General features: G+C 52.0%; 393 protein-coding genes, 5 tRNA genes, 4 pseudogenes, 3 riboswitches and 1 other annotated feature (1 of these 406 running past the window's edge). Of the genes and pseudogenes, 285 read left to right on the top strand and 117 right to left on the bottom strand.

Annotated elements, in window-relative coordinates:
- The 14 genes and pseudogenes from MKZ24_RS32915 to MKZ24_RS32850 form a co-directional block, all read left to right on the top strand.
- A pseudogene (locus MKZ24_RS32915) lies at window positions 1-268 on the top strand (VWA domain-containing protein); the annotation flags it as partial.
- Between the two features lie 89 nt (window positions 269-357).
- Window positions 358-3,747 carry a tubulin-like doman-containing protein gene (locus tag MKZ24_RS32910; protein ID WP_340790014.1) on the top strand — a complete coding sequence of 1,130 codons (3,390 nt, stop codon included), beginning with the start codon at window positions 358-360 and terminating at the stop codon, window positions 3,745-3,747.
- 4 nt (window positions 3,748-3,751) lie between these two features.
- Window positions 3,752-6,175 carry a transcription initiation factor TFIID gene (locus MKZ24_RS32905; RefSeq protein WP_052415984.1) on the top strand — a complete coding sequence of 808 codons (2,424 nt, stop codon included), beginning with the start codon at window positions 3,752-3,754 and terminating at the stop codon, window positions 6,173-6,175.
- Between the two features lie 343 nt (window positions 6,176-6,518).
- Complete coding sequence (locus MKZ24_RS32900) at window positions 6,519-7,790, top strand: vWA domain-containing protein (protein ID WP_340790012.1); 1,272 nt, start codon at window positions 6,519-6,521, stop codon at window positions 7,788-7,790.
- Window positions 7,791-7,824: 34 nt separating this feature from the next.
- Entirely contained in the window at window positions 7,825-8,460 is a 636-nt protein-coding gene (locus MKZ24_RS32895; RefSeq protein ID WP_340790010.1) for a beta-mannanase, read from the top strand.
- 565 nt (window positions 8,461-9,025) lie between these two features.
- Entirely contained in the window at window positions 9,026-10,288 is a 1,263-nt protein-coding gene (locus MKZ24_RS32890) for a hypothetical protein (protein ID WP_042232790.1), read from the top strand.
- The gene (locus MKZ24_RS32885) at window positions 10,285-13,515 is read left to right on the top strand and encodes a GAP1-N2 domain-containing protein (protein ID WP_340790008.1); all 3,231 of its coding nucleotides are present in this window, start codon (window positions 10,285-10,287) and stop codon (window positions 13,513-13,515) included. The genes MKZ24_RS32890 and MKZ24_RS32885 overlap by 4 nt, the downstream gene beginning before the upstream one ends.
- A 517-nt stretch (window positions 13,516-14,032) precedes the next feature.
- Window positions 14,033-14,221: riboswitch (cobalamin riboswitch) on the top strand.
- A 193-nt stretch (window positions 14,222-14,414) separates the two neighbouring features.
- On the top strand, window positions 14,415-16,595 hold the full coding sequence (locus MKZ24_RS32880; RefSeq protein WP_340790007.1) for an S-layer homology domain-containing protein: 2,181 nt from the start codon (window positions 14,415-14,417) through the stop codon (window positions 16,593-16,595).
- A 966-nt stretch (window positions 16,596-17,561) separates the two neighbouring features.
- Complete coding sequence (locus MKZ24_RS32875; protein WP_340790005.1) at window positions 17,562-18,425, top strand: DUF4430 domain-containing protein; 864 nt, start codon at window positions 17,562-17,564, stop codon at window positions 18,423-18,425.
- Complete coding sequence (locus MKZ24_RS32870; RefSeq protein ID WP_052415988.1) at window positions 18,422-19,366, top strand: energy-coupling factor transporter transmembrane component T; 945 nt, start codon at window positions 18,422-18,424, stop codon at window positions 19,364-19,366. The genes MKZ24_RS32875 and MKZ24_RS32870 overlap by 4 nt, the downstream gene beginning before the upstream one ends.
- The gene (locus tag MKZ24_RS32865) at window positions 19,282-21,174 is read left to right on the top strand and encodes an ABC transporter ATP-binding protein (RefSeq protein WP_340790003.1); all 1,893 of its coding nucleotides are present in this window, start codon (window positions 19,282-19,284) and stop codon (window positions 21,172-21,174) included. Before MKZ24_RS32870 ends, MKZ24_RS32865 begins: the two co-directional genes overlap by 85 nt.
- Window positions 21,147-21,833 carry an ECF transporter S component gene (locus tag MKZ24_RS32860; RefSeq protein WP_042232800.1) on the top strand — a complete coding sequence of 229 codons (687 nt, stop codon included), beginning with the start codon at window positions 21,147-21,149 and terminating at the stop codon, window positions 21,831-21,833. Before MKZ24_RS32865 ends, MKZ24_RS32860 begins: the two co-directional genes overlap by 28 nt.
- A gap of 143 nt (window positions 21,834-21,976) precedes the next feature.
- On the top strand, window positions 21,977-23,686 hold the full coding sequence (locus MKZ24_RS32855) for a methyl-accepting chemotaxis protein (RefSeq protein WP_042232804.1): 1,710 nt from the start codon (window positions 21,977-21,979) through the stop codon (window positions 23,684-23,686).
- Between the two features lie 270 nt (window positions 23,687-23,956).
- Window positions 23,957-25,102, top strand: a complete 1,146-nt coding sequence (locus tag MKZ24_RS32850) for a hypothetical protein (protein ID WP_340789999.1) — start codon at window positions 23,957-23,959, stop codon at window positions 25,100-25,102.
- Between the two features lie 197 nt (window positions 25,103-25,299).
- Here MKZ24_RS32850 and qoxD read toward each other — a convergent pair whose 3' ends face one another.
- Genes qoxD through qoxA form a run of 4 tightly spaced genes read right to left on the bottom strand, consistent with a single transcriptional unit; the run spans window position 25,300 to window position 29,197 of the window.
- On the bottom strand, window positions 25,300-25,593 hold the full coding sequence (gene qoxD, locus MKZ24_RS32845) for a cytochrome aa3 quinol oxidase subunit IV (protein ID WP_039302907.1): 294 nt from the start codon (window positions 25,591-25,593) through the stop codon (window positions 25,300-25,302).
- A 1-nt stretch (window position 25,594) separates the two neighbouring features.
- Window positions 25,595-26,191 carry a cytochrome aa3 quinol oxidase subunit III gene (gene qoxC, locus MKZ24_RS32840; protein WP_340789995.1) on the bottom strand — a complete coding sequence of 199 codons (597 nt, stop codon included), beginning with the start codon at window positions 26,189-26,191 and terminating at the stop codon, window positions 25,595-25,597.
- A complete protein-coding gene (qoxB, locus tag MKZ24_RS32835; protein WP_042232811.1) occupies window positions 26,188-28,137 on the bottom strand; it encodes a cytochrome aa3 quinol oxidase subunit I in 1,950 nt (649 codons plus the stop codon). The genes qoxC and qoxB overlap by 4 nt, the downstream gene beginning before the upstream one ends.
- Window positions 28,138-28,180: 43 nt before the next feature.
- Entirely contained in the window at window positions 28,181-29,197 is a 1,017-nt protein-coding gene (gene qoxA / locus MKZ24_RS32830; protein ID WP_042232813.1) for a cytochrome aa3 quinol oxidase subunit II, read from the bottom strand.
- 504 nt (window positions 29,198-29,701) lie between these two features.
- On the opposite strand from qoxA, the gene MKZ24_RS32825 reads away from it, so the two are divergent.
- Window positions 29,702-30,841, top strand: a complete 1,140-nt coding sequence (locus MKZ24_RS32825; RefSeq protein ID WP_156122947.1) for a polysaccharide deacetylase — start codon at window positions 29,702-29,704, stop codon at window positions 30,839-30,841.
- A 177-nt stretch (window positions 30,842-31,018) separates the two neighbouring features.
- Here MKZ24_RS32825 and MKZ24_RS32820 read toward each other — a convergent pair whose 3' ends face one another.
- Entirely contained in the window at window positions 31,019-31,636 is a 618-nt protein-coding gene (locus MKZ24_RS32820) for a TetR/AcrR family transcriptional regulator (RefSeq protein ID WP_042232815.1), read from the bottom strand.
- A gap of 157 nt (window positions 31,637-31,793) precedes the next feature.
- On the opposite strand from MKZ24_RS32820, the gene MKZ24_RS32815 reads away from it, so the two are divergent.
- The 5 genes from MKZ24_RS32815 (at window position 31,794) to MKZ24_RS32795 (ending at window position 37,308) form a co-directional block, all read left to right on the top strand.
- A complete protein-coding gene (locus tag MKZ24_RS32815; protein ID WP_340789994.1) occupies window positions 31,794-33,230 on the top strand; it encodes an MFS transporter in 1,437 nt (478 codons plus the stop codon).
- A 237-nt stretch (window positions 33,231-33,467) separates the two neighbouring features.
- Entirely contained in the window at window positions 33,468-34,568 is a 1,101-nt protein-coding gene (gene aguA / locus MKZ24_RS32810; protein ID WP_340789993.1) for an agmatine deiminase, read from the top strand.
- 444 nt (window positions 34,569-35,012) lie between these two features.
- On the top strand, window positions 35,013-35,657 hold the full coding sequence (locus tag MKZ24_RS32805; protein WP_340789992.1) for an ABC-2 transporter permease: 645 nt from the start codon (window positions 35,013-35,015) through the stop codon (window positions 35,655-35,657).
- 28 nt (window positions 35,658-35,685) lie between these two features.
- The gene (locus MKZ24_RS32800; RefSeq protein WP_042232823.1) at window positions 35,686-35,928 is read left to right on the top strand and encodes a YgiT-type zinc finger protein; all 243 of its coding nucleotides are present in this window, start codon (window positions 35,686-35,688) and stop codon (window positions 35,926-35,928) included.
- Between the two features lie 858 nt (window positions 35,929-36,786).
- Window positions 36,787-37,308, top strand: a complete 522-nt coding sequence (locus tag MKZ24_RS32795; protein WP_042232825.1) for a mismatch-specific DNA-glycosylase — start codon at window positions 36,787-36,789, stop codon at window positions 37,306-37,308.
- Window positions 37,309-37,534: 226 nt separating this feature from the next.
- Here the strand turns inward: MKZ24_RS32795 and MKZ24_RS32790 are convergent, their stop codons facing one another.
- Complete coding sequence (locus MKZ24_RS32790; protein WP_197073104.1) at window positions 37,535-38,494, bottom strand: MraY family glycosyltransferase; 960 nt, start codon at window positions 38,492-38,494, stop codon at window positions 37,535-37,537.
- Window positions 38,495-38,632: 138 nt separating this feature from the next.
- Between MKZ24_RS32790 and MKZ24_RS32785 the strand changes: the two genes are divergently transcribed.
- Together MKZ24_RS32785 and MKZ24_RS32780 are read left to right on the top strand one after the other, a co-directional pair.
- Window positions 38,633-39,316 (top strand): YjjG family noncanonical pyrimidine nucleotidase, encoded by a 684-nt coding sequence (locus MKZ24_RS32785; RefSeq protein WP_340789990.1) that lies wholly within the window; start codon window positions 38,633-38,635, stop codon window positions 39,314-39,316.
- Between the two features lie 152 nt (window positions 39,317-39,468).
- A complete protein-coding gene (locus MKZ24_RS32780; RefSeq protein ID WP_052415994.1) occupies window positions 39,469-40,152 on the top strand; it encodes a stalk domain-containing protein in 684 nt (227 codons plus the stop codon).
- Window positions 40,153-40,349: 197 nt separating this feature from the next.
- Here MKZ24_RS32780 and MKZ24_RS32775 read toward each other — a convergent pair whose 3' ends face one another.
- Window positions 40,350-41,333, bottom strand: coding sequence for a ring-cleaving dioxygenase (locus MKZ24_RS32775; protein ID WP_042232835.1), 984 nt, complete (start codon window positions 41,331-41,333; stop codon window positions 40,350-40,352).
- A 193-nt stretch (window positions 41,334-41,526) separates the two neighbouring features.
- On the opposite strand from MKZ24_RS32775, the gene MKZ24_RS32770 reads away from it, so the two are divergent.
- From MKZ24_RS32770 to MKZ24_RS32730, 9 genes are all read left to right on the top strand, one after another.
- Window positions 41,527-42,366 carry an AAC(3) family N-acetyltransferase gene (locus tag MKZ24_RS32770; protein ID WP_042232838.1) on the top strand — a complete coding sequence of 280 codons (840 nt, stop codon included), beginning with the start codon at window positions 41,527-41,529 and terminating at the stop codon, window positions 42,364-42,366.
- Window positions 42,367-42,454: 88 nt separating this feature from the next.
- Window positions 42,455-43,387, top strand: coding sequence for a manganese-dependent inorganic pyrophosphatase (locus MKZ24_RS32765; protein ID WP_340789988.1), 933 nt, complete (start codon window positions 42,455-42,457; stop codon window positions 43,385-43,387).
- 168 nt (window positions 43,388-43,555) lie between these two features.
- Window positions 43,556-44,131 carry a hypothetical protein gene (locus tag MKZ24_RS32760; protein ID WP_156122949.1) on the top strand — a complete coding sequence of 192 codons (576 nt, stop codon included), beginning with the start codon at window positions 43,556-43,558 and terminating at the stop codon, window positions 44,129-44,131.
- 30 nt (window positions 44,132-44,161) lie between these two features.
- Window positions 44,162-44,386, top strand: coding sequence for a hypothetical protein (locus MKZ24_RS32755; protein ID WP_340789986.1), 225 nt, complete (start codon window positions 44,162-44,164; stop codon window positions 44,384-44,386).
- Entirely contained in the window at window positions 44,368-44,631 is a 264-nt protein-coding gene (locus MKZ24_RS32750) for a nitroreductase family protein (protein ID WP_042232846.1), read from the top strand. The genes MKZ24_RS32755 and MKZ24_RS32750 overlap by 19 nt, the downstream gene beginning before the upstream one ends.
- Window positions 44,632-44,811: 180 nt before the next feature.
- Window positions 44,812-45,513, top strand: coding sequence for a pirin family protein (locus MKZ24_RS32745; RefSeq protein ID WP_340789983.1), 702 nt, complete (start codon window positions 44,812-44,814; stop codon window positions 45,511-45,513).
- 37 nt (window positions 45,514-45,550) lie between these two features.
- On the top strand, window positions 45,551-45,880 hold the full coding sequence (locus tag MKZ24_RS32740; RefSeq protein ID WP_042232848.1) for a hypothetical protein: 330 nt from the start codon (window positions 45,551-45,553) through the stop codon (window positions 45,878-45,880).
- Window positions 45,881-46,062: 182 nt separating this feature from the next.
- Complete coding sequence (locus tag MKZ24_RS32735; RefSeq protein WP_340790265.1) at window positions 46,063-47,157, top strand: Leu/Phe/Val dehydrogenase; 1,095 nt, start codon at window positions 46,063-46,065, stop codon at window positions 47,155-47,157.
- A gap of 248 nt (window positions 47,158-47,405) precedes the next feature.
- Window positions 47,406-47,747: a DUF898 family protein gene (locus MKZ24_RS32730; protein WP_340789982.1), complete on the top strand. Its 342-nt coding sequence runs from the start codon at window positions 47,406-47,408 to the stop codon at window positions 47,745-47,747.
- Window positions 47,748-47,864: 117 nt separating this feature from the next.
- Here MKZ24_RS32730 and MKZ24_RS32725 read toward each other — a convergent pair whose 3' ends face one another.
- Window positions 47,865-48,518, bottom strand: coding sequence for a peptidylprolyl isomerase (locus MKZ24_RS32725; RefSeq protein WP_340789981.1), 654 nt, complete (start codon window positions 48,516-48,518; stop codon window positions 47,865-47,867).
- A gap of 175 nt (window positions 48,519-48,693) precedes the next feature.
- Between MKZ24_RS32725 and MKZ24_RS32720 the strand changes: the two genes are divergently transcribed.
- Complete coding sequence (locus MKZ24_RS32720) at window positions 48,694-49,911, top strand: MFS transporter (RefSeq protein ID WP_042232852.1); 1,218 nt, start codon at window positions 48,694-48,696, stop codon at window positions 49,909-49,911.
- Window positions 49,912-49,914: 3 nt separating this feature from the next.
- On the opposite strand, the gene MKZ24_RS32715 is transcribed toward MKZ24_RS32720, so the two are convergent.
- The 3 genes from MKZ24_RS32715 to MKZ24_RS32705 all read right to left on the bottom strand — a co-directional run bounded on the left by MKZ24_RS32715 (window position 49,915) and on the right by MKZ24_RS32705 (window position 52,222).
- Window positions 49,915-51,240: a voltage-gated chloride channel family protein gene (locus tag MKZ24_RS32715; RefSeq protein ID WP_340789980.1), complete on the bottom strand. Its 1,326-nt coding sequence runs from the start codon at window positions 51,238-51,240 to the stop codon at window positions 49,915-49,917.
- Between the two features lie 64 nt (window positions 51,241-51,304).
- A riboswitch (Fluoride riboswitch) is annotated at window positions 51,305-51,366 on the bottom strand.
- Window positions 51,367-51,415: 49 nt separating this feature from the next.
- Window positions 51,416-52,021 (bottom strand): hypothetical protein, encoded by a 606-nt coding sequence (locus MKZ24_RS32710; protein WP_052415996.1) that lies wholly within the window; start codon window positions 52,019-52,021, stop codon window positions 51,416-51,418.
- 21 nt (window positions 52,022-52,042) lie between these two features.
- Window positions 52,043-52,222 carry a hypothetical protein gene (locus MKZ24_RS32705; protein ID WP_042232854.1) on the bottom strand — a complete coding sequence of 60 codons (180 nt, stop codon included), beginning with the start codon at window positions 52,220-52,222 and terminating at the stop codon, window positions 52,043-52,045.
- A gap of 284 nt (window positions 52,223-52,506) precedes the next feature.
- On the opposite strand from MKZ24_RS32705, the gene MKZ24_RS32700 reads away from it, so the two are divergent.
- On the top strand, window positions 52,507-54,405 hold the full coding sequence (locus MKZ24_RS32700; protein WP_340789978.1) for an ATP-binding protein: 1,899 nt from the start codon (window positions 52,507-52,509) through the stop codon (window positions 54,403-54,405).
- Between the two features lie 116 nt (window positions 54,406-54,521).
- The gene (locus MKZ24_RS32695; RefSeq protein WP_340789977.1) at window positions 54,522-56,438 is read left to right on the top strand and encodes a HAMP domain-containing sensor histidine kinase; all 1,917 of its coding nucleotides are present in this window, start codon (window positions 54,522-54,524) and stop codon (window positions 56,436-56,438) included.
- 15 nt (window positions 56,439-56,453) lie between these two features.
- Here MKZ24_RS32695 and MKZ24_RS32690 read toward each other — a convergent pair whose 3' ends face one another.
- The gene (locus MKZ24_RS32690; RefSeq protein ID WP_039302970.1) at window positions 56,454-56,693 is read right to left on the bottom strand and encodes an NHLP leader peptide family RiPP precursor; all 240 of its coding nucleotides are present in this window, start codon (window positions 56,691-56,693) and stop codon (window positions 56,454-56,456) included.
- 83 nt (window positions 56,694-56,776) lie between these two features.
- The gene (locus MKZ24_RS32685; protein WP_340789975.1) at window positions 56,777-57,715 is read right to left on the bottom strand and encodes a hypothetical protein; all 939 of its coding nucleotides are present in this window, start codon (window positions 57,713-57,715) and stop codon (window positions 56,777-56,779) included.
- Between the two features lie 221 nt (window positions 57,716-57,936).
- On the opposite strand from MKZ24_RS32685, the gene MKZ24_RS32680 reads away from it, so the two are divergent.
- Window positions 57,937-59,013: a Gfo/Idh/MocA family protein gene (locus MKZ24_RS32680; protein ID WP_340789974.1), complete on the top strand. Its 1,077-nt coding sequence runs from the start codon at window positions 57,937-57,939 to the stop codon at window positions 59,011-59,013.
- A gap of 306 nt (window positions 59,014-59,319) precedes the next feature.
- On the opposite strand, the gene MKZ24_RS32675 is transcribed toward MKZ24_RS32680, so the two are convergent.
- A complete protein-coding gene (locus MKZ24_RS32675) occupies window positions 59,320-61,251 on the bottom strand; it encodes a beta-N-acetylhexosaminidase (RefSeq protein WP_340789972.1) in 1,932 nt (643 codons plus the stop codon).
- Window positions 61,252-61,335: 84 nt separating this feature from the next.
- On the opposite strand from MKZ24_RS32675, the gene MKZ24_RS32670 reads away from it, so the two are divergent.
- The 23 genes from MKZ24_RS32670 (at window position 61,336) to MKZ24_RS32560 (ending at window position 91,881) form a co-directional block, all read left to right on the top strand.
- Window positions 61,336-62,190 (top strand): helix-turn-helix domain-containing protein, encoded by an 855-nt coding sequence (locus MKZ24_RS32670; protein WP_340789970.1) that lies wholly within the window; start codon window positions 61,336-61,338, stop codon window positions 62,188-62,190.
- Between the two features lie 625 nt (window positions 62,191-62,815).
- Window positions 62,816-64,462 carry a sensor histidine kinase gene (locus MKZ24_RS32665; RefSeq protein ID WP_042232860.1) on the top strand — a complete coding sequence of 549 codons (1,647 nt, stop codon included), beginning with the start codon at window positions 62,816-62,818 and terminating at the stop codon, window positions 64,460-64,462.
- A gap of 23 nt (window positions 64,463-64,485) precedes the next feature.
- Window positions 64,486-65,121, top strand: a complete 636-nt coding sequence (locus tag MKZ24_RS32660; RefSeq protein WP_042210777.1) for a response regulator — start codon at window positions 64,486-64,488, stop codon at window positions 65,119-65,121.
- A gap of 362 nt (window positions 65,122-65,483) precedes the next feature.
- Window positions 65,484-66,224: a YveK family protein gene (locus MKZ24_RS32655; RefSeq protein WP_039302983.1), complete on the top strand. Its 741-nt coding sequence runs from the start codon at window positions 65,484-65,486 to the stop codon at window positions 66,222-66,224.
- Window positions 66,208-66,849: a CpsD/CapB family tyrosine-protein kinase gene (locus MKZ24_RS32650; protein ID WP_042232862.1), complete on the top strand. Its 642-nt coding sequence runs from the start codon at window positions 66,208-66,210 to the stop codon at window positions 66,847-66,849. Before MKZ24_RS32655 ends, MKZ24_RS32650 begins: the two co-directional genes overlap by 17 nt.
- A gap of 46 nt (window positions 66,850-66,895) precedes the next feature.
- Window positions 66,896-67,786, top strand: a complete 891-nt coding sequence (gene galU / locus MKZ24_RS32645; protein WP_042232864.1) for a UTP--glucose-1-phosphate uridylyltransferase GalU — start codon at window positions 66,896-66,898, stop codon at window positions 67,784-67,786.
- A gap of 30 nt (window positions 67,787-67,816) precedes the next feature.
- Window positions 67,817-68,509 (top strand): sugar transferase, encoded by a 693-nt coding sequence (locus MKZ24_RS32640; RefSeq protein ID WP_039302991.1) that lies wholly within the window; start codon window positions 67,817-67,819, stop codon window positions 68,507-68,509.
- A 19-nt stretch (window positions 68,510-68,528) separates the two neighbouring features.
- On the top strand, window positions 68,529-69,470 hold the full coding sequence (locus MKZ24_RS32635) for a glycosyltransferase (RefSeq protein ID WP_231637773.1): 942 nt from the start codon (window positions 68,529-68,531) through the stop codon (window positions 69,468-69,470).
- 14 nt (window positions 69,471-69,484) lie between these two features.
- On the top strand, window positions 69,485-70,831 hold the full coding sequence (locus MKZ24_RS32630) for an O-antigen ligase family protein (RefSeq protein ID WP_042232866.1): 1,347 nt from the start codon (window positions 69,485-69,487) through the stop codon (window positions 70,829-70,831).
- A complete protein-coding gene (locus tag MKZ24_RS32625) occupies window positions 70,828-71,601 on the top strand; it encodes a WecB/TagA/CpsF family glycosyltransferase (protein WP_042232868.1) in 774 nt (257 codons plus the stop codon). Before MKZ24_RS32630 ends, MKZ24_RS32625 begins: the two co-directional genes overlap by 4 nt.
- Before the next feature lie 31 nt (window positions 71,602-71,632).
- Window positions 71,633-73,132 (top strand): O-antigen ligase family protein, encoded by a 1,500-nt coding sequence (locus tag MKZ24_RS32620; protein ID WP_042232869.1) that lies wholly within the window; start codon window positions 71,633-71,635, stop codon window positions 73,130-73,132.
- Entirely contained in the window at window positions 73,098-74,477 is a 1,380-nt protein-coding gene (locus MKZ24_RS32615) for an oligosaccharide flippase family protein (protein WP_042232871.1), read from the top strand. Before MKZ24_RS32620 ends, MKZ24_RS32615 begins: the two co-directional genes overlap by 35 nt.
- A gap of 236 nt (window positions 74,478-74,713) precedes the next feature.
- Window positions 74,714-75,568, top strand: a complete 855-nt coding sequence (locus MKZ24_RS32610) for a glycosyltransferase family 2 protein (protein WP_042232872.1) — start codon at window positions 74,714-74,716, stop codon at window positions 75,566-75,568.
- Window positions 75,555-76,745, top strand: coding sequence for a glycosyltransferase family 4 protein (locus MKZ24_RS32605; protein WP_042232874.1), 1,191 nt, complete (start codon window positions 75,555-75,557; stop codon window positions 76,743-76,745). Before MKZ24_RS32610 ends, MKZ24_RS32605 begins: the two co-directional genes overlap by 14 nt.
- Window positions 76,742-77,881, top strand: coding sequence for a glycosyltransferase family 4 protein (locus MKZ24_RS32600; protein WP_042232878.1), 1,140 nt, complete (start codon window positions 76,742-76,744; stop codon window positions 77,879-77,881). The genes MKZ24_RS32605 and MKZ24_RS32600 overlap by 4 nt, the downstream gene beginning before the upstream one ends.
- Window positions 77,882-77,982: 101 nt before the next feature.
- On the top strand, window positions 77,983-79,083 hold the full coding sequence (locus MKZ24_RS32595) for a glycosyltransferase (RefSeq protein WP_042232879.1): 1,101 nt from the start codon (window positions 77,983-77,985) through the stop codon (window positions 79,081-79,083).
- A gap of 4 nt (window positions 79,084-79,087) precedes the next feature.
- On the top strand, window positions 79,088-80,428 hold the full coding sequence (locus tag MKZ24_RS32590) for a UDP-glucose dehydrogenase family protein (protein WP_042232881.1): 1,341 nt from the start codon (window positions 79,088-79,090) through the stop codon (window positions 80,426-80,428).
- Between the two features lie 690 nt (window positions 80,429-81,118).
- Window positions 81,119-82,492 carry a sugar phosphate nucleotidyltransferase gene (locus MKZ24_RS32585; protein WP_039302273.1) on the top strand — a complete coding sequence of 458 codons (1,374 nt, stop codon included), beginning with the start codon at window positions 81,119-81,121 and terminating at the stop codon, window positions 82,490-82,492.
- A gap of 137 nt (window positions 82,493-82,629) precedes the next feature.
- A riboswitch (cyclic di-GMP riboswitch) is annotated at window positions 82,630-82,710 on the top strand.
- Between the two features lie 13 nt (window positions 82,711-82,723).
- Window positions 82,724-85,135, top strand: a complete 2,412-nt coding sequence (locus tag MKZ24_RS32580) for a PA14 domain-containing protein (RefSeq protein ID WP_340789962.1) — start codon at window positions 82,724-82,726, stop codon at window positions 85,133-85,135.
- A 211-nt stretch (window positions 85,136-85,346) separates the two neighbouring features.
- The gene (locus tag MKZ24_RS32575) at window positions 85,347-86,861 is read left to right on the top strand and encodes a glycosyl hydrolase (RefSeq protein ID WP_042232883.1); all 1,515 of its coding nucleotides are present in this window, start codon (window positions 85,347-85,349) and stop codon (window positions 86,859-86,861) included.
- Window positions 86,862-87,081: 220 nt separating this feature from the next.
- Complete coding sequence (locus MKZ24_RS32570) at window positions 87,082-89,628, top strand: discoidin domain-containing protein (protein ID WP_042232885.1); 2,547 nt, start codon at window positions 87,082-87,084, stop codon at window positions 89,626-89,628.
- An 87-nt stretch (window positions 89,629-89,715) separates the two neighbouring features.
- Window positions 89,716-91,194, top strand: a complete 1,479-nt coding sequence (locus MKZ24_RS32565; RefSeq protein WP_042232886.1) for a potassium/proton antiporter — start codon at window positions 89,716-89,718, stop codon at window positions 91,192-91,194.
- Window positions 91,195-91,425: 231 nt separating this feature from the next.
- Complete coding sequence (locus tag MKZ24_RS32560; protein WP_042232888.1) at window positions 91,426-91,881, top strand: Dps family protein; 456 nt, start codon at window positions 91,426-91,428, stop codon at window positions 91,879-91,881.
- 86 nt (window positions 91,882-91,967) lie between these two features.
- Here the strand turns inward: MKZ24_RS32560 and MKZ24_RS32555 are convergent, their stop codons facing one another.
- Together MKZ24_RS32555 and MKZ24_RS32550 are read right to left on the bottom strand one after the other, a co-directional pair.
- Window positions 91,968-92,672 (bottom strand): AIM24 family protein, encoded by a 705-nt coding sequence (locus MKZ24_RS32555; protein WP_042232890.1) that lies wholly within the window; start codon window positions 92,670-92,672, stop codon window positions 91,968-91,970.
- Window positions 92,673-92,724: 52 nt separating this feature from the next.
- Window positions 92,725-93,234, bottom strand: a complete 510-nt coding sequence (locus tag MKZ24_RS32550) for a hypothetical protein (protein ID WP_042232892.1) — start codon at window positions 93,232-93,234, stop codon at window positions 92,725-92,727.
- A 212-nt stretch (window positions 93,235-93,446) separates the two neighbouring features.
- Here MKZ24_RS32550 and MKZ24_RS32545 point away from each other — a divergent pair, with 212 nt between their 5' ends.
- The 10 genes from MKZ24_RS32545 to modB all read left to right on the top strand — a co-directional run bounded on the left by MKZ24_RS32545 (window position 93,447) and on the right by modB (window position 103,909).
- Window positions 93,447-94,133, top strand: coding sequence for a M50 family metallopeptidase (locus tag MKZ24_RS32545; RefSeq protein ID WP_042232894.1), 687 nt, complete (start codon window positions 93,447-93,449; stop codon window positions 94,131-94,133).
- 187 nt (window positions 94,134-94,320) lie between these two features.
- A complete protein-coding gene (locus tag MKZ24_RS32540; protein ID WP_042232896.1) occupies window positions 94,321-95,004 on the top strand; it encodes a hypothetical protein in 684 nt (227 codons plus the stop codon).
- 233 nt (window positions 95,005-95,237) lie between these two features.
- On the top strand, window positions 95,238-96,203 hold the full coding sequence (locus MKZ24_RS32535; protein ID WP_042232898.1) for a helix-turn-helix transcriptional regulator: 966 nt from the start codon (window positions 95,238-95,240) through the stop codon (window positions 96,201-96,203).
- Between the two features lie 270 nt (window positions 96,204-96,473).
- Window positions 96,474-97,463, top strand: coding sequence for an ABC transporter ATP-binding protein (locus MKZ24_RS32530; RefSeq protein WP_042232900.1), 990 nt, complete (start codon window positions 96,474-96,476; stop codon window positions 97,461-97,463).
- Window positions 97,460-98,452: an ABC transporter ATP-binding protein gene (locus MKZ24_RS32525; protein WP_042232902.1), complete on the top strand. Its 993-nt coding sequence runs from the start codon at window positions 97,460-97,462 to the stop codon at window positions 98,450-98,452. The genes MKZ24_RS32530 and MKZ24_RS32525 overlap by 4 nt, the downstream gene beginning before the upstream one ends.
- Window positions 98,453-98,572: 120 nt before the next feature.
- Window positions 98,573-100,243 carry an ABC transporter substrate-binding protein gene (locus MKZ24_RS32520; RefSeq protein ID WP_340789956.1) on the top strand — a complete coding sequence of 557 codons (1,671 nt, stop codon included), beginning with the start codon at window positions 98,573-98,575 and terminating at the stop codon, window positions 100,241-100,243.
- Between the two features lie 80 nt (window positions 100,244-100,323).
- Window positions 100,324-101,328, top strand: a complete 1,005-nt coding sequence (locus MKZ24_RS32515; RefSeq protein ID WP_042133990.1) for an ABC transporter permease — start codon at window positions 100,324-100,326, stop codon at window positions 101,326-101,328.
- An 11-nt stretch (window positions 101,329-101,339) separates the two neighbouring features.
- A complete protein-coding gene (gene nikC, locus MKZ24_RS32510) occupies window positions 101,340-102,233 on the top strand; it encodes a nickel transporter permease (RefSeq protein ID WP_042232904.1) in 894 nt (297 codons plus the stop codon).
- A 204-nt stretch (window positions 102,234-102,437) separates the two neighbouring features.
- Window positions 102,438-103,217, top strand: a complete 780-nt coding sequence (gene modA, locus MKZ24_RS32505; protein ID WP_442950501.1) for a molybdate ABC transporter substrate-binding protein — start codon at window positions 102,438-102,440, stop codon at window positions 103,215-103,217.
- 29 nt (window positions 103,218-103,246) lie between these two features.
- On the top strand, window positions 103,247-103,909 hold the full coding sequence (gene modB, locus MKZ24_RS32500) for a molybdate ABC transporter permease subunit (RefSeq protein ID WP_042133997.1): 663 nt from the start codon (window positions 103,247-103,249) through the stop codon (window positions 103,907-103,909).
- A gap of 59 nt (window positions 103,910-103,968) precedes the next feature.
- Here the strand turns inward: modB and MKZ24_RS32495 are convergent, their stop codons facing one another.
- The gene (locus MKZ24_RS32495; protein WP_042232908.1) at window positions 103,969-105,588 is read right to left on the bottom strand and encodes a helix-turn-helix domain-containing protein; all 1,620 of its coding nucleotides are present in this window, start codon (window positions 105,586-105,588) and stop codon (window positions 103,969-103,971) included.
- Window positions 105,575-107,380 carry a sensor histidine kinase gene (locus MKZ24_RS32490; protein WP_042232910.1) on the bottom strand — a complete coding sequence of 602 codons (1,806 nt, stop codon included), beginning with the start codon at window positions 107,378-107,380 and terminating at the stop codon, window positions 105,575-105,577. Before MKZ24_RS32490 ends, MKZ24_RS32495 begins: the two co-directional genes overlap by 14 nt.
- 224 nt (window positions 107,381-107,604) lie before the next feature.
- On the opposite strand from MKZ24_RS32490, the gene MKZ24_RS32485 reads away from it, so the two are divergent.
- The 7 genes and pseudogenes from MKZ24_RS32485 to dhaK all read left to right on the top strand — a co-directional run bounded on the left by MKZ24_RS32485 (window position 107,605) and on the right by dhaK (window position 117,584).
- On the top strand, window positions 107,605-109,170 hold the full coding sequence (locus MKZ24_RS32485; RefSeq protein WP_042232911.1) for an extracellular solute-binding protein: 1,566 nt from the start codon (window positions 107,605-107,607) through the stop codon (window positions 109,168-109,170).
- A 77-nt stretch (window positions 109,171-109,247) separates the two neighbouring features.
- Window positions 109,248-110,156, top strand: coding sequence for an ABC transporter permease (locus MKZ24_RS32480; RefSeq protein ID WP_042232913.1), 909 nt, complete (start codon window positions 109,248-109,250; stop codon window positions 110,154-110,156).
- Window positions 110,157-110,180: 24 nt separating this feature from the next.
- Window positions 110,181-111,050: a carbohydrate ABC transporter permease gene (locus tag MKZ24_RS32475; RefSeq protein WP_039302214.1), complete on the top strand. Its 870-nt coding sequence runs from the start codon at window positions 110,181-110,183 to the stop codon at window positions 111,048-111,050.
- Between the two features lie 42 nt (window positions 111,051-111,092).
- Entirely contained in the window at window positions 111,093-113,303 is a 2,211-nt protein-coding gene (locus MKZ24_RS32470) for an alginate lyase family protein (protein ID WP_340789950.1), read from the top strand.
- Between the two features lie 398 nt (window positions 113,304-113,701).
- A complete protein-coding gene (locus MKZ24_RS32465; RefSeq protein WP_042232917.1) occupies window positions 113,702-114,709 on the top strand; it encodes a PocR ligand-binding domain-containing protein in 1,008 nt (335 codons plus the stop codon).
- Between the two features lie 134 nt (window positions 114,710-114,843).
- Window positions 114,844-115,944: a glycerol dehydrogenase gene (locus tag MKZ24_RS32460; protein ID WP_042232919.1), complete on the top strand. Its 1,101-nt coding sequence runs from the start codon at window positions 114,844-114,846 to the stop codon at window positions 115,942-115,944.
- Window positions 115,941-117,584: pseudogene (gene dhaK / locus MKZ24_RS32455) on the top strand (dihydroxyacetone kinase subunit DhaK). Before MKZ24_RS32460 ends, dhaK begins: the two are co-directional and overlap by 4 nt.
- Window positions 117,585-117,674: 90 nt before the next feature.
- Here the strand turns inward: dhaK and MKZ24_RS32450 are convergent.
- Together MKZ24_RS32450 and MKZ24_RS32445 are read right to left on the bottom strand one after the other, a co-directional pair.
- A complete protein-coding gene (locus tag MKZ24_RS32450; protein ID WP_042232926.1) occupies window positions 117,675-118,685 on the bottom strand; it encodes a substrate-binding domain-containing protein in 1,011 nt (336 codons plus the stop codon).
- Window positions 118,686-118,830: 145 nt separating this feature from the next.
- The gene (locus MKZ24_RS32445; RefSeq protein WP_042232928.1) at window positions 118,831-119,607 is read right to left on the bottom strand and encodes a polysaccharide deacetylase family protein; all 777 of its coding nucleotides are present in this window, start codon (window positions 119,605-119,607) and stop codon (window positions 118,831-118,833) included.
- Window positions 119,608-119,854: 247 nt separating this feature from the next.
- Between MKZ24_RS32445 and MKZ24_RS32440 the strand changes: the two genes are divergently transcribed.
- Complete coding sequence (locus MKZ24_RS32440; RefSeq protein WP_042232929.1) at window positions 119,855-121,264, top strand: deoxyguanosinetriphosphate triphosphohydrolase family protein; 1,410 nt, start codon at window positions 119,855-119,857, stop codon at window positions 121,262-121,264.
- A 210-nt stretch (window positions 121,265-121,474) separates the two neighbouring features.
- Window positions 121,475-123,259, top strand: a complete 1,785-nt coding sequence (locus MKZ24_RS32435) for a methyl-accepting chemotaxis protein (RefSeq protein ID WP_340789946.1) — start codon at window positions 121,475-121,477, stop codon at window positions 123,257-123,259.
- 715 nt (window positions 123,260-123,974) lie between these two features.
- On the opposite strand, the gene MKZ24_RS32430 is transcribed toward MKZ24_RS32435, so the two are convergent.
- A complete protein-coding gene (locus MKZ24_RS32430) occupies window positions 123,975-124,931 on the bottom strand; it encodes a D-2-hydroxyacid dehydrogenase (RefSeq protein WP_042232934.1) in 957 nt (318 codons plus the stop codon).
- A 91-nt stretch (window positions 124,932-125,022) separates the two neighbouring features.
- On the opposite strand from MKZ24_RS32430, the gene thpR reads away from it, so the two are divergent.
- Window positions 125,023-125,634 (top strand): RNA 2',3'-cyclic phosphodiesterase, encoded by a 612-nt coding sequence (gene thpR, locus MKZ24_RS32425; RefSeq protein WP_340789944.1) that lies wholly within the window; start codon window positions 125,023-125,025, stop codon window positions 125,632-125,634.
- A gap of 76 nt (window positions 125,635-125,710) precedes the next feature.
- Window positions 125,711-126,619 (top strand): cell wall hydrolase, encoded by a 909-nt coding sequence (locus MKZ24_RS32420; protein WP_042232939.1) that lies wholly within the window; start codon window positions 125,711-125,713, stop codon window positions 126,617-126,619.
- Window positions 126,620-126,772: 153 nt separating this feature from the next.
- Here MKZ24_RS32420 and MKZ24_RS32415 read toward each other — a convergent pair whose 3' ends face one another.
- Window positions 126,773-127,969, bottom strand: a complete 1,197-nt coding sequence (locus MKZ24_RS32415) for an MGDG synthase family glycosyltransferase (protein ID WP_171720504.1) — start codon at window positions 127,967-127,969, stop codon at window positions 126,773-126,775.
- 296 nt (window positions 127,970-128,265) lie between these two features.
- Between MKZ24_RS32415 and MKZ24_RS32410 the strand changes: the two genes are divergently transcribed.
- The 5 genes from MKZ24_RS32410 (at window position 128,266) to MKZ24_RS32390 (ending at window position 138,539) form a co-directional block, all read left to right on the top strand.
- Window positions 128,266-128,841, top strand: a complete 576-nt coding sequence (locus tag MKZ24_RS32410; protein ID WP_039302173.1) for a TetR/AcrR family transcriptional regulator — start codon at window positions 128,266-128,268, stop codon at window positions 128,839-128,841.
- A gap of 195 nt (window positions 128,842-129,036) precedes the next feature.
- Window positions 129,037-131,391 (top strand): YhgE/Pip domain-containing protein, encoded by a 2,355-nt coding sequence (locus MKZ24_RS32405; protein ID WP_042232943.1) that lies wholly within the window; start codon window positions 129,037-129,039, stop codon window positions 131,389-131,391.
- A gap of 374 nt (window positions 131,392-131,765) precedes the next feature.
- Window positions 131,766-136,361: a glutamate synthase large subunit gene (gene gltB, locus MKZ24_RS32400; RefSeq protein WP_340790264.1), complete on the top strand. Its 4,596-nt coding sequence runs from the start codon at window positions 131,766-131,768 to the stop codon at window positions 136,359-136,361.
- 467 nt (window positions 136,362-136,828) lie between these two features.
- The gene (locus MKZ24_RS32395; RefSeq protein ID WP_042232945.1) at window positions 136,829-137,755 is read left to right on the top strand and encodes an ABC transporter ATP-binding protein; all 927 of its coding nucleotides are present in this window, start codon (window positions 136,829-136,831) and stop codon (window positions 137,753-137,755) included.
- Window positions 137,748-138,539, top strand: a complete 792-nt coding sequence (locus MKZ24_RS32390) for an ABC transporter permease (RefSeq protein WP_042232947.1) — start codon at window positions 137,748-137,750, stop codon at window positions 138,537-138,539. The genes MKZ24_RS32395 and MKZ24_RS32390 overlap by 8 nt, the downstream gene beginning before the upstream one ends.
- A gap of 55 nt (window positions 138,540-138,594) precedes the next feature.
- Here the strand turns inward: MKZ24_RS32390 and MKZ24_RS32385 are convergent, their stop codons facing one another.
- A complete protein-coding gene (locus MKZ24_RS32385; protein WP_042232949.1) occupies window positions 138,595-139,044 on the bottom strand; it encodes a bactofilin family protein in 450 nt (149 codons plus the stop codon).
- A 22-nt stretch (window positions 139,045-139,066) separates the two neighbouring features.
- A complete protein-coding gene (locus tag MKZ24_RS32380; RefSeq protein WP_052416005.1) occupies window positions 139,067-140,293 on the bottom strand; it encodes a M23 family metallopeptidase in 1,227 nt (408 codons plus the stop codon).
- Between the two features lie 213 nt (window positions 140,294-140,506).
- On the opposite strand from MKZ24_RS32380, the gene cls reads away from it, so the two are divergent.
- Window positions 140,507-141,937 carry a cardiolipin synthase gene (gene cls, locus MKZ24_RS32375; protein WP_042232951.1) on the top strand — a complete coding sequence of 477 codons (1,431 nt, stop codon included), beginning with the start codon at window positions 140,507-140,509 and terminating at the stop codon, window positions 141,935-141,937.
- Between the two features lie 168 nt (window positions 141,938-142,105).
- The gene (locus tag MKZ24_RS32370) at window positions 142,106-143,014 is read left to right on the top strand and encodes a YitT family protein (RefSeq protein ID WP_042232953.1); all 909 of its coding nucleotides are present in this window, start codon (window positions 142,106-142,108) and stop codon (window positions 143,012-143,014) included.
- A 192-nt stretch (window positions 143,015-143,206) separates the two neighbouring features.
- On the opposite strand, the gene ligD is transcribed toward MKZ24_RS32370, so the two are convergent.
- The 3 genes from ligD to ku form a co-directional block, all read right to left on the bottom strand.
- Window positions 143,207-144,091 (bottom strand): non-homologous end-joining DNA ligase, encoded by an 885-nt coding sequence (gene ligD, locus MKZ24_RS32365; protein WP_042232955.1) that lies wholly within the window; start codon window positions 144,089-144,091, stop codon window positions 143,207-143,209.
- 83 nt (window positions 144,092-144,174) lie between these two features.
- Window positions 144,175-145,173 carry an ATP-dependent DNA ligase gene (locus MKZ24_RS32360; protein ID WP_340789931.1) on the bottom strand — a complete coding sequence of 333 codons (999 nt, stop codon included), beginning with the start codon at window positions 145,171-145,173 and terminating at the stop codon, window positions 144,175-144,177.
- Window positions 145,166-146,146, bottom strand: a complete 981-nt coding sequence (gene ku, locus MKZ24_RS32355) for a non-homologous end joining protein Ku (protein WP_042232957.1) — start codon at window positions 146,144-146,146, stop codon at window positions 145,166-145,168. The genes MKZ24_RS32360 and ku overlap by 8 nt, the downstream gene beginning before the upstream one ends.
- A 214-nt stretch (window positions 146,147-146,360) precedes the next feature.
- Here ku and MKZ24_RS32350 point away from each other — a divergent pair, with 214 nt between their 5' ends.
- From MKZ24_RS32350 to MKZ24_RS32305, 10 genes are all read left to right on the top strand, one after another.
- The gene (locus MKZ24_RS32350) at window positions 146,361-146,540 is read left to right on the top strand and encodes a hypothetical protein (protein ID WP_340789928.1); all 180 of its coding nucleotides are present in this window, start codon (window positions 146,361-146,363) and stop codon (window positions 146,538-146,540) included.
- A 12-nt stretch (window positions 146,541-146,552) separates the two neighbouring features.
- The gene (locus MKZ24_RS32345) at window positions 146,553-146,738 is read left to right on the top strand and encodes an H-type small acid-soluble spore protein (RefSeq protein ID WP_039302140.1); all 186 of its coding nucleotides are present in this window, start codon (window positions 146,553-146,555) and stop codon (window positions 146,736-146,738) included.
- A gap of 440 nt (window positions 146,739-147,178) precedes the next feature.
- Window positions 147,179-148,189, top strand: coding sequence for a DMT family transporter (locus tag MKZ24_RS32340; protein ID WP_340789927.1), 1,011 nt, complete (start codon window positions 147,179-147,181; stop codon window positions 148,187-148,189).
- A gap of 236 nt (window positions 148,190-148,425) precedes the next feature.
- Entirely contained in the window at window positions 148,426-148,917 is a 492-nt protein-coding gene (gene tsaE / locus MKZ24_RS32335) for a tRNA (adenosine(37)-N6)-threonylcarbamoyltransferase complex ATPase subunit type 1 TsaE (protein ID WP_081956381.1), read from the top strand.
- Window positions 148,914-149,747, top strand: coding sequence for a tRNA (adenosine(37)-N6)-threonylcarbamoyltransferase complex dimerization subunit type 1 TsaB (tsaB, locus tag MKZ24_RS32330; protein ID WP_340789925.1), 834 nt, complete (start codon window positions 148,914-148,916; stop codon window positions 149,745-149,747). Before tsaE ends, tsaB begins: the two co-directional genes overlap by 4 nt.
- On the top strand, window positions 149,744-150,268 hold the full coding sequence (gene rimI / locus MKZ24_RS32325; RefSeq protein ID WP_042232968.1) for a ribosomal protein S18-alanine N-acetyltransferase: 525 nt from the start codon (window positions 149,744-149,746) through the stop codon (window positions 150,266-150,268). The genes tsaB and rimI overlap by 4 nt, the downstream gene beginning before the upstream one ends.
- Window positions 150,265-151,314, top strand: a complete 1,050-nt coding sequence (gene tsaD / locus MKZ24_RS32320) for a tRNA (adenosine(37)-N6)-threonylcarbamoyltransferase complex transferase subunit TsaD (RefSeq protein WP_042232970.1) — start codon at window positions 150,265-150,267, stop codon at window positions 151,312-151,314. The genes rimI and tsaD overlap by 4 nt, the downstream gene beginning before the upstream one ends.
- A 393-nt stretch (window positions 151,315-151,707) precedes the next feature.
- Window positions 151,708-152,009: a binding site (T-box leader), on the top strand.
- Between the two features lie 81 nt (window positions 152,010-152,090).
- The gene (locus MKZ24_RS32315) at window positions 152,091-153,659 is read left to right on the top strand and encodes a 2-isopropylmalate synthase (RefSeq protein WP_042232975.1); all 1,569 of its coding nucleotides are present in this window, start codon (window positions 152,091-152,093) and stop codon (window positions 153,657-153,659) included.
- 265 nt (window positions 153,660-153,924) lie between these two features.
- Window positions 153,925-154,248 carry a transposase gene (locus tag MKZ24_RS32310; protein WP_042236251.1) on the top strand — a complete coding sequence of 108 codons (324 nt, stop codon included), beginning with the start codon at window positions 153,925-153,927 and terminating at the stop codon, window positions 154,246-154,248.
- Between the two features lie 35 nt (window positions 154,249-154,283).
- Window positions 154,284-155,183, top strand: coding sequence for an IS3 family transposase (locus tag MKZ24_RS32305; RefSeq protein ID WP_052416376.1), 900 nt, complete (start codon window positions 154,284-154,286; stop codon window positions 155,181-155,183).
- Window positions 155,184-156,685: 1,502 nt separating this feature from the next.
- Here the strand turns inward: MKZ24_RS32305 and MKZ24_RS32300 are convergent.
- Entirely contained in the window at window positions 156,686-158,641 is a 1,956-nt protein-coding gene (locus tag MKZ24_RS32300; RefSeq protein WP_340789920.1) for an ABC-F family ATP-binding cassette domain-containing protein, read from the bottom strand.
- A gap of 309 nt (window positions 158,642-158,950) precedes the next feature.
- Between MKZ24_RS32300 and MKZ24_RS32295 the strand changes: the two genes are divergently transcribed.
- The 7 genes from MKZ24_RS32295 to groL all read left to right on the top strand — a co-directional run bounded on the left by MKZ24_RS32295 (window position 158,951) and on the right by groL (window position 164,342).
- A complete protein-coding gene (locus MKZ24_RS32295; RefSeq protein ID WP_042232980.1) occupies window positions 158,951-159,610 on the top strand; it encodes a 5-formyltetrahydrofolate cyclo-ligase in 660 nt (219 codons plus the stop codon).
- Window positions 159,601-160,077 (top strand): cyclic pyranopterin monophosphate synthase MoaC, encoded by a 477-nt coding sequence (gene moaC / locus MKZ24_RS32290; RefSeq protein ID WP_039302115.1) that lies wholly within the window; start codon window positions 159,601-159,603, stop codon window positions 160,075-160,077. Before MKZ24_RS32295 ends, moaC begins: the two co-directional genes overlap by 10 nt.
- 90 nt (window positions 160,078-160,167) lie before the next feature.
- Window positions 160,168-160,653 carry a MogA/MoaB family molybdenum cofactor biosynthesis protein gene (locus tag MKZ24_RS32285; protein WP_039302112.1) on the top strand — a complete coding sequence of 162 codons (486 nt, stop codon included), beginning with the start codon at window positions 160,168-160,170 and terminating at the stop codon, window positions 160,651-160,653.
- A gap of 128 nt (window positions 160,654-160,781) precedes the next feature.
- Window positions 160,782-161,024 (top strand): twin-arginine translocase TatA/TatE family subunit, encoded by a 243-nt coding sequence (gene tatA, locus MKZ24_RS32280; protein ID WP_042232982.1) that lies wholly within the window; start codon window positions 160,782-160,784, stop codon window positions 161,022-161,024.
- A gap of 115 nt (window positions 161,025-161,139) precedes the next feature.
- On the top strand, window positions 161,140-161,904 hold the full coding sequence (gene tatC / locus MKZ24_RS32275; protein WP_039302107.1) for a twin-arginine translocase subunit TatC: 765 nt from the start codon (window positions 161,140-161,142) through the stop codon (window positions 161,902-161,904).
- Between the two features lie 323 nt (window positions 161,905-162,227).
- A complete protein-coding gene (groES, locus tag MKZ24_RS32270) occupies window positions 162,228-162,509 on the top strand; it encodes a co-chaperone GroES (protein WP_039302104.1) in 282 nt (93 codons plus the stop codon).
- A gap of 204 nt (window positions 162,510-162,713) precedes the next feature.
- Complete coding sequence (groL, locus tag MKZ24_RS32265) at window positions 162,714-164,342, top strand: chaperonin GroEL (protein ID WP_039302101.1); 1,629 nt, start codon at window positions 162,714-162,716, stop codon at window positions 164,340-164,342.
- A gap of 185 nt (window positions 164,343-164,527) precedes the next feature.
- Here the strand turns inward: groL and MKZ24_RS32260 are convergent, their stop codons facing one another.
- From MKZ24_RS32260 to MKZ24_RS32250, 3 genes are all read right to left on the bottom strand, one after another.
- On the bottom strand, window positions 164,528-165,505 hold the full coding sequence (locus tag MKZ24_RS32260; protein ID WP_042232984.1) for a tRNA dihydrouridine synthase: 978 nt from the start codon (window positions 165,503-165,505) through the stop codon (window positions 164,528-164,530).
- A gap of 192 nt (window positions 165,506-165,697) precedes the next feature.
- Window positions 165,698-166,999: an ammonium transporter gene (locus MKZ24_RS32255; RefSeq protein ID WP_340789910.1), complete on the bottom strand. Its 1,302-nt coding sequence runs from the start codon at window positions 166,997-166,999 to the stop codon at window positions 165,698-165,700.
- 2 nt (window positions 167,000-167,001) lie between these two features.
- Window positions 167,002-167,541, bottom strand: coding sequence for a hypothetical protein (locus MKZ24_RS32250; RefSeq protein ID WP_340789907.1), 540 nt, complete (start codon window positions 167,539-167,541; stop codon window positions 167,002-167,004).
- 302 nt (window positions 167,542-167,843) lie between these two features.
- On the opposite strand from MKZ24_RS32250, the gene MKZ24_RS32245 reads away from it, so the two are divergent.
- From MKZ24_RS32245 to MKZ24_RS32170, 16 genes are all read left to right on the top strand, one after another.
- The gene (locus MKZ24_RS32245) at window positions 167,844-169,475 is read left to right on the top strand and encodes an ABC transporter substrate-binding protein (protein ID WP_340789905.1); all 1,632 of its coding nucleotides are present in this window, start codon (window positions 167,844-167,846) and stop codon (window positions 169,473-169,475) included.
- Between the two features lie 26 nt (window positions 169,476-169,501).
- The gene (locus tag MKZ24_RS32240; protein WP_340789904.1) at window positions 169,502-170,455 is read left to right on the top strand and encodes an ABC transporter permease; all 954 of its coding nucleotides are present in this window, start codon (window positions 169,502-169,504) and stop codon (window positions 170,453-170,455) included.
- A gap of 63 nt (window positions 170,456-170,518) precedes the next feature.
- Window positions 170,519-171,397 (top strand): carbohydrate ABC transporter permease, encoded by an 879-nt coding sequence (locus MKZ24_RS32235; RefSeq protein WP_042241626.1) that lies wholly within the window; start codon window positions 170,519-170,521, stop codon window positions 171,395-171,397.
- Between the two features lie 48 nt (window positions 171,398-171,445).
- Complete coding sequence (locus MKZ24_RS32230; protein WP_340789902.1) at window positions 171,446-172,375, top strand: AraC family transcriptional regulator; 930 nt, start codon at window positions 171,446-171,448, stop codon at window positions 172,373-172,375.
- A 36-nt stretch (window positions 172,376-172,411) separates the two neighbouring features.
- Window positions 172,412-174,409, top strand: coding sequence for a glycoside hydrolase family 31 protein (locus tag MKZ24_RS32225; protein ID WP_042232988.1), 1,998 nt, complete (start codon window positions 172,412-172,414; stop codon window positions 174,407-174,409).
- A 318-nt stretch (window positions 174,410-174,727) separates the two neighbouring features.
- Complete coding sequence (locus MKZ24_RS32220) at window positions 174,728-174,982, top strand: hypothetical protein (protein ID WP_042232989.1); 255 nt, start codon at window positions 174,728-174,730, stop codon at window positions 174,980-174,982.
- Entirely contained in the window at window positions 174,979-175,155 is a 177-nt protein-coding gene (locus tag MKZ24_RS32215) for a hypothetical protein (protein ID WP_340789897.1), read from the top strand. Before MKZ24_RS32220 ends, MKZ24_RS32215 begins: the two co-directional genes overlap by 4 nt.
- The gene (locus MKZ24_RS32210; protein WP_340789895.1) at window positions 175,142-175,516 is read left to right on the top strand and encodes a hypothetical protein; all 375 of its coding nucleotides are present in this window, start codon (window positions 175,142-175,144) and stop codon (window positions 175,514-175,516) included. The genes MKZ24_RS32215 and MKZ24_RS32210 overlap by 14 nt, the downstream gene beginning before the upstream one ends.
- A 174-nt stretch (window positions 175,517-175,690) precedes the next feature.
- Complete coding sequence (gene msrA / locus MKZ24_RS32205) at window positions 175,691-176,668, top strand: peptide-methionine (S)-S-oxide reductase MsrA (protein ID WP_042232993.1); 978 nt, start codon at window positions 175,691-175,693, stop codon at window positions 176,666-176,668.
- 310 nt (window positions 176,669-176,978) lie between these two features.
- Complete coding sequence (gene hutH, locus MKZ24_RS32200) at window positions 176,979-178,523, top strand: histidine ammonia-lyase (RefSeq protein WP_042232995.1); 1,545 nt, start codon at window positions 176,979-176,981, stop codon at window positions 178,521-178,523.
- 176 nt (window positions 178,524-178,699) lie between these two features.
- Window positions 178,700-180,379 (top strand): urocanate hydratase, encoded by a 1,680-nt coding sequence (gene hutU, locus MKZ24_RS32195; protein ID WP_340789893.1) that lies wholly within the window; start codon window positions 178,700-178,702, stop codon window positions 180,377-180,379.
- Window positions 180,379-181,653 (top strand): imidazolonepropionase, encoded by a 1,275-nt coding sequence (hutI, locus tag MKZ24_RS32190; protein WP_042232997.1) that lies wholly within the window; start codon window positions 180,379-180,381, stop codon window positions 181,651-181,653. The genes hutU and hutI overlap by 1 nt, the downstream gene beginning before the upstream one ends.
- Window positions 181,653-183,065, top strand: coding sequence for a Zn-dependent hydrolase (locus MKZ24_RS32185; protein WP_042232999.1), 1,413 nt, complete (start codon window positions 181,653-181,655; stop codon window positions 183,063-183,065). The genes hutI and MKZ24_RS32185 overlap by 1 nt, the downstream gene beginning before the upstream one ends.
- Before the next feature lie 12 nt (window positions 183,066-183,077).
- A complete protein-coding gene (locus MKZ24_RS32180) occupies window positions 183,078-184,400 on the top strand; it encodes an amidohydrolase family protein (protein ID WP_340789892.1) in 1,323 nt (440 codons plus the stop codon).
- Between the two features lie 390 nt (window positions 184,401-184,790).
- Window positions 184,791-185,525: a ZIP family metal transporter gene (locus MKZ24_RS32175; RefSeq protein WP_081956385.1), complete on the top strand. Its 735-nt coding sequence runs from the start codon at window positions 184,791-184,793 to the stop codon at window positions 185,523-185,525.
- A gap of 170 nt (window positions 185,526-185,695) precedes the next feature.
- A complete protein-coding gene (locus MKZ24_RS32170) occupies window positions 185,696-185,989 on the top strand; it encodes a hypothetical protein (protein WP_340789891.1) in 294 nt (97 codons plus the stop codon).
- 120 nt (window positions 185,990-186,109) lie between these two features.
- Here MKZ24_RS32170 and MKZ24_RS32165 read toward each other — a convergent pair whose 3' ends face one another.
- From MKZ24_RS32165 to MKZ24_RS32150, 4 genes are all read right to left on the bottom strand, one after another.
- Window positions 186,110-187,018 (bottom strand): aldo/keto reductase, encoded by a 909-nt coding sequence (locus MKZ24_RS32165; protein ID WP_340789890.1) that lies wholly within the window; start codon window positions 187,016-187,018, stop codon window positions 186,110-186,112.
- A 255-nt stretch (window positions 187,019-187,273) separates the two neighbouring features.
- A complete protein-coding gene (locus MKZ24_RS32160) occupies window positions 187,274-188,263 on the bottom strand; it encodes an aldo/keto reductase (RefSeq protein ID WP_042233006.1) in 990 nt (329 codons plus the stop codon).
- Between the two features lie 159 nt (window positions 188,264-188,422).
- Entirely contained in the window at window positions 188,423-189,268 is an 846-nt protein-coding gene (locus MKZ24_RS32155) for an AraC family transcriptional regulator (protein WP_340789887.1), read from the bottom strand.
- A 251-nt stretch (window positions 189,269-189,519) separates the two neighbouring features.
- Complete coding sequence (locus MKZ24_RS32150; protein WP_042134087.1) at window positions 189,520-189,831, bottom strand: (2Fe-2S) ferredoxin domain-containing protein; 312 nt, start codon at window positions 189,829-189,831, stop codon at window positions 189,520-189,522.
- A 373-nt stretch (window positions 189,832-190,204) separates the two neighbouring features.
- On the opposite strand from MKZ24_RS32150, the gene MKZ24_RS33205 reads away from it, so the two are divergent.
- Window positions 190,205-191,269 (top strand): YsnF/AvaK domain-containing protein, encoded by a 1,065-nt coding sequence (locus MKZ24_RS33205; RefSeq protein ID WP_445324183.1) that lies wholly within the window; start codon window positions 190,205-190,207, stop codon window positions 191,267-191,269.
- A 177-nt stretch (window positions 191,270-191,446) separates the two neighbouring features.
- Here the strand turns inward: MKZ24_RS33205 and glpX are convergent, their stop codons facing one another.
- From glpX to MKZ24_RS32125, 3 genes are read right to left on the bottom strand one after another with little or no spacing between them, the layout of a single operon-like run.
- On the bottom strand, window positions 191,447-192,442 hold the full coding sequence (gene glpX, locus MKZ24_RS32135) for a class II fructose-bisphosphatase (protein WP_042233012.1): 996 nt from the start codon (window positions 192,440-192,442) through the stop codon (window positions 191,447-191,449).
- A gap of 34 nt (window positions 192,443-192,476) precedes the next feature.
- Window positions 192,477-193,277: a pyruvate, water dikinase regulatory protein gene (locus MKZ24_RS32130; protein ID WP_039302045.1), complete on the bottom strand. Its 801-nt coding sequence runs from the start codon at window positions 193,275-193,277 to the stop codon at window positions 192,477-192,479.
- An 18-nt stretch (window positions 193,278-193,295) separates the two neighbouring features.
- Entirely contained in the window at window positions 193,296-193,940 is a 645-nt protein-coding gene (locus MKZ24_RS32125) for a helix-turn-helix transcriptional regulator (protein WP_340789882.1), read from the bottom strand.
- Window positions 193,941-194,255: 315 nt separating this feature from the next.
- Here MKZ24_RS32125 and MKZ24_RS32120 point away from each other — a divergent pair, with 315 nt between their 5' ends.
- Window positions 194,256-194,855, top strand: coding sequence for a hypothetical protein (locus MKZ24_RS32120; RefSeq protein WP_340789881.1), 600 nt, complete (start codon window positions 194,256-194,258; stop codon window positions 194,853-194,855).
- Between the two features lie 104 nt (window positions 194,856-194,959).
- Here MKZ24_RS32120 and MKZ24_RS32115 read toward each other — a convergent pair whose 3' ends face one another.
- Complete coding sequence (locus tag MKZ24_RS32115; protein WP_340789879.1) at window positions 194,960-195,910, bottom strand: DMT family transporter; 951 nt, start codon at window positions 195,908-195,910, stop codon at window positions 194,960-194,962.
- A 227-nt stretch (window positions 195,911-196,137) separates the two neighbouring features.
- On the opposite strand from MKZ24_RS32115, the gene MKZ24_RS32110 reads away from it, so the two are divergent.
- Window positions 196,138-197,574: an aminotransferase-like domain-containing protein gene (locus MKZ24_RS32110; RefSeq protein WP_042233019.1), complete on the top strand. Its 1,437-nt coding sequence runs from the start codon at window positions 196,138-196,140 to the stop codon at window positions 197,572-197,574.
- A gap of 321 nt (window positions 197,575-197,895) precedes the next feature.
- Window positions 197,896-198,567: a hypothetical protein gene (locus MKZ24_RS32105; protein ID WP_052416006.1), complete on the top strand. Its 672-nt coding sequence runs from the start codon at window positions 197,896-197,898 to the stop codon at window positions 198,565-198,567.
- A gap of 225 nt (window positions 198,568-198,792) precedes the next feature.
- Here the strand turns inward: MKZ24_RS32105 and cysC are convergent, their stop codons facing one another.
- The 17 genes from cysC to MKZ24_RS32020 all read right to left on the bottom strand — a co-directional run bounded on the left by cysC (window position 198,793) and on the right by MKZ24_RS32020 (window position 217,153).
- Entirely contained in the window at window positions 198,793-199,353 is a 561-nt protein-coding gene (gene cysC, locus MKZ24_RS32100; protein WP_042233021.1) for an adenylyl-sulfate kinase, read from the bottom strand.
- Between the two features lie 445 nt (window positions 199,354-199,798).
- Complete coding sequence (locus MKZ24_RS32095; RefSeq protein WP_042233022.1) at window positions 199,799-200,701, bottom strand: STM4011 family radical SAM protein; 903 nt, start codon at window positions 200,699-200,701, stop codon at window positions 199,799-199,801.
- Window positions 200,698-202,086, bottom strand: coding sequence for an STM4012 family radical SAM protein (locus MKZ24_RS32090; RefSeq protein WP_340789875.1), 1,389 nt, complete (start codon window positions 202,084-202,086; stop codon window positions 200,698-200,700). The genes MKZ24_RS32095 and MKZ24_RS32090 overlap by 4 nt, the downstream gene beginning before the upstream one ends.
- Window positions 202,087-202,117: 31 nt before the next feature.
- Window positions 202,118-202,903, bottom strand: a complete 786-nt coding sequence (locus tag MKZ24_RS32085; RefSeq protein ID WP_340789873.1) for an STM4013/SEN3800 family hydrolase — start codon at window positions 202,901-202,903, stop codon at window positions 202,118-202,120.
- The gene (locus MKZ24_RS32080; RefSeq protein ID WP_042233028.1) at window positions 202,900-204,348 is read right to left on the bottom strand and encodes an STM4014 family protein; all 1,449 of its coding nucleotides are present in this window, start codon (window positions 204,346-204,348) and stop codon (window positions 202,900-202,902) included. Before MKZ24_RS32080 ends, MKZ24_RS32085 begins: the two co-directional genes overlap by 4 nt.
- Window positions 204,348-205,193, bottom strand: coding sequence for an STM4015 family protein (locus MKZ24_RS32075; protein WP_042233030.1), 846 nt, complete (start codon window positions 205,191-205,193; stop codon window positions 204,348-204,350). Before MKZ24_RS32075 ends, MKZ24_RS32080 begins: the two co-directional genes overlap by 1 nt.
- A 1,035-nt stretch (window positions 205,194-206,228) precedes the next feature.
- Window positions 206,229-207,638 carry a nucleoside recognition domain-containing protein gene (locus MKZ24_RS32070; protein ID WP_042233031.1) on the bottom strand — a complete coding sequence of 470 codons (1,410 nt, stop codon included), beginning with the start codon at window positions 207,636-207,638 and terminating at the stop codon, window positions 206,229-206,231.
- Entirely contained in the window at window positions 207,616-208,347 is a 732-nt protein-coding gene (locus MKZ24_RS32065) for a FeoB small GTPase domain-containing protein (RefSeq protein ID WP_042233034.1), read from the bottom strand. Before MKZ24_RS32065 ends, MKZ24_RS32070 begins: the two co-directional genes overlap by 23 nt.
- Window positions 208,344-208,598: a FeoA family protein gene (locus MKZ24_RS32060; RefSeq protein ID WP_042233036.1), complete on the bottom strand. Its 255-nt coding sequence runs from the start codon at window positions 208,596-208,598 to the stop codon at window positions 208,344-208,346. The genes MKZ24_RS32065 and MKZ24_RS32060 overlap by 4 nt, the downstream gene beginning before the upstream one ends.
- A gap of 295 nt (window positions 208,599-208,893) precedes the next feature.
- Entirely contained in the window at window positions 208,894-209,352 is a 459-nt protein-coding gene (locus MKZ24_RS32055; RefSeq protein WP_042233038.1) for an SRPBCC domain-containing protein, read from the bottom strand.
- 84 nt (window positions 209,353-209,436) lie between these two features.
- The gene (locus tag MKZ24_RS32050) at window positions 209,437-210,396 is read right to left on the bottom strand and encodes a helix-turn-helix transcriptional regulator (protein ID WP_042233040.1); all 960 of its coding nucleotides are present in this window, start codon (window positions 210,394-210,396) and stop codon (window positions 209,437-209,439) included.
- A 113-nt stretch (window positions 210,397-210,509) separates the two neighbouring features.
- On the bottom strand, window positions 210,510-211,607 hold the full coding sequence (locus tag MKZ24_RS32045) for a GerAB/ArcD/ProY family transporter (protein WP_042233042.1): 1,098 nt from the start codon (window positions 211,605-211,607) through the stop codon (window positions 210,510-210,512).
- 9 nt (window positions 211,608-211,616) lie between these two features.
- Window positions 211,617-211,850, bottom strand: coding sequence for a hypothetical protein (locus MKZ24_RS32040; RefSeq protein ID WP_042233044.1), 234 nt, complete (start codon window positions 211,848-211,850; stop codon window positions 211,617-211,619).
- A 12-nt stretch (window positions 211,851-211,862) separates the two neighbouring features.
- Window positions 211,863-213,095, bottom strand: coding sequence for a Ger(x)C family spore germination protein (locus tag MKZ24_RS32035; RefSeq protein WP_340789866.1), 1,233 nt, complete (start codon window positions 213,093-213,095; stop codon window positions 211,863-211,865).
- Complete coding sequence (locus MKZ24_RS32030; RefSeq protein WP_340789864.1) at window positions 213,092-214,195, bottom strand: GerAB/ArcD/ProY family transporter; 1,104 nt, start codon at window positions 214,193-214,195, stop codon at window positions 213,092-213,094. Before MKZ24_RS32030 ends, MKZ24_RS32035 begins: the two co-directional genes overlap by 4 nt.
- On the bottom strand, window positions 214,192-215,814 hold the full coding sequence (locus MKZ24_RS32025) for a spore germination protein (RefSeq protein WP_081956386.1): 1,623 nt from the start codon (window positions 215,812-215,814) through the stop codon (window positions 214,192-214,194). Before MKZ24_RS32025 ends, MKZ24_RS32030 begins: the two co-directional genes overlap by 4 nt.
- A 187-nt stretch (window positions 215,815-216,001) precedes the next feature.
- Complete coding sequence (locus tag MKZ24_RS32020; protein ID WP_042233049.1) at window positions 216,002-217,153, bottom strand: phosphodiester glycosidase family protein; 1,152 nt, start codon at window positions 217,151-217,153, stop codon at window positions 216,002-216,004.
- A gap of 193 nt (window positions 217,154-217,346) precedes the next feature.
- Between MKZ24_RS32020 and MKZ24_RS32015 the strand changes: the two genes are divergently transcribed.
- Window positions 217,347-217,928 (top strand): histidine phosphatase family protein, encoded by a 582-nt coding sequence (locus MKZ24_RS32015; protein WP_331281899.1) that lies wholly within the window; start codon window positions 217,347-217,349, stop codon window positions 217,926-217,928.
- A 236-nt stretch (window positions 217,929-218,164) separates the two neighbouring features.
- Window positions 218,165-219,016 (top strand): GGDEF domain-containing protein, encoded by an 852-nt coding sequence (locus tag MKZ24_RS32010; RefSeq protein WP_052416008.1) that lies wholly within the window; start codon window positions 218,165-218,167, stop codon window positions 219,014-219,016.
- 237 nt (window positions 219,017-219,253) lie between these two features.
- On the opposite strand, the gene MKZ24_RS32005 is transcribed toward MKZ24_RS32010, so the two are convergent.
- The gene (locus MKZ24_RS32005; protein WP_042233051.1) at window positions 219,254-219,988 is read right to left on the bottom strand and encodes a glycerophosphodiester phosphodiesterase; all 735 of its coding nucleotides are present in this window, start codon (window positions 219,986-219,988) and stop codon (window positions 219,254-219,256) included.
- A gap of 386 nt (window positions 219,989-220,374) precedes the next feature.
- On the opposite strand from MKZ24_RS32005, the gene MKZ24_RS32000 reads away from it, so the two are divergent.
- On the top strand, window positions 220,375-220,839 hold the full coding sequence (locus MKZ24_RS32000; protein ID WP_340789859.1) for an NAD(+) diphosphatase: 465 nt from the start codon (window positions 220,375-220,377) through the stop codon (window positions 220,837-220,839).
- 8 nt (window positions 220,840-220,847) lie between these two features.
- On the opposite strand, the gene MKZ24_RS31995 is transcribed toward MKZ24_RS32000, so the two are convergent.
- Window positions 220,848-221,450: a hypothetical protein gene (locus tag MKZ24_RS31995; protein WP_042233056.1), complete on the bottom strand. Its 603-nt coding sequence runs from the start codon at window positions 221,448-221,450 to the stop codon at window positions 220,848-220,850.
- A 145-nt stretch (window positions 221,451-221,595) separates the two neighbouring features.
- Between MKZ24_RS31995 and MKZ24_RS31990 the strand changes: the two genes are divergently transcribed.
- From MKZ24_RS31990 to MKZ24_RS31970, 5 genes are all read left to right on the top strand, one after another.
- Window positions 221,596-222,048 (top strand): YhcH/YjgK/YiaL family protein, encoded by a 453-nt coding sequence (locus MKZ24_RS31990; protein WP_042233057.1) that lies wholly within the window; start codon window positions 221,596-221,598, stop codon window positions 222,046-222,048.
- Between the two features lie 321 nt (window positions 222,049-222,369).
- Window positions 222,370-222,771: a hypothetical protein gene (locus MKZ24_RS31985; protein ID WP_340789857.1), complete on the top strand. Its 402-nt coding sequence runs from the start codon at window positions 222,370-222,372 to the stop codon at window positions 222,769-222,771.
- Window positions 222,772-222,988: 217 nt separating this feature from the next.
- On the top strand, window positions 222,989-223,243 hold the full coding sequence (locus MKZ24_RS31980; protein ID WP_340789856.1) for a cold-shock protein: 255 nt from the start codon (window positions 222,989-222,991) through the stop codon (window positions 223,241-223,243).
- A 416-nt stretch (window positions 223,244-223,659) separates the two neighbouring features.
- On the top strand, window positions 223,660-223,824 hold the full coding sequence (locus MKZ24_RS31975) for a hypothetical protein (protein ID WP_179086387.1): 165 nt from the start codon (window positions 223,660-223,662) through the stop codon (window positions 223,822-223,824).
- A gap of 84 nt (window positions 223,825-223,908) precedes the next feature.
- On the top strand, window positions 223,909-224,463 hold the full coding sequence (locus MKZ24_RS31970) for an alpha/beta hydrolase (protein WP_340789854.1): 555 nt from the start codon (window positions 223,909-223,911) through the stop codon (window positions 224,461-224,463).
- Window positions 224,464-224,844: 381 nt separating this feature from the next.
- Here the strand turns inward: MKZ24_RS31970 and MKZ24_RS31965 are convergent, their stop codons facing one another.
- Window positions 224,845-225,837, bottom strand: a complete 993-nt coding sequence (locus tag MKZ24_RS31965) for a serine hydrolase domain-containing protein (protein WP_340789852.1) — start codon at window positions 225,835-225,837, stop codon at window positions 224,845-224,847.
- Window positions 225,838-226,318: 481 nt separating this feature from the next.
- On the opposite strand from MKZ24_RS31965, the gene MKZ24_RS31960 reads away from it, so the two are divergent.
- The gene (locus MKZ24_RS31960; RefSeq protein ID WP_042233060.1) at window positions 226,319-226,717 is read left to right on the top strand and encodes a DUF1835 domain-containing protein; all 399 of its coding nucleotides are present in this window, start codon (window positions 226,319-226,321) and stop codon (window positions 226,715-226,717) included.
- 19 nt (window positions 226,718-226,736) lie between these two features.
- Here MKZ24_RS31960 and MKZ24_RS31955 read toward each other — a convergent pair whose 3' ends face one another.
- Window positions 226,737-226,976 carry a hypothetical protein gene (locus MKZ24_RS31955; protein ID WP_156122961.1) on the bottom strand — a complete coding sequence of 80 codons (240 nt, stop codon included), beginning with the start codon at window positions 226,974-226,976 and terminating at the stop codon, window positions 226,737-226,739.
- A gap of 11 nt (window positions 226,977-226,987) precedes the next feature.
- Between MKZ24_RS31955 and MKZ24_RS31950 the strand changes: the two genes are divergently transcribed.
- Window positions 226,988-227,737: a DUF1835 domain-containing protein gene (locus MKZ24_RS31950; protein WP_340790262.1), complete on the top strand. Its 750-nt coding sequence runs from the start codon at window positions 226,988-226,990 to the stop codon at window positions 227,735-227,737.
- 353 nt (window positions 227,738-228,090) lie between these two features.
- Here the strand turns inward: MKZ24_RS31950 and MKZ24_RS31945 are convergent, their stop codons facing one another.
- Complete coding sequence (locus MKZ24_RS31945) at window positions 228,091-228,750, bottom strand: sensor domain-containing protein (protein WP_081956389.1); 660 nt, start codon at window positions 228,748-228,750, stop codon at window positions 228,091-228,093.
- 200 nt (window positions 228,751-228,950) lie between these two features.
- Here MKZ24_RS31945 and MKZ24_RS31940 point away from each other — a divergent pair, with 200 nt between their 5' ends.
- The 3 genes from MKZ24_RS31940 to MKZ24_RS31930 all read left to right on the top strand — a co-directional run bounded on the left by MKZ24_RS31940 (window position 228,951) and on the right by MKZ24_RS31930 (window position 231,730).
- On the top strand, window positions 228,951-229,829 hold the full coding sequence (locus tag MKZ24_RS31940; RefSeq protein ID WP_042233066.1) for an AraC family transcriptional regulator: 879 nt from the start codon (window positions 228,951-228,953) through the stop codon (window positions 229,827-229,829).
- Between the two features lie 113 nt (window positions 229,830-229,942).
- Window positions 229,943-230,674: a ThuA domain-containing protein gene (locus tag MKZ24_RS31935; RefSeq protein WP_039309665.1), complete on the top strand. Its 732-nt coding sequence runs from the start codon at window positions 229,943-229,945 to the stop codon at window positions 230,672-230,674.
- A 363-nt stretch (window positions 230,675-231,037) separates the two neighbouring features.
- Window positions 231,038-231,730 carry a copper homeostasis protein CutC gene (locus MKZ24_RS31930; RefSeq protein WP_340789847.1) on the top strand — a complete coding sequence of 231 codons (693 nt, stop codon included), beginning with the start codon at window positions 231,038-231,040 and terminating at the stop codon, window positions 231,728-231,730.
- Window positions 231,731-231,962: 232 nt separating this feature from the next.
- Here MKZ24_RS31930 and MKZ24_RS31925 read toward each other — a convergent pair whose 3' ends face one another.
- Window positions 231,963-233,675 (bottom strand): helix-turn-helix domain-containing protein, encoded by a 1,713-nt coding sequence (locus MKZ24_RS31925; protein WP_340789845.1) that lies wholly within the window; start codon window positions 233,673-233,675, stop codon window positions 231,963-231,965.
- A 146-nt stretch (window positions 233,676-233,821) separates the two neighbouring features.
- On the bottom strand, window positions 233,822-234,826 hold the full coding sequence (locus MKZ24_RS31920; protein WP_340789843.1) for an ABC transporter substrate-binding protein: 1,005 nt from the start codon (window positions 234,824-234,826) through the stop codon (window positions 233,822-233,824).
- A 349-nt stretch (window positions 234,827-235,175) separates the two neighbouring features.
- Between MKZ24_RS31920 and MKZ24_RS31915 the strand changes: the two genes are divergently transcribed.
- Together MKZ24_RS31915 and MKZ24_RS31910 are read left to right on the top strand one after the other, a co-directional pair.
- Window positions 235,176-236,231, top strand: a complete 1,056-nt coding sequence (locus MKZ24_RS31915) for an SPFH domain-containing protein (RefSeq protein ID WP_340789842.1) — start codon at window positions 235,176-235,178, stop codon at window positions 236,229-236,231.
- Window positions 236,228-237,235 carry a sugar kinase gene (locus tag MKZ24_RS31910; protein ID WP_340789840.1) on the top strand — a complete coding sequence of 336 codons (1,008 nt, stop codon included), beginning with the start codon at window positions 236,228-236,230 and terminating at the stop codon, window positions 237,233-237,235. Before MKZ24_RS31915 ends, MKZ24_RS31910 begins: the two co-directional genes overlap by 4 nt.
- Window positions 237,236-237,352: 117 nt before the next feature.
- Here MKZ24_RS31910 and MKZ24_RS31905 read toward each other — a convergent pair whose 3' ends face one another.
- Window positions 237,353-237,916 carry a hypothetical protein gene (locus MKZ24_RS31905; protein WP_340789837.1) on the bottom strand — a complete coding sequence of 188 codons (564 nt, stop codon included), beginning with the start codon at window positions 237,914-237,916 and terminating at the stop codon, window positions 237,353-237,355.
- Between the two features lie 256 nt (window positions 237,917-238,172).
- Between MKZ24_RS31905 and MKZ24_RS31900 the strand changes: the two genes are divergently transcribed.
- Window positions 238,173-239,081: a L,D-transpeptidase family protein gene (locus MKZ24_RS31900; RefSeq protein WP_340789835.1), complete on the top strand. Its 909-nt coding sequence runs from the start codon at window positions 238,173-238,175 to the stop codon at window positions 239,079-239,081.
- A 64-nt stretch (window positions 239,082-239,145) separates the two neighbouring features.
- Here MKZ24_RS31900 and MKZ24_RS31895 read toward each other — a convergent pair whose 3' ends face one another.
- Complete coding sequence (locus MKZ24_RS31895; protein ID WP_340789831.1) at window positions 239,146-240,126, bottom strand: N-acetylglucosamine kinase; 981 nt, start codon at window positions 240,124-240,126, stop codon at window positions 239,146-239,148.
- A 446-nt stretch (window positions 240,127-240,572) separates the two neighbouring features.
- On the opposite strand from MKZ24_RS31895, the gene MKZ24_RS31890 reads away from it, so the two are divergent.
- Complete coding sequence (locus MKZ24_RS31890; protein ID WP_197073037.1) at window positions 240,573-240,935, top strand: hypothetical protein; 363 nt, start codon at window positions 240,573-240,575, stop codon at window positions 240,933-240,935.
- Window positions 240,928-241,236 carry a hypothetical protein gene (locus MKZ24_RS31885; RefSeq protein WP_042233079.1) on the top strand — a complete coding sequence of 103 codons (309 nt, stop codon included), beginning with the start codon at window positions 240,928-240,930 and terminating at the stop codon, window positions 241,234-241,236. The genes MKZ24_RS31890 and MKZ24_RS31885 overlap by 8 nt, the downstream gene beginning before the upstream one ends.
- On the opposite strand, the gene MKZ24_RS31880 is transcribed toward MKZ24_RS31885, so the two are convergent.
- Window positions 241,237-242,148, bottom strand: coding sequence for a copper amine oxidase N-terminal domain-containing protein (locus tag MKZ24_RS31880; RefSeq protein ID WP_340789828.1), 912 nt, complete (start codon window positions 242,146-242,148; stop codon window positions 241,237-241,239).
- A 159-nt stretch (window positions 242,149-242,307) separates the two neighbouring features.
- Between MKZ24_RS31880 and MKZ24_RS31875 the strand changes: the two genes are divergently transcribed.
- Genes MKZ24_RS31875 through MKZ24_RS31865 form a run of 3 tightly spaced genes read left to right on the top strand, consistent with a single transcriptional unit; the run spans window position 242,308 to window position 243,344 of the window.
- A complete protein-coding gene (locus MKZ24_RS31875; protein WP_340789826.1) occupies window positions 242,308-242,772 on the top strand; it encodes a hypothetical protein in 465 nt (154 codons plus the stop codon).
- 19 nt (window positions 242,773-242,791) lie between these two features.
- A complete protein-coding gene (locus tag MKZ24_RS31870) occupies window positions 242,792-243,055 on the top strand; it encodes an RDD family protein (protein WP_340789824.1) in 264 nt (87 codons plus the stop codon).
- A complete protein-coding gene (locus MKZ24_RS31865) occupies window positions 243,036-243,344 on the top strand; it encodes an RDD family protein (protein WP_340790261.1) in 309 nt (102 codons plus the stop codon). The genes MKZ24_RS31870 and MKZ24_RS31865 overlap by 20 nt, the downstream gene beginning before the upstream one ends.
- Window positions 243,345-243,437: 93 nt before the next feature.
- Here the strand turns inward: MKZ24_RS31865 and MKZ24_RS31860 are convergent, their stop codons facing one another.
- From MKZ24_RS31860 to MKZ24_RS31850, 3 genes are read right to left on the bottom strand one after another with little or no spacing between them, the layout of a single operon-like run.
- On the bottom strand, window positions 243,438-245,783 hold the full coding sequence (locus MKZ24_RS31860) for a carboxypeptidase-like regulatory domain-containing protein (RefSeq protein ID WP_340789822.1): 2,346 nt from the start codon (window positions 245,781-245,783) through the stop codon (window positions 243,438-243,440).
- A complete protein-coding gene (locus MKZ24_RS31855) occupies window positions 245,773-246,117 on the bottom strand; it encodes a hypothetical protein (RefSeq protein ID WP_042233091.1) in 345 nt (114 codons plus the stop codon). The genes MKZ24_RS31860 and MKZ24_RS31855 overlap by 11 nt, the downstream gene beginning before the upstream one ends.
- On the bottom strand, window positions 246,114-246,773 hold the full coding sequence (locus tag MKZ24_RS31850) for an RNA polymerase sigma factor (protein WP_340789819.1): 660 nt from the start codon (window positions 246,771-246,773) through the stop codon (window positions 246,114-246,116). The genes MKZ24_RS31855 and MKZ24_RS31850 overlap by 4 nt, the downstream gene beginning before the upstream one ends.
- A gap of 388 nt (window positions 246,774-247,161) precedes the next feature.
- Between MKZ24_RS31850 and MKZ24_RS31845 the strand changes: the two genes are divergently transcribed.
- The 4 genes from MKZ24_RS31845 to MKZ24_RS31830 all read left to right on the top strand — a co-directional run bounded on the left by MKZ24_RS31845 (window position 247,162) and on the right by MKZ24_RS31830 (window position 251,423).
- Window positions 247,162-247,917, top strand: coding sequence for a YjgB family protein (locus MKZ24_RS31845; RefSeq protein WP_340789817.1), 756 nt, complete (start codon window positions 247,162-247,164; stop codon window positions 247,915-247,917).
- Between the two features lie 314 nt (window positions 247,918-248,231).
- Window positions 248,232-249,386 carry a winged helix-turn-helix domain-containing protein gene (locus tag MKZ24_RS31840; protein WP_340789815.1) on the top strand — a complete coding sequence of 385 codons (1,155 nt, stop codon included), beginning with the start codon at window positions 248,232-248,234 and terminating at the stop codon, window positions 249,384-249,386.
- Between the two features lie 86 nt (window positions 249,387-249,472).
- Window positions 249,473-250,762, top strand: coding sequence for an MFS transporter (locus MKZ24_RS31835; RefSeq protein ID WP_340789812.1), 1,290 nt, complete (start codon window positions 249,473-249,475; stop codon window positions 250,760-250,762).
- Between the two features lie 85 nt (window positions 250,763-250,847).
- A complete protein-coding gene (locus MKZ24_RS31830) occupies window positions 250,848-251,423 on the top strand; it encodes a histidine phosphatase family protein (protein WP_042233100.1) in 576 nt (191 codons plus the stop codon).
- A 208-nt stretch (window positions 251,424-251,631) separates the two neighbouring features.
- Here MKZ24_RS31830 and MKZ24_RS31825 read toward each other — a convergent pair whose 3' ends face one another.
- Window positions 251,632-252,411, bottom strand: a complete 780-nt coding sequence (locus tag MKZ24_RS31825; protein ID WP_042233102.1) for a TatD family hydrolase — start codon at window positions 252,409-252,411, stop codon at window positions 251,632-251,634.
- Between the two features lie 25 nt (window positions 252,412-252,436).
- Window positions 252,437-253,561 (bottom strand): stalk domain-containing protein, encoded by a 1,125-nt coding sequence (locus MKZ24_RS31820; RefSeq protein ID WP_340789807.1) that lies wholly within the window; start codon window positions 253,559-253,561, stop codon window positions 252,437-252,439.
- A 193-nt stretch (window positions 253,562-253,754) separates the two neighbouring features.
- On the opposite strand from MKZ24_RS31820, the gene MKZ24_RS31815 reads away from it, so the two are divergent.
- A complete protein-coding gene (locus MKZ24_RS31815) occupies window positions 253,755-254,669 on the top strand; it encodes a DMT family transporter (RefSeq protein WP_340789805.1) in 915 nt (304 codons plus the stop codon).
- A gap of 104 nt (window positions 254,670-254,773) precedes the next feature.
- Window positions 254,774-255,100 (top strand): aspartyl-phosphate phosphatase Spo0E family protein, encoded by a 327-nt coding sequence (locus tag MKZ24_RS31810; RefSeq protein ID WP_340789802.1) that lies wholly within the window; start codon window positions 254,774-254,776, stop codon window positions 255,098-255,100.
- Here the strand turns inward: MKZ24_RS31810 and MKZ24_RS31805 are convergent.
- Entirely contained in the window at window positions 255,071-255,646 is a 576-nt protein-coding gene (locus tag MKZ24_RS31805) for a TetR/AcrR family transcriptional regulator (RefSeq protein WP_042233109.1), read from the bottom strand. The two genes, MKZ24_RS31810 and MKZ24_RS31805, sit on opposite strands and share 30 nt — an antisense overlap.
- A gap of 182 nt (window positions 255,647-255,828) precedes the next feature.
- On the opposite strand from MKZ24_RS31805, the gene MKZ24_RS31800 reads away from it, so the two are divergent.
- From MKZ24_RS31800 to MKZ24_RS31780, 5 genes are all read left to right on the top strand, one after another.
- Entirely contained in the window at window positions 255,829-257,031 is a 1,203-nt protein-coding gene (locus MKZ24_RS31800) for an MFS transporter (RefSeq protein WP_340789801.1), read from the top strand.
- A 309-nt stretch (window positions 257,032-257,340) separates the two neighbouring features.
- Window positions 257,341-258,633, top strand: a complete 1,293-nt coding sequence (locus MKZ24_RS31795) for an ABC transporter substrate-binding protein (protein WP_340789799.1) — start codon at window positions 257,341-257,343, stop codon at window positions 258,631-258,633.
- Entirely contained in the window at window positions 258,630-260,333 is a 1,704-nt protein-coding gene (locus tag MKZ24_RS31790) for a methyl-accepting chemotaxis protein (RefSeq protein WP_340789798.1), read from the top strand. Before MKZ24_RS31795 ends, MKZ24_RS31790 begins: the two co-directional genes overlap by 4 nt.
- Before the next feature lie 216 nt (window positions 260,334-260,549).
- Window positions 260,550-261,113, top strand: a complete 564-nt coding sequence (locus MKZ24_RS31785; protein WP_042233115.1) for a sigma-70 family RNA polymerase sigma factor — start codon at window positions 260,550-260,552, stop codon at window positions 261,111-261,113.
- Window positions 261,110-262,075: a DUF4367 domain-containing protein gene (locus MKZ24_RS31780; RefSeq protein ID WP_042233117.1), complete on the top strand. Its 966-nt coding sequence runs from the start codon at window positions 261,110-261,112 to the stop codon at window positions 262,073-262,075. The genes MKZ24_RS31785 and MKZ24_RS31780 overlap by 4 nt, the downstream gene beginning before the upstream one ends.
- A gap of 104 nt (window positions 262,076-262,179) precedes the next feature.
- Here the strand turns inward: MKZ24_RS31780 and MKZ24_RS31775 are convergent, their stop codons facing one another.
- Window positions 262,180-264,243 (bottom strand): methyl-accepting chemotaxis protein, encoded by a 2,064-nt coding sequence (locus tag MKZ24_RS31775; RefSeq protein WP_340789794.1) that lies wholly within the window; start codon window positions 264,241-264,243, stop codon window positions 262,180-262,182.
- 275 nt (window positions 264,244-264,518) lie between these two features.
- Here MKZ24_RS31775 and MKZ24_RS31770 point away from each other — a divergent pair, with 275 nt between their 5' ends.
- The 6 genes from MKZ24_RS31770 (at window position 264,519) to MKZ24_RS31745 (ending at window position 270,178) form a co-directional block, all read left to right on the top strand.
- Window positions 264,519-265,601 (top strand): LolA family protein, encoded by a 1,083-nt coding sequence (locus MKZ24_RS31770; RefSeq protein ID WP_042233121.1) that lies wholly within the window; start codon window positions 264,519-264,521, stop codon window positions 265,599-265,601.
- A 180-nt stretch (window positions 265,602-265,781) separates the two neighbouring features.
- Complete coding sequence (gene alr / locus MKZ24_RS31765; protein WP_042233123.1) at window positions 265,782-266,963, top strand: alanine racemase; 1,182 nt, start codon at window positions 265,782-265,784, stop codon at window positions 266,961-266,963.
- Between the two features lie 210 nt (window positions 266,964-267,173).
- Complete coding sequence (locus MKZ24_RS31760) at window positions 267,174-267,455, top strand: CopG family ribbon-helix-helix protein (RefSeq protein WP_039307597.1); 282 nt, start codon at window positions 267,174-267,176, stop codon at window positions 267,453-267,455.
- A 3-nt stretch (window positions 267,456-267,458) separates the two neighbouring features.
- Window positions 267,459-267,809: a type II toxin-antitoxin system PemK/MazF family toxin gene (locus MKZ24_RS31755; RefSeq protein WP_019913013.1), complete on the top strand. Its 351-nt coding sequence runs from the start codon at window positions 267,459-267,461 to the stop codon at window positions 267,807-267,809.
- 192 nt (window positions 267,810-268,001) lie between these two features.
- The gene (locus tag MKZ24_RS31750) at window positions 268,002-268,646 is read left to right on the top strand and encodes a TetR/AcrR family transcriptional regulator (RefSeq protein WP_339842955.1); all 645 of its coding nucleotides are present in this window, start codon (window positions 268,002-268,004) and stop codon (window positions 268,644-268,646) included.
- Window positions 268,647-268,966: 320 nt separating this feature from the next.
- Entirely contained in the window at window positions 268,967-270,178 is a 1,212-nt protein-coding gene (locus MKZ24_RS31745) for an MFS transporter (protein WP_042233126.1), read from the top strand.
- Window positions 270,179-270,661: 483 nt separating this feature from the next.
- Here the strand turns inward: MKZ24_RS31745 and MKZ24_RS31740 are convergent, their stop codons facing one another.
- Window positions 270,662-271,777: an IS110 family transposase gene (locus MKZ24_RS31740; RefSeq protein ID WP_340781212.1), complete on the bottom strand. Its 1,116-nt coding sequence runs from the start codon at window positions 271,775-271,777 to the stop codon at window positions 270,662-270,664.
- Window positions 271,778-272,207: 430 nt separating this feature from the next.
- Between MKZ24_RS31740 and MKZ24_RS31735 the strand changes: the two genes are divergently transcribed.
- The 4 genes from MKZ24_RS31735 to MKZ24_RS31720 all read left to right on the top strand — a co-directional run bounded on the left by MKZ24_RS31735 (window position 272,208) and on the right by MKZ24_RS31720 (window position 277,171).
- Complete coding sequence (locus MKZ24_RS31735; RefSeq protein WP_340790260.1) at window positions 272,208-274,418, top strand: Tex family protein; 2,211 nt, start codon at window positions 272,208-272,210, stop codon at window positions 274,416-274,418.
- Window positions 274,419-274,933: 515 nt separating this feature from the next.
- Window positions 274,934-275,848 (top strand): GNAT family N-acetyltransferase, encoded by a 915-nt coding sequence (locus MKZ24_RS31730; RefSeq protein ID WP_340789783.1) that lies wholly within the window; start codon window positions 274,934-274,936, stop codon window positions 275,846-275,848.
- 6 nt (window positions 275,849-275,854) lie between these two features.
- Window positions 275,855-276,304, top strand: a complete 450-nt coding sequence (locus MKZ24_RS31725; RefSeq protein WP_340789782.1) for a GNAT family N-acetyltransferase — start codon at window positions 275,855-275,857, stop codon at window positions 276,302-276,304.
- Between the two features lie 102 nt (window positions 276,305-276,406).
- Window positions 276,407-277,171 (top strand): hypothetical protein, encoded by a 765-nt coding sequence (locus tag MKZ24_RS31720; protein WP_340789780.1) that lies wholly within the window; start codon window positions 276,407-276,409, stop codon window positions 277,169-277,171.
- Window positions 277,172-277,287: 116 nt separating this feature from the next.
- On the opposite strand, the gene MKZ24_RS31715 is transcribed toward MKZ24_RS31720, so the two are convergent.
- Window positions 277,288-278,256: an S-layer homology domain-containing protein gene (locus MKZ24_RS31715; RefSeq protein ID WP_042233130.1), complete on the bottom strand. Its 969-nt coding sequence runs from the start codon at window positions 278,254-278,256 to the stop codon at window positions 277,288-277,290.
- A gap of 288 nt (window positions 278,257-278,544) precedes the next feature.
- On the opposite strand from MKZ24_RS31715, the gene MKZ24_RS31710 reads away from it, so the two are divergent.
- From MKZ24_RS31710 to MKZ24_RS31690, 5 genes and pseudogenes are all read left to right on the top strand, one after another.
- Window positions 278,545-280,524: a GTP-binding protein gene (locus MKZ24_RS31710; protein WP_042233132.1), complete on the top strand. Its 1,980-nt coding sequence runs from the start codon at window positions 278,545-278,547 to the stop codon at window positions 280,522-280,524.
- 81 nt (window positions 280,525-280,605) lie between these two features.
- Window positions 280,606-281,019: a hypothetical protein gene (locus MKZ24_RS31705; protein WP_042233134.1), complete on the top strand. Its 414-nt coding sequence runs from the start codon at window positions 280,606-280,608 to the stop codon at window positions 281,017-281,019.
- Window positions 281,020-281,492: 473 nt separating this feature from the next.
- A complete protein-coding gene (locus tag MKZ24_RS31700; protein WP_156122965.1) occupies window positions 281,493-282,086 on the top strand; it encodes a hypothetical protein in 594 nt (197 codons plus the stop codon).
- Window positions 282,087-282,197: 111 nt separating this feature from the next.
- A complete protein-coding gene (locus tag MKZ24_RS31695) occupies window positions 282,198-282,596 on the top strand; it encodes a hypothetical protein (protein WP_156122967.1) in 399 nt (132 codons plus the stop codon).
- A 291-nt stretch (window positions 282,597-282,887) separates the two neighbouring features.
- Window positions 282,888-283,545 (top strand): annotated as a pseudogene (locus MKZ24_RS31690) (Type 1 glutamine amidotransferase-like domain-containing protein).
- Between the two features lie 141 nt (window positions 283,546-283,686).
- Here MKZ24_RS31690 and MKZ24_RS31685 read toward each other — a convergent pair.
- Window positions 283,687-284,685 carry an S-layer homology domain-containing protein gene (locus MKZ24_RS31685; protein WP_340789776.1) on the bottom strand — a complete coding sequence of 333 codons (999 nt, stop codon included), beginning with the start codon at window positions 284,683-284,685 and terminating at the stop codon, window positions 283,687-283,689.
- Between the two features lie 103 nt (window positions 284,686-284,788).
- Window positions 284,789-285,628 carry an aldo/keto reductase gene (locus MKZ24_RS31680; protein ID WP_042233143.1) on the bottom strand — a complete coding sequence of 280 codons (840 nt, stop codon included), beginning with the start codon at window positions 285,626-285,628 and terminating at the stop codon, window positions 284,789-284,791.
- Between the two features lie 625 nt (window positions 285,629-286,253).
- On the opposite strand from MKZ24_RS31680, the gene MKZ24_RS31675 reads away from it, so the two are divergent.
- From MKZ24_RS31675 to MKZ24_RS31665, 3 genes are all read left to right on the top strand, one after another.
- The gene (locus MKZ24_RS31675) at window positions 286,254-286,490 is read left to right on the top strand and encodes a hypothetical protein (RefSeq protein ID WP_042233144.1); all 237 of its coding nucleotides are present in this window, start codon (window positions 286,254-286,256) and stop codon (window positions 286,488-286,490) included.
- Window positions 286,491-286,752: 262 nt separating this feature from the next.
- The gene (locus MKZ24_RS31670; protein WP_340789773.1) at window positions 286,753-287,706 is read left to right on the top strand and encodes a phosphotransferase; all 954 of its coding nucleotides are present in this window, start codon (window positions 286,753-286,755) and stop codon (window positions 287,704-287,706) included.
- A 267-nt stretch (window positions 287,707-287,973) separates the two neighbouring features.
- Window positions 287,974-289,098 carry a GGDEF domain-containing protein gene (locus MKZ24_RS31665; protein WP_331281902.1) on the top strand — a complete coding sequence of 375 codons (1,125 nt, stop codon included), beginning with the start codon at window positions 287,974-287,976 and terminating at the stop codon, window positions 289,096-289,098.
- 30 nt (window positions 289,099-289,128) lie between these two features.
- On the opposite strand, the gene MKZ24_RS31660 is transcribed toward MKZ24_RS31665, so the two are convergent.
- Window positions 289,129-289,701: a CGNR zinc finger domain-containing protein gene (locus MKZ24_RS31660; protein ID WP_042233150.1), complete on the bottom strand. Its 573-nt coding sequence runs from the start codon at window positions 289,699-289,701 to the stop codon at window positions 289,129-289,131.
- A gap of 269 nt (window positions 289,702-289,970) precedes the next feature.
- Between MKZ24_RS31660 and MKZ24_RS31655 the strand changes: the two genes are divergently transcribed.
- Together MKZ24_RS31655 and MKZ24_RS31650 are read left to right on the top strand one after the other, a co-directional pair.
- On the top strand, window positions 289,971-290,465 hold the full coding sequence (locus tag MKZ24_RS31655; RefSeq protein WP_042233153.1) for a DinB family protein: 495 nt from the start codon (window positions 289,971-289,973) through the stop codon (window positions 290,463-290,465).
- 123 nt (window positions 290,466-290,588) lie between these two features.
- Window positions 290,589-290,756, top strand: a complete 168-nt coding sequence (locus tag MKZ24_RS31650) for a hypothetical protein (protein WP_167549522.1) — start codon at window positions 290,589-290,591, stop codon at window positions 290,754-290,756.
- 113 nt (window positions 290,757-290,869) lie between these two features.
- On the opposite strand, the gene cmpA is transcribed toward MKZ24_RS31650, so the two are convergent.
- Both cmpA and MKZ24_RS31640 read right to left on the bottom strand, forming a co-directional pair.
- Window positions 290,870-291,007: a cortex morphogenetic protein CmpA gene (gene cmpA / locus MKZ24_RS31645; RefSeq protein WP_099052445.1), complete on the bottom strand. Its 138-nt coding sequence runs from the start codon at window positions 291,005-291,007 to the stop codon at window positions 290,870-290,872.
- A 127-nt stretch (window positions 291,008-291,134) separates the two neighbouring features.
- On the bottom strand, window positions 291,135-291,494 hold the full coding sequence (locus MKZ24_RS31640) for a hypothetical protein (protein ID WP_042233154.1): 360 nt from the start codon (window positions 291,492-291,494) through the stop codon (window positions 291,135-291,137).
- A gap of 121 nt (window positions 291,495-291,615) precedes the next feature.
- On the opposite strand from MKZ24_RS31640, the gene MKZ24_RS31635 reads away from it, so the two are divergent.
- Window positions 291,616-292,101: a SprT family protein gene (locus tag MKZ24_RS31635; protein WP_042233156.1), complete on the top strand. Its 486-nt coding sequence runs from the start codon at window positions 291,616-291,618 to the stop codon at window positions 292,099-292,101.
- Here MKZ24_RS31635 and MKZ24_RS31630 read toward each other — a convergent pair.
- The gene (locus MKZ24_RS31630; protein ID WP_042233158.1) at window positions 292,098-292,739 is read right to left on the bottom strand and encodes a pentapeptide repeat-containing protein; all 642 of its coding nucleotides are present in this window, start codon (window positions 292,737-292,739) and stop codon (window positions 292,098-292,100) included. The genes MKZ24_RS31635 and MKZ24_RS31630 overlap by 4 nt on opposite strands.
- Window positions 292,740-292,966: 227 nt before the next feature.
- On the opposite strand from MKZ24_RS31630, the gene MKZ24_RS31625 reads away from it, so the two are divergent.
- Window positions 292,967-299,872 (top strand): S-layer homology domain-containing protein, encoded by a 6,906-nt coding sequence (locus tag MKZ24_RS31625; RefSeq protein WP_340789767.1) that lies wholly within the window; start codon window positions 292,967-292,969, stop codon window positions 299,870-299,872.
- Window positions 299,873-300,645: 773 nt separating this feature from the next.
- On the opposite strand, the gene MKZ24_RS31620 is transcribed toward MKZ24_RS31625, so the two are convergent.
- A complete protein-coding gene (locus tag MKZ24_RS31620) occupies window positions 300,646-301,074 on the bottom strand; it encodes an Lrp/AsnC family transcriptional regulator (protein WP_340789765.1) in 429 nt (142 codons plus the stop codon).
- 133 nt (window positions 301,075-301,207) lie between these two features.
- On the opposite strand from MKZ24_RS31620, the gene MKZ24_RS31615 reads away from it, so the two are divergent.
- From MKZ24_RS31615 to MKZ24_RS31500, 24 genes are all read left to right on the top strand, one after another.
- Window positions 301,208-301,960, top strand: coding sequence for an MBL fold metallo-hydrolase (locus MKZ24_RS31615; protein WP_340789763.1), 753 nt, complete (start codon window positions 301,208-301,210; stop codon window positions 301,958-301,960).
- A 104-nt stretch (window positions 301,961-302,064) separates the two neighbouring features.
- Window positions 302,065-302,140, top strand: a tRNA-Asn gene (locus MKZ24_RS31610).
- Window positions 302,141-302,146: 6 nt separating this feature from the next.
- Window positions 302,147-302,235, top strand: a tRNA-Ser gene (locus tag MKZ24_RS31605).
- Window positions 302,236-302,438: 203 nt separating this feature from the next.
- A complete protein-coding gene (locus tag MKZ24_RS31600; protein WP_042233162.1) occupies window positions 302,439-303,443 on the top strand; it encodes a Gfo/Idh/MocA family protein in 1,005 nt (334 codons plus the stop codon).
- A 42-nt stretch (window positions 303,444-303,485) separates the two neighbouring features.
- Window positions 303,486-304,403 (top strand): helix-turn-helix domain-containing protein, encoded by a 918-nt coding sequence (locus MKZ24_RS31595; protein ID WP_042233164.1) that lies wholly within the window; start codon window positions 303,486-303,488, stop codon window positions 304,401-304,403.
- A 17-nt stretch (window positions 304,404-304,420) separates the two neighbouring features.
- Window positions 304,421-305,503, top strand: a complete 1,083-nt coding sequence (locus MKZ24_RS31590) for a Gfo/Idh/MocA family protein (RefSeq protein WP_340789761.1) — start codon at window positions 304,421-304,423, stop codon at window positions 305,501-305,503.
- A gap of 473 nt (window positions 305,504-305,976) precedes the next feature.
- Entirely contained in the window at window positions 305,977-306,882 is a 906-nt protein-coding gene (locus MKZ24_RS31585; RefSeq protein ID WP_039296535.1) for a branched-chain amino acid ABC transporter permease, read from the top strand.
- A 12-nt stretch (window positions 306,883-306,894) separates the two neighbouring features.
- Complete coding sequence (locus MKZ24_RS31580; RefSeq protein WP_197073040.1) at window positions 306,895-307,863, top strand: branched-chain amino acid ABC transporter permease; 969 nt, start codon at window positions 306,895-306,897, stop codon at window positions 307,861-307,863.
- Window positions 307,832-308,614, top strand: coding sequence for an ABC transporter ATP-binding protein (locus tag MKZ24_RS31575; RefSeq protein ID WP_042233168.1), 783 nt, complete (start codon window positions 307,832-307,834; stop codon window positions 308,612-308,614). The genes MKZ24_RS31580 and MKZ24_RS31575 overlap by 32 nt, the downstream gene beginning before the upstream one ends.
- 4 nt (window positions 308,615-308,618) lie before the next feature.
- On the top strand, window positions 308,619-309,320 hold the full coding sequence (locus MKZ24_RS31570) for an ABC transporter ATP-binding protein (protein ID WP_039296330.1): 702 nt from the start codon (window positions 308,619-308,621) through the stop codon (window positions 309,318-309,320).
- A gap of 75 nt (window positions 309,321-309,395) precedes the next feature.
- The gene (locus MKZ24_RS31565) at window positions 309,396-310,592 is read left to right on the top strand and encodes an ABC transporter substrate-binding protein (protein ID WP_340789756.1); all 1,197 of its coding nucleotides are present in this window, start codon (window positions 309,396-309,398) and stop codon (window positions 310,590-310,592) included.
- A gap of 163 nt (window positions 310,593-310,755) precedes the next feature.
- Complete coding sequence (ald, locus tag MKZ24_RS31560; RefSeq protein WP_340789754.1) at window positions 310,756-311,892, top strand: alanine dehydrogenase; 1,137 nt, start codon at window positions 310,756-310,758, stop codon at window positions 311,890-311,892.
- Between the two features lie 171 nt (window positions 311,893-312,063).
- Window positions 312,064-312,138 (top strand) — tRNA-Glu (locus tag MKZ24_RS31555).
- A 117-nt stretch (window positions 312,139-312,255) separates the two neighbouring features.
- Window positions 312,256-312,338, top strand: a tRNA-Leu gene (locus MKZ24_RS31550).
- Window positions 312,339-312,560: 222 nt separating this feature from the next.
- Entirely contained in the window at window positions 312,561-312,776 is a 216-nt protein-coding gene (locus MKZ24_RS31545; RefSeq protein WP_340789752.1) for a hypothetical protein, read from the top strand.
- A gap of 369 nt (window positions 312,777-313,145) precedes the next feature.
- A complete protein-coding gene (locus MKZ24_RS31540; protein ID WP_340789750.1) occupies window positions 313,146-313,283 on the top strand; it encodes a hypothetical protein in 138 nt (45 codons plus the stop codon).
- Complete coding sequence (locus MKZ24_RS31535) at window positions 313,280-314,092, top strand: carbohydrate ABC transporter permease (RefSeq protein ID WP_340789748.1); 813 nt, start codon at window positions 313,280-313,282, stop codon at window positions 314,090-314,092. The genes MKZ24_RS31540 and MKZ24_RS31535 overlap by 4 nt, the downstream gene beginning before the upstream one ends.
- Window positions 314,093-314,786: 694 nt before the next feature.
- Window positions 314,787-315,524, top strand: a complete 738-nt coding sequence (locus MKZ24_RS31530) for a hypothetical protein (protein WP_042233180.1) — start codon at window positions 314,787-314,789, stop codon at window positions 315,522-315,524.
- 40 nt (window positions 315,525-315,564) lie between these two features.
- Window positions 315,565-316,800: an S-layer homology domain-containing protein gene (locus MKZ24_RS31525; protein WP_052416026.1), complete on the top strand. Its 1,236-nt coding sequence runs from the start codon at window positions 315,565-315,567 to the stop codon at window positions 316,798-316,800.
- Between the two features lie 10 nt (window positions 316,801-316,810).
- The gene (locus MKZ24_RS31520) at window positions 316,811-317,443 is read left to right on the top strand and encodes a hypothetical protein (RefSeq protein WP_042233182.1); all 633 of its coding nucleotides are present in this window, start codon (window positions 316,811-316,813) and stop codon (window positions 317,441-317,443) included.
- A 79-nt stretch (window positions 317,444-317,522) separates the two neighbouring features.
- Window positions 317,523-318,284, top strand: a complete 762-nt coding sequence (locus MKZ24_RS31515) for a DUF5704 domain-containing protein (RefSeq protein ID WP_340789744.1) — start codon at window positions 317,523-317,525, stop codon at window positions 318,282-318,284.
- A 194-nt stretch (window positions 318,285-318,478) separates the two neighbouring features.
- Window positions 318,479-318,673, top strand: a complete 195-nt coding sequence (locus tag MKZ24_RS31510) for a hypothetical protein (RefSeq protein ID WP_340789742.1) — start codon at window positions 318,479-318,481, stop codon at window positions 318,671-318,673.
- 644 nt (window positions 318,674-319,317) lie between these two features.
- A complete protein-coding gene (locus MKZ24_RS31505) occupies window positions 319,318-319,755 on the top strand; it encodes a DUF3788 domain-containing protein (RefSeq protein ID WP_042233193.1) in 438 nt (145 codons plus the stop codon).
- A complete protein-coding gene (locus tag MKZ24_RS31500) occupies window positions 319,752-320,744 on the top strand; it encodes a hypothetical protein (protein ID WP_340789740.1) in 993 nt (330 codons plus the stop codon). Before MKZ24_RS31505 ends, MKZ24_RS31500 begins: the two co-directional genes overlap by 4 nt.
- 19 nt (window positions 320,745-320,763) lie before the next feature.
- On the opposite strand, the gene MKZ24_RS31495 is transcribed toward MKZ24_RS31500, so the two are convergent.
- Entirely contained in the window at window positions 320,764-321,408 is a 645-nt protein-coding gene (locus MKZ24_RS31495) for a hypothetical protein (RefSeq protein WP_052416036.1), read from the bottom strand.
- A gap of 36 nt (window positions 321,409-321,444) precedes the next feature.
- The gene (locus MKZ24_RS31490; protein WP_076242814.1) at window positions 321,445-321,642 is read right to left on the bottom strand and encodes a Rha family transcriptional regulator; all 198 of its coding nucleotides are present in this window, start codon (window positions 321,640-321,642) and stop codon (window positions 321,445-321,447) included.
- A 146-nt stretch (window positions 321,643-321,788) separates the two neighbouring features.
- Here MKZ24_RS31490 and MKZ24_RS31485 point away from each other — a divergent pair, with 146 nt between their 5' ends.
- The 3 genes from MKZ24_RS31485 (at window position 321,789) to tnpB (ending at window position 323,827) form a co-directional block, all read left to right on the top strand.
- Window positions 321,789-322,157: a helix-turn-helix domain-containing protein gene (locus tag MKZ24_RS31485; protein WP_042233195.1), complete on the top strand. Its 369-nt coding sequence runs from the start codon at window positions 321,789-321,791 to the stop codon at window positions 322,155-322,157.
- 119 nt (window positions 322,158-322,276) lie between these two features.
- Window positions 322,277-322,359: transfer RNA gene (locus tag MKZ24_RS31480), tRNA-Leu, on the top strand.
- Between the two features lie 346 nt (window positions 322,360-322,705).
- Complete coding sequence (gene tnpB / locus MKZ24_RS31475) at window positions 322,706-323,827, top strand: IS200/IS605 family element RNA-guided endonuclease TnpB (protein ID WP_340784307.1); 1,122 nt, start codon at window positions 322,706-322,708, stop codon at window positions 323,825-323,827.
- Between the two features lie 293 nt (window positions 323,828-324,120).
- Here tnpB and MKZ24_RS31470 read toward each other — a convergent pair whose 3' ends face one another.
- A complete protein-coding gene (locus tag MKZ24_RS31470; protein WP_042233201.1) occupies window positions 324,121-324,600 on the bottom strand; it encodes a glutathione peroxidase in 480 nt (159 codons plus the stop codon).
- Between the two features lie 172 nt (window positions 324,601-324,772).
- Here MKZ24_RS31470 and MKZ24_RS31465 point away from each other — a divergent pair, with 172 nt between their 5' ends.
- From MKZ24_RS31465 to MKZ24_RS31455, 3 genes are all read left to right on the top strand, one after another.
- Window positions 324,773-325,207, top strand: coding sequence for an organic hydroperoxide resistance protein (locus MKZ24_RS31465; RefSeq protein WP_042233204.1), 435 nt, complete (start codon window positions 324,773-324,775; stop codon window positions 325,205-325,207).
- A 283-nt stretch (window positions 325,208-325,490) separates the two neighbouring features.
- Entirely contained in the window at window positions 325,491-325,769 is a 279-nt protein-coding gene (locus MKZ24_RS31460; RefSeq protein ID WP_039296361.1) for a hypothetical protein, read from the top strand.
- Window positions 325,770-325,896: 127 nt separating this feature from the next.
- Window positions 325,897-326,295, top strand: coding sequence for a thiol-disulfide oxidoreductase DCC family protein (locus MKZ24_RS31455; RefSeq protein ID WP_042241697.1), 399 nt, complete (start codon window positions 325,897-325,899; stop codon window positions 326,293-326,295).
- A gap of 109 nt (window positions 326,296-326,404) precedes the next feature.
- Here MKZ24_RS31455 and MKZ24_RS31450 read toward each other — a convergent pair whose 3' ends face one another.
- Complete coding sequence (locus MKZ24_RS31450) at window positions 326,405-327,595, bottom strand: copper amine oxidase N-terminal domain-containing protein (RefSeq protein ID WP_042233206.1); 1,191 nt, start codon at window positions 327,593-327,595, stop codon at window positions 326,405-326,407.
- Between the two features lie 293 nt (window positions 327,596-327,888).
- Between MKZ24_RS31450 and MKZ24_RS31445 the strand changes: the two genes are divergently transcribed.
- From MKZ24_RS31445 to MKZ24_RS31400, 10 genes are all read left to right on the top strand, one after another.
- Window positions 327,889-329,046: a hypothetical protein gene (locus tag MKZ24_RS31445; protein WP_042233208.1), complete on the top strand. Its 1,158-nt coding sequence runs from the start codon at window positions 327,889-327,891 to the stop codon at window positions 329,044-329,046.
- On the top strand, window positions 329,043-330,314 hold the full coding sequence (locus MKZ24_RS31440; protein ID WP_042233209.1) for a CpaF family protein: 1,272 nt from the start codon (window positions 329,043-329,045) through the stop codon (window positions 330,312-330,314). The genes MKZ24_RS31445 and MKZ24_RS31440 overlap by 4 nt, the downstream gene beginning before the upstream one ends.
- 62 nt (window positions 330,315-330,376) lie before the next feature.
- The gene (locus MKZ24_RS31435; RefSeq protein ID WP_042241704.1) at window positions 330,377-331,168 is read left to right on the top strand and encodes a type II secretion system F family protein; all 792 of its coding nucleotides are present in this window, start codon (window positions 330,377-330,379) and stop codon (window positions 331,166-331,168) included.
- Window positions 331,169-331,177: 9 nt separating this feature from the next.
- Window positions 331,178-332,059, top strand: coding sequence for a type II secretion system F family protein (locus MKZ24_RS31430; protein ID WP_445324182.1), 882 nt, complete (start codon window positions 331,178-331,180; stop codon window positions 332,057-332,059).
- A 13-nt stretch (window positions 332,060-332,072) separates the two neighbouring features.
- Window positions 332,073-332,261 carry a Flp1 family type IVb pilin gene (locus MKZ24_RS31425; protein ID WP_042233214.1) on the top strand — a complete coding sequence of 63 codons (189 nt, stop codon included), beginning with the start codon at window positions 332,073-332,075 and terminating at the stop codon, window positions 332,259-332,261.
- Window positions 332,258-332,923: a TadE family protein gene (locus tag MKZ24_RS31420; protein ID WP_340789730.1), complete on the top strand. Its 666-nt coding sequence runs from the start codon at window positions 332,258-332,260 to the stop codon at window positions 332,921-332,923. Before MKZ24_RS31425 ends, MKZ24_RS31420 begins: the two co-directional genes overlap by 4 nt.
- 362 nt (window positions 332,924-333,285) lie before the next feature.
- Complete coding sequence (locus MKZ24_RS31415; RefSeq protein WP_340789729.1) at window positions 333,286-335,361, top strand: hypothetical protein; 2,076 nt, start codon at window positions 333,286-333,288, stop codon at window positions 335,359-335,361.
- Window positions 335,362-335,376: 15 nt separating this feature from the next.
- Window positions 335,377-336,351 carry a TadE/TadG family type IV pilus assembly protein gene (locus tag MKZ24_RS31410; RefSeq protein WP_042233217.1) on the top strand — a complete coding sequence of 325 codons (975 nt, stop codon included), beginning with the start codon at window positions 335,377-335,379 and terminating at the stop codon, window positions 336,349-336,351.
- 27 nt (window positions 336,352-336,378) lie between these two features.
- On the top strand, window positions 336,379-336,891 hold the full coding sequence (locus tag MKZ24_RS31405; RefSeq protein WP_042233219.1) for an A24 family peptidase: 513 nt from the start codon (window positions 336,379-336,381) through the stop codon (window positions 336,889-336,891).
- Between the two features lie 41 nt (window positions 336,892-336,932).
- A complete protein-coding gene (locus tag MKZ24_RS31400; protein WP_042233221.1) occupies window positions 336,933-338,639 on the top strand; it encodes a DUF6382 domain-containing protein in 1,707 nt (568 codons plus the stop codon).
- On the opposite strand, the gene MKZ24_RS31395 is transcribed toward MKZ24_RS31400, so the two are convergent.
- On the bottom strand, window positions 338,630-339,535 hold the full coding sequence (locus MKZ24_RS31395) for a TIGR01777 family oxidoreductase (protein WP_340789726.1): 906 nt from the start codon (window positions 339,533-339,535) through the stop codon (window positions 338,630-338,632). The genes MKZ24_RS31400 and MKZ24_RS31395 overlap by 10 nt on opposite strands.
- 52 nt (window positions 339,536-339,587) lie before the next feature.
- A complete protein-coding gene (locus MKZ24_RS31390) occupies window positions 339,588-340,052 on the bottom strand; it encodes a DUF2621 domain-containing protein (protein ID WP_042241709.1) in 465 nt (154 codons plus the stop codon).
- A 171-nt stretch (window positions 340,053-340,223) separates the two neighbouring features.
- On the opposite strand from MKZ24_RS31390, the gene MKZ24_RS31385 reads away from it, so the two are divergent.
- The 14 genes from MKZ24_RS31385 (at window position 340,224) to MKZ24_RS31320 (ending at window position 356,001) form a co-directional block, all read left to right on the top strand.
- Window positions 340,224-341,351: a deoxyribonuclease IV gene (locus MKZ24_RS31385; protein WP_340789725.1), complete on the top strand. Its 1,128-nt coding sequence runs from the start codon at window positions 340,224-340,226 to the stop codon at window positions 341,349-341,351.
- A gap of 46 nt (window positions 341,352-341,397) precedes the next feature.
- A complete protein-coding gene (gene purU, locus MKZ24_RS31380; protein WP_340789723.1) occupies window positions 341,398-342,294 on the top strand; it encodes a formyltetrahydrofolate deformylase in 897 nt (298 codons plus the stop codon).
- A 273-nt stretch (window positions 342,295-342,567) separates the two neighbouring features.
- Window positions 342,568-343,347: a hypothetical protein gene (locus MKZ24_RS31375; protein WP_340789722.1), complete on the top strand. Its 780-nt coding sequence runs from the start codon at window positions 342,568-342,570 to the stop codon at window positions 343,345-343,347.
- Window positions 343,348-343,378: 31 nt separating this feature from the next.
- Complete coding sequence (locus tag MKZ24_RS31370) at window positions 343,379-344,443, top strand: hypothetical protein (protein WP_340789720.1); 1,065 nt, start codon at window positions 343,379-343,381, stop codon at window positions 344,441-344,443.
- Window positions 344,440-346,008: an ATPase, T2SS/T4P/T4SS family gene (locus MKZ24_RS31365; protein WP_042233233.1), complete on the top strand. Its 1,569-nt coding sequence runs from the start codon at window positions 344,440-344,442 to the stop codon at window positions 346,006-346,008. Before MKZ24_RS31370 ends, MKZ24_RS31365 begins: the two co-directional genes overlap by 4 nt.
- 11 nt (window positions 346,009-346,019) lie before the next feature.
- Window positions 346,020-347,069: a hypothetical protein gene (locus tag MKZ24_RS31360; protein WP_340789717.1), complete on the top strand. Its 1,050-nt coding sequence runs from the start codon at window positions 346,020-346,022 to the stop codon at window positions 347,067-347,069.
- Window positions 347,070-347,080: 11 nt separating this feature from the next.
- A complete protein-coding gene (locus MKZ24_RS31355) occupies window positions 347,081-347,950 on the top strand; it encodes a hypothetical protein (protein WP_042233237.1) in 870 nt (289 codons plus the stop codon).
- A 61-nt stretch (window positions 347,951-348,011) separates the two neighbouring features.
- Window positions 348,012-348,221, top strand: coding sequence for a hypothetical protein (locus tag MKZ24_RS31350; RefSeq protein WP_042233239.1), 210 nt, complete (start codon window positions 348,012-348,014; stop codon window positions 348,219-348,221).
- Between the two features lie 5 nt (window positions 348,222-348,226).
- Entirely contained in the window at window positions 348,227-348,370 is a 144-nt protein-coding gene (locus MKZ24_RS31345) for a hypothetical protein (RefSeq protein WP_156118554.1), read from the top strand.
- A gap of 15 nt (window positions 348,371-348,385) precedes the next feature.
- Window positions 348,386-348,766: a hypothetical protein gene (locus MKZ24_RS31340; protein ID WP_039296416.1), complete on the top strand. Its 381-nt coding sequence runs from the start codon at window positions 348,386-348,388 to the stop codon at window positions 348,764-348,766.
- Window positions 348,767-348,786: 20 nt separating this feature from the next.
- Window positions 348,787-349,284, top strand: a complete 498-nt coding sequence (locus MKZ24_RS31335; RefSeq protein ID WP_042233240.1) for a hypothetical protein — start codon at window positions 348,787-348,789, stop codon at window positions 349,282-349,284.
- A gap of 57 nt (window positions 349,285-349,341) precedes the next feature.
- Window positions 349,342-349,971, top strand: a complete 630-nt coding sequence (locus MKZ24_RS31330; protein WP_340789709.1) for a hypothetical protein — start codon at window positions 349,342-349,344, stop codon at window positions 349,969-349,971.
- A gap of 9 nt (window positions 349,972-349,980) precedes the next feature.
- Window positions 349,981-352,242, top strand: a complete 2,262-nt coding sequence (locus MKZ24_RS31325; RefSeq protein ID WP_340789708.1) for a hypothetical protein — start codon at window positions 349,981-349,983, stop codon at window positions 352,240-352,242.
- 489 nt (window positions 352,243-352,731) lie between these two features.
- Entirely contained in the window at window positions 352,732-356,001 is a 3,270-nt protein-coding gene (locus tag MKZ24_RS31320; RefSeq protein WP_340789706.1) for a hypothetical protein, read from the top strand.
- Window positions 356,002-356,082: 81 nt separating this feature from the next.
- Here the strand turns inward: MKZ24_RS31320 and MKZ24_RS31315 are convergent, their stop codons facing one another.
- Complete coding sequence (locus MKZ24_RS31315) at window positions 356,083-356,727, bottom strand: hypothetical protein (RefSeq protein ID WP_340789704.1); 645 nt, start codon at window positions 356,725-356,727, stop codon at window positions 356,083-356,085.
- Window positions 356,728-357,045: 318 nt separating this feature from the next.
- Between MKZ24_RS31315 and tkt the strand changes: the two genes are divergently transcribed.
- Together tkt and ppnP are read left to right on the top strand one after the other, a co-directional pair.
- Window positions 357,046-359,097 (top strand): transketolase, encoded by a 2,052-nt coding sequence (tkt, locus tag MKZ24_RS31310; RefSeq protein ID WP_340789703.1) that lies wholly within the window; start codon window positions 357,046-357,048, stop codon window positions 359,095-359,097.
- A gap of 35 nt (window positions 359,098-359,132) precedes the next feature.
- The gene (ppnP, locus tag MKZ24_RS31305; protein WP_340789701.1) at window positions 359,133-359,450 is read left to right on the top strand and encodes a pyrimidine/purine nucleoside phosphorylase; all 318 of its coding nucleotides are present in this window, start codon (window positions 359,133-359,135) and stop codon (window positions 359,448-359,450) included.
- Between the two features lie 91 nt (window positions 359,451-359,541).
- On the opposite strand, the gene MKZ24_RS31300 is transcribed toward ppnP, so the two are convergent.
- The 5 genes from MKZ24_RS31300 to MKZ24_RS31280 form a co-directional block, all read right to left on the bottom strand.
- The gene (locus tag MKZ24_RS31300) at window positions 359,542-360,333 is read right to left on the bottom strand and encodes an ABC transporter permease (RefSeq protein WP_042233251.1); all 792 of its coding nucleotides are present in this window, start codon (window positions 360,331-360,333) and stop codon (window positions 359,542-359,544) included.
- 9 nt (window positions 360,334-360,342) lie between these two features.
- The gene (locus MKZ24_RS31295; protein ID WP_340789699.1) at window positions 360,343-361,173 is read right to left on the bottom strand and encodes an ABC transporter permease; all 831 of its coding nucleotides are present in this window, start codon (window positions 361,171-361,173) and stop codon (window positions 360,343-360,345) included.
- 53 nt (window positions 361,174-361,226) lie between these two features.
- The gene (locus tag MKZ24_RS31290) at window positions 361,227-362,042 is read right to left on the bottom strand and encodes an ABC transporter ATP-binding protein (protein ID WP_231637790.1); all 816 of its coding nucleotides are present in this window, start codon (window positions 362,040-362,042) and stop codon (window positions 361,227-361,229) included.
- 534 nt (window positions 362,043-362,576) lie between these two features.
- Complete coding sequence (locus tag MKZ24_RS31285) at window positions 362,577-363,050, bottom strand: GNAT family N-acetyltransferase (RefSeq protein ID WP_340789696.1); 474 nt, start codon at window positions 363,048-363,050, stop codon at window positions 362,577-362,579.
- 171 nt (window positions 363,051-363,221) lie between these two features.
- Window positions 363,222-364,124: an NAD(P)-dependent oxidoreductase gene (locus tag MKZ24_RS31280; protein ID WP_340789695.1), complete on the bottom strand. Its 903-nt coding sequence runs from the start codon at window positions 364,122-364,124 to the stop codon at window positions 363,222-363,224.
- Window positions 364,125-364,386: 262 nt separating this feature from the next.
- On the opposite strand from MKZ24_RS31280, the gene MKZ24_RS31275 reads away from it, so the two are divergent.
- The 3 genes from MKZ24_RS31275 (at window position 364,387) to MKZ24_RS31265 (ending at window position 367,089) form a co-directional block, all read left to right on the top strand.
- A complete protein-coding gene (locus tag MKZ24_RS31275; protein WP_340789693.1) occupies window positions 364,387-365,742 on the top strand; it encodes a glucose-6-phosphate isomerase in 1,356 nt (451 codons plus the stop codon).
- A gap of 128 nt (window positions 365,743-365,870) precedes the next feature.
- Entirely contained in the window at window positions 365,871-366,503 is a 633-nt protein-coding gene (locus tag MKZ24_RS31270) for a YigZ family protein (protein WP_340789691.1), read from the top strand.
- A gap of 4 nt (window positions 366,504-366,507) precedes the next feature.
- Window positions 366,508-367,089, top strand: coding sequence for a TetR/AcrR family transcriptional regulator (locus MKZ24_RS31265; protein WP_039296452.1), 582 nt, complete (start codon window positions 366,508-366,510; stop codon window positions 367,087-367,089).
- 148 nt (window positions 367,090-367,237) lie between these two features.
- Here the strand turns inward: MKZ24_RS31265 and MKZ24_RS31260 are convergent, their stop codons facing one another.
- A complete protein-coding gene (locus tag MKZ24_RS31260) occupies window positions 367,238-367,639 on the bottom strand; it encodes a secondary thiamine-phosphate synthase enzyme YjbQ (protein WP_042233266.1) in 402 nt (133 codons plus the stop codon).
- A 195-nt stretch (window positions 367,640-367,834) separates the two neighbouring features.
- Between MKZ24_RS31260 and cysT the strand changes: the two genes are divergently transcribed.
- From cysT to MKZ24_RS31235, 5 genes are all read left to right on the top strand, one after another.
- On the top strand, window positions 367,835-368,650 hold the full coding sequence (gene cysT, locus MKZ24_RS31255) for a sulfate ABC transporter permease subunit CysT (RefSeq protein WP_340789688.1): 816 nt from the start codon (window positions 367,835-367,837) through the stop codon (window positions 368,648-368,650).
- Entirely contained in the window at window positions 368,647-369,444 is a 798-nt protein-coding gene (locus MKZ24_RS31250; RefSeq protein WP_340789686.1) for a sulfate ABC transporter permease subunit, read from the top strand. The genes cysT and MKZ24_RS31250 overlap by 4 nt, the downstream gene beginning before the upstream one ends.
- Window positions 369,445-369,446: 2 nt before the next feature.
- Window positions 369,447-370,511, top strand: coding sequence for a sulfate/molybdate ABC transporter ATP-binding protein (locus tag MKZ24_RS31245; protein WP_042233272.1), 1,065 nt, complete (start codon window positions 369,447-369,449; stop codon window positions 370,509-370,511).
- A 53-nt stretch (window positions 370,512-370,564) separates the two neighbouring features.
- Window positions 370,565-371,629 carry a sulfate ABC transporter substrate-binding protein gene (locus MKZ24_RS31240; RefSeq protein ID WP_340789684.1) on the top strand — a complete coding sequence of 355 codons (1,065 nt, stop codon included), beginning with the start codon at window positions 370,565-370,567 and terminating at the stop codon, window positions 371,627-371,629.
- A gap of 272 nt (window positions 371,630-371,901) precedes the next feature.
- On the top strand, window positions 371,902-372,684 hold the full coding sequence (locus MKZ24_RS31235; RefSeq protein WP_340789682.1) for an MBL fold metallo-hydrolase: 783 nt from the start codon (window positions 371,902-371,904) through the stop codon (window positions 372,682-372,684).
- 92 nt (window positions 372,685-372,776) lie between these two features.
- On the opposite strand, the gene MKZ24_RS31230 is transcribed toward MKZ24_RS31235, so the two are convergent.
- Together MKZ24_RS31230 and MKZ24_RS31225 are read right to left on the bottom strand one after the other, a co-directional pair.
- A complete protein-coding gene (locus tag MKZ24_RS31230) occupies window positions 372,777-373,097 on the bottom strand; it encodes a MazG-like protein (protein ID WP_340789680.1) in 321 nt (106 codons plus the stop codon).
- Window positions 373,098-373,596: 499 nt separating this feature from the next.
- Window positions 373,597-374,052: an S-ribosylhomocysteine lyase gene (locus tag MKZ24_RS31225; protein ID WP_042233279.1), complete on the bottom strand. Its 456-nt coding sequence runs from the start codon at window positions 374,050-374,052 to the stop codon at window positions 373,597-373,599.
- 450 nt (window positions 374,053-374,502) lie between these two features.
- Between MKZ24_RS31225 and MKZ24_RS31220 the strand changes: the two genes are divergently transcribed.
- The 12 genes from MKZ24_RS31220 (at window position 374,503) to hydF (MKZ24_RS31165) (ending at window position 391,524) form a co-directional block, all read left to right on the top strand.
- Entirely contained in the window at window positions 374,503-375,084 is a 582-nt protein-coding gene (locus MKZ24_RS31220) for a GNAT family N-acetyltransferase (protein ID WP_042233281.1), read from the top strand.
- Between the two features lie 14 nt (window positions 375,085-375,098).
- Complete coding sequence (locus MKZ24_RS31215) at window positions 375,099-376,931, top strand: ABC transporter ATP-binding protein (protein ID WP_052416042.1); 1,833 nt, start codon at window positions 375,099-375,101, stop codon at window positions 376,929-376,931.
- A 421-nt stretch (window positions 376,932-377,352) separates the two neighbouring features.
- Window positions 377,353-378,411, top strand: a complete 1,059-nt coding sequence (gene hydE / locus MKZ24_RS31210; protein ID WP_042233283.1) for a [FeFe] hydrogenase H-cluster radical SAM maturase HydE — start codon at window positions 377,353-377,355, stop codon at window positions 378,409-378,411.
- 62 nt (window positions 378,412-378,473) lie between these two features.
- Entirely contained in the window at window positions 378,474-379,463 is a 990-nt protein-coding gene (locus MKZ24_RS31205) for a 2-oxoacid:acceptor oxidoreductase family protein (RefSeq protein ID WP_042233285.1), read from the top strand.
- 26 nt (window positions 379,464-379,489) lie between these two features.
- Complete coding sequence (locus MKZ24_RS31200; RefSeq protein ID WP_042233287.1) at window positions 379,490-381,781, top strand: thiamine pyrophosphate-dependent enzyme; 2,292 nt, start codon at window positions 379,490-379,492, stop codon at window positions 381,779-381,781.
- Window positions 381,782-381,935: 154 nt separating this feature from the next.
- Window positions 381,936-382,433 carry an NADH-quinone oxidoreductase subunit NuoE family protein gene (locus MKZ24_RS31195; protein WP_042233288.1) on the top strand — a complete coding sequence of 166 codons (498 nt, stop codon included), beginning with the start codon at window positions 381,936-381,938 and terminating at the stop codon, window positions 382,431-382,433.
- Between the two features lie 42 nt (window positions 382,434-382,475).
- Window positions 382,476-384,353, top strand: a complete 1,878-nt coding sequence (gene nuoF / locus MKZ24_RS31190; RefSeq protein ID WP_340789677.1) for an NADH-quinone oxidoreductase subunit NuoF — start codon at window positions 382,476-382,478, stop codon at window positions 384,351-384,353.
- A 17-nt stretch (window positions 384,354-384,370) separates the two neighbouring features.
- Complete coding sequence (locus MKZ24_RS31185) at window positions 384,371-386,107, top strand: NADH-dependent [FeFe] hydrogenase, group A6 (RefSeq protein ID WP_340789675.1); 1,737 nt, start codon at window positions 384,371-384,373, stop codon at window positions 386,105-386,107.
- Window positions 386,108-386,143: 36 nt separating this feature from the next.
- Window positions 386,144-387,568: a [FeFe] hydrogenase H-cluster radical SAM maturase HydG gene (gene hydG / locus MKZ24_RS31180; RefSeq protein ID WP_445324181.1), complete on the top strand. Its 1,425-nt coding sequence runs from the start codon at window positions 386,144-386,146 to the stop codon at window positions 387,566-387,568.
- A gap of 27 nt (window positions 387,569-387,595) precedes the next feature.
- Window positions 387,596-388,786: a [FeFe] hydrogenase H-cluster maturation GTPase HydF gene (gene hydF, locus MKZ24_RS31175; protein ID WP_042233293.1), complete on the top strand. Its 1,191-nt coding sequence runs from the start codon at window positions 387,596-387,598 to the stop codon at window positions 388,784-388,786.
- A gap of 13 nt (window positions 388,787-388,799) precedes the next feature.
- A complete protein-coding gene (locus MKZ24_RS31170; protein WP_042233295.1) occupies window positions 388,800-390,212 on the top strand; it encodes an aspartate ammonia-lyase in 1,413 nt (470 codons plus the stop codon).
- A 43-nt stretch (window positions 390,213-390,255) separates the two neighbouring features.
- Window positions 390,256-391,524, top strand: a complete 1,269-nt coding sequence (gene hydF, locus MKZ24_RS31165; protein WP_042233298.1) for a [FeFe] hydrogenase H-cluster maturation GTPase HydF — start codon at window positions 390,256-390,258, stop codon at window positions 391,522-391,524.
- A gap of 116 nt (window positions 391,525-391,640) precedes the next feature.
- On the opposite strand, the gene MKZ24_RS31160 is transcribed toward hydF (MKZ24_RS31165), so the two are convergent.
- Both MKZ24_RS31160 and MKZ24_RS31155 read right to left on the bottom strand, forming a co-directional pair.
- Window positions 391,641-392,447, bottom strand: coding sequence for a Cof-type HAD-IIB family hydrolase (locus MKZ24_RS31160; RefSeq protein ID WP_042233300.1), 807 nt, complete (start codon window positions 392,445-392,447; stop codon window positions 391,641-391,643).
- Between the two features lie 111 nt (window positions 392,448-392,558).
- Window positions 392,559-393,470: a DMT family transporter gene (locus tag MKZ24_RS31155; protein ID WP_042233301.1), complete on the bottom strand. Its 912-nt coding sequence runs from the start codon at window positions 393,468-393,470 to the stop codon at window positions 392,559-392,561.
- Window positions 393,471-393,701: 231 nt separating this feature from the next.
- On the opposite strand from MKZ24_RS31155, the gene MKZ24_RS31150 reads away from it, so the two are divergent.
- Window positions 393,702-394,424 (top strand): metal-dependent hydrolase, encoded by a 723-nt coding sequence (locus tag MKZ24_RS31150; protein WP_042233302.1) that lies wholly within the window; start codon window positions 393,702-393,704, stop codon window positions 394,422-394,424.
- 359 nt (window positions 394,425-394,783) lie between these two features.
- Here MKZ24_RS31150 and MKZ24_RS31145 read toward each other — a convergent pair whose 3' ends face one another.
- Both MKZ24_RS31145 and MKZ24_RS31140 read right to left on the bottom strand, forming a co-directional pair.
- The gene (locus tag MKZ24_RS31145) at window positions 394,784-395,788 is read right to left on the bottom strand and encodes a lipoate--protein ligase (protein ID WP_042233303.1); all 1,005 of its coding nucleotides are present in this window, start codon (window positions 395,786-395,788) and stop codon (window positions 394,784-394,786) included.
- A gap of 96 nt (window positions 395,789-395,884) precedes the next feature.
- Window positions 395,885-396,028, bottom strand: a complete 144-nt coding sequence (locus MKZ24_RS31140) for a hypothetical protein (protein ID WP_156122982.1) — start codon at window positions 396,026-396,028, stop codon at window positions 395,885-395,887.
- Window positions 396,029-396,331: 303 nt separating this feature from the next.
- Between MKZ24_RS31140 and cobD the strand changes: the two genes are divergently transcribed.
- From cobD to MKZ24_RS31075, 13 genes are all read left to right on the top strand, one after another.
- Window positions 396,332-397,450, top strand: a complete 1,119-nt coding sequence (gene cobD / locus MKZ24_RS31135) for a threonine-phosphate decarboxylase CobD (RefSeq protein WP_340789669.1) — start codon at window positions 396,332-396,334, stop codon at window positions 397,448-397,450.
- A 680-nt stretch (window positions 397,451-398,130) separates the two neighbouring features.
- Window positions 398,131-403,104 carry an S-layer homology domain-containing protein gene (locus MKZ24_RS31130; protein WP_340789668.1) on the top strand — a complete coding sequence of 1,658 codons (4,974 nt, stop codon included), beginning with the start codon at window positions 398,131-398,133 and terminating at the stop codon, window positions 403,102-403,104.
- Window positions 403,105-403,357: 253 nt separating this feature from the next.
- Window positions 403,358-404,272, top strand: a complete 915-nt coding sequence (locus tag MKZ24_RS31125) for an adenosylcobinamide amidohydrolase (RefSeq protein WP_340790258.1) — start codon at window positions 403,358-403,360, stop codon at window positions 404,270-404,272.
- Window positions 404,273-404,324: 52 nt separating this feature from the next.
- On the top strand, window positions 404,325-405,290 hold the full coding sequence (gene cbiB, locus MKZ24_RS31120) for an adenosylcobinamide-phosphate synthase CbiB (RefSeq protein ID WP_340789667.1): 966 nt from the start codon (window positions 404,325-404,327) through the stop codon (window positions 405,288-405,290).
- 11 nt (window positions 405,291-405,301) lie between these two features.
- Window positions 405,302-406,330 carry a histidine phosphatase family protein gene (locus MKZ24_RS31115; RefSeq protein WP_340790257.1) on the top strand — a complete coding sequence of 343 codons (1,029 nt, stop codon included), beginning with the start codon at window positions 405,302-405,304 and terminating at the stop codon, window positions 406,328-406,330.
- Window positions 406,331-406,638: 308 nt separating this feature from the next.
- Window positions 406,639-408,099: an aminotransferase-like domain-containing protein gene (locus MKZ24_RS31110; RefSeq protein WP_340789666.1), complete on the top strand. Its 1,461-nt coding sequence runs from the start codon at window positions 406,639-406,641 to the stop codon at window positions 408,097-408,099.
- A 14-nt stretch (window positions 408,100-408,113) separates the two neighbouring features.
- A complete protein-coding gene (locus tag MKZ24_RS31105) occupies window positions 408,114-409,085 on the top strand; it encodes a D-alanine--D-alanine ligase (protein WP_340789665.1) in 972 nt (323 codons plus the stop codon).
- A gap of 65 nt (window positions 409,086-409,150) precedes the next feature.
- Entirely contained in the window at window positions 409,151-410,314 is a 1,164-nt protein-coding gene (locus MKZ24_RS31100) for an aminotransferase class I/II-fold pyridoxal phosphate-dependent enzyme (RefSeq protein ID WP_340790256.1), read from the top strand.
- Between the two features lie 202 nt (window positions 410,315-410,516).
- Window positions 410,517-411,578, top strand: coding sequence for a nicotinate-nucleotide--dimethylbenzimidazole phosphoribosyltransferase (gene cobT / locus MKZ24_RS31095; protein ID WP_340789664.1), 1,062 nt, complete (start codon window positions 410,517-410,519; stop codon window positions 411,576-411,578).
- Window positions 411,575-412,138 (top strand): bifunctional adenosylcobinamide kinase/adenosylcobinamide-phosphate guanylyltransferase, encoded by a 564-nt coding sequence (cobU, locus tag MKZ24_RS31090; RefSeq protein ID WP_042233308.1) that lies wholly within the window; start codon window positions 411,575-411,577, stop codon window positions 412,136-412,138. Before cobT ends, cobU begins: the two co-directional genes overlap by 4 nt.
- The gene (cobS, locus tag MKZ24_RS31085; protein ID WP_340789663.1) at window positions 412,135-412,944 is read left to right on the top strand and encodes an adenosylcobinamide-GDP ribazoletransferase; all 810 of its coding nucleotides are present in this window, start codon (window positions 412,135-412,137) and stop codon (window positions 412,942-412,944) included. The genes cobU and cobS overlap by 4 nt, the downstream gene beginning before the upstream one ends.
- Window positions 412,945-413,205: 261 nt before the next feature.
- The gene (locus tag MKZ24_RS31080) at window positions 413,206-414,759 is read left to right on the top strand and encodes a cobyric acid synthase (RefSeq protein WP_340790255.1); all 1,554 of its coding nucleotides are present in this window, start codon (window positions 413,206-413,208) and stop codon (window positions 414,757-414,759) included.
- Between the two features lie 2 nt (window positions 414,760-414,761).
- Window positions 414,762-415,088, top strand: a complete 327-nt coding sequence (locus MKZ24_RS31075; protein ID WP_042233310.1) for a YnfA family protein — start codon at window positions 414,762-414,764, stop codon at window positions 415,086-415,088.
- A gap of 259 nt (window positions 415,089-415,347) precedes the next feature.
- On the opposite strand, the gene MKZ24_RS31070 is transcribed toward MKZ24_RS31075, so the two are convergent.
- Window positions 415,348-416,681, bottom strand: a protein-coding gene (locus MKZ24_RS31070; protein ID WP_156123488.1) for an IS3 family transposase whose coding sequence is annotated in 2 segments (ribosomal slippage) — window positions 415,348-416,300 and window positions 416,300-416,681 — 1,335 coding nt in all. Because the reading frame shifts where the segments join, the coding sequence is not laid out codon by codon here.
- Window positions 416,682-416,853: 172 nt separating this feature from the next.
- Window positions 416,854-418,542 (bottom strand): methyl-accepting chemotaxis protein, encoded by a 1,689-nt coding sequence (locus MKZ24_RS31065; protein ID WP_042233313.1) that lies wholly within the window; start codon window positions 418,540-418,542, stop codon window positions 416,854-416,856.
- 394 nt (window positions 418,543-418,936) lie between these two features.
- On the opposite strand from MKZ24_RS31065, the gene MKZ24_RS31060 reads away from it, so the two are divergent.
- Window positions 418,937-419,662 carry a queuosine precursor transporter gene (locus tag MKZ24_RS31060; RefSeq protein WP_042233315.1) on the top strand — a complete coding sequence of 242 codons (726 nt, stop codon included), beginning with the start codon at window positions 418,937-418,939 and terminating at the stop codon, window positions 419,660-419,662.
- A 71-nt stretch (window positions 419,663-419,733) separates the two neighbouring features.
- On the opposite strand, the gene MKZ24_RS31055 is transcribed toward MKZ24_RS31060, so the two are convergent.
- On the bottom strand, window positions 419,734-420,828 hold the full coding sequence (locus MKZ24_RS31055; protein ID WP_042233318.1) for a M24 family metallopeptidase: 1,095 nt from the start codon (window positions 420,826-420,828) through the stop codon (window positions 419,734-419,736).
- Between the two features lie 186 nt (window positions 420,829-421,014).
- Between MKZ24_RS31055 and MKZ24_RS31050 the strand changes: the two genes are divergently transcribed.
- The gene (locus tag MKZ24_RS31050; RefSeq protein ID WP_340789658.1) at window positions 421,015-422,364 is read left to right on the top strand and encodes a PQQ-dependent sugar dehydrogenase; all 1,350 of its coding nucleotides are present in this window, start codon (window positions 421,015-421,017) and stop codon (window positions 422,362-422,364) included.
- 560 nt (window positions 422,365-422,924) lie between these two features.
- On the opposite strand, the gene csaA is transcribed toward MKZ24_RS31050, so the two are convergent.
- Window positions 422,925-423,254 (bottom strand): chaperone CsaA, encoded by a 330-nt coding sequence (gene csaA, locus MKZ24_RS31045; RefSeq protein WP_039299841.1) that lies wholly within the window; start codon window positions 423,252-423,254, stop codon window positions 422,925-422,927.
- A 182-nt stretch (window positions 423,255-423,436) separates the two neighbouring features.
- Between csaA and MKZ24_RS31040 the strand changes: the two genes are divergently transcribed.
- Complete coding sequence (locus MKZ24_RS31040; RefSeq protein ID WP_340789654.1) at window positions 423,437-424,279, top strand: SDR family oxidoreductase; 843 nt, start codon at window positions 423,437-423,439, stop codon at window positions 424,277-424,279.
- A 156-nt stretch (window positions 424,280-424,435) separates the two neighbouring features.
- Window positions 424,436-424,939, top strand: a complete 504-nt coding sequence (locus MKZ24_RS31035; protein WP_042233322.1) for a GNAT family N-acetyltransferase — start codon at window positions 424,436-424,438, stop codon at window positions 424,937-424,939.
- Between the two features lie 37 nt (window positions 424,940-424,976).
- On the opposite strand, the gene MKZ24_RS31030 is transcribed toward MKZ24_RS31035, so the two are convergent.
- Window positions 424,977-425,324 carry a winged helix-turn-helix transcriptional regulator gene (locus MKZ24_RS31030; protein ID WP_039299846.1) on the bottom strand — a complete coding sequence of 116 codons (348 nt, stop codon included), beginning with the start codon at window positions 425,322-425,324 and terminating at the stop codon, window positions 424,977-424,979.
- A 90-nt stretch (window positions 425,325-425,414) separates the two neighbouring features.
- Between MKZ24_RS31030 and MKZ24_RS31025 the strand changes: the two genes are divergently transcribed.
- From MKZ24_RS31025 to MKZ24_RS30985, 9 genes are all read left to right on the top strand, one after another.
- A complete protein-coding gene (locus tag MKZ24_RS31025; protein ID WP_042233324.1) occupies window positions 425,415-425,675 on the top strand; it encodes a YqkE family protein in 261 nt (86 codons plus the stop codon).
- 349 nt (window positions 425,676-426,024) lie between these two features.
- Window positions 426,025-427,473, top strand: coding sequence for an RtcB family protein (locus MKZ24_RS31020; protein ID WP_340789650.1), 1,449 nt, complete (start codon window positions 426,025-426,027; stop codon window positions 427,471-427,473).
- Window position 427,474: 1 nt separating this feature from the next.
- A complete protein-coding gene (locus MKZ24_RS31015; protein WP_340789649.1) occupies window positions 427,475-428,761 on the top strand; it encodes an ATP-binding protein in 1,287 nt (428 codons plus the stop codon).
- 954 nt (window positions 428,762-429,715) lie between these two features.
- Complete coding sequence (gene ltrA / locus MKZ24_RS31010; RefSeq protein WP_340782110.1) at window positions 429,716-430,882, top strand: group II intron reverse transcriptase/maturase; 1,167 nt, start codon at window positions 429,716-429,718, stop codon at window positions 430,880-430,882.
- 255 nt (window positions 430,883-431,137) lie between these two features.
- Window positions 431,138-431,641: a sigma-70 family RNA polymerase sigma factor gene (locus MKZ24_RS31005; RefSeq protein WP_042233330.1), complete on the top strand. Its 504-nt coding sequence runs from the start codon at window positions 431,138-431,140 to the stop codon at window positions 431,639-431,641.
- Complete coding sequence (locus MKZ24_RS31000; RefSeq protein WP_042233332.1) at window positions 431,634-432,839, top strand: anti-sigma factor; 1,206 nt, start codon at window positions 431,634-431,636, stop codon at window positions 432,837-432,839. Before MKZ24_RS31005 ends, MKZ24_RS31000 begins: the two co-directional genes overlap by 8 nt.
- A gap of 221 nt (window positions 432,840-433,060) precedes the next feature.
- Window positions 433,061-433,567, top strand: a complete 507-nt coding sequence (locus tag MKZ24_RS30995; protein ID WP_340789647.1) for a metallophosphoesterase family protein — start codon at window positions 433,061-433,063, stop codon at window positions 433,565-433,567.
- 29 nt (window positions 433,568-433,596) lie between these two features.
- Window positions 433,597-434,058, top strand: a complete 462-nt coding sequence (locus MKZ24_RS30990; protein WP_340789645.1) for a GNAT family N-acetyltransferase — start codon at window positions 433,597-433,599, stop codon at window positions 434,056-434,058.
- A 22-nt stretch (window positions 434,059-434,080) separates the two neighbouring features.
- Window positions 434,081-434,791 carry an HAD family hydrolase gene (locus tag MKZ24_RS30985; RefSeq protein ID WP_340789643.1) on the top strand — a complete coding sequence of 237 codons (711 nt, stop codon included), beginning with the start codon at window positions 434,081-434,083 and terminating at the stop codon, window positions 434,789-434,791.
- A 76-nt stretch (window positions 434,792-434,867) separates the two neighbouring features.
- Here MKZ24_RS30985 and MKZ24_RS30980 read toward each other — a convergent pair whose 3' ends face one another.
- Window positions 434,868-435,983 carry an FAD:protein FMN transferase gene (locus MKZ24_RS30980; RefSeq protein ID WP_340789641.1) on the bottom strand — a complete coding sequence of 372 codons (1,116 nt, stop codon included), beginning with the start codon at window positions 435,981-435,983 and terminating at the stop codon, window positions 434,868-434,870.
- 244 nt (window positions 435,984-436,227) lie between these two features.
- Between MKZ24_RS30980 and MKZ24_RS30975 the strand changes: the two genes are divergently transcribed.
- On the top strand, window positions 436,228-436,800 hold the full coding sequence (locus MKZ24_RS30975) for a TetR/AcrR family transcriptional regulator (RefSeq protein WP_042233340.1): 573 nt from the start codon (window positions 436,228-436,230) through the stop codon (window positions 436,798-436,800).
- A gap of 126 nt (window positions 436,801-436,926) precedes the next feature.
- Window positions 436,927-438,642: an SGNH/GDSL hydrolase family protein gene (locus MKZ24_RS30970; RefSeq protein WP_340790254.1), complete on the top strand. Its 1,716-nt coding sequence runs from the start codon at window positions 436,927-436,929 to the stop codon at window positions 438,640-438,642.
- Window positions 438,643-439,113: 471 nt separating this feature from the next.
- Here MKZ24_RS30970 and MKZ24_RS30965 read toward each other — a convergent pair whose 3' ends face one another.
- The gene (locus MKZ24_RS30965) at window positions 439,114-440,046 is read right to left on the bottom strand and encodes a glycosyltransferase family 2 protein (RefSeq protein ID WP_042134449.1); all 933 of its coding nucleotides are present in this window, start codon (window positions 440,044-440,046) and stop codon (window positions 439,114-439,116) included.
- 259 nt (window positions 440,047-440,305) lie between these two features.
- Here MKZ24_RS30965 and MKZ24_RS30960 point away from each other — a divergent pair, with 259 nt between their 5' ends.
- Window positions 440,306-441,589 carry a glycosyltransferase family 4 protein gene (locus MKZ24_RS30960; protein ID WP_340789638.1) on the top strand — a complete coding sequence of 428 codons (1,284 nt, stop codon included), beginning with the start codon at window positions 440,306-440,308 and terminating at the stop codon, window positions 441,587-441,589.
- A 372-nt stretch (window positions 441,590-441,961) separates the two neighbouring features.
- Complete coding sequence (locus tag MKZ24_RS30955) at window positions 441,962-442,684, top strand: DsbA family oxidoreductase (protein ID WP_340789637.1); 723 nt, start codon at window positions 441,962-441,964, stop codon at window positions 442,682-442,684.
- 96 nt (window positions 442,685-442,780) lie between these two features.
- On the opposite strand, the pseudogene MKZ24_RS30950 reads toward MKZ24_RS30955, so the two are convergent.
- The 9 genes and pseudogenes from MKZ24_RS30950 to MKZ24_RS30915 all read right to left on the bottom strand — a co-directional run.
- A pseudogene (locus tag MKZ24_RS30950) lies at window positions 442,781-444,370 on the bottom strand (oleate hydratase); the annotation flags it as partial.
- 192 nt (window positions 444,371-444,562) lie between these two features.
- Window positions 444,563-445,132 carry a TetR-like C-terminal domain-containing protein gene (locus tag MKZ24_RS30945; protein ID WP_042241755.1) on the bottom strand — a complete coding sequence of 190 codons (570 nt, stop codon included), beginning with the start codon at window positions 445,130-445,132 and terminating at the stop codon, window positions 444,563-444,565.
- Between the two features lie 60 nt (window positions 445,133-445,192).
- Complete coding sequence (locus tag MKZ24_RS30940; RefSeq protein ID WP_042233348.1) at window positions 445,193-445,588, bottom strand: hypothetical protein; 396 nt, start codon at window positions 445,586-445,588, stop codon at window positions 445,193-445,195.
- A gap of 23 nt (window positions 445,589-445,611) precedes the next feature.
- Complete coding sequence (locus tag MKZ24_RS30935) at window positions 445,612-446,136, bottom strand: hypothetical protein (RefSeq protein ID WP_340790253.1); 525 nt, start codon at window positions 446,134-446,136, stop codon at window positions 445,612-445,614.
- 138 nt (window positions 446,137-446,274) lie between these two features.
- On the bottom strand, window positions 446,275-447,327 hold the full coding sequence (locus MKZ24_RS30930; protein WP_081956398.1) for an RluA family pseudouridine synthase: 1,053 nt from the start codon (window positions 447,325-447,327) through the stop codon (window positions 446,275-446,277).
- An 82-nt stretch (window positions 447,328-447,409) separates the two neighbouring features.
- Window positions 447,410-447,604, bottom strand: a complete 195-nt coding sequence (locus tag MKZ24_RS33200; RefSeq protein WP_042233353.1) for a CLC_0170 family protein — start codon at window positions 447,602-447,604, stop codon at window positions 447,410-447,412.
- A gap of 37 nt (window positions 447,605-447,641) precedes the next feature.
- Window positions 447,642-448,865, bottom strand: coding sequence for a Ger(x)C family spore germination protein (locus tag MKZ24_RS30925; RefSeq protein ID WP_340789631.1), 1,224 nt, complete (start codon window positions 448,863-448,865; stop codon window positions 447,642-447,644).
- Entirely contained in the window at window positions 448,862-449,959 is a 1,098-nt protein-coding gene (locus tag MKZ24_RS30920) for a GerAB/ArcD/ProY family transporter (RefSeq protein WP_042233357.1), read from the bottom strand. The genes MKZ24_RS30925 and MKZ24_RS30920 overlap by 4 nt, the downstream gene beginning before the upstream one ends.
- Window positions 449,952-451,556, bottom strand: a complete 1,605-nt coding sequence (locus tag MKZ24_RS30915; RefSeq protein WP_231637793.1) for a spore germination protein — start codon at window positions 451,554-451,556, stop codon at window positions 449,952-449,954. The genes MKZ24_RS30920 and MKZ24_RS30915 overlap by 8 nt, the downstream gene beginning before the upstream one ends.
- A 187-nt stretch (window positions 451,557-451,743) precedes the next feature.
- Here MKZ24_RS30915 and recQ point away from each other — a divergent pair, with 187 nt between their 5' ends.
- Window positions 451,744-452,698, top strand: partial view of a DNA helicase RecQ gene (gene recQ / locus MKZ24_RS30910; protein ID WP_042233360.1) — the 5' portion only. The gene runs 872 nt beyond the window's last position; only the first 955 of its 1,827 coding nucleotides appear in the window; the start codon lies at window positions 451,744-451,746; its stop codon lies beyond the right edge, outside the window.

Below are 452,698 nucleotides of genomic sequence, written 5' to 3'. Positions count from 1 at the left end.
GCAGTATAAGAAGCTTGCAGGCTTCCGGGGTAAATTCACATTACATCAGCTGCTGCAGCTGGCTCCTGAACTGAAGGAGAGCGAGAAGCTGGTCTTCACTCCGGGGAACAATGACCGGCTGATGCTGCGCGGGGGCGAAGGCATCTCCGTGGAACGGTCAGGGCGTGCCGCTGATACCTCGCGGGGCCTGGAAATGAAGAGCGGTGACCGCGTATCGGTCTCTCTGCAGACAGTAGACAAGACGATATTACTCGAATATTTGATATAACAGCTGACTAAGCGTAAGCTTCCGGAGTGAATTTCGAACGAAGCATGTTCAGGAAGAAGCGCTACGCATAACTTTTAGGAGGATAACCTATGAAACCGGTAGTAAGAGAACATATTCAGCAGCTCGATGTATCGCTTGGCGGAGGAATCGTCAGCGACAAAATAAGAGTGGACACCATAGACAACCCGATTCTGATTATCGGACTTGGCGGCACGGGCATCGATGCCCTGCTGCGCTTGAAATACCAGATTAACCGCCGCTTCAAGCTGCCTGAAGATCCATTGTCCAAGAAGAAACGGGATAAGCCCGACAATGTGGAATTCCTGGCGTTCGAGACCAATGAACAGGACCGCGGCAAAAAATACAAAGGCATCGGCCTCGACCCGCAGAATGAATTCGTGCTGCTGGCCAATGCCGAGATCGGCGGACTGCTGCAGAACCGCAGCATTCTTGATTCGTACATTACAGACTGGCTGTCGCCGGAGCTGAGCATCACGGACGGGATGAACGGAGCCGCCGGGGTGCGTCAGGCCGGACGTCTGCTGCTGTTCACCAAGATCAATCAGGTTGTGGCTGCGATTGATAAGAAGATCAAGACGCTGTCGGTCGGCACCAGCAAGAAGCTGATGGTTTTCCTGCTTACCGGCTTGTCCGGCGGAACAGGCAGCGGAGCTTTTCTGGATATTGCCTACATTGTCCGGGGGATTATTGAACGTGACTATGGCGCTGCCGGAATCGACCGCGTGAATACGCTGGGTTACCTGTTCACCCCGGATGTGAATCTGGCGAACAAGAGCCTTAGCGAGCATACCCGCGAGTATATCCGCAAGAACGGTTATGCTGCGCTCAAAGAGCTGGATTACTGGATGAATGTGGACAGCCGGGGCGAACGGTTCCGCCAGCAGTACGGCAATATCCTGAGCGTCAATTCGCCGCTGCCGCCGTTCAATCTGTGTCATCTGATCTCGGCGACAAATACGGAAGGCAAGCTTCTGGAGAATGCCTATGATTACTGCATGAATGTAACGGCTGAGAATATTACCAACTTCATGGCCAGCGAGGAAAAAGCCTCCGGCGAGGAATTCGCCATCCATGACTATATCAGCAACATCCGCACCAACATTGCGCAGATGAATAAGACGTATCCTGCGAATTATGAATACAACATCATCGGCGCTTCCTCGGCGGTGCTGCCGATTGAGGAAATGACCACATATCTGGCCTTCCGCCTCTTCGACAAGATGGACAAGATGTTCCATCACGCCCCGGGGCAGGAGGATGTGGAGAAGATGGCACGCAAGCTCGGCATTGATCTCGATACGATGATCAAGACCTTCGAGTCCCGCGTGCCGGAGCCGCTGCCCGGCTATCAGAACAGCGAGCGCCTCAGCCATGCCAATGTAGTGAAGAACCAGGTGGTCAGCATGGATACGGAGCTGGAGCAGAACTTCCTCGCCCGTGCGCGGGAAGAATACATCAAAGCGAAGAATCAGCTGCCGGGCGAAATTACCGGACGTTTCGGCGAGGAGCTGGAGCGGATCTTCCTGCATCCGGAGCAGGGGCCGTTCTATGTATCCCGGCTGCTCTACACGGAGAAGGGCTTCTGTATCCTGAAGCTGATTCAGTCGTATATTGAAGCGCTGCGGGAGAGCCTCTTGCGTCTGCCGCGTGATATCGAGACGGCGCAGGACAGTGCAGAGGAGAAGCTGGGCGATGCGCGCAGTGCTTTTGTCTCCAAGGAGAAGAAGAAGAACGCCTATATCGAAGCCAAGATCAATGAATACTGGCTGCATGCCGATGTGGAGCGCACCGAGCAGATGATCCAGTTCTACGAGGATCTGTACGAGCTTCTGAATGAAGAGAACAGCCGGATCTATGGCGTATTCACGGAAATTCTGACAGCGCTCAGCTCAATCTTCGAGAAGAATGGCGACATTCTCATCAATGGCGAAGAGCAGGCTGATCATAAGGGTAACAAAACCTACTATTGGAATATCGTCAACGTGCCGGATATTTCGGCAACGATCTCTAAGGTGATGGACCAGAAGGACGGCGACGATCTGATCCGTGATTTCACGCGCGAAATGCTGAAGCATTCCGGACGCTGGGTCAAAGAGCAGGAGATTGATATCGTCCGTTCGATCTCTGAATTCCTCAGCGACAAGTTCGGTGATCTCATTACCCGTTCAATGGAAGATTTCCTGGTGATGAAGTACGGGCGCGAGGAGCCGCTGGATAAGTTCGTGGAGCGGATTATCGCCGGACGTCTGGATGAGGATGCGGTGCCGATTTTCCACCTCAGCAACAGCTCCGGCAGTCTGCACTTCCCGTCTTGGGGCTTCGTATCCGTGCCGGTGAAGGCGCCGGGTATTCTGAAGGGAATCCGCAATTATCAGAACAATGCGCTCGGCAAATCGCAGTTCACGATCAAGGAAAGCCAGGTTAAGAACCGGATTTTCTGGCTCAATACACGTAACGGGGTGCCGCTGTTTGTATATACGCCGCTGCGGGTGTTCGAGGAGAACTATGAACGGACCATCCTGGACAAGGAAGGCATCGGCCGCCATCTGGTGATGACTGACAAGGATAACTGGACCTACCTGCCTTCCCCGATTCCGGAGAAGTCATGGGGCGATACCTACGTAAATGCGCGGGTCCGTGATTATAATGCCAGAGTGCGTGCTGACTTCTTACGTGCCCTGGAGGCGGGTGTAATTATCGAGAAAGGCATCGACGAGAATACGAGCAGCCGCTTCTCGGTCAACTTCACGAAGCCGTTTGATCTGGATAAAATGCTAAGCGGTTATGATCTGCAGCTTGGCTCGTCGCGTCCGAATCTGGGCGAAGTGAGAAAAGCCGCTGAAGAGCTCAAAGCGCTGTGTGCGGGCGGCCTGGAACGTGAAGGAATTAAGGACATCTTCGGCAGCATCAACCGTGAGCTGGCCCAGGAGAACCTGATCCGCTCACCGCAGCTGATTGCCCGTGTCCGCGAAGAGCTGGCGAAATACGACGCATTGTCGGCCAAGGCAGCGGAACTCGAAGTGCTGGTCCATCAGCATCTGGATGAAGACAAGTGGATCGACCAGTTCATCGAGGCACTGTACACCGATACCATCACCAAAAAAGGTGCGCTCTATGTCTATGACCGTGACGAGGACGAAGATGCCTGGGAGCCGTTCGCGAACCTGATGAAGGAGCGCAGCTATGTGGAGTATGCCGTCTACCGCCATTTCCGTGCACTCGATGAGAAAAGCCGCAGTCTCCTGCTGCGCAAGGCGGCACGCCGGGCGGGAGAGATGACGGCGGCGGAAGATGTGACTCCGCTGCTGTATAAGCTGGAAGGGATGTATGTATCCTTCCTGGAGGCGCGCGACAGCCTGGAATATGAGCGGGTAGAGCATGCAAATGGCGATGAAATGTACGGCTTCTATAAGAGCCTGACCGGCAAGCTCGGCAGCATCCGCAGAAAGCTGAAGTAGGCCTATGATCAGAGATCAGGCCTTACAATATGCAGAGCAGTACGCTGCGCAGGAGGAAGCGCAGCATAACAAGGGGGATGGGCGCAGCAGCATCCATTACCCTGCTCTCTTTCTGTTCCTCGGCGACAAGGTGACCCCGGCCATCGGTCCGGTGCTGGAGCGCTGCGAGCGTAAATGGGACAATGCAGGCGGTGTCATGGCGCTGCACGCGGGTTCTCCCAGCGGCAGCGGCAGTACGCAGGAGAAGGATGGAATCAAGGGATGGATCGGCAGCGGTAACAGCAGCGTTCATGAACGCGTGTTGCACATGGCCCTGCCGAACATGGCGGGCCGTGATCCCCGGACGGTCCGGCGAGAGCTGTACCGTGAATTTCATGAGGACAGCCAGTACCTGGCCGGGATGAACCGGACGCTGCGCCAGTTAAGCAACAGCATAGCGGACTATGGACGACTGTATTCTTCGTTCGATGTCATCCATCTGTCGGTCGTTACGCGTGTTGATGACCCGCTGAATGTGCTGCTGCCTGAGGTTGCCCTGCTGGCCCGCGCCATCCTCAGCCAGTCGTTCAAGTCGGTGCAGACCGATCTGTATGCGCTGATCAACGAGCGGGAGCAAGGGGATAACTTTGGCTATTCCAGCTCGGTAGGGCTGGCTTTTCTGCGTGAGCTGGACGGGATGCAGGCGGCGGATTATGCCTTAAGCGCTCCGCTTCTGGTTACGGAGGAAGGGCTGTCGATCCCCGTGAACCATGGCCCTTCCGCATTGTTCGATCTGGTCTATCTGCTCTCCGACAAGAACGAGCGCGGACTGATGTCCGTCCACGGGATGGACGACAATTATGAGATTATTGCCCATATCAGCCTGCTGAAGAACCGTGTCCGGCCTGCGGCTGATCATGCTTCCGGGCACGGCGGCTACAATAATATGACCTTCAAAAGCGGCATCCGGGGCAGCACGGGCAGACAAGGCTATGCTTCGGCCGGTTTCTCGGCGGTACGCAGGCCGAACCGGCAGATTGCGCTGGCGGTGCTCTACCATGCCCTGCATTACCTGGCTGAGAAGCTGCGTGCCGGCAACAGCCGGAGCCTTAAGGAACGGCAGGCGCTGCTGGGACTCGGAGCGGATTCCCTGCGTTCCCGCGCGGCGGAGCTGCTGCCGGATGAGTCCGGTCTCTCGGAGATGACCGGGCTGATGAGCCATGGACGCCCGTCCTACTCGGAGCTCAGAGCGCTGTCGCTGCGCGAAGCTGAGGAGCTGCTCTTCGGCGAAGGCGGGCAGGCTTATTTCCGCAGCAACTTTGCGGAAGTGTCCGCAAGAAGGACTGCGGCCATCGATCCTCCCCGGGAGTGGGCCGGCGTTCTGGCCGCCGAGGAGCAGGCAACTCCGCCGGTGACTTTCTACCAGCTCGCAGAATGGACAGCTGAGCTGGCAGAGGGCGGAGGGAGTGTGCTCCATGCCCTGCGCCAGCATATGGGCGGACTGCGTTCGGCACTGCTCTCTGCGCAGGAGGAGCTGGAACGGCTCTATGCGGAGAGTGTAGAACGCCAGCCGTTCCAGCGGGTGCCGCTGCTGGATAAACGGACTGTGCGTAATTTCATTCATTATTTATTCGATACCGTATATGGTAAGAAATACGAGATTCTCCGGCTCGAAAGCGAGCTTGCCCTTTGCCTCCGCTATGATGCGGCGCTTGAACAGCTTCATTCGGACAGCAGAGCCAAGGTCCTGGCGATGAAAGCGTTGGAGGAGGAGCTGCAGAGCCTGGCCCTCACCAGTATCGGCCGCAGCAAGGATACCGTGGATCAGAACATCATGGAGTATTACCGCAGCGTGACAGAAGAGGTCATGAAGGATATCGAGACGCGGCGGGGCGGGAATATCTTCTTCAGTGAACGGTTTATGGGCAGCCTCTCGGAGCTGCTGCGGCGCGGCGGCGATGCTGTAGCTGAGCGGCTAATTGAGATCTGCCGCCGGGAGCTGCTGACGGCGGGGCTGTTCACGCTTCCGTTCGAGGAGGAGCTGCTGCGGCGTGCCAATGTCGCGGCAGCCTATGAGAACCGGGACATTGTCTCCAAGGAGGAGCTGTTCAAGCAGCTCTACCGGGGTCTTGAGGAGGAGGCGGCAATGAATGTCCGCCTGTTTGAATATACACAGGAGCACCGGCATGAGGAGAAATACTTTTTCGGCGACAGTGCTTCCGAATTCCTGCGCTATGCCTTCGGTGCGGACGAGACGACCCGCATCTACCGGCTGGGCTTCGTGCATGAGCAGCGCAGGAGCGGGGTGGAGAAGCTGAATCTGATGGGCGGCTTCCACCTGGAGGATCTGCTCTATTACCGAAACGGCAAGGTATATTATGAGACCTATGCGGGCAGCGGCTATGCGCTGCATGGTCTTGCTGAGGAGCAATTGCCGGAAATGAGATGAGGTTCGTACATTGGAAATGCGGCGGAACAGGGCGGCAGCAGCTTCGCTGCAGCTAATCTGCTGCAAAAGTACAATAGATTGGTCCTGATTTGTCCTGAAAAAAGGTTCTATTGTATTTTGTGCAACAGAGTTGGGCCAACTTAGTGAATTAGGATAATCCTCATACATTCTGCTGCATGAAGTGCAATAGAATGAAATTTCAGCCCCTTTTTACGGCAATCTGTTGTACAGAATGCATCAGAATAGAATTTACAGCTTATTCACCCTGCAGTTGAAACTCCAGCACCAAAGCCCGGCTTCAAGCGCATTATTATTAAGTTTTTTCCGGAAAGGATGAATATTAATGCAGCGTAAAATCAATCTCCTCCTGCTGCTCTTCAGTCTGCTGGGCGGCGGTGTGGCTTTTGTACTTGGCGAGCTGCTCCTGGACCGCAGGCCGTATGACCTGCCGCCGATTGTACTGGTTGGGATCTATTTTGCCCTTGCCGCGCTCTGTGTCTCGATAGGCAGCGTGGTTGCCGAGACGATCTCGCCCAAGCTGAATGGCCAGTCCTGGAAGCTCCGTTATCTCGGTACGTCATGGAAAATGCTTCCGCTGGCAGTGGTGCTGCTGTTTGGCATAGGTACGCTGACCGAGTTCGTGTATGAACTGAACTTTGGCGGCATCAAGCCAGTCAAGAATGTCGTCATGGTCATCGATGATTCCGGCAGCATGCTGGAGAGTGATCCTAACAACAGCCGTTACGAAGCAGCCAGAGCACTGGTGCAGCAGTTGGATGAAGATAACAAGGTGGCTGTGGTTACCTTCAGCCATGAGGCTTCCGTAGTCCAGCCGCTGATCTCGCTCTCCAAAGCGGAGAACCGGGAGAAGGTGTCGGAAGTTATCAGCAGCCTGCAGACTACCGAAGGCGGAACGAATATCAGCGGTGCCCTTACAGAAGCGATGAATGTGATTAATGAAGACGGGGCGGACCGCGGAGCGATGGTCATTCTGTTATCCGACGGCTTCAGCCAGTTTGATACGTCAACGGAGCTGAATGCATTTGTGGATCGCGGCATTGCGGTCAATACCATCGGGCTTGCCCTGGAGGATCCGTCCGGCTCCAATCTGCTGCAGGATATCGCCAGTGTGACTGGCGGCCAGTATTATGATGTTACAGATGCGAACCGGCTTGGCGAGGTATTCCAGCAGATCTATGACCGTCTGGGCGACCGGACCCTGCTCACCGAGCGTAGCGATAGGGCAGCAGATAGTCCTTATTATGCTGTAGTGAGGATTCTTGCGTTGATCCTGATTGGTACCGCACTGGGCCTCGGTCTTGGCATTATATTCGATAACCGCCATCTGGCCCGCAGCTTCAGCTTCGGAGGCGCATTATCCGGGCTCGCTGCCGGACTGATTCTCGAATTCGGTCTTAACGGGGATACGGTTACAGACCCGATGATCCGCCTGCTGGCACTGCTGGTGCTCGTTGCTATTCTTACATTGTTTACTTATGTAGTACCTGTAGGGGAAGGACGCCTGTCCCGCAAAGGGAGAGCCGCCGGAGCTGCGGTCACACCTGCGGACGGCTTCCCTCCGCCGCGCCGGAACCGCGGCAGTAAGGGGTTCTGAGTTTGATTTTCACCTAATGAAAGGAGCATGTTGCATGAGGTACGCCGAGGTTCATTCTGCAGCACCGGCTATTACAGAAGTCGTATCCAGAGTGGAAGACCGCTTCTGCACGCTGCGGTGGCGCTGGCCGGATGGCGTGCAGGCAGTATGTATTCATAAAGCCTCTGCGGAGGCGCCGGAGGATGAGGAACATCCGCCTTCCGGCATGAAGCTCTACACACGTGAAGAGTACAAAGCGAATAACGGCTACCGTGACCGGCTGGATGAGATCGGGCTGGTGGCGTATACCATCTATGCCCGGCTGGCCGGGAACGGGGAGACGCTGCTGGTGCGTCAGCGGGATGGTGCCAACAAGACACTGGTCAGCGCAGGCAAAGCGAGAATCTATTATTCCGTCCAGCACAAAAAAGGCCTGTTCAGCAAGCTGAAAACCGTGCAAATGACGATCACCGCTGAAGTGCCTGTACCAAAGGAAGTACTCTGCTACGTGAAGAAGCGGGACGGCCATCCGGCCTCCAGGGAGGACGGGGCGCTTTTCCCGTTCGTGCAGGATTTCGCCCCCGGACGAAATCAGCTTCCCCCGATTGAGGTCAGCAAAGACGACTTCATCCGTATCTTTTTCACGGACGGGCGCAAGTACGGTTTATATTACGAGCTGGTGCCGGAGTAACCGGGCCGGCAAGGTGTAAGAAATAACAGTTGGAGCACGGAGCTCAGCCTGATACGTCCAGATATGGAATAACTGTATTTCATACAATTAAAGTGGATGATTTCTGCCGCATCGGCTGTTTAATTGTATTTTGTACATCTATATCGCGGGGAATCCCTCTAATCATGCTCTCTGCTCCGGTATAGTTGCACGAACTGCAGCTATTCGGACGCAAGCGGGCGGAAACGGTAATATAGCTGTACAAAGTGCAGTTATATGCGCTCCAAGAACTGCGTACAGGCGGAATGCCGGGGAAGTGTAGTGTGTAGGCCGGAGAAATTAAGCGAGCGGACCATCTGAGCTCAGATATAGTAGCGAATTTGTGCGATACCCGTTTTGCGAGCAGCTCGTTCGCCTGAGCAGCTGTTGCGGCAAAACTTTAGGCTTAAACTTTCGAAGCCAGTTTTGTCAGCTGCTCATTCGCCTGAGCTCCTGCATCCAAACTTGGAGATTATGCTTTCGTAGCCAGTTTTGTCAGCCGCTCATTTACCTGAGCTGCCGGCCAAAACGTTGAGGAGGAAGAGAAATGTCTTTTTTTAGCCGCTTCATGAAGAAGAATCAGCCCCCGGCAAGGCCGCTGTATTATGATATCGTCTGCCCTTACTGCTTCTCGAGGTTCGAGCCGGAGGAAGTGGTATTCCGGGCCATGCACAGCCGTGAGGATGACGAGAATTATGCGCTGGGCGAAGATGATCTGCTGAATAAGTACCGTGAGCGCTTCGGCCTGGATACGGTAGACGATATGGAAGCGATTCTGAATCCGGCGGATATTCCGGAGGAGTATCATCATTATACGGACCATGTGCTGACCGGCATCACCGACCGCTATGGCGTGCTGACCCGCAGACGGCTATGTCCGTCCTGCCATAATGAGCTGCCTGTAACTGCCGGCAAGGTGCCGAGCAATATTATCTCGATTATCGGCGCTTCCCAGGTCGGGAAGTCGGTGTATATGACCTCGCTGATTCACACGCTGCAGCATACGACTGCGGGGCATTTTGACGCCGCCTGTATGCCGCTGAATGCCGAGATCAGCCGCAAATTCCGCACACTATACGAAGAGCCGCTGTTCGAGCGGGGAGATCTGCTCGCTTCTACCCAGAAGGAGAAGATGCAGGAGCCGTTCATTTTCCAGTTCGTATTCAAGGATGAATCCAAGCCTCCACTGACGCTGGTGTTCTTCGATGTTGCCGGTGAAGGGATGGTCGATCAGGACTATCTGGGCTTGCACGGCCAGCATATCAAGAACTCCGCAGGCATTCTGTTCATGGTCGATCCGCTGCAGATCCGCTCCATCCGCGAGAAAATCCGCATCAACTTCGGTGACCGTCCGGGCGAGTGGGTGTCGCAGTACGATGAGCCGCGCGATGTGGTGCTGACCATGTTCGGCGACTTCATCGCTTATCAGGAGAAGAGCAAGACCAATATTCCAACGGCCATTGTACTGGCCAAAAGCGACATGCTGCACTCACTCAAGGATGAAGACGGCGATTACATCAAGTCCAACAGCAACGTGTTCAATAACTATGTGCACCGCAACACGCTGAATCTGGACGAGTTCCACAACATTGACGGTGAAATCCGCCGCTTTATCGAGAAGGTCGACCGACCGTTCAAGGACACGATGGATGTGTACTTTGCCAACACCGGTTACTTCGCGGTATCTGCGCTGGGCAGCAATCCGGTCAATCAAAGGATAGAGGGTGTGGTCAGCCCGATCCGTGTGGACGAGCCGTTTATCTGGCTGCTGCACAAGCTGAATTATATTGAGGGGAGCGACGGGCCGTGAACAGATTTTCAGGGTCCATGATCACCCAGCAGATGTATACCCGCGAGCGCCGCGGCGTTTACCGGGCGACAGAGGGATTCGATACGGTAGCGAAATCGGAGAGTCTCGACAATAATTTTGTCAAAAAAATCCTTCACCCCTTCTGCCTCTACGATGCTCCGGCTGAGCTCGCGGCACGCGGTGAGAAGGAGGAGGAGCTGTATCCTGACGCGCTGCATCTGTTCCATACGGAGAGCAATGAGACAGTGATTGGCCTCAGCCGCTATCTGGCGGCGGATTTCACGGGGCAGCGGAGCGCTTTTTTTGCCCATAATTTCGTGGTGCCACCTATCCGCTCGGAGGAGATTGTGGAGGGGTACGGGGAATGGCTGCATGCCGGCTTTGCGCGGAGTTATGAAGGGGAGCCGGGCGGAACACTGCCTGAACTGGAGTCCATTCCAGCGGGGGGCCGTGAAGAGTCTGCAGACCCGCTGACCGTGCTTCGCAGCCTCGGGTTCACCGAAGAGCTGTTCAAAGCCCTACTGCAGGCGGTTATGCTGTCTGTAGCCGGCAAGAAGAAGATTTATGTGGCGCTGGATGTACCGATCAGTGAGTTGTCGCAGCGTGCGGTGGAGCTGACGGAGGTTCTCTATGCTGCATTGCCGCATGACTTCCGCCGCAGGCTGGGAGTGATCACTTATGCCAAAGAGCCGCAGAGCCGCAAATATATTCACCTGACCTTCGTAGAGAAGGGCTCGCTGCGCCCGGGGGACCGGAGTATTGAGAAGGATTATATTTTTGATCTGGCAGGCGCGCGGATTCTGAATGCCGATTTCGGGGAGTCCCGGCAGACGTATGCAGACCTGGCCTGGAAGACGCTGGGGCAAAAGGGCGGGAGTCTCAGAGACTTCGCCAGATTCGCCGACTCCCTGCTGCTTGGGGAGAGTGTGGACCGCAAGCTGTCGCTGGCACTCTACAATGAGCTGGCTGTCTTTTATGAGATTGAGCAAGGCGATGAAGATTTATATACAGGGAACAAGAATGCTGTGCTCGGCGGCCTGCTGTCCTATCTGAAGCCGGAGGGGGCGCTGGAATCCCGGGTGCGTCTGAATGATATGTTCCTGGAGCGGTTCGACCGGGAGTATGATCTGATCCGCAAAAAAGGGGTACCGGCGCCGGAGATTCTGGAGTGGTTCAAGGAGTATTATGCACTGCCTGGCCATAATTACCGGGTCAAAATTGTGGATTACTTCATCAACGGGATGCTGAACTGCCAGTCGGCGGGACGTGAGGATGCGCTTGCTGCCGCTTACGGTATTATTGAGGGCAACGATGAGCTTAGTGCGGCCTTCTTCAAAAGAGTGCTGGCCCAGCCTATATTCCGCAAAGCGCTGCTGGAGCCTTATATGGAATCCCGGCTGGCTGACGCGCCGAAATCGGCGGATATCCTGCGGTTCGTGGCGCATTGGGGCCGTTTCCTTCCGGAGGCGCTTCAGCAGGCTTTCGTGCGCGATACCGTCAAGGAGTATCTGCTGGAGAAGCTGCAGCGGGACAATGATCCGGTGGCGGCGGTGGCATCGGTTCATGAGTCGGTGCAGAAGGCGGAGAAAGAACGCCGCAGAGGCGGCGGTGTGCATCCTGAAGCGCTGTCACTGCTGCAGGAGCTGGGAACCGTTGCCGACCGCTTCCTGCTGAACCGGATTTCGCTGGACGAGCTGACGATTGAGCAGCTGCTGGAGATTTCCTTCCTGCGCTACCGGGATACGGCGGACTGGCAGCCGCCGCTGGATGCAATCGCTAAGCGTAAAGCGAATGCGCTGCGCGCTGCCTACCGCTGGTTCGGGGAGGAGAAGCCGGACGAGGAGATCTTTGCCGGGCTGTCTCCCCGGGAGCTGGATGATGTACAGCTGCTCGGAGGACGCTGGCTGAAGGAGCCGCGGAGCATCGAGCCGTTCGAACGGCTGCCGCTGGCCTTCTACCACAGCAGTGAACGTGAGGGCGGTCCGCTTGATTACGATGCGCTGCTGGAGCTGGTGGCGCGCAAAGCGGGCAATGATAAGGAAACGGTCTACCGTTTCCTGGCCTGGTCGCAGCATAACCGGCTGTTCACCATCTCGAGCAAGAAGCTGTGGCCGAATTACCGACGGGCGGTGCTGAAGTATTTCCTGAAGAACGACCGCGAGGCGTTCAAGAACCGCGATTTCCGCAAAAGCTATAGCTCGGCCGCAACGCCCGCCATGCAGAATGTCTACAATGAAGCCCGCTCCCAGCTGGCTTCGCCGCTGGCGCGGTGGGTCAGCCGCAGCCGATTTCAGATCCTGATCTCCGGCAGCGTGCTTGGGATCGTACTGATCATCGCCATCATCGCCATCAGTTGGCTGCGGCCGGATGCGGATACCGCTGCACCGCAGCCGACGGTGAGCCCGGTTCGGGGCGATATCAAGAATTCGGATGGGCAAGTTCAAGCCCCTGTCTCTGTACGGCTGGTTGGCAGCGGAGTGGCAGGTGCCGGGACGGGCACTGGGGCCGAAAACGGTGGAACAGAAGGTACCGGGAACGCTGGCGGGGGTGAAGGCGGCGGAACGGAAGGCGCCGGGAACGCAGGCGGGGGTGAAAGCGGCGGAACGGAAGGCACTGGGAATGCTGGCGGGGATGCAAGCAGCAGCGAGGAAGCAGGCGTCAAGCTGGTGTTCAGCTTTGCCGCTGTGGCGGACTGCTCCGCCTTCAACCCGGCGGAGATCATTGTGATGTCCGGTAATAACGTTGCGGACACTTACAAGGTTGTAGCAACTGAGAGCAGTTGCCTGGCCGCCGGAGTTGACGGCGGCACTGATGAGGGAACTGTGGGGACTGACGGCGGCGGGGATGCGGCCGCGGGAAATAGCGGCGGTACTGGTGGAGCGGGCGCCGGAGTTGACGGCGGTTCTGATGAGGGAGCCGTGGGGACTGACGGCGGGGGGGATGCGGCCGCGGGAAATAGCGGCGGCTCTGATGAAGCCGAGGCCTCCCCGGCAGCGGGTGCATCGGGCGCAGGAATCCCTGCGCGCGTATATGAAGTGACGGTGGAGCTGGAGCCTGGCGCGAAGCTGGCCGCGGATGATATGATCACCGCCGGAATCTATACGCTGAAGCTACAGGCACAGGCTAGTCCGGGGAGCATTCCGGGAAGTACCCCGAGCACTACTCCGGAGACTACACCCGGCACCGACCCCACTCCTTCCGCCAGCCCGGATACGGATGAGGAATGATTGAGTGAGAGCCTGAATTGGGCCAAGCCGGATGTAAGAGAAGTCCGGCATTTCATCAACGGTGCTGCCGCCAAAGTTGGCAGAGGGGTCATTGTATTTTATACACTCAAATCCGGAATAATCAGCCCTATTATGCGTTCTATTGTATTTGATGCATTAGATTCCGGATTTCTGAGCCTATAAGGGGTATATTCCACAATCAATTGTATGAAATACAGCAGAATGCCTTATCGCCGTCTTTTATTCCCATTCTGTTGTACATAATACAATCAACAAGCTTCTGGCTCTTGCCGGAAGCGGAAGAATCACTATTTAAGTCCTGAACAGCACGATATGCCGGGAGAATGCGGCAAGTGTTGTTCAGGCTTTTTTGTGCGGAAGGGGCAGGGTCTGCCTATAATTGAAGCAGCTTGTCTATAGACATACAGGGGAATAGTAGATATGATTGTTTGAGAATATTAAAATTTAATAAGCTTTGGAAAAAGGTGCGGATTTCCGTAGAAACAGGCGCTGTCATGCAACAGATAGCCATGCTGGTTCTACGAGAGTAATCTGCTTAAAAGGGAAGGCCGGTGTAAGTCCGGTGCGGTCCCGCCACTGTAAATGCGGAGCGACTCCTGAGAAGCCACTGTCTGATGATCGGATGGGAAGGCGGGGGAAGCAATGATGCGTAAGCCAGGAGACCTGCCTTTTTCGTTGTTGTTTCTATTCTTCGGGGGTAAGAATGCGGAACAGGTGCAAATATAAGCAGGGGCTGTGTGTAGGGAATCCTCATTTCAGCCGCATGTATTGTATCCTTCCCCGGCCGCCCTGTACAGGGCGGTCTTTATGTTGCACCCGCATCAGCGGAGGACGCAGGATTCATCTATACCATTCTATTCACAGAAAGAGGTCAAGCAATGAAGAACAATCTATCATCTAAGTTTATCCGGCTGGGTCTGATCGTTGTCATGATGTTCGCGGTTCTGGGGGCATCCGTGGCTCCGGCAGGACAGGCTTTTGCCCAGAGTGATACCGCATCAGCCCAGTTAAGCTTGAATGCCGCGAATACAGCCTCAGCTCAACCGGCAGGCACAGCAGTTAATGTAGCTGAGGCAGTCTATGCCACTTCGGAGTTTGTGCTGAAGGCCGGAGTCCAGTCCGACTGGCAGGCCATCGGCCTTGCGCAGGCGGGCTACAAGGTTCCGGATAGTTATTTAAAGGCGCTTGAGAGTAAAGTAGCCGCAGCCAAGGGTGTTTACGCCAGAGCTACGGAATATGCGCGGATTACGCTTGCGGTAAGGGCGCTTGGCGGGAATCCGGCAGATGTCGCCGGCTACAACCTGATTGAGAAGCTCTACAATAACGATAAAATTACCGGCCAGACGCTGAACAACGCAGCCTACGTACTGCTGGCGCTTGATTCCGGAACTTATACTATGCCTGACAATGCCAAATGGACGCCGGCGAAACTGCTGGCTGAGATCCTGTCCAAACAGAATACTGACGGAGGCTTCACCCTGACTACGGGGGCTAGTGATCCGGACATGACAGCGATGGTGCTTACGGTGCTGGCAGGACATAAGGATGATCCGGCAGCCAATACCGCGGGTCAGCGGGCGGCAGCCTGGCTGGCGACTGCACAGGACAAGAACGGCGGCTATGGTGACAGCAGCGAGAGTGTCGCTCAAGCCATTATTGGCCTGTCTTCCTTTGGGATTGACCCGGCAGGAGCGGAGTATACCGCAAACAATGTGAACCTTGTCAGTAAGCTCCTTAGCTTCAGTGCAGCAGGCGGCGGGTTCGCTCATACAGCGGGCGGAAGCTACAATCAGCTCTCGACAGAGCAGGCGCTGGAAGCATTGGTAGCTTACAAGCTTTTCAGCACAGGCAGCAAGCTCTATGATCTTAGCAATTCACCTGTGAAAAGTCCTCAGGTTAGTGTGTCTGTTGCCATTGAGGGCCCTAATGGAACCCTGGCAGAAGGCACTGTATATGCTGGAAATGTACTTCAAGCCCTGGAGAAGGCAGCGGCGGCGAAGAAGGTGGCCCTGGTCAATGAAGCGGGTAATTATGTGACGGGAATTGGCGGCGTGACTGCAGGTGCTTTTGGCGGCTATGACGGATGGATGTATGTTGTAGCGCGTGGTGGAGCATGGATTTATCCAAGTGTAGGCATGGGTGATTTCCTTCTTGCGGAGAATGACCGCGTGCTTGTCTATTATGGCGGGGATAACACACAGGTGGTAGCGTCCGTGACGGTCTCCCCTGCACAGCCGCAGCCTGGACAAGATATTACTGTAAAAGTAACTCAAAAGCAGTGGGTATGGAATGAAGCGACCTTCACTTCCGACCCGGTATCCTCAGCAGCCGCAGGGGTTCAGGTATCTATCGGCGGTAAAACTGCTGTTACGGATGCTGCGGGTTCAGCTGTTGTTGCCGGCGGCCTGCCAGCGAATAAATATACAATTACCGTTACCGGATATCTCAAGGACAGCACACCTGCGGTAGTCCGCTATTCGCAGCCGCTGACCGTGGCTTCTGCTGCGGCTAACCGTGTTGCTTTTACCGATGTGAAGTCAATCTCGCCTTGGGCGCTGGAGTCCGTGTATACGGCCTATGACCGCAAGCTGATGGACGGCGTCAGTGAGAGCAGCCTCGTGTTCGCACCGAAGCAGAATATTACCCGCGCTGAATTTGCGGCACTGCTGCTGAGATTGACTGGAAATGAGCCGTCTGCGGCATCGTCAACCCAGAGTTTCAGTGATGTTAAGGCGGATGCGTGGTATTATGGAGCAGTGAACAAAGCGAAGGAACTGGGAATGGTCAGCGGAGTAACAGGCACAGCCTTCAAACCGGACGGCCCCGTTACCCGCCAGGATATGGCTGTAATGATCGTGAGAGCCTTGAAGCTGGACGAAGCTTCGGCAGCAGCAGGAACCGGGAAATTCACCGATGAAGACCAGATCAGCGCCTATGCATTAACGGCGGTACGTACTGTAACCGGACTTGGAATTATGAGCGGTACCGGCGGCGAATTCGCTCCTGCCACTGCTGTAACCAGAGAAATGGCCGCTGCTGTAGCGGTTAGATTGCCTTAGGTGAGCTTTGAAGGATGATGGGTTACACCAGCTATTCTACTTTTAGACGCATCTTCAGATATGCCTTGATCCTGCGCACATGTAGAGAAAAATGCTATATATGCTGAGCTTAAGCTATGAATATAATGCTTAGTCTTCACCACAGTTTAATTTGATTTTCAAGGCTGCTGGCGCAAGAATTTCACGATTTCAACCCGCTTTTGAGGTGTGAGTTCGATTGCCTGTTAGAAATCATGCCCATAATACAACATTTCCATCACGATCCCGGCTATATTCGAAAATTGTTGTACGAAAGGCAGCATTCCTCTTCCGACAAGGGGTGTAGCGGGATAATTCTTGTATTTCATACAATAATCTGCCCGAACCCTTTAGGGATTAGGAAGCTAAGTTGTATTATCTGCAAGATTTTGCATGAAGCAGTCTAAAGCGAAAGTGCGGGCGGGATATACAAGTGGATAAATGCCACTTAATTCCCGGTGAATCTCCCGATATGGCGGCGTAGTTGGAAAAACAACACTTAATCTCGCTTGAATTAGTGAATGACCCCGCTAGGGGCAGAATTAAGTGCCATTAATCCAACTAGAATCGGCAGTGAAGTCCGTATAACATAAATAAGTGCCGAAAATCCAGTTACTGTTCCGGTGGTGGGATATTTTGCGGAGTTTCGCTAGGGAAGGCGAGGCTACTGCACCTAGTTAATTAAGCTAGAGCAAATGATGCTGATGAAGCTACAGCAGGTGAAACTGAGAGTATGGTGCCAGCCAGTATTCAAAGAGGTTGATTGCTGATAGAGAAGCTCCTGCAGGTTGCGGGACGGATGCTCAGCGGCCAAGGGGCTGGCTGACGGTGCTTTGCCCAGGATTAGTTTGTTTCATGTCACACTAAGAAATCATAAGGTGTTTGAACGGAACGGGGAACAGGCTGACTGCCCCCGTTCTTTTCCCTTTTGTGGAGGTGCTCGAGGAAATGTTCAGTCTATTGAAATCAAGAAGGTCGAGGCTCTATCCGCTGCTCCTGCTCCTGTTTGTCCTGCTGCTCGCCGGCTGCTCCAAGGCGCAGCCGGATTACGCAGGCGGCGGGCCTGTGCCGCCCGCCAGTTCCCAGGCCGCGCAGACGCCGCGGCCTGAGGGCACTGCCATACCCTCCGCCCCGGCGGACGGCATGGCAGCTTCCAGCTCCGGCGCAGCGCCAGCCGGAGCCGCCCCCGGCGTAACGGAGCAAGCTCCCGTTACGCAAGCCCCGGTGCCGGCTGCAACCGCGCCGGCGCCCGGCCACACCGGTGCCGCCGCGCCAGCCCCGGCGGCTACCGGCAGTGCCGCCGCGCCAGCCCCGGCGGCCACGGGCAGTGCCGCCGCACAATCCCCGGCGGCCACCAGCAAGCCAGCCGCGCCAGCCCCGGCGGCCACCGCCAAGCCAGCCGCACCAGCCCCGGCGGCTACTGCCACGCCAGCCGCGCCAGCCCCGGCGGCTACCGCCACGCCGGTGAATACGGTGACTCTCTCCATTACTGGAGATGAGGAGCACGGCGTTATTCTGGCCCCGGCGGCTTATGAAATAGAGAAGAATGAGACTGCGCTGGAACTGCTGCGGCGGATTACCCGCCAGCACAAGATCCAGATGGAATATCAGGGCAGCAAAACCTTTGCCTATGTGGAGGGTATTGATAATCTGTACGAATATGATCACGGGGCAGAGAGCGGCTGGATGTATAAGGTGAACGGAGAATTTCCGTCCAAGGCTTCCGGCAGCTGGATTATGAAGCCCGGAGATACGGTTGAGTGGCTGTATACGCTTGATCTTGGCAAGGATATCGGGGCAGCGGCGCCATGAACAGCGGCTTCGGGTCCATGCATCCTGCTGTAGCCCTGCTGTATTATGCCGGGCTGCTGCTGTTCGCCCTGCTGGGGCTTCATCCGTTGTTTCTGGTCACGGAAATAGCAGGTCTGCTGGCGTTGCTGCTGCTGCAGGGCCAGGGGAAGGCGCTGCTGCGCGGTCTGCCTTTTATGCTCCTGATGGCGGTATCGGTTGCAGTGCTGAATCCGCTGTTCTCGCACAGGGGGGCGCATATCCTCTTCTACTGGCTGGACCAGCCGATTACGCTGGAGGCTGTGCTGTACGGACTTATAATGATGACCGTACTGCTGACAATCTTCATCTGGTTCATGTCATACAATTACACGGTAACGACAGATAAATTCATGTACCTGTTCGCCGCAGCTGCGCCCAGAACGGCATTACTTACACTGATGGCGCTCCGGTTCGTCCCCTTATTCCAGCGGCGGCTGCGCCAGATTACCCTGATCCAGCGCCTGCGCGGGGTGGATGTCCGCACAGGAAGCCTGCGCAAGCGGATGCAAGACGGCATGACGCTGCTGAAGGTGCTGCTCACCTGGTCGCTGGAGGAAGCGCTGCAGACCGGAGATTCCATGACGGCCCGCGGCTACGGGGTTGCCAAACGCAGCACGTACAGTATATACAAGCCGGATCGGCAGGATAAGCTGCTTCTGCTGGTACTGATAGTCAGTGGAATGATTGTACTGTTCTTGTGGCTGCAGGGCTACGGTACGCTGGAGATTTATCCCCGGATGAGGAGTATGGATTTGAGCTGGCAGGATGCCGTGATGTACGGCAGCTTCTGTTTGTTCGTCCTGCTCCCTGCAGGTCTTGAAGGAAAGGAGAAATGGTTATGGAGATCCTCAAAGCGGAACAAGTATCCTTCCGCTATCCTGAAGAAGACAGAGACTCGCTCCATGAGCTCTCGTTCACAATAGAAGAAGGCGAATTCGTAGTGCTCTGCGGTCCGTCAGGCGGCGGCAAAACGACACTGCTGCGCCATCTGAAACGCGAGCTTGCCCCGGTAGGCATGTTCAGCGGAAGCCTGACATTTAAAGGGCAGCCCCTGCCCGATCTTCCGGCAGCCGTTGCCGCAGGGGAGATCGGAATGGTCTTCCAGAACCCGGATGCGCAGATCGTGATGGATACCGTCTGGCATGAGCTGGCCTTCTCTATGGAGAATCTGGGGATACCGCCTGCAGTGATGCGTACCCGGCTGGCTGAGATCTGTGGATTATTCGGGCTGGAGCCGCTGCTCTACCAATCCGTGCATGAGCTGTCCGGCGGGCAAAAGCAGCTGCTCAATCTGGCCTCGGTGCTGCTGCTTCAGCCCAAGGTGCTGCTGCTGGATGAGCCGACCTCACAGCTTGACCCTGTAGCTGCCCGGGAATTCATTATGGCGCTGCAGCGGCTGAACGAGGAAATGTCAGTGACGGTAATCATCAGCGAACACCGGCTGGAGGAGGTGCTGCCGTTGGCCGACCGTGTGCTGATGCTGGAGGGCGGCAGGCTGGTGGCAGATGCAGGTCCGCGTGCTTTCGCCCAGCTTGCCGGAGGTGCGGAATTCGCCTCGCGTCAGGCTTATCTGCCGGCAGCTTCGCGGCTATATCTGGCGCTGTCAACGGAAGCGGAGACAGCCGCGCCGGAGAATATCCCGCTGACTGTGCGCGAGGGCAAACGCTGGCTGTATTCTCTGACTGCTGGAGCGGGAGTGAATGCCGCTAATCCCAGCGTAAATACAGCGGCTATAGCTGCACCAGGAGTATCCGGTACAGTCGCCGGTGACATTGTGCCTGCTTATTCCGGCGCAGACCCCGCTGTACACTCTTCAGGACCATCTGTTAACGTCTCCCGCGAACGGTCTAAACTAGCTCCGGATACTGGCACTCCCTACAATTCAGCCGCTGCTCCCGTTACTTATCCACCTGGAGCCTTCGGCCCGGGCGGGCCGGATTCACCCGTGAACCTTCCTGCATCCTCCGCAGAAATTCTGCTCAGCTGCCGGGAGCTTACCTTCCGCTACGACAAGGAAGGCCGGGAGGTGCTGAGGAAGCTCTCACTAACGCTGAAGCGGGGAGAGCTTCTGGCGGTTATGGGCGGGAACGGTGCCGGGAAGTCGACCCTGCTGCATGTACTGAGCGGCCTGATGAAGCCGCAGCGCGGCAAGGCCGAGCTGTCCAAGGGGAGTACAACCGGGCTTCTGGCCCAGAATCCGCTGCTCTATTTCAGCTATGATACTGTGGCCGAGGAACTGCAGCATATGGCGCAGTATGCCGGGGTATCCCTGGAAGAAGCCGGGCGGGAAATAGATGCCCTGCTGGAAGTCTTCCGGCTCCGCGAGGTACTGCAGAGCCATCCGCATGATCTCAGCGGCGGGCAGCAGCAGCAGACCGCGCTTGCTATGATGATGCTGCTGAAGCCGGATATCCTGCTGCTGGATGAGCCGACTAAAGGGCTTGACCCGGCAGCCAAAGACAGGCTGGCTGCTCTGCTCCAGCAACTGCGCGGGCAGGGGGCCAGTATTCTGATCGTAACGCATGATGTGGAGTTTGCCGCTAAATATGCTTCCCGCTGTGCGCTGCTGTTTGACGGCAGCATAACAGCGGAAGGGGCGCCGGCAGAGTTCTTCAGCAGTAATTACTTCTATACTACGACAGTCAACCGTATGGTCCGGGACTTACTGCCGCAGGCATTGACGATAGAGGATGTGATTCAAACATGGTCCGGTTCCGCGCACCCCTGCTGATTGCTCTGGGATTATTTGTGGCTGGCCTTGCGCTAACAGCGGCGCTGAAAGACCATCATTATATACTGCTCAGCCTGGTGCTGCTGCTGGCGGCGCTGCTGCCGATGTTTCTCCGTCTGGAGCGCCGCCAGCTGGCATCCCGAGAACTGGTACTGCTGGCCGTATTATCTGCTATTGCTGCGGTCAGCCGGATTCCTTTTGCCGCATTGCCAAGTGTCAAGCCCGTGTCTGCCGTTGTCATTCTGTCCGCTTATGTCTTCGGGGCAGAGGCAGGGTTCGTCATCGGTGCAGTGGCGGCGCTGGTCTCGAATATCTACTTCGGCCAGGGCCCCTGGACACCATGGCAGATGTTCGCCTGGGGGATGACCGGACTTACGGCGGGCTGGCTGCGCAATACCTGGTGGATGAAGAACCGGACCGGGCTGCTGATCTTCGGTTTTATCTGGGGATTCCTGTTCGGCTGGATTATGAATCTCTGGGTTATTCTCAGTCTTCCGGATGCGTTCAGCTGGGGGCTTGTGGCAGCGACCTATGGAGCCAGCTTTTATTTTGACCTGGCCCATGCTATATCCAATGTCTTCTTTCTGGCTATTCTGGCTGGAGGATGGACTAAAGTGCTGAAGAGATTTCGCAAGAAGTATGGACTGCTTCAAGAGTGAAAAGATGTTTATAGGTCTTTGTTCATATAAAACGATAATATTTTTCATTTTTCGACATTTTTTTCAACGTATTATCAACATTTTGGCCTAATTCTCCGATAAATACAGTACAGCAAGATATCGAGAAGGCGGGATTATAAGAAATGAGACATCTGAAGATTAAGCATAAAATGACTTTGCTGATTGCAGTGATTGTAGTGTTACTTATAGGCATTGGGACGACAGGCATTATGACCACCAGCAGGATGGCGGACAGGTCCCGGGAGACCTACGAACAGAATTTGCTGCCGATTTATCTCATTACCGAGATCCGCGGGAATAACCGGGCAATCGAATCTTTTCTGCTGGAGGATCTCATTACCAGGGATGCTGCCAAGAGTCAGGAGCTTAAGGCGGCTATTGAAACGAATATCACTACGAACAATGAACTTATAGAACAGCTCAAGACGGTTGAGTTCAGCAATGACAAAATCGCGGCTAATATCAACGAATATCTGCTTCTCCTGCCGGACTACCGCTCCCAGCGTGATAATATCATCCATCTTGCCGATAATAGTCTGAATGATGAAGGTTATCAGGTTTTCTCGGGTGGAGCATTCAGTGAATCGCGCCGGACGATGGTTAAACTGCTGGAGGATACTGCAGCTCTGTTTGTAGAGGATGCATCCGCGCATAATGAGGACACTGTAGCAAGTGCCAAGAGCTCCATCACTTTAAGCGGCATTCTGATTACCGTTGCCTGGGTTCTGAGTATTGTGATCAGCATCATGATTACCCGGTTGATTACGAAACCGCTTAAGGAACTGCAGCAGCTGATGAAGCGCGCAGAGGATGGGGATTTGACTGCCGCCGCCTCCTATCAGTCGAAGGATGAAATCGGCCAGATTAACACTTCGTTTAATACAATGCTGGAAGGTCTCCAGAATATGATGCGAGGAGTTTCCGAGAGTGCCGAGATTCTGTCGGCTTCCTCAGAGGAGATGAGCGCCAGTGCAGAACAGACGGCGCATGCTTCCCAGATGATCGCCGAGACCTCAAGTGAAATCGCTGCCGGATTCGATGTGCAGGCCGAGAGCATCGCACGTACCGCCCGGTCTGTCCGGACGATGACGTATGATATTACCGAGGCCCGGCACAGCGGCAATGAAATGAACGGTCTGATGGCACAGGCTGCCTCATCAACGGACCGGGGTGCCGAAGCGGTTGAACGGATTCTGATCCAAATGCGGGAGATTGACTCCAGTGTATCGGCAAGCCAGAGTATTGTCGGAAGTCTGGGCAGTCTGTCCGAAGAGATTAACACGATCATCACAACCATTAATGACATTGCTACCCAGACTAATCTGCTGTCACTGAATGCCTCTATTGAAGCGGCCAGAGCGGGAGAACATGGGCGGGGCTTTGCTGTGGTAGCGGGTGAAATCCGCAAGCTTGCAGAAGCTACCGGAAGAAGCTCGCTGCAGATTACGGAGATTATTACCCATATCCGCAAGCAGACTGAAAGTGCAGTGGAATCCATGGAGCTGGGCTCCGGGATTGTCTCCCATGGCGTAGCGCAGAGCGAAGTGGTCTCCGCCGCATTTACTGAGATACAGACCTCTATTCAAGCAGCCAGCGAGCAGATGGAATTGATTACGGAGGTTATCGGACATGTCGCCCAGGAATCGGAGGGCGTAACCCAGGCGATGGCCCAGGTGGATGAAATCTCGCGTAAAGGCGCCGGTGATGTTCAGGATACAAGCGCAGCGAGTGAGCAGCAGCTAACCGCTATGGGGGAGATGTCTTCCTCTGCCCAGTACCTCGCCACATTGGCCGAGGATCTGCAGAAGCATCTGGCCCGGTTCAAGCTATAGGAAGTACTGAAGCCTTGTTCGGCAAATGATAGCAGAGAGTTTCCTGTTATCTGCAGCTGAACAAGGCTTTTTTTGAATGATTAAGGTCATCCGGCCTTACAACAGCAAGCAGTTTCCTGCAACATACGGCTTACTGCTCGCGTCTTAAATGTTACTGGGAGAGTAGCTCCGGGGTATTGCTAAGGAAAAGGAAGGGCGCCTTGAGCGCGATTCCACAATTCCAGATTCATTCTGGGTTATAAACCCGAATTCAAGGAGGCGATTCACAGGATGAGAACCCCAATATTCAAGCTGGCAATAGTTCCGGCATTAATGATTACACTTATTGCCTGCAGTGCAGAGCAGGACGGAAATAACGCCGTTGTCCAAGAGCCGGGGAACAGCACGGCTGGCGCGGGTACACCAACCGATCCTGCCCCAATGGCTGAAACCGTCAAATCTGCCGAACCAACCCGGGAAGCAGCCGGGCCTGAATTGACGCCGGGAGAGATCGTGCAATATGAGAATATATCGATTTCAGACTGGTTGGACGAAGATACGGTTGTAGTGTCTAAGGAGAACGACAAGTTTGGCACAATGAGTCTGGTGGAGCTGGCTGGGTCTTTGCCCAAAAGCCTGTATTTCTACCACCTGGATACAGAGGAATACGAATTGATCAAGGAACAGGAAAATGTGTTTCTGGGTGACGCTGCCTTGTCGTCCGATAACAGGTATCTGCTATACAGCGAATTCTCCTTAGGTGATCCTTCCTACCATGTGATGGATCTAGGCTCCAAGAAAACATTCAGCATCACGGGCGATGATATTGCAGGAGCTAAGAGCGCCCGGTGGGCTGAAGATGATACCGTTATAGGAGCTGCATACAGCGGCGGTGCCTTTACAGCAAGTACTTCCGGCAAGATCGCTGCTGTGGAGGGACTAGGCGGCGAAGGATTGATTGTTGTCCGGCAAATCCAAGATAAGATTTATTACACTACCAATAGCAATGAATCCTTGCAAACGCTGGATCTGAATACAAAGCAAAAGGCGGATCTGAAAATTGGCCGTATCGGCAACGTAATCCCTTCACCGGAAGGAGATCAATTGCTGATCCTGCAATATCAAGAATCTGGCCAAACGCTTCTCCTCACTGATACAGACGGGGGGAATCAGAAAATAATCGTGGAAGGCGCGGAGCTTGGCGGTATCTCCTGGTCGCCGGACCAGCGGATGATTGCCTACAGCATGTCAGCTGACGGGAACGGTACGGCCTCTGCTGCTCTCTATGTCTATGACCTGGAATCAGGTAAGCCTGCCAAGGTTGCAGACGATACAGGGAACCTGACGACCTCCTGGAGCCCTTCGGGCAAGCAACTGGCATATACCGAGTGGAGCGGGGATGAGAGCAGCAGCAGTGTGGTTCAGTTGAAGTATTAGATATTTTTAGCTTTCGGACTTGAAGGGACAATACAAGATGGAAGTGACGGTGGGAAGTTCAAACCTTCACCGCAGTTACGACCACATCAATATTGATTCATGTACTGCACCAAAAAAGCGGCCCGTCCCGGAACATACCGGAGACGGACCGCTTTTATTATGCTGCGTGGAAGGGGCGTTCCCGCCCCTCATAAAGTTTAAGAGTACCAGCCCCACACGAAGATGAACAGGGTTCCGAAGATGGTAACCAGACCCACGAACAGTGCATAGGCGATGTTGATGTACAGCTCTTTCTTGGAGTCGGCCGATTCCCCGATGTGCATGAATACAAACAGCTGCAGAGAGGCCTGGATAAGCGCTGTAATCAGCAGCACGGCCATATTGGCCCCGGAGGAGAGATCTCCGTAGATGACAATCAGCGCAGCGGCAGAAAGGACCAGAGAGGCCAGATAACCCATCACATGGCGAATTGGGAACAGTTGCTTCATCATGTCACATCAGTCCTTTCAGGTAGACGAAGCTGAAGATAAAGATCCAGACAACATCCAGGAAATGCCAGAACAAGGAGAAGATAAAAGCTTTGTTGGCGGTGGCCGGTGTGATGCCGTGGCGCCACAGCTGAATCATGATTCCCGCTCCCCACAGGAAGCCGAAGCTGACGTGGGCACCATGCGTTCCGAGCAGTACGAACAGACTGGAGAGGAAACCGCTGGTTTGCAGTGTCGCACCCTCATGCACGTAAGTGAAGAACTCATCGATTTCAATACCGATAAAGCCGAGGCCCATAAGCAGCGTAAGGGCCATGAAGACCATCATCGCTTTCTTATAACCATGCCGCATGGCATGGATAGCCAGACCTATTGTGAATGAGCTCGACAGCAGCAGGAAGGTTTCAACCAGCACAGGGCCGATTTCAAATAGCTCGCTGCCGCTCGGGCCGCTGGCGAAACGGTTGACCATTACGAAATATACAGTAAACAATGTAGCGAAGAGAGGGATTTCAGCTCCGAGAAAGACCCAGAAGCCGAAGATCTTGTTACTGTTCTCTTCCGTTGAATATTCGAGCGGCTTGGATGCATCTATTTTCATACAATCTCACCCCGCTTCAATTTCTTTTCTGTAGCGATAACCTCTTCAGCCGAAATATAGTAGCCGTGGTCACGGTCGAAGGACATGAAGGCCAGCATGACAATGACACCGATACCCGAGAGGATAGCCGGAATCCATAGGCTGAATACCAGGGCGAATCCCAGGATGAAGAAGATTACGCCCAGAATGAATGGCTTGCCGGTATTGCTAGGCATATGGATCTTGGTTATTTTTGTGTCATCATAGAGCGGAATATTGTCCTGCTTCGCGGACCACAAGGCATCGCGGGTCTGCACAGTAGGTACAATGGCGAAGTTGTAGATCGGCATCGGGCTATGTGTAGCCCATTCAAGTGTCCGTCCATCCCATGGATCACTTGTTGTGTCTCTAGGCATATAACGTGTGCTCCAGTAAATATTGTAGACCAGCAGCAGGAATCCGATAGCCAGGCCGACTGCCCCTACGAAGGACAGCATATTAAGCGGACCGAAGCCTGATTCCTCGGAATAGGTATACGTCCGGCGTGTCATTCCCATCAGACCCAGGAAGAACAGCGGGAAGAAGGTTACGTTGAAAGAAATCACGATCCACCAGAAGGAATGCTTACCGAGCCGTTCGTTCAGGCGGAAGCCGAACACTTTAGGGAACCAGTAATGGAATCCGGCGATGACGGCGAACACGGCACCCGGAATGAGCACATAGTGGAAATGCGCCACAAGGAACATCGTGTTGTGATACTGGTAATCGGCACTGGCCATTGCGAGCATGACACCCGTTACCCCGCCGATGGTGAAAATCGGAATAAAGGCGAGCGTATAAAGCATTGGCGTTGTGAAGGTAATCCTGCCTTTTCGCAGGGTGAACAGCCAGTTGAATATTTTAACCCCTGTAGGTACGGCAATGGCCATTGTGGTAATCGAGAAGAAGCTGTTGACCATGGCGCCTTGACCCATCGTATAGAAATGGTGAGCCCATACGAGGAAGGACAGGAGCGAGATAATCAGCATACTGAATACCATGGAGGTATATCCGTACAGGTTCTTTTTGGAGAAGGTCGCAATAATTTCGCTATAAATACCGAAGGCCGGCAGAATAACGATATAGACCTCCGGATGACCCCATACCCAGAACAGATTGGCCCAGAGCATATCCATCCCGCCGTTGGCCATCGTGAAGAACTGGGAGCCGAACAGGCGGTCGAACATCATCAGCGCAAGCGCAACAGTAAGTACCGGGAAGGCGAAGACGATAATGACGTTGGTGATGAGTACGGACCAGGTGAACATCGGCATCTTCATCAGCTTCATGCCCGGTGCACGCATTTTGAGAATCGTTACAATAAAGTTGACCCCTGTAATCAGCGTCCCGATACCGGAAATCTGCAGGGCCAGGGAGTAGTAGTTGTTACCGACTGTCGGGCTGAATTCAAGACTCGCCAGCGGGAAGTAGGCTGACCATCCGGCATCCGGCGATCCGCCGATAACGAAGGAAATGTTCAGCAGCATGGCCCCCATGAAGAAGAGCCAGAAGCTGACGGCGTTAAGCCGCGGGAACGCGACGTCACGCGCGCCGATCTGCAGCGGTATGATCACATTCATCAGACCGATGATGAACGGCATGGCCATGAACAGGATCATGATTAGACCATGCGTGGTAAATACCTCATTGTAATGCTGCGCATCGAGGAATTTCATTTCCGGCGCGGCCGTCTGCAGACGCATCATCATCGCGTCCACACCGCCGCGGAACAGCATGAGCAGCGCCGCGAGGATATACATGACACCGATTTTTTTGTGATCTACAGTAGTAAGCCATTCACGCCAGAGGTATCCCCATTTCTTGAAATAGGTAAGCCCGACGAGAATCCCGATGGTGGCAAGTGCGATGCTGACCATGGCTCCGTATATCAAGGGTTCGCCGTGAACCTTAAATTTGTCTAAATCCATTAGGGTGGCTCCTTTCAGTGTGTTACGTTAAGCTCTTGCAGAGCTAGTTGCCTTCATGAGTCTCGGCATCTACGGGTGAGCTTGGCAGCGGCTGTTCGACTTCCGGATCAGGTTCGCTGTCAAATTCGGTTCCGCTGGACGGCACAGGAGAAGGATGGATTTCTTTGTTATCCTGATGCTCCTCACTGCCGTTGTCCATGTCCATTTCACTTCCGTTACCACTCATGTGTTCACTGTGGTCTCCAGGGGGAGGACTGAACTCTAAGTGGGTCGAGGAATAGGTTTTACGTCCGAGGAAGTCCGTGGCGAGCAGGCCTTTGAATTCATCCTCTGTAAGCTCTGGCGCGGTTTCCTTGACGTCATTCACCCATTCGTCGTAATCCTTGCTGCTCATAACAAGCGCTTCAAATTCCATGTGGGCAAAGCCTTTACCGCTGAAGTTGGCATTCTTTCCAATATAAGAGCCTTCGGTATCAGCTGACAGGTGAAGCGTGGTGAGCATGTCACTCATGGCGTACTTTTGTCCGGCAAGCTGTGGAATCCATAGGCTGGTAATGGTGCCGAATGAGTACATTCTGAATTCAACTGCACGATGCACAGGCATATTCACGTAGTTAACCGTTTCAATGCCTTCCTCCGGATAGCTGAAATGCCATTTCCAGTTGGAGGATGAAGCGTAAATGACCAGCGGTGTCTGATCTTTATAGTCCGCGGCCACGTTCTCGACTTCGGTAGTTGTCTTGACGGTTACAACTGACAGGAAGGCGACGATAATGATCGGGATAATAATCCAGATCGCTTCAAGTACCTTGTTGCCCTCCTCGTGTTCAGGAATGTAACCCTCGTTACTCTTCTTCGCCCGGTACTTAACCAGTACAAAGATATATAAGATGTAGACAACTGCCAGAACACCAAGCATTACAACAATGGAGAGAATGATGGTATCCGATAACGTCCTTGCAGACGGCCCCTTCGGGTTCAGAACAGCGATCGAGCTGCATCCCGGCAGGAGAAGGATCAGGCTTAGAAACAAAGCGTATAACGGTCCCTTTTTTTTCATATAGAACTCCTTCCTTCAATACTACTTTTCATTCGCCGTTCATTAAACGGGCGTACTACTTAACCTGTATCTATAGTAAGAATTACTTACCCATAATGCAAAATACATATTTTGTATAAATAGATAAAAAAGTCCTTAAAAATGGCGAACAAGTTAAATATGTGTGATCAAATTGTTACAACTACTTAAGGGTATGATAAAGATCACTGTAGCGGCGCAGTTTAAGCTAATTTTAAGGTTGTTCAAACTTTGTTCAAGATTGCATATTTGTTATTAATATTGTCACAATTATTTTGGGTCAAAAACACGTGAGTGAACCGCTTATGGCCTGCTGTGACAGCATTCGATGAGAATTGTCGTATTTCAGAAAAAAAGCTGAATATTCATTTTATCATTGCAAAAAGGGTGACAATATTTTAGCTTGCGGTTACAATCTCTCAAATTACGTTATATCTATGTGTGATAAAGTAATAGACAAATATACATAGATTGGAGATTGCTGCTGTGCCTATTAAAAAAATAATGCTGTTATTCCTCTCTTTATTCCTGGTTACGGTTCTTGTACAGATCCCTGCTAACGCTGAAGGTAAGACTAATGTACTGAAGCTCGGGATCAACGATAAATTGAGCGGTATAGAAGCCGTGTCTGTAAAAGGCACTTATTATGTCCCGCTGCGTGCTCTGGCCGATGAATTAAAATGGACGCTTACCGGTCTAACCGACGGAGTTCTGGTGTCGGGCGGCTCCGGGTCGCTGACTTTGCAGGGCGATGCCGGCGCTGTGCTCAAAGATGGTACAGTGGTGCCTGTGAGCACTTTTTTGCAGGACGGTAAACTTATGGTTCCGCTGAAAGTAAGCGGGTATCTTGGGTATATCATATCCTTTGCGGGGGATAAATATTTGCTCCGGGTGAAGGACGGCTCAGCGGGACTTACAGATGAAGCCTATGTCACCAAGTATGCAGCTGAACTGAAACCTGTGGAGACAGCCCCGGCGGAGCCTGAACCATCTGCTGAACCCGGCAAGCCGGGACAAACCGTATATCTTACTTTTGATGATGGGCCGTCGGCGACGACTTCCCAGCTGCTGGATATCTTAAGTAAGTATGAGGTGCAGGCAACCTTCTTCATGCTGGGAAATAACATGAGCAAATATCCTAACCAAGTGAAGCGGATTGTGAAGGAAGACTACGGCCTGGGGCTTCATGGCATGACACACCGTAAGGAGAAATTCTATGCTTCCCCGGCTGCGGCGCTTGCGGAAATGTCGGGTGACAATGCTGTCCTCAAGAAACTGACGGGCGCTACTACATCGCTAATCCGGCCGCCTTATGGCAGCAAGCCCTATTTCACCAAGTCTTTCCGGGATAAGGTGCTTGGACAAGGCTATCATCTCTGGGACTGGAATGTGGACTCGAATGACTGGAGATATAAAGAGGACAGTGACAAGATCTACAATACAGTAATGGGGCAGGTTCGCACGCTGAAGAAGTCGAAGACGAATCCGGTTATTCTAATGCATGATCAGAAGGCCACCCTCAAGGTGCTGCCGCGTCTGCTAGAAGCGCTTAAGAAGGAAGGCTACACCTTCCAAGTCATTACGAAAGATATGGAGCCGGTGAATTTCTGGAAGGATAAACGGTGATCCGAAGGGTTTGAATGCAAAAGAGCAAGCTGCGGGAGTTTCCGCCGGCTTGCTCTTTTTTGCGGCTTGTACCGGGAAATTTGGACAAACCTTTGTGAGAAGTAAAGTACAACAATGCAGGTTTGCACCGGCTGAATCAGCGGGTAGAGATGTGTTAGCACGAGAGTAACGATGGCGCTACTTGTACAGATAATGGACAATCATATTGACCAGCTCCGACTTCAACCGGTCCACGGCGATCCGCTGCGGGGAGAAGGAGATGACATCGACGATGGCGCTCACCGCTTCGAACACAATCACGGAAGCTGCCTCCACGTCTTCAGTCTTCAATTCATCCTGACCCATTTGCAGGTACTTAAGCGTTCTGAGCCGGCCTGTTTCATACTGGGCATCCATCAGCTGCTTGATGACCTCATCACTGTGGTACATGATGCTCAGATCTTTATGATATCCGATAAACGCCTTATGCGAGAGCAGAAGGGTGTCTATCAGATGCAGAATCAGCTCGGAGCGGCCGATCGTTTCGAAATTAATCTCTGACATTGAAGCATCAATCCTGGCTAGAAGGTCATCGCCGTACATATGGAGAACGTCGATGAATATGGCTCTTTTATCAATAAAATAGGAATAGAAGCTGCCTGTGGATACCCCGGCCGCCGCAGCGATTTCCTTGGTATTGGTCTGATGAAAGCCCTTGTCCGAGAATAGCTTCATTGCCGCCTTGATAATGGCTTCCTTGGTTCTGATACTGCGCTCCTGCTGCGGAGTTCTAACCTTGTCCTCGATTTCACCCATGTCTTAAGGTCCCCCTTATAGTACAAATTCTAGAGGAGCAGTTTTGAGCTGTCAATAAAAGTTGAACCAGGGTTCATTTTTTGTGATTGACAAATGTGAACTTTGGTTCATATAATGCGAATATGAACTTTATTTCATATTTTGAAGGGTGATGGAGATGGGCCTTAGAACACGCAGAGCGTTATCTTTTACGGCAATAGTCCTGGGGTTTTTCATGGCGCTGCTGGATACGACGATTATTAATATTGCCCTGCCGGAGATGACACGTCATTTCGGCGGAAGTGTATCACAAGTCTCCTGGGTGATGAACGGCTATAACCTGGCATTCGCCGTGTTTATACTCACCGCCTCCCGTCTGGCCGATCAATTCGGGCGGAAGAAGGTGTTCCTCATCGGAGTGGCGCTGTTTACGCTGAGCTCCCTGCTGGCGGGTTTCTCTACTTCGCTCGGCATGCTAATTGCACTTAGAGTCATTCAGGGATTGGGCGGTGCGGTGATTGTGCCGGTCACGATTCCGCTGACCACAATAACCTTTCCCAAAGAAATGCACGGCCTGATTATCGGCATCTGGGGTGCCATCTCCGGGGTAGCGGCTGCAAGCGGTCCGGCGCTTGGCGGGATTCTGACACAGAAGCTGAGCTGGGAATGGATCTTTTTTGTGAATGTGCCGCTTGGGCTGCTGAGTATTGTGCTGACGGCCATATTTATTAAGGAATCACGGGATAACACAGCGGGCCGTTCCATAGATTACGCCGGGATCCTGGGGATCACCGGAGGGATGTTCTTCCTTACATATGCTCTGATCAAAGTGCAGGATTACGGCTGGAGCTCACGAATTTTCCTTGCGCTGCTGGCTGCGGGAGTATTGCTTGTGGTGTTCTTTTTTATTACGCAGTACAAGGGGAAGGCGCCAATGCTGCCCTTGTCATTGCTAAGGATCAGAGCCTTCAACAGCACATCGGTTTCTATGATCATTCTGGGTGCGGCGCTGATGAATGTTTCGCTGCTGACCTCCTTTTATCTTACCCGGGTGATGGGGGTGTCTGAGCTGAAGGCGGGCCTTGTCCTCTCAATGATGGCAGTCGGCTCCATCGCCAGCTCAGCCATTTCCGGACCGCTGTCTGCGAAATATGGCAGCAGCCGGTTTGCCGCAGCAGGCATGGTGTTGATAGGCGGCGCCACCTATTCAATGAGCGGGCTGCACGCCGGCTCTACACTGGGCGCGGTGATGCTCCGGCTCGCACTGGCCGGCCTCGGGGTGGGGCTCTCGATGGCGCCTGTGATGTCTTCGGCGATCAGGGTCGTTCCTGAAGACAAGGTGGGGATTGCTTCAGGGGTAACCAATATGGCGAAGTCACTCGGCAGTGTAATCGGCGTGGCCATTATCGTCACCGTGCTGCAGCATAATACAGCCGGGCAGCTGAGAGCAGCGAGCTCCGCTAACATACGAGTGATACCTGGAGCAGATGTGCAGCAGCAGGCTGCCGTAGATGCTTTCAGCCAGACTTATAAGTTCGCAAGTTATCTAATCCTGCCGGGAATTGTCGCAGCTTTATTCAGTGATGAACGCAGACAGCGGCGGGGCAGCGTTTGATAATTCGCGGGTCATAGCTCTACAGCTGTTTGCCCGTGCCCGGCGGAATCTCCGAAACAACATCCTTCTTATAACAACAGAAATTAATTGTTTATGAAACTGGATATTGATTATTTTGTTCACCGGAGTCCCGAAACGTAGCAATACGCCCCGGCCGCGCATAAATTGGAACAGGACGAGATGCCGGGCAGTGTTCTCTGCGGTCCCCATCCTGTTCAAGTGCCGGGAGGGATGCTTATGCCACGCAGAATTGCCAGTACGCCCAGACAAGACGGCTACCGTATGCCCGGAGAATTCGAGCCGCATCAGGGGACATGGATGCTCTGGCCGACCCGGACGGACACTTGGAGACTGGGCGCGAAGCCGGCGCAGGCTGCTTTTGCCAGAGTGGCGGCAGTGATTGCAGAGTTTGAACCTGTAACGATAGGCACCATCAGTGCCCAATATGAGCATGTCCGGGCACTTGTGCCACCGCAGGTACGTGTGGTGGAGATCTCCTCAAACGATGCGTGGATGCGGGATATCGGCCCGACCTTTGTAGTGAACGGCAGCGGCGGGGTACGTGGAATTGACTGGGGGTTCAATGCCTGGGGCGGACTGGACGGAGGGCTGTATTTTCCCTGGGACCAGGATCTGCTGGTGAAGCGGAAGGTGCTGGAGATCGAGAAGCTGGACTATTATGACCTGCGGCATTTCATCCTTGAGGGCGGAGCTGTTCATGTGGATGGAGAAGGTACACTGATAACGACTGAGCAGTGTCTGCTGCATAAGAACCGCAACCCTCATCTGTCCAAAAGGCAGATCGGGGGTTATTTGCGCGACACGCTGAACGTAGACAAGATTATCTGGCTGCCCAGAGGGATGAGCGATGATGAGACGGACGGGCATATTGATGAGGTGGCCGCTTTTGTGAAACCGGGCGTAGTGGTGATGAGCTGGACAGACGACCGGGAAGACCCGCAATATGAGGTGCTGCACGAAGCCTATTCACGTCTCATCCGGAAGAGGGATGCACGCGGGCGCAAACTGGAGGTTCACCGTCTGCATATCCCGGAGCGGCTGATTATTACAGATGAAGAGGCGGGATGGATCGACCCGGCCAGCGGCAGCTACAGCCGTGCCTCCGGCACAACATTCGCTGCGACATATGTGAATTTCTATATCTGCAATGGCGGAGTGGTAATGCCGGCATTCGGGGACAAGCGGGATAGGGAGGCGCTGGAGACCGTGCAGCGGTTATTCACCGACCGCAAGGTGGTTCAGGTCAATACCCGCGAGATCGCCTTGGGCGGCGGGAATATTCACTGTATTACCCAGCAGCAGCCCCAGGGCTGGTAGGTTTACAGAGTACTTCGAAAGTTTACAGAGCGAGTCGGAACCTGGCTGAAATCACACCGACACTAGAAGAGAAGAGACCAACAAAAGCAATTGACTAGGATGCTGCAAGGTTTCTACCAGTATTTCGCACTGTACCACTGTGACTACAAGCTTCATAGTCTGAAACGGCAAATTGAACGACAGTGGGTACGGGTATTGCGCAGAAGGAGCCAGAGACATCGGCTGTACTGGTCTTACTTGAGAAACAGGGACTGGTTTAGATTGCCGGAGAGAATACCGTTCTGCAAGGAAAGTATGCCCGTCACATCATCGGTACCCGGGTGACCGGTTCCGGTTTTGAAGGGCTTATCCCGAGAAAAGATCTCCAACTTTTTCCGGAGTGCGGATTTCAGTCCGCAACGCTAGACGATATTATATACCTTGCAAGCAAAAGGGAGGCCTAAAGTGAAAAAAGCGATACTGATGACCAGACTGGATCTACTAACAACCAAGTCCTCCATGGGAGCCAATATTTCCTTGCTTGTTCCGGTATTGTTATTGGCTTATCTTAATTCTCCGTCATGGGTCATTTATATGACATGCGGCTGGTTCGCAGCCTTGACTTCCGTCAACATATTTGCTCTGGAAGAGAAAAGCAACCTAAGGCAATTGTACGGTACGCTCCCCATTGGTTGGCGCAATGTAGTTTTGGGCCGTTATTTGTATTTTCTGCTGCTCTATGTATCCTTCCTCATTATTGTGGTGCCTCTTTATTCGATACTTTTGCTTGTCAATGAGCGGGCGCTTGAATTGGATTTGATTAACGGGCTATGCGCGAGTTTCGTCTTGTTCTCCGTGATTATCTCTATGCAGCTTCCTATTTATTTTAAGCTGGGCCATAGTAAAGGGCGGTATTGGTCCCTTGTCCCGTTTATCGGTGCATTAGTAGCAGTTATGGTGTTTTTTTATTTTTTTCCACTTGAGAATGTAATTGGATTTTCGAGGCGGAATACAGTATATTTTATCATAGGCGGGTTTCTGTTGGCTGCTGGTTTGTTGTTTTCTTCCTACAGATTATCGGCCAGATTTTATCGCAAATCCGGTATGTAACCAAAACTGTGGGCAGGAGCGGATTATTATGAAATGTAAAACGTGCAGAAAAAGAATGAAGGGCACCGAAACCAGCTTGAAGATTACCGTCTGCGGAAAAGACAAAGAGGCGGTCCGCGTGCCCGCTTACAGGTGTCCGGTATGCGGAAGCGTCATTGTGCATGACATCATTATGGAAAGACTTATGCGTTACGCGATGCGCAAAGAGGGCAGAATTGTCGATTATGCGGAATGCGAAAACGAGGAAGCCGTAGCCGGTCAAGTTTTATGACCGGCTATAGCTGTCCCCTCAGCCCGTCGGCTTTCACGAGCGCAATGAGCCGAAGATGGTTGAGGGGCTCTTACGAAAAAATATACTAGAATTAATATGCTTCATTGTGAATGAATAAACATTGAGATGAATATTGTGAATAATATACATAAAGTAAATGCTTTTTTTATCAGTATATGTGAAGAATTCTTTAGTGGAATAAAGCATAGGGTGTGCTTTTCTCACCTATTTTTCACTATCACAGTAATATGTTGTGCACTGTAATTAGTTTGTCATCACTTGGAAATTAGTTTGTCACCATATATGAATTGTCAAAGCCTGAACCCTAGTTGGTTCAGGCTTTTTTTCTAGGCCCGATCCCAGGAATACCCCGCGATACGATTATACCGGGAACCGGGAGATTACTCTGACTTACAAGCTGGAGAGCGGCAGGAAGCTCGTACGGACCTATATTGTTCCGGAAAAGGGGTTTGAGCCGGAGATGAAGTCGGTCATGTAGAAAGAGGATTTCAAGCGATTATCTGGCCCAGCTGGATGAGCGGGATATGTCGCCGGCACTTAAGGCCCTTCTACCATAGTCTTCTTGTCTATTAAATTAAACCAATGTCAGATTAATGCCCCGTATCCGGTGATGTTTCCCGGGCGGGGGCATTGCTCTGCCGCATCCATGGAATGAATAGCGGTTGAGGCTGCTGCTTTCGGGATGGATGCTCTTGATTCCGCCCGAAGCGTGCCGGAAGAGGGAATGAGGAGAGGATAATGAGGCGCTTACGTGTCTTAAGCCTCTGCTTTGGGTTATGCTTATATCAAGTAAGCATAATGACTCACATGGAGCTGCCGTGTAAGGAGGGAACTTTAATGGAAGAGGTAACGGATCATCTGGATCATGGACTGCAGATCGTCTTCATAGGATTTAACCCCAGCATCCGTTCCGGAGAGCTGGGTCACCACTATGCCAATCCGCGTAATAATTTCTGGCGCATCCTGCATAAGTCCGGTCTGACGCCGCGGTTGTATGATGCCTCTGAGGACGGCGAATTGCTGAAGCTGGGCTACGGGTTCACTAACATTGTCGCCCGCCCCACGGTAGGCGCTGAAGATATCACCCGGGAGGAATACACGCAGGGCAGGGAACTGCTCCGGGCCAAGCTGGAGCAATACCGTCCGGACATCGCCTGCTTTGTCGGCAAAGGCGTATACACGGAATTCAGCCGCAGAACCAAAGTGGACTGGGGATTTCAAGAAGGTGTGACTCCGGTGGTAGACGGAGTGCGGGAGTTTGTCGCGCCTTCGTCCAGCGGGCTCGTCCGTATGCCAATGCCGGAGATCGTTGATATTTACCGGCGTCTGCATGATTTTACGGAAGAGAAGGAGACTTGAGGCGAGGGTCGCCATTCGCTTGATTCGTAGTTTCCGCAGAATGGGGACTTCTTAGGCCGGTAGGATGAAGGGAATGTTGTATTATGGGCAGGATTTTATTAAAAGTCACCAGATTTCTGCCACGGAAAGCAGATAAGCGGATAAGCTGGTAAAGTCGAACAATGGCAGTCAACTGCACATCAAACAAAAGCCCCCTCAGCTCAAAGGCTTAAGGGGGCTTAGCTAGTTAAATCTGAATCAGCAGCAGAATGATTGATGATAACGACAGGCAGACACTGACCAGATACAGCACAGCGACGACCTGCTTTTGATTCAGGCCGGCTTTGAGCAGGCGGTAATGAACCTGGGTGGCGTCGGCCTGATAGATGGCCTGTCCCTTGAGGAACCTTTTGACGACAACAAAAATATTATCGAAGATCGGCACGCCGAGCGCAAGAATCGGGATGCACAGCGACAGCACCGTTGCCTGCTTGAAGGCACCGTCGAGCGCAATCACGGCCAGAATGAAGCCGAGGAAGGTGGCGCCGGCGTCACCCATGAAGATTTTGGCGGGAGCCTTGTTGTAGCGCAGATACGCGACTGTGACCCCGATTAGTGACATCGCCATGATGGCCGACGAGGATTGTCCCATGGTAATGGCGACTATGAACAGGGTTACTGCCGATATCGCCGTCAGTCCTCCGGCCAGACCATCCATGCCGTCAGAGAAATTAATCACTGTGGTGACGCCGAAGATCCAGATAATCGTCAGCAGGAACTGCAGAATGAACGGCAGTGAGATATAATCTCCTGAGAAGGGATTGATGAATCCCGTGAAGGCATTGCCTGAGAAAAAGACGAGAATCGCTGCGGCGATCTGAACAATGAATTTCGGAAGCGCCGGGAAGTCTTTGCCTTTGGTTTTGTACCAGTCATCAATGGTTCCTATAGTCAGCAGCAGCACGCCGCCGATGAACAGGGCCAGCGTCTCCAGTGAGAAGTCCCGGGCAAACAGCAGATATGTAATAAAGAAGCCTACGAATATAGCATAGCTGGCCGTGAGCGGAATCGGCTCCCTATGTATTTTGCGTTCTACATCTTCCCTGGGCCTGTCCACAAAATCAAGCCGGAAAGCGAGCTTACCAAGAGGGGGAATCAGCAGATAAACGATAAAAAATGACACGAGAAACGCTAAAACGTATAAAATGACAATCACCCCGTTGATTTATTTAAAATATAAGAATATATAGCTTTCACACGATAACTGATCCTTCTATTTCTCGCTAAATTATATCGCAGAAGGTTATACGTTGTCGAACCGGCAAACAAGATGGAGGGAATTATTTTGAAATATGAGTGTATTTTATTTGATGCTGATGATACGCTGTTTGATTACGGTATGGCGGAGAGCCATGCCTTGTATCACGCCTTTGCACATTTTGGCCTGCCGACAGGGGCGGAGGACTATGCGTCCAGCTACAAAGCAATTAACCATTCGCTATGGAAGGATTTCGAGCAGGGTCGGATTACCTCTGCCGCGCTGCGGGTGGAGCGGTTCAACCGGCTGTTTGCTGCACATAGCCTTGAGCTGAAGCCTGAGGAATTCAGCGAAGCTTATCTGCGGTTCCTCGGTGAAGGCACGTTCCTGATTCAAGGCGCGATAGAGCTGTGCGGAGAGCTTGCCGGATGCAGGCTGGCGATTATTACGAACGGAATCAAGGATGTGCAGCAATCCAGAATCAAGGGTTCGCCGCTGAGCGAGGTGTTCGAGGCGATTATTATCTCTGAGGAGACCGGGTATCAGAAGCCGGAGACGGGGATTTTTGACTATGCTTTTGAGCGGCTTAAGATTACCGATAAAAGTAAGGTGCTGATTGTCGGTGACTCCCTGACCTCGGATATCCAGGGCGGGATCAATTATGGCATCGATACCTGCTGGTTCAACCCGCTGGAGAAGCCGGGAGATCCGGATGTGCTGCCTACCTATGAAATCCGCAGTTTAGATGAGCTGCTGGAGATTGTGCGCTAGGGTAGGGCGAAATTTGTGGCAGGCGGGTGAAGTGGAGCGCCAATTCCTCTTGAACTTAGCTTCCCGCAGGTTGAAAGATACTCCCCTGTGTTAAATATATAAGGACGCTATATTCATCCTATATTGATAACAACACACGGGAGAGGATTACTATGAACAAAAAATGGCTGATTGCCGCCGTGGTCACCGGACTTACGGTAACCGGCTCTGCAGGAGTCTATGCAGGCGCCAAGCTGCAGCAGATCAAAGCCTATCTCAACCACAGTCTCGGGATTGTGGTGGATGGCACTCCTTACTGGCTGAAGGACGGTAACGGCAAAACTCTAACGCCAATCACCTACGAAGGCACCACTTACCTGCCCATCCGTTCAATCGCGGATGCGCTGGATGTGCCGATAACTTATGATGCCGCGAATTATAAAGTGCGGATCGGTACCGGCAGTGAGGTCACTCCTTCACCGGGAACTTCACCGGGAACCTCCGCCGGCGGCGGGACTACAGCTCCGGTAGAGGGTACTGCCCGGCCGGTTAATCTGCCGAAGGATTTCCCGATTCCGCCCGATGCCCTGATTGCGACTACCCTTGATACGGATGCAAACGGCGTGAAAAAGGTTGCTTTCAGTTACTCCACACAGGAAACGCTGGACATGATGGGATTCGTATACAGTGAATATGTCCGGATTAAGCGGCTCGATAATGCCTCTGAGACCGTATCCGCCAGCACGGTCAAAATTACCGGCAGACTCGGTGGTACAAGCCCGGTATCGATCATTGGTAAAGCTTCGACTGCCCGGCCGGGCTTCAATATCTTCACCGTTACCTGGTCAGAGAGCTGACGGAGTAAGTATGCCGTCATACAGCCGTATACAGACCAAAAACTCCGGACCGCTTGTCGGCCGGAGTTTTTGCTGGGATGCTGCAGATTCAGGCGCTGCCTGGTACCCGGACTTCTGCACTCGGAGACCCTGATTGTGAGCTGACCGTGGGTCCTCTAAGCAGGATAGATGCTGTGCCCGATAGCCGGGCAGAAGCCTTAAGCCTGCTGCCGGGTATCCAGCGGCTTCAAATGGGCTTCGATCTGTACCCGTTTCGACTCCAGGAACGGCGGCAGGGCCAGGGCTTCGCCCAGATGCTCCACCTCTTCATCGGTGGCGAAGCCCGGACCATCTGTAGCCAGCTCGAACAGGATTCCATTCGGCTCGCGGAAGTACAGTGAGCGGAAGTAGAAGCGGTCGACGAATCCTGAATTGGGCAGCTGTACGGTGCGGATACGTTCGATCCACAGCTTAAGCTCTTCTTCGTTATCCACGCGGAAGGCGACATGATGCACGCCGCCCCGTCCGAGGCGCTCCTGCGGCAGATCCTTGCGTTCCTCCAGATGAATCTCGGTGCCGGACCCGCCTTCTCCGGTCTCGAACACGATGACATCCGGCTGTCCGGTTACCGGCGAAGGATAAGTGCCCGCGCGGCGGAAGCCGAGCAGATCTTCCAGAATCAGTGCTGTATGTTCGGCTGTCTCTACTGTTAGATGTGCCGGGCCCAGTCCAACAATGGCATATTCCACCGGAACGGGGCTCTTGTCCCAGGGCTTGCCGCCGGCCATACCCTGATTATGCTCATCCGAGACGAGGATAAGGCGCTGTCCCTCGTGGTCGGTGAAGGCCAGCGTCTTGCGGCCGCCGCGTTCGGTAATCTCATCGTGCTCTACACCAAACACAGTGAACCGCTGAGTCCAGAAGAGCAGCGCATCATCACTTGGTACACGGAGTGAAAGTGCAGAGATGCTGTTGTTGCCGTCGCGGTTGCGGCCGGCGTTCGGCAGCTCGAAGAAGGTAAGCTCCGTACCCGGATTCCCGGTCTCATCCCCATAGAACAGGTGATAGACAGAGACATCATCCTGGTTTACTGTTTTTTTGATCAGGCGGAGTCCGAGCACTTCTGTGTAGAATTTGTAGTTTTCCGGTGCTTTGGCTGTAATGGCGGATACATGATGAAGCCCTTTTAATGTTAAACTCATGGGAAGACCTCCTAATAAAGTTTTGCCGCTTCGTAAGCAGCAGCTATAATTTTGTGACCTTAAGCGGATATATTTGAATGTGCCGGATACTTAATGAGTATTTTTAAGTTACTATAATTTTAATAGTTAATAAGAATAAACGCAAGATGTATTTTTGTAATCCTATTTAGTATCCGAGAAAGCGGGGTTAAACATGCATACCCAATCAAGTCTGCTGCGGCAGCTGGAGAACCTGCGAATCGATCCGCGCGGAACGCTGCTAGTCCATTCCTCCTATAAAAGCATTGGTGAAGTAGAAGGGGGGGCCGACACCGTTCTGGATGCGCTCTCCGAATATATGAAGGAAGGGCTGCTTGTCCTGCCGGCGCATACCTGGTCATATATTAACGGGTCGAATCCGAGGTTCTCTGTTCTGGAGTCTCCCGTCTGCGTAGGCATCCTGCCGGAGCTGTTCCGGAAGCGGCCGGGTGTAATCCGCTCCTGGCATCCGACCCACTCTGTAGCTGCGCTTGGCGCGGACGCGGCGGTCTTCACTGCGGGAGACCAGCGCTGGGATACGCCCTGTGCGCGCGGCTCGGTCTACGGCAAGCTGCTGGACCGCAAGGCAGAGATTATGCTGCTGGGTGTGGATCTGCGGAGAAATACCTTCATCCACGGCATTGAAGAATGGGTGGATATCCCTGGCAGAATGACGGACGGGCATGAACTGCTCTACACTGTTACACCTGAAGGGGAGGAAATCGCTGTTCCTTCACGCAGACATTCCGGACTGTCCTGGTCGCAGCACTTCTGGAAAGTGGAGCCTGTGCTGGAGGAAGGCGGCGCTCTGCGCCGGGGCAGCTTCGGGAATGCCGGGGTCATGATCTGCGGAACCGTGGAGACCACGGATATCCTGAGCCGCATGCTTGCGGATAATCCGGATTTGTTCTCGGACAATGAACCGCTAAGCGGAGGGGATGTGCCTGAAGCATTACCCAAGACGAAGTCCGGAATTCCGCAGCACCGGCCAGCCGGGGAGCGCTCCCGTCCTTAATCCGGGACCGGGTATCTGTTCATTATGGCAAGGCTCTATCAATGTATGGTATATTATTCTCACATAAAACAAAGTAAGGAGATTGGAAATGACAAAAACTTTGATCTTTGGACACAAAAACCCGGATACTGATACCATCTGTTCAGCAATTGCTTATGCAGCGCTCAAGAATGAACTGGGCTGGGATGCCGAGCCGGTCCGGCTGGGAGAGGTCAGCGGCGAAACTCAGTATGCGCTTGATCACTTCGGGGTACCGGCGCCGCGTCTGGTGGAGAATGTTGCCGCTGAAGCGAAGCAGGTTATTCTCGTCGACCATAACGAACGTCAGCAAAGTGCGAATGATATCGGTCAGGTCCGTGTGGTTGAGGTTATCGACCATCACCGGATTGCCAACTTTGAAACTGCTCATCCGCTGTACTATCGTGCAGAGCCGGTAGGCTGTACTGCAACCATCCTGAACAAGCTGTACAAAGAGAAGGGTGTAAGCATTCCGAAGGACATCGCCGGTCTGATGCTCTCCGCTATCATTTCCGACTCCCTGCTGTTCAAATCGCCGACCTGCACAGATGAGGATGTTGCCGCTGCACGTGAGCTGGCTGACATTGCTGGTGTAGACGCTGACAGCTATGGCCTTGCTATGCTCAAGGCAGGTGCCGACCTAAGCGACAAGAGTATTGCCCAGCTGATCTCCCTGGATGCCAAGGAATTCAAAATGGGTGAATACAAAGTGGAGATCGCCCAGGTCAATGCTGTAGATGTGAACGATGTGCTCTCTAAGCAGGCAGAGCTGGAAACAGCCCTTACCGCGATTATCGACGACAAGGGACTTGATCTGTTCCTGTTCGTAGTTACCGATATCCTGAACAACGATTCGGTTGGACTGGCTCTGGGCCGCGTGGCTGTTGCCGTAGAGCAGGCTTATAACGTGAAGCTGGACGACAACAAAGCTGTGCTGAAGGGTGTAGTTTCCCGCAAATCACAGATCGTACCGGTGCTGACCGAAACGATTGCCAAGCTGTAACAGGCACGCCCGGAACTCATCCGGAACAGTGAATTATCCATTATTTTACATAAAACCGGCTGCAGCATTCTTAAGGGGATGAAGCAACCGGTTTTATTTTACAATTGACAGCAACTCCTTCCGGTTTGGCGGGTATAATCAGCATAAGAATATTTGAGGGGGACGGGAATGATGGGGAAGATACGTAAGCTGGCGGTTTCCACTCTTGGACTGATGATTATCTCAGGAGGAACTTTGCTGTATGCTGCTGCGGGCAAAACGGATCTCTCTGTATACATAAATAACGTGCTTCAAAAGCAGCCGGGGATATCATCGGAAGGCCAGACCTATGTGCCGCTGGACCAGCTTCCTGACAATATGCATGCGATCCTGTCTCTGGATGAGTCGGCGGGGACGGTCCATATCTATAAGCCCAATGTGAACACGGTGCTGCTTGATGAAAAGGGTACTATTTTCGGCAAAGTAAGAACCTCGTCCAGCAGCACGTTCTACACACTGGTGCAGGTGGATCAGCTGAAAACGGATATTTCCGATTTGAAAATCACAATTACTGACCCGGCCGGCCAAACGGATACCGTGGACAATCAGCAGATTACGGAGAAGAAGGAGAGCTTCTGGTTCAAGTCGGCGGCGTATAATTACACCTTCACGGAGAAGGGCAGCTATACGATTCAAGTCTATTTGAAAGACGCTGCATCCAAGAAATGGTTCATCGTTTCCGAACTGCAGATATCGACCACTTAAGGTCATCATCATGAAGTAGGAGCGGGGAATATGGCAAAAACACGAAACAGCGGAGCGCCCCAATATAAGTCGTTTGGTCTTGTGCTGCAGGCATTAGTGATTCTCGCGAAAAAAGGAAGTACCTGTTCCAGCTGCGAAATCGCCGAATTGCTGTCGTCTAAAGCCACACTATTGAGGCGCATTATGGCTAATCTGACCCGTGAGCGGATTCTGGTGACCCGCGAGGCTATTCGGGCATGCCTGCTGAGAAGCTGAAGGATATTGCGCTGATAGACGGCGGGCTAATCTCCATGCAGCTTATGCTGGCAGCCAAGGCGCGAGGTTATGATACCGTACCTATGGGCGGATTCGTTCACGACAGCTTCAAGGCGCTGTTCGGGATTACAGAGCGTTATGTGCCGGTGATGCTTATTGCGCTGGGCAAGGCAGCGGTAGAGGGTCGGCCGACAGCCAGACTTCCGCTGGAAGCTGTTGCGCAATGGAACGCTTTTCAGGCCTAATTCTGAAGGATTAAGCTTCACACTATATTACTGTACCTGCTGTCTTCTGAAGAAACGGATGCCGCCCCAAGGGCCGGTGCCCGTTTCTTCTTGTTTGCAGAGCTTTCTGCTACACTGTAGGTATGCAAGACCCTGAACTTCATTAAGACAGACCATAACAGCCTTTAGGAGGAGATCACATTGATTACAGTATATCCTGCAGAGTCTGCACACCGGTTCGATCACGGCTGGCTGAAGGGCAGTCATGTCTTCTCGTTTGGCGATTTCTATGATCCTGACAATACAGCCTTCGGCCCGATGCGGGTCTGCAACGACGATACCATCTCTCCGGGAAGAGGTTTTGGTGCCCACCCGCACAGTGATATGGAGATCGTCTCCATTGTGCTGTCCGGCGTGCTGCTCCATGAGGATAACCTGGGCAATGTGGCGGAGACTTCTTTTGGCGGCATTCAGCGGATGTCAGCCGGAACGGGAGCCATTCATACGGAGCATAACCCTTCTGACAGCGAGCCGGTGCGGCTGCTGCAGCTGTGGTTCATGCCGAGTACCCGGGGAACGGCCCCTTCCTATGCGACAGGCCGCTTCGATCCGGCGAAGCTGGATGGAAGACTGCTTCCGGTAGTGGCAGCTGAAGCTTCGCCGGAGGTCGCCGGCATTGCCCAGGATATGACCATTTATCTGGGCAGAGCGCAGGCTGGCGGATTGCTTGATTTCCGGCAGGAGCCGGGCCGGCGTATCTTCATCTACTTAATCGGAGGACAAATTACGCTGAACGGGGAAGCTGTGCTGAAGCCGGGGGATTCTGCCCGGATTGAAGGGGTGAGCCATTTGGAGCTGCAGGCAGACGAGGATATGCTTGTCATGCTGATTGATCTGCCTTAAATAAGGCTTAAACCTAAATGTGGAGGAGGAATCCTTGATGGCAGAGCAGGAAAGAGTACTGGTAAAGCATTCCGTAACAGGGCGTATGCTGATCAGCAGTACAGAGGGCATAGGCTATACCTTTGATGAGCAGGGCGGGCTAACCGTGATTACCCTAACCGGAGTTCCGGCTGACAAGGGTGCGGCAGTTGCTGAACTCAAGGCTGAGCTGAATGTATTCCGTTTCGAGGAACCGGCTGGCGGGCCGGTGATTAAGCACTGGTATTATGTAGGTGAGCATCCTGTAGTATATGATGCGGCCACGGGCCGTCTGACGATAGCTGTGCAATCCGAGATCGAATACCGGCCGGACCAATACTGGGAATAGAGCTGCAAAGACATCAATCTAACTCTCTAACGCTTCGCGTGAGGTTGATGTCTGTTGCTTGCTGGATTTTGCTGAAAAAAGCTGAAAATGGGACAAAAGATATTGACAACATGTCCTGAAAGGTCTAGCTTTGTTATGAAACGTAACATGTACATAAAGTGGAGACAGGAGAAATGAATCTAATGGAATTGTTTGCGGCAATGGAGCGGGACGACTACGAGGAAGTGCTGTTTTGTCAGGATAAGGCCTCAGGCTTGAAGGCAATCATTGCTATTCATGACACAACACTGGGTCCCGCACTGGGTGGAACGAGAATGTGGACCTATGCTACAGAGGAAGAGGCGGTTGTGGACGCGCTTCGGCTGGCCAAAGGCATGACGTATAAGAATGCGGTTGCCGGGCTGAATCTGGGCGGCGGTAAGACGGTGATTATAGGCGATCCCAAAAAAGATAAAAATGAGGCGATGTTCCGCGCCTTCGGCAGATACATACAGGGCTTGAACGGCCGTTATATTACAGCCGAGGATGTAGGCACTACGGAAGAGGATATGGACATCATCCATCAGGAGACGGATTTCGTCACCGGGATCTCCGCTACCTACGGTTCATCCGGCAATCCTTCACCGGCTACAGCTTTCGGGGTATATCAGGGCATGAAGGCAGCGGCGAAGGCTGCATTCGGCAGTGATTCACTGACAGGCAGAACCGTCGCCGTGCAGGGTGTCGGCAATGTATCCTTCACACTGTGCAAATATCTTCACGAAGAAGGCGCCCGCCTGATCGTCACAGATATCAATAAAGAGGCTGTCAGCCGTGCGGTAGAGGCTTATGGTGCTACAGCGGTGGATCCGAATGAGATTATTAAGGCGGATTGTGATATCTATGCGCCATGTGCGCTTGGAGCCACGATTAATGATGAGTCCCTGCCGCTGCTGAGAGCCAAGGTTGTGGCAGGAGCCGCTAACAATCAGCTTAAAGAACCGCGCCACGGGGATGCCCTGCATGAGATGGGGATTGTCTATGCCCCTGACTATGTAATTAATGCCGGCGGCGTAATCAATATCGCCGACGAGCTGAACGGGTACCACAAGGAACGGGCATTCAAGCAAATCGCCAAAATCTACGACAGCATTACCCGCGTGCTGGAAATCTCCCAGCTGAGCGGGATTCCGGCTTATGTCGCAGCGGATCGTCTCGCAGAGGAGCGGATCTCCCTGCTGCGTAACAGCCGCAGTACCTTCCTTCGCAACGGGCAGCACGCCCTTAGCAGAAGATAAGAATAACCAGCCTGGACAGGAGCGGTGATCCAATCACCTGCATACCTCCGGCATTGCTGAATCTGTTAATCGCACGGCCCTGTTCTCCCGCTAACCAGCGGTGGGCAGGGCCGTCTTTTTGTAGCGCAGATGATTCGACAAAAGTTTGCTATTTCATACAGAATAGTGAGAAATGTAGCAGTGAGCGGCATGGAAAATAAGGAAAATAGAACCAGGAAAGATCTTGCAGGATTGAAAGGTGGATACACATGTCAGCGGTGAATATGAATGCGGCAATGAATTACGGAAGCAGGGAATCCTTTTTTGACGGGACACTTATCGAGTATATTGGCTGGTGCCTGGCGGGCTGGCTGATTACAGTCTGCACCCTCGGAATTTGCTATCCTTGGTCTGTGGTGATGATCTACCGCTGGAAGGTGGAGCATACCGTAGTTAACGGGCAGCGTCTGCGGTTTGACGGCAGTGCAGTAAGCTTGTTCGGACAATGGATCAAGTGGTTCCTGCTGTCGGTAATAACGCTGGGGATCTACAGCTTCTGGGTCATGATCAAGCTGGAGCAGTGGAGAACGAAGAATACCCATTTCCAATAATCCGCCGCATGATTTAATACGTTTTATAGGCAAAGAGCCATCGTCCGTAACCGGATGATGGCTCTTTGCTGGTGTACTTAGAGTCAGGGCAGGCCTGCGAGGCTGATTCGCAGAGCTTTATTGCACCTTTTGCGGCTCCGGGTAGGTTACGCCGAGTGTATCAACCGTAACCTTCTTCATTACCGGCGGCTGTTCGGGCCGGTCATTAGCATCACGCGGCAGATTGACAATAGCCTGTACCGTTTCCAGTCCTTCGGTAACCTTGCCGAAAGCGGCATAGTCCCCGTCGAGACTCGGATATGCAGCGGTCATAATGAAGAACTGTGAACCCGCCGTATCCATTTCCCGGCTTCTGGCCATAGACAGAACGCCTTCCGTATGCAGCAGATTGTTAGTGAAGCCGTTGTTCAAGAACTCTCCGGCGATGCTATAGCCCGGACCGCCCATCCCTGTACCGTCAGGGTCGCCGCCCTGAATCATGAAGCCGGGAATAACCCGGTGGAAGATCGTTCCGTCATAGAAGCCCTTCTGGATCAGCGAAATGAAGTTGTTGACCGTGCCCGGGGCAACCTCGGGATACAGCTCGGCCTTGATGATGGCGCCGTTATCCATTTCAATGGTAACCACCGGATGGCTGGCAGTTGCAGAAGGTACGCCTTCTGTAGCTGCAGCAGCATTATTGTTTACAGGCTTGTTGCCGCAGCCCGCCAGAATCACGAGCATCAGACACATCACCGCAAGCAGGATGACGGGTTTTCTTGTAGTAAGCATCAGTCACAATCTCTCCTTTTATCTTTGAATAATCTGGTACAGTCACCCTTGTATCATACCTTCTTTGTCCCGCTTCTTGCAAAGCCTGCCCCTTGGGCCGGGATTGGCACATTCTCCAAAGAGGGGTAGAATGGGGGGATGTGCTTCCAAGAACCACTGAAAGGATGTGTGCAGCATGAATTTTTCATGGAAACGGAACCTAATCGTGCTCTGGGTAGGGGTTTTCTTTTGCAGTACGGCATATTCGATCTCGATTCCGTTCCTCTCCATTTTTCTTAGCGACCAGTTAGGTGTTACAAGCCATTTGGAGATCTGGTCGGGGGTCAGCTTCGGCATTACGTTTCTGGCCAGCGCGCTAATCTCGCCTTATTGGGGTTCACTTGCCGACAAATACGGCCGCAAGCCGATGCTTATCCGTTCGGGCTTCAGCCTGGCGGCCCTATATCTGATTAATTTCTTCGTGCATGATCCTTATGTATTCTTAGTCGTGCGTATCCTGCAGGGACTGCTCGCAGGGTTCGTTCCGGCAGCAATTGCTATGGTAGCGACCAACACACCGGAGGATAAGACTGGCTATGCGCTTAGCATCATGTCTACAGCCGGAGCCACCGGCAGTATCATCGGGCCGCTCATCGGCGGTGTAGTCAGCTATTATTCCAGCAATCGCATTGCGTTCCTGTTCTCGGCTGTTATTGTGCTGGTCTCCGCGCTGATCGCCACCTTCTTCGCCAAGGAAGAGAACTTCGACCGTTCAGCCCCGCGTTCCAGGGTACGGGATGATATCCGGGAAGCCGGCCAGAACCGGGCATTTATCACCCTGCTTCTGCTGGCGGGCATCAGTACCTTCTCCGTCATGATTCTGGAGCCACTGCTGCCGATCTATCTGCTGGACATGGGGATTTCGCGCAGCAGCGCCTCGCTTAGCTCCGGAATCGTTTTCTCTGCAGTCGGCATCGCTACCGTAATTATGGCACCGCAGTGGGGAAGAATCGGCAGCCGCAAAGGCTATGGCTTTATTCTCTTCATCGGGCTAATCGGTGGAGGCATCGGGAATATTCTGCAGTATTTTGTATCAGGTTATGTAGAGTTTGCTATTCTTCGGTTTGCCTACGGCTTGTTCTATGCCGGTGTGCTTCCTTCCGTGAACGCGATGATAGTCCAGGTTATTGAACCGGGATTTCGCGGGCGGGCCTTCGGGCTGAATCAGGCGGCCAGCCAGCTGGCAACGATGGCGGGCCCGATTATCGGCGGTCTGCTCGGAGCCTTCCTGCCGATCCGCTGGGTATTTGTCATTAACGGCATCATGCTGCTTGTAGCAGCTGTGCTCGTGAAGACACACAAGCTGGAATCGAAGGTGAATGCTGCCCACGCAGGAATCCAGGTGACACCCTGAGAATTAACTGCCGCCGTTTGTTTTCTTGTGAAGATCTTTGACGGCGGCCAGCGTTGTTCCTTCAGGAACAGGGAGCAGTGCGCTTTTGGAGATGCCGATGAGCTGGGAGCTGTATATGCCGCTGTGTCCGGAGAACAAATAGCTGATTACGCAGGCGATGAACATATATACCGCTCCGCCGGAACCGAACAGTTCAATGCCCATAATGAAGCAGGCAAGCGGTGTATTGGTTGCTCCGCAGAAGACGGCGATGAACCCGAGCGAAGCCAGAAAAGGTCCATAGAGATGAAGCAAGCCGGCCAGACTGTTCCCCAGCGTGGCTCCGATGGCAAATAGCGGCGTCACTTCACCGCCCTGGAATCCGGTCCCCAAGGTGAAGGCTGTGAAGATGAGCTTCCATAGAAAGGCGAAAGGATGTACGTCTGCTTCGAAGGAGCTGCTGATCAGCGGGATGCCCAGACCGAGATAATCTCTGGTACCTGCAATATAGACCAAGGCGATAATGATCAGTCCGCCGATGGCGCTTTTGAGCATAGGATTACGGATAATGGCTGTGAAGCTCCGCTTCAGATAATGGGTGAGCTCGCTGAACAGCAGGCTGACCAGACCGAATACAATAGAGGCCGCGATGACCTTGACCAGCACCAGCGCGTCCATGCCGGGAAAGACATCCACCTTATAGTGGATATGGTGAACGTCCCACAAGCGGGAAGCCACTAGGTCGCCGGTGAAGCTGGCAACAAAACAGGGCAGCAGTGCCTTGTGGCTGATCAGGCCTATGGCGATAACCTCCAGACCGAAGACTGTCCCAGCCAGCGGAGTCCCGAAGATCGAGCCGAAGCCGCCGCTGATTCCGCACATCAGCAGTATTTTCCGGTCAAGCGGATTGATTCGGATCCATCTTCCAAGCGCATCGGCCAGACTGCCGCCCATCTGCACTGCCGTTCCTTCACGTCCGGCAGAACCGCCGAAGAGATGAGTAATCAGGGTCCCAATAAGGACCAGAGGCGCCATTCGTAGCGGAATGGCTTCATTCCCCTGCTGAATCTGCTCCAGAATCAGATTGTTCCCCTTTGCGCTATTCTTGCCGAACCGCATATACATACCGCTTACCAGAGCGCCCCCCACAGGCAGCAGGAACAGTAGCCAGCCATGCTCCACCCGGACCTTGGTTACGGCATCCAGGCTTTTCAGGAAAATAGCCGAGGCACTCCCCGACAATAGTCCAACCCATCCTCCCAGCACCACCCATTTCACAAATGTACTCCAAAGAGCGAGCTGGCTCTGCCGCGCTGCAAGCTCCACCCACCGTGCATACTTCCTCTTCATCCTGCTATGCCCCCGTATCCCTAGTCTATTCCCTGAAAATAAACAGACTCCTACCAGCGAGTAGTCACTGGTAGGAGTCATTAGTCCCGAAGGACGGTTATGGCGAACTCCATCGCCGTATTGAATGCAATTATAGTAAGGTTATTTCGTTCAAAAGTCAATACAGTTCTGCCGCTTATTCCTCTTCGCCGCTCGAGCCGTTCAGCACATCGGTACCGGGCATAGCATCGGGGTCCGGGGAGACCGGGTCAATGGGGCTTTCGGGATCAAGATCGTCGGCATCCGGAATATCCTCCAGCGGAAGCTCTTCCTCTTCCTCCAGCAGCTCCTCCTCCTCCGCATAATCAATTACATTGCCGGTCAGGCCTGCCGCGCCGGCAGCGTACAGTGCATCCGATTCCAGGAGCTCGTCCCGTTCCGGCGCCGGAGTCCCTGCCTGTGGGGGAGTCCGGTCCGCCCGCGGGCCCAGCCCGGAATCGGGCACATTCAGTCCGATGTCGGCAGCCAGAATATTATCGCCGACCAGTGCCGGATCTGAACCGTCGTCCACTACACCGTCGAAATCTATGGGTGTGAAATTAGCGGGATCATGGCTGGCCAGAGCAGATTCAAGCGGCCGGTTCCCGGCAGTGTCCACTTCGTCGCTTGGACTTTGTTCGGTAATCGTACCGAGCGGACGCAATTCTTCCAGCGGAATATCCTGTTCCGGGGAAACGCCGCCCATTTTGGTATAACGCTCGTACGCAAAGTCGGCTTCGGTCTTATTGAATTCATTGCCCATTGCTGTTCAGCTCCCTTTATTTTAAGTCTGCCCCTCTTTGGGGACAGCATGATTAACCGCCGCTTTCTGATCCTTGTCGGGAAGTGCGCCGGGATAGGTTGCTTCCTGGAACAGTCCGGAGTCTTCATCAATATCCCGCTCGGTAATCAGGTCCTCACGGTCTTGTTCTTCACCATCAGCGGGTTTCTTATGAGTGTCCATCGCGAGCCTCCTTTACCTTTACCTATAGTAATTGTATACCCTTTAAACCGGCGGCGAATCTATTCGGCAGCCAGGCAGGTAGCCATCTGCTTAATATATTCAATCCTCCCGTGGAATAACCACATTTAGCGTGTAAATATAAGAATGCATAAGCTTCACAAGCTAACTTAGCTTCTATTTTTCGAGGTTTTTTGCAGGATAAGGCAGGTATAGTGCGAACGTTGTCGAAAATAAGAATCATATGAACTACATAAATACAACTAAGGATTCACTGGGGTGCCACAATGAAGTTGCCTTCAACTAAAACAGCAGCCGCACTAATTATGCTGCTGCTCGTAATTTCCATAATCCTGGTTGGCATTGCCATGGAATGGGGCGGACATAAAGAAGTAGCCTTACCGGCATGGCAGCTTAAATGGGAACATGCAGCTATACATGATATCCAGGAGGCGATGGCTGCTCCTTCCGGGGAGTGGAGGACCGTGCAGGCGCGGGCAGACAAGCCGCAACCGCCTGCAGAAGCGGATTCAGTCTGGCTGCGGTTTTCTTTGCCGCAGACAGAGGCGAATTCAGCACTCCTGATCGACAAAGTATACGGCGACAGCCTTAAGGCATATATAGACCACCGGCTCATCTATGATTCCAGTGAGGTGATCAATTACAGCGGCAACAAGGTGCTGATTCCGCTATCCGGGGAGGACAGTGCCAAGCAGCTGTATCTATGGAGTGCCGGCGGCGGCAGAGATTTCGGCATCGGGGGTAAGGTCAGGGTAGGCAGCTACGACAAGCTGCTGTCCTTCTATGTGAAGCAGGATCTGGTGGATATTGTCATTGGAGCGGCGCTGATATTTATGGGCGGAGCGCTGATGATCTGTCTGTTCTTCCTTAAACCGGAATTTTTCACAGGCGGATTTTTTCTGATTCTGGTCATTATATCTTTTGGTGTGCTGCTGATTACGTATTCCCCGTTTCTGCGGCTGATCGTGAACAGCCAGGAGCGGCTTACGGGAATCTGCTTCGATCTGGCGCTCTTCACACTTTTGCCGGCGTTTACGATCTACTTTGAACAATTATTTGGACCCGGCAAGCGGGGATATACCACCCGGCTGCGCAATGTTCAGCTGGCTTACTCCTTGTTCTGCCTGGGGGCGCTTGCTCTGAATGCTGTGCTCTCTTTCCGGCTCGACTATCTGTACTCCTTCCTGACCATCAATGTTACAGGTGTGCTGATTATGGCGCAGTTTGTTTATTTGCTGTATATGTCGCTGACTTATGCCCTCAGAGGCAATAAAGATGCTGTGATTTTCTCGGTGGGGTTCTCTGTCTTTGCCTTCCTGTCCCTGAGTGAGCTGCTGATCTATTATTTCTCTTCGGAGAGGTATCATCTGTATTGGTGGAAATGGGGAATGGTTCTGTTCGTTATTTCCCTGATTGTTATTCTGGGAAGACGGTTTGCGGGGAGTCATGAGCAGGCTTTGGAATACTCCAGGGAACTGGAGAAGTTCAATAATGATCTTCAGCGGTCGGAGAAAATGGAGATTATCAGTGAACTCGCGGCCTCGGTTGCCCATGAGGTACGGAATCCTCTGCAGGTAACCCGCGGTTTCCTGCAGATTCTGGGAGAACGCTCCGCACAGAAGGAGAAGGAGTATCTGCAGATGGCCATGGAGGAGCTGGACAGAGCCTCGGTCATCATTACAGACTTTTTGACGTTCGCTAAACCTGGTATGGATACGGTAGATGTATTTGAAGTCTCCGGAGAGCTAAAGCATGTGTCAGGTATTCTGGTGCCCCTCGCCAATCTGCAGGGTGGAGCCATTGAACTGCATCTGCAGGAGGATCTTCAAGTCTCGGGCAGCCCGGCCAAATTCAAGCAAGCGTTCATTAACCTGATCAAGAATAGCATTGAGTCCTTGCAGGAGGAAGGCCTGATTGTAGTAACTGCTTGGAAGACAGGCGGACATGTGGTCATCAGTGTGCAGGATAACGGCGAAGGCATGAAGGTCAGTGAGCTGGCCCGGCTCGGTGAACCGTATTATTCTAATAAGAAGAAGGGAACGGGGCTTGGCCTCATGGTTACTTTCCGGATTATTGAAGCGATGAATGGTTCCATAGAGTTTCAGAGCAGGAAGAATGAGGGGACAGAGGTTATTGTTAAATTACCAGCTAGCGGAAATAATTAGGAATTATTTTTGTTTATCCCGTTTTTTTGAAGGGATGGGCGGAGGGTGAAGCGAAATACTAACATTAACAGAACTTTGTTTCTGAAACTTTCTTCTGAGGTGTTTGCATGTCTTTGATGTTCAAAAGTTTACATATATCGTTGGTGCTGTTTCTGCTCTCAGTAGCCTGTGGGCCGTTTCTGGTGTCCGCGCAAAGTTACTATCCTGCCAGCGAGATCAGCCATTGGCAGATGAAGTGGCAGGAGGGGCCGGGAGACAGCGGGCGTAAGATTCCTCTGACGGACACGGAGGGATGGATGGAGATCGAAGCGAGGACTGACATGCCTCAGCTGCCTTCCGGGGTATCCTCCGCCTGGACGAAGATAACACTGCCCTCATATAGCTATGCAGCCCCTTCTGTCTATATTGATGCGATCTATGCCCTGCATGTCAGAGTGTATGTAGAAGAACGGCTGATTTTCGAGAGTGACCGCAACTTTATCAAGGATAATTATTCACTGCTTGTGCCTCTGGATATGAGGGACAACGGCAAAATAATGTATATTTGGACGGAAACCCTGAAGGACCGGATCGGAATCAAGGATAAGATCGTGGTCGGTGAGCATAGTGTTCTGATTAAGGATTATATTAAAAATGGACTTATCGATGTGATCCTGGGCGGCGCCTTTGTGTTCGTGGCGGTGGTCCTGTTTGTTTGCTCATTTTATCTGAACAAGGAGTACTTCCCGGTAGCAGCTTCTTTAGCCATAGTGATAGCCTCCACCGGAGTGCTGTCTATTACCTACTCTCCGTTTACATATACCTTCTACAGTTATCTGGGACCGGTCAGCGTGGTGTTCTTTGACGTGGCACTGTTGTCGCTGTTGCCTTCACTGACCTTTTTGTTTGAGAAAATATTCGGCGGTGGCAAATTTGGCATCATCCGCTCGTTCCGCAAATTCGAGTCCTGCTACTCCCTTTTTTGCATCCTCTGTCTGATTGTTAATACGCTCTCCGGCGACAGGATTATAGAATTCTACTATTTTGTCTCGACTAAGATTCTTGGGATCATCATGATCCTGCAATTCATTCTGCTAATCGCCTGTGTGATCATATTCTCCCTGAAGCGTAATAAGGATGCCATCATTTTTGCCATTGGTTTCGGTACTGCGGCATTAACCGGGGTCTCGGAGCTGGTCTGGTATTATGTTAAGGGCGGAAATTATGACCTGTTCTACTGGAAATGGGCGCTGGTTGTATTCATTCTGTCGCTGATCGTCATCCTGGGCCGGCGGCTGGCACAGAACCATCAGCAGGTGGTGAAATATTCGCGTGAGCTGGAGCTGTTCAACAATGAACTGCAGCGTTCGGAGAAAATGGAGATTATCAGCGAGCTTGCGGCGTCTGTAGCCCATGAGGTGCGCAACCCGCTTCAGGTCACCCGGGGGTTCCTCCAGCTGCTCAGCGAGAAGTCGAATGGCGATGAGCGGAGATATCTGTTCATGGCACTCAGTGAACTGGACCGTGCAGCGAGTATTATCACGGATTTCCTGACCTTTGCCAAACCGGAGTTTGAGCAGGTTTCCCTGCTTAACGTGAACGATGAATTCAAGCATATCCAGAGCATACTCTTGCCGCTGTGCCATTTAAATGGAGGCAAAATGATTCTGGATGTTGAGGATTGCTTATGGGTTAAGGGCAACTCGTCCAAATTCAAGCAGGCGCTGATCAATATTATCAAGAATAGCATCGAATCACTGGGAGAAGACGGCGCGATCCACCTGCGGGCCTATGGTAAAGGGGATAAAGTATATATTCATATTAAGGATAACGGGGTGGGAATGGAGCCTGCGGTCCTCAGCCGGCTGGGTGAACCGTATTTCTCTTCCAACAAAACAAAAGGTACGGGTCTTGGACTGATGGTTACCTTCCGTATTATCGAGGCGATGGAGGGTGAAATCCGCTTCATGAGCAAAAAAGGAGCCGGAACCGAATCCATCACCATTCTGCCGCGTGCAGAAGGTCCGGATGATTCCAACTCCCTATTAGCTTAATTTCATTAATGAAAGTTACCAGATGCCGAGCGCAGAGACATTAGTCTTCATCATTCCGGAAGCCGGACTCGGAGGAATAACGAGATAGAACTCATTGGAGCCTTCCTCTACTGTCTTCAGTGTAATGTTATCAGGAAGGGTAATGCCGAGCACTTCTTTGAGGGCTGCTTTCGGATCTGTGAGTAGTCTCTGTTTGAAACTTGGATCTTCCCAGGCCTTCTGAATCACTTGATTCTTAAGAATTGCGTCTGACAATACAATCACCCTTTCAAAATGGTTATATTTTCCTGATAAGCATAACATAGGCCAATCTATAATTCTATTGCTTTTTGTATATTTTATAAAATATTCATATTTTTGGTTAACCAATAATTGAGCCCTCCGCTTTGCAATAATTGCTTCTCGGCTTCGATCGCTGCGGCCATATGCTGCAGGTTCTTCACCAGCACCTGATGGAAGGATAGCAGATGGGGAAGCTCCAGCGTGAAGGCTTCAAGTGTGCTGTGATTAACCAGAGCTGTCCCTGCATACGTAGCAAGTCCGCCTGTTGTAAAAATAAAATCCTTCACCGATGATTTAGTGAGCGGTACTCCGTCATCCTCCCCATAGCAGCGTGCCAGAGATAGCAGGCAATTGTAATTTCCCTCCTCCAAATCCTGTTCCCAATCCTCATAGTCGTCAAGCATCTGCAAGGTCAGCAGTACGCCATGAATCATCTCCTCGGCTTCGGTTATCAGGTGGGCTTGGTCTGAGAGCAGCAGTGCCGCCGTGCTGGTAAGCTTAAGCGGACTGGCTTTATGGGAGATACGGAGGCGATCCCTCAGGAAATAATCTCCGCCGGCTTCACCGCTTACACTGTTTGCCCACTCCGAGATATAACGGCCAAAGTATGACCAGAACGGGGAATCTGCCGGGAACAACGGACGGTAAATATTCAGAAACTCGACATAGAGCAGATTGGCCAGCGGCAGTGCCTGTGCAGCGGAGAGCTCATTACTGTCCATCAGATCATCCTGGAGGAAAAAGTAGAGCATAAAGAAGACATTGCCGACCGACATTTGACGGGTCAGGGGGATACTCAGGCCGCATCTGTCTTGCAGCCAGAAGGGGAGAAGATAACATATGTAATTTTTGTGGCTTCCTGCCCTAAATACGTTAAACTGATCAAGATAGGCCAGGCCTTGAGCATTAAGCGGTTCGGGAAACGCTGAGATAACCGTGCAGCTCTCCTGAAAAACCAGGCGGAGCTCGTCCTCGTAATCATGAAGCCAATCCATGGGCTTGTCTCCTGTCAACAATGTATTGTTCTTCTACTATTAGGAAAAAAGTGGGTATTTGTCATGATTATAGTCCTAGATTCAGCCTATTTCAATCCAATTTTGGAAATGAGGTCTCTGGGGTTCTAACGGACTATTTAAATGGAGAGATTCCAGACCGGGAGAAGGCTGGAACAACGGAATAACATTATGTGAGCACTGCAGAAAGGAAGAAGTTAAGCATGGATATTATCAGGTTCGGACTGGTGGGCGGAGGCTGGCGGGCTGAATTCTATCTGCGGATCGCCAGGGCACTTCCGGAGCGCTTTGCCGTAGGGGCAATGTACGTCCGGAATAAGGATAAAGCGGAAGCATTGAAGAGAATCTGGGGAGTAGAAGTATATACTTCCATCGATACGTTTATAGAAGCAGGCGGCTATTCCTTTGCAGTCATCTGTCTGAAGCGGGAGATCAGTAAAGACTACATTATTAGACTGGCGGCGGAAGGAATTCCGCTCCTGGCGGAAACCCCGCCGGCGCCGGATCTGGAACAGCTCACTCAGCTATGGAATGCGCTGGACCGTTCAGCCGTTATCCAGATAGCCGAGCAGTACATGTTCCAGCCGATGCATGCAGCCCGGATCAGGCTGGCCCGCTCAGGACGCCTCGGGACAATCAGTCAGGCACAGGTGTCAGCGGCCCATGGATATCACGGGATCAGCCTGATCCGGCAACTGCTGGATCTCCGCTTCGAGAATGTGAATATCCGTGCACAGCGTTTCGGTTCTTCAATTATTAACGGCCCGCAGCGCAGCGGGCCTCCGGTTGCCGAGGAGCTGGTGCAGACCGAGCAAACGCTGGCTACCCTCGATTTCGGCGGCAAGCTGGGGGTCTATGATTTCACCCGTGACCAGTATTTCTCCTGGATTCGCGCTGGCCGCGTGCTCGTCCGTGGGGAACGTGGAGAGATGATGAACGATGAGATGTCCTGGCTGCAGAGCTATGACACTCCAGTCTACAGCCAGCTGCGCCGGATCGATGCCGGCCACGGCGGGAACCTGGAGGGCTTATATCTCAGGGGAATTATGGGGGACGGGGAGTGGCTGTACCGCAATCCCTTTATTCCTGCCCGGCTAACGGAAGAAGAAATTGCTATCGCGGAGAGTCTGTACAGAATGCAGCGGCATGTAGAGGGAGGCCCTTCCTTCTACAGCCTGGCCGAAGGCAGCCAGGATCAGTATCTGGCGCTGCTGATGGAGCAGGCAGCGGCAAGCGGGGAGACCGTCATTTCAACTACTCAGCCTTGGGCGGCGGAGTGACCAACTGGCGGGTGGCGGATGGAAGAGCGGAGCAGGGAGTATCAGTATCAGGGAAGTGACGGATGTAGTGAAAAAACGAGTCCCTATCCACAAAAGTGGATAGGGACTCGTCTGCTTAGAGATACTAAAGGGTTGGGTACCGCAACCGCAATGCAGTACAACTTCGCTCAGAATTCCTGCACGAAATACAACATTCTTCGAGATATAGAACCCTTAACCGGAAATTGTCTCATTCTTACAACATTTTTTTTGCGCTTACCTGTTCTGATCACACCAAGCGAGTGTATAGTCCTGGGACTAACTCTATTATTGTACTTCAGCTTCACTGAGCCTGGTTGCAAGCGCAACATACTCTCCGCGCAGGCGGACTAGCTTCGACACACTTTGCTCCAGGCCGCCGAGCCGGTTGCGCCGGGTCCATAGCTGCCGGTAATGATGAAGCAGGAGGTCCAGATCATGGATCAGCTCCTGAACGAGTGTCGCATCAATCTGCGGCGTTGCCCCGGCCATTTGTTTCTTAAGCCGGGTCAGCTGCACGGCATGCTTCACGAAGTGAACCCCGTTGCTTAGCTCTTCTGCGACAAGACCGGCATCATCGCATTCCAGGGCGAGCCCTTCAAGCTTGGCTTCTATGCCGGCGATGTAATGCTCAAGCTGCTGAAGCTGCTCTCCGGTCAGCTTCTCTGCCAGATGCACATGATCCAGACTGCTGCGCAGCAGCATGGACATTTCCGTATCATTCGGGCGGAGGGTTCCGGATTCGAAGGTGTAGTAATTACCGAGATCGAGCAGTAATTGCCCGATGGCTCCGGAGCGGTCATGGAAGATGGATGTGTTCAGGTATCCGGCAACATCCGCTTCAAGATTGCCCTCCACATTCCAGGCCAGTGCAGCCCCGTATACGAATCCGGCGTAGCTGACCGGCAGATGCTGCCAGTGGCCGAAATCGCCCCAATCTGTAATCAGGTAGCCGATTGCACCATTACGTTTGCCGTGGACTGCCGCACTGCGCAGATTAGCCAGCATATTGTCGGTCCGTCCGGTAAGTGAATTCCAGGAGCTGGTTCCCGGACAGACATAGAACGGAATCTCTGCTTCACGGAATTTCAGGGTATCCGCTTCGAAAGGATGAGCGGCGCTATAGCCCCATTCCATGGCGATAATATCCTTCGGCAGGCGGGGAATCAGCTCCGGATGCTGGATAATGATATCACCCCAGAACTGCATGGTTTTACCGCGCTCCGTAACGAGCCCGTGGATTTTCTCCAGGAAAGAGAGATAGAGCTCGCCTTTACCTTCGGGGTCGGCCTTCGCTTTGCTTTTGCCAAGCCCCAGTTCATAGGTCTCGTCACATCCGACATTGAATAGCTGCGAATGGAAGTAAGGAAGAAGGTCATCATACATTGCGCCCAGAAGCTTCAGTACTTGCGGATCTTCCGTATCGAAGGTTCCGGGATGCATAAACAGCCCATTGGGATACAGATCACTGTCATACATATGATCAGGGAGCATGAAGCCTTCGGGAATTTCGGCCAGACTATTGAATTCAGGACGGGTCAGCCAGCCCTCCATGTGGCCGAAGCTGTTCTGGTTAGGCACCAGCTCAATATATCGCTCACGGCAGTAGGCATCCAGCAGCAGAATTTCCTCACCGGTAATGGGCGTTTCCAGCTCCCAGACCTGCGGGAAAGACTCATAGGCAAATGGAACTCCTTCTATATATAGCTGTAACTGATTCAGCTTCAGATCGGACATCAGATCAATGATCCGGTACAGGGTCTCCAGCTTGGGGATTTTGTTGCGGCTGATATCGATCATGAGTCCTCTGGCGGCAAAATCCGGCTGATCACGGATAACCAGCTGGGGAATACTTCTGCCATACTGCTCCAGCAGCTGCTTCAGCGTTCCGACCGCATAATAAGCGCCCTCCGGGGAGCCATAGGCAACGGTGATTCCGTGTTCATCAATGTGAATCTCGTAGGCTCCGGCCGTCAGCAGGGCATTATAGCTGAAGGTAAAGGCGGAAACAGTGGAGGGGCGTATCCCCACCGACAGAGACAGACGGAGCTGAACCGCCTGTAAAGTAATCTGTTGAAGCTTGCGGGCTGCCGGGAGTGCGGTTTGATTCCTCTCACCGGCCAGAACAATACTCCCCCTGGCCGGAAGGAGAAACAGGCCCTGGGATACTGAGACCTGCTGGGGGTAAGGGAGCAGCTGTAAATTACGGATTTCAGGCATAGCGTGGACACCTCTTATTCATGTAGAATATGATCATCTTCATAACAACCATATCACTCCTAAACAGGTGGAGGAATGCAATGTATGCCCAAGCTCATGGATTATATGATCAGTCCCTATCCGATCCGGATTATCGATCCTAAGGTGGAAGCTTCCAGGCTCCGGCTGAAGTCGGTACGGATAGGGCAAGCGGGTCATCTGCCGGGAAGAACGCTTTTTCGTTCAGGTGTGGTGTTCGAGCACTGGGCACTAGTATACATAGTTTCGGGAGGCGGTTCGTATAGTGAGAACGGAGGCAAGGAGCAGCAGGTCCGCGAAGGGAGCCTGTTCTTTTTCCGTCCCGGTTGCAGCTACAGTTTTGGACCGCCTTCAGGAGGGTATTGGGATGAATACTATATTAATTTCGCCGGAAGCCGTGTCACGGAATGGCTGGAGACTGGAATGATAGCCGGAGGGGCTGTCTGTCAGGCGAATGCGGTACAGGGACTTACGGCCTTGTTTGAAGAAGTTCTGGGGCTAATGGACGGCGGGGCTCCCGGAGATGCGGACCGGGCGGCCTTGAAACTCGAAGAGATGCTGCTGGAATGTTCACTGTGTATCCAGGGCAATAACCGGCTCCAGCAGGCAGAACCTATGTCTCATATCCGCGAAGCGCTGAATGCATGCATCTATGAGGAGCCTGATCTGCTTGGAATCGCTGCAGGTCTGCACATCTCCATGTCCACACTCCGCCGTACGGTTCGCAGAAGCAGCGGTTACCCCTTGCATGAATATATCCACCGCCTCAAAATGGCAGAAGCCAAACATCTTCTGCTCAACACTCCCCTGCAGGTGCAGGAAATCGCGGCGATGCTTCATTATAGAGATTCCTTCTATTTCTCAAGGTTGTTTAAGAAGTATATGGGCATTTCTCCGCAGAACTGCCGCAACAACATATAAAAACCGACATAATTCTACTTTATTTTTGGATATATGTCGTAATTTGCAGATTATTGTTGACATGCGGAAAAAGACAGTGATATGATTTAGTATATATTAGCAGTTTTTTGAATAGTTCTTCTAGACTATGCCGGAGATGAAGCCATGAGAGAATATTACTGCATCAGTTGCCGCAGTCTCCATAAGGTGGACGCAAGAAATCATACCTTACGTATTCTGTCCACCGGGTATCATATCGTTGGCGAACAGCGTTACCAGATTTGCATATGCAATAGCGCCAAGCAACAAATAACCTTGCCGGCGGTGACTGATTAGACTGCAGACGACAGAATGACCATGACGGTAGTGAATATTATATAAGCAACAGCCTGTCCCTCCAGGGAGACAGGCTGTTCGTCTTGTGCAGGAAATTATTGATTGACCATGAATTCGCTTTTATTTCGAATTATGGATATAACTGAGTGCGATTTTGTAAAAAAAGTTATTTAACATGCTTTTTATTTTAAAAGTAAACGCTGTCATAAAAAACGAAACTTGTTATTGTGATTTTTCTCATGTATGATGCTTTTAAACATAGCTTAGAATAAGCTCGAATTTTCCACAAACTGGAGAATAGGGTGGTGGGATGAAAATTAAAGTAACAGCTGAAGACAGAATGATCGCATTTTACAGAACCATTTCTTTGTCCCTCACATCGTTTATGTTCCTCATGGTTCCTGCGGGGCCTTCCGTAATATACAAATCCCTACTAATCATTGTGCTATTCTTATTTGCTCAAGTATTCACTTTCTATTACCGGAGGCTTCGTGCAAGACTGCGTATTCTTAAGCTCGTTATCGGCATAGAGCTGACGGGAATCATTGTACTGACGCTATTTACAGGGGGGTATGACAGCCCGTTTAAGCTGTATGTGCTGAGTCCCGTCCTGATTGCTGCAGGAACGCTATCATTCTATTTTGTATGGAGCCTGCTTCTCGGGTATTTCGGCATCGTTGCCGCGCTATGTTATTTTCTCCCCGGTTCTTCTGGGAAATCTTTCTCCGAAATCGTGCTTGCGAACGGCAACATGTTTCTAGCCCTGGCTCTTGCGGTTATAGTTATGCAAATGGTTAATGGGATAAAGCGGCAACGGGAGGAAGCAAACGCGCGGACCAACGATACCATGGAACATATCAAGTCGCTGTATCACATCGTGGAAACATCGAGCCAGCATGATTTCATGAACATCGGCCAAGTCATTACCGACTACGTTGTAAAGCTTACCAAGCTGGAGAAGGCCTTGTTCTGGTTCGCGAAGAAGAGCGGGGAACCCGCTCCGCAGAGCCGGCAGACGGGCTGGCAGCATGAGGAAGAACGGTTTCTGTTCATGGAGCTGGAGAAGCATGAGCATGAATGGAGGCTGCAGCGGGAACCGGTATTCAAGAGTCTGCCGGGTCTTGGAGATTTCCTGCTGATGCCGGTAAGGATGAGCACACGTTTCGTCGGGATGATCGGTGTTAGGCTGGAATCCTCCGAAGGGCTGGAGGGCCGCAGATGGTATATCCAGCAGCTGATGTTCCTGTCAGAGCTGAGTGCGATTATTCTTGAGCGGCATGAGCTGGGCGTGATCGAGAACCGGCTGATCATCACGAACGAACAGAACCGGATAGCCGATGAAATGCATGACAGTGTATCGCAGAGTCTTTTTGGCATTGTATATGCTACGCATTCCCTGAAGCAGTCGTGGCGCAAAATGTCCGAAGGCGAGCTGGAGGAGCAAATTGAGCTGATCCACGATTCAGCCACCAAGGTGGCCAAGGAACTCAGGATCACCATCTACAGCCTCAGCTCCAAGAAGAGCGGCGGCCCCAGCTGGCTTGGCATGGTCCGTTCACATCTTAAGAGCCTGTCCCGGCTCAATGATGTGGAAATTGAACTAAAAATAACGGGGGATGATTTCAGTCTCCCTTATCCTTACCACAAGGCGCTCTTCCGGATTATCTCCGAAGCGACAGGCAACGCCATACGTCATGGTGCGGCCAGCCGGGTGGATGTTGAATTGTCCCTTAAGCCCAAATGGATCAGACTATCGATTATCGACGATGGCGTCGGATTCGATACGGACTTGATCTGGACCGAGTCTGAGGATAACACCGGCGGACTGGGAATGAAGAATATGCAATATTTGGCACAGTCCCTTGGCGGTGACTTCCAGTTGACCAGCAGTGAGAATGCAGGAACCAGAATTTTGATCTCCATCCCTGTCGGTGTGGCTGAACTGAAAAATGCATAAACTTTAGGCAGGAGGTCGTTCAAGTGAAAATCGTCATTGTTGATGATCACCCTTTGGTGAGAAGAGGATTGGCTGCTGTGATTTCAATGCAGTCTAATCTGGAGTTTGCCGGTGAGGCTACGAATGGCCAGGAAGCTCTTCTCGTTATAGAAGAGATACAGCCTGATCTTGTGCTGATTGACCTGAAGCTGGCCGATGAATCGGGTCTGGACATTATCAAAGCAGCACGTATCCGCGGAATTGTCAGCAAGTTCATTCTGCTTACGTCCTCCGCCAGCCGGGAAGATTTCCTGAAGGCGGAAGAAGTGCTGGTAGACGGCTACGTGCTGAAGGAAGCTTTGCCGGAGGAATTGCTGTTTGCGATTCAATTGGTGCACAAAGGCAGAAAGTATTATGATCCCGGCCTGATGGAAGACAAGATGCGGATGAGCGGCAACAGTCCAACGGATGAATTGACACCGAAGGAGAAGGAAGTGTTGATTGAGCTTGGACAGGGGGCCTGCAACCGGGAGATCGCTTCCCGCTTGTTCATCAGTGAATTCACAGTCAAGAAGCATGTCAGCCAGATTCTGGCGAAGCTTCAGGTAGCGGACCGGACGCAGGCGGCATTATATGCCAATGCGGTTGGGCTTACCAAATACGAGATGTCGTACGACTAAGGTTACCTCATAACGGATGATTTATGAACACGGACAATGATGTCCGTGTTTTTTTGTGTTCTTAGGTCAATAACCTACCAAGGGCATCTGAACATTTTCTGAACAGTTTCTTTAGCTTTCAAAGTATGAGGTGACACGTGAAGTAGGTAACGCTACCGGATGCTGTTAGTTATTACCAGCCATATGGTACTAAAGTATACCATCCCTACCCTCTTAGGGACTAAACGGCATCACACGAAAGTGAAGTGTAAAGGGATGCTATGAGGCATGTGACAAATGTTGCGCGTTGATAGAATAAAAGCAAGAGTTCTGAAATTTTCATGATTGCTTTCAAAATGAACACATGCGGAAGGAGGGTTACTGTGGAAAAGACGATTTTGGATTACATTAACCTGATTAAAAAAAGATTATGGTTAATCACGGTGTTCGTGCTTATCTCCTGCGCCACCACCTTCTATGTCAGCAAAAACTTCGTTGTCCCCGTCTACTCCGCCTCTGGACAGCTGCTGGTCAACAACGTCGTAAATGTTCCCGAGAGCAACAATCTCAACGCACTCAACTTCAGTCTTAACCTCATCGAGAGCTATAAGGAAATCATGAAGTCACCAACGATTATGAAGAGTGTGATTGCGGAGCATCCGGAATTTGGTCTGACGGCAGGCCAACTCGCTGCCAAGCTGCAGATCAAATCCTCAGAGAAAAGCCAGGTAATTAATCTGAGTGTGCAGGATGAGGATTACGCCACCGCAGCTACGATCGTAAACGCGGTCTCGCAAACATTCATCCGCAGCCTGCCGGCGCTTATGAATCTGGACAATGTAACGTTCCTGACCCCGGCGGACCCGGCAAATCAGCCTGGACCGGTCAATAGCGGTTCTACCATGAACATTATCATCAGCTTTGTAGTCTCGCTGATGGCGGCAGTAGGAATCATCCTGCTGATGGAAACGCTGAACGGTACATTAAGATCGGAGAAGGAAGCAGAGTTCGATCTTGGCCTCCCGGTCATTGCCAGTATTCCGGCAATCCGTAAACGTGATTTGGGCAAGGCGGCAAATGCTAAGGCAAGAGTAGGGGAGGGCGCTTATGTTACGGCTGAATAGAAGTTTGATTACGGACATGAACCCGTCCTCGCATATCTCTGAATCCTTCCGCTCGCTGCGTACCTACATCCGCCAGCTCGGTCTGCTGAAGGGCAATGGTGGACAGGTGCTGCTCTTCACTTCTGCGGAAGGCGGAGAAGGCAAGACAACGATCCTCTCCAATCTGGCCGTATCCTTTGTCCAGGACGGCAAGAAGGTGGCTGTTGTAGATTGCAATCTGAGGAAGCCCGGACTGCACAGTGTGTTCGAGGTAGAAGGAAGTCAAGGGCTGGCCGCATATCTGGGCGGTTATGAGGAAGCCAAAGATATTGCCGTATACGGTAGCCTGGCTAATCTGGCCGTCATTCCTGCCGGTATTACCAGTGTCAGTCCCCCGGATCTGCTCGGCAGCGACAAGATGTCAGCCCTGCTGGAAGAACTGAAAGCAAGCTTTGATCTGATTCTGCTGGATTCGCCGCAAGCGGTGGAATTCAGTGATGCCCGTATTCTGGCTCCGCTCTCAGACGGTGTTATCATCGTGGCCAGACATGGCCGGACGAAGCGTGAGTCTCTCCGCAAGCTGAAGGCTCTTATGGAACAAACAGGTGTAAGGATTCTCGGAATTGCGATGAACCAGACCAAATAATGTACTGAAGCGGCAAGGTGAATGAAACTTTTGGGAGGTATGTGTGATGAAAAAGGTCAAAAAGGTAATAATCCCGGCAGCCGGGTTAGGCACACGTTTCCTTCCGGCAACCAAAGCGATGCCTAAGGAAATGCTGCCCATTATCAACAAACCAACGATTCAATATATCGTGGAGGAAGCGATCGCTTCCGGGATCGAAGACATCATCATCGTTACCGGTAAAGGAAAGCGGGCGATTGAGGATCATTTCGATAATGCCTTTGAACTCGAATCCAGATTGCTTGAAGACGGTAAGCTGGAGCTGCTCAAAGAAGTACAGCGTTCCTCAAAAGTGGAAATTCACTATATCCGGCAAAAGGAACCCAAAGGTCTGGGCCATGCCGTATGGTGTGCCAGACGGTTTATCGGGGATGAACCCTTCGGCGTTATGCTCGGCGATGATATTGTAACCGGACAGGTCCCCTGCCTGAAGCAGCTGATTGACCAGTATGAAGAAACACAGAATTCAGTGATTGGTGTTCAGGTCATTCCTGATGAATTCACCAACCGTTACGGGATTATCGAACCGGATCTGCAGGACGGACGGCTCTACCGGGTTAACAACTTCGTGGAGAAGCCTCCGCTTGGAACAGCTCCTTCCAATCTGGCGATTATGGGACGTTACGTGTTCACACCGAAGATCTTCAAGTATCTGGACCTTCAGGAAAAAGGCGCGGGCGGCGAAATTCAGCTCACGGACGCGATCCAGAAGCTGAACCAGAGCGAACGGGTATATGCTTATAACTTTGATGGTACGCGATATGACGTTGGTGAACGCCTTGGTTACATTTTGACCACACTGGAATTTGCTCTACAGAGCGAAGATTTGCGCTATCCGGTCATGGATGCAATGTCGGAATGGCTGAAACAGGCTGGACAAACCACACTGAGCAGCTGAACCAACAATATTTAGGAGGAATGAGGAGAGATGAGCATGCAAAAACTGCCGGAAGACTATGAGGCCGTCCTGCCGAAACTTTACATGCTGCATGCCAATGAAGGAAGTAAGGAAATGGATTCCTATCTGGTATTGAAGCGGATTATCGACATTTTTTTCTCCGCTCTTGGCCTTCTCGTACTGCTGCCGCTGTTCGCGGTGGTGGCTGTCCTAATCAAGCTGGAGGATCCTAAAGGCAAAGTATTCTTCCGCCAGAACAGGGTCGGCAAGGATGAGAAGCTGTTCCCTATGTACAAATTCAGATCCATGGTCTCCAATGCCGAGGAGCTGAAGGCCAATCTGATGGCCTACAACGAGGTGAGCGGCGCAATGTTCAAGATCAAGAATGATCCCCGCATCACGCGGACAGGAAGATTCCTGCGCAAGACAAGTATTGACGAACTGCCTCAGCTCTGGAACGTGCTTATGGGCCATATGAGTCTGGTCGGCCCCCGTCCCCCGCTCGTTGAAGAGGTGGCGCAGTATACGGAGTATGACAAACAACGGCTGATGGTTACACCGGGCTGCACCGGGTACTGGCAGGTTAATGCCAGAAACAGCGTTGGCTTTGACGAAATGGTCCAGCTGGACCTGACCTATATCCACATGCGCAGCACTATGCTGGATCTTAAGATCATTGTCAAAACCGGCCTGATGCTGCTCGGCTCCAAAAATGCTTATTAAAATTATGGGAATTGGGTGAATGCCGATGCTTGTACACGGAGAAGTACCTAAGATTTCCATTATCATCTGCACCTACAACCGGTCGGCGCTGCTGGTCAAGACTCTTCATTCGCTGCTTCCGCTGGAGAATCTGGACCAGGCCGAAATCATCGTAGTGGATAACAGCTCCAAGGATGATACGGCAGCCGCCATCCGGAGGTTTATTGATACCTATGGTGCTGATATGGATATCCGTTATCTTCTGGAGCCGGTGCAAGGACTGTCGGCGGCCCGGAATACGGGAATTCTGGCTTCCAAATCGCCGCTCATCGCCTTCCTGGATGATGATGCGATACCTTGCCGGACCTGGATTAGTACGATCGTAAGTACGTTTGAACAGAAGCCGGAAGTGATGGCCATGGGCGGTAAAATTGCTCCGATCTTCGAGAGCAAACGGCCGGAATGGCTGATTAAGCCATTCGAGCTTCCATATACCATAGTTGATCTGGGCAACCGGATCAGGGAATATCCGAAGCGTCTGCACCCCTGCGGAGCCAATATGGCGATGCGCAAGATCGTGTTCGACATCAGCCTGTTTCCGCTGGAGCTGGGGAGAAAAGGTGATTCGCTGCTCTCCGGTGAAGAGACCTGGCTGTTCGGCCAAATCCAGCAGGAGGGGCATTCCATTCTCTATCATCCGGAGATGGCGGTGGATCATTTCGTACCGGCTAACCGATTGACGGAAGACTGGATTATGAAACGTTATTACAGCCAAGGCATATCCAATGCGATGAAAAGCGAAGGGATGAAGGGCAACCTGCTGCTGCTGGGCAAAACAGGAGCCAAGGTGATGTACATTCTGGCAGATTCCATTCTCTCCCGCAGTCAGGGAAGAAGGCTGCTGAATAAATGCCGGCTGGAGAGTATTCGCGGAACTCTCCATATGATTTGGAACCGGAAGAGGGAATCCGCAGCGGGGTGAGGGGAGTGCGTGACATGACTAATTTTGAATGGGGCTCCAAAATAAACGCTTTGCCATACGGAATGCTCTATCTCATGTCCGCATTATTCCTGGGGGCAGCAGTCATCTACCAGCCGGTCATAGCCATAGCTGCTGTACTCCTGATTATGCTGCTGTTCGTCTCCATCTCCCGTCCGGAACTGATCAGCTACTTCGTTCTGCTGACCACCGCAGTCTCGATTAACTTCCTGTTCAGCGGCAGTATGTTCGGTGTTGAGATTCTCTCACTCTACAAACTGGTTATCCTGATGCTGCTGGTGCCGTGCATTCTGGTCAACGGCCTGAAGTTCCGGCTCAGCCCCCCCCTGTGGGCGATGCTGGCGCTGGTCTTCATCACCTTCACCTTCTCCATCTGGCTGCCGGAGATGAGCTCATCGATTGCAGTCAAAGCTTTTATCGGATTATCGCTGCCCTTCGTATTCCTGCTTATCAATTGGAAGAAGGAGGTGGCTGAGAAGCAAATCCGCATCATCACCCTGCTGCCGCTGGTCAGTGTATTAGCCGGAGTGGTGCTGCAGGCGGCTCATCTGCATTCCTTACTCGACATCGAATTCACCGGCGCAGTACGGATTCAGGGGGCGAACATTCCGGCGCATCTGGCTATGCTGGCTTTCATGGGAGTCGCGATCGCATTCATTGAAATTAAGCGAAGCCCGCAGCATATCCGCTTTTACTACACAATGCTGGGTCTGAATTTCCTGATCCTCATTGGAACCGGGACACGGGGGCCGATTCTGGCACTGGTCCTGATGGTGCTCTATTATTTCTACGACATCTCACGCCAGTATTTAAAAGGCAAAACGAAATTCCTGATCCCGCTGCTGTGCTCGCTGCTGGTAATTACCTCAGCAGTATACCTGCAGCTCGATAACATCAAGAAACGTTCCTTCGAACGTACGACGGAAACGGGGGTCGACCTGTCAGGGCGTGCGGAAGCCTGGGAGTACTTCCTGAACAAAGCGGAGGATTCCCCCTATGCGGGACGGGGTCTTGGAGCGGTGACGGTGGCGAATGACGGATCGCTCTACAAAGGGTTTGTTGTTCCGCACAATGAGTATATCCGCTTCTACTTCGATGGAGGGTATTTCGGCGCAATCCTGCTGCTGCTTTCCTTGTTGGCTGTGTTCCTTCTGGTGTACAGGGCTTTGGCACCGCCGGTCAAACCTTATTATCTGCTCTTTATAGCAGCGTTTCTGATCTACTCATTTACAGATAACACGCTGTCGACGGTCCAATTCATCATTCCGTTCTGTTGGTACCTGAACTGCCTGTATCGATCTTCACAGCTGGCCGATTCCCCACAAAAAGAAGTGATACGATGAACCAAGTGAATATGTTCGATGTCAATTTCGATAACTATGATTTCATGGACCTGCTCGATTACATTGACAAAACGATTCAGGAAAGGAACCAGTCCTACATCCTGACATGCAATGTCGATCATGTGATCAAGCTCCGCAAGGACAAAGAGTTCCAGGAAGTCTATTCCGAAGCCGGAGCTGTTGTGGCAGACGGAATGCCGCTCATCTGGGCTTCCAAAATGCTCGGTAAGCCGCTGAAGCAAAAGGTATCGGGAGCAGATCTGTTCAGCAGGCTGGGCAATGCTTTTGAACAAAGGAAATACCGGCTGTTCTTCCTGGGCTCAGCGGAAGGCGTGCCGGAGCAGGCGACGAAGAACCTGAAAGCAGCTTATCCGGGTATCAATGTTGTCGGCTGCTATTCTCCTTCCTACGGCTTTGAGCACAACGAAGAAGAGAACCAGCGGATTATCCAGATGCTGACCGAGAGTCAGCCGGATATTGTGTTCGTAGGCGTGGGAGCGCCGAAGCAGGAGAAATGGATATACCGTCACTATACCTCTTATCAGGCGCCGATCTCGATCGGTGTGGGCGCAACCTTCGACTTCCTGTCAGGCTCGGTCAAACGGGCTCCGGATTTCATGCAGAGAACCGGAATGGAATGGCTGTGGAGGCTCAGTCAGGAGCCGGGCCGTCTATGGAAAAGATACCTTGTCGATGATGCCCAGTTCCTGGTGCTGCTCCTGAAGGAGCTGCGCAAGCGGGAAAAAGTGAAGAACAGCAAATCGCAATAAACGAGAAGCGGCGGAGACGGGAGGCGGGGGAATGAAGATGCTAAGCAGGGATGAGAACAGTCTGAGTCTTCCCTCTAGATCAGCTGTGAAGTCAGCGGCAGTGATGACCATGATCTGCGGCGCAGCAGTGATTCTGCCGCTGCTGATCGGCTTCGCCAGTGCGAAGCTCAGCTCATCGAACAGTCTGCAGGGCGTGATACTGGCAGGAATCCTCTTCCCGGCCTTCCTGCTGGCGCTGCTGAATACACGGCTGCTGATTCCTTACACGCTGCTGATCTGGGCGGTTGCTCCGGAGCTGCGGCGGATTGCAGACTGGTATGAAGGAGTGTATCACTCCGTATCACTGCTGAGTCTGGCGCCCCTGCTCACCGGAGCTACCTTAGCCATTCCGGTGCTGAAGGAGATTCACAAGATCCGCAAATCCTCTACCCGGATCCTTCTGCTGTTCTCCATTGCGCTGGCCTACGGCGCGATGATTGGCCTCGCGAAGAACGGCATTGGCTCGGTATACGATCTGGCGAATTATATCGTACCGCTGCTGCTGATTCCGTTCTTCGCGGTAACCCCGTACAAACCGAAGGATATCGACCGGCTGCTGTATGCTTTTGCCAATATCGCCGTGCTGGTTGCAGCGTATGGAATTGTACAGTATCTGACGGTTCCTCCGTGGGACGCCTTCTGGATGCGGAACGCGGATATGATGTCCATCGGAACACCGTATCCCCTGGAGATCCGGGTGTTCTCCACTCTGAATTCTCCGGGCCCGGCGGCAACCTTCCTGGTCTTCGCGCTGGTCCCGATGATTCTGGAGAAAAGATGGCAGGGAACACTGCGCTGGATTGGTGTTCTGCTCGTAGTAGTCTGCCTGCTGACTACGCTGGTGCGTTCCGCATGGCTGGTCCTGCTGGTAATGCTGCTGGTGTACATTGCCTCCTCTCCCTCCAAGGGCAAATGGAAAACTCTGCTGCAGCTTGTATTCGTGGCAGCCGCGCTGTTCACGATAGTTCCCAAGCTGCCGGGGGCAGAGGGGCTGGTCGCCCGGATGGAGACCCTCACCTCGGTGCAGGAGGATCATTCCTACAATGAACGTCTCAGCTTGTGGACGAACATGCTGCCGATGGTGGCAGGCAATCCGGTCGGTCAGGGTATCGGCAGCGTAGGACAGGGGACGAAGATCGGCAACGGCGGGGAGCTTGGTGAATACGGCAACATGGATAACGGTGTGATCGCACTGCTGCTTACCTTCGGAGTACTCGGCGCATTGTTCTTTTTCGGAGCCCTGGGGGCCGTCATTAAAGAGATTGCCGTCAGAGTAACCAGCAAGGATCACCTTCAGCCTTACGCCCGCCTGTCGCTGGCGGCATGGATGGGGGCTGTGGTAAGTCTGGTATCGGATAACGGATTTCCGGGTCTCAAGGGTTATCTGATCTGGATGCTGATCGGACTCGGACTCAGTGCCAAAGAGATTACTCAGAGCAGAAAGAAGGGTATACCACATGCAGCAGTTGAACGCGAAATCACTTCCCGCTAATACAGTCTGGTCCTCCCTCAGGCGCTTCACGAAGAGTAAGGACAACAGCTCGGCGGCCGTAAAAACAATGTTCGTCAGCGTATTGATTCTGCTGGTCAATATGCTGACCGGTGTGCTGACCGCCCGGTATCTCGGTCCGACAGGGCGGGGGGAACAGACCGCTATGGTGAACTGGTCACAATTCCTGGCGTTCAGCATGAGCTTCGGCATCCCCTCGGCACTGATCTACAACGCCAAGAAGAACCCGGATGAAGCCGGAGTACTGTACAGGGTGGCGCTGCTGATTGGACTTGTGTTCGGGACGATGGCCATGATCATCGGGATTATTGTTCTCCCGTATTGGCTGAAGTCCTTCAGCCATGATGTTGTGGTCTTCGCCCAGTGGTCGATGATCCTGTGTCCGCTGATTGTGGTCTCGCAGGTCAACAATGCGGCGTTCCAGTTCAGAGGGGATTACAAAACCTTCAACTGGCTGCGTTATCTGATTCCTCTGCTGACGCTGGCCGCGATTGGGATACTCATCCTGACCGGACACATGAATCCTTATACAACAGCGCTGGCCTATCTGGTCCCGTCGGTTCCGCTGTTCATCGGAATGACGGTCTCGCTGCTCCGCACCTACAAAGTAAAGCTGCGGGATGCCTATCTTAACTTCAAAAGATTGTTTACTTACGGTATGGGCTCCTACGGTAATGATCTGCTTGGACAGTTCTCGTATTACATAGACCAGATCATTATTGCCGGGCTGCTCCGGCCGGCCGATCTGGGGCTCTATGCGGTTGCTGTAAGCTTGTCGCGAATGGTCAACTTCTTCTCTAATTCGATTACGGTGGTCCTGTTCCCCAAAGCCTCCGAGATGTCAAAGGACGAAGCAGTAGCCCTTACCTTCAAGGCTTTCCGGATCAGCACCACCTGTACACTGCTTGGCGCACTGTTCCTGATGCTGGTTGCCCCGTTTGTTATCCCGCTGCTCTACGGCAAGGATTTCAACACGGCGCTTACCGTGTTCCGCCTGCTGCTGCTGGAAGTGACCATCAGCGGAGGGACGCTGATTCTGGCCCAGGTGTTCATGGCGCTGGGCAAGCCGAAGTTCGTATCCATCCTTCAGGGAGTCGGCCTGATCCTCGTGATTCCGCTGCTCTTCCTGCTGGTGCCGAAATTCGGATTGTTCGGAGCGGGAGTGGCTATGCTCTCATCGGCAGTGCTGCGGTTCCTGTTCATTATTCTTAATATCAGATACAACCTGAAGGTTAAGCTTCCGCGGCTGCTTATTAACGCCCAGGACCTTCAGTGGCTGAAGACGACGATGAATTCGTATATTCGCAAAAAACCTATGGATGTGTAAGCGGAAAGTGAGCAGAGGCACGATGCGAACTGCCTTTCTGCTTAAATGAAAAAGGACAGTGTTTGGAGGAAAGTAGAGAAAATTTGGAGCTGGAAGAAGCGTCAGCGTTCGCCTTTGTCTTCCGATTTCAACCGCAGTCAGCGGTTAATCAAGGAAATCGGAAGACAACAGCGATCGGAAGCCCAAATTTTCTCGGATTGACGATAGACACTGGACTGAAAAAGGAGGATACCTTCATGGATTCAATGACAAGCGTGCTTGGCGGCCGGGGGAGTTACCCGATATCGGCGGTCATCATCGCTCAGGATGACGAAGTTCGAATCTCCGCGGCTATTCAGTCCTGCCAGTTGTTCGCCGACGAGGTGGTTGTAATCGACGGGGGCAGCAAAGACGGGACAGTCCAACTGTCCGAGAGCCTGGGATGCCGGGTGTATGTTAACCCATGGCCCGGATACGCGAAGCAAAGGGAATTCGGAGTGGAACGCGCCGTCCATGATTGGGTCTTCCTGATTGATACCGACGAAGTGGTCAGTGAAGAGCTGGCGCGGGATATTCTGGAGCGCAAGCCGGGACTTACGGATGCCACCGTAGCGTTCTCGCTATACCGGATTGGTGATTTTCTCGGCAAATGGCTGGATAAGGGTGAGTACCTGGTGCGGCTGTATAACCGCAAGGAGTATGGCATCCGTAACAGCCTGGTGCATGAGATGCCCGAGGTATCCGAGGAACGGACGGTGAAGCTGAACGGAACGCTGTGGCATCAAGGCTTCCGCAGCATCAACGATCATGTAGCCCGGTTCAACAAATACACGGATCTGGAAGCGCAAAGCGCCTTTGCCAGCGGCAAGCCGTTCAAACTGAGCCACTTGCTGCTGCGTCCGCCGGCACGTTTCCTGCAGAAGTATTTCGTGCACGGCTTATTCAAAAAAGGGATTTCAGGCTTCGCGGTATCGATATTCTGGGTGATGTATGAATTCATGGTCGGCTTCAAGCATTACGAATTACACAGCTCCGGTAAGCTGACCCGGCATAACACCCAGGGCCAGGCCGACAAGGAGAACAAAGGGGAGAGAAGCTATGTCGTACAATGACGGATTGAACATTATGACGACCGGCCTCAGCTGGCCCTCGTTACAGCCCGGAGGACTGAACACCTATTTCAAATCCGTATGTGAGCAGCTCTCCACACGGAACCTGGTGCATGCCCTGATCTGTAGTCAGGAGACACCGGCTACCCCAAAGGAACTGATCATCCATAACGCCGGCGATCCCAAGGAGACGATCTGGAAACGCAAGGATGCCTTCCAGCGCAAGGCGGCGGACCTGATGGGAGACGGCAGCGGGCGGATTGATATCCTCTATACCCACTTCGCACCTTACGGCATCGGACCGGCGATTGAAGCGAAGAAGCGGGGCATTCCGGTGGTGATGACCTTCCACGGCCCCTGGAATGAAGAGATGAAGATCGAAGGTCAAGGCATCAAGCACAAGGTGAAAACAACGATTGCCAAATCGATTGAACATAAGGCTTACAAGCTGGCGGACAAATTCATTGTCCTAAGCGATTACTTCCGGGGTATGCTGCATGATCTGCATGGGGTGCCGCTGCACAAGATCATCGTCATTCCGGGGGCGGCCAATGTGGAACGGTTCGTGCCTTCCACCAACCGGCTGGCGGTCCGGCGGACACTGAATCTGCCGGAAGGCGCAACGACCGTGCTGACGGTCCGGCGGCTGATGAACCGGATGGGGCTGCTGCAGCTGCTCGAAGCCTGGAAGCAGGTCGCCGAGCGGTTCCCGAACGCGATTCTGCTGATCGGGGGCAAAGGCCCGCTGCGCGGGGAGCTCGAAGAGAAAATAGCCGATTACGGACTGGGCAACAAAGTCCGGCTCCTGGGCTATATTCCCGATCATGAGCTGGCCTCCTATTATCAGGCGGCGGATATGTTCGTCGTTCCTTCGCAGGCGCTGGAAGGCTTCGGCCTGATCACCGTTGAGGCGCTGGCCTCAGGACTTCCGGTGATGGCGACGCCGGTCGGCGGCAACAAGGAGATTCTGCAGGGCTTCCGGCCGGAGCTGCTGTTCAAGAGTGCAGGCAGCGATGATATGGCAGAAGGCATGATTCATATGCTGAGCAACCGCAAGCTGCTGCCGGGCCGTGACGAATGCCGGAATCATGTGCTGGAGAAATATACCTGGCAGCATGTGGGCGATCAAGTGGAGTCCGTATTCCTCGAAACTTTGGGAAAGGGTGTGAGCGTAGGATGATCAAAGTCGCTTATATTGATCACACCGCCAAATGGAGCGGCGGAGAGGTTGCCTTGTTCAACATTCTCACCAACATCGGTGAACAGATTCAACCGCTGGTGATTCTGGCGGAAGAAGGCACTTTGGCCGAACGCCTGCGGGAAAAGGGCATCGATGTCCGCATTATCCCGCTGGATGAGAGCATCCGCAGCCGCGGACGCAACGCTGTGAACCTCGGTGCTCCGGCTGCTGCAATGAAGCTGTTGGCCTACGGCCGTAAGCTTGCTCCGCTGCTCAAAGAGGAGAAGGTCGATTGCGTGCATACCAATTCACTGAAATCGGCATTTTACGGAGCGGTGGCTGCCAAAAAAGCCGGGGTGCCCCTGATCTGGCATATCCGGGACCATATCGGAGCCCCGTACCTGAAGCCGGTTGTCGCCAAGGCGATCCGGCTGCTGTCACGCCTGCTGCCGAACGGCGTCATCGCCAATTCCCATTCCACACTGAATGCCCTGGAGCTGCCGCGGTCAAAGAAGACGCTGGTCGTTTACTCCGCTTTTGCCAAAGCGATTGGTGAAGGAATCGGCAAGCGGGACCAGAAGGACTTCAACGTCCTGCTGGTGGGACGCCTGGCTCACTGGAAAGGCCAGCATATTGTACTGGAAGCCGCCAAGGCCTTCAAGAATGACAGCCGGGTGAAGTTCTGGCTTGCCGGAGACGCGCTGTTCGGAGAAGAGGAATACAAACAGGAATTAATTCAGCAGATGCAGCAAGGCAACATTACCAATGTCAGCCTGCTGGGTCATGTAGATGATATACAAGGACTTATGAACAAAGCCGATTTACTGATTCACACGTCGATCACCCCCGAGCCGTTTGGCCAGGTCATCGTCGAAGGTATGGCGGCTGGACTGCCGGTGATTGCCTCCAATGAAGGCGGACCGGTTGAGATTGTAGTTCCTGGCGTAACAGGAATGCTGATCCAGCCGGGAGATGCTACTGTACTTGCAGACTCCATCACCTGGATGCTGAACCATCCCGAAGAGCGTAGACGGATGGCGGATAATGGAATGAAACGGGTGAAAGAGCATTTTGTCATCGAGAATACGGTCAAGGATATCGTAGCGTACTACAAAGGTCTGCTGGCGGTTACCTGACCTCGCGCTTGGACAATGCTTAAGACTTGCTTCACGATCCGTTTCTACCATGCGTTCACTGCATGATGATGCTGCTCCATAAAACTTTGAGGATGATTCACATGAAAATTGCGATAGCGCACGATTACTTAATCCAAATGGGCGGAGCGGAAAGAGTGGTGGAGGTTTTTCATCACATGTATCCGGATGCTCCGATTTTCACAACGGTTTTTAACGGAAGCCGCCTGACCGATAACCTCAAAGATGCGGATATCCGGGCCTCCTGGCTGCAGAAAATCCCCGGCGTGAAGCGGAATTTCAAAGGGGTGCTGCCGCTCTATCCGATGGCTGTCCGCGATTTGGACTTCAGCGGATATGATATCGTCCTTAGCTCCAGCAGTGCTTTTATGAAAAGCATCCAGGTGCCCGAGTCTACGTTTCATCTGTGTTACTGCCATACCCCCATGCGGTTCGCCTGGGATTATGACACTTACATGGAGCGGCAATCCAATTCAGGATTATTCAAAAGACTGCTTAAGGTATATATGCAGCGGCTGAAGAGCTGGGATCAGCGTACCTCCAAGAATGTAAACCAGTTCGTAGCCAACTCCTCCGTCGTGAAGACGCGGATTCAGAATTATTATCACCGGGATTCCGATGTCATCTTCCCGCCGATTAATACAGCCCGCTTCACCAGCTCCCCTACCATTGGAGATTATTATCTGATCGTATCCCGGCTGGTTTCCTACAAGCGGATCGATCTGGCGGTAGAGGCATTCAACCGTAACGGCGTGAAGCTGTACATCGTGGGAGACGGGCCGGACCGCAAGCGTCTGGAAGGCATGGCCAAGGATAATATCTCTTTCCTGGGGCGGCTGGAGGATGAAGAAGTGACAGGACTGATGTCGCAGTGCCGGGCTTTTGTTTTTCCCGGAGAAGAGGATTTCGGCATTACGCCCCTGGAGGCGAATGCTGCAGGAAGACCGGTCATCGCCTATCAGGCCGGAGGAGCGCTGGACACGATTATTCCTTACGTCAACGGCGTGTTCTTCCAGCACCAGGAAGTTGATGATCTGCTCCAGGCCATTGATGAAGCAGAATCCTATGCGTGGGATATCGAGCAGATTATGGGCCATGCACGTAAATTTGATGAGCAGGCGTTTATGGTCCAGTTCAAGCAGTATGTGGAACAGGCCTACGTCAATTTCCTAAAAGGAGGATGATTGTATGAAACTCGCAGTAATCGGTACCGGCTATGTAGGTCTTGTCTCGGGCGTATGCTTCACCCTTAACGGAAATCATGTCATCTGTGTCGATAAGGATGAGGAAAAAATCAAGAAGCTGAACCGGATGGAATCCCCCATCTATGAGCCGGGCATTGAGGCGCTGATCGAAATGAATCTCCGCGAGGGCAGGCTGAGCTTCTCGGCCGATCTTAAGGATTCGGTCCGCCGCTCCGACATCGTCATCCTTGCCGTAGGGACCCCCTCACTGCCGGGCGGTGAAGCAGATCTAAGATATATTGAAGGGGCCGCCATTGAAATTGCGCAGGCGATGGAAGGCTACAAGATCATCATGACCAAGTCGACCGTACCCGTAGGCACCAATGAGAAAATCCGCAATTTGATCGCTTCGCATACGAATCATCCCTTCGATATTGTCTCCGCCCCTGAGTTCCTCCGTGAAGGCTCCGCGATCCGCGACACGCTGCATCCCGACCGGATCGTGATCGGACTTGATAATCCTGAGCTTGAGCCTACGATGCGCCAGCTGCATCAGGGCTTCACGGACAATGTATTCGTCACGGATATCCGCAGCGCCGAGATGATCAAATATGCATCAAATGCGTTCCTGGCCACTAAGATATCGTTCATTAACGAGATCGCCAATATATGCGAAAAAGTGGGAGCTGATGTAACCGAGGTAGCCGAGGGCATGGGAATGGACCGGAGAATCGGGTCTACCTTCCTGCAGGCCGGCATCGGTTATGGAGGCTCCTGTTTCCCGAAAGACACCAATGCGCTGATCCAGATTGCCGGCAACGTGGACTACGAGTTCAAGCTATTGAAATCGGTGGTCGAGGTCAATAAAGGACAGCGGTTCATGATTATCTCCAAGCTGCATGAATCGCTTGGCAGCCTGCGCGGCGCAGTTATCGGCATCTGGGGCCTTGCCTTCAAGCCGAACACCGATGATGTCCGCGAGGCGCCTGCCCGCGAAATCGTTGAAGCGCTGGTAGCTGAAGGTGCTACCGTCAAGCTGTATGATCCGATTGCCGCCGATAACTTCCGGCGAGAGTACGATCACCCGCAGCTCCGCTGGTGCGGACTGGCGGAAGAGGCTGCCGAAGGCAGCGACGCAGTATGCCTCCTGACCGACTGGAGCCAGTTCAAGGATATCGACCTGCATCAGCTCGCTGGGAGCATGCGCCGCCAGGTATTAATTGACGGCCGCAACGTCTATACCAAAGAGCAGATCGAAGGAACCGGCCTGGAGTATCATTCCGTCGGACGCCCGCAGATGGGCGGCCTTAGCGGCTTCTCCGCCAGCGTTGCTGGCGCGATCTAATCGTCTAGCGGATATCCCGCAGCCTCCCCAGAAGTGGCTGCTTAGGGAAATTAGAGGGAAAAATCCCTTTGATTTCACTGGATGCGGGCTAAACGAGGAAATGAGGAGCATTAATGCACTTGATTCCACCGGATGCGGGCCAAACGAGGAAATGAGGAGCACAAGTGCACTTGATCCTTGCCCTACCCGCCGCGTGAGTGAGCGGCAAGCCCTTGGAACAAGAGTCTTGTGTCTTGGTCTTGTGAGAGTCTTGTGAGAATCTTGTGTTGCCCCCGCTGCTACGGCGAGCGGGAGTCCCTTGGAACAAGAGGCACTTAAGCATCTTTAAATCTTTCCTGCCGCGCAAGCATAGCGGCAGCCACGGTTCAATTGCCGCAACAACAAGCGGCAATAGCTGGATCTTTAGCCGGGAGCTTCGCCTGCGGGCGAAGCGAATAGCCCCAGCTGTTATGTAATGGAACGGAGAGGAATTTTGGAACTGTAGGAGCGTTAGCGTCCGCCTTTGTCTCTGGATTTCTACCGCGAAGAGCGGTCTAATCAGGAAATCCGGAGGCAACAGCGGCCGAAAGTCCAAACATTCCTTGCAGTGACTCTCATAACAGCCAGCGCATTAAGCTTTTCCGCAATCTGCAGCTCCCAATAACAATCCGATATTTTCGCGACATCACATAAACTTAGGAGGGTTCACTTATGAAACTAGTACTTCTATCAGGCGGTTCTGGTAAACGGCTCTGGCCCTTGTCCAATGATTCACGTTCGAAGCAATTTCTGAAAGTACTGGAAAGCCCGGCAGGTGAACCGGAATCCATGGTACAGCGGGTATGGAGACAGCTGCAGGAGACAGGGATGGCGGAATCGTCCTACCTGGCTACCGGCCGCAGCCAGGTAGAGATGATTCAGAGCCAGCTGGGCAGCGGGGTGCCGATTATCGTTGAGCCGGAGCGGCGCGATACCTTCCCTGCTATTGCATTGACTGCAGCATACCTGTATTCGATCGCCGGTGTTTCACCAAGCGAGACGGTAGCCATCCTGCCCGTCGACCCTTATGTGGAGTCGTCCTTCTTCGATACCGTTCTGCAGCTGGAGAGCACGATGCTGGAGAGCGGCGCCAATCTGGCGCTGATGGGCGTAGTTCCGGAGCATGCTTCCGAGAAATACGGCTATATCATTCCTACCAGCGCCGAAGCGGGAGCGAGCGGGTATCTGCAGGTCAGCCACTTCCAGGAGAAGCCGGACCGCAAGCAGGCTGAGGAGCTAATCAGTCGGAACGCCCTCTGGAACTGCGGCGTGTTTGCTTTCCGTCTTGGGTATCTGCTGGATATTCTGCAGCGCAAAGGACTGCCACTGAACTATGAGGAACTGCAGAAGCAGTATAAACTGCTGGCTTCCATCAGTTTTGATTATGAGGTGGTAGAAAAAGAAGAGAATATCGTGGTTCAGCCTTACGCCGGATTCTGGAAGGACCTGGGCACCTGGAATACGCTGACCGAAGAAATGACCAGCAATCATGTTGGCAAAGGTTTCGTCACTGCAGATTCCGAAGGCACCTGCCTTATCAACGAACTGGACATTCCGATCACCGTGATCGGGGCGAAGGATCTGATTATCGCCGCCAGCCCGGACGGAATTCTGGTTACGCACAAGGCGGAGAGCCCGCGCATTAAGGAAGTGCTGAAATCTTTTGAACAAAGACCGATGTACGAAGAACGCCGCTGGGGCCACTACAAGGTAATTGATTATGTGAAATATGCGGAAGGTAATGAGGTGCTGACGAAGCGGATCTTTATCTCTGAAGGTAAAAATATCAGCTATCAGCTGCATCACAAACGCAGTGAAATCTGGACCATTGTCAGCGGTGAAGCCAGCATTGTGCTCAATGAGAAAATGCATAATGTAAAGGCGGGGGATGTCGTACGGATTCCGGAAGGCACCAAGCATGCGATCCTGGCATTGACAGATATGGAATTTATCGAAGTGCAGACCGGCTCTGAGCTGGTGGAGGAAGATAACATCCGAATCACCTTGGATTGGGAAGATATCGCCTTGCAGCAATTTATTTCGTAGGTCTAATCTATCTATATAACCAATTGTTACAAATCCAAAACAGGTATTAAGAACCAATTATTAAGAAAAATTCATTTTTGCTCTAAATTAAAACTAAATAGAGACGATACTTACGGTAAGAGGGATTAATCCTTCCAATACGACAAAGGCAAACCTAATCGAAAGATAGGGACGCAAAGCTATAGGGCCTTCGCAAGAGTGGCAGCCTGGCTACCGAAAGGAAGATGGATTTTGATAACTTACCGTAAGTCTCGTTTGCTGTGCACTGTGCTGTCTCTGGCCCTTTTATTGACTGCAGTACCTCTGGGACTCGGCGGAATGCCTTCATCTGCAGAAGCTGCATCTAGTTCCAAAGCGCCCGTTAATCCGGAGGCTTCAACCGAAGCAGTCAGATTGCTGGACGATCTGTATTCTATCACTGGAAAAGGCATTATTACCGGCCAACATGACTATCTGGAAAGTCCGGACGAATTCAGCAACAAGCTGAAGGGAACCAGCGGACAATATGCTGCTCTTCACGGGTATGAACTGGGCGTAATTAGCGGGCAATCGGAAAGTACAGCAGCGGCGCAGCGCAGAAATGTTGTGAACAGCGCGATCAACTGGTATAAGGGCGGCGGCATTGTAGCCATGACTTTTCATGAGAATCTGCCCGGTACCGCATACCTCTGGTCCAATGTTCAGAAACCGCTGAGCCAGGCGGAATTCAATAAATATATTACTCCAGGTACAACACAGTACACTGCATTGATTGCAGATCTGGACAAAGTGGCAGTTTCACTTAAAAGCCTGCGGGATGCTGGTGTTCCCGTACTCTGGAGACCTTACCACGAAATGAACGGTAACTGGTTCTGGTGGGGGAAGAAAAATAACTTTGCTTCGCTTTGGAATATTATGTATGACCGTTTCGTGAACGTTCATAAATTAAACAACCTGCTGTGGGTATGGAACCCCAATGCACCCAATGCCTGGTCTGATCCTTATGCGCTGACCTATCCGGGGGCTGACAAGGTGGATGTACTCGCGGCAGATATATATGAGAACGATTATATGAATAAATACCATGACGGCCTGCTTGCCCTTGCGAATGGCAAACCGATTGCCATTGGCGAGAATGGACAAATGCCAAGCACGGCAAAGCTGCAGCTCTCCCAGAAAAATTGGGTATATATGATGAGCTGGGGAAAAATGCTGTATGAAACCAATACCGATGCTACCATCAAAAGCTTCATGAGCGACAGCTATACGGTGACCCGGGACGATTATAAAGCAGGCACATTTGCTCCGTCAACGCCGGTACCAACAGCAACGCCAACGCTGGTACCAACAGCAACGCCAACGCCGGTACCAACAGCAACGCCAACGCCGGTACCAACAGCAACGCCAACGCCGGTACCAACAGCAACGCCAACGCCGGTACCGACAGCAACACCAATGCCGGTACCGACTGCAATGCCGATCCCGACGCCCCCTGCTTCCAATGATACTGTGACGGCCCCCGTCGTTCAGAATGGTCTTCAGGGGGAATACTACAAGAACATGACGCTTTCGGGCACTCCGGTTCTGGTCCGGAAGGATGCGCTGCTGAACTTTAACTGGCGCCAGACAGCGCCGGATGCGAAGCTCGGAGTGGATAGCTTTTCTATCCGCTGGACGGGTCAGATCAAACCGACTTTCAGTGAAACCTATCAGATTATCACTACATCCGATGACGGTATCCGCGTCTATATTGACGGCACAGCTGTAATCAACAGCTGGACCAAACAGAGCGGTACCGAGCGTACAGGAAGCATAAACCTGCAAGCAGGCCAGCTCTATGATATCAAAGTGGAGTATTACGAGAATGCAGGCGATGCCAATATCCGTCTGATGTGGCAGAGTCCAAGCCAGGCGAAGGCAACTGTCCCTACAAGCGCGTTATTTGTGAACACGGCTGCTTCTTCAGCCAGCAAAGCAGGCTTGGATGCTCCGGCAGTGACTGCAACACCAGTACCAACAGCAACGCCATTACCAGTATCAACACCAACACCGGTGCCAACAGCGGCACCGACGCCAACAGCGGCACCGACGCCAACAGCGGCACCGACGCCAACAGCAACACCGGTGCCAACAGCGGCACCGACGCCAACAGCGGCGCCAACACCAACAGCGACACCAACGCCGACAGAAGGTTCAACGCCGGAGAATCTTACGGCGGAGGCTCCGGCGGTGAACGGGCTGGTTGCGGAATATTTCAATAATATGACGTTGTCTGGTGCCCCGGCAGTGGTACGTACCGATGCAGTGCTTGACTTCAACTGGCGTCAAGGCACGCCGGATGCCGCAATCGGCATAGATTTCTTCTCTGTACGCTGGAGCGGTAAGCTCAAGCCGCTATACACTGAGACTTATCAGATTTATACCACTTCAGATGACGGCATCCGCGTACGGATCAATGGTGAGCTTGTGATCGACAGCTGGATGAAGCAGAGCGGGACCGAACGCACAGGAAGCATAAGCCTGACAGCCGGTCAGCTATATGATATACAAGTGGAGTACTACGAGAATCAAGGAGATGCCAGAGCACGCCTGATGTGGGAGAGTCCGAGCCAAGTTAAGGCAACGGTTCCCGCGAGCGCACTGTTTCTCCCTTCCGCTTCCTAGGATCATACCCCCGCAGCTGTATTCATTATTGGCGCTGATACTGGTTAAGACGTTACAATTCTAAATCCTATAAAGTCCAATCTTAATGGCCCTGCTATTAGCAGGGCTACTAAGCTATAGACCATCCGGTTAATTCATTGCAGCCTCTTAACAGAGAACTGCATACCTGCCTGCCTAAGGCGGCAGTGAAACCCGGGGAAAGGAGATTATATTGAACACTTACCGTAAGTACAGGCTATATACAACAATTATTCCTATTATCCTTATCCTTTCACTTCTGCCATGGGGGGAGGCGCGCAGTCTTCCCGTAGCACGCCCCGTAAACACTCCTGCCGTTTCCATCAAACCCGTTAATCCCTCCGCTTCCAAGGAAGCTGCTGCACTGCTCAGCTATCTGTCCGATCTCAGCGGCAAGGGCATGATCTCCGGCCAGCATGATTACCTGGAGAGCCCCGATGAATTCAATAATAAGCTTAAGAACGCAAGCGGACAGTACGCCGTTCTGCACGGCTACGAGCTGGGAGCCATCAACAACCAGTCCAAGGAGACCATTGCCAGGCAGCGTCAGGCTGTCGTAGACAGTGCCATTAAGTGGCACAAAGGCGGAGGCATTGTAGCGATGACCTTCCATCAGAATCTGCCGGGAACCTCTCCCGAATGGGCTAATGTAAAAATGAATCTGAGCCAGGACAAATTTGACGCATACGTTACTCCGGGAACTCCTCAGTACAAAGCTCTGATCGCCGAGCTGGATGAGGTAGCCGGGTACTTGGGAGAACTGCGGGATGCCGGAGTTCCGGTTTTATGGCGTCCATATCATGAAATGAACGGCAACTGGTTCTGGTGGGGGCACAAGGATAACTTTGCCCGGCTGTGGGATATAGTGTACGACCGTATGGTGAACACACATAAGCTGAATAACCTGCTCTGGGTATGGAACCCGAATGCACCGAACGAGTGGGCGAAGCCTTACAGCGATTATTATCCGGGTGCCTCCAAGGTGGATGTACTGGCAGCCGATATTTATAACAATGACTTCAAGCAGTCCTATTACGAGAACCTTCTGATGCTGGCTGACGGCAAACCCATCGGTATCGGGGAGAGCGGAGAGCTTCCAGACCCTGTCATATTGTCTCAAACCCAGAGTAAATGGGTATATACGATGACATGGGGGAAAATGCTGCTTGAGAATAATAATCTCCAGAAAATTCAAAGCTTTATGAGCAATAAGTACACCGTATCACGGGATGATTACAAGCTGGCACTGAATGCTCAAATCAACACACTTGCTGCGGTATCGCGCAACGGTCTCAAGGGGCAATACTTCGGCAATACGGAGCTGTCCGGCAAACCGATGCTTACCCGGAATGATAACAGGATTGACTTCAACTGGCATGGGGATTCGCCGGCGCCGGGAATCGGCAAGGACTCTTTTTCCGTACGCTGGACCGGTAAGATCAAGCCAGTCTACAGTGAAAAGTATACTTTCACAGCCTCTTCTGATGACGGCATCCGTGTGTGGATCGGCGGCAAGCTGATCATTGACAGCTGGAAGAAGCAAAGCGGTGTCAGCCGGGAGGGAAGTATAACTCTTACAGCCGCAACTGCCTACGATATTAAAGTGGAGTATTATGAGAATCACGGTGACGCAAGCGTTCGTCTGATGTGGCAAAGCCCGCGCCAGAAGCAGGCGTTGATTTCCCAGAATGCGCTGACTCTTCCTTAAGGAATGAAGCTGGTCATGATGAATGAAGCTCTACGGAACCCAGTACATTACAGCCACCCCGGAAGAAAGCGAGGACAAAGGAATGAGGACTAGACTCAAGACAAAGAGAAACAAACCCATTCATCTACTACTAAAATTTGCAGCATTGATCATCTTGTTTCTGTTGTCCGTTTCTGTCTTCGGAGAGGATGGGACAAATAGCGGCGAGGTGGAAGTTGACATGTCGGAATTATCTGCGGCCAAGGATGCGGGTCCCGCAGTTCCGGAGGGGACTGTGCTATGGAAGCTTGGCCAGCATGACGGTTCATCCGCAGAGTTTGCATCAGCCGGATCAAACGGGGCCAAGGGGGTATTCAGCGTTGCTTCAACCGCAGTCAAGGCGGCGGAGCTTCAGAGTATCCCGTCCGGGCTGCACGGCGCTACCAATCCTGAACTGCGGATTACCTACAAGCTGGATAAGATCCCGGTTAACGGGGTCTTATTTCGTGTCAGCATCCTTGATGCCTACAAATCCGTACCGCAGATGAGCGTATTCTCCAACCGGCAGCTGTCAGGGATTATTCAGATTGCCGGTGTGGACGGTACGGACAGTAAATACGATTTCCGCAAAACCTATGAGCTGTACATTCCCAAAGAACAGCTCATCAGCGGAACCAACGAGCTGACGCTGCGGGCAGCGCGCGGGATCTATTCCTCGGCTGCGGAGGATAAGTATAATTGGTGGACATGGGATAACCTTAGTCTGGAAGCACTGAAGACTCCGGTCAAGGAGCCGATTCACGGGAGCTATACGCTGACCGGAACCATGGTCAACAACAAACAGTTCTATTTTGACAAAGGTGCAGTTACGCATTTGCCTTATATTATGAAATGGCTGGGTTTAGCCTACAGCGGCAACATTATGCGGACCAGCTGTGCCAGCGATGTGGGCAGATCCTGTGAGAATATGGGGGAGTACTACGAGGTCCTGAAGGATTATAATATGCAGGCTGTTGCCCTCTATCTGTACACGGGTGATATCAAGCTCAAGGAAGACGGTTCACTGCCGGATGATGCGGAGAAGAAGCTGACCGATTATTTCAAGCAGTACGGCCAGTATTTCCAGTATTATGAGGTGGATAATGAGCCCGGACTGTTCAACCGTTCCAAAGCAGTCAATCTGGCGATAGCCGACTGGCTGAATAAGAAAGGCAAGACGATCGCACCGCATCTGCAGACGGTGGCCCCGGGCTGGGCATACTGGCCGGGTTACAGCGAAGATTCCTGCGGTAATCAGAAGGGGATGCTTAAGCAGTGCGGAGATCCGGACGGCTGGGAACGGGACCCGGAGCAGCGGAACGAGTTGGAGGAAGTAACGGATTTGACCAATGGGCATTCCTATGGTGAATCGTATATTTTCAGCAATGGAGGCAGCTTTACAGAGAACCTGAAGACCTTTGGGGGAGCTGTAGACGGCCTCAGCAAAAAAATGCTCACCACCGAATTCGGCACCTCGGATACTCATGTGGATGCCTATCAATACGGCGCGTCCGAGCGGACAGCGGCAGTGTTTGACCGGATTATGCGGGGGCATATCGGATATGCCGATATGTTTGTGCAGCATGCCGCTTTCTTCAAGAACTTCAGTCTGTTCAAGTACGGCTTTAACCTGGAGGAGCATGATCCGGGAGCTACAGAGATTTATTATACCAAAGAAGGTGAAGACTCACGCGTAAGTATTATGCGCCGGCTGGATCTGGCTTATGCCACACACGGGGCGCCGCTGAGCTATCAGATTACGAACAAAGATGATTTGGCAGACAAAATGGTGTATGTACGGGCGGTAGACACTTCCACCCTTGAGCCTCTGGCAGGCAGCGGAGCCACATCCAACAAGCTGCTTGTGAACTTTGTCAACTTTGAAGAAACCGAGCAGACCATTAAAGTAAAGGTGACCATGCCGGAGAAGACCGTATATGAGGGTGAACGCTTTGGCCGCGGAGATACTTATGAAGAGGCACGCAGCTATATGTCGGGCAGGAATGCCACACCTATACTGGAATTCACCGAAACGCTGGCTCCGGGTGAGGCGGTGCAGTATATTCTGCAGCCCTCTTCCGAAGTAGCGGATATTGCGCCGCAAGGCTTCAAGGCCACGGCAGTTAAAGGGCTGTCGATGCATCTGAGCTGGCTGGAGGCTCCCGGGGCAAGCTATGAAGTGCTCCGGGCCGACGGCCCGGGCAGTGAACTGAAAATGATTGCGGCAGGTGTGCGGAACACAGAGTATACTGACAGCAAACTGCAGGAGGGCACATTGTATACTTATGCGGTAAGAGTGTCGGGCTCTGGTGTCATGTCGGAGAAGACACAGATTTCAGCAACCGGACTCGTCCCGCTGGACCGGACCGGCTGGAAGGTTACGTCTAATGTGAACACGGCAGCGTCGAAGCCGGAGAGTGCCATTGATGGAGACAGGCGTACACGCTGGGATACCGGCAAACATCAGGCATCAGGTGAATACTTCCAGATTGATTTAGGTGCAGTACATGCAATAGAAGCCATAGAGCTGATTTATACTTTATCATCGTATGATTATCCCCGGGGATATACCGTCCAGGTATCCGATGATGCCAAAAGCTGGAATCAGGTAGCATCCGGCAAAGGAAAGCTGGAATTGACCAGGATTGCCTTTTCCCAGGTCCAAACCCGTTATATCCGCATACAGCAGACCGGTTCCGGAGGCAACTATTGGTCGATTCAGGAGCTGCAGGTGTATTCAAGAGAATAAAGGACGGCATAATAAGCTCCGTGGATTTAACAAGCCACCGGGGTTTTTTGCTGCGAAGTATGAATGGGAAAGGGGTGAACCGGATCGATGACTCATCTTGCAGATCAAATTATTCTGCTGCTGGCGGTCTTGCTGCTGGTAGGCGTGCTGTCCACCAAATTCTCCACCCGTTTTGGTATGCCCGCACTGGTTCTGTTTATCGCTGCCGGTATGGTGCTCAGCCATTTCATTTATTTCAACAATGCTTCATTAACACAGATCGCCGGGATTTTTGCGCTTGTGGTTATTCTGTTTGAAGGCGGAATGCAGACGAGTATGAAGGATATCCGTCCGGTCATGAAGCCGGCGCTGTCGCTGGCTACGGCAGGTGTGCTTTTGACAACGGGAGTTGTCGGTGTTTTTGCCAGATTTATATTAGGCGTGCCGTGGGCGGAGAGCTTCCTATTCGGGGCGATTGTCGGCTCGACGGATGCGGCTGCGGTGTTCTCAGTACTGGGCGGCAAAAACATTGATAAACGCCTGACCTCTACACTCGAAGCAGAATCCGGCAGCAACGATCCGATGGCGGTATTTCTCACCGTCTCCCTGATCGAATGGATACAGCATCCTGATACTGCAATCTGGAGTCTGGTGCTCTCCTTCTTCTGGGAGATGGGGATCGGTCTCCTGCTGGGGATTCTTATCGGTAAGCTGGCTACATATCTGATCAACCGGATTAATCTGGACTCTACCGGGTTGTATCCGGTGATGGCTATCGGCTTTGCGGTTCTGACCTACGGGGTTTCGGCGATGGTCCACAGCAGCGGCCTGCTTGCCGTCTATGTTATGGGGCTGGTGCTGGGGAACTCCGAGCTGATGTATCACCGTACGATTATGAATTTCAATCACGGCTTTGCCTGGATGATGCAGATTGCCATGTTCATCCTGCTCGGTCTGCTGGTCTTTCCCCAGGAGCTGGCGGATATTGCCTGGCAGGGCATACTGCTGTCCGTTATTCTAATGGTAGTAGCAAGACCTGCGGGCGTATTCATCAGTCTGCTGTTTGCCAAGTTCTCCTTCCGCGAAAAGACACTGATCTCCTGGGCCGGACTCAGGGGTGCCGTCCCCATTGTGCTTGCGACCTACCCGCTGCTCGCGGGGCTTCCGCAGGGCCGGCTGTTCTTCAATGTAGTATTCTTTGTTGTCCTGACCTCTGCGGTCATTCAGGGAACGACCATTTCACCACTGGCCTCACGGCTGAAACTGGTCGGCCGGGAGGATGCGGGCCAGCCGTCACTGATGGAACTCGTCGCCCTTGGCAAGACGGATTCCGAGTTCAATCATATCGGAATAGACCGGCATATGCCGATTGCCGGGATGCAGATAGCGCAGATCGGCCTGCCGGATGATATCCTGTTCACGGCAATTATCCGCAACAAGAGCATTGTGACGCCCCATGGCAGCACGGTTATTGAACCGGGAGACACGGTGTACGTGCTCAGCCCCAAGAGCAAACGGGACGAGATGCGGGCGATCTTCCGGAGCGGGAAGGGGAAGGCAGCGGAGACAGATATCACATTGGTTTAGGATAAATGTGAGCTTCTCTGCCGGACGGGGTGACTTGTGTCAATATAGGTTTTTTAACAGCATTGTGACGGAAATAATAGGATGTTCTGAAAGGGGAGTGCTAGAATTTGCAGTAACCTTATATTAGTAAAACGAGTTGCAATACGGCGTATTCTGTGTTAAATTGTATATAGATTTAGAATGAGTCTAAATACAATAACAAATAAATACACATCCCAGGAGGTTATTAGAATGAGTACACAAGTCAAAAGCCAAACTGAATTGCATGCTGCCCTGAACCGTCAGACAGCGAACTGGACTCTGCTTGGAGTGAAGCTGCATCATTACCACTGGTATGTCAGCGGAGCACAATTCTTCACGCTGCATGAGAAATTTGAAGAGTTGTACAATGAAGCTGCCGGTTATGTGGATGAGCTGGCTGAACGCTTGCTCGCCATTGGCGGACAACCGGCTTCAACCATGGCCCAATACCTGGCCCTCTCCGGACTGAAAGAAGCTGCCGGCGGAGAAAGCGCGAAGGATATGGTTGCTCAGCTGATTAAGGACTTCACTGTTGTAGCCGAAGAGCTGAAGCAGGCGATCTCTGCTGCCGAAGAGCTTAGCGACCAGCCTACTGCTGACCTGCTGATCGGTATTAGAACAAGCGTAGAGAAAACGTCCTGGATGTTGAACGCTTACCTGGCTTAAATCACATCAAGAGTATATAAGAAGAGCGCCCGTGGTATCCCCACGGGCGCTCTTTGCAGTGGAATGGCCGGTTATCCCGGCACGTTTTACTTGATAAATACTCCGCCAAACGGCAACGCCTCCCGCAGGAAGCGTTTGATAATGCCGTCTTCATTATTATCCCGCTGAAAACGCCTGCTCTGGCGTCCGGCCTGGAACAGTACAGGCCCGTGGCCGGTCATCTTCCAGTGATAGCTCATATGCTGGCTGGCGAGATGATTGCCGTAGACCGTAAGCTCAAGCCGGGCATTCTCGGGATAGGCAATAATACTGCCGGCATCGACGTACAGCGGATCAAACGGGTCAAGCTCGGCTTCACAGACGGTGCCTTCTGTCAGAATGCCGATGCTGCCATGACCGGAGAATTTCACCTTGATGATATCCCGGGTAATCAGCATATTCTTCATATTCAGCACTCTGGTCTGCATGGTGACTCCTTTGCTGTAGAAGAACAGATGCCTGAAATCATATAGCAGATCGCTCTTGCCGTCGAGCTGCAGCGTTTTGACCCGGTAACCGGGCGGCAATGCAGCGACGAACCGGCAGGGTCCGGTGATATCCGAACGGATCAGCTTCCGCTTGCGGTACATGCCCTTCACATCCATCAGCCGGTCCGCCCGTCCTGAAGAGGGGCCTTGATAAGCTATAATCTGCTGCGGATGGAGCACATGAACCTCTTCATTCTCTGCGACGGTAAAAGCAACGGCCTGTCCGCTGCCGCTGTCGCCTTCATCCTGGACGTCAACGTTCATTCTTCATGCTCCCCTCGTGCATTGCCGTGTATATGCGCTTCCTGCCCCGGTCTTAACGCAGCCGGTCGCTTCTTCTGGAACGGTGGCGCATGGTGAAGCGCAGCAACCGGATAAGCAGGAAATAACCCAAGATAAGAGCAAGTCCGGTGATCACAGTCACCTTGATCCGGTTATAGTAATTTTCACGTGCCGTACGGTCATTCTTCAGTTCATCGACGACTTGGCTGAGCTGGCGGTTCTGTTCCTGCAGGGCAGCGTTCTGGGCCTGGTAAGTCGCCATTTGCTGCAGCGTCTGGTCCAGCTGGTCTTTGGTCTGCCCCAGCTCGTCCACTGCCGTTCCCAGGTTCTCTTTGGTCTTCTGAAGCTCCTCTGCCGTCTGCTGATAGCTCTCCTGCAATTTGTTGACCTCTCCGGGCAGCTCCGAGAAGCTCTGTAGTCCATTATATAAATCAGTGAAATAGTTGGCTTTTGCCGCGGGGATATCATAGCTGAAAGAAATCCCGAGCAGCAGCAAGGCCGACCCCAGCAGCTTTATCATATTTCTTGTTGCGCGATTGTTCATTACTGATCACCACCTGTTATAGGCTTGTTGTACTCTTATTTTATCATAGCCGGTCCTGATTTGGGCAGTGCGGGCAGCTTTAGGCATAATTACCCTTCCTGTCTATGCAGGTAACCATATGTGTAATACAGCACAAATCATATGAAGGTTTCTATTATATTGAGTGTGCACATAAATTAACGTATACTTTGAACGGAAAGGAGCTGCTTCGAGTGAATAAATGGCTCAAAACGTTGTTGTTTCTGGCGGGTTCTGCACTGTTGACCCGGTTTATTCCGTTCTCATCCTTATTCCGTAATCTGGATACGATGTTTCACGAATTCGGCCATGCGCTGGTAACCCTGCTGCTCTCGGGGAGTGTGCTGCGGATAGAGCTGTATCCCGATCATAGCGGTGTAACCTATTCAGCGATTGCCGCAGGGGGGAGGGCAATTCTTGTATCGCTGGCCGGATATCCTCTGGCCTCACTCTTCTCATTGCTTCTCTTCTATTTATATAGTAGAGACAAGCGGCAGTGGGGGCTGATGATAGCCAGCGGTGTTGCGCTGGTGATGCTGGTGCTCTATGTACGGGGTGGCTTTGGGATGATTTGGCTGAGCGGTTTTATTCTGCTGAATGCCGCTATGGTGTTCCTTTGGCCGAAGGTCAGCAAATATTATTATTTATTTCTTGCATTTCTGACTCTGGAGGAGTCCGTGATGGGAACGCTGTTTCTGGTAACGGCTTCGGTACTGACGCCTTCCCGTGCGGGCGATGCAGCTAATTTGGCCAGATTAACACCGCTGCCGGCTATATTATGGGCGCTGCTGTTCTTCCTCTTCTCGCTGCTGTGTGCCAAGTGGGCGCTGGGCTTTTTTTTCAGGGAAGAAAAATCAGTGAACCGGGAAAGAAGCCTATAATGCGCAAAACTGTGTTCGTCATATTTTGACAAAATAATAGACTTTCGCAAAGAGGCAATTACCTTTAGTGGTAGGTTGGCTCTTTTTTTGTCGATATTATAGGACCGAACATACATTCCATGACAAGGAGTTGTCCGCCATTATTGGTACATTAATAGAAGACCCAAAAAAAGAAAGAGGTGGAAATATGCAAGCAAGTATTCAGCCCATATTTACTTGGAGCCAGGATCGAATTTTAGCAGGAGGTGCGAAGAATATTATCCTGCTCGTGGAATGGAAGGGAATGTCACAAGGAGAGGAATTCCGCAAGAAAAGCCGAAAGGTTGTAGCACGGGAGATTGAGCTGCGCGTATGGTTGGAAAGTCACGTATCGGTAACCGGATGCTACGGGTGTACAGCAGAAGAAGGAGAAGGCCGCTCCCTGCTGCTGAAGCTGGGCAAAATCCATTCCGGGCAACGCAGGTTTATTGCTTTGGAATTTACGATGTCAGGCATGCCTGCAGGCATACATGAGGCGCTTTGGCTGCAGTGGCAATACAGACAGCCCACGGTAGAACGTATACGTGAGCTACCGCTCAAGAAGCTGGGAATGGAATATTCACGTCATACAGATGTAATGAACGCTCAGTGTTGTTTTCATGTAGAGAAGCATGTAGAGCTGCTCAAAATGGAGGGATTATTAGCAGAAAGGGAAGTGACCAGAGCCCAAAATCATCAGCAGGTCTCCACGGAGAAGCTGCGGCGTCAGGCGGATAAATTGCTGCTTCTTGCTGCACGTTCGGGCGATATGCAGCTTGTGAAGGAAGCGGAAGCGCTCTATAAGCAGCTCGAGGCGGAGATGACTCCCTTAGGAAAGGTTGTAACGATATAAATGTAAAGAAGGTAGCAGGGATATAATAGGCAGTGATCATACATATAGGTTAAAATTTGAACCCAATTCGCAGAAATAGATAACGAATCGTGTAATATATAAATGTGGTAATATAGTAAAATAGTTCTATTATATTTTCTTATCTCGGTTATTACATCCTTGGTTATAGATATATATAACTAGTTTATTTAAAATAATGGGTCTATTTTACCATGAATCAAGGAGAACTGAAAATGACAGACCGATTAATCCGGCTGATGCGCATTATTACGCTAGTTCAAGCCAAACCGGGAATTCTGGCCCGTGAGCTGGCGGAACGATGCGGCAACAGTGAGAGAACGATTTACCGGGATATGGATGCGCTGAGTGCCATGCATATCCCCATTACCCATATGGGACACGGTAAGGGATATGCTTTTATCGGTAATTTTGCACTGTACCCTTTGGATTGGTCAGAAGAAGAAGCAGCCGCATTTTCACAGTTGCGCAGTATTATGACGGATATCAAATCTTTACTGCCCCCGGAGTTCGAAGACGCCTATGAGAAAGTGATGGCCGCAGAATATAAGCAAAAGGCAGAAAGGGAAGAAACGATGGAGAGCGCGAAGAAGGAAGCGGGTCAGCATTGGATGGAGAGAAGCGGATCTCATGGAGATCAGCCATTCTATCTGGCCGGGATTCTGGATGCCGTGATGAAGCAGCGCAGTATACAGGCGGACTACAGTGAGAATGCATATGAAGAAAAAGGTATCAAAATTGATCCCTACTGCCTGGTCCCGTTGGAGAATCGTTTTCATTTGATTGGGTTTTGTCATCGCTTCGGGATCATCCGCACTTTTCATATTAACGGGTTCTCCAGTGTGAAGCCGCTGGACAGCTGGTTCTCCAAGGATAAATTTGATTTACAGGCTTTTATGGAGCAGAAGTGGTCTCTGGACCAGGATAGTCTGCAGGTCGAATTCAAAGTCAAGTTCTCGGAACGGATGATGGAGCGGCTTAAGCATGAGGAGATGTTTGTGAAGCCCAGCAGGGTAGACCGCCAGAACCGCTGTCTGCATTTTAAGGTAGCGGTAGAACAGGATATTGGCTTTGTTCACTGGATTATGAGATACGAGGAAGAAGCTGAGATTATGGAGCCGGTCTACTACCGGGAAGTTCTCAGAAATCAGCTCGAGAAATGGCTGTCGCTATACAAATAGCGCAGTTTTTCTTTTTATACATAAATAATTCCACTAATTGGTATTTAATTATTCATACAAAAACGCTCATGTTAGTTATATGTGCAAATTTTCCTTGTCTAGTCGAGGTATATATAGTAAGTTATACATTAAATAACAACAATGTGTATTTATGCGGATTATTATAACGTTTCATGTCAGGTATTCGTTAATATATCTAACTTTTTAAATATATTTTCTATCCTGTCATTTGACCTTTGTTCAATTTTTAAGTAGAAGAGAGGTAGAGATTTGATCCAGCCCATTCTAAAAATTGAAAATTTGCACACCCACTTTTTTACCGACCGCGGTGAAGTTCCTGCAGTTGACGGTGTTGATTTGTACATTAATCCGGGTGAGGTTCTGGGTGTGGTCGGCGAATCCGGCTGTGGTAAAAGCGTAACCTCCCTGTCCATTCTAAAGCTGGTTCCGGATCCCCCGGGAAAAATCGTGGACGGACGCATCCTGCTGAAGGGCCGTGATCTTGTCCCGCTCAAAGAGAAAGAGATGCGTAAGATCCGCGGTGATTCGGTCTCTATGATTTTTCAGGAACCGATGACTTCGCTCAATCCGCTGTTCACGGTCGGACAGCAAATTATTGAAACCGTACGCCTGCACCGTGGCCTCTCCAAGAAGGAGGCCCGGGAGCACGCTGTAGAGATGCTCCGTAAGGTAGGCATTCCCCGGCCGGAGGCCATTATTGATGAATATCCGCATCAGCTGTCGGGAGGCATGCGCCAGCGTGTAATGATCGCCATGTCCATCTCCTGCAGTCCGGAGCTGCTGATTGCCGATGAGCCGACGACTGCGCTTGATGTGACGATTCAGGCACAGATTCTGGATCTGATCCGCCGGCTTAACGAAGAACAGGGGACGGCCGTTATGCTGATTACCCATGATCTTGGTGTTGTAGCAGAGATGTGCCACCGTGTTGCGGTTATGTATGCCGGCAAGGTAGTGGAGGAAGGTAGCGTACGTGATATTTTCAAGAATCCGCTGCATCCGTATACCCGAGGGCTAATCGAATCTGTACCCCGGATGGATGAAACCAGAGACCGCCTGCATTCTATTCCGGGCAATGTGCCGATTCTCAGCAAGGAAATGCAGGGCTGCCGGTTCGCGCCGCGCTGTCATGAGGTGATGGATATTTGCCGTCAAAGTCTTCCTAAGCTTACGCTCCAGGAGGAACAGCACAGCTGCAGATGCTGGCTGCATGAAAGTCAACAGGAGGATGCGGTATGAGTGAGAGCCTGCTAGAGGTCAAGGGTCTTAAGAAGTATTATCCGATCAACAAAGGATTCTTGGGTAGGGCACAGGGTGATGTCAAGGCTGTGGACGATATCTCCTTCTCGGTAAGCAAAGGTGAGACCTTTGGCTTGGTTGGAGAGAGCGGCTGCGGTAAATCCACAACCGGCCGTGCCTTGCTTCGGCTGATTGAGCCCACGGCGGGAGAGATTTGGTTCGAAGGTCAGGATATCACGAAGCTATCTATAGAAGAGATGCGGGGGCGGCGCCGGGAGATGCAGATTGTTTTCCAGGACCCGTTCTCATCCTTAGATCCACGCAATACTGTACAGCGTATTCTTGAAGAGCCGATGATTGTGCACGGAGTAGGCGATGCCAAGCAGCGCCGGGCTGCAGTAGAACGTCTGGCTGATGTAGTCGGGCTGGCTAAAGCGCATTTGCAGCGTTACCCGCATCAGTTCTCCGGCGGACAACGCCAGCGGATCGGGATTGCCAGAGCACTGGCGCTCCAGCCGAAGCTGATTATCGCCGATGAGCCTGTATCTGCACTGGATGTATCGATCCAGTCACAGGTCATTAACCTGATGCAGGATTTACAGAAGGAATTCGGATTGACCTATATCTTCATCGCCCATGATCTCAGCGTGGTGAAGCATATCTGCGACCGTGTAGCCGTGATGTATCTGGGGCGGATTGTTGAAGTCACCGATAAGCATAAGCTCTATGCCGATCCGCAGCATCCCTATACGCAGGCACTGCTGTCCGCAGTTCCTGAGCCCGATCCCGATATCCGTAAGGAACGGATCATCCTGCAGGGTGAGGTACCGAGTCCGGCGAATGCGCCGGTCGGATGTGCTTTTAATACACGTTGTCCCCGGGTGATGGAGATATGCCGTAATGTCAGACCTCCGCTGCAGGAGACAGGGTCCGGACATTTGACCGCCTGCCATCTGTATGATGAGGAAGTCCGATCCCGGCTTGCGTAATGAAATAAGGAAGAATTCAATACCGCTCTCTATGCATTGGCCCTGATATATGGCAGCGCTTTGGCGCAGCTCCATATAAACGCTTTAATACTTTTAATGAAAGAAGGGAGTTTTCTAGAGATGAAGAAGTGGAGTAGTCTTGCACTGGCAGTAACGCTGGGGGCGGTATTAACATTAAGCGGCTGCGGGGGTAACAATAACAACGCTGGCACAGAAGCGACAGCAGCAACGAATGCAGCGGCGACTACCGCACCGGATAGCTCGCCTGAAACATCGGCTAACACGCAGGATACGCTCATCCTTGGACGCGGCGGCGATTCTGCATCGCTGGATCCTGCCATTGTCACAGATGGCGAATCCCTGAAGATTGCCCATCAGGTATTTGATTCCCTGCTGGAATACAAGCCGGGTACCTCTGAAGTACAGGCTTCCCTTGCTGACAGCTGGGAGGTATCGCCTGACGGTCTGACGTATACCTTCAAGCTGCATCCGGGCGTGAAGTTCCATGACGGAACGGATTTCAACGCTGAAGCAGTAGTCTTTAACTTCACACGCTGGAGTGATCCGGCAAGTGAATTCAAGTTCGAAGGAGATTCCTTCGACTACTATGATTCGATGTTCGGTCCGGACGGCAGCCGTGTAATCAAAGAGGTTAAGGCTGTAGACGCAACTACGGTAGAGTTCACACTCAATCAGCCGCAGGCACCGTTCCTGCAGAATATTGCTATGACCTCCTTCGGGATTGCCAGCCCTGCTGCCATCCAGGAGAAGAAGGAGAACTTCAAGAACGAGCCGGTAGGCACAGGACCTTTCGTGTTCACGGAGTGGAAGCATAATGATTCCATTACACTGGACAAGAATTCGAATTACTGGAAAGAAGGGCTTCCTAAGCTGAATAAAGTCATCGTCCGCTCCATTCCGGACAACTCGGCACGTTTCAATGCTCTGCAGAACGGGGAGATCGATCTGATGGAGGATTTGAGCCCGGATGATCTGTCCACGCTTGAAGGCAACACTGAACTGCAGAAGATTGAACGCCCGCCGTTCAATGTAGCTTACCTCGGCTTCAACTTTAAGAAGAAACCTTTTGATAATGTGAAAGTAAGACAGGCGCTGAACTATGCGGTGAACAAACAGGCAATCATTGATGCATTCTTCTCAGGTCAGGCTACTGCAGCTGTTAACCCGATGCCGCCTTCACTGTGGGGCTACAACGATGCTGTGAAGGATTATGAATATGATCTGGACAAAGCGAAGGCGCTGCTGGCGGAAGCCGGTTACCCTGACGGTCTGCCGGATACAGTAACCCTGTACGCTATGCCGGTATCCCGGCCTTACATGCCTGACGGCAAGAAGGTTGCGGAAGCCATTCAGGCGGACTGGGAGAAAATTGGCGTGAAGACTGTAATTGAATCCCCGGAATGGGCGACTTATCTGGATGACACCAAAGCTGGCGAGAAAGATGATATCTACATGCTCGGCTGGACTGGCGATAATGGTGACCCGGACAACTTCCTATATACGCTGCTCGACAAGGATGCTATCCCAGGCAACAACCGTACCTTCTATGTGAATGAAGAACTGCACACGATCCTGATCAATGCACAGAAGGAGACGGATCAGGCGAAACGTTCCGACCTGTACAAACAGGCTCAGGAAATCATCAAAGCGGATGCACCGTGGATCCCGCTTGTGCACACTACACCGCTGCTGGCTGCGAAGGCCAATCTGAAAGGATTCGTTCCAGGCCCTACAGGTACGGAATATTACAGCGAAATTTACTTCGAATAGTATGCTCCATAAGCATTTCCTTGCCGCCGCGTGCCTGCTGCGGCAAGTTATGCTTAAGGACCACTGGAAGGTGAGCCAACTTGAACTCCTACCTATTAAAACGTGTCATGGTTTTATTCCCTGTGCTGATCGGAATGACGATTATCGTCTTCTCCATTATTCACGCCATTCCGGGTGATCCGGCAGAAACCATTCTGGGCCAAAAGGCAACCGAGCAGTCCAAACAAGCGCTGCGCGAGCAGTTGGGTCTAGATAAGCCTTGGCTGCAGCAATACTTCAACTATATGGGAGATTTGGTGCAGGGCGATCTGGGAACCTCAATCCGGACCAAAACACCGATTGCCAAAGAAATTATGCCTTATCTGGCGGCAACGCTGGAGCTTACCGCAGCGAGTATGCTGTTCGCTACCATTGTAGGAGTGAACGCCGGTATTCTAAGTGCCTGGCGGCAGAATTCCTGGTTTGATTATACCGCGATGATTATAGCGCTCATTGGCGTGTCCATGCCGATCTTCTGGCTGGGGCTGATGGAGCAGATGTTATTCGCGCTGAAGCTGCACTGGCTGCCCTCTATAGGCAGGATGGATCAGCGGAATCCCGTGGAGAGTATTACCAATCTATATGTGATCGACACGATACTGGCAGGAGACTGGCGCCAGCTGTGGACGGTCATCAAGCATCTGATCCTGCCAAGCATAGCACTGGGCACCATTCCGATGGCAATTATTGCCCGGATGACCCGTTCGAGCATGCTGGAGGTCATGAACTCTGACTATATCCGTACGGCAAAGGCCAAAGGGTTGTCGCAATTCCTTGTCGTATATAAGCATGCTCTAAAGAATGCACTGATTCCCGTGCTGACCGTAGTAGGTTTGCAGACAGGTGCACTTCTCGGCGGTGCAGTGCTGACAGAGACAATCTTTGCCTGGCCCGGCGTGGGAAGATATATATTTGAGGCGATCAGCTCACGCGACTATCCGGTAATCCAGACCGGAATCCTGATCATTGCTTTTATCTTCGTGTTCATTAATCTGCTGGTGGATCTGCTCTATGCCGTCATTGATCCGCGCATCAACTACAAGTGAGGGGTGAACCTATGGGACAGGCATCAATTCAAGTAACGCCCCCGGCTGTACCTGCTGACAAGGTTTCCGGGCCTTGGCGGGATGCGTGGAAGGCTTTCCGTAAGAATAAGACGGCGATGCTCGGCCTTGGCATCATTGTGTTTTTTGTGCTGATTGCCCTGCTGGCACCCGTAATCGCACCTTACGGCTTCAAGGAGCAGGAGCTGGTCAACCGGCTCAAAGCGCCGTCTGCCGACCACTGGTTCGGCACGGATGATCTGGGAAGAGATATGTTCACCCGCATACTATACGGTGCCCGGATCTCCCTCTGGGTCGGCTTTTTCTCGGTTATCGGCTCGATTGTTGTCGGTACGTTTCTGGGGATTCTTGCGGGCTTCTACGGCAAATGGATCGATATGCTGATATCCCGCATGTTCGATATTCTGCTGGCCTTTCCGAGTATTCTGCTGGCCATTGCAATCGTAGCCATTCTCGGGCCTTCGCTGCAGAATGCGCTGTATGCCATCGCCATTGTTAATATTCCTACGTATGGCCGGCTGGTACGGGCCAAGGTGCTCTCCCTGAGATCGGAGGAGTACATAACGGCGGCCCGCGCAATCGGAATGACGAACAACCGCATTCTGCTGACCCATATTCTGCCTAACAGCTTAACGCCGATTATCGTGCAAGGGACACTTGGCATCGCTACCGCGATCATTGAGGCCGCTGCGCTTGGCTTCCTTGGACTCGGCGCACAGCCGCCCGATCCGGAATGGGGCAAGATGCTCTCGGATTCACGGCAATTCATCCAGAAGGCACCCTGGACGGTTATTTTTCCGGGGTTGTCCATTATGCTGACCGTGCTTGGCTTCAACCTGGTAGGGGACGGCCTGCGCGATGTGCTTGACCCGCGGATGAAGAATTAACTTCTGTTCACTGATAGCCCTGCAGGCCTTTGGCTTGTAAGGGCTATTTTTTCAGAGTAGCAATACATAAAGCTGGAATTATCACTTATTCATATCAATAATAACTAAATATAATTAAACATAATCAAAACGTATAGAAAAACCAAAAAAGATGTGATAGAATAGCACCAAAATATATAAGATACATATACGGGAGGAATGGAAATGTTCAAGAAGCTGGGGGTAGTGTTAGTGGCGGGATTGGTAGCGGCGGGATTGTCTGCTGCACCTGGTGAACAGGCACAGGCAGCTAAGAAAACTGAAATTATTGTATCTGCGGCAGCTAGCCTGCAGGATAGTCTTGACAAGATTGCCGCGACTTACGAGAAGCAGCATCCTGGTATTGATCTTATTTTCAACTACGGTGCTTCCGGTACGCTGCAAAAGCAGATTGAACAGGGCGCTCCGGCTGATCTGTTCTTCTCTGCAGGAGACAAACAGATGACTGCCCTGGTAGATGGCGGGCTCATCAGTGATCATACCGGGCTGCTCAAGAATCAGCTGGTCCTCGTGGTGCCTTCTGATTCGAAGACTTCCATTACTACTATCACCCAGCTTACCGATAAAGCCTTCAAGAAGGTGGCTGTCGGCCAGCCGGAATCCGTGCCGGCCGGGCAATATGCGCAGCAGTCATTGACGGCTAAGAAGGTATGGGATACGCTGCAGAGCAAGCTGGTCTTTGCCAAGGATGTCCGTCAGGTATTGTCTTATGTGGAGACGGGAAATGCAGATGCCGGCTTCGTCTACAAGACAGACGCGCTTACCTCGAACAAAGTGAAGATTGCCCTGACAGTGGGCGGACATGTGCACAAGGCCATTAATTATCCGGTTGGCATTGTGAAGGAGTCGCCGCATCAGGCGGAGGCCAAGGCATTCTACGAGTATGTACAGACAACAACGGCGGACGCGGTATTTACAAGCTACGGCTTTCAATTAGCACAATAATACCTACTATACAAATGGGGTGAGAAGAGATGGAGATCAATTGGACCGATTTTTTCGCCCCGGTCTGGCTTTCGGTCAAGATTTCGGTGATTACCAGCATTATCGTGTTCTTACTGGCTACGCTCGCAGCCAAGAAGATGGCAGGGCGGAGGTTCTTCGGACACAGCCTGGTTGAAACGGTCCTGCTGCTTCCGCTGGTTCTGCCGCCGACGGTTGTCGGCTTCGTCCTGCTGGTGATCCTCGGCCGGCGGAGCTGGATTGGCAGGCTGTATGAGCAGTTCACCGAGCATACTATTTTGTTTACATGGGGCGCGGCAGTCATTGCCGCAGTAGTGGTTGCCTTCCCTCTGGTGTACAGGACGGTTAAGGCGGGCTTCGAAGGTGTGGAGAAGGACCTGGAGGATGCCGCGCGGGCGCAGGGAGCCAGCGAGCTTCAGGTTCTGCGCTATGTAACTCTCCCGCTGGCCAGCCGTTCACTGGCCGCAGGTTATGTACTGGGGTTCGCCCGCGGACTGGGCGAATTCGGCGCTACGATTATGGTAGCAGGGAACATCCCCGGGCGTACCCAGACGGTGCCGACGGCAATCTATGTAGCGGTTGACGGCGGCAATATGACGCTGGCCTGGATGTGGGTATGCTCAATCATTGTCATTTCGGCCCTTATGCTGATGTTTGTTAACCGCCGGTCCTGACGGAGTGTAAGCTAAATTACCCCCGGTATCATCAGAAATTCTGGAGATACCGGGGTTTTTCATTGGGGCATTCCCATCCCCATTCTGCGGTAATCGGAAGGGGATACGCCGGTCTCTTTCTTGAAGATCCGGTTAAAGGACCGGTAATTCTCAAAACCGATAGATTCGGAAATTTCAAATGTCTTATGATCCGTGGTAAGCAGCAGCAGCTTTGCCTTTTCAATCCGCAGACGGGTCAGGTATTGAATGAAGCTTTCGCCTACTGCTTTTTTGAACATGGAGCTGAAATAAGGCACACTGTAATTAATCGAAGCTGCCAGCTCCTCCAGCTTATAGGGATAGCTGAGGTCTTCGCGCATATGTTGAATGATTCTTGTAATCGAAGCATCGATCTTCCGGCCGCCCTCCTGAAGCTGCTGAAGCTTGCGGAAATAATCGCAGGTCGCCTCGTGTACGGAGTCGAAGGTTTGGCACAGCTCCATTTTTTTGCGCAGGTTCGCTTCGAGATCCGCACCGCCCTCTGTTCCAATAACGTTATGGCTCATATCCAGGAAGACTCTCAAATATAAGGATTTGATCTGCTCCGGATCCCAGGATTGCTCCATAGCCTGGCGGTATAAGGAGAGGCGCTCCTGCTCCAGTGCAGCCGTGTTCAAATGCGGCTCCAGCAGTGCTTTCTTGAGTACCTTGCTCCAGAACCGGCTGAGCGGCTCCGGAATCCGCTGGAAACGGGCGATTTGTTCCCAATCCTCAATAGCGATGCTCTCGCCAAAGCGGTAAAAGAAAGGATAGGGTGCAGAAGCCAGCCGTTTCAGTGCCTCAGGCCTGGCCTTCAGCCCCTGTCCGAAGCTGCACTGCAGGGCAATGCAGCTCATTTTAAGATTGGTGGCAAAGGAATCCAGCACCTGTTCCGGGAAATTGGGGCGCATAGCCTTTGACGTTTCGGTGTATATGGCGAGAAAACGTCCCTTGTCGAGCGCGATGACTTTATGCGGGCCTATGCCGGCCAGCAGCTCCTTGAGTACGTTGACTCCGGCGAATTGCCACAGCTTCAGCTCTTCAAGCTGATCAATCGGGAAGCGAAGGGAATTCCTGTCCAGCTCCAGCAGCAATACCTTGAAGCTTTGTTCGTGAAGAGGGAGCTGGGAGTCCTCCAGACTGCGCAGCCATTTGGCTTCGGCTGCCGGATTCAGCAGCATATCCAGAAAGAGGCTCTGCTCAATCTCCACCTCGCTGAGCCGGACCTGCTGTTCCAGCTGGAGATGCTTTTCCCGGGTTTCATCAAGTGAGTTCACCTGGGAGGCCAGCTCCTCCATCGTCCGGGTCAACAGGCCGGGATCAGAAAGACAGTCATCTTTAATGAGATAGGCTGCAGCCTTCAGATGAATGGCCTGCTGGGCATAATGGAAATCCTGGTGGCAGGTAAGGATGATGATCTGCGGCGGACGTTCCCCGCTTTTCTCAATTTCGCTTAGCATCTCAAGTCCATTCATGCCCGGCATGGTGATATCGGTTACGACAAGCTCCGGCTTGTGCTTCAGGAACAATTCCAGTCCGTCCCGGCCGTCTTCGGCTTCGCCAACCAGCGTGAATAAATCGGCACGCTCTTCAATGAAATGACGGAATACCGTTCTTGCCGGAATTTCGTCCTCCACGAGTACAACTCTATAGGGATTCATGAGGCTCCTCCTTTACAAGAACATTCTCAGACGGCAGCATAATACGGATCGTCAGCCCTTCACCCGGGGCACTGGAGAGCAGAATTTGCGCATCCCCTCCGAATAGCAGCTTCATCCGCAACCATACATTCTGCAGCCCGATGTTCTCCGTGGACTCTTCATGGAGCAGATGGAGCTGCAGCTTCTTCAGTTCGGCTTCCGCAAGGCCAATCCCGTCGTCAGTAATCTCAAGAATGATATAGTTCTTGCGGGTATCGGTGAAGACCCGTATACTGATATGCCCCTCCGGCGTTTTACGCGGAAGAATCCCATGGAACACAGAATTTTCGATCAACGGCTGGAGGCTCAGCTTCGGAATCTGCATGCTCTGCAGCGGCTCCTCGATGCTTGATTCCAGCCGGATTTGACATTTATACCGCATATTGAGCAGCCCCACATAATCCGCCAAATAATCAAGCTCCAGCCGAAGCTGCACGGTCTGCTCGAAATTCTCCATAGAATACCGCAGCAGCGCCACCAGCCGGCCCATCAGCGAATTTATCTTCTCATAATCCTTCATCATCGCGAACATGCGGATGGTATTTAAAGTATTGTACATGAAATGGGGATTAATCTGCGATTGCAGCGCCCTGATCTCCAGCTTGCGCTTCAGGTCCTCCGAATCATGCAAATCTGCCACCAGATCCTGAATGCGTACCGCCATCGTATTGAGCATCCGCCCCAGATCCCCGATCTCATTATTGGCAAAATGGGTGACCCGTGCATCGAAATGGCCTTTCTTCAGCGCATCGACCTGCCGCTTCACGGCCTGCAGAGGCCGGTACAGCTGATACCCGAAGCCGACCACACACAGCGCCCCCAGCAGGGCCAGAATCACCAGGAAGTAAGTAACCGTCCGGCGGATAATTGCGGCACTGGCAGTAAGCTCCTTGGACGGGATTTCCGAGACCACAATCCACTTGTCATAGGTGGAGGTCTGCTTGACGGAGACAATGGAGGAGCCTGATGCGAACTGGTCCGGACGGTTCAGCTCTGTCCAGTGCTTCAGAATCTCCTGTACCCGCCGCGTATCCTCCTGCTTCCCCAGCTTGCTGGTTGTGGCAATGGTCATGCCGTCTTCAGTCAGCAGCGAGATGGAGCCCTTGCTCCCGAGCTGGATATTCTCGATCTGCTGCTGATATTGGCTGTTGTTCATGGAGATCAGCAGCACGCCCTTGAGGTCCTCATACAAATCAAAGGGAACGCGTGAGATATAATAGGTTGAAGAGTCCAGCACCGCAAGTCCCGGCAGCGAGTGCTTGTCCAGGAAAAGATTGGGCCGGCCCGATTCCAGATACGCTTCTATCAGCGGACGGTACCGGGACTCCCCGAGCTGGGCCGGGGCTTCCGTCGAAGAGAGCACCTCTCCGGTGATTGCGGAATAGACCTGCAGCCCCTCCACATTTCCGATAATGGCCGAGGCGTTGCTGAGCACGGAGATCAGATCCTTTTTGCGGACAACCTCCTCAAAATATTGAGCCGACGGGGAGACCAGCGCGCCCTGAATGGACGAGATACGGGAGTACTGCTCGCTTAATTCCCGCAGTCTAATCATGGTTAATTCAATCCGGTCTATGACCTGATTGACCAGCTGGGCGTTCAGGCGGTTCACCTGCTGCTCCACCGTTGTGCTGGAGACGCTTACAGAAATAAATGACAATACAATCAGCGGAACCACAGAGATGGCGAACATAACCACAATCATCTTGATATAGAAGCTCCGCCGCAAAAAGCTGAAGAAGGGTGAATTCATAGGGGCCACATCCGTTACTGGGTTTTGGACTCCGGATACCGGGCAGGCTATCCTATAAAGATTATAGTACATTGTAGAATGGGTAGAAACCTGGAACACAGCGAATCTTAAAAATGGTGACACTTTGGCTCGAATCCGGCATGTTCACAAGCCGGGGCGTCTTCTATAATCCAAAGTGTAAGGATAATGTAAACGCAATCAATACAAGCAAATGGGGGATGACAATGAGTTTCAAAAGAAAGCTTGTACCGCTTGTGGCCTCAGCGGCGTTGATGGTAACCACCCTGGCGGCCTGCTCCGGTGATAATAATCCAGCGGCAGGCAGCACGGCCGCACCGGAAGGCGGGACACAGGCGGGCACGGCCGCCAAGCCGGCCAGCATCAAGGCGATGACCATTCTCTTCGGCAATCCGCCGGAGATGACCAACAACAAAGCGCTCGAGGATCTGGAGAAGCGCGGTAATGTAGATCTGAACGTAACCTTCGTACCATCCGAAGCCTACACTGACAAGCTCTCCGTGGCTGTATCCGCCGGAGATTCCTATGACCTGCTGCTGATGGATGGAGGGAAGGATGACAAATTCAACAACCTGGTGAAGATGGGCGCTTTTCATGACCTGACGCCTTATCTGGAGAAGACGGAGAACATCAGCAAGATTGATGAGGTTGTCTGGAACGGAGCTAAGATTGAAGGCAAAACATACGGAATTCCCCGGCCGCGCGGCCTGTACGGCGGCGGTGAAGCCAACATCCTGATCCGCAAGGACTGGCTGGACAAGTATAATCTGGAGGTCCCGAAGACCATCGATGAGCTGACAAATGCTCTTATGGTATTCAAGGAGAATGATCCGGCTGGCGGCGGCAAAACCATTCCGTTTACGATCTATGGTTCAGACGGCGTGAACAGCCCCGGACCTTTCTCGGGGGTACTCCCGATTCAATATGCTTTTGGTATCCCGAATGTATGGAAGCTGGAGGGGGAGAACGTCGTACGTGATTTCCAGACTCCCGAATACAAGGCATTCCTGGAGTGGCTCAGAGATTCCTGGAGCAAAGGCCTGATTGACAAGGATGCGCCGGTGCTCAAGAACCAGGGTCAGGCACGGAGTAAATTCCTCGCAGGTACTGCGGGTGCTTTTGTAGGGAATGTCAGTGACATCGTGGAGACCAACGTGGAGAAGCTGAAGCAGACGGACCCGAATGCTGAAATAGCGATTGTCGATGTGCTGGAAGGCGCAGACGGACAGAAGGGTGCTTCGATCCTCTCCGGGTACTACGGATTATGGGCGATTCCAAGCTCTGTGCCGGAAGAGAAGGTACAGCAGATTGTCGATTTCCTTGATTTCACCGCCTCCGAGGAGAATGTAGCCTTCTCCAAAGCGGGAGTCACCGGCATACATTCCAGTGATTTCAAGGATGGGGTGGCTGTACAGACCGAGGAGCAGAAGAAGCAGTATGAGCTGGATAAGCCGAACAATTTCATCCTGGAGAACCGGGCAGATCCATATGTGTACGCCAACTCCAAGGAACCGGAGATTCTGACGCTGCAAAAGACCGTGCTGGATACGATCAGTACCATCGGGGTGGAGAATCCGTTCCTCAGCTACAACTCCCAGTACGCCAGCAAGAATCCGGACAGCTATAAGAAAATGAGTGCTGTCATGACCAAATATGTGCTGGGTGAAGGCACCTGGGAGGATGTACAGAAGGAGATTGATACCTGGACTACGGGTGCAGGTGTACAGATTACCAAGGAGCTGCTGGATCAGTATCGTGCCGAGCATCAATAAGGAACACCTAAATATAAACAGAGGCAAAGGAGGGGGAGATCCCCTTTCTTTTGCCCATGGATAAGGAGGTTTAGCCTGTGCAGAGAGCTTTACGCCCTAGACGGTTTCATCAATTGTGGCCTTTTTATTTACTGGCGGCACCGGGTATTCTCTATTTTCTCATTTTTCATTACATTCCGATGACGGGACTCATTCTGGCCTTCAAGGAATACAGCCCGTTCAAGGGCATTATGAACAGCCCGTGGGTGGGGCTGGATAATTTCAGACAGTTTTTCGGAACCTCCGATTTCTATATGTTGCTGAAAAATACACTGCTGATCAGTCTGCTGAACCTGATTATTTATTTTCCGTTTACGATCCTCCTGTCGTTACTACTGAATGAAGTGCGGCTCAAAGTGTTCAAACGGGTATCGCAGACGATCGTCTATCTGCCTCACTTCCTGTCCTGGGTCGTTATTTACGGGATTACGATTTCGTTCTTCGGGCCTTCAGGCGTTATTAATCATTATCTCAGCCAGTGGTTTGACGGCAATGCCAATTTCCTGGTGAGCAATGAATGGTTCCGGCCGCTGGTCATCTTCCAGTCCATCTGGAAGGATGCAGGCTGGGGGACAATTATCTTCCTGGCGGCACTGGCGGGGATCAACCCCGAGCAGTATGAAGCGGCCAAGGTGGATGGAGCGAGCCGGCTGCAGAGCATCTGGCATATTACCCTCCCCGGCATCAAGAGCACGATTGTTATACTGCTGCTGCTCCGCCTGGGCTCCTCTATGGACTCCAACTTTATGCAGATCTTCCTGATGACCAACAGCCTCAACCTGGATGTCTCCAATGTGTTCGATCTGTTCGTCTACCATATCGGTCTGGAGCAATTCAATTACAGCTTCGCGATTACCGTAGGCATGTTCAAATCCGTTGCCAGTCTGATCCTTGTAGTCGGGGCCAATTATGCGGCAAAGCTGCTTGGCGAAGAAGGCATATTCTAGAACAAGAACAGGAGTGGAGACGCTATGAAGCTCAAGGCAACAGGGTTTGACACCATTATTGTAGTTATTATCTGCTTAATCAGTCTGCTGGTTATTCTGCCTTTTCTATACATTATCGCGGTATCCTTCAGTCCGCCCGGAGATTCAATGGCCGGGAATTTCTTCATCTGGCCCAAGCACTGGACGCTGGATGCTTACAGCTATCTGCTGAATGCGAATACGTTCCTGACCTCGGTCAAGAACTCCGTTATTATCACGGTAATGGGTACGCTGCTTAGCCTGTTTGTATCGATTACCCTGGCCTATGCCTTATCCAAGAAGTTTCTGCCCGGCCGCCGCATCATGCTGCTGATTATTTTCTTCACCATGATCTTTCACGGCGGTATGATTCCCAGTTATCTGGTGGTCAAAAATCTGGGTCTGATCGATTCTTACTGGGCAGTGGTGCTTCCGGCGGCTTCCAGCGCTTTTAATATCATGGTCATCCGCTCGTTCTTCCAGAGCCTGCCGGAAAGTCTGGATGAAGCGGCAAGAATTGACGGGGCAGGAGAGTTCAGGATTCTGTATTCGGTCGTGCTCCCGCTGTCCAAACCGATCATCGCCACGTTTACGCTGTTCTTCATGGTGCAATTCTGGAATGAGTTCTTCTCTGCGGTCATCTATCTGAATGATACATCGCGCTGGCCGATTCAGCCGCTCCTGCGGCAGATGGTGGCGATCAGTGCCTCCAATATTTCGGCAGAGGCTGCAGTTGACGCACAGCTTGCGGCCAACCTTGGACCGAATGTCCAGAATGCGGCGATATTGCTCGCCATGCTGCCAATTGTAATCGTGTATCCGTTCCTGCAGAAGTATTTCGCCAAAGGAGCCATGCTCGGTTCGATTAAGGAATAGATGCGGATCAGATCCGTTAAACCAATAAAGGTGAGGGTTCAAATGACGATTGGGTATAAAGACTTGCGCCATAATCCTATATATACAAAGCCGCAGCTGTCGGATGAAGAATTCCTCGGCACCATGCTGGACTTGAGCAGACCTGAGCTTGCCGGTGTGGCCGTACAGCTGAAGACAGGTGATGTCCTGGCTGCACGGAATGCCTATCTGGAGGTCGTTGCAGCAGGTAACAACGGGAGATATTACTTTGAAGTGAAGGATGTTCCCAAGCTTCAGGCGTATGCCGCAAGCTACTACGGCCATGAGGAGGAAGCGTTGCAGACAATCGCTGAGGCAGACCGGATCGTAGAAGGGGATATCCCGCTATTCAAAGGGAAAAGAGTGGTCTTTCCGCGCGGCACCTATGACTGGAACAGCTGGCTGTATGACAGCTCACAGTATCAGCTGCATCTGACCCGGTTCGTATATGTGAAGCATCTGTCCAGAGCTTATGCGCTGACCGGTGATGAGAAATACGCCAAATGCTTCAATGACATGATCAGCGACTTCATCGATGATAATAGGGTGCCGGTGGATGATACGTTCCGTTCCGAGCATTCGACCTGGGACCCGCTGTCTGTCGGGGTGCGGCTGTTTATGCTGCCGGAAGCCTTCATCATCTTCTTCAGCTCACCTGCGTTCGAGCCTGAGGTTAAGCTGAAGCTGATCAAGTCCTTCCAGGAGCACGGGCAGTATGTGCGCAAATACCATGCCGGCGGCGGCAATCATGTCTGCATGCAGCTGCGGGGGCTGATCCAGACGGCGCTGCTCCTGCCGGAGCTGAAGGATTCCGCAGAATGGCTGGAGTACGGGCTGCGTGAGCTGCCGGGATATATCCGCCAGAACGTATATGCGGATGGGGTACAGTTCGAAGGCAGTCCTAATTATCATCTGATCGTGATGCGCGATCTGTATGAACTGGTGGCACTGTTCCATAAGCTTGGAATCGACGCCGGGGAGTATCGCGACACCTTGGAGAAGATGTTCACTGTGACGATGCATCTGCTGGCTCCCGACGGACAGCTGGTCAAATTCGGCGATACCGATGTGCAGGTGGTCAGCGAGCTGCGCAATGTCATGAGCCTAGGCGCTTATCTGTATCAGCGCGGCGATTTCAAAGCGCTGGGGCATGAGCGGCTGCCGTTCTCCCTGCTCTGGAGAGTAGGGCCGGATGCGGTGCAGCAATATGAGCAGCTGAAGGCGAAGCAGCCTGCCGAAACGGCAGCCTGCTTCCCGATTGGAGGTTACATTACCTCCAGGCAGGGCTGGAGCCGGGAAGACATGTACATGGCGATGCGTGCAGGTGTTGGAGTGGGCGGACATGCCCATTCGGATGCGCTGAGCCTGGTACTCTACGCCGGAGGGCGCGAGCTGCTGGCGGATTCAGGCATGGGCTTGTTCGAGTGGAACAAGGAACGCAAGTACACCGTATCCACCCGCGCCCATAACACGGTAGTGGTGGATGGCGAGGACCAGCATGTCCGCAGCTTTCACTGGAATACGCCGGCTACGGCAAGCTGCAGAATCTGGGATACCCAGTTTAATGAAGGGTATGACTACACCTTTGCGAGCCAATACGGATATACCCGTTACGATGATCCGGTGATCCATTCCCGCAAGGTGCTATTCATCAAGAACAGCTACTGGCTGATCGTGGATCTGTTTGAAGCGAAGGAGCAGCACCATTATGAGCAGTATTTTCATCTGCCTACCGGAGGGGCGGGGTATGACTGCCACAGCGGGGAAGTATCCACACAGCTGGCGGAGGCCAATCTGCTGCTGAAGCATCTGCCGGCCGGCCACGCTGAGGACCAGCTGGTGCTTGAGCCGGGACTGATTTTCAAGCAGGGGGAGTATGCTGAGAGTCCGGTGGTGAAGCGTTCGCTAACTGTGACGGGGAGGACGGCAATCGTAACGCTTGCCATTCCGTTCGGAACGGAGAAACCTAAGGTGACCATTGAGCCCCTGCCTGCACGGATGAACGGGAACGAGCTATCTGCTGAAGAGGCAACGGCCCTGCGTATTGTAATGGGAGATAGAGTAGATGAAATCTGCTTATACCATGGCAGTGTAGAGGTGGAGGGCTACCTTGATCATACCGGCAATATCATTGCTGAAGCACTGCTGCCGCGCAAGAAAGAGCCGGAAGGCTTGGAGTTTGCCGGGGGCAGCTATAGCCGGAATGTTATTGTACATACCGGTTCCAAATCATAAAGGCTGAAATGAACAACGTCCATCCTGAACCGGGGTGGGCGTTGTTTTAGTTGTTCGTTGCGATTGGAATGCTGGCAGGACCGGCTAAGTCCAGGGGGTTCTAACTCTGCCAGGTTGTTTGAGAACGGACCGGGTGCGACTAGGGCAACTCTTACTCCTGGCCAAAATCAACTTTGGCTGGATAAACGGACTCCATGCTTACTTCCCTGCGACTATCTGTCCCCCAGCCGCCGCAGTAGCATTGCAAGAAAGCTTACCTTCTGGACGAGTCTGAAAAGTGGATAAAAATGAGACTGTTTTAAAGTGTGAAAAATAAGATTCCAATCTTCAATATAGTTGTTGCAACCGTTATCATGTTATAATTTTAGATATAATTTGAATGATTATGGAGGGACTCTATGCGGAACTCTTTGGAACTGCTTGAGGATGTCGTGGATACACAGGCGCTGCAGATCATTCAGGACGATCTTGCTGCGGTGACGGATATGGCTGTGCTCACCGTCGATGCTGGCGGCAAGCCGGTGACTCGGCACAGCAAATGCACGGACTTTTGCAGAGCGATGAGATCGGCCACCCAGTCCTCCCGGTTATGTGAGAGCTGTGATTACCGCGGGGGATATGCCGCACAGAGTATGCAGCGCCCCTATGTCTATAAATGCCATATGGGGATTGTGGATATGGCGGTACCGCTGGTAGTCGGCAGCAAGTACCTTGGCTCCATTATGCTGGGGCAGATCTCTATTCCCGCACAGGATACCGGTAAGAAGCTTGATATGCTGAGCGCAACCAGCACTCCAGATCAGAGGGAGCATGACAGCATGCTGGAGGAATATTACCGGAGCCTTCCGGTGATGTCTTATGAACGGATCGAATCCGTAGCCCGTCTGGTCACCCACATGAGCCATTATATAACCGGCAGGGTAGGCGCCAGGAACCGGACTTATGTATTCGGCACTTCTGCAGCTGCTGCGGATGTGAAGCTTACAGAAGAAGCAGCACTGGTACATGAGCTTCCCCGGCAACTGGTACAGGAAGAGGTGGACGGGCCGACTGACAGGAAGCAGGCTCCGGGCACAATAGGCGGGAGCCTCAGGCTGAAGCCAGCGCTGGAGCATATGCATGGGCATTTCCGGGAGCGGCTGAGACTGGCGGACATGGCCCAGTTATGCTGGATCAGCGCGGATTATTTCAGCAGGCTGTTCCGGCAGGAGACGGGCAGCACCTTTTCTTCCTATATAAATAGCCTTAGGCTGGAGGAAGCGAAACGTAGTCTGGTGGAGGGGGAAGAATCTGTGGTGAGCATCGCATATTCGCTGGGTTTTGAGGATAGCGGGTATTTCATCCGGACCTTCAAAAAAGCTACAGGAGAAACACCGGCGGTCTACCGCCTGAAGAGCCGTGCATAATCCATGCTGCGCTGGGAGTTTATAGGATGAAATGACGGAATAGTTCTATACAAGATCGTGCAATGCCAAACAGCAGCAAAGCGTTTATACTGAGTAGGAAGCGTTTACAAATCCTGCCTAAGGAGTGCTGTGAAATGAGAAAAATACTAACCTCTCCCTCTAAATATGTTCAGGGCAAAGATGAGCTGTACAACATCGGGGACTATGTAACGATCTATGGACGGAAAGCGCTGTTGGTGGCGCATAAGGATGATCAGGCCCGGGTTCAGGAGTACCTGGACAAAGCGGTTGCCAAAGGCGGATTCGAATTCGTAACCGGCGGGTTCGGCGGGGAATGTACACTGAAGGAGATTGACCGGCTGGAACAGTTCGCAGCGGCAGAAGGCTGTGACGTCATTGTCGGCCTCGGCGGCGGCAAAGCGCTGGATACCGCCAAAGCCATCGCCAACCGGGCGAGAATTGCCATTATTGTCGTGCCGACGATTGCGGCGACCGACGCACCGTGCAGCGGCTCTTCCGTAATTTATTCGGAGCATGGCGAGTTCGAATCCTATCTGTATGCGCGGCAGAATCCGAATGTGGTGCTGGTGGATACCGGAATCATTGCCAATGCACCGACTCGTTTTCTGGTGGCCGGGATGGGGGATGCGCTGTCGACCTTTTTTGAGGCGAGATCCTGTGTCAGAGGGTTCACCTATAACAATTCCGGGGCGGTAAGCACGAAGGCGGCGATGGAGCTGGCCCGTCTCTGTTACGAAACACTGCTGGAGGACGGACTGAAGGCCAAAGCGGCCAATGACAGCAAGGTGGTTACGCAGTCGCTGGAGAATATTATCGAGACGAATATCCTGCTCAGCGGGCTTGGATTCGAGAGCGGGGGACTTGCGGCAGCGCATGCCGTGCATAACGGGCTGACCCTTCTGGAGGAGACTCATCATTATTATCACGGGGAAAAGGTGGCTTTCGGCACGCTGGTGCACATGGTGCTGGAGAATGCGCCGCAGGAAGAACTGGACACGGTGCTTGGCTTCTGCAAGTCGCTCGGATTACCTACCTGCCTGAAGGAATTGGGTGTTACCGATATCAGTGAAGCCCGGCTGATGCCGGTGGCCGAAAGAGCCTGTGCCGAAGGGGAGTCCATTCATAATATGCCGTTCCCGGTTACGAAGTATGATGTATATGCGGCCATTCTGGCTGCGGACCGGCTGGGCGGAAGCGGAGGCGAAGCCAGATGAAGAAGATCATCAACGCCCCTGAAGATGTAGTCGTGCAGATGATCGAAGGCATGGTGCTTGCCCATCCGGAGCTGCTGGAGTGGAACCGGAAATACAGGATCATTACGCGTAAAGAGCTGAACCCGGACAAAGTCACCCTGATCAGTGGCGGAGGCAGCGGACATGAGCCGGCCCATGGCGGATACGTAGGCAAGGGAATGCTTGATGCGGCGGTATGCGGTGATGTGTTTGCCTCTCCTTCGACCATTCAGGTCTACAACGCGATTACGAAGACGGCATCCTCCCAAGGAACGCTGCTGATCATCAAAAACTATTCCGGCGACTGCATGAATTTCGATGCGGCGGCGGAGATGGCGTTCGAGGACGATGATATTTCTGTGGAGAAAGTGTATGTGAACGATGATGTGTCCGTGGCAGACGATGCCTCAACGGCAGGCAGAAGAGGCGTGGCCGGAACGGTGTTTGTGCATAAAATCGCCGGAGCGGCTGCAGAACGCGGAGATACACTTCCGGAGGTCAAGGCCATCGCGGAGAAAACAGTACGCAATGTCCGGTCGATCGGCTTCGCGCTGACTTCCTGTACCGTGCCGGCCAAAGGCTCGCCAACCTTCGCGCTTGGAGAGGATGAGATCGAATTCGGTGTAGGCATTCACGGCGAACCGGGTATTGCCCGGGAAAAGCTCGTTCCGGCCGATGAACTGGCCGTGAAGGCGGTGCGGGCGCTGCTTGCCGATATGCCGGTTAACCCGGAGGAAGAGGTTGCGCTGATGATTAACGGCTTCGGGGCAACGCCGCTGCAGGAATTGTACATTCTGAACCGTTCCGTCAGCCTGCTGCTGGAGGAAGCCAAGATTAGGGTATACCGGACCTTTGTCGGCAATTATATGAGTGCGATTGATATGGCGGGAGCATCGGTCACCCTGCTGAAGCTGGATGATGAGCTGAAGCAGGCACTCGACTATAGCGCGGAGACGGCAGCTTATAGATGTTAGGAGGCGGAAGCAATGGAGAAGCTGCTTACAGCTGATATAGTAGTGATGATCGATGAGATGGCAAAGCTTATCATTGAGAAGGAAGTCGAATTCTGTGAACTGGATTCCTTTGCCGGAGACGGGGACTTCGGCATGTCGCTGGCCAAAGGCTTCCGGCAGCTGAAGCTGGAATGGGAGGAGCTGCCGCAGGAGGAAATCGGTGAATTCCTCAAAGCCTGCGGGATGGTGATCATTGAGCACTGCGGAGGCGCCTCGGGTCCAATCTGGGGCTCAGCCTTCCGCAGCGCGGCGAAATACGCCAAGGGCCGGACAGAGCTAAGCGGACTTGAACTTGCCGAGCTGTTGGAGCATGCGGCGGAAGGGATTCAGAAGCGGGGCGGAGCGAAGCTTGGCGATAAGACGCTGCTCGATGCACTGATTCCTGCTGCTGAAGCCCAGCGGAAGAGTGCGGAGAATGGCGACGCCCTGCTGATTAGCATGCGCAAGGGGGCAGAAGCGGCGGTGCAGGGAGCCGAGCACACCAAAGACATCATCGCTTCCAAAGGGAGGGCAAGCTATGTGGGCGAGCGGAGCCTCAGCCACCCGGATGCCGGAGCTACAGCGATAGGTATTCTGTTCACCGGGATTGTAGACCGGATGCAGCAGTAAGGATTGAATGCCCAATTGACATACAGATGCAGTGAAAAGGGACGCCCGGTGGTATATCTCCGCCGGGCGTCCCTTTGCTGTTCCGCTAGTTCAAGTCTCGTAAATGATAATTCCAGTCTCGGTCAGGTCATAGCTGTGAATGGACTTCAGCTCATTCTGGAAGGCGGATGAACGCAGAATATCAATAACCGTGCTGATCCATTGTTCATTCTCGGGTTTCTTGACCATGACCAGATCGTAGCGTTCCTTGATGAGCGGAATGAAGTCGATGCCGTCAATAATCTTGGCGGCCTTCTCGGTGCCGATGCCCACATCGGCACTGCCCCGCGCCACCATTCCGGCTATAGCCAGATGGCTATTCTCTTCGGTTCCGTAGCCCTCCAACGATGCGGATGGAATTCCGAGCAGGCGGAGCTGCTCATCCAGCAGCACCCGGGCCCCGGAGCCGCGTTCGCGGTTGATGAGGGTCAGCCCGCTCTGCCGGAGATCACTCCAGCTGCGGATGCCTTTGGGGTTGCCCTTCCGCACATAGAACCCGGCACTGCGTGATAGCAGATGTACTACTTTATAAGAAAAGCCTACAAGCAGCTTGCGGATATAAGGCAGATTATATTCGCCGGTATCCCCATCCAGGAGATGGGTGCTGACAATATCCGATTCCCCGTGATACATGGCAATCAGGCTGTCCAGACTGCCGGCATACGAACGGAGCGGGCGGGTGGACGGCAGCGTACGCTCCAGATAGGTCGCCAGAATATCAAGCGACATATCCTGGCCGGTAATGACCACATTCATACTGGTGCTTTTGCCGGTGTGGGGCGGCGGCGGGGCGAAGGCCTGATACGGAGCCGCGAAGGAAGCGGGCGTCTGCAGCGGCTGTATTTCCTGTAATCCGCTTCCGCCGGGGAGTGGATGCCCATAGGCCCCGCTGCTGCGGGAGTTCTGCTTGTATGCCTCCAGATCAGAGAGGTCAACACGCATTTGTTTGCCGACACGGTAGGAGGGCAGCTCTCCTTTTTTGATCAGATCATAGACTTTAAGTTTGGATATTTTGAGTAACCGGGCGATTTCCTCGGTTGTATAGGAAGTATTCTCGGACATGAATTAAACCCTCCCAGGGGATGCACTGCGGCAGTAGTCACAGGTAGCCATTATAATGCTTATAATGCTCAAGACTACCTTATTTTGTGGACCTGCGCAATCTAAGAAACCCCCGGACAGCAGGCGGAGAGCGGAAGACGGAGCTTCAATAAGTCCCGTGCCGCTCTGTCTTCACCTGCTGCGCATCGGATAACGTGATCAGCTCGGAGACGGTAACGAACCGGAACCCCTGCTTCTCAAGCTCGGGCAGGATGATCTTCAGCGCTTCCTTCGTTTGCGATTGTCCATGGACATGGTCGTGGAACAGGACGATATCGCCACTCTTGGCATTGCGGATCACTCTATTGGAGATGCTCCAGACTCCGGGGCGGTTCCAGTCGCGGGTATCCTGATGCCAGGACCAGAGCACCGGCTTAAGGCCCATGCTGTTGGACACATCAATCATCGTGTCGTCGTACATTCCGCCCGGCGGTCTGAACAGGCTGCTGTGTTTGCCGGATACTTTGACAATCTCCTTCTCCGTCAGCTCCAGCTCCTCCTGAATCTGCTTCCCGGAGACCGGTTTTTTGAAATAAACGTGATTATAGGTATGGTTCGCTAGCTCGTGGCCTTCATTAATGACGCGTCTGGCGACCTCGGGATAAGCGGCGATCCGTTTGCCAATTGCAAAAAAAGTGCATTTCGCATTGTATTCATGCAGTACCTCCAGAATACCATCCGTTTCGAAGGGGTCCGGGCCGTCGTCGAAGGTGAGTGCAATAACCTTTTGGCTGGTCTGCACCTCCCAGATCATGTCGCCCCGTTCCTCATAATAATAGCGGTTCTTGGCCCTGTTCGGGCTGCCGAGGGCAATGTCTGCAGAGCCGTTTATAAGCGCGAGCGCTGCAAGGGCCGCGGCAGTGATTCGGATTCCTCTTTTCATACGTCTCAAGTTTCACTCCACACCCTGTGTTTTTATAAGCCGTTCCTGCGCTGCTTGAGCCTTAGAATGCTCCATTTGCCCCGGGAAGTATGCATTTGATGTAGAGAGAACTGGAAGGTTAATGATAAAGGTGAAAGTAATCATCTGAACCAGAAACTTTTTCGGTCGCATTTTAGAGTGAAAGTTCTGCCGTAAATGACTTATAATGAGATACTAAATACAGATCAATGGAATAGGGGCAGCGGAGATGACACTAATTGAGAAAAGAGAGCATAGGCAATATCCGGAAATTACCCGGCTGGAAACGTCCAGAGCCGCATATGAACGCGATTATTCGCGTCTGATCCATTCGCCGACCTTTCGACGGCTGCAAGGCAAATCACAGGTATTCGGTGCAGGCACCGGAGATTATTACCGCACAAGGCTGACCCACTCGCTGGAGGTGGCGCAGATTGCCCGTGAAGCGGCCAAGAGTCTGCTGCGTTCTTACCCTGAGGTAGAGACGGGGGCCGCTGAGAACCCAGGTCTGGTTATTGATCCGGAGGTCGTGGAATGTGCGGCCATTGCGCATGATTTCGGCCATCCGCCGTTCGGGCACAAGGGGGAAGAGGTGCTGGACAGTCTGCTCGAAGGGCTGATTGCCAAGAAGACGGCAGAGGCAGCCGCGAAATCCGGGGCCGGTCCGGTTCAGAAGCAGACGATCCATGAGAGCATGAAGCGTAAATATGAACATTTTGAAGGCAATGCCCATAATTTCCGCCTGATCATGTTTCTGGAGAAACGCGAGAATATCGATGGACTGAACCTCTCCGATGCAGTGCTGCTGGGCATTAACAAATATCCGTTTCCCGGTACTGTGCTGAAGAAGGGCATGTACCTGCATGAATGGGAGTACATCAACGAGATCCGTACCCAGTGGGGGGTTCCGGCAGGCAAAAAGACGCTGGAAGCACAGCTTATGGACTTATGCGATGACATAGCCTATTCAGCCCACGACCTCGAAGACGGCATTAAGGCCGGCAAGATAGAGGTACACGAGCATTTCATGCACGACGAATACAGCCAGCGGCTGATTGTAGAGAAGATCACCACGCTGGAGGATGCCTTCTGGTCAGGCTGGCAGGCGGAGGCGATCAGCGCCAAGGTGGAGGAAGTGCTTAGCTCATTTCTCCGGGTATGGATGGAGAAAATGCCGACCTGTGAGAATGACTACTCCCGCACGCGCCGTGAAGTGAAAGCTTATTGGGTCAGTACTTTTGTCGCCAGCCTCGGCGTTATCGAGGACGGGGACTGGAAGAAGGTTACCTTCATCAAGGAAGGCCAGGAGGATGAGGATATGCTGCGGACGGTCAGTGTGCTCAAAAGCTTCGCCTGGGTAACGATGATCCGCGATTTGCGTGTGCAGCGCCTGCAGAAACGCAGTGAATGGATTCTCCGGCGGCTGTGGGAGGCCTTCCTTGATCCCGAGACCTCGCGGAGTATTATTCCGACCGACTGGCTGCAGCGGTATGAGAAGGATCAGAAGTCGGGCAGGCCCATCTGGACCTGGGAGCATATGGTGATTGATTATATCGCCGGAATGACCGATGCGTTTGCCGAGAAAATCTACAATGAGCTGTACGGGCTGAAGGTAGGCTCGATTTACGATCTGGATTAGGGCATACTGCTGCGTCTATAGTACCTGTCAGCCGGTTTGGCTGGCGGGTACTGTTTTTTATATGATGTGGATATACATATAAAATTTTTTAGGTATTTTGCCGAAATAGTACTAGCAACCTATTTTTTTTTTGTTCTTTTATGAAAATGGAATGTAAGTGAATGGAATTCCAGTCATGTTTTCGGAAAAAGCTTGAGGAGGCGCGCGTATATGGGCAAGGGTCAACAACTGAAAAGTGCAGTTAAACAATGGGCGAGCCGAACAAGAAAGGTGCGCCAGACCGCTGTAGCTAAAGGCAGTAAAAGTATTGGATTCAAGATTGCCTCCGGTTATGCGGTTTTGGCAGTACTGGTTCTGGTTACCGGCGGGGTCTCGCTCTATCAAATGAACGGTATGCAGAAGAACACAGGCGATATTATTAATCAGAGCATTCCCGCACTGGATAAAATCCACAATGTAAATTACCTGACAGAGCATGTTATGTCTATCAGCATGCAGCATATTCTGAGTACGGATAGCGCAGAGAAAAGCACACTGGCGGAAGAACGGGCCAAATTCATCCGCGAAGTGTCAGATACATTGAAGGAGTACAAGCTCACCTTGCGCGGAGAGCAGGAGCTGGGGCAATTACAGTCGCTCGTCGGGAAGTGGGGAGAGTTCCTGACCGTCAACAATCAGGCAATCCTGCTGAGCAGCTCGAATGACGAGGAATTAGCACTGGAGGTATCCCACAAGGGGGTTGAGGCGTTTAATTCGATGCAGATTGATCTGGGCGCGCTTGTTGCACACACTCAGGATGAAGCAGCGAGTGAGGGCAAGGTTTCCGAGAAGATTTTCCGCACCTCCCTTACGTTGAGTATTGCAACTGTGCTGATTGTCCTGGTAGTCATCGGAATGATTAACATGGTGATCCGTAAGACCATGATCAATCCGCTCAAAAAGGTAACCGTACACCTGCAGCGGATCTCCGGCGGTGATCTGACTGCAGAGGATACCCTGATCGGCAATATGGATGAAATCGGCCAGCTTGCCAAGACCGTTAACGAAACTAACCGTACCTTGCTGGAAATGGTCAACCGGATCAGGAATGTCTCCGAGGTGATTTCGGAACAGGGCGATGAGCTGATGCATACGATTTCCGATACCAAGGAGGGCAGCAGCCAGATTGCCTTGACCATGGAAGAGCTGGCCAAAGCCTCCGGAAGCCAGGCCGAAGCAGCGGTTGATGCTTCTAAGGCGGTAGAGGAATTAAATGCTATAATTGAGAATTTTGCCGGCAGGGGAACTGACCTCTCGCTTCATTCGGAGCAGGTGCGGCAGAAGGGTGAAAAAGGCAAAGCGCTCATGGAGAGCTCGGTGGCACAAATGAACCAGATTGCGGACGCTGTGTCGCAGTCTATGGACACGGTGGAGGAGCTGAACCGGAAGAACGAGGGGATCTTCCGGCTTGTGGGCTCCATCCGCAGCATCTCCGAGCAGACGCATCTGCTGGCGATCAATGCGGCCATTGAGGCGGCGAGAGCCGGTGACAGCGGCCGGGGCTTCGCGGTAGTAGCACAGGAGGTGCGCAAGCTGTCGGAGGATGTGCAGCGGACCGTAGCGGAGATTACCGGAATTACACAGGGAATCCAGCATGACTCCAGAGCGATGGTTGAACAATTGCGCGGCGGCGTGGCGAAGACAGAAGAGGGCAGCCGGCAGATTGTCGAGACAGGCGAAGCCTTGGCCGATATCAACGGCTCGGTGGGGGTAATGGCGCTCACGGTGGAAGGAATGGCCAAGGATCTGGAACAGATGACCGGAGCCAGTGAAACCATGAACGAGTTCAGCCAGCATATCTCGGCACTCGCCCAGCAATCTGCGGCCGGTGTAGAAGAGACTTCAGCTTCGGCCCACGAGCAGCTTAGCGCGACTACGGAAGTGGCCAACGGTATCGAACATCTGAAGCTGCTGCTTACTGAGCTTAAGGAGTCTGTTACTCGGTTTCAAGTGTGAGGGGGCTATATAGGCTGAATTAAAGATATTCACTTAAAGCACGCGCGTCACTACGGTGAATATTTGGACTTCCGGCCGCTGTTAGGTTTGGATTTCCTGATTTAAACTGCTGTTCGCAGTAGAAATCCAACCCTAAAGGCGGACGCTAGCGCTCCTACAGTTCCAAAATCCCCCTCCGATCCTTTGCTCTTTTTGTTGCACTCTTAATTCTTCTTATATAGTGAGATGGGAATAAAAAAACAGCCTCTGCTTAGTTTTTGCAGAGGCTGTTTTTTTGTCTTGGGGATAAAGCATTGGGAGCAAAGCTATATTGCTTTTCAGCTTGAATAGGTGATTTTTCGGATGGCCCCGGCTCCTAGTTCGAACTGCAGGCTCGAACTCCTGGCTAATCGATGACGAGACCCGCCCCGCCTAAATGCTAACTAAATGTATTGTGCAACTAAACTAATCCATTATTGCGCTGCCAGGACTTTAATTGCATCCTCTGCAGTTAAAATCCGCATATTCCAGAAAAAAACTGCAGGAAGTACAATTAACGTAACTGCAATTCACTCCGCACAGCTAATTATTCTCCATAGACTTGTAAGTGCAGGAGCCTTGCTGGCGCAGGGCTCTACGGAATAGTTGATATTCAAGTTCAAATCATATCGTTGAAATCCTGATAGTTGAAATCCAGCAACCCCGCAGCCAGCTCGCCAGCTCAGGCGGCAGAGGTTTAATATTGGCGGCTGTAGTCGACCAGATTGAGTGAAGGCGTTCCGGACTCCAGATAGGCCTTCATGTTCTCAACGAAAATATCCACTACCCGGTCCGCGTAACGGTCGGTTACTCCGGCACAGTGAGGGGTCATAATGACCTGCTCCATTCCCCACAGAGGGTGATCCTCCGGCAGCGGCTCTTTCTCGAAGACATCGAGTCCGGCACCGGCAAGCTGTCCGCTGTGCAGCGCAGAGATTAGATCGTCCGTATTGGTAGTCGCTCCGCGGCCAATATTAATGTAATAAGCCCCCTGCTTGGCAGCGGAGAAGATGTCTGCATCGAATAGTCCTTGCGTCTCGTCGGTGATCGGCAAAGTGTTGATAATAAAGTCGGCGTCACTCAGGGAAGCCTTCAGCTGTCCGGTCGTGAAGACCTCATCGAAGCCGTCAACCGGCCGGCCGGAACGGCTCACACCGATCGTCTTCATACGGAAAGCCTTGGCAATTCTGGCGGTTTCACTGCCGATGGAGCCGGTTCCGGCAATCACTGCCGTCTTGCCGGTCAATTCACTCTCTTGTCCATCCGAATGCCAGCGGCGTTCCTGCTGGTTGCGGATAGCGGTATGCATGTTCCGGGTGAACATCAGCATGAAGCTGAAGATAACGGCAGTAATCGGTTCGGCATGAACACCGCTGGCATTCGTCAGCAGAATCCCGCGTTCATGCATGGCTTCGAGCGGAAGTTTCTCCACACCGGCAGACCAGGCCTGGACCCAGCGCAGCGGTGAACCCTGGCGCAGAAGGGTATCTCTGATGCCCTTTCCCCAGCCGATGATAATTTCCGCACCGGAGAGCAGCTCAAGGTCCGGATTCCTGGAATCTCCGAGGGTAAGAGTATAATCTGGTGCAGCGGCGCGGATCAGCTCCTGCTGCCCGGCTGATAGATGCTGCATACAAACGATGGATTTTGTCATGTTGGTTCCCTCCTATTCTACATTTCAGTAGAGAAATGGACGATAAGTATAGAATAAGCATAACAAATCTGCCTGGAAAGGTGAAATTAGAATGGAACATAAGGAGCCGGAGCAAGAATTTGAGCGTCTGTTTATCGCGATACCTTTGCCGGAAGCACTGCGCTATTATCTTAAAAATGAGTCTGCCCGCGTGTCTTCCGGACTTAAATTTGCCAGATGGACACATTTTGAAGATTTCCATATTACGCTGCAATTTCTTGGCGACACTCCGAAGGAGGATATCCCGGCCCTGTTCGAGGCGCTCCGGGAAGTTTCCTCGTCAAGCAAAGGCTTTCAGCTGAAGCTCGGAGAATGGGGGACATTCGGCCTCCCGGACTCGCCAAGAGTGCTCTGGACGGGGGTTTCCGGAGAGCTCGAGCCGCTCAGGGAGCTGCAGAAAAGGGTGGTATCCGCGACACTTCCGCTAGGGTTCACAGCAGAAACGCGAACGTATAATCCCCATTTGACAGTGGCCCGCAAATACCGTGAGGAGCAGCCGTTTACGCTGGAACGGCTGGAAAATTTACGGGCAAAGGGACGTCCCGCAGGCAATTTACTTCCAGACTTAGGCTGGACGGTGGATGCTTTTGTGGTGTATGCTACCAGGATGCATGCCATTCCTATGTATGAAATGACCGAAAAATTTACATTTTTCTCAACATAAATCGACAAGAAAGTTTTCAAAGCTTCCATTTTCGGTTACATACAATAGGAGTGTGCCGTAAAATAGGAGGTAAATAATGTTAATATTTAAACAGAGCCGCTGTATTGCGCTGCTGGTTAGTGTAATTCTAGTGTCTTTCTCAGCGATAAGTTTGATGAACCCCGAAGGATCTGCTGCTACCGGGGAGAATGCAATAGAAATGGGTAAATTGAAGTCTGCCGGCCATGAGTCTCTGGAGCCCAGTGTTCCGAAAGCTGCATCCGTTGTATATAGGACAAGCCCTTCATCCAGCACAATGATTCCCATGCTTTACACCACAGCTGCCGAACCGGTCCACACCTGGGCCCGCATGGTAAGCGCCGGATGGTTAAGCCCCGAGAAGCTGCAGCGTCAAGAGGCTGCGAAGACGGGCGCCGTTCAGCCTAAGCCTAAAGCTAAGGTAACTGTGGTGAAAGCAACGCCGTCAGCGGCGCAAGCGCTGAAGAAAGCGGCCAAGGGGACAACGAGCGTAAATAAAGTCAAAGCGGCAACTCAGCAACATCCCCCCGCAACATTGTTCTTCTCTCGGACTAAGCTACTAAGCCAGGAGCAGCAAGCTGAAGCCACCTGGAGCTACGCCGTATCCGAAGAAGACCTGCTACTGCTGCGAAAAATCGTTATGGCAGAAGCAGAAGGCGAACCGTACCAGGGCAAGGTGGCAGTTGCCAACGTTGTTCTGAACCGGCTGCGGTCAGCCAATTTTCCCGACACCATTCATGATGTAATCTATCAGAAAAGCCAATTCAGTCCTGTCGCCAACGGCCGTCTAAAGCGTGTGAAACCTAACGCAGACAGTATCAAGGCTGTTAATGCTGCACTTATGGGAGTTAAGGAAGTTACGGATGACACGTACTTCTTCTTATCGCTGACACTCGCGCAGGATCTTACTGTGCATCATTCACGTACACTCCTTAAGACCATCGGCAATCATACCTTCTACAAATAATCATTGTTACAGTCTTGCCATCCGAATTCACGCTGGCTGCGCGCGGAGAAGGTTTCCGCTGCATTCTCATCTTAATGTAATGCAAAAGAACCTCCAAATCCACGCTTACCAGTGGCTGGAGGTTCTTTATGTTGTTGTTCACCTGGGGGCCGTTTACGGGGTGACATAGACGGCCTCTTCATTGCGCACCTGTGAGGGGGAGCTCCACGACTCGGATTCGGCAACAGCCTGGCTGGCGGGCTTGCCCAGCAGCTGGAGCACAGTAGCTGCACAATGCTGAGGCTGCTGGCGTTCCGGGGAAGTCCGGCGTTTCCGCTGTAATTCAAGTCCGGCATATTCATGCAGCAGCATGGAGAACCATTTGTTCACCACTTCCGAATCCAGCACTTCGGCCAGCCCCAGCTCTACAAAATACTGGCTGTTCTTCTCTTCCTGCCCCGGGATGGCGCTGTAGAACAGCATCGGAATGCCTTTGGCCTGACCTTCAGTACAGGTCATTCCGCCCGGCTTCGTAATCAGCAGATCGGAAGCATCCATTAATTTGTTGATCTCGCTGCTGTAGCCGAGGATCTTTACATTGGGATGGTCCAGCAGCGGGTTGGCTTTCATTTTGGCTACCAGCTTGTCATTGCTGCCCATACAGAATATAAGCTGGATCTCATCCATCCGGGCCGTGAGCGAATTCATGATATCCTTCCCGAACATCAGGCCCCAGCCGCCGCCCATAATGAGCACGGTAGGAATGTCGGCGAGCCCCAGCTCCTTGCGGAGCTGAGTCTTGCTATGGCGCTCCCAGAACTTCGGATGCACCGGGATACCGGTAACCGTCACCAGCTCAGGAGATACGCCCCGTCCGGTAAGAATCGATTTGACGCGTGAAGTAGAGACGAGATAACGGTTGGCTTCGGCGTTCACCCAGCTGCCGTGCGCATCATAATCTGTAATCAGCGTGTAGAGCGGGACATCCAGCCCCTGCTGCTTCAATCTGGAGATGACTGCGGCCGGAATCGGATGAGTGCAAATAATCAAATCGGGTTTAAGCTGCTCTATGACCTGTGAGGCATGTGTATAAAAAATCCGGTGAAGAGCCAGCTTAGTCAACCGGTTCAGTGATTTATGATATTGGGTCTTATACATCATGCCGACCAGCTTAGGCTGGCTGCTGACTGTTTTGCGGTAAGCGGAAAGAATCCATGGTGCGACCGTAGGATTGAGGAATTTTCCAAGCTCAATGACCCGGCACTGCACATCCGGACTCAGCAGTCTTATTCCTTCGGCCAGAGCATAGGCTGCCCCTGTATGGCCCGTGCCGAAGCCTTCCGAAAACAGCAGTACTCTTTTCTTTCGCATAAGTTCACCTGCTACTTTCCATCATGGGTAGAATTACGAGTTCTCTTCATCGGTTCATTCGAGATCCCATGTACATGTTCTATTATATTATACTAGGGTTTTTGCTTCTTTTCTCACATTATACAAATAAGACGTAAATAGAAAGTTAAAACACTGCAATAAAATAAAAAAAGTTGGGCATAAGTATTGCATTGGCAGGAGCATCGTGATAAAGTTGGTCTTGACCGAGTGACCGGATTAGTAAATTGGTCAGAACGCGGACGCAATGATATTTCCTGACGAAAGGGAGTGCACGGGTGGCTGTGGTAGATCGAAGGCAGCAGGTGCTTCAAGCGGCGACGAAATCTTTTTCATTATTCGGCTATAAGGCAACTACAATGGATCAGGTCGCCAAGATTGCCAATGTCGGCAAAGGGACGATTTATACCTTTTTTACGAACAAGGAACAATTATTTGACGAGATTCTGCGAGATGTCATTATTGAGATGAAAAGAATCGCCGAGCGGGAGATTAAACGCGACAAGCCGTTTTTTGATAATCTGCACCGCGTGCTGGACGCCCTGCTGGAATTTCGGAGCGAACATGAGCTATTCATCAAGCTGTCCCAGGAAAGTCGTGATTTCGGAACGCCGCAGGCCGGTGATGGGCTCGACAAGATCGAGAGTGTCGTACTTGAATATTTGGAACGGGAGGTGGAACAGGCAATCCGTCAAGGGGAGATCAAACCCTGCGATCCCCAGATTGTCTCGGTAGTAATGTTCAGGCTTTATATCGTACTTACTGCTGAACTGAGCAAGGTGCATGTGCCTTTGACCAAAGAGCAGATTAAATGCTACTTTCATTTATTTTTGGCAGAAGGCCTGTCACAGTAGAATTTAAGTCCGGTATAGGGACGGCGCCCTGCGAACCTGCGCTTTCCCTGATGTGAACAGGCAATTTTTTTTGCTCTTGACTGACTGAGTGGGGAAAATGGTCAATCGGTGTTACTGTAACATTCACGAAAATATCATTTCAGAGGAATTTATAGCATTTTAAAGAGAGCATATGATTAGAAGGAGAGAACCAGAATGAAATTTTTATCCGTGTTTATCAAGGATCTTGGCGCGGTTTTTAAGAATCCCAAGATGCGTATTTCCATGTTTGCCATTCTGTTCATTCCTGTACTGTACAGCGGATTATTCCTGAAAGCATTCTGGGATCCTTACGGCAAAATGAACGAGCTTCCGGTGGCTGTCGTCAATGAAGATAAAGGCGCTGATTATGAGGGCTCCAAGCTGAGCGCCGGATCAGACCTGGTGGCGGAGCTGAAGAAGACGGACGGGTTCAAGTGGAATTTCGTCAGCCGTGAAGCAGCAGAAGCCGGACTTGCGGACAACACCTATTATATGGCGATTATTGTTCCGGAAGACTTCTCGGCCAAAGCTACTACCCTGCTGGATGCGGATCCGCAGCCGGCCAAAATCATCTACGAGCCTAATGAAGGCTACAACTTCCTGGCTGGCCAGATCGGCGGCACGGCAGTGAAGGATATCAAGAATAAAGTGTCCGCCAAGATTACAGAAGCGTATACCGAATCTGTATTTGATAAAATCACGGATATCGCCAGCGGCCTTGGCGAAGCCGGGGACGGCGCCACCAAGCTTGCTGACGGTGCCACCAAGCTGGATGACGGAGCGCTTAAGCTGAAGGACAATCTGCTTGTCCTGACTGAAGGCACCGGCAAGCTGCTGAGTGGCGTAGCGCCGCTTACCCAGGGTGTGACGGATCTGAATACCGGAGCAGCAGCTCTGGAAGCCGGCAGCAGCACGCTGGCCGGAGGGCTTCAGCAGTTGTCCGCAGCCCATAAGCAGCTGCAGGATGGTGTGACCCAGTCGGCAGCCGGCAGCAAGCAGCTTGACGCAGGGCTGCAGAAGACTGCAGCCGGAGCGGCTTCGCTTAAAGACGGCACACAGTCGGCTGTAGACGGAACTGCCAAGCTGCAGGCTGGCACGAAGTCGGTGGTGGAAGGCAGCGCGAAGCTGGAAGCGGGCCTGACCTCTTCCGCAGAAGGCAGCGCGAAGCTCGAAGCCGGTCTTACGGCTTCGAAGGAAGGCAGCGCGAAAGCGGCAGCCGGAGCCAAAGCGGTAGCAGACGGTCTGCAGGCACTGGCGAAGTCAAATCCGCAGCTTGCGGCAAGCCCGGATGTGCAGAAGCTGCTGGCGGCAAGTACAGCAGTGGCCACTGGCACTGCACAGCTGGATCAGAGCCAGGAGCAGCTGCTGGCAGGAGCAACGGCACTGCACAGCGGCCAGGAGCAGCTGGTGCAGGGAGCGAATCAGCTGCACAGCGGTTCCCAGCAGCTTGATGCAGGTGTAACGCAGCTGCATGCCGGAGCGCAGCAGCTGAACGCCGGCAGCGCACAACTGCTGGAAGGACAGCAGCAGCTGTCGGCTGGCGCGGGCACACTTGCGGCAGGCGGCGCTAAGCTGTCGGCAGGCATGCAGCAGTTCGGCGCGAAGCTGGACGAAGCGGCCGCAGGCGGAGTGAAGCTGGCAGACGGCGGCAAAGCGCTTGAAGCCGGAACGGCGAAGCTGCTGAGCGGCGCAGGACAGCTTGGCAGCGGCCTCAGCTCTGTAGCTGACGGCTCGAAGCAGCTGAGTGACGGAGCAGGTCAGCTCAAGGACGGTCTGGATGAGCTGAAAGCAGGCTCCGGTGAGCTGGCCAGCAAGCTGGTCGATGCCGCAACGCAGACTAATGCTGTGAACAAGAGCGATGCGCTGGTATCCATGTTTGCCCAGCCGGTACAGATTGAAGAAGTGAAAGTCAGTAAGGTACCGAACTATGGAACAGGGTTCGCCCCTTACTTCCTGTCGCTCGGTTTGTTCGTAGGCGCACTGATCTGTACGATTGTTATTCCGATGCGAGAATCTGAAGTAATCGGAGCCAGCCGGTTCAACCGGTTCATGAGCCGTACCCTTACGTTCTCCATGATGAGCTTGCTCCAGGCGCTGCTCGCCATCCTGATTGTTCTGTACGGCCTGGGCCTTGAAGTGCAGAGTGTAGGCTTGTTCTACGCCTTCTCCTTCATTACCAGCCTTGCCTTCATGTGGATGATCCAGGCGATCGTAACCTGGCTTGACCAGCCGGGCCGTTTCGTAGTCATCCTGATTCTGATCTTCCAATTGACTACGAGTGCGGGTACATTCCCGCTGGAGCTGATTCCGAACTGGATGAAGATATTCAATCCGCTGCTGCCGATGACTTACAGTGTCAAAGGCTTCAAGGCAGTCATCTCTACTGGCGACTTCAGCTCGATGTGGAATGATGCCGGACTGCTGGCCGCTTACGGCATAGTATTCCTGGCCCTTACCTTCACCTACTTCATGACCCGTGACCGCGGTAATGAGGCTCTGCTGAAAAGTGAACAAGTTTTGACTGTATAATGGAACAATTTTCCTTGTAAATATGAGGACACAAAAACGCCCCCGAGGGGGCGTTTTTGGCTTATACAGAAAACTAAATGGGTAAAAAAAGTACCATACCTATGGCAGGAAAATAAATGAAACGCTTTCAATGCATAAGAACTTATTCGTCTTTTATGCATAATTATGCACTGAGAAGATTTTTTACGCTTTTATCCGCTAAAGCTGCGCTGCAAAAGCATTTGTTAATCAAGCTCATAAAAAAGTTTAAATTGCACTCATGTCAGGTCGATGATAAAATAATATAACCAATCTGGCTTGAATAATTATTAAGATTTTCCTCTGAAAAATTTTCCTGGAATTCCGTCTACTTTATAATAGAAAGGTTGCGTATGATGAGACACACTGAACTGCCCGGCAAACAGGGCCTTTATGATCCTCAGTTCGAAAAAGACGCTTGCGGCATGGGATTTGTTGCCCATATTAAAGGCAAACCGTCCCATGATATTGTTAGCAATGCTCTGACTATGCTCTTTAATATGGAGCATCGGGGAGGCCAGGGAAGCGAGCCGAACTCTGGTGACGGAGCCGGCATTATGCTGCAGATTCCGCACCGTTTCTTTGCCGGCGAAGCAGCGAAGCTTGGCTTTGAGCTGCCGGAACAGGGCCATTACGGCGTGGGCATGATCTTTCTGTCTCATAACGAGGAGATCCGGGCCCGCCATGAGGCGCTCCTGAGCGAGATTATCGCTGAAGAGGGCCAGCAGGTGCTCGGCTACCGCGATGTGCCTACCTTTGACGAAATGCTCGGCAAGACGGCCAAGGCTGCCAAGCCTTATGTGCGGCAGGTATTTATCGGCCGCTCTGAAGGAATTAAGGATGATCTTTCTTTTGAACGCAAGCTGTACGTGATCCGCAAACGTGCGGAGCTGTCGATCCGCTACGGCGGAGCAGAAGAGGGTGAATCCTTCTACGTACCGAGTTTATCCTGCAAGAAGATCGTATACAAGGGCATGCTGACTACTGTACAGGTAGGACAGTTCTACCTGGATCTGCAGGATGAGAAGCTGGAGTCGGCGATTGCGCTTGTCCACTCCCGGTTCAGTACCAATACCTTCCCAAGCTGGGAACGTGCCCACCCTTACCGCTTCATGATTCACAATGGCGAAATCAACACCCTTCGCGGCAATGTGAACTGGATGCATGCCCGCCAGTCACTGTTCAAGAGCGAAGTGTTCGGAGAGGATCTGGGCAAGATCAAGCCGGTGGTTAACCCCGACGGCTCCGATACTGCGATGTTCGATAATACGTTCGAGTTCCTGTACCTGAGCGGACGCTCCCTGCCGCATGTTGCGATGATGATGGTTCCTGAGCCTTGGAGCAATCATGACAGCATGGATGAGAAGAAGAAAGCCTTCTATGAATTTCACAGCACCCTGATGGAGCCATGGGACGGGCCTGCCGCTATGGGCTTCACCGACGGCGTGCAAATCGGGGCGATCCTCGACCGTAACGGTCTTCGTCCTGCGCGTTATTATGTCACCAAAGATGATCTGATCATTCTGTCCTCCGAAGCGGGAGTCCTAGATATCCCGGCAGAGGATGTACTATACAAAGACCGCCTTAGACCGGGCCGTATGCTGCTCGTGGATACGAAGCAGGGACGGATTATCTCTGATGAAGAGGTCAAGGCTGAAATCGCTGCAGAGCAGCCTTATCAGGATTGGCTGGATGAGCACCTGATCAGCCTGGATGAGCTTCCGGAGGCACCGGAGCTGCCGAATCCGAAGCATGATAATGTGCAGCAGCTTCAGCAGTCGTTCGGTTATACCTTTGAAGATCTGCGCAAGGTGCTGGAGCCTATGGCTTCCACAGGTGCCGAGGCTGTCGGGTCCATGGGTTATGATTCACCACTGGCGGTATTGTCTGACCGTCCGCAGCGGCTCTACAACTACTTCAAACAAATGTTTGCCCAGGTAACCAACCCGCCGATTGATGCGATCCGTGAAGAACTGGTAACGTCCACGGCAACAACGATCGGGCCTGAACGCAATCTGCTCAAAGCAGAACCGGAGAGCTGTCGTCAGATCTCGCTGGATTCTCCGATTCTCTCGAACGAGGATTTCGCCAAGCTGCGTCATGTACGCCGTGCCGGCTTCAAATCGATGTCCATTCCGATTCTCTTCCCGGCAGAGCTGGGGGCGGAAGGGCTGCGTATCGCTCTGGAGCGTATGAATGAGGCGGCAGACCGCGTTATGGCCAAAGGACATAATATTCTTATTCTGTCCGACCGCGGGGTAGACCGCGACAATGCTGCAATCCCGGCGCTGCTGGCTGTCTCCAGCCTGCATCACCATCTGATCCGCTCGGGAACACGGACCAAGGTCAGTATCCTGCTGGAATCCGGTGAACCGCGTGAAGTTCATCATTATGCGCTTCTGCTTGGTTATGGTGTCAGTGCGGTCAACCCTTATCTGGCCTTCGAGAGTCTGGATGATATGATCGGCCAAGGCCTGCTCCGCGGAATCTCGCATGAGAAGGCTGTGAAGAACTATATCAAGGCAGCTACGAAGAGTGTTGTCAAAATTCTGTCCAAAATGGGTATCTCCACGATTCAATCCTACCGCGGCGCACAGATTTTTGAAGCTGTAGGCCTGAACTCGGAGTTCGTAGACCGCTACTTCACCTGGACACCATCCCGTATCGGGGGAATTGGCCTGGAGGAAGTGGCTCTAGAAGCACTTGCCAGCCATAACCGCGCCTTCACCGACAAAGACGGTAATGACAAGGTGCTGGATTCCGGCGGTGAATACCAGTGGCGGAGTGACGGGGAAGAGCATCTGTTCAACCCGCAGACGATTCATCTGCTGCAGCATTCCGTACGCAGCGGAGATTACGAGATGTACAAGAAATATGCGGCACTTGTTCAGGGCGAAAGCGAGAAACACCAGACGCTACGCTCGATGCTGCAGTTCAAACCGGCTAATGGACCTGTGCCGCTGGACGAGGTAGAACCGGCGGAATCGATCATGAAACGCTTCAAGACCGGCGCCATGTCCTTCGGCTCGATCAGCAAGGAAGCCCATGAGACACTGGCCATTGCCATGAACCGTATCGGCGGCAAGAGCAATACCGGTGAAGGCGGGGAAGATCCGGCTCGCTTCATTCCGGACGCTAACGGCGATTCCCGCCGCAGTGCGATCAAGCAGGTGGCATCGGGACGGTTCGGCGTAACCTCGAACTATCTGGTGAATGCCGACGAGATCCAGATCAAGATGGCACAAGGCGCCAAGCCGGGTGAAGGCGGACAGCTTCCAGGCCGCAAGGTATATCCTTGGGTTGCCGAAGTCCGCGGCTCTACAGCAGGTGTAGGTCTGATCTCACCGCCGCCACATCATGATATTTACTCGATTGAGGATTTGGCGGAGCTGATCTATGATCTGAAGAATGCCAATCCTCGTGCCAATATTAACGTTAAGCTTGTATCCGAAGTCGGCGTAGGTACCATTGCCGCCGGTGTGGCCAAAGGCCGTGCCGATATTATCCTGATCAGCGGTTATGACGGCGGCACCGGTGCTTCACCGATGAACTCCATCCGTCATGCCGGACTTCCTTGGGAGCTGGGTCTGGCTGAGACGCACCAGACACTGATGCTGAACAATCTGCGCGACCGTGTTGTGCTGGAAACAGACGGCAAGATGCTCAGCGGGCGTGATCTGGCAGTAGCTGTTCTGCTTGGCGCCGAAGAATACGGCTTCGCTACTGCACCGCTGGTAGCTGTAGGCTGTATCATGATGCGTGTGTGTCAGATGGATACCTGCCCGGTCGGCGTTGCTACGCAGAATCCGGAGCTGCGCAAGAACTTCATGGGAGATCCGCAGCATGTCGTTAACTTCATGACCTTTGTAGCACAGGATCTGCGTGAGATTATGGCAGAGCTTGGCTTCCGTACCATTGAGGAAATGGTCGGCCGCACGGATTGCCTGGATGCGGTTCAGGCTTCGACCCACTGGAAGAAGCAGGGCGTTGATCTGAGCAGCCTGCTGCACACACCGGCTATGCCGGAAGGAAGCACACGCTTCCGCAGCAAACACCAGAATCATGGCCTGGAAGAAACGCTGGATATGACTCACCTGCTCGATATTGCCGCTCCTGCACTGGAATCCGGCACAGCAGTTGAAGCATCTCTGCCGATCACGAACGTCAACCGTGCAGTGGGTACGATTCTGGGCAGCGAGCTGACGCGCAAATATGGCGCAGCAGGTCTGCCGGATGACACCATCAAGCTGTATTTCACAGGCTCGGCCGGACAAAGTCTGGGCGCATTCGTACCGAAGGGCATCACGATTACGGTCGAAGGCGACTCCAATGACTATGTCGGCAAAGGGCTGTCCGGGGGCAAGCTGATTATCAGACCGTCCCGCAAGGCAACCTTTGCGGCAGAAGATAATATCATCATCGGAAATACGGCGCTGTATGGAGCAACTGGCGGCGAAGCTTATGTCAGCGGTATCGCCGGTGAACGCTTCGCAGTCCGCAACTCCGGGGCGAATGTAGTCGTTGAAGGCGTGGGTGACCACGGCTGCGAATACATGACTGGCGGCCGTGTAGTTGTTCTGGGTGAAACGGGCCGCAACTTTGCGGCAGGGATGTCAGGCGGTATCGCCTATGTATATGATCCAGACAGCACGTTCATCAAACGCTGTAACCTGGAAATGGTATTGCTGGAGCGTGTGGAGGAGGCGGATGAAATCGCTGAGCTGCATGGCCTGATTACCCGTCATACCGAGCTTACAGACAGCAATGCGGGCAGAACGATTCTCGATTCATGGGATCAGGCCCTGCCGAAGTTTGCCCGTGTCATTCCGAAGGATTACAAACGGATGATGGAACAGATCCGCAAGGTGGAGCAGAATGGCCTGACCGGCGAAGCTGCCCTGATGGCTGCTTTTGAGGCGAATATGCGTGAGCTTGCCCGTGTCGGCGGCTAATTATAAGTGGCAGTAGTAATTAATAATGAACAGCCAGTCCGTATAGATAGCCCAATTCACCGCTGTTAATCGCTAATGATTGAGCATCCGTACCCGACTAGTTCAACATACTATGTCTCACGACCAAAGGGACAGTATCCTCTTCGTATACCGAAGGGATACTGTCCCTTTTACTATTACTGCATATTTTTCCGGTTTTCAGGAAAAAGGAAAGTTGTGGTAGAATATAAAAATGTATGAAATGGGTTTTTGTTTTACACTAAGGTGAAAGTAGCGGAGGGGAAGTTTGGAACTGTAGGAGCGGTTGCGTCCGCCTTTGTCTGCGGATTTCCACCGCAAAAGCGGTATGAATCAAGAAATCTGCAGACAACAGCGGCCGGAAGTCCAGACATTCCCCGCAGTTACGACGGACACTTTAAGTAAAAAGATAGCCCGTTTCATCCAAACCGACGAAAGGAAGTGAAGTTATGCCGAATACGGCAGAAGTTGTGAAACCTGTGGCCAGCCTGATGGGGGTTACCAAAAAGATCGGCTCCAAAACGCTGATCAACGACTTGACCCTCGATATTCCGCCCGGGCAAATCTTCGGATTCCTGGGCCCGAACGGTGCCGGTAAAACAACTACCATCCGCATGATGGTAGGTCTCATCTCCATTAGCCGCGGGGATATACTCATCTGCGGACGCAGTATTAAAGATCATTTTGAAGAGGCGATAGCGAATGTAGGGGCTATTGTGGAGAATCCGGAAATGTACAAGTTTCTTACCGGATACCAGAACCTGCGCCAGTATGCCCGCATGGTCCCCGGTGTGACTAAGGAGCGGATTAATGAAGTAGTAGAACTGGTAGGTCTCGGCCAGAGAATCAACGACAAGGTTAAGACCTATTCTCTGGGGATGCGCCAGCGGCTGGGTGTGGCCCAGGCACTGCTGCACCGGCCGAAGCTGCTGATTCTCGATGAGCCGACTAACGGGCTGGACCCGCAGGGCATCCGCGAGCTGCGCGATTATCTGCGCCTGCTGTGCCAGAAGGAAGGTACTACTGTTTTTGTCTCCAGTCATTTGCTCGCTGAAATGGAACTCATGTGTGATAGTGTGGCGATAATCCAGAACGGCCGCCTGATCGAAGTGAAACAGCTTAAAGCTGTAGGCAATGTGATGGTGCCGGTGGGTGAGACCCTGTTCGAAGTGGATCAGCCTGAAGCTGCGCTGGAACTGATGGGCCGTGGCGTGGTGAAGGACGGGGGCATTGCTGTAGAGGCGGTGCGGGAGGAAATTGCCGAGCTCAACGCGAAGCTGGTGGCCGGCGGAATTAAGGTGTACAGCATCAAGCCGCTGTTCCGGTCATTGGAAGATCAATTCTTGGAGATTACAGGAGGTGAAGGCATTGGGTGAGTTCGCTGCTCTCATACATAATGAGAATATCAAAATTTACAGACGTCTGCGGACATGGATTATGCTGTTCATTCTGGCGGTTATGAGTGCGCTGTTTCCGGCGCTAATCCATTTCACCAGTGGGGGCAATGAGGTAACGATCGGGTTATGGGACAGCTTCCAGACTACCGTAGCAATTGCTTTTTTCCTGAATACCATCTTCACAGCCCTGGTGGCTGCTGACTCCGTTGCGGGCGAATTCACCTGGGGAACGATTAAGCTGCTGCTGATCCGCCCTTGGAGCCGCTCCAAAATCCTGCTCTCGAAATATATATCGATGGTGCTCTTCAGCTTGTTCAGCACTCTACTGCTGATCGTGTTTGGTTATGGCTCAGCCCTGATCTTCTCGTCCTCAGCCGTGGATTCGTTAGGGGGCCCGACGATGGACTGGAGCCAGGGAGAATACGTTTTTCTGACGATTATGTGCGCCTACATTGAGCTGTTTCTCACAGCAGCCATTGCCTTTATGATCTCCAGCGTATTCCGTTCCAGCGGCCTTGCAATTGTACTGTCGCTGTCCATCATGTTCACCAAAGATATCTTTATCGCCATCTTCAGCCCGGAACGGTATGAGTGGGCCAACTATCTGATTTTTGCCCATATGAATCTAAGCGGCTATCTGCTGTCGGACACCGGCCCCGGAGGCGCTACATTAGGGTTCGCGATTGCTGTCCTCGCGGTGTATTACGTTATTTTCATGCTCGTCTCATGGATTGTATTCCGTAAAAGAGATGTAGCTGCTTAATGTGGTACAAGGCTGTACAAGGACTGGAAGCAAGCATATGCGGGGTTATGCCCGCTCAGCCTGCTTCCAATTTGTTCTGTTTATGGGAACCCCGCTCACCTGCCTTGTCCGCAGAATCACCTGCCTGAAGCCCGCCCGCTGTCTTTGTGGCGGGCTGTTCGGCCATGGCCACAGATCCGTTCAGCACGCTGCCTTCCATAATACTCAGCGCACCGGCCGCAATATTACCGTGCAGCTGTCCGGTTTCGGTCATGATCAGCTTCTGATCAGCGGTCACGTTGCCGTAGACCTTGCCGGCGATAATAATCTCCTGTGCCTTAATGCTGGAGTGAACGGTTCCCTGTTCACCGATCGTAACTGTCCCCTGACACAGGATTTCCCCGCTGAAATTCCCTTCAATCCGCAGATTGGTATCGCAATGGACTTTACCTTCAAGTGTGCCTCCATGTCCGATAAGTGAATCGGTCGATTTATAGGGAGCACTTTGTCTACGTTTGTTCCACATGCCTGCATTCCTCCTTGTATTCTTAAGGTTTAACATAATTCAACGGATTCACCGGCTTATTCTGCTTCACAACCTGGAAATGGAGATGGGGACCCGTGCTGCGTCCGGTGTTGCCGAGCATGCCAATTTGCTCCCCTTTGCTGACCTTGTCACCGGGCGAGACCACCATGCCGTTCAAATGCATATACCAGGTTTCCAGCCCGTTCGCATGTTTGATAATGATATATTTGCCTCTGGCGCCCAGCTGGTCGGCAGAGGTGACCACACCTTCCATCGCTGCGTATACAGGGTCACCGATGCGGCCGGCAATGTCGATTCCGGAGTGGTAGGCGGAGACACCCTTGAAGGGATCGGAACGATAACCGAAGCTGGAGGTGATCACCTTCGAGCCTGTGGGCCATAGAACAGCCGGGGCCAGTCTCGCTTTTTCTTCATGTGCCTTCTTGGCTTGCAGGTTAGCTTCCAGAGTATTGGCTTTTTCGGCCTCTGTAATCGTAGTGGAGATACGGCTGACCATTTCGTTCAGCATCGTTTTTATTTCTTCGTAGTCGTCTCTTGTTTCCTGAACCAGCTCCAGCGGGTCATTGGCATACACAGCGATGTACTCCCCGCCAACCTGGGAGGGGACTGTACTTCCTAATGCAGCGGTAACTACACCGAAACGGAAATCAACTGCAGACAGAGTACCGGCAGATGAGTCTGATGAAGGTTCTGCAAGGAACAAGGTCGTACTTGAACGGCCTAAGGTTCCCTTGACGTCTCCCGTAGTCCCGCTTGCAGCCACTTTGGCTGATGCAGCAATGAACGGCCGGCTGCTTGCAGCAGAAGCTGCAGAGGCTGTGGGTTCATTGTCGTCTGTACCGGAAGAAGAGGTCGTCTCTTGCTCAATCAGCGACTGCAGCTGCTGCTCCAGTTCAGAGACACTCTTCAGCTTCTCTTTGATGGTCTGGGCTTCCTCCGAGAGCTCGGTCACCTGGCTGCGGAGCTGCAGCAGCGCCTGGTCCTTGTCGGCGACCTTAAGCTCCATCCGGATATTCGTCAACGATAGTGCTGCAGCTTCGGCCTCCAGCTCAGAAATGGACTGGGAGGCATGAATATGCATAGAGGTGACCAGACTGGAGAGGGAAAGGGCAGCCGCAGCAGGCAGGGCGAAGGCAAGCGGCTTGGACAGCTGCAGCTGTCTGACCGGCCGTCCGGCCTCACGGACGACGAGCAGCGTAATCTTTTTATGATCGGGCTGACTCTTCATAACGTCTCCTTCCTGCGGCCTTTAGCAGCCGCGTGGTATGAACTGAGTGAATCCAGCATTGCTATATCGCGGGGCTCATCCGATTCGTCCTACTACTCTATGTATTCCATTCCTCTGGCGAACATGACAACGGTTTGTTTGAATAAAGAAGGTGAGTTACGGCAAGACCTGTAGTAGATCATCTTCAATAACATAACTTTTAGGAGGCCCGGAATGAGGATATTCGCTGTTATCTTATGTCTTTTTATCATACAGATTGCCATTATCGTTATATCGGAGTTCCGCCGTCCGCAGAGGGCACTGGCCTGGATAATCATTACCTTCTGCTGTCCGCCGCTGGGGCTGCTGTTCTATTATTTCCTCGGGCGGGATTATTGGCAGAGCCGGAAGCTTGGTAAACGGTGTGTGTCTCTGCTGAGGGAGATCCGCGCCCATGTTGCCGGCAAAATCCATATCGTCAAAAGCACGGCAGATACCGGGAATCCGGGTTTTGAGAACCGTAAGGAGCTGCTGCATTTGCTATCAGGCCTGTCAGAAAGTCACATTACAAGCCATAATCAATGTCAGGTGCTCAATAATGCCGGAGATGCCTATAAGGCGATGCTGGATGTGATGGAGAATGCGCAAGAGCATATCCACATGGAATTTTATATTTTCCGGGATGATGATATTGGCAGGCAGTTTCAGGAGATTATGATCCACAAGGCGCGTCAGGGGGTTAGGGTGCGTCTGCTTTGTGATGGGCTTGGGAGTCATCAGCTGAGCCGGAGATTCGTGAATACGCTCAAGAATGCAGGGGCGCAGGTTCACTTTTTTCTGCCTCCGCTTACTTCGCTGCTGGACCGCCGCTTCAATTACCGCAATCACCGCAAGATACTCGTGGTCGACGGGCTGACCGGCTTCACCGGGGGAATGAATGTAGGGGATGATTATCTGGGAAAAGACTCCAAGATGGGCTATTGGAGAGATACGCATCTTCGTCTTGAAGGGGATGCTGTATATCATCTGCAATATGTGTTTCTCAAAGACTGGAGACTGGCAGCCGGTGACAGTATGAGCCATCCGCGTTTTTTTCCTGCTCATGCCTGCAGCGGACCGGATGCTGTACAGATTGTTGCTAGCGGGCCCGATGGGGCAATTGATGCCACACAGGAGATGTTTTTCGCTTCACTCTGTGCGGCGAAGGAGCGCATCTGGCTGACCTCCCCGTATTTCATTCCGGACCCTGCCATCTGCCGGGCGCTCAAGAATGCGGTGCTCAGCGGAGTGGATGTGAGGATCATTATCCCGGCGAAGCCGGACAACAAGCTGGTGTATAAGGCAACCCTGTCTTACCTGGAGAATCTGCAGGATGCCGGAGTGAAGTTCTACTGCTATACAAGAGGCTTCATGCACGCGAAAGTTATGATTATTGATGATGTACTGGCAACGGTAGGCAGTGCGAATCTGGACATGCGCAGCTTCTATTCCAACTTTGAACTGACGGCTGTTCTGCTCCGTCCGGCGATCATTGCGGAACTGGCAGAGGACTTCAGACAAGACCTGAAGCACAGCGAATTCATCGATCCCAAAAAGTTTATGAAGAGAGCGCATAATGTCAAATTGATTGAGGGGCTTTGTCAGCTCTTATCACCGCTTTTATGACGTTAAATATGAAGTAAGCATCGTTTTTCGAAGGTTATATCATGTTCCATGCGTTATTTGAGCTTCCTTTATGATATAATAGGAATATAAGAAGCAAAGGGGAGAAAGCCTAGCTGTGAAGTCTGCTTTCGTATACTTCTTAGATATACTATTTATAGGGGGAGTTCTATGACTGTAAGCCAACAAATCTTTACGAGTGAGGAACAGAAGAAGCCTCAGAAATCAGGGGCTTTCAAGACAGCGAAGCTGGCCCAGCGGATTGTGATGATTATCATCGGAGCGGCCATGATGTCTGTTGCGCTTGAGATTTTTCTTGTTCCCAATGAGTTGATTGACGGCGGAATAACCGGTATTTCTATTATGTTGTCCCATATTTTCAATATACCTCTGGGTATTTTATTGACACTGCTTAACCTGCCGTTTCTGGTAATTGGTTATAAGCAGATTGGTAAGACCTTTGCCTTATCTACTTTATTTGCGGTAGTTGTGATGTCCATCGGTACTCAATTGCTCCATCCTGTAAATCCGATTACGGTTGAACCGCTGCTTGCCGCAGTATTCGGAGGGGTAATTCTCGGAGTAGGGGTTGGACTCGTTGTACGTTATGGCGGATCGCTTGATGGTACAGAAATTGTGGCCATCCTTGTGTCCAAGAGGCTTCCGTTCTCTGTGGGAGAAGTTGTAATGTTCTTTAACCTGTTTATTCTTTCCAGCGCGGGCTTCGTTTTTGGCTGGAATAATGCCATGTTTTCACTGATTGCCTATTATATTGCTTTTAAACTGATCGATATTACATTGGAAGGTCTGGATCAATCGAAATCGGTATGGATTATCAGTGATAAATTCCGTGATATCGGTGAAGCATTGACGGAGCGTCTGGGACGTGGAGTAACGTATCTGGATGGTGAAGGCGGATTCTCCGGCGATAACAAGAAAGTTATCTTTGTAGTCATTACCCGTTTGGAAGAAGCAAAGCTTAAGTCCATTGTAGAAGATTGGGATTCTGACGCATTCATCGCGATCGGCAATATCCATGATGTCAAAGGCGGCCGATTTAAGAAAAAAGCAATCCATTAGCGGGTACGGTATAACCGGAGCGCTTCCGAAGGAAGGTATATTTACGAACGTCAGAGTAATCAATGCGGCGGTCCTTGCTTGCTGCGCCGTATTCTCATATATAATACCTTCTGTCCATATGCTGGACGCCAAATAAGCCCGCAGCCTAGAGTATAGGTAACTGCGGGCTTATTGCTGTCTTCAGGGCCATTCTCAGGGCAGCTTGGCAATAATATCACCCACCCGCTGCGGAGGGACCTTGGCGATAAGATCGCCCATCCGGGCCAGACGCTCCTCAATGTTCAGCAGATGGTAATCGGTAGGCTTGACGTTACGCTGCACTTCCTCCCACAGGAGGGGCGTTGAGACTGTTGCCAGCGGACGGGCCCGCGGGGTGTATGGGGCAGCGAGAGTTTTGCCGCCGTAATGCTGGAGGTAATCGAAATAGATTTTGTCCCCGCGGTTTTTCTTCAGGCGCTCCAACGTGAACAGGTCGGGACGCTTCTCCGTGACATAGCGGCCGACGAAATGACCTACCCGGCGCAGGCCGTCGAAGGTGACTCCCGGCTCCACCGGAACAATGATCTGCACTCCGGTGGCGCCGGAGGTCTTGGGCACAGAGGCCAGCCCCAGGGACCTCAGTACTTCGCCTACCGTAGCGGCTGCCTCCATAATGCGCGGCTCGACCTCAAGCGAAGGGTCCAGATCAATCATCCATTCGCAGGGGAGCTCACTGCCCGCATAATGCAGCGAGGGATGGAATTCGAGCGCGGCCAGATTGCCGAGCCAGAGCAGCTCCGGGAGCCCCTGCAGCACAATATAGGTAATATTCTCATGAGTTGCTGTATGCACGAATTCCGGCAGCGGCTCGGGGGCATTCTTCTGGTAAAAGGACATCCCCGGAACACCATGAGGGTAGCGGATTACCGTGAGTAGCCGTCCCTGGCAGTAGCGCAGCAGATAAGGAGAGAGTGCGGCCAGCTTAAGCAGATATATCTGCTTGGTGATGCCGCGTTCGGGCCATAGCAGCTTATCCGGGTTCGTAATTCCGATCTCATGTCCCCCTGCGGTAATGGAGCCTCTGATCGTCTTCGGCATGCGGTATCCTCCTTGTATAGAGTTATACGAGCTAAGATAAGGCGAGGCTTAGTCAGGGAAGGATCAGGCCGGTGATCCCGTTACTACGTCTGTGTTCTCTGGTCCATGCGGCAGGATAGCGGAGGGAGCTCTACCTGGGACTGTATAACCGGCTGGCGGAAGGTTCCGGAAGTATTCCATTCCAGATAGTGCAGCTTGAACACCAGCTCAGGCTTAATCCAGACCGACCCTTTACTGCGCTGGGGCAGCTCTGCAAAAGGCATCTGCTCTATGATCAGGCCGCTGATCTGTGCGGTCAAATTCCGCCAGTCCTGTACGGTCATTTTGCCTGCTCCTGCATGGCCGATATAGTGCAGCTTGCCCGCATCATCATACAGTCCGAAGAGCAGGGCGTTAACCAGACCGTCACGGAAGGTGACGCCGCCGGCTACAGCAGTGACATCGGAGATAATTTTGCATTTCTGCCAGCGCTTGTCTTTGCCTCCCGGGGCATAGGTACTGGTGAGCTCTTTGCATACAATCCCCTCCAGCCCGCCCTTCAGAGCGGCAGCGTACAGCTGTGCGGGCTGATGGTAGCTTGGCACATTTTGCACATGGGGATGGGGCAGCAGCATTTCACTTAACATCTGCTGCCGCCGGGACAAAGGCTGGTCCAGCAGCCAAATGCCATTGCAGTACAGGATATCGAAGACCATATAGAGCACCGGTACCTGCGGACTTACCGCCCGGATCGCTGCTTCATTCTTCAGGCTGTCCCGCCGCATCACCTCATGGAAGGAGGGCTTGCCGCCGCTGAGTGCAATAATCTCGCCATCGAGAATGACCGAACCGGCCCGGCAATACGCCTCCGGTCTGGCCAGCTCAGGATACTGCAGCGTGCGCCGGTTGCCCCGCCGGTTGATCAGCTCGGCATGGCTTCCATCGGAATAGGAGAGCATCCGCACGCCATCCCATTTGATCTGGGCGATCCACTCCTCGCCCTCCGGGAGCCTGGAGGCCAGCACGGGCTCGAATGGAATAATCGGCTGCAGCGTAAGCGGACCGCCTATAACTGGAGGCGCGGATGACCTGCTCCTAGGCACCGGTTACCTTGCTCTTGGCCGTCCGGCGTTTCGGCTTAGGAGCGATGACCGGAATCGGCCCTGTTGCCTCGTTACCTGCCGGCACTGCCGGTTCAGGGGCAGGGGTTCCGGAGGCTGTGGCCTGTGCCGGTTTTTTCTTGCCGCCCGCAGCCGTCCGCGGCTTCTTGCCTGTGCCGGACAGTGAAGGTCCGGGGTCGGACGGAATATGCTGTACTGCTTCGATACTGGCCTGCAGGGCAGCCATCAGATCGATCACATTGTTCTCCTGGCGCGCCGGAGCAATATGGAATTCCTCACCTGCGATCTTGTGCGTGATCAAGTCAAGCATCCGCTGGCGGTAATCGTCCGTGTATTTAGCGGGTTCAAACGGTGTGGACAGCTGAGAGATCAGCACCTTGGCCATATCCAGCTCTTTGTCGTTCACGGTCCCCGGCTCCGGCAGACCGGGTACCTGCGATACCGGACGGACTTCGTCCGGGTAATAAATGGTTTCAATCGCCAGGCAGTCGGCGAGGACGCGGATCGCAGCCAGACTGCTTTTGGAGCGGATGGAGATTTTGGCGATCCCGATTTTGCCGGTCTGGCGCATCGCCTCCATGAGCAGACGGTAGGCGTTGGCGCCGGCCTGATCGGGAGACAGGTAATAGGTTTTTTGGAAATAAATCGGGTCGATCTCCGTCAAATCCACAAAATCCAGAATCGTAATGCTCTTGCTGCTCTCCTCGGTTAACTGATCCAGCTCTTCCTTATCGAACAAAACAAACTTGCCCTTCTCATATTCGTAACCCTTGCCGATCTCTTCCCAGGCCACTTCCTTCTCGCACACGGGGCATTTACGCACATAGGAAAGCGGACTTCCGCATTCTTTATGGATGTAACGCAGCGAGATGTCCTTGTCCTCCGTAGCAGAGAACATTTTGACCGGAACATGCACAAGCCCGAAACTGATGGCTCCTTTCCAAACGGTATGCATGAGAATCGCCTCCTGAGTATAAGTGCTGTTTATAATTGCTGTATCATGAGTTCACGATCTATATGGGTTAGTATGACACGCTGGGGCTTTTTCTAGCCGGATGCATTATTTGCGATTCATGGGAAAAAATAAAGCCGTTCAGCATACGCATTGCACAGTGAATGAGACATTCATTGCTGGTCATTGCTGGATAGTCATGCAAAGGGAGGCCGTTATGGAAAAAGAGCGGAACAACTGGAGCGACGTCCTGTCCGAGCAGGATATCCCGGCGGAGGCTGTCGATTGGGAGAGCATTATTGCGGAGCCCGGGGAAGAGGCGCTGTACGGCGAAGCCGGACTGCTGGATGCTGATGCGACCATCGGCGAACTTTCTGCAGAAGATGAGGATGAATAGGGAGGCGACAAAATGGATGTGAAACGTGCGGGGGATATTTATGCCTCCAAGGATAGGATTGCTGTCCATCTCGATGGTGAACCGGTATGGATTGAGCATGTGGATGCCGATAATGGCATGGCGACTGTACAAGTAGGCTCGCGGCCTGATAATACACGGACCGTTGGTGTAGACCGGCTGGAGGAGCAGGGAAGCTAGGGTAGGTTGATGCCTACCTAGGCAGAGGCCGGATGAGGTAGAGAAAAGGACGGATAGGAACGAACAAGAACGGATAAGGCAGAAAATAAGAGTATATAAAACCGGTTGAGGAGGTATCCAATCAGCCGGTTTTTTTGTAGTTTAGAAATTATGTGATGAGCAAGTTGCTACGGCGAACCGAGCCAAACGTATGCGAAAAACCGAGTACAATGTGCTAATGCGAAGGTAACCGAGCCAAATGTATGTGAAAAACTGAATACAATGCGCTGGAGGGGGCTGGTTGGTGAACATAAAGGGGGATGTCTCTTTAAATCCGCCAGAAATTGGCCAGAGCGTCATTCCGGTAAAAAGATCATATTAGAGCTGACACAAAGGTTGACGGAATGCGCCATAACCCCCTATATTTGGGGGAAGAATTTTGACGAAAAGAGATGATAGGCGTGCGTCCCATTTTGCTTGGCGTCTGTTCGGCGCTGTTTTTTGCGGTAACGTTTGTGCTTAACCGTAGGATGGAGCTTGCAGGAGGAAGCTGGGCCTGGAGCGCCTCGCTGCGTTATTTCTTTACCCTGCCGTTTCTGCTGGCCCTTGTGGCCGGAAGAGGGCGGCTGAGGCCACTGCTGTCTGCGATGAGAGAACGCCCGGGGGCCTGGCTGTTGTGGGGGACGGTCGGTTTCGGCCTGTTCTATGCGCCTATTTGCTTCGCGGCTGCGTATGCACCCGGCTGGCTGACAGCAGGGACCTGGCAGATCACGATTATCTCGGGATCGCTGCTCGCTCCATTCTTCGGACAATGGGTGAGCGGCTCATCCGGTTCTGTATACATAAGAGGTAAAATCCCGCTCCGCGGGCTGCTCCTGTCCCTGATCATTCTGGCCGGAGTAGCGCTGCTTCAAGTGGAACATGCGCGCCAGCTGACTCCAGCCCAGCTGCTGCTGGGCATTATTCCGGTACTTATTGCTTCATTCGCCTATCCGCTCGGCAACCGCAAGACGATGGAGCTCTGCGGAGACCGGCTGGATGTGTTCCAGCGGATTCTCGGCATGACGCTGGCCAGCCTCCCCTTCTGGCTGGCAGTCGCATTATATGGCCTGGCAGATGCGGGCCTGCCGTCGCCCTCGCAAGCGGGTCAGTCCGTGATCGTTGCCCTATCTTCGGGAATAGTGGCTACCGTACTTTTCTTCCGGGCTACGGATATGGTCCGGGGCAGCATGAGCGGTCTGGCGGCAGTTGAAGCGACCCAGTCCCTGGAGGTGCTGTTTGCCCTGCTGGGTGAGATGCTGATTCTGGCTTCCCCGCTGCCTTCCCTCCTATCATGGGTTGGGATTGCGGTAATTATTGCCGGCATGGCGCTGCACAGTCTGTTCTCCCGGCATCCGGGAGAAGCGCCTTCCGGGACAGTGAAGCGGCGCGGAGGAGCTGAAGTTCCTGCAGCCGGAGGGAAGGCTACATAATAACAATCCGTGCAGCTTGCTTTGTACACTGGCTCCTTATACAGATAACAGCGGCCTGTTGCGGTGCAAGTATCATACCGATATAATTAAAAGTATTGTTAACCGTTAAGGGATATCAAGTAAAACGGCTACGCCGTCCTTGAAGGACGGTACCCGTTTCAGCGAGAAATAGAAGGATAAAATATAGTGTAAAACATATCCCTTCTTATATTTTCTAAAAGGTGGTAGTTGCAGTTTTGGACAATAATATTGAAACGGTGTTTACTTACCGTTCCTCCAGCCTTCAGGACACTGAGGCGCTTGCAGCCGCCATCGCAGCCGTGTCGGAGCCGGGGATGGTGATCGGCCTGGACGGGGATCTGGGCGCGGGCAAAACCGCGTTCTCACAGTGCTACGCCCGCCACTTAGGTGTGGAGGGGATTGTGAACAGCCCTACTTTTACAATTATCAAAGAGTATGAGGGCCGTCTGCCGCTGTATCATATGGATGTATACCGGATTTCCCTCCAGGAAGCGGATGAGCTGGGGCTGGAAGAGTATTTCTACGGCCAGGGAGTAAGTCTGGTGGAGTGGAGCAGTATCATTACGGACCTGATGCCGCCGCGGCATTTGCATATAGAGCTGAAGTCAGCCGGCCCGGAGAAGCGGGAGATTACGGTAACCGGAATCGGGGAGCCTTATGGCGGAGTGTGCCGGGCACTGATCCAGAAGTGGGGTAAAGAAACATGACGAATCTGAATAATGAGCCGCGTAAGCGGTTTTTGGCGCTGGATACATCAACGGCTGTGCTGGGGGTGGCAGTGACCGGGAACGGGGAGCTGCTGCATGAGATGAATGCTTCCGGGGAACGGAATCACTCGGTACATCTGCTGCCGATCATTGAGCAGGTGCTGCAGGCCTCGGCTACGGCTGCAGACATGATCGGCGGTATTGCAGTCGGTGTCGGTCCGGGATCGTATACCGGGACAAGGATTGCTGTAACTGCAGCCAAAACGCTGGCCTGGGCCTGGAACGTGCCGGTCACCGGGGTATCCAGCCTGCATGCGCTGGCGTGGGGCGGTTATCATGCCGCGGCTCTTCAGCAGGAATCCGGACAGGCTGATGTGACGTCCGCGAACGGGACAACGGGTTCGGACTGGATCATCCCGCTGATCGACGCGCGCCGTGGACAAGCCTACACTGCGCTTTTTGCAGCGGACGGGGACAACCCTCCGCAGCGGCTGGCGCCGGATGCCATCCGTCTGATGAGAGACTGGGTACGGGAGCTAGGAGAACGGCTGAAGGATGCTGCAGCGGAAGGCATGCTGCCGGGCACACTATGGTTCACCGGGGACACCGCACTGCATGGAAGTGCAGAATCGCTGGCCCCGCTAGCCGGAGCAGGTATTGTTCAGGCAATGCCTTACGAGCTTGAAGGCCGCTGGACCGGATTCTTAGCCGAAGCGGGTAGCTATAAGGAATGCGCAGATATTCACGTATTGATTCCCAACTATACGCAGCTTACCGAAGCAGAGGCTAATCTCCGCCGGAACAGTGAAGGGAGCCTGAACCAAGGATGACGGAACCGGTACCAGGAAGAGATCAGGGGACTGAGCTTGTTTTTCGCCTGATGCGGCTTGAGGATATCCCTGAGATTCTTGTGATTGAACGCGAAGCCTTCACGATGCCATGGACGGAGGAAGCGTTCCGCAACGAGCTGAGCCATAATCATTTTGCTAAGTATATGGTAATGGAGCTGGCCGGGCATATCATCGGCTACGCCGGGATGTGGGCGATTGTCGATGAGGCGCATGTGACGAATATTGCGCTGCTGGAGGCCTACCGGGGACGTAAATGGGGAGACCGGCTGCTGGACGAGCTGATGAAGACGGCGGCGTATCTCGGGATGAAATCCATAACCCTTGAAGTGCGGGTCTCGAACGAGGTGGCCCAGAATTTATATCGCAAAAAAGGCTTCCGTCCTGCAGGTACCCGCAAGGGCTACTATTCGGACAACCGCGAGGATGCGCTCATCATGTGGGCGGATCTGCCGGAGTATGGGGAGCAAGGTTTGACGGAAGGAGGCGTGGACTTGAAATGAAGACCGAAACGGGCGCACTTAAGCCTGTATATATACTCGCAATTGAAACCAGCTGTGACGAAACATCGGTAGCTGTGGTGAAGGATGGCTGTGAGGTGTTATCAAACATCATTTCCAGCCAGATTGAGACACACCGGGCATTCGGCGGCGTGGTGCCTGAAGTGGCCTCCCGCAAGCATGTAGAGGTGATCACGCTGGTTATTGAGGAAGCCATGAACGCGGCGGCAATCTCGCCGCAGGACCTGACGGCAGTCGCGGTCACCCAGGGCCCGGGGCTTGTCGGGGCGCTGCTGGTCGGTGTCGTGGCGGCCAAAAGCCTGGCGCTGGCCTGGGGCAAGCCGCTCATCGGCACCCACCATATTGCCGGCCATATCTATGCCAACCGGCTGGTCAAGGAACTGCAGTATCCGAATATGACGCTGGTGGTATCCGGCGGTCATACGGAGCTGGTCCTGATGGAACGGGAAGGCGAGTTCAAGATCATCGGGCGCACCCGGGACGATGCTGTCGGCGAAGCTTACGACAAAGTGGCCCGGGCGCTGGGCTTTCCTTATCCGGGCGGTCCCCATGTGGACCGGCTGGCGCGGGAAGCAGAAGAAGCCTTCCCGCTGCCGCGTGTGTGGCTGGAGCCGGGTTCGTATGACTTCAGCTTAAGCGGCCTGAAGTCTGCGGTGCTCAACGCGGTGAATCAGAGTAAGATGAAGGGGCTGGAGCCGGATGTGGCCGGAATTGCCCGCGGCTTCCAGGAATCTGTCGTCGAGGTACTGGTCGAGAAGGCTGTGCGTGCCGTACGTGAGTTCAGCGCGGGGCAGCTTCTGCTCTGCGGAGGGGTGGCTGCGAACAAGGGCCTCCGTGAAGCTCTGACCTTGAGATGCGCCGCAGAAGGGATCGAGCTGATCATCCCGCCGCCGGTGTATTGCACGGATAATGCAGCGATGATTGGGGCTGCGGCCTATGTGAAATGGAAGCATGAAGGCGGAATTCCGCTGGATATGGTCGCCGATCCCGGCTTCTCGCTGGAGAAATGGTCTGTATCTGCCTATTGACTTCTTTTGGAGAAGCCGGGTATAATCAGTTCAATTCATGAATCTTATATTTGAACAAACGCGATGATTGGAAGCAGTAAGGTAACTCCGGGATAAGAGAGCTGCGGGCGGGTGCGACGCAGTCGAAGGAGACCTGAACTCGTCCGGGAGCGGAGCGGTGGAAGCAGGGTACTTCTGGATAGGAGTGCTGACCGGTGGAGAATGTAGACCGGGCCCTTTCGTACACCGTTACGGTTGACCTCCGTAAGAGGGTTGTTGAGTGGATACCGCAGGCGCAGCAGAAGAGTTGCTGATCCGGGGATCAACAAGAGTGGTACCGCGAGGGTGAACAGCCTGTCGTCTCTTGAATGAGATGGCAGGTTTTTTTGTGCGCTGGTATAGGCATTCATAGAAATACACGCAATGAACGGGAGCAGTAGACGGCCAAGGTGAACAGAGAGCTGCGGGTGGTGCGACGCAGTCACCGGAGGCCGGCGAATCTCGCCCGTGAGCGGAGCGGCGGAAAGAGCTTCAGGTACGCCGTTACGGATGTCCCCGTTACCGGACTGTTCGTATCCCCCGAGCTTACCGTTACGGGAGCAGGGAGATATGAAGCGGAGCTGGACGCAGCTTGGGCATGCCTGGACTGGATTGAGATCAGGAGCCTATGCGTCAAAAAGAGTGGTACCGCGGAGGGGTGACCCGCCGTCTCTTTAATTAGAGACGGCGGTTTTTTGTGTTTGTTGAAGTTGATCTGGAAGGCTGGCTGGATGAACCCAATTTGAGGAGGATGAACAATGATTATTCCGGTAAAGAAACGAATTCAGATTTTTGATACGACGCTGCGTGATGGAGAGCAGGCCCCGGGGGCTAGCCTTACCCCGGAGCAGAAGATCATTCTGGCCGGCAAGCTGGCCGAGCTGGGCGTGGATGTCATGGAGCCGGGCTTCCCCGTATCCAGTCCGGGTGACTTTGCAGCGGTAGAGACCATCTCCCGCAAGATTCAGGGCGTAGAGATCTGCGGCTTCGCCCGCGCGGTCAAAGGGGATATCGATGCTGCTGTGCGGGCAACCCGGGATGCGGAGCGGCGGAGGATTCATCTGTTCATCTCCTCCTCCGACATTCATCTGCGCCATCAGCTGCGCAAGAGCAGACCTGAGGTAGTTGCCGCCGCGCGCGAGATGACAGCCTATGCCCGCCAGTTCAGTGATGTAGTGGAATTCACCGCCATGGACGCTGCGCGGACGGGAATCGATGATCTGATCGAGATGGTCGAGGCGGTGATTGAAGAAGGCGCAACCATTATTAATCTGCCCGACACAGTAGGCTATGCATTGCCGCAGGAATACGGGGAAATGTTCCGGCGTGTGCGGCTCGGCGCGCGGGGCGGCGACAAGGTCATCTATAGCGCCCATTGTCATAACGATCTGGGGCTGGCCGTGGCGAATAGCCTGGCGGCGATTGCCGGCGGTGCCACACAAATTGAGGTCACCGTCAACGGAGTGGGCGAGCGGACCGGCAATTGTGCGCTGGAGGAACTGGTTATGGCGCTGGAAACGCGGGGGGATGCCATCGGTGCAGAGACAGGCATCCGACTTGAGAAGCTGTACGATACCTCGCGTATGATCAGCGGGGCGATGCATTTCCCGATTGCCTTCAACAAGCCGGTGGTCGGCCGGAATGCCTTCCAGCATGAATCCGGCATCCACCAGGACGGCTTGCTCAAGGACCGCAGCACGTATGAGATCATGGACCCGGAACGGCTGGGCATCCCGCGCAGCATGATCATCCTCGGCAAGCATTCCGGCAGGCATGCGCTGAAGGACCGCGCAGCGAAGTACGGGATTGCCCTGGATTCAGCGGAGCTGGACGCGCTCTATGAATCCTTCAAGGAAACCGCTGACCGTCAGAAGGCCGTCAGCGATGATGAGCTGCTGCGGATGGTCAGCAGCACCACCGGGCAGCAGGCGCAGGTCTATGCGCTCGGCGAGGTGCAGGTACTGGCAGGCAGCGCGCCGCGCCGCGTAGCCGCCGTAACGGTGCGCCATCTGCAGAGCGGCGCAGACACCACGCACACCAGCACCGGAGACGGTCCGCTGGAAGCGATCATTGCCGCCATCGGGCAAGGGATCGCTGAGGATATCCGCTTCGACGGTCTGGAGCTGCACTCTCTGGGCAGCGGCGGGGATGCCCAGGCTGAGGCTGCTGTTATGGTGGAATGGAAGGACACCAAGTTCCGGGGGACGGCCATCCATCATGATATTGTGATGGCAGCGGGAATTGCTTACATTGCTGCCTGCAATGCAGCGCTGCTCTCGGCATCGGCTGCGGATTCTCCGGAAACGGGAACTGCGGTGAACGGCTAAGCATTACCTGGAATGCTGCTCCGCTAACATCCGCAAGCGCGTCTTGCCATGTTCATTCCGACATGGCGGGGCGCGTTTTTTAGCGGATAATCCGGAGATGCAGCGGCGCAAGAAGCTGGCACGGGGGTTGCTGGTGCCGGCGGCCGGAAACAAGTGGATTTTCTCCACTTGTTTATGGACTGAGGAGCTCTTGCTCTTAAGCCCCCTAATCGAATTGGAGTCCTAAAGATGCATAAGGTACACTAATAGAGAAGGGGATGAGGACATGAAAAGTAACAAGTTGTACGATGAACAACGGATTAAAGTTGCCCAGGAAGCGATTAATGGGACGAAGCTCTCTTTCCTCGCCCGTAAATATTCAGTTTCTCCCAGCACGATTACGAACTGGGTGAAGTTCTACAAAGAACGATTTGGTGAGCAAGCGACACCTTCAGTTAACGAACGTATTGAAGATGCCAAACGTGTCCAAGAGTTAGAGACCAAAATGGACACTGCGATTAAACTGCTGGGCGAAAAGGATTTGGAGATCGAACTCCTGCGTGAACTGCTAAAAAAGACCAACCCCGCTTACAAGACAGACTTGAAATAGCCGATGAAAGCATTAAGCGGGGCTATGCGGTATCGGTGGTACTTCGGCTGGTGGGTGTGCTGGAATCGACCTACTATGCCCGCAAACAGCGTCAAAAGGAGAACACCAAATCTACGGTAAGCTTAGGGACAGCCGGAAGACCGATCCCAGCGTATTCGTTGACGAAAGACGGCCAGAAGGTCAGCGACGAGCAGATCGAAGAATGGCTTAGCGAACTCGTTGCAGGCGAGGAACACGGCTACGGTTACCGTAACTTAGCGCATGCCCTCTACATCCAGCATGACTTAATTCTGAACCACAAGAAGGCCTACCGGCTTTGTAAAAAGCTAGGGCTGCTCCAAAAGAAACCTGACAAGAAAGTGAGATATCCAAGACGGCTTGCCCAAAACCGCGTGGTTACCGGAGCCAACCAACTTTGGCAAATAGATATTAAGTACGGATACATTCATGGCTACGACCGCTTCTTTTTTATCTTTGACATGATTGATGTGTTTGACCGCTGTATTGTCGGCTACCACTTGGGTGCAAGTTGCAGTGCAAAGGAGATCTGCACGACCATTAAGCAGGCGTTGAAGGCCCGTATACAGCCTGGAGGGGCTAGGCCTATTCTTCGCTCAGACAATGGTCCTCAATTTCTCAGTCATGCTTTTGCAGAGATGTGTATGGACCCGGATGAACCTTTGATTCATGAACGGATTCCGCCTAAAACGCCGAATATGAATGCATATATTGAGTCCTTCCACAGCATTTTAGAACGAGATCTCTACAGCAAAATGTACTTTGAAACCTTTGAAGAAGCCTACGAGACTGTCACGGAGTACATTGAATTTTACAACGAACGCCGCTTTCACGGCAGTTTAAACCGATTGAGTCCTAACCAATACCATGCGGCATGGAGAGCAGGCCAAGTGGCAGAGGTAAACATCTCACTTTAAGAAACTGCAAGAACCAGAGATTTCAAGAGAATGACTCCATAATTAAGGGGCCGAACCGCTTGCCAGGAAACAGTTGGATAATCAGCACTTAATCGGCTGCGAATGTCCAGACTTGAAGGAATGCATGAATTTAAATGACATTTATCCACTTAATGATCTCAAATGCTCCAAAACAGCCAAATTAAGATACGTTTATCCAACTAAATTATTATGCATCGTGGAGGCCCATCAAACTCATCACCGCCATTTCATACACCTGCTAATGCAAGTGGGAATTTAGCCGGGAGCGGCGGTTATGGTCTAATCCAATCTTAGTGTGTTGCTGATCCGTCTCCGGTGACGGCGTTCCGGGCTGACAGTACATACGTCCGGCAGCGGGAATGCAGGAATTCGGAGGCGGAGGCAGACTTCAGCAGAAGCATCACAATGCTGTATAATTTTACAGCAGAAATTGGGATAAAAACGAGTAATTCCGTTTAGTAGAATCCGCCCTGATCTGCCTTTCCGCTGCAAGCGCGGAGAGCAGGTCTTTTTTATTGTTTTGGAGATTATGGTGTTCATCTGTAACGTTATTGAATCCCCAGAAAGCCGACAGCAGGGTCAAGTCAAAGGGATAAATCCCTCTAAATCCGTCAGAAGTGGGCTTAAGAGCAAAGGAGGAAATGAGGAGCACTAGTGCCCTTGATTTCCCTAAATACGGGCCAAAGGAGGAAATGAGGAGCATTAGTGCCCTTGATTTCCCTAAATACGGGCCAAAGGAGGAAATGAGGAGCATTAGTGCCCTTGATTTCACCCGTTGGCGGCCCCGGAAGTATTCTGAATTGGGTAATGATGTGAGTTGGCTTTAACAATCTGCATCAGCCGCACAGGCTGCATAAGCCGCATTTAAGCCGCATAGCTGCATACGCTCAGCTCGATTCATCTGTTAGGGTGACTGTTTTCGTTTTGAGATTTGTAATTGCTTTTCCCGCTTGAAACAGCGTAGAGGGTGGAACGATTGTGTACAAGCGGCCGTGGTCGCGGCCGCTTAAAAGCTTTCCGCGCAGGAATTTGCACTTCGGAATCATCCGTAGTCTCTGGATTTTCACCGCTAAGGAAACTGATAAACTGGAGAGCACCGCGATGAGGAAAATGGTCAGCTTTAATCTTTTTATCAACAAATTTTGGTGCATTGCGGGTTTTGTCAAGCTGTGGACAACGTTATCCACATATTCCGCACGAGTTGTGTAAAAACCGTGTGAAATCAGCAGCAACGCCCTTTTTTCGAAGGCCATAAACAGGAGGTTATGCATTGAAACGGTTTTGTGAAAACTGTGGATAATGTGGATAATTCGGTGGATAAAAAGTCCTTGACAAGGAGAATAGCGATTTTACGCATAAAAAAAGCCCCGGAGGGCTATTTTTCAACAAGAGTTATGCACGAAAACTGTGGATGGCGCTGTGGATAACTATTTATGAACAAATCGGAAACAGTTGAATTTTATTTTTTTACTGCCTTTACATTATTCGTCAGCCAGTTGCTCCCATTCGCTAAATAAATCTGCCAGCTGCTGTTTCTTGTCCTTCAGATCACTTTCATGCTCCTGAAGCGCCAGGTAATCCTGATATACCTCAGGTTTGGTCATTTCATGCTCAATCCCGGAGATGGCTTCCTCCAGTCTGGCGATATTCTCCTCAAGGTCAGAGATTCTCCGCTGGCGGTTGCGCTCCTCACGCTTGGCCTGTTTGTCTGCTTCATAAGAGAGGGAGGTCCCTTTCTCGGCAACAGCAGCCTCTCTGTCCGCATTCCGGGAGGACTTGGCGGCGGCAAGCTCCGCTTCCTCCTCGGCAATGGCTTCTAGTTCACTTTTTTTCTCGACATAGTCGTCATAGTTACCGAGATACTGATCAATACCGTCAGGATGCAGCTCGAGTACCCGCTCAGCCATTTTGTTCAGGAAATAACGGTCATGGGAAATGAACAGCAATGTGCCTTCAAAATCAATCAGTGCCGCTTCCAGCACCTCACGGCTGACCAGATCCAGATGATTGGTAGGCTCATCGAGAATCAGCATGTTAGCTCCGCGCAGCATCAGCTTGGACAGCGCTACCCGTGCTTTCTCGCCGCCGCTGAGTGCGGCAACCCTCTTCAGGACATCCTCGCCGCTGAACAGGAAATTGCCGAGAATGGTACGGATCCGTGCTTCCTCCAGCATCGGGTACTCACTCCATAGCTCCTCCAGAACGGTGTTGCGCGGATTCAGCCTCGTCTGCTCCTGATCGTAGTAAGCGATCTTCACCTTGGTTCCCCAGTTGACCGTTCCGGCGGAGGGTTCACGGGTGCCGGTCATGCACTGCAGGAGCGTGGACTTGCCAATACCGTTCGGACCGATCAGCGCTGCTGTCTCGCCGCGTCTAAGCTCAAAGGAAGCATTGCGGAACAGTGGGGCAGCCCCTTCGTTAAAAGCCACTGCAACCTCGCGGACCTGCAGCACTTCCTTACCGGACATAAAGTCAGGCTCGAAGGAGAAGCTGGCCTTCTTCAGATCGCCCAGCGGCCGGTCGATACGCTCCATTTTGTCGAGGGCCTTGCGCCGGCTCTGTGCCCGTTTGGTGGTGGAAGCCCGCACAATATTGCGTTGTACGAAATCCTCCATCCGCGAAATCTCGTCCTGCTGCTTCTCATATTGCTTCATGCGGATCTCATATTCCGCAGCCTTCAGCTCCATATAGCGGCTGTAATTGCCTGTGTATCTGCGGGACTGATGCCGCTCAATTTCCACTATGGTCGTGACCAGACGGTCGAGGAAATACCGGTCATGGGAGACCACCAGGATACCGCCGGGATATCCGCGCAGATAATCCTCCAGCCAGGTGAGCGTCTCGATGTCCAGGTGGTTGGTCGGCTCATCAAGCATTAGCAGATCAGGGGCCTGCAGCAGAATGCGCGCCAGTGCCAGGCGTGTCTTCTGACCGCCGCTGAGCGTAGCGATCGGCGTATCGGGTGCAAATTCCCCGAAGCCCATCCCATGCAGGACGCTGCGAATCCGCGTGTTCATCTCGTAGCCGCCATGATCCTTGAACCAGTCTGAACGTCTGGCGTAGCGCTCCAGCAGATCCTCATAACGCTTCGGATCTTCCGCGAGCGCCGGATCAGCGATATCTGTTTCCAGCTGCCGCAGCTCCGCCTCCGCCTCAAGCAGCGGCGCAAAAACAGCGAGCATCTCTTCCTGAATGGTTTTATCGGATTGCAGGCCGCTGTTCTGGGCCAGATACCCTATTGTGGTTTCTTTGGATTTATGAATTTGCCCGCTGTCATACGACATCTCGCCTGCGAGAATCTGCAGGAAGGTGGACTTGCCGGCCCCGTTGACGCCTACCAGACCGACTCTTTCCTTCTCATTGACCATCAGGCTGATGCCGTCCAGCACGCTTTGTATTCCATATGATTTCGAAATTCCTGTCGCTTGAAGAAGCATTCTGATGAAACCTCCGCCCTTGCATATTCGCCTTGGCTCATTACGCCCGGCTTGTAATAATCTTATTCTATAGTTTACATGAAAAAGGTTTGCCGCGCGAGGGGGCAGCATCATTCCCGAGGGTCCTGACGGCAGCAGATCAGCTGTCCGGGCTCCCGGCATTTCACGGCGGAGCGGACAAAGACAGTGCGCAGAACATTCTTCTAACAATGTAAATACCATAGCCTTGGCGAACCGGGGAGAAGAGTGGTAAACTGAGCTTACAAACTATGATAAGCTAGGAATATGTTGAAGAGGAGGCGGCTGCCTATGCAGGACAGCAGCATGCGGCTTGCTCTCCGGAAGCGTGAGCTGCGGGCCGGGAAGGCCGCTCTCCGGGACGGACTATCCGCGGAACAGAGAGGCCGGTTGTCTGCTCTGGTATGCAGTCATGCCTTGACCTGGTTCTCTCAGGAGCAAAGGGATTCACTACTGGCCTATGCCCCGTTCCGCTCCGAGCTGGATTGCCGTCCACTGCTGGCTGAGGCTTGGACCAGAGGACATGAAGTGCTGCTTCCGAGGGTCGTCCGGGAGAGCGGAGTCCTGAGCATTCATCAGGTCCGGTCCTGGGAAGAGCTTGCTCCGGGAGCTTACGGTATACCGGAGCCCGTAACCGAAATAGCAGGACCAGGCTTATACGCCGGCAAGAGTGAGAGATCCGGCCTGCCGGATGCCGTATTCGTACCCGGCCTAGCCTTCGACTTGCGCGGTGGACGGCTCGGCTATGGGCAGGGCTACTATGACCGCCTGCGGGCAGCCTGGGAAGCAGAGCTTCCTGAATCTGCCACCAGGCCCCTGTGGGTGGGACTGGCCTTTAGCCTGCAGCTGGTGCCTGAAGTGCCGCTGGAAGAGCATGATGCCTTAATGGATGTGCTGATTACGGAGAACGGCATTTGGGACTGCCGGAAGGAGAGGAAGACATGGAGTTAACTCATTTCAATGAACAGGGCAGAGCCCGCATGGTGGATGTGAGCGAGAAGGAAGTCACCAGCCGGACAGCGGCGGCGCGAAGCCGGGTGCAGATGGACCCGGAGACGCTTACCGCCATTAAAGCGGGCAGAATCAGCAAGGGCGATGTGCTCGCCGTAGCCCAGGTTGCGGGAATTATGGCTGCCAAGCAGACCTCCGCCTGGATTCCGATGTGCCATCCGCTGCCGCTTACCGGGGTAGATATCAGCTTCTCGGATAACAGCAAAGATGAACTATATATAGAAGCAACCGTCAAGACTACCGGCAAAACCGGAGTGGAGATGGAGGCGCTGACTGCAGTTTCAGCAGCGGCGTTGACCGTATACGACATGTGCAAGGCGCTGCAGAAGGATATGATTATCGGACCTACCCTGCTGGTGTCCAAGAGCGGCGGCAAGAATGGCGATTACGCGCTGGAGGAAGAATAGCTAACAGCATGAGACTTACGCTGAAGGTGCGGGCAGCGGCTGTATCAAGCAGCCGGACTTACATAGTACATAGAGAGGGAGGGACAACCTATGGCGTGGAAAACAGCAATCCTGACGGCCAGCGATAAAGGGGCCAGAGGCGAACGGGAAGACACGAGCGCCCAGGTTATTCGGGAACTGGTGGAAGAGGAGCTTGGAGGCGAGATTGTAGAATACCGGATCGTACCCGATGAGCAGGATGAGATTATTGCTGCATTGATTGAACTGACGGATTATTTCCAGGCGGATCTGGTGCTGACTACCGGAGGAACCGATCTGGCGATCCGCGATGTTACACCGGAGGCTACACGGCGTGTCATTGAACGTGAAGTCCCTGGACTCTCCGAGGCGATGCGCAGCACCGTGATGCAGAAGAACCGGGCGGTGATGCTGTTCCGGGGAATCTGCGGCATCCGCGGCCGGACATTAATTGTCAATCTGCCCGGCAATCCTAAGGGTGTGCATGAGAACCTGGCGGCTATTATGGATCAGCTGCCTGAAGCCTTGCTAATGGTTACCGGACAATACCGCCAATAACAGCACATGCTCCGGTAACTTCAGCATGATTCGTCACTCTAGACGATGGATGTGTGATATAAGTTATGGTATTATTAATTTATCGTTAACGATATCATGAACGGATAGAGTGATGGGAGGAAATGGTAATGCTAAATGGTATTGGTGCACCCGGAATTATTCTGTTGGTTATCTTGGCGCTCCTGCTCTTTGGCCCGAATAAGCTTCCTGAGCTTGGGCGGGCAGTCGGACGTACCTTCCGTGAATTCAAGGACGGGGCGCGGGAGATCATTAATGAACCGGAATCGGCCCGGAAGAGTGAAGTGCCTGCTCCCCCGGCTCCGCAGACTGTAGCAGCAGAACTTCCGCAGGACCGCCGTCTGCCGGAATAATTTCCATCCACTTACGCAGGGGCGTCTTTCCCAGGTCTGCTTCAGACTGGGGCGGCGCTCCTTTTTTCTCTAATCTATATAGCCATTTTATATGTCATTTCGGGTGGTGTCAGTCATGTCTCTGGAAGCGGAAGAAATGTCTTTGGTCGATCATCTGACCGAGCTGCGCAGACGGCTTATCTACGTGCTGATTGTATTTGCAGCCGGACTTGTACTCGGGTTGTTTGTTGCCAAACCGATCTATTTGTATCTTATCAGTGCTGACCCTGCCCAGGGATTCGTGCTGCATGCCTTCTCTTTCTGGGACGGGATCGGCATGTACATGAAGATTGCCATGGCCGTGTCACTGGCGTTCTCCGTGCCGTTTATTGTCTTTCAGCTGTGGGCCTTTATCAGCCCGGGCCTCCGGCCTGTTGAACGCAGCGCAGCGCTGCGTTATGTGCCGTATGTGTTCGTTCTGTTTATTCTGGGCATAGCCTTTGCCTATTACATCGTATTTCCTATGGCCTTGTCCTTTACGATCTCGATTACACGCAGCATGGGACTTGAGGAGACATACGGCATAGCCGAATATTTCAATTTCCTGTTCAGTCTGGTGATCCCGCTGGCCTTGCTCTTCGAGCTGCCGCTGATTGTCATGTTCCTGACCAAGCTGAGAGTGCTCAATCCGCTGCGCCTGCGCCGGATGCGGCGGTATGCATATTTTGCACTTGTATTTATTGCTGTGGTGATCACACCGCCCGATTTCATCTCGGATTTTCTGGTGACGATTCCGCTTCTGGTGCTGTATGAATTCAGTGTATTTCTGTCTGCGTTCGTTTACCGGAGGCAGTTGGCGGAGGATGCGCAGCGGGAAGCACGTTATATTAAGGCGGAGTAATGGAGGGGGCATATTTTGCCCCCTGGTGGATAGAATGTAAGAGAGTGTGTGCCGGACAACCCCCGAAACCATAATTTTCCCCAAAACAAATACGATTTTACGTAAAAGGACTTGAAATCCGTCTTCAAGTTGAGTATCATAAAAATTGTTGTTAGCACTGCAAGCAGTTGAGTGCTAACGCTGTGGAAAATAGGGAATGGGCCGGCGAAACGGCATTTAATTATGCTGATTCTCAACATTGCCATAAGGACCGCTAAGATTCCCGGCAGTTCAATCTATGTTTTCAAGGTAAACAACATAATTTCAAAGGAGGCTATTTTTTCATGATTAAACCACTAGGTGAACGCGTATTGGTAGAACCAAGCGAGCAAGAGCAAACCACTTCTTTCGGGATTGTGCTTCCGGACTCTTCCAAGGAGAAACCGCAAGAAGGCACTATCATCGCTGTAGGCAGCGGAGCTTTGAAAGACGGAGTTCGTGTAGCGCTGGAAGTTAAAGAAGGCGACCGTGTGCTTTTCTCGAAATATGCCGGAACTGAAATCAAATACGAAGGCAAAGAATATCTGATTATGAAAGAAAGCGACATTCACGCGATTCTTGACTAGTCTGTTTAGAGCCTTTCATAAGTTAGACCCCGATTACTTATATAACACAAAACTTAAGTTTATGCTTTCGAAGCGAGTTTTGTACGAAGTGAAATCAATGAAGCGAATGCTACACAAAACTTAGCGTATGCTTTCGAAGTCATTTTTGTACGCAGCTGAATCACCGAAGTATTCCTGACAAAAATTTAGGAGGTTAACAACACAATGGCAAAAGAAATTAAATTCAGTGAAGACGCCCGCCGCGCTATGCTGCGCGGAGTTGATGCTTTGGCAAATGCGGTTAAAGTTACACTCGGACCTAAAGGCCGTAACGTGGTGCTTGAGAAGAAATTCGGCAGCCCGCTGATCACTAATGATGGTGTTACTATCGCCAAAGAAATCGAGCTTGAAGATGCATTCGAGAACATGGGCGCGCAGCTTGTTAAAGAAGTTGCTACCAAGACTAACGATGTAGCCGGTGACGGTACTACAACTGCAACAGTTCTGGCTCAAGCCATGATCCGCGAAGGTCTGAAGAACGTTACTGCAGGCGCTAACCCTATGGTTATGCGTAAAGGGATCGACAAAGCGGTTAAAGCTGCTGTTCTTGAACTGCAGAGAATTTCCAAGCCTATCGAAGATTCCCAGTCTATCGCCCAAGTAGCTGCTATCTCTGCTGCTGACGAAGAAGTAGGCCAACTGATTGCTGAAGCTATGGAAAAAGTCGGCAAAGACGGCGTTATCACCGTTGAAGAATCCCGCGGATTCCTGACTGAGCTTGAAGTGGTAGAAGGTATGCAGTTCGACCGCGGTTACATTTCCCCGTACATGATTACAGATACGGACAAAATGGAAGCTGTTCTGGAGAACCCGTACATCCTGATCACTGACAAGAAGATCAGCAGCACTCAGGAAATTCTTCCTTTGCTGGAGAAGATCGTTCAACAGGCGCGTCCGCTGGTTATTATCGCTGAAGATATCGAAGGCGAAGCTCAGGCAATGCTGATCGTGAACAAGCTGCGCGGAACGTTCAATGCTGTAGCTGTTAAAGCTCCTGGATTCGGCGACCGCCGTGAAGCTATGCTGCAGGATATCGCTGCTCTGACAGGCGGCCAAGTGATCACTGAGAAGCTTGGACTGGATCTGAAAAGCACTTCCATCGAGCAACTGGGTAACGCACGCCAAGTGCGCGTAACCAAAGAAAACACGACAATCGTAGACGGAAGCGGCGACAAAGCGGATATCAATGCACGTGTAAGCCAAATCCGCTCCCAGCTGGAAGAAACGACTTCCGAGTTCGACAAAGAAAAACTGCAGGAGCGTCTGGCTAAATTGGCTGGCGGCGTAGCCGTTGTCAAAGTCGGTGCTGCTACTGAAACTGAACTTAAAGAGCGCAAGCTCCGCATCGAAGATGCCCTGAACGCAACCCGCGCTGCGGTTGAAGAAGGTATCGTATCCGGTGGGGGTACTGCTCTTGTGAACGTATATGCTGCTGTTGCTGCTGTAGTAGCTGAAGGCGACGAAAGAACCGGCGTTAACCTCGTGCTGCGCGCACTGGAAGAACCTGTTCGCACCATCGCTGCTAACGCAGGCCAGGAAGGTTCCGTTATCGTGGACCGCCTCAAGAAAGAAGCTGTAGGTATCGGCTATAACGCTGCTACCGATGAGTGGGTAAACATGTTCGAAGCGGGTATCGTTGACCCTGCGAAAGTAACCCGTTATGCTCTGCAGAACGCGGCTTCCGTAGCTGCAATGTTCCTGACCACTGAAGCTGTTATCGCTGACAAGCCAGAACCGGAAAAGGGCGGAATGCCTGATATGGGCGGCATGGGCGGTATGGGCGGCATGATGTAATCAAATCATTATCGAAGTAATTCGATGATGAGCGACCGCGTATAAGCGGTAGATTTCATCGCCGATGGAGCAGAATAACGCTCCCTGCGGTAATCAGGACCACATAGTGCAAAAAATGAGAGACCTTTCAGGAGTTCATTGAACTTCTGGGAGGTCTCTCATTATTTTTGATAAGCATGTATGCTTCAAGCTAATTCCTGATCTAAAAGAGGTTTTACTAAACGACGTACTTCGTCTGTTGACGTGGTATCCATTAATTGGTCTCTTAGTTCGCCTGCGCCTCTAAATCCACGAGCATAGATTTTGAAATAGCGAAGAAGGGGTCTAAATGAACGTGGCAGGGTTTCTGTTGAATATTTATCGTGAAGATCCAACTGTAAAAGAAGTAAATTGAGAAAATCCTTCGCGCTATGTTCTTTAGATTCTTTCTCAAAAGCAAAGGGATTGGTGAAAATACCGCGGCCAATCATGACACCATCAACGCCGTATTGTTCTACTAATTGTAATCCTGTTGCGCGGTCCGGAATATCTCCATTAATGGTTAACAACGTATGTGGAGCAATCTCATCGCGCAATTGTTTTATTTCAGGAATTAGTTCCCAGTGTGCAGCTACTTTACTCATCTCTTTTTTGGTACGAAGGTGAATGGAAAGATTCGCAATATCTTGTTTCAATATATGTCCTAACCAATCGCGCCACTCATCAATTTTAGAGTACCCCAATCTTGTTTTAACACTAACCGGCAATCCACCTGCTTTTGCAGCTTGAATAATTTCTGCTGCAACTTCAGGATGCTTTATTAATCCAGCCCCTTTTCCACTGGTTGCGGCATTTTGTGCTGGGCATCCCATGTTTATATCGATACCACGAAAACCAAGTTTTTGCATATCAATACTCATCTGCTCAAAAAGTGCAGGTTTATTGCCCCAAATATGAGCGACAATCGGTTGCTCATCATCTGTGAACATTAATCGTCCCCCTACATTTTCTTTTCCAACAGGGTGACAATAATTTTCTGTACTTGTGAATTCCGTGAAAAATACGTCAGGTGTTGCAGCTTCACTAATGACGTGACGAAATACAATATCTGTGACGTCTTCCATGGGTGCTAATATAAAAAACGGTTTTGGTAAATCAAGCCAAAAATTTGGTTCGTTACTCATATGATCTTCTCCTGTTGCAACATATAAATCGATAGAATCTATAGCAAAGTCTTTTACCCATCATACATAGTATCATTATTTTTCGTTTGATGCACAAAACAAAACGTCCTTTCGCATTCCTGTTGGAAAGTGAAAGGGCGTTGTTTGTGTCCACAATAATTGGGGTTTGGTGGTGCAGAGAGCGATGTACCCTTATCTTCTTGTATTATTGCGGGAATCCATGTCGTCATCCGCCAGATAATGATCTTCAAGTTCAATAAATTCGGCTGAACGGTGCGCGGCGATCATGCCGTGATAACTGATATCTAGGCCAATGTCTTCCTCTTCCTCACTGGACCGTACCTGAACCAGCTTACCAATCAGCTTCAGCCCGCACCAGGTGGTTGCGAACCCCCAGACTGCCAATGTGACAAGACCAAGGAGCTGCACCCCGAGCTGGTGCCAGCCTCCGCCATAGAGCAGTCCGCCATCGGTAGCGAACAAACCTACAGCCACAGTTCCCCAAGCGCCGGATACGGCATGTACCGGAAAGGCGCCGACGGGATCATCGATACGGCGGGCTTCCAGCCAGTTGGCAGCCGCCATCATAAGCAGACCGGAGACGGCGCCAATCAGGATGGCTGCACCGTCACTGACAAACGCACAGCCGGCGGTAATCCCGACCAGACCGGCGAGCGAACCGTTAATGACGGAAGGTGCATCTGAACGCTGGTAACGGAATAAGGTGTAGATCAGGGTGATCCCGCCGCCTGCCGCCGCCGACAGCATCGTGGTAATAGCGATATGCCCGATCCGGACATCGGTAGCACTTAAGGTGCTGCCTGCGTTGAAGCCGAACCAGCCGAACCAGAGCAGGAAGGCACCCACTGAAGCGAGCGGCAGGTTGCTCGGAAGAGCAACGGTGCTATTCCCGGCCTCATTGAACTTGCCCTTTCTGGGGCCGATCACCATAGCCGCCGCCAGTGCCGAGAATCCGCCCAGGGCATGAATAACAGCTGAACCAGCGAAGTCCTGCAGGCCTAACTGGCTAAGCCAGCCGCCGCCCCAGGCCCAGTGACCGCCTAGAGGATAGATCAGGCCGGTCATTAATATGATGTACAGCAGATAAGCGCGGAAATTGATTCGTTCAGCAACCGCACCTGATACGATGGAGATAACGGCAATGGTAAAAGCCGCCTGGAAAAGCCAGAAGGTATCCATCGAGATGGTGAAATGAAGATGGGAGAGATCACCGCCAAGCATAAATCCGCTGGTGCCTACTAAACCGCCGGCATCTTTGCCGTACATTAGCCCAAATCCAAAAATATAAAAAATCAGCGTTCCAATAGTAATATCTGCGAACACTTTCATAATAATGTTCACACTGTTTTTATATCGTACAAAACCGGCCTCCAGCAGAGCGAAACCGCCCTCCATCAGCAAAATCATAGCGGCGCTCAATACGACCCAAATCGTATCTACACCTCCGCCAAGCGATTCCAGTGTTACGTTCATTTCTATATTGCCTCCATGCCCCTAATGAATTTGATCTCTCTTATGATTTCAGGCGACAGCGGAATCTCTTCCGTAGCCGGACGAGAAGCGAGCAGCAGCAAGACCTGGTTCAATTCTTGGATGTCTCTTTTAATGCGGTCTATTTGTTTGAACCGCTCTTTGACATGAACAATATATTCTACGGCTGTGTGATGGCTCGCCGGATGCCCTGCAAACCATTTCCGGATGGGGGAGAGGGATTGGTACATTGCCTCTTCTGCCCGCCTTTTTTGTTCATATTTATTGATTTTACTCTTAATTCCCTCGATTTCTTCTTCTTTCCTGACCTTGAGGCGTTCAATGAGGTCCTTTATTTCCTCGCTAGTCAGATGATATACAACATTTTGGTATACTTCATCCACAATAATCATGTCAGATCTCCTTACATGAAAAGTCATAGACTGATTATAGGGACAATGCAAATACAAGTCAACAGGTTTTTCAATGGTTGAAACAAGAATTTGGTCATTATTCGTCGATTCCCCGAACAGGATTAATTTCATGATGGACGGGCCCCCTTATGATGAACTGCCCTTCTTCCGGCTAGTTTACACTTCTGTGGCTTCTTATCCGGAAGCAAACAGATCCTCCTCATTGAGACAGGCCACAGCCAAAAGGGTCAAAATACGATGATTAAAAGGTAATATACGGTGAGACACAGTGCAAGAAGAGCATCTATAATTATGATAACGCTTTAATTAATAATTAATCTATTTAATGTATTAATTATTGGAATTTTTTTGGCAGACAGGGCCTTGCCCTTAAGCATAGTAAGTTGATTAATTACAATTAGGGGGTATGTGTAGTGACAACGAAGAAACTCCTTGCCGTCTTAATGACAGGTTGCTTGATTGGGGCGGTATTGGCGGGTTGCAGCAAGGAGAATAGTCCGGATTCAACGAATACCGGCACGAACTCACCCGCAGAAAAAACAAAGTTGAAGGCTATCATTGTAAAGCATTCCCTGACCAAGGACGTTACTCAAATGAAGTGGCTCATGGATTTGGAGGAGAAGGCAAATGTAGATATTGAGTGGCAGCAAATCTCTGCAGACTGGGATCAGAAGAAAAGTGCGCTTTTTGCAAGCGGGGAAATACCGGATTTGTTGTTTAATGCTACCCAAAATTCAGATTTTGTCCAGTTTAACGGATTATTTGAGGATATGGGGCCACTGATTGAAAAGGAAGCCCCCAATATACAAAAGATGTTCAGCGAACATCCTGAATTGAAAGCGCTTGCCACGCAGATGGACGGGAAAATCTATGGTACCCCAAGATATAAGGGGATCTGGCCCGGCTCCACAGCCACCATGTTTATCAACAAGACCTGGCTTGACAATCTTGGCCTCAAGGTGCCAGCCACCTGGGATGAGCTTGAGCAGGTGCTGATTGCTTTCCGGGACGGGGACCCGAATCAGAATGGCGACAAGACGGATGAGGTACCGATGGACTTCAACCCGATCGGGTGGGATTTCACTCCGAAGCTGCTGCTGGGCAGCCTGGGTCTGCCTTTGTCCAACAGTGCCGGTGACGGGTATTTCACAGAAGACGCCCAAGTCAAGAATTTCTATGTGGATGAGCGCTTCAAGACCTTGATGCAATTCCTCCAGAAGCTGTACGGCCAGAACCTGATCAACAAGGAAGCCGTTACGCAGGACTACTCGAAATTCCAGTCACTGGCCCGGGGCAACGGGACTACAGCCAAAGTGGGCTTCACCTGGGGCTGGGAAACGGGTGACCGTTTCGGCAATGAACTGAAGGATCAGTACATTTCACTCTCGCAGCTCAAGGAGCATGCAGATTCCACCAATGAGCTGTACTGGAGCAATGACTACTACTTCCAGAACTATGGAGCCAATGCCGTTTCCATAAGCGCCAGCTCCAAAAAGAAGGATGCCGCCATGCGGTTCATCGACGCTTTCTATGATCCGACGGTCAGTATGCAAGTGTTGTTTGGCGGAATGAACGATACGGACAAGGGAATTAAGGATAACGGGGACGGGACGTATCAGGTTCTGCCGCCTGCAGATTCTTCGCTTGACCCGGGCTCTTGGAAATGGACGAACTCGTTCGCGGATAACGGCCCGATGTATATTGCCGATGAACTGAAGGACAAATTGAAGCTGGGCACGGATATGAAAAGTGTACTGAAAGAGAAAGACATTTATACAGAGCTGCTTAACAAGGCAGATCCGAAAACAAATATCTACCCGCAGACATTTATGAAATACAGTACGGAAGACACGAATACACTGGCCATGAATCAGGCGAACATCAATAATATCACCGATCAAAAATGGGCCAACTGGCTGACAACGAAGGCAAATATCGAGAGCGAGTGGGACGCCTACGTGACAAGTGTCAACAGCTCCGGTCTTGAACAGAATCTGCAGATCCGTCAAAAAGCTTACGAGGAATACCTCTCGACCTTGAAATAGAAAACCTCATGGAAGGGGAGCTTGTTATGAAGCAGGCACAACTAAACGGATCGCAGCACACCTTTCAAGGGAAGAGCTGGCTGCACAAGCTGGGAGGACAGTATCAGCTGTGGATTATGGTTCTTCCGGCGATTATTTACATTGCTATTTTCTGCTATGGTCCCATGTACGGAATTCAGCTTGCCTTTCGGGATTTTGATTTCAGCAAAGGGCTGACGGGTGGCGACTGGGTCGGATTTAAGTATTTTGAGCAGTATTTCAATAGTCCCATGTTCTGGCCTACGCTGAGGAATACTTTTGTCATCGCGTTTGTCTCTATCTTGTTTGGCTTCCCTATGCCTATTCTGCTGGCGCTGGTAGTGAATTCGATCCGAAGCAATAAGCGTAAGCGTGTGCTGCAGACTACCGTGTATATGCCCTACTTCATCTCCACCGTTGTCCTTGTAGCGTTGCTGCAGATCATGCTCTCCCCTACAACAGGGCTTATCGACGGTTTGCTCAAAACACTGCATTTGCTCCCGGCGGATACTAATCTCATAGGCGATCCAGGGTCGTTCGTGCCCGTCTATGTCATCTCTGCCATCTGGCAGACCTGCGGCTGGAACAGCATTATCTTCATTGCAGCACTGTCTTCGGTAGATTCACAGCAGTATGATGCCGCCCGGATTGATGGCGCGAACCGCTGGCAAACCGTCTGGCATGTGGAGATTCCGGCAATCCTGCCGACCATTATTATTTTGCTGATTATGAATATGGGGAACATTCTGAGCGTCGGCTTCGAGAAAACCTTTCTCATGCAGAACAGTCTCAACAAATCGGTATCTGAGGTTATCTCTACTTATGTATTTAACGTAGGGGTGAAGTCCAATCAGTTCAGCTTCGGATCGGCTGTGGGATTGTTTAATACAGTCATTAATTTCATGTTCCTGATATTGGCCAACTCGCTGGCCAAAAAATCTTCTAACATCAGTCTAATGTAAGGAGGGGATGGGATGTCACGCAGACAAGCCTCTCATTCGCAACATACGGTCTATTCGGGCGGCATGGCAGACAGATTGTATACACTGATTGTTGTGCTTGTGAGTATTGCCGCATTTTTGATGGTAGCGTATCCGTTGTATTTTATCATCATCGCTTCAGTCAGCAATTCGACAATGGTCAGCCAGGGGAAGGTTATTCTCTGGCCGAAGGATATTAATTTTTACGGCTATGAACAGATTTTTAAGGATACCCGCATATGGCAGGGGTATTTCAACACGATTGTCTACACGGTGCTTGGCACTATTCTGAATCTGCTGGTTACGCTGCCGGCTGCTTACGCGCTGGCTCACCGGAAGTTCAAGGCCCGCCGGGTGATTATGCCGCTCTTTGTGTTTACCATGTATTTTGGCGGCGGGATGATTCCCACGTATCTGCTTATCCGTGACCTGCATCTGCTGAACACCCCTTGGGTAATGATCATTAACGGGGCAATAAGTGTTTTCAATCTCATTATTACAAGAACTTTCTTTGAAAGCTCAATCCCGGAAGAGCTTTACGAGGCGGCTACACTGGACGGATGCTCACATTTTCGCTATTTTATCTCTGTTGTGATTCCACTGTCCAAAGCGGTGATTTCCGTGATCACACTCTATTATATGGTGGGACACTGGAACGACTTCTTTAACGCGCTGCTCTATATTAATACCGATAGTCTTCAGCCTCTGCAGATTATTTTGCGCAACATTCTGCTGTCTAATCAGGCCTTTGCAGGCGGAGCAGGGTCAGGCGCCGGGGCGGGAGCCGGCAGCTATGCCCAGCAGTTTGCGGATCAGATTAAATACGCTGTAATCATCGTTTCCACGGTTCCGGTGCTGATGATCTATCCGTTTATTCAAAAATATTTTGAAAAAGGTGTAATGATCGGCGCCGTGAAGGGCTAAGTCAGAAATGTGAAGGGCTGCTTTTTTCAAACCGGGAGGGAGGCTTATATGAAAAAAAGTCTTGAACTGCCGGCTTTCAAAGGTGTACCGGTATCACGGGATATGAAGGAAATACTGACGCATGGCAGCAGGGAGTTCCGCATGAGTGCGCATATGACAAAGGTGCATCCGATGAACAATCTTGTGCTGTATTCACATTGGCATGAGGAACTGGAACTGCTCGTTATGGTCAAAGGCTCTGCAAAGTTTCACGTCGGGCAGGAGAAGTTTGTTGTTCAGAGCGGGGAAATGGTCTTTATTCAGCCGAACCTGCTGCATTCCGCGATCCGGCTGCAGCAGGAGGAGATCGTTTTTTATGCGGTGCTGGTACACTTCAATTTTCTCTCCAGTCTGGAGAATGATCAAATTCAACAGCAGTATATTCTTCCCTTGTTCCTGAACAACAGTCGCTATCCCGTCTTGATCAAGCGCGAAATGGAGGCAGAACTTCGTCTTATTCCTCTATTGGAGGAAGTATGTGATATTTACCAGCAGGAGCCTCACGCCTTTGAGATGCTGGTTAAGGCCAAGCTGTTTGAGGTATTGTACCGTCTGGAGAAGTGTGCTGCCGAGTTCAGCAGACCAGCGTTGCCCGGACAGTCACGCGGGGGCAACAGCTCTCTCTTGGCCAAAAAAACGCTGGCCTATGTCCAGCAGAATTACAGCAAACGGATCACACTTACAGAAATGGCGCGGCAGGTCAATATGAGCCCGTCTTACTTCTGCCGCTTTATGAAGAAGCAATTTGATCTTACTCCCCTGGAGTTTCTGAATGAATACCGGATATCGGAAGCCGTTGGTCTGATGGAGACGACGGATAAGAAAATCATGGAGATTGCCGAAATGACAGGCTTCAGCAATGTCAACCGTTTCACGGAGACGTTCAAGAAAATGTATGGCTGCCGGCCGATGGATTACCGGAATTCAATTCGGAATTAGAGTGCAGTTGAAAGCTTGGAGGGAACTGGAGGGAATATGGATATTTTTCAGAGTTCAGACAATCGGCTGATTTGGCAGGGAAACGGGGAGACGTTATGCCTGGAGGCATGGGGCAAGGACAGTCTTCGCGTACGCAGTGCGATGATGGGAGATATTCTTGACACGGATTATGCGCTGCTGGCGCAGGATAATGAAGAAGTGGAGATTGTCATCAACGGGCATGAAGCCTCCATCCGTCATGGTAAGCTCAAGGCCATTCTGCGGTATCACAGCTGGTTCAAGAATTGCCGGATCAGCTTTTATAATCAAGAGGGAACACTGCTTCTGGAGGAATTAGACAACCATGGCAGTCTGAATCTTTCTGCCCGTAAGTTCAAGCCTATCATCGGAGGCGATTTCCGCTTGACTGCAAGCTTTGAATCGAACGCAGCCGAGAAGCTATACGGAATGGGGCAATACCAGCAGGATATTCTGAATATTAAGTACTGCAATCTTGAGCTTGCACACCGGAATTCGCAGGCCAGTGTTCCTTTTGTACTGTCGAGTCTGGGATACGGGTTGCTGTGGCATAATCCGGCTGTCGGCCGGGTCAGCTTCGGCAAGAATGTCACGGAATGGGTGGCGGAAAGCACGAAGCAGCTGGATTATTGGATTACTGCAGGAGATGCACCGGCTGACATTGAGGCTAATTATGCAAGCGTTACCGGATTTGTGCCGATGATGCCTGAATATGGGCTTGGGTTCTGGCAGTGCAAGTTGCGGTACTGGAACCAGGAACAGCTCCTGGAAGTGGCCCGTGAGTATAAACGCCGCAGCCTGCCGATTGATGTGATTGTATGCGACTTTTTCCATTGGCCCAAAATGGGGGATTTCCGCTTCGAGGAGGAATTCTTCCCTGATCCGAAGGCGATGGTCGAGGAGCTCAAGCAACTAGGCATTGAGTTAATGGTATCGGTGTGGCCGCAGATTGACCTGCAGAGTGAGAATTTCGAGGAGATGCGCCAGAAGAACCTTCTGGTCAAACCTGAAATGGGGGTTAATATCTGTATGCGTTTTGGCGGTGAGAGCGTATTCTATGATGCGACCAATCCCGAAGCGCGCCGTTATGTCTGGAAGAAGTGCAAAGAAAATTACTATGACAGCGGGATTCAACTCTTCTGGCTCGATGAGGCGGAGCCGGAATACGGGGTATATGATTTTGATAATTACCGCTACCGGATGGGACCCAATGTGCAGGTCGGCAACATATATCCCCAGCTGTTCTCCCGTACCTTCTACGACGGGATGATAGCTGAAGGACAGCGGAATGTGGTTAATCTTGTTCGCTGTGCGTGGGCAGGAAGCCAGCGCTACGGTGCACTGGTCTGGTCCGGCGACATCCATAGCTCGTGGACTGATTTTCGGCGGCAGCTGTGTGCGGGATTGAATATGGGGATCGCAGGCATTCCGTGGTGGACTACAGATATTGGCGGCTTTAGCGGCGGAGACCCTGGCAATGAGAGCTTCCGGGAGCTGCTGGTGCGCTGGTTCCAGTACGGAGCCTTCTGTCCCGTAATGCGTCTGCACGGTGACCGTCAGACAACAGAGAAGGTATACCGCCAAGACGGCTCGGAAGCCCTGTTCACCGGAAACGACAATGAGGTGTGGAGCTTCGGGGAGGAGGTCTATCCGGTTCTCGTGAAGTATATGAATCTTCGTGAAGCCATGCGCCCTTATACCCGCAGCCTGATGCAGGAGGCTCATGAGAAGGGATCACCTGTTATCCGGCCTATGTTCTACGACTTCCCTCAGGAGGAGACCTGCTGGGAGCTGGAGGACCAATATATGTTCGGACCGGATATGCTGGTGGCCCCCGTGCTGGAGGAGGGAGCTTCAAGGCGCAGTGTCTACCTGCCTGCCGGGGCCCGATGGACGGAGCTTCACAGCGGGAGCGTGTATGCAGGCGGGCAGACCCTTGAAGCCGCAGCCCCGCTTGAGATCATTCCGGTCTTTTTGAAGAATGGCGCCTGGGAAGAATTAGTGGGTATGATATAGGGAGGATAAGAAATCTGGGGCGGGCAGTGGCAGAAGTGCAAATATTCACCGTTATGACGAATGAACTTTAGTGTGATCTGAAAAAGCAGTCATTCCGCTTGGGGATGAACTGCTTTTTTTTATTTTATGTACCCAGCTTTTTTAACAATATACTGCTCTACCCAATCAGAATTGCATTTGAAAGAGTAGATTACTATGAGGGTGTTGTGGTTGGAGCGGTAGCAATGGCTTGTGGCGAAAAAGTGGACAGGGGGTAAAGGGCGCATTCATTTCTGATGACAGAATTCAGATTTCATTATAGGAACGGGGGGACTATCCATGGATTTCAGTGCATTGACTGGCCTTTTTGTGAATAACAATGGTTCGGTCGTGCTAAATGTCCTGTTATCTACTGCATTAATCTGGAGTATTAAGCAAATTGCGAACAAAGAGAAAGTGATTCAGAATTACCAGAAACGTGATGAAGAGAACGAAAAGCAGTTGAATGAATATAACCGTACGCTCGTGAAGCTGCTAATCGAGAGAGGCCATGCGGAGAAAAAACCTAAAGATGAGGAGGTCGTCAACAAGTGAAGCTCCTCGATATATTCAGAAAACACGAGGTAAAGCCCTGCCGTGTGGAGCATGAGATAGATACCTTGGGCAAAATTCAGGAAGCGTACGAATCCAATGATCTGGAGAGACTCATTGATCTGCACCGTACCGGCTTAGGTAGAAGGGGAGATGATCTGCATGGAAATTGTTGACTTGACACTAATCACACTGGAAACGATAGCCTTTATGGCTTTTACTGCTTATGTTATCCGTTACCGCAGGTATTTTATGGGACGAGGCGCCTTGCGGACGTATAATTTGTATCTCCGGAGTGTATGGGTTACCTACGGGGCTGTAGCACTGCTATGTCTCAATTTGTTGTGGGGACGGCTGAACATCATTCTCGGATATAATACAGACGGCAGCCTATCGGACATCATGAGGGAATATGTCCTGATTCTGACCCTTGTAATGCTCGTATTCTCAGGCTGGATGCATAAGGAGCTATGGGATTCCAACCGGCGTGAAGAAAGGACCCGGGCCCGTTCAAGCCAATCAAGCAGACTCAAATAGGCCTGAATTGGCCCAGAGAGGTGCTGATTCACCTCAAAGCTATTCTGGTGCAGGACGAGCTGGCCAACGGACGGGATCTCCCGGGGAAGTATACAGCATTCACAGCGTATTCTGCTCTCGTGAACAAGGAAATTCATATATAATAGGGGAAAAGAGTACAAGGAGGCGGTCTGTTTGACTACTAAAAATACACTCCAGGTGGCCACCTTCGCCGGCGGCTGCTTCTGGTGTATGGTCAAGCCGTTCGACGAGCTGCCGGGTATAGTCTCGGTGGTATCCGGTTACACGGGAGGACATACGGAGAACCCTACCTATGAGGCATTAGGAAGAGAGGCTACAGGGCATAGGGAGGTGGTGCAGATCACCTTTGACCCGGAACGTTTCCCTTATGAACGACTGCTGGACATTTATTGGCAGCTGATTGATCCGACAGACGGCGGCGGGCAATTTATGGACCGGGGGCGTGCGTACGAGGCGGCGATTTTTGTACACAGCGAAGAGCAGCGGCAGAAGGCGGAGCTGTCGAAGGCGGCGCTTCAGGCCAGCAAACGGTTCAAAGCACCGATTGTGACGGAAATTCTGCCGGCAGCAGCCTTCTATCCGGCGGAAGCGGAGCATCAGCATTATTATAGAACTCATCCGCTCGACTATAAGCTGTACCAGAAGGGTTCAGGCCGTGATGATTTCACGGAGCTGCACTGGAACAGCCGGGAAGATAAGAAGCAGCTGCTGAATCAGCTGACAGAGCTGCAATATGAAGTATCGCAGAGGAAGGCCATGGAGCCGCCGTATCAGAACGAGTATTGGAACCACTTCGGGGAAGGGATCTACGCCGATATTATCAGCGGTGATCCGCTATTCAGCTCCACTGACAAATTCGATGCTGGCACCGGCTGGCCCGGATTCACCAGGCCGGTGGAAGAGGGGCTGATCCGCCGAGAAGCAGACTACGGCAGCGGCGAAGTGCGGACGGTCCTGCGCAGCAGGCTGAGCGGGGCTTATCTGGGGGATTTATCCTACGATGGCCCGGAGCCGGCGAAGCTGCATTACCGGGTGAATTCCGCCGCACTGCGTTTTATTCCGAAGAATGAGCTTGCGGAGAAAGGGCTTGGGCGGTATTTAGAGCTATTTGAGCGGGAGAGCCAAGGATAACCCCGGATTGAAGGCTGGCTTCAGGACTGTATATCATATGTATTAGGGCAGGCTCCCGGATGTGGGGGACTGCCCTAACTTGTTTTTAACGAGGATTATTCATGATTAGCGAGTGTAAGGCATATTATATAACGTGATGAGCCGGAGGACTCTTTTATTCGCGGAATCAATGTTGTATTAAGTCGCATTCCCGATTGTGAAGAAGCAGCCTGAAACAGAATAAGCCGTAATTTAGTGATTAGTGATATAGAAGCCGGTACCTCTATTAGGGTATGGGCTTTTTCTATTACCCGGGAAGCAGGTGAGGCGTATGCTCCAAATAGACAATCAAACCGTCATGATCCACGGCAATACATTAACTATTGAGGAAGTTATTAAGGTGGCCCGGTATCATCGGATGGTGGACCTGGGCGTGGAGAGCTGCCGCAAGGTGGACCGTAGCCGCAAATATGTAGAGAAGCTCCTGTTGGAGAAAAAAGTAGTGTACGGCCTCACGACCGGCTTCGGCAAATTCAGTGATACGTGCATCTCGCCGGAGGACACGAAGCAGCTGCAGCTTAATCTGATCCGCAGCCACTGCTGCGGAATTGGCGAGCCGTTCCCGGAGGAGATCGTGCGCGCAATCTTGCTGCTGCGGATAAACGCCTTATCCCTTGGTTATTCCGGCATCCGTCTGGAGGTGATCCGGCTGATGGTGGAGATGCTTAACCGGGGCGTCATTCCGGTGATTCCTGAAAAAGGCTCCCTGGGCGCAAGCGGTGACCTTGCCCCTTTGTCGCATATGGTACTGGTTCTGATCGGCGAAGGCGAAGCTTATTATCAGAGTATACGGATGCCCGGTGCTCAGGCGCTGGCCAAAGCGGGGCTTGCGCCAATTGTTCTTGCAGCCAAGGAAGGGCTGGCCCTGATCAACGGAACACAGGTGATGACCGCTGTCGGCACGCTGGCCTGCTGGGATGCGCTGAATCTGGCCAACTGGGCGGACTGCACAGCTGCACTCAGCTGTGAGGCGCTGCGGGCGGTCCGTGATGCGTTCGACCCGGCGACACATGCAGTTCGTCCGCATAAGGGCCAGCGGCAGGTAGCCGACAACATCCGCAATCTGACGGACGGCAGCAAGCTGATGACCGGCCAGGGAGAAGTGCGGGTGCAGGACGCCTATTCGCTGCGCTGCGCGCCGCAGGTTCACGGCGCAAGCCGTGATGCGCTGGCTTACATCGCAGAGAAGCTGGAGATTGAGATCAACTCGGCCACAGACAATCCGCTGATCTTCGCGGATGAAGACAAGGTGATCTCAGGCGGGAATTTCCACGGGCAGCCGGTTGCGCTGCCGATGGATCATCTGTCCATCAGCGCGGCGGAGCTGGCGGATATTGCCGAGCGGCGGATCGAGCGGCTGGTCAATCCGCAGCTGAACGAGGGACTGCCCCCGTTCCTGACGAAGAACGGAGGGCTGCAGTCCGGGTTCATGATCGCCCAGTATGCGGCGGCGTCTGTGGTGTCCGAGAATAAATCACTGGCTCATCCGGCCAGTGTGGATTCGATCCCCTCCTCCGGCAATCAGGAGGATCATGTAAGCATGGGCACGATCGGCGCCCGGAAGGCGAAGCAGATCGTCGATAATGCCTATGCGGTGCTGGCGATCGAGCTGCTCTGCGGGGCGCAGGCCATTGACTTCCGGGGGCCGGAGCTGCTCGGGGCGGGCACGAAATGGCTGTATGACCGCTGCCGCGAGCAGGTCCCGTTCGTGGATGGTGACCGGGTGCTGTCCGGTGATTTCGCCACCATCGCCGAGTGGATGAAGGAAGCGGATGTACTGGAGGAGCTGTTCGCACTGGTTCCGTTTCATTCCTGATAAAGGGCAACCGATTACGGCCGATTTTGATGAAGGGAATGTTGTATTTTGCATAAGATTTTTAATCAAACCAGCACGTATGAAAGTTTCCCGCTGGAAGGGGAGTTAACTCCAGCATAAGTAGTCACCGGGTTTCCGGCATGATCAGCGTGTTCAATGGAGGGGGAGTTAAGAATATGAATATGGATGAACCAAGAGTCTGCCGCGCGCCAAGAGGCAACGGGCTGAACACCAAGGGCTGGGTGCAGGAAGCGGCGCTGCGCATGCTGATGAACAATCTCGATCCCGAGGTGGCGGAGCACCCGGAGCAATTGGTTGTCTATGGCGGAATCGGCAAGGCCGCGCGCAACTGGGAGAGCTATGGTGCTATTGTGCGCTCCCTTAAGATGCTCGAAGACAACGAAACCCTGCTGATTCAGTCCGGCAAGCCGGTTGCCGTCTTCCGCACCCATCGTGATGCCCCGCGCGTGCTGCTGGCGAATTCCAATCTGGTCCCAGCCTGGGCCAACTGGAGTACCTTCCATGAGCTGGATCAGAAGGGGCTGATGATGTACGGGCAGATGACGGCAGGCAGCTGGATTTATATCGGCACACAGGGAATTGTGCAGGGCACGTACGAGACCTTCGCGGAATGCGCCAGACAGCATTTCGGCGGTTCGCTGCAGGGGACGATCACACTTAGCGCGGGACTCGGCGGCATGGGAGGCGCGCAGCCGCTGGCTGTCACCATGAACGGCGGGGTATTCATCGGCATCGATGTGGACCGGACACGGATTGAGAAAAGAATCCAGTCCCGCTACTGCGATGTACTGGCCGAAACGCTGGATGAGGCGTTGGCTCAGGCTGAAGCGGCCCGAAGCGCCGGGCGGGCGCTCTCGGTTGGCCTGCTCGGCAATGCAGCGGAGCTGCTGCCGGTGATGATTACCCGGGGCTTCGTCCCGGATATTCTGACCGACCAGACCTCGGCCCATGATCCGCTGAACGGCTATGTGCCGGAAGGCTTCACGGTGGATACGGCTAAGCTGCTAAGAGTTCAGGACCCGCAGGAATACGTCAAATTGGCCAAACAGAGTATCGCCCGCCACGTCGAAGCGATGCTGGAGCTTAAGCGGAGGGGAGCGGTTACCTTCGACTACGGTAATAATATCCGCCAGGTGGCCTATGATGAAGGCGTGAAGCAGGCTTTTGACTTCCCGGGCTTCGTCCCGGCCTACATCCGCCCGCAATTCTGTGAAGGTAAAGGACCGTTCCGCTGGGTCGCCCTGTCGGGCGATCCTGAAGATATCTATAAGACGGATGCGGCTATTCTGAAGGCATTCCCGGATAACGAAGGGCTGCAGCGCTGGATTACTCTGGCGCAGGAGAAGATCTCGTTCCAGGGGCTGCCTGCACGGATTTGCTGGCTCGGCTACGGTGAACGGGCGAAGTTCGGGCGGATTATCAATGATATGGTGGCAGCCGGAGAGCTGTCTGCGCCGATTGTTATCGGCAGGGATCATCTCGACGCAGGCTCTGTCGCTTCCCCCAACCGGGAGACGGAAGCGATGCGTGACGGCAGTGATGCGGTGTCGGATTGGCCGCTGCTGAATGCACTGGTCAATACCGCTGCCGGCGCCAGCTGGGTATCACTGCACCACGGCGGAGGCGTCGGCATGGGCTATTCGCAGCATGCCGGAATGGTTGTGGTGGCGGATGGAACGAAGGAAGCGGAAGCACGGCTTGAACGGGTGCTGACCTCAGATCCGGGGATGGGCGTAGTCCGCCATGCGGATGCGGGTTATCCTCTGGCTGTGGAGACAGCCAAGGCGCAAGGCATTGTGATACCCATGCTGATTGACGCGAAAGGAGTCAAGTGATGATCTATATTCAGAACGCTGCCCAGATCGCGACGCTTGGCGGTGCCAGCAATAAGCCGAAGACAGGCAAGGAGATGGAGGAGCTTGGGCTAATCGAGTACGGGGGAATCGTGATCGAGGACGGTATCTTCACCTTCGTCGGCAGTGATGAGGATGCGCGCGGCTATGTGAAGCAGCATGCCGGGAATAAGCAGGTGACGGTGTTCTCAGCGGAAGGGAAGACCGTCACGCCGGGGCTGGTCGATCCCCATACCCATGCCGTTTTTGCCGGCTCCCGGGAGTTTGAGCTGAATCTGCGGCTGCAGGGCGCTAAATATATGGACATTCTAAATGCCGGAGGTGGAATCCTGTATTCCACCGAACGGACCCGGGAAGCTACGGAGGAGCAGCTGATCGCCGAAACCGTGAAGCGGCTGGACCGTTTCCTGGCGCATGGAGTAACCACCATCGAAGCCAAGAGCGGATACGGCTTGCGGCTGGAGGATGAGCTGAAGCAGCTGCGCGCGGCCCGCAGACTGGATGCTTCCCATCCGGTAGAGGTGGTGTCCACATTCATGGGAGCCCATGCCGTGCCGGTGGAATATCGCGGCGATGCAGATGGATATGTCCGCAGTGTAATTGAAGAGATGATTCCGGCTGTGGCCCGGGAGGGGCTGGCGGAGTTCTGTGATGTGTTCTGCGAAGAGGGAGTATTCACGGTGGAGCAGTCAAGGGACATTCTGGAGGCAGGCCGGAGCTGGGGGCTGAAGCCCAAGCTTCATGCCGATGAGATTGTCTCCTGCGGAGGAGCGGAGCTGGCCGCCGAGCTGGGGGCAGTGACAGCGGATCATCTGCTGCATGCTTCCGAAGCTGGCATACAGGCAATGGCGGAGAACGGGGTAATCGCCGTATTGCTTCCCGGCACAGCCTTCTTCCTGATGGCGAAGCCGGCCGATGCCCGGGCCATGATCAATGCCGGTGTGCCTGTCGCGCTGTCGACCGACCGCAATCCAGGCTCCTCCCCGACGGAATCGCTGCCGTTTATTATGAATCTGGCCTGCCTGACGATGGGCATGACTCCGGCGGAGGTGCTGACGGCCTGTACAATCAATGCGGCACATGCCCTTGGCCGGGCTGATAGGATCGGCAGTATTGAGGTTGGCAAACAGGCGGATCTGGTGATGTTCGATGCACCGAACGTTCTCTACCTTCAGTACCATTATGCGGTAAATCTGGTGGATACCGTGTTCAAGAAGGGTGAGGCAGTCATTCAGAACGGACGGAGGGTATGGTGATGAGATCCTTGCGGATTAATGCGGACCGTCTGCAGAATAACATCCGGGAGCTGGGCATGTTTGGCCTGAATGAGGAGACCAGAGGGTTGGACCGGACGACCTTCACTGAGGCTGAACTGGCCGCACGGCAGTGGCTCAAGAGTAAGCTGCTGGCTCTGCAGCTGAAGGTCAGGGTAGATGAAGCGGCGAATATCTGGGCCACCCGTAGGGGAGCGGGACAGGGGAATGCATCCGGAGTCTCGGATGCTATGGAATATCCAGAGGTTTCCGGAGATTCAGAGGTTTCAGGAAATATGGCTGGAGTGGAGGGTTCAGATCCTTCAAGAGATTCCGCAGCTGCCGGTGGCTTCGGCGTTTCCGGCAGAGCACATCGCAGCCTTCCCGTCATCGCATTCGGCTCACATATCGATACGGTCCCGAACGGCGGTAAATATGACGGTGCGCTAGGGGTTCTGCTGGCGCTGGAAGTAATGACAGTACTGGTAGAGAATAAGACCAGTACCCGCCATCCGCTGGAGCTGGTCTCCTTCAGCGCCGAGGAGCCGAATCCGTTCGGACTTTCTACGTTCGGCAGCCGTGCGGTCGCGGGAAAGCTCAGCCGGAGTGATCTTACCGGAGTGCGTAATGAACGTGGGGAGCTGCTGACGGAGGCCCTGCTGCTGGCCGGCGGTGATCCTGAGCATTTCGGGAACTGCCGGAGAGCCCCGGCGGAGCTTGCTGCTTATCTTGAAGTCCATATTGAGCAAGGCAAACGGCTGCTGGACCGTGACATTCCAGTAGGGATCGTGACTGCCATCACGGGGATATATCGCGAAGAAATTACCGTTACGGGAGAAGCCAATCACGCCGGGACAACCCTGATGGCTGACCGGAAGGATGCGCTGATGGGCGCCTCAGAGATGATGCTGGCGTTCGAAGCGGTCTGCCGGAAGCATCCGGCGGATGAAGCCGTAGGCACGATTGGCCGGATCTGCAATGAACCGAATGCCGCCAATATTATTCCGGAGAAGGTAGTCTTTCACCTGGAGGCCAGAGGGGAGACGCGTCAGCGTATTCAGGAACTGATAGAGGCCTGGGGCGAGCAGGCTCAGGCTATTGCCGGGAGAAGAGGTCTACTTCTGGAGCGGCGGCTGATTCTGGATCAGGCACCGCAGCCAATGGATGCGCTGATCATGGATGTGAGTGCTGTACAGGCGGAGGCCCTGGGGATTTCTGCCCTTCACCTGGGCAGTATGGCGGGGCATGATGCGACCCATATGGCTTCGCTGACCCGCGCAGGAATGCTCTTCGTTCCGAGCCTGGGCGGTAAAAGCCACTGCCCGGAAGAAGAGAGCCGGATAGCGGATATTGAGAAGGCGGGCAATGTACTGCTGCAGTCTATTCTGGCACTCGATGAGCAACTAAGCCGTTAGGAGGATCAAACCATGCGCGAAATATATTCAGCAGATGTTCTGTACACGCAGGACGAATTCAAGAAGAATGGCGCGCTGTTGGTAGAGAACGGGATAATTGCGGATGTGGGAGAGCGTGAGGAGCTGCTGCGCCGCTATCCCGACGCCAGGCACATCCCCTGGGAGGGCAGAGCTATCGTTCCCGGCACCGTTAATTCACATAATCACTCCTTCCAGAGCCTGCTGCGCGGGATTGCAATTGATAAGCCGTTTCTGGAATGGCGGGATCGGGCCCTGTACAAGTACACGCCGCTTCTCGATGAAGAAGCCATCTATACCGGTGCGCTGCTTGCTTTCGGGGAGATGCTGCGCTACGGAATCACGACAGTCTGCGATTTCTTCTATGTGCATAACGGCGGAACTGCCTATGATGAAGCCGTAATCCGGGCTGCGGGTGATCTGGGTATCCGGCTTGTATTTGCCCGTACCATGTATGACTGGACCGGGGCGCCGCTGGCTTACCGGGAGACGGTTCCGGAGGCTGTGGAGCGTACCCGGTTATTAGCCAAGAAGTATCAGGGCAATCCCATGGTTACGGTGCATCCGGCTCCGCATAGTCCGCATGCGGCTTCACCGGAGATGATTAAGGCCGGGCATAAGCTGGCCATGGAGCTGGATACACCTTTTCACATTCATGTGGCGGAAGAAATATTCGAGGTTGAAGAGATCCAGCGTGACTATGGCCTGCGGCCTGTGCATTATCTGGATTCCCTGGGCGTGCTCGACGAGCGGATGATTGCAATTCATCTGGTCTGGCTGGAAGAATCCGAGATTGAGCTAATCGGTGCTAGACACGGGTCACTGGCGTATTGCCCGTCCAGCAACATGTTCCTGTCTGACGGTGTGACCCGTATTCCCGACCTGCTGAAGGCAGGCGTCAGAGTAACACTCGGGACCGACGGAGGCTGCAGCAACAACCGGATCAGTGTGTATGAGGAGATGCGCATGTGCGCGCTGCTGCAGAAGGTCAGCAGGCTGGACGGCACCTGCATCACCGCCGGGGAGGTGTACCGGATGGGTACCCGGAGCGCCGGGGATATTCTCCGCCTGCCGGTCGGATCGCTCGATATCGGGCAGCATGCTGACTTTGCAGCGCTTGACATTCACGATCTGTCGCTGGCTCCGAAGCAGGAATTATTCGCCAACATGGTCTATGCGATGCAGCCGGGAGCGATCCGGACAGTAGTCGTGGGCGGGAAGGTGGTTTTTGAGCAAGGAAAGATTCAGACCGTGTCCGATTCGTCTATCGGCCGGCGGGTAGACCAATGGTTTGAGAAATGCGCGAAGCTGGAGTAGTTCTAGATAGATCTTCATTGGAGGATGATTGTATTTAGTACAGTAGAACTCAACTTATTTGGGGTTAAAACTCTTTCTATTGTATTTCATACATTTGATTTCTGGAGTTTGGCTCCATAACCCCTTTACTGCTGGATTCTGCTGTACAGAGTACAACAGATGCAGTTTTTACGTAGATATGGAGCTGATCTATTGTGCAAAATGCAATTGAACTCTCGTTTGGGCGCTTTGAACGCTTAACGTAACTCCTATGGAGTTGTAGAGCAGCTCTAACGTAAATTCCACCAGTGCGATCTGTATAAAAAGTAAATAATGGAAGCCTGGTTATAATTAAAGCTGCCGAAAGCATAAGCTTGTCTATAGGTCCTGTCCACAAAAGGGGTTGAAGACTTGGCGAGTGCACTTCTAGGCAGCTTTTTATCTGCAATGGCTACGGTGCTTGGCGTGATTCCCATCCTGTTCGTGAAGCGGCTGTCAGAGCTGTGGAAGGATGTTCTGGTTGCCTTCACCGCCGGAATTATGGTGTCAGCGACCACCTTCGGGCTGATGCCGCAGGCGATCAAAGAGTCGGGAATCATCGCCCTTACGCTTGGCTTGATTACCGGGGTGCTTCTGCTTGATCTGATCGAGAGTCATATTCCGCATATTGATGTGGAGAACAAGCCCGGCCTCAGCAATCTGGATTCCAAAGCGCTGCTCGTGATGATCGCGCTGTTCATTCATAATATTCCCGAGGGGCTCAGTACGGGCTTCAGCTATGCCAGTGAGCAGGCGAGCCTGGGGCCCATGGTAGCTATTGCGATCGGTGCCCAGAATATGCCGGAAGGCCTGATCCTGGCAGTGTTTCTGATGAATGCCCGCGCGACCCGGCGGAAAGCGCTGACCATTGCTGCCCTGACCGGCCTGATGGAGATGGTATCGGCGGTCATCGGGTATTTTACAGCCAGCTATGTGCAGAATGTAGTCGGTTACGGGCTGGCCTTCGCGGCCGGAGCGATGCTCTTCATTGTCTATAAGGAGCTGATCCCGGAGAGCCACGGCCACGGGTATGAGCGGCCTTCAACTTATTCGTTTATATTCGGCCTGCTGGCGATGGTGTATATTACAACGTTTTTTGGCGGATGAAGGATTTGATTCTCAATAATCAGACCGCCTATGGTGCCATGGACACCAGGCGGTTTTTCGTATTGGAATGGAAACTTCGCACCATTTGCGTCTGCTTCCCAAAGCAGCTATACTGGCTGTTATCCCAGCGATTCATAGAGCGCTAGCTTGAAGATGGAAGGTGTGATTGGATGGACAGACTAACCTGGGAAGCTTTGCTGACATTTGTACTTCTGGTTGCTGGTTTCATAAGCTTGTATGCTGGAATTCACAAACGGACGAATTTTGCCCGTTACAGTATGACGGTTCTGCTGGCAGCCAGCGGGGCGCCGCTCGCGGTAATGCTGGTGCTGGAGAGCCGGAGAGACGCGCTCGATGCGAATATTGGACTGGGTATGGCTTTTTTGCTGACATGGCTCATTACTGCCCTGGTATTTGCCGCTTCGGTGATTATATGGATCGTTAAGAAGAGAAAGCAGGGTTAACCGGATTTATTGCTGTAATTCAAACTTGTTCCCCGGATGTATGAAAAAAGAAGCTGTCCAATGACTGCAGATTTCCTGCAGCTTCAAAGGCAGCTTCTTTGGCTTTGTAAACATTCAACTCTACAAGTGCAGTGTATACCGTCCTGCCTTGCTCACCTTACGGACAGCCTCTAGCTCAAGCGCAGAGAGCGGCGGTGAGGCAGCGGATGCAATATTCTGCCGCAGCTGCGCAAGGCTGCTCGCTCCGGGAATAATAGCGGCAACGGCCGGCTCGGCCAGCGGATACTGCAGCGCTGTCTGTGTCAAGGTACGGGTGAGGGTAGTCTGCTGCATCAGCTGGCCGTGCAGCTCTGACAGCTCCGCGGCAGTATAGTCCAGATATGCCCGCTTCGCCTTGCTGCGGCCATGTTCTGTCAGGATGCCGCTGGCCAGCGGTCCCCGCGCAATCAGGCTGATGCCCTCCCGGGCCAGCAGCGGAAGGATACTCTCCTCCGGGCGTCTGTCGAGAATGCTGTACTGGCTCATCACGCTGACAATTCCTGAGCGCTGCACATATTCCCGGATGACATTCGGCCGGATGGAGGAAATCCCGTAATAGCGGATGACCCCTTCCTGCTTCAGCTCCTCAAAGGCTTCGATCGTCTCGTCAATCTCATCCTCCAGTGTTCCCCCATGCAGCTGATACAGATCGATATAATCGGTCTGCAGCCTGCGCAGACTTTCTTTCACCGCCGAGCGGATATAGGCTTTGGAAGCATCCCAGCTCCAGCCCTCTTGACCGGGAATTCTGCGGTTGCCCACTTTGGTGGCCAGAATTACATCTGCACGGCGGTGCCGGATCGCCTGGCCGACGATTTCCTCATTGCGGCCTTCATCGTAGAGATCGGCGGTATCCAGGAAATTGATTCCGTGATCAAGCGCCTCGTGAATAATAGCAGCAGCCTTCGCCTCATCCGTCCCTAGCGACATACAGCCGAGGCCCATGGCGCTTACATATAAATCAGATTGTCCCAAACGGTTAGTGTTCATCTGACCTGACGTCCTTTCGTTACTGTAATTGTGTCTATTATATCATCGGGATCAAGTGGAAACGGCTACACCGTCCTTCAAAGGACGGTATCCGTTTCAGCGAGAAAGATAAGGAACATTTATTGCGTGAAGCATATACATTCTTATCTGTGCGCAAAAACGGCAATCCTGCCGCCGCTGACTGTCAGCCGGGCGTGTAGGATTGCCGTCATAAGTATGAATAGAAGTTGTCTTACAGTCTTCCAGTCGCTTGGGTTATCCGCGTAAAATGTTCTCAATCTGCTCCAGCTCTTCTGCACTCAGCTCAGGCGCATTCAGGGAAGCTACAGCATCTTCGATCTGGCTGACTTTGCTCGCGCCGATCAGGGCGGAGGTCACTTTGCCGCCGCGGAGTACCCAGGATAAGGCGAGCTGGGACATCTTCTGTCCGCGGGCTGCGGCAATATCGTTCAGCTTGCTTACCTTGGCGATCACCTCGGCCGTGATTTCCTTCTCGGAGAGGAACACGCTTGGTCCGGCTGCGCGGGAATCCGCGGTAATGCCTTTCAGGTAACGGTCGGTCAGGATACCCTTTTGCAGCGGAGAGAAGGCGATAGTGCCGATGCCTTCTTCAGCCAGCACATCCTGCAGCCCGTCTTCGATCCAGCGTGACATCATCGAATAGTTCGGCTGATGAATCAGGCAGGGAGTGCCGAGACGGCGGAGAATCTGCGCGGCTTCACGCGCCTCTTCAGGCTTGTAGTTCGAAATACCGACATACAGCGCTTTGCCCTGGCGTACTAACAGATCCAGTGCAGACATGGTTTCTTCGAGCGGCGTATTCGGATCTGGACGGTGGTGATAGTAGATATCCACATAATCCAGGCCGAGCCGCTTCAGGCTCTGATCGAGACTGGACACGAGATACTTCTTGGAGCCCCATTCGCCGTACGGGCCGGGCCACATATAGTAGCCGGCTTTGCTGGAGATGATCAGCTCATCGCGGTACGCGGCGAGATCCTTCTTCAGAATCTGCCCGAAGCTCTCTTCGGCGGTGCCTGCGGGCGGACCGTAGTTATTGGCGAGATCGAAGTGGGTAATCCCCAGGTCGAAAGCGCGGCGGACCATGGCCCGGCCGTTCTCGAACACATCGTTGCCGCCGAAATTATGCCAGAGTCCAAGCGAAATCGCCGGGAGCAGCAGGCCGCTGCGGCCGGTGCGGTTATATTTCATAGTGTCATAGCGTTCAGGACTAGCGGTATACATATTATTCCTCCTGTAATTTGTTGGTTAGTGTGTTCTGTGATTAATGTGTACAAACTGGCGCTCCCTATCCGGGGAATGTTAGCGTTTGCTTCTCAGGGCAGGGCACGTCCTTATTGTAGCGAATCCGTGGGGATAATCGTATGTCAGCATGGATGAAGTTTATAGAACAATGTCAGTATCCGTGTGGCGGATGCGGTATTCTTTGGGGGGGCAGCCTTTAACCTTTTTGAACATACGGGAAAAGAGCAGTGCATCCTGATACCCGACCGAATGCGAGATCTCGCCGATGGTGCAGCTGGTCTCGGTCAGCAATTCGCAGGCCTTGGCAATCCGGAAATTAAGCAGATACTGCTGCGGCGGCAGACCGATCGTCCGTTTGAACAGCGTGGACAGATACTTGCGGTCCAGCTTCAAGGAAGCGGACATGCTCTCCACGGTGACATTCTCACAGTAATGGGCATGCAGGTAGTGGAGGCATTGCTCGACATAGACACTCTTTTGACGCGGAATCACCAGGTTGGCAGTGGCCGGAACCGTGCGCAGCAGCAGGGAGAAGAACTCATAGAGGATTACCTTGAGCGGCAGATCCAGCATATCCTGGCAATCAGCGGCTTCAGACAGCTTCTCGAATAGAGACGGCATGAGCTCTTGATCCATCGAGAACACCGGCTGCTCCGGCGACAGCGACGTCCGCGACAGCAGATATCCGGCTTCTTCTCCGGTAAAAGCAATCCATGAGTAGGTCCAGGGACTGTCCGGGTCTGCGGCATAATGCGTCACAACATGGGGATAGGTGAGGAAGGCTTGTCCTGCCCCCAGCGTGTGGCTCGCTTCCCCGACAACGACTTTGCCGGTGCCTTCGTGAATGAAGTGGATTTTGTACAAATCACGGACCCCGGGTCCGACGGAATGGCCGGGTGCGCATTGCTCCTGTCCCCAATAATGGAGATGGAGATCGGGACTGGTGCGGTGTGGACGATGGGAATTATATTTGAATATGGCCATGCTTCAGCCTCTTTCCTGTATAGGGAGTGTTCTTTGCCTAAAAAGCGTATATTCCCCATTATACATCAGTTTCACCAAGGCTGATCAACCGCAAAATAACCCCATAAAGTGAGGCTCTGGCTTCGATGAATTGCTCAGGTACTTTACGGTGACCCCAAGGCAGATACACCGCAAAAAGTCCCGGCTCCGCTGAAAGGGAGGGGGACCTTACGTACATATTTCATAACACAGATGCCGGAGTTTCGGCAGGGTCAGGCTTCCATTTTGAGCATAACGAGCTCTTCCACGGGTACCCCGTTCACCAGATGCTCCTCCACAATGCGCGCCACATCATCGGTGGTTACATTGTAGTACCAGATTCCGTCAGGATACACGATGACAAAAGGGCCGTTGCCGCATAGGCCGAGGCAGCTGGTTTTGTTGATTTTGACCGTTTTGTTAATCCCGTGTTCCACCATCTGCTCTTTGAATTCCTGCATGACCTCTTCGACATCCTGGTTATTGCAGTGTTCGCTGCAGCAGAAAAGTAAATGCTTCTTGAGCACCTTCAAACGCATATTCATCGCGGTTCCCCCTAAATGATATCTGAGTGGCTGACCTGTCTTATGAGGAGTATAGTCTCTTTTGGCGGTGCTGTAATGTGGTTGAGCCCATTGTTCTAAAAGGCTTAATAAATGCCATGAGGAGGATAACTGGATGTGATCTATGCTGACTCCGAAACGGGAAATATGAGTAAAATGTGTCCGGGATGCAGGAGAAAATGCGCTTGGGAATTATTTCCCGGATTATTTCCTGTTTCATAAATAATTTTGAGGTTACGTTTACAGTTTTATAAAATATCAGTTTCGCGGATGCCTGTTTGGTTAAGTAAGGGATGTGAAAGTTAAAGTGAGACCAATCCTTATTCACAAAATAAGCTACCAGGAGGGAATCGTTATGAATAAGAAAATTGTAGGTGTATTCTATACCGAGCATGAAGCTTCACGGGCCATTGAAGACTTGAAAAGTCACGGGTTTCTGACAGAGGATATCTCAGTGATAGCGAGAAATAAACGGGATGTTGAAGCGATCAGTGATGAGACAGGAACCAAGGCGCCTGAGGGCATGGCATCGGGTGCAGCGACAGGCGGTATACTCGGCGGTGTCACCGGGCTGCTGGCAGGCATCGGCGCGCTGGCGATACCGGGGATCGGGCCTATTATTGCTGCGGGACCAATTGCCGCGACATTGACGGGAGCCGCCGTAGGTGCAGGAACAGGCGGGCTTGTGGGCGGTCTGATCGGGCTGGGTATTCCGGAGGATGAAGCGGAGAGTTACGACAATTATGTGGATGAAGGGCGCATTCTGGTTATGGTTGATACAGATAACACGCGGGAAAGTGATGCATACTCGATATTCCGCAACCATAATTCAGCGAACGCAGACCGTTATATGGATGATCCTAATACAACCGGCGATGCTGCGGATACCGCACGTCATTCGGTAACAGATACCGTGGATGCCGCGTTCAACGGCTCGGGTCTTGAAGGCAGGGATGATACAGGGCTGGATACGATGAATTCGGCAACGGAGCATGATCTCCCGGGGACAAGAGCACTGGATGATGTGAACCGGCCGGGAATGACGGGAGATGTATATTCCGGTACAGCGAATGGCATAGACGGGACGCTGGATCATACACGAACTGGCGGGGCCAATGATCTGGATGAAGACCGCAAGCAACAGCTGGATGTATCCAAGAACAAGGTGCGGACAGGTGAGGTCAACGTACACAAGGAGATCATTGAAGAGCAGAAAATGATCAATCTCCCGGTGAGCGAGGAGCGGGTGGAGGTCCGCAAGAATACGGTCGATACCGGTGAAGTCGGAATTCACAAACGTGAGGTTCAGGGAACCGAGCAGGTACAGGATACGGTCAGACGCGAGGAAGCGCGGGTCAACAAGAGCGGTGAGGTGGACGGCAGTGACGAGCTGCTGAGAGACCACAGCCGCAGCCGGTAAGAATCAGGGACGTTATGACGTGCTGACAGGCTAGATGACGGAATTTGTCATTAAAGCTAAAGCTAATGGGAACGGCTTTGCCGTCACTTTAAGCATGGAATTGTGTCAGCGAGATAATAAAAGGGTTTCCGTGAAGTCCAGCCGGACTTCACGGAAACCCTTTTGTATATCCAGATCCTACATAAAGGCCGCATTGGCTCTGGCCGGAATGACCTCCGGGATGTCCTTGCCCGGCAGGAAATGAATGCTGCGGATGTAGCGGATCGTGCGGCTCTGCGCCCGCATGATCACCGAATGGGTCTCGGCGCGTTCCTTGCCGATGAAGCGGACGCCGCTGAGGAACTCGCCGGAGGTTACCCCGGTGGCGGCGAAGATGACATCGCCGGTGCCGACCATATCCTCCATGGACAGCACCCGTGCCGGATTGTCCAGGCCCATCTGCAGGCAGCGCTGCATCTCGAAGGGGCCTTCGGGCAGCAGCCTGCCCTGAAGCTCGCCGCCCAGGCAGCGCAGTGCGGCGGCGGCGAGGACACCTTCCGGTGCTCCCCCGGAGCCCATGTACAGATCTACATCGCTGTCCGGCAGCGCAGCGGCTATTGCCCCGGCGACATCGCCGTGATTGATCAGCTTGATGCGCACGCCTGCTTCACGCAGGATGCTGATTAAGCCTTCATGCCGCTTGCGGTCCAGCACCATCACCGTCAGCTCGGAGAGCGCTTTGCCGGTGATCATGCCGGCTTTGCGCAGCGTTACTTCGGCCGGTTCGTCCAGGCTTAGCTTACCGGCCAGCTCCGGTCCGCAGGCCAGCTTCTCCATATAGATATCCGGCGCATGCAGCAGGCTGCCCTTGTCAGCAATTGCAATCACCGACTGTGCATTATGCAGTCCGCAGGCGACGACCTCGGTCCCTTCCAGCGGATCTACCGCTACATCGACTGAAGGGCCGCTCTGGTTACCGACACGTTCTCCGATATAGAGCATCGGCGCCTCATCCATCTCGCCTTCGCCGATCACCACGGTTCCGTCAATGGAGACAGAATCGAACATGGAACGGATTGCGGTTGTGGCAGCATCATCTGCCGCATTCTTGTCGCCCCGGCCAATCCAGCGTGCTGAGGATAAAGCACCCAATTCAGTGACCCGTACAATTTCCAGTGCCAATTCGCGTTCCATAATGATTCCCTCCAGTGTAGTTAGAATAGTTAGATTAGATATATCCCATGATAATGCCGGCGGTTTCTTCAATCGCCTTATCCGTAATATCAATAACCGGGCAGCCCAGCTTGGCGAACAGTGTTGCCGCATATTCCATCTCTTCTGTAATGCGTTCGAGGCTGGCATATTGCGAGCCGGTAGGCAAACCCAGCATCTTCAGCCGCTCAGAGCGGATCTTCAGCATGTACTCCGGCTTCATGGTCAGTCCGATGATCCGGTTGGGCGGCAGGCTCAGCAGCTGCTGCGGCGGACCGACCTCCGGGACAACCGGATAATTCACCACCTTCTTACCGCGGTGAGCCAGAAAGATGCTGAGCGGTGTCTTCGAGGTGCGGGACATGCCGAGCAGAACAATATCTGCCTTAAGCATGGCCCCGAGATCACGTCCGTCATCACAGGCGACGGTGAATTCAATCGCCTCGATCCGGCTGAAATATTCCTCATCCAGCTGATGGAGCAGTCCGGGCCTGGCCTCCGGAGCATCATCGAAGGTATCGATGAAGGCCTGCATCATCGGGCCCATAATATCCACAATCCGCAGATCGAGGCGGACCGCCTCCTCGCGGATCATCTCCCGCAGCTCCGGCTGGACCAGGGTATAAGCTACGAAACCCTGAAGCTGGGCGGTCTCTTCCATTAATTTGCGCAGTTCATCTTCATGTCTGACATTGCCGTATCTTCTGATCGTGACACGCTGATTCTGAAATTGGTGAATGACGGCCTGCACGACAGCTTCCGCCGTATCTCCAATAGAATCCGAGCATATCGTAATGTAATGGGTGGATGGCTCCATGCTCTATCGATTCCTCCATTATCCTTTGGCTTCAAGCTCGAGGAGAAGCTTCACGATGGAAGTCTTCGTGAGCCGCCCTACTACGTCCAGACCTGGGCCGGACCCTTCCCCGCTGCGGGGAACAACTACCGGCAGACTGTCTACCTCGTGGTATATCATGCGCTGCGCGGCGTCAAGCACCGTGTCATCAGGCGAAACAGTTACTACCTTGGGCTGGCGGGTCATGACCATGCTCACAGGCATGGTTACCGCTCCGGGATTACCGAGCGTGACCTTCAGGAAGTCCTTGCGCGAGGCGACACCGGTCAGCTTGCCGTCGCTATCACAAATGATCAGCGTACCGACATCCTGAAGAAACAGTGTAACTACAGCGTCCTGAATCGTTGTATTCTCGCGGATAATGACCGGGATGCTCTGGATATCGCTAACCTTGGTATCCTGCAGCAGCCCCCGGCTGTTATGGCGCGCTGCGGCTTTGGTACCGGGGAAATAACCGACCTTCGGCTTCGCATCGACATATTCGAGCATAACCAGGATGGACAAGTCCCCCCGGATGGTCGGCCGGCTCAGGCCCAGGCTTTCCGCGATTTGGTCTCCGGTAATCGGCGCTCTTTTTTTCACAATCTCAATAATTTGCAATTGCCGGGTTGTCAGTTCGATCACAGTTTTCCTCCACTTTCCGGTTTACGTTATAGATACAGGCACTCCCTTGGCAGAAAAGGAGCACCGTGCGCCGATTCCCCCTCTTCATTCAGACGTCCTGTTTGAAAATAAATCCTCTAACTTGGTTATATAATACGCAATAATGATCATGAATGCAATATATAATACGTCATATATAATGATTTTATGAAAAAATAGGTAGCATAATCAGAATTTCGTTAAGGAGAAGCAATAATATTCTAATATATGGTATTTATTTAATGCTCTTTCCTCACATGTATGGTAAGGTTTGATCAGGCAAGGAGGTGTATTCATTTGAGGAAATCATGCTTCGTTCTCATATGCGGGATAGTCATCCTAACGTTGTTATCTGCCGGATGCAGCAAGGACACCCCGAAGTACGCAGAATTGTTCACACAGGTGGAAGGGCACAGGGCTGTGTTCAACCAGCCGCTCGAAGACGGGCTTGCCGTTCTGGAAGTTACGGATGCTGTTGGGGAATTTGATCCGAATTTGGGTACAATCATGCAGGATGAGATCCTGACCGTCAATCCAATGGAGTTCATCCAGCAGATTACGGCAGATGTTACAACGGGTACAATCATTGGGTACCGGATAGGGACGGTCTTTCCCAGATCGGACAGCGGTTATGAGGATGCAAGAGAGCTGGTGCGTGCTTTTCTGGACCAATACAAACCTGCGGACGCTGAAGAGACTGACAAAGTCGAGCAATCCGTTCAATCTATTGACCGGATGGCCCTTCCGCTTAAGCCGCTGACAGGCTCAATCGAAGAATCCTGGACATACGGCGAGGGTGAGAACAAGCTATTTATCACCTACAGGATATCGAACAGTAACCAGAGTGATGAAGAACTGCCGCTGAATTTGTATTTCAGCACTGTGGAGCAGCATTAAGGTTCATGGTGCTTGAGCCATATTTGAGCCATATATAAAGACAACAGAACAGCCCGGAGCCCTTTGATCAGGGTCCAGGCTGTTTTTGTTTGGCACGGGCAGAGCTACTCCTGCGGCAGAGCTTCAATACTTGTTTTATGTAGTACGGGTATTGCCGGTTTTTGTTTGAAAATCAGCTGCTTCAGCGCGCCTGCGTTCACAAGAATGGTGCCTGCGATAATGGTGAATACACCAAGCAGCGTTACCCAGGTTACCGCCTCGTTATAGAACAGAAAGCCCACCCCGACGGCAATCGGCGGAGAGATATACAGCCAGGTTGACGGAAAGACGGGATTCGTCTTGGAGACGAGCCAGTAGAACAGGGTATGACCAACCATGGAGCCGACAACGGTCAGGTAGAGCAGGGAGCCTGCGGTTTTGAACGATAGCAGGAAGGAGGGATGCAGCGGCTCGGTAATCAGCGATATGATGAACAATAACGCTCCGCCGTACATCATCTGGGCCGCATTCAGTGCCACAGGTGATACTCCGGAGAAGGTAGTGGTTACTTTTTTGGAGTAGATCGCACCTGCCGCATAGCAGATTTCTCCGATCAGGACGACAACACAGCCGATCAGCCAGAGCGGAGTGACATCAGCCGCAAGGCTGGGCAGCACAAGCAGCAGTACGCCGGTGAAGCCGATGATACAGCCGAACAGCGAGTAGCCAGGAGCCTTTTGCCGGAGAAAAGCCATCTGCATCAGCAGAATCATCATCGGCCCGGTTGCCGATAATACGGCCGCAAGTCCGGAGGATACATATTGCTCGGCCCAGTAAAGTGCGGCGAAGGTGCCGAAGGTCAGCGTTGCTCCGGTGAACAGCATTTCCTTGCGCAGTAGCAGCGAGAAGCTGGCTTTGCCTTTCACTACCATGAACAGGAACAGCACCGCCCCTGCCGTGAAAAAACGAAGTCCCGCAGAGAAGAACGGCGGCGCTCCGGCGTCTACGCCGATTTTGATCGCGAGAAAGGTTGTGCCGAAGATCAGACAGACCAGTGAATAAGCTAACATAATCATGTTTCCGTGCCCCTTTGTGGTGGTAATGTGGCAATCTCTTGAAGTATTCTGTTAATCATATCCTCATAGGCGCAGAACAGATTGCGGAACACAGAACAGTTGCCGGGCGGAATGCTGTACAATAGGGCAAAGAGCAGTTGGCGAAAGTGTGCGCAGGAGTGAGCGGCGAGCGGTGAGCTGTGGGCAGCGGGGCGGCTGTGAGTATATTGTGGAGAGGGCGGGGGTATATGAAGAAGTCAGTGGGAGCAGAGCAAAGTAATCCCTTGTTCCGCCAAGTCTATGAGTTCATGGCGAATCGGATCGGGCGCGGGGAGTGGAAGCCCCATGACAAGCTGCCGTCGATCCGGCTGCTGGCGGATGAGCTGGGTGTCCACCGGCTGACGGTATTTAAGGCTTACCGGGCACTTACGGAGAACGGTATGCTGTATGTCAAAGACAAATCCGGTTATTATGTATCGCCGGGCAGCCGGCTGGCCAATTCGGTGGAGGAGGGGGCAGCCGTATTAGGGTATACGGTCAAGAGTCCGATGTCTGATATTCAGCGGAAGCCGGTGACTTACCAGTTCTCTCAAGCGCTGATTGATCCGGGTCTGCTGCCCAACCTGTTCCTGTCCGATTATGTCAAAAAAGTATTCGACCTCTACCCGAAGGTCATGGGTACCTATTCCACCGTGCAGGGGGATGAGGAGCTGCGCGCTACGCTGAGCAGCCATTTCCATGACCGGTACCGGCTGCAGCTGTCGGCCCGCGAGCTGCTGATTACTTCGGGAGCGCAGCAGGCGATCAATCTGATCGCCGGAATCATGCTCGGCCCGATGGATGCCGTGCTGGTGGAGCGTCCGACTTATAGTGTGGCGCTGGATATTTTCCGCCGGGCAGGCGCGCGGCTGGTTCCGGTGGAGATCTCGCCCCAGGGGTATGATCTGGCGGCGGTCGAAGAACTGATGCGCAGGCATAAGCCGCGGATGTTCTATATTAACCCGACGCACCATAATCCGACGGGTTATACGGTGCCGGCTAAGCAGCGCAAGCTGCTCGTTGAGCTGGCGGAGCGCTACCGCTGCCTGCTGGTGGAGGATGATCCGTTCCGTGATATGCACTTTGAGGAGGAACCGCCGGCACCGTTTTTTGCCTATGATACCGAAGGCTGGGTCATCTATATCAGCAGCTTCAGCAAGTACGTGGCCCCCGGGCTGCGGATCTGCGCAGTAGCCTGCCGTTATCCGTTCATGGAGCGGCTGATTGCCGCCAAGTCGCTGGCGGACAACGGGACGCCGCTGCTGAATCAGAAGATATTTCTCCACTACTACACCTCGCCGCGCCTGCAGCAGCATCTCGGCAAGCTGCGGATCGCGCTTCAGGTGCATAAGGAGATTATGGAGGAGGAGCTTGCAGCCACCGGCTGGGAATGGACAGCGCCGCAGGGCGGGCTGAACCTGTGGGTGAAGCTGCCGGACACAGTGTCCGTAGATACGCTGTTTGTACGCTGTATGGAGCAGTCTATCTCCTTCGTTCCCGGTGAAATCTGTGATCCGCTGGGCGAGATGAAGTCCTGGCTGCGCCTCAGCTACTCCTTCGCCAGCGAAGCACTGCTGCGCGAAGGGATGCGGCAGCTGACCGCAATTGCGCGGGAGATCGAGGCGGAGGGTGGACATAGAGAGTGAATTTAGAGAGTAAATACGAAGAGCAGATGCAGAAAGTAGATGCGGGTAAATATTGGGGGTTAGCCTGCAGACATGATGAGCCAGCCGCTATCATATATCCGTCAGGCATAGCTGGTAGCACATGCTCATGATGCAGCCGTTATCACGTAGCTGTCTGGTCGCAGCTTGCTATCACATGCCCATGACGCAGGCGTTATCACGTAGCTGTTATTACGCTGACTGTCCTATTATTCCCGCGTGCCTTTTAGCTGGTATGGGATTTTATGGTTTATAGAGTAACCTTTCTCTGGGAATTTCGTCTGGGGAATAAGGAGAGTGATTATGATGATTGCGATAAAAAGAATCCCGGGCGTCTTGCTCATGATCCTGTGCGTCCTGCTTGTCTCCATGACACTACTGACTGTACGTCCGCAGGTTACCTATGCCTGTTCTTGTGTCATACCAGCTCCGCCGCTGGAGGCTCTGGAAGACAGTGCGGCTGTGTTTGAAGGCACCGTAATATCGGTCACCAAACCATCCGGAATTATGCAATCCAGTGCTGATCCCATGCAGGTTACCTTTCAGGTGGGGGCCCGGTGGAAGGGGGATTTGGGTAATCAAGTGACCGTAAATACGGCGCAGTCCGGAGACAGCTGCGGCTTTGAGTTCGCCGAGGGGGAACGCTATATGGTTTATGCAAGAGGAGCGGAAGCAGATGGAAACCTAGCGAAGGGGGATGAAGAACAGAGTGAGTTGACTACGAGCCTGTGCAGCCGAACTGCCCTGTATGCTGACGCGCAGGAAGATCTGAATGAGCTGGGGCCAGGTACCGGCGGCGGGTCGCCGACAGCTCCGCCAGAGACCGCTGAAGGTGATGCACCTTCAGTACCTGTAGACAACCATTCAGCAACAGCACCCTGGCTGCTATATGTGGGAGCGGGTGCGGGGATGGTGATCTTGATAGCACTAGGGCTAACCTGGCAGCGCCGTCAAAGTAACAAATCACGGAAATAAGCAGCAGCTGATGATCACTGTGTAAGACATAATGAAGCAGGATGAGGCGGAGTAAGAGGAGGCGCGGTAAAGCAACGGTGGAGGATGCCTGGGCAACGCAGCTGGTTTGTTAGAAGAACGGGAGCTTCATATCAATAGAAGGGAGGCTCATGGCTAAACGCTATAAGTCTCCCTTCTATTATGCTCATAGTGCAGGCGAAGCAGGAGAATGTCCGAACTCTAACTTTAGCGCCACGGCTGATAGAGCCGGTTCTCCGTAAGCCAGTCTATCATTTCCTCCACGCATTCCTCTGGGGTACGCTCTGCCGTGTGCAGCCTCAGCTCCGGGTGGTCCGGAGCCTCATAAGGATCGGAGATCCCGGTGAAGGCCGGGATTTCACCGGAGCGGGCCTTGGCGTAAAGCCCTTTGACATCCCGCGCTTCACACACGGGGAGAGGGCAGTCTACATAGACCTCCACGAACCCCGGCAGCTCCCCGCGGGCATAGCTGCGCATGTCGGCATAAGGGCTGATCACCGAGACCACGGTGACGACGCCGTGCCGGTTCAGCAGGCCGGCGATATAGACCGCCCTGCGGATATTCTCGAGCCGGTCCTCGCGGCTGAAGCCAAGGCCCCGGCTCAGTATGCGCCGCAGCTCATCACCGTCAAGCCATTCGACTGCCCGGCCCTGCTCCTGCAGCCGGTCCTTGAGCAGAGCGGCAAGCGTGGACTTGCCCGCCCCGGACAGGCCGGTGAGCCATATCGTTACCCCTGTTTGTGTCTGAGCATGTAGCTGAGCCGTCATTGCTTTGTCCTCCCGTAACTTTTCGCTTCATTGTAGCCACCTTGTAGCCATATTGTAGCCACATTTGCTCTATCCACTGAACGGTACTCTTTCGAAATAGCGGCCTAGGAGATAGAACCAGACTTCTGCTCGAAGCTAAGAACCTCATCCGACAATAACTGTATTAACTACAACTAAAATCACCAGCCATTGTCTTTCCAGTCTAATAGCTGCACTTTCTACAACTAAAAGGACAGACTTTCCCCAAATGAGCGCCTTCGGCCATTTTTAGTTGTACAGCATACACTTATCCGCACACATCCGGTGTTTATCCTTCTTTTAATTGTACGAAATACACACATAGAAGAGAAAGTGTGTTTGGAACTCGCCCGACCTTAGAGGTATCTATCCATCGCCGTATCCATTCTATCGAATCTGCCAACCCAATCTGCCAACCCAAACCCGCTCACCGCTGGATCCCCATTTCCCTCATTTCGTCTGGGATTCTCTCTCCCGCGCCGTAAGGGATCCGCTCCAGCAATCCGGAGCCGTAAATCTGCTCCAGGCCAAGCTCCGGCATATGAATATAGCCGATGTAGCAGTCGCAGACCTTCATCCGGCAGCTGCGCAGCGCAGCGAGTCCTTCGAGACCATCGTGGTAGAGGTTACCGATGACCGCGCGGTCCTTGTAGCAGCGTTTCACGAGACCTGCCCCTTGCACATAGAACACGTTGCTGCCTGCATTGCAGCTTTTGCCCAGACTGTCGTAGTCAACGGCATTGATCCGGAAATAAGGATCTATCCCACTAAGGAAGCCTACATCCTCTGGCGCATAATAATCCGGCTTGTCCTTGTAGGCGTTCACCCACAGATAGACATCCTCCGGCAGGGCGGCACGCAGCGAGGCAATAGCCGGAAAAGCGCCATGAACACCTACACTGCCCACGCTGAATGGAATGCCCTGCCCGTATACAGTCATACACTGCGCCAGGAACCGTTCCTCACTCACCTGCCCGGGATGATAGGTCGCCCAGAAGGCGGATTTGGCCGGATTCAGCTCTGCGGTGAAATCAAGCCGGGCCGACAAATTCGTCTGGATGGCGACTTTGTCCACATGCTCCAGATGGGATAGAGTGATTAGCGCGTCCCGGTACCAGCGGTGTGTCAGTCCTTCCCCGTAGGGATTGAAGAAAATAGACAGCCGGTGGCCTGCCGCTCCCTGCTCCGACACCCAGTGGACGAAGGCCGTAAGATGCTCACGGTCTTTGGCGAGGGTAGCGGCGCTGTCTTTTATTTTGCCGAAGGGGCAGTAAGGGCAGTCATAGTTGCAGGAGGAGAGGGAGCCGCGGTAGTAGAGGACCGCCTTCATGGCAGGATGAACCCCTTCATCTGCTCCCTGATCTCGCCGGAGATGAACCAGTCCCCGATGGAATCGGAGTAGCCGAGCCCATCCGGAGTCAGCCGCAGGATGCCCTCTTCATCCTTGGCGAAGCCGCTCTGTACCAGCAGGCCCAGCTCGGGATGATCTTCCCGGACCGCAGAACCGAATCTCCTGCTGTAATCTGCCACGGTGAGACCTTCGCTATGCAGGATAGCTTTGAGAATGAAGCGCCGTTTCTGTTCTGCAAGGCTCAGTACAATCCCGTAGTCAGCAGTATCATAACGTTCGGCTGCTACATAGTCAGCGATGATGCTCTCTGTAGCTTTGCGGCTGACGCCGTAGCGGGAGGCATAATGTACATTCCGGGTATAGGAACGGGCGCCGCAGCCGAGGCCGACCATGCCTTCCTCCTGGCAGCTGTAATCCAGAAGATCCTTCCCGGTTCCTGCATCCTCCTTGGCGAACCTGCGCATCGAGTACTGGCGGTAGCCATGCTCCGCCAGCAGCCGGCATGCAGCCTGATAGCACTCATGGCGGATATCACTCTGACGCAGCAGATCGCCCGGCTTCACAATCGTATGCTCACGGGTGTAGAGCGGATAGATGAAGATCTCCTCCGGCTCATGCAGCAGCGCCTGATTCAGCGAATACAGCCATGATTCCACCGTTTGCCCCGGAAGTCCGTAGATCAGATCCAGATTGAGGATGGGGAAATCATATTTGCCCAGCAGCTCAAGCGCCCGGTATACCACGTCCGGGTCCTGCGGCCGGTAGATGGCAGCCGACTCGGCGGCCACGAAGCTCTGGATGCCCATGCTGACCCGGTCCACGGCATGCTCCTTCAGAATCGACAGCTTCTCCTCCGTCAGCGTCTCGGGTGAGGTTTCGACGGAGATGGATGTGGCTGAGAGATCCACTCCCATGATATCCGCAGCAATGCCGAACAGCCGGTTCAACTGCGCGGGAGCCAGCAGGCTTGGCGTTCCGCCGCCGATGGCGAAGCGCGCATAAGGTTTGTGACTGGTAAAAGCAGCCCACTGCTTCGCCTGCCGTTCCAGCGCGTCTACGTACTCGGCGTGGACATTCGCTCTTTTATCGGGCAGGGTGAACAGGTTGCAGAAGCCGCAGCGTGCGCCGCAGAAGGGAATATGCATATATAAGAAGAAACTCTCCGCAGGCTCGTCCCGCCACAGTTCCTCTAAAGAAATGGGGGCCGCGAACTCGCGGTAAGCGGTCTTGTGCGGATAGGAATAGAGATAATTGCGGTAAGGATTGGCCGTAATCTGTCCGGTCCATTCCTGAAGCTCCCCGGAGGAGAAGGGAGGTTGCCCGTCATTGCTCTTGTAATAAGTGGATTGCCGGATTGACGTCATACGTTCTCCTTCCTTTTGCGGGATAGTACAGCTATATAAAAAATTCGCGGTAAGGAACATTCCATACCGTTTCATGCGCCAGCCGGTGGCCCTGGTAGCCGTCTTCACCGTAAGCTTCTCCATGATCGGAGAGCGCCAGGCAGAACACAGGGTTACCGCGTTCGCGGAAGGCAGCAAACAGACGCCCCAGTTCACCGTCGGCATAGCGGAGGGCAGCGCGCTGGCTGTCCACAGAATCACGCTTCGCCCCAGGCAGGAACATATGATTCGGGCCGTGGATCGCCGAGACATTAATGAACATAAACAATCGCTGGTCCAGCGCGGTATTGTTCAGTATCTTGAGCGCATGATTTACCTGATGCTCCGTGGAGCGCGGGTTCGTCACCCCGAACGTCATCCGCCAGTAGCTATGCTGGAAGTAACCGGGCAGGACACGGGCGAGGGGAACCTTTTTGCTGAAAAAGATGACGCCCCCGATACACACCGTCTGATATCCCGCCGCCGCCAGCCCGGACACCATATCCGGCGTATCGAACAGCCAGGTATGGGGATGCGTCGCAAGGCCGGTATTCCGGGAATGGAAGAGCCGCACATGCTCAGCCTTATTCGTAGTGGCCGGAGTGGGCAGGAATCCGCCGAAGAAGGCGTGATGGGCCGCATAGGTGAAGCTGCCGGGTGTATGCCGCTTTTCCCAGGAACCGCTGCCGCACAGATTGGGACAATTGGCCTCCTCCAGAACAGCGGCATCATAGCGCAGCGTATCGAGCGTAATCATTAAGATATCGTGGGTGCCGACAACGGCATTCATATCGGTCATAGGGCCAGGTTCCTCCCGGATAGCTGTTTCATTTCCCATTCATAGGTGCTGCAGCCGTGGTATTCCACATCGTACAATAAGTCGCCAAAAGGGTTCACATCCGCCGTATACGTCCGCCCGGTGCTCCCCAAGAGTACATCAATTCCCGCCACGGAGGAACGCGGAAAAGCAGCCAGAGACTGCTCGGCCGTATGCCGTACCTCTGCCTGCATGTCCTCCGTGAGACCGGCTTCGGCCGGGGTCATCCGGCGGCTGCGCAGATGCAGGTTCGTTATCGGTGTGCTGCTTACCCGTGCAACCGAGTGGCAGGCCACACCGGCAACAACCAGCTGGCGGATATCGAACGATTGCCCGCCCGCGCCGGGCTTCGGAATCCACTGCTCGGCATAGGCGCCGTGGCGGTAGAGCCAATTGATGATTCCGGCGAGGAGCGCAGAGTCCGTATAGCGCCGCAGCTTGCCGGAATTATAATACACCGGGGGGCGGGTGATATAGCTCTCGACCCCGATGGTAGTGACCGCCACCTCGGCTCCTGTTGCCGGATGGAGCTGATAGGCAATGACGCCGGATGCGGCTGAGCCGCTGGCCAGCTTGATGAATACGCGGTGCATCCGCTGCGAGAGCATCAGCCCGCGGAGGGAGGCGTAGTCCACGGGTGCTTGTCCGCTGCTGCTCCTGAGCGGCCGGGGAATAGGGACGCCAGCCGCGGCCAGAATCTGCTGCGTCCGGCGTTTATCGGTCATCGCGGCAATCTCGCCGGGATGGTTGGTCCAGCGGGCGGAGGGCAGGAGCTGCGCGGCTTCACGCTGAATCCGGGCCAGCAGCCGGCAGTAGCCGCGGAACCACTGGGACGGATGATGCAGCACGCCGGGCATATCCTTGAGCGCGCCGGCCGTCTTGAAGCTCAGCGGACGGAGGTCCGGCTGGCCGCCGTAAGGATGCAGCGAGTCGTCTGCGTCCGGCGCATCCGGCGCACCGAGCGCGATCAAGGCGCGCTCGGTTTCGAAGCTGCCGCCCGGCGACTCCAGCCGCAGCAGCGGCGGGGCCGTGTCCGGGGCAGGCGCTGCGGGGGCAGATGCGGCCGGCATGGCCAGCCGGCTGATGTCGCGGCCTTGGGCAGCCAGCTCTGTTAGCTCCGGCAATCTGTCCGGTGCCGGTGAATTCACCTTTGCTTGTCCCTGCAATGCATCCAGTACCTGCATTGCATCAACCCGCTGCCCCGCCTGCCCGGACACTCCGCCCAGCGGCTGCTCCCGCACCGGTAGCATGTCCAGCCTATACCCCGTCTGCTCCAGCAAATCAGCCAGCGGCTGGCCCTGCAACAGCCCAGCGTACGGAATCAGGACTGCCGGAGGCATGCCGAGGCGGCTTCGCGCCTGCTGGATGCCTTCCGAGCGCCTGTCGCCGGGATTGCAGAACACAATCAGCGGCTCTACGGGTGGCATCACTCGGTGATCGACGGATAACGCCAGTCATCCTCGTCGTCGCTTTTCTGCTGGTCGCTGACATCGGCAGGCAGTCCGCTGTTCTTCCAGCGCTGAATCATTCCGTCAGACATATAATGATGGCTCAAGTTGAGCAGCTTTAGTCCTTTGATCTTCCCGCTGGCGAGCAGCGCCTCGGCGCCGGTATCGCTAAGGGTTCCGAGTGACAGGTCGAGCGTCTCGAGCTGATCCAGAATAGGTGCATCGGCTAAGGCTGCAGCGATTTCATCCTGGATTTCACTGTTTTTGAGTCCCAGATAGGTAAGCTTGGGGAACTTTCCGGGTTCGATCAGCGGATACAGGTCTTCCAGACCGCCGTCAAAGCCGTAGTTGTCCACGCCTAGATATAATTCCAGCTTTTGCAGATTAGGCAGATTGGCGGCGGCGATATCGGCCAGGACATTTTTACCGAGTCCGCCTGTTATAATAATCAGTTCCTCGAGCTTCTCATGCTGCAGTTGGCTCAGCCGCAAGTCCGTGCCGCCCTGCGCAGTCAATGACTGCAGCTCCGGATAAGCGGGAAGCAGTGGAGAGAGGTCCGTTTGGGTAATCCACGAAATTTCACATTCCTCATACCCCATTTCCCCAATAAAAAGCTTGCGCAACGCAGGGAAACTTGCACTGTGCTTCACCAGCGCCTGGACGGCATCCTCCGAGCTGTTCTCGTAGGCTTGCCCCCAATCCCCAATCGTCAGACTGCTTACTCCAGCGGCTTCGGGGCTTTTGCTCAATTGTTCAATCTCCGTCTCTATCCGCTTACCTTCTTCAAATGCATCGTAATCGATACTGAGCTTCACTGCTGTCATGAACATTCCCTCCCGGAAAATTATGGCTTCCAAATCACCCTAACATTAAGCAGAAGGGGAGTCAAATAGCCAAGACGGAGGGTCACGGGAGGGATCGGCAGCAGCTGGAGCGGTAGGGTAGGAGGGACATTAGAGTAGGATGAGGGAGGCTGGAGAGTAGCTGGAGAGTAGCTGGAGAGCAGATGTAGAGTGGGAGTATAGCAGTAGTAAAGGTGCTTGTTGAGTAGTATGTGGTATAGCAGAGAGTGGCTGGAGAGCGGTTTTAGAGTAGGAGTAGAGCGGTAATAGAGTTGCTTGTAGAGTAGCATGGAGTGTAGTTGAAGAGTACGTGTGGAGTAGGAGTAGAGCAGTAGTAGAGGTGCTTGTAGAGTAGCTGGAGAATAATATGAGATTAGCTGGAGAGTGGCTTGGATGATTTTCGCAAATTTATGGAGTTTTTGATCCAGAGTAATTTTAGGCTTTTGTGTACGCGAAATGAAGTTATGCAGCCTGTATGTAACGCTACTCCTAATTAGCAGCCTTCCCATCGCTGATAATAAGATGAACTGATTCAAATGTTGCACAAATTACAACTTTGAGTAGCGGTACCGGGCCATTAAAGAGAATTATTGTAGAAAATGCAAGAATTTTAACATAAATTCAATGAAAACAAGGGAAATCCTGTATTTTTGAGGCGTCATGGGAGTTTTTACAACAATTTCGATTTTCATCGCTTATCGCGATGGGAATGTTGTATTTCATGCAGGATTTTGAAGAGGAAGGGGAGGAGGGGCAGCAAGCCCCGAAAGTACCGTGAAGCCCCCGAATCACCAGCCCCCCCGATAATGCACCAAGCGGCGTATAATGCATGGCAGTGGAATCGCAGCCTAATGCAGCACCGCCCGCACATTTTCTCCCTGGCATTCCGTCCGGCCCCGACGCTCCACTCCATCGCCTAGCCCGGGCGTCCCGCTTCATCGTCCGGCCCCAACGTCCGCCCCAACATCCCGCTCCCCCCGCCCTAAAGCGGCAGAGAGACGGGCCAGCGGCGTGCCATCATACCCAGCCGAACAGCCGGGCAGCGGCTGCAACCAGGAAGGTTACCGCGATGGCGATGCCGAGCGGAATGACGGCGGAGAGCACCGCCCACTTCATGCTTTTGGTCTCCTTGTAGATGTTCACCAGCGTGGTGCCGCAAGGATAATGCAGCAGGGAGAACAACATCATATTCAGTGCAGTCAGCCAGGTCCAGCCGTGGCTCAGGAAGATATCCTTGATGCTGCCAAGACCTTCAATATCGACCATGGCACCCGAGGACATGTAGCCCATGAGCAGGATGGGCAGCACAATCTCATTGGCCGGGAGCCCCAGGATGAAGGCCATAATAATGAAGCCGTCCATGCCGAGCAGTTGGGCAAAAGGATCAAAGAATGCAGCCATATGGTTAAGCACGCTCTCCCCGCCGACAAACACATTGCCGAGAATCCAGGTGATAATGCCGGCCGGTGCGGCTACGACGATAGCACGGGTCAGCACATTAAGCGATTTCTCTTTGGAGGAGCGGATGATTGTCTTCCAGATCTGCGGGCGGCGGTATGGCGGAAGCTCCAGCGTGTAATGGGTAGGCACACCGCGCAGCGCTGTTCTGGACATGACCCAGGATACACTCAGAGTTACGGTAATGCCGACCAGCACGATGCCCATCAGTACCAGAGCCGTGGAGAAGGTGCGCAGCATTCCGGTTGTAGCGGCTCCGACCATGAACATGGAGGAGAGCAGGATAAGTGTGGGCCAGCGGCCGTTGCAGGGCACGAAGTTGTTGGTCAGAATAGCCAGCATCCGTTCACGGGGCGATTCAATAATGCGGGTCGAGAGAATGGCGGCAGCATTGCAGCCGAAGCCCATCGACATCGTTAAGGCCTGCTTGCCGTGGCCGCCGGATTTCTTGAACAGGCGGTCCATGTTAAAGGCTACCCGGGGCAGATACCCGAAATTCTCCAGCAGCGCAAACACCGGGAAGAAAATCATCATCGGCGGCAGCATGACACTGATGACCCATGAGGTTCCGCGGTACAATCCGAGCACAAGGACGCCATGCAGCCAGGCCGGCGCATGAAGAGCGGTGAATCCTGCAGTCAGATAGCCCTCGATCCAGCTGAAGAGGGAGGCAAGCCAGCTTGAAGGATAGTTGGCCCCGGCAATCGTAATCCAGAATACCAGGCCGAGACCGGCAAGCATGATGGGGAAGCCCCAGAGCTTGGAGGTAACGATATTATCCAGTTTATAGGTGCTGCCAAGCTTCTTCTTATCTTGGTAAGTGACTGCATCGCTGCAGATGGCGGCGGATACGCCGTAGATCCCGCTGACAATCTCATCGCGGATTCCCCCTTGATCAGCCAGCTTCTTAGCGGCCGCGAGCAGAGAATCCACCGGGTCGTGACCGTTAATGGCATGCGGTGATTCCATGGCCGACCACCTCCTCGCTTACGGGAATATCCTTGCGGCCCATGCGGGCTTTGAGTGAAGTAAGCAGGCTGTGATCACCATCCAGCAGCCGGAGGGCAATCCAGCGGGCGGGGTATCTCGAACCGATGGTCTGCTCAACCATAGGAATCAGCTCGGCAATGCCTTGCTCAATGTCGGTGCTGTAGGTGATTTTCAGCGGCTCTGCCTTGAATGCACCCGTGGCCACGCGCTCGATTTGATCAAGCAGCGCTTCAATACCGATTTTGTTACGGGCAGAAATAGCGGTTACGGGAACGCCGAGCCTCTTGGAGATCCGCTTCAGATTGATATCAATTCCAAGCCGGCGGGCTTCATCAATCAGATTGATGCAGACCACGGCACGGCCGGTGATCTCCAGTACCTGCAGGGCAAGGTTAAGATTGCGTTCCAGCGAGGTAGCATCCAGGACCACTAGCGTTACATCCGGCTGTTCAAAAATAATATAGTCCCTCGCAGCCTCTTCATCGGCGGAGTTGGAGTAGAGCGAGTAGGTGCCCGGAAGATCCACAGCCAGGTACGTGTGGTTCTTGTGGTAGAACCCGCCTTCGGCGGTGACTACGGTTTTGCCTGCCCAGTTGCCGGTATGCTGGCGCATGCCGGTCAGCAGATTGAACAGCGTGCTCTTACCCGTGTTGGGATTGCCTGCAAAAGCGACCGTGTACTGGCTCATCCTTCACCGCCTCCCATTAATTGCCCGTAGATTAAAGAGCTCTCTTCCCGGCGCAGGGCAATCGTCGTATTGCTTACCCGGAATGCCGTAGGATCTCCCAGCGGGCTGCGCCGCAGCACTTCTACGCTATTCCCGACGACGAATCCCAGATCAAGCAGTCTTCTCCGCAGCACACCTTGAACTTCAATGCCGCTGATGCGCAGCGTACTGCCGTTCACAGCCTCTGACAATGGAATAACGGCTTCAGCCATAAGATCTCCTTCTTTCGTATGAAATGGAATGAATGAATATATAGCCATAAGTATGGAGTATGCATTTATATAGTGTATTGTGCACGCGGCATAGATTATTGCAGCCTGCCACAATAATAGTATATGTGAATAAATTTGTCCTTGCAACAAGAATGTTTCCCTAGGGAAAGAAAAAATAATCCCTGCTATAAAAGCGGCACAGGCCTCTTTATAGCAGGGATACGGAAGAGTAATAAATTAGAAGCGTCTATTCTGTGGTGACGATTGTTTGAACATAGGCGGAGGCTGTCTGCTGCTACTCCTGGCTGCCGAAATCCAGTGTGCGGCCGGTTTCTGCCAGCGTCTTCGTATTGCAGAGAATCTGCCACCATGAACTGTTGCTGGCATCGTAGGAAGGATCATCCGGATGCCAGTCTCCATGAACCAGTGTCAGCCTGGTACAGCCGCCCGCTGGCTCCAGCTTCCAGGAGATGACAGACTCATAATTCTCTCTATTCGTGAGGTAAGCGGGGCCGGTCCTATGGGTATAGCGCAGCGTCTGCTGCGGAACATATTCGAGCAGAGTGCCGTAGACATGTACCGTCTCTTCCCCGGCTGCCCCCGGGCCTACATACTCCAGCTGCTCACCCACAACAAAACTGGAGCGGATTACACTTCCGTAATAGATTTGCCGGACCTTCTCCGGGGAGACTAGAACCTCCCATACTTCTGCCACGGCAGCACCGATATAGAAGTCATACTTCAATTCTCTCATTCCCTGTTCCTCCTGGCATTATTGGATTCATGAACAATATACACAAGGATCACTGACAACTGCGGTCAGTGATCCTTCAGGAGATTAAGAGTCCTTATAATGTTCGGCAAGATCCGCAGCAACCCTGGACAGCTTGTGCTTGAGGGACGCGGGTTCCACAATGGCCAGCGATTTGCCGTAAGGCAACAGGAAATAAGGGGCGTAGCTGTGTAAGGCAGCCTGATTCAGCAGAAACCGGGCACTTCCCGTGCTGCGCCGCTCCAGCGTATGCCCGAATAGCCAGTGACTGCACAGATCGTTCAGGGTGGCTTCGGCCGCTTCGATGACCACAGCGGTTAACTCAGAGTCCTCCTCCGTTGCAGGAAGCAGCCTCTGCAATAAGAAATCTCGTGCCGAGAATCCGTCAGGACGAAGGAAGGCTGCCCCTGTCCGCTGCAGTCCGATGATCCGGTCCACCCGGAAGTTGCGGATATCCTGGCGCAGATGGCAGAAGCCGGAGAGATACCACTGGCCCTTCCACATCACCAGACCATAAGGGTCGATGCACCGGGAGGACGCCGGGGTACCGTTCCCCTTGCGGTATTCCATCTGAAGAGAGAGACCCTCCGCAGTGCAGACTTCCAGTTCTTCAAGCAGCAGCGAAGGGTGCTCTCCAGGGGAGTGGAGGATCGCAAGTCCGCTCTCATGGCGCTCCATCTGCGACAGCTGGGCCTCATTGCTGTAACGCTTAAGCTTGGCAATTGCCCCGTCGAGCGCATCAACGTAAGGGTAGCCGCTCCCCCTGGCAAAGGCAGATGCCTGTACAAGTGCCCGCCGTTCTCCATCATTGAAGAATAGCGGAGCAGTGCTGAATTGCTCCGGCAGCCAGAAGCCGCCGCCCGGCCCGGCATCGGCCTCTACAGGGACACCGCTGGCGCACAGCGCATCGATGTAGCGGTAGATCGAGCGGACGCTCAGCTCAAGCTCGTCTGCCAGTTCGGCGGCCGTTCTTTTGCGCTGCTTCAGCATCCAGAGTATAGACAGCATATAATCGGCTTTGGCCATTGGCTTGTTCCTCCTGGGCAGATAACTGATTCTTACAGCCAGTGTACCTTCAACAACCCGTTTTGCCAACCTTCTGCAGAGCCGCCGGGTGATGAAGCCAGGCCGGGACCGGCCTACGAAGTGGATCGCTTAGACCCGCTGTGCACCAGGATGGAAATAGCCAGCAGCAGCGGGATGGCGACTTGAAACACCGGATCAAGCTTAAGGCTTGGGCCCAGGCCGATGGCAATATGCTGTGTGTAGTCGCGCTCCAGAAAGGAAGCTCCATAGATAACGGCGCCTACCGGAAAGACCCACCACTTGGCCGGTTTGCCGGTCAGCTCCGCAATAGCTTTTACCGAACAGAAATAGAAGAGCATCATCTTAATCAGCAGCCCCAGGAAGAGCTGGATGGTCACCAGGATATCGAGCCGTTCCACAAACTTGAGGTTCGATAAGGTCCGGACAGTTTTGAGAAAAGGCAGCTGGCTGATCCCCGCTATGGTCGGACCGAGAACCGCCACATTGAGCGCGTTCATGAAGATCAGGAACAGACTGATGAGCAGATAGGCGTTCACTGTATATTTTACGGGCACACCAGGCTTATCCCATAGAGACCACAGCATCAGGAACACAATCATCTGCCCGAAGGGGAACGAGACGATATCCGGCAGCGCAGCTTTGACAACCGGCATCAGTCCGCCATCCAAGACAGGACCCAGGCGGGTGAAATCAATGGAACCCATTATTCCAAGCAGCACAACAAGCACAATGTAAAAGAAGATCATCACCGGCAGCAGAACCTCAGGCAGCCTGAAAATAACCTCAGCCCCCTTCCAGATAGCATACAGGGCAAGAAGTACAAAGATTATCATCGTGATCGACATTGGCGTTCTTGGAAGCAGAGTCATTGACGTCAATTCACCCAGATCACGGACATTACGCATGGACTGGTAGGCGAAATATAAGCTGTAGATTCCTCCGATGAATGATCCTGGAACCTTGCCGAAATGGAATTTAAGCATACCAATCAGATCTGTATCCTGAGAACGGTGCTGGATCCACATCAGAAGAAGCAGAAGGATGAATCCGGCAGCAGAACCTGTACACATCGCCAGCCAGGAATCCTGCTTGGCCTTGCCACCAAGCAGAAACAGCGGCGTGCTGCCGATTTCAAACAGCATGATCATGAACGCGATTTGCAGGGAAGTGACCTGTTCTTTCTTGGGCATGGTCCGAAATCAGCCTCCTAACCAATAGATAATGGCTCTGCCTACAGGCTGGAAGAACGCCGTATAGAAGATACCCAGCGAGAAATGGGGCGTTTCAGTAATCCCGCATATATTAATATAGGCGCAATAGCCAAGGATGCAGCCGAACCAGAGCCGGTGCAGCTTGCGGCCTGGTCCGCGCAGCTTGGTCCAGCCCCATAAGAATGCAATCACATAGAGTAGAAGAGTTATGGCTATTTTCATAGTGAAGCTCCTTTACTCCTGCTGGACGGATTTGAACGATTTATTGCTGAGGCCTGTCCGTTCAATCTGGAACGAGACATGCGGGCGGATCTCAATCTCCTTAAATACGCTGTCCCAGCTCTTCTCCTTCTCAATCTGCTTCCAGTGCTTGCGGTCGCTGCGGTGAATTCTCACCGCAAATCCCGTGACGTCAGCACCCAGCTTTTTGATCTCCGCCCAAGAGGTATTCACGAGCTCCGTCACCTGCTGTTCGAGGGATTCCTCCATTCCGGTGATGGCAGCGCGGTCATTCAAATCCATAACGCTACCGAGCTCGGTGAGCACACCGCTGCCTTTGATATTTATATCCATAATATAATGATCCTTGGCCCAGACCGGACGCACGGAAGTAGTTGAATTCTGGAGAATAAATGAAGCATCCGGCTTGCCGCTTATTGCGGGCTGGGATGCAAAGGCTATAGTAGCGGACTCGATATTGTCAGTCATAAAAGATAATCCGAAGGCTTGTTTCTGGTTAAGCCAGCCCACAAACTTCTCACCCTTTAGCACACCCAGCCTTCCCAGCTCCAGGCGCGAGGGCAGGTCCGTAACTCCGGTCTCACTGGTCTCATCCATAATCTTAGGTCCGGTGAGCCGGATTTCCGGCAATACCGCACTGCCGGATTCAGAGGAGAGTGCCATGGCCAGCTCATACAGGCGGGTGCCGGGATAATAGGAGAGGAGCTTTGCTTCCTGCTCAATCATAAGCTGGATGCCGGCGCCCTGATTCTTGGTCATCTGCATCAGCTGATCCAGAATATCACCGGCATCTCCCTGGGAAATAAACATATATACTGTTTCCCTGGCATCCTGCTTGCGCAGGAACAGGTCCAGCAGTTGGTTAATCCCGTGCTTAGCCAGGCTTTCCCCGATGACGGTAATCCGTGAATGAGAGAAGAACATCTCGCGGGTGCTGGTCAGATTGCTTCTTTCAATGGCTTCCATGATCGTCCTGCCTTTTACCGTGAAGGTGAGGAATGGCGGAGAACTTGTACTGCCGCCTCCGCTGCCTCCCATGCCGCTTGAACCTGAGGAAGGATTGATGACCTGATAGGTGGCCTTCCACTCGTTGTTCTCCCAGTCATAAGCCGAACCCGAAGTAATGCCGAGCTCGCTCAGTTCGCGGTTATCCCAGCAGCCGGAGAGAAGCGCGGATAGAAGCGGGACCATGAGTATAAGGCACAGCGTTCTTCCCGGTTTATTCATGTTTCCCACCCTTTCCGTTTGGATCTCGATTTCTGGAACCGGTACAGCAGAACCGCTCCCAGCGGAACCAGTACGTTGAACAGGAAGAAGACCAGGAAACGGCCTTCTTTGTTATACTGGTTGAGTTTGGCCGGGTTTTGCCATGTGAACAGACATTCCAGCGCAATGACCAGACCTAAAGCACCAATGAACGGACGGCTGCTGCTGACCCGGAAGGTCTGCTTGAAGCACTCTACCGTCACAAACAGGAAAATAGCTAATTTCAGATAGATGGACAGCACCCAATAGGAGATAAAGAGAATATCCAGCTTCTCAATGAACCTCCCGATCCGTATGATGCTAACGGTCGAAAATCCGGGATAGGCAGTCAGCTTTGTAAAGTGCGGGCCAAAGGCCATTAAAGCCGAGACTAGTGTGAGCAACATCAGAGCAGATACAAATAGAAGCCCTGTCCAGCCAATGACCCGTGCCCTCGATGGATACTGAAGATAGGGAGCCAGAAACAACAGTACAGCGACTTCGGACATCCATGCTGTCGGCGTCAGACTGGCCAGCGTCAATTCAGCCAGCGTATGATCGAACATCGGCAGTAATTGATGCACATTCAGATCATGGTACAATCCGAACAGAAACAGCGGTGTGAAGAATAAATAGAGCAGAATGACAAGGCTGTTCACTCTGGAGATGGCTTCAATCCCCTGTCTTACCATGTAGATGGTAATGAACAGAATGAGGATAACCAGTACGGTTACTGGTGTATTGATCAGCACATTGTCCTTGAGGAAATTGACGAACTCGCGCAGAATTGTTGCTGTTGTGTCCAGGTAGAACTGCAGCATCAGCAGACCGAGGATGGTAGAGATAACCGGGGAGGTTTTCTCCCCAACCCAGTCCAGAAAAGGAGCCCCATTGCTATAGCGGATTACTGTCCCGACAATGGCCGCGATGAGCAGCCCCGCCAGCGTTGACATAATAATGGACAGCGGTGCGTCTTGTTCAGCATAGCTCGTGATAATGATGGGCAGCACGACGGTGGCCGTCGGCAGAATCGTATTGACAACGAGCATAGCTGCCTGGGTAGTGCCGATTTTTCCGTTCAAGCTGGATCCTCTCCCTGCGGCTTAGGCTGTTCCGTAGATTTTTGATTCGCTCCTTCAGCTGGCTGAGGCTTCTGGTTGGGTCCTTGTCTGCGGGTTTCTTTGCCCAGATCGGTTTTGGGACGCATGGTCATACTCCATAGCGGGACGCGGATGAAGATATCCTTCAGATAACGCGGAATCATCGGCGCTACCGGAGACAGATAGGGAACGCCGAAGGAACGCAGTCCCGCCATATGAATCAGGAGCACCATCATGAAGGACATGATGCCGAACAAGCCGAGCGTTGAAGCGATGAACATCATTACAAAGCGGATCAGGCGGATGGAGTTGGCAATCGCCAGTGACGGTATCACAAAGTTCGAGATAGCGGTAAAAGAAACCACAATAACCATAGCCGCCGAGACAAGACCGGCCTGAACGGCAGCCTGCCCCAGCACCAGTGCGCCGACAATGGAGATAGCCGGTCCGATGGTACGCGGCATGCGTACCCCGGCTTCGCGCAGCACATCGAAGGTGAGCTCCATGAGCAGCGCTTCCGCCAGCGCGGGCAGCGGTACCCCCTCGCGCTGGGCAGCGAGACTGATCAGCAGGGTGGTCGGCAGCATTTCCTGGTGAAAGGTAGTGACAGCAATATAGAGTGCGGGCAGCAGCATCGACACAAAGAAAGCCCCGTAGCGGATCAGCCGCAGAAAGGAGGAGATATCGTACCGCTGGTAGTAGTCTTCACTGGACTGAAAGAAGTTGAAGAAGGTAGAAGGCGCCAGCAGCGCAAAGGGCGTGCCGTCAATAATAATCCCGATCTGGCCTTCCAGAATACCTCCGGCTACAGCATCGGGACGTTCTGTGTTCTGAATGGTAGGGAAGGGGGTCAGGCCACCGTCCTGAATGAATTCTTCAATATAGTTGCTCTCCAGAATGGCATCCGTATTAATGGCATTAAGCCGGCGGCGGATTTCTGTCAGCACCTGTTCACTGGCGATGCCCTTCAAATAAATGATGGCGATTCCGGTCTGGGTACGTTGGCCGATTTTATATTCTTCGATCCGCAGATCGGTAGTTTTGAGCCGGCGGCGCAGCATGGAGGTGCCCGTGCGCAGACTTTCCGTGAAGCCCTCCTTCGGACCGCGGATGACACCCTGGGAGGTCGGCTCGTTAATGCTTCTCTTCTCCCAGCCGGAGGTGTCTGCGGCCAGTGCGACCTGAAGTCCTTCGAACAGAATCAGCGTATAGCCTTCAAAAAGCAGAGCCAGCAGAACTTCCAGCGTTTTGCCTTCCTTGACGCCCCCGACCGGCAGCATCTGGTCCTTGATCATACTGAAGGCCGCTTCGGCGGTAATCGTATCTCCTTTCAGTGTCACATTCTCCATCAATGGCTGGAGCACCGTCTGGTTGACAGAATCGGCATTCACCAGACCGTCAATATATATGAACGTAAGGGAAAGGGAGCTTAAGGATTCATTGGTGAAGTTGCGGATAACGATATCCGAGCTGCTGCCGATCCGCTTTCCGATTTCCTGCAAATTCACCTCAAGTGAGGCGTTCAGCGGGAGCGGTGCGGGCACAGAGGTTTCCACGGGATCTTTGCCTGTCTTCCGGCCTTTCTGCTGATTCTGCGGCATCTTCGGGGGCTCCTTTCTGCTGGATTCTGGATTCTTTGGCTGTATTATCCCCCGCAGGTGGATTCCTTATTCTGCCTGATTTACGGAGTCAGTGGTTGAATTACAGGCTTATGAACGCGAAAAAGGCATTTCTCCAACCTGTTCAGGATGGGAGAAATGCCTCCATATAGATACTTATAGCCGAATATTATTTGGTCTGGACGACCAATGCGTTGCTGATCAGGCGGCCGGGTGTGGTCAGATATTTGCCGTTATAGTAGAGGCCGCTTGAGGCGCCGCCATCCAGATTCATCGCCTGGTACGCACCAGCCTGCTTCATAATTTCCGCCAGCTGGGGGATGGTTGCCCCGCCGGAGGTCAACAGAATCAGCTTGTGGTCGCGGGTCAGACCCAGCGCGCTGCGGGAGCCTCCGCCTGTCAGTATCTTAGGGTCCTTGAAGCCCTCGGCGAGCACATTGAGGGATATTTTGCCGTTCACCAGCAGCCGCGGGCCTGCCTGCAATGCGCCTTGAATGGAGCCGGCGTTGAAGCGGTTCATGAATTCGCTGCCTGGGATCAGCTCAGCCAGCAGGTTGCCGTCATAGGCAAAGACCGTCCGCTTGTCGCCGGGGCTGTTCTTCAGCATTTTGCCACCGCTGATAATATAGCCGTAAGGTGCATAGTAGGTGCCTTTGGTGTAGGCATCGAAGAAGGTGCCGTTGATGGCGGCTGCGGCATTGCTGCGCTTAGCGATGCTGGCGAGCGCCTCTGTCTTGCCGACAGTATTTCCGGCAAGGACGGCATCCAGCTTCACTGACGGATGCAGCAGGGAGACTGTAACGGTCTGCACGGCGAAGGAACGTCCGCCGACCTTATAGGTATGCTTGCCGCTGACTACAGCAGGCGTACCGCTCTTGAACAGGGCGCCGTTCTGCACGGGCAGGGTGGCTGTTGCCCCGCCGCTCGTGAGGGTAAGCGCTGCGGAATCTTTATTCCACTGGAGCTGTATGCCAAGCGTTTGGCTGACGAGAGACAATGGAATATAGGTCATGCCATTCCCGCTAAAGGGACGTTCGCCCAGGGTAACGGACTTGCCGTTGACGGAGGCTCCGGCCTTGCCTGGAGTGAAGGTAATAGACACATCATCACGTGTTACCTGGATCTGGCCTCCAGCAGAGCTTACTACAGACTGTATGCCGGCGAAGCCGTTCAGGAATCTTAGCGGAATGAACGAATGGTTCTCCTTATCAACATAGATGGCAAGTTTGGCTGATGTCGCCGCAGCGGCCCGGGGTTGCAGGGGAGCAAGAAGGACAGTGAGCAGACAGAAAGCGGTGAAGAGGACAGACATTCTTTTCATAGTAAACGAAATCTCCTTCAGATTGTAGCAGTATAACTGCAATTTTGGATGAACCCTGGAATGGACTCCAGAAAGAAACACTTGAAATACAATAATATAGCGGGCTCCGTTGACCGTCAATGGAACATGCATAGAGAGGGATGTTCGTTTATAATGAGATCACTTACGGATATTCGCACAAAGGCGGGAAGCGATGATAACAAGAATAGGCTTGATTCGGCACGGCAGCACACTCTGGAATCAGGAAGGCCGGATACAGGGCCACACGGATAATCCTCTGGACGAGGAGGGCTTCCGGCAGGCAGCCGTACTTGCAGAGCGTCTCAGCGGTGAATCGTGGGATTATATCTATTCAAGCGATATGCTGCGGGCCAGACAGACAGCGGAGGTCATTGCCGGGAGGCTGGGGATTCCGCTGGCTGGTCTGATCCCGGGGATTCGGGAAATGAATGGCGGGTTAATAGAAGGTACTACGGAGAAGGAACGGATCGAGCGGTTCGGCAGCGGGTGGAAGACGATGGATATGAAGCTGGAAAGCCGGGACCTGGCTCAGCAGCGGGGTGTCCGGGCCGTTGAAGAGGTTGCCGCCCGCCATCCGGGGCGCAATGTCCTCATAGTCAGTCATGGCGCCATTCTGCGCAGTACGCTGGCTGGACTTGTTCCCTCACTGGATCTCAGTGTAGTGCTGAAGAATACATCAATTACCCGCTTGATCAGAGATGCCGGCGGCTGGACCTGCGAACTGTACAATGACGTGGAACATATGAACGAATAGACAGTCTGGATGATTCTGGAATAGAAGAGAGTCTCCTGCGCAAAGGGTGGCTCTCTTCCATATGTCCCAGAACATACCATCTCAAATCCTGCAGCGTTTGCCGATAATATTCTTAGCATTCATGCAAAGCCCGGCCTTACCTGCCGGATATGTTTAGAATATGTTCAGACTAACCCTGTACAGTAGCGCTTAAATGCGATATATCATATGGATTATCAGAAGGAGGGCAGAGTAATTTGGAAGAGGCCCGGAATTATATACTGGTTGTATTCTCTATTCTCGTTGGTGTGCTAACGGTGTACAGCATCCTCAGGCTGACGCGGAATTTCTCCAAATGTCACCCAAGAGCCCGCGCGGTCCGCACGAGCCTGGTTGTACTAGTTATTAGTGCCGGTCTTGGCAGCATGCACCTGCTGGGCAAGAGAACTTTGTCGGGGTTCACCGCTGAAGATAGCAATCTGTTTATTACTATGGCACTCTATGCGCTTACGCTCGCCGGAATATTGTACCTGTTCCTGCGTGTGCGTATGCTCCTCGGAGAGCGCGAGCAGCTGAAAGAACTGGCCTACCGGGATACCTTAACCGGGCTGCTCAACAAGAACGGAATGGATCATTTCTGGGATCACTGCAAATCAGGCGAACAGCTTGCGGTATTATATCTTGACCTTAACCGCTTCAAATCGATCAATGATACACTCGGCCATCATGCGGGAGATGTGCTGCTTGAAGCCGTTGGCGGCAGTCTGCAGCAATTTTCCCGTAAAGGCAAACGGCATATCTTCAGGGTGGGCGGGGATGAATTCGTCATCATCGCCAAACGCTGCAGCCGTAAGGATGCGGAGCAGCTGGCCCTTAAGGTTCTGGAGAATATCACCCGGAATTACAAATTGGAGACGCATGAATTGTTCGTATCTGCGAGCGTCGGCATCACTATGAGCCAAGGCAGAATTGACCGGAAGCGGCTGCTCCAGGAAGCTGATTCCGCTATGTACAATGCCAAGCAGCTGGGCAGCGGGCGTTATGCGGTTCATAAGCAGGAGAATAGTCTTCCTCCTGTGAAGCTGGTCAGCAGCTCCAGAGCCCAATAGCTTGTGAAATCCTTCCCGAAATACAACATTTTGCTCATAAAATCGGCTAATCTACAATTGTTGCCGAGGCTGCAATGAATCTGGTATGAGCCAGGTGTGAGACATTGTAGCTTTACGCAGAAACGGATACCATCCCTTAGAGGACGGTATCCGTTTCTGTTTGGTACGGCTGCTGCCTGAGTGCTTCAGACAGCTCATGATCCGGAAGCGGCAGCCAACCCGGCCTTTATGCCAATACTATAATCCCTTTGCTGCCAGCAGACCGGCAAGGACATCCGGGTGGTCCGTAATGATGCCGGCTACTCCGGCCTCAATCAGATAGGTCATCCGTTCGGGATCATTGACAGTCCAGGGATGATAGACGATCCCGCTCTCCGCTGCATCGGTGACGAACTCCGGCAGAACGGAAGAGAAATGGGCATGCAGCGCATCCGCCTGAAGCGTAGCCGCATAATCCCAGGGACGGTATAAGCCTTCGCCATACAGAATGCCGGTGCGGATCTCCGGTGCCAGCGACTTGCAATAAGCAAGGGAGTAGTGGTTGAAGCTGGAGATGACTACCCGCTCACTCATGCCCTGCTCCCGTACAGCGGCTATTACCTTTTCCTCCATACCGGGATATAGGAACGTGCCGTTCTTCAGCTCAATATTAAGTACTGTCTCACGCCCCTGAAGCAGATCCAGCAACTCGTCAAGTGTCGGAATCCGCTCTCCAGTGAACTCAGGACTGAACCAGGAGCCTGCATCGACCTCCAGCACTTCACGAAGCGTCTTATCCTTCACATATCCGCTGCCTGTAGTGGTGCGGCTAAGATTCTCATCATGGATGATTACTATTGCTCCGTCACTCGTCATCTGCACGTCTGTTTCAATGCCGGTTGCGCCAAGCTCAAGACCCTTGCGGAATGCCGCCATTGTATTCTCCGGGGCGACTGCCGATGCGCCGCGATGCGCGAAATTAATGATGTTCATGTACTGTAATTCCCTCCGTCTCTTGGTTGTGATGATGCCCGTGCCAGACGGGCCCCCTTGTAGTGTATTCCACATAACATGAAGAAACCCTGTCCGCAAGCAGCGAAAAGGGTGTGATTTCTTGGAAACTTGGAAATTACCATTGCACCGGCAGAAGCCAATAAAATGAAGGATTAACTCTCCGGCGATAGCGTCTTACTGGAGAGCGGGCTTTTTTTGCCGGGAAGCGTTCTATGTGCGGTATTGAATTACGGCTGGTGTGTTCTTCAGCAATCGCTTAGAATAAGTCTGAACTATACCCATAACAGAAAGAAGCGATACACTTGAAGTTTTGTCTCGAATGTGGAAGCCGACTGGTCCTGAAGGAATGTAACGGAGAAGGGGAGGTGCCATACTGTGAATCCTGTGCTGCGTTCCGGTTCCCGGTGTTCAGCACGGCGATGAGTACAGCGGTGCTGAACAGGGGGCTGGATAGAATCCTGCTCATCCAGCAGTATAACCGCAAGGATTATATCCTGCTGGCCGGTTACGTGAATAAAGGGGAGAACGCCGAGGCAGCGCTGATCCGCGAAGTGCAGGAAGAAGCAGGGCTTGAGATCATCGCTTATGAATATATGCGCAGCCAGTATTTCGCCCCTTCCAATACGCTGATGCTTAATTTCATCAGTGTGGCTGACACGGAGGACTTAAGTAGGGTGAGCGCTGAGCTGGATCATGCAGCATGGTTTACGCTGGATGAAGCTGCGGACGCCATACTGAAGGGCAGTCTCGCGGAGAGCTTCCTGCTGACAATCATGGATAAGCTTAGACAAGGGCGGACCCTTGATAGCTTCACTGCAGTCTCACGCTAAGCATGGTTTCAGGCCGAGACGATATTGCGGATTCTTTCGTGCACCTGCTGCGCCTCCAGAAAGGCTGCGGAGTACTGAAGATCTGTTTTTCGGGCCGGTAGCAGCCTGGGCAGGAAGGGAATAGATACGACAGGCGTGTCCGCGTTGTTAAAATAGATTTTTAGCGTCAGCTCGTTGATCTCTTCGGCATTGTTTCTGGCTTGGACAGCTTCTGCGAACCCGGGGGCGGCGGCTACACTTGGGCGGATTCTCGGCACACTGGTCGTAATCCGGCTGGTTTTGCTGACTTTGCTGAGCGTTAAGGCATTCTCGACGATCTCCGCTCCCAGAATGGTATCGAACGTGTAGATGGTGGCTGTCGCCGGCTCCTGTCTGCCGGGATGCAGCAGACCGATGGCCATAGTCTGGCCGGCCTCATCCAAGGCGATCATATGGGATTCATCAGGTGTGATGAACCGCTGGGGGAACTTAAGATTGAATGCGGACAGAGCATGGATGGTCTCTTTCCCGCCGGGTGCTTGGGGATGGCAACGTATGAACTGAAGCACCGCAGCTGACAGCAGGAGTGAAACGCCAAGTACAGCAAACATGTACATCAGAATAATAAGCACTGAACCGCCTCCTAAAAGGTAACTATTTAATAGATATGCGGAGAGTACATGAACAAATACATAGACCTGGCCTGCCGGGATCATATATTATTTGGGTATTCTGCAAGGCGGGGAATAATTCAGAGATTTCAGGGGGATTCCAGGCATGATTATTGATACACTTAGCCATTTGCTCAAAGATGAGGCTGCATACGGAGAGAAGGTCCAGAGGGGGCTGCAGTTTCTGCGCGATACCGATTTCACCGGGCAAGCGGCCGGACGCCATGAGGTCAATGATGAGATGTTCTATTTCATCAACGAATATCAGACCAAGGATGCCGGAGAATGCTTCTGGGAAGCGCACCGCGTGAATCTGGATCTGCACTATATTCTGGAAGGTACAGAGCGGATCGGCTATGCTGCTGTTGAGCAGCTTGATGTGAGAGATGACTACAGCGCAGAGAAGGATGCAATCTTCTTCACCGGTGCAGTAGAATCTACGGTAACTGCAGGACCAGGTGCTCTTGTCGTGTGTTATCCGCAGGACGGACATATGACAGGGATTGAAGCAGATAAGCCCGAGGCGGTGCGGAAGGTAGTTTTGAAGATTAAGCTATAGTCCATTGGACAACCAGAAACGGCTATGCTGACCCTCAGGGTCCGGTATAGCCGTTTCTGGTTAAGCTGCAAGAACTCATAAGAAGCGAGCAAACAAGAGGAGATAGACGAGAGAAAGTATCAGTCTTTATATTCCATTATATGTTAATATATAGGTGGCGTTGATATAAAGAAACGCCATAAGGAGGACAATGATGAAACGCATGCCATTTGAACGTCCAACCGAGCATTATGATGAACGGATTTTTAATATTGATGAGCAAATTTGTGCGTTGCTAAATACGAACTCTACGAAGACTTTTTGAAGTCGGTATTCGGAACTTTGAGAAGTGAAGAACATTTTAAACCTATGGTTGAACCATCTGGATTCAGAAAACATATCCCAGTCCTTAAATCAATTGAAAAAGATGAACATTTTTATTCTATAATCTCTTTACGACAATATAGCTATGCAAGCGTAATAACTTTTAGCATAGATTGGGACATGACAACTGACCTTTCACCAAATACGCATATACACAGTCATTTTGATTTGTATTTAGGAGAAAAATACGACTGTCGACTGACTAATGGTGGAAGTACATCAGGACATTCCTCCTATAACTATGTAGTATCTCCTCCGTTATCTGATGATATTTCTGGAATTCAATTAATGTTCAGGGAATATAGCGATCCCTTTATGAACAGATCGACAGGTATTGAAATAGTTTTTCATATGGATTGAATTTTCTTTCGCTCAATGATAACAGCAGCGGCCAAGACTTTTCGCCGCTGTTTCTTATAAGTCCATTGCCACTGTTTTTATTGAAGAATATCCTTCCGAACAATTTGACGTTGGACGCACTATTAATCGCTGACGAGCTGTTGATGTTTCTCGCACAGAGGATTCCTCAAAACTTAATCTCCATGATATCTAATAGAGTGACGGAGGTGATGCATAAATGGGAGAAAGACGATGGGGTATTGTCAAATGGTTCAAAGAAGATAAAGGTTACGGACGGATAATGCTAGATGGGTTGGACGGTAAACATGTTTTTGTTCACTTTAGTGAAATACTTCCAGACCCTGTTAGGCTACAAAACGGCTTTCGGTTTCTTAAAGAGGGACAGAAAGTTGCGTTCGATCTGCTCGAATTCCCAGGCATATCAGATTCCCAGCGAAGATCCGCTAAGAATGTACAAATTATAGAGGATTGAAGGTATCGAGACTTCCTTCATGAATGTATGGAATTCGTAATTCATCATTAAATTGATTGGATACGATGGAGGAAGAGAAAAGCATTCTCATCTCTTCTTTTCTCTATTGTGCTAATAGGCAAAAACGTGCGGAATTCAGTTATACAAAGTGACAAAACCATATGAGGTGAACAAATGAAAAAAGCGCGGGTAAATTACTTGTTTATTTATTATTTTACGTAATTGAAAGGAAAAGCAATGAAAGTTAGAATCGGGGCTTTCTGTTTTTCACTTATTTGAAGCAGATATTAGGGCAGTAAACGATCCCTCCTCAACGGGCAGGATGACGAAACTATCGACCAGAATTTATAAATAAAACTGAAGTGGCAATCGAAAAGACTAAAATTTCATTTAAGCTTTCTAGGAGGGGATATTTAATGCAAAAGGCAATCGTTGTTCATTATTTTAGCGACAAAAGGAATAACTTGAATGAGTTGAATCAACTTTTAGAGGGAGGATGGAAAGTGGTCAGTCAGAGTGCCATGTCTGGTGGTGAATCTGGGGGTACGGTTTATTCACTTGTTATTTTAGAGAAAAATTAAGACACAAGCTTGCGCCTAATTGAATTAAAAAAGAAGCATGGTTTAGATGAAATATATTACTTTTAGAATGAATGGGGCTTTTATATGACAAAAGCTTTTCATGTACCATATGGTGATCACCCTTCACAATTCGGAGTATTGCGTATGCCAAATTTGTCTGGATGTTGTCCCGTAGTGATTACGATTCATGGTGGTTTTTGGCAATCGAAATATGGACTTGAAGAATTTGATCCAATTGATGAAGACTTGACTCGTCGGGGATATGCTACTTGGAATATAGAGTATCGTAGAGTTGGGGAAGATGGCGGGGGTTGGCCAGGAACATTTGTTGATATTATAGATGCTGTAAATCACTTGACCCAGCTTGAGGAACGATTTCAGCTCGACCTCTCTCAGGTGGTTATCCTTGGACACTCAGCAGGGGGACACTTAGCGCTCTGGTTGGCATCCCGAATGAACAATGTTCATTCGGATGAGATCGGTAGTACTCTGCTCGTATCTATACAGATCGTGATAAGTTTGGCAGGGGTTTCGGATCTCAGGAAGATGTGGGCTATCCAGGAAGAAAAAGGTGGAGTTAGTCCCGTAGCTTCTTTAATTGGGGATCACCGCATGAAGTATCTGAACGTTATAGGTTAGCTTCACCAATAGAATTGTTACCATTGAACGTCGTGCAAATCTTAATTCATGGTGAATTAGACCGCCATGTCCCCGCTAAATTGAGTGTTGAGTATCATCGTAATGCTATTGAACTTGGCGATAAAGTACACTTGGTAGTGCTTCCTGAGGTGGAACATTTTTTGCTAATCGATCCGTTATCATCGGCATGGAGGGTAGTAATCGATTGCCTTGAAACTTCAAAAGAAAGTTCCCTTTAATGAACTAAAGGGAACGATAGCACCATAAAAATAGGCAGCCGAAATCTTCGGTTGCCTATTCAGCTAATAGGCAGTTGAGCCTAGCTGTCGGAACAAAAAACGGCACTTTTTTAGCGTCAGATTTTATTATTAATTTGGGATTTTATAAAGGTCTATGAGCAATAGCAGCTAGTCCCTTGCTAATCTCACTAATATCATTCGAAATATTACTGAGTACAATAACTGTTATTCCACTATCTAAAAATCTTAAAAGCATTGAGGTATAACCAGAGATTCCCCCACTATGTAAAGCAACTAGCCCGAAAGGAGTGTCTTGTATAAACCATCCGTAACCATATTGTGAATTGTATAATATAGGTTTGTACATTTTGCTTTTAAGACTGGGGGAGATGAACTTGTCCGAATATAAAGCTCTGTCCCATAGATGGAGGTCCGAAACTGTAGAGGTAATATTCCCAGTAGCAAAGGCGTTAGTGGTGTTAAAAAATGGTGAGTATATTAGTGACTCCGACCGATCCAGCTCATATCCTGTTGAGCGATTCTCCACAATTCTAAAAGCTACTTCAATGTCTGAATCTTGCATCCCCAAAGGGTCGAAAATACCTTCTTTAATAACAGAATCATAAGATTTACCGGTTATTTTTTCAATTACCATACCAAGAATAACGTAGTTTGAATTTGAATAGGAATACTCAGTTCCAGGACTAGATTGTAATTCTTTGTTTGAAAAACGTTGGAATATTTCATCGGGGCTTACGTTAACATTAGCCCATTCGTTCATAGTGGGATTTTCGGTATAATTTTCAATACCAGATGTATGAGATAACAAGTGGCTAATTGTTATTTTGTCCCCCCCTCTCTGTGACGGGAAAAACTTTTCAATACGATCATCTAACTTTAGTAAACCTTTATCAACCAACTGTAATATGGAAACGGCTGTGAAAGTTTTTGTGATGGAGCCAATCCTAAATTTTGTTTTTGATGTAATAGGTACACCTAACTCATAACTTGCTTTTCCATGGCCTTCACAGTATATAATCTCAGATTGTTTTGAAATCAAGACCGCGCCTGAAAACAAATTATTGCTTTGATATTCTTTTATATAATCACCAATATTTTCAGCTATACTCGGCAATATTGACACTCCTTAGTTTTCAAAATATTGGTTTATTATGTTTCTCAATGCTTCTGACTGAGATGTTTCATTCGCATTACAATAAGAATTAATTTTTTTCCATTTATCTTCTGTTAGAGTCAAGGATATCTTTTTTGTTATACCTAACCGTTTTTTCCCCGATCCAGTACGTGCCCCCCCTTTATTTAATATAATACTTAATTGCCCGTCATTTCGAGGTATACCTAGACTAATCTCTTTCTTCTGCAAAATACCACACCCACTTTTTTGATATAGGTAACCTAAATCAATTTGTTGTTAAACTAATGATAGCATTAAATGGAAAATGCTACAATAGAGATATTCCTCCCTCAATAAACGATAGCGCCATACAATAGCGGCAGAAACAGTAGCGGCAGAAACAGTAGCTACTATACAACTAGAGGTAGGATTATTACAATATATGGTACTATAGTGGATATGCCCTGTGAGGAGGATATCCATGGAGAAGTTCTACGATAGCCTACATCAATTTGATGGAAATGATCTGCGGTTGTTCCTTTACAATTTGTTAAATACAGTAGATCGTTATGGTAAGGACGGCAGTATTGAAGAAAAAAAGTTAGCAGCAGGACTCGTTAATATACTTCAAACCCAGATAGAGGCGGTTCACAACCATAAATTACAAATGAATGAACTCCAACAATATGTCTATCTTGTTTTCAGCCTCTCTGATGCAGGTTCATTAAAAGTAACTCTAAGTAAAATCGGCAAACGGGAGCTATGCCAAGTCTTAGCATTCAATGAATTGTTTTCAGTTGGACCCATAACTAATTTAGATACGAAAACAAACATGTCTTTCAAGGCACAACTCCAGCATGAAAATGAGCAGCGTGGCTAAAAAACAGAACATCGTCTTTTCATTTATTAACATATTTTAACGGAAAACCGAACACAATTGGACTGGGTGCACTGCGTAGGCCAAATGTAATCGAAAAACCGAACACAATTGGACTGGGTGCACCGCGTAGGCCAAATGTAATCGAAAAACCGAACACAATTGGACTGGGTGCACCGCGTAGGCCAAATGTAATCGAAAAACCGAACACAATTGGACTGGGTGCGCCGCGTAGGCCAAATGTAATCGAAAAACCGAACACAATTGGACTGGGTGCGCCGCGTAAGCCGTGCGTTTATCGCAGTGCCAGACGTATTTTCACAGAAAACTGGGCAGCAGAATAGACTTTTTTGGTTGACGGAAAACGATGGAGACTTTAGCTATGTCCCAGAGCATCTGCTTGCGAAAATGGTAGAGGCAGTAAAGAATATTCCAGAAAGTAAAACCATTGTCATTTGGTGCGCGGATAACGCACATGATCAGACAGGCTTACGTTTCGTAATACATTTGTTGAGAGATCGAAAACAGCCAGTTAATGTTGTCAATGTGACAGAACTCTTTAATGCTACTGGGCTTCATTACAAAGAAGGATTAAACCCCTATTTTAGTGGTTTAATCGATCGAGAGCATTTTCAGGAAATCGTAAAAAAGAATTATGAAGGTGCTCCTCTTGATCCTAACCAAAGAAAAAGGTATGAATCAGAATGGCTAATGCTCTCGAATGAAAATCATGTGCTCCGTTTGTGGAAAGAAGGTTCTGTTAAAGGTACTGATGAATCTGCTCTGGACGAAGTGATAATAAGGTCAGTCATTGAACTAGAGCAAGAACAAGATGAGAATGGGTTTATCAAGGCGGGGAGTGTCGTCGCGAGAGTATGTGATACGTCTCATCAACTCGTAGGGTATTCATTTATTACCAATAGAATATGGAGCTTAGTTAACCAAGGGGTTTTAGAGTTTAGCGGACTGCCAAGGCCCTTGTATCAGTTCTCTGTTAAACTTGGCACCCGTAGGTTGAGCTAACGGATAATGATAGCAGCATGACAATAGGCAGCCAAAATCATTGGCTGCCTATTGAATAGAAGGAGGTCACTATGAAAAAACCATTAATCCGAAGCCTGATTGTAGGACTAATATTTGCATTTGTTTATTATGCTATTCAGATTATTCGCGGGATGTATCTTTCAAAGAAATATGTTCCAGACATTGTAAATGAGTATACGACTATGGATTATCTACAACATAAAATAACATTTGGACATGAATATAGTTCAATGTGGAGAATAATTGAATTCTCCAGTCTAATGCTACTTGGAATAATTGTATATTTTACTTGGAGAATATTGAGAAATATAACCACTAAGAGTGACAAATCATTACGCTAATATTTCGAGCGGAGCTTTCACATCCTGATGTGTTCCAGAGATCATGTTGATCCAGGCAGTATACAAACGTCCAAGGCCCGAAAGCAGTAGCGGCAGGATCAGCAGCAGTACAAATCCCATTCCGCATACGATCCAGGAGCGTTCGTCCGGTGTAGTATCAGACAGGAACACGAAGACATCCGGGTCCAGCACATTCTGGTCATAGGAGAATACGGAAGAGCTGACTTTCTGGACTACAGGCGACAGGAGGGCGCTAATGGCAACCGAGGGCAGGGTAAGAGCAAGGGTGAATCCCAGAATACCTGCGGGCAGCTGCAGTATGCTGTACAGAATTCCCCGGTAAGACTGGCCTTGGCGAAGCTGGTATCCTAATGTCCGCAGACCTTCCCAGCGGAAGGCAGGCGGATGGTCTGGCATAATTTGCTGCGCGGCCCCCCCTTTACCATGAGACCAGGCTTCAGCAGCCTTCTGTTCACTGATCATCATCGTGCGGCACCAGGTTAGTGTCAGGGCCAGCAGAGGCAGCCCAACCCATATAATTACCAGAGGCAGACTTACACATAGGCCTGTAACGGCAATAACAAAAGCGATAATTCCTTTAGGCAAAGAAAGCATGAGCATTTTCCACGCGTTTATACTTCGTCGTAACATCAGGGCAACCCCTCTCCAAATTTTACCTTCTTCAGTATAAAGGTTAAATCCATACAATACACGCACCCGGAGGCGGGAATAATACTGGTCTTTGGTCTAGTGCGGCTCTCCTTTACTTTAAGGTGGCATGGGCAGGCATATTTCTCTAAAATGAATATAGAGTGTGCAGTGATCAATATCCCGGACAAGGAGCCGCGCTTATGAATATCTATCTGGAAATTCCGGATGTGGACAAGCATTTTCCGTTTCGCAGCCTGGTCTGCGGAGGAGATGATCTGACCTATCCGCATTGGCATAAAGAAATCGAAATTATCTATGTAACCAAGGGAAGCCTGAATCTGGGAATCAATGATGTGCCGATCCGGATGGAGCAGGGTGAAGTGCAGTTCATCAACGGCGGAGATGTGCATTATTTCCTGGCGTCAACGGGCAGTGAGCGGGTAGTGATACAGTTTGATCTGAATTTCTTTCAGGAGGTTGCAGCACTGGGAGGCAATGATTATCCGCTGCGGGATATGTTCATGGAGATGGAATTCTCCAGTTCAAAGTGGCCGGAAGGGGCTGCCGCCAGTATAAAGGCTCTGATTGAGAGCATTTATGAGGAGGATACACAGCGCCGGGAAGGCTACGCTTATCTGATTAAGGCCAGGATGTTTGAAATGCTGACGGTTATTATGCGGGAGGTGCCGAAGAGCAGGGTCAAGAAGCAGCCCAAGTTCTCGGAAGACACATTGTCCCAGTCCAGAGAGACGCTGGAGCGGCTGGAGCGGATCTTCAGCTATGTGGAGCAGCATTATCAGGAAGCGATTACACTGAATGAGGTGGCCGGGTACATGGGCTTCAGCCCGTATTATTTCACCAAGCTGTTCAAGAAGAATACGGGGATGACCTTTGTCGCGTTTTTGACGGAATACCGGCTGAATAAGGCCAAGTGGATTCTGCTCAATGAAGACCTGCCGATGTCAGCGGTAGCGGAAGCGGCCGGGTTCGGCAGCGGGAAGACCTTTCACCATTTATTCAAGGAAGCTACGGGGATCTCTCCGCTTAAATACCGCAAGACAATATCCGGGAATAATTGAGCAAGAATGCAGGAAGAAAGCCTGCTTGCAGATTTGTATGATAGAGGTATAAAAAGTAGTCAAAAACTAAAATTAACCGTAAAATTCACCTTTGAAACAGGAGAGTGTCCATAGTGACCAGAGTAACCGTATGGAATGAATACCGCCATGAGCGGCAGGAAGAACGAATCCGCCAGGTCTATCCGAATGGCATACATGTACAGCTGGCCTCTTTTCTGAGCGCAGCGGGACTGGATACAAGAACGGCAACGCTGGATGAGCCGGAGCATGGCCTGACAGAAGAAGTGCTGAATAACACTGATGTACTGGTATGGTGGGGGCATGTTGCCCATCAGGAAGTGAGTGACGAGGTAGTGAACCGGATTCATAAGCGTGTGCTGGAGGGGATGGGGCTGGTGGTGCTGCATTCAGGCCACATGTCCAAAATCTTCATCAAGCTCATGGGCACAAGCTGTGATCTGAAATGGCGTGAAGCCGGGGAGAAAGAACGCCTCTGGGTGATGGAGCCCAGCCATCCGATTGCCGCAGGCATCGGCGAATATATTGACCTGGAGCAGGAAGAGATGTACGGGGCGCACTTTGACGTGCCTGCACCGGAGAGCCTGATCTTTGTCGGCTGGTTCGAAGGCGGTAATGTGTTCCCGAGCGGATCAACGTACCGGCGCGGCAGCGGGAATATTTTCTATTTCCAGCCCGGCCACGAGTCCTATCCAACCTATTACAACAAGGAAATTCAGCAGGTTATCATCAACGGCGTGAACTGGTGTGCTCCGGTCAAGCGTGATGTTCCGGTGTACGGCCATTCCGAGGCACTGGAGCCGATTAGAAGCACAGTAGGTGTATAACCTCTAGCCTTGCAGTCGATAGAAAAGTTACCCGTCAGACCTAACGGTTTGGCGGTTTTTTGTGCTGCTGCGCTTAACGGATACAACAATCCTTAAAAATGCTTCAGTATAGGGAGGTTCGAGTAGCACTACGTACAACATTTTCATTTTGAGGCTGGCCTTCACAAATTTGGATGGTGAACATTTCGATGCATCAGCCTGCGGAATCCTTTATACTGAATGAAATTTATTGGATCGTGGAAGAGGCTGATGATATGTGGCGGTGGAACAACTAGAGGCAGCGGGCGGCTGGGATAGAAATGACCGGGCGCGGCGTGGATGATTAGGAACAAGATAAAACAAGGAAGGGAAGGAGCGTGAATTATGCTGCTAGAGGTCATAGCCACGACAGTAAGTGATGCAATCACAGCAGAACGTTATGGAGCGGACCGGATCGAGTTGATTACCGGGATCCGTGAAGGCGGATTAACACCCAGCCTAGGGCTGATTGAAGCTGTGCGGGAGGCAGTCAGTATTCCCGTAAGAGTGATGGTGAGGCCGCATGCATATTCCTTCATGTATGACCCATCCGACGCAGAAACGATGCTGCGCGATATCCGCCACATTGCCGGGATAGGCGGCTTATCCCTGGTTATGGGTATGCTCCGCAGTGACCAGACTGTAGATGAAGAACTGCTAATCCGGCTGCTTGATGCTGCGGACGGAATGGAGGTTACGTACCACCGGGCCTTTGATGAGGTGCGGGATCAGCTTGAGGCCCTAGAGGTTTTGAAGCGGTATCCGCAGATTACGGATATATTGACCTCCGGCGGCAGTGCCGTAGCTACTTCGCCGGAGGGAATGGCACGGATTGCCGTACTGCAGCAGCTGTCTGCAGATACTCCGCTATCCATCCTGGCCGGCAGCGGCTTAAACGCTGCAAGCCTGAAGGATTTCCTTGCCCATACCGCAGTCAGCCGGGTACACTTCGGCTCAGCAGTCCGGTTGGACGGTGATCCGCTGAAGCCTGTTGACCCCCGGCGGCTGGAAGCTGTCCGCAGGATACTCCAGCCATAGAAGAGGTGAGCTTTGGCACTTTGACATAACGGACGTTGCATGAACTGCGCAAAGAGCAGAAGCTGGAACGGAGAGCTGAAATGGAGCCGGGCCGCAGGCGGCCGCACTATAGAACTGCCGGAAGCGAAGCCGGCCTGGGCATTCTGTTGCTGAAAATCAAGGACTTTACTCCTGAAGCGGCAAAATAAACATTTGAGCTGTAGAGAGGCGGCAACCTAAGCCACTGCCCGGGCTACCCGCCCGCTCCCCCCAGCAGCCTGGGCAGCAGGGTCAACAGCCGCTCGCGGGTCAGGGCATCGCCGGAATTCCATTTGGCGCCGTCGAGCATATAGACGCGGCCCTCCTGTACGGCGGGCAGGCTGTTCCACAGCGGCGTCCGCAGCAGCTGCTCCATGGCTTCCCGCGAGTCCGGGCGCTCCGGGATGAGCATGAAGACGCGGTCCCCCGCGTAGCTGTGCAGCTTCGCCGGATCAACCTCGCCGAAGCCAAGCCCCTGGTCCAGCAGGCCCTTAATCTCTGCCGTCGGCTGCAGGCCGCCGGGAGCATACAGGGCCGTGGACAGTCCGGTCATCGCCATAGCGAACAGGCGGTTGCCATGGTCGTAGACCAGCGCGGATGCGGTTTCTCCCGGCTGGAGTCCCTCTGCGTACAGACGCTGCCACATGGCAGCGTTTTTGGCGTGATAGGCCTCCAGCCAGGCTTCCGCTTCACGCTGCCTGCCGAGCCACCCGCCAAGTATCCGCAGCCGCTGCTCGAGCGGCGCGAACGAATCGAAGGTGAGGGTCGGGGCGATACCGGAGACGCGCGTATAGGCGCGCTCGTCCGAATTCGCGATAATAATCAGGTCAGGGCTGATCAGCCGGGTCAGCTGCGGGTCCAGCGGGAAGCCGACATTGGCCAGATTCTTGACCCGGTGCTTATAGACGCTGTTCCGGGCGAAGGCCTCATCGCCTCCGGCAGGCTTGACTCCCAGCGCCAGCAAATCTCCCAGTGTCTCCCCGTGGTAGACAATCCGCTTCGGCCGCTCCGGAATTTCCACTTCATGCCCCGTCCAATCCTTGACGGTAACTTTGCGCTGCTGGGCCTGGGCATACTGCCCGGGCGTGACTCCCGTCTTCTGCCGGAAGCGGCGGCTGAAGTAATATTCATCGGAGAAGCCGACCAGCCGGGCGATTTCGCGCAGCGGCTCGGCCGATTCCTGCAGATAGTTCTTGGAGTGCCCGATGCGCAAATCGGTCAGATAATCGAGCGGCCGCTTGCCGGTCAGCTTCTGGAAGATAGGGGTGTATTGCCAGGGAGAGACCTGTGCCAGCTCCGCAAGCTGCTTCACCGTAATGCTCTCCATATAATGATCCTGCAGGAATTGGATCGTACTCTCCACGGATTGCGCGGGACTGGGCAGCTGGCGGGTGGAGTAATTATGTTCAAACAGCAGGAGCAGCAGCTCCTGGAACTGTAGCTGCTGTCTGAAATACTGGAGCTCGTCCCCGCTGCCCGGGTTCGCAAGCAGCTCTTCCGCGAGCCGGATCACCCGGGTGAAAGGGTGGACGATTAGCTCTTTCCGGCCCGGCAGCAATTCAGCTGTATGGGAAGCAGGGGAATCTCCAGCCGTAATAGCGGCAAAGGATATCAAATAATAGTATAGTGTCATTTCTGCGTTATCCGTACTGTAGGAAGTTCCGGGGGACAGCAGACAACACTTGTCTGCATGTACTGAAAGGGCCGGCTGCTCCCCGATACAGAGCTCACCGCGGCCTCCGGTAAAGATCAGAAGTGTATGCTGACCGGCAGTCTGCACAGCGGACACAGTGTTGGCACTCTGGATTACCAGCTCAATGCCCTTCAGCTGAAACAGCAGGGAGCGGAGCGGAACCGCCGGCAGGGCCGGAGCCGCTGCGAGTGCGGAGGCGGGGGGGAGTCCCGGATTCAAGGCATTCTGTCTCAAGGCTCAGCACTCCTTTCAGGGCAGTTGAATTTAGATGTATATTGAGAACGATTATCAATAAACCTCATTGTATATAAAATAAAGCAGCGTATCAACATTAGTTGATAAGCTGCTTTTAATATTCGTCCTGTCTGCATGCGTAATCGTTACTTATTCAGCATGGCGGGGATTTCACCCAGCAGCCATTCTCTGGTGGCGGCATCACTGGAGGTTTTCATGATGTCCTGTGTATAGACATAGCCGTTCTTAACAGCCGGCAGGCTTTTCCAGACTGCACTCTCCAGCAGCTTGTCGGTCGATGCCTTGGCTTCGTCAGCTACCGGCGTCAGAAGGAAAATACGGTCCCCTGCGTATTCCTGGATAACCTCCATCGAAATCTCCTGGAAGCCCATGTCGGCGTCAAGCACCTTTTGAATAGCGGCAGTAGGCTTGAATCCATTCTCTCCATACAGTACCTGCGACAGGCCGGTTGTAGCCATTACAAACAGTCTGTCGCCCGGATAGTAGGTGAAGACTGCGGCAGTTTCGCCTTCCTTCATGCCTGAAGCTTTAAGCTGGGCCCACATGGCATCTTCCTGTGTCTGGTACTGGGCCAGCCAGGCTTCTGCTTCTGCCGTCTTGCCCAAGATACCGCCGATTTCCTGCATCCGTTCCTTCAGCGGGGCGAAGGTATCGAAGATAATCGTTGGAGCGATTTTGGACAAGGCATCGAAATCAGCCTCTTCAATTCCGGCATAGATGATCAGATCCGGCTGAAGCTCAAGCGTCTTCTCCAGGTTGATCGGGAAGCCGACATCTTCTACCCCGGTCAGCTTGTCTTTGAACACCTGGCCTTCAGCCATGGAGAGCGGATAGCCGATGGCCTGTACGCCCAGGGCAATCAGATCGCCGTAAGTTTCCCCGGAGTAGATGATCCGTTGCGGGTTCACAGGAATCTCAACCGTATGGCCTTTGTAATCGGTGTAAGGGCGTGTTGTGGCTGCCGGTTCTGAAGTAGCTTCTACGGTTGGAGCGGCGGTTGCAGCGGTATTGCCGGCAGCTGTGTTAGCCGCAGCGTTGCCTTCATCATTCTTGCTGCTGCAGGCGAGCAGTAAGGTGCTCATCAGGAAGATGATGCACAGGATAGCGAAAGGTTGTCTTGCCTTGTTCATTGTAAGTATGCCTCCCATGTGTATATCGATTACCAATAATGATAATCATTCTCGTTTAAATTATCATAGAGGATAACCCTTCGTTACTCAATGGACAAAACCCAAAGCGGGAACTCGAGTTTGTGCAAAAGAAGAATGCCGCCATTCAGTCAATATTCAGTTTGGGTTGTAATGATGCATGAAATCCGTCCCTTCCGAAGGTCTTCTTAGGTGTGGGGAAATATAGCGGATTTTTGTTATTAACATATTGATAATATCATCAAAGTCTGCTAAGATGTTGTTAATAACAAATTAATAATAACATTAAGTTAATATCAATCGCTAAAATAAACAGCAGGAGGTAATGACCATGTTCGGATTCCGCTTCGTAAAGTTCCAGCCCAGTGAATATGTCCTTAAGGTGAAGAACGGTAAGGTAGTGCAGGAAGGTGTAGGACTTTCTTTCCATTATTACGCGCCTACGACCTCGGTTGTAGTGGTGCCGGTCTCTTCGATTGATGTACCGTTTATGTTCGAGGAAATTACGGCTGATTATCAGACGGTGACCGTGCAGGGGCAGCTGACCTACCGGATCGTGGATTACCGCAAGACTACACAGATTCTTAACTATACGTATAATCTGCGGAAGAATACCTACCTCTCCGATGATCCGCACAAGCTGGCCCAGCGGGTGATCAATATCGCCAAGGTGCTGACCAAGAAGCAGCTCGGGCAGCTGCCGCTGAAGGAAGCCATTCAGTCGAGTGAACGTCTGGCTAAGACAATTACGCTCGAAATCGGACAGAGTGCGGAGATAGAGAAGCTGGGCATCGAGCTAATGGGGCTGTCCATTCTGGCGATCGTGCCGAATAAGGAAACGCTGCGCGCGCTGGAGGCGCAGGCCAGGGAGGAGATTCTCCGCAGCGCCGACGATGCGCTGTATGAACGGCGCAATGCCTCGATTCAGCAGGAGCGGCGTGTGAAGGAGAATGAGCTGAATACGGAGATCGCCGTGGAGACGAAGAAGCGGCAGATCCGCGAAACCCAGCTCGATGCCGAACGCTCGGTGAAGCAGAAGCAGAACGAGATGAAGGAAGAGCAGCTCAGCTTCGATACTGCGCTGGAGGAGAAGAAGCAGGAGCTGATTGAACTGACGGTGGCGAATCAGAGAGCGGAAGCGGATGCCAAGGCCTACGAGTTGTCGGCGGTGATGAATTCGCTCCAGGGCGTAGCACCAAGTGTACTTCAGGCACTGACGAATGTAGGCATGAATCCGGATAAGCTGATTGCCATCGCGTTCCAGGAGCTGGCTGAGAATGCCGGGAAGATCGGGCAGCTCAATATTACGCCGGATCTTTTACAGGGAATTATGGCCGGATCACCGGGTAACGGGGCAGGTGCGGCAAGAGGAGGCAACGGACGATGAGCAGCCCGGTATCCGAGAACAAGATTATTCTGATCAAGCGTAAGACGCGCCTGGAAGAACTGGTGGTCCGCTACAATACGATCCAGCAGGCCCAGTTCTATATTGAACGGCTGGGGGCCGATTTCAGCGATTATCTCAGTGAGGATTTCAATTACCGCAAGGCGGTAGAGGCTGCTGTAACCGAGCTGAGCGCGGCCGGCCGGCTGCAGCTTCTGGACCGGCAGCATGTGCCTAACTTTATTTTTGGAGAGCGGGATACAGTAGTGGTGCTGGGGCAGGACGGTCTGGTGGCCAATACACTGAAATACCTGCGGGAGCAGCCGCTGATCGGCGTGAATCCCGATCCGCAGCGCTGGGATGGTGTGCTGCTGCCCTTCACGGTTAAGGACCTGCGGCAGCTGGTGCCGGAGGTGCTCCGCAGCCAGCGCCAGGTACGCGAGGTTACACTTGCCAGGGCAGAGCTGAACGACGGCCAGAGCCTGTACGGTGTCAACGATCTGTTCATCGGCCGCCGGACCCATGTCTCGGCCCGTTATCAGCTTGAACTGAACGGCACGCTGGAGCAGCAGTCCTCCAGCGGGATTATTGTCTCCACCGGCATGGGCTCCACCGGCTGGCTCAAAAGCGTTCTCGCCGGTGCAGCGGGAATTGTCAGCCAGGCGGCACAATGGCAGGCAGCGGAACAGGTGACGGTAAATGCAGGCTTGGAAGCACACGCGTCTGTAGATGGGGGCAGACCGCAGGAAAGCGGCGGGGTGCTCAAGCTGGCCTGGGATCATCCGGAGCTCTACTTTACGGTACGGGAGCCTTTTCCCAGCCGGACGACTTCGGCCGATCTGGTATTCGGCAGGATCAACAGCCGTATGCCGCTGCGAATTACTTCGCAGATGCCGGAAGACGGGGTAATCTTCAGCGATGGAGTCGAGAGCGACTACCTGGAATTCAACTCCGGCGTAGAGGCAACGATTGGCCTCGCGGAGAAGAGGGGACGGCTGGTAGTCTAACATGCATATGTATGAATGCCGAGGCGCAAAGCGCAGATACAAAGAAGGGGTTCTCCGCGTGCCGCTGGTATGGCTGAGAGAACCCCTTTTGTCTTGAACCGCGTAGTCCGGCGTATATTACTGCGGGAAGCTGCGTCCCTGATTCATCATAGAACCGTAGGAATGGTTAGTCTGCATGGGTGTATGCAGCGGCTGCGGGTTAAATGAAGAGTTAATTGAAGCGTTAATTGGGCTATGCAGTGAATTTACCGGCTGGCTATTGGAAGTGAAGGACGGGCTGAAGGAAGAATTATATCCTCCAGAGCCTGTGCTGAAGCTTTGATTGCCAGAGTTACCAGTGCTGAAGCTTGGGATTCCTGTATTGAAGCCCTGTTGTTCGGTATTGAATCTTTGAATACCACCTGTATTGTAGCCGGCAGTCTGCGGAATCTGCTCCAGCTGTCTGATTAACTGCGAGACCTGCTGCAGCTGCTGCATAGCGGTCTGATGGCCCTGCAATGCCTGCTGAATCATCTGAATGGCCTTATTGCTGTGCTGGCTGAGCTCTTGCAATTTGGCGGCATGCTCCTGCTCCTGCTGCAGAAGCTGCTGGTAATTCTGCGTGCCCTGCTGGGTCTGTGTCATCAGCTGCTGGATGATTTGTTCGCTTTGGCTGATCTGGCTGGAATGGTTTGAATTCAAAGTAAGTGGCCTCCTTGGCGGGTGCTGTAATGGTCATGCGGGCTTATTATCTCTGGCGGAGGCACTTAATATTCATCCTCATGAAACCGCACACGAAGCACCGCTTGAACGGTTACAATTGTGCAAACTCTGCTTCAAATCCGCACGGACGAGTTGATAAGAATAGGTACAAGCTGCTGTGCAACTAATGCGGCAGACTGGCGTCTATGTAGAAAAGAGTTTCCAGAATCACCCATAACCTGGAGGTGGGGCAACCATGAATCTGCGTGAGCGTATCAGCCTGACTACAACTTATGTTCCAAGGAGCATCAAGCTTATGCTTGTGTTCGCAGTGCTGTTCACAGCATGCTTCACAGGATCAGCCGCAGCAGCGTCATCATCATCCTCAGATCTGATTATTGTGAACAAAAAGACGAATAAGCTGGCCTATTTCAGCGCCGGTAAGCTGGAGAAGGTTTTTCCGGTCGCCACCGGCAAGAACAAGAGTCTGACGCCTGAAGGCAGCTTCAAAATTGTGGTCAAAATCAAGAACAGACCCTATTACAAAGAAAAGATTCCCGGAGGCGATCCGGCCAATCCGTTGGGCGACCGCTGGCTGGGACTGGAAGTGAACAACACCTACGGAACCACCTATGCCATTCATGGCAACAATAATGAGGCCTCCATCGGTAAATATGTCAGCGCCGGATGCATCCGGATGCATAATGAGGATATCCACTGGCTGTATCCAAGGATAGCCAATAATACTCCCGTGATCATTACTACTTCAAGACTTGATATGGCAAGCATCGCAGTGAAGAGCGGCTATTCCGCGGGGCCGACAATGATTGCGGGCGTCTTTATCATCAATGGAGAAAAGCTGAAGTTTAAGGATTCTTTCCTGCTGGAGAATTCACGGGTATTCGTTCCGCTCCGCGAATCGGTTGCCCTGCTGGGCGGAACTTTGAAGCTGGAGGCGGGAACCGGAGCGCTTATCATTACTATAGGTGGGCACACCGCGGTCCATCAACCGCTTAGCGAAACAGCGAAGGTGAACGGCAAAACGGTGGCCATGCTGGCCTCGCGGAGCGTAAACGGGCGGTTGTATATTCCCTTAGGCAGCTTGACGCCGCTCTTTGGCCTTCCCGTCATATGGAATGCCAAAGAGGCGACTGTGGAGCTGTGAAGCGACTAAGCTAGAAGCTGCCAGATGGAAGGTCTGTTCGTAGCAATTACGCGCTGCATATATGTCATTGTGGCAGCTTGCTGCTATGCTGCAACCGGCTGATTATGTTTTCTGTGACCGGCCGGCCTAATTGCTCCATTGCATACAGGACAGCTCCTGCTTCGGGCGGGAGCTGTGGCGTTACCACCTTATACTGTTTGTTGGCCCCGTTCTTCAGTAAACTGCGTAATTCCAATTGAAAATACCTGCTGTTTGCCACACTGCCGATGAAGGCTACCGGGACGGTCTGCTGCGCAAAAGAAGAAGCCAGCAGCCCGATGCCCGTCTTAATCTGCTCTGCAGCTCTGCCGCAGACCCGGCCGGCGGTGGAGCTTCCGCGCTCCGCTTCTTCCGTAACTATAGGAGCAAATTCTCCAAAGCGTCTGTCCCGGGCTTTCCGGTCATCGTCAAACCCTTCACTTGCAAGCATGTACAGTTCAATGACTGAAGTGACATTCCAGTGTGCCAGCATCCGGGCGACAAGCAGCTCATCGCTGGAATCCGTGTGACCGGCCAGTATTTCAAAGACGGTATTATATGAGAGGAGCCGGGCGGCACTTGCGGCATAATGATGGAAATCATAATTGCGTAAATAACGTCCGTCTTCATTAATGGCAATAATGATGGAGCCAGTTCCCGAAATGACAATAATGCCGGGCTGCGCAAGCAGTGCTCCATAATGGGCGATAAGCGCGTCATTGACATGCCACCTCGGACAACTCAGCTCCGGAACCCCGGTGAGCGGCAAGATCCAGTCCAAATCCTCAGGCGAGTCGTAACCGGCAATCCCGGCAGCAATGCCGATGACCCTGCCGGGCTCGATGCCGCCGCGTTCCAGCGCTTCCATAATTGCGGACCGCACATTGTGCTGAGCAGCAGAATCCCGGTATGCGGAAGCGCTTCCTTTTTTACAATAAGCCAGTACATTCCCTTCGATATCAGCGGCTATGACCCGGGTATGAGTTCCTCCTCCATCGATTCCAATTACCACATCTGTTCGTTGCATTCTAGACACCTCTTCACGTTCTTTTCTACAGAATACTATAATCACTCCGGCGTTGGATATAACACAGGCAGATACTGCAAGGGAGAAATGCTCCTTCACGACAGCCGCTATACCGCCAGCTTGCGGTTGCTGAAGCAGGATTAACAGGATAAATATAGAAGTTATAGAAGTAAACTGGAGGGGTATTCTTCCGGGTTGCGACGTGGACGGTTGATCAGTCGGGCATTCCATAGGAGGGAGCTAGGATTAGAATACGGATTATAGGTGGCTGCGGCAGCGGTAAATCGTATATAGCCAGAGAATTATCACGAATCTACGATATCCCCTGCTATGAAACTGACAATTATGTCTGGGACCGGAGTACGGACAATACCCGCAACTCAACAGAGGTCAGGGATACCCGGTTAGCTGAAACAGTCGCTGAGGAGTCGTGGATTATAGAAGGCGTGCATCACAAATGGGGGACAGAGAGCTTCCGGGAAGCGGATTTGATTTTTCTGATTCAACCTGATTTGTATGTGCAGAATGGGCGGGTAATCCGGAGGTTCATTAAGACAAGGCTGGGTCTGGAGAAGGGAAACTATAAGCAGACGTTCAAGAACCTGTACATGATGCTGTTCGAATGGAACCCTGGATTCATCAGGGAAGGTGTTCCTGCCATTATGAAATTAACTGAAGCGTACAAGGCTAAGAGGATAATAGTGCACAATAGCAGCGAGATTCTACAGCATGTAAGCAGATACATCGGAAATGCCAGTCTTCTGGAGGCGGGCAATGTAAATCATGAAACCGGAGGACAAAATGAGTAAACTCGCAAGTTTTATGGCAGAAATGCTGCGTTTAGTGGTTCTGCTGGTTCTGACACTAGGTATACTCGGGGGTGTGGAGCAGTGGATCTTCAAAATGTTATATGGATGGACCGGGTATTTGTATACTGCAGTAATCGGTAATTTTCTCGTATTCTTAGTGATGTACCGGAATTATTGGCAGTTCAAGGGCTGGTACAAATCGGAGAAGAATCAGAAGCTGAAGCCGGTGTGGACCCGGAGTCTGAGTGCCGCCGCGCTGCTGCTGATTCTTGTTCCGTTTGCGGTACCGATCTTGATGTAATTAGTTTTGTACAGAGGATGATGCTTCCCCTGGAATTTCAAAGAACTCATTTAGCTTCATATTTTGTTGCCCGGCCGTCCTGGAGGCACCCGTAGCATCAATGAATCCATAGGTTGCCTCCATAACCGGAAGCATCAGATGATAGAACGCGAGGCTACCCTTATAGGAGGGCATTTTTCCGGCCTGATCCACAATTTTGTACGGTATAAAGAAGAGTCCGGCAGAGGATGGGGCACTGTAGTCTATTTTGGCAGACCAGATTTCTTCCGCATAATTACCTGCAACTTCATAATACGAAATACCAGGCCCGCCTTGAATGAAGAAACGGCCCGCTGTGCCTTCCGGGAAATAATAGTCCTGATTCTGTGACTCATTAATGATAGGGATTTGCTTAAGCGTGCTGACGCGGGGAAAATGAAGTGCTGCTGTACGTGCTTCCCCCAGATTCGCGGATTGGAGTTGAGTGATCAGCGCCTCATCTGCTTTGGCGACATACACAATCCGGGTGGCCGCATTCCAGGCTACATGCGCATCTGCGGCTTCTGCTATAAAGCGGATCGGCACCATGACTCTGCCATTAACCAAGACCGAGGCGACAGGCAGGGCGGCTTGTTTGGTACCAATAAGGGCGGTCTTGTGACCCGCAACCAGTGTGATTATTACCCCGCTCCGGTCAATCGTAACCGTCTTGGTGGCATTGCTCCAAGCGACAGTAATCCCCGGGATATGCTTCACTACATTTAGCGGGACCATGGTTGTGCCTTGTGTGAGATAAGGGGGCATGTCCGTGCTTATCGTGGAGTTGTTTATTTCTACTGAAATGGTTGGAGCTGAAGCAGGGGCCGCCAGGGCAGTGCCGGACAGCAATATTAACAGCAGCAGCGGCAGGCAGATAAATTTGATGACCTTCATCTTGAGTAGTCCTCCTTCGGGAATATCGTTGATTTACTAAAATTATACAGTTATAGACGCCGGATCTAATTGAAAGTTGCGTATATGCCAGTTGTACTCCGATATGTCTTGGAAGTTCATAGTAGAGGAGGGTGAGCTCTGACCCGGAAATCATGGATAATGTCCGCAATAACAGTACTGATCGTAGCATCCCTGGGTTATGCATGGTTTCGTCCGCAGCATGTGGAGCGGGAGTACCCTAGTGTGATCTACTCCAATAATGAAGTCGTGAAGCATAGCGCAATCGGGCTGAAGGGTGAAGTATGGAGAGGCGTACCCGGACGAAGTGAGTTTACCGGAGAGCTTGCACTGGATGGGGATCTTCATTATGATGTGAAGCTTAAGGATAGCGGCGGATACTATTTGGGAATTCTTACTGTCCTGGATGCAGACCGGTCACGGCGTTCGGTTGGCTCAATTATAGCGTCTCAGAAGCTGGAAAAGTTCTGGATTATGCTGACCCATCTTGATGAGCGCTACGGACTTGCCGCAGGAGAGGGATATATCTCGGGTCCGGCTAATACGCTAGAGGAGGCCATACAGACCGGGAAGGATATTATGGGTTCGGCCTGGGATAGCAAGTAGAAGGCGGAGGGGGAACAGTATGGAGCAGCGGATAGAGGAACAGCTTGATTGGAGTGACTATGTAGGTTTTGGGAAAAGGGTACTGATCAGCTTCATTGATTTTCTGATTCTGGCCCTTCCTACGTATTTTTTGAACAGGATTTGCGTCTCAGCCGCAGAATCGGCGGAGTCGGCGTTTCCGCTTTTTATTCAGTTTGTGCTGCTGATGGGCTTCAATGTGTTCATGGTTGTCAAATATGGGGGGACTCCGGGCAGACTAATTTCTGGGGGCAAGAATAATTAATGGGGACGGTAGGTATCCGGCGCTGAAGCAGGCTCTGATCAGGGATTGCTTCCTCATCATCAACGGCTTTCTTGCAGTTATTGTGAGTCTGAACACAGAGGAATTATCTGCGGTTTCCAGCAGTCTTGCCAATTGGAGTCCGCTCGCCATGAGTTTGAATGTGTTCTTTGGCTGGGTAGTGGTCGCCGACTGCCTATTCGTTGTATTCACCCAGCGTAACCGGGCGCTGCATGATATGATGGCCGGAACCTATGTGGTTAAGAAAATTGCTCTGGACCATCTTGTTTGAGCCCACAGGATAGAATTAACCAAGTACAAAGGGAATAGATCAGGCGGCGTTACCGCTCTTGTTCTATTCCCTTTGCCCTGTTTCGGAGGTGGATCAGCCCACCTCCAGAACGGCTTTCATGAACGTCTTCAGCGCGGAATCCCCGCTTTCTTCAGTCCATTCCCTGAGCTTCCCGGACCTTGCTGTATATAGCTCCAGCATCTGTTTCAGCTGCCGGTCAAAGAGCTCCGGCTGTCCCGTACGCTCTGCCTTCATCTGGGTTATCAGCTTCGCCCAGTTAACTGGGCTGGAGCCGGGACTATGCTGGGGATAATGCTGAGCAAGCTTTAGTACAGCATCGAGCGGCTGTCCCGCCGCCAGCTCTGCAGCCAGATAGCTGCCGGTGAAGCGGTGGCTGCCATCCTCCTCCAGCGAGGCGACGAATTGCCTGCGGGCTTCGTCCAATTCCCCCTGGTACATCAGCGCGGTAGCGTTAATACCCAGATCATAGCTGTTCGGTTTCTGGTCACGCAGCTCAAGAAACCAGGAATAATAATGATTGTAGCTTTTCCAGTCGGACTGCTCATAGTAGTAAAGCGCCAGGTTGAAGACAGAGTCTGCAGTCGGACGCAGCTCTACAAGCTTCACTAGCAGAGGTATCGTTGCGGCTTCTAAGGATTTGTCTTTAGTATAGGAAGCCTTGGCTGTCATGAGATGAACCAGCATTTTGAGCGCATGATCATCCTGTGGATCTCTGGCATAGTCGTGGCGGTACGCTTCCAGTGCCTGTTCAAGCTTCTGCGCTTTAACCAGCTGATCGGCAGCGGTAAGACTGCGTGATTGTAAATAGAAGAAAGGCAGATTGCCGACGGTGTCCTCGTTCAGCCGGTAGCCATTGCTGCGGGTAATCACCCGCCCGGATACATCATAGGCTTCTATGCTCCACGAGAAGCGTCCGCTTGGATCGGCGAAGCCGAGCAGCGAGGAGGGCTCAACGGATTCCCAGCCTTCTCCGCTGCTGCTGGTGGAGAAACCGCCGCTGTTATACAGATCTGTTACAGGGATGGAAATCTTATTCCCCGTGATATGCTGGCGGATTACATAACTGAAGGTGCTGCCTTCGGCTGAGACTGTGCCGCTGAGACTGTAAGAGGCCGCATTCCGGACAGTCTCCCACTCGAATTCTACAGAATCACCTGTAAGGAGCTGCGAATTTACCGGTGACTTCAGCTCCAGCAAGGGCTGAAGGATAATATTATTAGTCAAACGGTCATTTGGTTTGATTTCGATCCAGTCATCCGCCTGCACAGGCCAGGTCCAGCCATCGATCTGCTCAAAGCTCAGGCCCAAAAATAACTGATAATAGCCGGGAATGACGCCTGTGAAGGAAAACCGGCCCTGTGCATCTGTGACGATTTCATACGGCTCCGAGCCATATAACACACTATGACTAACTTCGCTCTCCGGCCGCAGGAAGATGCCTGCCCGGGAGACCGGAGTACCGTCGCTGTAGGTTAGTGTCCCTGACACGGTGGCAGGCGCAAGTTTGCCTGAATCTGCAGCAGCTGTAAGTGCAGTCTGAAGTGCAAGCAGCTGCCGCTGCATTTCGGAAGTGGGTTCACTCATATTCTCTGTAGCAGCTTCAAGGGAATCTTGAGCCGATGAAGGTTGCTCTGTGGAGCCCTGGGGGCTTAAGTCATTTCCTTCGTTCACTTCATGATAATTCTTGTCACGTGACTCCTGGTAACTCTTCAGACTGTTGTTCACCAGCTCCAGCGCTTCGCTGCACTTACCTTCTGCAAAGAGCAGCCGCGCACCAAGCCAGGCTGAACGGGCTTCATGTTCGTATTCGCCATCATGTACGGGGGAATGGGCTTGCTTCAGCAAGTCTCCTGCAGCCGCCCAATTCCCTGCGTTCAATGCCCTCTCAGCCTGAAGCAAAGCCAGCTCTCTGAACATAGAGGATTTACTGCTGATTCTGGTGCGTACTTCCGTAAGTACCGCATCCCCGTCATCTCCGGCACCCAGGACATCGTATTCATATACAAGCTGTTTAGCGGCAGTAAGCAAATAGCCGTCTATAGGGCCTTCGAGTACATATTCTCTCAGGAACCGGAGCTTATCTGCGGGTAGCAGCGGCAGTGGTGTCTCTTCGTTATTGTTCTGGCTCCATTGGCTGGAAGAGGAGCCGATATACACATTGAAATCATACGGCTGTATCCAATTGCCTGGTTCAATTATTGTAGTGCGGATAAGCGTCATACGCTTGCTTCCGCTGCTGGCAGCCAGCTTGCTCAGCAGCATTTCGCGTGCGAGAGCCCCGGTATCCGCTGTGGCGGAGGTTGCAGGCTGAACCGATGGCGCTGCTGCCTGTTGAAGAACAGCTGGTATTAGAATTAGCAGCGCAAGCGGAAGCAGCACGAACAGCACCAGCTGCTTGACCTTGATTCTAATTTTCATGGCTTCTCACCGCCTGTTCATAGATGTCTTTCCAGTACGTATTGCCGCCAGCTTCAATCAGTTCCCGCTGGCCCTGTACGGGCAGTGTACGGGCCCCATGTTCCGGGGGCCCGCTCTGCGGGTAGCAGAGGATCAGCGCACCTGCGATTAATAGCGCAGATAGCGCACCCAGTGGCTTGAGTGGAATTTCCAGCTCCTTATTCCATAGTGCCCGCAGGCGGGCCAGCGGTGCGGTAGGATGAGTCTGCTGCAGAACCCGTTCTTGTCCGCTGAAGGAGAGGCTGCTCAACTCTTCATCCAGACGGCGTTTGATGTGTTCTTGTTCATTGCTCATAGAGCATACCCCTCCTTCTCCAGAATCTGCTTCAGCAGTGTCCGTCCCCGGGATAACCGGGATTTCACCGTATTGTCCGGTAATCTCAACTGCCCGCTGATCTCACGGATGCTCATCTCATGGTAATAGTACAGCGTCAGACATTCGCGGTAGATGTAATCCAGACTTCTTACAGCTTCACTTAGCTGCAGATTATGCCATTCTGCTATAAACAGCTCTTCTGCGCCTGCGGAGGCGCCTGCTTCATTCTGTACCCAGGCCCCGCCCTCCGGCGCAGGAAAAATATTTCGCCAGCTCCATGTCCGCTGCCTCATCCGGCAGCGGTTAACCACGATGGCAATCAGCCAGGGTCTCAGACGCTGAGGGTCCTTCAGCTGCCCGATTTTGGCATAGGCCTGAATGAAGGTATCCTGCACGGCTTCCTCGGCAGACTGCCGGTCCCGCAGAAGCAGCCAGGCGGTCCGGAGCAGCATATCCCCATATTGCTCCATCAGCTGGCGGAGAGCGGACTCATCCCTGGCTTTGATTCTCTCTATAATATCCAGATGAAGCTCCCCTCCCTTTATTAGTAAGATGCGTGCTGCGGGAGGAAGGTTGCGTGCTGCAGGGAAATAATTCCTGAATTGAAGGGCTTGAGCAGCGAATTTGTTTTTCAATTGCAGAAAGTGCAATAGAAAACTCGTTTTTGGAGGCTGGAAAGCAATCTGCTGTATTTGATGCAACAGAATTTTGAGGAATGACTGTATAAGGGTGTTTTTCTGATTGTTGCCTGCAGAAAGTGCAATAGAATCAAATTCCGGGTGATTTTTAGGGAGTTCTATTGCTAAATGCAACAGATCCGGATTGCAGCTTTGGGGCGGGTAGCGGTAAGAGAAACGCTGCAACTACACGCGGCAGTATCAGTCCCAACTGGAACATGCCAAAAATGTTCTATAGAAGGGCGGCCTGAGAAGGAGCATCGTGCAACCTTTAGCGGGGGCACTGCGTCATAGGTTAACAGTTTAGATTGTAGAGGAAGTTCCCGAAAACGAAGGAGATGGCATCATGATCACATCATTCAAAACGATAGCAGGTATAATTCTACTTGGCGGAATGCTCAGTCTAACGGCTTGTAATTCCGGTAAGCCGGATGCGGTGAATACCGGCGGGGCGGCTGCGCAAGCCTCGGAGGCTCCGGCGTCTGCACAGCCGGAAGGGAGTCCCGCCCCTGGTGCGGGCACGGAGTCGGCTGAAGCTGGCGGCGGTGCAGCAACAGCTGCACCTGACGCGGCTCCTGCTGCGCAAGGCGGCACTGGCGCGGCCGCTTCACCTGCGGCTGCAGAGCCTGGCGCAGCGGCAGGAGCCTCGTCGGCTGCTACGCCGCAGGAGCTGAGCAAGCAGCTGAAAGAGCTGCTGCAGCTTGCCAAGCAGGGCAAGGTGCCCGGCGTGGAATATGCTGCACACAGTGGACTCATTGACGATGTGGAAGCAGCATGGGGAGAGCCGGACACCAAAGAATCGGCAGGCAAAGGCATTTATTCCACGTATGCCGGCAAGCACGTGGTATTCGGCTTTAACAAAGGCAGCCAAATCTTTGATGTGCGTTCAAGCGCCTCCGATTTACAAAAGCTGACGCTGAAGCAGATTGAAGAAGTCCTCGGCAAGCCGGACGCTACCTCAGTGAACGGCAGCGATGACATTTATATATACCAGGCGGGCAAGCAGTACCAGCTCAAGTTCATCATCCCGGATTTAACGGGTACCGTGGATCATATCTCAGTATTCTCCAAACAGGATTCCATCAACAATATGGCTGGTTAGAACAGCATCTGTAAGCCCCCGGATTGCGGCAGCTGCAGTCACATAGATAGCAATTTATGAAGAGTCCCTTCGCAGCGGCAACTGTGGAGGGACTCTTCTTGTTAACCGCAAATAATATTGCAGATAAGTACCTGCCAGCAGGCTCGGCTTCCGACGAAGTCTGCTGGTTACATGCTTCCCTACGCTCCCGATGAAGTTACGCCATCCCCGAACCGGCTGTCCCTCATGAATGCAGTTGCTGCTATCGTGCGCAGAACTTCTTGCTGATATAATCAGTTTATGGGTTGATCTGTAGAAAGAAGAGAGGCACAGCTATGCATCTGGAGTTGAACGAAAGTGAATATAAAGTATCTGCCGGCGGATTAACCATAGAGCTGCTGCCCAAGGAGTTTGCGCTTCTGCAGTTTCTGTACCGCAACAGGGGGAGGACCTTCAGCCGCGAGCAGCTTCTGGATAAAGTCTGGCCCATGGAGTATCCGGTGGAGCGGACCGTCGATGATCATATCTACCGGCTGCGGAAGAAGCTGCGCGGCCTTAGCGGAATCGACATCAAGACCATCCGCGGATTCGGATACAGTCTGGCTGTGCAGGGCTCTCCGGAGGGCGTAGCGATGAATCCGGCAACGAATGATCCGGAGCTGCGGAATACAATGAGTGAGGTATTCATGAAGTTTCATATCTACGGTCAGGGCAAATCGATGCTGACCCTCGCACGCCAGCAGGACATTCTCGGCTACGAGCTGGACCCGCATTATTCGATGGTCGTTCATTTCGTCCAGGGAGATTTGGAGTGGCTGATCTACACGGACGAGGTTCCGCTGAAGGACCGGCTTTTTTACCTCAACCTGTTCTATTTCTTCATAGGTGACCCTAAGGTGAAGATGGAATATGCCGAGCGTCTGATTGAGCGGAAACTGCTGAACCCCCCTGAACAGCTGGAACTGGAGATTCTGACCATGCTGGATTTGTACACCTTGGCAGGCCAGCCGGACAAAGCGCTGGAACGCCTGAAACGTTCCTATCAGGTAATATCCGAACCGGATTTTGAGAACTTCGTTCCGGCGACGCAGATTACGGAGCTGTTCATTCATCTGGTGGCGGGAACCGGGGATGAGCAGTTGGAGCGTATGGACGAAACCGTCAGCCGGACCCTGAGGGACAAGCCTTTTCTGCGGGAGATCGGCGGTTACAAAGTAGTAAAGGGACTCTGGGCGCTTCGGCGGGCACAGTGGGCAGAGGGAGAGAAACTGATCAATGAAGGATTGCAGGTGCTCGATATGTCCGGGTTTGTGCCGCTGCGGTTCTATTCGGTGTACCGGATCAACCATTTCTGCCGCATGTTTCTGGCCGGAAGTCCCTTGGGACGCAAATACGAGAGCCTGTTTACAGCAGAGCTTGAAGCGTTTGGTCTGGTAAGGCTGGAACGGGCACTCGAAAATCTGCTGCTGCCGCTGCTCGAGGCCCCCTGATAATTCTCTGACAATTCTCCGTTACAGTAGGATCATGAATGTTTCGCACATTCAATGATATTACATGTAACCTGGAGGAATGTCAGATGGAGCTTTCAACGAAGCAGGGAACCAGCCTGCTGCATAACAAAACGTACATGCGCGTGTACAGCGCCTTCGCCACGGCAAGCTTCGGCGACTGGTTCGATGCACTGGCTATTCAGGTGCTGGTCGGCTACCGCTGGCAGGCCGGGCCGCTGATGCTGGCGCTTATTCCGGTGGCGCTGGCGCTGCCGAGCATTCTGTTTGGCTCGGTTGCCGGAGTAGCCGCCGACCGGCTGAACAAGCTGAAGCTGATGCGTGTCTGCGATCTGCTGACTGCGCTGTTGACTGTACTGGTGTTGTTCGCCCCGAGTATGGTCTGGCTGCTGCCGCTGCTGGCTCTGCGCTCAGCGCTGTCCACGCTGAATATGCCTGCCCAGCAGTCTTTGACCCGCAGCCTGGTCAGAGAGGACCAGCTGCTGCAAGCCTCGTCGCTCAATGGGCTGGTTAACCAGGGCTCCAAAATCGCCGGCCCTCTGCTCGGAGGTCTGGCGCTCGCTTTCCTTACGCCGCAATGGTGCATCCTGATCAATGCCTTGCTGCGCGGCTGCTCTTATCTGCTGCTGCTGTCCGTGAAGAACATCCGCACGGATGAAGATAACAGCAAACTGCCTGAGGCGCCGGAAGACAAGATTCCGCTGCATACGATGTGGCGGGAAGGCTGGAGCTTCATGCTGCGCAGCCGGATCCTGCTGAGTACTATGCTGTTCGGGCTGGCCGGGGCACTGGTGATTCAAGTGGTCGACTTCCAGTTCACCAGCCTGTTCCGGGTGTTTGCACCGGAGCGGGAATCCTTGCTCGGCTGGATGGTAGCCGCTACCGGAGTAGGAGCTGTGCTGATCATACTTCTCCTGAACAAGCTGAATCCGGAAACGGGATATAGCTGGAGGCTCGGCTCGGGATATGTATTGATTGGCGGTTCCATTGCTGCACTTGGATCGCTCCAGCCGGGCGCTTCGATAGTATGGGTTCTGCTGATTGGATTTGTACTGGGGATCGGAAACGGGGTATTTATGGTTACGTTCAATTATTGCCTGCAAAAAGAAACCCCGCCGCATATGACAGGCCGTATCTTCGGCATCCAGAACACCGTACTCAGCACGGTACTTATTATTGCACCATTGCTGGGTGGTCTGCTTGTCCAGTATGCAGGCCCTGCCCGTATTTTTATCAACACCGGCTTGCTGCTGCTCCTTCTGGGTCTGGCGGGTCTGCTGTTCGGGCGGCTGCTCTGGCCTGAGGCCAAGCTTAAGCTGGAAGGTGCACAGCCTGTAGCCGCAGTAGATCAGGGGTAGATTAAATAAAGGCAGACAGTAAGTTTAAGATCAAGCCCTTCGGGGCTTTTTCTGCACTGCCACATTACATATTCAGGAGGAGCCAATGACGACATATATTTACATGGTGAGACACGGGGATTCACTCCGGACCGGGGTGGACGAATGGACGCGCGGCCTATCTGCAAAAGGGGAAGGGGATGCGCGCAGAGTAACAGCATGCCTGCGTAATGAAGGCATTAACACGCTGTACAGCAGCCCGTATATCCGGGCCATAGATACGATTGCCGATTTAGCAAAGGTACTTGGGCAGGAAATTACCCTTAAGGAGGACCTGAGAGAGAAGGTCTGGATGGAGGGCAACCGTCAGTTGGCTGATGAAGATTTGCTTCCGGCACTGCAGAAGATGTATGACGATCCGGACTTTGCCCTGCCGGGCGGTGAATCGAACCGCGAATGCCAGGCAAGGGCGGTAGAGGCGCTGCAGGAAATCCTGCAGGCACATGAAGGAGAAAGAATTGCCATTGGGACTCACGGGCTGGTAATGGCGCTAATGATGGGTTATTTTGCCCCCGGATATGATCTGGACTTCTTGCTAAAGACCACCAAGCCAGATATTTATGTCATGGCCTTCTCGGAAGGCCGGTTGACCGGGGTGGAGCGTCTTCTAGTTAAGGAATGAGCATGGAGAATGGCCGGAACAACGTCCCAAGCCGCGGATTGGCTGGGTGCGTTCTTTGGCGCGAGGGAGTAGAAATGCTACCTTTTCTACAACAATTTGAGATTGTGGACGATTTGATGCGGGGAATGTTGTAGTTTGTACAGGATTTGCTGGCGGTCACCGCGGCGCGGCCGAGTCCATCATTCACCGGGGTACGGTGACGGCTAAGCTACAGTCCGTAGAACCGCACCGTATTCGCTGTTAGAATAGCCTTCGCCTCGCTCCCGGTATATCCATGCAGCGCTCCCCAGGCGGCGGCAACGTCATGCACCATTGCCGGATGGGTGGTACGCCCGGTGAATGGGCCTTCAAAAGGCCACGGACCATCGGTCTCCGCCATGACCAGCTCCGGCGGGTAGCGGCGCGCGAGATCCTGAATCTCCTCTTCATAGAGAATATCGGGAGTGAACGAAATATAATAGCCGCGGCTGATCATACGGTCGACAGTATCTTCCGGGCCCTTGAACCAATGGAAATGGGCCCGGGTAATGTGATGCTGCTCAAGCAAATCACATACGGTCCAGGCATCTTCATAGACGGCATGCAGCACCACCGGTTTGGCTAAACAAGCTGCCAGCTCAAGGAGTCTGTCCAGAAGCCGGATATAAGGTTCCATATCCCATGCCTCCCCGCGTTCTATAGCTTCGGCCCTGGAATAGTAGGGAAGCCCGATTTCACCTATAGCTGCCATATCCGGGGCATGGAGCGTGATCCAGTCCAGCAGCGCGGCCAGCTCCTCCTCCGGCGGCAGCGGCTGCTCGGGATGGAAGCCGTAGGCGGGTCTCACCAGCCCGGGATAACGGGCTGCTATCTCCTGAGTACGCAGACTGGAAGTGAGGTTCATCGAGACCGCAATCAGCGCCTCAATGTCCTGCTCCGGCAAGCTCTGCAGCAAGGAGGATAACAAAGTCTCTTCATATTGGTCCAGATGTATATGGGCATCAATCATGCGTAATTGCTCCTTCCTCCGCAGGTTACTTCTCTACAAATTGCTGAGTGCTATCATGCGGTTCGAAAATGATCGAGCCAAGCTCCAGCCCCGCTGTCCCTGCCTTGTATTCCAGCTTCAGCGTTCCCATGCTCTCGGTCATTCCTACCATTAGGCTGGTATCCGCTAACAGCTTGCCGTCTTTCACCGAGTAGTAGGTAACAGCACCGATTCCTGCAGTCTTGCCGAAATATTTCAATCCGTCTTCTGCACGGTCCGGAATTCTTATCGTTACTTTGGACGGGGTTGCTCCTTTGAGCTCAAGCTTCAGCAGCACATCCTTCTTATCCAGCGAAATGCTGGAGGATACTACAGCAGAAGCAGCTTGTTCCGCTGCAGGCACGGAGAGCTCCTTCCACTGCTCAGGCTTGACCACATGAACTTCCTGCACTACCAGCGAAGTTCCGGTACCCAGTGTGAACACAACGGTTACTTCAGGTTTCCCGTCTGAATCTACATCCGCATAGAAGAGCTGGGGCGGATTCGAGAAATCTCTGTCTACGGTCCAGTCGAAGCTGTGCTTCTTGCCGTTCACTTCCAGGATGAATCCTTTGTAGGTGTTGCCGTCCTTCAGCGCGGCATACAGCTTGACCTTGGCATTACCCCCGGCCACAACGAGGGGTTCAGCGGGAACCCTGACAGTTGTGCTGAGACTGCCCGGCGTAATCACGACCCGGGTTCCTCCCGCTTCCAGCTCTGTGGTAGCACCCGTAAGCGAATTCAGACTATCTGCCGGAATATATACATGTCCGGCCTTAAGAATAACAGTAGCCTCCAGGCTATCTTGATAACTTCCATCTGTTTGTGTATAGCGGACCTGGATAGAGGAGCTGCCGGGGGTAAGGACTTTAGTATCCCAACCAGTCGTGAGAGTAAGCTGCTTGAGGACATTATTCCATTGCAGCTGGATAGGGTAAAATTCCTTCAGGGCAAGAGCCGGTACATATAATATCCCATTGGAATGGAATGGCGGAACTTGGGGAAGAACGGCTTGTCCGTCTACCTTAAGGGCTAGTGGAGCTGCAGCAGAATGGGCAATATTTATGGATGATGCCGCCGCATGACCTGCGATGAGCAGGGCAATCGCGGAAGCGGCAATTAATTTTTTCATAAGATAACCTCCGGAGTCTGGAAATTCCAATCCATTTTATTATAAATGAAAAACTCCGCTTGCGGGTCACGTTCTGTTAACAAAGATAAGTCAAGCCTGTTACGGTTCAAGTTTAGTATGATCTATCTACCAGAGGAGACAGCCGGTAATTCCGTATAATTAACACTAAATATCTATACATATACGCAGGAGGGTGGAGTTATTGTTGCGGACCCAAGGAATTATTATGGCCTCCGGCGGAGCGTTATTATGGGGAGTATCGGGGACGGTCGCCCAGCATTTGTTCCAGCAGTCCATGCTGCCTGCAGCCTGGCTGGTGACCCTGAGACTGCTGGTATCGGGAGTCCTGTTCCTGATGTTTACACTCCGTAAGGAGGGCTCGCAGGTATGGAAGCTGTGGCTGGACCGGAGATTCGTTCTTCAAATGCTGCTGTTCGGGCTGCTGGGCATGCTTGGGGTACAGTACACGTACTTCGCTTCCATTGAGTCAGGCAATGCTGCAATCGCCACACTGCTGCAGTATTTAGCCCCGTTGTTTATTCTCCTGTACACTGTTATCTGGACAAGAACGAAGCTGGCTCCGCTGGATATCATCGGTGCGCTGCTCGCGCTGGGAGGAACGTATTTACTGCTGACCGGCGGCGATTCCTCGGAGCTGACCGTTCCCCTGAGAGGCTTGATCTGGGGGATTCTATCCGCAGTGTCCTTGACGTTCTATACCCTCTATTCAGGTCCGCTGCTGAAGCTGTACAGCACTTCACTGCTGATGGGCTGGGGGATGATTGTGGGAGGAGCAGGGATGAGTCTCATTCATCCGGTCTGGTCCGTTCCGTCTGCCGATTGGTCGCTGTCTATCATTCTGGCTATTCTATTCGTTATTCTGCTGGGAACATTAGCCGCCTTCTATCTATACATCGGCAGTCTCCGCCACATTGCTCCGCATGAAGCCAGCCTGCTGTCCTGTACGGAACCGGTCTCAGCAATTGTCTCCTCCGTAATCTGGCTGTCCGTCCCCTTCAATCTGTACCAGGCACTGGGAGCGGGAATGGTTGTACTTATGACTGTAATGGTTTCTTTGAAATCACGGACTAAAGAGACCGCGAAATAAAAAGGGGGAGATGCTGAGTTAGCCGAGCATGCCGCTCTGCTGGAGAAGCTTAATCCATATCTGGAAAAGATGGGGTATAGGATAAAGCCTTCTAACCGTTAAAAATGCCGCCATGCACAAAATCAAAAACCACCGGACAGGGGAAATTCCCGTATATCCGGTGGTTTTTATATAAATATAAGAATTTATATGTTTCACATGATAACTTATCCTTCTATTTCTCGCTGAAACGGTGCCGTCCTTACAAAAGAACGGCAAAGCCGTTTCCACTTGCCATACTGCGTTGTAAGGAGCGTACCCGGCTGAATCAGGTGGATGAGCAGCACGGCCGCCTGCATCCCAGTGTAATCAGACAGTCTCAAAAATTGGACGACCTCACTAATGAATATTACAAAGAGCAGTCAGGCCTGAATTCCCTCAAGCGCCAGTAAGACTAAGTTCCGGACAGATTCCTCGTTCAGTGCATCCCCCGTCAACAATAACCGGTAAAAAATAGGCCCGTAAATCAAGTCGATACTGCTCCAGATGTCGAGCTCTTGCTTCAATTCTCCTCTCGCCACTCCCCGTTCGAGCAACTGCCAGGCCTCCTGGCGGCGCGGACCGAAAAATCTGCTGCGGTAAGCCTCAGCCAGTCCTGGGTCGAATTGCCCTTGACCGATCAGTTCAGTAATGACTTTGCCTTCCCGGCTGGACAGGAACATGGCCAGATTTCCCGCGTGGATCACCAAATCCTCCTTCACAGAACCGCTGTCTGGTATAGGCAGTCTGGCGGAAGCGGCAAAAAGATATCCGTCTATCACTACCGCAGCTTTATTCGGCCACCATTTATAGATGGTCGCTTTGCTGACCTGAGCCAGTTCCGCGATTTTCTCCACCGTAACTGCACCGAATCCCATCTCCAGCAATAAATCATATGAAGCGTTCAGAATGGCATTCTTCGCCTCCGTATTGCGCGGCCGGCCCCTCTTCTTATCCATGGCGCGTTCCTCCTAATAGATGACTACATATATAACCTGCGACATCCAAACTCAAGATCGATCTGTAACTGGAGTATATCATAAAACCGCCTATTTACAAAACTGAACGTTTAGTATATTATTTGGTCATAGGAATTACTAAACTGTACGTTCAGTATTTAAAATTGAAAGGTGGAATTGATATGCAACAACAAGCTGTATCTTCTGTAAACCACAAGGCTATTCCAGGCTGGATCACATTTCTGCTCGCAGTATCCTGCGGCCTGATTGTGGCGAATCTCTATTATGCACAGACGCTGGTCGGACCGATCGGGCAGGCCATTCATCTGTCTCCAGGAGCCACGGGGCTGATTGTGACGCTGACACAAATCGGTTATGTTGTCGGGCTGCTGTTCATTGTCCCGCTCAGTGATATTATCGAGAACCGGCGGCTCGCTGTAACGTCCCTAATTCTGGTCGTAGCTGCACTTGCAGCTGCGGCACTTGCACCGAATGCTCCGCTGTTTCTTGCAGCCTCCATGTTCATCGGGCTAGGTTCAGTGGCAGCGCAGATCCTGGTGCCGTATGCATCGTATCTGGCGGCAGAAGAGGAACGCGGCCGTGTGGTAGGCAATGTGATGAGCGGACTGCTGCTGGGTATTATGTTTGCCCGGCCGGTGGCAAGCTTCATGGCCGGATTGTGGGGCTGGAAGTCTATATTTGTTGTCTCTGCAGTTGTGATTGCGCTCCTGACCCTGCTTCTGTCCCGCATACTTCCGGCACGCAAGCCAGAACCTACGTTGAATTACGGCCAATTAATCCGTTCGCTGGGTACACTGTGGATGCATACGCCGCTGTTACGCCGCCGGGCGATATACCAGGCCAGCCTGTTCGGCGCCTTCAGTCTGTTCTGGACGACAGTTCCAATGCACCTGTCCAGCTACTATCACCTGTCCCAGCAAGGCATTGCCTTGTTTGCTCTCGCCGGTGTGGGCGGAGCGGTAGCAGCCCCGATTGCGGGAAGACTGGCGGACAAGGGCTGGACCAGACCCTTGACTGGCCTTGCCATATCCCTCGCCGCAATATCGTTTATCATGGCTTATCTGCTAAGAGATGATTCTAGACTTACACTTGGCCTGCTGGTACTGACGGCAATCCTTCTGGACATGAGTGTATCCGGCAATCTGGTACTGGGACAGCGGGTCATTTATTCACTCGGCAATGAAACCAGAGGACGGCTGAACGGGTTGTTTATGGCGATATTTTTTGTAGGCGGAGCGGTGGGTTCTTCTCTGGGCGGTTGGGCCTATGCTTACGGCGGCTGGAACCTTGCCACACTGATCGGGCTTATTCTGCCGGTGCTGGCGCTGGTCTACTTTTTGACCGAAAAGAAGAATAACGGATAAGCACGGAACCCCTGCCTGCGGTTCACTGGGAATCTCCCTGTTTGAGGACCTCTTACACCAAGAGGTCTTTTTTGTGCAATAACTATTGATATGGAAAATAACTTTTTGGAGAAGTTCTGCTATGGAAACAGATACAAAGTGACATTTTTTTCACAAGTACTATTTTCCATTTCATAAAGACGATAGAGTGTCCGATAAAGAGAAAGTAGCATAGAGATAAAACTACAATATATTCAAAAATTCGACATTAAACGACAAGAAAAGGCGGCTGATGAAGTGAGTGTAAGACGATTGAGGACAGTTTCACAGGTGTTAATTAGTATTATTGTACTGGCGGCTATGTTGGGCTGCAGTTCATCAAACGGAAGTACGGCGGACAAGACCGCCAAGGATCAGGAAGTGAAGCTGAAGTTTATCTGGTGGGGGAAGGACCAGCGCAAGCAGGATACCCTGAAGGTTATTGCACTCTATGAGAAGCAGCATCCGAACGTACATATTATGACAGAAGATTACTCAGTGAATAATGATGTTGCTACCCAGCTGGCAATGGAGACCGCCGACCAGGCTACACCTGATATTATACAGGGGGATTACAGCTTCATCTTCGATTATATTAACCGTGATCTGATTGAACCGCTGAATCCTTACATAAAAAATAAGACGCTTTCGACTTCCGATATTGCCAAGTCGACACTGCTTCCGGGGATGAAGGGTGATGAATTATTTGCGCTGAATATCGGCATGAATTCTGAAGCTCTTTTGTACGATCCTGAGTTTTTCCAGGAGGCCGGCCTTGCAGTTCCTTCAATGGACTACACGATTGATGAACTGCATACCCTGCTAACGCAACTGAAAGAAACAGTGGATACTCCGGATTTCTATCCGCTTGGGAATATGTTTAATGCGAATTATTATCTGAGAACCCGCGGAGCCTCGATGTTCAACGCTGCAGGAACGAATCTGGGATATGATGACGATACTATATTATCCGATTATCTGTCCCTGTATAAGCAGTGGTATGACGAAGGCCTGATTAAGCCGGATTCCTACCAAGATATCCCTGTAGATGAGAGTCATCCGGTTATCAGCAGACAATCGGCTTTTTACTTCGGGTTCAGCAATAATGTTGCTGCGCTGAGCAAGTTAGCCGGCCACACCATCAAGCTGCTGCCCCTTCCTGTGATCACAGAAGACGGTGAAGGCAGATTCATCAAGCCGTCGATGTTCCTGGCGGTGTCTTCCTATTCCAAATATCCGGAGGAAGCTGTCAAATTCCTGGACTTCTTCGTGAATAATGCAGAGGCGAATGATATTCTCCAGGGCGAACGCGGCATTCCGGTATCCAAAGTGATCTCTGCCAAGCTATCAGCAAAAGCGGATGAGACCGGTAAGCAGCAATTGGAGCTGATCAAATATCTGAACACCCATTCGGCGCCTATAGATGCTCCTGCTCCCGGGAACTCCATTGTTGTAAGTAATTCTTTCCTGTTAATCCTCAAGCATGTAGTAGAAGGCAGCATTACACCGGAACAAGGTGCTAAATTTTACCGCTCAGAGGCGACCGGGATCCTGCAGGGTTCTGGGACGGAGGGCGAGAAATGAGCAGATTGATTGGTGAATATACGATCAGAAAAAAACTGTACAGCGGGTTTGGCCTAGTTCTGCTGCTCCTGATCATCGTGTCTGTCAGCAGCTACTCTTATCTCTCAGAGGTAAATAACTCTTATACTTATCTGCTGCGGAATAAATCGGAGTCGGTGCAGTTAATCAAAGATTTGCGGATCACGGTAGAGACGGAGAAGTCCAGTCTTTACGGATATGTAATCAACGGCGATGAGGAGAGCCTGACGGCATTTACAGAAGCACAGTTGAACTTTGACAAAATATTAACACAGCTGAAGCCGCTGATCGAGGACCGGAATGATAAACAGATCATCGCAGGTCTGGATCTGCTGCAGAGCCGCTACAGCAGTACGGCCATGCAGGTGATCGACAGCAAGAAACAGAATGACAGTGCCGCCTACCTGGAGCTGATTGCCAGCCAGGCCCCAGTGTTGGAGAAATTCAGCAGTACCGCAGAGCGGTTCGTGAAGCTCCAGGAGGATGATCTGAAGGCAGCAGCCGATCAGACGTTTGATCAAGTCGCTCACATTAAGATCCTGGTCCTTACCTTGACAGCAGCTGCCCTGCTTCTCGGCGTGCTTGCCAGTATTCTGATCAGTAGAGCAATATCGAATCCGATCCGCAAGCTCCAGAAGATGGCCGCCCAGATTGCTGAAGGCGACTTAAGGAATACACTTGTTGAGATTAAGAACAAGGACGAGATCGGCCAATTGGCGCAAGCCTTCAATAACATGGGCAACCATTTGCGGAGCTTAATTCAGGAGGTCGGCATGAATGCAGAGCAGGTGGCTGCTTCTTCTGAAGAGCTGACTGCCAGCGCTGAACAGACCGGACAAGCTACAGAGCATGTCGCGCTGATTACAGAGAAACTGGCCGAAGGTGCGCAGGTCCAGGTGAACAGCATCGAAGACAGTGTGGCCCTTGTTCAGAAAATGGATGGTGAAGCAAAGGAAATCGCACAGGCATCTATTCATGTCAAAGACTCGGTGGATGCAGCATTCGGGCTGGCCACAGACGGTATCGTGGCTGTAGAAATCGCTGTTGACCAGATGAATGCTGTGTCCGCGAATGTAGGAGATGTCTCACAAGTGGTCAGAGCTTTGGGTGAAAGCTCCAAAGAAATCGGCGATATTATCGCTATTATTACGGATATTGCCAATCAGACGAATCTTCTCTCCCTCAATGCAGCTATTGAAGCCGCGAGAGCGGGGGAGCATGGCCGCGGGTTCGCTGTTGTGGCCGGTGAAGTGCGCAAGCTGGCGGAGAAGACGGCTGAATCCGGGAAGCGGGTATCCGATGTTATCCATTCGATTCAACAGGAAACGCACCGTACGATAGAGATGGTCTCCCAAGGAGAGAAGGAAGTAGTGCGCGGAATTGATGCGGTTCAAACCGCAGGGAAGTCCTTTGCAGAGATCAAGGATTCTATCCGGGCAATTAATGAACAGATTCAAGGCGTATCGGACTCTTCACAGCAAATGTCCAATGGCACCCATGAGCTGGTCATTGCTTTTGAGCAGATTAATCAGATCACCATTGCTTCCTCTGAAGGAACGCATGATGTCTCAGCTTCAGCGCAGGAGCAATTGGCCAGCGTAGAAGAAATTGCTGCCGCATCGCGTCTGTTGTCGGGACTTGCGGAAGAACTTCAGGAGAGTATATCTAAGTTTACGGTTTAATCAATTTCGTTCATCTGCAGTTAATAGACAGAGGGTGTTCTTCGTGGCCATTTAACATGGCGCTGAGGGCACCCTCTTCGTATTCGGATTGGCAGGGCTGGAATTTTCTTTATTTTTATTTGGTCTGATGATGTAATGGAATGGCTATAGGTGACGTATTAGCTGATGTACATTACTTGGCCAAGTAAATTCAGCCGGGAAGGGAGGGCCATCAGGATGCAAGAGCGCGCATTGCAGCCTTTGATTCACGAAAGGGTTCGAGGAAATATGGAGACAGAATTGCAGTTCGCTGCGATCTTTGAAACCTACTATAAACGGATATTCAATTATATTGCCTACCGGGTGAGCTGCCGTTACACCGCCGAAGACCTGGCCAGCCAGGTGTTCGAGAAGACACTGTCCAAGCTATCCGGTTACTCCATGGAGAAGGCGCCGCTGGAAGTGTGGCTGTTCGCCATTGCCCGAAATGTAGTGAATGACTATTACAGAAGCCGGGCCAGGCACCGTTTCTTCTCGCTGGATACCCTCCGGGAGCTGGTATCGGGCAAAAAAGAGCCTGAGGCGCTGATCTTGGACAGCGAGCGGAGTGACAGGCTGAACCGGGCGCTGGATACACTCAGCGCGAAGGAACGGAACATTATCGCCCTTAAATTCGGGGCAGATCTGAAGAATACAGAAATTGCACGGGTTACAGGAATATCAGAGAGCAACGTCGGGGTTATCCTCTACCGGAGTATGAGGAAGCTGAAATCTGAGATTAGGAGCGTGGAGGGATTATGAACAACAAGTATATGTGGCAGAAGTTCTCCATGGATATTGACGCCAGGTCCGGGAATCCGGCATCCGGTGCAGAGAAGGATGCTGCGGAATATCTGGAGCTCCTGGAGCTGGGAGAAGTTCTGGCCCGGCAGGATTTCAGCCAGGGCTCGAACAAGGCGGCGGTCCTCCTCCAAGCCAGAAACCGTGTCTTAACAGAACAGGAGGAACCAAAGATGAGCATTAGACAACGGATCAAACGGCCGGCCATGATCGTGGCTTCCCTGCTGGCAGCAGGCATAGTGAGTATTTCCTTCGTCAGGCCTTCTTTTGCACAGGAGATGCTTGTCCGGGCGTTGAATACCATCAATCTCGGCCACATTATTGCGAGTGAAATGGATCCGAATTACAAGCCGGAGTTCCCGGAAGCGTGGAAAGGCAAAATGTTTGATAAAGACGGCCATCCGATCACTTCATTTAATCATAAGCTTGGCACAGTCTTTAATGCTGAGGGTGAACGTATAGTGAATTTTGACGGAGACAAACTCATTACCCAGAGTGAGCAGGAGAAGCTGGATAAGGAACAGGCGGCGCGCATCTTTGCCGTCAAGGATCCTGCGGAGCTGGATAAATACGCTCTCTTCAGAGTGAAGCTGCCGGAATATCTGCCTGAGGGCTTCGCCTTTGACCATGGAGAATTCTACAAGGGCGAGGAAGGGGTCAATGGACAGGTTGTTGAATTGTTCTTCACTAGTGAGCAGACCGGCAAACGGATCTGGATGCAGCTGCGCTTATCTAATAAGGACAACGCCTATGAGATGTCGACGAGCGGCAAGATGGAGCAGGTGGAGCTCAATGGAGTCGATGCCGTCATGATGAACGAACGGACCTTGGACTGGGAAGCGAACGGAGTATTGTATGACCTCAGCACCCATGGTCTCGACCGGGCCGAGGTGCTGAAGATCGCCGAATCGATCCGCTGGTAACCGGATAGCAACCGGGACAGATGGTGAACCGCAAACAACAGGCAATGATCCCTGAACGGGGGTTCACAGCCTGTTGTTTTTGTTATATGGGCATGCGGTGAAGGTTACTCCACCTTGAAATTTGCTGCAGAATCGGCGAGGGTCTTGGTTAACTGATCGATAGTTTCGACCATATCCGCAAGCCGCTGTACGGTAGAGGATTGTTCATGCATGGTAGCTGTAACTTCCTCAACCGAAGCTGAGATTTCTTCTCCTGAAGCGGACAGGCTTTGGGCGGATTCCATGACTTCATCTTTGTCATTTTGCAAATAGGAAATTTCATCTGCCATGGTTTTGATCTGGGCAGTTATTTCTGTGATTTTCTTCAGAATGGTTTTGAATGAATCCTGGGTATGCCCCACGAGTTCATCCTGTTTATTGGAAATTTGGTTAATGGCTGCGACACTACTATTATTTTCAGTTACATATGCAAGATTCTGTTGGATGATCGCATAGATTTCATTCGATTGTCTGGAGCTTTGCTCCGCCAGCTTACGGATTTCGGAGGCTACGACTGCAAATCCTCTGCCGTGTTCCCCTGCCCGTGCAGCTTCAATAGATGCATTCAGCGCCAGCAGATTGGTCTGACTTGCAATTTGGCTAATCGCATTTGTAATTTGGCTGATGCTGCTGGAGCTCTCCTGAAGCTTCAAGGTAATTTCTGAAATTTTATGAACTTCCTCTTCATTCTTTACGTTGATTTCAATTAATTGTTCAACCACTTGTGTGCTTGTATGGAAGACTCCGACGATTTCTTCTGCTCTTGTCCGGACCAGCTGGGCATTGAGATTCATTGCAGCGAATTTCTCGCCAAACCCATGAAATTTTTGGACAATAGTATCGGTATCTTCGGACTGGGATTCCATAGCCAGGGCGATCCCCATGGAAGTGACTGAGGTTTCATTAATGGACCGGGAGGTTTGCTTCGATGTTTCGTCCAGTTCATTTGTACTGCTATGAAGAATGGCGATAGAATCGTTCATGCTGCTGATCAGAGCTTTATTTTGCCGGGCCATATGGTTGAAGCTGTCAGCCAATTCCCTGAACTCATTGTCATAGCGGCCTTCGGCTTCAACGGTCAAATCCCCGGTAGCTAATTGTGTGAACAGGCTGGTCAATTTGACAATGGGATTGGCGATCGAACGGGATAACAGCAGACCGAACCCGACGGCTATAAGAAGGGCCACTGTCGTAACGATCAGCAGCTTGTTAAACATGTCCTGTACAGGGCGCTTAATGTCATTATAAGGATCTGACACCGATACCGTGAGGTCAACACCCGGTATTTTACTGATTCTTACATAATCATCACCTATCGTGGTGGTTTGGGTTTTTATCTCTGTAGTAGCACGGTCAGCCAGAAAAGCTTTGATCTCCGGAGTGTTTCCAAGGCTTTGCCCTTTCTTCGACGGATCGGCTGAGTTGTAGAGGACGGTTCCGCCACGGCTGACAATCTGGACGAAGCCTTCCTGATTGATATTAATGCCGCCTAATTCGTCCAGAAAAAGATTGCTGTCTATGGTGAAGACGAAGAGGCCAAGCAGCTTGCCGCTTTGATCTTTGATGGGCTGGGCAAATGGGATAACTAATGTACCGTTTGATCTAGACACAATGGCATCAGCGATATAGGGAGCGCCTTTCAGACCTTCTATGAAATATTCGCGGTCCGACCGGGATTGGCCATGACTATCCGCATTGGTTCCCGCCACGATAGTCCCCTTTAAATCCAGCACGAGCATAGAGTCTGTACCTACGCTACCCTTCATGCTGTTTTGCAGAATTTTATTGGCTTTGCTGTAGTACGGATTTTTTGACGAGTAGAACTCCTGGTCTGAGAGTGTGCCTTCTGCTCTAAGCTTCAGAAGCTCCTTGAAAGTATCGTGTACTGAAATTACGTAAGACGCCTCTTGCTTAAATTTCATCGAATTCCAGAGTCCTTCACCGATCCGGTCCGCATTGGCATTGATTTCATCTTTGCTTTTTTTCACTAATAAATCGGACGATACCCAATATATCGTAACGGAAGTGGCCAGCAGTACTGCAGCAACAAGCAAGCTCATTAAGAGAGGCAGCTTAACCTTTAATGAAATCGTGTTAAATTTTTGGGTGAATCTACTAATGTTCTTCATCTGATCCAGTCTCCTTCAATGTATATATGTCTATGAAAAATTAGGCGTTCTACGCGACCTATCCTAGGGATGACTTATTTATAACAAGCAGTTATAGAGAATTTGTGATCTAAAAATATAAAATTGTGAAAACATATGAAACAGTCGTAGCCGGTGCTTTTTTCTTTTCACTGGTCCAAGTCTTACGCTTGTCATGCCCGTCTGCATAATGCGGCCAAGTTCCTCATAGACATGTACTAATCAATGCATTCAAAACAGGTTAAGGGGATGATGTCATGCGCCGGATAACATGGGTACTCGCGATCATTATGAGCGTGGCCTTAGTATTGACGGGGTGCGGGAAGAAGGATGCCGCCTCTGTGGTCAAGGATTTGAATAGTGTGTCTGACAAGCTGGAGAGCAAGCAGGGAGCTTATCAAGGCTCAGGCACGATGACCTTGTACACCGGGGAGCAGCCGCAGGAATACAAAGTGGAAGTGTGGTACAAGAATCCGTCCTACTACCGGATCAGCCTGTCTAATGTCCAGAAGGATGTGAAGCAGATTGTGCTGCGCAATGATGAGGGCGTATTCGTACTGACACCAAGCCTCGGCAAAAGCTTCCGCTTCCAGAGCGACTGGCCGGACAGCCAGGGACAGGTATATCTGTACCAGACGCTGCTCAAGGGAATTGTCTCTGACAACAACCGCCAGTTCGTAGAGGACGGGGACAATTATGTGTTTGAGGTAGCCGCAAATTATCAGAGCAGTGCGCTGGTCCGCCAGAAGATCTGGCTCGCCAAAAAGACTTATGAACCCAAGCAGGTTCAGGTATCGGATTCCGAAGCCAAGGTTGTCGTTAACGTGACCTTCGACAGCTTCAAGTTTGATCCGGAATTCGCCGCAGATTCTTTTGATATGCAAAAGAATATGGCCACGGGCTCACCTTCAGAGAGCACTGTAGCTGAAGTGGATGAGAACGGAAATCCGGTAGTGGCGGAAGATGGGGAACAGGCCGGCCAGCCGGTTACGGCAGAACTGGGTGACTTCGGAATCATCGAGCCGGATTATGTTCCGGCAGGCGTGAAGCTGAAGGATACGAACAAAATCGAAGGCAGCAAGGATCATGCGGTGCTTATCCGCTATGACGGTATCTACCAGTACACCATTATGGAAGCCCGTCCGCTGGACCGTGCGGTATCGCTGGCTCCAGGTAGTGTGATCGATCTCGGGTTCACCTGGGGACTTCTCAGCGGAGACGAGCAGCAGACATTGACCTGGATGAATGAGGGCGTCGAATACCGGATCACGAGCGATAATCTGCCAGTTACGGAAATGATGCAAATAGCCGCTTCTATGGAGGAACAATCGGGTAAATAAAGTTCAGTAGGCGGATACTGCGCAATGTGGGAATTATTCCTCTACACGCAGTGTCCGTTTTTTGCTAGTTCTGCTTACATTGACAGCGGCCTTCCCGAGCATTACCATTGCAGTAAGACCCCAAGTTCTATGTGATTTCGGCGTAGATGTTTTACTACAATGTAAGAAGGTGAACCTGAAGTGCAAGCAAGCTATCGACCGACAGTAGCCGAGATCAATCTGGATGATTTGCGTGCCAATTATGAGGCTTTCCGGGCGGCACTGCTGCCGGAGACCAAATTCATGGGATGCGTCAAAGGAAATGCGTACGGACACGGTGCCGTGGAAGTGACCCGGGAGCTGGAACGACTTGGAGCGGATTATGTTAGTGTCGCCTTTTTGGATGAGGCATTGGAGCTGCGTCAGGCGGGAATACTACTTCCTATTCTGGTGCTGGGCTACACCTCCCCGGAAGGAATAGCCGTTGCCTGGAAGAATAACGTTACCGTAACACTGTTCACACCGGAAGTACTGGAAGCTGTTAGAGCGCTTCCTGTAGAGAAGGAGCACCGGCTGAAGGTGCACATCAAGATTGACAGCGGGATGGGCAGGCTGGGATTATTGCCGGCCGATGCACCTGCTTTCATTGCTGAAGTGCATTCAGTAGCGCAGGCGGAGCTGGAGGGCATGTTTACTCATTTTGCTAAGGCAGACGAACAGAACAAAAGCTATACACTGATGCAGCACCGACGTTTCATGAGCGTGGCGGAAACGCTTCGGGATATGGATATTAAGATCCCGATCATACATACGGGCAATAGCGCTACGGCCATTGATACACCTCTCTTATCCAGCAACATGGTGCGTGTAGGCATAAGCTTGTACGGATTCTATCCTTCAAGTGAGGTGAACCGTGAGCTGGTGGCTTTACACCCGGTAATGACGCTGAAGACGCAGGCTGTCTATATCAAGACCCTGCCGCCTGACTCAGGCATCAGCTACGGCACCCGGTATTTCACGGACAGCGATGAGGTTATCGCTACGCTTCCCGTGGGATACGCTGACGGATATTCCCGCATGCTAACGGGCAAAGCGGAGGTGCTAATACGCGGACGCCGCGTTCCTGTCGTCGGAACCATCTGCATGGACCAGTGTATGGTATCACTCAAATCTTTCGCTGAAGAAGCGGAACAAATCAAAGCTGGCGAAGAGGTTGTACTCATCGGCCGCCAGGGAGCTGTGTCGATCACGGCAGACGAACTGGCGCTCCATCTTGGGACGATTCACTACGAAGTCATCTGTATGCTGGCTCACCGGGTGCCCCGCGTATATGTACGCGAAGGCATGTTACCCAACCTCGTGAATCCCTTGCTGCAGACTTGAAGCCCTGACCAGAGACCTTATCCAGGAATTGAAAATAAGGACTACCCGTATAGAGCATGTGACTTATAGTCTATACGAACCGCCATTTCTAGTTTATAATGGGATGCAGCATACTTGATATACTGGCGGCATATATTCCTTGTATAAAATTCCTTGTATATTGTAACACTGGAACACAAGGGCAGAAGGTTTGTGGGGGTGGAAGAGAAGGTGGCCAATTTGCAGAACACCAAAAGAATCATGATCAGCTTGCCCGATCATCTCTTGCAGGAAGTGGATGGGATCGTTCAATTGGAGAACTCTAACCGTAGTGAATTGATCAGGCAGGCCATGAAGCTGTACTTGACTGAACGGAGGAAACGTACCATCCGGGAGTCGATGCAGCGGGGATACATGGAAATGGCTAAGATTAATTTGACCATGGCAAGCGAGGCCTTTCTCGCAGAGGAAGATGCAGACAGTACTCTTGGCCGCTTAGTAAGCGGGGTGTAAATATTGATTGTTAAACGCGGCGACGTTTTTTTTGCCGACCTTTCACCGGTCGTGGGTTCAGAGCAAGGCGGAGTTAGGCCGGTACTGGTCATTCAGAACGACATTGGCAATCGCTTCAGCCCGACTGTAATTGTGGCAGCTATCACTGCCCAGATCCAGAAGGCCAAACTGCCGACGCATGTGGAGATTGATGCGGCTGCCCATGGCTTTGACCGGGATTCCGTTATATTGCTGGAGCAGGTTCGGACCATTGACAAACAACGCTTAACCGATAAGATCACCCACTTGGACGATGAGACCATGAAGCTGGTGGATGATTCGCTGCAAATCAGCCTGGGTCTGATTGACTTCTGAACCATATAGGGCTATGACATCAATAATTGTACTAAAAGGCATGCCGGAGATGTATCCGGTATGCCTTTTTTACAAGGATAAATACGTTCGGAGTTCACGGAAAGTAGCTGCGTAATCATCGAAGATAATGTCCCGCTGTGTGGGTTATTGGATAGTCTCACCGGGTGTTGTGCTAGGGCTTGACCTTATGTTATAATTAGACCGGTCAGTCGGTCTATAGGGGGGATACATATCAAAGGACGCTCGGATGGAGAAGAAACCAAGAACCGCATTCTGCAGAATGCTTCACATTTGTTCGCACACAAGGGTTATGGTGCGGTAAGTATGAATGAAGTCTGCTTAGCTGCGAAGGTCAGCAAGGGTAGCCTGTATCACCATTTTCCCAGCAAGGATGAACTGTTCTTGTATGTGGTGGAGGATGATACCCAGAAGTGGCTCTGTGAGTGGGAGGAGCTGCGGAGTAAGATCAGCGGGACGGAAGCCAGGCTGTTCGCGCTGGGAGACCATTACGCGAATGACTTCCAGAATCCGCTGATTCATGCGCTGGAGGAATACGCCAGATCCCGTACGCTTACCGATGATATCCGCCAGCGGCTCTCGCAGATCTACGAATCTGCTTCACAGGCCTGCCGTGACCTGCTTCAGGAGGGTATGGATTCCGGATATCTGATTCCAGGCAATCTGGACAACTATGTGACCATCGTCAGCGGCATGCTGGAAGGGATCGGCAGGGTCAGCGAGATTACAGCACTCGCCAAGGGGCCTGAGGATATCAGGGAATATTACCGCGGGGCCATTCAGCTGTTGCTTCAAGGACTGCGTACCCGGGAGAGCTGAACGGTAAACGGGATTATTAATCCACAAGCAGAAACGGCTAAGCTTCATTCATAGGAGCTTATGCTTCCGAGGCAGCGATATTGCATATTGCTTTCAGGCTGTTTCTGCGTGAAAGATAGGGATAATTATTTGCGGTGCGAAGCGTATAAATTATCATTTTTTAAATAGACCGGATGGTCGGTCTAGTCCACGGCGTTATGCAAGCAGCTGTACCCGTGCCGTTATGAGTTCTTTGCCGTTAATGGGAGAGACTGTTATTACATGAGATGAAGTACACCTGGAGCCTGAAGATTTGCCCGGGAAATACGGAGGGATTTACAATGTCATTATTACTAAGAAACCGGGGCGCGATGCTGCTCCTGATGTTGAATATATTTTTGGCGTTCACGGGGATTGGTCTGGTTGTCCCTATTATGCCGACCTACATGAATGAGCTGGGCATTGGCGGGAGTGTTGTCGGACTGCTGGTGGCCGCTTTTGCCCTGACACAGCTGCTGGTATCACCGTTTGCCGGGAACTGGTCGGACCGGATGGGCCGCAAAAAAATCATTATCGCCGGACTAATTGTCTTTGCCTTTTCGGAGCTGCTCTTTGGTCTGGCCACGGTACCCTGGCTGCTCTTCGTATCCAGAATGCTCGGCGGTGCGGGTGCGGCGATGATTATGCCGGCGGTTATGGCTTATGTTGCCGATACGACTTCTTCTGAAGAACGCGCAAAAGGTATGGGCTTGATTAATGCGGCCATCACTACGGGATTCATCATTGGTCCGGGAATTGGCGGGTATTTGGCTGAGCTCGGCATCCGGGTCCCTTTTTTCGTCGCTGCCGGAGCGGCTGCCGTTGTGGCACTCATTACTTTTGCCGTTCTGCCGGAATCACTGTCTGCGGAGAAGCGACATGAAGCGAAGTCTGATGAGGGGAACAAGGAGAATCTGGGGATGCAGATGCTACGCTCTTACCGGGAGCCTTATTTCTTCGGTCTGGTGATCATATTCGTTCTCTCCTTCGGGCTGGCTAACTATGATACAGTGTTCGGGCTGTTTGTGGATCATAAGTTCGGGTTCACTCCTAAGGATATTGCGTTTGTCCTGACATTCGGTTCCATCGCGGGTGCGGTGGTTCAGGTTACAGTGTTTAGCTGGATTTTGAACCGTTTCGGCGAAAATAGAGTGATTTCCATCTGTCTGCTCATTGCCGGACTGTCTATCTTCCTCACGCTGTTCGTTCATGGGTTCGCAGCTATCGTTGCAGTGACCTTCATCGTATTCTTGGCAATGGATATTCTCCGCCCCGCCGTCGGCACACAACTCTCCAAGATGGCGGATGAATCGCAGCAGGGGTTTGTCATGGGGATGAACTCTGCCTACACCAGTCTTGGCAATATTGCCGGCCCGATTGTTGCCGGAATCCTGTTCGATATGGATGTGAATTTCCCTTATGCGGCGGCTGCGCTCGTCATGGTGCTCTGCTTCCTCATGTCGCTGAGTTACGGCAGAAGGAAACGGAGCCGGCGGAGTCCGGTGATGCGGTAACGGGAGGGTAAAGACACCGGGAACTTCCTCATTAACCAGGGGGGCTGCAGCAGGCCAAGGAAATAGTTGGATTTTTTCCACTTCCTCATAAATGAAGAAGCTGCTCTCAAACAGCAGTTGGAAAAACAGCACTTAATCTAAGGCATATCAGCCAAAGCAGTGGAAGCGCATGGAATTAAATGACGTTTATCCAACTGCTATGAACGAATTTGTCAATCCCCCTGTTTCTTCCCTTTTTAACAAAGGTTTTTTCAATCCCTTGGGCATGGAGACAACATGCGAGTCGTCGGCTGGCACACTGCTATCCGTGGGTTGGTTCCACATGTTAGGCCTACGTCGAAGGAGCTTCCCTAAACTATTGTCGCACGTCAAACCCATCCGGGTTTTGTGCAGTTGGATTTCGTGGATTCTCCTCGAACCTTTCTCGTTGTCTCCATGCCCCAAGGATTCATCCTTTGGGGACAGGCTTTTTCTTGTTCTATATTATGCGATTCCTGCTTCTGCCTTTACCGCAACACACCAAATGAATCCGACCAATTCCCGTCCCACCGCTGCGATCACCAAGTTTCGGTGTTTTCCCCGTTTGACCATCTGCACATATTTTTTGTGCAATCTCTCCTGCGCCTTCCATGACGTTTCCTGGACATGAGCCCTTTGCCCTTCTAACCGCTTTTCTAAATCGCCTTTGACCGCCGGAAGGTAACGGTAACTCCAGGCCGATTCCACCAAAGCACGCCTTACGGAGGCATTTCCTGTTTTAGTCAGGCGGCCCCGTCTTGTCTTGGGTCCTGTAGAAGATTCCCGCGGAACCAGTCCCAGGTAACTCATCAGCTGCGCAGGCGAACGGAACCGCTCAAAATTCCCGATTTCAACGACGAGCGTCATGGCCGTGAGCAGGGCAATCCCCCGAAGACCCTGGAGCGCTTGAATCACAGAGGCGTACGGGCAGATTTCGGCTTCTTTCCGCATGGCCTCCTCTAGCCGTTTAATGCGCTCCTCCACCTCCCGCAACTGTTGTTGCATCTCGGTGAATACCCGTTCTTGCGCGGTATGCTCAAACGTCAAGGTAGAGAGCCACAGCCGGTATCGTTTCGTCCAGCGTTTTTTCATCCCTTCCGGGGTGTGGATCTGGTGCCGTAACAGAAAATGAACGAGGTGCTGCCGGGCCCGGTGCAGTTCTTCCCGAGCATTCTCCCGGGCTCGGATGAGATCCCGAAGAGCCTCGAGTTCCGGAGTGGGTACATGAATGCCCGTCAATTCTCCCGCACGGTGGAGCTGAGCGAGCCGCTCTGCATCCCGTCGGTCGGTTTTAATGGCATCGCCTGAACGCTGAGGAATACGTGAGGGGGCGATGACCGTGCAGGAAATTCCCATCTTGGTCAGCCAGCGATACAAATCATACCCGGTGGGTCCTGCCTCATAGCAGACTTCAAGAGTAACCTCCGGGCTTTTCAGTTTCCGAATGAGTCGTCCTACAGCATCTGGCGTATGGGCAATCGCTCCGTGATACCGTGCGGGGTCCCGTCCCTCGTCTGCAATCGCCACTGCAATTTTTTCTTTTGACACGTCCAAACCTACGTATTTTATGGTATTCTTCATAGTAACAGCTCCTTTCGCATTTAGCTCTGAAATGGTTGTCCTTACTCCCATTTTAACCTAAGGTGTGCGAACAGGGGCTGCCTTTCGTTCATCATAACTAATTCACTCAAATGCTCCAAAACAGCTAAAATAAGATACGTTTATCCAACTACTGTTGCAGAGCGGGTGCCTAAGGGAACCTTAAACGGGCAAGATATGTAAGGTAGGCTCCAATTAACCTTGGTAAGCTGCATATTTCGCCTTTCGGGCGAAATATGTTTTGGGATCCCGCAAATCTGCTGAGTTATCACCGGGTTGGTAGCTTGCGTTGCCGGGGTACTTTACCGTGCCAAACTTTGGTCCTGCGGCAAACTGTGATAGTATTTTAGTAGAGAGTTATGAACTCAGACTGTGTATAGAAAGAGGGATATACTTGAGCGTTGATACTAATATGGCAGGTCAAGCGGCGGAAGAAGCAGCTGCCCGCCAGGAGCAGGAACTGATTACTGCAGCAATTGCGAAGGAACTGGGCATTAGCCTGAAGCAGGTACGGACTACGGTAGGGCTGCTGGATGAGGGCAACACGATTCCGTTTATTGCCCGGTACCGCAAGGAAATGACCGGAGAGCTGGATGAGAACGCGCTGCGCGACATCGAGGAACGGCTTGGATATCTGCGCAACCTCGGTGAGCGGAAGAAGGATGTCATCCGCAGCATTGAGGAGCAGGGCAAGCTGACCCCGGAGCTGCAGGCGCAGATCATGAAGGCAGTGAAGCTGCAGGAAGTGGAGGACTTGTACCGTCCGTTCAAGCAGAAGCGCAAGACACGGGCCAGTGTTGCCAAGGAGAAGGGGCTGGAGCCGCTTGCCGATTGGATCATGGAGCAGCGCCGCCAGGGCAATCCTTATGAAGAAGCGGCGAAATATATAGATGCGGATAAAGGTGTAGACAGTGCTGAGCTTGCTGTCCAAGGGGCAATGGATATCATTGCCGAGAATATTGCCGATGATCCGGCCATCCGTTCCTGGGTGCGCCAGTATACGGCGAGCCAGGGGATTCTGGTCTCCGAAGCGAAGGATGCGGAGCAGGAGAGCGTATATGAGAATTACTATTCCTACCGTGAGCCTGTGCACAAAATGCCGCCGCACCGTATTCTGGCCATTAACCGCGGGGAGCGGGAGAATGTGCTGAAGGTCGGCATTGAGATTATTGCCGACAAGATTCATGCTTTCATTATCCGCAAGCTGGTGAAGGGTCCGTCCCCGGTCAAAGAGCTGCTAGAAGCAGTGACCGAGGATGCCTACAAACGGCTGATTGCACCTTCCGTCGAGCGCGAGGTGCGCGGGGAGATGACGGAAAAAGGGGAGGCGCAGGCGATTTCCATCTTCTCCGGAAATCTGCGCAGCCTGCTGCTGCAGCCGCCGGTGAAGGGCCGCCATGTGCTGGGCGTAGACCCGGCTTACCGCACCGGCTGCAAGCTGGCCGTTGTGGACGATACCGGCAAGCTGCTGGAGGTAGCGGTCACGTATCCGACGCCGCCGAACAATAAGAAGCAAGAGGCGGCGGCCAAGTTCAAAGAGCTGATTGCCAAATATGGCATCCAGCTCATCGTAATCGGCAACGGCACCGGCTCGCGGGAGACGGAGCAGTTCACGGCCGAGGTCATTGCCGAGGTCGGGAATCCTGAGCTGGCCTACCTGATCGTTAACGAGGCAGGTGCCAGCGTGTATTCGGCCTCCAAGCTGGCGCAGGAGGAGTTCCCGGACCTGGATGTGGCGGAGCGCAGCGCCGCCTCCATCGCCCGCCGCGTGCAGGACCCGCTCGCGGAGCTGGTGAAGATCGACCCGAAGGCGATCGGTGTCGGGCAGTACCAGCATGATGTGTCGCAGAAACATCTGGAGGAGAGCCTGAAGGGCGTCGTGGAGTCGGCGGTTAACCACGTCGGTGTCGACGTGAATACCGCTTCGGCCTCGCTGCTGTCCTATGTGGCGGGAGTCAATGCGACGATCGCCAAGAATATTGTGAAGTTCCGCGAGGAGAACGGCAAGTTCGCCACGCGCAAGGCACTGCAGAAGGTGCCGCGCCTGGGCGCGAAATCCTACGAGCAGTGCATCGGCTTCCTGCGTATCCCCGGAGGGGATAACACATTGGACCGCACGCCGATCCATCCGGAATCCTATCCGGTGGTCGACCGGCTGTTCCGTGAGCTGGGCCTCGATGTGGAGAGGCTCGGCAGCAAGGAAGTAGCACAGCAGCTCGAGGTGCAGGATGCCGCCGAGCTGGCTGTGAAGCTGGATGTCGGCGTGCCTACGCTGCGCGACATCCTGGAGAGCCTGCAGCGCCCGGGCCGCGATCCGCGCGAGGAGCTGCCCCTGCCGATCTTCCGCACGGATGTGCTGAAGATCGAGGACCTGGTTCCCGGCATGGAGATGCAGGGAACCGTCCGCAACGTGATCGATTTCGGCGCGTTCGTCGATATCGGCATCAAGAACGACGGGCTGGTCCATATCTCCCAGCTGAGCGGCAGCTTCGTGAAGCACCCGATGGACGTGGTCTCCGTGGGAGACAATGTCACCGTATGGGTGATGGGCGTCGATCTGAAGAAGGGCCGCGTCAGCCTCACCATGCGCCAGCCGCGCGAGGTGGCCGGCAGCGTGAAGTAGACCCACGATATCGCCGGCAGGTTGAAGCAAGGGCAGGCGGTATACGGGGAGTCTCTGGAGTCCGCAAGGAAGAATGCCGACATGTCCAGTGGAGTGGAGCACCCGGGCAACTGGATCTTGGACAGTCACTGTGGAGCTCCAGCAAACTAACCTATTAATAATGGCCAGCCAATGAATACAGCAGCAGAAGAAACGAATACGAAACACCACGGCTAATAACCAATCAAGATAGAATAAGACCCAAATCAGCACCAACCCAAGCACCAACCCAAGCACCAACCCAAGCACCAACCCAAGCACCAACCCAAGCACCAACCCAAGCACCAACCTGCTTGACCAGACGGACGGCTGCGCTTCCTTGACCAGGACGGCGCAGCCGTTTTTTGGCAACCTTAAATAGCAGAAGAAACGCTACAGGCCAAGCTGCGGTAAAGAATGGTTATAATTATTAATGATCTTAATCCCTCTTCTACACAGTGTTATGATGAACAAAAACAGAAGGTGGCGGACTGGTATTGAGCAATAGAGTGATCCGGAATTTCGGGCAGAATGATATGGCGGCGCTTGGGGAAATGTATGCGCAGGTATCGGCACAGGAGGATGTGCTTTTTTGGTGGGTAGGGGAGGAGAGCAACTGGAAGAATGTAATCTGTGCCTTTGAAGGGGACAAAATGGTGGCCAAAGGCCAGCTGCAGATTTTCAATGTAGTTCCCCCTGGACGTCTGCCTGGGAGCAAACATAAGATTTTTGTGAATCTGAAAACACTGCCCGGGCGTGAACAGGATATCGGACTGCTGGATAGTATCTACTCCCTTCTGCTGGAACGGGCGCATGAGCTAAAGGGAACACTGCCCCGGGAATACGGAACGGTTCTGTGTACGGGGAATTACGCTGCGGAGGAGAGCTGCAACACTTATTTCGCACAGCATCTGGGTTACCTGCCGCATAGCCGGTTATATACGCTCCATCGTGACTTGAACGAAACTATACCCGTAGTAAAGCTTGCGGCAGGTCTTGAATCAGCGTGGGTTCAGTTGGATTCGCCGGAGCAGAGAGAAGCTTATCTGGAACTGGAGGCGGAGATCTGGCCGGATACCCCGCTGGGCGTGGAACGTCTGATGGAATATCAGGAGCATCCGCTCTGGACATCGGCTGTTGTACGGGATGCAGGCAAGGTTGCCGGCAGTCTGATGGTCTGGCAGGAAGATCAAAAAGGGATTATCGAGGATGTGTTTGTCCGTGAGCCATGGAGAAGACGGGGGATCGCCAAGGCGTTGCTGGTCCGTGCCCTGGCGTATCTGAAGGAGCACGGGCTGGAGCAGGCGCAGCTTATCGCCATGACTACCAATGAATCGGCGCTGTCCCTGTACGAATCCGTGGGTTTTCAAACCGGACGGCAGGAGATCAGATTGTATACGGAGCTGGGATAATTTTATATGACTGTGGAACTAAAGCCAGTGTGTATTAATAATTGGTATGAATGCACCCAACTTACAGTTAAGCCAGAGCAGTTGAATGTTTTTCCTGCACCTGTGGTTTATTGGATTGCTGAATCGAAATATGTTGATGAATTTGAATTGCGTGCGATTTACTCAGAAGAGGTCCCCGTTGGATTTCTCGTATTTTGTACCCGTCCAGACAAGGATGATAACTGTTGGATTCCTGCCTTAATGATTGATCACAAGCATCAAGGCAAAGGTTATGGCAAGGCTGCAATGGAAACCTTGATTCAGCTGATGAGTGATTCCAATTGTACTAGAATCATGATTGGACACCGGCCAGACAATCTGATTGCGGGAAGAATGTATGAAGCTTTAGGGTTTCTAAAAGCCAGTGAAGAAGTAATTGACGGTGAAATTGTACGTCTGCTGCAAATCAGTAACTAGCCCCCTCCCAATGCTTACCTCCCCATGTGACAAGCGCCCTGCAACTATATCGGGGCGGGCAGCGTCTAAAAGGGTAAGAATAGCAGCATGAGGAGGGATATCATGTATAAGGCAAGATCCATTGGATTCGCTGCGTTAACGGCCGGAATGCTAATGCTTACAGCCTGCAGCTCAGCGCCGGAAGCGGCGCCGGGGACCACATCCACACCGGAGCAGACTCAGACATTTGCCCCAGCGACTGCTACGGCCGTACCATCGCTATCTCCATCCCCGGCACCGGCGGCAACGCCAGCTCCAAGTCCTGAGGCTACGGAACCAACTCCGGTAGCGGAAGACCCCGGACCGCCGGAGGAAGGCACACCGCCTACAGCGCTGGAAGCGGCAACCACAGTAATGCGGGCGCTGAAGAACGGGAATATGGAGACGCTCGCCGCGTGGGTACACCGGGACAGAGGGGTCCGCTTCTCCCCTTACGCTTATGTAGATGTTGATAAAGACATTGTGTTAAGCCAGGATGAGCTGAAGGCTGCCATGCAAGATCCGGTAAAGCGCGAATGGCGTGAGTTCGCCGGTACGGGAGAGCTGATTAAGCTGACCTTTGCGGACTATTATAAGCGGTTTGTGTACGATGCGGATTTTTCCGGTAAATCTGAAGTTGCACTGAATCAGGGCTTGGGCCAAGGAACAACTCTAAATAATCTCAATGAGGTGTACCCCAAGGAGACCCATGACTTCGTAGAATATCATATCGCCGGTATCGATCCTTCTTTAGAGGGCATGGATTGGCGCAGCCTGCGGCTGGTTTTTGAGAAGAATGGCCAGGACCATATTCTTGTAGGGATCATTCATGATCAGTGGACACCTTAACGTAAGGACTGAAAGCGCCAGCCAGTTATTCGTAAAATCGCAAAGAGCCGCATCCCTTGGTTATCCCAACGGTGATGCGGCTTCTTTTGACGAATATGCGTTTATAAATTTCTCACTTACATCCCTGCGGATGAAGCAGCAGAAGCTGAACCTGTTACAGATTTGGCTACCGCTGTATAACCTTCTGGCAGGTAAGTCACGGCGGTGGCACTGGAGATGACCTGCAGATTCATGGAGCCGGCAGGCGGTGCAGTCACTTTGAAATAGATCACTGCTGTTTGGTTAGCACCGAATTCAATCCGCTCAATCGACAGGCCGTAACCCGGGTTAGGCAGATTCTCAACCGTTACAGTGGCTTTGTTTACGCCTGTTGCCGCTTTTTCCAGTGTAACCGCTGCTTCATAGTCATTAACCGGAGCAGTGGCGCTGTCATCGGGAGTGATTACCTCTTTGGCAAATTTGGCTGCATCATAGATCAAGACTGCGGCTTCCGCGCGGGTAACCGGTTCATTCGGACGGAAGGTGTTATTCTTCTCTAGTGTGATCAGGCGGGTATTGACCAGAATCTGCAGACTGTTCATTTCTGCTGTAGACAGCTTGCCGCCATCTGTGATCTCCGCATACATCAGCGTAACCGGGAAATTCCCTTTACTCTGCAGCGCCTGGGTCAGCAAGTGAGCGAACTGGATCCGAGTCATTGCCGCATTGGGGTCGATGGACTTGTCCAGAGACAATCCGCTTTGCTTGGCAGCCACGAATGCGGAGGCATACCATGCGTTATCTTTTACCTTGTCGAAGTAATCGCTGGCTTTGCTGCCGGTAGTATTCTGCGGAGACAGCTTGAGGCCGCTGACGATGAACTGCAGGCCTTGGGCGTAAGTCAGCTTGGATTTCGGTGCGAACCTATCACTGGTAATTCCGTTAATGATGCCATTTTGATGAAGTGCATTAATTTTGGATTCGGAAGCATGGCCTTTCATATCCGAAAAGGCGGAAGCCGATGCTCCGAATGATACTGTTGCAGCCAGAATGCTGCACGCTAGAGTGATTTTTGTAGCGCGCTTCTGGAATGATTTATTCTTCATTGTGCCTCACCTCTTATACTCTTAGATGGCTAAAGGGGCCGAAATGTTGCAGGCAGATCTGATTAAGCTGAAAAATATTAGTTAGGCTGAGTGATGTTCGTCTGTACCCTAATTGCAGAAGACTCGTTCGTTGAGGGTAGTATCAGCAGACGGGAGGACTGTCATCCGGGAAAGTGCTTAACGATTGAACATTAGCGGCATTTGGCTGTACACTTGAAGCAGAGTCAGTAAACGGATTCAACTACTATCGGGCCATTCATAAATTCAGCTCATGACAGGAGAACATAGATGATTCAGCAGCAGGAGATTGAACGGATCAACGTGGGGATTTTTGCCCATGTGGATGCGGGGAAGACGACTACGACGGAGCATATTTTGTATGAGAGCGGGCGGATTCGCGCACTTGGCAGTGTGGACAGCGGAACGGCGTTGACGGATTCCATGGAGGTTGAGCGGCAGAGGGGAATTTCGGTGCGGGCGGCTCTGGCTTCGTTTACATGGCGGGGAGTGCAGATTAACCTGGTAGATACCCCGGGGCATGTGGATTTCCTGTCCGAGGTGGAACGCAGCTTGCGGGTGATGGATTGTGCGGTATTGATCCTGTCAGCAGTGGAGGGCGTGCAGGCACAGAGCGAGATGATCTGGAATGCGCTGCGTAAGCTGGGAATTCCGACGCTCATCTTCGTGAATAAAATGGACCGGATTGGCGCGGATCCAGCCGCTGTGCTAACACAGGCGCGGACCTATCTGTCCGGGGATATTGTGCCTGTGCAGCAGCCCTTCTATAGGGAACGGGAATACATAGGGGCGGCGGATTTGTGGAGTGAAGGCGCAGACGCGGCGGCGCGGACAGAGCTGCTGGAAGCGCTCGCGGAGCGGGATGAAGAGCTGCTGGAGCTGTATATGGCGGGCGGTACGGCAGATCTGGCGCGGTGGAAAAGAGAGCTGGCCGTTCGGACGGCTGCAGGAAGAATGTATCCGCTGGTGTATGGCGTAGCGGCCAAAGGTCTCGGTGTCACGGCGCTGCTCGATGCCATGACGCAGTATTTCCCCCGCGCGGGCGGGGATGCGGAGCAGCCTGTGTCCGGCATCGTGTACAACATCCAGCGTGACAAAAGCATGGGCCGCATGGCCTTCGTGCGCCTCTATCAAGGAACTATCCGCAACCGGGACACGGTGATGAATTATACGCAGGAGGTTCAGGGCAAGGTGACGCAGATCCGCAAGGTCGAAGGCGGACGCACCGAGGATGTGGGGGCGCTGGAAGCGGGTGACATCGCTGTAGTCTATGGGCTGTCCGGCGTGCGGATCGGCGATGTACTGGGCCGGCCGGAGGCCATTCCGCAGGAGGCCAAGCTTGCCGTGCCGCTGCTGACCGTGCGTGTCTTCTGGGGAGCGGATGCCGACGACCATAAGGTGATTGCCGCATTTCAGGAGCTGGCCGACGAGGACCCGCTGCTGGATACTCAGTGGCTGCAGGAGGAGCGGGAGCTGCATATCAAGGTGATGGGGCCGATCCAGCTGGAGATCCTGGATAGTGTATTGCAGGAACGATTCGGACTGAAGGTCACCTTCGGCCCGCCGTCGGTGATCTACCGCGAAACGCCAAGCCGCGCAGGAGAAGGCTACGTTGCCTACCTGATGCCGAAGCCGTGCTGGGCGATTCTGAGGTTCCAGATTGAGCCCGGCCCGCCGGGCAGCGGCCTCGTCTATGAATCATTGGTGCGCAGCTCCGATCTGTTGCCGCAATACCAGAACGAGACGGCCCGCCGCGTGCCGGAGGCGCTGCAGCAGGGTCTGCGCGGGTGGGAGGTTACCGACCTCAAGATCACACTGGTGGAGGGGAACCACCATGTGTGGCATACCCATCCGCTGGATTTTGCCGTGGCTACGCCCATGGCCATCATGGATGGGCTGGCCCATACCGGCACCAGCCTGCTGGAGCCGGTCCTGCAGGTGCGCATCGTCGTGCCTGAGGAGAACGGCGGCCGTGTGATGAACGACCTTGTGCAGATGCGCGGCACCTTTGAGCCGCCCGTGCTGCAGGGCGATCGGATGATCATTGAAGGCAGGCTGCCACTGGCAACCTCGCTAGAGTATCCTGTGACCTTAAGCTCCTACACGAAGGGGCGGAGCACGTTTACTTCCTTTTTTGCCGGCTATGAACCGTGCCCGCCGGACGTCACTGCTGAGCGTACCCGCCGGGGCGTGAACCCGCTGGATCAGGCCAAGTATATTCTGAGCGTGCGGAAGGCGCTGCAGGGGTAGGATGGGTAGAGAAATAGGCAGGGCGTGAGAATCAGTAGCATAGTATAACGAGAGAAGCAGCAGTGGAGAGGAGTGAACCGCATGTTCAGAAGCCTGAAGCGGCGAATCGACAATGCGAACCAAATGCAGCGAATGCGAAGCGAGAATCCAGTGGAGTTCCGGCGGGCACTGGAGAAGCATACCCGTGAACAGCAAGCCCCTGATAACACTCTCCCGGTACAATCCGGACCAGTTATCCGGTTTACCCGTTGGTTCCTCTACTTGCTGACTGCGCTCATACTGCTGGTCATTTTCCTCGGTGTGCCCCAGGCGGATAACCCCATATTTTCACTGCTTAGCTTCGGCCTGCTGCTGTCACTCCTGTATATGACGGCTGGTCTGGCCCATCCCTCTATTTTATTTTTCCGGAAAAAACGTTCCCGAATGTTTGCACTCGAACTGTTCGGGCTGATCAGCGGTTTGCTGATTCTTCTAATGACGGTTTTTCATACTTAGGAGGGAAGACTTGTGCGTGGGGATATAAACCCTAGGAAGCCCTAATAAAATCTTCGGGTTTAAGTGAATCTGGTAAATTTGGCCAACCAGGAATTTTCGCCAGCCTTAAGGTCGGACTTTCATTTTTTGAGCAGAGGCCAGAATAAGTAAAGTTCGACGGACCCGAACCGGATCGGCTCCCTTGCAGGCAATCCGAAGGAGGCAGGTGCCTTATTCCTGAGTAAGTACGAACAAAAATAGTCATACCGCTCACCTCGAGAGAGTTGGATTTACGTAAAATTACCCGTTGTCCCAACAACTATAATCTCGGAAAGGGCACTAGTAGCCAGCTTCATAAGGGGATGTATAATATCCTACCACTAATTGAGTATCCAATTGGAAATTATCTCAAATTTTGACTTTCCATTTTTTATGAGATAGAATAGGTTTTGAGATTGGCCAATCTACTAATATTTAATCGAGGTGCTATTTTGTTGAAATTGAGTAAATATTTTAAATTCATTGCAGTTTCTCTATCTCTCGCAATTAGTATAAACCCAATTTTCGCATTCGCATCTTCTTCCTCAGCAAATGTCACTGATCAAGCGGCAACAAACGTCCAAGTTATAAGTAGCGATCCTTATGAAGAAGGGTTGCTGGAATATCAAAAAAGTCAAATCAATCAAAACGAATCTGATCCTCAAGCAAGAGCTGGTATTGTTAGTTTAGTAAAAGTTGTTTTTAAACTTCTTGCTAAAAATGCAGATGACGTTGTTGTAACTGCAACAAAGAAAAACGTTACAACTACTCTCAAAAATCATGCAATTAAACAAGCTGTTGCACGAGGTATTACAGAAATAATGTTAGATAATATATTATCCGAAACTGCAGTATCAATGTTAAGAGTTTTAAAATTTGAAGATGTTCTAGGGCAATCAAGAATAATGTATGACCCTGGTAGCAAACTCACCGTTGTCTTATCTTTGGTTGACAACATCATAATTACCACTTACGTTGACAATGATAATACTATGCCAAATAGAGTTAATGCAGGTCGTTGGAAGCCTTCAACATTTACTTTTAGATAATATAATTATTAGTTATTGGACTAGGCATTTTTATAGTTGATATTGTTTTTAATCAGTGAACAATCGATTATAGATTTGCATAGTCCTTTAACTGTTAACGGGGGTATTACTGTGGCTAAATTACAAGACCATTATGACAATAATAAATTTTTGGATTTGGAATTTATTTATCGTGATGTGAGACCTGATCAAGGCTGTAGATTTATTGTTTCAAATACTGAGAATAGAAGTATTATAGATAGTCAAATAGGATGGACGAACTTTACCTTAAATAAATTCATTGAAATGCTTATTAATTTTCCCGTGATCTCATACAATGGTTATTTTTCACATTATGATGAATCGTTTGAATGGAAATGGACTCAGCAATCTGATAAAGAGATGTATTTAATTACAATTTATTCTTCGGGCAAAGTATTTACTTATTACAGCAGTATTAAAGACATTCAGGAATTTGGAACAGCGGTTCTTAAGGATATTGATACTGCTCAAGATTTAGATTCAATATAAAGAACCAACACAACAATTCCAAAGACGACAATTAAGAAGATGATTACAAAAAAATCGTCCTAAACTCCTCGCTCCTTCCTCGCCATACATCATCTAACGGGCAGTTTAACGTGCAAACATATTCCACATACTACAATTCTAGGTTATGGTAATGTAGGATTGAATTTATGAAAAGTGTTCATGGGAGTGCAAGTGAAATAGCTGAAGAACCGTTCATCTTTTTAGCGAGTATAGTATGTTTTATCGTTAAGAAGGGATGAATGTAAATAATACATATGGAGGTATCTAAGTTTGAGTGCTCACTACTATTTCAGTTGGTTTAATAATTATTTTCCAGAGAAGCTGGTCCATTGTTTGCATGAGGATATACAAGACAGACAATCGCTTGTCATGATTAGCGCTGACCCGTCTGGTTATACAGATGAGCAAATTAACTTTGATGATATTTCTGAATGGACATGGCTCTATCAAGCTAAATGAATATCATTTCATTGATTACCGTATGCAGAAGGAGGATGCCCAGAGGTTCATTCACAACGCTTCTGTCATTTTTTTATGCGGTGGGTATCCTGCTTTGCAGAGCGATTTTTTGACGGATTATGAATTATTAGATGTTATTAAGAACAGCGATGCCGTTATACTGGGTGCCAGCGCCGGTGCGTTAAACATGGCTGCCAAATGGTTAAGCCTGGATAACACTGGCGATGAAGTTGAAACAAGTACGATTTATGAGGGAATTGGCTTTGATCCTTTTGCCTATGAATCCCATTCTCAACGTGACTACGCCACGTTTGTTCGAGGCTACCTGTTCCCTTTGTCTGAAGAGATTGATGTATATGCGGCAGAACAAGAGAGCGCTATACGAGTAAAAGACGGCAAAATAGCAACAATGGGTCCTATATATTTAATTTCCCGCTCAAAGATTCAGAAATTGGCTGAGACGCTCTAAAGGCTTACGGCGAGTCATCTCAGGTTTCCTAACATGGAATACGTGGAAGTAAAAAACAGATCATGTCCCGGAAGGCAGGCATGATCTGTTATTTACTTTATTTGTAATTATTTTTACAATTAGCCTTGCTTCACAAATTAATCACTCAACATCGGTTGCCGGCTGCAGCCAACGCGATCCCATAACAGGCTCTGCTGTAGCAGTGTAGCCTTCGGGCAGATAAGTGGAGACCGTCCCTTTGGTGATGACTTGCGGGTACATCATATCCGGATCGGGCAGGGTTATTTTGAAGTAGATCACTGCTTTGGTGGGACTGGTGAATTCGATGCGCTCTACCGCCAGGCCGTAGCCGGGATTAGGCAGATTATCGACGGTGATGGTGGCTTTATTAACGCCTTCAGCAGCTTTTTCCAGGACAACATTGGAAACGTATTGATTAACCGGAACCGGTTCTGGTTCAGAAGGCTCAATTACTGTATCGTCTTGGTTGATGGCCCGTGCTGCAAACTCAGCGGCATCATGAACCATAACAGCAGCCTCGGAGCGGGTGATGATATCCGCCGGGCGGAATTTTCCGTTGTCCAGCGTAATAACCTTCGTGTTCAGCAGAATTTGCAGGCTGTTCATGACATCAGAAGAGAGCTTGTCGCCATCCTCAACCATGAAATACATTTTGGTAACGGCAAAATTACCTTTACTCTGCAAGGCTTCCGTGAGCAGATGAGCGAATTCTGCGCGGGTCAGGTTTGCATTCGGATTGGCATTCTGTGCCAGAGTCAAACCGCTCTGTTTGGCGGCCAGGAAAGAGGAAGCATACCAGGCATTATCTTTTACATTGTCAAAAAAACTGCTGGCTGTAGAAGGGGTGTTGCCCATATCCGCCCTTGGTGTCAGCGCCAGCCCTTTGACGAGAAATTGAACGCCTTGCGCCAGGGTTACTTTAGCGTTAGGAGCAAAAAGATCACTGGTTATACCGTTAATCACACCGGCATCATGCAGCGCATTGATTTTGGGTTCGGCAGAATGTCCGTTCAGATCAGAAAAGGCAAAAGCGGATGCTCCAAACGACAAGCTGGCAGCCAGGATTCCGCACGCGATGCTCATTTTTTTTGCGCGCTTTATAATATTAGTTGTTCTCATTGTGCATCACCTCTATATACTATGATGGTTATTAGAGGGGAAATGTTGCAGTTGGTGTAGAAAAATCTAAAGCGGGAGATAAACATTACTTTGTTAATGATAGTTATGACAATGGGATAAAGCGGGTTGTCCATAGGTAAAATTTGTTTTGAGGATCGACAAAGCCTCTTTTATTTTGTTCCAGGGCACAGATTTGGTTCATCTCTTCGTCAGACAGCGCAAAATCAAACACTTCCATATTTTGTTTCAGCCTTGCGGGAGTAACCGATTTCGGAATCACTGCGATATCCCGCCCAAGGTTCCATCTCAGGATGACTTGCGCCGCTGTTTTATCATATTTGGCTGCAATTTCGGTTAGTACAGGGTGGGCAAGCATCTGCTTGTTCCCGTGTCCAAAGGGACTCCAGGCAACATGCTGGATACCATGCTTACCCATGAATTCATGAAGCGCACCTTGCTGCAGAAGCGGGTTCGTTTGGATCTGATTCACAGCAGGTATAATCGTTCCCTGCATCATGACCTTTTCCAGATGATGCTGCTCAAAATTAGAGACTCCAATGGCCCTGATCTTTCCTTCTTTGTATAGAGACTCCATTAGATGCCAACTCTCCAGATAGTTTTTGGCTGGCCAGTGGATCAAATAAAGATCAATATAATCGGTTTGCAGTTTTTGCAGACTGGTCTCAAACGCCTGACGGGTCTTCCGCCCCAGATCAGTACTCCATACTTTGGTTGTAATAAAGAGATCGTTTCTGTTTACGCCTGATTTCCGGATGGCACTGGCGATCAGCTCCTCGTTGCGGTAAGCTGCCGCCGTATCCAGATGCCGATACCCGTTATTGAGCGCCCACAGTACAGCGTCTTCATTATTATCTTTGATGTTATACACACCCAGACCAATCTTCGGCATCATCACACCATTATTCAAAACGAAATGTTCCATTTAAGAGTCACCCTCCTCTTTTATTTCAGGCATGGAAGCTTCCTGAAGATCGTCCCCTTCATTAATGGTTTGACTTTGTGAACGATTATAGCACAAGAAGGCAGGGATCAATCTTTGGGAAAGATAATCGAGACGAACCAAATGGCTGAACGAAGGGCCTTGCTCGCTGTGAATGCCAAGCCCCATGAAATCCCCGGGTCCTTCGCACCTCGGACTTTGTCGAACCCATAAGGAATAAAGAGTGTTTATCAAAAGTCAATGATTGATGTATACTTTTTCTCGTATAGTTTAATGAAAAAATAGAGAATTGATGCGGGGGAAGCATAGATTATGCGGATTTCCACTGTCGCACTCCGTGTGGGGAGCGTGGATTGAAATCCGACTGCCTGTGTCTCTGTGATATAAATGTACTTGTCGCGCTCCCCGTGCGGGATCGTAGATTATAATTTGTTGTGCCTCTTCTAGAGCAGCCAGTAGCTTAGGTCACTCCCCATGCGGAAACGTGGATTGAAATCATATCTTCAATTCTTTGCATCTTCGTATGTTCATATGTTCGGAATACCTTTTTTAACAACATGTGATCGCGAACATATATTAGTACAGATGAGAAGAGGAGGTACAGAAATTGGCCATTGATAAGGACCTACGCGATATTGAAATTGCCCAGTTGGCTTTTATTGGAGGCTCTATTGCTGCATTAGGTGACGGAATCGCGGCGCTGGCTGCCGGATTAGCGTTAGATGCTTTAAAACAGGATTATAAAACCAAAAAAAATAGTCGTACTGCTTCTATTAAATCAACTAAGAATCAACTTGATTATTTTATTAACGAGCTAATTAAGATCAGAAATATTGTTGATTGACAAGATCGTTAGTAGGCTTAATGATACATTGGATAATCTACCGGCACTTTTGCCGGTTTTTTCTTTGCATCTTACTGGCGTTACCTCTTCGTACTGCGTAATAACTAACGGAACCACTTCTCATAAGAATATAAAATATTAGCCGTCGAAGGCATTAAGCTAACAGGCAGATTAGTGGAGCAAAAGGTCTAAAACTTTTCTCACATTGAAACTAAGGATTGTGGTACATTTAGGTAAAATATTACATGATTGGGTGAGCAACTTGGCTTTAATAAATAACAATCTCCTAAAATTGTTACAAGAGACTGCAAAGAAATATATGGACCCTAAAGCAGAAGTTTTAAGCATTGAAAGCACTCCTATCAGTATGGGCTCACAAGCAGTTGAGTTAATGCGCCATAGTGTACTAATAAAAGTACTTGACGAAACATCGAAGTTGTCCCTTGTTTCAAAATATGCAACCAGGATTGAACGTCAGGTACTGACGAGGCTTTACTCCCAAAGAGCAAGTGTACCTTTTTCTTATTCCGATGGTTCTGAATTAGATGAAAGGTTTCTTATTTGTATACAGGATGTTGATTATCAAACAAACTATAGAAACATAAATGTTAGGTTACTTCAGAAAAGTGAAACGAAGGCACTATCATACATTCACGCCTCTAACTTTGGCCAAAGGAGAGAACTTTCATGGTTACCTGAAGTAGACAGCTTACATATAGAAAAGATGATATACGAGCGGTGGAAACCCCAATGGCAAGCTGCTAAGAGAAACGAACAGTTTATAGACATCTTCGGGGATTACATCCCCTTTGTGGAAGCTGTAGCTAATACGATTTTCGAGGATATTCAACATTTAATAAATGATGAAAGCAGCCAAACATTAATTCATAACGACCTTAATCCAGGAAATGTATTGGTACATAACAATACTGACGTACTTTTTATTGATTGGGAAGAAGCTAGGTATGGCTCTTTATTTTTAGATATCCCTCTGCGTTGTGGTACCTCGGAACAAATTGAGGATTACAAGGGGCTACTGGCTGATAAAAGCATAGAATTTTCTTATGATCATTTCAATCAAATGTATGCAATCGCCTCCCGCTACCTGGGACTTAGATATATGAGTTGGAATTTAGGAGCTTGGACTAGTAATTCACACGCCAAAGATGACTTAAAGAAATATTTAGACATGGTGGTGGGAACTTCGCCAACCTAACGAGAAACGTTAGTGAAACAACAACACAGCGGCAGTCTATGGCTTTGGTTTTCGTTTAGAGCTGCCGCGATAGGCTAAGTTTTCTCACCATAATTTTCCTCCTTACTGCACAGTTTGCGTCTACTGCTCAGCACGTGCAGTCACGCTCTATACAGGCATGCATCCCCCATAATAGTACATATCCCGCAAGTGAGTATCGCACCAGATCCATACATGTTAAAATAGCAGAAATGTGTTGATCAAATCTACGTGCAGCGGGTGAATGGTTTGAGATTAAGAGATTTCATGGGCCCCTCGGATACTTCCGCACAGCGGCAGGCCAAGTGGATCAAGCGTTTTTTGCGTACCTATTGGCTCGTGATTGCTCTGCATTTTGCTGCGCAGCTCTGGGCCTTTCTGTTTCTTACATACCCTATGGGACCGTATGAATTTTATTATGATGTCCTGCTCTATCCGACGCTGCTGATGAGTGCGGTTGTCGGGGTGACCCAGTTCGTCGATGCGATTGCGCCAAAATATTCCTTTGTCCTGCTGTTTGTGTCCGGGACCATTATTGCCATGATGATTATCCATCTGAATATGGATATCCGGATTATCGGGGCGCTGATGCTGCTGCCGATTTTTGCGTCGGCGATCTTTTTCCGGCTGGATCTGACCTTATTTACGTCTGCCCTGCAGGCGGCTGCGTTCTTCATTCTCTACCGCTGGGATTACTGGTTCCAATATTATCTGAATGATTTCGATCTGATTGCCATTCCGCTATTTCTGCTGGTGGGCACGCTGGTAGCCGGCATTATTATTATTAACGGGCGGGAGCTGGCGAGTGATCTGGAAGCGACACTGACCGCCAAGCAGAATCTGATGATCGAGAATGCGGTGATCCGCAAGCTGTCCACTACGGATGCGCTGACCGGCCTGTACAATCATATCTCCTTCCATGAGTTCTACGACAAAGCGCTGGAGTATGGGAATCAGGGTGCGCCGTTTCATCTGGCCTTGATTGATATAGACAATTTCAAGCTGGTTAATGATAAATATGGACATCGTACAGGGGATATTGTGCTGGCGAGGGTCGCGAAAGTGATTAAGGAATTCATCTCTCCAGCGGATATCGCCGCACGTTACGGCGGTGAGGAATTCGCCATATTGTTGTTTGAGAAGACCTTTGAGGAAGCATATGAGCGGATAGAATGTATCCGCCAGAAGCTGTCGGAAACATTCCATGAGGAAATGGAAGGCCGGGAAGTTACCGTTAGTATCGGCCTCCAGAGCTATTCCGAAGGGATCACCAAAGAAAAGCTGTTTGAAGAAGTTGATAATCTGCTCTACACGGCTAAGCATTCCGGTAAGAATAAGACCCTCACTCCGCTGACCCAGCTGATTGTGGTGTAGCCTGCACGGTTGCGCTCTATAACCGGGGTGTTATCCGGGCGGGCCTTCATCCTCCGCAGCCTTCTTCCGCGCCCGGAACCGTCTGACCTTCATCAGATTGCCGCACATCTTGTCATCGCAGTAGCGCTTCGAGCGGTTGCGGGTATCGTCGTAATAGACCCAGAGACAATCGGGATTCCCGCAGATCCGGAAGCGTGAGGACTCCTTCTCCATTAATGCTTCGGCAAAAGAAGCCGCTATCTCCGCCATAATCTGCTCCCAGTCTGCACGCTGGGGGAGCAATGAAATCCCGGCTTCGCCGCCGGTACCCCAGACTACTTTCCGCAGAACAGGCCCGTTGCTCATATATTGATTCAGCTGTACCAGCAGAGCGTTTTCCGTAGGTTGTCCCTGTACCAGCCGTTGTACCTCGTCCCATAATAATCCGCGCAACTGCTTCAGCCGCTCCAGTTCAACCGGCAGAATCGGTCCTGCCGCAGGTAATTTCTGTGCCGCCAGCCATTCTGCCAGCCACTCCGGTTCATCCAGCCTGTCCCGGTCCTTGCTCCGGTCGCCTGTCCGCCAATTCCGCCAGTAGCTGTTAATGAAATCCTCCCACAGCAAGCTTCATCGTTCCTTTCACCGTGATGTTTCCTTTGATTGTAACAGTTAAAAATAAGTTTTGCTAGTTACTTGAAGCGCTTCGGCAAATATGCTACATTGCTAATGTAACCTTCATTAAGGTTGTTTAACCGTTACGAAATTCGGATTTTCTAAGCTCTGTAATCAGGGAGCGAATGCTCCGAGAAACGAAGCTGATGATTTCGAAGCTTGCCTTACTGCGAAGAAACTCGAGGTGCATAGGCTCCGCAAAACTTTTAGGAGGGTGAAATATGCAAAATAAGATTAGCGATGTTCTGGTGGAGAACTGGGATTATGTGATGGATGTTGAGGATTGGCAGCCGCCGCTTAAAGACGCGCTTGAAGGTGTGACTAGTGAACAGGCAAGCTGGAAGCCGGAGGGGGCAGCGGGCAATTCTATCTGGGAGACCGTCAACCATCTGACTTATTATAAGGAACGTCTGCTGCGCAAGCTTAAGGGCCTGGAGAAATTGCCTGATCTTGAGAGCAATGATGCTACGTTTACGGTAACGGAGAGCGGGGAAGAGGCGTGGAAACAGGCAGTTGCCAAGCTGAAGTCCGTTCATGCCTCTTTGCGGGAGATTATTGTGGCCCTTGAGGAAGGCGCTTATGAATGGGGCGGCTCCGGACATGCACCGGGCGAAGAAGTGATGAGTCTGATTCTGCATGATTCCTACCATACCGGACAGATCGTACTGGTCCGCAAGCTGCAGGGCTCCTGGCCGGGCCAACGCAGTTTTGACTAAAAGCTGATTTTCAGCAGAAACGGATGCTGTCCCTTAGGACGGCGCCGTTTCTTTTTGTTTCAGTCCGAAACACGGGGGTTAATGGAAGACATACAGCTAACGAACCGAGAGGAGAGATTGAAGATGGAACCGAATACCAAGGATAGAAGCATTGAGGTCGAACGGACAGAGGTACACAAGAAATCCGATTCCAGTCTCGTCGCATCCACCTTTATTAAATATGCCGCGTATATTATCATCATTTTTGGACTGCTGTTCTTCCTGGTGAAGTATGTATTCCCGATGTTCTAAGCAACAGAATCCGGCCTGGATATATATGTTAAAGGGAGTGCCTCACAGCCATGATTTCTACGGCTGCGCGGTCACTCCCTTTTGGCGCTTACGGATATAATGCGGAATAATACCTATACGTCTTTGGTGATGAATTCACGGGTTTCGGCAGAATTCCGGTAAAAGAACCAGCATTCATTCAGCAGTTTGATCTGACGGCGGTCTTTCTTGAAATAAGCCTTCATGAGCTGTTGGCAAAGCCACTGCGGCAAGGGTACCCCTCCTCTGGCATGCATCCTATGTACAGATAGCATATGGAGAAGGCCGCCCAAAGGTGCGGCAGCAGCATTCATTTACAGGTGGTAATTAGCCGTACAGCTCGATCCATACAACTGCTAGCTACTGCACACTTTCCTCTTCCTCTTCGTACCATTGCTCCAGCTGGGCCTGCAGCGCGCGGATTTCCGTTAATAACGAGATCAGCGGATACTCAGTCTCTTGTATAGAGGCAAAAGCATTTTCCAGACGGTTGATATAGGCCAGTCCGGACTCCAGGTGATGCTCCTGACGCAGCAGCTCCAGGGAATCGCACTCGGCAATCGCCCGCGGCAGACCGGGTACATTCTCCGCAGTCAGCTTGTCAATTTCTTTATTCAGGCGAAGATTGAGGGCGCTCAGCTGGTAAGCATACTCCTCCGGCATCTCCACGAATTGCAGTTCCTGATCCTGCTGCAAAATTACATACCGCATTTTCGGCATAACTCATTCTCCCTCCGGACTTGTCTTCCTTCTTGACAGTGTAGCCTATGGGCAAGTTACAATTCAAGTAGAGATCTTATTTCCTTAAGGAGAGGAGCCGTGAAGGAGCGTTATGATAAGTATGAGCAACGAAGAGCTGCAGCAGTGGATCGAGCAGGTGTCACTGAACAGCTTCGGCGTGCCTTTCCGGCATACAGCCAGCTTTAACAGCAGACTTACGACAACGGGCGGACGATATTTTACCAAAAGCCATAATATAGAGATCAATCCCCAGCAGCTTGCCATCCACGGCCGGGAGGAGACGGAGAAGATTATTAAGCATGAGCTCTGCCACTACCATCTGCATCTGGCGAAGCGGGGATATATGCACCGGGATGATGATTTCAAAACACTGCTCGCCCGGGTCGGGGGCAGCCGCTACTGCCAGACACTGCCGGGAGCCAAGGCGCGTAAGCCACAGCCTTACCGGTACAAGCTGGTGTGCGTGGCCTGTGCCACCGAATATCTGCGCAAACGCAGAGCCGATCCGAAGCGTTACCGCTGCGGGAAATGTTCGGGCAAGCTGAAGCTGGTCACCCTGGAGGCAGACGGGAGTCCGGCTACTTAATATTTAATCACGAGTCCCAGCAGTCCGGCGAATGAAGCCGCCTGCTCCGCCGAGATTACACAGCCGTCCAGATCCTGGAGGTCAACCACTAGGCCGGTGAATTCGCAATCGCTCAGGTCAATATCCTTCAGCTTGCACCCGGCCAGTGTGGCCTGATCCAGATTGCATTCAGAGAAGTAAAGGCCGCTTAGGCTGGACTGATAATAATCCGCGCTGATCAGCGAACAGCGCTCGAAGGACGCTCCTTTGAAATTCGCAAACCTGAACACCGCGAACTCCCCGATGCACCCGGTCACCGATACATTTTGAAACCGCGATCTCGTGAAGTCCGTGCCAATCAGCCGGCAATCCCTGAATTCTGTCCGGTGCATGAAGGCATCGCTGAAATCCACATTGGACAGGTCACAATGATCGAAGATGACGTCGGTAAGCTCAATTCCGTGTAAGGAAGATTCAGTAATGGTGACGTTCTTGAAGATGGTTTTGTCAAAAGAAACTCTGGCGGCGTCCTGATATTCAATGAGGGAACCTGAAATGAGGCAGCGGCTGAATTCGTCTTTGGAAGACAGAGAATGAATCTGCTGCGGCAGCAAAAGCTCCGGTTCCGGGATTCGAGGTTGTTCGATCTTGTTATTCATGAATGCCTCCGTAGAATTAGTTCCATCCGTTCAAGTATGGACAACTTGGCGGCTGAATGAGTTAACTATCCTGCGAACCGGGACTTTTGTCAATTACAGCGGCTACAGCCCGCCTTAAGCATGTACGTACAAATACACCTGTGGATGGATAAAATCACACATCGTCTTGTAAGCGTTACCACACTAAGATGAACAAGAAGTCCATTTTAGTTAGAGGGGGCGCACTTATGAAACGATTCAGGTCCGCGGTCGCGGGTCTGCTGGCGCTGTTGCTGTTTTTTCCAACCCTGAGCCTGCAGGGAGCCGGCGGGTTCGTTCATGCAGACGGTATCGGGGGGACAGGTGCAGCGCAAATTCCTACAGGCACCGTTCTGATCAAGAACAAGTGGAAAAACAATTTTTTGTACGAGACCAGTGAAGGCGTTGTCCGCTACGGGATGACCAATCCGGCTGACACCTCTTCCCACTGGACCGTGGCGACGGAGGGGGGCTTGTCACGGATTCAGAATGTGAAGACAGGCCACTTCATTACGCTTGAAGGCAATGCGGGCAAAGAGGATTCACTCAAGGCAGCTGCTGCCCCGGGCGGGGGGAGCACTGCTGACCAATGGCTGATAGATACTTCAAACAGAGCCGGCTATATGGTCATCCGCAGTGCAACCGCTCCGGAGAGCAAGCTGGTCATCCATGAGGAGAATCAGCTGGGTTATGCCCAGGCCAGCGCGGATATCAACATTACATTTGAAAGTCCGCAGTGGACTTTTGTAGACCTTGATACCGCACTTAGTGTGCGGCTGGAGAGCCGCTTCCGCCCGGGTCAGGTCATGTATGAGGATAAGCAAGGCAATGCCCTCTATGGAGAGCAGCCGTCCAGCAATAGGGCCGCACTCTGGATCTTTGAAGAGGGGACAGATGCGGGAAGCCTTCGGATCCGCAATCTGGAGACAGGCCACTTTCTGGGGCAGAACGAGATTACCTGGGCCGGGCTTCAGGTAACGGTAATTGATCCGGTGAAGCCGGGCTTAAGTGAATGGATTCAGGAAGCCGCACCCGGGACAGAAGGAATGGGGTATGTGGCTTACCGGAACTATGGCTTGACCGAGGGCGGCGGTTCTTTATGGTTAAACGCCCAGTTTCCTACGGACAATAATGTCCGCTCCAATACTTGGACGGGCGGACCGGGTAATCCCAGTGCACAGTGGCGGATTGTTCCGTTCATTGGTTCGCAGCCGGTGCGGCTGGGCACCTATACGGATGAACAGTCTGCAACGGATTTTCTCTATGAAGCGGCAGCTGCCGGTCAATTGGGGCACGGGACCATTGGCGCAGGCGGCCTGAACGGAATGGTCTATCAATGGATTGCCGAGGACTATGACGGCCATAAACGCATCCGCAATGCAGCAACCGGACATTATCTGAACTATGCGGATGGTATCGCTGCTGCCGTGACGATGAATAGTAGTCTGCCTTCTGATCAGTGGGATTTCAATGAATCGGATGATTATGATGACTACCAGACGATTGAGAATGTAGGGACTCCGGGGATATATCTGGCTCAGCTGGGAGGCGCGCAAGCCGGCGCCGGCTCTGATGCCACTTCGCTGTCCGCCCAGTGGCAGCTGCTTGATCCGAATATGCCGGCAGACGGGGCCCTGCACTACTTCAGGATCCAGAATACCTGGCAGTCCTTCTACTGGTATGAGAGCAGCGACGGTGTGCTGAAATACGGCAATATGCAGGAGGATGGGTCAGACCAGTGGCTGATTGAGAAGTACAACGGCCGCAAGCTTTTCAAGAATAAAAAAACAGGCCACTACATGAATGTAGCGCAGATGCCGGATGGTCATATTTCAGTGGCTCCGCTTGGCAGTAAGGATAATGTGGACCCGGCGTACATCTGGACTGGCAGAAATACCGGAGACAGCACGTATGTTATTGCCAATGTGCTGGATAAGGAGCCAAATAAGCATCCGCTGAAGTATATTTCTTTGCATAATCTGACCAAATATGCCGAATATGGGGTGATCAATCCCGATTGGGGCAGTCCCAAGTGGACGTTCGTACCCGTAACCGAGAAGAAACATGATTTGTTCCGCTTCAAGCTGGATGGAGTGAACGGGGAAGATCAGTATCTTAAGGATGATGCTGTTCCTGCTCCTGTGCTGAAGGTTACGCTTCCGGTTAATGATGATACCGTTACAGAGGATGTATATGATCCGCAGGATCAGGCTGGCGGAGACCTGGAGGATATAGCGGAGAAGGCTGGTTTGGAAGAAGAGCCCCCGCTTAGTGCAGGTGGCGGTGCTGCTGCTGCTGATCCGACGGTCGGTCAGGCTACGTACGGAGAGCTTATTCCCGGAGACGATTCCTTCGTCTGGCAGCTGATCGATATCCCGGGCAGCAATGGTGCGGTAAAGATTAAGAATAGAGGGACCGGCAGGTTCATCTCTCTGGAGAGTCTGGGGGCGGTGATTGAACAGGAAGAACCGCCGGCTCCTGTCCGGACTGAGCAGACGGTATATGACGTCTGGGCAAGCATCAGATGGATAGTTGATATGCAGGAATCCGGACGGACTACCTTCAAAAGTGCCTGGGCAGGCCATTACCTGTATGGCGCCGCTGATGATAACGGCTATCCGGTAATCCGGATTAGCAAGGCTGCGGATGCCCCCACCAGAAACAGTGCGCAGTTTACTGCTGAACCTGTTTTCGAACCGGTACCGCCTCTTCCAGTCACCCCTGTCCGGTTCAAAAATGCAGGCACCGGAGATTACCTGTACGAGAACGAACACGGCGTGGTCCTATACGGCCAACCTGCTTCAGATAACGGCTACTCGCACTGGAGCATCGTTACGAATGAAGGGCAGCAATATATCGTGAATCGGGCCACGGGCCACTATATTACTTTGAATAGTGATTACTCATTCCTGGAGAGTACCGGCGGTGATCCGGCGGATACCGGCGCTTCAGCATGGGATATCAGTCTCGCTGCGGATGCCAAGCATTATACCGTCCGCAGTCTCTACGGTGAATATAACGATGAGTACATCCATCTACAGAACAAGACGGGATATGCTGAGCGTGCATTGCTGCTGGACACTGAGGCCTCATTGCAGTGGACCCTGGAAGCTGCACCGCAGGACTTCGGCATGCCGGAAGGTGAAGCCAGAAACACGGATACGGCTACACCGGTTCAGAACGACACGAATATCATTACCATCGCACCGCAAGGAATGGACGGCACATTCGTGGCGGAAAAGGACGGCAAGCTGGTTTATGCCGATGCTTCTACAAGTCCCGCCCAGGCGCAGTGGCTGGTGCAGGATTTCAATGGCCGGAACCGGGTGATGAACGTTAAGACCGGGCATTATCTTGCTCGCGATCAAGAAGGCGCTATTGTCCTCGTGGATTCCGGTGTCAAGGAAGACTCGCAGTGGACTATCCAGGATAAGCTGGGATACCGGCTGCTGTTAAGTGCAGATAAGCAATCTGCGCTTACTTACGGGGAGGCAGGAGTTCAACTGGGAGCGGCTGGAGCACAGGCTGCGCTATGGAGCTTCGTTCCCGTAGCTAAGGATGCTGCGTATGCCGGGACAGAGGCTTTTCATGGGGACGGGGTGCTGCGGTTTGCCGTGAATGCTGATGTAGCGGGGGAATACGACGTTGTGCTCCGTTACCGGAATGCGTCCGCCGCTGCGGCTGAGCTGGAAACCCGGGTCAATGGCCTTAAGCAGAGTGAGGTAAGCCTTGCTGCCAGAGCCTCCGCTTCCGTATGGCAGACGGCTGAGCTTACGCTGGACCTGCGGACAGGAATCAATACGGTTTCATTCAGTGGCGCAGAGGCGTCATGGAGCGGGATTACAATTGATAGCCTGACTGTCAAAAATAGCATCAATAAAACCTACCGCGGAGCTACGCTTCCTTATATCAGCTATGAAGCAGAAGATGCCGTTACGAATGGAACGCTGATCACGCCTTCAAGGAAATACCGCAGTCTGGCTTCCGAGGCTTCAGGACGTGAAGCCGTCATCCTGAAGAACACCGGCGAGTATGTGGAGTTTACGCTGGCCAAACCTGCGAATTCAATAGTACTCCGTTATTCCATACCGGACAGTCCGGATGGAGCGGGTGCAGAGGAAACATTGTCGCTCTTCGTGAACGGGGAACGTCAGGTGCTTAACCTCACGTCAAAATACGCCTGGGAATATGGCAGCTACCCATGGTCGAATGACCCGCGTCAAGGCAGCGGACACCGCTTCTATGACGAGATTCATGCGCTGATCGGTGAGGCTCCGGCAGGAGCGGTGATCCGCCTTGAGAAAAGCACGGATGATCATGCTGCCTCATATGTAATCGATCTGGCAGACATGGAGCAGGTTGCACCTGCGCTGGCTCAGCCTGAGGGGTTCCTGTCTGTCACTGATTTTGGAGCTGTCGCCGGTGATGATGGCGATGATACTGCCGCATTTAAGGCAGCACTTGCCGCAGCCGAAGCTCAGGATGCAGGCGTCTGGTTCCCGGAAGGCAGCTTCAATGTCGGCAGCGGACTACTGGATCTGGACGATGCGCAGATCCGCGGCGCAGGCATGTGGTACACGACGCTGAACGGCGCCAAGTTCTACGGGCACGGCGGCAAGATCGGCGTATACGATCTGCTGATTGAGGGCGGCATTAACGTGCGCGACGATGAGGCGGTTACGAATGCTTTTCACGGCGCCTTCGGTCAAGGCTCGGTCATTCAGCATGTATGGATTGAGCATACCAAAGCAGGCTTATGGCTGACCCAGCCCAAAGGTGAGAAGGCGCGCACCAATGGCCTCTATATGGCCGGGCTGCGTATCCGCAACCTGATGGCGGACGGGATCAACTTCGCTGTAGGCACAGGGAACAGCATGATGGAGCAGAGCGATATCCGCTATCCAGGCGATGACGGTATCGCCATGTGGTCCTTCACCGATGCCGGGCTGAATGATGTCAATGGCAGCGAGCGGACGCCAAGCTTCAATAATACGGCGCGGTTCAACAATGTATCCCTTCCTTGGCTGGCTGATAATATCGTTGTATTTGGCGGCAGGGATAATAAGATCCAGGATAATATTGTGAAGGATACTGTGACGAACGGAGCGGGGATCGCCGTATCTACACGCTTCAGCGCAGAGCCGTTCCAGGGCACAACCGTTGTGGAGCGCAATACGTTGCTGCGGACCGGCAGCTATGATTCCGGGTATAGTGTGAATCTGGGAGCTATATGGCTCTATACCGGGGAAAATAACATCAACAGCAATGTGCTGATCCGCAATAACATCGCACTGGACAGCACCTATTCCGGACTCATCGTCCACGGCAATCTGAATATGGAAGGAATCACCCTAACAGATAACGTGATCGACGGAGCAGGCACTAACGGAGTAGAGATTACGAAGGAAATGAGAGGCAGTCTGCTGGCCGATAACCTGATTATCCGCGGGGAGCGGATGAATCTGGTGGCGAATACCTCGTCAACATTTACGGTTCTGGAGAAGAATCAAGGTATCGCAAGCAGCGTCAAACCATTCTCGATCAAGCTTGGGGATGGACAGACCGGACCTGTGGTATTAAAAGAGGGAACAGGCTCCAAGCTGCAGGTACTGGATCAGAAGGGGACAGATATCACTGCACAGGCAGTCATCAGTATTGCAGGCAGCAGCCTTGCCACTGTGAAAGAAGGGAAGCTGCAGGCAGTTGCTAAAGGGAACACTACCTTTACCGTGTCCGCCCTTGGCAGCACAAGAGTGTATGATCTTGTGATATCGGCCGCTGACCCTGTCGATCCAGTCGATCCAGTCGATCCAGTAGACCCTGTCGATCCGGGAACTCCAAGTCCGACCCCGAGTCCGACTCCGAGTCCGACGGCGGCTCCGGGGCCGAATACGAACCCGAACCCGCAGTCAACTCCTGCGGCTACCCCGGCGCCAGTGATTGTGCCTGCGGCAAATAACGATGCACAGCTTAAGAGTATTGCCGCCGGGCAGAAGGTAATTGAAGTGGCGGCTATTGCAGACGGTACCGCACGCTTCAGCGGTGCGGCTCTGCGGGCAGCGGCAGCGGCGAGTCCGGACGCTGTGCTGGTGGTCCGGAGCGGGGAGGCGTCCTACCGTCTCCCGCTGGCCCTGGCAGACAGCGTTCTGAAGGGCGCGAAGCTGCCTGATGGAACGCTGGAGTTCAAGCTCGCGCCGCAGACAGGCGCGGAGCTTGCGGGGCTGCTTGCCGCTGCAGGCAAGCAGAACTATAAGGTGAAGGGAACGCCGGCAGGCTTCACCTTGAATGTTACGGACGGCAAGACCTCATTGCCGGCCGGAAGCTTCGGCACTGTACATGTCGAGCGTACCTTCACCATTAACGAAGTAATGGACGTCAAGACAGCGGTGGCGCTGGTCTATGATGCCAAGGACGGAACCTTCCGTTACGTTCCGGCAGTATTCGAATCCGGGGCGGGTATGACCCGGATTACCGTTAAGAGCAGCTTGGCCGGAGGTGTAATGGCTGTTGCCGTGAATCCGGCAAGCTTCGGCGATCTCTCCGCCCACTGGGCCAAGGATGAGATCAATCTGCTGGCCAGCAGATTGATTGTAAACGGCCAGTCGGCTGGCGTCTTTGCCCCGCAGCGCACCGTCAGCCGGGCGGAATTCGCATCCATGCTGGTCCGCTCGCTTGGACTGCAGCCGGATGCGCTGCCGGAAGCTGCAGCCGTCGCTTTCCGCGATGTGCCGGCCAGCTCCTGGTACGCTACCGATGCGGAAACCGCCGTATTGTTGGGGCTGGTTCAAGGCTACGCGGACGGTTCCTTCCGTCCGGATGCGCCGGTCACCAGAGAGCAGATGGCGGTCATGGCCGCCAGAGCTTGGAAGCTGCTTCACGCCAATGCAGCAATTAATGAAGCCGCTTCTTCGTCAGCACTGCCGGGGCCAGGTGCGTTTAAGGATGCTGCCAGCATCTCTGCTTGGGCTAAGGAAGCTGTGGGCACATTAACCGCCACCGGCATTATGAACGGCCTATCCGGCGGATATTTTGCGCCGGACAGCAACACCAGCCGTGCAGAAGCCGCCGTTATTCTGACCCGCCTGCTCCGTGCCGGCAAGCTGCTGAACGAGTAGCCGCAAGTCGTTACAAGCCGCTGCAAAGGAACGCGGGATTTCCCCCCGTCTTCCTTCGCGGCGGCTTATTTTTATCTAGGCCAGGAGGCCGTGTTTTTTAACTCGCTCGAAGTGGACTAAAGAGGAAAGAAGCGCGGAAGTGCCTTTGATATCGCTCAAAGTTGGCATATTGGAGGAACAGAGACGCAGAAGCATTTTTGAATAAGCTGAAGTGTGTTAGAAAATTAGCTAAAAGTTAGCAGAAGGGAGTGAGGGAGACGCATAAGTCTGTTTAATATCGCCCAAAGTCGGCAGAGTGGAGGGACAGAGTGATGCGAGACGGCAGAAATTTTGCAGAAAATACAACAATCCCGGATCTGAAGGTAACAATTCTCCAGTACTCCCGCTCATATAGGAAGAGTAGCTATAATTTCACTCAAAGTCGGCTGAGCGGGACATACAGGGATGGAGAGTGTTTATAATTTTCATCTGCAGCAGCAAATAATATTTTCATCGAAATTATCGCTGAAGCTTTCGTAGGGGTCCACTGCTGGTTCCATAGCTACTTCCGCTGCCGGTCTTATGGATGATTCCATACGTAGTTCTATCGTGAGCACATCGGCGGGTGCAGCTCCTAGAGAACCAATTAAATCGCTGCCCGGATAACTTGTTTCTAACTATGACTTTAACCTCGCCCCCTATCCGCAAGGAAGGCAATCCTTACAAAAGCTTCGCTCTGTTTGCCTTCGGCTGCCCTCTGCCTGCCCTATACTTGCCCTCAGCCAGCAACAGAACTACTTGATCTGGCCCATGTCCAGGTTGACCCGGTAATTGCCGTACCTCAGCAGCTCGTCGAGAAATGCAGTCAGCGCTTCCTGATTCACAGTGCGTACGCGCATCCAGTAACAGCCTTCCCCGCTGATGCGGTACAGCTCCGCAACACTCTTATGGTTCTTCGCAAAGTTCTGGAAGGGCAGATGAGCGGCGTTGGTGCTGAGAAACACTGTAATAAAGGCATGGATATTCTGCCCGATCCGGAGCGGGTTCCAGCGGATGGTGTAGCCCTGAATAATCTCCAGCTCCCGCATTCTGCGGATACGCGCGCCTACGGCTTGGCCGGTCAGGTGAACTTCAGCTCCGATATCTTTGTGGCTTAATGTAGAGTCTTCTATGAGAAGCTGTAAGATGCGGTAATCTGTATCGTCAATGAGGTAGGGCATCATAAGTGTAATTTCCTTTCCGGGTGAAAGTAGAACAGGCTAAACTCTTTCGCGGCACAATGTATTCTAATCTGCGGCCGATTTATAATTGATTGTAGCAGAACACAAGCACAAGTATAAGGAAGAGGTGTTTATTATGAAAATCCAACTGATCCGCCACGCCTCATTATGGCTGGAATACGGCGGAGTAACCTTTCTGGTTGACCCGATGCTGAGTGCACAGGGAGCCAATCCGCCAATTATTAATACCTCGAATGAGCAGCGGAATCCGCTGATTCCTTTACCTGAACCTGTACAGCAGTGGCTGGAGCCGGATGCTGTGCTAGTGACCCACCTCCACCAGGATCACTGGGATGCAGCGGCGGCAGAGCTTTTGTCGCATGAGCTTCCGGTACTATGCCAGGAGGGAGATGGGGAGAAAATTACATCACAGGGCTTCGACCAAGTTACAGAGATTAAAGACAGTACGGCAGCTTCTGTGCGTGGAGTAACCCTGACACGTACTGGTGGCCGCCATGGAACGGGAGAGACCGGGGAGAGAATGGGCAAAGTCTCCGGTTTCATATTCCAGGCGGATGGAGAACCCGATCTGTATCTGGCGGGAGACACAATCTGGTGCGGCGAAGTCCGGCAGGTACTTGATGATTATCACCCGGAAGTTATCGTCGTGAACGCCGGAGGGGCAAGCTTCGTAAGCGGAGGACATATCACTATGAACGAACAGGATATTGTGGATGTATGCCATGCAGCCCCGGAAGCATCCGTGATTGCCGTTCACATGGACGCCATTAACCACTGCCACGTTACCCGTAAACAGCTGAAGTTCCGCCTTGAACAAGAGGAACTGCTTAACCGTGTCGCTGTACCATTGGATGGAGAATGGGTGTAGTCCCAAGGAAATTTGTATAGTTTGAAAACGTTCTTACAATCTCTTTTGCTAAGCTTGACTAACCTAAAGAATCATGATAAATTAATCCTTGTTCATGTTAATGTTCCCTGATAGCTCAGTTGGTAGAGCACTCGACTGTTAATCGAGTTGTCACAGGTTCGAGTCCTGTTCGGGGAGCCATTACTTGGAGAGATACCCAAGTGGCTATAAGGGGACCCTCTGCTAAGGGGTTAGACTGCGTAAGCGGTGCGAGGGTTCGAATCCCTCTCTCTCCGTATGATTAATACAGAAGGAGCTCATTTTGAGCTCCTTTTTTTGCGTTCATCCAGTCAGGGCGATGTGAAGCCTTGAAGTATGCGGGTTTCTTCTCGTGTCGTAATTACATATAGTTATTGTCGCATTTATCTACTAAAAAACCTGCATGTTATGTGATACCTTATAGTTAATGTCAGAATACTATATATGGAGGTGCAGGCGAATGAGCATTAGGATTGGCAAAATCAGCTTTTGGCATGTGCATGCCTGGGATTATACGAAGCAGGCTCAGGAACATAGTGATACTGCAATCGCTGCGGTGTGGGATGAGGATGCGGAGCGCGGCAAGACGGCTGCGGACAGCTTGAATGTTCCGTTTTATGATTCTTTGGATGACCTGCTTGCCCGGAAGGATATAGATGCCGTTATTGTGGACGCGCCAACCTGTCAGCACCGGGATATCATCATTGCGGCCGCCAAAGCCGGTAAGCACATCTTCACCGAAAAGGTTGTGGCTGCAACGTTGAGTGAGGTCAATGAAATCCTGTCAGAAGTCTCGGATCATGGAGTGAAGCTAACGGTCTCCCTCCCGCGTCTAAACGATGGTTATACTTTATCGGTTCAAGAAATTCTAAACCAGGGACTGCTTGGAGAAATAACGTATGTCAGAGTCCGCTTATCTCATAATGGCGCAACTGCAAACTGGCTTCCCGAACATTTCTTTAGTCTGGAGCAATGCCAGGGCGGTGCCTTAATTGATCTTGGCTGTCATCCCATGTACCTGACCAGGCTCTTTCTAGGTCAAGAAGTGACCGGTGTAAGTGCGAACTTTGGATATGTAACAGGCAAGGAAGTTGAAGACAACGCGGTGGCGACGCTCTATACCGATTCAGGAGCTATTGGTGTGGTGGAAGCCGGATTCGTGAATAGCTACTCACCGTTTACGATCGAAGTGCATGGAACGGAAGGAACCCTTTTATACGGAACGCCTGAAGAGAAGCTGCTCGTTAGAAGTACTAAAGCGCCAGACAAAGGGGATTCCTGGATAGATATGCCTCTGCAAGACCACCGGGAAACTGCATTTCAACAATGGGTCAGCCACATTCAGAACAACACGCTTGCTACCGAGAATATTGAAATCGCAACTGAGCTTACAAGGTTAATGGAGGCGGCGAATCTCTCCGCGAGTGCAGGCCGTGTTATCCGGTTAGCCGAATTGAACGCCTGATTACTCATCCATGAAGAGCTTAGCTCAAGCAGGAGGATTACCATGAGCCATTTTCCCTTCGGGATTATGTTTGAGAAGCAGGATATGCTTGAAAGGCTGGATATTTCAATCCTGTGGGGACATTATGAAATTTCAGTTCTCCGGTTTCATTTGACCTCTTTTCCCCCGGGAAAGGTCATTGATTTCCATAACCATGCTGAATTTGAATTTCATTTCATTCCGCGGGGCAAGGGGACGGTTATTCTTGGCGATCAGCGGTATCCTTTATCGGAGGGAATGCTCTATTTAACCGGACCGGGAGTCATGCATCGTCAGGAAGCGGATTCGGAAGTATCGATGGAGGAGCTGTGTCTGCATGTCAATATTGCAGCAAAGCCCAGAGAAGATGCGGATCCATGGGAGGTTGCGGAAGCCGAGGAATGCGTGGAGAAGCTGAGGAGGCTTCCCACTGTTCCTGCACAAGATTATCACAGAGCTATGAAATGCTTTCTCGAAGCTTATGAGGCCTGTGACGGCAAGCTTACGGGATATTACACTTCTATTAAACATCTCGTGATCAGTATTTTACTGAAGGTAACCAGAGCTTACGATGCAGGCGGGATGGGAACCTCCGCACCGGTCCGGGATATGTTGACCTCCCGCTATCAATATGCCATTCAGTATATGGAAGCGAATTCTTCAGCAACCGTAACCCTGGAGAATGTTGCGGAGAAGCTCAATATCAGCTCCAGGCAGCTGCAGCGAATATTTAAGCAGATCGATCCGGATAGAACATTCAGCCGGGTTCTTGAAGAGATAAGGCTGCAGGCCGTATGCAGCAAACTTGAGACCAGCGCTCTGCCGATCGAATACATCGCTGAGTCTGAAGGATTTACGAATGCGACTTACCTGCATTCGGTTTTCCGCAAGCGGCTCGGAATGACCCCGGCGGCCTACCGCAAGTCCAAAAAACTAAATTAAAGTGAGGATGAGAGGATATGAGTAAAGTGTATCGTGTTGGAGTTATCGGATGTGGAGGTATTGCGAACGGGAAGCATCTTCCGAGCTTGAGCAGACAGGATAAGGTCCAAGTGGTTGCCTTTTGCGACATTATTAAGGAACGGGCGGAGTCGGCTGCAGAACAATATGGAAACGCGGAGGCTGTTGTCTATACGGATTATCAGGAATTATTGAAGGATGCTTCTATTGATATTGTCCATGTGCTTACTCCGAATGATGCGCATGCGGAAATATCTATTGCGGCATTAGAGGCAGGAAAGCATGTGATGTGTGAGAAGCCAATGGCCAAAACAGCGGCAGATGCCAAGCGTATGGCCGAGGCGGCGAAACGTACAGGCAAGAAGCTGACGATCGGTTATGACAACCGGTTCAGACAAGACAGCTTGTATTTGAAAAAGGTTTGCGAATCAGGGGAGCTTGGCCATATCTATTATGCGAAAGCACATGCCATCAGACGGAGAGCCGTTCCGACCTGGGGTGTTTTCCTGGATGAGGAGAAGCAGGGTGGAGGCCCGCTTATTGATATCGGGACCCACGCGCTTGATCTGACGCTCTGGATGATGGATAACTACAAACCGAAGGTTGTGCTGGGTACCAAGTACCACGAGCTCGCACAGAAAAAAGATGCGGCTAACGCCTGGGGCCCATGGGACCCGGAGAAATTCACCGTAGAGGACTCCGCGTTCGGAATGATTGTGATGGAGAATGGTGCAACGATTACGCTGGAAGCAAGCTGGGCACTGAATTCGCTTGATGTGGATGAGGCTAAGTGCAGCTTAAGCGGAACCGAAGCGGGTGCGGATATGAAGAATGGTCTCAGAATTAACGGGGAGAATCATAGTAAGCTATACACGAAGGAAGTTGAGCTTGGTGCCGGAGGGGTAGCGTTCTATGAAGGCAAAGCAGAGAAGGCTACGGATGTGGAATTGAGAAAGTGGATTGAAGCTATTGAAGAGGATAAAGATCCGGTCGTTACTCCTGAACAGGCTTATGTAGTCTCCCGGATTCTGGAAGCTATCTATGAATCGGCACAGACGGGTAAGGCGGTTTATTTGGACTAAACGTTAATCGGTCTGCAGAGTGTATCAGGCAAATAAGCTGGACCTCCCGATGTAAGAGGGGCCAGCTTATTTGCTTTTCAGACAAATAACGACAAAAAGTCTGTCGGTTCAACCCGTTACCCCTTTAATAAAATGAAGGAGTGATGCTGTAAAGAGACAAATGTTATATTAATTGCGTGAAAATAAAGTATTGTATAAGAAAAGGAAACAAATCCTAAAACTATCCTGCTTTAAAATCCTCTGTTTTACTCCCGTTTTCTACGAATTTTTCGAAAACTAACAAAAACCTACCGAATACTACACATACCATGTAATTTAACATAACATCAAATCTTGAATTTTATATTAATTCACATAAAAATTAGTGACGACACCCAACCCTTGTGTTAATATAAATGACATCATAAAGAAATAAAAGAGAGGCAAGGCAGAGAAAGGGGAATTATGATTATTATGGGGAAAAGGGGATGGCGATGGAGTACTTCATTCAGCAACTAATTAACGGGATTTCCGTAGGCAGTATCTATGCTCTGATCGCCCTTGGTTACACTATGGTTTACGGTATCATCAAACTGATCAATTTTGCGCACGGCGATGTATTTATGGTAGGTTCGTTCATCGGACTCTACAGTGCCAAATATCTGGCGAATGCCGGATTGCCGCCCATCGTTGTCCTGCTCTTGTCGCTGATCATTTCGATGACCATCAGCGCATTGCTCGGTATAACAATAGAGCGTCTGGCTTACAAGCCGCTTCGCAAGTCAACCCGGATTGCCGCGCTGATCACTGCGATTGGTGTATCCTTCCTGCTGGAATATACCGGGGTATTGATTCTTGGCCCTCAGGCTCAAGGCTTCCCGGATATTATGGAGAAGAAGCAATATCATCTGTTCGGTTCTTCCATCCAAGTGGAATCTAATCAGATCATGATTCTGCTAACAACGATTATTCTAATGCTTGTCCTGCAGTATATCGTCCGTTATACCAAAACCGGTAAAGCAATGCGGGCGGTATCATTCGATGTGGAAGCGGCGCGATTGATGGGGATCAACGTAGACCGCACCATTTCAGCTACATTCGCAATCGGTTCAGCGCTTGCTGCTGCTGCCGGAGTCATTTTTGGAATGACATATAACTCAGTAGATCCTTTGATGGGCGTTATGCCTGGACTCAAAGCTTTCGTAGCTGCGGTGCTCGGGGGAATCGGAAGTATTCCTGGTGCCCTTGTAGGCGGATTGCTGCTGGGAACGGTAGAGACAGAGATTTCTTCACTTGGGTTCTCCTCATGGCGTGACGGCGTGGCATTCGCGGTACTGATTCTGATCCTTATCTTTAAACCATCCGGACTGTTTGGCAAGAATGTCCGGGAGAAAGTGTAGGAGGGAACTGCCGTGAAAAATATAAATAAAAAGTTCTGGATGGGCATAATCGTTGCCCTTGCGTTCTATGGAGTCGTCAAAGTTCTTCTAACAACGGGAGTTCTGAGTGATGTAAACCAATCTATGCTGCTTCTCATTGGTGTTAACATCATGCTTGCGGTATCCCTCAACCTGATTACCGGGATTACCGGACAGTTCTCCATTGGTCATGCTGGATTTATGTCCGTAGGTGCGTACACTTCGGCTATCCTTACCCTTGACTACAACGTGCCATTCATTCCAGCCATTATTGCAGGCGGACTCCTGGCGGCGGTGTTCGGCGTATTGATCGGGATGCCTACTCTCCGGCTTAACGGTGACTATCTTGCCATTGCCACACTGGGATTCGGTGAAATCATCCGGATTATCATGCTGAATACAGAATTCGTTGGCGGAGCTTCCGGGCTCAGCGGTATTCCTGCCAAAACAACGTGGACGATGTTATTCTTCTTCACCCTGATTTCAGTAGTTCTGATTAATAACTTCATTAGATCCACACACGGCCGGGCGTGTATTGCTATCCGTGAGAATGAAATTGCAGCAGAGGCTATGGGTATTAATACGACACGCTACAAAATTATCGCTTTCACCATCGGTGCCTTGTTTGCCGGGATTGCAGGCGGGCTGTCAGCTCATACGTTCTACGTTATTACACCGGGTAGTTTCAACTTCCTGAAGTCGTTTGAAATTATCGTTATGGTTGTTCTCGGGGGACTTGGCAGCACGGCGGGTTCCATCGTCGGAGCGGTGTTCGTTACCCTGCTCTACACCTACTTACGTGAATTCCCGGAATGGCGGATGATTATTTACTCCATTGTGCTCATCCTGATGATGATCTTCCGCCCAAGCGGCCTGCTGGGCACAACCAAATTCTCATTCGGCAAGTTCGGCAAAAAGGAGGCTAAGGCAAATGACGCAATCGAAGGCAGCAGTGCTCCTTGATGTTAAGGAGGCCAGCCGATCCTTTGGCGGACTTAAGGCAGTCAGTGAGGTTTCCCTTCATATTAACAAAGGTGAACTGATTGGTCTGATCGGACCCAACGGCGCCGGCAAAACAACATTGTTCAATCTGCTGACGGGGGTTTACCCCCCTTCATCAGGCAGCATTCTTCTGAATAACGAATCCATTGGCGGGATGAAGCCTTATAAAATTAACCATAAAGGTGCCGCCCGTACGTTCCAGAACATCCGCTTATTTACGGCTATGACTGTGCTGGAGAATGTCAAAATTGCTTTTCATCAGCATGCCAAACACTCGTTATTCTCGTCTATGCTCCGTTTGCCGAAGCATTTCAAAGGAGAGGACGAAATTACCCGGAAGGCGATGGATATTCTCAAAATATTCAATCTTGCCGATCAGAGTCAAGAGGTAGCCAGCAACTTGAGCTATGGTAACCAGCGACGCCTTGAGATTGCCCGGGCGCTTGCGGCCGGACCCAAGCTACTGCTGCTCGATGAGCCGGCAGCCGGAATGAACCCGAATGAGACGCGTGATCTGATGAATCTGATTGCCTGGATCCGTGAGGAATTTGACCTTACCATTCTGCTGATTGAGCATGATATGTCACTGGTTATGGGTGTCTGCAACCGGATTTACGTACTGGACCGCGGAATCCTTATCGCTGACGGAACTCCGGTGGAAATCCGGAATAATCCGAAGGTTATCGAAGCGTATTTGGGACAGGAGGCGTAGAACTATGCTTACAGTACAAGGAATCAATGTTTATTACGGAGCTATTCATGCCTTGAAGGATCTCAGCATCAACGTGAAGCAGGGAGAGATCGTTACACTGATCGGTGCTAATGGCGCCGGCAAGTCAACGCTGCTCAAGACGCTGTCGGGGCTGCTTAAACCCAAGACAGGAAGTATTGAATTCCTGGATAAATCGATTGCCAATCAAAGTGTTCAAGCGATTGTTAAGGAAGGGCTAATTCATTGTCCTGAAGGACGCCGCGTCTTCGCGAACATGTCTGTTGAGGAGAACCTGGAGCTGGGTGCTTATCTGCAGGATTCCGGCAGCCTAGCAGCTGACTTCCAGAGAGTCTACAACACTTTCCCGCGTCTGCTGGAACGTAAGAAGCAACAAGCCGGAACGCTGTCCGGCGGGGAACAGCAGATGCTTGCCATGGGGCGGGCGATTATGGGACACCCCAAGTTGCTGCTGCTGGATGAACCGTCCATGGGGCTGGCGCCGCTGCTGGTCCAGGATATTTTCAAAATCATCAAAGAAGTCAATGACGCCGGAACCACTGTACTGCTGGTTGAGCAGAATGCCCATCAGGCGCTCAAAATCGCTGACCGTGCCTATGTTCTGGAGACAGGCAGAGTAGTGCTTGAAGGGGACGCCAAGGAATTGGCCGATTCCGATGAAATCAAAATGGCTTATCTTGGTCACTAAACAGATACGCCTAACTACAGCAGCATCACAGAAACAACATATAAAAATTAATTAATCGGGAGGCTGGGAGAAACAATGAAGAAAATTGGGGCCATTATTTTGTCGACAGTACTGACTGCGGTATTAGCATCGGGCTGTGGCAACAACACAGAGAACAGCGGTAACTCTGCAAGCGGCGGAAATGCTGCCGGAGGCACAATCAAAATCGGGGCTGACCTTGAGCTCACAGGCGGTCAAGCTTCTTTCGGCGACTCCGCATCAAAGGGCGCGAAGCTGGCTGTTGACGAGATCAATGCTGCAGGCGGGATCCTGGGCAAACAGCTCGAGCTGGTCGTAGCTGACAATGCTTCGAAATCTGAAGAAGCTACACAGGCGGCACAGAAGCTGATTACCAATGATAAGGTTGTTACAATCATCGGGGCTTCCACTTCTACCAATACGCTGGGTATCGTTCCGGTTGCTACCGAGAAGAAGATTCCACTCGTTGCAGTAGGTGCCACCAACCCTAAAGTTACTGTAGATGAGCGCAGTGGCAATGTGAATGAATATGTGTTCCGCGCAGCCTTTATCGATCCTTTCCAAGGTGAAGTGATGGCTAACTTTGCAATCGACTCCCTGAAAGCCAAAAAAGCAGTAATCTATACAGATACTTCGAGTGACTACTCCAAAGGTCTGCAGAAGTTCTTCGAAGAAACCTTCAAAGCTAAAGGCGGCGAAGTGCTCAGCCAAGAGTCCTATCAGCAGAAAGACTCTGACTTCAAAGCGGTTCTGACGCGTATCAAAGCAGCTAACCCCGATGTGATTTACCTGCCGGGCTACTATGAAGAGGTTGGTAAAATCGTGAAACAGGCCCGTGAAATGGGCATCACTGTTCCTTTCCTGGGCGGAGACGGATGGGATTCCCCGCAGCTGGCTGAAATCGCTAGTGCAGAAGCCTTGGAGAACACTTATATGTCCAATCACTACTCGCCTGAAGATACAGCTACTGAAGTAACCAGCTTCGTTGAAGCCTACAAAGCAGCTAACGGCGGCGCGGTTCCAGATGGTATGGCTGCCCTTGGTTATGATGCACTGAAACTGGTTGCTGATGCCATCACCCGTGCCGGTGAAGCGGATCCGGCCAAAATTACAGAAGCTTTGGCAGCAACCAAAGATCTGCAGCTCGCTACAGGAAAAATTACCCTGAACGAAACACATGACCCGGTTAAAGCCGCTGTCGTTCTGAAATTCGTTGACGGTAAACAAACATTCGAAACAAAGGTTAATCCATAAGGAGTTATTCCGCATACACTAAGGTGAATGGAATTGGGGTTCTTTAGCACCGCAAGAGGCCGCTTGGCCTCCTGCGTCACCTTAGCTCTGAAAAGAAAGGCTCAATTCTGAGCCTTTCTTTTCGCATATCACTATGCTTACACAACTTGGAGGGGGAATCAGCATGATTGTTGGGGTACCCGCAGAAATCAAGAATAATGAGAACCGCGTTGCCATAACCCCGGCTGGGGTAGAAGCACTCCGGAAGGCGGGGCATGAAGTGTATATTGAAGCCTCTGCCGGCACAGGCAGCGGCTTCGATGACCAAGAATACCTGGATAAAGGTGCTGTGGTTCTGGACACCGCTGCGGAAGTCTGGGGCAAGGCGGAGATGATCATTAAAGTCAAGGAGCCTCTGCCGGAGGAATATGCTTATTTCCGCAAAGGGCTGATTCTCTTCACATACCTGCATCTGGCGCCGGAGGCGGTTCTGACCAAGGCGCTTGTGGAAGGCGGGGTAACAGCGGTAGGGTATGAGACCATCCAGCTTGAAGATGGCTCCCTGCCGCTGCTTATCCCGATGAGCGAGGTTGCCGGACGGATGGCTGTGCAGATCGGTGCCGGGCTGCTGGAGAAGCCGCAGGGCGGTAAGGGTATCCTGCTGGGCGGGGTGCCGGGAGTTCAGCCTGGAGAGGTAGTGATTGTCGGCGGTGGCATTGTCGGCACCAATGCGGCGAAGATTGCCCTGGGGATGGGAGCACGCGTGACGGTGCTCGATCTGAATGCGGGCAGGCTGCGTGTTCTGGATGATATTTTTGGCGGAAGGCTTGTTACAGTGATGTCGGATTCCTATCATCTTGAGCAGGCTGTCCGCCGAGCCGATCTGCTGATCGGGGCTGTACTGATTCCCGGTGCCCGTGCTCCCAAGCTGGTTAAAGAGTATATGGTACAGCAGATGGCAGAGGGTTCTGTAATCGTGGACGTGGCGATTGATCAGGGCGGCTCGATTGAGACCATCGACCGGATTACAACCCATGAGAACCCGACCTATGTGAAGCATGGCGTGGTGCACTATGCGGTGGCCAATATGCCGGGGGCGGTCGCCCGGACCTCTACACTGGCGCTGACCAATGTGACAATCCCTTATGCACTGCAAATTGCCAATCATGGCATTCATGTGGCTGCGGTCAACAATGCTGCGCTTGCGCGCGGCCTGAATGTGGTGGCTGGATACGTAACGAATCTGGCAGTAGCGCAGAGTCTGGGCTATGAATGCTCGGATGGAATCCGCGTCCTAGCTGCGGCTGGCGGACGTATTTAAGAAGGGGAGAATATTGTTTTCGGCTTCGCGGGAAGGCGGGCTGGGAGAGGGAGAAGCGGAAGCTGCACGCCCAATTCTCCCTGATATTTTCTTGAGAAAATAAAGCTTGTCAAATTCATTAAGGTTTGATATACTCATTTTTGTTGTGACAAACACACAAACTTATCATCTGGCTCGTTGGTCAAGGGGTTAAGACACCTCCCTTTCACGGAGGTAACATGGGTTCGAATCCCATACGAGTCACCATAATCTTCTTCGAATGATGGGATGAGAATCCTTGGGTTCGTTGAAGCCTCGGCTAGGTTAGGAATACTTCGCAATCTCGTAACAGAGTGGAGAGTATCCCATACGAGTCATCAATATGCGGTAGTGGTGGAATGGCAGACACGCTATCTTGAGGGGGTAGTGGGTGTATACCCGTGGAGGTTCGAGTCCTCTCTACCGCATAATTTGAAATGAACGGGAAACCCTTGATGATTCAAGGGTTTTTTTGTTATATAAATAGAGCGTTTAGAATAGCGACTTGTCTCCGGATGAGTTGCTTTTTTGTTGTTGGTTGTGAATTATTGTCATCCCTACAGTTAGGGAGGTATTTCCATTGACGGCGCCTTCATGTTCCGTTATACCTGCATATATATCCGAAAACGACAGGAACGGGAGGATCTGCAATGAATTTTGTAATTTCGGTCATGCTTGTGGATGATGAGCCGCTTGCACTGGAGAATGTATATGATATGGTGCCTTGGGCAGAGCATGGTTTTGAGGTAGTTGCGAAGGCAACGAGCGGGCGTATGCGCTGCGGTTATTCGAGAAATTGCAGCCGCAACCGCCTGTTGGAACAGCTGAGGAAGAAGGCCGCGGACATGCACTTCAAATTCTGCTGAAAGATATGTTAGCGGGCAAATATCAAGTCCCTGCGGGAATCAGGAGTCCCGGATGCACCGGCTGGTTACAGAATATCAGCAGAGGCAGCCTGCGCTGCTGTATCTTGAGCTGACGGCTGCCATGCTGCTGGATGGCAGCCGCCGGAACACACGCTGGCCGGTATCCTCCGTGTGGAAGAGCATCGAAGATGAAATCCGCCTACAGTCCACGGAGATAGAGGGAATTCACATTTTAGAGATGGATGAAGGAGGCTACATAGTGCTGCTGAAGCTGTCATCTTCCAGCAGTCTGTTGCTCCAGCATTATATCTTGCGGCAGATTGCAGGCCAAATGCTAGTTACGGCTCGACCTTCACACCAATCTGGTATATGTTCGACGCTTCCTTCAACGGCAGTGCGTTCAAGTATGGCAAAGGGGCAGCAATCGCTTATGGCACCTTCCTGTTCATCGCCTTGTTCTCGGTAGTTGGCATGAAATGGATCAACAGGGATGGTGACGACAAATGAGAGCAAAGAAATTTTTTACCGTATTGCTGCTTAGTCTGATCGCTGTCGCTTTCCTGTTCCCGTTCTATATGATGATTGTGATGGGAACCTATTATTCCGAGGACCTGTTCAAGCAGCTTCCAATTCTGCCCAGCGGCTATCTGCTGGAGAATCTGCAGACTATCATGTCCGCCAGCTTCCTGCGGAATTATTGGAACAGCTTCTATGTAGCCGTATTGTTCACCCTCGTGACGGTGGGGGTGGCCTCGATTACCGGGTTTGCTTTTGCCAAATATGAATTCAAGGGTAAAAATGCGCTGTACGGCTTCATTCTGCTGACGATGATGATTCCCGGACACCTGGGCCTGATTGCTTATGTCATGGAGATGAAGTGGTTCCATCTGAACAACACCCATGCGCCGCTGATTCTGGCCGGACTGAACAACGCCTTCGGCGTATTCTTCATGACCCAGTTCATCCGTTCCTCTGTCCCGACCGAGGTAATCGAAAGTGCGCGGATCGACGGCTGCTCGGAGCCGGCGATTCTCACCAGAATCGTCGTTCCGTTCCTGATGCCGGCCATCAGCACCCTGGGGCTCATCTCCTTCCTGGGCTCATGGAACGGTTATCTGTTGCCTCTGGTAACGATAAACAAGCCGGAACTGTACACGCTGCCGCTGGGAATTGCCAATCTGTCTACCGTCTTCCGCACGGATTATTCGGCAAGTATCCTGGGGCTGACCCTAGGCACGCTTCCGCTGATCGTCCTTTTCCTCTTCGGCTCCAAAACATTGGTCCGGGGACTCACCGGCGGTGCGGTTAAAGGGTGAGGCCAAAAATCAAGCAGAATACCTGAACTAGTTCAGCAGAAGAATAGGCCGCCATTTTGGCGGCTTATTTGTTTTTGAGTACTACAAAAATTGAGGTGAAGAAGTATATTCCCGCAGGTATTTTATTTTAATAGGACAATGGAATAGTTTTGGCGCAGTCATTATTCATAGTATCGAAGTCCTGATGCAGAGAAGCCGGCTGTGGCTGATAGCTAAATAAAAAAATGACGGAGATGTAGTGATAACAAAATACATTTAAAGGAAAAATGTACATCGGATGGGAAATAGGGTAGAGAGTGGGTTGGGAATGTAAATATGCCATTATGCATAATTCTGGTGCTTGCGGAAATGAGCAGTGTGGCTATGGAACTATATCTTTATCCTCTGTTAATTTTAATGTGATAAAGAGAATGATAACTTATTAGGGATTAATGAACTATATTAACAATAAATGTTATGGAAAATATAAACTATTGTCGAGGATTACCGATAATGCTAAATATAAATCCCGAATTAATGAGATTTTATATTTTTTATTCAAAATTTTAAATTAAATGAGCTTGGTAATCCAAAATTCCTATCCAGTGGTGATGAAAAAAATGAGTGTACAAGAAATGCTGGTCAATCAGGTACGATAACGGCAGTCCATTATGGCCGGGAGCGCCAGCTGAAGCTGGATCAGGATGTGCTGAGTGTGTTCTACAGTAACCTGGCGATGAAATTCGGACTGGAGAATAATAGGGCTGAATTGAACAATCTGAAAATGCATATGCCGGCTCTTGTGATGTTCGGTTATAGCGGATATACGCTGGTTACGCTTGATGATACAGCCGGTAACGGGGGAGAGAAGGAGCTTAAGCCTGTCAGCTGGCCGGAGCGGCCCTACTACTACAAGCTTCGGAATAATAACCTGCTCTATTTCACCTTAGATGATAACGCCCGGGTATACGACACTGGGACCAATGAATTCTATGAAGGAGAGTATGCAGAACTGGCTGCAGAGACGAATCTCGCACCTATTAACTCACTTGAGCTATTCCGCGAGATTCGCCAGAGCACGATCACTTCACTGGTCGAACAGGATCTGGCCACGGCCATTAATAGGCACATGGAGCTGGTGAAGCGGATGGGCTTGTCCATCCAGTTCACACTCCCGCGGGGTCTTCAGGAGCAGTCAATTCAGGATGTGGGAATTATGGCCTTTATACAAGGCTATCCGCTTCCCGGCGGGGAACTGCTGGATGCTTATTCCCTCGGCAGCGGCGCGGTCATGCGGCGCAAGGTGCTGATCGGAACCCGGAATGCAGCAGGCCGGCGTACGGCCTACGGTGAAAGCTGCTTGCCTGCCGGAGCGAATGTCATTGAGAGCCTATTCGATCCGGAGGAGGCAGCGAGGAAAGGGTATTTTGTGGAGGATTGTGCGGTTAGGTGAAGGAACATGAATGAGCCCAATACAATAGTGGAGGTACATAATGAGAAAAATAATACTTAACAGTCTATTGATTGTTTCTATGATATGCACAAGTTTGTTGGTGCAGAGTCGTCCAGTGCTAGCAGCAGAGCAGTCTGCTACATTTACGGACATTAAAGGACATTGGGCCAAAGCAGCTATCGATACGGCGGTAAAAAATGGCTACTTCAAAGGTTATGCTGACGGCACATTCAAACCGAATGGATCAGTAACCCGGGCAGAGTTCGCGGCATTGTTGGCAAGGGCGTCGAAGGCACAGCCTGAGACAGCACAACCGGGAAATTTCCCGGATCTGGCAGGGCATTGGAGTGAGACTGAAGTGAACCGGGCAATTGGACTGGGGTACATTAATGTCAGTGATTATCCGAATGGGTTCAAGCCAAGCACGCCCATTACACGGATGGAAATTGCCAAATGGATGGCATCCGGACTTGCGGCAGCCGATCCAGAGTATAAGGAGGCCTTGCAGGACACGGTTACAACGGTGCTTCCGGTAAAAGAGTATTTTAAACCGGGAGTCTCACAGTCCCAAGCTCCGTATATTGCGGTTTCGCTTGGGACCAAGCTGATGAGCGGCTATCCGGACGGATCCTTTGGATTAACTCAAAAAGCGACACGAGCGGAAGCATCCGCTATCCTGCTGCGTTTGAATGAGATTAGCCAGCAGGAGGCAAGCAGCTTTGTAGGTTTAAACGAATTGCGGGAAGTGGGAACCAAGCGGACGAATATGGAGAGCATCAGTCCGTTTACGACGGGTAAATCTTCCTTTAATGATGCTGCTGAGAAAACATTCACATTCAAAAATAAAAGCTGTATTGTCAAATTAAATCATTTCATTTTTGTGAATGCACAGGATCCCAAAAATCCTAAAGGGATTTATGCACCTTTGTTTTTCGATGAAAGTGAAATAATAGCTGAACAAGATAAACCTGGAGTATATAGGGCGTATGTTGAAGTTACTATTTATCCGTTGAAAAGTCCATTCTCCATAGGTGATTATTACAGTGATCATGATAGTGGTTTATTTACAGGAAATAGAACAAGGACTGATAATCTTAAAAATAAATATGGATATAATACTTTACCCTATGATGAACCTCAGCAATTCTTTGCAAACTATATGGACGGAAAAGGGGTTACTTTATGGCAGGTGCAATTCATAGAAGTTGGGCAAAGTAAAAAGGGTTTGACGATGGATGACGGATACTGGCTCTATTATAAACCGAAAGAGGAATAGGTGAGGCGGTATGAGAAAATGGGGCGTTGGCTTACTCCTTCTAGCTTTAATACTTGCTCTATTTCCAGTTCCGTCTTATGCAACAGGATTTAATCAGGGATACCCGGAAGGGGTCCTAGACATTGATGTAACTCCGCAAGGTCTGGCACCCATGCAGACTGTGAAAGTAAAAGTAAGAGGTGAGAAAGAGGCACGTCCCAAAGTCGTATGGGTGCAATCAGATGGTCCCGAATGGACAGCAACTTATACAGGCGGGCCAAAAACAACTTTAACGAATGGATCTGGAGACTCTGCGGTTCCGAAGAAAGAACGTACCGATTTTATTTTGGATATGAGAGATTATGCCCCTGAATCCATGAAAGACCAAAGAGAAAATGCATTCCCCATATCTGAAATCAAAAATCTGGAAATATCAGATATGGCATGGAAAGCAGTTGGGGACACTTATACGCCAGCTGTGGCTGGCGGAAATCCGGAGTTTCAGGCAGGTACAATGACAGCTAACATCAAGGTCTATACGGGCTATCCGTTAAATTATAATCTAAAAACAAAATTTGGTACTAGAGCGGATGGGGCGAATAAATATACAGCAGAATACTATATTCCAATGGATGTAAAATACGAAGGGTATGTATGTAGTTGAAAAAAAACAAATGCGTGTACTCCAAAATGCTACTCTTCAAGTTAATGATTCGAAAAACCTGCAGGCTCAGGTGCGGACAATGGCTACTGACATGACCGAATTCCCCAACAACTGGAACGATGTGACATCGGCGACAACGAATACGACCTGGAGCTCAGATAATTCAGCAGTAGCTACTGTAGACCAGTATGGGAAAGTAGTGGCCCATGCAGAAGGAACTGCACATATCACAGCCAAGTGGAACAAATATCCATATTCCCTATATGGAACTGCTACCATAACCGTAGGCGGGGGAGAAGGCTCAGGTTCAGGCGAATGCACCTACACCATTCAACCTCCGAACAAGATCGCGGCTCCGCAAGCATCATTTATGGACCCGTCAGCGAGCGGGGTAATTCTGGGTGATGATGCATCGAATGGGATACACTTTGATGCACCGACCGGAATTCCTACCTCAGATCATTTATACGCTAATGCGTGGGGAAAGAATTATTTGTTTGAACATACCTTTGCCAATATGGCAGGGCAGATACGCTATTCCTGCAGTGTGGATGTTACCTATCCTACTAAATGGGAGGAAGCCCAGCCGGATCTTCCGGGAGAGGATGGTGGAGATCCGATCCCCCAAGATCCAATTCCCAAAGATTCATCCTTTGACAAAACCTATACCTTTGAACTGACGCCTAGAGAATATGCGTACTGGCAGATCGATCAGTTATCCGTCTATCAAATCGACCGGGCACTGATGGAGAACTATGCCCTGCCGGGAGGGTCGGTCACACTTTACCCTAACAACTATAATGCTCCGGCGGTTGAACTTGAATATATAGTTTGTTTTTGAAAAGTAAGTCAATACCGTTTTAAGATGTCGTTGTTTGTTTGAACGCACATAAATACTTGAATCCTATCACCTAAATAACACTATACCGATACATTGAACAGGTCGATTTAATCAGATACCACATGATTGGCCTGTTTTTTGTCGTTTTAATAACTCGCAACTATAAAGGTATACCAGAAGGCTATGTCAACCCAATGGACGATCCGTACGGAAAAAAAGCGGGACAAGTAGCCGGAACCTTCATTAGCATCGGCCTGCCCTGGAAGTTTCTGAGCGCAGTGAAGACGCCAGGAGTGGTAGGTAAGTTCTCGCCCACCTTACTTAAATCCATGGTAGCCGGAGCAATCAGCGGAAACCTAGAAGAAACCATGGACGAGATCAACGATTAGCGGGATGATGGGAAGCAAAGCGTGGGAGAGCGGTTAATCTAGGTAGGCGTGAACACGACGGTTACCGGAGCGGGAGATGCGTTATTCACCGCCGCCAGTAAAGGGCTGGCGAGTGTAAAGAGGCTTGTGAACGGGGTTCTACGTGAAGTGTAGTTCAAGGAAGTAGAAAGCACCGCTAAGGCTAGACGGAGATGGATGGGAAGGCGAAGGAGCTTCAAGAGGTTGGGGTTAGGGGACGGTAACCCTGGTAGACAGATAATTGATGATCTTTATGATACTGGACAGTCAAAAGTTCTACACCTGTAAATAAGCGGCGACGGTAGCCTTGGAAACCACGGCATGGGACGGCGTACGCAAATTGGGAAAAACAACGCTGGCGTCAGGCTGGAAAAGCGCAAGGCATTAACTGCAGTAGTCCCATTATGATGCACTGGCACATGACAAAACACTCGATTGCTTGAATCGTTTGTTCAATCCGATGCTGATCCTGTTCATCTTTTACGGTTTTGAGCGCGAAAACTCCAGTGGAGAACGGAAATCCTTAGCGATAAGGGTTTCCGTTTTTTTGCAATAAAATGCTACAATACTCGTAATGACAGCCTGCGAATGCTTGCTTTGAATCATAAATTCAGGGGAGTGTAGGTATGAATAGTGACCGGTTTACCGATAAAAACGAAATGCCAACGGAAGACGAGCTGTATTCATCTCTTGGAAGTGGGGCGAAGGCTGCGTGGGTTCAATTAATGAGCTTTGCAGAGGAGCATTACGACCACGTAGCCGAATGGAATTACGGAGGCAAGAATTACGGCTGGAACGTCAGGTACCGTAAAAGCGGAAAAACCCTATTTAACATGTTCCCGGAGAAAAACGGATTTACCGTCCTGCTTGTCCTTGGAAAAAAGGAGATTGAAGGATATCAGGACAGATGTGCAGAGTTCAGCGGCGCTTTCCGCTCCTTGTATGATTCTGCAGCCCAGTATCATGACGGGAAATGGTTATGGATAAGGGTCGAAGCTGCAGGACAGCTTGAGGATATCCAAAGGATGATTCTGATCAAGAGGAAAGCGAGAGTCCACCGATGAACTGGACGGTTGAACGTATTCTGCATTTTGAAGAGCGGAGCACAATTATCGACGGATACTGTCATTTCGGTTTTCACGACGGTCAGGGGAACCGGTTCATACTGGATCATGATACACATTGGCTGGGGAAAATAAGCGGGAGCAGCAATGCGCTCAGCTGGACGGCCGGGAAGTCACCGATGAGGGCTGGAGTCCGGCATATCCATGTTGATCTGGCTAACCCCACTTATATGACTACAATAGATTCAGATACAATCATGGTTGTAAGCAGCGGGAATAACAAGGTATTCCGGATAAATCACTTTACAGGCAGTTCGCAGCTATTGATCGCCGGAGACGTATGGGGGCTGAAGGACATCGGCAATTGCGAGTATGATCCGGACGGTTTCCTATGGATTAATGAGGTGACCGGATGCAGAGTGCACAAGTTCGACCTTGAAGGCCAGCTGCTTACCACTTTTGGCAACGGTGTACCAGGGTTTGCGCAGGATAAGGCGGCAAGGGATGAAGTGCAGTTTAATTGGATTTTTGATCTGCGGCGCGGGCCTGATGGCAATATCTATGTTCTGGATAGCGGGAATTATTGCGTACGGATGATTGATGTTAGCTGTGATGTAGTAATACGAGTGGCAGGTACGGGGACAGGTGGTTATTCCGGAGATGGCGGCCCGGCATTAGAGGCAACCTTCGGATCTAATCCGGATGAGCACTTCGATGGGCCCTGGTCTTTGGCGATTGATGAGGCGGGCAATCTATTCATTGGTGACACACAGAATCATGTGGTTCGAATGGTCGAACGGGAAACGGGGAGGATAATCACGATTGCCGGCCGTACCCCAAGGGTCCCTTCCTACATTAATGATTCAGCTATATCTATAAATCCGCTTGCTCTGCAGCTGCCCAAAATTTGCAGTCTTGACTATTATAACAACCGCTTGTTCATTCCCGAATGGGATGGAGAGTTAATTATTCTGGCAAGGCCTCGCTAACAGAGCTTATTAACCGGATTCACCACTTCAGGGCTGCGGCGTATTTCGGGTACAGCTCGCGGATGCAGTCCGGGCAGATATCATGAGTGAATTGTAAAGAGAGCTGCAGCTGCAGGAAACGTTCAATGGAGATCCATTCCTCCTGGCTGCTGCGGACTGATTTGCAGGCTGCACAGATGGGGACGAGCTGGGGGCTCGGGTGTAGATGGACGACGCTGGGGCACTGGGTTACAAGGGCAGGACCGGCAGATTCCTCTGCATTAGGGGAAGGTCCAATATCACGCAGTGTAAGGACGGCAGTCTGATGCGCGGGTGCTTGTTGTTCAGTAAGGAGCGGGAAAATATCCAGGTGAAATATTCTGTTGCCGTTATTCCCGGTCAGGAGTGTTAGCTCAGCGCTGGCAACAAGGCGGATTCCCTTGAAAATATCACGCAGCAGCTGCTCCAGCTTTACCATCCCGTCCGGATCAGCCAGCTTTTGCCGAAACAGCTCTAGCACATTCAATTCGAGCCAGTTCCCAGCACTTGAGAAGCCATACAGCCGGTTAAAGTCCTCCCAGTGATCGCTGGCGAAACGGATGTTTCCAGTGCTGCCGATTACCAGCGAGTTATGCTTCATGGCATTCAGGGATTGGATGATGGAAGAAGAGATACTGTCCGGCAATGGTAATCGCTCCTTGGGTGGTGCAGGAATGACAAGCTAGGATGGCGGGAGGTTCAGCAGCTCGGCGACTTGGCGGCGGTAACGGTCGGCTTTGCGTGTGCCGTGAATCAGGTTGGACAGGCGATAGGGTGGGATGCCGTGTAACTCACAGAATTTCTTCTGGTCCAAATGCAGTTCTGTCAGACGTTGTTTGATAGCCCAGCCATATGGAGTAATAGGTCGTTTGCTGTTCAGATCACTCACCTCTTATCGACTATCCAGCCGCTATGTTATAATTAGGAAAAGACATAATAATAGTTAATTATATACTTTTTTACGTCATTTTACAATAAAAATAACGTTTTTACGTATAAAATATTTTGGCGGAAGGCGGGTACCGAATGCACTCCATTTACGAACGAATTGAATCTCTGATCAAACGGCAAGGACTTACGAAGAAAGCTTTCTGTGAGCAGCTGAATATCAGCACCGGCAACATGGGCGACTGGAAGCGGGGCAAGTCGACGCCCGGCACGCATAAGCTGATTGAGATCGCCGCATTTTTTAATGTCAGCCTCGATTGGCTGATTCTGGGCAAGCGGAATGTCGACACGGTGAAAGAAAGCGGAGAGGATTATTTTTTTGGCCAAATGCGGCAATTGAATTGCCAAACGGATGAACTGCTGCAGAAGGAGAAGGAGTTTATCAAGGAATACATTGAATTTACAGAGTACCGTAAGCGCAAGGCGGATGGCGATAATTCTATCTGAGTATGGGATGCTCTGACAGGATTAAAAATTCTTAAAAGGGCATCTTTACTTTTCGAAGCAATGGATTTATAATATTGAATGTTGGCCTCAAACAAAGCTATAACTTTTGTACACACCGCGCGGTAGTGGTGGAATGGCAGACACGCTATCTTGAGGGGGTAGTGGGTGTATACCCGTGGAGGTTCGAGTCCTCTCTACCGCATACTATGTAAGCAGCAGAAACCTGAAATTCCTTATCTATAAGGGACTTCAGGTTTTTTGCTGTTTAGGAAATTATGAATTTCGTCTGTTGTGGATAAGAGTGAATAAAGATGCGGAAAACCGAAAACAATCTGCAATGTGCTGGCGCGAAGGCGTTCAGACCAACTGTATGCGAAAAACCGAAGGCACCAGCATCGTTCACCCGTCAGGGTGATTTATTTAAGTTTATCTAAAAAAGCTGAGAATACCCCACCCTCGATAGGGTGGGGATGAATCTGTAGTTTTCGATTTCAAGACGAACGTATGTGCTATAATATGGATGAGATCACTAAAAGGAGGTGTTGCACATGCTCGTGTCTGCGCAGGAGGTTTCTTCGAAACACCTGGTTCATCAAGCCTATAAATATCGGATCTACCCCAATACAGAGCAACAGCAACTCATTCGTCGAATGTTTGGCTGCTGCCGTTTTGTGTTCAATTACTTCTTGGGAGCTTGGAATCAAAGCTATGCGGAAACGGGAAAAGGCTTGTCTTATCACGCTTGTGCGACACAACTCCCCGGTTTAAAAGCACAATACGACTGGCTGAAAGAAGTCGATAGCATCGCTTTGCAGTCGGCTGCTCGTCATGTGGCGGATAGCTTTGATCGTTTTTTCAAGAAGCAAAATCAAGCGCCACGCTTCAAGAGCCGAAAGCATCCGATTCAAAGTTACACGACCAAATTCACCAACGGGAATATCGCCATGGAGGGCAGTCGCTTGAAGCTCCCCAAACTCGGCTGGATACGTTTTGCAAACTCCCGGAAGCTGGAAGGCCGGATATTGTCCGCTACCGTTCGTAAAAACGCCAGCGGGAAATTTTTCGTCTCGCTCGTTTGCGAAGTTCAAAAGAACCCTCTGCCTCAGGTGGATACACCTATTGGCATCGACTTAGGCTTGAAAGAATATGCAGTATGCTCAAACGGCGAACATATCGCCAATCCTCGCTTTTACCGTCAATACGAGAACAAGCTGGCGCTTTGGCAGCGGCGGATGGCTCGGCGTACTCCGGGCGGCTCCAACTGGAAGAAAGCAAGGCAGCATATCGCTCGTATTCACGAACGCATTGCCAATAAACGAAATGACTTCCTCCACAAGCTGACCACGAGACTGATTCGTGAAAACCAAACGATTAGTATCGAACATCTGCGTGTGGCGAATATGATTCAGAACCCCAAGCTTTCAAAATCCATTGCTGATGCGTCTTGGGGCGAGTGGGTGCGACAGCTGACGTATAAAGCGAAATGGTATGGACGAAATCTTCGGATCGCCGACACGTTTGAGCCGACCAGTCAGCGTTGCCATGTGTGTGGCACAATCCACCCCGAGGTGAAGAACCTGTCCATTCGGGAATGGACGTGTACGGCCTGCGGGACGATCCATGACCGTGACGAAAACGCCGCTCACAATATTGAACAAGTAGCGGTTTAACCCCCACCTAACCAAACGATAGAATTCAAGATTTCACTAGCGTCAAAAATGTAAAACTGCGGGAACGCAGGGATCGCTTGCTCCATAAGAAGAGGGTACTCTTCTGTTCGCAAGAATCCGCCACTTCAAGCGTTAGCTAAGTGGGGGAGAATTCAATTGGGTTTGTAGCTGCAAGGACTGGAAGCAAATATGAAGGAGCTTAGATTGTAATAGAAAAAAAACCCTTCACACCCGCATTCATTCGGGCAGAAAGGGTGTTTGTGTTTTGCGGCAGACAGATGAATTAGGTCGCTCTACCCCAGCAGCTTGGCGATGTCTGCTTCAATCTGGTCCGGTGTGGTTTGCGGTGAGAACCGCTTCAGCACGCGGCCTTCCTGATCCACCAGGAATTTGGTGAAATTCCATTTGATGCTCTTCGAGCCGAGTACACCGGGTGCTTCTTTGGACAGATATTTGAATAACGGATGGGCTTCGCTGCCGTTGACATTAATTTTCTCGTACATAGGGAAGGTTACGCCATAATTAATCTCGCAGAACTCGGAGATATCCTCACTTTTACCCGGCTCCTGTCCGGCAAATTGGTTGCTGGGGAACCCGAGAACTTCAAACCCGCGGTCTTTGAATTTATCGTAGACCTCCTGGAGACCCTTATACTGGGGGGTTAATCCACACTTGCTGGCTGTATTCACGACGAGCAGTACTTTACCTTTGTATTTGGAGAGTGATTCTTCCTGGCCCCGCAGGGTGTTGGCTTGATAATCATAGACACTCATGGATAATTCCTCCCGAACATTGATTTATCACAATTTAATTGTACACTATTTACCGTCAGAAGCAACCCTCCAGGTTGTGACAACATTGCATAATCGTTTCAAAATGCAGGGGATGTTTAAGTTAAAGGTATGTGTCGATACAAAATCCGCTTGAAAAAGGAGAAGATCAAAGATGACTGCAGTGCAACTTAAGGCGTTATATACAGCTACAGCAACCGTTCGCGGGGGTCGCGAGGGTTCAGTGGAATCATCGGATGGAGCCCTTAAGCATGACCTCAAAATTCCGAAGGAGCTTGGCGGTCCCGGCGGTGCCGGTACGAATCCTGAGCAGTTGTTCGCAGCGGGATATGGTGCCTGCTATGAGAGTGCGCTAGCCAACATTGCGCGTAAAGAGGGCGTGAAGCTGCAGGATGTGGAGATCACTTCCAACGTTCTGATTGGCAAGGACGAGAGCGACGGAGGCTTCAAGCTTGCGGTTAAACTGGATGTGAAGCTGCCGGGTATTGAACGGTCTGTAGCGGAAGATCTGGCGAAGAAAGCTCATGATTTCTGCCCGTATTCGAAGGCGACCCGCGGGAATATTGAGGTTGAACTGAACGTACTGTAAGGTATGGTGAAGTTATATCATTGAAAGTGATATGTTCCCGTATAAGGCCGGACAGCCGATGTCCGGTCTTATCCTATGTGGAGCCGCAGAAACAACGGGTAGGAATGAACAAAGCTGGGAATAATGGCTAAATAGAGTCGGAGAAGGTTAGAAGTGCAATAAATAGCGGGCGCGAGCTTGCTGTTTGGTTGACATCACCCCGGAAATTCTTTAATATGTCTAAGTATCTGTTAATGTCGCGTGTGCTATTAACTACCAAAAATTTAAATAATGGGTGATGAAGATGTCTTACAGACCGAATATTACGAATGTGACCAAAGCCAGCAGCAATGATAAGGAAGGATTGTACGAGTTCATTATCAAGCTTGCTGACGGAACGGAGTGCCGCGCGTTCTACAATCGGTTTCCGGAATGGAAAATGACGAACATCAGCCGCCTGCTCAAGACGCCATGTCCGGTATGCCGCAAAGATTTCATCTGCAGATGCATGGATTCCTTCACAGCTGATTTCGAAGGGCAAATGATCGGGGACGAGTGGATTAACAAGGCAATTGCTGAATAATTACACGTACGGACGTTGTAGGCGCGGGAGCTATCCCGCGTTTTTTGTTTTTTTTCAGAAGAGGATATGATGGGTACACTATGCTTAAGAGGAAGGGGGCGGCGAAGTGGCTGAAGAGTACAAGGAAATGCAGGGTAAATCCATTGTGCTGATTGATGGAGTCTGTCATCTGTGCCAGGGGCTGGTCCGGTTCATTGTTCCCCGTGATCCCCGGGCGAACTTCATGTTCGCCTCCTTGCAGAGTGAGGCGGCCAAGGAATTGCTGAGGGCTGGCAGCCTGCCAGACAATCAGTTAAACACTGTGGTGCTGGTGGAGAACGGCAGCTATTATACAGAGTCGGCTGCAGTGCTGCGGATTGCCCGCAGACTGCGGTTTCCGTGGCCGCTCGCCTATGTATTCATCCTGGTGCCGAAACCGCTGCGTAACGCCTTGTACAGGCTTGTGGCAAGGAACCGCTACCGCTGGTTCGGCCGTGATGAGCAGTGTCTGCTCCCTTCACCGGATCTGAAGCGGAGATTCCTGTAGCGGGGAGCCCTGTTTAATGAAAAGCAGTGCCGGCCTCTGAGGGCGGCACTGCTTTTTGGCAAGAAGATGATTAAGACTTAGATGAATTCCACGGTTTCTGAACGGGGCCTTACGGCTTCAGAGGTTCTGTCTTAAGCATATAGCTCTGGGAAAGCTTCCATTTGCCGTCAGCAGACTTCTTCAGGGTTGTCACAGTGGTGGAGCGGCTATCCGGTAATGCAGGACCGCTTAGTTTCTTGGTCGTCTGCACCAGATATACGGAGGCTTCATCAGCTGTATAATCAATGATCTTCGAAGACTCGATAGCGGAATCCAGATCATAGACCTGGAACATCTGGGCATACGCCTGCTTGGTCTGAGCATATGCCGGAGAAGTCTCGTCAATGGTCGAGAGCAGGCCGTCCAGGTTCTCTTTGTTGGTATAATCAAAATTAGCCTGAACCACAGCATTGATCAGATCTTCGTCAGCTTTGGGGACCGAAACGGCTGCTTCGAGCGTTCCCTCCGGAAGGGAATACTCTATAGCTTTGATCTGCAGATTACTAATCTGCCACTGTGTGCTGGCGGTACTCCGGGTCAGGGAATAGATGTATTCAGCTTTGCTGTTCAGCATAAAATCACCGCCGAGCTTCTTGCTGGTTTCAATCGTCTGCACGGTTGCTTCACTCTTCTGCACATCAATAATGTTCAGCTGCTCAATGGTGGTCTTGGTATCATACTTCGCCATTTGTTCCTCAAGCTGCGGACCAATCGCGGTTAGCGGAGACTGCGGATCGATAAGCGACACGAAACCTTTGGCATTCTCCTTATTCAAATAGTCGGCGTACTTATCGAACAGGGCTGAGATTTCTTTGGTGGATGCAGCAGTGTCTACTGCACTGGTGATCGCTACGGTATTGGCTTTGGCATCCCAGGTCACCTGATTGCCAGTAGCTTCACTGACGAAGCGCAGCGGGACGTACGTCACATTATTAATCATCCGGGGAGCGGATACCAGCGACTTGACCGTTCCATTCACGCTGGCTTTTTTGCTGCCGATCTGCAGCTTGATGCTCAGGCCTTCCTTGCTGGCGGTGACGGTGCTGGTCTTGGCATCCCAGGCTAGCTCCAGGCCCAGCTTCTCGAAGATCGGGCGCATAGGCACGAGGATAGAATCGTTGTCTTTGACCGGCGAGCTGGAGCTCAGGTTCAGCTTCTGCTGATCAATGAGGACAGTAATAGGTTGTTCTGCTGCGGCAGCGGATAAGCTGACTGCACCGGATAAGGCAAGAACGGCAAGGAATCCGGGAATTAGTTTCATAATTGTAAAACTCCTCTCTATAATCTGGACTAACTTATGTATGTACGTTTGTATTATAAAGGTTTGCGGAGAATGATCACATATCCCTCGCAGGACATGTAAGGTAGGGGGATTCTGGGAGGTTCACTCGGATATTGGTAAAAAAGCTATTGCTGAGCTCTTATATATATGCTACTATAGCTGTAAATTATAGGAACAGTAACGGAAGCACCGTTCAATGACCGTATCCCACGGTTATTGGCGGTGCTTTTTTGCTGCCATTTTTGCCAATTTTCTGAGAGGAGAGTGATTTCATGACGGCAAGAATTGTACTTGCAGTCCGGGAGAGCGAGTACATTGAACCGCTGCTGCATTATCTACACCATAGTGAGTATGGGGAAATGCTGCGGATCACAGCGTTCAGCAGACTAGACACTTTTATGGAATTTATGAAAGGAGACGAAATTCCGGATGCTGTTGCCGGAGACCCATCCTTCATAGAAGCCTGGCTGGTTGAAGGAAGGAGCGCGGTTCCGTGGGCAGTGTTGAGTGATGCGGGAGACCTACCGAATGCCGGTAATGTGGCAGGAGGAATGAGGATTGCCAAATACCAGGCGCTCCCCTCTCTGCTGGAATCCATTCTCCAGCTGTGTGATCTGAAGCGGGTCAGAACTGCTGCTGCCCCCAAGGAGCAAACGCTGCTGCTGGGAGTTGTCTCGGCAAGCGGCAGCAGCGGTAAAACAACGCTTGCCCTGAATATGGCGAAGCAGCTTGGTGCACTCGGCCTCTCCGTGTTCTACCTCAACCTGGAGAGTGTGGACAGCAGCGGATTATATCTGCGGATGCCGGGCGGTAACGCTCCAGGCTTTGAACGCCTGCTCTACGAACTCAAGGCTGGGGGAGAGAATAAGGGAGGGAGGGGGAAGCCCTTATGGAAAGATTATGCGTTCAGGCATGATAGCCTGCGTTGTGATGCATTCAGACCTGTGGAGAATTTCAGGGAAATGCTCCAGATGTCACGGCAGGATACGCTGGAGATATTAGAAGGGCTGGCTGCGTCCGGAAGCTATGATGTGATCATTGCGGATACCGGAAGCATTGAGGAGGAGCGGGCTCAGGCTGTATTGCACAGATGCGGACTCCTGCTGTGGGTACTGAAGAACGAGCAGGTAAGCCGGCACAAGACGGAACGCTGGCTTACCCACGTCGACAGCCCGCACTCCGGCATGCCTCCGGAACTGAGGGGCAGGAGCAGATTCGTGATGAACTGCTGCACGGAAGCGGTGAATGACAACCCGGCGGATGCCGGAACCGGGCTGGCGGGTACACTTCCGTATATTCCTTCCTGGGGGATGCAGCATTACGGAGAGCTCTGCCTGAGCTCACCCCAATTCATAGCGGGAGTACAGCAGCTCTGCAGAAGCATTATTGAACCGGCATTGCCAGGCGTATTTACCGGGAGTTCTGCATGAATGAAGAAATGTTCAGAGCACTGCGCAGCGACATCCGGGCAGGGCTGGACGTTACTTCGGCCATAGGAAACCATGAGCTTGCCGTCTTTATTGAACGGATTATTCTTGAACGGGACAATTTGCAGTTTTTGACGGCTAAGGAGAAGCACGAACTGGTGAAGAAGCTGTTTGACTCCTTCCGGGGGCTGGATATCCTGCAGCCGCTGATAGATAATCCGGCCATTACCGAGATTATGATCAACAGCCATGAGGAGATCTTTGTGGAGGAGGACGGGATGATCCGCAGACTGCCGCTGGCTTTTGAATCCAGAAGCCGGCTGGAGGATATTATCCAGACTGTAGTCTCAGGCGTTAACCGGGTGGTGAATGAGTCTTCGCCAATTGTAGATGCCCGGCTGCAGGACGGTTCGCGTGTCAATATCGTGCTGCCGCCTGCTGCGCTAAGGGGCCCGGCAATGACCATTCGTAAGTTCCCTGAGACGCCTATGACCATGGCCGAGTTGGTGAAGCGTGAAGCACTCAGTAAAGAAGCCGCAGAGCTGCTGCAGATTCTGGTAGCGGCGAAGTACAACATCTTCATCAGCGGGGGGACAGGCTCGGGAAAGACTACCTTTCTGAATGCTCTGTCGCAGTTCATACCGCCGCAGGATCGCGTGATTACGGTAGAAGATTCTGCAGAGCTGCAGATTGTTACGGTCCCGAATCTGGTCTCGCTGGAGACCAGAAATGCTAACACGGAAGGAAGGGGCGAGATTACCATCCGCGATCTGATCCGCACTTCACTGCGGATGCGGCCGAACCGTATTGTTGTCGGTGAGGTGCGTGGAGCAGAGTGCCTGGATATGCTGCAGGCGATGAATACCGGCCATGACGGGTCGTTATCAACGGGGCATTCCAACAGTGCGCAGGATATGGTCAGCCGGCTGGAAACTATGGTCCTCAGTGCCGCGGAGCTGCCGGTGGCTGTAGTCCGTCAGCAGATCGGGTCAGCGATTGATATATTCGTACATCTCTCACGGCTGCGGGACCGTTCGCGCAGAGTCATGGAGATTAGTGAAGTTGCGGGTCTGCGCAGCGGAGAGGTCGAGCTGAATCCGTTATATGAATTTCGGGAAACCGGAGAACGGGATGGCCGGGTACTGGGCGGCCTTGCCGCCTGCGGCAATCCGCTGCTGCATACAAACAAACTGCGAATGGCCGGAATTAGTGATTATTCATTGCTGCGCTTCAGCGCAGCCAGCCGGAAGCCAGAGGAGGTTGTGTCCTGAATGCCTTGAAGAACAGAAGCCAGAGTGTACCCCAAGCGGATAGAAGGATATTCGCGAAAGGAATTAAGCCGGTTCAGCCGTCTGGCGGGTCTGCTGCGGGTGAGCAAGCAGTGCTTCCGGATTATACCCGGTACGAACTGAACGCTCTGCAACGAATTCTGGTCATTCTGATGGGTGGTGTACTGTTATTTGGCCTTGGTTACCTGTTCTATCATCACCTGCTTCTCTCTGTGCTGCTTGTGCCGGGTAGTGCAGCCGGCCCACGCCTGCTGCGCCAATACCTGCTCCAGCGCAGGCGCTCAGCGCTTAATCTGCAGTTCAAGCAGATGCTCTTCTCGCTCTCTTCATCGCTATCCGCCGGACGGTCGGTAGAGAATGCATTTCGCGAGGCTGTGCTTGATCTGCGGATGCTTGACCCGGAGGGCAGCGGTGACATGATCGCTGAGCTGAATATTATCTGTACCCGCATGGAGTACGGGGAGCCGGTAGAAGAGGCGCTGTATGATTTCAGCAAAAGGGCAGGCATGGAGGATGTGGAACGTTTTGCAGATGTATTCATGGTCTGCAAGCGGACGGGCGGTGATCTCGTGGAGATCGTGCGCCGCACTTCGACAATTATTGGAGAGAAGCTGGATATCCAGCAGGATATTGCGGTCAGTATTGCCCAGAAGAAATTTGAGGCCAAGGCCTTACTCGTCTCTCCGCTGATGATGGTGATGTTCATGAGCCTGACAGCGGGAGACTACATGGAGCCAATGTATACAGGTGCTGGAATAGCGGTCTCCACACTGGCGCTGATTGCCTTATTTCTCTGCTATCTCTGGACCTCCAAGATCATGGATATTCCATTGTGAAGAGAAGGGATGGATGACATGTCACTGTTATGTGCTGCAGTCATGCTTATCTTCACCGCCGGCTGGCTGATTCTGCGCTTCAAATGCGGCGGCCGCTACGCAGCGTTGCGTGAGCTGCCCATGGCAGGGCTCCGGCTGCGGTGGCTGGGCGAGCCAATCCTGCTGCTTGTGGAGAAGGGGAAGGTCGTTAGCCTAATCCCGGCAGTAATGTTCAAAATTCAGCGCTCGCTGCAGCGGATCTACGGCATGCGCCATAGCGCAGAAAGAACTTTGCTATTCATGGGAGAGATGCTTAGCTACAGCTTGCTGTTGATCACAGGAGGCAGCGTACTGACCTTGTTCACGGGTGAGCAGGCGGGAATCTCAATTGGCGGCCTCTTGGCAGTTCTACTTCCGGTTGCGATGGTCAGTGACCTGCACAAGAAGGTGCGGCTGCGGGAGCAGCTGATCCTGCTTGAATTGCCGGAGCTACTGAATAGTTTAGTTTTACTTGTTGGTGCCGGCGAGACGGTGCAGCGGGCGATTCTCCGCTGTGTCAACAGCCGCCTGGGAGACATCGCCCATCCGCTGTATGCTGAACTGCTGAAGATGACAGCGGAATGGGAAGGCGGCTATTCGTTCCAGCAGGCGTTTGAGAACTTCAGTAAGCGCTGTGCGGTGCAGGAAGTCTCCATCTTCACAACTACAGTACTGCTAAATTACCGCAGAGGCGGAGCTGACTTTGTTCTGTCGCTGCGTGATCTGTCACGGATGCTCTGGGAGAAACGGAAGGCTATCAGCCGGACGCAAGGGGAACAGGCTTCCTCAAAGCTGGTCTTCCCGATGGTGGTTATCTTCTTGATTGTGATTGTGCTGGTGGGGACACCGGCGCTGATGATGTTAAAAATGTAGGAGGTAGAAGCATATGATGACGCTGTTTGCAGAAGGTGTGAGGAATTTTTGGAGAGATGAAGATGGACTGGGTACGCTCGAGATGATACTGATTATTGCGGTGTTGATTGCGGTAGTGCTGGTGTTCCGTGAAGAGATTGTAAAGGTAGTTAAGGACTTGATTAGTACTGCCGGAGATAAGAGTCAGGAAGTATTTGAGTGATCCCTCTACAGGAGGAGGAGGGAAGCTTCACAATCGAGGCTTCGCTTCTGCTGCCGATCATTATGTGCATCACAATGCTGCTACTGTTTTTCTCACTCTATAGCTACCAGAAGTCGATGCTGCTGCAGGTGGGCTCAGCTGCAACCGAGCGTGCGGCCTATAATTGGGAGAATAGCAACAGGGCGGTGGATGGGGAATTCGCAGCTGGCAATTATGATCCGCTGTACTGGAGAATCAGCGAAGATGGATTATTGGGGTCCTTGTTCGGAAAGAGTGCTCAGAATGGTAGTACGGCAATTGCACTGCCTGGTGAGGCGGAGGGTGGGGGCGAATTGCCCGTAGTGAAGCTGCGGCAAGCTTCGAAGATTGTCCCGTTGAATCTGACGGGAGAGCTTAGCTACACTTACGGATTCACAGGCCGCAAGATCAGCGCTGAATTAAAGAAGGTGCTGCGTTTACCGGTCTTGGATGAATTATTGGCGGATGAGGCGGTTCCCGAGGTGTCTGCCAGCTCCTATGTTGCTGAGCCTGTTGAGTTTATTCGAACCGTAGACCTCTTGCGTTACTACGGGTCCAAGTTCAAGAATCATTCATCCGGCAGCAAGGAGGACACGGGCATGGAGAAGAAGAATGCTGCCCTCATGCTGGACAAGCTGCACTAAGCTGCCAAAATCTCGGCGGGACTGGTTCAGGGGATAGGGCCTGAGGGAGGTAATAACGGATGCAGCATTCCAAGGAATGCAAGTTGTTCAGCAAGCTTCCTAGCCCGAGCAGCTGCTGGAATTATGCTGGGCGGAGCGGAACTAGGAACAGAACTAGGAACAGAAGTAGGAACAGGACTAGCAACAGGGGGAGCGATAGTAATAGAACCGGAAGATTAGTGAGGTGTACCGTCAGATATCTGCATACAACTGAAGGATCTGTCTCCATTTTTCTGATTATGATACTGGCTTTCGTATTTCTTTTCACCACTGTGCTCATAGATTACGCGCGAATTGCGGCTGTGAATGTGCAGGAGGAACGTTTGGCGAGAGCAGGGGTCCGCTCCGTGATGTCCTCTTATGATATTACTTTACGGGACCGGTACGCTCTGTTCGCCTTCGGCGGTAACGATGGCAATCAGCTGCTGTCCAAGGTGCTGAACGATAATCTGTATGAGAGCGGGCGGGCAGATGCTTTTAATCTGCTGCCGGTAAAGCTGGATTCCTCTTCCCTGAACTGGAGCCGGCCGCTTGGCAGCTATGATATCTTCCGGCGGCAGATTATTGAAGAAATGAAGTATAAAGCACCTGTTGATTTCGCACTGGAGCTGGCAGGAAAGCTGAAACCCCTGTCTGCGGCAATGACGGAGGCTTCACAGACAACACAGATACTGGGAGACCTGCAGCCTTTATATACTCAGCGTGAGGAAGCGTTGGAACTTATGCTGCAGAAGAGAAGAGATGCCGCTGACAGTACAGTGAAGCTGCAGAAGCTTCTGATGAATCCTCCTGCTGATCATATATATCCTACTGAGCTGGGCTCCATTACTTCAGCAGCGGATATCCCGGCGATGTATAACGATTATTTTGCCAAGTATTACGAGGATTTGTTCCGGGATACTAAAAAATCGCCGAAGTACTCAGGTGTTCTATCGCTGTATAGAAATCAAGTATCTGATTTGATCAGCCGGATACCTGGTGTTCTGGCTGAGGTTCAGGCAGACCATAACTCCCGGTTACAGGAGGCCAGGTCAGCACTTACGAAGGCTGAGGATCTAAACCGGCAGATGAAAACCATGCTCGATCAGTCAATGGCTGACGCAGATCCAGCCGGAAATGATCCTGCGCGGAACTGGGACATCCCGGGGAGCGCGGAAGAAATGAATTCAGAGCCGCTCAGGAAGCTGAGGGAGCAAGCAGCAAGTCTTATTCTCCCATCCTCCGAGTTCAGTACTATGGACAATAATTTAGGGGAACAGGAACGGGCAGCAATGATCCTGGAGCCGGCAGTATCCGGATTACCAACCGTATTGAGTTCATTATCTGAATCATCTGGAGAGTATTCAGGCATGGTTACAGGTGTTCTGAATGCTTCAGGGACAGTTCATAGTTATATACAGAATTATGGCGAGCATGGATCCATTATTACAGCTGAGGCCGCGCAGATTGACGGCCGCCGGACTTCGGACAGCGGGCGCAGGCAAACGGAACAACAGGCGAAAACCAAGCTCGGGGAGGCCATGAAACTGCTTGATCAAATCCGCGGTGTGGGTGAAAGTGCGGGGGAAGCCATGGAGCGGTACCGTAGTCTGCGCCAATACTACGAGGAGAATGTCTCTTTCAATGAGGGTATTGAGCAGGACGCAGCAGCTACCGTGAATAGTGGTGATCAATATACTGCCGGAAAGTCATCGATGAAGAATATGGACGGCTTGTACACAGCGATGAGCAGTGTTCTGGAAGGTGCCAGGGACAGAATATATCAAACAGAGTATTCAGCAATGTATTTCCGTCATTTTGATCTATCCGCGCTGACTCCGCTGGCTTCCGGGTCTGCTGAAGAATTCGGAGAACAGCTGGGGGAACAACTCGATCCTCAGGCTCAGGAGCTGGAGTATATTCTGTATGGCTTCTATAATCCTGCCGGGAATGTAGCGGCGGCATATGGGGAGATCTTTGCCTTGCGGCTGGCCGTACGGACTATGGAGGGAATGATAGAGAAAGCCAGTCTGGGTAATCCGCTGGCGGTCTTGGCTGCTGCACTTTTGTATGGAGTTGAACAGGCTGTTCAGGACATGCTCCTGCTCTGCCGGAACGGGGAGATTCCCTTATCCAAATATATGACCGCGAAGCTTACCTATCGTGATCATTTGCGGCTGTTTCTTCTGCTGCATGGAGGAGGGGAGGCGCAATTGGCCCGGATGCTTGCACTTATCCGCCTGAATACCGGCACTGATCCGGCGGGTAAGTTCACGTATGCCTCAGCAGAGCTCACAATGAGCATGCCTCTGTGGTTTCTCCCTGGAGTAGTGAAGCTGGTAGATTATAGTGCAGGACTCTCCGGGGACGTCCGGGGCAAGAATTATTTCAGGAAAGTAGGGGCCGACTTTTCTTATTGAAGGAGGATTGGCTGAATGAAGCTCTGTCTGCGGAAATCGCCGGGCCCGCGTGATGAAGGCAGCATGGTTGTAGAGGCGGCGCTGGTTCTACCCATGTTTCTGTTGTTTGTCTTGTTCCTGATCTTTATTGTGCAAATGACACTATATTCCACGGCGCTGCAGAGCACGGTATCCGATACGGTTAAAATAGTCTCGGCGCATATGTATCCTGCGGCTTTGGCCGCACAGCAATGGGATGCTGCAGGTGAACCAGAGAACACAGATTCGTCCGCTGGCTCTGCCTCCCCGGATGTATGGAGTATTCCGCGGTTGTCGCTTGCCGAATGGAGCGAGAATTATGTAAAAGAGCTTCCTGAACCTATGGAATCTTGGGTCAGCGCTGCAATCCAGCAGGGAGAAGGACCGCTCCAGAAGATGCAGGCCGGAGCTTCCGAGGCCGTACTGGATATAGCACTTAAGCCTATGCTGAAGCCGTATCTGTCTTCGGACTGGCTTGAATACAGCCGGATTCATGTGTCTAATGTAACCGTCCCTGATCTGAATAAAGGAACACATCCCTACTTCGGGCTGGTAGTCAGCTATGACTTGCCGATGAAGGTCCCGTTCCTGAATCAAAAGATTGTACTTGAGGCCAGTGCAGTCGAACGCTTATGGATCGGCAACACAGATGTATCCGGAGATGGTGCTGCGGCCGGACCTGATGAAGAAACAGGCATCATTGTCGTCCTGGAGAAGCCTAATCCGGGCGTGGCGAACCATCAGGGCCTGATGAAGGTTAAGGTGCCTCCGGGTGCTTCGGCGAACCTGGCCATTTTTTACAAAAGCGGTCAGAGCACAGCCAAATATCTGGGCTGGAAGCAGGCGGATGAGAACGGATATATCGAATGGGAATGGAAGATAGGCGTAAATACAACACCGGGGACCTGGCCCTTCGTTATTTGTTTGGCTGACGGCACCACCTTGGAGGCTACTTTTACAGTTGTGAAATAACTGAAGTTTACGGGAAGGGGAGTGCGGATGACAGAATGGGCTTTTTGGGGCTTCCTGCCGTTCCTGACAGCAGCATTATTCACAGATATACGCTGGATGAAGATCCCTAACTGGATTACATTGCCTGCACTTGTTGCGGGGATATCCCTGCAAGTGATTATGAACGGCCGACATGGACTGCTCTTATCTCTGTGCGGTGCAGGTTCGGGGTTTCTGCTGCTGCTGATCATGTATTTCATCGGGGCAGTGGGGGCTGGAGATGTTAAGCTTTTTGCCGGAATTGGTGCCTGGACTGGTGTATTGTTCTCCCTGCAGGTAATTGTGTATTCTGTGCTGTTGGGAGCCGTTGTCGGCTGGATCATGATTCTCTTCAGGCGGGAAGCAGGCCGGAGGGTACGCGGTGTGTTAAGCAGAACAGCGGGATTCCTGCTGCTCCGTAATACGGATATGTTCAAAAAAGGGCAGGGGACTGACCTGCTCCGGTTTCCTTTTATGCTGGCTGTTTTTCCGGGATTTATCTGTGCGTATTATTATTTCTGACTTGAGGTTTGGAGTTATAACAGCTCAGGAGGTGAAGCTGCTTGTTTGGACTGGAACGTGATTTCGTGCAGCAGGATGGGATAACGATGCTGCTCGGCAAGCCAGAGGGGTTGGCGGCAGGAGAGCTTAACATGGTTCAGGCCCGCATGCTGATGAACACAGGTATTCCGCATCATCTGCGGCTGTTGCTTAGAGAGATAGACCTGCAGGTGACACTGGAATATACCGTATCAAGACGAAAAATGCTGGGGGCTCTGCTCAAAAGTGAGAGGCTGAGCATGCTGGAATTCTTCGGGCTGCTGCTGCAGATCGCTGCAGGAATGGAGGAGGGGCGCCTGTATATGCTGCGTGCAGAGCAGTACGCGTTGCATGAAGACTACATCTTCATTGAGGGTCCATTAAACAGTGGAAAAGTGTTCCTTACCTACCTTCCGCTGCAGCATACAGAATCAGCTGTAAGTCCGGGGAAGTCACTCAGATCGCTGATCATGGTTTTTATGGCGGCCATCCACGAGCTGTCCGGTGACGGAATGCAGCGGCTGCTGCAATACTGCGGGGAGGAGGCTTTCAGCCCTGCAGGGCTTAAGGAACTATTAGCAGAATTGCTGACAGGGGCAGACCAATACAGGGCTCCTCCGGAAGCCATGGGGCTGGTTCAGGGGAAGCTGGCAGGAGCGCCGATTCGGTCAGCAGACAGAATGGAACAGCCTCCGCTCCGTAATCTGGAAGAGCCAAAGACGGCTTTCCCGGGAAGAGCAGCCTTCGCGTGGGAGCAAGAAGATAAAGACACAGTGACTCCTGCTCCTGGACAGGCGCCAGATCAGGCTCCATGGATGAGCGGCGCACCGCGGCTGAAGCGGAAGGATGGGGGAGCAACCGGAGAACAGCTGAGGCCTGATATGCCTGAACAAACCCTCCAAGCTGCTGTGGACGGAACATCATCGTATCGGACGTATATTGTACTTGGTGCAGTGCTGTGCGATGCGTTGTTATGGAAGTTTCTCTATTTAAATAATCCCTTGATGCTTTGGCTCGCGGTCTGTGCAGCAGTAACTCTGGGGATGGCAGTTGTATGCTGGATGGTGTGGAGCGGTAGGATTACCTGGGGCGGATCTGCTGAAGAGGAAGAATTTTTGGAGGAGGGGACAGAGGAACGGAAGGGTGCAGGCCGGCAGCTGAGGAATGAGCTGGAATGGGATTTTGGCAGAAATCCTGTAGCGCCGCTCCGGACTTCAGCTCCCGCTAATATGCGTTCAGAACAAGCAGTATCTGCTGAAATCTCTTACCCAAGGGTGACAATGGCAGGCGGACAGGGTACAGCCCCGGAGATTGCGGAGGGCCGCCTTCATGTGAAAGAAGCACCTGCTGCTGTAGCTGCCACAGCGCTGCTTATCCGGGAACCGGAACCGGTCAAAGGGGGCGGGCTCTCATCATGCGGGCGGGCAGCTCCTTATCTGGAAAGAAGCGAGGCGGATGCTGGCGGAACTCCTGAGAGAATTGAACTGAACCGCCCCAGCTTCATTATTGGCCGCTCTTCAGAGGTTGCCCAGTATGTAGAGACATCTGAAGGGGCATCGCGGGTACACGCCGAAATTTCCAGAAGCTCCGGCGGGTATATCCTGAAGGATCTGGACTCCAGGAACGGCACGTTTCTCGCTGGTGAGCTTATGGTTCCTTATAAAGAGTATCCGTTGACCGAAGGAACGGTGTTCACGATTGTTAAGGGCTGTTATACGTTTCACACTTGAGATTTCAGCTGTTCAAGCGCCGGCTGCAGGGTTGGAAAGGTGAATGTGAAGCCGATATTCACTGCTTTGGAAGGAAGTACGCGCTGTCCCTCAAGCAGAATTTCCGACAGCTCACCTACGGCAGCCTTCAGCAGAAATGCAGGGACGGGGAACCAATGCGGACGATGATAGACTTTGCCGATCATCCTTCCGAATTGTTCGTTCGTAACCGGCTGCGGAGCAGTAGCATTAACAGGACCTTTGATCTCAGGATGAAGAATGCAGAATTCGATTAGCCGGACGATATCTGTCAGGTGAATCCAGGACAGCCACTGCTTGCCGCTACCGATTCTGCCGCCGAAACCAAGGGAATAAGGCAACTTCATTTTGGGGAAAGCACCGCTCTCATTGCCCAGCACAACGCCTGTGCGCAGTTTGACCAGCCGGCAGCCGGAATATGCTTCATCGGAAGCCTCTTCCCAGGTCTTGACGACTTCTGAAGGGAAGTCTACAACGCGGGTTGGAGAGGATTCATTATAGGTATCCTGCCGTGAAGTCCCGTAAATGGCGACAGCAGAGGACTGGACGACTACCTGGGGCTTATGCTGCAGCGACTGCAGCAGCTTCCCTGCTGCGGTAACGGTTTCCAGCCGCGATTTCATAATCGCCTGTTTGCCGCTTTGAGTCCAGCGCTGGCTAAGGGAAGCTCCGGCAAGATTAACCAGTGCATCTGCGCCTTCGGCAGCTTCGGGATTTGATTTCAGACTGTCCCAGGTAAGATAGCTCAGACCCGGATGAGATCGTGGGTTCGCCGGAAGCTTGCGGCCGACACTGATGAGCTGATGCCCGCTTTGCAGCCAATATTCGGTCAGCTCGCTGCCGATGAAGCCGCTGCCTCCGCAAATGATATATTTCATAGGGGGTGCTCCTGTTCTGGACGCCTGACCATGGCGTGACCCTGATTAGCAGTTATTTGACTAAATGTTTATAAGGTGTGTAGTCGATGCCGTTCTTTTCCAGGAAGGTAACCAGAAAGCGGTTGTCGCGCCGTGGTGTAGCTATAATATAGCCTTTGATGCAGTGCTCGCGGGTTACCTCCGGAGCGTTGCTCTCCACAGCAATTCTGCCGATCTCGGCAGCAATGGAATGTTTGGCGATGTCGCGGAAGGGGCTGGGTACCGGCTGAACCAGCTGGTCCAGAAAAGCCTTCATCTCGTCGCTCCATAGTGGACGGCTGCGTTCTACCCAGTAATTCTGCCAGTCCAGCTTGGACTTGCCGTCAGCCTTGGGCAGTACCTTCAGAAATTTGCGGAACATAAAATAGCCGCCGATGCACATACAGCCCAGCAGTAAAAAGGTCCAAAATGCGATGGAATTCATAAACCAATTGCTCGGAGCTGCAGATAACAAGCTTGAGGGTGAATGAAAATGCATGGTTACACCGCCTTTGACAATGATGATTGTCACTTTCCTTTTACTCATCTAAAGTATAGCGTATTTCCAAAGTTTTGCGAAGCGGAAGCGGCCTTCTGGCGCTTGCCTAGATTTATTTTCCCGATCACGGTAGAATAAGGGTTAATTCGTGAAGGAAAGAGGGAAATAGGCATGCTGAAAATAGGTTCACATGTGTCCTGCGCGGACAAGGGTCTCCTGAGCGCGGCCAATGAAGCAAATGAGTACGGATCTACCTCGTTTATGATATATACGGGAGCGCCGCAGAATACGCGCCGTAAGCCGATTGAATCGATGTTCCCTGAGGAAGGGAAGCTGGTAATGGCGCAGAATGGCGTCGAAGAGATAGTGGTTCACGCCCCATACATTATTAACCTGGGCTCCTACAAGGAAAGCACCTACCAGCTGGCAGTTGATTTCCTGCAGGAGGAGATCCGCCGTACCCATGCACTCGGTGTTAAGCATATTGTCCTGCATCCGGGCGCTTTCACCGACAAGGATGCTGAATACGGCATTCAGCGCATTGCAGACGGACTGAACGAAGTGCTGGGCGGTACGAATGAGACGGAAGTGCATATTGCTCTGGAAACAATGGCCGGCAAGGGAACAGAGGTCGGACGCAGCTTCGAGGAGATTGCTTCCATTATCGATAAGGTCGTACATAATGAGCGGTTGTCCATTTGTCTCGACACCTGTCACATTCATGATGCCGGATACGATATCGTGGGCGATCTGGATGGCGTGCTGAAGAAATTCGACGATACCATCGGCCTGGGACGGCTCGGCGTTATCCACATTAATGACAGCAAGAATCCGCGGGGAGCGGGCAAAGACCGCCATACTCCGATTGGCTCGGGCTATATTGGTTTTGAGACGATCAACAATGTCGTACATCATGAAGCACTGGCGGGTCTGCCGTTCATTCTGGAGACCCCGTGGATAGGCAAGGATGCCAAGAAGCTTCGTCCAATGTATGAAGTGGAAATTGCTCTGCTGCGCGGCAATGTGGCTGAACGTTTCGGAGCAGAATTCCTGCAGGAGCTGGAAGAGCTGCATGCTTTTTTTGCCAAACAGGAGCTGGACTCCCGCCGCTATGTGCTTGATGTATGGGAATTGCTGAAGAATGATGCCAAAGCGAAGAAAGCCGATCCCCGTGAGCCGCTGGAACGTCTCTATGATCAAGTAATTGCCGCCGGATTATTCCCTCAGCTTAGTGAGGAAGCCGTCAACCAGCGGCTGATCGCCTGGCTGGCAGGCAAGCAGCTGCTCGTGAACGCTTAATCCAACAACAGATTGCGCAAGCAGATGAGAGGATGGACGGAGAAATATGGAGTTACATGTGAAAAGAGATCATTCATCAGGCAGTCAATATCCGGACCGGGCGCGTATGCTCATTTCCTGTCCGGACGGGCCGGGTATCGTAGCGGCGGTGTCGCATTTCTTGTACCAGCATGGTGCGAACATTGTGCAGTCGGATCAATATACGATGGACCCGGACGGCGGAATGTTTTTTATGAGAGTGGAGTTTGACCTGCCTAAGCTGAATGAACGGCTGGAAGAGGTGCGTACGATCTTTGGCGGCGTTGCCGAGCGCTTCAAGATGAACTGGCAGATCTTCAATGTAAGCCACAAGAAGCGGCTGGCGATCTTTGTATCCAAAGAGGATCACTGTCTGGTGGAGCTGCTATGGCAGTGGCAGGCCGGTGATCTGGATGCGGACATTGCTCTTGTGGTCAGCAACCATACGGACATGCAGGCTTATGTTGAATCCTTCGGCATTCCTTTCCATCATATTCCGGTTACGGCGGATACGAAGGAAGCCGCAGAGAAACGTCAGCTTGAGGTGATCGATGATGATATCGATGTGATCATTCTGGCCCGGTATATGCAGATTATCTCCCCTTCGTTCATCGAGCATTACCGGCACCGGATTATCAATATCCACCACTCGTTCCTGCCGGCATTCGTCGGTGGCAAGCCGTACGCTCAGGCGTATCAGCGCGGGGTCAAGATTATCGGCGCTACTGCCCACTATGTGACTGAAGAGCTGGACGGCGGTCCGATTATCGAGCAGGACGTGCAGCGGGTCAGCCACAGTGATGATGTGAACGAGCTTAAGCGCATCGGACGCACCATTGAACGAGTAGTTTTGGCCCGTGCAGTGAAATGGCATATTGAGGACAGAATTCTCGTGCATCATAATAAAACAGTAGTTTTTAATTAAGCAGCGAAGCTTTCCAGTTAAACTATTACAACCACTCCGGTAAAAGTCAGGAATCACACGGATGCATATAACATCCTTCCGGCCTGATTTTTACCGGCATCATCTTCAGCCGGGAGCTTCTCCCGCAGCCTCAAGCTATACAACAACCTCACAGTAATAATCTAATACACTTCTCACCACGACAGGTAAAAAAGCATTTTACCGGCATTTTGGATCTTAAGCCAAAATGTATTTTGTTATGTGCAGATTTCACATTCAAAGGGGGTAAAGGGCTTGTCATCGCAACGCGGACATTTATTAAAACGCAATTACATCTTTGCCTTTCTCATCCTGACCACCGGCTTCGGCGGACTGCTTGGCTATGATCTCTATTTCAAACCCTATGTACTCTCTCAGACTGTCGTCAAAATCAAGGTGGAAGGCGGAGGCTTTTTACCGAAAAATTATGAGCTGAAGCCCGGAGATCTCTATCTGGATTCCGTGCAGACCAAAGACATTCCGGCTGGTGTCATCCGAAGCCTGGATCAGGTGGAACGGAAGATTACGAATGTGAATCTGACGGATGGCAGTATTCTGACCGAATCACTGATTGATGTGAGCAATCTGGAGCCGAAGCAGGATGAGGGGATATTTCCTATACCCAAAGAGGCGATCTATGCCATTAACGGTTCTCTCCGCAGCAGAGATAAGGTGGATATTTATCTGGTAGAAGGGGATTCGCCGGTTAAGGACCGGACAGGCTATAACCCGGCAGCCGGGGCAGCAGCTCCTTCCGCAGGCGTGAAGGTTTCAGGACCGGATTCTGCAGTGGAAGAGGGAATTCAGCGGGCGCTACCGGACCGCAAAGCATTTCTCAGCGGAGTAACCGTAAATTATGTGCGCACCGAAGACAACAATGATGTGCTGGATTCGGAGAATGGCAACAATAATAACCGCTTTACCTCGACCGGCAAAGTGGCGGCACCGGAGCTGAAGCTGAAGAAGAGCGACGGGGAGCTGCTGGGGGCATATCTGGAACAGGGCAAGAAGCTGTGGATCGTAAGAGTGGAGTAGCAAAGTGAAGCAGAAGGGAGGAGGGATGAGCTTGAAAATATTCAGTCTGGGTATGGATCAGCTGACAATTAATGAAATAAAGCTTGCCGGATTTACGGTCATTGCCCAAAGCGTGCTGCCTGAGCCTGCGCAGGCCGGAGGACATCTGCTGATGGTGACAAGCGAGCAGGTACCCGTATCTGGACTCAGCGGGCTGCGCCGGAGTTATCCGGATTCCAACATTTTGTATGTATATCTGCAAAAAGGGGTGAGGGGTTATCAGGCTATACATATGCAATGTGAGAGCCTGGGGATCTTCTTTATGCCTCCGCGTTCGACCTCATCGGCTATTATCGATAAGCTGCGCTACATGCTTGAGGATGAGCAGGCAGAGCGGGGGAATCTGATTGGATTCTTCGGGTCCGGGCCGGGCATTGGCTGTACAAGTGCAGCTAAGCTATTCGCCAGACGGATTGCGGCTTCGGGGCTGCGGGTAACCGTGCTGGGTCTTGATCTGTACGATCCGGGTTATGACCGTAAGACAGCAGTCAGCCTGGACAGGCTGCGGCCGCGGATTACCGGCAAAATGCTTCACGATGAGGACTTTGCCGGGTTTGTGAAGCAGGAAGGATATTCGTATCTGCCGGGCAACTTCGATTATTTAAGCGCTCAGGACTATCAGGAGGAGGAGATCGAGTATTTGCTGGCCAGAGCAAGTGACAATGCCGATGTGGTGGTGGCTGATTTTGGGTCCATTCCGGAAAGTGCCGCCTGGTATGTGGGCATGCAGAAATCTGTCCTGCGGATGATTGTAACGCATCCCCGTCATGAGTACAGGCTACAGCCTCTGATGGAGCTGGCCGGGCATATGGATCTGCATCCGCAGGATTTCCAGTGGATCATTAACCGCAGCAATGTAGAAGAGCTGACCTCTTCCAAGAATCTGGCGCTGCGCTTTGGCAGTGAGATCCTGCTGGAGCTTCCATATTACCAGCCTTTCCTGGAGAGCCTGCCGCTCGGCAAAAAAGAACTTCAGCATGTAGACGATAAGGTTCATGCGCTGCTGGTCTCGCTGGGTCTGGCTTTGGAAGTCCGAAAGAAGGGGATATTTCAATGATTGAATATCCGGATGAAGCTTGGCTGCTGAAGCAGGGACGCCCTTCATCAAGATGGACGCCGCGGGACCCTGAGCATGGAAGGCGGCAGGAAGAGGAGGACGGGAGCGAACAGTTAAGGTTGTCGGAGGCTACTGAGAACAGGCGGCTTTTCTCACTGAAGCAAAGTGTGCTCCGTACCAGCAAACCCGGCAAGGAAGACTTCTACAGCTTTCTGCAGAAAATGAAAAGTGAAATGAACGCCGGACTAGAGCGTGAGGATGACAGCTATTTCGAGCTAAATGCCAAGGCATTGATTGGTGATCCGCAGGCAGTCAGCTTTTTCATGAACGAGATCGAGAAGTATTTGCGCCGTACCCCGTTTACGGGCAAGGTGCCGGAAGCTTACCGTACAGCGGCAGAGGCGCTGTTCCATGAATGGAAAGGGTTCGGACCCGCTTACCGCTGGTTCACGGACCGGGCTTATAGTGAATCGACCGGGCTGCAGATGATCGGACGGCAAATTTTCTATAACCACCAGGGCAGGTTTGTAGCTTATCCGTATGAGATGCCTTCGCTGGATCGTGTAGAGCAGCTGAAGCGATCTCTGTTGAAAAGCGATCCCAACAAAAAGCTGAACAAGGATAATCCTTCGGTGGAATTCAAAATGGATGATCCCCTCTGGCCGGGGCGGTTCATCCGGCTAGCCATCTGGGTATCGCCACGGGTCTGGGAAGGCTTCACCACCATATCCCTGCGCCGCCAAGTCGTCGAATTTCTGGATCTGGATGATCAGGCCGGCACAGAATGCATCCCTGCGGAAGCGATTGAACTGATCCGTGCGCTTACGGGGACGTTTCGTAATACGATTATCGCGGGTGCCGTAGGCTCGGGTAAAACCACTTTTGCCAATACAATTGTCGGTGAGCAGTTGCTCGGTTCCTCCTCCTGCATGGGAGTGGTGATGATTGAGAAGCATCCGGAGTCTATTCTGCCATATCAGATCAAGGGCCACCGGATCATTCCGATCCAGGCATCCAATGAGGAGCTGATGGAGGTCGGCGTGGAATCGTTGCGGCATGACCCGAACATTCTCTATATGACGGAGATGCGTTATAACGAATGGGAATTCTATCTATGGAGCGGCGAAAAGGGCTATGACGGCATCACCGGAACCTTTCATACCGTGGATTCGGAGGATATTCCTTACCAGGGCGCATTTGCCGTATCTACACGGATTGGCGGCAGCCTGAAAGGGCATTTAATCTCAGCGCTGAAATCCTGTGAGCTGGTCTTTATTCTGGAAAGTGTGCCCGATGGGAAGAAGCGGCTCTCGCGGATATCCGAGGTTTTTTATGAGGAAGCCAGCAACTCGGTATTCGCTAATGATCTGATGCGCTGGGAGCCGGAGCAGTCCGCCTGGAGCTATAATGACAAGCTGACGCCGGGGCTGATGGTGAAGATGAAGAAGAAGAATGCACGGGCCACGCGGATGATGCTGCAGGAGCTTGGACATCTCGCTGCCCAGAAACCGATGGTGGGCCCGCTGAAGGAAAGCTTGAAATCCAGGATTGTTTTGAATGAATGAGGGGGGAGCCTGTGGCGCTGCTGTACTATATCATCCAGTTTGTCTTTCATTTACTGGTCGCGGGCGGATTATGGCTATTGGTGAAGCCGCTTATTGAGCGGCATTTATCGCAGTGGGGACAAAAGATGGATTTCCGGATGAACCTGAGGATGAGTCTGTTCGGCAAAAAAGTAAGCATGATTAATAAAAGAATGTGGCTATACCGCCATCTGGATGATTTGCTGTATTTTGCCCATAAGCGGTATGAGCCGGGAATCAGTGTTATGCGTTTTGTCACTCGTTCAGGCATGCTGTTCACGGGGATATTTCTATCGGGTCTGCTGACTCTGCGGGAGCTGCCGGGACATATGAGCTTTAATAATCCTTTCCTGGAGGGGATTGTGTTAAATGAGGGTACAGCTGTGCAGGACGCTTGGCGGCTCCCGCTGTTTCTGGCAATTCTCTCGGCAAGCATTCCATACTTACGGATGAGGTATACCTATGCTCAGAGGAAAGTGCGGGGGAGCTACGATCTGCTCGATGTGATCAAAATCGCCACCAAATTCACTCATTTATCTGCGGATTCCATTCTGTCGAGGACCAGTGATTTGCTGGCCGGGGATAATGTGCTGAAGACTCCCTTGAAGCTGCTTGGAGCGGCGTTTGCCAATTACAGCAATGAACGGGAGCTGAATGAGGAAGCAGGGCGTTTTGCCGGAGCGATCGGAACGACCTTTGCCGTAGAATTCGTATCGGATCTGCTCTATTGCGAGAAGGAAGGCACACGTTATCTCAAAAGCTCGCTCATGATGCTTAACCGCTCCATGGAGCAGCAACGGGAGACGATTCTGACGGTCAAAGCAAGCAGCAGGGATGCGATTAGCCTGGGGCTGTACGGAAATCTGGTTGTGCTCGTTTCTTCGGTTGGAACATTTATGTATATGCTGAAGCCAGACGTCTATTTCAAATTGCAATTTGAGACTACAGTTGGCCTTACATTTATGATGGTCATCATTGCGGGAATGTTCATCTCGTTCATGATCAGTACCATCCTCGCCAGGCCCAAGCTGGACTACCACTAAGGTGATGAATAATGGATAGATTACTACTTTTAATAGCTGTAACAGGTATTGTGTATCTCGCTCTATTGGTTTTTGTCAGCAGCAGCAGCCGTCAGGAACGTTATGTACTCCGTCTCGGTGTGAAGTGGAAGGCCTTCGGGGAACGGGTGCAGAATGAACGGCTGCAGCACTTGCTGAATCAGAGCGGTCTACCCATATCAGCAGCCAAAATCACACTGTTCCGGTACTCGGCGGCGCTGATTTATCTGCTGGTGCAGACGGCAGGTGACTTCGTACGTTCAGAGCCTTTATCTATCTATGATCCGCTTATTGCTGCGCTTATTCTCCTGATTACCAGTCCGCAGCGGGTTTTGCCGCTTGGCTGGCTGCTGATCTGGCTGCATCAGAAGACACTTATTCAAAAAGACGGGGAGCTGATTTCCTTCATCCGTCTCTATGAGAATAACCGGCTGCGCAAGCGCGGGTATGTGGAGTTTGGAGCTTTTTGTGCAGGGACAGCCAGCCACTTCAATTATATCCGTCAGGATCTATATGAGCTCTCGGAAAGGGCGGTAGATGAGGGAACCGAGCGTGCGATTGAATGGTTTTGCGGAAAATTTCCCGAGAACCACGCTTTTATCAACGATATCCGTTCGATTCTGCTGGCGACGGAGGGCATGGATGATGATCATGAAGCAGCGAATTATTTACGGGAGCAGGGCAAGATTATCACCAAAATATCGAGCGACCAATATTTGAAGAAGTGGTCCTTCATCGGCGATGTATCGACCATCATTAATGTAATTCCGTCTATCGCTACCTTCCTGATGATTGTATGTCTGGCTATGCAGTACATTATGCTGATTAAGGGCAATTTTAGCGGTGTGGGGATGTTTCAATGAGTGAATTTTTGTATATTCAAACAGCAATTAAAAATATAAAATAAAAAGGGAGATATTAACAATGAAAAAGGACGCTATTTCTACTGGTTTATTTATCGCTATCGGATTTCTGTGTGTGGCTATCGTAATCGCAATACTGATTCCTGTCGTACGGGACGTAATCGACGATGCAGATGATAACAGACCGCTCATTCCGGCGGTTAGCCTGGTTAAGCCGTCAGGCTCGGGTGTGGATGCGGCAGGACATAAGTTAGTTGATTTCCTGGTTTAACGGAGATGAAGAAGGACTCGATTTCCGTCGCACTGTTTCTGGCTATTGGCTTTGTGATTGCGGGAATTTTTATCGCCGGGGCAACAAGCATTATCGGCGGCAGCCAGGATGATATCATTACCCATGTCAAAGCAGTTGAACAGTATTAAAAGGAGGCGCTGCGCTTGAAGGCAACCGTCCTCCGGGCATTGTTTATGTGGCTGGTGCTGTTCATTATCCTGCAGCCGATTTTTACGTATATTGATTATCTGCTGGATTTGCAGGTCAAAGCCAACACATCCTATATCACGCAAAAGGCCGCAACCGAAGGAATGGTTACAGCCTCTATGAGAGGCGAGGTCATCTCGAACCTGAAGGCGGTCGGTTTTCCGGAGAGCTCTATTGAAATTACTAGCAGTACGGAAATGATTCTTGAGCGCAAACAGCGGATAGATGTGTATGTAACAGCACCAAGGGTAAACCTGTTTCCCTACAATTTCTCCGGCGTATCCCAGCCGACAAGGTATTATGGGCACGGCTCGATCATGAGTGAATATCTCGATTAATTAAGGGATGAAGCTAACCTATGGATTATATTATTAAGCTGGCATTTGTCCTGCTGATCTTTATCTACTCCTGGTTTTTTCAAATTCAGAATCAGGAGTGGGACATCATGCGCAGTATGCTCAAGGATGCTAACAATATGGCGGTTCACGATGCATCACAGGAGTTGAACGAAGCAGCGCGTGCACAAGGACGGTTGGTTATTGACCCTGATGAAGCCTATGCTACCTTCCGCCACACGCTGCAGAATAATCTGGGACTGGACGACGGCTTATCCCCCTTAGCGGGGAGCCGACTCCAGGCTCAAGTGAGGATCGTCAAGTTCGATATTGTGGATGAATCAACGGGAAATACGTTTCCCATGCTCTATGAAGACCCTGCTTACGGCATCACCAAATACATACAGGGACCTTCGGTCATCGCAGTTATTCAAACGGAGCATCCGGTCCTGATCTCCAGAAACAAAGTACAAGAAGCAATTACCGTGCCGGCGGTTCAAGAATATAAGCTGAATCATTAGCCATATGAGCTTCGGCGGGTCCTGACCCAACTACTACAATTAAGGGAGAGTTCGATTATGAAAAAGACGATGCTCAGCAAGACAATGGTGGGAAGAACAGCTGTAAAAGCCTTACTGGCAACAGCATTGTTAGCCGGTGTAATTGTAGGTCAAGTTGGGCCTGTCAGTGCAACAGCTGCAAAGCCGACGGCGGCTCCGATTATGAGGGATAACCTTTCGAAGTATGGATTAGTGAAGGATGTGGAGCTTCCGGTAACAGTTGAGGCTGGCGGACTTAGTTATACGCTGGAGAAGATTATGATTTATGATTTTAATTCTAAAGATGCAATCAATTTGAGAAAAACATATAAATATGGTGAAGAATCTGGATTGGTTCCAAAACCAACATACTTTGTTTGGACCAAAATTACAGTCAAAAATAATAGTAAAAAGGTAGTGGATAATACAACCGATGATTTTTGGAGATTGAAATTTAAAACATTCACAACTCTTCAACCTGTGCAAAATTGGTCGCGTATTAAGAAGACTAATGACAAAATGGCTCTTAATTGGTTGGTTTTAAAACCAGGTGAACAACTAACAACCTACCAGGCTTATATGTACGATGGGACGACGTTTGACTACTTCGTTATTCGTTTGTTCTTTAATGGTCAATTCAGCGAAAAATATGTAGTGAAAGAATTGTAAGGGGAATATATGCGCAAAATCACTTTTTTAATATTGCTAATTATTTTACTGGCAGCAAGTTTCCCGAATTATTATGCTCAGGCTGCGGGGGGCAAATCAGGTTCCGTCGCAGTCCCTATTACCACAGGCTTAGTAGGATCAGATAACAGTGCGAAAAGTTTTTATATGGACTTACCCAGTGGTGTTACTAGTTCTGCTATCTTACAAAATACACTTAAATATACTGGAAATAATCAGACAATTGGAAATATTGCTATAGAGAATGGGAAAATCAAAATAACTTTAAAAGGGTCGGAAAATAAAAAAGTACTTGAAAAAGTACAAGGATATCAGGCTTCTTTTGGAGAAATGTACGCCACCAAAATTTATAATTCAATATGGTTATACTCTGATGGAAGACGCTGGCAAATTAACGAATACGACGAGTTCAATGATCGGATGAAGACAAAAGATAAGGCGGCTACCGATGGCTACCCATCACAAAATCCTCCATCTATAGTAGTAACAGCTGGCCCTTTACAAGATCAGCTGTATCTCAAATGGTACAATGGTTCTAAAACAGAGGTTATTGATTCGAAAGATATTATTTCATCAACTATAAAACCTAAAATATTAACACATTCTTCATATACTGAAGGGGAGCCAAAATTTAAGAATGGAAGAGTTATTATTAACTATCATATCCCCAACAGTACTCCATGGAAACCAGAACCGGATGACGGACTATCAGGTAAAGCGGAAGGTCGAAGATATTTTGCAGATGTTACTTATTATTACGAAGCTAACGCAAACGTAACCACCTACAGCTACGGAGGCCTTGTCACCTTCGACTACGGCCTCCCCGATGAAGCGACCCTCACAGGGGCAGCCATTCTTGAAAAACCCTCACCCAACCCGGTGAAATTTGAGGATAAGGACGTACCCGTACAGATCAACCTGAAAGGGGAGCTGTTGGCATATAAAGATTCGTCTAACATCGAAGAATGGGTGTTTTATGCTAAAGAAAAAGGAAATGAGAGTTCGCTGAAAACGCTAAAGGATTATTCTAAAACCCTTACGGCCGCCAAAAAGATTGATTTTACCATTCCAAAATCAAAAGTGAAATCTCCTAGTATCACACAGGAATACGAATTAAGTATAGTCGTGAGGTTCAAGAAACCCGTTGTAACCAAAACGGGAACCATCACTTCATTGAAGGTGTCCTACAACGTTAAAGCCGGAGTGTATACAACTCCAACTCCTCCAGGCGGGGACTTTCCAGGACCAACTTCTCCTCCAAATCCTCCGCGAGAGCTGAAGCCGCCGATTGCCCTTATCTCAGCGCCAAAGACGATTAAGGCAGGACAAGAGTTTGAAGCCAGCGGCGCAGGCTCTTTTGATCCGGACGGCTTTATCAAGAGCTATTATTGGGACACGACGAATGCTATAGGAGAATTGACGGATCGGCCGCGGGGGACCCTTTGGTACGATAAGGAGCATTTGGGCGAGCGGTCGCTGGCACTTACGGTTTTGGATGATGATTCAATGTCCGGGAGCACCAGTACTGAAATTACGGTCATTGAGCCGGTTCCGAATGCGTCCATTTATGCTGAAGGAACCTTGAAACAGAACCGGAAGGTCATTATTCGCAGTTATAGCAGCAGCCCTACACATTACCCGTTGGTAGATTCTAAAACTAAAATCACCATCACTGCCGTTTCTGGGGGGACTAATGCAGACATAAAATACAGCGGGTCGCTGAATGGCGTGCCAAGTAAAGATGTACTGTTTAAAAAGCCAGGCAGATATAAAGCAACAATCTATGTCGAGAATACCCTGGGGCTGTCTGCGAGCAGCGAAGTGTCGTTTGATATTGTACCGGATGAGAAGCCCTTTGCTTACTTCACACTTCCTGGATCCGCGTACCGTAACCCTGCAGATGGCAATCAGGCGACGATCTCTATCGATGACATGTCCTATTCTCCGGATAAAGACATTGTGGCCCGGAGGCTATGGGAATATCGCTACGATTCGAATAACAACGGAAATTTTGCAGATGAGAGCTGGGTCATCTTTAGTAACGAGAATTTAGATCACCTTAATCTTAAAGTGCGGGATGTTGGACAATACCTGGTACGGCTCACTGTGTTTGAAGAATTTGGGCAGCCAACCATAGATGAATTTGTTACCCAGGATGATCGCCAATCGAACAACTCAGACGTTACACAAAATACCATTGAGCGAATCTTTAAGGTTAAAAATCAGGCGCCAGATGTGGATTGGTCATGGTAGAAAGGAAAGAATATGCAGAAATTTAACAAGGCACTCTCAATATTCATGGCTGCTGTTTTACTGCTTCTAACATGGCCTGAAGCTTTGCCGGGAAAGGTGCGGGTAGAGGCAGCGGGTGATTCCAATGTAATCAACTATATTGATATACATGTCGAGGCATTTAGCGATACTAGGTATTGGGAACCATATATGGGGGGAATCGGAGATGTAACTCTTGATATGCCAAGTTTTACGCTTAAAAATGTCCGATTTGACCTAACAACTCTTATATTTGAATATGATGTTGTTCTGGATGCACCAATTATAATGAAATCGTCAAATAAGGATTGGTATTCTGACTACTGGAGAACTAGATTTGCGAGCATTTCCACAAGTTTTAGTTCGCCAACAAAGAGCGCTACAGTTAATTATAGGGAATGGTTAGTAAATGAGTTCCCGGCTACTCAAACATATAATACATTGAGTCTATCAGGACCACCTACGAGTCAGGTGAGTGTACCATGGGATCGGGAACTTCCTACCAAGTTAGATATTGTGGTATGGGCAAGAGATAGTCATTGGTATAACAGTCCTACGAATGGTTGGGCGAATGCCGCCCAACGTTATATTTACGATGTGCCGTTAATTATCAATTCAGCTCCAAGTCTAACCGTAACGAATCCGAGTGAACAGCAGCTAATCAACGAGCCTGGCTTCAGCGGAATGAACATCGAAGGATACGTACGCGATGTGGACAATAACGATTTGGTGGTCAGTGCGGAGATCCTGAATGTGTTCTACAAAAAAGTAACCATTCCGCAGGCATTATATAATAAACCATTTTCCATACCCATAGACGTTTTGGCAGACGGAATACCTCCTGGACGGCATACGATCATTGTCAAAGTCGTTGATCCCTACAACTTCAAAGACGAGAGGACGCTAAATGTAAATGTATCCTACAGGTTAAGGAATAAGTCATTTATCTTAATTAATACACCTGTGGACATTACGACAACCTACACAGATTATGAAGGGGACCCGAAGGTTCAAGACAGGTACCGGTATGATCATGACCCGAACTTTTTTGACAATTCAATGGGGATCATTGGTGACAGTGGTCTATGGCGAAATTCAAAGTACCAGTCGTTCCCCTACAGCGGGGTGTATGTGGCCACCTTCCAGGCTCGGGATAATCCAAAAAGTGATGATCGGTTCGATGAATACCGGCTATGGAGCCGCGATAATTTATCATCCATGACGTTTCATGTACACCGGAAGCCAATTGCTCTGTTTAGTGCGAAGCTAACGGGAGGATGGCTGCAAATCACAGATAGCTCCTACGATCTTGATCATATCAAGGCGTATAACAAGGGGTTGATGGATTGGCAATGGCAATATAAAAAAAACGAATCTGAAATGTGGATGGACGGGCAACCGCCTGCACAGCTGCCAACAAACGAGCAATATGATATCCGGCTACGTGTGCGTGATGTGGACGGAGAAAATGGAGCAGGGGTCTGGAGTGATTGGTGTGTGCGGACCGTAGGTGGCGGTGGTAATCTTCCACCGGTAGCGCTTTTTACGGTAGAGCCGAATATCGTTTCTTACCGTAAAGCCACGGCGGTTACCGACAAGTCTTTTGACCCTGATAATGATCCACTTGATGTGTATAGCTGGACGGTGGTTAAGGACGGCTGGAAGCAGGTATGGAGTCATTGGGGCGGGGCGGCTACGCCTCCAAATATTGCGGCCTACGGAGTAGGGACTTACCAGTTAACCTTACAGGTCCATGATAATCGGGGGCTGTGGTCAGAACCTTACAGTCAAACCGTACAAGTCATGAACCACCCGCCTGCAGCAGCCTTTAATATGCCATCTGAAGTGTACCGGGATACGTTATTTTCAATTGAGAATTTGACGCCCGATCCGGACGAGGATGGGGACGGACTGAGTTATGGCTGGAACGCACGAATCAATAACTCCGGCTATTATTATGCCAGCGGTAACCGGAGTCCGATGATGACGATCCGTGATTTAATTGCAAACTATGGCATATCCCAGCAGCAAGCAATTTCTGAGGGATGGGAAATGAGGCTTACGGCTTCAGATGGTTCGTTAAGCTCGAATGCTACCCGTTTGTTTACGGTCAAGAATCATGTTCCAACGGCTGAGATTAATGGACCAACGGTTATATACCAATATGACAACAAAACCTACTATGGCATTGATGTTGATGAAGATTCATCCGATACCGGTAGTTTGCAGTATTACTGGAAAATAACCGATAGCGATGGAACCACAACAATGTACCGCACAGCCAATATAAATATAGATTTCCCGGACACCGGGACATATACCTTAGAACATTGGGTAGTGGACCAAATCGGTGCAAAGTCAAACGTGGCTAAGCTGAAGGTTGATGTCATAGAAAACCAGGCTCCAGCTATCACGCTAACGGATCCGGCGGGTACGGTTACAAATCCAACTATTCTGGATGCAGAGGTGCAGGGAGATCCTCTCATTAGGTGGAACTACAGTGATCCGGAGAACGATCCGCAGGAGAAATACCGACTGGAGTTCTTCGCGACAGACGGGCAGTTGGCCAAAACAGTCGAGAACACAGATTCGACCGGCGGATTGCGGCAGTATCAGGTGCCTAATCCCACCTTTGAACGGTTCTCAATTTTCAGCCTCTACGCCCGGGCTTATTCAAAAGGCTCCTGGTCAGAAGTCTCCAATGAAAAAGCCTTCATCATCGATAATCCGCCGCATGCCGGTTTTAACCTGATGACGGATACGGGCCGCAATGCAGCAGCGGTGCCCATTTACCGGACGGATGTACTGCAGATTACCAGCACTGCAACCGATGCGGATATCCCGAAGGGCGACAGTATTAAACATCAATATTTTCTGAAGCCTTCAAGCGGGAAGGAAGGGCTGGCCAGCGTACAGGAGAGCTTCACCAAGCAATTCACATCAAACGGAACCTTTACGCTGCGGCAAATCGTTACGGATACTCTGGGGTTATACCGGGAGCTGTCGCAGAATATCACTGTCGTGAACCGGATTCCGGCTGTGAATATTATTTATCCAACCAGCACCAGCCCATCCAGTCCGACCATTGTTAGTACACTCACCCCTGTGATTCAGTGGGATTATCAGGATGAAGACGGCGATGTGCAGCAGCGCTTCAAAGTACGCATTGTTAATCTGGCAAGTGGTGCGGTAAAGGCCCAGTCTGGTGAACAGGTATCCGGGGCTAAGCAGTGGAAGGTTCCTTCCGGCACGCTTGCAGAGAATGAGAAATATGCTGTGGAAGTTGAGGGGTATGACGGGTTCGGCTGGAGCAGTGTGTCTCCGCGCAAATATATGATGGTCAATCTGCTCAGCATTAAGGGGGCTGTCCAGCACACAGAGGAGTGGAACAGTAACCGTCAGGCTTACAATTTGAATAAAAGCGGGAATGCGGAGAATCCGCGGGGGTATACTGTTTATTGGGCGGGGGAGAAATTCGTGCTGCAGGGCACGGCAACCGGATTGCCGGATACCGTTCAGGTTACAATGAGCGGAGGGTATACAGCGCAGCTGAGTCCGACCGGAAGTGACAGGACCAAGTGGATAGGCGAATTGGCAGACCCGTCGTTTGAAGAGTTGCCGGATGGTCCGGTTACGTTCACTTTTACCGCCACTAATGAATTCACGACCAAAGTCGATTCGGTTACGGTAACCATTCTGGGGGATTGGTCAGAATATTATCAGAGTCATCGCGTAAAATAACGGAACGTAGTCACTCCGTTACCGGTATCTTGTTCTTACGTGTCTATATCACGCAGCATCCTACGGGCGGAGGGGGATCGTTCAGACGATCCCCTCAGTCCGTTCTTCGTTTAAGCGGAGCATTCGTGCGGCAACCGCCCCCGGAACGGGTGAACTGGCGGTATGTAAGCTGGATGTGAAGAGAGCCACACCATTATTACGGCGCATATAATAGGAAAGTTTGCCGCTGAATATCTTGTGGGCACACAGGGACGAGGCGAAATCCTCCGGAGTTACGAAGCAGGAGGGCTTGGCCACCGGATGCACGGCCGTTTCTTCAAATACAGAGGCTACAAATTGTGAGCAGAAAAAAGCATCCTCCCTGTCGATCCGGATATTCAGCAGCACACCCACCAGGCCGAGCAGATGATATTTATAGCGCTCCTGATTCTGCATCATACCTTGAACATGATTGTACATGGTGTCATACTCTTCGGCACTGACTCTAAGCTGGTAGATGGCACAGTCTGCACTGCTGTAGAACGGATGGATAAAGTTCTCATGGATCAGTCCGGCGATAAATGGATTGTGCACTCTTTTTCTCCCGAAGCTGTAGACCTCGCGCAGTTCACTGTCAAAGGCGATCGAAGCATGATTCAGCTCTGCTTTGGTGAACCATTTAATAATTCCGCTGAAGGCCGTACCCGTTCCGGTAAGCACAACATAGATATCTCTATTTGCAGTCATCTTCGAAATCCCTTTCTGCTGGAAGTAATGGATAATCCGGTAAAAAGTATTGCTGAGGTACTTCCATCTTACTGTATAAATCAGCTTTGTAAAACAAACTTTAGTCTTAGATAGAAACTAGACTTAAGGCTAAGTCCCTCCATTCGCGGCTTGCATCCTCCCAAACCCTCCTGAAACTCTGTAAAGCTGGCGGTAGAGTGCATAGACCCGGCAGAAGCCGCTAACTATAAGCTGTAGCAAAAACAATTGGAAATGCTTCCACTTACGTGATACAATAATAGTCAAAATGACATTCTTGATTTGAGGAGGATTATTTTAATGACTGAACAAGCAAAAAAAGATCAAGCCATTCATAAAGAAGAAAACTCGACGGTGGACAACCTGGCCATCACTACGATCCGTACCCTTGCTATTGATGCGATTGAAAAAGCAAATTCCGGTCATCCAGGCATGCCAATGGGTTCTGCACCCATGGGATACCAGTTGTTCGCCAAGACGATGAATCATAACCCGGATCACCCGACTTGGGTAAACCGTGACCGGTTTGTATTGTCCGCCGGTCATGGATCCATGCTGCTCTACAGCTTGCTCCACCTGAGCGGTTATGATCTGCCGATGGAAGAATTGAAGCAGTTCCGTCAATGGGGCAGCTTGACACCGGGACATCCGGAGTTCGGCCACACTGCAGGTGTAGACGCGACAACCGGTCCGCTTGGACAAGGTATCGGTATGGCTGTAGGTATGGCGATGGCTGAAGCGCAGCTGGGTGCTACTTACAATAAAGACGAACATAATGTAATCGACCATTATACGTATGCGATCTGTGGCGATGGCGACTTGATGGAAGGGATCTCTTCCGAGTCCGCTTCGCTTGCCGGCCATTTGAAGCTGGGCAAACTGATTGTAATGTATGATTCCAATGATATTTCCCTCGATGGCAAGCTGAACCTTGCGTTCTCCGAGAATGTGGCTAAACGTTTCGAAGCTTACGGCTGGCAGGTTCTGCGCGTAGAAGACGGCAACGATCTTCCTGCACTCGGTAAGGCTCTTGCTGAAGCTCAAGCAGACAGCAGCAAACCGACGCTGATCGAAGTGAAGACCGTTATCGGCTACGGCAGCCCGAATAAACAAGGTAAAGGCGGCCACGGCGGTACTCACGGCTCCCCGCTGGGTGCCGATGAGGCGAAGCTTACGAAGGACTTCTACAAATGGGTATATGAAGAAGATTTCTTTGTTCCGGACGAAGTGCGCGCCAGCTTTGCTGAAGTGAAGGCTAAAGGAATCGCGGCTAACAAAGCATGGGATGAGAAATTTGCAGCTTACAAACAAGCTTACCCTGAGCTTGCTGCACAGCTCGAAACTGCACTTAGTGGTGAGCTTCCAGCAGGCTGGGATGCCAATCTTCCATTCTACAAAGCAGAAGACAAAGCAGTGTCCACGCGTGTAGCTTCCGGTAGTGCACTGAACGGTCTGACTGCCGGTATCCCGCAGCTGGTTGGGGGTTCCGCTGACCTTGAGAGTTCGACAATGACTCACTTGAACGGTCTGTCCCAGTTCACTTCTGAATCGTATGACGGCCGTAATATCTACTTCGGCGTCCGCGAATTCGGTATGGCTGCGGCCATGAACGGGATTGCGCTGCACAGCGGGCTCAAAGTATTCGGCGGTACGTTCTTCGTATTCACAGATTACCTGCGTCCGGCTGTCCGCCTGGCTTCCATCATGAAGCTGCCGGTAACCTACGTGCTTACACATGACAGTATCGCTGTCGGTGAAGACGGTCCTACCCATGAGCCGATTGAACAGCTCGCGTCCCTGCGCATTATTCCAGGCCTTACTGTGCTTCGTCCGGCTGACGGCAACGAAACTTCGGCAGCTTGGGCTTATGCTATGGAGAACACGTCCAATCCGGTAGCACTGGTACTGACCCGTCAGAACCTGCCGATCCTGCCAGGAACTGTTGAAGGCGTACGCGATAACATCAAACGCGGCGGCTATGTAGTTTCTGATTCCAAGAACGGTACCCCGCAGGCACAGATTATTGCTACAGGCTCTGAAGTACAGCTGGCTGTTAAGGCTCAGGCTGCTCTTGCCGAAGAAGGCATTGATGTCCGTGTAATCAGCTTGCCGAGCTGGGATCTGTTTGAGAAACAGGACAAGGCTTACCGTGATTCCGTAATTCTGCCTGAAGTAAAGGCCCGTCTGGCGATTGAAATGGCGCAAACCTTCGGCTGGGAACGTTATACAGGCGATCAAGGCGACATTCTGGGGATCACTACCTTCGGCGCTTCCGCCCCTGGCGACACAGTAATCAGAGAGTATGGCTTCACCGTGGAAAATGTAGTCAGCCGCGTGAAAGCCCTGCTATAATAGATTGACCTAACGACAAAGGGGAGAATAAGCATATGAGTCAGTTTACGGGCGCGACAATTAAAAAAGCAGCGAACATCTATTACGACGGAAAAGTTACCAGCCGTACAGTTACTTTAGAGGACGGTACTAAGGTGACACTCGGTATTATGCTGCCTGGAGTATACGAATTCGGCACAGAAGGTCCAGAGACGATGGAAATCCTCTCCGGCAACCTTAAAGTACTGCTTCCCGGTACTGACGTGTGGAAGGACATCGACGGAGCAGAAACGTTCCATGTTCCCGGCAACTCCAAGTTTGCGCTGGAAGTCTTCGCATTAACTGATTATTGCTGTTCTTACCCGATTGTGTAATTAATTATCAGAATGAAATATCCCGGCAGCCTAAGCTGCCGGGATATTTTTGTTTGTTCCACGAATCAATAGTAGATGAAATAAACGGGAATCAGCTCCCCGTGCTTTTGTAATGCCTCACACCTATGCGCCAGATCAGCAGAGAGAGTCCGAGGAAGGCAGCTCCGGCGGGAAGCGAGAGGAAGCCGAGCCACTTAGGATAGTCCCAGCCGCATACTGTAGCTGCCGGATAGAAGCTGATGAACAGCATCGGCAACACAAAGCTAAACACCGATTTCAGTGCCCGTGGCATGTATGGCTCCGGGCAGCGAGTAATCTGGTAGCTTGCATTGGTCAGCAGATAAATCCAGTCGAGACCTTTAATAGTGAAGAAAGCAAGCCCTGAGGTCAGAACGAATACTCCGCAGTACATCAAGCAGCCTCCTGTCAGCGCCAGCGCCAGAATTCCGAGCCTGCCCGGCGTCAGGGAGACGCCCAGCTCCCCGAGCGCCCAACCTGCCGCACAGATTCCGGTGACAGGCCGGACTAGCCGGTGCAGATGGAATCTGGAGGCGGCAACCTGGACGAACAGAGAACGTGGACGGAGCAGCAGCCGGTCGAAATCTCCGGAGCGCAGCAGATGCCACGGGAAATAATCAAAGCCGCGGCAGAGGCTCTCGGCGAGTCCGAAGGAAGCTACAGCCAGTGAGTACACGAGGATGATATGGGCAACGGTCCATTCACCGATATTGCCAAAGCGGGAGAACAGCAGGACGGTGGCAATGGGATCAGAGACCACAACGGTTAGTACCTGAATCAGCATTAGCCACCAGCCCTTATATTCCATGCCGGACAGCAGATGCATCCGTAAATATTTGAAATAGATTTTACCTTCAGCAATCATTCGTTTGTCTCACCCTCCCTGGACGATAATGCTGTTCAGTCTACGTTTCATTATGATCCGGCCCGCCGCAATGAAGAGCATGCTCCAGAAGAGCTGAAGCCCTATGCCGGGCAGCGCAGCGGACGGAGCCATGGTTCCTACATACAACTGCAACGGGATATCTGCGAACCCTCCAAACGGCTGAAGGTACAGGAAGGTCTGCATGAATTCAGGCCAGAGCCGCAGGGGGAGATAGGTGCCGGACAAGATACTGCTCACTAGTAAAAGCATATAGGTCGGCCCGTCCCCCCAAGTGATGTTTAAACGGATAGCGGTCACAAGCATGGCAAAGGCCGAGCAAAGCACAAACGCCATGACTACCGAGAGAAGAAAACAGAACAGTGCAGTTATTGAGGCTGGCCCACCCAGTGCATATCCTGCAGGCATCAGAAGACCCACAAACACGGTGGACAGGCCCCGAATCCAAGAGGTGCCGAGCTTGCCGGCAGAGCTTTTGACAAACCAGTGGGTATACAGGTTCATTGGCCGGCATAACTCGATCCCGACGTCGCCGTTGTTGATTTTGCCCAAAATCTCACTGTCGATGCTCATACTCTGCAGCACAAACAGCCCCTGGGCCAGCCACACATAAGATATCGTTTGCGGAAGACTCAGCCCGTTATTGTTCCAAGAGCCGTTCTCGCTGTATGTATAGAACACGGTGAACAGCACACATTCCATAAGCGCCCAGAACACGCCGACCATCATGCCTGATAGTGCTGATATGCGGTATTGGAGCCCCTCGGCCATTCTGATCCGGAAGAGGGAGCCACAGGCCCGGCATGTATTTCTGAAATTCATCTTGCACCTCCTGATTGATGAGCTTAGAGACACGGGTATCCCGCCAAACGGGCTTAAGTCAAAGCCAAATCATTGTACATGGCAGCAATCATCGCATCTGTGTTGACCTTCATAACGACCTCAGGCGCATATTTCTCTTGTAGACCGGCGAGTTTTCCGTCATAGAGCAGTTGGCCGTGCCCGATCACCATGACCCGCTCGCATAAGGCCTCAATGTCATCCATGTCGTGAGTGGTCAGCAGCATCGTAACCCCGTGCTGGCGGTTCTCTGCCTTTAAAAAATTGCGCAGTGCGAGCTTCGATACCGCATCGAGTCCTATGGTTGGCTCATCCAGAAACAGAATTCTCGGCCGGTGCAGTAGCGCCGCCACCAGTTCACAACGCATCCGCTGCCCCAGCGATAGTTGTCTCACCGGTATCCTTAATAGTGTTTCCACACCAAGAGTTGCTGTTAACTCCGAAAGTCTCAGCCTGTAGTCTCCGGGGGGAATCGCATAAATATCCTTCAGCACATCAAAGGAATCAGCCACAGGTACATCCCACCAAAGCTGAGAGCGCTGGCCGAAGACAACGCCGATCTTGGATACATGATCTACGCGGTGCTTCCAGGGAACTTTGCCTAAAATGGTGCATTCTCCGCTGTCCGGCGTCAGGATACCGCTCATCACCTTGACGGAGGTGGATTTACCTGCACCGTTTGGGCCGATGTAACCCACCAGCTCGCCTTCAGCAATGTCAAAACCGATTCCGCCGAGTGCCTCTACCTTTGTCACATTCCTCATAAAGGCTCCTTTCAGCAGCCCCCATTTTCCTTCGGGCCGTTTATAGACTTTAAAGCTTTTGCGGATATCTCTGAGTCTGATTTGCATCCTAGTCGCCTCCTTCGTGGAGAAGATCATATCATTACAGGGGAATAGGAAGACATCAGCGCAAAGTACCTCCTTGATCCTTTGCTTCCAGTCCGAGGGGGGGATTCATTTATTTCCTTCGTTTTCCACAAAAATGCTTGTTATGTTGACATTTCTGTGCTACATTAATTTTATAGTTAACGCAAGGAAATTAGATGTTTTTTTGTATATGTATCTCAAATACAACCTTTAACGTACCGGTGATGAGAATCACCGGTATTTTTGCGTTTTCTTATAAGAACTGAAAGATTTGATGAAACCAGTTGTTAATGCTTGCCATATAATCGGGAATTTGCTATCTTAATATAAGAACGTATGTTTGTGAATGTATACATAAGCTTTAACTATGAGGAGGCCGGAGAGGGCTGCTCCAGGCAGTGAAGAAAATGATCGAAGTGTTGATACCTGACGAACATCTGCAGCTGGAGCAGGAGGAGCTGTTCGGGATGATGACCCGAGAATGGCTGACCAGAGTAAACCGCGCCAGTTAAGGGCTCATTCCGCGGTAATCCGCTCATATTCCCAGATGCTCTCATTGTTCTCAATGTCCTGAATTTCTCCAGTCCGGACGAATCCGTGCTTCTGATAGAAGTAATGATTCCGGACTGCCCAGGAAGGTGTATCCAGTGTCCATTTCTTCGCCGCAGGATAGCTTGCATACAGGAAATGAAATGCCTCATGCCCGAGGCCCTGATTCTGATACAGCGGATCGATGAAGATCCGGCCCAAATGGCACTCCTCTTCACTTACCGGGATGATAATCATTCCGCCGATAATCTGGCTGCCTTTCAGGAATTTATAATAATGGCTCTTGTTCATCTGCTCTGCCTGCCAGCTCACGGAATCGTAGCCGGGAGGCCCGTCTTCTTCTTTGTTCTGATAACGCCGTGCATCTTCATCGAATGTTCTTTTCTGTACATCAGCCAATGCTGAAGAATCTTGCGGTTGGGCTAATTCAATGCATATCATTTCATATTCCTCCTAAGGGATGTGTAATTGTACCGCCGGGCTTTATTCTATGCAGTTGTAGAGAATTCTGCCGTTATATTGGTTACAGTATCCTAATTAGAGTTCTATGCATAATGCTGCACAAGAAAAGACGCAGCCTGTGATCCGGCTGCGCCTGAAGTGGGAAGTCTGTTATTCCTTGCCGGTTGCGCCGCCGATCTTCTGGCCGATCCAGTCTTCGTAAGATTTCACCACAGCAGACAGGTCCTCATCCCCGTAGCCGTGATTGAAGCCCGCCTGGAACATACTTTTGGCGACACCAAGCATAGGGGAAGGTACGCCGGTGGAATCGCTGAGCGAGGATGCCAGCTTGAGATCCTTGAGCATCAGGGCAAGGGAGAACTGGTTGCTGAAATCATTATCAATAATCTTCTGTCCCTTCAGCTCAGCCTGCTTGCTACCTGCCGATCCGTTCTTCACCAGCTCGAGGAACTTATCTGCGGGAACACCTGATTTCACGGCAATGGAGAAGCCTTCGGCGAGTGCGACATTATGAATGCCGACCATGGCATTGTGAGCGAGCTTGGCTACGGCACCGCTGCCGTTAGCACCCATATGCAGCAGCAGTCTGCCCATGGAGTCGAAGATATCATGGTGCTCTTCAATCACAGCGGCGCTGCCGCCAACCATGAAGACCAGTGTGCCTTCGATAGCCGCAGGTTTGCTGCCAGTTACCGGAGCATCGAGGAAGCTGCCGCCCCGTTCTTCCACGGCTGCGGCAATTTCCTTCGCAAGCCCGGGCGAGATGGTGCTGGAATCCACAACGGTGGTTCCCGGTTGAAGGGTAGCCAGAATACCGTTATCACCGTAGAATACTTCCCGGATCGAATCATCATTACTGATCATGGTGATAATAACATTCTTGCCTTCAGCCGCAGCCTGCGGAGTTGCGGCAACCTTCGCGCCTTCCTGCTCCAGAGGTCTGCATTTCTCTGCTGTGCGGTTGTACACCGTAACCTCAAAGCCGCTGCGCAGCAGGTTAGACGCCATAGGCGCTCCCATCGTTCCGAGTCCGATAAAGCCGATCTGTTTCATTTCATTTCCACCTTTGCTCTTTGAGATCATAATATAGAAACTAAGTTTGTCTACATTCTATCAGATGGTCCTGGCATGTTCCACAGACAGGTTTCCGGTTCCGGATAGCAAACGCTTCCATGAAACTTTCATAAACATGGTTCCAAAGCCGGGGATATGCCTTAAGACCTTGCCAGTCAAGGCAAATTAAAGTATCCTAGATAATAATGTTGCAACAAACGGTGTCAAATCTAAAGAGATAAACAGGAGGCTACCATTACCGATGTCCAAGAAGATTAATTTTGACTACACCAAAGCCCTTTCCTTCTTCAGCCAGACTGAGATTGACTATTTCGCCGCTCCGGTGAAACTGGCCCACGAACAGCTGCATAACAAGAGCGGAGCAGGCTCCGATTACCTGGGCTGGATTGATCTCCCTACAGCGTACGACAAAGATGAATTCGCCCGTATTCAGCAGGCTGCCAAGAAAATTCAAAGTGATTCCGATGTACTGATCGTTATCGGTATCGGCGGTTCTTACCTGGGAGCACGCGCAGCTATTGAGGCGCTTTCTCATTCGTTCTACAATAACCTGTCCAAGGATAAGCGCAAGACTCCGGAAGTTTATTTTGCCGGCAACAACATCAGCTCCACCTACATCACGCATTTGCTTGATCTGGTAGAAGGCAAAGACTTCTCCGTGAACGTAATTTCCAAATCCGGTACGACTACTGAACCGGCAATTGCCTTCCGTATCTTCCGTGCAGCACTAGAGAAGAAATACGGCAAGGAAGAAGCACGCAAACGTATCTACGCAACTACAGACAAGGAGAAGGGCGCACTCAAGAAGCTGGCTAATGAAGAAGGCTACGAGTCGTTCATTATTCCTAATGATGTTGGCGGACGTTATTCCGTACTGACACCAGTTGGCCTTCTGCCAATCGCTGTAGCCGGAATCAACATTGAAGAAATGATGCAAGGGGCCGCAGCTGCAGCGGATGAGTTCAACAATCCGGATGTAGCTACGAACCAGAGCTATCAATATGCGGCAGTGCGTAACGCACTTTACCGCAAAGGCAAGACCACAGAAATCCTCGTGAACTACGAGCCGTCCCTGCACTTTGTATCTGAATGGTGGAAGCAGCTCTACGGCGAAAGCGAAGGCAAGGATTACAAAGGAATCTATCCTTCCTCCGTTGACTTCTCTACAGACCTGCACTCCATGGGTCAATTCATTCAGGAGGGTAACCGCAATATCTTTGAAACGGTTATCCAGGTAGAACAGGTACAGCACCATGTATCGATCGAGTCTGATCCGGATGATCTGGACGGACTGAACTTCCTGACAGGCAAGACAATGGACTTCGTGAATAAGAAGGCCTTCCAGGGAACCATGCTGGCGCACACAGACGGCCAAGTGCCGAACCTGATCGTCACTATTCCTGACCAGACTCCTTATACTTTCGGCTATCTGGTCTACTTCTTCGAGAAAGCCTGCGGCATCAGCGGATACCTGCTGGGTGTGAATCCGTTCGATCAGCCGGGCGTTGAGGCTTACAAGAAGAATATGTTCGCATTGCTGGGTAAACCGGGCTATGAGAAAGAAAAGGCAGAGCTGGAAGCCAGACTAACTGAGTAGTTCACAACATAAATACGGATCATTCATACTAAGGTAAGTCATCAGGGAGCAGTCCATAGGTAACCATTACCTGGGCTGCTCCTAATATATATCAAGTTATCATATGTAGATTAAGGAATGGACAACAAATGCTGGAACAATACAGGACGGTACGTGCTTCCGGTTCACGGGAAGTCGTAATCCGTAAATCACGTTTCATCGGACATGTAATGCCGGTGGAGAGCGAAGAAGAAGCGATGCAATTCATTGATGACATCAAGAAGCAGCACTGGAACGCTACACATAACTGTTCTGCTTATATGATTGGTGAGAGGGATGAGATCCAAAGACAGTCGGATGACGGTGAACCGAGTGGAACGGCCGGGAAGCCGATTTTGGAAGTAATCCGCAGCCAAAAGGTTAAAAATGTCGCTATTGTAGTTACCCGTTATTTCGGAGGCATTATGCTGGGAGCAGGCGGACTGATTCGGGCCTATACAGACGGTGCAGTGCTGGCACTTGAAGCCGGAGAGGTGATCACCCGTGTGCTGAGGCGGGAGGTGTTCGTGAAAATCGAATACACCTGGCTGGGCAAGGTGGAGAACGCGCTGCGGGGCAGAGGCATCCAGACTGGTGAAACTTTATTTACGGATAAAGTTACGCTGCTATGTCTTCCGCGCAATGATGAAGGTGACGCATTTATCGCATGGATAACCGATCTTACCGGGGCGCAAGCCCAGGTTACGGAAGGGCGGCGGCTTTACTACAGCGAAGGGGAATAAATTTATGGCAAGAAGAGCAGTGGAGCAGGAATTGTCGAGGGAGAGGATACTGGAGGCGGCGAGGCATCTTTTTATAACCAAAGGGTACCGGGCCATTTCGATGCGCAGCATCGGCCAGCATCTGGGTTATAGTCACGGTTCTCTCTATTATCACTTCAAAGAGAAAGCTGAATTATTCTACGCAATCGTAGTCGAGGATTTCAATCATGTGGCTACACTGCTGAATCAGGCAATGAGCATGCCCCCTGAAGAGGGAATGACCCGTGTTGAACAGCTGATCATGGAGTTCATCCGTTTCGGGCTGGATCATCCGTACCAGTATGAGATCATGTTCATGATCCGCGATGAAGAGCTGCTTGCCTATTGTAGAGCAGAACAGGGCCGATGTTTCGAGTTGTTTGCAGGTATTGTCCGCCGTCATATGAAGGAAGAGGGATATGTCTCGGAAGACTGGCAAAGTGTACCGCTGACGCTGTTCTTGTCTGCTCACGGATTTATCTCCTATTATATTCAAGATAAGGTGCTGTTCGAAGATGTGAAGCAAGCCGCACTTACGCATGTCAAAGTACTAAGCCGCAGTTTATAATAACTGTTTTTTTTAACAATCCGTACTTTAGAGCGTTGCATTGGTATAACATTGATTGGCGAAAGTGTTATAGAAGCTATAAATAATATAGTGAGCAGCTCCGCAGGAACCGGCGAAGCTGCTTTTCTATAAGCATCATAAGACTGGACTAACCCCCGATGATTTTCAGATAACATTGCCGGTGTCTTGGACCATCGAACTCACAGAAATAGATCCCCTGCCAGCGGCCCAGCAGCAATGCTCCGTCGTGAATGATAATGGTTTGGGAAGGGCCTGCTGTGATTGACTTCAGATGGGAAGCGGTATTACCCTCGGCGTGGCGGTATTTCGGATGTTCCCACGGATAGACTTCATCCAGACGCATCAGCACATCATGTTTCACATCCGGGTCGGCGTTCTCGTTAATCGCAATCCCCGCGGTGGTGTGCGGACAATACACTACAATAATTCCGCTTCGCACTGCGCTTTTCTTCACATAAGACTGGACCTCGCGGGTGATATCCCGTAACTCATCCCGTTTGCTGGTACTGATCTCCATAGTATGAAGCATAATAAACTCCCCTCTCTTACATAGGCAAAATGATTGATATATATACTTTAACCCAAAAGCTACGAAAGTAATTGACGGCAGCAACCGGTGTTTGGTAAAGTAGTGATAACTTTAAACCAAGTATATTAATAGGAATAATTACAGCTTTAAAGACGAGTATACCGACCGGATAGCCGGAGGTGGGAGGCTTAACCATTGAATTCGTTAATTAGACACAAAGGCTGGACCTGGGGATTCCGTACAACTATTTTACTTTATTTTGTAGTGCTGATCGTGCTGCCAATACTCGGTGTCTATTACAATTCATTCTCGCTCGGTATTGGCAGTTTTGTCGAGAGTATTATGGATCCGATTGCCTGGAAGTCGGTCATATTAACGCTTAAGCTGGCGGTGATCGCCACACTCATTAACGTGCTGCTGGGGACGATGATTGCCTGGGTACTTATACGCTATAAATTTCCCGGTAAAGCGCTGCTGAACAGTCTCGTTGATCTCCCGTTTGCTCTGCCTACTGCCGTAGGAGGCCTAATGATTCTGCTGCTGTTGGGTCCGGGAAGCCTGATCGGCGGTTTGGCGGAGTCACTGGGGTTCGAGATTGTTTTTCACCAGCCGGCGATTGTGATTGCCATGGTCTTCGTCACTTTTCCCTTCGTGATCCGGGCGGTGCAGCCGCTGCTGGAGGAGCTGGACGCTTCTGAAGAAGAGGCGGCGTATACGATGGGGGCTAAGCCTAGCCGGGTGTTCCTGCAGGTCATTCTGCCGTCGATGACACCGGGTATGATTGGCGGCGGGATGCTGGCCTTCTCCCGGGCACTCGCTGAATTCGGAGCAGTTGTGCTGGTGGCGGGCAATATTCCTGGTCGGACGCTGGTGTCTTCGGTATTTATTTTCGGCGAAGTTGAGAGTGATAATCCGGTGGGGGCCGCAGCGGTCTCGATCATTCTCCTGACCTTGTCCTTTCTGATTCTCTGGCTGATTAGTCTGCTGCAGATGCGGGGGAGAAGATCATGAGAAGACTCTGGATTATACTGACGTATCTCGTATTCTTCCTGCTGATTGCCGCGCCACTGGGTAAAATGACAATCGGTGCCTTCAGCGAAGGCTGGGGCGGCTTCTGGAATGCCCTGACCCGCCCGGAGGCACTGCACGCGCTGATGATGACGGGGTTCGTGGTGGTCGTAGTGACGCTGTTGAATACGCTGTTTGGCATCATGATGGCCTTGTATCTGGTACGTGCAAATTGGCTGGGACGGCGCCTGAAAAGCCTGCTGAACAGCATCGTTGACCTGCCATATGCGGTATCGCCGGTGATCGGCGGTCTGATGATAGTTCTGCTGCTGGGTCCGGACAGTGCGCTGGGAGTGCTGTTTGAACAAATCGGAGTGAAGATCGTGTATGCTTTTCCCGGAATGGTGATTGCCACATTGTTCGTGACCTTCCCCCTGATGGTGCGTGAGGTGATGCCGGTGCTGCAGGAGATTGGCTCCCAGCAGGAGGAAGCGGCTTCGACGCTTGGTGCGTATGGCTGGACGACCTTCTGGAAAGTTACCTGGCCTTCGATCCGTTGGGCAGTGATCTATGGGGTGATTCTGACGGTGGCCCGTTCGCTTGGTGAATTCGGTGCGGTGCTCGTTGTGTCCGGCAACATTATGAACAAAACGCAGACTGCGACCACGCTCGTCTATCAGGATGTCGAGAATTTCAATGTTACGGCTGCAGGCGGTATAGCGCTGGTGCTGGCCGCATTCTCCGCAGGTCTGCTGCTGTTGATGGAATGGAGCAAGAGAAGAAAGGGTGTGCACTAGTTATGCATGTAGAGGTCCGGGGACTGAATAAGCATTTTGGAGATTTCCATGCCGTGAAGGACGTCAATTTCGGGATTACCAAAGGTCATCTGATCGGACTGCTCGGCCCGAGCGGAGGCGGCAAAACCTCCATCCTGCGCATGCTGGCCGGCCTTGAGACACCGGACAGCGGGGAGATTATTTTCCACGGCAAAACTGTGAATAACCTGCCGCCCCAGGAGCGTGAGATCGGCTTCGTGTTCCAGAACTATGCACTGTTCAAGCACATGACGGTGTTTGAGAATATTGCTTTCGGGCTGAAGGTCAAAAAAACTTCGAAAGATACCATCCGTGACCGCGTGGCCGAGCTGGTGGAGCTTACCGGGCTGAAGGGCTTCGAGAAGCGGTATCCGCATCAGCTGTCCGGCGGTCAGCGCCAGCGTGTGGCTTTTGCCCGGGCGCTCGCGCCTGAGCCGCAGCTGCTGCTGCTGGATGAGCCGTTCGCGGCGATTGATGCCAAGATCCGCCAAGAGCTGCGTTCCTGGCTGCGGGAGCTGATTGAACGTGTCGGTATAACCTCGATCTTCGTTACCCATGACCAGGATGAAGCGATTGAGGTGGCGGATGAGATTATGATCATCAACCAGGGCCGCCTGGAGCAAAAGGGTACGCCGTGGGATATCTACAAGGAGCCGAAGACACCGTTCGTGGCGACCTTTATCGGGGAATCGACGCTGATCGAAAGTGCTTCCGAGCTGAAGGGCTTCAAAGGGGCAGGCGGCGGAAAATTGACCAAGGCGCTGATCCGTCCCGAGTATATCGAGGTGGGCCATCTGCATGAATTCAAAATGGCTTCGGCCACCGAGCAGGGCATTGTGAAGCATCTGCATTTCCGCGGCAGCGAGTGGCTGGTGGAGGTTGAGGTGAACGGACATAAGCTGGTAACGTACCGGTCACTGGAGAAGGAGACGCTGATTCCCGGTCAGCAAATTTCTGTGCTTGTGCACCGCGCCTACCTGTTTAATGATGAGCGGAGCTGGATTCAGGAGAACGGGCTGAAGGAAGACCCGATGCCTGTATTTATTTAATAAATATAACCCGTATGTAATTAAAAATATAAGATGTGGGATGTGTCGCCGGTATGAGGCTTTTCAGAAGGAGCAGACAACTGCACGGCTGGCTGGCTGCCTTAATGCTGGCGGTGCTCACACTGACCGCCGCCGGCTGCGGAAATGAGCAGGAAGGTTCAACTGCTGCTGCGCAGCAGGGGGACTTGACCCTGGTGGTCGGTGCGTACAGCGTAGCGAAGGATGCGATGGGTGAAATTCTGCCCTTGTTCGCGGAGGAATGGCAGGCCAAGACCGGCCAAAAAATTGTATTCCAGGAGTCCTATGAGGCTTCCGGAACCCAGGCGCGGGCGATTGCCGGCGGATTCGAGGCGGATGTCACTCTGCTGGCGATGGAAGGCGATGTTGAGAAGCTGGTCAAAGCGGGCCTAGTGGAGAAGAGCTGGAAGGGACGCGGCGAGGCCGGAATGGTCACACGTTCGGTTGTGGCCCTGGGTACACGGGAAGGCAACCCTAAGGGCATTCATGATTTTGCCGATCTGGCGAAGCCGGGCGTGAAGGTGCTCTATCCGAATCCGAAGACCTCCGGCGGTGCGCAGTGGGACATCAATGCGATCTATGGGGCGGGTCTGAAGCTGTCTGAGGAGCAGGAGGGAGCGAAAGACCCTGTTGCCGCGAAAGCTTTTCTCGAGAGCATACACGCCAACGTAGAATCTCTGGATAAAAGCGGACGTGCTTCGATGGCGGCCTTCGAATACGGGGTAGGCGATGTAATCGTCACTTATGAGAATGAGCTGCTGGCGCGGATAGCCCAAGGGGTAAAGTATGAGGTGATCATCCCGCAGAATACAATCCTGATCGAGAACCCCGCTGCAGTGGTGGACAAATATGCGGATGAGCATGGCACCCGAGAGGCGTCAGAGGCACTGGTGGATTATCTGACCACACCGGAGGCACAGGAGGTCTTCGCCAAATTCGGCTTCCGTCCGGTGAACGAGCAGGTCTATGCGGAGCATGAGAGCCAGTATCCGGTTCCTGCGGGACTGTTCGACATTAACTATCTTGGCGGCTGGAATGAAGTCCGTACAACCTTGTATTCTAAACGCGGGATCTGGTATCAGGTGCTGGCGGGGATTTAGGCGGAGAAAAAGGGATGGTAATAGAAGGTCAGACAAGGATGGATACTGATGGAGACTGAAGGAGATCGGGAGCCGGTGATTCCGCATACTGTGAAGTCTGAGTGACTAGGAGAGCTGTTCTGCGGCCGTTATGCGGTGCAGGACGGCTCTTTGTCTGTCCACGTGTTACGGGCGGAGGGGAAGTAAGAAGCGGGATGCAAGATGCAAAGCGGAGCCTGCTGTTTTATAATAAACAGGTTGATACATTGTGTAATGTGAGGGAGGGCTGGCTTATGGATACATTGGTTTTTGCGGGAACAGGGGATGCCATGGGCGTACCCCGGGTCTATTGCGACTGTGACACCTGTACGGAAGCAAGAACAAGTGGGCGCAATAACAGGCTGCGTTCTTCTGTTCTGATAGATAATGGCAGCAATTTTCTGATGATTGACTGCGGGCCGGATTGGCGGCGGCAGATGGAGCTGCTGGGGCACCGCGGCATGCGCAGACTGCTGGTGACCCATGCCCACTTCGACCATATCGGCGGACTGCCGGAATGGGCGGACAGCTGCCGCTGGATGGGCTACCGGGGTGAACTCTACGCTCCGGCGGAAGTGATTCCCGTCATTCAGCGTCAATACCCGTGGCTTGCCGGACACATCGACATGATTCCCTGCGATGACGGCATTTCACTGGACGGCTGGAGGATCAGTACGTGGCGGGTCAATCATGGCAAGAACGGATACTCGTACGCCTACCGGCTGGAGAAGGAGGATTATGTCTGGGTCTACTGCCCGGACTCCATTTCTCTGGGGCCGGACGAAACGAAGCCTATGCACGGAGCAGATCTGCTGGTGCTGGGGACCAGCTTCTACTACGAGGCAGCGGAGCTGTCCACCCGGTCTGTATACGATATGACAGAAGCGGCAGAGCTGCTGAACATTGTGCAGCCGCGCCGTGCGGTATACACGCATATGTCGCATGACGTGAATCTGGAGAAGGAATATATTTTGCCGGAAAAAGTAACGCTTGCCATTACCGGGATGAGGCTTCCGCTGTATCGGGAGAAACCCTAATCAGCCGGAGCAGCTTGTGATTTCAGCATGGACAATCCTGCCTGTATGTAAAGAAGCTCCGGATGCCCCGGAGCTTCTTTACATACAACCTGTTATTCTTGTCCAAGCAGCTTCTCAGTTTTGGATAAGAAGGTTTCCAGTGCTGAGGCGAAGTCGATATTCATCCGTTCAGCAAGAACCATCAACCACCACGCACATTCCCCAAGCTTATGCTCGAGTTCGGTTACAGTATCCCCTTGAGCCAGCCAGCGCCCCTGCTGGGACATCGTCAGACGGCCCACCAATCCGGCATCCGTCAGAAAAGCAAGCGCATCCTCTTCTACAGTCCACTCTTTACCATGATGCTGCCGCTCCAATTGATGATAAAGCTGTCTGATTTGAGCGGAGCGCAGAGCTGCTTCTTGAATATTCATGTTTCATCCCCTGCTTTCTTTTACCAATATAGCACTCTTAAGTAGACGGCAATATGTCATGTTACAATTACAGAATGGACAGGAGAAGCCTGCGGTGAAAGCTGCTTGTGAATCTGCCCCCGGCTTAATATGACATAATGTAGTCCTATTACATGGCGTATATTGAACTTGTAGTCTTGAACCTGTCAATTTAACCTGGAGAATGAAAAATTGCACATTTAAGCAGATATGGAGTGAGCGCGGGTGAACATGAATATGAGAACTCTGCAGCATGATTTTGAGCTGGATAATGCTATTTTTTTCGGCAGCTATGTTCTGGTGATAACAGATGGGAAGATGACAGGCGGGGGCGTGTGAACGGGTATGATGAACATGAGGTAGTCGTGGGAGGACGTAAACATTCGCGACACCTCTCAACGTTCGTTCTTACGCTACCTCCGCAAATTGAAATCGACTTTATATAATGAGTACGGATGCACGGCAGCAGCTTCCTTTCGTTCTAGCCTCTGAAGGGATCATCGCTGATTCCGGCATCCAGCACAATCCGGGCGTACTCCTTAGCGCTGAATAAGGAATGGTCCTTATAGTTGCCGCATTCCAGTGCAGAGACCGCAGGAACAACCTCTGTATCCAGTACTTTATGAAGAACCTTGGTTAGCGCGGCAGCGACGTCAGCAGGATTATGCTCATCCCAGATAATCAGATAGAAGCCGGTCCGGCAGCCCATCGGAGAGATATCGATAATGCCCTCCAGCTCATCCCGCAAATAGGTGGCCAGCAAATGCTCCAGCGTATGGACAGCGGCAGTAGGCAATGCGTCTGCATTCGGCTGCAGGAAGCGCAAGTCATATTTCTGAATCGTACTGCCCTTCGCATTCTTCTCCGTACCGGCAATCCGCACATAAGGGGCTTTTACCTTCGTATGATCCAATTGGAAGCTTTCAACCTTCGCCATCTTCTTCCTCTTCCCTTCTAGCTTTTCATATCAAATTATCACACCGGATAAAAGAAGTAAACCTGTATTGACCCGTACTCTCAGCGTCCCTCCAAGAGATACCCCGTCAGTTTCAGTCTCAAGACCGATCTCTGATTCCGTCTGCCGACGCTGGGGAAGAGTCCTCCAGTTCTGTAAACTGAAGTCATAATAGGCAATAGAGTTAAGAATGAATAGAGGGGTCTGGCATTTTTATGCAACTAATGTGTATATTTCTTTATTTTCAAGAAGAGTAGGACGCACTATAATAACGATATTCTAATGGAATATTTTAAAAGATAAGGATTTATATGCTTCCCGCCTACAAATATCCTTAGCTTTCTCGCTGAGACAGATGCCGTCATCCAAAGGACGGCGTAGCCGTTTCGCTTGTAATTTCATTAAATCGATTATCGTGGAGGGTGAAATTGAATGAGTGAGAATATGGTTCCGATTCTGCTGGATATCCCGGAGAGCTTTGAAACCGAGCGCCTGCTTGTCCGGGCTGCGCAGCCGGGGGACGGTGCTGAGATGAATGAGGCCATCGGGGAGAGCCTGAAGGAATTGCAGCCGTGGATGCCCTTTGCCCGAAGCATGCCTGCGGTGGAAGAGACCGAGCGATTTGTCCGGGAGTCGCGGGTAGCGTATCTGAAACGCTCTACGCTGAATATGCAGATCTACAGCAAAGCGGAAGGGAAGTTCATCGGCAACATTGGCCTGCATCACATTGACTGGGAGGTCCGCTGCTTCGAGACGGGATACTGGATCAGAAGCTCGTGCGCAGGCAACGGATATATTACGGAAGCGGTGAACGGGATTACGGATTTTGCTATCCGTGAGCTTGGGGCTAACCGGATTGAAATCCGCTGCAGTGCGCGGAATAAGCGGAGTGCCGCTGTCGCCGAGCGTGCAGGGTTCACACTGGACGGCATTCTGCGCAAAAGCACCCGCGAGACGGACGGGGAGCTCCACGACAGCAAGGTATATGCTAAGGTGCGTGGTACAGAATTTTAAAGGGAGATGATGATGTGAAGAAGAAGGGTGCTTTCGCCAGATTAAGTACATACATGCTGAGGCATAAGCTGACTTATACCATATTGCTGCTCGTTACCCTATTCAGTATCGTACTTGATCTCACGATGGCCTGGTTTCTGGCCCGGATTACAGATGCTGCGGTCCGTCTGGATGTGGAGGCCTTCGAAGGTCTAGCCTGGTTCGGGGTTATATTCTTGGCTGTTGCCGGAATTAATACGTTTCTCAGTATGTATCTCAAAACCAATATATCAGCCAAAATCAGAAATGAGCTGCGGCAGGATATGATGGGACATACGCTGGCCTTGCCGCAGTCGTATTTTGACCGTAATCATTCGGGCGATCTCTTGTCCCGGTTCACGAATGACAATCAATCGGTCGGTGAAGCCTGCGGACAGGTCATGATGGACCTGCTGCGCAATCCGCTGCTGGCGGTGGCATCCTTCGCCTATCTGATCTATATTAATTGGCTGCTTGCACTGATCTGTCTGTCCGTAGGACCGCTGTTGTTCCTGACCGGCAAAGTATTTGGTAATGCGATGCGTGCCAACAGTGTACGGGTGCAGGAGAGTATGAGCAAAACGACGGCTTTCCTGAATGATATTCTGGGCAGCAGCATGGTGTTCAAGGCCTTCTCAATGGAGCGAAGACTGCAGAAGCAATATGTGGGATACAGTGAGAGCATTGCCTCCGGAGAGAAGAAAAAGGCGAGAATCGAAGGGGCAACGGGGGCTCTTTCCGCTGTGCTGGGTAACCTTACCTTTCTCCTGGCGCTGGTCATTGCCGGATGGTTCGTGGCCAACGGAAGGCTTGAGGTCGGAGCGATGATTGCCTTCATTCAACTGATGAATTATCTGGTAGGGCCGTTCTCGGTACTGCCGGGGCTGGTTGCTTCCATGCAGCAGTCGCTGGGTGCGGCGCAGCGGATTTTTGAAGTAATGGATGCTCCTGTTGAGGTTGATGCACTTCCTCACCAGCTGGTGGAGCAGCCGGATTTCAGGGTATTGCAGCTCTCAGATCTGTCATTCGGATATCCGGAGAGTGAGAAGCTGAGTCTAAACAAGGTTAGTCTGGAGCTGACGCAAGGGAAACAGATGGCGGTGGTTGGCCCGAGCGGCGGCGGTAAATCCACACTGTTCAAGCTGCTGCTCGGTTTCTACAAACCGGATGAAGGCGAAATTTCAATCAATGGCCAGCCGATTGGCGGGATGCCGCTGGAACAGCTGAGAAGTTATTTTGCCTATGTACCGCAGGAGTCGGGGCTGTATACGGGAAGCATCCGTGACAATATCGAGAGCGGCAAGCCGGAGGCAACGGAAGAAGCGATTATTGAAGCGCTGCGGCAGGCGAATGCTTATGAGTTCGTAATGGAATTGCCGGACGGCATTCACACGGATATTGGGGAGCATGGCTCCAGATTGTCCGGCGGGCAGAAACAGCGCCTGTCCATTGCCAGAGCGATGCTGAAGAATGCGCCGATTCTGCTGCTGGATGAAGCTACGGCTGCGCTCGATAACGAATCGGAGAAAATGGTCCAGCAGGCGATCCGGAAGCTGATGAAGGATAAGACAACACTTGTCATTGCCCACCGCCTCACAACCATTCAGAATGCTGACATCATTCTGGTGATGGAGAACGGGGAGTTTGTAGAGCGGGGCAGACATGAGGAGCTGCTTGCTGCAGAGGGGCGATATTCCGGTCTGTATCATTCGCAGCTGGACGAAGAAGTGGCGTCAGAGGGGCTGGAGAGCTGTAAGCCTGGTTTACAGCCAGCGGGAAGTGTGGAGTATGAGAAGCCGGGTCTGGAGATCGCGGTAGGCGAAGCCTAATATCAAGGGATCAATATAACTGTCTTCAGGGTAGCCTACGGCCTTCCCGAAGCATAAACAGCGGGTTTCCGGTTATGGGGGCCCGCTGTTTTTGTCGGATTTTTTTGTTGCGAATGACAGTTCTCACATACAGAGCCAGTAGTCACAAAATATAATAAAAGCAGATTATAAATTTTCGATCTATTCCTCATCAACCCCCTCTAGTACAAACATACGCTGTTGGTTTTGCAGTTCCTTATGGAAGAGCTTTTTAGAATTATACAAAAAGCAGAAATGTGCAAATCACACCCGGCATGTAACCCTCATATGCAGCATAATCATTAGTAATTCATTGTTTATTCCAACCTGTTCGATTGACAGAAGATTGAGAGAAAGGTAATTCACCAAATAGCCAGCATAGGGAATGGAGGAATACGCCCTGATGGAGGTATTGCTCGGCAAATTAGTTGAGCAGAATGAGCTGACTAAGGAAGAAATTATGTATTTCCTTAAGAATCTAACTCCTGATTTCAAGCATCGCTTGTACATTCTAGCGGCACAAACTAGAAAGAAACACTATAATGAAAGCGTTTTTTTGCGAGGCTTAATAGAATTTTCAAACTTCTGTAAACAGGATTGCCTATATTGCGGCCTGCGCAGGTCCAACTCTAGGGCTAGTCGTTACCGGCTGACCGAGGAGGAAATTCTGGAGTGTGCGGCAGAGGGCTATCGTCTGGGATACCGTTCGTTTGTCTTACAGAGTGGAGAGGATTTTTACTTCACGGAAGAACGGATGATCCGCTTAGTCACGAGCATGAAGGATCAGTATCCTGATGCAGCAATTACCTTGTCCATTGGAGAACGAAGCGAAGCATTTTATCGTGCGCTTTTTGATGCAGGGACTGACCGATACTTGCTAAGGCATGAGGCAGCCTCACGCTCGCTTTACGAGTCTTTGCATCCAGGGATGTCGTATGATAACCGCTTGAACTGTCTGCGGACTCTCAAGGAGATTGGCTACCAGGTTGGAGCCGGTTTTATGGTTGGACTTCCGGGTCAGACCTACGAGCATCTTGCAGAGGATCTGCTATTTCTGAAAGAACTTCATCCGGAAATGATAGGCATAGGTCCATTCATCCCGCATAGCGCAACACCGCTTAAAGATGCTCAAGGTGGAACTGTTGAGGACACGCTCGTGATGATTGCCATGGCAAGATTGCTCGTTCCAGATGCTCTTATGCCTGCTACCACGGCAATGGGAACTCTGGATAGAGAAGGCAGGGAGAAGGCGCTTTTGGCAGGAGGAAATGTTGTTATGCCTATTCTGTCACCGCTGAAGGTTCGCGAGAAATATGCCTTGTATGAGAACAAGATTTGCACGGGTGACGAAGCTTCACATTGCAGGAACTGTATTGAAATGAGAATCGCAGCCGCTGGATTTAAGATTGAACTCAGTAGAGGGGATCACTGCAGCTTCATTCGCACACCAGATAAAAGCTAATGCTGTGAACATCATTCTTAATAATGTAAGTGAATACTTTCACGTTCTAAGGAGGAGATTTAATGTCAACTTTGCCAAAAAAGAATGCGCTAGGTTTTTACGAAATCCGTCTTGAATCCATCGGCGGACTTGGTGCCAACCTTGCAGGTAAAATGCTCGCCGAGACAGGTGCTATTGAGCTTGGCTTCAATGCAGCGAACTTCTCGTCCTACGGCTCGGAGAAAAAAGGCACCCCCATCAAAACCTTTGTCCGCTTCTGTGATCCCGAAGTGGAGATCAGGGACCACAGTCCGATTGAAGAGCCCCATCTGGTTGCGGTTTTTCATGAAGCCTTGTACAAGACAGTTAACGTGGTAAGCGGCATGCAGCCGGATGGAGTTGTACTGGTTAACACCTCACGTGACTTCGATGAGGTTCGCGCAGACCTGAAGCTTGAATACGGCACGATTGCATTAGTAGATGCGATGGGGATAGCCGTTGAAGAGAAAACCAAGGTAAATACCTCGATGCTTGGTGCTATGTTCCGTATCTGTGACTTCCTGGATCCGGAAGCGATGCGTAAGGTAATCCGCAGAACCTTTGAGAACAAATACCCGCACTTGGTAGAGCCGAACATCCGTACCTTTGATCGCGGTTACAATGAAGTGAAATTCAAAACCTATGATGTGCCGGAAGGTACCGAAGCCAAGCCTTTTATACGTGCCAAATCCGTACTTGGCTATCTAACACAGCTGCCCGGTGGCGTTATTACAGCTCAAGGCAACAGTATGCTGAAGGATTTGAGCGGCTCGCGGTCTGGAATGCTGCCGGTACTCGATTCAGATTTGTGTGTTAGCTGTGCGGCTTGCGACAATGTTTGCCCTGATTATTGTTTTGTTTGGGAGACCACTGAAGATAAACGCGGACGCCAGCAGCAGCAGCTCCTCGGGATCGATTATCAATACTGTAAAGGCTGTCTGAAATGCATCGATGTATGCCCAACAGAGGCACTCACCAGTCTCCGTGAGGAAGTTGGGTTTGCCGAACAACATCGCGTTCCTCAAGTGTTGTAAATCAATCGAAAGGGAGGATACAAAAAATGGCTGTAGTTGAAAATCAATTGACAGGGGTTAAACTTGCCGAGCAAGTCACACACTTCGAATCCGGAAATGAAATGGCTGCAACAGCAGCAGCTCAAATTAATTACCATATCATGGGGTATTTCCCGATAACGCCTTCCACGGAAGTAGCTCAATACCTGGATCAGATGAAAGCCCGCGGTCAGCACGACATTCAGCTGATCGCAGCGGATGGTGAGCATGGTTCTGCCGGAATATGCTACGGTGCGGCGATGGCGGGCGCACGCGTGATTAACGCTACCAGCTCCCAAGGCTTTCTATATATGCTGGAGCAGCTTCCCACCCAATCCGGGACCCGGTTCCCGATGGTGCTCAACCTCGTTACCCGTGCAGTCAGCGGACCGCTCGATATCCGGGGGGATCACTCCGATTTGTACTATGGTCTGAATGTAGGCTGGGTCATCCTGACAGCCAGTACACCGCAAGCAGTATATGACATGAACATCATGGCACTCCGAATTGCTGAACATTCTGAAGTACGTCTACCCGTTATCGTTGCTTATGACGGCTTCTTCACATCTCACCAAAAACGCAAGGTCCAATATTTCAAAGAGAACGAAGTCGTACAGCATTTTGTGGGTCCAAATCCGAATCACAATTATCCCAACGTCTCAGATCCTTCCCATCCGGTAACCATTGGTGCACATATGGGTGGCGATGACCTGCTGAATAACCATTATCAGCTGTCGGTAGCGCTTGAAAAGGCGGGTGAAGTCTATGCGGAAGTTGCCCGGGAGTATGCCCTCTTGTCAGGACGTGAATATCCGATTCTTGACCTGTATCGTATGGATGATGCCGACGTAGCTGTGTTTCTGCTCAACTCAGCAGGTGAATCAGCCAAGGATACCGTTGACGCGCTGCGCGCCAAAGGCATCAAAGCAGGGTTAGTTCGTCCGAACATCATCCGTCCGTTCCCGGCTGAACAGCTGCGCCAAGCGCTCAAGAACGTCACAGCACTGCTTGTCGGTGAACGCGCAGACTCTTATGGTGCTCAGGGCGGCAACCTGACTCACGAAATCCGCTCCGCTCTGCAAGTAGATCCGGAGAACAAGACTATCATTCTCTCCCGTATCTTTGGCCTGGGCGGTAAAGACTTCTATGCTGATGATGCAGAAGCATTCTTTAAATTGGCTGTTGAGGCGGCAGAAAAGGGCTATGCGGAGACACCTTTTGACTATCATGGATACTACCCTGGTGAAGAAAAGGATGCTCTTGCTCCGGTGATGGAACCGATGCATGGGGATGCCTTCAAAACGGGCCTGATCACAGTCACCCAAAACGAAGATACCGGTTTGTTGAAAGTGAAGCTTCCGCCACTTAGTCAATTGACTGTGAAGCCGCACCGCTTGGCTTCAGGACATGGAGCATGTCCTGGCTGTGGTGCACTCTCCGCACTGGAGCTGTTTTTCAAGGGAATCGAAGGCGATATGGTCGTCCTGTTCCAGACAGGATGCGCGTATGTTGTAACGGCAAGCTATCCGTACTCGTCTCATAAACAAACCTTTGTCCACAATCTGTTCCAGAATGGTGCAGCCACCTTAGCCGGTATGGTGGATGCCTTCTATGAATTGAAGCGGCGCGGCGAAGTTCAGGTTAGTGACGATGTGACCTTCGTGATGGTATCCGGTGACGGCGGCATGGATATCGGGATGGGCGCAACCGTAGGTGCAGCACTCCGCAACCATAAAATGATCATCCTTGAATACGATAACGAGGGTTACATGAACACTGGCTCTCAATTGTCCTACTCCACACCTATGGGACACATGACCAGCACCTCTGGTGTCGGTAAAACTCAAAAAGGGAAGAAGGGGCATCACAAGGATACGGCTCAAATTCTGGCGGCCTGCAACATCCCTTATGTATTCACCGGTGCCGAATCCAATCCTCAGGATTTGCTGCAGAAGGCAGCCAAGGCACAGTGGTACGCCAATAATGTCGGGACTGCCTACGGGAAGCTGCTCTGCGCCTGCCCGCTGAACTGGAAATCCGCTGACCATAGTGGCTATGACCTAGTGAAGGCGGCTGTGGATTCCTGCTTCTTCCCGCTGTATGAAATTGAGCAGGGCATCACCAGCATCACCTACAATCCGGAACTGAAGGGCAAGCGTATTCCGGCAGTGGATTGGCTGAAGGGAATGGGCAAAACCAAACATCTGCTCAAGGATGAAGAGCTGCTGAAAGACTTCGAAACCGAAATTGAGCGCCGCTGGAGCAGGCTGAAACTTAAGAGCGAAAGTTCGCTGCTCTAGTATGGGTTGTGATGAGGCTGACAACTGCCGGAGTTGGCCTCATTCTTTTCACTGAAAATCATTCTCAATACATTATATCCGGAGTTAAGCAAAAAATTCAAGATTCCTGAGTACCTTGCCTAACTTTTTTACCTTGAATGGAGGGAGTATGGACATGGAACAACAAGCCAGCAGTTGTGTGGGCGTAGCCGAAGCGGATGAGAAGCTGATGAAGGTACAATCCGCGATTTCTCAGTTCAAAATGATCAAGGGGGCACTAATCCCCGTACTACATGAAATTCAGGATATTTACGGGTATCTGCCGGAGCCGGTGCTCCAGATAGTGTCTGCCGAGCTAAACTTGCCGATGAGTGAAATCTATGGTGTCGCGTCCTTTTATCATTTCTTTTCGCTAACCCCCAAAGGGGAGAATGTGGTCCATCTATGCCTCGGGACAGCCTGTTATATCAAAGGCGCACAAGGGATTCTCGACCGTCTGAGCACGGAGCTTAAAGTGCCTGTTCAGGGAACTACTGAGGACAACAAATTCACACTTGAAGCCACACGCTGCTTGGGGGCCTGCGGTCTTGCACCAGTTATGACGATTGGCGAGAAGGTCCATGGACGGCTGGCGCCTAATAACATTCCGGTAATTCTGAAGGAATACAAATGATGATCCTGCGCCTCTGGCGCATGTGATAGGGGAGGTATGAGTATGAAGCTTCTAACGGATCTTGAGGCCATCAGAACGCTTACGCAAGCTCGTCTGGACAACCGGAGAATCACCGGGGAATCTCCGGATTCCATCTCGTTCAGATCAGTGATGGTATGCGGGGGGACGGGATGTACATCGTCCGATTCCAATCAGATTATTGCTAAGCTTAACCAGGAAATAGCAGGCCACGGCATTCAGCAGCAGGTGGAAGTGGTACGTACAGGCTGCTTCGGACTATGCGAGCTCGGGCCGGTCGTTATCGTCTATCCGGAAGGGATTTTTTACAGCCGGGTGGAGGTTCAGGATATTCCAAAGCTGGTGGAAACGCATCTGCTTCAGGGCAAACCATACGAGAAGAAAATCTACGAGAAGACCAAGCAGGACGGCGAAATCCTGAATTTTGAAGAAACCGAATTCTACAAGAAACAAGTGCGGATTGCTTTGCACAACTGCGGTGTCATTGACCCGGAGAATATTGATGAATATATCGGCAGTGACGGCTATCAGGCGCTTGACAAAGTACTGAAGACCATGAGCCGTCAAGAGGTTATTGATACGATGAAGCAGTCCGGACTGCGGGGACGCGGCGGCGGCGGATTCAACACTGGTCTGAAATGGGAGTTTGCCGCGAAGCAGGATAAAGAGCAGAAGTACGTCATTTGTAATGCGGATGAAGGAGACCCGGGGGCATTCATGGACCGCTCGATCCTCGAAGGCAATCCTCATTCGGTCATTGAGGCGATGGCGATTGCCGGCTATGCGATTGGCTCTAACCAAGGCTTCATCTATGTCCGTGCGGAATATCCGATCGCAGTCCAGCGGTTCATGAAAGCGCTTGAACAAGCCCGTGAATATGAGCTGCTCGGCGACAATATTCTTGGAACAGGCTTTAGCTTCAGCATCGATGTGCGGCTTGGCGCGGGGGCTTTTGTCTGCGGGGAAGAAACGGCTTTGATCCATTCGATTGAAGGGCACCGGGGAATGCCGACGCCCAAACCGCCTTTTCCGGCTGTTCAGGGCCTGTGGGGGCAGCCGACGATCATCAACAATGTGGAAACCTTGGCGAATGTTGCCCAGATTATTCTAAAAGGCGCCCCGTGGTATGCAAGCATCGGGACCGAGAAGTCTAAGGGCACTAAAGTATTCGCTCTGGGCGGAAAGGTTGTGAACACCGGGCTCGTTGAGGTTCCTATGGGAATCACGCTGCGCGAAGTTATTTTTGAAATCGGCGGCGGGATTCCGGGCGGCAAAAAATTCAAGGCCGTACAGACCGGCGGGCCTTCCGGCGGCTGTCTGACGGAAGAGCATCTGGACTGCACCATTGATTTCGATACACTGACCAGCCTGGGCTCCATGATGGGCTCAGGAGGCATGATCATCATGGATGAAGACACCTGTATGGTTGACGTTGCCAGGTTCTACCTGGATTTCACACGCGATGAGTCCTGCGGGAAATGCACGCCTTGCCGTATAGGCACCAAACGCCTGCTGGAGCTGCTGGATAAGATCACGGAAGGCAAAGGAAGCTTAGACGATCTTGAGAAGCTGGAGAACCTTTCGGTGCAGATCAAGAATGCCTCACTGTGTGCGTTAGGCCAGACTGCTCCAAATCCGGTATTATCCACCATTAAGTATTTCCGCGAGGAATACTTGGCCCATATTGAAGGTCATAAATGTCCGGCTGGTGTCTGTAAATCGCTGATTTCTTATGAGATCGATCCTGATCTGTGCCGGGGCTGCAGCCTTTGTGCCAAGAAGTGTCCAACGGATGCGATCTCCGGCGAACTGAAGGAACCGTTTGTCATCGATACGGCGGTCTGCATCAAATGCGGCGTCTGCTTCGATGTATGCAAGTTTGAAGCCGTAGCGATAGTCTGACGAGAGGAGTGAACACTTTGAATACGATAAAAATCATGATCGACGGGATCGAGACAGAAGTCCAGAAAGGCACAACTGTGCTCGAAGCGGCGCGAAATCAAGGCATTGATATCCCCTCCCTGTGTTATTTGAAAGGAATCAACCACTCGTCCAGCTGCCGGGTATGTGTGGTGGAGGTGGGTCCGAGGCTTATTGCCTCCTGCACGCTGATTGCGGAAGAAGGCATGAAGATTCAGACGAACACCCGGAAAGTCCGGGAAGCCCGTAAAGCTTCCGTTGAGCTTTTACTGTCCGATCATAGTCAGGAGTGTCTCAGCTGCTCCCGCAGCGGCGGTTGTGAACTGCAGGACGTCTCCAGTGCGCTGAATATCCGCAAAGTGACCTACACAGGTGAGAAATCCAGCCAGGAGAAGGATTATACATCCCCGTCTATCGTTCGGGATGCATCCAAATGTATCCTTTGCGGCCGCTGTGTCGGGGCTTGCGGGACGATGCAGACAGTGGGTGCCATCAGCTTCGCGAAGCGCGGGTTCGATACGGTAATCTCTACCGCGTTCGGCCGTCCGCTTGCCGAGTCCACCTGTGTCAACTGCGGCCAGTGTATTATGGCTTGTCCGGTAGGTGCACTTAGTGAGCGTGAGAACATCGATGATGTGTGGAATGTGCTCGCAGACCCGGGCAAATATGTTGTGGTCCAGACAGCACCTGCTGTACGCGTAGCCCTGGGAGAAGAATTTGGCCTGCCGGTTGGAACCCGGGTTACCGGTAAAATGGTCGCAGCACTGCGCAGGCTTGGATTTGATAAAGTGTTCGACGCCAACTTTGGCGCGGATCTCACCATTATGGAAGAAGGGACCGAACTGCTCTCCCGAATCAGCAGCGGAGAGAACCTGCCGCTCATGACATCCTGTTGTCCCGGCTGGGTGAAATTTATGGAGCATAACTTCCCTGACCGGCTGGATAACCTGTCTACCTGCAAGTCACCGCATGAAATGGAAGGCGCTATCGTGAAGTCCTTCTTCGCCAAGAAAATAGGGATGGATCCCAAAAATATGTCCGTAGTCTCCATCATGCCTTGTACCGCCAAGAAATTCGAAGGAGCGCGTGAAGAGCTGTCAAGTGAAGGGCTGCAGGATGTTGACTGGGTCCTCACCACCCGTGAGCTGGCATCCATGATCAAGGAAGCCGGTATAGACTTTGCGAACCTGAAGGACGAAGCGTTCGATAATCCGATTGGCCAGGGCTCGGGGGCAGCCGTTATATTCGGTGCAACGGGCGGTGTTGCAGAAGCAGCACTCCGTACGGTATTCGAAATCACCTCAGGCAAGGAACTGGATACGGTCGAATACACAGCTGTGCGGGGAATGGATGGCATTAAGGAGAATGTGATCGAGCTGCCGAATGGCCAGAAGATCCGTACGGCTGTTGTTCATGGTCTGGGCAATGCCCGCAAGCTGATGGAAGCGATGGAGCTCGGGGAAAAAAGCTATGAGTTCATAGAAGTCATGGCCTGCCCCGGCGGCTGTATTACGGGCGGAGGCCAGCCGATCCTGAATGCGGGGACATCCGAGCGGATCGATATTAAGGCTGAGCGTGCCAAAGCGATCTACACGGAAGATGAGGCGCAGACGGTTCGCAAATCGCATAACAATCCTTTTATCAAAGCGCTCTATGAAGAATTCTTAGGGGAGCCTAACGGTCACCTGGCCCATGAGCTGCTGCATACTCATTATAGGGTGCGTTCCAAAGTATAAGCTTATGGCCTACACATTTAAGAGGAGGTGACGAATTTGCGGAAGGGCTGGGAAGCGGCGGATTTTATCAATGATGAAGAAATTCTGCTTAGTCTGGAAGAGGCGAAAGTGAAGGCTGGCGATCAGGCCTATGTGCAGTCTATCTTAGAAAAAGCAAGGGCATGCAAGGGGCTTACGCACCGGGAGGCAGCTGTCCTTCTTGAAGTTACAGATCCAGAGGTGCTAAGCAGTATTAACCGTTCTGCAAAGGTGATTAAAGAGAAAATATACGGCAACCGTATTGTATTATTCGCTCCTTTATATATAAGCAACTACTGTGTGAATAACTGCGACTACTGCGGATACAAGCACACCAACGGGGATTTCCTGCGGAGGAAGCTAAGCCAAGAGGAATTAGCCGCTGAAGTACGTGTGCTTCAGGAGCTGGGGCATAAGCGCCTTGTTCTGGAAGCGGGGGAAGATCCGGTGAACTGTGACATTGACTATGTTGTCGAAGCCATCCGGACGATCTATTCTGTCAAGGTGGATAATGGCAGCATCCGCCGTGTGAACATTAATATTGCGGCTACTACAGTGGAAGATTATACGAAGCTTAGGGATGCGGAGATAGGCACCTACATTTTGTTCCAGGAGACCTATCACAGACCCACCTATGCAGTCATGCATCCCCAGGGACCCAAAAGCGATTATGACTGGCACACTACGGCCATGGACCGGGCACAAACGGGGGGGATCGATGATGTGGGCATAGGCGTTCTCTACGGCCTATATGACCATAAATACGATACTGTTGCTATGCTGATGCATGCCGAGCATCTGGAAGAGAGGTTTGGTGTGGGTCCTCATACGGTATCTGTTCCCAGGCTGCGTGAGGCGGAGAATGTAAATCTGGATGTGTATCCGCATCTGGTGAAGGATGAGGATTTCAAGAAGCTTGTTGCCGTCCTGCGCCTGGCTGTTCCCTATGCCGGAATGATTCTCTCCACCCGTGAAGAGCCAGCCTTCCGTGACGAGGTGATCAAGCTGGGGATTTCACAGGTGAGTGCAGGCTCCTGTACCGGGGTCGGAGGCTATATGGAGAACAAGCAGGGGGCCGCATGCCAGCCCAGCGAGAAGCCTCAATTCGAAGTCAGTGATCACCGGTCACCGGAGGAGATTATTCTTGGACTATGCCAGGATGGATACGTTCCCAGCTATTGTACCGCCTGCTACCGGGAAGGGCGGACGGGTGACCGTTTCATGCGGCTGGCCAAATCCGGGCAGATTCATAACATCTGCCAGCCCAACTCTCTTTTAACCTTCAAAGAATACTTGCTGGATTATGCGGACGAAACGACCCGTACCTTGGGGGAAGAGATCATCCGTAAGGGGCTTGAGGATATTCCGAAGGAAGCTGCGAGGAAGGCAACGATTGACCGGCTCCTGCGCCTAGAAAACGGTGAACGGGACATACACTTCTAAAAATCGCATATTGAGGAGAGAAAAGTGATGCAATTTACACCCCAATCTAACAAAATGCATATTGCTGTTTTTGGAAGAAGAAATGCAGGAAAATCCAGTCTGATTAACGCGCTCACCGGGAAATCAACGTTGCTGGTCAGTGATGAGCCGGGAACGACAGCTGAACCGATATTCCAATACCTGACTATGAAAAATATGGGCACCCAGATTATCGTAGATACAGCAGGAATTGATGATGAGGACCTGTTCCGGGTCCAAAAGACGAGAGAGGTCATGGATCTGACAGATCTTGGAATTATGATCTTCTCGGATGAGGCCGGCGACTATAAGCTGGAGAAGGAATGGGTCCGGGAAATGGATAAACGGAATATCCCTGTTATCGGGGTGATCACCAAAACGGACGACCATTATACAGATATTGATTCCTTAAAAGCGGCGCTGACTATACCCTTCGTGAAGCTCAGTGTGAAGCGGAACACGAACCTTGGCAGTCTGCGTTTTGCCATGAGCGACCTTGCTCCCGCCGAGTTTGAGCGGAACAGCATCGTAGGGGACCTCGTGAACCTGGGCGATCTGGTCGTAATGGTGATGCCTGAACTGATCCCTGCACCGAAATACCGGCTGGTCGCCTCACAGCAGCAGATCCTCCGCGACCTGCTCGATCATCACGCCATAGCCGTATCTGTTACTGAAGAAGAACTGCCGGAGCTGCTTGCGGGCTTAAACCGTCTGCCGAATCTGGTCATTACCGATTCACAGGTGTTTGACAGAGTGAACGAGATCATACCTGCGAGTGTGCCATTAACCACGTTTGCGATCCTGATGGCGCGCTTTAAGGGGGATTTGAACACCTTTGTGGCCGGTGCCGGAATGATCTCAAGCCTCAAGCCCGGCGACAAGGTTCTGCTGTCAGAGGCCTGCATCCATCACCCGCATAACGGAGAGATTGACCGTATGCTGGTCAAGGCCAAACTGGAGGAGATCGCCGGCGGCAGACTGGAGATTACGACCAGCGTGGGTCCGGATTTCCCGGATGATATCTCCGGGTATAAGCTGATCGTTCACTGTGGGGGCTGCATCTTTAACCGGAAGCAGCTGATGATGCGGCTGCGGAGCTCGGGAGTGCAGAACGTGCCGATTACCAACTACGGCATCGCTTTTGCCTATTTCCGCGGGATCCTGCCGCGTGTGCTGGAAGTTCTGGAAGTAAAGGCCTAAGCAGATTATCCCCATGGAGAATCCGCTGAACGCCTTCCGTATGGAGCAGGATGCATTAGGCACCAGAAATATACCGCAGTCAGCGTATTACGGGATTCATACTGCACGGGCCATGGATAATTTTGCGGTAAGCGGCAGAACGGTTAATGCGCATCTGCTGCATGGCCTGGTGACGGTGAAGAAAGCTGCGGCGCTGGCCCATATGAAGCTGAATACCTATCCGGCAGCGATAGCCCTGGCGATTGTTGAGGCCTGTGATGAAATTCTGGCAGGTGCTTACCGTGAACAATTCACTGTAGATGCCATGCAGGGCGGTGCCGGGACATCAACCAATATGAATGTGAACGAAGTGATCGCGGGCCGTGCGATTGAGCTCCTGGGCGGAGAGCGGGGCGACTATTCAAGGGTACATCCTCTGGATCATGTCAACTGCTGCCAGTCCACCAATGATGTCTATCCCACTGCGCTAAGGATTGCCGCTATCGGGCTGGTCCGAAGGCTGAGTGAGGCCTTCGCGTCTTTGCAGGAAGCCCTTCAGGAGAAGGAGAATGCCTTCGCGGATGTGCTCAAGCTGGGCCGTACGGAGCTGATGGATGCGCTGCCGATGATGGCAGGGCAAGGCTTCGGAGCCTATGCCAAAGCGGTAGCCCGGGACCGCTGGCGTCTCTACAAAGTGGAGGAACGGCTCAGGGAGATCAACATTGGGGGGACTGCCATCGGAACAGGTCTCAATGCACCGGTGAAATATACGTTTTTGATTACTGATATCTTGCAGGATTTGACCGGGTATGGTCTGGCCCGCAGTGAATACCCGATGGACCTTACGCAGAATATGGATGTGTTCGCTGAAGTATCCGGACTGCTGAAGGCTGCGTCTATTAATCTGTTGAAAATATCGGGTGATCTGCGGCTTCTGGCCAGCGGGCCGTCCGGAGGCCTCGGGGAGCTTGAACTGCCGGCTGTGCAGGCCGGCTCCTCGATTATGCCGGGTAAGGTCAATCCCGTCATGGCAGAGATGACGGGGCTTGTTGCGATGCGGGTCATTGCGAATGACACCGCTGTGACGCTGGCGGCGGCCGGCGGCCAGCTGGAGCTGAATGCATTCATGCCGCTGATCGCCGATGCGCTCCTGGAGTCTCTGGAGATTCTGGCAAATGCCGTTAACCTGTTCGAAGAGCGGTGTGTCCGCGGCATCCGTATTTGTGAGCAGCGTTGTCAGGAGCATGTGATGAATTCCTCTGTGCTGGCCGCTGCGCTGGTCCATCACATCGGTTACGAGAAGAGTGCGGAGATCGCCAAGCAGGCAAGCCGGGAAGGCAAAACGGTACGGCAGGTGCTGCTCGAGGCACAGCTTCTTCCGGAGTCTGAGATTGCACAAATCCTGAATCCCAGTCAAGTGACCAGACCGGGTGTTCCCGGCAAATAAATACGGACACGCGCTAACCGTTATTGGGGAAGGAGAGAGCCGTATGAGTATGAATCATACGCCCCGTTCGAATCGTCTGCACATCGCTATATTCGGCAGGAGCAACGCCGGGAAATCAAGCCTGATCAACGCGATCACAGGGCAGGATGCCGCGCTTGTGTCCCCCGTCAAAGGAACAACAACAGATCCCGTGTATAAAGCTATGGAGCTGCTGCCGCTCGGACCAGTCGTATTTATTGATACCGCCGGCCTGGATGAGACGGGAGAGCTCGGTGAACTGCGGAAGCAGAAGACGCTGGATGTTCTTAACAAATCCGATCTGGCCCTGATCGTCGTTGATGCTGCTTGCGGTGTGCTCCCGCTGGACCGGCAGATTGCTGAGACCGTCCGCAGCAAGGGTATTCCAGCGATGGGAATACTGAATAAAATAGATTTATTGATTGGCAATGAGTCTTCCCGGACAGAAGAGTTTGCCGCTCTGGCCAGCCGGACGGAGCTGGAGCTGGGGATGAAGGTGATTCCCGTTTCTGCGTTGGACCGGCAAGGGATACCGAAGCTGATGAAAGCGCTGGGCACTGCTGTGCCGGAAGCCGAGGATAAATTCCGCATTATCGGCGATCTGGTCTCTCCGGGAGATTTGGTCGTACTCGTGGTTCCGGTTGACCAGGCTGCGCCCAAAGGCAGGCTGATTCTTCCCCAGCAGCAGACCATCCGTGACTTGCTGGAGAGCGATGCCATTGCAGTGGTAACAAAGGAATTCGAGCTGAAGGAGACCCTGGAGAGTCTCGGCAAGAAGCCGCGGCTGGTGGTGACCGATTCACAGGTGTTTCTGAAGGCTGCGGCGGATACGCCAAGGGATATCCCGCTGACTTCATTCTCAATCCTGTTTGCCCGGCAAAAGGGCAATCTTGAAGAGATGGTTAGAGGCGCGCGTGCCATCGACAGGCTGCAGGATGGGGACAGGGTGCTGATTGCCGAGGCCTGCACCCATCACAGTCAAGCCGATGATATCGGCACCGTGAAGCTTCCGCGCTGGCTCCGCCAGGCTACCGGCAAGCAGCTGCAGTTCGAGTTCGCCAGCGGCATGAGTTTCCCGGACGATCTGGAGGATTTCTCGCTTATTGTTCATTGCGGGGGGTGTATGCTCAGCCGCAGGCAGATGCTCTGGCGGATGGAGCAGGCACAGGACGCCAGGGTTCCCATCGTCAATTATGGGGTTGCGATTGCATTTGTGCAGGGTATACTGGAGCGGGCAATTTCACCGTTCCCGCTTGCGCGTATGGCCTGGGAGGAGAACAAGCCGCAGGAATAATTGTGATTCTATTTGAAAAAAAGAGTGCCTACCGCCGGGTTCAGTAAACCGGCGGTAGGCACTCTTTGTGCTGCTGCCGGAGGGCAGCAGGGGGAAGCGGGTAAAGCTTAGGCTGCTTATTCAGCAGTGTTCAGAATGAATTTATCAATCGCGTATTTCACGCCGTCCTCATTGTTGCTGAGGGTAACGAAATCGGCGATTTCCTTCAGGGCAGGAATAGCATTCGCCATCGCGACACCGAGACCGGCGGCTTCGAGCATCTCATGATCGTTCCAGGAATCGCCGACAGCGATGGTCTCGGACAGCTCGCAGCCGAAATGCTTAGCCAGGAATTCGAGCGCCAGGCCCTTGGTGCCTTCATGATGCATGATCTCCAGGAAATGCGGCTTGGACTTCGTGATGTGAACCGAATCACCAAGCAGATTGCGCAGGATCGGAGACAGTTCATCCAGGAAGGCCGGATCGTCGATGATGAGCATTTTAGGTGTTTTTTGCGGAACCAGCTTCTCTTCCCAGTTCGGCTCAATGTAGTATTGTGTTCCGTTCAAGGTAGAATAATCGATCAGCTTCTGGTTCTCTTCGCGGGCATAGAGCTTGTCGTCGATGTAAGTCTGCAGATGCAGGTCATGCTCCACACAGTACTGGAACAGCTTGCGCACTGCATCCTGCGGCACATAACGCTCATAGAGCACTGCTTCATCCAGCAGATTCTTAACTAATGCACCCTGGTAGGTGATGATCGGCACATTCAGTCCGGTCTGGCGGGCAATCGCCTGGGCGGAGGCATATGCGCGTCCGGTAGCGAGTGTAACTACAACGCCTGCGGCGACAGCCTGTTCCAGGGCGGTTTGGGTGGCAGGGGTAACTTCCTTGTTGTCATTAATCAGGGTGTCGTCAATATCGATAGCAATCAATTTGTACATTTGGGTTCTCTCCTAAAAGGTTGGTTTAGTCTGGCTTTCCGCTGAATCTTCTATAAGAAGGGGAACAGAAGCACGACTTTTTGTCTGAAGCATGTAACTTTTAAAATGGGGCTAGCCCTCCGCCTTCGTCCGCACTGGATCAGGACTCAGCTCCGCCATCAGCATGGCGGCAAGTATGCATCCACAGCCTAGCGCAGCGGACAGGCCGAGTATCTCTCCGCCGAAGAGCAGGCCCGTTACTGCAGCGAATACCGGCTCTGTGGCATAAATAATCGCCACCCGGGACGGGGTGGTGTATTTCTGGCAGGCGGTCTGAATCCAGAAGGCGAAGGCGCTGGTCGGGCCGATGGAGATTAGCATGGCCCAGAGCACTTCCGGCTTCGCGAGCAGCTCTCCGCTGTGCATAAGCGGTGCGGGGCCATCCACCAGAAGGGAGGCCAGGACGCTGAACAGGCCCACAAAGGCAAGCTGCAGCGCGGCCAGCGGCAAGGCCGGATAACGCGGCGCATATATGCCGGTATACACGATCTGCAGTGCAAAGAAGGCGGCGCAGAGCAGGATCAGGCCATCGCCCTTATTCAGGGAGAACGCAGAGCCGGTGAAGGTCAGCAGATACAGGCCAACCGCAGCGAGTCCGGCACTGAACCAGGTGAAACGGGAGATGGCATGCTTCAGCAGCGCCAGAGACAGGAAAGGTACAAGTACCACTGACAGTCCGGTAATGAACCCTGTATTGGAGGTGGTAGTATACAGCAGTCCTATGGTCTGGAAGCCATAGCCCAAGAAGAGCAGCAGGCCCAGCAGCAGAGCATGCAGAATCATACGTAAGCTTAGCTTCTTCCATTCCTGACGGTAGAAGACGGCAGTAATTAGGGCAAGCAGCAGGGCGGCACCTATAAACCGGATGCTGTTGAAGGCAAGCGGCGGCAGTACCCGGACGGCAGATTGCACAATAAGAAACGTACATCCCCACATCATCGCCACCAGCAGCAGACTTAGATCGGCGATTCGGGAGCGATTCACAAGGTGTCATCCTTTCAGGGCCGGTTGAGTTGTCCAAATTGTATCCTAAATCAGGGGGCAGGACAAGCCGAAACTGCGTAGCGGCCGTGTCCGTACGGGATACAGGAAGCTTGTAACCCGTTATCCGCTGGACAAAAAAGGAAAGCCTTGGTATACTTCGATAACCGCACACTTGTTCTTATTTCGGGCATCCAGAATCATTATACTCTCATATGAAGGAGCGGATTCACCATGATGGGCAAATCCCATTTAGTTATCAGCACCGGGGTTACCTTGTCCGCCATGAGTTTGCTTGGGCTTGAAATCACTCTTCCGGCCGTCGCCGTTGCGGTGGTCAGCTCGCTGCTGCCCGATATCGACGAGCCGAATTCACTGCTGGTACGCAAGGCAGTTCCCGAGTTTCTGCTGCGTATCCTGCAGGTATCCCTGATCGGGGCGGCTATTTATCTTTATTTTGCAGGAATCGCTGCTCCGCCGTGGAATATGGCCCTGGCTCTGCTGGTCGGCAGTGTGTCTTTTCTGCCGGGCAGGAGGCTGAGGCATCTGGTGATGCTGCTGATTGCGCTGGCGCTGTTTGCTTTTGCCGATGCCTATGAGCCATGGAACTATATTGCCGCCTGTGTGCTGGTCGTAGCTTCCGTTGTCCCGCACCGGGGAATCACGCATACGCTGTATGCCGTGGCCGGCTGGGGGGCGCTGCTGTATTTTGTATCAAAGGGCATGGATGATGGCGGCAGTCTCTGGATTGCCGGGAGTATGTCCTACGGCCTGCATCTGCTGGCCGATTCCCTGACCCAGCGCGGAATTACGCCGCTGCCCCCGCTGCCGGTCAAGCTGCGGCTGAAGCTGATGAGCACCGGCACGAAGAAAGGCAATGCGGTGGAGAAGGTGTGCGTAATGCTCACGCTGGCGCTGGTTGTCTTTGTGTTTGTGCTTACACCCTCTTTGGGATGACGTCTGATAGCGAACGGGTTAGGTCAGGATGCGGTGAGGACCGGAAATAGTTGGATTTCGTACACTTGCTGATGAATGAATGCTTCCTGCTGCAACAGCAGGTGGATAAACAGCACTTATAACCTCTCGGTTCGGCCTAAGTAGCGAATGAGAGCAATAATAGATGCTGTTTATCCACTTGCTTCCCTGGAATCCTCAGAAACGGGCGATTTAAGATACGTTTATCCACTTGCTTGTTGAGGGGGAGCGGCAGTGCTTGGTTCAATACCGGCAAGCGTATACGGCAAAGCCCTCCGGTGCGGAGATCATCCGCGCGGGAGGGCTTTGGCCTGTAATGCCTTCTATTTTATTCCTCAAGTTTATTCTTCAAGAAACACCAGTCCGATGAAGTCTTCCGGCTCAATGCGGCCGAAGTAATGCTTCAGATCGAGATCAGCCAGTGCCTCTCTGACGTCAGCTTCCGCATAACGTTTGCCGCGCAGCGCGTTCTCCACATCCGCCACATCGCCGACGCCGAAGAAGTCCCCGTAGATTTTGATCTCGCGGATGACAGAATCTTCAATATCCATGCGGATATCCACCAGCCCAGCCGGGAATTTGCGGGTATGCTTCACATTGCTTTTTGGCGAGAGGCCGTAGTTCCAGTCCCAGTTCTGGTAATGCTCCTTGGAGATTTCATTGATCCGCACCCAGTCGTCCATGGTCAGCTTGTACTGGGGGACCTCGGACGCCTCCATCCCGAAGATGGAACGCAGCAGGCCTTCGCGGAACGCCTCAATCGTCATATCGGGGTTGCCCAGCAGCTCTTTGATATTGGCGACGCGGCTGCGTACGGACTTGGTGCTCTTCGATTTGAACTTCTCGGGATTCACATTCAGTGAAGCCTGGACATCATCCAGATTAAGGTCAAACATTAAGGTGCCGTGGCTGAACATACGTCCGCGTGTGGAGAATTGGGCATTGCCGGAGATTTTCTGCTCCCCTACCTGAAGATCGTTGCGTCCGCTCAGCTCGGCGTTCACTCCCATCGACTGCAGATAGTCGATAACGGGTTGGGTGAATTTGAGGAAGTTATGGAAAGACTGTCCGTCATCCTTGGTAATGAAGCTGAAGTTCAGATTGCCCAGATCATGATAGACCGCGCCGCCGCCGGATAACCGCCGTACAACCTGGATATTGTTGTCCTTCACATATTCCTGGTTGATCTCTTCGATGGTGTTCTGATGTTTGCCGATAATAATCGACGGGCTGTTGATATAAAAAAGCAGATAGCTCTCGTCCATCGGCAGGTTCTTGAGTGCAAATTCCTCAATGGCCAGATTGACCGATGCGTCTGTAATTCCGGTGTTATCGATAAAAAGCATAGTGATTCCTCCGCTTGGCCATAGTAAACTGCTGTACTTATTCTAAACTAAAAGAGAGATTTCCACAAAATCGAAAGTTTACTTAGCCGGCCGGAGTTACGCAAGGGCCGCCAGTTTACCCTCCACTGAGGCTGGAGGAGGACTTCTGCCCGGCATAATCAGCTTCGCCCGGTATTTCTCCGCTTGATAAGTGCCTGGGATCATCATGCCGGGCGCACCTGTGCGTTTGCTGTGGAGCATTGACGTACTTCCGGCAATTGGCCGATAATTGGGTGACGGATTGCTAAGTTTCACACTACATAGGCTTATGTGTTGTACGTATTGCAACTTTGCATCCTAAATACCTCATTATTCACACAGATTGTTGTATGAGATACAAGAATTGTCCTGCTAAACCGCTTGGAGGGGACGAAATGCTGCCTTTTATACAACAGTTCTGGATTATTGCCGGGATCATGCGGAGAATGTTGTATTATGGGCAGGATTTTGGCAGCGGCTGATCTGCTACTCAAATAAGTGTAGTTCAATTAAATTAATGAAGTAATGATTGAGCGTAAAGGGAGTGTACTCATGCTTGAAAAATACGGACACGGCGGCGATCTGTTGACTGCGGCCGAGCTATACGGAGAGAATAGCGGTGGCTTCCTGGATTTCAGCGCCAATATTAATCCGCTGGGCCCGCCGCCGGGGGTGCTCGCGCTGCTGCGGGATGCAGTCTCCGCGATTACAGCGTATCCTGATCCCGGACACCGGAGGCTGAAAGCGCTGCTCGCGGAGAGCCTGGGCGTAGGCACGGACTGGATTACCGTTGCCAATGGAGCCGCCGAGTCGATGGCCCTGCTCCTGCTGGCAGAGGCCCCGCGCCGCGTAGGCATCGTCGAGCCGTGCTTCTCCGAGTACCGCCAGCTGGCGGAGCAGTTCGGTGCCGAGGTTTTGTCCGTTCAGGGGACCCGAGGCAGCGATTACCGGGCCTCCGTGGACGAGATCTCCGGCCTGCTGGAGCAGACGGATCTGCTGTTCCTCGGCCAGCCGAATAATCCGAACGGCGTCCAGTATCCGCTGGACGAGCTGCGGGTGCTGGCCCGCAGGGCGGAAGCCTGCGGGACGATTCTTGCCGTGGATGAAGCGTTCACCGACTTCATCCCGGAGGCGGACCGGCAATCCCTGCTGCCGGAGCTGGGGGCTTACCGTCATACGGTGCTGGTGCGCTCGATGACGAAGTTCTTTGCCATTCCCGGGCTGCGGCTGGGCTTCACCGCCGCGCACCCGGAGCTTGCCGCGGCGATGACCGGCAAGCAGGTGACCTGGAGCGTGAACGGCCTGGCGCTGCTGGCCGGTGAAGCCTGTCTGCAGAGCGGCGACGGCTACGGGCAGGAGACGCGCGCGCTGATCGCAGCAGAGCGGCAGCTGCTGCGCCAAGGTCTGCTTGAGCTCGGCTGCGAAGTGCCGCCGGGCGAAGCGAACTTCCTGCTGCTGCGGCTGGCCGCTCCGTGGAGCGCGCAGGAGATGCAGCGGCGGCTGGGCGCGGGCGGCATACTCGTCCGCAGCTGCGCGATGTACCCCGGCCTTGAGCCGGGGCATATGCGCGTCGCAGTGAAGGGCCGGGCGGACAATGCCCGGCTGCTGCGGGAGCTGGGGGCGGCGCTGCGGGCGGGGAGCTGAGAGCTGCTGCAACAATGGAGAGCGAGCCAGCCGCCCGCCGTTACGCACCCGCCGCTAGCCGTCAGCGTGCCAGCCAGCAACGGTTCTCCGTCTCGCTTCGCTGCCAGTGTGCACGTAGCCTCTCCTCAAGAAATTAGTGGAAAAAGAGCATTTATTTAGCCTGAAACAGACATTTTCGGGACAGAAGTTGGAAAAAGTACATCTATTCGTCCCGCATCCCCGTTTGGAGGCGAAATCAAGAGAATTAGATGCTGTTTTTCCACTTAATAACCGTATGCACGGTTAAAGCATATAATTAAATGTCATAATTCCACTTATTAGGCCGGCTATAGCACGGAACGGAACCCGTCTCTTATCGGAAGGGTCCATCATCTGGTGAGTATACATAGAAATCGCTCCTTTAGAAATGGCGGGTGGTACCTCCATTAATTACAGGAACGGTTTTTTTGTGTTTGAAGAATGTATTTTTGTGTTTGAAGAATGTATGTTACCTGGATATTACCGGCAACGCGTTCACCCCGCAGACTTGTTGCTAAGCGTACATGAACCCAGGCATTAAGGTTAACCGGATGGCCGGGCCGTAAAGAGGTAAAAAAAGTCGGCTGGATGTAAAGATATTCGTATGTTTAAATTTACCGGGTTTTTATATGCTTAAATCAAATACACAAGGAGGTTAAAGAATGTTCAGAATACCCTTACGAAAAATCCCCGTCTTGATATTGCTGGCTTCACTGGTCCTATCCTCAACCCCGCTTGGCCAGCCCCCGGCCGCCTATGGAGCAGAAGGCACAGATGCCGCTGTAAGGTCCGCCGTACTTGATATTACCCAAAGTAAAGTAGAAGGGGAGTATGCACTGGATCTGTCGGAGGTTGGGAATGTAGACTGGCTGCATCTGAGAGGCAATGGACCGGATGACATGATTCAGATTAAAAAGGCCGTGCCCAGCTCTGTAACCTTCAGCGTGTACGGGAACGGTACGACAGGTACCGAAGGGAAGCCAGATAGGGGCAATGACGGGAATTATTTGTCCTATTCCTGGAATGACGGCATGCCTGGTTATGAAAGGGCTGTCAAGGATACCGGATTCGGCGTGTTTTTCCCCAAGAATAGAGATTCGGGGATATACGGGAATGTAGGCTGGACCTTCCAAATTGCCCCCCAGCCGCAGGAGTCAACGGTCGTCTTCGGCATCGGGCTATGGCAGGCGAAAGCTGCTGTGAGGATCTATGCAGATATGAACCTCATGGAGACGAAGGAAATCAATGCGGGTGGGACCTCGGAAGTATACAAGTATCAAATTAAGGTGCCCGCCAATGTGCAATTAAAGGTTGAGGGTCTGCAGGCAGAAACCCTTTCACGGTACGGTAACATGTCCTTCTCGGGACTTGCGGTAAGCAGCAAGGAGGTAGCCGACAAAAGTGCGCTGCAGCTTGCCTATAATCAGGTGAAGGACAAACTCCAAGGTGTACACACGGATGAATCCTGGCAGGACTTTGCCAAAGCAAGGATTCAAGCCAAGGAGGTTCTGGACAAGCCGGATGCCCTTCAGGCGGAGATCGACACGGCCCTGTCTCTTCTAGAGCAGAAGCAAGCGGCTCTGGTAAGAAGAGAAACCAATCTGATGATCGATTACACAGGTGCTGCGGAGAATGAATACGAGTTCGGCAGTAATGGGGATCAGCAGGATAGATATCAGACTTTTACTGCTCAGGAGAGCTTCGAGATGCAGTACGCACAAGTAAATGTGAGAAAAATGTCCAATAGCGTAAGCGACTTGACTGTGAAGCTATATGGGACAGACCCTTCCGGCTTCCCGGCGGGTGCTCCTCTTGCAGAAACCGTGGTCAGCCGGGACCGTGTTGCGGACGGTGAAATGACTACGATTCCACTCCGTTACAGTCTTGCCGGAAATACACGGTACGCTCTGGTTTTATCACAGAAGAATCTCTCCGCCGGCAAATACCGCTGGATGGTCATGAAGAAGAACGGGGAAACGGCAAGTGAATTTTTCGGCAAAAGCGTCTCCGGAGCCTTCCAATCCGAAGCACATCTGGGCACCGGCATTTTAAGAATTATTAAGAATACGGATGTGGACAGAACCGCCTTGCAGGCCTTAATCGATGATATTGCCAAATCTAACTACAACAGCAGGCTGTACACCGTGCAGTCGTGGTCTGCACTCGAAGCCGCGTTGGCTAATGCCGGTCTGGTTTTGAACGATTTTGACGCTAATCAGGAGGGGATCGATGCAGCACTCAGCCATTTACAGGCGGCAAGAGACCAGCTGGAGATTAAGATGGATATGGCGGCGATTGCCGGACAGATCGATCTTATTAGCCGGGCCGTCATTAAAGGCTACACCCTCAGTTCCCTGAACACCTTGAATGAAGCTGTGCAAGCCGCCAAGGCGCTGGGGGCCAACGCCCCGGATGACGAGAAGCTGACCGCCTACTCCGCTGTTTTGGAAGCGGTTCATAATTTGAAGACTGCGGGCAAATACCAGTACGATACCCATGCACAAATGACTGCGGCCTTCGGCTTCGAAGGAGATAAGAATGCTTCCCTCGCTTTTCTGGACGGATCGTATCAAATCGGCGGAAGCCGTCCGGAGCAGCATGGTCCGGTGGCCCCGAAACAAATGGTTACCTTCGGAGTTGCGGACACAAGCAACATCAAGTGGACCAAGGGGGAAGGTTATTTACCGGTAATGATCAGTGAATATACGAAGAATAAAGTAGACTACAAGATTGAGACCTTCGCCAACAAGCATACGGTGGACCATAAGGATTATGTCGTCAACTATTCGAGAGTCACGGCTGCGAATCATTCAGGCGAGCTCATGCTGCTGCCGGTCGTCTCGGGCAATCTGGTGCCACTCAATGCGGACGCTGTAAATACGTACACCGTTCAGCCGGGGGAAAGCGTTGTCAGGGAATATGCGATTGAAGCTGATAAATATGAATATTTTGACAAGAACTTGACCCGGTTTACTTCCTTAACTAAAGAGCAGGTGGCGGGTCTGGGAACCTTCGAAGCCAACTACAGTGAGATGAAGGCTTATTGGCTGACGAGACTCTCAGCAGTAGTGGATATCGGATTACCGAACCGGGAGCTTGAAAATGCGTTCAAATCCGGCTATATCGATACGCTGATTATTAAAGATGATTCGTATCTGCATGTGGGGGAGAACGGCTATGCCCGGTTATTCTCCCATGATACGCTGGGTATTCTGGTGAACCTGATTCAGAGCGGGGATTTCGCCCATGCGCAGGATTATCTGAAGAGTATCCCATTGACAGGTGGAATCAACATGGAGACGGGGCAGGTGGACAGCAATCTGTATTGGGATACGAACTGGAAAATTCCGTGGGCCTATGCGGTTTACTTAAGTAAAACCGGAGATGCTTCTATCTTCGATGAGCAGATGACCGCTGATGACGGCTCTACCGGTACCGTATTTGAGAAGCGGGTTAAATTCGGGGCGCGAACCATCGAGAGTGACCGCAACGCTGACGGAATTATGAAAAAAACGTATGCGATTGATTCCGAGGGCAACTGGACGATCGACAATTATTCCGCCCTGACCGGTCTGACCGCCTATGAATATGTAACCCGCGAGCTCTACCGTATAAAGAATGACGAAGCCTATTTGCAGGAAGCAGAGTGGGCAAAAGCAAGGTATGACGACTTATTGGCCAAATTCACAACCAAGCTGCAGCAGACGATAACCGAAGAAGGACTTGATTATATTCCGGCTTCGGTCGTTGAGACCAATGATGAGAACCGGATGAGAGACTCCAGAGATGCAAACTGGGCTTCCATGTTCCTGTTTGGCAGATGGCACTGGGACGGATATCTGTATGGGGCGGAGCAGCCTGAGGACAATATCAACCTGAAGCTGCTGGACGATACGTATTCCTATGGAATCAACCGGCGTATTCAGGAGGATACGACAGATTCTCCGTACAATTTCGGGGGTTATCCGCATGGCTTTTATTCAAGTGCGTACAACGCCGGATACGGAAGCGCAGCGCTGCGAGGAGAAGAATACCGGGATATGGGCATTAAAGCGTATGAATTCATGATTGGAAATTCGATGAGCGGGCCGTTCAGCTGGTGGGAAGGGATCAATTATCCCGTTCCGGGAAGTCCTTGGGCACAGACGAATGATCAGCTGAACCTTCAGAATACACCGGGCGGCGGCGGATCGGCCCAGCATATGTGGGGACAATCCGTTAACTCCAAGGTACTCATTGACTCTCTGATTGCCGAGCGGATTTATGATCAGAATCAGAAGACGGAGATTATTGTAGGCCGCGGTATTCCTAAGGAGTGGGTCAAGGATGCTGCCAGGAGGAACAATAATGCGGTGGCGCGTGTGCAGAATTACCCCGCCCTGCAAGGCGGCAGAGTCGGGTACAGCATTGTAAGACAAGACAACCAGCTCGTGGTTACCTTCAGCTGCGATTTGAGCCAGGCGAAAGCTGGTGCGGGAGAGGCTAGCTTCAGTGTCCAATTGCCGAGCATGGTGAACAATATTACGGATGTATCTGCAGGCATAATGGATAACACCAAAGGTATCGTTACGGTTCCGTTAAATACAGCCTCAGTAACGATAACTTTAGGTGATTTACCGAAACCGCTGGCTGTTAACTTAGATAAGGATCAGCTTGAAATTGTTTATACTGATGGAGACCTCCAGACCTCGGTTACGAAAGACGTTATTTTGCCGGCAGCAGGTGAGCATGGAAGTGAAATCACCTGGACCTCAAGTAGTCCCGATATCATCTCCAGTAAAGGGGAGGTTAAGCGTCCGGCGAGTACAACCGGGGTGACTTTGACGGCCATTCTGAAGAAAGACGGGGCGGAGGCGCAGAAAAGCTTTGTATTGACGGTTCTAAAGGCAGACACCAAGCCTGACGGAGGCACGGATACAGGGAACACCGGCAACAACAGCAACAATGGTAACAACGGTAACAACAACAATAATGGGAATTCAGGCAACAGCAGCACGGGGAGCGCCGGAACTATCGGTACTATCGTAACCACCGGCAATACGGGCAGCACAGGCAGCACAGGAAATACAGGCGATGGCGGTCTGGCTACTCAGCCTGCGTTCAAGGATGTAGAGAAGCACTGGGCAAAAGAGAGCATTATAACTGCGGCGCAGCGCAAGCTGGTGAACGGTTATGCAGACGGAACCTTCCGTCCGGACGGAGCCGTTACACGCAGTGAATTCGCGGTGATCCTGGGCCGCTCTTTACAGGTGAACCTTGCGCAATCCGGACTTTCCTTCACGGATGAAGGCATCATTCAGCCATGGGCGAAGCCATATGTTGCCGCAGCGGTTAAATCCGGCTGGATTACAGGCTATACGGATCAGTCCTTCAGGCCCGGCGGAAAGATTACCCGTCTGGAGATGATTACAATGATCGCCCGGGCGCTGGAATGGAAGACTGACTCCAAGGCTAAGGCAGCATTTGCTGATGCGGAGCTTATTCCTTCATGGGGTCAGCCGTATGCGGCAGCCGCCTATGAAGCGGGTCTGGTTGAAGGCCAAGGCAATAACCGGCTGGCTCCGAATGATCAGGCAACGCGGGCAGAGGCCGTGACCCTGATTCTTAGACTGTTAGACAAAACTGAACAGCAGTAGAATGAGGCAGAGTAAGCTGGCGTCCGGATTTCCGGCGTCAGCTTTTTGTTTGCAGGCTACAAACCTTGATACAGAGGAGACGAGAAACTATATATCAAGAAATCTGGGGCGGGCAGCGGTCGGAAGTCCAAAGGTTCACTGCAGTGACGACTAAGCTTCAGGTTCAAATCTTAAGTGCGTCTTATATATATAATGATATAGTGGGTTTAGGAATAGTTTACTGCGCGAGAGGAGCGGATGTAATGTGAAAGAAATGAATGTGAACCTACCCTTTAATCTTGACGGTGGATTGGCGGTGTACCAGAGCAGGGTCTGGCAGGGACTAACGCTGGAGTGGCGGGAAGGCCATCTGCTGCTGGAATTTCCGGCTGAGGTGGACAGTATATCAAGCGCGGTGTATGGCGGAGGAACAGGCCGCCTGAAGCGGGCGGTAAACCAATATGTCTCCCGGGACTACGAATGCAGCAATCCGGTACGGGATATGAAAAATAAGCTGCAGGAGTGGGGTTATCCGCTGGACGGCTGTGCCGGACTGATGACGGCCGTTCCGCTTGAACATGCCGCAGTTGCCGAGGAGGATACCGGCTCTGCGGGGATTATGTGCTGCGTGACAGCGGCTGCGGGCAATGCCGCCCGCGCCGGCTCGCAGCGCAGCGTGCTGGCGGCATACCGCCCGGGCACGATTAATATCATGCTCGGCATTGACGGCTGGCTGTCGCCATCGGCCATGGTCAATGCCGTGATGACGGCCACGGAAGCGAAGGCTGCCGCACTGGCAGATCTCGGAATCACGGATTCCGAGAACGGTCTACTCGCAACCGGGACCACAACGGATGCCATCGTGCTTGCGGTGAGCGGGAGCCGCCGCTATGCAGCGGAGCATGTGTATGCCGGAACAGCGACCGACCTTGGGGGAGCCATTGGTAGGCTGGTGTACAGTGCGGTGACGGAAAGTCTGCGTTCGGTGAAGGCGGCGGAAGCTGTGCGGAGAGCGGAACTAGCTGACTTGGCGCAGGCAGAGCAACTGGCGGCTTCTGTGGAAACTAGGCAAGCCGCGGGTGGAGAAGAAGCAGTTGAAGTCGAAGCAGTAGTGGCAGCTGAACTGTTACCGCCGAAAGAAGCACTAAATGGGCAGCACGGCCATCTGAAGAAAGGCGGCCGGGAATAATGTCTGGATTGATGAACATGGTCCGCCAGGAACTGCAGCGGGGTGAACCAAGGTGAAGCTTGCCATCATACTGTTGGCTGCTTATATAGTGGACCGGATTGTCGGCGATCCGCGTAATTTTCCCCATCCCGTTGTTTATATGGGGAAGGCCATCAGCGCGATAGAGTGGCTTATCCGCCGCTTCGCATCGGCGCCCCGTGCCCTGAAGCGGGCGGGGCTGCTGCTTCCGCTCCTGATAGCAGGAGGCGCATGGGTGCTGACAGCGCTGCTAGTGCTGCTGCTCTACCGGATATCCCCCTGGCTGGCCGGGGCGGCCGAAGTGTGGCTGATCTCGACAACGATCGCCTCCAAAGGCTTGAAGGATGCCGGGATGGCGGTATTCACAGAACTCCGCCAAGGGGATATTCCCGCTGCCCGCAGAGCGCTGGGAATGATTGTCGGCCGGGATACGGGCCACCTGGAGAGTCCGGAAATCGTTCGCGGCACAGTGGAGACTGTGGCGGAGAATATCGTCGACGCGATCATCTCGCCGCTGTTCTTCGCCCTGCTGGGCGGGGCTCCGCTGGCAATGGCTTACCGTGCGGTGAACACGCTGGATTCCATGGTCGGCTACAAGAACGACAAGTACCGCGATCTGGGCTGGGCATCCGCCCGGCTGGATGACGTGGCCAATTACATACCGGCGCGGATTACAGCGCTATTGCTAACCTTATGTGCAGCACTGCTGCGGCTGGACTGGCGGAGATGCTGGCGTACCGTCCGGAGGGATGCACGTCTTCATCCCAGCCCGAATAGCGGTTACCCGGAATCGGCAGTTGCCGGAGCACTGGGCATCCGGCTGGGTGGAGAAAATGTATACCACAGCGTAACCTCCTTCCGCGCCTACATGGGAGATCCCCTGCGGACAATGGAGCCGGAGGATATTATCGTGACTGCGCGGATAATGATGCTGTCTTCAGCCATATTTGTCTGCCTGTGTGCAGCGGTTGCCTTGTTATGGCAGGGGATGGGGGGCTGAGCGGAGTGCAGATGGACAAGGACAAGGGTAAGGATACGAGTAAGGACAAAGATAAGGATAAGGACAAAGATAAGGACAAAGATAAGGACAAGGACAAGGACAAGGACAAGGACAAGGACAAGGACAAGGAAGGCCGCTTGGCTCCGTCAGGTCGCAGTAGCATAAGAAACCCGGCACCGCAGCAGGAGCTGGAGTTGAAGTTGGAGCAGGAGCAGGAGCAGGAAATGGAACAGGAGCAGGAGCTGGCACGGGAGCCTCAACTGGAGCAGGAACTGGAGCTGGTGCTTGTCCGTCATGGGCACACGCAGTGGAACAAGGAACGGCGCTATTTAGGGAGTACGGATCTGCCGCTGCTGCCGGAGGCGCGGCAGCAATTGTCCGCACTAAGCGACCAGCCTGCGCTCGGCGGGGAATTCTGGCGTGTCTATTGCAGTGACCTGCTCAGGTGCAGGGAGACGCTGGTAGCCGTGGCTCCACACCTGGAGCGGCAGGCCAACTATGATTCGCGGCTGCGCGAGCTGGATTTTGGTGCCTGGGAAGGATGCAATTATGACCAGCTGAAGGATAACGGGCATTACCGCAGCTGGATTGACCACCCCGAGTTAGTAACACCGCCGGAAGGGGAAGCGTGGGAAGAGTTTGAAGCCCGGGTGGATGATTTCTGGGCTCAGCTGGTGCAGGAATTTGAGCTAAGAAGCATGGACGACGGTATGCCCTGTCTTGAAGCCAGCAAACCAAGGGTGGTTCCACCAGCGGTAGTTCCTCCAGCAGAAGTTTCACCAGTGCCCATTTCAACTGTGGCGGTTCCACCAGTACCAATTTTATCTTCGGGAGTTCCATTAGCGCCAGACTCACCGCCCAATCCCCCGCCTCCGCGCGTGCTGATTGTAACTCATGGTGGTATCATCCGTCTGCTGCTGGCGCGTCTGACCGAAGGAGTAACCTTCTATACAGCAGCTGCACCCGCTCCGGGTGAAGTCACTGTACTGAATCTTCTGAAGGATGAAGGAGCCTGGCGCATGATGCCGCGCGAAGTGTAGCTACCACGGGTGGACTAGGGACAGCTACAACTCGGGTGCGAAAAACCGACTACATTGCACCACCGATAGCGTTCACGAGCCAAATGTATGCGAAAAACCGAATACAATGCGCCGTCGACAGGGTTAACCAGCCAAGTGTATGCGAAAAACCGACTACAATGCGCGTCGATAGGGTTAACCAGCCAAGTGTATGCGAAAAACCGACTACATTGTCCCCCTTAGAACCACAGCCGGAAGAAAATCCCGGGGCTGTGGTTCTTTTTTTACGGCGGCGTCTGTGCCATGATAGCTATGGGGGCGATAGCGGTATGTTTAAGGATTTCAAGCTCATTGCCGGACGTCCGGTATATATCCAGGTGAAGGATTACATGAAGCATCTTATTATCAAAAGCGCGCTCCAGGGCGGGCAGAAGCTTCCCTCTACACGGGAACTCAGCACACTCCTCAAGGTCAGCCGCAACTCCATTATCTCAGCCTACGAGAGTCTGGAGGATGACGGCTTCGCGTATACGGTGCAGGGCCAGGGAAGTTATATCTCACCAGGTGCAGCAGCGGGGCACGGAGATCCGGAAGCGGCCTCCTGGAGCGTGGACTGGAAAGAGCGGCTCAGCGGCCAGGCGCTGCTCGCGGAAGAGCTGGACATTATGAAGCGGGGAATCCGCGCGGGGAAAGGAACGATTTCTTTTACCAGTATCGCGCCGGATGAGAGCCTCTTCGATCTGGATCAGGTCCGGAGAGCTTTTCTGGAGCGTATGTCCGTAGAGGGCAACGTTCTGCTGAATTATGGATATGCCAAGGGATATAGACCTTTAATAGATTATTTGCGGCAATATATGGAGCACAAGGGCGTGAATATGCGCGGGAAGGATCTGCTGATCACCAACGGGTTTACGGAGGGGTTTGACGTGGTATTGTCGGCTCTCGGCAAGCGGCATGGCGCTGTGGTCTGCGAGAATCCGACGCATCATACGGCGATCAAAAATCTGAAGCTGCACGGCTTCGGGATACATGGGGTAACGATGGAGCGGGACGGCATCCACTTAGGGGAGCTTAGGCAGGCGCTCGAAGAGCGGGAATATGACTGTGCCTATCTGGTCCCCTCCTACCATAATCCCACCGGCATTGTCATGTCTCCCGAGAAAAGACAAGGGCTGATGAAGCTGATGTCGGACTACAAAGTGCCGGTCATTGAGGACGGCTTCAACGAGGAGCTGCGTTATTCGGGTGCCCATGTGGCTCCGTTAATCGCGGCGGCGGGCGGCGGGAACAGCGTCATCTACCTCGGCAGCTTCTCCAAAGTACTGTTCCCCGGACTGCGGGTGGGCTGGGTGCTGGCGGATCAGGAGCTGATCTATTATCTCGAAAGTGTCAAAAGGGCACGCAGCATTCATACCTCGACGCTGGACCAGTCTATCCTGTACCAATATCTGCTGGGCGGCAATCTGGAGAAGTATCTGAAGAAGGCCCGGCTGGAGTATAAACGCAAATACGAGCTGACGCTCGCGTACTGCAAGGAGCATATTCCATATGCCTCATTGTCAGGGGATGGAGGGCTGCATCTGTTTGTAACGTTCGCCGAAGGCTTCAGCACAAGGGAATTGCTGGCGGCCTGCCATAAGCAGGGAGTGATTTTTACCGCAGGAGACATCTTCTTCACTGACGGGAAGGGACAGAATACACTGCGGCTGGGCTTCTCCAGAGTGGCGGATGAGGATATACGCAGAGGGATCGAAATTATCGGCAGGACAGCACGGCAACTTATGGGATGAAGGGGTGTACGGATATGATTAAAGTGGGAGTTATTATGGGCGGCGTATCGTCTGAATATGAGGTGTCCATGAATACCGGCAGGGAGATGCTGAAGGCACTGGATCCGGCAATATACACCGGGATTCCTGTACCCATCACCTCGCGTAAAGAGCTGCTGGAGGGAGTCGTGGGGCTAGACTTCGCTCTGCTCGCCCTGCATGGGACCTACGGCGAGGATGGCACTGTGCAAGGTACGCTTGAAACGCTCGGCATTCCTTATTCCGGGAGCGGCGTGCTGTCCAGCAGTCTCTGCATGGATAAAGGGCTGGCCAAGACGGTTATCCGCAGCAAAAGCATCCTCACACCCGACTGGCTGTGCTGGGAGCATATCAATGAATATGCACCGGAAGCCGTGGACCGGCTGGGTTATCCGGTGATGGTCAAGCCGAATTCCGGCGGCTCCAGCATCGGCATGACCAAGGTGAATCATCCGCGGGAGCTGCGCGGGGCGGTGGAGAAGGCTTTTGCCGCAGACTGCTCGGTGCTGATTGAGCATTATACAACAGGACAGGAGATTACCTGCTCCATTCTCGGTGGAGAGCTGCTGCCGGTAATCGGGATTCAGTCGCTCGGTGCCGACTGGTTCGATTACAGCGCCAAATATGAGCAGGGCGGGGCGGAGGAACAGATCATCCAGCTGCCTGCGGAGGTCGAGGAACGGGTGCGGACGGCGGCGCTTACCTGCTACAGGGCGCTGAAATGCGCGGTGTATGCACGGGTGGATATGCTGCTGAAGGACGGGATTCCCTATGTGCTGGAAGTGAACACCCTGCCCGGCATGACTGCAACCAGCCTGCTACCCCAGAGTGCAAAGGCCGCAGGTATTTCCTTCACCCGGCTGCTGGATGAGATTATCACCGGATCGCTGCGGGAGCGTGGAGGTACGGGGGAAGCACCAGAAGCACCAGAAGCACAACTGGTACAGCAAGGGGGTGGCGGGTTATGAACAGCAAACAATCCGCTTTGCCTGTGGACCGCCACCCCCGCATCCAGCGCCTCTCTGGCATCTCCATGCACAACGACCCCATTACTCCGCGTCTAAGGGAGATTCCGCCTTCGGGCATCCGCGCTTTTTTTGATCTAGCTGCGGGTAACAACGATATTATTTCACTCGGGGTTGGCGAACCTGACTTCGCTACTCCTGAACAGGTCAGAGCGGCCTGTATCCGCGCCCTGGACCGCGGGGAGACGATGTATACGCCTAACAGCGGGAGGATGGAGCTGCGGGAGGAGATTGCCGGGTATTTGCAGAAGGGCTTCGACCTGCAGTACGATCCTGCGGATGAAATAATGGTTACTGTAGGGAGCAGTGAAGCCGTGGATCTGGCACTGCGCGCCTTCATCGCACCAGGCGATGAGATTCTGATTCCTTCCCCGGGTTATGTCGCCTATGCGCCTATCGCCTATCTGAATGGCGGAACGCTGGCCACGGTGGAGACGAAGGTGGAGCAGGGCTTTAAGCTCACGGCCGAAGCATTGAAGCGGGCAATCACTCCGCAATCCAAGCTGCTGATGGTGAATTTTCCGAGTAACCCTACAGGGGCGGTAATGACCTATGAGGACTGGCTGCCGGTAGCTGAGGTGGTGAAGGAGCACGGGCTGATCGTGATTTCGGATGAGATCTATGCCGAGCTTACCTACGACAGCACACATGTAAGTATTGCCTCACTCCCCGGCATGAAGGAGCGGACGGTGGTGATCAGCGGGTTCTCGAAGGCTTTTGCCATGACCGGCTGGCGGGTCGGATATGCCTGCGGGAACGGCGAACTGCTGGCGGCTATGCTCAAAATTCATCAATACACGGCCATGTGCGCACCCGTGCTGGGCCAGATCGCCGCTGCCGAATCCCTGCGCAGTGCTCTGCCGGATAAAGACCGGATGAAGGCATGCTTCAAGGACCGCCGGACAATGTTTGTAGACGGCCTGCGGTCTGCAGGACTGCCCTGCCATGTGCCTGAAGGGGCATTCTATGCCTTCCCGTCCATTGCCCGCACAGGCATGAGCTCGGAGGAATTCGCCTTAAGGCTGCTGAAGGAGTCGGGAGTCGCAGTTGTTCCGGGTCATGTGTTCGGGGCTGGCGGAGAAGGGTATATCCGCTGCTCCTATGCAGCTTCTACAGCGAAGCTGACCGAGGCGCTGGAGCGGCTTGAAGGCTTCATGAAGGTAAAAATCTAATTGTAAGATCAATCTATATCACCTATAATCCTTTAAGGAAGAAATAGGGATATGTTAGAATTCAATTGGCTTGCAGCCAAGTTGCGGAAGCTCCCTTCTTCAGAGCAGGGGAGCTTTTTTTGTGTTCTGATGACAGGATGATGAGCAGCTAGAAGTAGATTGTTTTTGATAGAATATACAATAGATAACAGGAGGCAATATCATGATCACAGCCATACAAGAAGTAACCGGACGGATCGCTCCGCCTGATGAAAAAGCGACCTTGCGCGCGGTGCTCCGCCTGAACAGCCTGACCAAGCCGCCGGGAAGCCTCGGGCGGCTGGAGGCGCTGGCCGTCCGGCTGGCCGGGATCTCCAAAGTAGAACAGCCCTGTTACAGCAAACGTACGGTAGTAGTTATGGCAGCGGATCATGGGGTCTGCTGTGAAGGGGTCAGTGCTTTTCCGCAGGAGGTTACCATGCAGATGGCCTATAACTTCCTGAGCGGCGGCGCCGCAGTGAATGTGCTGGCCCGCCAAGGCGGTGCAGAGGTGCAGTTCGTGGACATCGGTATTAACGGTGACATCAGCCATCCGCACTTGATCGACCGCAAAGTGCGCCGCGGCACGGACAATATGGCGGCAGGTCCGGCCATGAGCCGTGATGATGCGCTGCGCGCGATTCTGGCCGGAGTTCAGGTGGCCCAGGAAGCGGTGAAGAACGGAACGGAGATTTTTATTACCGGTGAGATGGGCATCGGTAATACTACGGCAAGTGCTGCGGTGCTGTGCGCACTGGAAGGCATCCCGGCGGAGACAGCAGCCGGACGGGGGACAGGTATCGACGACGAGCGGCTGCGCCACAAAATATCGGTGATCGAACGCGCCCTGAAGGTTAATGCGCCGAATCCGGCTGACCCGATCGATGTGCTCTCGAAGGTAGGCGGGCTTGAGATTGCCGGCCTGGCCGGTCTGATTCTTGGAGCGGCTGCGCTGCGGATTCCGGTTATTCTGGACGGTTTTATTTCCGGAGCGGCAGCCCTCGTCGCCAAGGCGTTGGCACCGGAATCGACGGCCTACATGATTGCTTCCCATGTCTCGGGCGAGCAGGGGCATAAGCTGATGCTGGACCGCCTCGGTCTGGAAGCCCTGCTGGATCTCGGACTGCGCCTCGGTGAAGGCACCGGCGGAGCGCTGTGCCTGCATTTCATTGAAGCGGTCTGCCGGATTATGCGGGAGATGGCGACCTTCGAGAGTGCGGGGGTCTCCGGTTCGGAGAGCGTATGAGCATCCTTGTAACCGGAGGGGCCCGCAGCGGGAAAAGCGGCTTCGCCGAGCGCTTAACCAAGAAGCTGGCAGACCCGCAGCAGGCGGTCTATGTGGCGACCGGGCAAGCGTTCGATGAAGAGATGAAGGCGCGGATTGCGCTGCACCGGCAGCAGCGGGAGGAGGGCGGCTTCCGCTGGGAGACACTGGAGGAGCCGCTTGAACTGTCGGCGCTGCTCCGGCGGCTGTCCGGCAGCGGCAGCGGTCAGCCAGTCTTGGTGGACTGCCTGACGCTCTGGCTGTCCAACCAGCTGCTGGCTGTGGAGGAACGCAGTGACCGGCAGCCACTGGTTGAAGCGGCAATTACCGGGCTGGAGCAGAGTGTCTCCAGCTTCAAAGGAACGCTAATTCTGGTTACCAATGAAGTAGGCGACGGCATTGTGCCGGAGTATTCACTCGGCCGGCTGTACCGTGACCTGGCCGGACGGATGAACGCGCGGCTTGCCCGGCAGTGTGAGCAGGTATTCCTGGTTACAGCCGGGATTCCTGTGGAGCTGAAGAGCCGGGAGTACCTCCTGTGAGCGCGCGGGGGGATGCCGCTGCCGCGTTTCAGTTCCTGTCGCGGTTTCCGGTCAAATACAGCCCGGATTTCTCGCCTGAGCTGCTGCGCCGCAGCGTGGTCTATTATCCGCTGGTAGGCGCAGCGATCGGCCTCAGCGCCGCGCTTGGCGCAGCTGCCGCCGCCTGGCTGCTGCCGGCCTGGCCTGCCGCTGTCATCACCCTCATCCTGTGGGTGGGGCTGACCGGCGGGCTGCATCTGGACGGCTGGATGGACAGCGCCGATGCGCTGCTCAGCTACCGCTCGCGGGAGCGGATGCTGGAGATCATGAAGGACAGCCGCGTAGGCGCTATGGGCGTGCTGGCCTGCATGCTGCTCCTGCTGCTGAAGGCCTCGCTGCTGGCGGCATTAATTGAAGGCGGCAGCTACAGCATGCTGCCGCTGCTCCTGCTGCCGCCGATCTGGAGCCGCTGGTACATGGTGCGGGCCATGGCCCGCTATCCGCTGGCCCGCGGCAATGAAGGGCTGGCCGCCAGCTTCGGCGGGCTGCCTGCCCGGCTGGAGCGGCGCGCGCGTCTAAGCGCCGCGCTGCTTACGCTGGCCGCTGCCGCGGCGCCTCTGGCGCTCGGCGCGGGCAGCGGGGCCTGGCCGCAGCTGGCGGCGGCGGCCATCCTGGCGCCGGCGGCTGCGGCAGCCTGCGGCATGCTCGCAGCGCGGCGGATCGCCAGCCGGCTCGGCGGGCTCACCGGCGACGTCTACGGCGCGCTGGGTGAGCTGCTGGAGACGGTGGTTCTGCTGGTGCTGGTGCTGCTGCAGCACAACCTGTAGCGGACAGCGTCCGCCATGCACTTAGGGCAGCGCCGCACAGCGCTCCAATAGGCCATAGGGCTGCACCGCCCTGAACACCGGCAGCAGCAAGAAAGCGAGGAAGTGAAGAAGATGAACATGGAAGTTACAGCCTCAGGTAAGGCCGCGCTTCAGGCAGCGACGGGAGCTGCTCGGGGAGCGGATAAGCAGCAGCCAGCTACCGTCCAGGCAGCGCCGGGGGTTGCAGATGGACGCGGCAAGCAGCACCCAGCCGCCGTGCTGATGGTGCAGGGAACCGCCTCCGATGTCGGCAAGAGCCTCGTCACCGCCGCCATCGGACGGATTATGACCCGGGACGGCTACCGTACGGCACCGTTCAAGTCGCAGAATATGGCGCTGAATTCTTATGTTACAGCGGACGGCAAAGAAATCGGCCGCGCCCAGGGGATGCAGGCGGAAGCCTTCGGTATTACGGCTACCAGTGACATGAATCCGATCCTGCTGAAGCCTTCCGGTGAGATGAGCGCGCAGATTGTGGTGCATGGTGTGCCGCATGCCGCGCTCAGTGCAAGGGAATACCGCGAGAAATTTCTTCCCGAGGCCAAAGGGACCGTAATGGATGCGCTTGGGCGTCTGCGCGAGGCATACGATGTTGTGCTGATGGAAGGCGCAGGCAGCCCCGCGGAAATCAACCTCAAGGCGCGGGATATCGTCAATATGAATCTGGCTGGCTGGGCAGATGCCCCTGTGCTGCTGGTTGCCGATATTGACCGGGGCGGCGTGTTTGCCTTCATCGTCGGGACGCTGGAGCTGCTGGAGCCGCATGAACGGGCCCGGGTCAAAGGCTTCATTATCAATAAATTCCGCGGCGATGTCTCGCTGCTGCAGCCCGGGCTGGACTGGCTGGAGGAGCGTACAGGCATTCCGGTGCTGGGGGTGATGCCGTTCCTGCCGCAGCTGCGGATTGAGGCGGAGGACTCCGTAGTTCTGGAAGGAACCTCAGGCCGAGTGCGTGAAGGTTCTATGAAAGAACTTGATATTGCGGTCATCCGCTATCCCCGCATCTCCAATTTCACCGACTTCGATCCGCTGGAGGATGAGCCGGATGTTACCGTACGCTATGTACTGTCGGCAGACGAGCTAGGAACGCCGGATGTCATTATATTGCCGGGCACGAAGAATACGGCTGCCGACCTGCAGTATTTGCGGGAGCAGGGGTTCCCGGAGGCAATAGAGCGTGCATTGGGACAGGGGACGCAGCAGCTTGCCGGAATCTGCGGCGGTTATCAGATGCTGGGGCTGAAGCTGCTTGATCCTCATGCGGTTGAGAGTGCTGAACCGGGTGAGAGTGAGGGCCTCGGGTATCTGCCGCTGTCAACGGCGTTCCTGCAGCAGAAGACCACGGTACGCGTGAGCGGAACACTGGCTGCGGATCATCCGCTGCAACTAAGCACACAAGCGTCCGCCTCAACCGGAGAGATACCCATTACCGGCTACGAGATACATATGGGAACAACGAAGAATCATGATGCTGCTTCGGTACGTTGCCTGTTCAGTCTGGACGGGCCGGAACGGCAGGCTCTGCCGGAAGGCTGGGGAACCCCGGACGGCAGAATCTGGGGCAGTTATCTGCACGGCTTGTTCCACAACGACGGGCTGCGCCGCAGTTGGCTGGACGGATTGCGTATTGCCAAAGGACTCGCACCGCTGTCGGTAACCTTCTCGGCTGCTGCGCTCCGTGAGCAGGAATTCGACCGGCTGGCGGATGCTGTAAGGTCACATTTGGACATGAATGCCGTTTACAATATTATGGGCTTGCGGGGAGGAGGGGAATAGGGATGACTATTGCGGTTCTGCTGTTTATGGTTGCCGGACTGGCCGAGATCGGCGGCGGGTATCTGGTCTGGCTCTGGCTGCGGGAATCGCGGCCGCTGTGGTACGGTTTGGCAGGCTCTGCCATCCTGATCGCGTATGGTATTATCCCGACGCTGCAGAAGTTTCCTTCCTTTGGCCGGGTATATGCCGCCTATGGCGGAGTATTCATCGTGCTTGCTGTGCTGTGGGGCTGGCTGGTGGACCGGAAAACACCGGATCTCTACGACTGGATCGGCGCCGGCGTCTGCGTGATTGGAGTCTCTGTCATCTTGTGGGCACCGAGGCACTGAGCATGTCCTAATCAGTTATCGCACGAATCCCTCTATTCTCATCCACGGATTGTGATGGAACCTTGTTGTTCCATGGAATCCTGCCCAAAATACAACATTTATCCTGAACCCGCGTGAACTTAAGAATCTCAAGGTGTCAGCAACGAATCAAACTTGAGGAAATGAATGCTTGCGCTTGTCCCCTTTGCAAAAAAGCAGCTCCAACAGCCGTGTGAACTGTGACCCGATTTGAGGACGGTTTAAAAGAAATACCCTAGAGCTAGCTCGCAAGGAGATGACTTCTGAATTCGTCAGGAGTCATCTTCTTTAATGTCCATTGGTATCGCTCGGAGTTATAGTAGGCAATATATTCCGAAACACGAGCCCTGACTTCTGTGAGATTCTGACAATCTCGAACGCTCATTTCATCTTTCATATGCCCAAAGAACGACTCCATCGATGCATTGTCCCAACAGTTCCCTTTACGGGACATAGACTGTTGAAAACCTGCCTGCTCAATTTGGAGACGAGTTTTAGGATGTGTGTAGTGCATGCCCTGATCGGAGTGGAAAATGGCTTCTGGATGAAGATTTCCATCAAGCCGTTCCAGCAGACGCCGAATGGTTTTTTCAACGAGTGGTAACTCTAGTGTCCCTGCTACACAGTCAGCAAGAATTTGCCGGGTTGCTCCATCTTTTATGCACGAAAGATAAGCCCACTGTCCGTTTCCGTACCGCAGATAGGTGATATCGGTTAGAAAGACTTTCTCCGGCTCTTTCTGGTCAAATTGGCGTTTCAGTAAGTTTGCGCAGGTCTGATGCTCCTGCGTTGCCTTTGCCATCTTACGGTACGGATTAGCTTGCCGTAAGGCTGCGACAAGGTTAAATTTACGCATTAATCGGCGAATCTTCTTGTGATTCATGGTGACACCGCTGAGATGCTCCAAACGCATCTTAATCACCAAAGCGCCAGCTCTTCCTTGTAATGCGTTGAAGTGTTGCTTAATAAGAACAAGGTCGCGCTCGTCGTCGGCTGCACGGAGTTGACGCCTTTGCTCGGCGCCCAGCCATCTGTAATAGCCACTGGTGCTCACAGCGGCGACTCCACATAGATAACGAGTCATACGGCTTAATCCATGGGCTCTCAGGGTGTGATAAATGATTTCGTAGCGCTCCGAAGGTGTTAAGGTTTTCCTTGGTTCCGTTCGAGCGCTTCGAGCTTTTTTAGAAAGTCGACCTCAGCTTCTAGTAATTTAATCTTCGCCTTTGCGCGCTTCAGTTCTTCGTCAGCAGACAAGGCACATGCAGGCTTTCGTCCAGCGCTGCCTTTGCCACGCCGTTCTTCCAGTAGTCCTAGTTCACCATATTTAGCAAAGCTATCTCTCCAGCGTTTCAAACTATGCTTTGGTTTTTTAGAACCGATGAGATTTAGGTCAAAGCCCGCCTTAAGAAATATTTCTGACGGGGGTGTCCCCTCGTTGTAGGCCTTCACTGCCGCCAACTTAAACTCAGCAGTATACGAAATATTCGTCTCGGATACTCGCTGAACATTTGGATTCTTCTCTAATCTTCTAATGATATCTTCCGTAAATAGGGTTCGATTTAAATTTCCCACAGTCTTATCCCGCTCCTTTTCCAATATTCTGATTAAAACACAAAAGACCCACAAGAAGGTCACTTTTTTCAAAGTGTCTTTCTTGTGGGTCACAGTTCAGTGTGGCCTTTGGAGCTGCTTTTTATAGTTTACTATTCTATTGCATTATAGATTTGATTGAACAGGGAACAAGCTAAATCTTAAACTGCTCGACAGCCTTCTGCAGCTTCACGGCCTGCTCATGCAGATGCTCTACGGTCAGCGCGTGGCCTTCCAGCTCCTGTTGCTGGCGGGCAGAGTTGCCGGCCAGCGTATCAGCGCTCTGCTGCGACTTGGCTGTAATCTGTGCCGTTTCTTCCACCGAGGCGCTGACTTCTTCGGTGCCTGCCGAAATCTGCTGGGTAGCGGCAGATACGGACTGGATGCTGTGGTTGATGCTCTGAATAAGAATAAGCAGATGATTGAAGGCATTGCCTGCTTCCACCACTTTGTTCATACCTGAAGCTACTTCAGTATTCACGTGGTTCATCTCGGATACCGAGTGGTTCATATCTTCCTGAAGTCCGAGCAGGAATTCACGGATCTGCTCATTGGATTCCTTGGACTGCTCAGACAGCTTGCGCACTTCACCGGCCACGACAGCGAATCCCCGGCCATGCTCTCCGGCGCGCGCGGCTTCAATAGATGCGTTAAGCGACAGCATCTGAATCTGCTTCGTGATTTCGGTAATGCCCTGCACCACTTCCCCGATCATCAGCGAGCGTTCATTCATGATACGGAATTGCTCGAGCGACTGTACCGAGGCCTGTTCCACCTGGCGCATCTGCTGCACAGCACTCTGGGCAATGTCATTACCGCCCATGGCTTCGGTGGAGGCTTCACTGATCTGCTCCGTGACCTCACCGGCGGCAGAAGCGATATGCTGGATGCCGATGTTGATCTCATCCATAGCCCGGGAATTATCGAGTGCGCTGCTTGCAATAGCGGTGCTGCCTTTACCGATTTCTTCTACAGAAACAGCGGATTGCTCAGCCATATTGTTCAGAATCTGAACACGTTCCTTCAGATCATTGGAATCGGCAACGACGGCGCCCGATGTATCCAGCACATGCCCGATCATCTCCTTGAGCCGCTCGCTCATGATCCGGAAGCTCTCGGAGAGCTGGCCTACTTCATCGTTGCCTTTAATCGTAAGTTCTTCGGTGAAATCACCTCCGGCCAGCTTGTTGCTGTAGGCCGCCAGCAGTTTAATCGGACGGATGATTCTGCGGCTCATCAATGTGGCGCCGGAGAGTCCGACAATAAGTGCCAGCAGGGTGATTCCCGCACTGGTCCATAGAATGCTGCTCATCTTTTCTTGAATAAAGCCGACATCCGAGCTTACGCCAACGAGCATGGGGGTGCCGGGAACGCCAACAAATGCAGTCTTATGTATACCATGACTATCACTATAGATTTCACTAAGTCCGGACTTTCCTTTGGAGGCTTGCTCCATGGCAGGCAATACCTCAATGGATTCTTCACGTTGAAGCTTGGCGTTATGATCTGCGACCAGGACAGTAGCTTTGCCTTCCTTCAGTTCAATGAGGAAAATGGTCTCAACATCGTGCTGCTTCCGCTTTTCCTCGAAATAAAATTCTACATTGGTCCCCGCCTGTTCATTCTTGTTAAGGGCCTGCTGCGCGCTTGTAGCATTCAGATTCTTATATACATCCTGGGCTGAGGCAGTCAGAGACTTGTTGATCTGCGGCATCACATAGCTGTCGATAATATTAATGGATATGAAGTAGAAGCTGATACTTAGCAAAAGAGAAGTGAGTAACAGAACGACAAACAGCAGAAGCGTAAACTTGCGGCTAATTGATTTTTTGAGACGGAACATTTCTTTCTCTCCTTTTCTGTCAATTGCATCTGAATATCCCAAGCCAGACAAAGTGCCAGGCAAGCAGCAATATATTCCATTGGTATAGGTCATATATGAAGCTATCAGTGAACGGGAATGGTGATTGATAACTATTCTATAGAATTAACCTCAGGTTGAATAGTGAAAGTTTGCTCTATATTGCACTATTTTTCAGAAAAAATTGAATATTTAACGAGTCTATCACCAATTTGCCGAAAAAAATGAATTATACGCTGTTTTCGTGAAAATTTAAAATTTCATAGTATGTTAGCTTTTTCTGTGGTAGAGTATTAATGTTTTGTTTCTATAAGAGTGGATAGCCGCGGTTCGTAACCATCCCGCGTAACCAAAACTAGGAGGAGTTAACAGAAATATGTTTAATTTGTTGTGGGGGATTTTGTTTGTTGTTGTTAATTTTGTGTTTTTTCTGCTCTGCTACCGGCTGTTCGGTAAAAAAGGGCTCTATGCCTGGGTCGGCATGGCAACCGTGGTCGCCAATATTCAAGTCGCCAAGACGATTGCGATGCCTTTCGATATCGTAATGACGCTGGGAAATACGATGTATGTCACGTTATATATGACCAGTGACCTGCTGAATGAGAGATACGGGCGGGCTGAAGCGCGGAACGCCGTCTGGTTCGGATTCTTCACCTTGCTGATGACTACCGTCATTATGCAGATGGTGCTTGTCTTTGAGCCGCAGGAGGGAGATATGGCCCAAGAGTCTCTTCAGAGAATCTTCGGTCTGATGCCGAGACTTGCGCTGGGCAGTCTTACCGCATATTTTATCAGCCAGTTTCTGGATGTACGCTTATACGCATGGATCCGCAAATACTACGGCAGCTCACGGCAGCTCTGGATCCGCTCCAACGGCAGCACCATGATCAGCTCTTTTGTCGACACTTTGATCTTCTGCACTATTGCGTTTGCCGGAATGTATGACCTGAAGGTATGGACTGAGATTCTGCTGACCACCTATCTTGCCAAATTCCTACTTACAGGTGCAGGCACACCGGTACTTTACCTTGCCCGCTCCTTTAAATTCGCTGAAGAGGAGCAGGCAGTCAGCTCCCAGGAGACCAAGCGCAGTATTTCATAGCATAGTTTATATAAAAAAGCCCTGACCTCCATTGATGATCTGGAGATTGGGGCTTTTTTTTGATTTCTGAATTACAGGCTCAGCACTGTCAATTCTTTGGGAAAGCTGGTCAGCGTCTGCGGGCCCTCTGCCGTAACGAGCACATCATCCTCAATGCGCACGCCGCCAAGATTCGGCACATAAATCCCCGGTTCTACTGTGAAGACGTTGCCGTTTGCGATAATATCCGTATTGAGTCCATGCAGTGATGGATATTCATGGGTATCCATGCCGAGACCATGTCCGACGCGGTGCATGAAGTATTCGCCGTAGCCGGCGGCTTCAATAACGTCACGGGCAGCCTTGTCAATAGAACCGAAGGTGGCTCCGGCAACAGAAGCGGCGATACCAGCCTCATTGGCAGCAAGCACAGTATTGTAGATATCTATCAGCTTGCTGTCGATTTCGCCTACAGCGAAGGTGCGGGTAATGTCAGAGGCATAGCCTGCGGCGTATACGCCAAGATCGAACATCAGCAGATCACCCGGCTGAATCTTGCGTTCACCCGGTACGCCATGCGGCAGGGCCGTATTCGGGCCGGAGAGCACCATGGTGTCGAAGGAGGGGCCGGAGGCTCCGACTTTTTTCATCAGGTATTCCAGCTCCGCTACCAGCTCATTCTCGCTGACACCGGCTTTGACATGTGACAGGCCCCGGCGGAGAACTTCCTCCACAAGCTCGGCGGCATGCTTCATAATGCGGATTTCTTCAGGCGTCTTCATGGCGCGCATAGCGCGGAGCAGATGGCCGATGTCGCTGAATGCCCCCGCTGGGATGGCGTCTGCCAGCAACTCATAGCGGCTGACGGAGAAGTGCTCCTTCTCTATGCCGAAGCTGCCCGGAGCAGCGCCGCCGAAGCGGGATTTGAGCAGCTCGTACGGGTTGTCCGTATCGCTGTGTGTCAGAATAGTCTTCACCGAGGAGGCGGCATGCGCCGCTTCGGCGTCCAGCGCCGGAACGATCAGCACAGGCTCCTCGCCGCGGATCAGCAGCAGGCCCAGAAAGCGTTCATGCGGGTTGCTGGCGAAGCCGGTCAGATAGTATACATGCTTGGGATCGGTTACGAGGAGAGCATCCAAGCCCTCTTCTGTAAGTCCTTGCTCCAGTTTAAGCAGAGCTTCATTCATTGCAATAGTTCCCCTTTCATATACACGCTTGAAACAGCATTATTCTCATTATAATTCATAATCCGGGAGGCTGCACGTTCCTGGAACGGATGCAACAGGGAGTTTAGTGAAGTTAAGCACCGGGTAATAGTTGCCACTATCATTTCTGGTTTCTATTCCCGCTTCACTTAACAGGAGGTTATGAATATGTCCGGTACATCGGCCCTCTTCCATACATTTCTGCTGCGCGGAGCTTTGGTCCTGCTGATGGGCCTGCTGTCAGCCTGCACCTCTGCTGAACAAGATCCTAGGCAAGGGCAGCTGACAGGTGAGAATCCGCGGTTTGACGCACAGCCTGCCGGCACTGCCCTTCCATCTTCAATGACTACGATGACCGAAACGCCGGTAAGAACACCGGGAGCGTCTGCGAGTGCAGGAACAGGTGCGCCGGTTGGCGCAGCATCACCTGGTGCCTCTGGAAGCACACAGGCACCGGAAGTAACGGCTGCCGCGCCGAAGCCGCCAGCTTCGTCAGCCTTCCCTTATACCGCCCATACGCTGGCAGACGGATTGAATGTGCCTTGGGAGATGGCGTTCGCTCCGGACGGGCGGATCTTTTTCACCGAACGGCCGGGCAGCCTGCGGGTCATAGAGAATGGCAAGCTTCGTGCGGCCCCGCTGCTGGAGCTTGAAGCCCCCTTTATCAGTAAGGGAGAGGGCGGGTTGCTGGGACTTGCGCTTGACCGGGAGTTCGAGAGCAACGGATTGGCTTATGTATATCATTCTTACCGCAATGCGGAGGGGAGCATGGCAAACCGGGTCCTGCGGATTAAGATCGGCAGCAGCAAAGCGGAGATCAGGCAGGTCCTGCTGGATAATATACCAGGGGACACCAATCATAACGGCGGACGGGTTAAGCTGGGCCCGGACGGCTACTTGTACATCACCACAGGTGAACGCTATGAGCCTGAGCTGGCGCAGGATAAGACCAGTCTGGGCGGGAAAATCCTGCGGATTACGACCAGCGGCGGCATCCCTGACGATAACCCGTGGCCGGGATCTCCGGTCTATAGTATGGGCCACCGCAATCCGCAGGGTCTGGCCTGGCAACCGGAGAGCGGAGTCTTATACAGCTCGGAGCATGGCCAGTCGAGCCATGATGAGATCAATCTTATTCAGGCCGGGTCCAATTACGGCTGGCCGCTGATTGAAGGCGATGCGAATGGAGCCGCAAAGCTGAAGCTGAAGGCTCCGTTGGCACACAGCGGGGAGGAGACCTGGGCGCCATCGGGTATGAGCTTTATTACGCAGGGGCCATGGAGCGGCGAACTGTTGGTTGCCGGTCTGGCCGGGCAGCAGCTGCTGCGGGTATCTTTGTCTCCTTCGGGCGGCAAGCCTAAGATTACGGCTGTATTCAAAGAGAAGTATGGCCGAATCCGCAATGTGGCGGAAGGGCCTGACGGCACCCTGTACCTTATGACCAATAACCGGGATGGCAGAGGCAACCCACGCGCACAAGATGATAAGCTGATTGCGCTGCGGCCGGATTGGAAATAAGGGCTGTTAGGTGCATTTTCCGTGTACTTCCTCCGGAACTTTATCACGGCCATACTATTGACGAAGGGATTTCACGGCCACCCGGCGCTGAGCGGACTGAGAAGCCGTTATTTCCGGATATTAGCCCGGTTTCTGTCCGTTGCGGACTCAGATGCCCTTAATGGCTCAGTTTTACCGTATTCGGGTCTACAATAATCCCAATAAGGTCTCCTGAGTCCGCATATACGTCAAAATCACCCTTTTCCGCAAAATAACGTCATCTGAGTCCATCTCACTCTGTAACTATGTAATGTAAGTATGTAACTATGTAACTATGTAGCAAACAAAGGCTGTCCTCCTTGCAGATCATCTGCACAGAGGACAGCCTTTCCTGTTATGGGCCTGCAGCGTGTAAACCCCGCCTACAGGTAGCCCGCAAGCGAACCATCAACACCTGCAGGCTGTCTTCATAACGTGCAACGTGGTAGCAGAAGATATTCTGTACCGTCAGGTCTGAGAGCTTATGCAGACTAGGCAGCGTAAGCGGCATACCCTGGGGAGCCGGTTCAGCGGCGGGTCCGCTACGCGATCGGCGTCCCGTTCGGAACCTGCTGCTCCGGAGCCAGCAGAATCACATCGCCTTCCTCCGGCACACCGCCCAGGACGAGCACTTCCGAGAGGAAGCCGGCAATCCGTCTGGGCGGGAAGTTCACGACAGCGGCAATCTGCCGGCCGATCAGCTCTTCCGGAGTGTAACGTTTGGTGATCTGCGCACTGGAGGCCTTAATGCCGAGTTCCCCGAAATCGATCTGCAGCTTAATCGCCGGTTTGCGTGCCTCAGGAAAAGGCTCTGCGGACAGAATGGTTCCTATGCGCATATCTAGCTTCAAGAAATCTTCAATAGTAGCCATGTCCCCGCCTCCTGTAGTGGATAAGTTGCTTCGAACCGGGAATAGACCTCTTGAGAAGCTATTCCATGCCCAGGGGCTATTTTAACCCTCAGAAATGATGTAACATTATCATAAAACATATACTCTGAAAAGGCTACGCCATGCTCTGGCCTGGCTGGCCCGCAAGAGAGGGGAAGATGTCCATGAAAGGAAAGACCGTGCTTGTCACCGGTGCGAATTCCGGCATGGGACTGGCTACGACAGTGGAAATGGCCCGCAGAGGAGCCCATGTAATCATGGCCTGCCGCAGCCGCCAACGCGGGGAGGAAGCTCTTGCAGAAGCGGTACGCCAGAGCGGCTCTGATCAAATCCGGCTGATGCTGTGCGATCTGGGTTCGTTCGCAAGCATTCGCGCTTTTGCAGAGGAATTCACGGCCGGCTATCCGGTGCTTGATGTTCTGATCAATAATGCTGGCGTAGTCGCCATCAGACGTGAGCTTACTTCAGACGGCTATGAGCAGGATTTGGGCGTGAATCATCTGGGTCATTTTCTGCTCACCATGTTGTTATTGGATAGACTGAAGCATGCTGAACAGGGCAGGATTGTGGTAGTGGCTTCAGGTGCCTACAAGATTGGCAAGCTGCATCTGGAGGATCATACGCTGTCACGCGGCTTCAATCCGGCTAAGGCTTACGCCCGTTCCAAACTGGCCAACATCCTGTTTACCCGGGAGCTTGCTGCACGCCTGAAGGGCACCAGGGTTACTGTGAACTGTGTGCATCCGGGAGCGGTGGGGACGAGCATCGGAGTGAACCGGGAGACAGGCTTTGGGCGCTCGCTGCTGAAGCTGCTGTCCTACTTCTTCCTGACTCCTGAGAAAGGTGCGGACACGGCCATTTATCTGGCGGCTGCGCCGGAGCTGAGCGAAGTAAGCGGGCAATATTATTACCGCCGCGAGATCAAGGAATTATCGCCAAGGGCGAAGAATACAGAAGAAGCCGCACGGCTGTGGAAGTGGAGTCTGGAGCAGACAGGGCTGAACTAGCCTCGTTTTCCGCAATGCAATGAAACTAGTGGACAGGCATCAACTGATTATAAGGATCTCTGTAAATGCTTTTGAACAACCATTTTGGATTCGGGCCGATATGATGAGGGGAATGTTGTTCACATATCACATACAACTTCTAGGAGGAATCATAGCATGGATTGGAAAGGTTACAGTATAGAGGATGCGGCAATTGAGGATTTGGGAGCGATTGTGGAGATTTATAACACGACGGTTGCCGGAAGAATGGTGACAGCGGATCTTACGCCGGTGGCCGTGGAGGATAGAGTAGAGTGGTTCCATGAGCATAAAAGTCATCACCGTCCGCTCTGGGTCCTGCGGCAAGGCGGAGAAATTGCAGCCTGGTTCAGCTTTCAGTCATTCTATGGGCGTCCGGCCTATAATGGAACGGCAGAGATCAGCGTGTATGTAAGTGAAAAATTCCGCGGCAGCGGCGCCGGAAGTATCCTGCTGACCAAGGCGCTTGAGGAATGTCCGCGACTTGGTCTGCAGAACTTGGTAGGCTTTGTGTTTGGCCATAATGAGCCAAGTCTTGCGCTGCTGCGGAAGTTTGGTTTCGGACAATGGGGCCTGCTGCCGGGTGTCGCCGTGCTGGACGGCATTCCGCGTGACCTTGTTATCGTAGGCCGCAAGCTGTAAATTTATATAAGGCTTTCGCAGAAACAGTGTGTGAAACTTATTGCGGAGGAGCAGCTGAAGCAGACCGGCATTCCTCTTCTGTAATCCAGTCTTCCGACCATACCTGCAAATCACGGATGACGGATTCCAAGGCCCGGCCCTTGTCAGTTAACGAATACTGGATTCTTACAGGCGTTTCGGGAAAAACCTCGCGCAGGACGATGCCCTCCTGCTCCAGTTCCTTCAGCCGCTCGGACAAAAGCCTGCCGCTGACCGGCAGCGAAGCTTCAATGGCGCCGAAGCGCTGGGGACCTTGCAGAAGCTGATAGATGATTAAGCCCGTCCAACGTCTGCCGATAATATCCATGCTTTTTTGTAACCTTGGACATAACTCTGTGGATTTCATTAGGCTCACCTCTTACTGTACATTATAAACGAAAAGACCTATAACTAAAACAAATTTGAACTATTTGCACTACTTGAAAGGATGATTCCCTTGGCTAAAAAGAAGAAGATAACCCCGGCTCCGCGGCCTGCGGCGACCGATGCTCAGGCAACACTCAAAGACCTGCTCAGCCGAGAGGTGCTGGACAAGCTGAAGGCGCAGTCCGATGCGCTCAAAGCCGAAGAGCAAGGCAAGAAAGACGCCGCCCTCAAGGAAGCGGAGGACAAACGCAAGGCAGAGCAGAAACGTCTGGAGAATGATTTCGGCCACCTGCTGGAGAACAGCAATCAGGACTGGTCGAAATTTAAATAAAACAAACTTTACCAGTATCAGGGTTGACAATCTGCAGCAGCGCCATATATTATTGGGTTTATCATTTAGAGAAGGGAGGCCGATGGGTCATGATTGGAACAAATGGTTTGAGAACGCCGCACAGTCACATTACAACCGCATATGAACAATCTGATCTCATCGCCTTCGTCCGGAAGACATAATGCGCAGCGTGCTTATTATGTCACAACTGCATACGGGTGTCCCAGCTTGAATTCGAAGCTGCACCCAGCGCTCCGGGAGCCGCATGATCAGAACTGATCTGCGGCTCTTTTTGTGTACCACAAAACTGGGATTTATCTAACCAACCTGAGAGGAAATGAAAACATTTATGAATAGCATGAAGCAGCAAGCGGGGGAGATATCCCGCTACAAACATGAGGTAGCCCTTCCGGGCGGCGACCTCAGGGTATATGCCAGCGAGCAATTATTTGGCTCACTTGATTACAAGGTCCTGGAAATGGCTAATAACAATCTGCAAATCCCGAATATAGAATATATGAGCTACACTCCTGATGTACATGTAGGCGTCGGAACCTGCATCGGGACTACCGCGGTCTGGGATGCCGCGTCAGGCTATGTATCGCCGTCCATTGTGGGCAGCGATATCGGCTGCGGCATGCGTGTACATCTCACCAATCTGCATATGGATGATCTGCGTGAAGTGAAGCTGCGCCGGAAGCTGGTCCGGGCAATTGAGAAATATCTGCCGATGGAGGCCCAGCAGCGCGGCCACTACAGCGATATCCGGCTGGAGAATATCGTGCGCAAGGGCCTGCACGGCCTGCCCAGCAAATATGTTCCGGACAGCTACACTCCGAAGAAATCAAGCGCGCTGTCCCATGTGGAGATCAGCAAGCTTGCCTTCGATGACGAGATTCTGAATGAGCTGCCGGATATGGCCTGGCACCGGGGTCACCGCCAGCTCGGCACCCTTGGCGGCGGCAACCATTTCGTCGAGATTCAAGCGATTGAGATTGCTGAAGAGCAGCGGCAAGTGGCTGAAGCGTGGGGCCTGAAGGACGGGCAGATTGCCGTGATGATCCATTCCGGCTCCCGGGCCTGGGGAGGTATGGTCAATCAGTTCTGTACCCCGGCCTTCGCCAAGGTCATGGGCCAGCTTGGACTGGGCAGCGCCGACCCGCGCCTGATCTATGCGCCTCTGGCACATCCGCAGGCCCAGCGCTATGTTAATCTGATGTACTCGGCGCTGAACTATGCGGTAGTGAACCGCCATCTGATCGCTTATGGTGTACGTGAGGGCTTCCGTGACGTCTTCGGCACGAAATGCGAGCTGCGGACCCTCTATGATCTGATGCACAATTATGCCTGGAAAGAGGAGACCTCCTCCGGCACCAAGTTCGTACACCGCAAAGGGGCGACGCGCGCCCTGCCGGCCGGACATCCGGATAATCCGTCAGCCTATGCGGCGACCGGGCATCCGGCGCTGATTCCCGGCTCGATGGGCACCGCTTCCTACATCATGGTCGGCCAGCCCGGAGGAGAAGAGAATTATTATTCGATCTGCCATGGAGCCGGACGCATCCGCTCCCGCTCGGCAACGAAGCGGCTGGTGTCTGTCCATGAATTCTCCCAGTCGATGAAGGTGGGGACGGCAGACGAGATTGTAGTGAATCAGCATTCCCTGGAATCTATCATTGACGAATCTCCCCAGGCCTATAAGAATGTAGATGAGATTATAGAAAGCGTTACGGGCGCCGGCCTGGCTGCTGTTGTGGCCAAATGCAAGCCGCTCGCAGCGATAAAGGGGACGAAATAGGATGGAGCAGGAGATTAAGAAGCCTACTGTAATCTACGAGTACGATGAAGACAGAGCCGGAATCATCAAAGGTTATGATGTGTACGCACGCCTGGTTGACGGCATACTTGAAGCGCTCTACAGCCGCTACGGCGTCCGTTATGAGCTGTATGCGAGCGATGACCCCAACAGTGAATACTGGAAGCTGCTGGAGAATGATGTGCAGAGTGGAAATGCCGGGGTGGAGCATGTGGCGCGGATTTTTGACCGCCTGGAGGACCGGACGTTTGTGTATGACGATGATAAAGAGCAGCCGGAATACAATATCCATCTCTCGATCCGCAATAATGTGCTGGCGTATCCTGCCATGGGCATTGCTCTGGCGCGGGTGCCGGTGTTCCAGGAGAACGGCATCAACTTTCAGGACTATGTGTTCGCGGCATCTGACGCGCAGCTGCAGTTCTTCCTGGCCAATGTGCGTACCCGGCAGCGGGAGCAGAACATCAATAAGGTGACGGTGTTCACTGACCGGCGCAATGGAATCTTCCGTGACGATGAACCCATCACCCGCTCTGTCGGGCGTGAGGAGGTCGTGCTGGACGCGGGGATCAAGAAAGAAATCTACCGTTCGCTCGACCAGTTTTTTGATTCGGACCGCAGCTTCTACGTCACTTACGATATCCCGTACAAGCGGGGCATTCTGCTCTACGGCCATCCGGGCAACGGCAAGACTACGCTCGTCAAATCGATCGCCGGAAGTGTACCGGGACCTGTGATCTACTGGCAGATTACCGAATATACGAGCAGCGAGTCAGTGAATGAGGTGTTCGAGGCTGCGGCCCGGCTGGCGCCGATGGTACTGGTGATTGAGGACATCGATTCCATGCCGCAGGAGGTCCGCTCCTTTTTCCTCAACACGCTGGACGGGGCTACTTCGAAGGAAGGCATCTTCCTGATCGGCACCACCAATTATCCGGAGAAAATCGACCCGGGTCTCATGAACCGCGCCGGGCGCTTCGACCGGGCTTATGAGATCAAGATGCCAAATGAGGCGCTGCGCCTCGAATATCTGCAGCTACGCGGGTTCTCCGCCTTCGCAGGTGAAGAGGGTACGGCCACCGCTGCGCGCCTGACAGGAGATTTCTCCCTGACTCAGCTTGGCGAGCTATATGTCAGTGCGGCGCTGGAATGGCATGAGAATGGCATGGCAGATGTCGAGTCTCTGGTGCGCGGCATGCGCGGCGAACTGGACAAGGGGCGCAAACGGGAATGGATGAAGGATGCTTCGTCCAGTATCGGATTTTATTAAGTATGTGAGAAGCGACTGTAAAGGGAAGATTTGGGGAGCCGGGAGGCTCCCTTTTTGCGGTGCGCCTCACAGTCGCATCATCTAGGTGGTTCAAATCCACCCGGTAACTTTACCCTTTAAAGTGCCGTAGCCGAAGCAGATATCCGGCAATCGAAGGTTGCACGGATAGGCAGGGTGTCTTCCGTGAGGAAGAATCCGAAGGGCCTGCAGGCAAAGTCCAGCCCGGAATGCAGTGAACCAGAGGTGGCGGCGATGTCGGGCGACCCGCCCGCAAAACGGGGAAGCCTATACGAGAACGTATATCTTACAGGAAAACAACCAAAGGGAAATGACCTGTAGGACTCATCGACGTGATTAGGGTCAGGATGGATGGAATAGAAGGTGCAGATAACTGAGGGAAGTCTCGTAGTCTCCTTGACGTAAACGCGGACAAGGTAGGGGAGGTATAACCTTAAAGGGAAAGCCGAATCGATGGGCTGCGAGATGGCGGATCGTTTCGTAGTAGTGAGTAAATCCGGGCCGATGAAAGCTGGTAACAGACTGGAGGAGAAAACCCGGATGAGTATGCGCCTGGAAAATTTTTTTTTTTGAAGGCGAGCAGCCAGGAAGAAAAAAAAAAAAAGAAGTGGTGTCGCATACCCTGCTCTCACTCCAAAAGAGGAGAGACAGAGGCGAAGGGAACGTGCTTCGTCAAAGCCTGTGAGTGTTCGTGAGTGGAGATCGTAAACGTCTTAAACCAGCGAGGGTTTGACCGAGAGGGTACGTCCCGCCGAGAGCGAAAGAGCGTTTGGGGATGAGGCAAACTGGCGACCTGAGTACATCCAAGGCAGCAGGAGCGATTGAATTTTTTTTTTTTCTAACACGCAGTTGCCGGGATGGAACAAGTAAGGAATCGATCTTTGTAGCGGAAACAAGACCAGCTTGGTGAGTAGCGGTAAAGGTGGTGAAACACCAATGAAACCGAAAAGACGTTATTATTCCTTAATCGATAAGGTTTATCAAATGAACAATCTGTACGAAGCCTGGCTGTCGGTGAAGAAGAATCAAGGAAGTGGCGGTGTAGATGGCGTCAGCATTGAAATGTACGAGAAGAATGTGGGCACGAACCTAAGGGAACTCCAGAGGTTATTGCAGCAGGGGCGCTACGTTCCAAGTCCCGTGAGGCGACACTACATCGAGAAGGAGAATGGGAAGTTAAGGCCGTTAGGCATTCCCACGATCCGGGACCGGGTATGTCAGCAAGCCGTCCGTCAAATCATTGAGCCTATTTTCCAAGAGGATTTTTACTATTATAGCTTTGGCTTTCGGGCAGGATACTCGGCGCATCAGGCCATACGGACCATCCGGCGGGCTAAACGTAACGGATATGAACATGTAGTAGACCTAGACATTGTATCTTTCTTCGATGAAATCCCGCACGAAGGACTCATGGAAAAGGTGCAGGAGAGAATCACAGACGGAAAAGTGCTGACGCTCATTCGCGGATGGCTAACCGCTGGAATCATGGAAGATGATCAGTTCCATGAAACGGAAATCGGTTCTCCCCAGGGCGGGGTCATCTCGCCGCTCTTGGCAAACATCTATCTGAATACGTTTGACTGGGGCATGAAAAAGCAGGGATTTGCAGTGGTTAGGTACGCGGACGATGCCGTGATCCTGTGCAAGAGCAAGGAGCAGGCGAAAGAGGCGTATCTGGTAGCAAAGAAGATCCTGGAAGAAGACCTGCGATTACGGATGCACCCGGAGAAAACCAAAGTGGTGAATTTTAAAGAAGGATTTCGTTTTCTGGGATTTGACTTCAGGAGGAACTATGTGGGCTTGCCGGAAGCGAAAATGAAGAAATATAAGGACAAAATCCGAAACGCAACCCGAAGGCAACAAGGAACCAACCTGGAGGGAATGCTCAAGAAACTAAACGAAATCATCCGAGGATTTGGAAACTATTTTGGGATAGGAGATGTAAAGAAAAAGTTTGAACGTCTGGATAAATGGATGCGAATGAGGGTGCGAGGCTTTATGCGCCACAAGAAATCTACGGTGTCAAACCGGTTGATTCCAAACAAGGTATTGGAATCAGCGGGAATGGTATTTCTAACAAGCTTACTCACCACGCGTTCCTAATTCAGGAGTGAAATAGGCAATCCGGCGACGGATGAAGGAAACTCACTCCTGAAGATGGGGAACTGACGAAGGAAAGCCGTGTGCGGGAAATCCGCATGCACGGTTTGACGGGGAGTCCGAGGGAGTAATCCCTCGTCTTACCCTACTAGGGATGAAGATAAATCTGCTATAGTAAGATGGATGATTCCGGAAATATATGGCTGGAAGCTGTAACTTTTGGCGTTCTCATACGTGGATGGATTAAGGGGGGAGGAGATGGAGCCGAATTCGCTGGATGAGGTATACGAAAATTATGTTACGGACATCTACCGCTATCTGCGCTCCCTCTGCCAGGACCACCATGCGGCCGAAGATTTGATGCAGGAGACCTTTTACCGCGCTTATCTGTATTTGGAGGATTGCCGGGAAGATAAGATTAAGCCGTGGCTGTTCCGCGTGGCTTACAATGCTTTTGTAGATTATAAGCGCAAGGAGAAGCGGAGTGTGTCCAAGGAAGCCGGTTATTTCAGCGGTTTGGCTCATCCTGACACAACAGAGGGGACTTTGCTGCGTCAGGAACGCTGGGCGGAAGCGGCCTTGGCGCTCAATCTGCTGCCGGAAGGACAGCGCCATGCGCTGCTGCTGCATGATTATCACGGGCTGAGTTACAAAGAAGCCGCAGTCGTTATGGATGTGGGCCTGTCCCAATACAAGATACTGGTATTCCGCGCCAGGCAGAAGCTTCGTGAGGCGGAGCGGAGGAGGAATGAGCATGAGTGAGGAATTCAAGGAGAAGCTGCGCCAATACAGCGAAGGCACACTTCCGGAGGAAGAGCGTGAGGAGCTGGAGAGTGAGCTGGCGAAGCTTGAAGCATATCAGCTGTATCTGGAGGAGCAGATGGAGCGGGAGGAGCAGACCAGCGAACGGTGGATCAAGACTGACCCAGAAGGAAGCGCACCTACAGGGCTTAAGAAGACCAAGAGGAAGGCCAAGCGAAGAGAGAAGTCTATTATCCGGCGCGGCAAATGGAAAGCACGGATCACCAATACGTTTACTGTATTTTCTGCGTTTCTGATCTTTACGGTCATCAGCAGCATCATTACTGCGGTCTTCTACAGCACTGGAGACCGTGGTGACACTTACAAGGATGTGGTGACATCGGCGATTGCCGTTACCCGTCCCAATACAACGGTGAGGCTTTCATCGAACGCGCATTATTTTTTCCGACTGGAGTTAACCGGGAATCTGCTGAGGCAGGTGGGCAGCGAGAGCATTCAGGTGGGCAACTATACCCAGAATCTCTTTCTGGGAAGGGCGAATCTTGGGGAGTTTAACTGGATGGATGAGCAGAATGCGGCTACTTATGTATTCTATTATCCGTCTGCGAAGGGCACTGCCGGGAGAGGGGACAACAGCGATCAGTGGAAGAAGCTGGAGAAGCTTCCTGAAGGTACGGTGGCCGAGGCGTATCTGTCGCTGGACCATTTGTATACCACAGATGAGCTGCTCAAGCAATTGGAACCGCTGAACCTTCTGCCTGTCTGGTTCGGTGCAGATACTGGACCTTCAACAAGAGACGATGTGGTCAGATATCCGCTGGGCTTTCCCTACCAGCCCATCTGGCATGAGGATGATATGAAGAAATCGGAAGTCACTACTACCAAGACAGGCTGGTTCAGCTCGGTATCCTCCTATAGCAGCGTATCGCCTTCCGTTGAAGCGTACGGGAGCGGCGCGCTGCGGGATGCCAATTTCATCAAGACCCTCAAGCTGTTGCAGCAGCATCAGACACTTGCGGGCAGAGCGGTGTATATTGACCAGCTTGACACCTCTCTGGCCTATCTGGAGCAGAACGGGGTTAAGCTCTATGGAGCCGTTGTCACCGGGCCGGTCAAGGAACTGCTGAAGCTGCGCGAGGCCTCCTGGGTCAGCTATATGCGGGTGGGTGAAGTCCGGCTGTGGAACTGGCGGGAATAAGGCTTAGGCCGGGCGCGGCTTGCTTCTAAGTTCGCCAAACCGTACAATTATAAGTACGTAAACTTGAGAAGGTTGATGTGAAATGGCTGAGGAACGTTGTTTACAGCGTTTCTCAGCTATTTTACTTCCAGTATCTCGGGTCATCTTTGAACACTTGGAATTAGGATGGAAATTTACCGGGGTGCCGGCAGGAGGACTATAAGAATTAGGAGCTGAAGCAGATGAAGATTGGAGTAGTATCGGATACACATCTCTCAAGCAGGGCCAAGGGACTGCCCTCCGTGCTTATGGAAGAATTCAGCAAGGTGGATATGATTCTGCATCTGGGCGATTGGGTATCGCTGGAGATCTACGATCTGCTGGCCGGGCTTGCTCCGGTAGAGGGAATTGCCGGCAATAACGATGGATATGAGATCATTCAGCGCTTCGGCGAGAGCAAGATCGTTACGCTGGAGGGCATGCGTATAGGAATGATTCACGGACATGCGCCGTATTCCCGCAAGGGGACGGATGGAAATGCGCTGCTGGCCTTTGAAGGCCAGGAGGTGGACTGTATTCTCTTCGGCCATTCCCATCAGCCGCTGATGCGCCGGGAGAACGGTATTCTGCTGTTCAACCCCGGATCACCTACGGACAAGCGCCGGGAGAAGCAGTATTCCTTCGGCCTGATGGACATTGAAGACGGTAAAATCACGGCCCGTCATGTCTTTTATGACTTCAAGGAATAAAGGAAACAGGGGAGAAGGAGGGAAGAGCTGTGTTGAAATTTCGTTTTGAACGGGCAGGGCTTGAGGATGTGGAGGAGCTTGCTCCACTATTCGATGAATATCGCAGCTATTACGGCCAAACCTCTGACCTGGAAGCAGCACGGGAATTTCTGAAGGAGAGGCTGTCCAATGAGGAATCTGTAATTTTTATAGCAGCAGCCGGTGAGGGTGCGGACAAGCGGACGTATGGAATGGCGCAGCTGTACCCTTCCTTCTCCTCCATTACAGTTCAGCCCGTATGGATTCTGAACGATCTGTTTGTGACGTCGGAGCAGCGCGGGCATGGACTTGGCTCACTGCTGCTTGAAGGCGTGCGCGGATTTGCGCAGGGTACTGGTGCGAAGGGACTGACGCTTTCAACGATGACGCATAATACCGGCGCACAGCGTCTGTATGAAGCCCAAGGCTACATCCGGGATGATAGCTTTTTCACTTATCATTTATATTTCTAAAGATATAGTTAGGGGAGTTTACGTGGAGACAAGCAATAAGCTGGCCGTGTTTTTTGATCTGGATGATACGTTGTACGACCATTTGGTGCCTTTCCGGGAAGCGGTGCGCGAGGTGCTGGCGCCAGATGAAGACAAGCTGGATTATGCGGAGCTGTTCTACACCGTACGGCATCACAGTGACCTGCTGTGGCCGAAATATCTGCGCGGGGAGCTTGAACTGGAGGAGACCCGGGTGATGCGGCTGGAGCTGGCTTTTGCCGAATATGGCCTGCCCTTGAACCGGGAGCAGGCAGCCAGAGTTCAGGCCTCCTATATTGCCCGCCAGTACACGATCGAGATGATCGAAGGCGTGGCAGAGCAGCTTAATCGCTTCATTGCCCTGGGTCATCCGGTAGGCATTATCACCAACGGACCGCTGAGGCATCAGATGGGCAAGCTGCGCGGGCTGGGTATAGATAAGATCATTCCGCCGGAGATGATCTTCATCTCGGATGCTGTGGGTCTGGCTAAGCCCGACCCGGCCATCTTCGCCCATGTCAATAAGATGACGGGAACTGCACCTGAGAACAGCCTCTATGTAGGCGATACATGGGCTAACGATGTGGTTGGTGCGCTTGCGGCAGGCTGGAAGGTATGCTGGTACAACCCGCGCGGCCGGCAGCCGGGTGGGGATCACACGCCAAGCTATATTTTCACCAATTATAAGGAGTTCAGCGAGCTGCCGCTGGTATGACAAAAAGGTGCCCTCCCCCAAAGGAAGGCACCTTTTCTGCTTACATATGATGCTGTACATCCATCACTGCGCGGTATTAATCAGCGAAGCTGTAAGTAGGATCGGTCAGATTCAGCCGTTCTCTCAGCGAAGAGGTGGCATGAATCTTATTGTCGTCTGTGATGAAGAAGGCATCGATCTTCTCCGGGAGTGCTTCAAGATATTTCATACCGTCTTCGAGGCCCATCAGGAATACACCGGTAGACAAGGCATCCGCATCTGTTGCGCTTGGACTCATAATGGTAATGCTCTTCAGGCCGTTCTGGGAAGGGAAGCCCGTACGCGGGTCAAGAATATGATGGTAACGCACACCGTCCTGCATGAAGAAGCGTTCGTATACCCCGGATGCGTCAATAACCTCGTCCGAGATTTTGATGGTACCCAGCTGGGTACCTCGGCTCTGATCGGGGTCCTGCAGGCCGATATTCCAAGGCGAGCCGTTCGGCTTGTTGCCAAGCGCAATAATACTGCTGCCGCCGAGATTGATCATCGCACTGTCCAAGCCTTGCGCCTTGAGGTAGTCGGCGATCCGGTCAGCGGCATACCCTTTGCCGATCCCGCCCATATCCAGTACCATGCCTTCTTTGGCCAGCTTGACCGTCTTCGCGGCATCATCCACAATAACATCCTTGTAATTGGTCAGGCTGCGGGCTTTATCAATCGCTGCCTGATCGGGAACATGCTCTCCGCCTTCACCGATTGCCCAGAGGTCAACGAGCGGTCCAACAGTCGGATCATATAGCCCGTCCATTTCTTCGGCATATTTGAGGGAAAGCTTCACGATATCCAGCGTTTCGTCGGATACGGCTACGGCTTCTTTACCGGCTGCCTGATTCACAGCGTATAATTCCCCATTCTCCTTGGTGCGGCTGAACTCGATGTCCATCCGTTCCAGCATCGCCTGAATATCATCCATATTCTTCTGCTCTACAGTATTACCGAAGACCTTGATATTCACGACCGTATCATAAATATAAAACGTCTGTTCCAGGGACTTCGTATCGCCATCCTTCGTGACCGTTGCACCGCCGGGGGGTTCAGTAGTCGTGCTGTCTTTTCCATTGTTGCCCACCAATAGCCAGATGCCCACAGCTGCGACGATAACAATGACGAGAGCAGCCAGAATAACGCCAGATTTCTTGTTCTTAAACATATTCCACCATCCATAAAGTTAGTTTCTTGATCACATCTTTATTATCATACCCCAGAAAGAATGGCAAGGGATACTAATTTCATGACATTTTGTGCAGAAGAGCAGCTTGCAGAACGGAAGCGGATTGAAACTTTTATCAAAAAGTTGTCTTCTTGCCGGTGACATGATAAATTGATTGTGACTTGGTGACCAAAAATAAAATTTAGTCAATTTATGGTCGTACAGGAAGAAGGGGGTTTTACCTATGTCCATTGACCGCAAGGCGTTGATCCTGCAGGCAGCGACCCTGTCCTTTGTACAATTTGGCTATAAAGCTACGACTATGGATCAGGTATCCAGAATCGCCAATGTGGGCAAAGGCACGATCTATACTTTTTTCAAAACCAAAGAAGAGCTGTTTGAGGAAATTCTGGACAAGGCTTCGCAGGAATTAATGTCTGTGATGAACCGTGTAGCGGCGGAACAAACGACCTTTGTGCATAACTTGCTTAATCTGCTGGACTCCATTCTGGAATTCCGGTCCGATCATGAGCTATTTGTGAAGCTAGCCCAGGAGGTGCGGGACATCGGGACAGCCCAGGCGCTGGAAGGGGTTAAGCGGATGGAGGCATACGCGCTTGATTTCTTGAAACAGCAGATTGAGGAAGCCATCGGCAGCGGTGAAGTGAAGCCCTGCGATTCCAGTGTTGCGGCATTTATGATTCTGCGAATGTACCTGGCGCTCACCACGGAATGGAACAAATCCCATGAGCCGCTGGACAAAAACAAGATTAAAGAGCATATGATCCTGTTCATTTCGACGGGGATTCTGCTATAGTGTGGGTGGGCTTTTCCCGGATGAGGGGAGTCCGCCCCACGTCTATAATGAGAGCGTCTTCATATATACCGGAAAGCGAGGCTGATCCAAGTGAAGGGCAATAACAATGATTCTACCGGCGGCAGAATGGAAGGTCCGGCGGCACCCAAAGATCCGGAGGACAGAAGAGGCGGCTTCTTCGTAATGTTCGAAACAGCGATAGAGGCGACAGCCAGAGCGGAGGGCAGTCCATCCCAGGAAGTGTATCTGGAAGGCAATTATCTGACGGATAAGGCAAGATACATAGGCGGGATTACGGATGAGGGGATGCTGGCGCTTCTGACCACCTGGGCCGGGTTCCGTGAGCTGGTGCATAGCATCGGGGTGTCCGTGAAGACCGGGACAGGCAGTGAAGGGGGAAAGGTCTCCTTTCTTATGCAGAACTGGGGCGGAAGCAGCAAGTATGAGACAGGAACGCAGCTGCGTGTCCCCTGTCCGGGGGACGGGACGGAGGTATTGCTGAAGCTGGAGGAGGCCATGTGGTCCGGGGACGATATAAGTCCCGGTAAATTCGCTTTTGAATTTAGCCGTGAAGGAGAGCTGGCAACGGCGAGTATTATTTTCTATTTGAATGACGGCTATACTGCGCCTGAAGTTGCAATGGAAGCTCCGGTTGCCTTCGGTTCGCTCGAATACCGCGCAATGATTGCTAAATCTCTGCTGCATTCGGGCAATAATTACCGGCTCAGAACAGCTATAGACAAAGCAATTGAGGGTGAGGATGTCACTATTGCTTATATTGGAGGGTCCATCACCCAAGGTGCAGGGGCTAAGCCGATCCACACCGGTTGTTATGCCTACCAGTCTTATTTGCAGTTCAAGGAGCTGTTCGGTAAGGACGGTGGAGAGAATATCCATTATGTGAAAGCCGGAGTGGGCGGGACGCCTTCTGAGCTTGGAGTGATCCGTTATGAAAGAGATATTCTGCGGGAGGGTGCGGTAACGCCGGATATTGTGGTGGTGGAATTTGCAGTGAATGACGAGGGCGATGAAACGAAGGGCAATTGCTTCGAGAGCCTTTGTCTAAAAATTCTGTCTGATCCGGCCCGGCCTGCCGTGATTCTGCTGTTCAGTGTGTTTGTGAATGACTGGAACCTTCAGGAACGGCTCGCTCCTGTGGGCAGGCACTATAACCTCCCGATGGTCAGCATCAAAGATGCGGTAACCGGACAGTTCCGTTTGAGCAAGACTGAGGGGAATGTCATATCGAAACGGCAATTTTTCTACGATATTTATCATCCTGCGAATGACGGGCACCGGGTTATGGCTGACTGTCTGGGTTATTTATTCTCCGAGACCTGCCGGTCGCTCCGGGACGAAGAGGATATTACAACCGCTAAACGGCCGGTTCTCGGAAATGATTACGCGAATATACGGCTGCTAGACCGCAAGAGCCTGAGCGATCTCAGCGATGTCCGGGTGGAAGCTGGCGGCTTCAGGGCAACCGACACGGATTTGCAGCGGGTAGAGCTGGATGCCGATCCCTTCGGCACCCCGGAATTTCCGCATAACTGGCAGCATACGGCAGCATCCGGTGAGGAAGGCTTCAGGCTGACCATCACCAGCAGCAATCTGATCCTCGTATACAAGGATTCGGGCAGCCCTGATTTTGGCAGAGCAGATATCTTCGTCGATGGCAGCCTTGTACTGACTGCTGATCCGCATGTGAACAGCTGGACGCACTGTAATCCGGTCATTCTGTACCAGAATGAGCAGAGTCAGGAGCATGTCATTGAGATCCGCATGGCGCCGGAAGATAAGGACAAATGCTTTACGGTACTGGGCTTCGGTTATACTGCTTGATGGTTTAAGAACCAGCATACAACAGGACTGAAGAAGCGAGTTCATTCAGACAATGCAGCGACTTATGTATTCAGTCCATGTGGAAATTGAGTGATAGTTGTATTATGTACAATTAAAACCTGCGAAAAGGGTTGCTGCCTTCTTATAACTGCAGTTTGTACAACTAAATCCGCCCGAATCGGACAGAACCCTCTACAACCGGCATTTTAATTGTACGAAATACAACTAAACGGAGAATGGGGTGTAAATTAGACGATTTAGTTGTATAAAGTACAATTAAGCATGCCGGATATCCCATATTCCGTTCACTGCAAAGGTACGTAGGGGATTTTGGAACTGTAAGAGCGATAGCGGACGCCTTTGTCACCGGATTCCCACCGCGAACAGCGGTACAATTCATTCACCGCAGCTACTTCCTCGCTTAAATGGGGGAATCTTTAGTTCAATCTATACAGGTTAAATCTGGCGCTGCTAGTCCAGCATAAATTCCCTGTATTTATCCTTACGGGGGTTCAGTACGAAGAGAATTCCGCTGGCATAGCCCGAGACGGCATTGAAATTCCGCTTGAGGGTAGCTTTGCCGGTTAAATAGGTCAGTGTCCACAGCAAAGCGGCATAATTCTTCACCGGTGCCTTGCGCAGATTAAGCAAATAATAATGATTTACTGCAGTAGCCCGGGCCACCCGGCCAGCCTTGTCGCGGGAGCTGGGAGATTCATGATGCATGATCTTCATCTCCGGGTTGATGACAAGCTTGCCGTATCTGCTGGCCAGATGGCACATATAGATATCGTCAGCCACCGCATAGCTGGTCATCCAGGGGTAAGGCTTCATATCCTGCAGCGCCGACGTCCGGAAGGACATATTGCAGCCATGGAAGAAATCCGTCTCAAAAATATTCTCGGTCTCCCCCCACAGCAGCAGGGAGCCTGCCAGTGTGCTTGCCGACAGCCGGCCGGGTGAAGCCGACATCTGGCAGGTCAGCCTGCCGAGCAGTTTGCCGGACTTGCTGCTGGAAAGGCCCTTGGCGATGCCGCCAACTCCGGCAATGGACGGGTCCGAAGCGTAAGTGTCCAGCATCCGGCGGATGTAGAGCGGATCATCCAGCTCGGCATCGTCATCGAAGCTGAGCAGAATTTCACCGTCGATAAGACCCAGGGCTTCATAGCGGGAGAGCCAGACGCCGGGTTTGGTTTTGCGGTAATAGCGCAGCTCGGCTTGAGGCATACGGCCCAGTACCTTGCGGAAATACTCCAGCACTTTCTCCTCAATCTCGCCGTCATCCACAATCAGCAGTTCAATTGAAACATCCTCCAGCTCTGTCTGCCTGCCGATGGATTCAATGCACAGGGTCAGATCGCTGATCCGGTTGCGTGTAGGAATTACTATAGACAGATCATGCATACCGCTGACTCCTCCCGGGACGTCCTAGACCGTCCGCTTTAATTTTAGATTACAATGCACCGAAAGTACGTGTTGATCTAATTTTACTCCCCCTTTTGTAGGCCGTATATACCACTTTGGTTTACTTTTATTTAGTACAGTTGCGCTTATAATAGAATTAATTTCAGAATGTATATGCTTTCAAAACCTAAGCGGATGCTTCCGAAATGAGCTCTGTTCGAGTTATACAGGGTGTGAAAAAATTTTAGGAGGGGACGTTATGCATGTCGGGATCTTTATGCATACCAATTACTTTGAAGATTTCTTCGTAAAGGGTCTGGGTCTCAGTGAAGAGGAATATGTACATTCGTATCATAACGATTTTTCTTTCGACTATGCGCGTCTTCTGCAAACCAAGGGGATCCGCACGACCATTTATAATTTCACCAGGATTGGGAGTGAGGTCCGCACCTATCAGCACGGAATCGTGGATTGTACGATTAAGTTTATCCCGGTGGGCATGCTGTATAAATGGTATTCCGTCATTCCCTTGTCCCACCGGACACCGATCGGCAAATTCGTATCACAATATATATCCACGATTCAGAGAGACCTGTGTGATATTCTGCGGGGAGACGGAATCAGCCTGATTTATGCCCAGGAATATGCTTCCGGACGGTTTGAGCGGCTGGCTGCCGCTGCGAAGAAGCTGAGCATCCCGATCATTGCCGCTTACCACGGGGGCAGCATCCATAAGTGGATTCTGCCGATCAAGAAGCATACGCTTCATAAGGCAGCATTCATGACTACGCTTAACGAAGATGAGCAGAACAGCATGGTGCGCCACTTTCCGCATCTGGAGGGGCGGATCCGGCTGCTGCCGAATTTCGTGAATTCGGCGATCTTTTACCAGCGGGATAAGGATGAAGCAATAGCTGCGTTGGGGCTGGACCCCGGCTGCAGATATATTATTACCGTTGGACGGCTGTTTGAGCATCAGAAAGGCCATTCGCTGCTGGTGCAGGCCATGGAGCAGCTGAAGCAGTACCCTGACCTTAGAATATTGGTTGCCGGCGGCGGTCCGGATGAACAGAATCTGAAGAATATGATCCGGGCCAAGGGGCTGGAGGACCGCTTCATCATGCTCGGTACAATCCGCAACAAGGATATGCTGGCCAGCTATTACAGCGTCTCTGAGCTGTTTGTGCTGCCTTCGCGGTATGAAGGATTGCCGCTGGTTATCCTGGAAGCGGGGGCCTGCGGTCTTCCAACCGTTGCTTTTAATGTGATGGGGGTCAGAGGTCTGGTACGCCACGGGGAGAGCGGACTGCTCGCTGAAGGGCTTGATCCGGCTAAACTTGCTGCATCCCTGGATCAGCTGCTCGGCAATCCTGAACTGTGCCGGGAGATGGGGGCAGCAGCGCTGCAGATTGTCCGCTCTGATTATTCGGAAGAGATTATCGGAGCCAGACTCTACAATCTGCTTCAGGAGAGCTTAGGGCTTGATCCGTCCGCACCGCTCTTTGGTGACGGGTATGCTCCAGAGTTAACGTCTCCCTTGTAAACCGCTGTCTTATTGTTGTGCCGTTGTGACTGAGGCCGCGGCTGCTGGAATACGGCCGATGGTCACTCCTCTAATTGGCGAACCCGTTGCAGATCTGATGCTCTGCGACTACATAGAAGCCGATAGCTGCTGTATGCCTGCATAGAAGCCGATGGCGGCTATACAGGCATACAGCAGCTTGTTGCGGAACGGGGCAATTTTGGGATAGCTGCCGCATATATCAACAGACCCGCCGTAAGCAAGCATCCAATCTGCGGATGGCAGAAAGTTTGTTTGTAATTTTCGGTTTTTAACTATATAATAGTAAGTGACATGTAAGACTCGTCAATTGTAGTACAGCGTTACATCCAATACATTTCAGGAGGAATTCCCATGAGAATAGATATATGGTCCGATTATGCCTGCCCGTTCTGTTATATCGGCAAAAGACGGCTGGAGCACGCCCTGAGCCAGTTCCCGGACCGTGACAAAGTGGAGGTCGTATTCCGCAGCTTCCAGCTCGATCCGAATGCGCGCACCGACGAAACGAGAGATATTCACGACATTCTGGCTGCCAAATATGGCATGACCCGTGACAAGGCTAAAGCTACGAACGCACAGCTTGCCGAACAAGCGCAGGGTGTGGGTCTTGAGTTCAACTTTGATACGGTCCAGTCGACCAATACGTTTGACGGTCACCGCTTAAGCCATTTCGCGGCTACAAAGGGTAAAGCCCAGCAAATGACCGAACGGCTGCTGCGCGCGTATTTCACTGACTCGCTGAACCTCGGTGACCGCAAGGTACTGGCTGAGCTGGCCGCTGAAGTCGGCTTGGATCAGGCTGAAACGGCTGCGGTGCTGGAGAGTGACGCTTATGCTGATCAGGTGAATGCAGATATTGATGCAGCCCGGCTGCTGAATATCACCGGCGTGCCGTTCTTCGTCTTTAACAACAAATACGCGGTGTCCGGCGCGCAGCCGGGTCCGGTATTCACCGAAGTCCTGGATACCGTCTGGGCCGAAGAGCAGAATACCCCTGTGCTCCAGGTAGTCGGCAAGCCACAGGCGAAGGCAGAGGATGCTGACGGCTGTGATGATGGCTCCTGCAGCATCTGATTCCGTTTAGGCAGACTACACACAAATACCCCGCTGTATGGATTTTCTCCATGCAGCGGGGTATTTCTTTTACCTATTTCGGGCCATATAACAGTACTATCTGAACGAAGTCACAAGGCTCGATAACAGCGTGCGCACATCATGCTGGTATTCCTTAATCGGCTCAACCGGACGGCCCATGCCGAACAGTGTGTAGACAGCGATTCGGGCCGCCCTGACGGAATATTCTTCCGTGAAGACCACATCATCCGGGATTTCACAGTATTGGCCGACAAAGGCCAGGTTAGTGGAGCCTTCAGGTACAACCTGCGGCCGGTCGCTGTTCAGCCGTGGCATAAACTGGGAAGTGATATAAGGCATCATGCATGGAATGCAGTTCGCTGTGGCCAAGATCTCTTCCTTATGCGCTTCGAAATGGAGATGGCCAATCAGCTCCTGCATGATCTCTTCGCCGGTACAGTCACACATTTTCTTGTGGACATAATCACCGACCTTATCCGGATACAGTCCGTAACCCCAGAATACTTTGACATGCTCCGGCTGGTTGCGGAAATGCGGCTGGAAGGCCAATACAACGGACATCAGCCAGCTGGAATCCTTGAAGGTCACTAGTGCCCCAGTGCCGGCACGGTTGCGGGTGAAGTCTTCCATGAGGTCGAAGAACTTCGAGTCCTGGAAGGTAACCGTGAAGGATTCCCATTTGGACTCGTCCACATGATCGTCGAAGGACGAAGGATTGCCGAGACCCTGCTTCTTGGCGGCGATATTCTCCCACAGCTTCCAGGAGCTGCCCTTGCCGTTCAGGCGGGGTGCGGAGGTCATCGATCCGAGGCTGGAGCCTTCGGTCATCGAGCCGTTGGTGATAATGACACGGTCGCCTTCGTTTACCTCGATCACGTCTTCCACGCCTTGGCGGGAGACCTTCATTTTCGTAACGGTAATGCCGTCGCCTTCTTTGAATTCCAGATCGGTTACCGTACATTTTAACGTGAAATCTACGCCAAACGGTTCCAAGTACTGGTGCAGCGGCAGAATAATCGAATCATATTGATTGTAAGGGGTGCGGGTTACGCCTTCGAGCGTCTGAATTCTCGGGAATTCATGAATGAAGCGGATCATATACCGTTTCAGCTCAACCGCACTATGCCAAGGCTGGAAGGCGAAGGTAGTCGCCCACATATACCAGAAGTTGGTGGTGAAGAAATGCGGCCCGAACCAGTCATTAATCCGCGCTTTGCCCATTTTGGCCTCCGGAGTAATGATCAGCTTGCCGAGGGCCAGGCGGTCAGCCATATCGAAGCCCATTGAATTGACGTCCTGAATCTCACCCTTGCTGTCGACCAGGCGCGCCTTGGAGCGGGTGGGATTGGCATCATCGAACTGGGTGATTTCTTCCCGCAGCGTCAGCCCCGGCTGGTCAATCGATGGAATCGTATTTAGAAGTTCCCATAGGTTCTCATAGGTTTCGTCGTTCAGCATCCGGCCGCCCCGGATCACATAGCCGTGCTCCTCATTGCCTGAGCCGTCATTGCTGCCGCCGAGGATCTTCATCTCTTCAATAATGTGAATGTTCTGTCCGGGAAAACCACAGTCTCTGACGAGGTATGCCGCACCCGCAAGTGATGCAATTCCGCCGCCGACAAAATACACCTGTTCGTTACCGTACTCTTTTTTCACTGATTGTCGCCTCCATAGGTTTGCTTGATTGCTGTACCTGAACCGAGTGTAATATAGCGCCGCTGTGGAAGGTATCATCAAAAGTCCGCGAGTGTATGAAATTTGGTCATATCGTGCAAAGTGTATAGTTTTTGGACAGAAAAAAACCCCACAATGTGGGGCTTTGGCTTCGCTGCTTACCCGGGTAAGCAGCCCGGAGGGTTACGACGTCGCCTGTTCATATTTATGCAGCGCCTTCAGGAAATTTCCCTCGATCAGCACACTGAGCTTCTCAATCACATGCTTCGGCTGATCCTTCATGCCGTCGCGCATCCACTGAATCACAAGCCCGGTGAAGGCCAGCGTATAGAAGTTAGCGATAAATTGCTTATCCTCCAGCCTGATATCCATTCCCGTGGCCAGCTCGTCAATGACTCCCATGATCAGATCATTAGTTACTTCATACAAGTAGGCGTCGAGATGTGTCCGTCCAAGCGAGTCCAGCGTGTTGCAGCAGAAGGCTTTATTGCTCTCGATATAGCAGAAAATCCGGTGAAAGCCGTCCGTCCACGTGCTGTAGCTGCGGTACTGGGCAATGCTCTCGACCGCCTCAGTCTTATAGATCCAGCCCAGGAGGTCAAAGATATCCTGAAAATGATAATAAAAGGTCTGCCGGTTCACTCCGCAGTCGTCAACCAGATGCCTGACGGAGATTTTGTTCAGCGGAATATGTGCCATCAGCTCTTTCAGGGAGTGGGCGAGCGCATTTTTGGTCAGCAAGGAATTGGACATCAGGGTCATCAGCTCCTCTTGTAAACCTGTATAAGGGTAGAGTCCGGCCAGCAGAAGGCATCAGCGTCTGCGCAAATATTGAACAAGCAGCCGGCTGCCTTCCACAAGCAAACCCAGGACGAAACCACCCGCCGTGAACAGGAGAAAAGACAAAAAGCCCGCAAGATCCTCCCAGCCTGACATATCGCGGGAAGTGTACATGAACATCAGGCTGATCCCGAGCACAACACCTGCGGTCGAGAATATCCACACCAGCCGGGCACCATACCAGCCGAAGCTGTTAATAATGCCGGAGAGCACGATGGCAAGAGCAGCCCAGCGCAGTAAGATCAGAAGATCGAAACCCTCGCCGAGCAGCACGAACCGGTGCAGAATCAGCAGCAGCCACACAATCAGCGCATAACTGACATACCACCAGAGCCAGCGGCCTATCCGGGCAGGAGGCAGAAAGTTCATAAGCAGTTCACCCGCCTTAAGAATTATACCTCCTCCAGTTCCCCGGCGCTTTGCAGCAGGAACTTCAGAAGGTTCGGAATATCTTCCATTTGTTCTTCAGTAATTTGTCGCTTGAACTGCAGTTCTATGCAGTTATTGTAGGTATCGCCTTCTTGACCGTACCGGAAGCTGAGGGATTGGACAGGCTGGAAATCCGGCCCCCAGATCGTAGACAGAATCTTCTCCGCCGCAGGACACTGCACGTTCACATCGTCAATCTCCATATAAAATCGTAATAGAAGAGTGCAGCCGGGATCGCTCCCCGTTGTTTCCAGAATTTCGTCACCCAGATCCTTCACCGAAGACTGCAGTATAATTTCGGAGGTTACATTATTGCCTTCAGTCAATTTGAACGCAAGACTGAATTCCCGTGACATCAGCGCGAGGTTCAGCATATCCGACCGATCCGTCACGACGAGGATTCCATCCAGATTATCGTAATCGTAGATCTGGTTCTCAAAAGCAATTTTAATATTGTCAAAGACAGTAGGATGGAACAAGAGCGGCACCTTCTCACGTTTCTCTGTATTGTACCATGACGCAGAAAAAAGTGACAAAGAATGCGGATGAATCGAAGAATCCCTGCAATGACAAATGAGAGGCATAAATGCCTCTCATTTGCCCTTCAAAGAAATTAGCCGGCTTGTTTAGTTCGTCGGCGCAGGTGCAGTATACTTCAGGAATGTCTTTGGAATCGGACTCTCGAAGGTCAAGATTTCTCCCGTAGTCGGATGAGCGAACGAGAGAACGCGGGCATGCAGTCCGAGACGGCCTACGGCTTTGGTCTCTGCGCCGTATTTCTTGTCACCGGCAATCGGATGCCCGATATCCGCCATGTGCACACGGATCTGATTCTTACGGCCGGTCTCCAGATGCACTTCCAGCAGGGAGAAATGGCGGTTGGCCTGGAGCAGCTTATAACGGGTTACGGCATGCAGCCCGTCCCCTTCATGCGGACTGGAGTACATCTTCAGCGTTGAAGTTTCCTTCAGCCATGAACTGATAGTGCCTTCCGGTTTCTTGACTGCGCCTTCCACCAGCGCCACGTAGGAACGTTCCTTGACGGTCTCCTTCCAGCTGTTCTGCAGGGACTGCTGAATCGCCTCGCTTTTGGCAAACATCATGACTCCTGAGGTATCACGGTCCAGCCGGTGTACCACAAAGACGCGGTTCTTCGGATTCGTCAGGCGCACATGCTCCATCAATTGGCGGTAAGCTGTCAGTTCATTGTCTTCTCCGGTAGCAATCGACAGCAGTCCGGCATCCTTCTGAATGACGATGATATCATCATCCTCATGAACGATGGTCAGGCCGAGCATTTCTTTGGCTTCTGCATGCCTCTCCTGATCAATTGTCACGGTCTGGCCGGGGTGGAGCTGATGATTATGCTGGGTCACCGGCTTGCCGTTCACCGATATCTGTCCCCGGGACAGCATCGACTTGACTGCATTCCGTCCCTTGTTCGTAATCGTCTTAAGCAGATAAGGCAGCAGCTCTGCGGGCTCGGACACCGTATAGGACTTTATCTGAGCTGGTGTTTTAGATATTGTTTTGGCAGGTGCTCCCGGCCTTGCTCCCGGTTTATGATTAGAGGTCTTGTTCCCCTGATTTCTGGTTCCTGATTTAGGCTGGGCCTTGGAGGCTGCTGCGGGCTTCACGGACCGCTTGGAACCCTCTTTCGGATTTCTTCTTGTATTCATGCCTGCATTCTCCGTCCTGTAAGATTGTACTCCTCAATATACCATGCACTGTGAAGAAATACTACGGAGAGCGCGGGGATAACTAGACATAAATCATCAGCCCGATAAGAATAAATACGCTGAGAATACAGTAGATCCATCCCATAACAGCAGCGTATTTTTTCTCCCGGAACCAGCCTCTGTCTTTATATATCCTGGAATCTACAGTCAGCATCAGCAGCGCGGAGACAAACAGAATGATCGAGGAACAGGTGAGTAACCGGATTATGCAGATCAACCCTCTCTAAAGTGAAAATATTGTACATTCGCGATTTTTACTGATCTTTAAGTCCGACTCTCCGGAGGCGCAGAGACAATTTGATATCGACCTCCACAGTGCTGTACATCATTTCCCAATCGTCTTTTCCATGGATATGCTGCTTCCAGAATGAAGGATGTTTGCTTCGGATCATTTCACCCATACCAAAGATATCGGAATGATCCTTTTGCGTTTTTTGAATCAATCCGGTCAGCAGCTTGCTGATCCCTTCTTCGAAATCCCGTTCAATCTCATGCAGATTGGCCGATGAATTGACCGGTTTGTCACTATTGTAGTGCTCATCCAAATCCCCTTCCAGAAAAATCTCATAGAAGACATGGGGCTTGCCCTCCGTGATTCGGCTCCTGACCCGGGTAAAGCGTTCATTTGTCTTGGTCATTACGACTCCCAGATTCTTCGTTTTGAAGAGGGCAGAGTACCCCCCGGGGTCTATTCCCTGGATGGCCATGAATACGCCGATCTCAATCGGTACGGTCCTGCTGACCATTTTTCCGCCGCTGAAATAAGCCAGGCCTTTGATCATAATATTATCTTTATCACGGAGTGCGATATAGGGAAGGTAAGCACTTTGTCCCCATGCGGAATGTGCTGACCAGAACGTGCCGATACAATCCCGGGGGAACTTGCCGGAGGCGACGGATTTCTCCATCATGGCCAAAATGTAGAGCGTAGGCACACGTTGAAGCGGGGGCTCCAGATCCATAAATGCTGAAGCCGGCCCTTCGGACACAAGCAGCCAGGTTCTGCGCCGGATCTCCGGATTACGCCTTAGATAATCGTTCAGCTCTTTGAAATTGCCCCGGGCGATACCCTCGCTGATGATTATGATCCGCAAATGAACCAGGTAACGCGGGTCAGCAATTTGCTGCTGCAGATTATTCATAGCGTCGTCCAGTGAAATGCCGTATACATGTACCACCCATAGCGGATTTGAGCTTCCTTCACTAGATCCGCCTCCGGTGCTCGGCCCAAGAGGAACCCTTCCGGGAACTGCAATCTGTGCCGTAACACTGATGTATTCTGCAGGTAAAGAATCATTATCTATATGAGTGACCTTATCTTCTTTTTCTGCCACTTCCGCTTTGACCTTGTCGATGGAGAGGCCAAGCACAAGCGCGCGGTCTTCAATCTCTACCTGATCCCAGCATCCCGCCAGAAGCGGAGCGATAAAAACCAGCAGCAGGGTCAGTGCAGAATTGCGAAGAAGCCATTTACTCATGCGGGAACCTTCTTTCTTGGAAGCCGGATCAAGTGCGCAAGCCATAGTAGCAGCGGATAGCCAATCAGCAGAACCATTACGGCATTCCCGAGCTGCAGAGACCAATAATAAGTGTCAAATACATTCGTAGGAAACATGGATATGGCAAACACCACCGGGAGCAGGACACTGGAAGCCATACGCTGGTCGCGGAGAGCGAACAGATTCTGTATAAGGTAAGCAGATACGTAATACGTAGTGTAGACCGTTGTGTAGACGGAAATGACCCAAAGAACTATAAAGATGGCATCCAGCCGTTCAAAGACTCCTTGCTCAAAGGCTGCATTCCGGGCCATCTCCAAAGTGGGATAGATCAGCAGCTTGCTCTCCTCAGCACCGAATATTCCCAGTGAGGTGATAACGATCAGCAGATAAATGGCACCGGACGTGAAGATTGCCAGTGCTCCTGCCCGTACGGCCTGCTTAGGCTTCACCATAAAGGGAATCAGCAGTGTGATTACGAATGAGCTCTGAAACAAATAGCTGGCGATCTGTGCCCCTTTCCAAAACTTGTGATTCAGGGGCATAAGAATAGGCTGAAGATTAAGCAAAGTAATATTGTCCATTGAGATCAGAATCATGATTACGATAGAGCCGACAATCAGCGGTAAATAAAAGGCATGGATATAAGAAAATTTCACAATATTGCGCCTGGAGGAGAGCAGGCATACGAACAGCAGCAGAAAAATGGTGGCCTCAATGGGTGTCTTCCGGTAGAGCACGGTTGTGGCGATATCGCCGAACTGGCGGGCGGTAAGGCCCGTCTGTATAACGAACACCAGCATAATCACAGCAGTGAACAATACAGCGAACGGGCGGCCGATCAAACGGCGGCTGAACACAAACAGAGTTTCTTTGGGGTAAAGCTGGCATAGAGAGGTAAGCACATAGTAGATTAAAAAGGAGATGATCACACCTGTGAGCGCGATAAAAGGCCCACTGTTATCCCCTGCTGCGATCATAAAACGGGGGAAACTCTGTATTCCTACGCCGATAATCGTGCTACAGATGACGGCTGCCGCCCGAGCTGTTGTGATCTGCCTGAAATTACTCATCGGTCTCACCTTCCTGACTGAGGATCTGATCTACATAAGCGGAGGAAACGCTGCCAGCTATCCTGGTGTTATCCTTGGCATGCAGGAAGCTGGGGCGGCGGCGCATCCACCACAGAGGAACTCTGACCAGAGTGTCCTTAAGGTCACGCCACTTCCCCGGGACGTAAGGCGACATGTATGGAACTCCGAAGGATTCCAGAAACAGCAGATGATTCACAATAAGGATCGTGCCGATCATTACACCATACAGGCCGAACATCCCAGCCAGTATTATTAGAGGAAACCTAAGCATCCGCAGTGCGATTGCGGCATTATACGCCGGTGTGGCAAAAGAGCCGATTGTCGTAAGCGCGACAATGACGACCGTGATCGGGCTGGCCAGCCCGGCACCCACGGCGGCCTGGCCGATGACAAGGACGCCTACAATAGATAAAGCTCCGCCGATCATTTGCGGGAGGCGGATGGTGGCTTCACGCAGCACTTCCATGGATACCTCCATGATCAGCACTTCCAGTACAGCCGGGAAAGGGACACCGGCTCTTCCGCCCGAGATGGCCACGGCGAACTCTGTAGGCATTAATTCGGGGTTAAACGAGATTACAGAAACATAGAACGCCGGGAAAAAAAGGGAACAGGCTAAAGCGATCAGACGGATCATACGGATCAGGCTGCCCATAATGAAACGCTCTGTGTAATCATCTACCGTCTGAAAGAACTGGTTGAACAGAGCAGGGACGATCACAGCAAAGGGAGAACCGTCGACAAGCATGGCAACCCGCCCTTCCAGCAGAGCGGCAACCGTCTTGTCGGGCCGCTCTGTGCATTGTACCTGCGGGAACGGAGACAGCGGCTGGTCTTCGATGAACTGCTCAATATATCCGGCATCAAGAATGCCGTCGGTATCAATCATTGAGATTCTGCGCATCGCTTCAGCAACGAGCCCGCTGTCGGCAATGCTCTCGATATAACATAATGCCACCCTCGACTGGGTACGTGTTCCGATCGGGCTGATTTCGATCCGGAAATCCGTGCTCTGAAGCCGGTAGCGCAGCAGGGAGAGGTTATTCTCCAGCTTCTCCACGTAACCTTCACGGGGGCCGCGGATGACCTGCTCGGTCTGCGGCTGCTCCACGCCGCGCATGTCAATCTGGCGCATATCGAGTACGAGGGCTTCGGGCACTCCCTCTATCAGCAGAATTAGCTCACCCTTCACGGCCGCGTCAGGCAGCACAGAAATGTCTGTAGTGGTGGTTCCTTGTGTTACCTGGACGGCTGTGCTCCAGATATAATGGATCATGCCGGCAATAGAATCCGGAATATCCTGATGCCCGGAGGGCCCGGCCATTAAGGGTTTAAGGACATGCTCGCGCACCTGCTCCATATTAACCAGTGAAGAGAAGAAGAGCATTGCGGCCTGGTGAGCTCCGAAGAGCTGGAAGTCGCGGACTACGAGGTCGCCGTTGTCGCCGAGCCGTGCCTGCAGCGCTTGTAAATCGGCCTGCAGATTTCCTGTAAGCGGACTTTTGTCAGGCTCTGGAGGAGAAGCTTGCTGCTGCTTGTGCATATAAGAGGTATATATATCTTTCCAGGCTTGCAAGTGGCCGCCTCCTCAGCAGTACAATTTGAATGTATTTCTATAAAGTGTTGCTTGAACGCGTGATTTTTATGTAAATTTTATGTAACAGGCCCAAAAGGAGTGCTATGATATCTGCTTCAAGCGGTTGCCTAAGTACCCTGTTGCCCGGTAAACTAAAGGTAGAAAGTCTTAAGGAGTCAGAAGAGATATGAAGATGCAAGGATCACTAATGGAACAAGCGCAGGCTGAACTGCAAAAATATTACGGTTATCCTGATTTCCGGGAAGGCCAGAAGAAAATTGTGAACAACTTACTCGAAGGCCGCGACACGCTGGGCATTCTGCCTACCGGGGGCGGTAAATCGATCTGCTATCAGGTTCCTGCACTGCTACTGCCGGGACTTACACTTGTTGTATCCCCGCTGATCTCGCTGATGAAGGATCAGGTGGACGCCCTTACTACCGCCGGAATTCCTGCAGCCTATATCAACAGCACCTTAAGCGGCAAAGAAGTGAATGACCGGATCCGTGCCGCCCGCCGGGGCGAATTGAAGCTGCTCTATGTGGCGCCGGAACGTCTGGAGCTGGACTGGTTCCGCCTGGAGATGGCGGGTCTGTCCATCTCCTGCGTAGCTGTCGATGAGGCGCACTGCGTATCGCAGTGGGGCCATGATTTCCGCACCAGCTATCTGGCGGTGTCGCCGTTTGTAGAGGAGCTGCCACAGCGGCCAATCCTGGCCGCTTTCACCGCTACAGCTACACCTGAGGTTATGGAGGATATGGTCCGGCTGCTTCGTCTGCGCGATCCGGGTGTCTTCATGACTGGACTTGGCCGTGATAATCTGGCCATGCAAGTGCTGCGCGGAGAGAATAAGCGCGAATTCGTGCTGGACTACACGGCGCAGCATTCGCATCAGCCGGGCATCGTCTATGCCGCCACCCGCAAAGAGGTGGATGATCTCTATCAGCGGCTGCAGGCGACGGGAGTCGCCGCGGGCCGCTACCATGCCGGGATGAGCGACCAGGAACGGGCCGAGAGCCAGGAAGGATTCCTGTATGACGATATCCGCGTCATGGTGGCCACGAATGCTTTTGGGATGGGGATCGACAAGTCTAACGTTCGTTATGTCATTCATTACAATATGCCGAAGAATATGGAGGCTT

The organism is Paenibacillus sp. FSL R7-0297, assembly GCF_038009025.1.
Lineage (GTDB): Bacteria > Bacillota > Bacilli > Paenibacillales > Paenibacillaceae > Paenibacillus_AQ.
Note: the sequence above shows the minus strand (reverse complement) of the source record. Positions and strands in the feature narration are given on the sequence as shown.

What these genes read in the sequence shown, in the direction of transcription:
- MKZ24_RS32910 (WP_340790014.1), top strand. Translation starts at nt 358, where the DNA reads ATGAAACCGGTAGTAAGAGAACATATTCAGCAGCTCGATGTATCGCTT.
- MKZ24_RS32905 (WP_052415984.1), top strand. Translation starts at nt 3,752, where the DNA reads ATGATCAGAGATCAGGCCTTACAATATGCAGAGCAGTACGCTGCGCAG.
- MKZ24_RS32900 (WP_340790012.1), top strand. Translation starts at nt 6,519, where the DNA reads ATGCAGCGTAAAATCAATCTCCTCCTGCTGCTCTTCAGTCTGCTGGGC.
- MKZ24_RS32895 (WP_340790010.1), top strand. Translation starts at nt 7,825, where the DNA reads ATGAGGTACGCCGAGGTTCATTCTGCAGCACCGGCTATTACAGAAGTC.
- MKZ24_RS32890 (WP_042232790.1), top strand. Translation starts at nt 9,026, where the DNA reads ATGTCTTTTTTTAGCCGCTTCATGAAGAAGAATCAGCCCCCGGCAAGG.
- MKZ24_RS32880 (WP_340790007.1), top strand. Translation starts at nt 14,415, where the DNA reads ATGAAGAACAATCTATCATCTAAGTTTATCCGGCTGGGTCTGATCGTT.
- MKZ24_RS32875 (WP_340790005.1), top strand. Translation starts at nt 17,562, where the DNA reads ATGTTCAGTCTATTGAAATCAAGAAGGTCGAGGCTCTATCCGCTGCTC.
- MKZ24_RS32870 (WP_052415988.1), top strand. Translation starts at nt 18,422, where the DNA reads ATGAACAGCGGCTTCGGGTCCATGCATCCTGCTGTAGCCCTGCTGTAT.
- MKZ24_RS32865 (WP_340790003.1), top strand. Translation starts at nt 19,282, where the DNA reads ATGGAGATCCTCAAAGCGGAACAAGTATCCTTCCGCTATCCTGAAGAA.
- MKZ24_RS32860 (WP_042232800.1), top strand. Translation starts at nt 21,147, where the DNA reads ATGGTCCGGTTCCGCGCACCCCTGCTGATTGCTCTGGGATTATTTGTG.
- MKZ24_RS32855 (WP_042232804.1), top strand. Translation starts at nt 21,977, where the DNA reads ATGAGACATCTGAAGATTAAGCATAAAATGACTTTGCTGATTGCAGTG.
- MKZ24_RS32850 (WP_340789999.1), top strand. Translation starts at nt 23,957, where the DNA reads ATGAGAACCCCAATATTCAAGCTGGCAATAGTTCCGGCATTAATGATT.
- qoxD (WP_039302907.1), bottom strand. Translation starts at nt 25,593, where the DNA reads ATGATGAAGCAACTGTTCCCAATTCGCCATGTGATGGGTTATCTGGCC.
- qoxC (WP_340789995.1), bottom strand. Translation starts at nt 26,191, where the DNA reads ATGAAAATAGATGCATCCAAGCCGCTCGAATATTCAACGGAAGAGAAC.
- qoxB (WP_042232811.1), bottom strand. Translation starts at nt 28,137, where the DNA reads ATGGATTTAGACAAATTTAAGGTTCACGGCGAACCCTTGATATACGGA.
- qoxA (WP_042232813.1), bottom strand. Translation starts at nt 29,197, where the DNA reads ATGAAAAAAAAGGGACCGTTATACGCTTTGTTTCTAAGCCTGATCCTT.
- MKZ24_RS32820 (WP_042232815.1), bottom strand. Translation starts at nt 31,636, where the DNA reads ATGGGTGAAATCGAGGACAAGGTTAGAACTCCGCAGCAGGAGCGCAGT.
- MKZ24_RS32815 (WP_340789994.1), top strand. Translation starts at nt 31,794, where the DNA reads ATGGGCCTTAGAACACGCAGAGCGTTATCTTTTACGGCAATAGTCCTG.
- aguA (WP_340789993.1), top strand. Translation starts at nt 33,468, where the DNA reads ATGCCACGCAGAATTGCCAGTACGCCCAGACAAGACGGCTACCGTATG.
- MKZ24_RS32800 (WP_042232823.1), top strand. Translation starts at nt 35,686, where the DNA reads ATGAAATGTAAAACGTGCAGAAAAAGAATGAAGGGCACCGAAACCAGC.
- MKZ24_RS32795 (WP_042232825.1), top strand. Translation starts at nt 36,787, where the DNA reads ATGGAAGAGGTAACGGATCATCTGGATCATGGACTGCAGATCGTCTTC.
- MKZ24_RS32780 (WP_052415994.1), top strand. Translation starts at nt 39,469, where the DNA reads ATGAACAAAAAATGGCTGATTGCCGCCGTGGTCACCGGACTTACGGTA.
- MKZ24_RS32775 (WP_042232835.1), bottom strand. Translation starts at nt 41,333, where the DNA reads ATGAGTTTAACATTAAAAGGGCTTCATCATGTATCCGCCATTACAGCC.
- MKZ24_RS32770 (WP_042232838.1), top strand. Translation starts at nt 41,527, where the DNA reads ATGCATACCCAATCAAGTCTGCTGCGGCAGCTGGAGAACCTGCGAATC.
- MKZ24_RS32765 (WP_340789988.1), top strand. Translation starts at nt 42,455, where the DNA reads ATGACAAAAACTTTGATCTTTGGACACAAAAACCCGGATACTGATACC.
- MKZ24_RS32760 (WP_156122949.1), top strand. Translation starts at nt 43,556, where the DNA reads ATGATGGGGAAGATACGTAAGCTGGCGGTTTCCACTCTTGGACTGATG.
- MKZ24_RS32755 (WP_340789986.1), top strand. Translation starts at nt 44,162, where the DNA reads ATGGCAAAAACACGAAACAGCGGAGCGCCCCAATATAAGTCGTTTGGT.
- MKZ24_RS32750 (WP_042232846.1), top strand. Translation starts at nt 44,368, where the DNA reads ATGCCTGCTGAGAAGCTGAAGGATATTGCGCTGATAGACGGCGGGCTA.
- MKZ24_RS32740 (WP_042232848.1), top strand. Translation starts at nt 45,551, where the DNA reads ATGGCAGAGCAGGAAAGAGTACTGGTAAAGCATTCCGTAACAGGGCGT.
- MKZ24_RS32735 (WP_340790265.1), top strand. Translation starts at nt 46,063, where the DNA reads ATGGAATTGTTTGCGGCAATGGAGCGGGACGACTACGAGGAAGTGCTG.
- MKZ24_RS32730 (WP_340789982.1), top strand. Translation starts at nt 47,406, where the DNA reads ATGTCAGCGGTGAATATGAATGCGGCAATGAATTACGGAAGCAGGGAA.
- MKZ24_RS32725 (WP_340789981.1), bottom strand. Translation starts at nt 48,518, where the DNA reads ATGCTTACTACAAGAAAACCCGTCATCCTGCTTGCGGTGATGTGTCTG.
- MKZ24_RS32720 (WP_042232852.1), top strand. Translation starts at nt 48,694, where the DNA reads ATGAATTTTTCATGGAAACGGAACCTAATCGTGCTCTGGGTAGGGGTT.
- MKZ24_RS32715 (WP_340789980.1), bottom strand. Translation starts at nt 51,240, where the DNA reads ATGAAGAGGAAGTATGCACGGTGGGTGGAGCTTGCAGCGCGGCAGAGC.
- MKZ24_RS32710 (WP_052415996.1), bottom strand. Translation starts at nt 52,021, where the DNA reads ATGGGCAATGAATTCAATAAGACCGAAGCCGACTTTGCGTACGAGCGT.
- MKZ24_RS32705 (WP_042232854.1), bottom strand. Translation starts at nt 52,222, where the DNA reads ATGGACACTCATAAGAAACCCGCTGATGGTGAAGAACAAGACCGTGAG.
- MKZ24_RS32700 (WP_340789978.1), top strand. Translation starts at nt 52,507, where the DNA reads ATGAAGTTGCCTTCAACTAAAACAGCAGCCGCACTAATTATGCTGCTG.
- MKZ24_RS32695 (WP_340789977.1), top strand. Translation starts at nt 54,522, where the DNA reads ATGTTCAAAAGTTTACATATATCGTTGGTGCTGTTTCTGCTCTCAGTA.
- MKZ24_RS32685 (WP_340789975.1), bottom strand. Translation starts at nt 57,715, where the DNA reads ATGGATTGGCTTCATGATTACGAGGACGAGCTCCGCCTGGTTTTTCAG.
- MKZ24_RS32680 (WP_340789974.1), top strand. Translation starts at nt 57,937, where the DNA reads ATGGATATTATCAGGTTCGGACTGGTGGGCGGAGGCTGGCGGGCTGAA.
- MKZ24_RS32675 (WP_340789972.1), bottom strand. Translation starts at nt 61,251, where the DNA reads ATGCCTGAAATCCGTAATTTACAGCTGCTCCCTTACCCCCAGCAGGTC.
- MKZ24_RS32670 (WP_340789970.1), top strand. Translation starts at nt 61,336, where the DNA reads ATGCCCAAGCTCATGGATTATATGATCAGTCCCTATCCGATCCGGATT.
- MKZ24_RS32665 (WP_042232860.1), top strand. Translation starts at nt 62,816, where the DNA reads ATGAAAATTAAAGTAACAGCTGAAGACAGAATGATCGCATTTTACAGA.
- MKZ24_RS32650 (WP_042232862.1), top strand. Translation starts at nt 66,208, where the DNA reads ATGTTACGGCTGAATAGAAGTTTGATTACGGACATGAACCCGTCCTCG.
- galU (WP_042232864.1), top strand. Translation starts at nt 66,896, where the DNA reads ATGAAAAAGGTCAAAAAGGTAATAATCCCGGCAGCCGGGTTAGGCACA.
- MKZ24_RS32640 (WP_039302991.1), top strand. Translation starts at nt 67,817, where the DNA reads ATGAGCATGCAAAAACTGCCGGAAGACTATGAGGCCGTCCTGCCGAAA.
- MKZ24_RS32635 (WP_231637773.1), top strand. Translation starts at nt 68,529, where the DNA reads ATGCCGATGCTTGTACACGGAGAAGTACCTAAGATTTCCATTATCATC.
- MKZ24_RS32630 (WP_042232866.1), top strand. Translation starts at nt 69,485, where the DNA reads ATGACTAATTTTGAATGGGGCTCCAAAATAAACGCTTTGCCATACGGA.
- MKZ24_RS32625 (WP_042232868.1), top strand. Translation starts at nt 70,828, where the DNA reads ATGAACCAAGTGAATATGTTCGATGTCAATTTCGATAACTATGATTTC.
- MKZ24_RS32620 (WP_042232869.1), top strand. Translation starts at nt 71,633, where the DNA reads ATGAAGATGCTAAGCAGGGATGAGAACAGTCTGAGTCTTCCCTCTAGA.
- MKZ24_RS32615 (WP_042232871.1), top strand. Translation starts at nt 73,098, where the DNA reads ATGCAGCAGTTGAACGCGAAATCACTTCCCGCTAATACAGTCTGGTCC.
- MKZ24_RS32610 (WP_042232872.1), top strand. Translation starts at nt 74,714, where the DNA reads ATGGATTCAATGACAAGCGTGCTTGGCGGCCGGGGGAGTTACCCGATA.
- MKZ24_RS32605 (WP_042232874.1), top strand. Translation starts at nt 75,555, where the DNA reads ATGTCGTACAATGACGGATTGAACATTATGACGACCGGCCTCAGCTGG.
- MKZ24_RS32600 (WP_042232878.1), top strand. Translation starts at nt 76,742, where the DNA reads ATGATCAAAGTCGCTTATATTGATCACACCGCCAAATGGAGCGGCGGA.
- MKZ24_RS32595 (WP_042232879.1), top strand. Translation starts at nt 77,983, where the DNA reads ATGAAAATTGCGATAGCGCACGATTACTTAATCCAAATGGGCGGAGCG.
- MKZ24_RS32590 (WP_042232881.1), top strand. Translation starts at nt 79,088, where the DNA reads ATGAAACTCGCAGTAATCGGTACCGGCTATGTAGGTCTTGTCTCGGGC.
- MKZ24_RS32585 (WP_039302273.1), top strand. Translation starts at nt 81,119, where the DNA reads ATGAAACTAGTACTTCTATCAGGCGGTTCTGGTAAACGGCTCTGGCCC.
- MKZ24_RS32570 (WP_042232885.1), top strand. Translation starts at nt 87,082, where the DNA reads ATGTCGGAATTATCTGCGGCCAAGGATGCGGGTCCCGCAGTTCCGGAG.
- MKZ24_RS32565 (WP_042232886.1), top strand. Translation starts at nt 89,716, where the DNA reads ATGACTCATCTTGCAGATCAAATTATTCTGCTGCTGGCGGTCTTGCTG.
- MKZ24_RS32560 (WP_042232888.1), top strand. Translation starts at nt 91,426, where the DNA reads ATGAGTACACAAGTCAAAAGCCAAACTGAATTGCATGCTGCCCTGAAC.
- MKZ24_RS32555 (WP_042232890.1), bottom strand. Translation starts at nt 92,672, where the DNA reads ATGAACGTTGACGTCCAGGATGAAGGCGACAGCGGCAGCGGACAGGCC.
- MKZ24_RS32550 (WP_042232892.1), bottom strand. Translation starts at nt 93,234, where the DNA reads ATGAACAATCGCGCAACAAGAAATATGATAAAGCTGCTGGGGTCGGCC.
- MKZ24_RS32540 (WP_042232896.1), top strand. Translation starts at nt 94,321, where the DNA reads ATGCAAGCAAGTATTCAGCCCATATTTACTTGGAGCCAGGATCGAATT.
- MKZ24_RS32535 (WP_042232898.1), top strand. Translation starts at nt 95,238, where the DNA reads ATGACAGACCGATTAATCCGGCTGATGCGCATTATTACGCTAGTTCAA.
- MKZ24_RS32525 (WP_042232902.1), top strand. Translation starts at nt 97,460, where the DNA reads ATGAGTGAGAGCCTGCTAGAGGTCAAGGGTCTTAAGAAGTATTATCCG.
- MKZ24_RS32520 (WP_340789956.1), top strand. Translation starts at nt 98,573, where the DNA reads ATGAAGAAGTGGAGTAGTCTTGCACTGGCAGTAACGCTGGGGGCGGTA.
- nikC (WP_042232904.1), top strand. Translation starts at nt 101,340, where the DNA reads ATGGGACAGGCATCAATTCAAGTAACGCCCCCGGCTGTACCTGCTGAC.
- modA (WP_442950501.1), top strand. Translation starts at nt 102,438, where the DNA reads ATGTTCAAGAAGCTGGGGGTAGTGTTAGTGGCGGGATTGGTAGCGGCG.
- modB (WP_042133997.1), top strand. Translation starts at nt 103,247, where the DNA reads ATGGAGATCAATTGGACCGATTTTTTCGCCCCGGTCTGGCTTTCGGTC.
- MKZ24_RS32495 (WP_042232908.1), bottom strand. Translation starts at nt 105,588, where the DNA reads ATGAATCCCTATAGAGTTGTACTCGTGGAGGACGAAATTCCGGCAAGA.
- MKZ24_RS32490 (WP_042232910.1), bottom strand. Translation starts at nt 107,380, where the DNA reads ATGAATTCACCCTTCTTCAGCTTTTTGCGGCGGAGCTTCTATATCAAG.
- MKZ24_RS32485 (WP_042232911.1), top strand. Translation starts at nt 107,605, where the DNA reads ATGAGTTTCAAAAGAAAGCTTGTACCGCTTGTGGCCTCAGCGGCGTTG.
- MKZ24_RS32475 (WP_039302214.1), top strand. Translation starts at nt 110,181, where the DNA reads ATGAAGCTCAAGGCAACAGGGTTTGACACCATTATTGTAGTTATTATC.
- MKZ24_RS32470 (WP_340789950.1), top strand. Translation starts at nt 111,093, where the DNA reads ATGACGATTGGGTATAAAGACTTGCGCCATAATCCTATATATACAAAG.
- MKZ24_RS32465 (WP_042232917.1), top strand. Translation starts at nt 113,702, where the DNA reads ATGCGGAACTCTTTGGAACTGCTTGAGGATGTCGTGGATACACAGGCG.
- MKZ24_RS32460 (WP_042232919.1), top strand. Translation starts at nt 114,844, where the DNA reads ATGAGAAAAATACTAACCTCTCCCTCTAAATATGTTCAGGGCAAAGAT.
- MKZ24_RS32450 (WP_042232926.1), bottom strand. Translation starts at nt 118,685, where the DNA reads ATGTCCGAGAATACTTCCTATACAACCGAGGAAATCGCCCGGTTACTC.
- MKZ24_RS32445 (WP_042232928.1), bottom strand. Translation starts at nt 119,607, where the DNA reads ATGAAAAGAGGAATCCGAATCACTGCCGCGGCCCTTGCAGCGCTCGCG.
- MKZ24_RS32440 (WP_042232929.1), top strand. Translation starts at nt 119,855, where the DNA reads ATGACACTAATTGAGAAAAGAGAGCATAGGCAATATCCGGAAATTACC.
- MKZ24_RS32435 (WP_340789946.1), top strand. Translation starts at nt 121,475, where the DNA reads ATGGGCAAGGGTCAACAACTGAAAAGTGCAGTTAAACAATGGGCGAGC.
- MKZ24_RS32430 (WP_042232934.1), bottom strand. Translation starts at nt 124,931, where the DNA reads ATGACAAAATCCATCGTTTGTATGCAGCATCTATCAGCCGGGCAGCAG.
- thpR (WP_340789944.1), top strand. Translation starts at nt 125,023, where the DNA reads ATGGAACATAAGGAGCCGGAGCAAGAATTTGAGCGTCTGTTTATCGCG.
- MKZ24_RS32420 (WP_042232939.1), top strand. Translation starts at nt 125,711, where the DNA reads ATGTTAATATTTAAACAGAGCCGCTGTATTGCGCTGCTGGTTAGTGTA.
- MKZ24_RS32415 (WP_171720504.1), bottom strand. Translation starts at nt 127,969, where the DNA reads ATGCGAAAGAAAAGAGTACTGCTGTTTTCGGAAGGCTTCGGCACGGGC.
- MKZ24_RS32405 (WP_042232943.1), top strand. Translation starts at nt 129,037, where the DNA reads ATGAAATTTTTATCCGTGTTTATCAAGGATCTTGGCGCGGTTTTTAAG.
- gltB (WP_340790264.1), top strand. Translation starts at nt 131,766, where the DNA reads ATGAGACACACTGAACTGCCCGGCAAACAGGGCCTTTATGATCCTCAG.
- MKZ24_RS32395 (WP_042232945.1), top strand. Translation starts at nt 136,829, where the DNA reads ATGCCGAATACGGCAGAAGTTGTGAAACCTGTGGCCAGCCTGATGGGG.
- MKZ24_RS32385 (WP_042232949.1), bottom strand. Translation starts at nt 139,044, where the DNA reads ATGTGGAACAAACGTAGACAAAGTGCTCCCTATAAATCGACCGATTCA.
- MKZ24_RS32380 (WP_052416005.1), bottom strand. Translation starts at nt 140,293, where the DNA reads ATGAAGAGTCAGCCCGATCATAAAAAGATTACGCTGCTCGTCGTCCGT.
- cls (WP_042232951.1), top strand. Translation starts at nt 140,507, where the DNA reads ATGAGGATATTCGCTGTTATCTTATGTCTTTTTATCATACAGATTGCC.
- MKZ24_RS32370 (WP_042232953.1), top strand. Translation starts at nt 142,106, where the DNA reads ATGACTGTAAGCCAACAAATCTTTACGAGTGAGGAACAGAAGAAGCCT.
- ligD (WP_042232955.1), bottom strand. Translation starts at nt 144,091, where the DNA reads ATGCCGAAGACGATCAGAGGCTCCATTACCGCAGGGGGACATGAGATC.
- ku (WP_042232957.1), bottom strand. Translation starts at nt 146,146, where the DNA reads ATGCATACCGTTTGGAAAGGAGCCATCAGTTTCGGGCTTGTGCATGTT.
- MKZ24_RS32350 (WP_340789928.1), top strand. Translation starts at nt 146,361, where the DNA reads ATGGAAAAAGAGCGGAACAACTGGAGCGACGTCCTGTCCGAGCAGGAT.
- MKZ24_RS32345 (WP_039302140.1), top strand. Translation starts at nt 146,553, where the DNA reads ATGGATGTGAAACGTGCGGGGGATATTTATGCCTCCAAGGATAGGATT.
- tsaB (WP_340789925.1), top strand. Translation starts at nt 148,914, where the DNA reads ATGACGAATCTGAATAATGAGCCGCGTAAGCGGTTTTTGGCGCTGGAT.
- rimI (WP_042232968.1), top strand. Translation starts at nt 149,744, where the DNA reads ATGACGGAACCGGTACCAGGAAGAGATCAGGGGACTGAGCTTGTTTTT.
- tsaD (WP_042232970.1), top strand. Translation starts at nt 150,265, where the DNA reads ATGAAGACCGAAACGGGCGCACTTAAGCCTGTATATATACTCGCAATT.
- MKZ24_RS32315 (WP_042232975.1), top strand. Translation starts at nt 152,091, where the DNA reads ATGATTATTCCGGTAAAGAAACGAATTCAGATTTTTGATACGACGCTG.
- MKZ24_RS32310 (WP_042236251.1), top strand. Translation starts at nt 153,925, where the DNA reads ATGAAAAGTAACAAGTTGTACGATGAACAACGGATTAAAGTTGCCCAG.
- MKZ24_RS32300 (WP_340789920.1), bottom strand. Translation starts at nt 158,641, where the DNA reads ATGCTTCTTCAAGCGACAGGAATTTCGAAATCATATGGAATACAAAGC.
- MKZ24_RS32295 (WP_042232980.1), top strand. Translation starts at nt 158,951, where the DNA reads ATGCAGGACAGCAGCATGCGGCTTGCTCTCCGGAAGCGTGAGCTGCGG.
- moaC (WP_039302115.1), top strand. Translation starts at nt 159,601, where the DNA reads ATGGAGTTAACTCATTTCAATGAACAGGGCAGAGCCCGCATGGTGGAT.
- MKZ24_RS32285 (WP_039302112.1), top strand. Translation starts at nt 160,168, where the DNA reads ATGGCGTGGAAAACAGCAATCCTGACGGCCAGCGATAAAGGGGCCAGA.
- tatA (WP_042232982.1), top strand. Translation starts at nt 160,782, where the DNA reads ATGCTAAATGGTATTGGTGCACCCGGAATTATTCTGTTGGTTATCTTG.
- tatC (WP_039302107.1), top strand. Translation starts at nt 161,140, where the DNA reads ATGTCTCTGGAAGCGGAAGAAATGTCTTTGGTCGATCATCTGACCGAG.
- groES (WP_039302104.1), top strand. Translation starts at nt 162,228, where the DNA reads ATGATTAAACCACTAGGTGAACGCGTATTGGTAGAACCAAGCGAGCAA.
- groL (WP_039302101.1), top strand. Translation starts at nt 162,714, where the DNA reads ATGGCAAAAGAAATTAAATTCAGTGAAGACGCCCGCCGCGCTATGCTG.
- MKZ24_RS32260 (WP_042232984.1), bottom strand. Translation starts at nt 165,505, where the DNA reads ATGAGTAACGAACCAAATTTTTGGCTTGATTTACCAAAACCGTTTTTT.
- MKZ24_RS32255 (WP_340789910.1), bottom strand. Translation starts at nt 166,999, where the DNA reads ATGAACGTAACACTGGAATCGCTTGGCGGAGGTGTAGATACGATTTGG.
- MKZ24_RS32250 (WP_340789907.1), bottom strand. Translation starts at nt 167,541, where the DNA reads ATGAAATTAATCCTGTTCGGGGAATCGACGAATAATGACCAAATTCTT.
- MKZ24_RS32240 (WP_340789904.1), top strand. Translation starts at nt 169,502, where the DNA reads ATGAAGCAGGCACAACTAAACGGATCGCAGCACACCTTTCAAGGGAAG.
- MKZ24_RS32235 (WP_042241626.1), top strand. Translation starts at nt 170,519, where the DNA reads ATGGCAGACAGATTGTATACACTGATTGTTGTGCTTGTGAGTATTGCC.
- MKZ24_RS32230 (WP_340789902.1), top strand. Translation starts at nt 171,446, where the DNA reads ATGAAAAAAAGTCTTGAACTGCCGGCTTTCAAAGGTGTACCGGTATCA.
- MKZ24_RS32225 (WP_042232988.1), top strand. Translation starts at nt 172,412, where the DNA reads ATGGATATTTTTCAGAGTTCAGACAATCGGCTGATTTGGCAGGGAAAC.
- MKZ24_RS32220 (WP_042232989.1), top strand. Translation starts at nt 174,728, where the DNA reads ATGGATTTCAGTGCATTGACTGGCCTTTTTGTGAATAACAATGGTTCG.
- MKZ24_RS32210 (WP_340789895.1), top strand. Translation starts at nt 175,142, where the DNA reads ATGGAAATTGTTGACTTGACACTAATCACACTGGAAACGATAGCCTTT.
- hutH (WP_042232995.1), top strand. Translation starts at nt 176,979, where the DNA reads ATGCTCCAAATAGACAATCAAACCGTCATGATCCACGGCAATACATTA.
- hutU (WP_340789893.1), top strand. Translation starts at nt 178,700, where the DNA reads ATGAATATGGATGAACCAAGAGTCTGCCGCGCGCCAAGAGGCAACGGG.
- hutI (WP_042232997.1), top strand. Translation starts at nt 180,379, where the DNA reads ATGATCTATATTCAGAACGCTGCCCAGATCGCGACGCTTGGCGGTGCC.
- MKZ24_RS32185 (WP_042232999.1), top strand. Translation starts at nt 181,653, where the DNA reads ATGAGATCCTTGCGGATTAATGCGGACCGTCTGCAGAATAACATCCGG.
- MKZ24_RS32180 (WP_340789892.1), top strand. Translation starts at nt 183,078, where the DNA reads ATGCGCGAAATATATTCAGCAGATGTTCTGTACACGCAGGACGAATTC.
- MKZ24_RS32170 (WP_340789891.1), top strand. Translation starts at nt 185,696, where the DNA reads ATGGACAGACTAACCTGGGAAGCTTTGCTGACATTTGTACTTCTGGTT.
- MKZ24_RS32165 (WP_340789890.1), bottom strand. Translation starts at nt 187,018, where the DNA reads ATGAACACTAACCGTTTGGGACAATCTGATTTATATGTAAGCGCCATG.
- MKZ24_RS32160 (WP_042233006.1), bottom strand. Translation starts at nt 188,263, where the DNA reads ATGTATACCGCTAGTCCTGAACGCTATGACACTATGAAATATAACCGC.
- MKZ24_RS32155 (WP_340789887.1), bottom strand. Translation starts at nt 189,268, where the DNA reads ATGGCCATATTCAAATATAATTCCCATCGTCCACACCGCACCAGTCCC.
- MKZ24_RS32150 (WP_042134087.1), bottom strand. Translation starts at nt 189,831, where the DNA reads ATGAATATGCGTTTGAAGGTGCTCAAGAAGCATTTACTTTTCTGCTGC.
- MKZ24_RS33205 (WP_445324183.1), top strand. Translation starts at nt 190,205, where the DNA reads ATGAATAAGAAAATTGTAGGTGTATTCTATACCGAGCATGAAGCTTCA.
- glpX (WP_042233012.1), bottom strand. Translation starts at nt 192,442, where the DNA reads ATGGAACGCGAATTGGCACTGGAAATTGTACGGGTCACTGAATTGGGT.
- MKZ24_RS32130 (WP_039302045.1), bottom strand. Translation starts at nt 193,277, where the DNA reads ATGGAGCCATCCACCCATTACATTACGATATGCTCGGATTCTATTGGA.
- MKZ24_RS32115 (WP_340789879.1), bottom strand. Translation starts at nt 195,910, where the DNA reads ATGATTATGTTAGCTTATTCACTGGTCTGTCTGATCTTCGGCACAACC.
- MKZ24_RS32110 (WP_042233019.1), top strand. Translation starts at nt 196,138, where the DNA reads ATGAAGAAGTCAGTGGGAGCAGAGCAAAGTAATCCCTTGTTCCGCCAA.
- MKZ24_RS32105 (WP_052416006.1), top strand. Translation starts at nt 197,896, where the DNA reads ATGATGATTGCGATAAAAAGAATCCCGGGCGTCTTGCTCATGATCCTG.
- cysC (WP_042233021.1), bottom strand. Translation starts at nt 199,353, where the DNA reads ATGACGGCTCAGCTACATGCTCAGACACAAACAGGGGTAACGATATGG.
- MKZ24_RS32095 (WP_042233022.1), bottom strand. Translation starts at nt 200,701, where the DNA reads ATGAAGGCGGTCCTCTACTACCGCGGCTCCCTCTCCTCCTGCAACTAT.
- MKZ24_RS32090 (WP_340789875.1), bottom strand. Translation starts at nt 202,086, where the DNA reads ATGACGTCAATCCGGCAATCCACTTATTACAAGAGCAATGACGGGCAA.
- MKZ24_RS32085 (WP_340789873.1), bottom strand. Translation starts at nt 202,903, where the DNA reads ATGACCGATATGAATGCCGTTGTCGGCACCCACGATATCTTAATGATT.
- MKZ24_RS32080 (WP_042233028.1), bottom strand. Translation starts at nt 204,348, where the DNA reads ATGCCACCCGTAGAGCCGCTGATTGTGTTCTGCAATCCCGGCGACAGG.
- MKZ24_RS32075 (WP_042233030.1), bottom strand. Translation starts at nt 205,193, where the DNA reads ATGACAGCAGTGAAGCTCAGTATCGATTACGATGCATTTGAAGAAGGT.
- MKZ24_RS32070 (WP_042233031.1), bottom strand. Translation starts at nt 207,638, where the DNA reads ATGGAATCACCGCATGCCATTAACGGTCACGACCCGGTGGATTCTCTG.
- MKZ24_RS32065 (WP_042233034.1), bottom strand. Translation starts at nt 208,347, where the DNA reads ATGAGCCAGTACACGGTCGCTTTTGCAGGCAATCCCAACACGGGTAAG.
- MKZ24_RS32060 (WP_042233036.1), bottom strand. Translation starts at nt 208,598, where the DNA reads ATGGCTGAAGCCGTTATTCCATTGTCAGAGGCTGTGAACGGCAGTACG.
- MKZ24_RS32055 (WP_042233038.1), bottom strand. Translation starts at nt 209,352, where the DNA reads ATGAGAGAATTGAAGTATGACTTCTATATCGGTGCTGCCGTGGCAGAA.
- MKZ24_RS32050 (WP_042233040.1), bottom strand. Translation starts at nt 210,396, where the DNA reads ATGGCCAAAGCCGATTATATGCTGTCTATACTCTGGATGCTGAAGCAG.
- MKZ24_RS32045 (WP_042233042.1), bottom strand. Translation starts at nt 211,607, where the DNA reads ATGCCCAAGAAAGAACAGGTCACTTCCCTGCAAATCGCGTTCATGATC.
- MKZ24_RS32040 (WP_042233044.1), bottom strand. Translation starts at nt 211,850, where the DNA reads ATGAAAATAGCCATAACTCTTCTACTCTATGTGATTGCATTCTTATGG.
- MKZ24_RS32035 (WP_340789866.1), bottom strand. Translation starts at nt 213,095, where the DNA reads ATGAATAAACCGGGAAGAACGCTGTGCCTTATACTCATGGTCCCGCTT.
- MKZ24_RS32025 (WP_081956386.1), bottom strand. Translation starts at nt 215,814, where the DNA reads ATGCCGCAGAATCAGCAGAAAGGCCGGAAGACAGGCAAAGATCCCGTG.
- MKZ24_RS32020 (WP_042233049.1), bottom strand. Translation starts at nt 217,153, where the DNA reads ATGAAAAGAATGTCTGTCCTCTTCACCGCTTTCTGTCTGCTCACTGTC.
- MKZ24_RS32015 (WP_331281899.1), top strand. Translation starts at nt 217,347, where the DNA reads ATGATAACAAGAATAGGCTTGATTCGGCACGGCAGCACACTCTGGAAT.
- MKZ24_RS32005 (WP_042233051.1), bottom strand. Translation starts at nt 219,988, where the DNA reads ATGAACATCATTAATTTCGCGCATCGCGGCGCATCGGCAGTCGCCCCG.
- MKZ24_RS31990 (WP_042233057.1), top strand. Translation starts at nt 221,596, where the DNA reads ATGATTATTGATACACTTAGCCATTTGCTCAAAGATGAGGCTGCATAC.
- MKZ24_RS31980 (WP_340789856.1), top strand. Translation starts at nt 222,989, where the DNA reads ATGGGAGAAAGACGATGGGGTATTGTCAAATGGTTCAAAGAAGATAAA.
- MKZ24_RS31975 (WP_179086387.1), top strand. Translation starts at nt 223,660, where the DNA reads ATGCAAAAGGCAATCGTTGTTCATTATTTTAGCGACAAAAGGAATAAC.
- MKZ24_RS31970 (WP_340789854.1), top strand. Translation starts at nt 223,909, where the DNA reads ATGACAAAAGCTTTTCATGTACCATATGGTGATCACCCTTCACAATTC.
- MKZ24_RS31960 (WP_042233060.1), top strand. Translation starts at nt 226,319, where the DNA reads ATGGAGAAGTTCTACGATAGCCTACATCAATTTGATGGAAATGATCTG.
- MKZ24_RS31945 (WP_081956389.1), bottom strand. Translation starts at nt 228,750, where the DNA reads ATGTTACGACGAAGTATAAACGCGTGGAAAATGCTCATGCTTTCTTTG.
- MKZ24_RS31940 (WP_042233066.1), top strand. Translation starts at nt 228,951, where the DNA reads ATGAATATCTATCTGGAAATTCCGGATGTGGACAAGCATTTTCCGTTT.
- MKZ24_RS31930 (WP_340789847.1), top strand. Translation starts at nt 231,038, where the DNA reads ATGCTGCTAGAGGTCATAGCCACGACAGTAAGTGATGCAATCACAGCA.
- MKZ24_RS31920 (WP_340789843.1), bottom strand. Translation starts at nt 234,826, where the DNA reads ATGAACAAGGCAAGACAACCTTTCGCTATCCTGTGCATCATCTTCCTG.
- MKZ24_RS31915 (WP_340789842.1), top strand. Translation starts at nt 235,176, where the DNA reads ATGTTCGGATTCCGCTTCGTAAAGTTCCAGCCCAGTGAATATGTCCTT.
- MKZ24_RS31910 (WP_340789840.1), top strand. Translation starts at nt 236,228, where the DNA reads ATGAGCAGCCCGGTATCCGAGAACAAGATTATTCTGATCAAGCGTAAG.
- MKZ24_RS31900 (WP_340789835.1), top strand. Translation starts at nt 238,173, where the DNA reads ATGAATCTGCGTGAGCGTATCAGCCTGACTACAACTTATGTTCCAAGG.
- MKZ24_RS31895 (WP_340789831.1), bottom strand. Translation starts at nt 240,126, where the DNA reads ATGCAACGAACAGATGTGGTAATTGGAATCGATGGAGGAGGAACTCAT.
- MKZ24_RS31885 (WP_042233079.1), top strand. Translation starts at nt 240,928, where the DNA reads ATGAGTAAACTCGCAAGTTTTATGGCAGAAATGCTGCGTTTAGTGGTT.
- MKZ24_RS31880 (WP_340789828.1), bottom strand. Translation starts at nt 242,148, where the DNA reads ATGAAGGTCATCAAATTTATCTGCCTGCCGCTGCTGCTGTTAATATTG.
- MKZ24_RS31875 (WP_340789826.1), top strand. Translation starts at nt 242,308, where the DNA reads ATGTCCGCAATAACAGTACTGATCGTAGCATCCCTGGGTTATGCATGG.
- MKZ24_RS31870 (WP_340789824.1), top strand. Translation starts at nt 242,792, where the DNA reads ATGGAGCAGCGGATAGAGGAACAGCTTGATTGGAGTGACTATGTAGGT.
- MKZ24_RS31860 (WP_340789822.1), bottom strand. Translation starts at nt 245,783, where the DNA reads ATGAAAATTAGAATCAAGGTCAAGCAGCTGGTGCTGTTCGTGCTGCTT.
- MKZ24_RS31855 (WP_042233091.1), bottom strand. Translation starts at nt 246,117, where the DNA reads ATGAGCAATGAACAAGAACACATCAAACGCCGTCTGGATGAAGAGTTG.
- MKZ24_RS31845 (WP_340789817.1), top strand. Translation starts at nt 247,162, where the DNA reads ATGATCACATCATTCAAAACGATAGCAGGTATAATTCTACTTGGCGGA.
- MKZ24_RS31840 (WP_340789815.1), top strand. Translation starts at nt 248,232, where the DNA reads ATGCATCTGGAGTTGAACGAAAGTGAATATAAAGTATCTGCCGGCGGA.
- MKZ24_RS31835 (WP_340789812.1), top strand. Translation starts at nt 249,473, where the DNA reads ATGGAGCTTTCAACGAAGCAGGGAACCAGCCTGCTGCATAACAAAACG.
- MKZ24_RS31830 (WP_042233100.1), top strand. Translation starts at nt 250,848, where the DNA reads ATGACGACATATATTTACATGGTGAGACACGGGGATTCACTCCGGACC.
- MKZ24_RS31825 (WP_042233102.1), bottom strand. Translation starts at nt 252,411, where the DNA reads ATGATTGATGCCCATATACATCTGGACCAATATGAAGAGACTTTGTTA.
- MKZ24_RS31820 (WP_340789807.1), bottom strand. Translation starts at nt 253,561, where the DNA reads ATGAAAAAATTAATTGCCGCTTCCGCGATTGCCCTGCTCATCGCAGGT.
- MKZ24_RS31810 (WP_340789802.1), top strand. Translation starts at nt 254,774, where the DNA reads ATGCCGCCATGCACAAAATCAAAAACCACCGGACAGGGGAAATTCCCG.
- MKZ24_RS31805 (WP_042233109.1), bottom strand. Translation starts at nt 255,646, where the DNA reads ATGGATAAGAAGAGGGGCCGGCCGCGCAATACGGAGGCGAAGAATGCC.
- MKZ24_RS31800 (WP_340789801.1), top strand. Translation starts at nt 255,829, where the DNA reads ATGCAACAACAAGCTGTATCTTCTGTAAACCACAAGGCTATTCCAGGC.
- MKZ24_RS31790 (WP_340789798.1), top strand. Translation starts at nt 258,630, where the DNA reads ATGAGCAGATTGATTGGTGAATATACGATCAGAAAAAAACTGTACAGC.
- MKZ24_RS31785 (WP_042233115.1), top strand. Translation starts at nt 260,550, where the DNA reads ATGCAAGAGCGCGCATTGCAGCCTTTGATTCACGAAAGGGTTCGAGGA.
- MKZ24_RS31780 (WP_042233117.1), top strand. Translation starts at nt 261,110, where the DNA reads ATGAACAACAAGTATATGTGGCAGAAGTTCTCCATGGATATTGACGCC.
- MKZ24_RS31775 (WP_340789794.1), bottom strand. Translation starts at nt 264,243, where the DNA reads ATGAAGAACATTAGTAGATTCACCCAAAAATTTAACACGATTTCATTA.
- MKZ24_RS31770 (WP_042233121.1), top strand. Translation starts at nt 264,519, where the DNA reads ATGCGCCGGATAACATGGGTACTCGCGATCATTATGAGCGTGGCCTTA.
- MKZ24_RS31745 (WP_042233126.1), top strand. Translation starts at nt 268,967, where the DNA reads ATGTCATTATTACTAAGAAACCGGGGCGCGATGCTGCTCCTGATGTTG.
- MKZ24_RS31740 (WP_340781212.1), bottom strand. Translation starts at nt 271,777, where the DNA reads ATGAAGAATACCATAAAATACGTAGGTTTGGACGTGTCAAAAGAAAAA.
- MKZ24_RS31735 (WP_340790260.1), top strand. Translation starts at nt 272,208, where the DNA reads ATGGCAGGTCAAGCGGCGGAAGAAGCAGCTGCCCGCCAGGAGCAGGAA.
- MKZ24_RS31725 (WP_340789782.1), top strand. Translation starts at nt 275,855, where the DNA reads ATGACTGTGGAACTAAAGCCAGTGTGTATTAATAATTGGTATGAATGC.
- MKZ24_RS31720 (WP_340789780.1), top strand. Translation starts at nt 276,407, where the DNA reads ATGTATAAGGCAAGATCCATTGGATTCGCTGCGTTAACGGCCGGAATG.
- MKZ24_RS31715 (WP_042233130.1), bottom strand. Translation starts at nt 278,256, where the DNA reads ATGAAGAATAAATCATTCCAGAAGCGCGCTACAAAAATCACTCTAGCG.
- MKZ24_RS31710 (WP_042233132.1), top strand. Translation starts at nt 278,545, where the DNA reads ATGATTCAGCAGCAGGAGATTGAACGGATCAACGTGGGGATTTTTGCC.
- MKZ24_RS31705 (WP_042233134.1), top strand. Translation starts at nt 280,606, where the DNA reads ATGTTCAGAAGCCTGAAGCGGCGAATCGACAATGCGAACCAAATGCAG.
- MKZ24_RS31685 (WP_340789776.1), bottom strand. Translation starts at nt 284,685, where the DNA reads ATGAGAACAACTAATATTATAAAGCGCGCAAAAAAAATGAGCATCGCG.
- MKZ24_RS31680 (WP_042233143.1), bottom strand. Translation starts at nt 285,628, where the DNA reads ATGGAACATTTCGTTTTGAATAATGGTGTGATGATGCCGAAGATTGGT.
- MKZ24_RS31655 (WP_042233153.1), top strand. Translation starts at nt 289,971, where the DNA reads ATGCAAAATAAGATTAGCGATGTTCTGGTGGAGAACTGGGATTATGTG.
- MKZ24_RS31650 (WP_167549522.1), top strand. Translation starts at nt 290,589, where the DNA reads ATGGAACCGAATACCAAGGATAGAAGCATTGAGGTCGAACGGACAGAG.
- MKZ24_RS31640 (WP_042233154.1), bottom strand. Translation starts at nt 291,494, where the DNA reads ATGCCGAAAATGCGGTATGTAATTTTGCAGCAGGATCAGGAACTGCAA.
- MKZ24_RS31635 (WP_042233156.1), top strand. Translation starts at nt 291,616, where the DNA reads ATGAGCAACGAAGAGCTGCAGCAGTGGATCGAGCAGGTGTCACTGAAC.
- MKZ24_RS31630 (WP_042233158.1), bottom strand. Translation starts at nt 292,739, where the DNA reads ATGAATAACAAGATCGAACAACCTCGAATCCCGGAACCGGAGCTTTTG.
- MKZ24_RS31625 (WP_340789767.1), top strand. Translation starts at nt 292,967, where the DNA reads ATGAAACGATTCAGGTCCGCGGTCGCGGGTCTGCTGGCGCTGTTGCTG.
- MKZ24_RS31620 (WP_340789765.1), bottom strand. Translation starts at nt 301,074, where the DNA reads ATGATGCCCTACCTCATTGACGATACAGATTACCGCATCTTACAGCTT.
- MKZ24_RS31615 (WP_340789763.1), top strand. Translation starts at nt 301,208, where the DNA reads ATGAAAATCCAACTGATCCGCCACGCCTCATTATGGCTGGAATACGGC.
- MKZ24_RS31600 (WP_042233162.1), top strand. Translation starts at nt 302,439, where the DNA reads ATGAGCATTAGGATTGGCAAAATCAGCTTTTGGCATGTGCATGCCTGG.
- MKZ24_RS31595 (WP_042233164.1), top strand. Translation starts at nt 303,486, where the DNA reads ATGAGCCATTTTCCCTTCGGGATTATGTTTGAGAAGCAGGATATGCTT.
- MKZ24_RS31590 (WP_340789761.1), top strand. Translation starts at nt 304,421, where the DNA reads ATGAGTAAAGTGTATCGTGTTGGAGTTATCGGATGTGGAGGTATTGCG.
- MKZ24_RS31585 (WP_039296535.1), top strand. Translation starts at nt 305,977, where the DNA reads ATGGAGTACTTCATTCAGCAACTAATTAACGGGATTTCCGTAGGCAGT.
- MKZ24_RS31575 (WP_042233168.1), top strand. Translation starts at nt 307,832, where the DNA reads ATGACGCAATCGAAGGCAGCAGTGCTCCTTGATGTTAAGGAGGCCAGC.
- MKZ24_RS31570 (WP_039296330.1), top strand. Translation starts at nt 308,619, where the DNA reads ATGCTTACAGTACAAGGAATCAATGTTTATTACGGAGCTATTCATGCC.
- MKZ24_RS31565 (WP_340789756.1), top strand. Translation starts at nt 309,396, where the DNA reads ATGAAGAAAATTGGGGCCATTATTTTGTCGACAGTACTGACTGCGGTA.
- ald (WP_340789754.1), top strand. Translation starts at nt 310,756, where the DNA reads ATGATTGTTGGGGTACCCGCAGAAATCAAGAATAATGAGAACCGCGTT.
- MKZ24_RS31545 (WP_340789752.1), top strand. Translation starts at nt 312,561, where the DNA reads ATGAATTTTGTAATTTCGGTCATGCTTGTGGATGATGAGCCGCTTGCA.
- MKZ24_RS31540 (WP_340789750.1), top strand. Translation starts at nt 313,146, where the DNA reads ATGTTCGACGCTTCCTTCAACGGCAGTGCGTTCAAGTATGGCAAAGGG.
- MKZ24_RS31535 (WP_340789748.1), top strand. Translation starts at nt 313,280, where the DNA reads ATGAGAGCAAAGAAATTTTTTACCGTATTGCTGCTTAGTCTGATCGCT.
- MKZ24_RS31525 (WP_052416026.1), top strand. Translation starts at nt 315,565, where the DNA reads ATGAGAAAAATAATACTTAACAGTCTATTGATTGTTTCTATGATATGC.
- MKZ24_RS31520 (WP_042233182.1), top strand. Translation starts at nt 316,811, where the DNA reads ATGAGAAAATGGGGCGTTGGCTTACTCCTTCTAGCTTTAATACTTGCT.
- MKZ24_RS31515 (WP_340789744.1), top strand. Translation starts at nt 317,523, where the DNA reads ATGGCTACTGACATGACCGAATTCCCCAACAACTGGAACGATGTGACA.
- MKZ24_RS31510 (WP_340789742.1), top strand. Translation starts at nt 318,479, where the DNA reads ATGGACGATCCGTACGGAAAAAAAGCGGGACAAGTAGCCGGAACCTTC.
- MKZ24_RS31505 (WP_042233193.1), top strand. Translation starts at nt 319,318, where the DNA reads ATGAATAGTGACCGGTTTACCGATAAAAACGAAATGCCAACGGAAGAC.
- MKZ24_RS31500 (WP_340789740.1), top strand. Translation starts at nt 319,752, where the DNA reads ATGAACTGGACGGTTGAACGTATTCTGCATTTTGAAGAGCGGAGCACA.
- MKZ24_RS31485 (WP_042233195.1), top strand. Translation starts at nt 321,789, where the DNA reads ATGCACTCCATTTACGAACGAATTGAATCTCTGATCAAACGGCAAGGA.
- tnpB (WP_340784307.1), top strand. Translation starts at nt 322,706, where the DNA reads ATGCTCGTGTCTGCGCAGGAGGTTTCTTCGAAACACCTGGTTCATCAA.
- MKZ24_RS31470 (WP_042233201.1), bottom strand. Translation starts at nt 324,600, where the DNA reads ATGAGTGTCTATGATTATCAAGCCAACACCCTGCGGGGCCAGGAAGAA.
- MKZ24_RS31465 (WP_042233204.1), top strand. Translation starts at nt 324,773, where the DNA reads ATGACTGCAGTGCAACTTAAGGCGTTATATACAGCTACAGCAACCGTT.
- MKZ24_RS31460 (WP_039296361.1), top strand. Translation starts at nt 325,491, where the DNA reads ATGTCTTACAGACCGAATATTACGAATGTGACCAAAGCCAGCAGCAAT.
- MKZ24_RS31455 (WP_042241697.1), top strand. Translation starts at nt 325,897, where the DNA reads ATGCAGGGTAAATCCATTGTGCTGATTGATGGAGTCTGTCATCTGTGC.
- MKZ24_RS31450 (WP_042233206.1), bottom strand. Translation starts at nt 327,595, where the DNA reads ATGAAACTAATTCCCGGATTCCTTGCCGTTCTTGCCTTATCCGGTGCA.
- MKZ24_RS31445 (WP_042233208.1), top strand. Translation starts at nt 327,889, where the DNA reads ATGACGGCAAGAATTGTACTTGCAGTCCGGGAGAGCGAGTACATTGAA.
- MKZ24_RS31440 (WP_042233209.1), top strand. Translation starts at nt 329,043, where the DNA reads ATGAATGAAGAAATGTTCAGAGCACTGCGCAGCGACATCCGGGCAGGG.
- MKZ24_RS31430 (WP_445324182.1), top strand. Translation starts at nt 331,178, where the DNA reads ATGGATGACATGTCACTGTTATGTGCTGCAGTCATGCTTATCTTCACC.
- MKZ24_RS31425 (WP_042233214.1), top strand. Translation starts at nt 332,073, where the DNA reads ATGATGACGCTGTTTGCAGAAGGTGTGAGGAATTTTTGGAGAGATGAA.
- MKZ24_RS31410 (WP_042233217.1), top strand. Translation starts at nt 335,377, where the DNA reads ATGAAGCTCTGTCTGCGGAAATCGCCGGGCCCGCGTGATGAAGGCAGC.
- MKZ24_RS31405 (WP_042233219.1), top strand. Translation starts at nt 336,379, where the DNA reads ATGACAGAATGGGCTTTTTGGGGCTTCCTGCCGTTCCTGACAGCAGCA.
- MKZ24_RS31395 (WP_340789726.1), bottom strand. Translation starts at nt 339,535, where the DNA reads ATGAAATATATCATTTGCGGAGGCAGCGGCTTCATCGGCAGCGAGCTG.
- MKZ24_RS31390 (WP_042241709.1), bottom strand. Translation starts at nt 340,052, where the DNA reads ATGCATTTTCATTCACCCTCAAGCTTGTTATCTGCAGCTCCGAGCAAT.
- MKZ24_RS31385 (WP_340789725.1), top strand. Translation starts at nt 340,224, where the DNA reads ATGCTGAAAATAGGTTCACATGTGTCCTGCGCGGACAAGGGTCTCCTG.
- purU (WP_340789723.1), top strand. Translation starts at nt 341,398, where the DNA reads ATGGAGTTACATGTGAAAAGAGATCATTCATCAGGCAGTCAATATCCG.
- MKZ24_RS31365 (WP_042233233.1), top strand. Translation starts at nt 344,440, where the DNA reads ATGATTGAATATCCGGATGAAGCTTGGCTGCTGAAGCAGGGACGCCCT.
- MKZ24_RS31355 (WP_042233237.1), top strand. Translation starts at nt 347,081, where the DNA reads ATGGATAGATTACTACTTTTAATAGCTGTAACAGGTATTGTGTATCTC.
- MKZ24_RS31350 (WP_042233239.1), top strand. Translation starts at nt 348,012, where the DNA reads ATGAAAAAGGACGCTATTTCTACTGGTTTATTTATCGCTATCGGATTT.
- MKZ24_RS31345 (WP_156118554.1), top strand. Translation starts at nt 348,227, where the DNA reads ATGAAGAAGGACTCGATTTCCGTCGCACTGTTTCTGGCTATTGGCTTT.
- MKZ24_RS31335 (WP_042233240.1), top strand. Translation starts at nt 348,787, where the DNA reads ATGGATTATATTATTAAGCTGGCATTTGTCCTGCTGATCTTTATCTAC.
- MKZ24_RS31330 (WP_340789709.1), top strand. Translation starts at nt 349,342, where the DNA reads ATGAAAAAGACGATGCTCAGCAAGACAATGGTGGGAAGAACAGCTGTA.
- MKZ24_RS31325 (WP_340789708.1), top strand. Translation starts at nt 349,981, where the DNA reads ATGCGCAAAATCACTTTTTTAATATTGCTAATTATTTTACTGGCAGCA.
- MKZ24_RS31315 (WP_340789704.1), bottom strand. Translation starts at nt 356,727, where the DNA reads ATGACTGCAAATAGAGATATCTATGTTGTGCTTACCGGAACGGGTACG.
- tkt (WP_340789703.1), top strand. Translation starts at nt 357,046, where the DNA reads ATGACTGAACAAGCAAAAAAAGATCAAGCCATTCATAAAGAAGAAAAC.
- ppnP (WP_340789701.1), top strand. Translation starts at nt 359,133, where the DNA reads ATGAGTCAGTTTACGGGCGCGACAATTAAAAAAGCAGCGAACATCTAT.
- MKZ24_RS31300 (WP_042233251.1), bottom strand. Translation starts at nt 360,333, where the DNA reads ATGATTGCTGAAGGTAAAATCTATTTCAAATATTTACGGATGCATCTG.
- MKZ24_RS31295 (WP_340789699.1), bottom strand. Translation starts at nt 361,173, where the DNA reads ATGAATTTCAGAAATACATGCCGGGCCTGTGGCTCCCTCTTCCGGATC.
- MKZ24_RS31290 (WP_231637790.1), bottom strand. Translation starts at nt 362,042, where the DNA reads ATGCAAATCAGACTCAGAGATATCCGCAAAAGCTTTAAAGTCTATAAA.
- MKZ24_RS31285 (WP_340789696.1), bottom strand. Translation starts at nt 363,050, where the DNA reads ATGATATGCATTGAATTAGCCCAACCGCAAGATTCTTCAGCATTGGCT.
- MKZ24_RS31280 (WP_340789695.1), bottom strand. Translation starts at nt 364,124, where the DNA reads ATGAAACAGATCGGCTTTATCGGACTCGGAACGATGGGAGCGCCTATG.
- MKZ24_RS31275 (WP_340789693.1), top strand. Translation starts at nt 364,387, where the DNA reads ATGTCCAAGAAGATTAATTTTGACTACACCAAAGCCCTTTCCTTCTTC.
- MKZ24_RS31270 (WP_340789691.1), top strand. Translation starts at nt 365,871, where the DNA reads ATGCTGGAACAATACAGGACGGTACGTGCTTCCGGTTCACGGGAAGTC.
- MKZ24_RS31265 (WP_039296452.1), top strand. Translation starts at nt 366,508, where the DNA reads ATGGCAAGAAGAGCAGTGGAGCAGGAATTGTCGAGGGAGAGGATACTG.
- MKZ24_RS31260 (WP_042233266.1), bottom strand. Translation starts at nt 367,639, where the DNA reads ATGCTTCATACTATGGAGATCAGTACCAGCAAACGGGATGAGTTACGG.
- MKZ24_RS31250 (WP_340789686.1), top strand. Translation starts at nt 368,647, where the DNA reads ATGAGAAGACTCTGGATTATACTGACGTATCTCGTATTCTTCCTGCTG.
- MKZ24_RS31245 (WP_042233272.1), top strand. Translation starts at nt 369,447, where the DNA reads ATGCATGTAGAGGTCCGGGGACTGAATAAGCATTTTGGAGATTTCCAT.
- MKZ24_RS31240 (WP_340789684.1), top strand. Translation starts at nt 370,565, where the DNA reads ATGAGGCTTTTCAGAAGGAGCAGACAACTGCACGGCTGGCTGGCTGCC.
- MKZ24_RS31235 (WP_340789682.1), top strand. Translation starts at nt 371,902, where the DNA reads ATGGATACATTGGTTTTTGCGGGAACAGGGGATGCCATGGGCGTACCC.
- MKZ24_RS31230 (WP_340789680.1), bottom strand. Translation starts at nt 373,097, where the DNA reads ATGAATATTCAAGAAGCAGCTCTGCGCTCCGCTCAAATCAGACAGCTT.
- MKZ24_RS31225 (WP_042233279.1), bottom strand. Translation starts at nt 374,052, where the DNA reads ATGGCGAAGGTTGAAAGCTTCCAATTGGATCATACGAAGGTAAAAGCC.
- MKZ24_RS31220 (WP_042233281.1), top strand. Translation starts at nt 374,503, where the DNA reads ATGAGTGAGAATATGGTTCCGATTCTGCTGGATATCCCGGAGAGCTTT.
- hydE (WP_042233283.1), top strand. Translation starts at nt 377,353, where the DNA reads ATGGAGGTATTGCTCGGCAAATTAGTTGAGCAGAATGAGCTGACTAAG.
- MKZ24_RS31205 (WP_042233285.1), top strand. Translation starts at nt 378,474, where the DNA reads ATGTCAACTTTGCCAAAAAAGAATGCGCTAGGTTTTTACGAAATCCGT.
- MKZ24_RS31200 (WP_042233287.1), top strand. Translation starts at nt 379,490, where the DNA reads ATGGCTGTAGTTGAAAATCAATTGACAGGGGTTAAACTTGCCGAGCAA.
- MKZ24_RS31195 (WP_042233288.1), top strand. Translation starts at nt 381,936, where the DNA reads ATGGAACAACAAGCCAGCAGTTGTGTGGGCGTAGCCGAAGCGGATGAG.
- nuoF (WP_340789677.1), top strand. Translation starts at nt 382,476, where the DNA reads ATGAAGCTTCTAACGGATCTTGAGGCCATCAGAACGCTTACGCAAGCT.
- hydF (WP_042233293.1), top strand. Translation starts at nt 387,596, where the DNA reads ATGCAATTTACACCCCAATCTAACAAAATGCATATTGCTGTTTTTGGA.
- MKZ24_RS31170 (WP_042233295.1), top strand. Translation starts at nt 388,800, where the DNA reads ATGGAGAATCCGCTGAACGCCTTCCGTATGGAGCAGGATGCATTAGGC.
- hydF (WP_042233298.1), top strand. Translation starts at nt 390,256, where the DNA reads ATGAGTATGAATCATACGCCCCGTTCGAATCGTCTGCACATCGCTATA.
- MKZ24_RS31160 (WP_042233300.1), bottom strand. Translation starts at nt 392,447, where the DNA reads ATGTACAAATTGATTGCTATCGATATTGACGACACCCTGATTAATGAC.
- MKZ24_RS31150 (WP_042233302.1), top strand. Translation starts at nt 393,702, where the DNA reads ATGATGGGCAAATCCCATTTAGTTATCAGCACCGGGGTTACCTTGTCC.
- MKZ24_RS31145 (WP_042233303.1), bottom strand. Translation starts at nt 395,788, where the DNA reads ATGCTTTTTATCGATAACACCGGAATTACAGACGCATCGGTCAATCTG.
- MKZ24_RS31140 (WP_156122982.1), bottom strand. Translation starts at nt 396,028, where the DNA reads ATGCTCCACAGCAAACGCACAGGTGCGCCCGGCATGATGATCCCAGGC.
- cobD (WP_340789669.1), top strand. Translation starts at nt 396,332, where the DNA reads ATGATTGAGCGTAAAGGGAGTGTACTCATGCTTGAAAAATACGGACAC.
- MKZ24_RS31130 (WP_340789668.1), top strand. Translation starts at nt 398,131, where the DNA reads ATGTTCAGAATACCCTTACGAAAAATCCCCGTCTTGATATTGCTGGCT.
- MKZ24_RS31125 (WP_340790258.1), top strand. Translation starts at nt 403,358, where the DNA reads ATGAATGTGAACCTACCCTTTAATCTTGACGGTGGATTGGCGGTGTAC.
- MKZ24_RS31115 (WP_340790257.1), top strand. Translation starts at nt 405,302, where the DNA reads ATGGACAAGGACAAGGGTAAGGATACGAGTAAGGACAAAGATAAGGAT.
- MKZ24_RS31110 (WP_340789666.1), top strand. Translation starts at nt 406,639, where the DNA reads ATGTTTAAGGATTTCAAGCTCATTGCCGGACGTCCGGTATATATCCAG.
- MKZ24_RS31105 (WP_340789665.1), top strand. Translation starts at nt 408,114, where the DNA reads ATGATTAAAGTGGGAGTTATTATGGGCGGCGTATCGTCTGAATATGAG.
- MKZ24_RS31100 (WP_340790256.1), top strand. Translation starts at nt 409,151, where the DNA reads ATGCACAACGACCCCATTACTCCGCGTCTAAGGGAGATTCCGCCTTCG.
- cobT (WP_340789664.1), top strand. Translation starts at nt 410,517, where the DNA reads ATGATCACAGCCATACAAGAAGTAACCGGACGGATCGCTCCGCCTGAT.
- cobU (WP_042233308.1), top strand. Translation starts at nt 411,575, where the DNA reads ATGAGCATCCTTGTAACCGGAGGGGCCCGCAGCGGGAAAAGCGGCTTC.
- MKZ24_RS31080 (WP_340790255.1), top strand. Translation starts at nt 413,206, where the DNA reads ATGGTGCAGGGAACCGCCTCCGATGTCGGCAAGAGCCTCGTCACCGCC.
- MKZ24_RS31075 (WP_042233310.1), top strand. Translation starts at nt 414,762, where the DNA reads ATGACTATTGCGGTTCTGCTGTTTATGGTTGCCGGACTGGCCGAGATC.
- MKZ24_RS31065 (WP_042233313.1), bottom strand. Translation starts at nt 418,542, where the DNA reads ATGTTCCGTCTCAAAAAATCAATTAGCCGCAAGTTTACGCTTCTGCTG.
- MKZ24_RS31060 (WP_042233315.1), top strand. Translation starts at nt 418,937, where the DNA reads ATGTTTAATTTGTTGTGGGGGATTTTGTTTGTTGTTGTTAATTTTGTG.
- MKZ24_RS31055 (WP_042233318.1), bottom strand. Translation starts at nt 420,828, where the DNA reads ATGAATGAAGCTCTGCTTAAACTGGAGCAAGGACTTACAGAAGAGGGC.
- MKZ24_RS31050 (WP_340789658.1), top strand. Translation starts at nt 421,015, where the DNA reads ATGTCCGGTACATCGGCCCTCTTCCATACATTTCTGCTGCGCGGAGCT.
- csaA (WP_039299841.1), bottom strand. Translation starts at nt 423,254, where the DNA reads ATGGCTACTATTGAAGATTTCTTGAAGCTAGATATGCGCATAGGAACC.
- MKZ24_RS31040 (WP_340789654.1), top strand. Translation starts at nt 423,437, where the DNA reads ATGAAAGGAAAGACCGTGCTTGTCACCGGTGCGAATTCCGGCATGGGA.
- MKZ24_RS31035 (WP_042233322.1), top strand. Translation starts at nt 424,436, where the DNA reads ATGGATTGGAAAGGTTACAGTATAGAGGATGCGGCAATTGAGGATTTG.
- MKZ24_RS31030 (WP_039299846.1), bottom strand. Translation starts at nt 425,324, where the DNA reads ATGAAATCCACAGAGTTATGTCCAAGGTTACAAAAAAGCATGGATATT.
- MKZ24_RS31020 (WP_340789650.1), top strand. Translation starts at nt 426,025, where the DNA reads ATGAATAGCATGAAGCAGCAAGCGGGGGAGATATCCCGCTACAAACAT.
- MKZ24_RS31015 (WP_340789649.1), top strand. Translation starts at nt 427,475, where the DNA reads ATGGAGCAGGAGATTAAGAAGCCTACTGTAATCTACGAGTACGATGAA.
- ltrA (WP_340782110.1), top strand. Translation starts at nt 429,716, where the DNA reads ATGAAACCGAAAAGACGTTATTATTCCTTAATCGATAAGGTTTATCAA.
- MKZ24_RS31005 (WP_042233330.1), top strand. Translation starts at nt 431,138, where the DNA reads ATGGAGCCGAATTCGCTGGATGAGGTATACGAAAATTATGTTACGGAC.
- MKZ24_RS31000 (WP_042233332.1), top strand. Translation starts at nt 431,634, where the DNA reads ATGAGTGAGGAATTCAAGGAGAAGCTGCGCCAATACAGCGAAGGCACA.
- MKZ24_RS30995 (WP_340789647.1), top strand. Translation starts at nt 433,061, where the DNA reads ATGAAGATTGGAGTAGTATCGGATACACATCTCTCAAGCAGGGCCAAG.
- MKZ24_RS30980 (WP_340789641.1), bottom strand. Translation starts at nt 435,983, where the DNA reads ATGTTTAAGAACAAGAAATCTGGCGTTATTCTGGCTGCTCTCGTCATT.
- MKZ24_RS30975 (WP_042233340.1), top strand. Translation starts at nt 436,228, where the DNA reads ATGTCCATTGACCGCAAGGCGTTGATCCTGCAGGCAGCGACCCTGTCC.
- MKZ24_RS30970 (WP_340790254.1), top strand. Translation starts at nt 436,927, where the DNA reads ATGGAAGGTCCGGCGGCACCCAAAGATCCGGAGGACAGAAGAGGCGGC.
- MKZ24_RS30965 (WP_042134449.1), bottom strand. Translation starts at nt 440,046, where the DNA reads ATGCATGATCTGTCTATAGTAATTCCTACACGCAACCGGATCAGCGAT.
- MKZ24_RS30960 (WP_340789638.1), top strand. Translation starts at nt 440,306, where the DNA reads ATGCATGTCGGGATCTTTATGCATACCAATTACTTTGAAGATTTCTTC.
- MKZ24_RS30955 (WP_340789637.1), top strand. Translation starts at nt 441,962, where the DNA reads ATGAGAATAGATATATGGTCCGATTATGCCTGCCCGTTCTGTTATATC.
- MKZ24_RS30945 (WP_042241755.1), bottom strand. Translation starts at nt 445,132, where the DNA reads ATGTCCAATTCCTTGCTGACCAAAAATGCGCTCGCCCACTCCCTGAAA.
- MKZ24_RS30940 (WP_042233348.1), bottom strand. Translation starts at nt 445,588, where the DNA reads ATGAACTTTCTGCCTCCTGCCCGGATAGGCCGCTGGCTCTGGTGGTAT.
- MKZ24_RS30930 (WP_081956398.1), bottom strand. Translation starts at nt 447,327, where the DNA reads ATGAATACAAGAAGAAATCCGAAAGAGGGTTCCAAGCGGTCCGTGAAG.
- MKZ24_RS30925 (WP_340789631.1), bottom strand. Translation starts at nt 448,865, where the DNA reads ATGAGTAAATGGCTTCTTCGCAATTCTGCACTGACCCTGCTGCTGGTT.
- MKZ24_RS30920 (WP_042233357.1), bottom strand. Translation starts at nt 449,959, where the DNA reads ATGAGTAATTTCAGGCAGATCACAACAGCTCGGGCGGCAGCCGTCATC.